The sequence below is a fragment of the Streptomyces sp. NPDC034049 genome, assembly GCF_055575575.1.
The window spans coordinates 38531-495018 of the sequence record NZ_JBVISJ010000004.1 but is presented as its reverse complement, the minus strand read 5'-3'; the positions used below and the strand labels follow the sequence as shown (position 1 = coordinate 495018).

The 456488-nt window shown below is 71.2% G+C and carries 395 protein-coding genes, 2 tRNA genes and 8 pseudogenes (1 of these 405 cut by a window edge); 181 read left to right on the top strand and 224 right to left on the bottom strand.

Annotated features, from left to right (window positions below):
• The 4 genes in view from ACZ52C_RS15430 to ACZ52C_RS15415 are tightly spaced (at most 49 nt apart) and all read right to left on the bottom strand, a layout consistent with a single transcriptional unit that may run on beyond the window.
• Positions 1-157, bottom strand: partial view of a MaoC family dehydratase gene (locus ACZ52C_RS15430; RefSeq protein WP_239758770.1) — the 5' portion only. Its footprint begins 299 nt before the window's first position; 157 of the gene's 456 nt are visible here — the first part of the coding sequence; its start codon is at positions 155-157; the stop codon falls past the left edge of the window.
• Positions 158-171: 14 nt separating this feature from the next.
• Positions 172-1680 carry an o-succinylbenzoate--CoA ligase gene (gene menE, locus ACZ52C_RS15425; RefSeq protein WP_469075189.1) on the bottom strand — a complete coding sequence of 503 codons (1509 nt, stop codon included), beginning with the start codon at positions 1678-1680 and terminating at the stop codon, positions 172-174.
• A 49-nt stretch (positions 1681-1729) separates the two neighbouring features.
• Positions 1730-2608, bottom strand: a complete 879-nt coding sequence (locus tag ACZ52C_RS15420; RefSeq protein ID WP_469075346.1) for an amidohydrolase family protein — start codon at positions 2606-2608, stop codon at positions 1730-1732.
• 11 nt (positions 2609-2619) lie between these two features.
• Positions 2620-3537 carry an SDR family NAD(P)-dependent oxidoreductase gene (locus ACZ52C_RS15415; protein ID WP_086797979.1) on the bottom strand — a complete coding sequence of 306 codons (918 nt, stop codon included), beginning with the start codon at positions 3535-3537 and terminating at the stop codon, positions 2620-2622.
• Positions 3538-3790: 253 nt separating this feature from the next.
• Between ACZ52C_RS15415 and ACZ52C_RS15410 the strand changes: the two genes are divergently transcribed.
• A complete protein-coding gene (locus ACZ52C_RS15410) occupies positions 3791-4216 on the top strand; it encodes a MarR family winged helix-turn-helix transcriptional regulator (protein WP_045556725.1) in 426 nt (141 codons plus the stop codon).
• Between the two features lie 4 nt (positions 4217-4220).
• Entirely contained in the window at positions 4221-5087 is an 867-nt protein-coding gene (locus ACZ52C_RS15405; RefSeq protein ID WP_469075188.1) for an IclR family transcriptional regulator, read from the top strand.
• Positions 5088-5584: 497 nt separating this feature from the next.
• Here the strand turns inward: ACZ52C_RS15405 and ACZ52C_RS15400 are convergent, their stop codons facing one another.
• Positions 5585-6682 (bottom strand): serine hydrolase domain-containing protein, encoded by a 1098-nt coding sequence (locus tag ACZ52C_RS15400; protein ID WP_469075187.1) that lies wholly within the window; start codon positions 6680-6682, stop codon positions 5585-5587.
• Positions 6683-6854: 172 nt separating this feature from the next.
• Between ACZ52C_RS15400 and ACZ52C_RS15395 the strand changes: the two genes are divergently transcribed.
• Both ACZ52C_RS15395 and ACZ52C_RS15390 read left to right on the top strand, forming a co-directional pair.
• Positions 6855-9131 carry a serine/threonine-protein kinase gene (locus ACZ52C_RS15395; RefSeq protein WP_469075186.1) on the top strand — a complete coding sequence of 759 codons (2277 nt, stop codon included), beginning with the start codon at positions 6855-6857 and terminating at the stop codon, positions 9129-9131.
• A gap of 225 nt (positions 9132-9356) precedes the next feature.
• Positions 9357-10769: a glycoside hydrolase family 16 protein gene (locus tag ACZ52C_RS15390; RefSeq protein WP_469075185.1), complete on the top strand. Its 1413-nt coding sequence runs from the start codon at positions 9357-9359 to the stop codon at positions 10767-10769.
• Positions 10770-10826: 57 nt separating this feature from the next.
• Here the strand turns inward: ACZ52C_RS15390 and ACZ52C_RS15385 are convergent, their stop codons facing one another.
• A complete protein-coding gene (locus ACZ52C_RS15385; protein WP_469075184.1) occupies positions 10827-11717 on the bottom strand; it encodes a helix-turn-helix domain-containing protein in 891 nt (296 codons plus the stop codon).
• Positions 11718-11851: 134 nt separating this feature from the next.
• On the opposite strand from ACZ52C_RS15385, the gene tkt reads away from it, so the two are divergent.
• From tkt to gnd, 4 genes are all read left to right on the top strand, one after another.
• Entirely contained in the window at positions 11852-13921 is a 2070-nt protein-coding gene (tkt, locus tag ACZ52C_RS15380; RefSeq protein WP_469075183.1) for a transketolase, read from the top strand.
• A 116-nt stretch (positions 13922-14037) separates the two neighbouring features.
• Complete coding sequence (gene zwf / locus ACZ52C_RS15375; RefSeq protein WP_319106345.1) at positions 14038-15567, top strand: glucose-6-phosphate dehydrogenase; 1530 nt, start codon at positions 14038-14040, stop codon at positions 15565-15567.
• On the top strand, positions 15564-16502 hold the full coding sequence (gene opcA / locus ACZ52C_RS15370) for a glucose-6-phosphate dehydrogenase assembly protein OpcA (protein WP_469075182.1): 939 nt from the start codon (positions 15564-15566) through the stop codon (positions 16500-16502). Before zwf ends, opcA begins: the two co-directional genes overlap by 4 nt.
• Positions 16503-16552: 50 nt before the next feature.
• The gene (gene gnd / locus ACZ52C_RS15365; RefSeq protein WP_469075345.1) at positions 16553-17431 is read left to right on the top strand and encodes a phosphogluconate dehydrogenase (NAD(+)-dependent, decarboxylating); all 879 of its coding nucleotides are present in this window, start codon (positions 16553-16555) and stop codon (positions 17429-17431) included.
• Between the two features lie 120 nt (positions 17432-17551).
• On the opposite strand, the gene ACZ52C_RS15360 is transcribed toward gnd, so the two are convergent.
• Entirely contained in the window at positions 17552-18382 is an 831-nt protein-coding gene (locus ACZ52C_RS15360; protein ID WP_469075181.1) for a phosphotransferase enzyme family protein, read from the bottom strand.
• Between the two features lie 259 nt (positions 18383-18641).
• On the opposite strand from ACZ52C_RS15360, the gene ACZ52C_RS15355 reads away from it, so the two are divergent.
• From ACZ52C_RS15355 to ACZ52C_RS15345, 3 genes are all read left to right on the top strand, one after another.
• Complete coding sequence (locus ACZ52C_RS15355) at positions 18642-21524, top strand: peroxidase family protein (RefSeq protein ID WP_469075180.1); 2883 nt, start codon at positions 18642-18644, stop codon at positions 21522-21524.
• A 66-nt stretch (positions 21525-21590) separates the two neighbouring features.
• Positions 21591-23063 carry a hypothetical protein gene (locus tag ACZ52C_RS15350; protein ID WP_469075179.1) on the top strand — a complete coding sequence of 491 codons (1473 nt, stop codon included), beginning with the start codon at positions 21591-21593 and terminating at the stop codon, positions 23061-23063.
• Between the two features lie 58 nt (positions 23064-23121).
• A complete protein-coding gene (locus tag ACZ52C_RS15345) occupies positions 23122-24597 on the top strand; it encodes a pentapeptide repeat-containing protein (protein WP_469075178.1) in 1476 nt (491 codons plus the stop codon).
• A gap of 24 nt (positions 24598-24621) precedes the next feature.
• On the opposite strand, the gene ACZ52C_RS15340 is transcribed toward ACZ52C_RS15345, so the two are convergent.
• Both ACZ52C_RS15340 and ACZ52C_RS15335 read right to left on the bottom strand, forming a co-directional pair.
• A complete protein-coding gene (locus tag ACZ52C_RS15340) occupies positions 24622-26412 on the bottom strand; it encodes a TIM barrel protein (RefSeq protein ID WP_469075177.1) in 1791 nt (596 codons plus the stop codon).
• A gap of 130 nt (positions 26413-26542) precedes the next feature.
• On the bottom strand, positions 26543-27418 hold the full coding sequence (locus ACZ52C_RS15335) for a shikimate dehydrogenase (protein ID WP_469075176.1): 876 nt from the start codon (positions 27416-27418) through the stop codon (positions 26543-26545).
• Between the two features lie 129 nt (positions 27419-27547).
• Between ACZ52C_RS15335 and ACZ52C_RS15330 the strand changes: the two genes are divergently transcribed.
• The 3 genes from ACZ52C_RS15330 to ACZ52C_RS15320 all read left to right on the top strand — a co-directional run bounded on the left by ACZ52C_RS15330 (position 27548) and on the right by ACZ52C_RS15320 (position 30559).
• Positions 27548-28213, top strand: coding sequence for a TetR/AcrR family transcriptional regulator (locus ACZ52C_RS15330; RefSeq protein WP_086804113.1), 666 nt, complete (start codon positions 27548-27550; stop codon positions 28211-28213).
• 267 nt (positions 28214-28480) lie between these two features.
• Positions 28481-29821 (top strand): MFS transporter, encoded by a 1341-nt coding sequence (locus tag ACZ52C_RS15325; RefSeq protein ID WP_469075175.1) that lies wholly within the window; start codon positions 28481-28483, stop codon positions 29819-29821.
• Positions 29822-29929: 108 nt separating this feature from the next.
• Positions 29930-30559, top strand: a complete 630-nt coding sequence (locus tag ACZ52C_RS15320; RefSeq protein ID WP_469075174.1) for a hypothetical protein — start codon at positions 29930-29932, stop codon at positions 30557-30559.
• Positions 30560-30603: 44 nt separating this feature from the next.
• Here the strand turns inward: ACZ52C_RS15320 and ACZ52C_RS15315 are convergent, their stop codons facing one another.
• Positions 30604-31719 (bottom strand): ABC transporter substrate-binding protein, encoded by a 1116-nt coding sequence (locus ACZ52C_RS15315; protein WP_469075173.1) that lies wholly within the window; start codon positions 31717-31719, stop codon positions 30604-30606.
• A 109-nt stretch (positions 31720-31828) separates the two neighbouring features.
• Between ACZ52C_RS15315 and ACZ52C_RS15310 the strand changes: the two genes are divergently transcribed.
• Genes ACZ52C_RS15310 through ACZ52C_RS15300 form a run of 3 tightly spaced genes read left to right on the top strand, consistent with a single transcriptional unit; the run spans position 31829 to position 35128 of the window.
• Positions 31829-32407: a TetR/AcrR family transcriptional regulator gene (locus ACZ52C_RS15310; RefSeq protein ID WP_469075172.1), complete on the top strand. Its 579-nt coding sequence runs from the start codon at positions 31829-31831 to the stop codon at positions 32405-32407.
• On the top strand, positions 32404-33864 hold the full coding sequence (locus tag ACZ52C_RS15305; protein WP_469075171.1) for an MFS transporter: 1461 nt from the start codon (positions 32404-32406) through the stop codon (positions 33862-33864). The genes ACZ52C_RS15310 and ACZ52C_RS15305 overlap by 4 nt, the downstream gene beginning before the upstream one ends.
• Before the next feature lie 25 nt (positions 33865-33889).
• Positions 33890-35128, top strand: coding sequence for a serine hydrolase domain-containing protein (locus ACZ52C_RS15300; protein ID WP_469075170.1), 1239 nt, complete (start codon positions 33890-33892; stop codon positions 35126-35128).
• 5 nt (positions 35129-35133) lie between these two features.
• On the opposite strand, the gene ACZ52C_RS15295 is transcribed toward ACZ52C_RS15300, so the two are convergent.
• From ACZ52C_RS15295 to ribA, 5 genes are all read right to left on the bottom strand, one after another.
• Positions 35134-35796, bottom strand: a complete 663-nt coding sequence (locus ACZ52C_RS15295; protein ID WP_469075169.1) for a VOC family protein — start codon at positions 35794-35796, stop codon at positions 35134-35136.
• Between the two features lie 108 nt (positions 35797-35904).
• On the bottom strand, positions 35905-37044 hold the full coding sequence (locus ACZ52C_RS15290) for a saccharopine dehydrogenase family protein (protein WP_469075168.1): 1140 nt from the start codon (positions 37042-37044) through the stop codon (positions 35905-35907).
• A gap of 7 nt (positions 37045-37051) precedes the next feature.
• Positions 37052-38092, bottom strand: coding sequence for a saccharopine dehydrogenase (locus ACZ52C_RS15285; protein ID WP_469075167.1), 1041 nt, complete (start codon positions 38090-38092; stop codon positions 37052-37054).
• Positions 38089-39234, bottom strand: a complete 1146-nt coding sequence (locus ACZ52C_RS15280) for an NAD(P)/FAD-dependent oxidoreductase (protein WP_469075166.1) — start codon at positions 39232-39234, stop codon at positions 38089-38091. The genes ACZ52C_RS15285 and ACZ52C_RS15280 overlap by 4 nt, the downstream gene beginning before the upstream one ends.
• A gap of 181 nt (positions 39235-39415) precedes the next feature.
• Positions 39416-40075: a GTP cyclohydrolase II gene (gene ribA, locus ACZ52C_RS15275; RefSeq protein ID WP_469075165.1), complete on the bottom strand. Its 660-nt coding sequence runs from the start codon at positions 40073-40075 to the stop codon at positions 39416-39418.
• A gap of 78 nt (positions 40076-40153) precedes the next feature.
• Here ribA and ACZ52C_RS15270 point away from each other — a divergent pair, with 78 nt between their 5' ends.
• Positions 40154-40945, top strand: a complete 792-nt coding sequence (locus tag ACZ52C_RS15270; protein ID WP_469075164.1) for a creatininase family protein — start codon at positions 40154-40156, stop codon at positions 40943-40945.
• A 71-nt stretch (positions 40946-41016) separates the two neighbouring features.
• On the opposite strand, the pseudogene ACZ52C_RS15265 reads toward ACZ52C_RS15270, so the two are convergent.
• From ACZ52C_RS15265 to ACZ52C_RS15245, 5 genes and pseudogenes are all read right to left on the bottom strand, one after another.
• A pseudogene (locus ACZ52C_RS15265) lies at positions 41017-42012 on the bottom strand (lysylphosphatidylglycerol synthase transmembrane domain-containing protein); the annotation flags it as partial.
• A 236-nt stretch (positions 42013-42248) separates the two neighbouring features.
• Positions 42249-43271 (bottom strand): methyltransferase domain-containing protein, encoded by a 1023-nt coding sequence (locus ACZ52C_RS15260; protein ID WP_469075163.1) that lies wholly within the window; start codon positions 43269-43271, stop codon positions 42249-42251.
• Positions 43268-44545 (bottom strand): glycosyltransferase family 4 protein, encoded by a 1278-nt coding sequence (locus tag ACZ52C_RS15255; protein ID WP_086786561.1) that lies wholly within the window; start codon positions 44543-44545, stop codon positions 43268-43270. The genes ACZ52C_RS15260 and ACZ52C_RS15255 overlap by 4 nt, the downstream gene beginning before the upstream one ends.
• The gene (locus ACZ52C_RS15250) at positions 44542-44940 is read right to left on the bottom strand and encodes a 6-pyruvoyl trahydropterin synthase family protein (RefSeq protein WP_086800123.1); all 399 of its coding nucleotides are present in this window, start codon (positions 44938-44940) and stop codon (positions 44542-44544) included. The genes ACZ52C_RS15255 and ACZ52C_RS15250 overlap by 4 nt, the downstream gene beginning before the upstream one ends.
• A gap of 169 nt (positions 44941-45109) precedes the next feature.
• Positions 45110-46090 carry a zinc-dependent alcohol dehydrogenase gene (locus ACZ52C_RS15245; protein ID WP_469075162.1) on the bottom strand — a complete coding sequence of 327 codons (981 nt, stop codon included), beginning with the start codon at positions 46088-46090 and terminating at the stop codon, positions 45110-45112.
• A 107-nt stretch (positions 46091-46197) separates the two neighbouring features.
• On the opposite strand from ACZ52C_RS15245, the gene ACZ52C_RS15240 reads away from it, so the two are divergent.
• A complete protein-coding gene (locus ACZ52C_RS15240; RefSeq protein WP_469075161.1) occupies positions 46198-46998 on the top strand; it encodes a CDP-alcohol phosphatidyltransferase family protein in 801 nt (266 codons plus the stop codon).
• Positions 46999-47722: 724 nt separating this feature from the next.
• Here the strand turns inward: ACZ52C_RS15240 and ACZ52C_RS15235 are convergent.
• Positions 47723-48703: an NADP-dependent oxidoreductase gene (locus ACZ52C_RS15235; RefSeq protein ID WP_469075160.1), complete on the bottom strand. Its 981-nt coding sequence runs from the start codon at positions 48701-48703 to the stop codon at positions 47723-47725.
• An 82-nt stretch (positions 48704-48785) separates the two neighbouring features.
• On the opposite strand from ACZ52C_RS15235, the gene ACZ52C_RS15230 reads away from it, so the two are divergent.
• Positions 48786-49772 (top strand): GlxA family transcriptional regulator, encoded by a 987-nt coding sequence (locus tag ACZ52C_RS15230; protein ID WP_469075159.1) that lies wholly within the window; start codon positions 48786-48788, stop codon positions 49770-49772.
• On the opposite strand, the gene ACZ52C_RS15225 is transcribed toward ACZ52C_RS15230, so the two are convergent.
• Positions 49762-50802: a LacI family DNA-binding transcriptional regulator gene (locus ACZ52C_RS15225; protein ID WP_469075158.1), complete on the bottom strand. Its 1041-nt coding sequence runs from the start codon at positions 50800-50802 to the stop codon at positions 49762-49764. The two genes, ACZ52C_RS15230 and ACZ52C_RS15225, sit on opposite strands and share 11 nt — an antisense overlap.
• A 199-nt stretch (positions 50803-51001) precedes the next feature.
• Here ACZ52C_RS15225 and ACZ52C_RS15220 point away from each other — a divergent pair, with 199 nt between their 5' ends.
• Both ACZ52C_RS15220 and ACZ52C_RS15215 read left to right on the top strand, forming a co-directional pair.
• Positions 51002-51763 carry an SDR family oxidoreductase gene (locus ACZ52C_RS15220; RefSeq protein WP_469075157.1) on the top strand — a complete coding sequence of 254 codons (762 nt, stop codon included), beginning with the start codon at positions 51002-51004 and terminating at the stop codon, positions 51761-51763.
• Positions 51764-51841: 78 nt separating this feature from the next.
• Positions 51842-52852 (top strand): Gfo/Idh/MocA family protein, encoded by a 1011-nt coding sequence (locus ACZ52C_RS15215; protein WP_469075156.1) that lies wholly within the window; start codon positions 51842-51844, stop codon positions 52850-52852.
• A gap of 90 nt (positions 52853-52942) precedes the next feature.
• On the opposite strand, the gene ACZ52C_RS15210 is transcribed toward ACZ52C_RS15215, so the two are convergent.
• Entirely contained in the window at positions 52943-53956 is a 1014-nt protein-coding gene (locus ACZ52C_RS15210) for a LacI family DNA-binding transcriptional regulator (RefSeq protein WP_469075155.1), read from the bottom strand.
• Between the two features lie 332 nt (positions 53957-54288).
• Between ACZ52C_RS15210 and ACZ52C_RS15205 the strand changes: the two genes are divergently transcribed.
• A complete protein-coding gene (locus ACZ52C_RS15205; protein ID WP_469075154.1) occupies positions 54289-55254 on the top strand; it encodes a glycoside hydrolase family 6 protein in 966 nt (321 codons plus the stop codon).
• A gap of 70 nt (positions 55255-55324) precedes the next feature.
• On the opposite strand, the gene ACZ52C_RS15200 is transcribed toward ACZ52C_RS15205, so the two are convergent.
• On the bottom strand, positions 55325-55537 hold the full coding sequence (locus tag ACZ52C_RS15200; RefSeq protein WP_469075153.1) for a hypothetical protein: 213 nt from the start codon (positions 55535-55537) through the stop codon (positions 55325-55327).
• Between the two features lie 140 nt (positions 55538-55677).
• Between ACZ52C_RS15200 and ACZ52C_RS15195 the strand changes: the two genes are divergently transcribed.
• A complete protein-coding gene (locus tag ACZ52C_RS15195; RefSeq protein ID WP_469075152.1) occupies positions 55678-58635 on the top strand; it encodes a helix-turn-helix domain-containing protein in 2958 nt (985 codons plus the stop codon).
• Positions 58636-58683: 48 nt separating this feature from the next.
• Here ACZ52C_RS15195 and ACZ52C_RS15190 read toward each other — a convergent pair whose 3' ends face one another.
• The 6 genes from ACZ52C_RS15190 to ACZ52C_RS15165 all read right to left on the bottom strand — a co-directional run bounded on the left by ACZ52C_RS15190 (position 58684) and on the right by ACZ52C_RS15165 (position 66716).
• Positions 58684-58917, bottom strand: a complete 234-nt coding sequence (locus ACZ52C_RS15190) for a DUF397 domain-containing protein (RefSeq protein WP_469075151.1) — start codon at positions 58915-58917, stop codon at positions 58684-58686.
• Positions 58914-59801 carry a helix-turn-helix domain-containing protein gene (locus tag ACZ52C_RS15185; protein ID WP_469075150.1) on the bottom strand — a complete coding sequence of 296 codons (888 nt, stop codon included), beginning with the start codon at positions 59799-59801 and terminating at the stop codon, positions 58914-58916. The genes ACZ52C_RS15190 and ACZ52C_RS15185 overlap by 4 nt, the downstream gene beginning before the upstream one ends.
• A gap of 169 nt (positions 59802-59970) precedes the next feature.
• On the bottom strand, positions 59971-60855 hold the full coding sequence (locus tag ACZ52C_RS15180) for an NlpC/P60 family protein (RefSeq protein ID WP_469075149.1): 885 nt from the start codon (positions 60853-60855) through the stop codon (positions 59971-59973).
• A 188-nt stretch (positions 60856-61043) separates the two neighbouring features.
• Positions 61044-65006 (bottom strand): nSTAND1 domain-containing NTPase, encoded by a 3963-nt coding sequence (locus tag ACZ52C_RS15175; protein ID WP_469075344.1) that lies wholly within the window; start codon positions 65004-65006, stop codon positions 61044-61046.
• Between the two features lie 205 nt (positions 65007-65211).
• Positions 65212-65673, bottom strand: a complete 462-nt coding sequence (locus tag ACZ52C_RS15170; RefSeq protein ID WP_469075148.1) for a hypothetical protein — start codon at positions 65671-65673, stop codon at positions 65212-65214.
• A gap of 116 nt (positions 65674-65789) precedes the next feature.
• Entirely contained in the window at positions 65790-66716 is a 927-nt protein-coding gene (locus tag ACZ52C_RS15165) for a hypothetical protein (protein ID WP_469075147.1), read from the bottom strand.
• Positions 66717-67110: 394 nt separating this feature from the next.
• Between ACZ52C_RS15165 and ACZ52C_RS15160 the strand changes: the two genes are divergently transcribed.
• A complete protein-coding gene (locus ACZ52C_RS15160) occupies positions 67111-68481 on the top strand; it encodes a glycoside hydrolase family 43 protein (protein WP_469075146.1) in 1371 nt (456 codons plus the stop codon).
• A gap of 158 nt (positions 68482-68639) precedes the next feature.
• Here the strand turns inward: ACZ52C_RS15160 and fusA are convergent, their stop codons facing one another.
• The gene (gene fusA, locus ACZ52C_RS15155) at positions 68640-70718 is read right to left on the bottom strand and encodes an elongation factor G (protein ID WP_469075145.1); all 2079 of its coding nucleotides are present in this window, start codon (positions 70716-70718) and stop codon (positions 68640-68642) included.
• Between the two features lie 690 nt (positions 70719-71408).
• Here fusA and ACZ52C_RS15150 point away from each other — a divergent pair.
• From ACZ52C_RS15150 to ACZ52C_RS15140, 3 genes are all read left to right on the top strand, one after another.
• Positions 71409-72365 carry a DNA-methyltransferase gene (locus tag ACZ52C_RS15150; protein WP_469075144.1) on the top strand — a complete coding sequence of 319 codons (957 nt, stop codon included), beginning with the start codon at positions 71409-71411 and terminating at the stop codon, positions 72363-72365.
• A gap of 79 nt (positions 72366-72444) precedes the next feature.
• The gene (locus ACZ52C_RS15145) at positions 72445-72774 is read left to right on the top strand and encodes a hypothetical protein (RefSeq protein WP_285745989.1); all 330 of its coding nucleotides are present in this window, start codon (positions 72445-72447) and stop codon (positions 72772-72774) included.
• Positions 72775-72950: 176 nt separating this feature from the next.
• Entirely contained in the window at positions 72951-73787 is an 837-nt protein-coding gene (locus ACZ52C_RS15140) for a DUF3846 domain-containing protein (RefSeq protein WP_469075143.1), read from the top strand.
• Between the two features lie 495 nt (positions 73788-74282).
• On the opposite strand, the gene ACZ52C_RS15135 is transcribed toward ACZ52C_RS15140, so the two are convergent.
• Genes ACZ52C_RS15135 through hsdR form a run of 3 tightly spaced genes read right to left on the bottom strand, consistent with a single transcriptional unit; the run spans position 74283 to position 79796 of the window.
• Positions 74283-75914, bottom strand: a complete 1632-nt coding sequence (locus ACZ52C_RS15135; RefSeq protein ID WP_469075142.1) for a restriction endonuclease subunit S — start codon at positions 75912-75914, stop codon at positions 74283-74285.
• On the bottom strand, positions 75904-77346 hold the full coding sequence (locus ACZ52C_RS15130; RefSeq protein WP_469075141.1) for an N-6 DNA methylase: 1443 nt from the start codon (positions 77344-77346) through the stop codon (positions 75904-75906). The genes ACZ52C_RS15135 and ACZ52C_RS15130 overlap by 11 nt, the downstream gene beginning before the upstream one ends.
• A complete protein-coding gene (gene hsdR / locus ACZ52C_RS15125; RefSeq protein ID WP_469075140.1) occupies positions 77343-79796 on the bottom strand; it encodes an EcoAI/FtnUII family type I restriction enzme subunit R in 2454 nt (817 codons plus the stop codon). Before hsdR ends, ACZ52C_RS15130 begins: the two co-directional genes overlap by 4 nt.
• 199 nt (positions 79797-79995) lie before the next feature.
• Here hsdR and ACZ52C_RS15120 point away from each other — a divergent pair, with 199 nt between their 5' ends.
• From ACZ52C_RS15120 to ACZ52C_RS15105, 4 genes are read left to right on the top strand one after another with little or no spacing between them, the layout of a single operon-like run.
• Positions 79996-80406, top strand: a complete 411-nt coding sequence (locus tag ACZ52C_RS15120) for a hypothetical protein (protein WP_433082486.1) — start codon at positions 79996-79998, stop codon at positions 80404-80406.
• On the top strand, positions 80403-80780 hold the full coding sequence (locus ACZ52C_RS15115; protein WP_469075139.1) for a hypothetical protein: 378 nt from the start codon (positions 80403-80405) through the stop codon (positions 80778-80780). Before ACZ52C_RS15120 ends, ACZ52C_RS15115 begins: the two co-directional genes overlap by 4 nt.
• Positions 80781-80783: 3 nt before the next feature.
• On the top strand, positions 80784-81893 hold the full coding sequence (locus tag ACZ52C_RS15110) for a hypothetical protein (protein ID WP_469075138.1): 1110 nt from the start codon (positions 80784-80786) through the stop codon (positions 81891-81893).
• Between the two features lie 38 nt (positions 81894-81931).
• A complete protein-coding gene (locus ACZ52C_RS15105) occupies positions 81932-82870 on the top strand; it encodes a DUF4365 domain-containing protein (RefSeq protein WP_469075137.1) in 939 nt (312 codons plus the stop codon).
• A gap of 293 nt (positions 82871-83163) precedes the next feature.
• Here ACZ52C_RS15105 and ACZ52C_RS15100 read toward each other — a convergent pair whose 3' ends face one another.
• From ACZ52C_RS15100 to ACZ52C_RS15090, 3 genes are all read right to left on the bottom strand, one after another.
• Positions 83164-83625 carry a hypothetical protein gene (locus ACZ52C_RS15100; RefSeq protein WP_469075136.1) on the bottom strand — a complete coding sequence of 154 codons (462 nt, stop codon included), beginning with the start codon at positions 83623-83625 and terminating at the stop codon, positions 83164-83166.
• 83 nt (positions 83626-83708) lie between these two features.
• Positions 83709-84197: a DUF2690 domain-containing protein gene (locus ACZ52C_RS15095; protein WP_469075135.1), complete on the bottom strand. Its 489-nt coding sequence runs from the start codon at positions 84195-84197 to the stop codon at positions 83709-83711.
• Between the two features lie 292 nt (positions 84198-84489).
• Positions 84490-84711 (bottom strand): helix-turn-helix domain-containing protein, encoded by a 222-nt coding sequence (locus ACZ52C_RS15090; protein WP_469075134.1) that lies wholly within the window; start codon positions 84709-84711, stop codon positions 84490-84492.
• 86 nt (positions 84712-84797) lie between these two features.
• Here ACZ52C_RS15090 and ACZ52C_RS15085 point away from each other — a divergent pair, with 86 nt between their 5' ends.
• Positions 84798-85046 carry a hypothetical protein gene (locus ACZ52C_RS15085; protein ID WP_469075133.1) on the top strand — a complete coding sequence of 83 codons (249 nt, stop codon included), beginning with the start codon at positions 84798-84800 and terminating at the stop codon, positions 85044-85046.
• Positions 85047-85061: 15 nt separating this feature from the next.
• Here ACZ52C_RS15085 and ACZ52C_RS15080 read toward each other — a convergent pair.
• Positions 85062-86227 (bottom strand): IS3 family transposase gene (locus tag ACZ52C_RS15080; RefSeq protein WP_469075132.1). Its coding sequence is split into 2 segments (ribosomal slippage): positions 85062-85940 and positions 85943-86227, totalling 1164 coding nucleotides; the frame shifts between segments, so codons are not numbered across the junction.
• On the opposite strand from ACZ52C_RS15080, the gene ACZ52C_RS15075 reads away from it, so the two are divergent.
• From ACZ52C_RS15075 to ACZ52C_RS15015, 13 genes are all read left to right on the top strand, one after another.
• Positions 86120-86542, top strand: a complete 423-nt coding sequence (locus ACZ52C_RS15075; RefSeq protein ID WP_469075353.1) for a hypothetical protein — start codon at positions 86120-86122, stop codon at positions 86540-86542. The two genes, ACZ52C_RS15080 and ACZ52C_RS15075, sit on opposite strands and share 108 nt — an antisense overlap.
• Before the next feature lie 66 nt (positions 86543-86608).
• Positions 86609-86845: a hypothetical protein gene (locus ACZ52C_RS15070; protein WP_469075131.1), complete on the top strand. Its 237-nt coding sequence runs from the start codon at positions 86609-86611 to the stop codon at positions 86843-86845.
• 5 nt (positions 86846-86850) lie between these two features.
• Positions 86851-87387 (top strand): DUF6879 family protein, encoded by a 537-nt coding sequence (locus ACZ52C_RS15065; protein WP_469075130.1) that lies wholly within the window; start codon positions 86851-86853, stop codon positions 87385-87387.
• Complete coding sequence (locus tag ACZ52C_RS15060) at positions 87341-88228, top strand: helix-turn-helix domain-containing protein (protein WP_469075129.1); 888 nt, start codon at positions 87341-87343, stop codon at positions 88226-88228. Before ACZ52C_RS15065 ends, ACZ52C_RS15060 begins: the two co-directional genes overlap by 47 nt.
• A gap of 49 nt (positions 88229-88277) precedes the next feature.
• Positions 88278-89153 carry a DUF5677 domain-containing protein gene (locus ACZ52C_RS15055; RefSeq protein ID WP_469075128.1) on the top strand — a complete coding sequence of 292 codons (876 nt, stop codon included), beginning with the start codon at positions 88278-88280 and terminating at the stop codon, positions 89151-89153.
• A 161-nt stretch (positions 89154-89314) separates the two neighbouring features.
• Positions 89315-90472, top strand: a complete 1158-nt coding sequence (locus ACZ52C_RS15050; RefSeq protein ID WP_469075127.1) for a radical SAM protein — start codon at positions 89315-89317, stop codon at positions 90470-90472.
• Positions 90465-91040, top strand: coding sequence for a 3'-5' exonuclease (locus ACZ52C_RS15045; RefSeq protein ID WP_469075126.1), 576 nt, complete (start codon positions 90465-90467; stop codon positions 91038-91040). Before ACZ52C_RS15050 ends, ACZ52C_RS15045 begins: the two co-directional genes overlap by 8 nt.
• Positions 91027-91893, top strand: coding sequence for an aldo/keto reductase (locus ACZ52C_RS15040; protein WP_469075125.1), 867 nt, complete (start codon positions 91027-91029; stop codon positions 91891-91893). Before ACZ52C_RS15045 ends, ACZ52C_RS15040 begins: the two co-directional genes overlap by 14 nt.
• On the top strand, positions 91871-92512 hold the full coding sequence (gene tmk / locus ACZ52C_RS15035) for a dTMP kinase (protein WP_469075124.1): 642 nt from the start codon (positions 91871-91873) through the stop codon (positions 92510-92512). Before ACZ52C_RS15040 ends, tmk begins: the two co-directional genes overlap by 23 nt.
• 6 nt (positions 92513-92518) lie before the next feature.
• Positions 92519-92689, top strand: a complete 171-nt coding sequence (locus ACZ52C_RS15030; protein ID WP_469075123.1) for a hypothetical protein — start codon at positions 92519-92521, stop codon at positions 92687-92689.
• A 99-nt stretch (positions 92690-92788) separates the two neighbouring features.
• Positions 92789-93247: a recombinase family protein gene (locus ACZ52C_RS15025; protein WP_469075122.1), complete on the top strand. Its 459-nt coding sequence runs from the start codon at positions 92789-92791 to the stop codon at positions 93245-93247.
• 34 nt (positions 93248-93281) lie between these two features.
• On the top strand, positions 93282-93767 hold the full coding sequence (locus ACZ52C_RS15020; protein ID WP_469075121.1) for an ATP-binding protein: 486 nt from the start codon (positions 93282-93284) through the stop codon (positions 93765-93767).
• Between the two features lie 458 nt (positions 93768-94225).
• Entirely contained in the window at positions 94226-94588 is a 363-nt protein-coding gene (locus ACZ52C_RS15015; protein ID WP_469075120.1) for a hypothetical protein, read from the top strand.
• Positions 94589-94718: 130 nt separating this feature from the next.
• Here ACZ52C_RS15015 and ACZ52C_RS15010 read toward each other — a convergent pair whose 3' ends face one another.
• The gene (locus ACZ52C_RS15010) at positions 94719-95312 is read right to left on the bottom strand and encodes a hypothetical protein (RefSeq protein WP_469075119.1); all 594 of its coding nucleotides are present in this window, start codon (positions 95310-95312) and stop codon (positions 94719-94721) included.
• Positions 95313-95480: 168 nt separating this feature from the next.
• Between ACZ52C_RS15010 and ACZ52C_RS15005 the strand changes: the two genes are divergently transcribed.
• From ACZ52C_RS15005 to ACZ52C_RS14935, 15 genes and pseudogenes are all read left to right on the top strand, one after another.
• Positions 95481-95774, top strand: a complete 294-nt coding sequence (locus ACZ52C_RS15005) for a hypothetical protein (RefSeq protein ID WP_469075118.1) — start codon at positions 95481-95483, stop codon at positions 95772-95774.
• A 12-nt stretch (positions 95775-95786) separates the two neighbouring features.
• A complete protein-coding gene (locus ACZ52C_RS15000) occupies positions 95787-95933 on the top strand; it encodes a hypothetical protein (protein ID WP_469075117.1) in 147 nt (48 codons plus the stop codon).
• A complete protein-coding gene (locus ACZ52C_RS14995) occupies positions 95933-96208 on the top strand; it encodes a hypothetical protein (protein WP_469075116.1) in 276 nt (91 codons plus the stop codon). Before ACZ52C_RS15000 ends, ACZ52C_RS14995 begins: the two co-directional genes overlap by 1 nt.
• Entirely contained in the window at positions 96205-96417 is a 213-nt protein-coding gene (locus ACZ52C_RS14990; protein WP_469075115.1) for a hypothetical protein, read from the top strand. The genes ACZ52C_RS14995 and ACZ52C_RS14990 overlap by 4 nt, the downstream gene beginning before the upstream one ends.
• Positions 96414-96608 carry a hypothetical protein gene (locus ACZ52C_RS14985; RefSeq protein WP_469075114.1) on the top strand — a complete coding sequence of 65 codons (195 nt, stop codon included), beginning with the start codon at positions 96414-96416 and terminating at the stop codon, positions 96606-96608. Before ACZ52C_RS14990 ends, ACZ52C_RS14985 begins: the two co-directional genes overlap by 4 nt.
• Positions 96605-96778: a hypothetical protein gene (locus ACZ52C_RS14980; protein ID WP_469075113.1), complete on the top strand. Its 174-nt coding sequence runs from the start codon at positions 96605-96607 to the stop codon at positions 96776-96778. Before ACZ52C_RS14985 ends, ACZ52C_RS14980 begins: the two co-directional genes overlap by 4 nt.
• A 9-nt stretch (positions 96779-96787) precedes the next feature.
• Positions 96788-96973, top strand: a complete 186-nt coding sequence (locus tag ACZ52C_RS14975) for a hypothetical protein (protein ID WP_469075112.1) — start codon at positions 96788-96790, stop codon at positions 96971-96973.
• 173 nt (positions 96974-97146) lie between these two features.
• Positions 97147-97320, top strand: a complete 174-nt coding sequence (locus ACZ52C_RS14970; protein ID WP_469075111.1) for a hypothetical protein — start codon at positions 97147-97149, stop codon at positions 97318-97320.
• A gap of 79 nt (positions 97321-97399) precedes the next feature.
• On the top strand, positions 97400-99529 hold the full coding sequence (locus tag ACZ52C_RS14965; protein WP_469075110.1) for a type IV secretory system conjugative DNA transfer family protein: 2130 nt from the start codon (positions 97400-97402) through the stop codon (positions 99527-99529).
• 139 nt (positions 99530-99668) lie between these two features.
• Positions 99669-100517, top strand: coding sequence for a replication-relaxation family protein (locus ACZ52C_RS14960; RefSeq protein ID WP_469075109.1), 849 nt, complete (start codon positions 99669-99671; stop codon positions 100515-100517).
• A 31-nt stretch (positions 100518-100548) separates the two neighbouring features.
• Positions 100549-101145 carry a DUF2637 domain-containing protein gene (locus ACZ52C_RS14955; RefSeq protein WP_469075108.1) on the top strand — a complete coding sequence of 199 codons (597 nt, stop codon included), beginning with the start codon at positions 100549-100551 and terminating at the stop codon, positions 101143-101145.
• A gap of 70 nt (positions 101146-101215) precedes the next feature.
• Positions 101216-101581, top strand: a complete 366-nt coding sequence (locus ACZ52C_RS14950) for a helix-turn-helix domain-containing protein (protein WP_469075107.1) — start codon at positions 101216-101218, stop codon at positions 101579-101581.
• A 14-nt stretch (positions 101582-101595) separates the two neighbouring features.
• Positions 101596-102255 (top strand): ImmA/IrrE family metallo-endopeptidase, encoded by a 660-nt coding sequence (locus ACZ52C_RS14945; protein WP_469075106.1) that lies wholly within the window; start codon positions 101596-101598, stop codon positions 102253-102255.
• Between the two features lie 12 nt (positions 102256-102267).
• Positions 102268-102495: a helix-turn-helix domain-containing protein gene (locus ACZ52C_RS14940; protein ID WP_469075105.1), complete on the top strand. Its 228-nt coding sequence runs from the start codon at positions 102268-102270 to the stop codon at positions 102493-102495.
• Positions 102495-103571 (top strand): annotated as a pseudogene (locus ACZ52C_RS14935) (tyrosine-type recombinase/integrase); the annotation flags it as partial. The gene ACZ52C_RS14940 and the pseudogene ACZ52C_RS14935, both read left to right, overlap by 1 nt.
• Positions 103572-103720: 149 nt before the next feature.
• Here ACZ52C_RS14935 and ACZ52C_RS14930 read toward each other — a convergent pair.
• Positions 103721-103824: transfer RNA gene (locus ACZ52C_RS14930), tRNA-Lys, on the bottom strand.
• A gap of 212 nt (positions 103825-104036) precedes the next feature.
• Between ACZ52C_RS14930 and ACZ52C_RS14925 the strand changes: the two are divergent.
• Positions 104037-105065 (top strand): annotated as a pseudogene (locus tag ACZ52C_RS14925) (recombinase family protein); the annotation flags it as partial.
• Between the two features lie 12 nt (positions 105066-105077).
• Here ACZ52C_RS14925 and ACZ52C_RS14920 read toward each other — a convergent pair.
• From ACZ52C_RS14920 to sucC, 5 genes are all read right to left on the bottom strand, one after another.
• The gene (locus ACZ52C_RS14920; RefSeq protein WP_469075104.1) at positions 105078-105311 is read right to left on the bottom strand and encodes a hypothetical protein; all 234 of its coding nucleotides are present in this window, start codon (positions 105309-105311) and stop codon (positions 105078-105080) included.
• 481 nt (positions 105312-105792) lie between these two features.
• Positions 105793-105880 (bottom strand) — tRNA-Leu (locus tag ACZ52C_RS14915).
• Positions 105881-106055: 175 nt separating this feature from the next.
• The gene (locus ACZ52C_RS14910; RefSeq protein WP_469075103.1) at positions 106056-107624 is read right to left on the bottom strand and encodes an aldehyde dehydrogenase family protein; all 1569 of its coding nucleotides are present in this window, start codon (positions 107622-107624) and stop codon (positions 106056-106058) included.
• A gap of 89 nt (positions 107625-107713) precedes the next feature.
• Positions 107714-108598, bottom strand: a complete 885-nt coding sequence (gene sucD / locus ACZ52C_RS14905; RefSeq protein ID WP_469075102.1) for a succinate--CoA ligase subunit alpha — start codon at positions 108596-108598, stop codon at positions 107714-107716.
• A 10-nt stretch (positions 108599-108608) separates the two neighbouring features.
• A complete protein-coding gene (gene sucC / locus ACZ52C_RS14900) occupies positions 108609-109739 on the bottom strand; it encodes an ADP-forming succinate--CoA ligase subunit beta (RefSeq protein WP_469075101.1) in 1131 nt (376 codons plus the stop codon).
• A 143-nt stretch (positions 109740-109882) separates the two neighbouring features.
• Here sucC and ACZ52C_RS14895 point away from each other — a divergent pair, with 143 nt between their 5' ends.
• The 4 genes from ACZ52C_RS14895 (at position 109883) to ACZ52C_RS14880 (ending at position 116555) form a co-directional block, all read left to right on the top strand.
• Positions 109883-111568, top strand: coding sequence for a thiamine pyrophosphate-binding protein (locus ACZ52C_RS14895; protein ID WP_469075100.1), 1686 nt, complete (start codon positions 109883-109885; stop codon positions 111566-111568).
• A gap of 12 nt (positions 111569-111580) precedes the next feature.
• Positions 111581-112810 (top strand): formyl-CoA transferase, encoded by a 1230-nt coding sequence (gene frc, locus ACZ52C_RS14890; RefSeq protein ID WP_469075099.1) that lies wholly within the window; start codon positions 111581-111583, stop codon positions 112808-112810.
• 3 nt (positions 112811-112813) lie between these two features.
• Positions 112814-114946 carry an acetate--CoA ligase family protein gene (locus ACZ52C_RS14885; protein ID WP_469075098.1) on the top strand — a complete coding sequence of 711 codons (2133 nt, stop codon included), beginning with the start codon at positions 112814-112816 and terminating at the stop codon, positions 114944-114946.
• A 220-nt stretch (positions 114947-115166) separates the two neighbouring features.
• Positions 115167-116555: an OFA family MFS transporter gene (locus tag ACZ52C_RS14880; protein WP_469075097.1), complete on the top strand. Its 1389-nt coding sequence runs from the start codon at positions 115167-115169 to the stop codon at positions 116553-116555.
• Between the two features lie 95 nt (positions 116556-116650).
• On the opposite strand, the gene ACZ52C_RS14875 is transcribed toward ACZ52C_RS14880, so the two are convergent.
• From ACZ52C_RS14875 to ACZ52C_RS14790, 18 genes are all read right to left on the bottom strand, one after another.
• Positions 116651-117706 (bottom strand): sugar phosphate isomerase/epimerase family protein, encoded by a 1056-nt coding sequence (locus ACZ52C_RS14875; RefSeq protein ID WP_469075096.1) that lies wholly within the window; start codon positions 117704-117706, stop codon positions 116651-116653.
• 87 nt (positions 117707-117793) lie between these two features.
• Complete coding sequence (locus tag ACZ52C_RS14870) at positions 117794-119188, bottom strand: nucleotide pyrophosphatase/phosphodiesterase family protein (RefSeq protein ID WP_469075095.1); 1395 nt, start codon at positions 119186-119188, stop codon at positions 117794-117796.
• A 16-nt stretch (positions 119189-119204) separates the two neighbouring features.
• The gene (gene eboE, locus ACZ52C_RS14865; protein WP_469075094.1) at positions 119205-120374 is read right to left on the bottom strand and encodes a metabolite traffic protein EboE; all 1170 of its coding nucleotides are present in this window, start codon (positions 120372-120374) and stop codon (positions 119205-119207) included.
• Positions 120375-120377: 3 nt separating this feature from the next.
• On the bottom strand, positions 120378-121226 hold the full coding sequence (locus ACZ52C_RS14860) for a TatD family hydrolase (protein ID WP_469075093.1): 849 nt from the start codon (positions 121224-121226) through the stop codon (positions 120378-120380).
• Positions 121226-121948: an EboA domain-containing protein gene (locus ACZ52C_RS14855; protein WP_469075092.1), complete on the bottom strand. Its 723-nt coding sequence runs from the start codon at positions 121946-121948 to the stop codon at positions 121226-121228. The genes ACZ52C_RS14860 and ACZ52C_RS14855 overlap by 1 nt, the downstream gene beginning before the upstream one ends.
• Entirely contained in the window at positions 121945-122853 is a 909-nt protein-coding gene (locus ACZ52C_RS14850) for a sugar phosphate isomerase/epimerase family protein (RefSeq protein WP_469075091.1), read from the bottom strand. Before ACZ52C_RS14850 ends, ACZ52C_RS14855 begins: the two co-directional genes overlap by 4 nt.
• Positions 122850-124118 (bottom strand): inositol-3-phosphate synthase, encoded by a 1269-nt coding sequence (locus tag ACZ52C_RS14845; RefSeq protein WP_469075090.1) that lies wholly within the window; start codon positions 124116-124118, stop codon positions 122850-122852. The genes ACZ52C_RS14850 and ACZ52C_RS14845 overlap by 4 nt, the downstream gene beginning before the upstream one ends.
• 124 nt (positions 124119-124242) lie before the next feature.
• Positions 124243-125694 (bottom strand): ThuA domain-containing protein, encoded by a 1452-nt coding sequence (locus ACZ52C_RS14840; RefSeq protein WP_469075089.1) that lies wholly within the window; start codon positions 125692-125694, stop codon positions 124243-124245.
• Between the two features lie 9 nt (positions 125695-125703).
• Entirely contained in the window at positions 125704-128229 is a 2526-nt protein-coding gene (locus tag ACZ52C_RS14835; protein ID WP_469075088.1) for a PQQ-dependent sugar dehydrogenase, read from the bottom strand.
• Between the two features lie 139 nt (positions 128230-128368).
• On the bottom strand, positions 128369-129373 hold the full coding sequence (locus tag ACZ52C_RS14830; protein WP_469075087.1) for a sugar phosphate isomerase/epimerase family protein: 1005 nt from the start codon (positions 129371-129373) through the stop codon (positions 128369-128371).
• 11 nt (positions 129374-129384) lie between these two features.
• Positions 129385-130764 (bottom strand): Gfo/Idh/MocA family protein, encoded by a 1380-nt coding sequence (locus tag ACZ52C_RS14825; protein WP_469075086.1) that lies wholly within the window; start codon positions 130762-130764, stop codon positions 129385-129387.
• 104 nt (positions 130765-130868) lie between these two features.
• Complete coding sequence (locus ACZ52C_RS14820) at positions 130869-131906, bottom strand: substrate-binding domain-containing protein (RefSeq protein WP_469075085.1); 1038 nt, start codon at positions 131904-131906, stop codon at positions 130869-130871.
• A gap of 36 nt (positions 131907-131942) precedes the next feature.
• Complete coding sequence (locus ACZ52C_RS14815; protein WP_469075084.1) at positions 131943-132962, bottom strand: ABC transporter permease; 1020 nt, start codon at positions 132960-132962, stop codon at positions 131943-131945.
• Positions 132959-134500, bottom strand: a complete 1542-nt coding sequence (locus ACZ52C_RS14810) for a sugar ABC transporter ATP-binding protein (RefSeq protein WP_469075083.1) — start codon at positions 134498-134500, stop codon at positions 132959-132961. Before ACZ52C_RS14810 ends, ACZ52C_RS14815 begins: the two co-directional genes overlap by 4 nt.
• A 140-nt stretch (positions 134501-134640) precedes the next feature.
• A complete protein-coding gene (locus tag ACZ52C_RS14805; protein ID WP_469075082.1) occupies positions 134641-135822 on the bottom strand; it encodes an ROK family transcriptional regulator in 1182 nt (393 codons plus the stop codon).
• Between the two features lie 242 nt (positions 135823-136064).
• Complete coding sequence (locus ACZ52C_RS14800) at positions 136065-136739, bottom strand: GntR family transcriptional regulator (protein WP_469075081.1); 675 nt, start codon at positions 136737-136739, stop codon at positions 136065-136067.
• Positions 136740-136909: 170 nt separating this feature from the next.
• A complete protein-coding gene (locus ACZ52C_RS14795; RefSeq protein ID WP_045556653.1) occupies positions 136910-137848 on the bottom strand; it encodes a beta-ketoacyl-ACP synthase III in 939 nt (312 codons plus the stop codon).
• A gap of 862 nt (positions 137849-138710) precedes the next feature.
• Entirely contained in the window at positions 138711-139334 is a 624-nt protein-coding gene (locus ACZ52C_RS14790) for a hypothetical protein (RefSeq protein ID WP_469075080.1), read from the bottom strand.
• A gap of 308 nt (positions 139335-139642) precedes the next feature.
• Between ACZ52C_RS14790 and ACZ52C_RS14785 the strand changes: the two genes are divergently transcribed.
• Complete coding sequence (locus ACZ52C_RS14785; RefSeq protein WP_469075079.1) at positions 139643-140191, top strand: YciI family protein; 549 nt, start codon at positions 139643-139645, stop codon at positions 140189-140191.
• Between the two features lie 50 nt (positions 140192-140241).
• Here ACZ52C_RS14785 and ACZ52C_RS14780 read toward each other — a convergent pair whose 3' ends face one another.
• Positions 140242-141234 carry a glycosyltransferase family 2 protein gene (locus tag ACZ52C_RS14780; RefSeq protein WP_469075078.1) on the bottom strand — a complete coding sequence of 331 codons (993 nt, stop codon included), beginning with the start codon at positions 141232-141234 and terminating at the stop codon, positions 140242-140244.
• 100 nt (positions 141235-141334) lie between these two features.
• Here ACZ52C_RS14780 and ACZ52C_RS14775 point away from each other — a divergent pair, with 100 nt between their 5' ends.
• Together ACZ52C_RS14775 and ACZ52C_RS14770 are read left to right on the top strand one after the other, a co-directional pair.
• Complete coding sequence (locus ACZ52C_RS14775) at positions 141335-141805, top strand: GtrA family protein (RefSeq protein ID WP_469075077.1); 471 nt, start codon at positions 141335-141337, stop codon at positions 141803-141805.
• 37 nt (positions 141806-141842) lie between these two features.
• Positions 141843-143294 carry a hypothetical protein gene (locus ACZ52C_RS14770; protein WP_469075076.1) on the top strand — a complete coding sequence of 484 codons (1452 nt, stop codon included), beginning with the start codon at positions 141843-141845 and terminating at the stop codon, positions 143292-143294.
• A 49-nt stretch (positions 143295-143343) separates the two neighbouring features.
• Here the strand turns inward: ACZ52C_RS14770 and ACZ52C_RS14765 are convergent, their stop codons facing one another.
• Positions 143344-143481: an MFS transporter small subunit gene (locus ACZ52C_RS14765; RefSeq protein ID WP_177261885.1), complete on the bottom strand. Its 138-nt coding sequence runs from the start codon at positions 143479-143481 to the stop codon at positions 143344-143346.
• Entirely contained in the window at positions 143447-144781 is a 1335-nt protein-coding gene (locus tag ACZ52C_RS14760) for an OFA family MFS transporter (RefSeq protein ID WP_469075075.1), read from the bottom strand. Before ACZ52C_RS14760 ends, ACZ52C_RS14765 begins: the two co-directional genes overlap by 35 nt.
• A gap of 272 nt (positions 144782-145053) precedes the next feature.
• Between ACZ52C_RS14760 and ACZ52C_RS14755 the strand changes: the two genes are divergently transcribed.
• The 7 genes from ACZ52C_RS14755 (at position 145054) to ACZ52C_RS14725 (ending at position 155240) form a co-directional block, all read left to right on the top strand.
• Positions 145054-146025, top strand: a complete 972-nt coding sequence (locus ACZ52C_RS14755; protein WP_469075074.1) for a 2-dehydropantoate 2-reductase — start codon at positions 145054-145056, stop codon at positions 146023-146025.
• Positions 146022-147959 (top strand): molybdopterin oxidoreductase family protein, encoded by a 1938-nt coding sequence (locus ACZ52C_RS14750; RefSeq protein ID WP_469075073.1) that lies wholly within the window; start codon positions 146022-146024, stop codon positions 147957-147959. The genes ACZ52C_RS14755 and ACZ52C_RS14750 overlap by 4 nt, the downstream gene beginning before the upstream one ends.
• Before the next feature lie 6 nt (positions 147960-147965).
• A complete protein-coding gene (locus tag ACZ52C_RS14745) occupies positions 147966-149789 on the top strand; it encodes an NADH-ubiquinone oxidoreductase-F iron-sulfur binding region domain-containing protein (protein ID WP_469075072.1) in 1824 nt (607 codons plus the stop codon).
• Complete coding sequence (locus ACZ52C_RS14740; protein WP_319237153.1) at positions 149786-150646, top strand: 2Fe-2S iron-sulfur cluster-binding protein; 861 nt, start codon at positions 149786-149788, stop codon at positions 150644-150646. Before ACZ52C_RS14745 ends, ACZ52C_RS14740 begins: the two co-directional genes overlap by 4 nt.
• 8 nt (positions 150647-150654) lie before the next feature.
• Positions 150655-151527 carry a formate dehydrogenase accessory sulfurtransferase FdhD gene (gene fdhD / locus ACZ52C_RS14735; RefSeq protein ID WP_469075071.1) on the top strand — a complete coding sequence of 291 codons (873 nt, stop codon included), beginning with the start codon at positions 150655-150657 and terminating at the stop codon, positions 151525-151527.
• 487 nt (positions 151528-152014) lie between these two features.
• Complete coding sequence (locus ACZ52C_RS14730; protein WP_469075070.1) at positions 152015-153994, top strand: exo-alpha-sialidase; 1980 nt, start codon at positions 152015-152017, stop codon at positions 153992-153994.
• 10 nt (positions 153995-154004) lie between these two features.
• On the top strand, positions 154005-155240 hold the full coding sequence (locus ACZ52C_RS14725) for a hypothetical protein (RefSeq protein WP_469075069.1): 1236 nt from the start codon (positions 154005-154007) through the stop codon (positions 155238-155240).
• Here the strand turns inward: ACZ52C_RS14725 and ACZ52C_RS14720 are convergent.
• Entirely contained in the window at positions 155179-156222 is a 1044-nt protein-coding gene (locus ACZ52C_RS14720; RefSeq protein WP_469075068.1) for a bile acid:sodium symporter family protein, read from the bottom strand. The two genes, ACZ52C_RS14725 and ACZ52C_RS14720, sit on opposite strands and share 62 nt — an antisense overlap.
• A gap of 140 nt (positions 156223-156362) precedes the next feature.
• Here ACZ52C_RS14720 and ACZ52C_RS14715 point away from each other — a divergent pair, with 140 nt between their 5' ends.
• From ACZ52C_RS14715 to ACZ52C_RS14705, 3 genes are all read left to right on the top strand, one after another.
• On the top strand, positions 156363-157238 hold the full coding sequence (locus ACZ52C_RS14715) for a LysR substrate-binding domain-containing protein (RefSeq protein ID WP_469075067.1): 876 nt from the start codon (positions 156363-156365) through the stop codon (positions 157236-157238).
• A gap of 275 nt (positions 157239-157513) precedes the next feature.
• Positions 157514-159340, top strand: a complete 1827-nt coding sequence (locus ACZ52C_RS14710) for an AMP-dependent synthetase/ligase (protein ID WP_469075066.1) — start codon at positions 157514-157516, stop codon at positions 159338-159340.
• A 390-nt stretch (positions 159341-159730) separates the two neighbouring features.
• Positions 159731-160567 carry an aldo/keto reductase gene (locus ACZ52C_RS14705; protein WP_033529749.1) on the top strand — a complete coding sequence of 279 codons (837 nt, stop codon included), beginning with the start codon at positions 159731-159733 and terminating at the stop codon, positions 160565-160567.
• Between the two features lie 52 nt (positions 160568-160619).
• Here the strand turns inward: ACZ52C_RS14705 and ACZ52C_RS14700 are convergent.
• The 4 genes and pseudogenes from ACZ52C_RS14700 to ACZ52C_RS14685 all read right to left on the bottom strand — a co-directional run bounded on the left by ACZ52C_RS14700 (position 160620) and on the right by ACZ52C_RS14685 (position 165028).
• Positions 160620-161358 (bottom strand): annotated as a pseudogene (locus ACZ52C_RS14700) (SDR family oxidoreductase).
• A 143-nt stretch (positions 161359-161501) separates the two neighbouring features.
• Complete coding sequence (locus tag ACZ52C_RS14695) at positions 161502-162437, bottom strand: class I SAM-dependent methyltransferase (protein ID WP_469075065.1); 936 nt, start codon at positions 162435-162437, stop codon at positions 161502-161504.
• Positions 162438-162541: 104 nt separating this feature from the next.
• Positions 162542-163138: a dihydrofolate reductase family protein gene (locus ACZ52C_RS14690; RefSeq protein ID WP_469075064.1), complete on the bottom strand. Its 597-nt coding sequence runs from the start codon at positions 163136-163138 to the stop codon at positions 162542-162544.
• 180 nt (positions 163139-163318) lie between these two features.
• Positions 163319-165028: a glycoside hydrolase family 6 protein gene (locus ACZ52C_RS14685; RefSeq protein WP_469075063.1), complete on the bottom strand. Its 1710-nt coding sequence runs from the start codon at positions 165026-165028 to the stop codon at positions 163319-163321.
• A 377-nt stretch (positions 165029-165405) separates the two neighbouring features.
• On the opposite strand from ACZ52C_RS14685, the gene ACZ52C_RS14680 reads away from it, so the two are divergent.
• The 5 genes from ACZ52C_RS14680 to ACZ52C_RS14660 all read left to right on the top strand — a co-directional run bounded on the left by ACZ52C_RS14680 (position 165406) and on the right by ACZ52C_RS14660 (position 173607).
• A complete protein-coding gene (locus ACZ52C_RS14680; protein ID WP_469075062.1) occupies positions 165406-168321 on the top strand; it encodes a glycoside hydrolase family 48 protein in 2916 nt (971 codons plus the stop codon).
• A 115-nt stretch (positions 168322-168436) separates the two neighbouring features.
• Positions 168437-171112, top strand: a complete 2676-nt coding sequence (locus tag ACZ52C_RS14675) for a cellulose binding domain-containing protein (protein ID WP_469075061.1) — start codon at positions 168437-168439, stop codon at positions 171110-171112.
• Between the two features lie 183 nt (positions 171113-171295).
• The gene (locus ACZ52C_RS14670; RefSeq protein ID WP_469075060.1) at positions 171296-172219 is read left to right on the top strand and encodes an endonuclease/exonuclease/phosphatase family protein; all 924 of its coding nucleotides are present in this window, start codon (positions 171296-171298) and stop codon (positions 172217-172219) included.
• A 485-nt stretch (positions 172220-172704) separates the two neighbouring features.
• The gene (locus ACZ52C_RS14665) at positions 172705-172986 is read left to right on the top strand and encodes a hypothetical protein (protein ID WP_033529757.1); all 282 of its coding nucleotides are present in this window, start codon (positions 172705-172707) and stop codon (positions 172984-172986) included.
• A gap of 144 nt (positions 172987-173130) precedes the next feature.
• Positions 173131-173607 (top strand): excalibur calcium-binding domain-containing protein, encoded by a 477-nt coding sequence (locus tag ACZ52C_RS14660; RefSeq protein WP_469075059.1) that lies wholly within the window; start codon positions 173131-173133, stop codon positions 173605-173607.
• Positions 173608-173978: 371 nt separating this feature from the next.
• Here the strand turns inward: ACZ52C_RS14660 and ACZ52C_RS14655 are convergent, their stop codons facing one another.
• The 3 genes from ACZ52C_RS14655 to ACZ52C_RS14645 all read right to left on the bottom strand — a co-directional run bounded on the left by ACZ52C_RS14655 (position 173979) and on the right by ACZ52C_RS14645 (position 177058).
• The gene (locus tag ACZ52C_RS14655) at positions 173979-175844 is read right to left on the bottom strand and encodes a rhamnogalacturonan lyase (protein WP_469075058.1); all 1866 of its coding nucleotides are present in this window, start codon (positions 175842-175844) and stop codon (positions 173979-173981) included.
• A gap of 150 nt (positions 175845-175994) precedes the next feature.
• The gene (locus tag ACZ52C_RS14650) at positions 175995-176747 is read right to left on the bottom strand and encodes a class I SAM-dependent methyltransferase (protein WP_469075057.1); all 753 of its coding nucleotides are present in this window, start codon (positions 176745-176747) and stop codon (positions 175995-175997) included.
• 5 nt (positions 176748-176752) lie between these two features.
• Positions 176753-177058, bottom strand: a complete 306-nt coding sequence (locus ACZ52C_RS14645) for a 4a-hydroxytetrahydrobiopterin dehydratase (protein ID WP_469075056.1) — start codon at positions 177056-177058, stop codon at positions 176753-176755.
• A gap of 129 nt (positions 177059-177187) precedes the next feature.
• Between ACZ52C_RS14645 and ACZ52C_RS14640 the strand changes: the two genes are divergently transcribed.
• Positions 177188-178057 (top strand): helix-turn-helix domain-containing protein, encoded by an 870-nt coding sequence (locus ACZ52C_RS14640; RefSeq protein WP_469075055.1) that lies wholly within the window; start codon positions 177188-177190, stop codon positions 178055-178057.
• Between the two features lie 3 nt (positions 178058-178060).
• Here ACZ52C_RS14640 and ACZ52C_RS14635 read toward each other — a convergent pair whose 3' ends face one another.
• Positions 178061-178498, bottom strand: coding sequence for a hypothetical protein (locus ACZ52C_RS14635; RefSeq protein ID WP_469075054.1), 438 nt, complete (start codon positions 178496-178498; stop codon positions 178061-178063).
• A 218-nt stretch (positions 178499-178716) separates the two neighbouring features.
• On the opposite strand from ACZ52C_RS14635, the gene ACZ52C_RS14630 reads away from it, so the two are divergent.
• On the top strand, positions 178717-179580 hold the full coding sequence (locus tag ACZ52C_RS14630) for a helix-turn-helix domain-containing protein (protein WP_469075053.1): 864 nt from the start codon (positions 178717-178719) through the stop codon (positions 179578-179580).
• 56 nt (positions 179581-179636) lie between these two features.
• Here ACZ52C_RS14630 and ACZ52C_RS14625 read toward each other — a convergent pair whose 3' ends face one another.
• From ACZ52C_RS14625 to ACZ52C_RS14595, 7 genes are all read right to left on the bottom strand, one after another.
• Positions 179637-180758, bottom strand: coding sequence for a lipid II:glycine glycyltransferase FemX (locus tag ACZ52C_RS14625; RefSeq protein ID WP_469075052.1), 1122 nt, complete (start codon positions 180756-180758; stop codon positions 179637-179639).
• A gap of 108 nt (positions 180759-180866) precedes the next feature.
• Positions 180867-182723 carry a molecular chaperone DnaK gene (dnaK, locus tag ACZ52C_RS14620; protein WP_469075051.1) on the bottom strand — a complete coding sequence of 619 codons (1857 nt, stop codon included), beginning with the start codon at positions 182721-182723 and terminating at the stop codon, positions 180867-180869.
• Positions 182724-182846: 123 nt separating this feature from the next.
• Positions 182847-183272 carry an OsmC family protein gene (locus tag ACZ52C_RS14615; RefSeq protein WP_012999567.1) on the bottom strand — a complete coding sequence of 142 codons (426 nt, stop codon included), beginning with the start codon at positions 183270-183272 and terminating at the stop codon, positions 182847-182849.
• Positions 183273-183388: 116 nt separating this feature from the next.
• Positions 183389-185200 carry a vWA domain-containing protein gene (locus ACZ52C_RS14610; protein WP_469075050.1) on the bottom strand — a complete coding sequence of 604 codons (1812 nt, stop codon included), beginning with the start codon at positions 185198-185200 and terminating at the stop codon, positions 183389-183391.
• The gene (locus ACZ52C_RS14605; protein ID WP_469075049.1) at positions 185197-186258 is read right to left on the bottom strand and encodes an ATP-binding protein; all 1062 of its coding nucleotides are present in this window, start codon (positions 186256-186258) and stop codon (positions 185197-185199) included. The genes ACZ52C_RS14610 and ACZ52C_RS14605 overlap by 4 nt, the downstream gene beginning before the upstream one ends.
• Before the next feature lie 93 nt (positions 186259-186351).
• Positions 186352-188478, bottom strand: a complete 2127-nt coding sequence (locus ACZ52C_RS14600; RefSeq protein WP_469075343.1) for a phage holin family protein — start codon at positions 188476-188478, stop codon at positions 186352-186354.
• A gap of 285 nt (positions 188479-188763) precedes the next feature.
• Entirely contained in the window at positions 188764-189264 is a 501-nt protein-coding gene (locus tag ACZ52C_RS14595; RefSeq protein WP_469075048.1) for a hypothetical protein, read from the bottom strand.
• Between the two features lie 163 nt (positions 189265-189427).
• On the opposite strand from ACZ52C_RS14595, the gene ACZ52C_RS14590 reads away from it, so the two are divergent.
• Both ACZ52C_RS14590 and ACZ52C_RS14585 read left to right on the top strand, forming a co-directional pair.
• Positions 189428-190201 (top strand): MBL fold metallo-hydrolase, encoded by a 774-nt coding sequence (locus ACZ52C_RS14590; protein WP_469075047.1) that lies wholly within the window; start codon positions 189428-189430, stop codon positions 190199-190201.
• Between the two features lie 43 nt (positions 190202-190244).
• Positions 190245-190859 (top strand): DedA family protein, encoded by a 615-nt coding sequence (locus tag ACZ52C_RS14585; protein ID WP_060882756.1) that lies wholly within the window; start codon positions 190245-190247, stop codon positions 190857-190859.
• On the opposite strand, the gene ACZ52C_RS14580 is transcribed toward ACZ52C_RS14585, so the two are convergent.
• From ACZ52C_RS14580 to ACZ52C_RS14565, 4 genes are all read right to left on the bottom strand, one after another.
• Positions 190819-191919, bottom strand: a complete 1101-nt coding sequence (locus ACZ52C_RS14580) for an MBL fold metallo-hydrolase (RefSeq protein ID WP_469075046.1) — start codon at positions 191917-191919, stop codon at positions 190819-190821. The two genes, ACZ52C_RS14585 and ACZ52C_RS14580, sit on opposite strands and share 41 nt — an antisense overlap.
• Positions 191920-192023: 104 nt before the next feature.
• Positions 192024-193241 (bottom strand): aminotransferase class I/II-fold pyridoxal phosphate-dependent enzyme, encoded by a 1218-nt coding sequence (locus ACZ52C_RS14575; RefSeq protein ID WP_469075045.1) that lies wholly within the window; start codon positions 193239-193241, stop codon positions 192024-192026.
• 239 nt (positions 193242-193480) lie between these two features.
• Positions 193481-194176 carry a hypothetical protein gene (locus ACZ52C_RS14570; RefSeq protein WP_469075044.1) on the bottom strand — a complete coding sequence of 232 codons (696 nt, stop codon included), beginning with the start codon at positions 194174-194176 and terminating at the stop codon, positions 193481-193483.
• A gap of 303 nt (positions 194177-194479) precedes the next feature.
• Positions 194480-195196 carry an ANTAR domain-containing response regulator gene (locus ACZ52C_RS14565; RefSeq protein WP_469075043.1) on the bottom strand — a complete coding sequence of 239 codons (717 nt, stop codon included), beginning with the start codon at positions 195194-195196 and terminating at the stop codon, positions 194480-194482.
• Between the two features lie 108 nt (positions 195197-195304).
• Here ACZ52C_RS14565 and ACZ52C_RS14560 point away from each other — a divergent pair, with 108 nt between their 5' ends.
• Positions 195305-196417: a PAS domain-containing protein gene (locus tag ACZ52C_RS14560; RefSeq protein ID WP_469075042.1), complete on the top strand. Its 1113-nt coding sequence runs from the start codon at positions 195305-195307 to the stop codon at positions 196415-196417.
• Between the two features lie 90 nt (positions 196418-196507).
• Here ACZ52C_RS14560 and ACZ52C_RS14555 read toward each other — a convergent pair whose 3' ends face one another.
• Entirely contained in the window at positions 196508-197296 is a 789-nt protein-coding gene (locus ACZ52C_RS14555) for an RNA polymerase sigma factor SigF (RefSeq protein WP_469075041.1), read from the bottom strand.
• A 236-nt stretch (positions 197297-197532) separates the two neighbouring features.
• Here ACZ52C_RS14555 and ACZ52C_RS14550 point away from each other — a divergent pair, with 236 nt between their 5' ends.
• From ACZ52C_RS14550 to ACZ52C_RS14525, 6 genes and pseudogenes are all read left to right on the top strand, one after another.
• Entirely contained in the window at positions 197533-199341 is a 1809-nt protein-coding gene (locus ACZ52C_RS14550; RefSeq protein ID WP_469075040.1) for a thiamine pyrophosphate-requiring protein, read from the top strand.
• Between the two features lie 142 nt (positions 199342-199483).
• Positions 199484-199957 (top strand): DUF2795 domain-containing protein, encoded by a 474-nt coding sequence (locus ACZ52C_RS14545; RefSeq protein WP_469075039.1) that lies wholly within the window; start codon positions 199484-199486, stop codon positions 199955-199957.
• An 86-nt stretch (positions 199958-200043) separates the two neighbouring features.
• Positions 200044-200472 (top strand): annotated as a pseudogene (locus ACZ52C_RS14540) (CBS domain-containing protein); the annotation flags it as partial.
• Between the two features lie 576 nt (positions 200473-201048).
• On the top strand, positions 201049-202545 hold the full coding sequence (locus tag ACZ52C_RS14535) for an aminotransferase class I/II-fold pyridoxal phosphate-dependent enzyme (protein ID WP_469075038.1): 1497 nt from the start codon (positions 201049-201051) through the stop codon (positions 202543-202545).
• A 112-nt stretch (positions 202546-202657) separates the two neighbouring features.
• Entirely contained in the window at positions 202658-203200 is a 543-nt protein-coding gene (locus ACZ52C_RS14530) for a type 1 glutamine amidotransferase domain-containing protein (protein ID WP_469075037.1), read from the top strand.
• Entirely contained in the window at positions 203200-205305 is a 2106-nt protein-coding gene (locus ACZ52C_RS14525; RefSeq protein WP_469075036.1) for a catalase, read from the top strand. The genes ACZ52C_RS14530 and ACZ52C_RS14525 overlap by 1 nt, the downstream gene beginning before the upstream one ends.
• A gap of 141 nt (positions 205306-205446) precedes the next feature.
• On the opposite strand, the gene ACZ52C_RS14520 is transcribed toward ACZ52C_RS14525, so the two are convergent.
• The 8 genes from ACZ52C_RS14520 to ACZ52C_RS14485 form a co-directional block, all read right to left on the bottom strand.
• Positions 205447-206040, bottom strand: coding sequence for a TIGR03086 family metal-binding protein (locus ACZ52C_RS14520; protein ID WP_469075035.1), 594 nt, complete (start codon positions 206038-206040; stop codon positions 205447-205449).
• A complete protein-coding gene (locus ACZ52C_RS14515) occupies positions 206037-206270 on the bottom strand; it encodes a DUF6158 family protein (RefSeq protein WP_469075034.1) in 234 nt (77 codons plus the stop codon). Before ACZ52C_RS14515 ends, ACZ52C_RS14520 begins: the two co-directional genes overlap by 4 nt.
• A gap of 86 nt (positions 206271-206356) precedes the next feature.
• Positions 206357-207976 carry an ABC-F family ATP-binding cassette domain-containing protein gene (locus ACZ52C_RS14510; protein WP_469075033.1) on the bottom strand — a complete coding sequence of 540 codons (1620 nt, stop codon included), beginning with the start codon at positions 207974-207976 and terminating at the stop codon, positions 206357-206359.
• 163 nt (positions 207977-208139) lie between these two features.
• Positions 208140-209270 (bottom strand): ABC transporter ATP-binding protein, encoded by a 1131-nt coding sequence (locus ACZ52C_RS14505; RefSeq protein ID WP_469075032.1) that lies wholly within the window; start codon positions 209268-209270, stop codon positions 208140-208142.
• Positions 209267-211015 carry an ABC transporter permease gene (locus ACZ52C_RS14500; RefSeq protein WP_469075031.1) on the bottom strand — a complete coding sequence of 583 codons (1749 nt, stop codon included), beginning with the start codon at positions 211013-211015 and terminating at the stop codon, positions 209267-209269. The genes ACZ52C_RS14505 and ACZ52C_RS14500 overlap by 4 nt, the downstream gene beginning before the upstream one ends.
• A complete protein-coding gene (locus tag ACZ52C_RS14495) occupies positions 211012-212091 on the bottom strand; it encodes an ABC transporter substrate-binding protein (RefSeq protein WP_469075030.1) in 1080 nt (359 codons plus the stop codon). Before ACZ52C_RS14495 ends, ACZ52C_RS14500 begins: the two co-directional genes overlap by 4 nt.
• Before the next feature lie 163 nt (positions 212092-212254).
• Positions 212255-213022, bottom strand: coding sequence for a response regulator transcription factor (locus ACZ52C_RS14490; protein ID WP_469075029.1), 768 nt, complete (start codon positions 213020-213022; stop codon positions 212255-212257).
• Complete coding sequence (locus tag ACZ52C_RS14485; protein WP_469075028.1) at positions 213019-213825, bottom strand: sensor histidine kinase; 807 nt, start codon at positions 213823-213825, stop codon at positions 213019-213021. The genes ACZ52C_RS14490 and ACZ52C_RS14485 overlap by 4 nt, the downstream gene beginning before the upstream one ends.
• 163 nt (positions 213826-213988) lie before the next feature.
• Between ACZ52C_RS14485 and ACZ52C_RS14480 the strand changes: the two genes are divergently transcribed.
• The 3 genes from ACZ52C_RS14480 (at position 213989) to ACZ52C_RS14470 (ending at position 216642) form a co-directional block, all read left to right on the top strand.
• Entirely contained in the window at positions 213989-215482 is a 1494-nt protein-coding gene (locus ACZ52C_RS14480; RefSeq protein ID WP_469075027.1) for a phosphatase PAP2 family protein, read from the top strand.
• A 124-nt stretch (positions 215483-215606) separates the two neighbouring features.
• Entirely contained in the window at positions 215607-216428 is an 822-nt protein-coding gene (locus ACZ52C_RS14475) for a class I SAM-dependent methyltransferase (RefSeq protein ID WP_469075026.1), read from the top strand.
• Between the two features lie 43 nt (positions 216429-216471).
• Positions 216472-216642 carry a hypothetical protein gene (locus ACZ52C_RS14470; RefSeq protein ID WP_033529789.1) on the top strand — a complete coding sequence of 57 codons (171 nt, stop codon included), beginning with the start codon at positions 216472-216474 and terminating at the stop codon, positions 216640-216642.
• 2 nt (positions 216643-216644) lie between these two features.
• On the opposite strand, the gene ACZ52C_RS14465 is transcribed toward ACZ52C_RS14470, so the two are convergent.
• Genes ACZ52C_RS14465 through ACZ52C_RS14405 form a run of 13 tightly spaced genes read right to left on the bottom strand, consistent with a single transcriptional unit; the run spans position 216645 to position 226227 of the window.
• Positions 216645-216926, bottom strand: coding sequence for a gas vesicle protein K (locus ACZ52C_RS14465; RefSeq protein WP_045556598.1), 282 nt, complete (start codon positions 216924-216926; stop codon positions 216645-216647).
• Complete coding sequence (locus ACZ52C_RS14460) at positions 216923-217111, bottom strand: gas vesicle protein (RefSeq protein ID WP_045556597.1); 189 nt, start codon at positions 217109-217111, stop codon at positions 216923-216925. The genes ACZ52C_RS14465 and ACZ52C_RS14460 overlap by 4 nt, the downstream gene beginning before the upstream one ends.
• A complete protein-coding gene (locus tag ACZ52C_RS14455; RefSeq protein ID WP_469075025.1) occupies positions 217108-217884 on the bottom strand; it encodes a GvpL/GvpF family gas vesicle protein in 777 nt (258 codons plus the stop codon). The genes ACZ52C_RS14460 and ACZ52C_RS14455 overlap by 4 nt, the downstream gene beginning before the upstream one ends.
• The gene (locus ACZ52C_RS14450) at positions 217881-218246 is read right to left on the bottom strand and encodes a gas vesicle protein (RefSeq protein ID WP_220645509.1); all 366 of its coding nucleotides are present in this window, start codon (positions 218244-218246) and stop codon (positions 217881-217883) included. Before ACZ52C_RS14450 ends, ACZ52C_RS14455 begins: the two co-directional genes overlap by 4 nt.
• Positions 218243-219493: an SRPBCC family protein gene (locus tag ACZ52C_RS14445; RefSeq protein ID WP_469075024.1), complete on the bottom strand. Its 1251-nt coding sequence runs from the start codon at positions 219491-219493 to the stop codon at positions 218243-218245. The genes ACZ52C_RS14450 and ACZ52C_RS14445 overlap by 4 nt, the downstream gene beginning before the upstream one ends.
• The gene (locus ACZ52C_RS14440) at positions 219486-220064 is read right to left on the bottom strand and encodes a DNA primase (protein WP_469075023.1); all 579 of its coding nucleotides are present in this window, start codon (positions 220062-220064) and stop codon (positions 219486-219488) included. Before ACZ52C_RS14440 ends, ACZ52C_RS14445 begins: the two co-directional genes overlap by 8 nt.
• Complete coding sequence (locus ACZ52C_RS14435; protein WP_469075022.1) at positions 220061-220324, bottom strand: gas vesicle protein GvpG; 264 nt, start codon at positions 220322-220324, stop codon at positions 220061-220063. The genes ACZ52C_RS14440 and ACZ52C_RS14435 overlap by 4 nt, the downstream gene beginning before the upstream one ends.
• Before the next feature lie 28 nt (positions 220325-220352).
• Positions 220353-221102, bottom strand: coding sequence for a GvpL/GvpF family gas vesicle protein (locus tag ACZ52C_RS14430; protein WP_469075021.1), 750 nt, complete (start codon positions 221100-221102; stop codon positions 220353-220355).
• The gene (locus ACZ52C_RS14425; protein ID WP_033529797.1) at positions 221099-221524 is read right to left on the bottom strand and encodes a gas vesicle structural protein GvpA; all 426 of its coding nucleotides are present in this window, start codon (positions 221522-221524) and stop codon (positions 221099-221101) included. The genes ACZ52C_RS14430 and ACZ52C_RS14425 overlap by 4 nt, the downstream gene beginning before the upstream one ends.
• Before the next feature lie 46 nt (positions 221525-221570).
• The gene (locus tag ACZ52C_RS14420; RefSeq protein WP_469075342.1) at positions 221571-221945 is read right to left on the bottom strand and encodes a gas vesicle protein GvpO; all 375 of its coding nucleotides are present in this window, start codon (positions 221943-221945) and stop codon (positions 221571-221573) included.
• Positions 221946-221997: 52 nt separating this feature from the next.
• On the bottom strand, positions 221998-222924 hold the full coding sequence (gene ligD, locus ACZ52C_RS14415) for a non-homologous end-joining DNA ligase (protein WP_469075020.1): 927 nt from the start codon (positions 222922-222924) through the stop codon (positions 221998-222000).
• Between the two features lie 37 nt (positions 222925-222961).
• Positions 222962-224809: a transketolase gene (locus ACZ52C_RS14410; protein ID WP_469075019.1), complete on the bottom strand. Its 1848-nt coding sequence runs from the start codon at positions 224807-224809 to the stop codon at positions 222962-222964.
• Positions 224806-226227, bottom strand: a complete 1422-nt coding sequence (locus tag ACZ52C_RS14405) for an NAD(P)/FAD-dependent oxidoreductase (RefSeq protein ID WP_469075018.1) — start codon at positions 226225-226227, stop codon at positions 224806-224808. Before ACZ52C_RS14405 ends, ACZ52C_RS14410 begins: the two co-directional genes overlap by 4 nt.
• A gap of 168 nt (positions 226228-226395) precedes the next feature.
• Between ACZ52C_RS14405 and ACZ52C_RS14400 the strand changes: the two genes are divergently transcribed.
• The gene (locus tag ACZ52C_RS14400; RefSeq protein ID WP_469075017.1) at positions 226396-227361 is read left to right on the top strand and encodes an LLM class F420-dependent oxidoreductase; all 966 of its coding nucleotides are present in this window, start codon (positions 226396-226398) and stop codon (positions 227359-227361) included.
• 168 nt (positions 227362-227529) lie between these two features.
• Here the strand turns inward: ACZ52C_RS14400 and ACZ52C_RS14395 are convergent, their stop codons facing one another.
• Positions 227530-228018, bottom strand: coding sequence for a phage holin family protein (locus ACZ52C_RS14395; RefSeq protein WP_469075016.1), 489 nt, complete (start codon positions 228016-228018; stop codon positions 227530-227532).
• A 76-nt stretch (positions 228019-228094) separates the two neighbouring features.
• Between ACZ52C_RS14395 and ACZ52C_RS14390 the strand changes: the two genes are divergently transcribed.
• On the top strand, positions 228095-228448 hold the full coding sequence (locus ACZ52C_RS14390; RefSeq protein WP_469075015.1) for a VOC family protein: 354 nt from the start codon (positions 228095-228097) through the stop codon (positions 228446-228448).
• Between the two features lie 3 nt (positions 228449-228451).
• Here the strand turns inward: ACZ52C_RS14390 and ACZ52C_RS14385 are convergent, their stop codons facing one another.
• The 10 genes from ACZ52C_RS14385 to ACZ52C_RS14340 all read right to left on the bottom strand — a co-directional run bounded on the left by ACZ52C_RS14385 (position 228452) and on the right by ACZ52C_RS14340 (position 239473).
• The gene (locus ACZ52C_RS14385) at positions 228452-229348 is read right to left on the bottom strand and encodes an arginase family protein (RefSeq protein ID WP_193379864.1); all 897 of its coding nucleotides are present in this window, start codon (positions 229346-229348) and stop codon (positions 228452-228454) included.
• Between the two features lie 46 nt (positions 229349-229394).
• Positions 229395-229991 (bottom strand): GNAT family N-acetyltransferase, encoded by a 597-nt coding sequence (locus ACZ52C_RS14380; protein ID WP_469075014.1) that lies wholly within the window; start codon positions 229989-229991, stop codon positions 229395-229397.
• Between the two features lie 26 nt (positions 229992-230017).
• Entirely contained in the window at positions 230018-230266 is a 249-nt protein-coding gene (locus ACZ52C_RS14375) for a LapA family protein (protein ID WP_469075013.1), read from the bottom strand.
• 105 nt (positions 230267-230371) lie between these two features.
• Positions 230372-231301: a S66 peptidase family protein gene (locus ACZ52C_RS14370; protein WP_469075012.1), complete on the bottom strand. Its 930-nt coding sequence runs from the start codon at positions 231299-231301 to the stop codon at positions 230372-230374.
• Between the two features lie 23 nt (positions 231302-231324).
• Complete coding sequence (locus ACZ52C_RS14365; protein WP_469075011.1) at positions 231325-233352, bottom strand: dipeptidyl-peptidase 5; 2028 nt, start codon at positions 233350-233352, stop codon at positions 231325-231327.
• A 27-nt stretch (positions 233353-233379) separates the two neighbouring features.
• A complete protein-coding gene (locus tag ACZ52C_RS14360; protein ID WP_469075010.1) occupies positions 233380-234711 on the bottom strand; it encodes a M20/M25/M40 family metallo-hydrolase in 1332 nt (443 codons plus the stop codon).
• Positions 234704-235537 (bottom strand): M55 family metallopeptidase, encoded by an 834-nt coding sequence (locus ACZ52C_RS14355; protein WP_469075009.1) that lies wholly within the window; start codon positions 235535-235537, stop codon positions 234704-234706. Before ACZ52C_RS14355 ends, ACZ52C_RS14360 begins: the two co-directional genes overlap by 8 nt.
• Positions 235538-235718: 181 nt before the next feature.
• Positions 235719-237047: an enolase C-terminal domain-like protein gene (locus ACZ52C_RS14350; RefSeq protein WP_469075341.1), complete on the bottom strand. Its 1329-nt coding sequence runs from the start codon at positions 237045-237047 to the stop codon at positions 235719-235721.
• Between the two features lie 36 nt (positions 237048-237083).
• The gene (locus ACZ52C_RS14345) at positions 237084-238421 is read right to left on the bottom strand and encodes a gluconate:H+ symporter (RefSeq protein WP_469075008.1); all 1338 of its coding nucleotides are present in this window, start codon (positions 238419-238421) and stop codon (positions 237084-237086) included.
• A 92-nt stretch (positions 238422-238513) separates the two neighbouring features.
• Positions 238514-239473: a 5-dehydro-4-deoxyglucarate dehydratase gene (locus ACZ52C_RS14340; RefSeq protein ID WP_469075007.1), complete on the bottom strand. Its 960-nt coding sequence runs from the start codon at positions 239471-239473 to the stop codon at positions 238514-238516.
• Between the two features lie 115 nt (positions 239474-239588).
• On the opposite strand from ACZ52C_RS14340, the gene ACZ52C_RS14335 reads away from it, so the two are divergent.
• The gene (locus ACZ52C_RS14335) at positions 239589-240377 is read left to right on the top strand and encodes an IclR family transcriptional regulator (protein WP_329895967.1); all 789 of its coding nucleotides are present in this window, start codon (positions 239589-239591) and stop codon (positions 240375-240377) included.
• A 213-nt stretch (positions 240378-240590) separates the two neighbouring features.
• Here the strand turns inward: ACZ52C_RS14335 and ACZ52C_RS14330 are convergent, their stop codons facing one another.
• The 4 genes from ACZ52C_RS14330 to ACZ52C_RS14315 all read right to left on the bottom strand — a co-directional run bounded on the left by ACZ52C_RS14330 (position 240591) and on the right by ACZ52C_RS14315 (position 247205).
• Positions 240591-241352 (bottom strand): class I SAM-dependent methyltransferase, encoded by a 762-nt coding sequence (locus ACZ52C_RS14330; RefSeq protein ID WP_469075006.1) that lies wholly within the window; start codon positions 241350-241352, stop codon positions 240591-240593.
• 134 nt (positions 241353-241486) lie between these two features.
• Positions 241487-244021, bottom strand: a complete 2535-nt coding sequence (locus ACZ52C_RS14325) for a SpoIIE family protein phosphatase (RefSeq protein ID WP_469075005.1) — start codon at positions 244019-244021, stop codon at positions 241487-241489.
• Positions 244022-244198: 177 nt separating this feature from the next.
• Positions 244199-246586 carry an MFS transporter gene (locus ACZ52C_RS14320; RefSeq protein ID WP_469075004.1) on the bottom strand — a complete coding sequence of 796 codons (2388 nt, stop codon included), beginning with the start codon at positions 246584-246586 and terminating at the stop codon, positions 244199-244201.
• 175 nt (positions 246587-246761) lie between these two features.
• Positions 246762-247205: an SRPBCC family protein gene (locus ACZ52C_RS14315; RefSeq protein ID WP_045556573.1), complete on the bottom strand. Its 444-nt coding sequence runs from the start codon at positions 247203-247205 to the stop codon at positions 246762-246764.
• Positions 247206-247438: 233 nt separating this feature from the next.
• Here ACZ52C_RS14315 and ACZ52C_RS14310 point away from each other — a divergent pair, with 233 nt between their 5' ends.
• From ACZ52C_RS14310 to ACZ52C_RS14300, 3 genes are all read left to right on the top strand, one after another.
• The gene (locus tag ACZ52C_RS14310) at positions 247439-248482 is read left to right on the top strand and encodes an Rv2578c family radical SAM protein (protein WP_469075003.1); all 1044 of its coding nucleotides are present in this window, start codon (positions 247439-247441) and stop codon (positions 248480-248482) included.
• A gap of 147 nt (positions 248483-248629) precedes the next feature.
• Positions 248630-250198: an alpha/beta hydrolase gene (locus ACZ52C_RS14305; protein WP_469075002.1), complete on the top strand. Its 1569-nt coding sequence runs from the start codon at positions 248630-248632 to the stop codon at positions 250196-250198.
• Positions 250199-250266: 68 nt separating this feature from the next.
• Complete coding sequence (locus ACZ52C_RS14300; RefSeq protein ID WP_469075001.1) at positions 250267-250797, top strand: GNAT family N-acetyltransferase; 531 nt, start codon at positions 250267-250269, stop codon at positions 250795-250797.
• A 101-nt stretch (positions 250798-250898) separates the two neighbouring features.
• On the opposite strand, the gene ACZ52C_RS14295 is transcribed toward ACZ52C_RS14300, so the two are convergent.
• Positions 250899-251471, bottom strand: a complete 573-nt coding sequence (locus ACZ52C_RS14295) for an adenylosuccinate lyase (protein WP_469075000.1) — start codon at positions 251469-251471, stop codon at positions 250899-250901.
• Between the two features lie 372 nt (positions 251472-251843).
• On the opposite strand from ACZ52C_RS14295, the gene ACZ52C_RS14290 reads away from it, so the two are divergent.
• From ACZ52C_RS14290 to ACZ52C_RS14245, 10 genes are all read left to right on the top strand, one after another.
• On the top strand, positions 251844-253658 hold the full coding sequence (locus tag ACZ52C_RS14290) for a 3-hydroxyacyl-CoA dehydrogenase family protein (RefSeq protein WP_469074999.1): 1815 nt from the start codon (positions 251844-251846) through the stop codon (positions 253656-253658).
• Positions 253659-253944: 286 nt separating this feature from the next.
• The gene (locus ACZ52C_RS14285; protein ID WP_469074998.1) at positions 253945-254757 is read left to right on the top strand and encodes a TetR family transcriptional regulator; all 813 of its coding nucleotides are present in this window, start codon (positions 253945-253947) and stop codon (positions 254755-254757) included.
• Positions 254758-255182: 425 nt separating this feature from the next.
• Positions 255183-256520 (top strand): crotonyl-CoA carboxylase/reductase, encoded by a 1338-nt coding sequence (ccrA, locus tag ACZ52C_RS14280; protein ID WP_469074997.1) that lies wholly within the window; start codon positions 255183-255185, stop codon positions 256518-256520.
• An 8-nt stretch (positions 256521-256528) separates the two neighbouring features.
• Positions 256529-258577 (top strand): protein meaA, encoded by a 2049-nt coding sequence (locus ACZ52C_RS14275; protein ID WP_469074996.1) that lies wholly within the window; start codon positions 256529-256531, stop codon positions 258575-258577.
• Positions 258574-259548, top strand: a complete 975-nt coding sequence (locus ACZ52C_RS14270) for an HpcH/HpaI aldolase/citrate lyase family protein (protein ID WP_215450560.1) — start codon at positions 258574-258576, stop codon at positions 259546-259548. Before ACZ52C_RS14275 ends, ACZ52C_RS14270 begins: the two co-directional genes overlap by 4 nt.
• 5 nt (positions 259549-259553) lie before the next feature.
• Complete coding sequence (locus ACZ52C_RS14265; protein WP_469074995.1) at positions 259554-260066, top strand: MaoC family dehydratase; 513 nt, start codon at positions 259554-259556, stop codon at positions 260064-260066.
• A 2-nt stretch (positions 260067-260068) separates the two neighbouring features.
• Positions 260069-261274: an acyl-CoA dehydrogenase family protein gene (locus ACZ52C_RS14260; protein WP_469074994.1), complete on the top strand. Its 1206-nt coding sequence runs from the start codon at positions 260069-260071 to the stop codon at positions 261272-261274.
• A 191-nt stretch (positions 261275-261465) separates the two neighbouring features.
• Positions 261466-262122 carry a phosphatidylserine decarboxylase gene (locus ACZ52C_RS14255; RefSeq protein ID WP_078531507.1) on the top strand — a complete coding sequence of 219 codons (657 nt, stop codon included), beginning with the start codon at positions 261466-261468 and terminating at the stop codon, positions 262120-262122.
• Between the two features lie 37 nt (positions 262123-262159).
• Positions 262160-262981, top strand: coding sequence for a CDP-diacylglycerol--serine O-phosphatidyltransferase (pssA, locus tag ACZ52C_RS14250; protein WP_033529828.1), 822 nt, complete (start codon positions 262160-262162; stop codon positions 262979-262981).
• 205 nt (positions 262982-263186) lie between these two features.
• Positions 263187-264404, top strand: a complete 1218-nt coding sequence (locus ACZ52C_RS14245) for an alpha/beta hydrolase (RefSeq protein ID WP_469074993.1) — start codon at positions 263187-263189, stop codon at positions 264402-264404.
• 3 nt (positions 264405-264407) lie between these two features.
• On the opposite strand, the gene ACZ52C_RS14240 is transcribed toward ACZ52C_RS14245, so the two are convergent.
• Entirely contained in the window at positions 264408-265526 is a 1119-nt protein-coding gene (locus tag ACZ52C_RS14240; protein WP_469075340.1) for a glycerate kinase, read from the bottom strand.
• A gap of 286 nt (positions 265527-265812) precedes the next feature.
• Here ACZ52C_RS14240 and ACZ52C_RS14235 point away from each other — a divergent pair, with 286 nt between their 5' ends.
• The 4 genes from ACZ52C_RS14235 to ACZ52C_RS14220 all read left to right on the top strand — a co-directional run bounded on the left by ACZ52C_RS14235 (position 265813) and on the right by ACZ52C_RS14220 (position 271175).
• Positions 265813-266910 (top strand): ADP-ribosylglycohydrolase family protein, encoded by a 1098-nt coding sequence (locus ACZ52C_RS14235; RefSeq protein ID WP_469074992.1) that lies wholly within the window; start codon positions 265813-265815, stop codon positions 266908-266910.
• A gap of 63 nt (positions 266911-266973) precedes the next feature.
• A complete protein-coding gene (locus tag ACZ52C_RS14230; RefSeq protein ID WP_469074991.1) occupies positions 266974-267465 on the top strand; it encodes an NUDIX domain-containing protein in 492 nt (163 codons plus the stop codon).
• A gap of 471 nt (positions 267466-267936) precedes the next feature.
• Positions 267937-270384, top strand: a complete 2448-nt coding sequence (locus ACZ52C_RS14225) for a protein kinase domain-containing protein (RefSeq protein ID WP_469074990.1) — start codon at positions 267937-267939, stop codon at positions 270382-270384.
• A 56-nt stretch (positions 270385-270440) separates the two neighbouring features.
• Complete coding sequence (locus tag ACZ52C_RS14220) at positions 270441-271175, top strand: SIR2 family NAD-dependent protein deacylase (RefSeq protein WP_469074989.1); 735 nt, start codon at positions 270441-270443, stop codon at positions 271173-271175.
• A gap of 21 nt (positions 271176-271196) precedes the next feature.
• Here ACZ52C_RS14220 and ACZ52C_RS14215 read toward each other — a convergent pair whose 3' ends face one another.
• The 3 genes from ACZ52C_RS14215 to ACZ52C_RS14205 form a co-directional block, all read right to left on the bottom strand.
• A complete protein-coding gene (locus ACZ52C_RS14215) occupies positions 271197-271688 on the bottom strand; it encodes a methylated-DNA--[protein]-cysteine S-methyltransferase (protein WP_469074988.1) in 492 nt (163 codons plus the stop codon).
• 61 nt (positions 271689-271749) lie between these two features.
• Positions 271750-273246 (bottom strand): AlkA N-terminal domain-containing protein, encoded by a 1497-nt coding sequence (locus tag ACZ52C_RS14210; protein WP_469074987.1) that lies wholly within the window; start codon positions 273244-273246, stop codon positions 271750-271752.
• A 167-nt stretch (positions 273247-273413) separates the two neighbouring features.
• Positions 273414-275438, bottom strand: coding sequence for a heavy metal translocating P-type ATPase (locus ACZ52C_RS14205; protein WP_469075339.1), 2025 nt, complete (start codon positions 275436-275438; stop codon positions 273414-273416).
• 57 nt (positions 275439-275495) lie between these two features.
• Here ACZ52C_RS14205 and ACZ52C_RS14200 point away from each other — a divergent pair, with 57 nt between their 5' ends.
• Positions 275496-275864, top strand: coding sequence for an ArsR/SmtB family transcription factor (locus ACZ52C_RS14200; RefSeq protein ID WP_469074986.1), 369 nt, complete (start codon positions 275496-275498; stop codon positions 275862-275864).
• Between the two features lie 87 nt (positions 275865-275951).
• On the opposite strand, the gene ACZ52C_RS14195 is transcribed toward ACZ52C_RS14200, so the two are convergent.
• The 12 genes from ACZ52C_RS14195 to ACZ52C_RS14140 all read right to left on the bottom strand — a co-directional run bounded on the left by ACZ52C_RS14195 (position 275952) and on the right by ACZ52C_RS14140 (position 290046).
• Positions 275952-276803, bottom strand: coding sequence for a hypothetical protein (locus ACZ52C_RS14195; RefSeq protein WP_469074985.1), 852 nt, complete (start codon positions 276801-276803; stop codon positions 275952-275954).
• Positions 276804-277050: 247 nt separating this feature from the next.
• A complete protein-coding gene (locus ACZ52C_RS14190) occupies positions 277051-277560 on the bottom strand; it encodes an O-acetyl-ADP-ribose deacetylase (protein WP_469074984.1) in 510 nt (169 codons plus the stop codon).
• Positions 277561-277697: 137 nt separating this feature from the next.
• On the bottom strand, positions 277698-278882 hold the full coding sequence (locus tag ACZ52C_RS14185; protein WP_469074983.1) for a cytochrome P450: 1185 nt from the start codon (positions 278880-278882) through the stop codon (positions 277698-277700).
• Positions 278879-280279, bottom strand: a complete 1401-nt coding sequence (locus tag ACZ52C_RS14180; RefSeq protein WP_469074982.1) for an alkaline phosphatase family protein — start codon at positions 280277-280279, stop codon at positions 278879-278881. The genes ACZ52C_RS14185 and ACZ52C_RS14180 overlap by 4 nt, the downstream gene beginning before the upstream one ends.
• A gap of 100 nt (positions 280280-280379) precedes the next feature.
• A complete protein-coding gene (gene eboE / locus ACZ52C_RS14175) occupies positions 280380-281630 on the bottom strand; it encodes a metabolite traffic protein EboE (RefSeq protein ID WP_469074981.1) in 1251 nt (416 codons plus the stop codon).
• Between the two features lie 10 nt (positions 281631-281640).
• A complete protein-coding gene (locus tag ACZ52C_RS14170) occupies positions 281641-282495 on the bottom strand; it encodes a TatD family hydrolase (protein ID WP_469074980.1) in 855 nt (284 codons plus the stop codon).
• Between the two features lie 169 nt (positions 282496-282664).
• A complete protein-coding gene (locus ACZ52C_RS14165; protein ID WP_469074979.1) occupies positions 282665-283498 on the bottom strand; it encodes an EboA domain-containing protein in 834 nt (277 codons plus the stop codon).
• A gap of 70 nt (positions 283499-283568) precedes the next feature.
• Complete coding sequence (locus ACZ52C_RS14160; protein ID WP_469074978.1) at positions 283569-284417, bottom strand: sugar phosphate isomerase/epimerase family protein; 849 nt, start codon at positions 284415-284417, stop codon at positions 283569-283571.
• 30 nt (positions 284418-284447) lie between these two features.
• Positions 284448-285440, bottom strand: a complete 993-nt coding sequence (locus ACZ52C_RS14155) for an SCO3242 family prenyltransferase (protein ID WP_469074977.1) — start codon at positions 285438-285440, stop codon at positions 284448-284450.
• Positions 285441-285542: 102 nt separating this feature from the next.
• Complete coding sequence (locus tag ACZ52C_RS14150; RefSeq protein ID WP_469075338.1) at positions 285543-286955, bottom strand: phytoene desaturase family protein; 1413 nt, start codon at positions 286953-286955, stop codon at positions 285543-285545.
• Between the two features lie 283 nt (positions 286956-287238).
• On the bottom strand, positions 287239-288084 hold the full coding sequence (locus tag ACZ52C_RS14145) for an inositol monophosphatase family protein (protein ID WP_469074976.1): 846 nt from the start codon (positions 288082-288084) through the stop codon (positions 287239-287241).
• A 96-nt stretch (positions 288085-288180) separates the two neighbouring features.
• Positions 288181-290046 (bottom strand): gamma-glutamyltransferase family protein, encoded by a 1866-nt coding sequence (locus tag ACZ52C_RS14140; RefSeq protein ID WP_469074975.1) that lies wholly within the window; start codon positions 290044-290046, stop codon positions 288181-288183.
• Positions 290047-290583: 537 nt separating this feature from the next.
• Between ACZ52C_RS14140 and ACZ52C_RS14135 the strand changes: the two genes are divergently transcribed.
• On the top strand, positions 290584-290868 hold the full coding sequence (locus ACZ52C_RS14135; protein WP_469074974.1) for a hypothetical protein: 285 nt from the start codon (positions 290584-290586) through the stop codon (positions 290866-290868).
• A gap of 642 nt (positions 290869-291510) precedes the next feature.
• On the opposite strand, the gene ACZ52C_RS14130 is transcribed toward ACZ52C_RS14135, so the two are convergent.
• From ACZ52C_RS14130 to ACZ52C_RS14110, 5 genes are all read right to left on the bottom strand, one after another.
• On the bottom strand, positions 291511-292968 hold the full coding sequence (locus ACZ52C_RS14130; protein ID WP_469074973.1) for an aldehyde dehydrogenase family protein: 1458 nt from the start codon (positions 292966-292968) through the stop codon (positions 291511-291513).
• A 687-nt stretch (positions 292969-293655) separates the two neighbouring features.
• Positions 293656-295140: an aldehyde dehydrogenase family protein gene (locus tag ACZ52C_RS14125; protein WP_469074972.1), complete on the bottom strand. Its 1485-nt coding sequence runs from the start codon at positions 295138-295140 to the stop codon at positions 293656-293658.
• Between the two features lie 146 nt (positions 295141-295286).
• Positions 295287-296198 carry an SDR family NAD(P)-dependent oxidoreductase gene (locus ACZ52C_RS14120; protein WP_469074971.1) on the bottom strand — a complete coding sequence of 304 codons (912 nt, stop codon included), beginning with the start codon at positions 296196-296198 and terminating at the stop codon, positions 295287-295289.
• A gap of 144 nt (positions 296199-296342) precedes the next feature.
• Positions 296343-296984: a response regulator gene (locus ACZ52C_RS14115; RefSeq protein ID WP_469074970.1), complete on the bottom strand. Its 642-nt coding sequence runs from the start codon at positions 296982-296984 to the stop codon at positions 296343-296345.
• Between the two features lie 26 nt (positions 296985-297010).
• Positions 297011-298627 carry a GAF domain-containing sensor histidine kinase gene (locus tag ACZ52C_RS14110; protein ID WP_469074969.1) on the bottom strand — a complete coding sequence of 539 codons (1617 nt, stop codon included), beginning with the start codon at positions 298625-298627 and terminating at the stop codon, positions 297011-297013.
• A gap of 377 nt (positions 298628-299004) precedes the next feature.
• Here ACZ52C_RS14110 and ACZ52C_RS14105 point away from each other — a divergent pair, with 377 nt between their 5' ends.
• A complete protein-coding gene (locus ACZ52C_RS14105; RefSeq protein WP_469074968.1) occupies positions 299005-300636 on the top strand; it encodes an AMP-binding protein in 1632 nt (543 codons plus the stop codon).
• 286 nt (positions 300637-300922) lie between these two features.
• On the opposite strand, the gene ACZ52C_RS14100 is transcribed toward ACZ52C_RS14105, so the two are convergent.
• Together ACZ52C_RS14100 and ACZ52C_RS14095 are read right to left on the bottom strand one after the other, a co-directional pair.
• On the bottom strand, positions 300923-301585 hold the full coding sequence (locus tag ACZ52C_RS14100; RefSeq protein WP_469074967.1) for a GntR family transcriptional regulator: 663 nt from the start codon (positions 301583-301585) through the stop codon (positions 300923-300925).
• Positions 301586-301713: 128 nt separating this feature from the next.
• Positions 301714-302397: a 4-carboxy-4-hydroxy-2-oxoadipate aldolase/oxaloacetate decarboxylase gene (locus ACZ52C_RS14095; protein ID WP_469074966.1), complete on the bottom strand. Its 684-nt coding sequence runs from the start codon at positions 302395-302397 to the stop codon at positions 301714-301716.
• Positions 302398-302762: 365 nt separating this feature from the next.
• Here ACZ52C_RS14095 and ACZ52C_RS14090 point away from each other — a divergent pair, with 365 nt between their 5' ends.
• The 9 genes from ACZ52C_RS14090 to ACZ52C_RS14050 all read left to right on the top strand — a co-directional run bounded on the left by ACZ52C_RS14090 (position 302763) and on the right by ACZ52C_RS14050 (position 309172).
• Positions 302763-303512: a PIG-L deacetylase family protein gene (locus tag ACZ52C_RS14090; RefSeq protein ID WP_469074965.1), complete on the top strand. Its 750-nt coding sequence runs from the start codon at positions 302763-302765 to the stop codon at positions 303510-303512.
• On the top strand, positions 303509-303808 hold the full coding sequence (locus tag ACZ52C_RS14085) for a hypothetical protein (protein ID WP_469074964.1): 300 nt from the start codon (positions 303509-303511) through the stop codon (positions 303806-303808). Before ACZ52C_RS14090 ends, ACZ52C_RS14085 begins: the two co-directional genes overlap by 4 nt.
• A gap of 117 nt (positions 303809-303925) precedes the next feature.
• Complete coding sequence (locus ACZ52C_RS14080) at positions 303926-304957, top strand: PDR/VanB family oxidoreductase (RefSeq protein ID WP_469074963.1); 1032 nt, start codon at positions 303926-303928, stop codon at positions 304955-304957.
• A gap of 73 nt (positions 304958-305030) precedes the next feature.
• Entirely contained in the window at positions 305031-306059 is a 1029-nt protein-coding gene (locus ACZ52C_RS14075) for a Rieske 2Fe-2S domain-containing protein (protein ID WP_469074962.1), read from the top strand.
• A complete protein-coding gene (locus tag ACZ52C_RS14070; RefSeq protein WP_469074961.1) occupies positions 306056-306772 on the top strand; it encodes an alpha/beta hydrolase in 717 nt (238 codons plus the stop codon). The genes ACZ52C_RS14075 and ACZ52C_RS14070 overlap by 4 nt, the downstream gene beginning before the upstream one ends.
• 16 nt (positions 306773-306788) lie before the next feature.
• Positions 306789-307070, top strand: coding sequence for a muconolactone Delta-isomerase family protein (locus ACZ52C_RS14065; protein ID WP_469074960.1), 282 nt, complete (start codon positions 306789-306791; stop codon positions 307068-307070).
• Positions 307067-307819, top strand: coding sequence for an SDR family NAD(P)-dependent oxidoreductase (locus ACZ52C_RS14060; RefSeq protein WP_469074959.1), 753 nt, complete (start codon positions 307067-307069; stop codon positions 307817-307819). Before ACZ52C_RS14065 ends, ACZ52C_RS14060 begins: the two co-directional genes overlap by 4 nt.
• Positions 307820-307866: 47 nt before the next feature.
• On the top strand, positions 307867-308223 hold the full coding sequence (locus tag ACZ52C_RS14055; protein ID WP_469074958.1) for a protocatechuate 3,4-dioxygenase: 357 nt from the start codon (positions 307867-307869) through the stop codon (positions 308221-308223).
• A gap of 1 nt (position 308224) precedes the next feature.
• Positions 308225-309172, top strand: coding sequence for a class III extradiol dioxygenase subunit beta (locus ACZ52C_RS14050; protein ID WP_469075337.1), 948 nt, complete (start codon positions 308225-308227; stop codon positions 309170-309172).
• A gap of 706 nt (positions 309173-309878) precedes the next feature.
• Here the strand turns inward: ACZ52C_RS14050 and ACZ52C_RS14045 are convergent.
• Complete coding sequence (locus ACZ52C_RS14045; protein ID WP_469074957.1) at positions 309879-310736, bottom strand: class I SAM-dependent methyltransferase; 858 nt, start codon at positions 310734-310736, stop codon at positions 309879-309881.
• Between the two features lie 58 nt (positions 310737-310794).
• Entirely contained in the window at positions 310795-311490 is a 696-nt protein-coding gene (locus ACZ52C_RS14040) for a DUF4232 domain-containing protein (protein ID WP_469074956.1), read from the bottom strand.
• A 210-nt stretch (positions 311491-311700) separates the two neighbouring features.
• Here ACZ52C_RS14040 and ACZ52C_RS14035 point away from each other — a divergent pair, with 210 nt between their 5' ends.
• On the top strand, positions 311701-312372 hold the full coding sequence (locus ACZ52C_RS14035; RefSeq protein ID WP_469074955.1) for a hypothetical protein: 672 nt from the start codon (positions 311701-311703) through the stop codon (positions 312370-312372).
• Between the two features lie 43 nt (positions 312373-312415).
• Here ACZ52C_RS14035 and ACZ52C_RS14030 read toward each other — a convergent pair whose 3' ends face one another.
• The 9 genes from ACZ52C_RS14030 to ACZ52C_RS13990 all read right to left on the bottom strand — a co-directional run bounded on the left by ACZ52C_RS14030 (position 312416) and on the right by ACZ52C_RS13990 (position 324151).
• Positions 312416-313984, bottom strand: coding sequence for an NCS1 family nucleobase:cation symporter-1 (locus ACZ52C_RS14030; protein WP_469074954.1), 1569 nt, complete (start codon positions 313982-313984; stop codon positions 312416-312418).
• A 267-nt stretch (positions 313985-314251) separates the two neighbouring features.
• Positions 314252-315271 (bottom strand): TIGR03842 family LLM class F420-dependent oxidoreductase, encoded by a 1020-nt coding sequence (locus ACZ52C_RS14025; protein ID WP_469074953.1) that lies wholly within the window; start codon positions 315269-315271, stop codon positions 314252-314254.
• A gap of 11 nt (positions 315272-315282) precedes the next feature.
• Positions 315283-316686, bottom strand: a complete 1404-nt coding sequence (gene hydA / locus ACZ52C_RS14020) for a dihydropyrimidinase (RefSeq protein ID WP_469074952.1) — start codon at positions 316684-316686, stop codon at positions 315283-315285.
• Positions 316687-316813: 127 nt separating this feature from the next.
• Positions 316814-317656 (bottom strand): nitrilase-related carbon-nitrogen hydrolase, encoded by an 843-nt coding sequence (locus ACZ52C_RS14015; protein ID WP_045556521.1) that lies wholly within the window; start codon positions 317654-317656, stop codon positions 316814-316816.
• Positions 317657-317811: 155 nt separating this feature from the next.
• A complete protein-coding gene (locus tag ACZ52C_RS14010) occupies positions 317812-319389 on the bottom strand; it encodes a PucR family transcriptional regulator (protein ID WP_469074951.1) in 1578 nt (525 codons plus the stop codon).
• Between the two features lie 31 nt (positions 319390-319420).
• On the bottom strand, positions 319421-320707 hold the full coding sequence (locus ACZ52C_RS14005; RefSeq protein ID WP_469074950.1) for an aspartate aminotransferase family protein: 1287 nt from the start codon (positions 320705-320707) through the stop codon (positions 319421-319423).
• A gap of 64 nt (positions 320708-320771) precedes the next feature.
• Positions 320772-321614 carry a nitrilase-related carbon-nitrogen hydrolase gene (locus ACZ52C_RS14000; protein WP_469074949.1) on the bottom strand — a complete coding sequence of 281 codons (843 nt, stop codon included), beginning with the start codon at positions 321612-321614 and terminating at the stop codon, positions 320772-320774.
• Between the two features lie 218 nt (positions 321615-321832).
• Positions 321833-323485, bottom strand: a complete 1653-nt coding sequence (locus ACZ52C_RS13995; protein WP_469074948.1) for a hypothetical protein — start codon at positions 323483-323485, stop codon at positions 321833-321835.
• Positions 323486-323878: 393 nt separating this feature from the next.
• Entirely contained in the window at positions 323879-324151 is a 273-nt protein-coding gene (locus ACZ52C_RS13990; protein ID WP_469074947.1) for a helix-turn-helix domain-containing protein, read from the bottom strand.
• A 73-nt stretch (positions 324152-324224) separates the two neighbouring features.
• Between ACZ52C_RS13990 and map the strand changes: the two genes are divergently transcribed.
• Together map and ACZ52C_RS13980 are read left to right on the top strand one after the other, a co-directional pair.
• Positions 324225-325010 (top strand): type I methionyl aminopeptidase, encoded by a 786-nt coding sequence (gene map / locus ACZ52C_RS13985; RefSeq protein WP_469074946.1) that lies wholly within the window; start codon positions 324225-324227, stop codon positions 325008-325010.
• A 266-nt stretch (positions 325011-325276) separates the two neighbouring features.
• Complete coding sequence (locus tag ACZ52C_RS13980; RefSeq protein ID WP_469074945.1) at positions 325277-327856, top strand: ATP-dependent Clp protease ATP-binding subunit; 2580 nt, start codon at positions 325277-325279, stop codon at positions 327854-327856.
• On the opposite strand, the gene ggt is transcribed toward ACZ52C_RS13980, so the two are convergent.
• Together ggt and ACZ52C_RS13970 are read right to left on the bottom strand one after the other, a co-directional pair.
• The gene (ggt, locus tag ACZ52C_RS13975; RefSeq protein ID WP_469074944.1) at positions 327849-329654 is read right to left on the bottom strand and encodes a gamma-glutamyltransferase; all 1806 of its coding nucleotides are present in this window, start codon (positions 329652-329654) and stop codon (positions 327849-327851) included. The two genes, ACZ52C_RS13980 and ggt, sit on opposite strands and share 8 nt — an antisense overlap.
• A 55-nt stretch (positions 329655-329709) precedes the next feature.
• Positions 329710-330051, bottom strand: a complete 342-nt coding sequence (locus ACZ52C_RS13970) for a hypothetical protein (protein WP_469074943.1) — start codon at positions 330049-330051, stop codon at positions 329710-329712.
• On the opposite strand from ACZ52C_RS13970, the gene ACZ52C_RS13965 reads away from it, so the two are divergent.
• Complete coding sequence (locus tag ACZ52C_RS13965; RefSeq protein WP_469074942.1) at positions 329990-330541, top strand: hypothetical protein; 552 nt, start codon at positions 329990-329992, stop codon at positions 330539-330541. The two genes, ACZ52C_RS13970 and ACZ52C_RS13965, sit on opposite strands and share 62 nt — an antisense overlap.
• Positions 330542-330679: 138 nt before the next feature.
• Complete coding sequence (locus ACZ52C_RS13960) at positions 330680-332278, top strand: CocE/NonD family hydrolase (protein ID WP_469074941.1); 1599 nt, start codon at positions 330680-330682, stop codon at positions 332276-332278.
• Positions 332279-332433: 155 nt separating this feature from the next.
• Here ACZ52C_RS13960 and ACZ52C_RS13955 read toward each other — a convergent pair whose 3' ends face one another.
• Entirely contained in the window at positions 332434-333177 is a 744-nt protein-coding gene (locus tag ACZ52C_RS13955) for an amino acid ABC transporter ATP-binding protein (RefSeq protein ID WP_469074940.1), read from the bottom strand.
• 149 nt (positions 333178-333326) lie between these two features.
• A complete protein-coding gene (locus ACZ52C_RS13950; protein ID WP_469074939.1) occupies positions 333327-333776 on the bottom strand; it encodes a DUF6278 family protein in 450 nt (149 codons plus the stop codon).
• A 214-nt stretch (positions 333777-333990) separates the two neighbouring features.
• Here ACZ52C_RS13950 and ACZ52C_RS13945 point away from each other — a divergent pair, with 214 nt between their 5' ends.
• Positions 333991-335760, top strand: a complete 1770-nt coding sequence (locus tag ACZ52C_RS13945; RefSeq protein WP_469074938.1) for an SGNH/GDSL hydrolase family protein — start codon at positions 333991-333993, stop codon at positions 335758-335760.
• A gap of 31 nt (positions 335761-335791) precedes the next feature.
• Here ACZ52C_RS13945 and ACZ52C_RS13940 read toward each other — a convergent pair whose 3' ends face one another.
• The 4 genes from ACZ52C_RS13940 to ACZ52C_RS13925 form a co-directional block, all read right to left on the bottom strand.
• Positions 335792-336571: an exodeoxyribonuclease III gene (locus ACZ52C_RS13940; RefSeq protein WP_045556507.1), complete on the bottom strand. Its 780-nt coding sequence runs from the start codon at positions 336569-336571 to the stop codon at positions 335792-335794.
• 60 nt (positions 336572-336631) lie between these two features.
• Complete coding sequence (locus ACZ52C_RS13935) at positions 336632-337267, bottom strand: MBL fold metallo-hydrolase (protein WP_469075336.1); 636 nt, start codon at positions 337265-337267, stop codon at positions 336632-336634.
• A 43-nt stretch (positions 337268-337310) separates the two neighbouring features.
• Positions 337311-338609, bottom strand: coding sequence for a bifunctional 3-oxoadipate enol-lactonase/4-carboxymuconolactone decarboxylase PcaDC (gene pcaDC, locus ACZ52C_RS13930; RefSeq protein ID WP_469074937.1), 1299 nt, complete (start codon positions 338607-338609; stop codon positions 337311-337313).
• Positions 338610-338832: 223 nt separating this feature from the next.
• Positions 338833-339327: a GNAT family N-acetyltransferase gene (locus ACZ52C_RS13925; RefSeq protein ID WP_469074936.1), complete on the bottom strand. Its 495-nt coding sequence runs from the start codon at positions 339325-339327 to the stop codon at positions 338833-338835.
• Positions 339328-339428: 101 nt separating this feature from the next.
• On the opposite strand from ACZ52C_RS13925, the gene ACZ52C_RS13920 reads away from it, so the two are divergent.
• The gene (locus ACZ52C_RS13920) at positions 339429-341114 is read left to right on the top strand and encodes a ribonuclease J (RefSeq protein ID WP_469074935.1); all 1686 of its coding nucleotides are present in this window, start codon (positions 339429-339431) and stop codon (positions 341112-341114) included.
• A 100-nt stretch (positions 341115-341214) separates the two neighbouring features.
• On the opposite strand, the gene trhA is transcribed toward ACZ52C_RS13920, so the two are convergent.
• From trhA to ACZ52C_RS13870, 10 genes are all read right to left on the bottom strand, one after another.
• Entirely contained in the window at positions 341215-341937 is a 723-nt protein-coding gene (trhA, locus tag ACZ52C_RS13915; RefSeq protein ID WP_469074934.1) for a PAQR family membrane homeostasis protein TrhA, read from the bottom strand.
• Between the two features lie 388 nt (positions 341938-342325).
• On the bottom strand, positions 342326-342664 hold the full coding sequence (locus tag ACZ52C_RS13910) for a MerR family transcriptional regulator (RefSeq protein WP_469074933.1): 339 nt from the start codon (positions 342662-342664) through the stop codon (positions 342326-342328).
• Positions 342665-343495: 831 nt separating this feature from the next.
• Entirely contained in the window at positions 343496-343804 is a 309-nt protein-coding gene (locus tag ACZ52C_RS13905; RefSeq protein ID WP_469074932.1) for an SCO5918 family protein, read from the bottom strand.
• A 127-nt stretch (positions 343805-343931) separates the two neighbouring features.
• Positions 343932-344258, bottom strand: coding sequence for a CBS domain-containing protein (locus ACZ52C_RS13900; RefSeq protein ID WP_469074931.1), 327 nt, complete (start codon positions 344256-344258; stop codon positions 343932-343934).
• Positions 344259-344302: 44 nt separating this feature from the next.
• On the bottom strand, positions 344303-345796 hold the full coding sequence (locus tag ACZ52C_RS13895) for a DEAD/DEAH box helicase (protein WP_469074930.1): 1494 nt from the start codon (positions 345794-345796) through the stop codon (positions 344303-344305).
• A 279-nt stretch (positions 345797-346075) separates the two neighbouring features.
• Positions 346076-346279 carry a cold-shock protein gene (locus ACZ52C_RS13890; protein ID WP_469074929.1) on the bottom strand — a complete coding sequence of 68 codons (204 nt, stop codon included), beginning with the start codon at positions 346277-346279 and terminating at the stop codon, positions 346076-346078.
• Positions 346280-346529: 250 nt separating this feature from the next.
• On the bottom strand, positions 346530-347072 hold the full coding sequence (locus ACZ52C_RS13885; protein WP_469074928.1) for a hypothetical protein: 543 nt from the start codon (positions 347070-347072) through the stop codon (positions 346530-346532).
• A gap of 2 nt (positions 347073-347074) precedes the next feature.
• Entirely contained in the window at positions 347075-347473 is a 399-nt protein-coding gene (locus ACZ52C_RS13880) for a hypothetical protein (RefSeq protein WP_469074927.1), read from the bottom strand.
• Positions 347470-347739 (bottom strand): TraR/DksA family transcriptional regulator, encoded by a 270-nt coding sequence (locus ACZ52C_RS13875; protein ID WP_469075335.1) that lies wholly within the window; start codon positions 347737-347739, stop codon positions 347470-347472. Before ACZ52C_RS13875 ends, ACZ52C_RS13880 begins: the two co-directional genes overlap by 4 nt.
• A 27-nt stretch (positions 347740-347766) precedes the next feature.
• Positions 347767-348249 (bottom strand): universal stress protein, encoded by a 483-nt coding sequence (locus ACZ52C_RS13870; protein WP_469074926.1) that lies wholly within the window; start codon positions 348247-348249, stop codon positions 347767-347769.
• A gap of 206 nt (positions 348250-348455) precedes the next feature.
• Between ACZ52C_RS13870 and ACZ52C_RS13865 the strand changes: the two are divergent.
• A pseudogene (locus ACZ52C_RS13865) lies at positions 348456-348596 on the top strand (transcriptional regulator); the annotation flags it as partial.
• A 50-nt stretch (positions 348597-348646) separates the two neighbouring features.
• Here ACZ52C_RS13865 and ACZ52C_RS13860 read toward each other — a convergent pair.
• The 5 genes from ACZ52C_RS13860 to ACZ52C_RS13840 form a co-directional block, all read right to left on the bottom strand.
• Positions 348647-350272, bottom strand: coding sequence for an SWIM zinc finger family protein (locus ACZ52C_RS13860; RefSeq protein WP_469074925.1), 1626 nt, complete (start codon positions 350270-350272; stop codon positions 348647-348649).
• 929 nt (positions 350273-351201) lie between these two features.
• Positions 351202-354108 carry a DEAD/DEAH box helicase gene (locus ACZ52C_RS13855; protein WP_469074924.1) on the bottom strand — a complete coding sequence of 969 codons (2907 nt, stop codon included), beginning with the start codon at positions 354106-354108 and terminating at the stop codon, positions 351202-351204.
• A gap of 156 nt (positions 354109-354264) precedes the next feature.
• The gene (locus ACZ52C_RS13850) at positions 354265-354846 is read right to left on the bottom strand and encodes a sugar kinase (protein ID WP_086803883.1); all 582 of its coding nucleotides are present in this window, start codon (positions 354844-354846) and stop codon (positions 354265-354267) included.
• Positions 354843-355988 (bottom strand): ROK family glucokinase, encoded by a 1146-nt coding sequence (locus ACZ52C_RS13845; RefSeq protein WP_152172533.1) that lies wholly within the window; start codon positions 355986-355988, stop codon positions 354843-354845. The genes ACZ52C_RS13850 and ACZ52C_RS13845 overlap by 4 nt, the downstream gene beginning before the upstream one ends.
• Positions 355989-356143: 155 nt before the next feature.
• Positions 356144-356881, bottom strand: coding sequence for a GntR family transcriptional regulator (locus ACZ52C_RS13840; protein WP_177261897.1), 738 nt, complete (start codon positions 356879-356881; stop codon positions 356144-356146).
• A gap of 129 nt (positions 356882-357010) precedes the next feature.
• On the opposite strand from ACZ52C_RS13840, the gene ACZ52C_RS13835 reads away from it, so the two are divergent.
• Positions 357011-358021: a Gfo/Idh/MocA family protein gene (locus ACZ52C_RS13835; protein WP_469074923.1), complete on the top strand. Its 1011-nt coding sequence runs from the start codon at positions 357011-357013 to the stop codon at positions 358019-358021.
• Between the two features lie 231 nt (positions 358022-358252).
• Here ACZ52C_RS13835 and ACZ52C_RS13830 read toward each other — a convergent pair whose 3' ends face one another.
• Positions 358253-359443, bottom strand: a complete 1191-nt coding sequence (locus ACZ52C_RS13830; RefSeq protein ID WP_469074922.1) for a cytochrome P450 family protein — start codon at positions 359441-359443, stop codon at positions 358253-358255.
• Positions 359444-359478: 35 nt separating this feature from the next.
• Positions 359479-360150 carry a response regulator gene (locus ACZ52C_RS13825; protein ID WP_469074921.1) on the bottom strand — a complete coding sequence of 224 codons (672 nt, stop codon included), beginning with the start codon at positions 360148-360150 and terminating at the stop codon, positions 359479-359481.
• Between the two features lie 124 nt (positions 360151-360274).
• Between ACZ52C_RS13825 and ACZ52C_RS13820 the strand changes: the two genes are divergently transcribed.
• A complete protein-coding gene (locus ACZ52C_RS13820) occupies positions 360275-361303 on the top strand; it encodes an aldo/keto reductase (protein WP_469074920.1) in 1029 nt (342 codons plus the stop codon).
• 19 nt (positions 361304-361322) lie between these two features.
• On the opposite strand, the gene ACZ52C_RS13815 is transcribed toward ACZ52C_RS13820, so the two are convergent.
• Together ACZ52C_RS13815 and ACZ52C_RS13810 are read right to left on the bottom strand one after the other, a co-directional pair.
• Positions 361323-362168, bottom strand: a complete 846-nt coding sequence (locus tag ACZ52C_RS13815) for a hypothetical protein (protein ID WP_469074919.1) — start codon at positions 362166-362168, stop codon at positions 361323-361325.
• A 252-nt stretch (positions 362169-362420) separates the two neighbouring features.
• A complete protein-coding gene (locus tag ACZ52C_RS13810) occupies positions 362421-363686 on the bottom strand; it encodes a sensor histidine kinase (protein ID WP_469074918.1) in 1266 nt (421 codons plus the stop codon).
• Between the two features lie 179 nt (positions 363687-363865).
• On the opposite strand from ACZ52C_RS13810, the gene ACZ52C_RS13805 reads away from it, so the two are divergent.
• Positions 363866-364069, top strand: a complete 204-nt coding sequence (locus ACZ52C_RS13805; protein WP_469074917.1) for a hypothetical protein — start codon at positions 363866-363868, stop codon at positions 364067-364069.
• A 116-nt stretch (positions 364070-364185) separates the two neighbouring features.
• On the opposite strand, the gene ACZ52C_RS13800 is transcribed toward ACZ52C_RS13805, so the two are convergent.
• The 3 genes from ACZ52C_RS13800 to allB form a co-directional block, all read right to left on the bottom strand.
• Entirely contained in the window at positions 364186-364572 is a 387-nt protein-coding gene (locus ACZ52C_RS13800; RefSeq protein ID WP_469074916.1) for a guanyl-specific ribonuclease, read from the bottom strand.
• A 180-nt stretch (positions 364573-364752) separates the two neighbouring features.
• Complete coding sequence (alc, locus tag ACZ52C_RS13795) at positions 364753-365883, bottom strand: allantoicase (RefSeq protein ID WP_469074915.1); 1131 nt, start codon at positions 365881-365883, stop codon at positions 364753-364755.
• Between the two features lie 50 nt (positions 365884-365933).
• Complete coding sequence (gene allB / locus ACZ52C_RS13790; RefSeq protein ID WP_469074914.1) at positions 365934-367271, bottom strand: allantoinase AllB; 1338 nt, start codon at positions 367269-367271, stop codon at positions 365934-365936.
• 275 nt (positions 367272-367546) lie between these two features.
• Between allB and ACZ52C_RS13785 the strand changes: the two genes are divergently transcribed.
• Complete coding sequence (locus ACZ52C_RS13785; RefSeq protein ID WP_469074913.1) at positions 367547-368350, top strand: IclR family transcriptional regulator; 804 nt, start codon at positions 367547-367549, stop codon at positions 368348-368350.
• A gap of 115 nt (positions 368351-368465) precedes the next feature.
• Here ACZ52C_RS13785 and ACZ52C_RS13780 read toward each other — a convergent pair whose 3' ends face one another.
• The gene (locus ACZ52C_RS13780; RefSeq protein ID WP_469074912.1) at positions 368466-368780 is read right to left on the bottom strand and encodes a DUF5955 family protein; all 315 of its coding nucleotides are present in this window, start codon (positions 368778-368780) and stop codon (positions 368466-368468) included.
• 236 nt (positions 368781-369016) lie between these two features.
• Between ACZ52C_RS13780 and ACZ52C_RS13775 the strand changes: the two genes are divergently transcribed.
• A complete protein-coding gene (locus tag ACZ52C_RS13775) occupies positions 369017-369658 on the top strand; it encodes a nucleotidyltransferase family protein (protein WP_469074911.1) in 642 nt (213 codons plus the stop codon).
• Between the two features lie 187 nt (positions 369659-369845).
• Positions 369846-371480, top strand: coding sequence for a malate synthase A (aceB, locus tag ACZ52C_RS13770; RefSeq protein ID WP_469074910.1), 1635 nt, complete (start codon positions 369846-369848; stop codon positions 371478-371480).
• 1 nt (position 371481) lies between these two features.
• Here the strand turns inward: aceB and ACZ52C_RS13765 are convergent, their stop codons facing one another.
• From ACZ52C_RS13765 to ACZ52C_RS13750, 4 genes are all read right to left on the bottom strand, one after another.
• Positions 371482-371769: an Rdx family protein gene (locus tag ACZ52C_RS13765; RefSeq protein ID WP_469074909.1), complete on the bottom strand. Its 288-nt coding sequence runs from the start codon at positions 371767-371769 to the stop codon at positions 371482-371484.
• Entirely contained in the window at positions 371766-372680 is a 915-nt protein-coding gene (locus ACZ52C_RS13760; protein ID WP_469074908.1) for a HipA family kinase, read from the bottom strand. The genes ACZ52C_RS13765 and ACZ52C_RS13760 overlap by 4 nt, the downstream gene beginning before the upstream one ends.
• Positions 372681-372916: 236 nt before the next feature.
• On the bottom strand, positions 372917-373471 hold the full coding sequence (locus ACZ52C_RS13755) for a hypothetical protein (RefSeq protein ID WP_469074907.1): 555 nt from the start codon (positions 373469-373471) through the stop codon (positions 372917-372919).
• A gap of 543 nt (positions 373472-374014) precedes the next feature.
• Complete coding sequence (locus ACZ52C_RS13750; RefSeq protein WP_469074906.1) at positions 374015-375607, bottom strand: IucA/IucC family protein; 1593 nt, start codon at positions 375605-375607, stop codon at positions 374015-374017.
• Positions 375608-375843: 236 nt separating this feature from the next.
• Between ACZ52C_RS13750 and ACZ52C_RS13745 the strand changes: the two genes are divergently transcribed.
• From ACZ52C_RS13745 to ACZ52C_RS13735, 3 genes are all read left to right on the top strand, one after another.
• Positions 375844-377397: an IucA/IucC family protein gene (locus ACZ52C_RS13745; protein WP_469074905.1), complete on the top strand. Its 1554-nt coding sequence runs from the start codon at positions 375844-375846 to the stop codon at positions 377395-377397.
• A gap of 105 nt (positions 377398-377502) precedes the next feature.
• Entirely contained in the window at positions 377503-378771 is a 1269-nt protein-coding gene (locus ACZ52C_RS13740) for a VWA domain-containing protein (RefSeq protein WP_469074904.1), read from the top strand.
• A complete protein-coding gene (locus ACZ52C_RS13735) occupies positions 378771-379583 on the top strand; it encodes a hypothetical protein (RefSeq protein ID WP_469074903.1) in 813 nt (270 codons plus the stop codon). The genes ACZ52C_RS13740 and ACZ52C_RS13735 overlap by 1 nt, the downstream gene beginning before the upstream one ends.
• Before the next feature lie 256 nt (positions 379584-379839).
• Here the strand turns inward: ACZ52C_RS13735 and ACZ52C_RS13730 are convergent, their stop codons facing one another.
• Positions 379840-380490 carry a winged helix-turn-helix transcriptional regulator gene (locus ACZ52C_RS13730; RefSeq protein WP_469074902.1) on the bottom strand — a complete coding sequence of 217 codons (651 nt, stop codon included), beginning with the start codon at positions 380488-380490 and terminating at the stop codon, positions 379840-379842.
• 86 nt (positions 380491-380576) lie between these two features.
• On the opposite strand from ACZ52C_RS13730, the gene ACZ52C_RS13725 reads away from it, so the two are divergent.
• The 5 genes from ACZ52C_RS13725 to ACZ52C_RS13705 all read left to right on the top strand — a co-directional run bounded on the left by ACZ52C_RS13725 (position 380577) and on the right by ACZ52C_RS13705 (position 384378).
• Complete coding sequence (locus ACZ52C_RS13725) at positions 380577-381785, top strand: pyridoxal phosphate-dependent aminotransferase (protein WP_469074901.1); 1209 nt, start codon at positions 380577-380579, stop codon at positions 381783-381785.
• Positions 381786-381895: 110 nt separating this feature from the next.
• A complete protein-coding gene (locus ACZ52C_RS13720) occupies positions 381896-382429 on the top strand; it encodes an HAD domain-containing protein (protein WP_469074900.1) in 534 nt (177 codons plus the stop codon).
• Positions 382430-382472: 43 nt separating this feature from the next.
• Positions 382473-383072 (top strand): histidine phosphatase family protein, encoded by a 600-nt coding sequence (locus tag ACZ52C_RS13715; protein WP_469074899.1) that lies wholly within the window; start codon positions 382473-382475, stop codon positions 383070-383072.
• Positions 383073-383200: 128 nt separating this feature from the next.
• Entirely contained in the window at positions 383201-383857 is a 657-nt protein-coding gene (locus ACZ52C_RS13710; protein WP_469074898.1) for a hypothetical protein, read from the top strand.
• 98 nt (positions 383858-383955) lie between these two features.
• Entirely contained in the window at positions 383956-384378 is a 423-nt protein-coding gene (locus ACZ52C_RS13705) for an acyl-CoA thioesterase (RefSeq protein WP_469074897.1), read from the top strand.
• A 153-nt stretch (positions 384379-384531) separates the two neighbouring features.
• On the opposite strand, the gene ACZ52C_RS13700 is transcribed toward ACZ52C_RS13705, so the two are convergent.
• Positions 384532-386220: a peroxidase family protein gene (locus ACZ52C_RS13700; protein ID WP_469074896.1), complete on the bottom strand. Its 1689-nt coding sequence runs from the start codon at positions 386218-386220 to the stop codon at positions 384532-384534.
• 294 nt (positions 386221-386514) lie between these two features.
• Here ACZ52C_RS13700 and ACZ52C_RS13695 point away from each other — a divergent pair, with 294 nt between their 5' ends.
• The gene (locus ACZ52C_RS13695; RefSeq protein WP_469074895.1) at positions 386515-388713 is read left to right on the top strand and encodes an alpha-N-acetylglucosaminidase; all 2199 of its coding nucleotides are present in this window, start codon (positions 386515-386517) and stop codon (positions 388711-388713) included.
• Positions 388714-388842: 129 nt separating this feature from the next.
• Here the strand turns inward: ACZ52C_RS13695 and ACZ52C_RS13690 are convergent, their stop codons facing one another.
• The 8 genes from ACZ52C_RS13690 to ACZ52C_RS13655 form a co-directional block, all read right to left on the bottom strand.
• On the bottom strand, positions 388843-390222 hold the full coding sequence (locus ACZ52C_RS13690; RefSeq protein ID WP_469074894.1) for an 8-oxoguanine deaminase: 1380 nt from the start codon (positions 390220-390222) through the stop codon (positions 388843-388845).
• A gap of 35 nt (positions 390223-390257) precedes the next feature.
• Positions 390258-391151 (bottom strand): factor-independent urate hydroxylase, encoded by an 894-nt coding sequence (gene pucL / locus ACZ52C_RS13685; protein WP_469074893.1) that lies wholly within the window; start codon positions 391149-391151, stop codon positions 390258-390260.
• 2 nt (positions 391152-391153) lie between these two features.
• On the bottom strand, positions 391154-391567 hold the full coding sequence (uraH, locus tag ACZ52C_RS13680; RefSeq protein WP_469074892.1) for a hydroxyisourate hydrolase: 414 nt from the start codon (positions 391565-391567) through the stop codon (positions 391154-391156).
• Positions 391564-392088 (bottom strand): 2-oxo-4-hydroxy-4-carboxy-5-ureidoimidazoline decarboxylase, encoded by a 525-nt coding sequence (uraD, locus tag ACZ52C_RS13675; protein WP_469074891.1) that lies wholly within the window; start codon positions 392086-392088, stop codon positions 391564-391566. Before uraD ends, uraH begins: the two co-directional genes overlap by 4 nt.
• Before the next feature lie 141 nt (positions 392089-392229).
• Positions 392230-392541 carry a helix-turn-helix domain-containing protein gene (locus tag ACZ52C_RS13670; protein ID WP_469075334.1) on the bottom strand — a complete coding sequence of 104 codons (312 nt, stop codon included), beginning with the start codon at positions 392539-392541 and terminating at the stop codon, positions 392230-392232.
• A 59-nt stretch (positions 392542-392600) separates the two neighbouring features.
• Positions 392601-392852 carry a hypothetical protein gene (locus ACZ52C_RS13665; protein WP_469074890.1) on the bottom strand — a complete coding sequence of 84 codons (252 nt, stop codon included), beginning with the start codon at positions 392850-392852 and terminating at the stop codon, positions 392601-392603.
• Between the two features lie 146 nt (positions 392853-392998).
• Complete coding sequence (locus tag ACZ52C_RS13660) at positions 392999-393076, bottom strand: hypothetical protein (protein WP_469075333.1); 78 nt, start codon at positions 393074-393076, stop codon at positions 392999-393001.
• A 69-nt stretch (positions 393077-393145) separates the two neighbouring features.
• Complete coding sequence (locus ACZ52C_RS13655) at positions 393146-393784, bottom strand: hypothetical protein (RefSeq protein WP_469074889.1); 639 nt, start codon at positions 393782-393784, stop codon at positions 393146-393148.
• Between the two features lie 127 nt (positions 393785-393911).
• On the opposite strand from ACZ52C_RS13655, the pseudogene ACZ52C_RS13650 reads away from it, so the two are divergent.
• From ACZ52C_RS13650 to ACZ52C_RS13625, 6 genes and pseudogenes are all read left to right on the top strand, one after another.
• A pseudogene (locus ACZ52C_RS13650) lies at positions 393912-394049 on the top strand (TerB family tellurite resistance protein); the annotation flags it as partial.
• Positions 394050-394309: 260 nt separating this feature from the next.
• Positions 394310-396448, top strand: a complete 2139-nt coding sequence (locus ACZ52C_RS13645; RefSeq protein WP_469074888.1) for an MMPL family transporter — start codon at positions 394310-394312, stop codon at positions 396446-396448.
• Positions 396449-396546: 98 nt separating this feature from the next.
• On the top strand, positions 396547-397884 hold the full coding sequence (locus tag ACZ52C_RS13640) for a sensor histidine kinase (RefSeq protein ID WP_469074887.1): 1338 nt from the start codon (positions 396547-396549) through the stop codon (positions 397882-397884).
• Positions 397881-398552: a response regulator gene (locus ACZ52C_RS13635; RefSeq protein WP_469074886.1), complete on the top strand. Its 672-nt coding sequence runs from the start codon at positions 397881-397883 to the stop codon at positions 398550-398552. The genes ACZ52C_RS13640 and ACZ52C_RS13635 overlap by 4 nt, the downstream gene beginning before the upstream one ends.
• A gap of 635 nt (positions 398553-399187) precedes the next feature.
• Positions 399188-400027 carry a TIM barrel protein gene (locus ACZ52C_RS13630; RefSeq protein WP_469074885.1) on the top strand — a complete coding sequence of 280 codons (840 nt, stop codon included), beginning with the start codon at positions 399188-399190 and terminating at the stop codon, positions 400025-400027.
• A 57-nt stretch (positions 400028-400084) separates the two neighbouring features.
• Positions 400085-400975: a 2-hydroxy-3-oxopropionate reductase gene (locus tag ACZ52C_RS13625; RefSeq protein WP_469074884.1), complete on the top strand. Its 891-nt coding sequence runs from the start codon at positions 400085-400087 to the stop codon at positions 400973-400975.
• Positions 400976-401832: 857 nt separating this feature from the next.
• Here ACZ52C_RS13625 and ACZ52C_RS13620 read toward each other — a convergent pair.
• From ACZ52C_RS13620 to ACZ52C_RS13595, 6 genes are all read right to left on the bottom strand, one after another.
• The gene (locus tag ACZ52C_RS13620; RefSeq protein WP_469074883.1) at positions 401833-403749 is read right to left on the bottom strand and encodes an anthranilate synthase family protein; all 1917 of its coding nucleotides are present in this window, start codon (positions 403747-403749) and stop codon (positions 401833-401835) included.
• Positions 403746-404402: an isochorismatase family protein gene (locus tag ACZ52C_RS13615; RefSeq protein WP_469074882.1), complete on the bottom strand. Its 657-nt coding sequence runs from the start codon at positions 404400-404402 to the stop codon at positions 403746-403748. The genes ACZ52C_RS13620 and ACZ52C_RS13615 overlap by 4 nt, the downstream gene beginning before the upstream one ends.
• Positions 404403-404479: 77 nt before the next feature.
• The gene (locus ACZ52C_RS13610; protein ID WP_469074881.1) at positions 404480-405250 is read right to left on the bottom strand and encodes a 2,3-dihydro-2,3-dihydroxybenzoate dehydrogenase; all 771 of its coding nucleotides are present in this window, start codon (positions 405248-405250) and stop codon (positions 404480-404482) included.
• A 51-nt stretch (positions 405251-405301) separates the two neighbouring features.
• Positions 405302-406561 carry a 3-deoxy-7-phosphoheptulonate synthase gene (locus ACZ52C_RS13605; protein ID WP_469074880.1) on the bottom strand — a complete coding sequence of 420 codons (1260 nt, stop codon included), beginning with the start codon at positions 406559-406561 and terminating at the stop codon, positions 405302-405304.
• A gap of 34 nt (positions 406562-406595) precedes the next feature.
• Positions 406596-408206: an FAD-dependent monooxygenase gene (locus ACZ52C_RS13600; protein ID WP_469074879.1), complete on the bottom strand. Its 1611-nt coding sequence runs from the start codon at positions 408204-408206 to the stop codon at positions 406596-406598.
• A gap of 96 nt (positions 408207-408302) precedes the next feature.
• Positions 408303-409784, bottom strand: coding sequence for an MFS transporter (locus ACZ52C_RS13595; RefSeq protein WP_469074878.1), 1482 nt, complete (start codon positions 409782-409784; stop codon positions 408303-408305).
• Positions 409785-410059: 275 nt separating this feature from the next.
• Here ACZ52C_RS13595 and ACZ52C_RS13590 point away from each other — a divergent pair, with 275 nt between their 5' ends.
• Positions 410060-410542 carry an SRPBCC family protein gene (locus ACZ52C_RS13590; protein ID WP_469074877.1) on the top strand — a complete coding sequence of 161 codons (483 nt, stop codon included), beginning with the start codon at positions 410060-410062 and terminating at the stop codon, positions 410540-410542.
• Positions 410543-410624: 82 nt separating this feature from the next.
• Here ACZ52C_RS13590 and ACZ52C_RS13585 read toward each other — a convergent pair whose 3' ends face one another.
• Complete coding sequence (locus tag ACZ52C_RS13585) at positions 410625-411359, bottom strand: SDR family oxidoreductase (RefSeq protein ID WP_469074876.1); 735 nt, start codon at positions 411357-411359, stop codon at positions 410625-410627.
• Between the two features lie 72 nt (positions 411360-411431).
• Complete coding sequence (locus ACZ52C_RS13580) at positions 411432-413039, bottom strand: FAD-binding oxidoreductase (RefSeq protein ID WP_469074875.1); 1608 nt, start codon at positions 413037-413039, stop codon at positions 411432-411434.
• A gap of 305 nt (positions 413040-413344) precedes the next feature.
• Here ACZ52C_RS13580 and ACZ52C_RS13575 point away from each other — a divergent pair, with 305 nt between their 5' ends.
• Positions 413345-413815 carry an AtaL-like protein gene (locus ACZ52C_RS13575; protein ID WP_469074874.1) on the top strand — a complete coding sequence of 157 codons (471 nt, stop codon included), beginning with the start codon at positions 413345-413347 and terminating at the stop codon, positions 413813-413815.
• A gap of 26 nt (positions 413816-413841) precedes the next feature.
• Here ACZ52C_RS13575 and ACZ52C_RS13570 read toward each other — a convergent pair whose 3' ends face one another.
• Positions 413842-416664, bottom strand: coding sequence for a helix-turn-helix transcriptional regulator (locus tag ACZ52C_RS13570; protein ID WP_469074873.1), 2823 nt, complete (start codon positions 416662-416664; stop codon positions 413842-413844).
• Between the two features lie 447 nt (positions 416665-417111).
• Here ACZ52C_RS13570 and ACZ52C_RS13565 point away from each other — a divergent pair, with 447 nt between their 5' ends.
• From ACZ52C_RS13565 to ACZ52C_RS13545, 5 genes are read left to right on the top strand one after another with little or no spacing between them, the layout of a single operon-like run.
• Positions 417112-417960, top strand: a complete 849-nt coding sequence (locus tag ACZ52C_RS13565) for a 2-amino-3,7-dideoxy-D-threo-hept-6-ulosonate synthase (protein ID WP_469074872.1) — start codon at positions 417112-417114, stop codon at positions 417958-417960.
• A gap of 59 nt (positions 417961-418019) precedes the next feature.
• A complete protein-coding gene (griH, locus tag ACZ52C_RS13560; RefSeq protein WP_469074871.1) occupies positions 418020-419126 on the top strand; it encodes a 3-amino-4-hydroxybenzoic acid synthase in 1107 nt (368 codons plus the stop codon).
• 8 nt (positions 419127-419134) lie between these two features.
• On the top strand, positions 419135-419911 hold the full coding sequence (locus ACZ52C_RS13555) for an amidohydrolase family protein (protein ID WP_469074870.1): 777 nt from the start codon (positions 419135-419137) through the stop codon (positions 419909-419911).
• A 5-nt stretch (positions 419912-419916) separates the two neighbouring features.
• Positions 419917-421221 (top strand): phenylacetate--CoA ligase family protein, encoded by a 1305-nt coding sequence (locus tag ACZ52C_RS13550; protein ID WP_469074869.1) that lies wholly within the window; start codon positions 419917-419919, stop codon positions 421219-421221.
• Positions 421222-421244: 23 nt separating this feature from the next.
• Positions 421245-422459, top strand: a complete 1215-nt coding sequence (locus ACZ52C_RS13545) for an FAD-dependent monooxygenase (RefSeq protein ID WP_469074868.1) — start codon at positions 421245-421247, stop codon at positions 422457-422459.
• 72 nt (positions 422460-422531) lie between these two features.
• Here the strand turns inward: ACZ52C_RS13545 and ACZ52C_RS13540 are convergent, their stop codons facing one another.
• Positions 422532-423773: an aspartate kinase gene (locus ACZ52C_RS13540; protein ID WP_469074867.1), complete on the bottom strand. Its 1242-nt coding sequence runs from the start codon at positions 423771-423773 to the stop codon at positions 422532-422534.
• Between the two features lie 148 nt (positions 423774-423921).
• Positions 423922-425706: a glyoxylate carboligase gene (gene gcl / locus ACZ52C_RS13535; protein WP_469074866.1), complete on the bottom strand. Its 1785-nt coding sequence runs from the start codon at positions 425704-425706 to the stop codon at positions 423922-423924.
• A gap of 280 nt (positions 425707-425986) precedes the next feature.
• Between gcl and ACZ52C_RS13530 the strand changes: the two genes are divergently transcribed.
• Positions 425987-426691 (top strand): hypothetical protein, encoded by a 705-nt coding sequence (locus ACZ52C_RS13530; RefSeq protein ID WP_469074865.1) that lies wholly within the window; start codon positions 425987-425989, stop codon positions 426689-426691.
• Between the two features lie 72 nt (positions 426692-426763).
• Here ACZ52C_RS13530 and ACZ52C_RS13525 read toward each other — a convergent pair whose 3' ends face one another.
• Positions 426764-428347 (bottom strand): AMP-binding protein, encoded by a 1584-nt coding sequence (locus tag ACZ52C_RS13525; protein WP_469074864.1) that lies wholly within the window; start codon positions 428345-428347, stop codon positions 426764-426766.
• Positions 428344-430023, bottom strand: a complete 1680-nt coding sequence (locus ACZ52C_RS13520) for an AMP-binding protein (protein ID WP_469074863.1) — start codon at positions 430021-430023, stop codon at positions 428344-428346. The genes ACZ52C_RS13525 and ACZ52C_RS13520 overlap by 4 nt, the downstream gene beginning before the upstream one ends.
• 101 nt (positions 430024-430124) lie before the next feature.
• On the opposite strand from ACZ52C_RS13520, the gene ACZ52C_RS13515 reads away from it, so the two are divergent.
• The 3 genes from ACZ52C_RS13515 (at position 430125) to ACZ52C_RS13505 (ending at position 435190) form a co-directional block, all read left to right on the top strand.
• Positions 430125-430997, top strand: a complete 873-nt coding sequence (locus tag ACZ52C_RS13515; RefSeq protein ID WP_469074862.1) for a helix-turn-helix transcriptional regulator — start codon at positions 430125-430127, stop codon at positions 430995-430997.
• Positions 430998-431181: 184 nt separating this feature from the next.
• On the top strand, positions 431182-434034 hold the full coding sequence (locus ACZ52C_RS13510; RefSeq protein WP_469074861.1) for an AAA family ATPase: 2853 nt from the start codon (positions 431182-431184) through the stop codon (positions 434032-434034).
• A gap of 358 nt (positions 434035-434392) precedes the next feature.
• Complete coding sequence (locus tag ACZ52C_RS13505) at positions 434393-435190, top strand: S1 family serine peptidase (protein WP_469074860.1); 798 nt, start codon at positions 434393-434395, stop codon at positions 435188-435190.
• A gap of 136 nt (positions 435191-435326) precedes the next feature.
• Here the strand turns inward: ACZ52C_RS13505 and ACZ52C_RS13500 are convergent, their stop codons facing one another.
• The gene (locus ACZ52C_RS13500) at positions 435327-436445 is read right to left on the bottom strand and encodes a winged helix DNA-binding domain-containing protein (protein ID WP_469074859.1); all 1119 of its coding nucleotides are present in this window, start codon (positions 436443-436445) and stop codon (positions 435327-435329) included.
• 256 nt (positions 436446-436701) lie between these two features.
• Here ACZ52C_RS13500 and ACZ52C_RS13495 point away from each other — a divergent pair, with 256 nt between their 5' ends.
• Entirely contained in the window at positions 436702-437886 is a 1185-nt protein-coding gene (locus ACZ52C_RS13495; RefSeq protein ID WP_469074858.1) for a magnesium and cobalt transport protein CorA, read from the top strand.
• 141 nt (positions 437887-438027) lie between these two features.
• Here ACZ52C_RS13495 and ACZ52C_RS13490 read toward each other — a convergent pair.
• Positions 438028-438147: pseudogene (locus ACZ52C_RS13490) on the bottom strand (tyrosine-type recombinase/integrase); the annotation flags it as partial.
• 403 nt (positions 438148-438550) lie between these two features.
• Between ACZ52C_RS13490 and ACZ52C_RS13485 the strand changes: the two are divergent.
• The 3 genes from ACZ52C_RS13485 (at position 438551) to ACZ52C_RS13475 (ending at position 442208) form a co-directional block, all read left to right on the top strand.
• The gene (locus ACZ52C_RS13485; RefSeq protein WP_469074857.1) at positions 438551-440269 is read left to right on the top strand and encodes a cellulase family glycosylhydrolase; all 1719 of its coding nucleotides are present in this window, start codon (positions 438551-438553) and stop codon (positions 440267-440269) included.
• Positions 440270-441121: 852 nt separating this feature from the next.
• On the top strand, positions 441122-441448 hold the full coding sequence (locus ACZ52C_RS13480) for an ANTAR domain-containing protein (RefSeq protein ID WP_469074856.1): 327 nt from the start codon (positions 441122-441124) through the stop codon (positions 441446-441448).
• Positions 441449-441938: 490 nt separating this feature from the next.
• Positions 441939-442208, top strand: a complete 270-nt coding sequence (locus ACZ52C_RS13475; protein WP_469074855.1) for a hypothetical protein — start codon at positions 441939-441941, stop codon at positions 442206-442208.
• On the opposite strand, the gene ACZ52C_RS13470 is transcribed toward ACZ52C_RS13475, so the two are convergent.
• Positions 442192-442833: a TetR/AcrR family transcriptional regulator gene (locus tag ACZ52C_RS13470; RefSeq protein ID WP_469074854.1), complete on the bottom strand. Its 642-nt coding sequence runs from the start codon at positions 442831-442833 to the stop codon at positions 442192-442194. The genes ACZ52C_RS13475 and ACZ52C_RS13470 overlap by 17 nt on opposite strands.
• Before the next feature lie 179 nt (positions 442834-443012).
• Here ACZ52C_RS13470 and ACZ52C_RS13465 point away from each other — a divergent pair, with 179 nt between their 5' ends.
• From ACZ52C_RS13465 to ACZ52C_RS13445, 5 genes are all read left to right on the top strand, one after another.
• A complete protein-coding gene (locus ACZ52C_RS13465) occupies positions 443013-443924 on the top strand; it encodes an SDR family oxidoreductase (protein WP_469074853.1) in 912 nt (303 codons plus the stop codon).
• A 4-nt stretch (positions 443925-443928) separates the two neighbouring features.
• Entirely contained in the window at positions 443929-445086 is a 1158-nt protein-coding gene (locus ACZ52C_RS13460; protein ID WP_469074852.1) for an MBL fold metallo-hydrolase, read from the top strand.
• Positions 445083-446015, top strand: coding sequence for an alpha/beta fold hydrolase (locus ACZ52C_RS13455; RefSeq protein WP_469074851.1), 933 nt, complete (start codon positions 445083-445085; stop codon positions 446013-446015). Before ACZ52C_RS13460 ends, ACZ52C_RS13455 begins: the two co-directional genes overlap by 4 nt.
• Positions 446016-446085: 70 nt before the next feature.
• Positions 446086-446997, top strand: a complete 912-nt coding sequence (locus ACZ52C_RS13450; protein WP_469074850.1) for a metal-dependent hydrolase — start codon at positions 446086-446088, stop codon at positions 446995-446997.
• Between the two features lie 23 nt (positions 446998-447020).
• On the top strand, positions 447021-448121 hold the full coding sequence (locus ACZ52C_RS13445) for a PDR/VanB family oxidoreductase (protein ID WP_469074849.1): 1101 nt from the start codon (positions 447021-447023) through the stop codon (positions 448119-448121).
• Positions 448122-448439: 318 nt separating this feature from the next.
• Here the strand turns inward: ACZ52C_RS13445 and ACZ52C_RS13440 are convergent, their stop codons facing one another.
• On the bottom strand, positions 448440-449294 hold the full coding sequence (locus ACZ52C_RS13440) for an RNA polymerase sigma factor SigF (RefSeq protein WP_469074848.1): 855 nt from the start codon (positions 449292-449294) through the stop codon (positions 448440-448442).
• A gap of 330 nt (positions 449295-449624) precedes the next feature.
• On the opposite strand from ACZ52C_RS13440, the gene ACZ52C_RS13435 reads away from it, so the two are divergent.
• Together ACZ52C_RS13435 and ACZ52C_RS13430 are read left to right on the top strand one after the other, a co-directional pair.
• A complete protein-coding gene (locus tag ACZ52C_RS13435; RefSeq protein ID WP_469074847.1) occupies positions 449625-449984 on the top strand; it encodes an STAS domain-containing protein in 360 nt (119 codons plus the stop codon).
• Positions 449981-450916, top strand: coding sequence for an anti-sigma factor RsbA family regulatory protein (locus ACZ52C_RS13430; RefSeq protein ID WP_469074846.1), 936 nt, complete (start codon positions 449981-449983; stop codon positions 450914-450916). The genes ACZ52C_RS13435 and ACZ52C_RS13430 overlap by 4 nt, the downstream gene beginning before the upstream one ends.
• Positions 450917-451134: 218 nt before the next feature.
• On the opposite strand, the gene ACZ52C_RS13425 is transcribed toward ACZ52C_RS13430, so the two are convergent.
• Genes ACZ52C_RS13425 through ACZ52C_RS13410 form a run of 4 tightly spaced genes read right to left on the bottom strand, consistent with a single transcriptional unit; the run spans position 451135 to position 455971 of the window.
• The gene (locus ACZ52C_RS13425) at positions 451135-451890 is read right to left on the bottom strand and encodes a class I SAM-dependent methyltransferase (RefSeq protein WP_469074845.1); all 756 of its coding nucleotides are present in this window, start codon (positions 451888-451890) and stop codon (positions 451135-451137) included.
• Between the two features lie 49 nt (positions 451891-451939).
• The gene (locus tag ACZ52C_RS13420) at positions 451940-453139 is read right to left on the bottom strand and encodes an aminotransferase class V-fold PLP-dependent enzyme (RefSeq protein WP_469075332.1); all 1200 of its coding nucleotides are present in this window, start codon (positions 453137-453139) and stop codon (positions 451940-451942) included.
• A 1-nt stretch (position 453140) separates the two neighbouring features.
• Positions 453141-454460 (bottom strand): pyridoxal-phosphate dependent enzyme, encoded by a 1320-nt coding sequence (locus ACZ52C_RS13415; RefSeq protein ID WP_469074844.1) that lies wholly within the window; start codon positions 454458-454460, stop codon positions 453141-453143.
• Entirely contained in the window at positions 454457-455971 is a 1515-nt protein-coding gene (locus ACZ52C_RS13410) for a type III PLP-dependent enzyme domain-containing protein (protein WP_469074843.1), read from the bottom strand. Before ACZ52C_RS13410 ends, ACZ52C_RS13415 begins: the two co-directional genes overlap by 4 nt.
• Positions 455972-456488: the final 517 nt, after the last annotated feature.

The following is a 456488-nucleotide window of genomic DNA, read 5'->3' as shown; positions in this document are numbered from 1 at the left end:
CCGCCTTCTCGGGGTCGACGTGGATCCACTGGTGGTCCCCGGTCGCGTCGGCGAACGTGTCGATGCGCTCCTGGGTGACCTCGATCCACTCGCTGGTGCCGAGGTCGCTGCCGGCGAGCTTCTTGAGTTCGTCGATGCCGTTGACGGTGATGCTCATAGGACGTTCCTTAACTAAGAGTTGGTGCCGTAGCGCTTGCGCACCCGGGCCTTGAGGAGCTTTCCGGAGGCGGTGCGGGGCAGTTCGTCCGCGATCACCACCGACTTCGGGATCTTGTACTTGGCGAGCCGCCCGGCCAGTGAGGCCAGCACCTCGTCGGCGTCCAGGACGCGGCCCTCGCGGGGTACGACCACGGCGCGCGGCACCTCGCCCCACTTGTCGTCGGGGATGCCGATGACCGCGCACTCGACGATGTCGGGGTGGGCGAGGAGCTGGTCCTCGATCTCGGCGGGGTAGATGTTCTCGCCCCCGGAGATGATCATGTCCTTGATGCGGTCGACGATGAAGACATAGCCGTCCTCGTCGATCCGGGCGGCGTCCCCGCTGCGGAACCAGCCGTCGGCGAAGACCGCGGCCGTCTCGTCGGGCAGACCCCAGTAGCCGGGCATGACATGGGGTCCGCGGACGACGACCTCGCCGGGCTCGTCGACGTCGACGGGCGTCATGTCGGGGCGGACGACCCGTACGTCGCTGAAGAAGTGGGGTACGCCCGCGGAGCCGGCCTTGCTCACGGCGTGCTCGGCGTCGAGGAAGAGCGTGCCGGGGGCCGCCTCCGTCATGCCGTAGCCCTGGAGGAAGGTGAGCCCGCGCTCCTGGAACCTGGCGATGAGCGGGGTCGGCACCGGGGAGCCGCCGCAGGAGAGCATCCTGAGCGACGACAGGTCGGCGTCGGCCCAGCGCGGGTGCCGGGCGATCTGGTCGAACATGGTCGGCACGCCGAACATGAAGGTGATCCGGTGCCGTTCGATCAGGTCGAAGGTGGCCTCCGGCACGAAGGCCTCGACCAGGACGCAGGTGCCGCCCTTGAGCAGCACGGGCAGGGTGAGCATGTTCAGCCCGGCCGTGTGGAACAACGGGGCGGAGACCAGGGCGCGTTCGTCGGTGATGACGTCCTGGTCGACGAGCACGTTGACGGCGTTCCAGATGATGTTGCCGTGGGTGAGCATCGCGCCCTTGGGGCGGCCCGTGGTCCCCGAGGTGTACATGATGATGCAGGTGTCGTCGGCGGTGACGGGCTGGTCGATCGGCTCGGCCTCCGCGCCCGCCAGCAGCGCCTCGTACTCGGTGCCGGTCTCCACGAACGTGCGGACGTCGGTCTCGCCGCCCGGCAGTCCGGCGACGAGTCCGGTGAACCCGGCGCCGTACACCAGCGCCTTGGCCCCGGAGTCCGCCAGCTGGTAGGCGATCTCGGGGCCCGCGAGGCGGGTGTTGAGCGGGACGAAGACCGCGCCGAGGGTGCCGGCGGCGAACAGGGTCTCCAGGTACGAGGGGTGGTTGGGCCCCAGGTAGGCGATGCGGTCGCCGCGGCGTACGCCGGAGGCGCGCAGGGCGTGGGCGAGGCGGGTGGTGCGCTCGTACAGCTCCCCGTAGGTGAGGTGCGTGTCGCCGTGGATCAGCGCGGTGCGCTGCGGGGTCTTGCGGGCCCGGCGGGCGGGCCACGACCCCAGTCCCTCATTGCGCATGTGTGTGCCCCTGTCCGTCCTTGCACATGGGGAGGTCCATCTGCGTCCTCTACGGTTTCGTCAGGCCGAGCAAACGGGCGGCGTTCTCCTTGAGGATCTTCGGCTTCACCTCGTCCTTGATCGACAGCTTCTCGAAGTCGGCGAGCCAGCGGTCGGGGGTGAGGACGGGGTAGTCGGAGCCGAAGAGCACCTTGTCCTTCAGCAGGGTGTTCGCGTACTGCACGAGCTGCGGCGGGAAGTACTTCGGCGACCAGCCGGAGAGGTCGATGTGCACGCCCGGCTTGTGCGTGGCGACCGCCAGGGCCTCGTCCTGCCAGGGGAAGGACGGGTGCGCCAGGATGATCTTGAGGTGGGGGAAGTCGGCGGCCACGTCGTCCACGTGCAGCGGGTTGGAGTACTTCAGGCGGATGCCTCCGCCGCCGGGGACGCCCGCCCCGATGCCCGTCTGCCCGGTGTGGAAGAGGGCGATCGTGCCCGTCTCCTCGATGACCTCGTACAGCGCGTACGCCACGGCGCGGTCGTTGGGGAAGAAGCCCTGGACGCTGGGGTGGAACTTGAAGCCCTTGACCCCGTACTCCTCGACCAGGCGGCGGGCCTGCTTGACGCCGGCCTTGCCGCGGAAGGGGTCGATGGAGGCGAAGGGGATCAGCACGTCCGCGTTGGCGGCGGCCGCCTCGGCGACCTCCTCGTTGGGGACGGGCTCGGTGCCGGTCGCGGACTCGGCGTCCACCGTGAAGATCACGGCGGCCATCCTCCGCTCGCGGTAGTAGGCGGCCGTCTCCTCCAGGGTGGGCTTGCGCTTGCCCTCGACCTTGAAATAGGCGGAGGAGGCGTCGTGCAGTTCGTCGTCCAGTGATGACGTGCCCTTCTTCGAGGACACCTCCGCGTGGGTGTGGACGTCGATCGCGACGAGTTCCTCCACGTTCATGGCCTGGCTCATCACGCCTCCGGGATCTTCGGGGCGGGGATGCCCACGGTCTGCGGTTCGGCGCCCAGCGAGGTCGGCCAGACGTCGGCGAGGGCCTCGGGGGTCCAGCCGCCGTCCGCGTAGGCCGTCTTGATCTCCTGCGGGTGGGACCAGAGTGCCACCTTGTCGCCGCCGATGCCGATGGCCTGGCCGGTGACACCGCGCGCCGCCTCGGAGGCGAGGAACGGGACCAGGGCGGCGCAGTCCTCGGGGGTGCCGAAGCCCTCGCCCTTGCGCAGGAAGTCGGGGAACGGCTTGCCCTCGCGCAGGGCCTCCACGTACGGGGCGAAGACCGGGATGGTCTCGGTCATCGCGGTGGCGGCGACCGGGACGATCGCGTTGACGGTGATGTTCGCGCGGCCCAGCTCCATCGCCCAGGTGCGGGCGAAGGCGGCGATGCCGGCCTTGGCGGCGGCGTAGTTGGTCTGGCCGAAGTTGCCGCGCTGGCCGGCCGGGGAGCCGACGAGGATCAGGGAGCCGCCCTCGCCCTGCTCGCGCATGCGGATCGCGGCGGCGCGGGCGCAGGTGAAGGTGCCCTTGAGGTGGGTGGTGATCACCGCGTCGAAGTCGTCGTCGGACATCTTCCACAGCACCTTGTCGCGGAGGATGCCCGCGTTGGTGACCAGGATGTCCAGCCGCCCGAACTCCTCCACCGCGCGGCCCACCAGGCGGTCGGCCGCCTCGGTCGTGCCGACCGGGACCACCTCGGCGACGGCCTTGCCGCCGGCCTCGGTGATGGACTTCACGGCCGCCTCGGCCACGGCCTCGTCGATGTCGTTGACGACGACGGAGGCGCCGGCGGCGGCGAGGGCCTGTGCGTAGGCGAGGCCCAGGCCACGGCCACTGCCCGTGACGACGGCGACCTTGCCGGTGAGATCGATGCTGGGCACGAGTGGGTCCCTTCGGATGGCGGAGCGGCTTCGAAATCGAAGTGCGGCTTCGAAATCGAAGTTAAGAGCAATAGTTGTTGACGTCAATAGTTGTTGTTCCCTCGGCGTTGCGTCATGCTGGAGCGGTACGTTCGCGCCGCCCCGTCCGGGGCGCCGGCCTGATCCCGTCAGGACAGGCCCTTGGACCAGGGAGCCCGCCATCACCCGCCAGCAGACACAGGACGCCGCCTCGATCGACGCGCACGAGCCGTGGATGCGCGGGCTGCACGCGGACACCGGCTATCTGCTGTACCGGCTGGGGCTGCGCTCCGGGCAGCTGTTCAACTCCTCCCTCCAGGAGTCGGGCCTCCGGCTGCGGCACTACGCCCTGCTGCGCTTCCTCGCCACCTCCCCCGGCGCGCTCCAGCGCGAGCTGAGCGCCTCCCTCGGCTACGACCCGAGCGCCATCGTCGGGCTGGTGGACGACCTGGAGAAGCTGGGCTTCGCCGAGCGGCGCCCCTCCCCCGACGACCGCCGCAGCCGGATCGTCGAGCTCACCGAGGACGGCCGGTCCTTCCTCCGTGACACCGACGAGGCCGGACAGCGGGTCTCCGACGAACTGGTGGAGCCCCTCGACGCCGCCGAGCGCGAGACGCTCCATGTGCTGCTGCAGAAGATCGCCGAGGCCGGACTGGGGTGACACCATGCCGATGAGCACCGACGCGCTCCCGACACCGGGGCCCGTGCCCCCTGCCCCGCCGGGGAGCGCACCGCCGGGGGTCTCCCGCTCCGCTCCCGACCGGTTGCTCGCCGTGCTGGCCGCCTTCGACCACGACCACCCGGCGCTCTCGCTGACCGACATCAGCCGCCGGGCCGGGCTGACCCTCACCACGGCCCACCGGCTGGTCGGCGCGCTCGCCGACTGGGGCGCCCTGGAGCGGGACGCGTGCGGGATCTACCACGTGGGGCTCCGGCTCTGGGAAATCGCCGCGCTCGCCCCGCGCGGGCTCGCCCTGCGCCAGATCGCGCTGCCGTACCTGGAGGACCTCTACGAGGCGACGCACGAGAACGTGCAGCTCGCGGTCCGCGACGGGGACGAGGTCGTCTACATCGAGTGGCTCTCCGGCCGCTCGGCCGTCGGCGTCCACATCCGGGTCGGCGCACGCTGGCCCCTGCACGCCACGGGCGTGGGCCTGGCGCTCCTCGCGCACAGCGACGCCGCCTCCCAGGACGTCTACTGCCGGGGGCCGCTCGCCTCCTTCACGCCGTACACCATCGCGGACGCGCCCCGGCTGCGCCGGGTGCTCGCCGAAGTGCGGCGCACGGGCGTGGCGGTGAGCAGCCGTCAGGTCACCGAGGACGCCCTGTCGGTGGCCGCTCCCGTGCGCGGACCGGGCGGGGCCGTGGTCGCCGCCGTCTCGGTCGTGGTGCCCCAGCTCGGCGCCCAGGTCCCGGTGCTGACGCCGGCCGTACGGGTGGCGGCACGCGGTATCTCCCGTGCGCTGGGCTGGCAGCCGGACGAACCCCGCCGTGGTTCGCTGATCCCGGGCCGCGGCTCCCCGCCCGCCTGACCGGCGTCCCGGGACATCGGACCCGCGCCCCTACCTCGTGGCCGACGCCCGCGCCACGCACGTCACCCCGGCCCCCGCGTGAGTGGCCGTGCCCCGGGCGGTGAGCCGCCCCTGGTCGGTGTCCACGGCGGGGGTGATCTCCCAGCGGGCGACGAGCCGTCCGCCGGGGCGGATGCGGTCCGCGACCGGCCGCCCAGGAGCACCGCATGAGCCCCACCACCGCGTCGCCGTTCGGCGCGGTGGTGGCGAGGCGGGAGGCCGTCCAAGGCCGGGCGGACCCGTCGGCGAAGGCCGCGGTCACCAGGAACCCGCCGCCGGGGGCGGCCCCGCACGGTGACGCCGTTGGGCACGCGGCGATAGCCGTCCCCCCAGGAGCACCGCATGAGCCCCACCACCGCGTCGGCCTCGGCGGGCCGGGCCGGGACGCCGCGAGGTCGTACCGCTCCCCCGGGGCCGGTGCGGGTGATGCCGTCGATTCGGTTGTGTCGCGCAGGAGTTCAGGCCGACAGGCCCTCGTAGGCGGCCGCGAGGATCATGAAGCCCCGCTCGTCGCCGAGGCCCCCGTCGATCATCCGGTTCATCATGTACGCCACGGTCATCCGGGCGTCGAGGTCGACCACGACGAGCGAGCCGCCCCAGCCGCCCCAGAAGCAGGTACGCGGGTTGGGCAGTTGGCCGTTGTTGAGGCCGTAGCCCATGCCGTAGCGCATCGGGACGCGCAGGACGCTGTCGACGCCGTCGAACTGCTCCTCGAAGACCCGCGCGCACCCCTCCTCCGACAGCAGCCGCACACCGCGCGCCGCGCCTCCGCAGGACAGCAGCGACTGGACGGCGGCGACCGAGCGGGCGTTGCCGTGGCCGTTCGCGGCCGGGATCTCGGCCCGGCGCCAGGCCGTGGTGTCGGTGGTGCCGGCCGGGATGGCCGGGTTGGGCGGCGGGCCGTCGTCGGTCGGCGAGGGGGGCGGCATGATGACCGGCGCCACCCGGTGGTCGTGCTCGGCGGGGAGCCCGATGTGGAAGTCGGCGCCCAGCGGTCCGCTGACCTCCTCGGCGAAGAAGGTGCCCAGGCTGCGGCCGGTGACCCGGCGGACGATCTCCCCCAGCAGATAGCCCTGGGTCATCGCGTGGTAGCCCGCCTCGGTGCCGGGTTTCCAGGCCGGTGCCTGCGCGGCGAGCCGCTCGGTGACGGTCGGCCAGTCGTACAGGTCCTCCAGCGTCGTGGGCGCCTCGAAGCGGGGCAGCCCGGCCGTGTGCGCGAGCACCTGGCTGACGCGTACGTCCTCCTTGCCCGCCGCCGCGAACTCCGGCCAGTACGTCGCCACGGGGGCGTGCAGGTCCAGGGCGCCCCGGTCGGCGAGCATCAGCACGCACAGGGCCGTCATCGTCTTGGTCGTGGACCACACATGGGTGAGGGTGTCCCGCTCCCACGGAACGGTGCGCTCGGCGTCGGTGTACCCGCCCCAGAGGTCGACCTCGGGCTCGCCGTCCACGTACACGGCGACGGAGGCGCCCACGTCCTTGTCGTCCAACGAGGCCGCCAACGCCTCGCGCACCGCGGAGAACCGGTCCGTGCACGTGCCCTCAGTCATCGCCATGGGGGGAAGGTAACGGGCCGCGCGACACGGGGCCATCCAATAAATCCGGGCTCCGACGTGGCCGGTTCACCGGTCCGGCGCGGCCCCGGAGCGCCCCTGGTCGGGCGGGCGCGCGCCGATCGCCTAGGCTGCTCCGTGCGGGGCTGTCGTACGGACAAGAGCGTGGTGGGAAATGCCGCTGAGGGACGACGATCCCACCGTCATAGGCGGATACGTCCTGGAGGACCGGCTCGGCTCGGGCGGCATGGGGGTCGTCTACCGCGCGCGGTCCGCGTCGGGGCGACTGGTCGCGCTCAAGCTGGTGCACACGCAGTACCGCGACGACGAGGAGTTCCGCTCCCGTTTCCGTCAGGAGGTCGCGGCGGTGCGCCGGGTGAGCGGGGCGTTCACGGCCGCCGTGGTGGACGCCGATCCGGAGGCCGCCAGGCCATGGATGGCGACGCAGTACGTGCCGGGTCCGACGCTCTCCGACCTGGTGCGCGAGGAGGGCCCGCTGGACGGCGAGCGGATCCGGTCCCTCGCGCTGGGGCTCGTCGAGGCGCTGCGCGACATCCACCGGGCGGGGGTCGTGCACCGGGACCTGAAGCCGGCGAACGTGCTGATGGCCGAGGACGGCCCGCGCGTCATCGACTTCGGCATCTCGCGCGCCGGCGACAACCTGCCGCTCACCGTGACCGGACGGGTGATCGGCACGCCGCCGTTCATGTCACCGGAGCAACTGCGCTCGCCGAGGGACGTCACCGCCGCGTCGGACGTGTTCTCGCTGGGCTCGCTGCTGGTGTACGCGGCCAGCGGGCACAGCCCGTTCAAGGCCGAGAGCCCCTATCTGGCGGGCTATCAGGTCATGTTCGAGGCCCCGAAGCTGGACGCGGTGCCCGAACCGCTGCGGACCGTCGCCGAACGCTGCCTGGACAAGAACCCCGCGACCCGCCCGGACCTCACCGAACTGCACGGCCTGTTCCTGAGATCGGCGACTTCGCCCACGAAGGGCACCCAGGGCACCGCGCCGACGCCTGGCCGACCGGACCCGGACCGTACGGACGCCGGGCGGGCGGACGACACGACCGAGAACGACCGTCTGCCGGACCCCCGGCCGGTGGACGGCGCACCGCTGGGCCGACCGGCCGACAGCCGACCGGCACGGGAACGCCGTCCCGGACTCCGTGCGGGACGGCGGTTGCTGCTCGTCGGGCTCGGCGCCGTCCTGACCGTCTCCGCGCTGAGCGCCGCGCTGCTCCTGCACCCCGGCGCCGAGGACGGCACGACGGCGACCGGCACCGGCGCCGCCGTGGACCACCGTTCCGCGTCGCTCCCCGAGGGCTGGCGGCCGTGGCAGACACGACTGCGGGCCGACAGCGGCCTTCCCGCCGACTACATCCCGGTCAACTACGACGACACGGGCTGCCGGACGGACGGCACGGACCTGTACTGCGGCGGTACGGGCTTCCTCGTCGGGAAGGTGGACGCCGCCACCGGCGACACGGGATGGCGGTACGGCCGACTCCCGCAGACCGCGCGGCCCATCGGCGTACGGGACGGCCTCGTCTTCGTCTACACGGAACCCGACAGCACGCAGCGGCGCCTGGTGGCCCTGGACACCCGCACCGGGAAGCAGCGGTGGTCCCGGCCCATCAGCGCGAGCGAGGTGGCGCCCCTCTTCGACGGCGGCGTACTCACCCTCGCACCCGACCACTACGACGTCATCGCCTACGACACGGCGGGCAAGGAGCTGTGGCGGACGTCCGAGCCCGCCGGGATCAACTGCGTCCCCTCGGTGCTCGGCGGCGAGCCCTACGAACTGTGCTGGGAGGGCGACGACTTCCTCGACACCCGCCCGTTCACGCTGGTACGCCTCGATCCGGACGACGGCACACCGCGGGCGCGCAGCCCCCTGCCGGAGAAGTCGCTCGCCCTGGGCGCGGTCGGCGGACGGCCGCTGTTCCTGAAGGCGGAGTCCACCGAGGAGGTCTACCAGGCGGGGTACGAGCGGCCGTACGACGCGTTCCTGCGGGTGGACCCGGACACCGGGAAGGTCACCCGCATCCCGCTGAAGCGCGCGCTGCGCGGTGCGGCGACGCTCGTGGACGGGGTCGTGTACTTCGTGCGGACCAGCGGGTCGGTCACCGCCGTGTCGGCGGCGAGCGGCAAGGTGCTCTGGGAGCGGACCACCGACATGGAGAACCTGTCCGCGCCGGTGGTGTCGGCGGCCCGTGACGAGATCTACTTCGCCAACCGGTTCGGCCGGCTGCTGGCCCTGGACAGCCGGACGGGCGCCGAGGTCTGGCGCACGGACGCGCTCGACGACCCGGGGGACATCGCGACCGAGACCCCGCCCCGGGTGCTGCTCGTGGACGACGCGATCGTGGCGACGGCCGGGAACATGGCGTTCTCGGTGAACCCGGACGAGCCGATGAAGACCGGGTCGACCGTGTCGACCTTCGCCGACTGACGAACCGTCATGACGTGGAGCGGGTGCGGTCACCGCCCGAGACGCCCCGTCTTCACATCATGAACTCGGCGCTCCCGCAAGGACTTTCTCCGCTTTAACTCTTGACGCCCGCAGCGCCGGAGCGCACATTGACCGCACGCTCTTGTTTGAGAGCGCTCTCAGGACGGGACTCCACGGAGCGCTCCCCCACTCGCGCTTTTCACTCCGTACACCGAAGAGGCCGCCATGAGTGAAACACCCGGCACACCCGACACACCCGGCACCGGCACACCCCTGCGCCGTCGCCGCCCGCTCCGGCGCGCGTTCCTCGCCGTGGCCACCGCGCTGGCGCTGGCCACGGCCTGGGCGACGACCGCGCAGGGCGCCGCACCCACCCCGCCCGCCGGCTGGACGCAGGTCTTCGTCGACGACTTCAACGGCGCCGCCGGCTCCGGCGTCAGCACCTCCAACTGGCAGTACGCGACCGGGACTTCGTACCCCGGCGGGCCCGCCAACTGGGGTACCGGCGAGGTCGAGACGATGACGAACAGCACCGCCAACGTCTCCCTCGACGGCAACGGCAATCTGCGCATCACCCCGATCCGTGACGCGGCAGGGCGCTGGACCTCGGGGCGGATCGAGACCAACCGCACCGACTTCCAGCCCCCGGCGGGCGGCAAGCTGCGGGTCGAGTCCCGGCTCCAGATGCCGAACGTCACCGGAACGGCCGCCGAGGGCTACTGGCCCGCGTTCTGGATGCTGGGCGCGCCCTACCGGGGCAACTACCAGAACTGGCCGAGCGTCGGCGAGCTGGACATCATGGAGAACGTGCAGGGCCGCAACCAGGTCTGGGCCACCATGCACTGCGGCACCAACCCCGGCGGCCCGTGCAACGAGACGACCGGCATCGGCAACTCCACGGCGTGCCCGGGTACGACCTGTCAGTCCGGGTTCCACACGTACACCATGGAGTGGGACCGCTCGGTGACGCCGGAGACGATCCGGTTCCTGGTCGACGGCACCCAGTTCCACTCGGTCAACGCCAGCCAGGTCGACGCGACCACCTGGACCAACGCCACCGCCCACGGGTTCTTCATCATCCTGAACGTGGCGATGGGCGGCGCCTTCCCCGACGCGTTCGGCGGCGGGCTCGACGGTGACACCCGCTCCGGTGTGCCGATGGTCGTCGACTACGTGCAGGTGCTGTCGGCCGGCGGGGGCACCACCACCCCGCCGCCGACGGGCACCCGGGACGCGTACAGCGCCATCCAGGCCGAGTCGTACAACGGCCAGAGCGGCACCCTCACCGAGACCACGACCGACACCGGCGGTGGCCAGAACATCGGCGCGCTGGCCAACGGCGACTGGGCGCTCTATCAGAACGTGAACTTCGGCTCCACCGCCGCGACGCAGTTCGTCGCCCGGGTGGCCTCCGGCGCCAACGCGGGGGTGAGCGGCCTGGTCGAGGTCAGACTCGACAGCCGTTCGAACGCGCCGGTCGGCAGCTTCTCGATCGCCGACACGGGGGGCTGGCAGTCCTGGCGGACGGTGCCCGCGAACATCAGCCGGGTGACCGGCACCCATGACGTCTATCTGACCTTCACCAGTGGTCAGGCGCAGGACTTCGTGAACGTGAACTGGTTCAACTTCGGCCGCTGACAGGCGTGTTGTACGAGGGGCGGGCTCCACGGCGGTGGGCCCGCCCCTCGTCGTGTGTCACCGCATCTCCGTCCGGAACGTCACCGGTGTGGTGCCGGTGTGCAGGTGGAAGAACTTGGAGAAGTTCGCCGCGTCGGGGAAGCCGACGGCGACGCCCACCCGGCCGATGGGCAGGTCCGTGTGGGCCAGCAGCCGCTTCGCCTCCAGGACGACCCGCTTGTCGATGAAGCCCTTCGGGGTCTCGCCGGTCGCCGCGCGGACCGCGCGGACGAGGGTGCGGCGGGAGTAGCCGAGGGCGTCGGCGTAGGCGCTGACGCTGTGGTTGACGGCGAAGTCCCGCTCGACGGCGTCCCGGAAGCGGGTGAAGGTGGTGTCGTCGGGCCGGTGCTCCTCCTCCGCCGTCGAGCCGGCGGCGAGATGGGCGAGGCGCAGGAGGAAGGCCGTCAGGGAGTGCCGCAGGACGGCTGTGTGCAGGGCGGGCGGCAGGGTGACGGTGTCGACGTACTCTCGTTCGAGCTGGGTCAACGAGGCGCGCAGACCCGCGAGTTGGGCCTGGTCGGGGCGGAGCAGCGGCGGCAGGTCGTAGCGGTAGAGGCCGGTCGCCTCGACGGTGGTGCGCGGCAGGAAGCCCGGTTGCATGGTGAGGACGGTCCCGCGGTACTCGGTGGTCTGTGAGAAGCGATGCACCTGCCCCGGCCGGATCCACAGCAGCTCGCCCGCGACCGCCTCGTGCTCGGTGAAGTCGATCATGTGGTGCACCGGGCCGGCCTCGAACAGCATCACCACATGGAAGTCGATGCGGTGCACCCCTTCCAGGGGTATGTCCGCGCGCCAGGGGCCACGGCCGTCCATCGGGCCGATCCGCATGCCGACGCCGGAGAGGCCGCGGTCGGCGGGGAACGGGAAGGTCTTGATCCGGCCGCCGTCGGGGAAGTCTCTGTCCGTCATGTCCTCGCCGTCGCGTCGTCGGTGTCCCAGTTTCACCGAAGGCTGGCACACCACCACCTCGCCCCCAAAAAGTCAGACTTTTACTTTTGAAGACGCCAGAAACTTTCCGCCGTCTCATCGAGGACTTCTTGAAGATGAACTGGACAGAACTCGACCGACGCGCCGTCGACACCGCCCGCCTGCTGGCCGCCGACGCCGTGCAGAAGGTCGGCAACGGCCATCCGGGTACGGCGATGAGCCTCGCGCCCGCCGCATACACGCTCTTTCAGAAGGTGATGCGTCACGATCCGGCGGACCCCGAGTGGACCGGCCGTGACCGCTTCGTCCTCTCCCCCGGCCACACCTCGCTGACCCTCTACACCCAGCTGTACCTGGCCGGGTACGAGCTGGAGCTGGACGATCTCAAGGCGTTCCGGACGCACGGTTCGAAGACGCCGGGTCATCCGGAGTACGGGCACACCGCCGGTGTCGAGACCACCACGGGTCCGCTCGGCCAGGGGGTCGCCAACGCCGTCGGCATGGCGATGGCCGCCCGCTACGAGCGCGGTCTGTTCGACCCGGACGCTCCCGAGGGCACCTCCCCGTTCGACCACACCGTGTGGGCGATCGTCTCCGACGGCGACCTGGAGGAGGGCATCTCCGCCGAGGCCTCCTCCCTGGCGGGCCATCAGCGGCTGGGCAATCTCGTCTTCCTGTACGACGACAACCACATCTCCATCGAGGGCGACACGGCCACCGCGTTCTCCGAGGACGTGCTGAAGCGGTACGAGGCGTACGGCTGGCACGTGCAGCGGATCGAGCCGGCCTTCAACGGCAACATCGACGTGCACGCCCTGTACGACGCGCTGACGGCCGCGCGGGAGGAGACCTCGCGTCCCTCGATCATCGCGATGCGCACGATCATCGCCTGGCCGGCCCCGAACGCGCAGAACACCGAGGCCTCCCACGGCTCCGCGCTCGGTGCGGACGAGGTCGCCGCCACCAAGCGCGTCCTCGGCTTCGACGCGGACAGGACCTTCGACGTCGCCGACGACGTGCTCGCCCACACCCGCCGCGCCCTCGACCGGGGCGCCGAGGCGCACGCCGCCTGGGACAAGCGGATCGCCGAGTGGCGCGCCGCCTCCCCCGAACGGGCCCGGCTCTTCGACCGGGTGGTCGCAGGCCGACTGCCCGAGGGCTGGGAGCGCGCGCTGCCCGTCTTCGAGGAGGGCACCTCCGTGGCGACGCGTGCCGCGTCCGGCAAGGTCCTCCAGGCGCTGGGCGCGGTGATCCCCGAGCTGTGGGGCGGCTCCGCCGACCTCGCCGGGTCGAACAACACCACGATCGACAAGAACAGTTCGTTCCTCCCGGCGGACAACCCACTGCCGGAGGCGGACCCCTACGGCCGCACGATCCACTTCGGCATCCGCGAGCACTCCATGGCCGCGGAGATGAACGGCATCGCGCTGCACGGCAACACCCGGATCTACGGCGGCACCTTCCTGGTCTTCTCCGACTACATGCGCAACGCCGTGCGCCTGTCCGCGCTGATGCAGCTGCCGGTGACGTACGTCTGGACGCACGACTCCATCGGTCTCGGCGAGGACGGTCCCACCCATCAGCCGGTCGAGCACCTCGCCTCGCTGCGCGCGATCCCCGGCCTGAACGTGGTCCGCCCGGCCGACGCCAACGAGACGGCGATCGCCTGGGCCGAGATCCTGAAGCGGCACACCACGAACCCGGCCCCGCACGGGCTGGCACTCACCCGCCAGGGCGTGCCGACGTACGCGCCCGACTCCCGCGCGGCGAAGGGCGGTTACGTCCGGGCGGAGTCCTCGACCGCGACCCCGGAGGTGATCCTGATCGCCACCGGCTCCGAGGTGCAGCTGGCCGTGGCCGCGCGGGAGCGGCTGGAGGCCGAGGGGGTCGGCACCCGGGTGGTTTCGATGCCGTCGGTGGAGTGGTTCGAGGAACAGCCGCGAGAATACCGCGAGAGCGTGCTGCCGCCGTCCGTGCGGGCCCGCGTGGCGGTCGAGGCGGGGATCGGCCTGACCTGGTACCGGTACGTCGGTGACCACGGCCGCATCGTCTCCCTCGAACACTTCGGCGCCTCCGCCGACGCGAAGACCCTGTTCGCCGAGTACGGCTTCACCGCCGAGAACGTCGTCGCCGCGGCGCGGGCGGCGCTCGACGGCACGACGCGGCCCGACGCCGTCCGCGGCTGACGCGCGCCGGGAAGGAAGATGATCACTGTGACCACGGAAGCGTTCGGGGCGGCCGTCGACGGCCGCCCCGGCACCGCGGTGAGCAAGGCCTTGAACAGCGAGGGAGTTGATGCGGAATGACCGCCGAGTGGCTCAACCCGCTCCGGGACGCGGGCGATCGCCGGCTCCCGAAGATCGCGGGCCCGTCCGGGCTCGTCATCTTCGGGGTGACCGGTGACCTGTCCCGCAAGAAGCTGATGCCGGCCGTGTACGACCTGGCCAACCGGGGTCTGCTGCCGCCGGGCTTCTCGCTGGTGGGGTTCGCCCGCCGGGACTGGGAGGACGAGGACTTCGCGCAGATCGTGCACGACGCGGTCCGCGAGCACGCCCGCACCGAGTTCCGCGAGGAGGTCTGGCAGCAGCTCGCCGAGGGGATGCGCTTCATCCCGGGCGACTTCGGTGACGACGAGGCGTTCAAGCGGCTCCGCGAGGCCGTCGAGGAGCTGGACGGCTCCCGGGGCACCGGCGGCAACTTCGCCTTCTACCTCTCCGTGCCGCCGAGCATGTTCCCGAAGGTCGTCAAGCAGCTCAAGAAGCACGGTCTGGCCAGCCCGCCCGAGGGTTCCTGGCGGCGCGCGGTCATCGAGAAGCCGTTCGGCCACGACCTGGCGAGCGCCCGCGAGCTGAACGCGGTGCTGCACGAGGTGTTCGACCCCGAGCAGGTCTTCCGCATCGACCACTACCTCGGCAAGGAGACCGTCCAGAACATCCTGGCGCTCCGCTTCGCCAACCAGATGTACGAGCCCATCTGGAACCGGAGTTACGTCGACCACGTGCAGATCACCATGGCCGAGGACATCGGCATCGGCGGCCGGGCGGGCTACTACGACGGCATCGGCTCGGCCCGGGACGTCATCCAGAACCACCTGCTCCAGCTGCTGGCCCTGACCGCCATGGAGGAACCGGCGGCCTTCGACGCCGAGTCGCTGCTGACCGAGAAGCTGAAGGCGCTGAAGGCGGTGCGGCTGCCGGAGGACCTGGGCCGGCACACCGTGCGCGGCCAGTACGCGGGCGGCTGGCAGGGCGGTGAGCAGGTGCTCGGCTATCTGGAGGAGGAGGGCATCGACCCGTCCTCCACCACGGACACCTACGCGGCGGTCAAGCTGGGCATCGACAACCGCCGTTGGGCGGGCGTCCCGTTCTATCTGCGCACCGGCAAGCGGCTCGGCCGCCGGGTCACCGAGATCGCGGTCGTCTTCCAGCGCGCGCCGCACTCCCCGTTCGACTCCACCGCCACCGAGGAGCTGGGGCAGAACGCGATCGTCATCCGGGTGCAGCCCGACGAGGGGATGACCGTGCGCTTCGGTTCGAAGGTGCCGGGTACCTCGATGGAGATCCGGGACGTCACGATGGACTTCGCGTACGGCGAGTCGTTCACGGAGTCCAGCCCGGAGGCGTACGAACGGCTGATCCTTGATGTGCTGCTCGGCGACGCCAACCTCTTCCCCCGCCACCAGGAGGTGGAGGAGTCCTGGAAGATCCTCGATCCGATCGAGGAGTACTGGGCGGGGCACGGCAGGCCCGCGCAGTACGCCTCGGGCGGCTGGGGGCCCGCGGAAGCGGACGAGATGCTCGCACAAGACGGACGGAGCTGGCGCAGGCCATGAAGATCGACCTGACTGACACCACGGCAAGCAAGATCAACAAGGCGTTGGTGCAGGGCCGCCGCGCCATCGGCACACCCGCCGTGGGCATGGTCCTCACGATGGTGATCGTGACGGACGAGGAGAACGCGTACGACTCGATCAGGGCCGCCGAGGAGGCCTCGCACGAGCACCCCTCGCGCACCCTGGTCGTCATCAAGCGGCACGCCCGCACCCCGAAGGACCGCACCAAGTCGCACCTGGACGCCGAGGTGCGGGTCGGCGCCGACGCGGGCACCGGCGAGACGGTCGTGCTGCGGACGTACGGCGAGGTGTCCGACCACGCCGACTCCGTGGTGCTGCCGCTGCTGCTGCCGGACGCGCCGGTGGTGGTGTGGTGGCCGGTGGACGCGCCGGAGAACCCGGCCAAGGACCCGCTGGGCGCGCTCGCCCAGCGCCGGATCACCGACATGTACGCCGTGGAGTCGCCGCTCGCCGCGCTGGAGCAGCGCCGCGCCTCCTACACCCCCGGCGACACCGATCTCGCCTGGACCCGGCTCACGCCGTGGCGCTCCATGCTGGCGGCCGCCCTCGACCAGGCGAAGGAGACGATCACCTCCGCCGCCGTGGAGAGCGAGGCCGACAACCCGAGCGCCGAACTGCTGGCCCGCTGGCTGGAGGCCCGGCTCGGCGTGTCCGTCGAGCGGGTCCTGACCGCCGGGCCGGTGGTGACGGGCGTGCGCCTCGGCACCGCCAGGGGCGAGGTCGTCATCGACCGCCCCGAGGGCCCGCTCGCCACGCTCACCCTGCCCGGGCAGCCGTCCCGCACCCTCGCCCTGAAGGTGCGCGCCACGTCCGAGCTGATCGCCGAGGAGCTGCGCCGCCTCGACGCCGACGAGATGTACGCCGTCGCCCTGAGCGGCGGTGGGGGCGACGGGCAGCCCGCCGCCGACGACTGACACGCCTTCGCTCGACTCCCTCATGGAACAGGTGAACTGACATGGCAACGATGCAGCTGGGTCTCATCGGCCTCGGCAAGATGGGCGGCAACATGCGCGAGCGCATCCGCCGCGCCGGCCACACCGTCATCGGCTACGACCGCAACCCCGAGGTCTCCGACGTGGGCGGCCTGGCCGAACTGGTCGACCGCCTCGACGGGCCGCGGGTCGTGTGGGTGATGGTCCCGGCGGGCGGCGCCACCCAGTCCGTCATCGACGAGCTGGCGGAGCTGCTGTCGCCGGGCGACACCGTCGTCGACGGCGGCAACTCCCGTTGGACGGACGACGAGAAGCACGCCGCCGAGCTGGGCGCCAAGGGCATCGGATTCGTCGACGCGGGTGTCTCCGGGGGCGTATGGGGTCTGGAGAACGGCTACGCCCTGATGGTCGGCGGCGACGAGGAGCACGTCGAGCGGCTCCAGCCGATCTTCGAGGCGCTCAAGCCGGAGGGGCCGTACGGCTATGTCCACGCCGGCAAGGTCGGCGCCGGGCACTTCTCCAAGATGGTCCACAACGGCATCGAGTACGCCATGATGCAGGCGTACGCCGAGGGTTGGGAGCTGCTGGAGGCGGTCGACTCCGTGACGAGCGTGCGGGAGGTGTTCCGCTCCTGGCAGGAGGGGACCGTGATCCGCTCGTGGCTGCTGGACCTCGCCGTCAACGCGCTCGACGAGGACGAGCACCTGCAGAAGCTGCGCGGCTACGCCGAGGACTCCGGTGAGGGCCGGTGGACCGTCGAGGCGGCCATCGACCACGCGGTGCCGCTGCCGGCGATCACCGCGTCATTGTTCACCCGGTTCGCCTCGCGCCAGGACGACTCCCCCCAGATGAAGATGATCGCCGCGCTGCGCAACCAGTTCGGCGGGCACGCGGTCGAGGCGAAGCCGTAGCGGTAGCGGTAGCGGTAGCGGTAGCGGGGCAGTCGGACCGGCTCCGGCGCGTGGCGGTGTTCCGGAGCGTCGTGGCCGGTCGCGCCCGGTGCCCCGCGCCCCTTCGGGGGCGCGGGCCGCTCAAGCCAGCAGGGCGGTGGTGAAGGCCTCCTCGTGGGTCTTCAGCCAGGCCCGGACGCGGTCCCAGCGGGCCCAGCCGCCGCGCTCCGCGAGGACCCGGCGGTAGACGGGGTCGCCGCCGGCCACGCGCACGGCCACGAAGGCCCGGCAGGCCTCCGTGGCCTGGTGGACGACGGCGGGCAGGAGGGCGCGGTCGGCCGAGGACAGGCCGTAGCCGTCGGCGAGGACGCGCAGGCGCCGGGGCGCGTCCAGGGGGCCGCCCGGGTAGAGGGGGGCCGCCGATTCGGGGTCGAGCAGGGGCACCCAGTAGCGGGCCGCCATGGCCACGTCCCAGACCGGTCGGCCCGGTGCGGCCAGGTCGAAGTCGATCAGGGCGGTGGCGCGGCCGTCGCGGAAGACGACGTTGTCGGGGCAGACGTCGTTGTGGCAGAGGATCGGCCCGCCCTCGGGGTCGGACAGCTCCCGGGGCCATGCGGCACGCGTGTCGACGGGGATGTCCGCGCTCGCCGCGTGCAGACCGCGCAGGAGCCGCCCCACCGACGTCAGGGCCGGCTCCGTCAGCGCCCAGGCGGGGAACGGCGGCAGCGCCACGTCACCCGGGACGAAGGTCAGCTGTTCGCGGCCCTCCGGTGTGCGGCCGACGGGCAGCGGCGCCCCCGTGAATCCGCGTCGGCGCAGTGCGCGCAGATACGCGTGGAGGGCGGGCGCGGTGGGCGGCGCCGGGCGGTCGACGAGGGAGCCCCGCCGGACGACCGCGCCCGCGTTCACCGTGCCGCCGGGAAGCACGTCGCCGTCGTCCTGGGAGTCCGGGCTCGCCCCGTCGTTCGTCATGCGCATCACGCTAGCCGCGTCCGCCGTGTGCTGCGGGGGCCTCCTCGGGGCCTTCGCTCCCCTTCGCCGGGCGGAATGCGATGTTCACCCGCATTATTGTCAGATGTGTACATGGCGTGAACTGTCGCTGTGGCCGGAACCCCGCCGCCGGTAGCGTGCGGCCTCTGTCCGTATGCACTGCGCTCGCATTGCCTACGTCTTCCCACGCATCCATATGCCTCCGTACGCATCCGTACGCGTCCGCACGAAGGAGACGCCGATGGCCGAGACCGGGCAGCACGATCAGCGGTACGAGCGCTACGACGGGGGCAGCCCCGAGGCCGAACGGCTCGTGTTCGAGCGGCTGGCCCGGGAGTTGATGGAGGTCCAGGTCAGGAACCGGCGGGCCGGGGGCGGAGGCGTCGCGCGGGCGTTCCACGCGAAGGCACCGCTGGGGGTGGAGAACGCGCGGCTGCGGTTCCACGACGATCTGCCGGTGGCGTTGCGGACCGGTTTCGCGCAGCCGGGTGCCGAGTATCCGGCCGTCGTCCGGCTGTCCAACGCGAGCGGGATCCGGCAGGGCGACGGTTCGCCGGACCTGCGGGGCGCGGCCGTGCGGGTGCGGGTGGCGGAGGGGGTGAGCCATGACCTGCTGGCGACCAGTTTCCCGGTGTCGCACGCGAGCGACGCCCGGGAGTTCGTGGCGTTCGCCAAGGCCATGGCCGGGGCCCGCACTCCGCTGCGGAAGGCCCTCGGGCTGTTCGTGAAGCTGCCACTGGCCGTGGGGCCCGGGACGGCCGCGCGGATGCGGCGCAATGTGACGGCGGCGACCCGACGTACCGTCAATTCCCTTGCCACGGAGACCTATTGGAGCCGGGGCGCCATCCTGTGGGGCGAGGCCGGGCCGGTGCGGTATCTGCTGCGGCCCGCGCCCGGCACACCGGCGGCGGCCGCGCCCGATCGCCGGGACCCGGACTTCCTGCACCGGGAGCTGGCGCGGCGGCTCGGGCAGGCGGACGTGGCGTTCGACCTGTGCGTGCAGCGGTACGTGGACGAGCGGCGCACCCCGATCGAGGACGCGGCGGTGGAGTGGAAGGACGCGGTGGCGCCGGCGGTGCCGATCGCCCGGCTCACGATCCCCGCTCAGGAGCTGGACGGAGCCGAGGCGCGGGCGGCGGCGCGACGGATCGAGGAGCTGACCTTCAACCCCTGGTACACGACCGATGATTTCCGGCCATTGGGCCATATCAACCGGGCCCGGAAAGCCGCGTACCGGGCCAGTGGCGCACACCGTCTCGGGCAGCGCTTCGTCACCGAGGAACCCCTGCGCAACAAGCTGCTCGGCCGTGTCGTGGGCCCCGCCCTGGGGCTGCTGAACCGTGCCGTGCCGTGGCACCGGCTGCCGTTGTCCCTGAGCCTGCTGAACCTGGTGTTCCTGAGGAAGGTGCTGCGCCGGCGGAACCTGATCGACACCGAGGTGCGCGAGGCTCCGCCGGCGGCGCAGCCCGTGCCGGAGCCGGTCCCGGAGAGGCTGCGCACGGAGCGGTCGTACGACGGGACGTACAACGACCTGTCGGAGCCGGCGATGGGCGCGGTGGGCGCCGCCTTCGGACGGAACCTGAAGCCGGACTACCGGCCGGACACCTTCGACACACCGAACCCGGTGACGGTCAGCAGGCAGCTGCTGCACCGGGAGAGCTTCGTGCCGGCGACCTCGCTCAATGTGCTGGCGGCGGCGTGGATCCAGTTCCAGGTGCACGACTGGGTGAACCACCGGCGGTACAGGACCGGTGACCGCAGTGTGGAGGTGCCGCTGCCGCCCGGCTACGACGGGACCTGGCAGAACGTGCCCGGCGGGCCGACCGAGCGGGTGATGCGGTTCGCCGAGAACGAGGGCCTGGAGGTGCCCGGGCGCCCGCCGATCCTGTTCGCCAACTCAGCCTCGCACTGGTGGGACGGCTCCGAGGTGTACGGCGAGAACGAGGGGACGGCGCGGTTCCTGCGCGAGCCGGACGGGGGCGCGAAACTCCGCCTGGAGGACGGCCATCTGCCGGGCGGGACGAACGGTGTCCCGCTCACCGGCTTCAACGAGAGCTGGTGGATGGGGCTCAGCGCGATGCACACCCTGTTCGCGCGGGAGCACAACGCGGTCTGCGACGCGCTGCGGGCCGAGTACCCCTCGATGAGCGAGGAGAAGGTCTACCAGACGGCCCGGCTCGTCGTCTCCGCGCTGATCGCGAAGATCCACACCGTGGAGTGGACGCCGGCGATCCTGGCCACCGAGGCGATCGACATCGCGCTGCGCACCAACTGGTCGGGCCCGCCGAGGAACTGGCTCAACCAGCTGGGCCTGTGGCTGTTCGAGTCGCACTCGCTCACCGGCATCCCGAAGACGCTGCCGGACCACCACGCGGCGCCGTACTCGCTGACGGAGGACTTCACCACCGTCTACCGCATGCATCCGCTGATCCCGGACGACTTCGAGCTGCGGGAGCACCAGTTCGGACGGCGGCTGGAGACGGTGGGCTTCCTCGACATCCAGGGCGGGGCCGCCGAGGCGCAGATCCGCAAGACGGGCCTTGCGAACGCGCTGTACTCGTTCGGGATCGCCCACCCCGGCGCGATCACCCTGCACAACTTCCCGCGCTCGCTCCAGCGTTTCGAGCGGGACGGGGAGATCATCGATCTGTCGGTCGTCGACCTGGTCCGGACGCGCAGGCGGGGCGTGCCGCGCTACAACGACTTCCGGGCCGGGCTGCACCGGGGGCGGATCCGTTCCTTCGAGGAGCTGACCGAGAACCCCGAGACGCTGGCCCGGCTCAAGGACGTCTACCGGGACGTCGACGAGATCGACACCGTGATCGGGCTGTTCGCGGAGAACCCGCCGGAGGGCTTCGGCTTCAGCGACACCGCCTTCCGGATCTTCATCCTGATGGCCAGCCGACGGCTGCAGAGCGACCGCTTCCTGACGGTCGACTACCGGCCGGAGGTCTACACACCGCTCGGCATCGACTGGGTCGAGAAGGGCGGCATGAACACGGTGGTCCAGCGCCACTGCCCGGAGCTGGCACCTCTCCTGCCCCGCGACGCGAGCGCCTTCGCGCCGTGGCGGACGGTGCCCACGGCCGTCAACTCCGGTACGAACGACGGCGGTTCACCATGACGCCGTGACACGACGACCCGGGGCGGCGCGCCGCCCCGGGTCCGAACCACAACGGGGGAAACACGCATGACGTTCACCGACAACCACTCCGAGCTGCCCGGAAACCCGGAGCTCTCCGCGATACCCGGGGCGGGCGAGCAGCTCGCGCTCCAGGAACAGCCCGGCACGCCCACGGGCGCCACCCACCCGGGGCTCGCCGACCTCTTCGACCGTCCGCTGCTGCGGACCGTGTGGCGCCGCCGCACCCACCGTGTGAGCCGGGGCGCCAAGGTGTCCGCCGGGACGATGACCTACACCTCCCGCAACGCGGCCCAGCCCCTGACCGAGCTGGAGGAGGCGGTGCTGATCGCGATCACCGGCACCACCGGCCTCACCATGCCCGACCGGCCCTTCGAGGACCCGGACGACGGCACCCCCATCATGTCCAAGCCCAACCTGACGATGGCGGGCCGTACCGCGGGCAGCCCGGACAACGCGCAGGGCACCCACTTCTTCCTCGTCAACGACTCGGGCACCTATTTCCTGCGCAGGCTGGAACCGGCACCGCAGGAGCCGTTCGACGCCGAGACGCTGGTGGCGCGGGCGCGCGCGGCCAAGGTGAAGGTCCTGGACCACCGCCTGGACGTGGCACCGGACCAGCGGGACTTCCCGGCGTACCTGGACTCCAACCGCTTCCTGTCCAACCTGCCCGGCACGACGCTGCTGTTCCCGGTGGTCGATCTCTCCCACCAGTACGTGAACGCGCTGATGTATCTGCTGACCCAGCCGGACGGGGCCCGTCCGACCCTCGTGGACGACCGCAACTTCTACCGTGCCGCCGGGGTGCGGAAGTGGGTGCGGAACGGGTTCCTCAACGGGGACCTGAAGCTGCCGCTCGGTGCTCTCGGCCCCATGCGCACCCAGATCGAGGCGGACCTGCTGCTGCAGAACCTGATGCTCACGGCGGAGGCGATGGGCCTGGGCGCCTGGATCCACGCCACCATCAATCCGCAGATCGCCCTCGGCGACCCGAAGTTCTCCCAGGCGTACGGCAGGATGCTGGGCTTCGACTTCGTCACCCCGCGCTGGCGGCCGGCCGACATCTGGCGCTGGCACATCCCGCTGCCGAAGTACGCGAAGGTCCGCTCGCACCCGGTCCGGCTCCCCTCCCCCGACGGCGGCGCACCGCTGATCGCCGCCGCCTGCCCGCCGGTGGTCGGGACCATGTCGGAGGCGGTGGAGAGAATCGTCCGGGAGAAGTTCGGCCGCGGCGGCGTCTACACCGACCGGGACGTCTTCGCCCGGATCTACCGGGAGGACTACGGGCAGCGCTATCTCACCGAGGCCAGTGAGTACGAGGAGCGGGTGGTCGAGTGCGCCCGGGACATCTGCGAGTACATCCTCCGCACGCACGGCCGCTTCCCGGCCCACACGGACGCGATTCACGTCCCGGGCGTGTGGCTCCAGGTCCACCACGTGGAGAACGAGTACTACGAGCGGTTCTTCACCAACGGCCTGACCGACGCGCACCGCGCGCATGCGGGAGCCTGGGGGCACTGAGTCCGGGGCCACTAGGCGTGGTTGACAGGTACAAGCGTTGCGGGTGAGATTCCCGTTGATGATGATCAACGATCTGACGGCGGCCGAGCGGCGGGTGTGGGACGCCTTTCCGCTCGGCGCGGCGGTGGACTTCGGGACCGGGGACCTCAGCACCGTCGACGAGGGGGTCATCGCGGACGGCGCCGACTGGGGGCCCGAACGGACCGTCCGGGCCCGGGTGTTGCGGGCGTTGCTGCTGACCGCTCCGCAGGAGGAGGGCGAGGTCGCCGCCCTCAAGATCGAGGGCGCCCGGATCAGCGGCCGGCTGGAACTGAAGTACGCGACGGTCGAGAGCGTCGTACGGCTGAGCGGCTGTCACTTCGACGAGGCACCCGACTTCTCCGGCGCGCACTTCAACTACCTCAATCTGTCCAGGTCCGCGTTGCCCGGCCTGCGGTCGGCGCGGGCTCGCGTCGACGGCGGCCTGCGGCTGACGGAGTGCCGGTTCCGGGGGCCGGTGAGGCTCACCGGGGCGCAGATCTCCGGGACCCTGTTCATGGAGCGCGCCGAGTTCACCGCCGCGGACGGGGAGCCCGCGCTGCGCCTCAACCAGGCGGAGATCGGGGAGGAGTTGTGCGCTCCCGGGCTGCGGGCGGACGGTGAGGTCCGGCTCGGCGGCGCCCATGTGGCGGGCAAGGTCGACCTGCGGCGCGCCCGGTTGCACATGCCGGGCGGCGTCGCCCTCGGCGCGGAGACCCTCGCCACCGAGTCCGATGTCGTCCTGCGGCACGCGGACGTGCACGGGCGGGTCGAGCTGCGCGGGGCACGTGTGGGCGGCTGGCTGGAGCTGTCCTACGCCCGGCTGTCGAACCCCGGCGGTACGGCGCTGCGGGTGAGCAGCAGTGTCATCAGCGAACTCTGGCTGCGCGATGGCCCGCCGGTGGAGGGCGTCCTGAATCTGCGCCGCGCCCAGATAGAGGTGCTGTTCGTGGAGCCGGACAAGCTGCCGGACCAGGTCCTGTTGAACAACCTCGCCTACACCTCCCTCATCCCGCACGTGCCCGCCGAGCGGCGGATGCCGCTGCTGGAGCGGGACGGCGAGGGGTATCTGCCGTACTCCTACGAGCAGTTGACCGCCGCGTACCGCAGGATCGGCGACGACGACGCCGCCCGGCGGGTCCAGCTCGCCAAACTGCGCCGGCACCGCGCCACCCTCCGCTGGCACGGCCGGCTGTGGGGGTACGCCCAGGACGCCACCGTCGGCTACGGCTTCCGTCCGCTGCGTGCGGCGGTCTGGCTGCTGTCGCTGATGGCGGTGGGTTCCGTGGCGTACGCGGTGCGCGCGCCCAGCCCGCTCAAGGCGGACGAGGCTCCGGAGTTCAACCCGGTCTTCTACACCCTCGACCTGCTGCTGCCGATCATCGACTTCGGGCAGGAACGGGCCTACGCGCCCGAGGGCTGGTCGCAGTGGCTGTCGTACGTCCTCGTCATCACCGGCTGGATCCTGGCGACGACGGTCGTGACGGGCGTGACCCGCACGGTCAGCCGCCAGTAGTCTCCGGCTCCCCGTCCGTTCCCCTCAACCGACCGGTCGTCGCGCATGCTGGGCGGCGAGGCGCACGGGTGCGTTCTGCGCGCCGTAGCCCTGGTATCCGGCGTCGCGCTGGACGAGTTCGAAGAAGACGCGGCCGACGGTCTCGGTGTAGCAGTGGCGGAACGCGCCGCCCGCGTCGCGGTCGTAGAGGATGCCGAGTTCCCGGTACGTCTCCAGCTCGCCGTCGGCGAACGCGAACCGTGCCGCCAGGTCGTCGTGGTAGTTCGCGGGGACGGCCAGCAGCCGGCCCCCGGCCGCGCGGAAGGCGCGGGCCGCGGCGACGACGTCGTCCGTGGCGAGGGCGATGTGCTGGGCACGGGCCGTGTCGTCGGTGGGGGCGGGGCCGACGCTGAGGGCGATGCGGACGCTGCCGTCGTCGTTGGTCACCGGGCGGCTGCGGAACAGACCGTAGGGGTCGGCGACGTCGACGCTGTCGCTGGCGTGCAGGCCGAGCACCGTGCGGTGGAAGAGGGCCGCCTCGTCGAACTGGTGCCAGGGCTGGGTGAGGGCGAGGTGGTCGACGCGGTGGACGTGGCCCGCGGCGTCGGGGTGTGCGACGGGGCGGAAGTCGCCGGTCCAGCTGGGAAGTCCGGGGCGGTCGGTCGCGCAGAAGAAGAGTTCGGTGCCGTCGGGCGCGGCGACCGCGTCGAGCGGCGCGTCCTCGGCGGTGCGGCGCCGCGGCAGTACCGGCGCGAGCAGGGCCTCGGCGCGGCGGGCGGCGCCGGCCGGGTCCGGTGACTCCAGACCGATCGCGGCGAGCTGGGTGCCGTCGCGCCGGGCGGCCGGGCCGGTGTTGACCAGCACCCGTGCCTCGCCCTGCTGCCACAGGTCCACCGGCTTGCCGCGATGGCGTGCCGTGCGGGCGAAGCCGAGCGCCCCGAGCAGCGCGGCCACGGGTTCGGCGTCGGGGGTGACCAGTTCGGCGAAGGCGACGCCCGTGGGCACCACCCGCTCCGGCAGCGCGGCGATACCGGCCGCCTCCTGGAGCATCAGCAGCGAGCGGTGGGCGTCCACGGCGGTGGGGCCCGCCTCGGCCTGCCGGAAGACGTCGTTGAAGACCTCCAGCGACAGCGGCCCGTCATATCCGGCCGCCCGCACATGCCCGACCAGCCCGGTGACGTCGAGGCCGCCCTGCCCGGGGAAACAGCGGTAGTGCCGGCTCCACTGGAGCACGTCCATCGCCATCAGCGGGGCGTCGGCGAGCTGGAGGAAGAAGATCTTCTCGCCCGGGATGTCCTCGATGCCCTTGGGGTCGGAGCCCCGGGCCAGGATGTGGAAGCTGTCCAGGCACGTCCCGAGCGCGGGGTGGTCGGCCGCCTCCACGATGCGCCACGCGTGGTCGTAGGTGTTGACGTGCCGCCCCCACGCCAGCGCCTCGTAGGCGACCCGGATGCCGAACTCCTGTGCGTGTTGGGCCAGTTCGCGCAGGTGGTATGCGGCGAGCGCGTCGTCGTCCTCGGCGAGCGGATGGACGCTGGAGCAGACGAGCACCGTGTCGCAGCCGAGCCGCCCCATCAGCTCGAACTTGTGCCGGGCCCGCCGCAGGTTCTCCGCGAACACCTCCGCCGGCACGGCCTCGATGTCCCGCATCGGCTGGTAGAGATCGATGCTCAGCCCCAGATCGGCACAGCGCGCCCGCACCTCCTCCGGCGCGAGCGGACTGGCCAGCAGGTCGTTCTCGAAGATCTCCACCCCGTCGAACCCGGCCCGCGCGGCAGCGCTGAGCTTCTCGGTGAGGGACCCACTGAGGGAGACGGTGGCGATGGATGTACGCATGGGCAACTCCTTGCAACAAGGTCACACGCCTGTAAGGGGCGCGGGCCGTGACATTGCGCGGCTCCGCCGCGTGGGCGCGACCAGCCAAAACGAACCCGCGGCCGACCCACCTGACCAGCGCACGCGGCGCTTAGTTACGCGCACCCGCAGCCCCGGCCAACTCACCGATGTCCGCCAGCATCCGCGAAGCGTCCGGCTCACGCCCGGTGAACAACCGGAACGCGTCGGCAGCCTGGAACACGGCCATCCCCCCGCCGTCCAGCGTGGCGCAGCCGAGCCCCCGGGCGGCCCGCAGCAACTCGGTCTCCAACGGCCGGTACACCACCTCCGCCACCCACAGCCCGGGACGCAACAGTTCGACGGCGAACGGCAGCCCGGGGTGGGCCGCCATCCCCGTCGGCGTCGCGTGCACGACACCGTCGGCCGCCCCGAGCAGCGCGGGCAGCGCGTCCGGCGTCGCCGCGTCGGCCCGCCCCGCACCGAAGTGCCGGTCGAGGGAGGCGGCGAGGTCCGCCGCCCGGTCGGGCAGCGCGTCGACGACGGTGACGTGCTCGGCGCCGAGGGTGAGCGTGGCGTGGGCGACGGCCGCGCCCGCTCCCCCGGCGCCCAGCTGCACCACGTTCTCCAGCGGGACGTCGGGCAGCCCGCGCGCGAAGGACGCGGCGAAGCCGGTGACGTCCGTGTTGTGGCCGACGGCGCGGCCGTCCTCGAAGACCACCGTGTTGACGGCGCCGAGCGCGGCGGCCTGCGGAGCGAGACCGTCGAGGTGCTCGATGACCAGCTGCTTGCAGGGGTGTGTGATGTTCAGCCCGTCGAAGCCCAGGTCACGGGCGGCGCGCACCAGGTTGCCCACCGCCTCCGGCCCGACGCCGAGGTCGTCGATGTCGATCAGCCGGTACAGACAGCGCAGACCCTGCCGGTCGGCCTCCCGCTCATGCAGGGCGGGGCTGAGGGACGGCCCGATGCCGGAGCCGATGAGGCCGACGAGATACGAGTCCTTGGCCACGGCGGCCCTCCCGCGAGATTAATGTACGAACTAGTACGTTAGTAATAGCAGGCGCTCCCTCCCGAGGGAAGACCGTCGCCGCAGCTCCTAGAATCACGGGCACCGGCCGCACTCGCCCGAAGGAACCCGATGACCAGCGTCGAAGAACCGGCACGACAGAACGGGCGCATCCGTGACGCCGCCCGCACCAAGGCCGAGATCCTCGACGTCGCGACCAAGGAGTTCGCCCGTTCCGGGTTCGCCGGGGCCCGGGTCGACGAGATCGCCGCCCGGACCCGCACCACGAAGCGGATGATCTACTACTACTTCGGCGGCAAGGAGCAGCTGTTCACCGCCGTCCTGGAGCGGGCGTACTCCGTGATCCGGCAGACCGAGCAGGAGCTGGACGTCGAGCACCTGGACCCGGTGGCGGCCATCCGCCGGCTCGCCGAGGTGACGTTCGACCACCACGAGGCGCACCCCGACTTCATCCGCCTGGTCAGCATCGAGAACATCCACGAGGCCGAGCACATCGCCTCCTCCGAGATGCTCGCCACCATCGGCTCGCCCGCACTGGACGTGATCCGCCGGATCCTCGAGTCGGGCCAGGAGTCGGGCCTGTTCACCGCCGACGTGGACGCCGTCGACCTGCACGCGATGATCAGCGCGTTCTGCTTCTTCCGGGTCGCCAACCGGCACACCTTCGGCGCCCTCTTCGGCCGCGACCTCATCGACGCCGGACGCCGGGACCACTACCGCCAGATGCTCGGCGACATGGTGATCGCGTACCTGACGGCGGACCGCGCGGCGGACTGAGGCCGCGGGGCGGGGCGCACGGTCTCGGTCGGGTCTCGGCCGGAAGATCCTCCCGCGGCGCCTCTTGACACCCGGGAAACGTCGGCGCAACATCCGTAGCCAACCGCTACTAACTATCCAGTGCGTTCATTAGCCCGGGTAGCACCCGGCACGGCCGCCCCGCCACCCCAGGGACCGGCCCCCTCCCCCTGTGATTCGCCCCGCCTCGCCTTGCCTTCCTCCGCTTCGCCCCCCTCTCATGGGGAGATCCCTCGAAGGAGCCACGCCGTGTCCGTCCCCGCCGCACCTCCCGGCCAGCCCAAGAAGGCCGCCACGGCCGCCTGGATCGGCAGCGCCCTGGAGTACTACGACTTCTTCATCTACGGCAGCGCCGCCGCCCTGATCTTCCCGACGGTCTTCTTCGACGAGTCCGACCCGGCCACCGCGACCCTGCTCTCGCTGGCCACCTTCGGTGTCGCCTACGCGGCCCGGCCGATCGGCGCGCTGTTCCTCGGGCACTACGGCGACCGCGTGGGCCGCAAGAAGATCATGGTCTTCACGCTGATCCTGATGGGTCTGTCGACGTTCCTGATCGGCTGTCTGCCCACCCGCGACCAGGTCGGCACCCTCGCGCCGGTCCTCCTGGTGATCTGCCGTGTCCTGCAAGGCATATCGGCGGCCGGTGAGCAGGCCAGCGCGAACTCCATGACGCTGGAGCACGCGCCGTCGGACCGGCGCGGCTTCTTCACCAGCTTCACCCTGAGCGGCACCCAGGGCGGGCAGTTGCTCGCCACCCTGGTCTTCATCCCGATCGCCGCGCTCCCCGAGGACCAGCTGCTCTCCTGGGGCTGGCGCGTCCCGTTCTGGCTGAGCATCGCCGTCGCCGTCGTCGGCTACGTCATCCGGCGCACCCTGGACGAGACCCCGGCCTTCACCCAGCAGACCGAGTCCGAGGGCGTCGCCAAGCTGCCGCTGGCCGTCCTGCTGCGCGAGCACTGGGCGGACGTGCTCCGGGTGATCGCGGGCGCCCTGGTCGCCTCGGTCTCCACGATCTTCACCGTGTGGGCGCTGGCGTACGGCACGAGCGACGCGGTCGGCCTGTCCCGTTCCTCCATGCTGTGGGTGGGCGCGCTCGCCAACCTGGTCGCGCTCGCCGCGATCCCGCTGTGGGCCACGCTCTCCGACCGCATCGGCCGCCGCCCGGTGTTCCTGATCGGCTCGGCCGGCAGCGCGGTGATGATGTTCGTCTACCTGTGGGCGATCTCCACCGGCGCCTACCCGCTGGTCCTGGTCCTCGGCATCGTCACCTTCGGTGTCGTCTACAGCGCCGCGAACGGCATCTGGCCCTCCTTCTACGGTGAGATGTTCTCCACCCGGGTCCGGCTGTCCGGCATGGCCATCGGCACCCAGATCGGCTTCGCCGTCGCCGGTTTCGCCGTCACCTTCGCCGCGCAGATCGCCGGCCCGGACGGCGACGACTGGTTCGCGGTGGCCCTGTTCACCGCGGCCCTGTGCGTCCCGCCGGTCCTCGCCGCGCTCACCGCCCGCGAGACCCACCGGATCCCGACCGAACTCCTCGGCACCCGCTCCCCGCGCGAGAAGAACGACCGGGAGCGCGTCGCGGCCTGAGCCACGGCCCGGTCTCTGGTCCCCGTGCCCCGCGAGGGTGCACGGGGACTCCCGCGTGGCGCCGGCGGCGCGTGCACCCCCCTGCGAAGGCGCGGGCGGCTCGGCGGGATGATGATCACACCGCCGCGACCACGCGGCACCGCACCGCAGGGGGACGATGTGAAGCGCGGCGAGGACCCTTACAGAGCCACCCCGCCTCCATGGCAGGGACGGCCCCCGGCCGAGACGAGCCGACGGCGCTGGCGGATCGCCCTGCTCGTCCCGCTCGTCGGCGCGGCGGGGTGCGGCCTGCTGTTCCTGCTCGGGGTCGGCGCGTTCGCCTTGCTGTTGGTCGTGAGCCGGCTGTCGGTCCCCATCCCTGACGGCGAGCCCCTGGCCATGAGCACGGCCGAGATCACGGGGCCGTGGACCGACGGGCAGGGCGGGCGGCTGACGTTCGAGGAGGACGGGACGTTCACCTCGGACGGGATCTGCGGCGACTTCCACGACAACGACGACGACCCCTTCGACGAGGTCGCCTCCCCGGCCCCCGGCGCCGGCACCTGGGAGCACACCACCGGCACCGACATCGACACGGACGACACGGTCTCCACCGTCCACCTCACGTTCGCGCCGGACGGGACGCGGGCACGGTACGTGGCTCGGGGCACGGCGCGCGACCCGGTGCTGTGGACCTACATCGGCGACCCCGACAGCGGGCGGCTGTGCGTCCTCGAACGCGCGGAGACCTCCCGCTGAGGTGCCCGGCGGCGCCGGCCGACCGACGCCGGTCGGCGGCGGGCTCAGCCGCGGTGCAGGACCCGCAGACGATGCGGTGCCGCCGGATCCCGGTCGACGACCTGGACCGGTGCCTCGGCCCACTGCCACACGCCGACGCCCGGCACCCGGGAGAAGCGGATCCGGCCGCGTGTCCCCTCGACCGTGACATGCGGCCAGGACGCGGCGATGCCCGCCCGGTCGGTGCCGTGCGTGCGCATAGCCTCGGCGAGGACCGCGACCGTGTCGTAGCCCTCGAAGGCGACGAAGGAGGGCGCTTCGCCCAGCCGATCGGCGAGGGCCGTCCCGACCCGTGAGCCGAGGGGACCGACCCGGTCGAGGTCGTAGCTCAGGAACGGCACTCCGGCACCGTCGTCCCCCAGCGAGGTCACCCAACTGGCGAGCTCCGGCTGCCCGGCCGGAGCGCCGATCAACACCTCGGCGAGCCGGCGGTCGCGGCGGACGGCCCGGACGATCGGCACCGCCGGGTGGGGATGGCCGACCAGCAGGAGCAGGGCCGTCGCGCGCCGGTCGGCGAGCGCGTCGCACACACCGGCAGGGGTGAGCGCGCCGCTGTCGATCTCGTCGACGGTGCCGCCGTACGCGGCGAGGTGGTCCCGCAGGATGCGGGTCCCGGCCGTCCAGTAGACGCTCGGCTGGGTGACTACGGCGATACGGCTGTGGCCCGCGCCGAGGAGGTGGTCCGCGTAGATCCGCCAGCCCCGGGACTGCGGCGGCGAGAGACGCGCGACCCGGTCCGTCGGCTGGTCGGTGAGGGCGTCGATGACCGCGGAGGAGCAGAGGTACGGAAGGCCGAGGGCGTCGGCCCGGCCGGCGACCGCGCGGGCGACGACGCTGTGGTACTCCCCGACCAGGGCGGCCACCCCGAGGTGTGCCAGTTCGTCCACGGCCGCCGAGGCCCGCAGCGGATCGGCGGCGGTGTCCCTGACCACCAGTTCGAGCGGCCGCCCGGCGACACCGCCGGCGTCGTTCACCTCCGCCACGCCCAGGTCGAGACCGGCGACGAGGTGCCGGCCCGCCTCGGCCCAGCCGGGCCGGGTCAGGGGGGCGAGTGCGCCGATCAGGATCGGTCCGCCGGTGTCGCCCGTGTGCCGGTCCGGGCCGGGCTCGCCTGTGATCATGCCGGACATTGCAGCCGCGGTCGCCGCGGGCAGGCAACCGATTATCGCGAGTAGGCACTGTCTACCAGGCGTAGTAGACAGTGTCTACTACGCCTGGTAGACAGTGTCCATGAACGAACGCAACCCGGGGCTGCGGTCCCGACTGGTCGATGTCGGGGTCGAGTTGGTGACGGCGGAAGGGGTTCAGGCCCTCTCGCTGCGGGAGATCGCACGGCGGGCCGGGGTGTCGCACGGGGCCCCGCGCCGCTACTTCCCGACGCACCTGGAGCTGCTGTCGGCCATCGCGCGACGGGGGTTCGAGGAGCTGGCGGGCCGGGGGGTCGCGGCGCTCCGGGACGGCACAGCGGGCCCGCGGGAGCAGATCGCGACGCTGGGGCGCGTGTACCTGGACTTCGCGCTGACCAACCGGGGCATGCACGAGCTGATGTTCCGTCACGACCTGTTGGAGAGCAACGAACTGGGGTTGCGCGAGACCAGTCTCCCGATGTTCACACTGCTGGTGGAGCTCGTCGGGCGGGCCCGTCCCGACGCCGACGCGCGGCTCGTCGCGGGCGCGCTGCTGGCGAACCTCTACGGGATCGCCCAGCTGTGGACCTGGGGCAGCCTCCAACTCATGACCGGGGCCGACGACTTCACCCCGCTGCTGCACACCGCGCTGGACGCGCATCTGGGGAGCGAAAGCCGATGACGGCGCCCACGACGGAGGCCGGGGTCGACCGGCACGAGCCCGCGTCCGCGTCGCACCGCCGCGTCACCCTCGCGTGCAGTGTGCTCGGTGCCGTGCTGGTCGCCCTCGACGGCACGGTGCTGATGATCGCCCAACCGACCCTGCGTCGCGACCTGGACGCCTCCCTCACCGAGGTGCAGTGGACCAGCACCGGGTATCTGATCGCGGTGGCCGGGCTGTTGGTGTTCGCGGGGCGGCTCGGTGACCGGTTCGGGCATCGACGGGTGTTCGCCTGGGGGGTGTTGGGGTTCGGCGCGGCCTCCGCCGGGATCGGGTTCGCGCCCGGTGTGGGCTGGGTGATCGGGCTGCGGGTGGTCCAGGGCGTCTTCGGCGCGCTGCTCCAGCCCGCCACCCTCGGGATGCTGCGGGCCGCGTTCCCGCCCGACCGGCTGGCCATGCCCATCGCGCTGCGGACCAGTGCCATCGGGGTGGCGGTGGCGGCCGGCCCGCTGGTCGGCGGTGTGCTCGTGGACCGGCTGGGCTGGCGGGCGGTGTTCTTCCTCAACGTCGTACCGGCACTGCTCATGGGCCTGCTGGCGCTGGCGGCCCGTGCCCCGCTCGCGCGGGGCACGACGCGGGCGGAGCGCCCCCGGCTCGACCTGCCCGGCGCGGCGCTGCTCGCGGTCGCCCTCGCGGCGCTCGTGCACACCCTGGTCGGGGTGCCGGAGCACGGCTGGACGGCCGCAGGCGTGCTCGGTCTGGCGGTCGCCGTCGGCGCGACCGCCCTCCTGGTCCGCCATGAGCGGCGCGCCCCGGATCCCTTGCTGCCGTCCACCGTGCTGGGCTCGGCCCCCGTGCGCGCGGCGCTCGGGGTGCTGGTGGCCGCCTCCGCGGCGATGCTGGGCGCGCTGTTCGTGTGCAGCTTCGTCCTCCAGGACCTGCTCGGCATGGATCCGCTGCGCACCAGCCTCGTCGCGCTGCCCGGCGGGGTGACGATGGTGCTCGGGGCGCCGCTGTCGGCCGTCCTGCTGCGCCGGTGGGGCGCCCGTCCGACGGCCCTCGCGGGGACCGTGCTGCTCACCGCCGGTGTGCTGGCGCTGTCCCGGCTCGGCCCGGGGTCGTCCACGGTGCTGATCGGGGGCGGGTTCCTGCTGCTGGGGGCCGGTTTCGGCGCGCTGATGGTCACCGCGACCGCCGTCGTCGTACGGCACGCGCCGCCGGACGAGGCCGGGGTGGCGGGCGGGCTCCAGCAGACCGCGCTGAACGTCGGCCCGACGCTCGGTGTGGCGGCCGCGACCACGCTCATGCCGCTCGGCACCGGGCCCGCGCTGCTGCTCCTGGCCGCGGTGGCCGCGCTGGGTGCGCCGCTCGCCCTGCGAATGCCCCGACCCGCCCGCCCCGCGAGGGATGGAACGCGATCAGTACGGAACGATGGGGACAGGAAGCGTGAAGGCGGCGAGCACGATCGCGAGCCGTGACCCGGGCCACCGGAGGAGAACCACCATGGAACGACTGTGCCGAGAGGTCGAACCGCGCGAGGCCGGCCTCGACCCGAAGACCCTGGCCCGTCTGGACGAGTACCTCGCCCTCCAGGTCGACGAGGGCCGCCTGCCCGGCTACCTCCTCTCCCTCGCCCGCGGCGGCCGCGTGGCCCATCTGACGACGTACGGAGCGCGCGACCGCGCGGCAGGGCTGCCCGTCGAGACGGACACGCTGTGGCGGGTGTACTCCATGACCAAGCCCGTCACGTCCGTGGCCGCGCTGATACTGGTCGAGGAGGGACGGCTGTCGCTCGACGACCCGGTCTCCCGTCACCTCCCGGAGTTCGCCGAACCCCGTGTGTACGAGTCCGGTGAGGGCGCCGACGTCCGGACCCGCCCGGCCGAGCGGCCGCTCCTCGTCCGCCATCTGATGACCCACACCTCGGGCCTGACGTTCGGCTTCTATTACGACCACCCGGTGGACGCGCTCTACCGCGACGCCGGGCTGGAGAACTCGGTCCGGCCGGGCGCCGGCCTGGCGCAGACGATCGCGGAGTACGCGCGCCTCCCCTTGCAGTTCGAGCCGGGCACGCAGTGGAACTACTCCGTCTCCACCAACGTCCTCGGCCGGATCGTCGAGGTGGTGTCGGGGCAGGACCTCGACGTCTTCTTCGCCGAACGGATCCTCGGCCCGCTCGGCATGACCGACGCGGGCTTCCAGGTGACCCCCGAACAGGCGGAGCGGCTCGCGGAGTTGTACGGGGAGCAGGAGGACGGCTCGATCGCGCCCGTGCCCGGTCTGCCGGTGCGCGGCCGGCCCCGCTTCCTGTCCGGCAGCGGCGGGATGGTCGCCACCGCCCGGGACTACCACCGGTTCGCCGAGTTCCTGCGGCGGCGCGGGGAACTCGACGGCGTACGGCTGCTGTCCCCCGGGTCCGTCGAGATGATGACCACCAACCAGTTGCCGGGCGGCGTCGACATCCATACGCACGGCAGCGCGTTCCACCGGCAGCCGGGCAATGTGGGCGTCGGTTTCGGACTCGGAGTGTCCGTCGTCATCGACCCCTCGGTGACCGAGACCCCGTCCTCCCTCGGCACGTTCGGCTGGACCGGGGCCGCGACGACGATCTTCTGGGTGGATCCCCGGCGGGACCTGACGGTGCAGTTCATGACCCAGGTACGGCGGCGCTCGTCGTTCTCGGTGTATCCCGACTTGAAGCGGCTGGTGCACGAGGCGGTGATCCGGGCGGACCTCCCGTGACCCTGTCACTCGCTCTCGCGCGTGGCGGGCGGCGCGGCGGCCTCCCAGACGAAGCCGTCCGGGTCGGTGAAGGCGTCGGTGGTGCTGCCGAGGACGATACGGTGCGAGCCGGTGCCGTCGGCGGGGACGCCGAGGTCCTTGGCCAGCCCGCGGCGCTTGTACAGCGCCAGCTTGACGGGGCTCGACCGACCGGGGGCGAACTCGGCGTACTTGCCGCCGAAGCTCTTGGCCACGGTCAGGCCCCGGCCCACGTAGAACTGCTTGGTGGCCTTGACGTCCTCGACGCCGAGCAGCAGGACGACCTCGTCGATCTCGCGGGTGGCGGGGCCGGTGTCCTTCTTCGCCGAGGTCGCGATCTTCCAGATCGTGCCGTCGGAGGCCCGGACGACGCCGCCGTAACCCCACATCGACTTGGTGGCGGGCTTCAGCACCTCGGCGCCGGCGCCCACGGCGGCGGCGACGAAGCCGTCGACGGTGGCCGGCCCGGACACCGTGAGCGCCAGGGTGAAGCCGCGGAATCCGGCCGAGGGCGCCGCGGACGCCCGCAGGCGCAGGTACGTGTCGACGCCGAAGGCGCCGTAGAAGTGGCGGGCGGCCTCGGGGTCGGCCACCTCGAGGGTGACGGACGCGAGGTCGGTGCGGGCCGTGGTGGACGTGGTGGTTGCCATGTCCCTCACGCTAGGGGCCGGACGGTGGCCGGGGCTTCTCGAATCCTGACCGGTCTCGCCACGTGCTCGACCACGCACGCGGCATCCCTTCCACCGCGATCCGCCTCGCTAGGTGAACTCCACACCCGTCTCGGCCAGTTCGGCCAGCCAGGCCCGTGCCCGCTCGCCCGTCTCCGCCGCGCGGCTCAGGCCCGCCGGCAGTGAGCCGTCCAGGACGTGTCCCACTCCGAGGGCGAGGGGGCGGGACACCAGGCGGGCCATGGCACTCTCCTCCTCGGTGCCGACGGCGTCGAGGTGGTGGCGGCCGGACCACTCCGCGCCCGTCTCGGTGCGCACATCGAGAGAGACGGCGAGGACGACCCGGTCCCGGTCGGCCTCGGTGGTCGGGTGGCGGGCCGCGAGGTCACGGGCCAGCTCCGCGATGCGCCGGTCGTCGCCGCGTTCGAGTTCCGCGAAGACCGGGGCCCAGGCGGTGAGCCAGCCGTCGAGTCGGAGGGTGCCGCGGACGAACGTCCTCGGTGTCCAGGCCGCCGGCAGGCCGTACTGGGCGACGAAGGGGACGCTGTCCCGGTTGGGGTAGGCCTCGAAAGTCTCGCCGTCGACGACGTGGACGCGGGTGGCCGTCCAGGGGCGGTCGGCCGTCGTCACGGCACCGTCCTCGATGTAGCGGGCCGGTGCGCGCAGGGCGCCCAGGACGCCGGCCGGGGCCCAGCTGAAGCGGTAGCGGAAGTCGTTGGGGACGGCCGGGACACCGCCGCAGTACGAGGTGAGGGTGTAGGTGGCGGCGGTCTCCGGGCCGATCTCCCGGATGGCCCGGTCGATCAGGCTGTGCGCGAAGAGGTGGTCCACGCCCGGGTCCAGGCCGGCCTCGGTGAGGACGGTGACGCCCGCCGCCGCGGCCGCCGGGACCTGGTCGAGGACCGCGTCGGAGACATAGCTGGAGCAGGCGAAGTGGGCCCGCGCCCCGACGCAGGCGCCGAGCAGCGGGGCGTGGTCCGGCGCCGGCAGCATGGAGACCACCACGTCTCCCGGCGCGAGGTCCGCCGCGAGCGCGGGCAGCGTGTACGCGCGGGGCTCGGCCCGGCCCGTCAGACCGCGCGCGGCCAGCGCCCGCTCCGCGCGTTCCTCGGTGCGGTGCCACAGCCGTACCCGGGCGGCGGTGTCGCACAGTGCCCGAAGGCCGCTGCCCGTGGACAGTCCGGCACCGACCCAGTGGACGGTGCCGCTCGCGGGGACCACCTCGGTCATCAAGCAACTACCTTTCCGTGAGGCCCAGTTCGTCACTCGCCCGCCGGAAGCGGTCGAGGCAGCGCCCCCATGCCCCACCGGTCTCGAAGTCCAGCAGCTGCGGCAGCAGCGCGGCCGAGAAGTCGGTGCTCGCCTCGCGGGGCAGCAGGGAGGGCAGGTTGTCGATGGCGATGAGATCGAGCGGGGGATGTTCGCGCAGCCGCCGTACCGGGTCGTCCCATTCGGTGGTCGTGTCGTAGACGGGCAGCACGTTCATGGGTGAGCCGACGTCGACCGTGACGTCCGAGAGGGTGCGGAGCCGGCGGTCCGGGTCGTCGAGGTCCTTGTCCGTCAGGAACGGCGGGACCGGGCTGGTCGTCAGGACGGTGTTGACCATCAACTCGTGTGCCAGCAGGGCCGGTCGGTCCAGGTCACGCGTCTCGGCCAGGTCCCAGCAGGTCGGCTCGACGCCCGCCTCGCCGAGCGCGGCCCGCGCACCCCGGCCGCTGCGCCCGAGGGCGCCGACCACCAGCGCGGTCACGTCCCCTCGGGAGGCCCGGAGTTCGGCCTCCAGCTCCTCCTTGGTCGTGGGGACGAGCGGGGCCCGCAGTGCGCCCCGGTGGTGCAGCACGGCGAGGGCCGCGCCCAGATAGCCCGCCCAGAAGCCGAAGGCGGCGAGCCTGCGGCCCTGGTCGTCCACCAGGTACTCCAGGTCGAGCAGCGCCCCGCCCCCGGCCGTGAACCTGCGCAGCAGTGCCTCGGCGCCGGGCTGCCCCTTGTAGGCGTGCCCGAAAAAGACATGACGGTGCGTCAATAGGGCGGGGGCGTCCGGCAGTTCCTTGAGACCGACGATCACCGCGCGCGCCGACGCCGAGACCCACGAGCCCGGGTCGGCGATCTGACAGCCGGCCTCCTCGTACTCCTCCCTGGGGAAGATCCGCTGCGGGGAGTCCTCGACGGTGATCCGTACGCCGCTCTCGACGAGCCGCCGGGCGTCGGACGGCACGACCGGGGTGCGGCGTTCGGTGGTGCGGGTCTCGTGGCGCAGCCACAAGTGGAGATCGGTCATACGAGGTTGGCCTCCGGGCGCAGCGCGTCGGCCGTGAACCGGTCGACGTTCAAGGGGCTGATGTCGACGAAGGGTACGCGGCCCAGGTACAGGTCGCGGACCACCTCGCCGACCGCCGGGCCCTGGAGGAACCCGTGGCCGGAGAACCCGGTCGCGTAGAGGAAGCGGGAGCAGGAACCGGCCTCGCCGATCAGGGCGTTGTGGTCCGGTGTGATCTCGTACAGGCCCGCCCAGCCGCCCGTGCGGCGCAGGTCGAGCAGGGCGGGGGCGCGGCGCCGCATGGCCTCGTACAGGCGGGGGATCCAGCGGTCGTGGGTGTCGGTGGCGAAGCCGGGCCGTTCGTCGGGGTCGGACATGCCGACGAGGAGGCCGGGGCCCTCGGTGTGGAAGTAGAGGCTGCTGGTGAAGTCGATCGTCATGGGGAGGTTCGGCGGCAGGCCGGGGACCGGTTCGGTGACGGCGATCTGGCGGCGCAGGGGCTCCACGGGAAGATCGACGCCGACCATGGCGCCGATGGACCGGGACCAGGCGCCGGCCGCGCAGACGACCGTGTCGGTGACGATCCGCCCCTTGCTCGTGACCACCGCGGTGATCGTGTCCCGCCAGGTCTCGATGCCGAGGACCTCGCAGTTGCGCAGCACGGTCGCCCCGTGGCGGCGGGCCCCGGCGGCGTAGCCGTGGACCACGGACTCGGGGGTGCAGTGTCCGTCGTCGGGCGAGAACGCGGCGGCCAGCAGGCCCTCGGTGGAGATCAGCGGGGAGAGCCGCCGGGCCTCTTCGGGGTCCACCATGCGGCTGGGCACGCCCAGGTCGTTCTGGAGCTGGACGCCCGCCTCGAACTGGGCGACCTCGGCGGGGGTCGTCAGGAGGAAGAGATAGCCGACGCGGTGCAGGCCGATGTCGTGGCCCAGCTCCTGCCGGAAGCGGCCGAACGCCTCCAGGCTGCGGGCGCCGAGCTGGATGTTGAGTTCGTCGGAGAACTGCGCGCGGACCCCGCCGGCGGCCCTCGCGGTCGATCCGGAGGCCAGTTCGTCGCGTTCGACGAGGACGACGTCGTCCACTCCGGCGGCGGCCAGGTGATAGGCGATGCTCGTCCCGACGACTCCCCCGCCGATGACGACGACCCGTGCGCTGCGGATCACGAACGCTCCCTTCGACCGACCGTGGTCGTGATGCCCGACGGAGTCAGGTCTTCCACCCGGGGCGAACGTTCATGCGGGGCGCCCGGGCACTTGCCCGAAGGGACAGCGCGCGGGCCGCCGGGCGGGCGCGGCGGCCGGTGTCGGAAGTCCTCCGAGGCAGCCGCCGCGCGGACCCCGGCGCTCAGGACGAGTGGACCACCGCGTCCAGGTGCGGCAGGTAGTGGTCGAGCCGCTCCCGCTTGGTGCGCAGGTAGGTGATGTTGTCCTCGCACGGGGTGATGAGCAGCGGCACCTGCTCGGTGATCTCGATGCCGTGGCGCAGCAGGGCCTCCCGCTTGCGCGGGTTGTTCGACATCAGCCGGACCGACCGGACGCCGAGGTCGTGCAGCATCTCGGCCGCCACCCGGTAGTCGCGGGCGTCCACCGGCAGCCCGAGGGCGAGGTTGGCCTCGACGGTGTCCAGGCCCTCCGCCTGGAGCTTCATCGCCTGGAGCTTGGCGAGCAGGCCGATCCCGCGGCCCTCGTGACCGCGCAGATAGACCAGAACGCCCCGCCCCTCGGCGACTATCGCGCGCAGCGCGCTGTCGAGCTGTTCGCCGCATTCGCAGTGCTGCGAGCCGAACGCGTCACCGGTCAGGCACTCCGAGTGCAGGCGGATGAGAATTTCCTCACCGCCGCTGATGTCGCCGTACACCAGTGCCACTTGTTCTTCGCCGCGGTCCTGGTCGAGATAACCTACGGCCTCGAAGTCGCCGTAGGTGGTGGGCAGGGGGGCGTTCACCACACGTACGGCGCCGGAGGACTGGGCATTCGTGCCGAGTACACCAACATTTTCTGTCATGATCTGGTTCCTATCTGGTGAGTCCTGACGTCATGCGAAAATGACGGAGCATCAGCAGAGACGAAAGGCCGTGAAAAGATGAGCAGTTCGAGTCTTGTACCGACGGACACCACCGCGGACGTCCGGGCGCGCGGGGCGGCGGCGGGCCGGCAGGTCGCGGTGCTTCCGGTCGGCAGCTACGAGCAGCACGGTCCGTATCTGCCGCTGGCCACCGACACGTTGGTCGCCTGCGCGATATCCCGGGAGATAGCCGCCGCGTACCCGGTGCACCTCCTGCCGCCCGTGACCATCGCCTGCTCGCACGAGCACGCGGCCTGGCCCGGCACCGTCAGCATCTCCGCGACGACGCTGCACGCGATGGTGCGCGACATCGCCGCGTCGCTGCGCGCGTCGGGCGTCGAGGCACTGGTCGTGGTGAACGGACACGGTGGGAATTATGTGCTGGGCAATGTCGTCCAGGAATCCACCGCTGCGGGACATCGAATGGCGCTTTTCCCGGCGATGGAGGACTGGGACGCCGCGCGCGAACGGGCGGGCGTACAGACGTCGTTGCTCAGCGATATGCATGCGGGAGAAATCGAGACCTCCATACTTCTGCATTGCCACCCCGAATTGGTCCGTCCCGGTCACGAGACCACCGATTTCCTTGCCGACGACCGCCGTCATCTCCTCTCCCTCGGTATGTCGGCCTACACCGATTCCGGTGTGATCGGCCGTCCGTCCCTGGCGTCCGCCGCGAAGGGGAAGGAGTTGCTGGCAGGGTTCGTGGAATCCTTCGGAGCGTACTTCTCGTTGGTCACCTCGGAAGCCTGGGGGACGGGCCCGGTTCCGGTCACGGTCGCGTCCGACGGCTCGCCCGCGGGCGACTGACGGCGGGCGCGCAGCGAGCCGTACCAGCGTCCGACGAGCACGAGGGCTCCCGGCAGCGCGGCCGCGAAGCTGAGCACACCGTAGACGACGGCCACGGTCAGCCCCTGCGAGGCGCCCAGTCCGGCGGCGCCGAACGACCAGGCGGTGACGCCCTCCCGCGGGCCCCAGCCGCCGACGTTGAGCGGCAGGCTCATGGCGATCAGGGCCAGCAGTGCGAGGGGCAGCAGTTCCCGTGTCGTCGCGGCGGAGCCGGCGACATCCGCGGCGAGCAGGAACGTCGCCACGTATCCGACCAGGACCGCCACGGACGAGAACAGCACGGCGGGGCCGCTGCCGCGGTTCAGCAGCACGCCGCGCGCCTCGGCGAGGACGGCCCTGATCCTGCGGCCCCGGCCGCCCGCGGAGGCGCTCGGCCTGCGGCCCATCCGGACCGCCGCCCAGATCGCCAGCGCGCCCAGCGCGGCGAGCGCCGTCACCCCGGCCGCGTGGCGGGTCTGCTCCAGCACGGGCGACGGCAGCACCAGCAGGACCGTTACGCCCACGACGGCCAGCACCAACTGGCCCGCGGTGCGCTCGATCACCACCGCGCGTACGCCCCGGCCCATGTCGCCGGAGCTCTGTCCGTGCCGCACCGCCCGGTGCACGTCGCCGAGGACACCGCCGGGCAGCGCCGCGTTCAGGAACAGCGCCCGGTAGTAGTCGGCGACGGCGGGGCCGAGCGGCAGCCGCAGCCCGAGCGCCCTGGTCACCGCGCACCAGCGCCACGCGCTGAACACCGTGGTCAGCGCGCCGATACCGACAGCCGCCGCGAGCGTCCCGCCGTCGATCCGGCGCAGCCCGTCGACGAACACGCCGGTGCCCATGCGCCAGAACACGACCACGAGGATCGCCGTTCCGGCGAGGGTGCCGAAGTGGGTGCGCAGCGCACGGCCGAACCGGGAGCCGCGCCGGGACCCGGCGGGTGCCGGAGCGGGCGTCGCACCCGAGATCCGCTCAAGGGCGGAGGGACCGTCGGACGCGACCGCCGGCGAAGGAGTACGCGAACCCGCCGCGTCCACCCGGTTCATCCCGTCCGTCCCGTCAGCCCCGTCCGTCCCGTTCGTCCGGTTCGATCGGTCCATGTCGGGAGTGGGCGTCGAGGTCGTCGGCCGTGGTGCGCGCGCGGCGGGGGTGAGCGCGCGGACCCTCGCCCGCGGACCCGGCGTGCCCGCCTTCACGCGGGCCCGGACTCCGCGTGGGCGCACGCGTATCCGGTCCCCCGTCGCCGCTGGACGGGCCCCGACCGTCTCCTCCACCGGTGCCGTCATGAGGCTCCGCCCTTCGGCCGGGGCAGCGCCAGGAGGTCACTGTGGTGGACGACGACGCGGAGTTCACCGGCCGCGTTGGCCGCGAGGCGCTCGCGGAGGTAGACGTCGGCGCGCTCGGTGAGTTCGGGGCGCTGCTCGCACGCGGCACCGACCCAGCCGCGCAGCCACTCCTCGGTGAGGGCGGTGTGCCGGGTGTCGAGCTGCCAGGGGCTCGGGTTGACCCGGACCGTGGCCCCCTGCTGGGCGAACGCCTCGCAGGCGACGGTGATCGCGTCCGGACCGAGCAGATCGCTCGCGCGCTGATGGGCGTTGAACGCCTCGGCGATCTCGGCGTCCAGGGGGTGCGCGGGGACGAGGTCCACCCGGCCCACGACGGAGAGCGTCAGCAGCGCGGGGACACCGGCGCCCGCGCAGGCCGCCGCGAGCGCCTCGATCTCCTCGCGGGTGAGGACGTCGAGCAGCGCGGACGCCGTGACCAGCGAGGCACCGTCGAGGTCGGCCGCCGTGAGCCGCCCGATGTCACCGCGCCGCGTGGTGACCGTGACCGGGCTGCCGTCGGCGGCGGCGCGCGGCGCCCGCGCGACGGCCAGCCGCAGCAGGTTCGGGTCCTGGTCGTGCAGCACCCACCGCTGGGCGCCGTCCAGCCGGGGCGCGAGCCAGCGGCCCATGGAGCCGGTGCCGCAGCCGAGGTCGTGCACGGTCAGCCCGGTGGCACGACCGGGCAGGTTGGCGAGGCGGATGCGCAGCGGGTCCAGCAGGTCCACCGCGCGGGCGTCGGCGTCGGCGCTCTCGCGCAACTCCAGCCACTGCGGCGCGTACTGGTGGTCCTCGGGCGCGGGCGTGTCTCCCCCGCGTCCCGCCATGCTCAACACCCCGCCGGCGGCGGGCGTGGTCCCCCCGGCAGCGACGGGCCCCGGGGTGACCGGCGTGCCCGGCGAAGAGGCCGCCCCCGTGGGCAGCGGTCCCCCCGTCGACAGGGGCCCGCCCGCGGACATGGTCATATCGGCAGAAGTGGTCATGCCGCCCTCCGAGGTTCGTGCCTGAGCCTGCCCAGCACATGGGCCAGGCTGCGGGCCGTGGTCGCCCAGCCGTCCAGGGCGGCCCTGCGCCCGCGCGCGGCCGCCTTCAGCCGACGCCGTACGTCCGCCTCGCCGAACCAGCCGCGCAGCTCGGCGGCGATGGCCGCCGGGTTCTCCGGCGGAACGAGGATGCCGGGCACCCCGCCGTCGGGGGCGCGGCCGACGGCCTCGGGGAGACCGCCGACGTCCGTGGCCAGGACGGGGATACCGCGCGCGAGGGCTTCGGTGACCGCCATGCCGTACGTCTCGGCGTAGGAGGTGAGGACCATCAGGTCGGCGGCGGCGTAGCTGGCGTCGAGTTCCGCGCCCGCCTGCGGTCCGGCGAGGTGGAAGCGGTCCTCCAGGCCGAACTTCGCGATCAGCGAGCGGATGTGGTCGACGTACTCGGGCTCCTGGTCGAGGCCGCCGACCAGGACGCAGCTCCAGCGCAGTTCGGTGACGGTCGCGAGGGCCTCCACCAGCCGGTGCTGCCCCTTGCGCGGGGTGACCGCGGCCACGCACAGCAGCCGGGAGACGCCGTCGGTGCCGGAGGCGAGGGGCGCGATGTCGGCGCCGGGGGCGGCGACATGGACCCGCTCGGGGGCGAGTCCGTGGTGTGACACGAGTCTGCGGACCGCCCACTCGCTGGTCGCGATCACCGCGGACACGCCCCGCAGAGTGGTGCGTTCCTTGGCGTCGAGTTCGGCGGCGAGTTCGGGCTCCAGGCCGGTCTCGTCGCCGAGCGGCAGATGCACCAGCACGGCCAGGCAGAGGCGTTCGGCCTCGGGGAGGACGATCTCGGGGACACCGCAGGCGACCAGTCCGTCGAGGAGGACCACGGTGCCGTCGGGGAGTTCGCTGAGCGTACGGGCGAGTTCGGCGCGGGCCGTCTCGTCCGGGCGCGGCCAGCTGCCGTCGATCGCGTGCTTGTGCACCTGCCAGCCGAAGCCGGGCAGGTCGAGGCAGATCCGCCGGTCGTAGGCGTTGCCGCCGCTGGGCCGGCTGGGGTCGTCGACACCGCCCGGCATCACGAAGTGCACGGAGCGCAGCGACATGGGGATGATCGCGGCGTTCTTCAACGCCGCGTTCTGCACGGGCACATAGCCGAGCCTCACGTGCTCTCCCCCGTTCGCCTGAGCCCCGCCCTTCACCTGGGCGCCGCTTACCCCGTCCGTGGCACCGGATGCCTGGGCAGTGGTGCCGACGACCGCCCGGTCGATGGTCACGTCGGTCACAGGGCACGCTCGTAACTCGCCCAGGCGATGTGCGACTCGTGCAGGGTGACGGAGAGGCCGGCGATGCCCTTGGCGTTCTCCCCGAGGGCGCCCTTGTGGATCCGCTCGGCGAGCCGGTCGGCGATCACCTTGGCCAGGAACTCCGTGGAGGTGTTGGTGTTGGCGAAGGCGGGCTCGTTGTCGAGGTTGCGGTAGTTCAACTCGCTCACCACGGCACCGAGCTCCTGGGTGGCCAGCCCGATGTCTACGACGATGTTGTCGTCGTCCAGTTCGGCGCGCCGGAAGGTGGCGTCCACGAGGAACGTGGCGCCGTGCAGGCGCTGCGCGGGTCCGAAGACCTCCCCGCGGAAGCTGTGGGCGATCATGATGTGATCGCGAACGGTGATGCTGAACAACGGACGACCCTCCAGTGCGGTACGTCTGCCCCCGGGCCGGGGCATGCCGTGTAGTACGGCTGCTCCCTACCCGTTGTTCAGCCGAGTTTTCCGGTTTCTTCGGAGGTCAGCGTTCCGTTCGGGCAGTTCAGGGGCGGGCGGGGCGAACCGGAACGCTCAACTCACAGGCTCACTCGACGTCGTAGCGCACCCGGTGGCACATCCCGGGCAGGTCTCCGCTCGCGAGCTTCGGCAGGACGTCCGGGAGTTCCTCGAAGGCGCACTCTCCGGTGACGAGGGCGTCGAAGCGGGCGTCGGCGAGGAGTTCGAGGGCGAGCGCCATCCGGTCCGCGTACGTCCGTCCGACGCGTCCGGCCGGGGAGACGGTTCCCACCTGGCTGCTGCGGACGGTGAGCCGGCGTGAGTGGAAGGCCTCGCCGAGGGGCAGGGCGATGCGGCGGTCGCCGTACCAGCTCAGCTCGATGACCGTGCCCTCGGCGGCGAGGAGTTCGAGGGAGCGCACGAGGCCCTGTTCGCTGGCGCTGGCGTGCACGACGAGATCGCACTCGCCCAGCGCGTCCTCGGGCAGCGCGAAGTCCACGCCGAGGGCGCGGGCGATCTCGGCGCGCGCCGGGTCCGCGTCGACGAGCTGGACGCGTACGCCCGGGTAGCGCGCGAGGAGCGCGGCGACCGAGCAGCCGACCATGCCGCCGCCGACGACGGCGATCCGGTCCCCGATGAGCGGCGCGGCGTCCCACAGGGCGTTGACGGCGGTCTCCACGGTCCCGGCCAGGACGGCCCGCGCCGCCGGCACGGACTCCGGCACGACGGTGACGGCGCTCGCGGGAACGACGTAGCGGCTCTGGTGCGGATACAGGCAGAAGACGGTCCGGCCGACCAGTGCGTCGGGGCCCTCTTCCACCCGACCGACGCTGAGGTAGCCGTACTTCACGGGAGCGGGAAAGTCGCCCTCCTGGAAGGGCGCGCGCATGGTCGCGCGCTGGTTCTCGGGTACGTGGCCGCGGAACACGAGCGTCTCGGTGCCCCGGCTGACTCCTGAGTACAGCGCGCGGACCAGGACCTCGTCGGCGGCGGGGGCGGCGAGGGTCTCCGTCCGGATCTCGCCCTGCCCGGGGGAGCGTAGCCAGAAGGCATTGGCTGTCGGTTTCATGTGCGTCTCCGTGAACGGTCGAGCGGTTCGCCACGTACGCAGCGGTGGAAGTTCGCGGACACGGTACGCGGCGATGATCCACTTGTCACACGTTCGGAAGGTATGCGGTGGCCCTGATCAACACATACGACGGCCGGCTGTTGCTCTCGGAGACGACCGTGGGCGCAGGCGCCCAGGTGCTGCTCCTCGCCTTCCTGGGCACGGCGATCGGACTGGGCCCGGCGGGCTGGCTGACCGGGCTGGCCTTCGGGCTCGCCACCTGGGCGGTCCTCAACCGCGCCCTGCTGCGCACCCGGACCCGTACCTTCGGACCGGCCAACCGCGTCACGCTCGGCCGGGCGATACTCGTCGGCGCCGTCACCGCGCTGGTCGCCGACTCCTTCCAGAGCTCGCCGCCCGTCTCGCTCTTCGTCGGGCTGACCGCCGTGGCGCTGATCCTCGACGGTGTCGACGGCCAGGTGGCCCGGCGCACGAACACCTCGACCGCGCTGGGCGCGCGCTTCGACATGGAGGTCGACGCGTTCCTGATCCTGGTGCTGAGCGTGTACGTCGCGATGTCGATGGGCCCGTGGGTGCTGCTGATCGGTCTCATGCGGTACGTCTTCGTGGCCGCCGCCAAGGTCGCGCCGTGGCTGAACAACTCGCTGCCGCACAGCATGGCCCGCAAGACGGTCGCCGCCGTCCAGGGTGTGTTCCTGCTGGTCGCCGCCTCCGGTCTGCTGCCGTACGCGGCGGGCTTCGGCCTGGTCGCGCTGGCGCTGGGCTCGCTGCTCTGGTCCTTCGGGCGGGACGTGGTCTGGCTGTTCCACAACCGGGCGGGCCACGGCGCGCCGATGACCACGACCACCGTCGACGAGCCGGTGACCGTGACCATCGAGCGCAGGGCGGCCGAGCTCGTCACGAGCTGAGCCGGACAGCCCCCGACACCGGGGCGGCACAGGCATCGCGCACCGCACGCACCGCCGCCCCCGAGACCGGTCCGTCCCACGACAGCCCCCGCACGACGGACCGCCGCCCACCGCACGACGGACCGCCGCCCGACGCTCGACGGTCCGGCGCCCCACCGCTCGACGCTGGCCCGCCTGGCGCTGGCCCGCCTGGCGCGCGATGCACCGGCACGCGACCGACCGGCGATAGAACGACCGGCGCCGCCCCACCGCCCAGAGTTGCGATGGACCGGCCCTCCACCGCTTGACGCTGACCCAACCGGAGTTCGATGACCGGCGCCCGACCGCCCGGCACCCGCCGCCCCACCGCTTGACGCTGGCCCGCCTGGCGCGCGATGCACCGGCACGCGACCGACCGGCGATAGAAGGACCGGCGCCGCCCCACCGCCCGACGCTCGGTGGTACCCGCGACCCTCCGCCCGGCGCCCGGCGCCCGACCGCCCAGCGCCCGACCGCCCAGAGTTCCGATGGACCGGCGCCCCACCGCTTGACGCTGACCCAACCGGAGTTCGATGGACCGGCGCCCGACCGCCCGGCGCCGCACCGGTCGGCGCCCGACCGACCGGCCCGCCCGACCGCCCGGCGCCGCACCGCCCGGCCCCCGATGGACCGCCGCCCGAACGCCCGGCGCTCGACGGACCGGCTCCCTCCGCCCGGCGCGCCCCCCGACCCCATGGCCGACGGTTCAGTCGATCGTGAGGACGATCTTTCCGGTCGTTCGGTCGGTTTCTCCGAGGGCGTGTGCCTTGGCCGCCTCGGCGAGCGGGAAGGTCGCGTCGACATGGGCCCGCAGCTTGCCCTGCTCGACGAGTGCCGCGATGGCCCGCATTGCCGCCTGGTCGGCCTCGACCAGCAGCTTCACCAGCCGTGCGCCCCGCGCGGCGGCCCTCTCGGCCTCCTCCTCCCCGCCGACCGGCAGGATCGAGACGAGGGTGCCGCCCTCCCCGAGCACGTCCACGGACCGCGTGCGAACGTCCCCGGCGAGGGTGTCCAGCACGACGTCCACCTCCCCGGCCACCTCCACGAAGTCCGTGGTCCGGTAGTCGATCAGCTCGTCCGCGCCCAGCTCGCGCAGCAGCTCGTGCTTGCCGGCGCTGGCCGTGCCGATGACGTACGCGCCGCGCGCCTTGGCGATCTGCACGGCGAGATGGCCCACTCCCCCGGCGGCGGCGTGGATCAGGACCCGCTGCCCCTCCCGGACGTCGGCGGTGTCGACGAGCGCCTGGTACGCGGTGAGCGCGGCCAGCGGCAGGGCGCCGGCCTGGACGTGGTCAATGTTCGACGGCTTGGGGGCGAAGGCCCGGGTCGGCCCCTTGGCGTACTCGGCGTACGCGCCCACCCCGTGCGGGTAGGGCAGCATGCCGAACACCTCGTCGCCGGGCTCGAACAGGGTGACCCCGAGGCCGACCTCCGCGACGACGCCCGAGACGTCCCAGCCGAGCACCGGCAGCGGCTCGGGGTGCCACAGCCCGAAGGCACGGTTCTTCCAGTCGGTCGGGTTGACACCGGCCGCGTGCACCCGGACCAGGATCTCGCCCGGCCCCGGCACGGGACGCGCCAGTTCGGCCTCCCTCAGTACCTCCGGTCCGCCGAAGGCGTCCTGGGTCATCGCTCGCATGGTGGTGGTGGCGTCGCCGCCGCTGGTGTTCTCAGTGGTGTCGGTCATGCGGTCCAGCCTGCGGGGGCACCGACGATCACGACAATGGCACGATGGCCATCATTCGATGGGATCGTGCCACACTGGTCGTATGACATCTCCGCACCGGGTGGTGGTCCTCGCGCTCGATGGGGTCTATCCCTTCGAACTCGGCGTCCCGAGCCGCATCTTCGACGCGACCGACGGGCTCTACGAGGTGCTGACCTGCACCCCGGACGGGCGCCCGGTGCGTTCGGCGGCCGACTTCGCCGTCGCCGTGGACCACGGCCCCGAGGCGCTGGACACCGCCGACACCGTGATCGTCCCCTCGTTCGGGGTCTGCCCGCCGACCGCACCGCTGCTGTCGGACGAGCTGCCGGAGCCGGTCGCGGCCGCCCTCGCGCGGATCAGGCCCGGCACCCGGCTGGTGTCCATCTGCTCGGGCGCCTTCGTCCTCGCCTCGGCCGGTCTGCTCGACGGCAGGCCCGCGACCACGCACTGGGCGCTGGCCGACCTCTTCCGCCGCCGTTTCCCGCAGGTCGACCTGGACCCGGACGTCCTCTTCGTCGACGACGGCGACATCCTGACCTCGGCCGGCGCCGCCTCCGGCATCGACCTCTGTCTGCATCTCGTGCGCAGGGACCACGGCAGCGAGGTCGCCAACCGGGTCGCCCGCCGCTGCGTCGTCCCGCCGTGGCGGGAGGGCGGCCAGGCCCAGTACATCGAACAGCCCGTCCCCCAGGACGGCGCCCACGGCACCGCCGCCACCCGGCAGTGGGCCCTCGAACACCTCGACGCCCCGCTCGCCCTGGCCGACCTCGCCGAGCACGCCCGGATGAGCCTGCGCACCTTCGCCCGCCGCTTCAGCGACGAGGTCGGCATGAGCCCCGGCCGCTGGCTCGTCCAGCAGCGGGTGGCCCGCGCCCGTCATCTCCTGGAGTCCACCGACCTCCCGGTCGACGAGATCGCCGGCCACGTCGGCTTCGCCACCGGCGCCTCGCTGCGCCAGCATCTGCACGCGGCGATCGGGGTCCCACCGCTGACGTACCGGCGTACGTTCCGGTCCGGGGCCGCCGTACCCGCCCCGGCTAGCCGGTGACCGCGCCCGCGCCCGGCGGCATGTTGTAGGGCGTCACCACCTGGATCGCCGACGGCAGGAACGGGCCCTCGTCGGGAAGGGCCTGGTGGGCGCGCATGATCATCTGGCAGGCGCGGCGGACGTCCTGGCGCAGGTCGTGGTGGAGCACGGCGGAGAGCCGGTGCTCGCGCAGCAGCCGGGTGTTGTCGTGGTCGAGGTCGTGGGCGACGAAGACGTGCGGCGCGCGGCCGAGCGCGGCGAAGGCGTCGAGCGTGGCGGTGTTGCCGCCGCCGATGGAGTAGACGGCGGCGATCCCCGGCTCCCGCTCCAGCGCGTCGAGGACGAGATCCCGCTGGGTCGCGTCGAGGCCGTCGCTGTCGGTGACCTCCACGAGCGCCCGCTGCGGCGCGACCGCCCGCATCACCCCGCGGAACCCCATCTCCCGCTCCTCCTCGTTGCGGTAGAAGCTGCGGCTGATCGTGACCAGCACGGCGCCCGGCCGGTCGCCGAGCCACTGCCGCAGCAGATACGCGGCGGTCGCCCCGGCGGCCCGGTTGTCTATCCCGACGTACGCCCCGCGCGGGCTGCTCGGCAGGTCCGTGACGAAGGTGACCACCGGGATCCCGGCCGCGACGAGCCGTTCGACGGCGGCGGTGACCTCCGGGACGTCCGGCGCCTTGAGGATCACCCCCTGCGAGCCGCGCCGCCCGATCCGGTCCAGCACCCGCACCATCTCCGAGGCCGACCCCGTCTCCCGGAAGTGGAAGCGGGACCGCACGACCGCCGGGTGCAGCGACGGCAGCTCGGCCTCCAGCGCCTCCCGGACCGCCGTGGAGAACCGCTCCGGGGTCTGCATCACGATGTCGACCATGAACGTACGGCCGCCGATGCGCACCTGCGTCCGCTGCCGGTCCAGGTCCCGCACAGCCTGGTGCACCTCGCGGGCGGTGCTCTCCCGCACCCCTCCCCTGCCGTTGAGGACCCGGTCGACCGTGGCCTGGCTGAGCCCGGCCTGCCGGGCGATCTCACGGATCGGGTAGGGGTGCGCCATGGCGGTGTGTCCTGGATCTCGATGGCGGACCGACGGTCCGTCGGATGATGGGTTTTTGATGGTCCGCTGCGGGTTGTACGAGGGGCTTCGCGCCCCAAGACTGACAGAGGCGACAGGCGCCGGGAAAGGCCGTACGACCAGGACCCCACACCGGGCCCGGCACGGCCCGCCGGAGCCGATCGAAAGGAAACACGGTTCCATGGCACTACTGGAGGACAAGGTCGTCCTCGTCAACGGCGGCAGCCAGGGCGTCGGCGCGGGCGTCGTCCGGGCGGCCCTGCGCGAGGGCGCGACCGTCGCGTTCACCGGACGCCGAGCCGAGGTCGGCGACCGGCTCGCGGCGGACACCGGCGCGACGTTCGTACGGGCCGACCTGACGGACCCGGCGCAGGTGCGCGGCGCCGTGGAACGGGTGATCGCCACGCACGGTCGGGTCGACAGCCTCGTCAACGCGGCCGGCCTCACCTCGCGCGGCTCGCTGCTCGACACCTCGCCCGAACTCTTCGACGCGCACATCGCGATCAACCTGCGCGCCCCCTTCTTCGCCATGCAGGCCGTGGTCGAGCACCTGGTGGCCCGCACGTCGCCCGGCACGATCGTCAACATCGGCTCGAACTGCGCGCACGGCGGCCCGCCGTTCCTGGCCCCGTACTCCGCCGCGAAGGCCGGCCTCGCGGGCCTCACCCGCAACGCCGCCCACGCCCACCGCTGGGACCGGATCCGGATCAACGACCTCAACATCGGCTGGACGGAGACCGAGGGCGAGGACGCGATCCAGCGCGAGTTCCACGGCGCGGCCGACGACTGGCGGGAACGGGCCGCCGAGCGCCTCCCGATGGGCAAGCTCGGCCAGGTCGACGAGATCGCCGACTTCGTGGTCTTCCTGCTCTCCGACCGCAGCGGCGTGGTCACCGGCTCGATCATCGACTGGGACCAGAACGTCGTCGGCGCCCAGGACTGACCGCCCCCTCCCTCTCCCTCCTCACCTCCTCTCCCGTATCTCCCGCTTCTTCAGCACCTCCGAAAGGGACACTCGATCATGCGCATTGGCATCCTGGGGCTGGGCCGCATCGGCGCCTTCCACGCCGAAACCCTCGCCGGTCTGGACGTCGTGGAGCAGCTGGTCGTCTCCGACCCGCTGGCCGCCGCCGCGCAGGCGGCCGGCGAGAAGTTCGGCGCCGTCGTGGCCGACTCGCCCGAGGCGGTCTTCGCCTCCGGGATCGACGGTGTCGTGATCACCGCCGCCACCGACGCGCACCCGGGCCTGATCCTGGCCGCCGTCGAGGCGGGCGTCCCGGTGTTCTGCGAGAAGCCGGTGGCGAAGACGGTCGAGGAGAGCCTCACCGTGCTGCGCGCCGTGCGCGACAGCGGCATCGAGGCCCAGATCGGCTTCAACCGCCGCTTCGACGCGGGCTGTGTGACCGCCCGCGAGGCCGTCCTCAGCGGTGAGCTGGGCGCGCTGCACACGGTCCGGTCCACCACCCTCGACCCGGCCCCGCCGCCGGCGGCCTACGTCGCCGTGTCGGGCGGCATCTTCCGCGACTGCGCGGTGCACGACTTCGACGTGGTGCGCTGGGTGACGGGCCGCGAGGTCGTCGAGGTGTACGCGACGGGCGGCAACAAGGGCGCGGAGTACATCAAGGACGCGGGTGACGTCGACACGGCGTCCGCGCTGCTCACCTTCGACGACGGCACCATCGGCGTCATCTCCAACACCCGCCACAACGCCCGGGGTTACGACGTCCGTCTGGAGGTCCACGGCATGAAGGACAGCATCGCCGCCGGCCTCGACACCCAGCTCCCGCTGCGCTCCGCCGAGCCCGGTGTCACCTTCCCCTCCGGTGTCCCGCACACCTTCTTCATGGACCGCTTCGCGCCCGCCTACCGCGCCGAACTCGCCGCGTTCACCGAGGTCGTCGCCGGCACCCGCACCTCCCCCTGCACGGTCGCCGACGCTCTGGAGGCCAGCTGGATCGCCGAGGCGGCGACGCTCTCGGTGGCGGAGCACCGGCCGGTCCGGCTGGAGGAGCTGCGCAAGGACGCCGTCTGAGCGACGCGAGGAAAGCCGTCCGGCGGCTGAGGCGGCCCGGTTTCGAAGGAGGCCCGTCCGAGCGGCCCGCACGAGGCCGCCGGCGCGGTGTCAGGCGCTGCGGCGGGTGACCAGACGGGTGGGCAGGATCAGCGGAGTGGGGTCCTGCCCGTGGATGAGCGCGACGAGCATGCGTGCCATCTCCCGTCCGAGCGCCGCTATGGGCTGATGGACGGTGGTGAGCGGCGGATCGGCGATCCCGGCCACGGCCAGGTCGTCCCAACCGACCACGGCGACGTCGGCGGGCACCTGCCGCCCTGCCTCGCGCAGGGTGCGCAGCGCCCCCGCCGCCATGTTGTCGCTGGCGGCGAACACCCCGTCCAGATCGGGGTGTTCCGCCAGCAGCGCGGCCATGACCGCGGCTCCGCCGGGCTCGGTGAAATCCCCTGCCCGGGGCGGGAAGGGATCGAGGTCGGCGGCCAGCATGGCGTCCCGGTAGCCGCGGTACCGGGCCCGCCCCGCCTCGGTGTCCAGGCGCCCGCAGATCGCGGCGACGCGCGTCCTGCCGCGTGAGAGCAGATACTCGGTAGCCTCACGGGCCCCGCCGGCGTTGTCGACGTCCACGTACCAGCGGGGAGCGGGCCCGACGGGGCGCCCGCCGAACACCACGGGGACGTCCGCCTCCTCGGCCGTCCGGGCCAGCGGATCGCCCTCGCGCAGCGCCATCATCATGACGCCGTCAGCGCCCTTGCAACGGATCAGTTCCGCCACCCGCTCGCGGCCCCGGTCGGAAGCGGCCAGGCACAGCATCAGATGCAGGTCGGCCTCCTCCAGCGCCGCCGACGCCCCCACGATCACCTGGGCGAAGAACGGATCCGCGAAGATCGACGGTTCCTCTCCCGAGACGACCAGGGCGGCGGCTCGCGTCTGACGGGTGGCCAGGGCGCGGGCGCTCGGATTGGGTACGTAGCCGAGTCGCCGGACGGCCCGCTCGACCGCCTCGCGTTTGCCGCGGCTGACGTGCGGCGCGTTGTTGAGGACGCGGGAGGCCACCGAACGGGAGACCCCGGCCAGTGCGGCCACGGCATCGAGCGTGGGCTGCCGACCCGGCGGATCCTCTGCCATGACCACGCGCCCCTCCCCCTGACCGAAAACTGGGAGCGCTTCCGGTCACAGCGACCGTAGACCCTTGAACTCACCTTGTACAGAAGGAGGTTCACGCCTCGGCTCTTGACAGTTCTCCCAGCCGGCCACACGATACCGAGCACACCCCGAGGTTCGTGTGCGACTGGAAGCGCTTCCAACTGGGAGCGCTCCCATACCCCCTCGCCGGTCACCGGGATCGCCGTATCGCACCGCATCACACAGCACCGCACTGCACCGCACCGCACTTCCCAGCGCGTCGCACGCTCTGGACGAGAGCGCGACGCTCCCCGCCAGAAGACCGAGGTGATGTCATGCGCCGCAGAATCCGCGTCCTGATGGCAGCGCTCTGCGCCCTGCCGTTGGCGCTCACCGTCGCGCCGTCCGCCCATGCCGCCGACCCGACCAGCATGACCAGCGGGTTCTATGTGGACCCCGACAACAGCGCGAAGCGCTGGGTCGCCGCCAACCCCGGCGACGGCCGGGCGTCCGCGATCAACGCCTCCATCGCCAACACCCCGATGGCCCGCTGGTTCGGCGCGTGGAGCGGCTCGATCGGCACGGCCACGGGCTCGTTCACGGGCGCCGCGGACAGCCGGGACAAGCTGCCCGTCCTCGTCGCGTACAACATCTACAACCGCGACTACTGCGGCGGGCACTCCGCGGGCGGGGCCTCCTCGCCGTCCGCCTACGCGAGCTGGATCTCCCAGTTCGCCGGCGGCATCGGCAACCGCCCGGCCCTGGTGATCCTGGAGCCGGACTCCCTCGGGGACTACGGCTGCATGAACCAGGCGCAGATCGCCGAACGGCAGAGCATGCTCAGCGGCGCCCTCTCCCAGTTCAGCCGTCAGGCGCCCAACACCTGGGTCTACATGGACGCCGGCAACCCGGCCTGGACGGACGCGGCGACCATGGCCCGGCGGCTCCACGAGGCGGGGCTGCGGCAGGCCCACGGGTTCTCGCTGAACATCTCCAACTACCTCACCACGGCCGAGAACACCGCCTACGGCAACGCGGTCAACAGTCAACTCAGCGCCCGCTACGGCTACACCAAGCCGTTCGTGGTGGACACCAGCCGCAACGGCAACGGCTCCAACGGCCAGTGGTGCAACCCCTCGGGCCGCCGTATCGGACCCGCCACCCAGATGGGCGGCGGCGCCGAGATGCTGCTGTGGATCAAGGTGCCGGGCGAGTCGGACGGCAACTGCGGTGTGGGATCCGGCTCCTCGGCCGGTCAGTTCCTGCCCGAGGTCGCCTACAAGATGATCTACGGCTACTGACCACGGACGTCCGTGGCGCGAGCGGGGACCTCCAGGGCTGACCGCCGGGCACGTTGAAGGTGCCCGGCGGTCAGCCCGCCTTTCCCGTCAGGGCCGGTACCGCCGCCGCCAGGGCTGCGGCCAGGGTGAGTGTGGTCGTGAAGGTGATGGCGGCGCGGGTGAGCGCGGCAGCGTGGGAGGCATGGTCCCGGCGGGCGAGATAGCCGGCTGCGGCTGCGGAAAGGAGGGCGATCAAGATCACCTGAGCGCAGGCGAGCATGATCACGGCGTCGTGGTCCGACATGGTGTCAGTCCCCCAGTCGTTCTCGTCATTGTTGGCATCGTCGGTGCCGAATCTCGCGTCCTGGGTGTTCGCCGTGGTTCACCTGTCGATGATGAACACGGGCGAACAGCGGTACGGCGGCGGACTTCGGGGGGCACGGCGTGGGAGCGGGCGAGGTGCGGGACCCGGTGGCCCTGACGGAGCTGCGTGCCCGGTTGGAGGCCGGGCGCATCGCACGGGGCCTGAACCAGACCGAGTTGGCGCGCGCGGCCGGCCTGGGGCGTACGACGGTCAGTCAGGCCCTGAGCGCCACCGCGTCGGCTCCACCGTCCGCGGACACGGTGGGAGCACTGGCGCGGGTGCTGCGGCTGGACTTCTCCGTGCTGGCGGCTCTGCTGGACACGGCGCTCGGCCGGGGTCCGGCGGCTGTGGCGGAGCGCGAGTTGCCGGGGCGCCCGATCGCGCAGTGGGACCCGCACGACCTGGAGGTCCACCCCGCGGCCGCCGCCCCGGCGGCGGTCGTCGGCCCCCCGTTCGTCGGCCCCCCGGTCGTGGGCTCACCGGTCATGGACTCGCCGGTCATGGGTTCGCCGGTCGTGGGTCCGCCGGCCGTTGGTTCCCGGCGTGATGGGGCGGGAGGAGGCGTTCGGGACCGGGCGACGCCACTGCCCGGATATGTACGTCGTCCCCATGACGAGGAACTGGCGGCGGTGGTCCTGGCGGCCCGCGCCGGGCGCAGCGGCATGGCGGTGCTGGTCGGGCCGTCGTCGGCGGGGAAGACACGTGCCTGCTGGGAGTCGGTGCAGCCGCTGGCCGACCGGAAGTGGCGGCTGTGGCATCCGTTCGATCCGACGCGGGCGGAGGCGGCACTGGCGGACCTGGTGCGGGTGGCACCGCGCACGGTGGTGTGGTTGAACGAGGCTCAGCACTACTTCGGCGCCGCGGGTGTCGGTGAACGCATCGCCGCAGCCGTCCACAACCTGCTCAGCACCCCGGAGCGGGCTCCTGTGCTGGTCCTCGCGACACTGTGGCCGGAGTACGCGGACGTCTACACCGCCCTCCCCGAACCCGAGGCTCCGGACGCGCATCCACGGGCCCGTGAGCTGCTGGCTGGACGCCAGATCGTGCTGCCGGACCACTTCGACACCGACGCCACCGACCGGGCCAAGGCCCTCGCGGCAGCGGGCGATCGGCAACTCGCGCACGCCCTGGACCACATGAACAGCGGCCGACTGACGCAGTTCCTGGCCGGAGCGCCGGAACTGCTGCGCCGCCATGCCACCTCGTCGCCCTCGGCCCGAGCGCTGCTCGACGCGGCCGTGGACGCCCGGCGCCTCGGCGCAGGGCTCCACCTGCCGGCAGCCTTCCTCGGACAGGCGGCGGAGGACTATCTCAGCGATGACGAGTACGACGACCTCACCGACAACTGGCTGGAACAGGCCATCGCCGACACCACTCGCCCCGTGCACGGACGTCTCGCTCCCCTGCGCCGCGTCCGCCCGCGCCCCACCCGCCATGGTGCACCGGCGGCGAACGCGCACACCCTGTCCTACCGGCTGGCCGACTACCTCGAACAGCACGGACGCCACCGGCGTGCCCATCTGTGTCCACCAGAATCGTTCTGGCAGGCCGCTCACGACCATTTCGGGGCTGACGACCTCGGCAGGCTCGCTGCCGCTGCCCGTGTCCGTCACCGCCTCCGCTGGGCCGAGCGGCTGTACCGGCGGGCCGCGGACACGGGCAGCGCCACTGCCCTGCTCTGGCTGGCCCGCATGCGAGAGGACGCCGGTGACCGGCGGTCGGCGGAAGGGCTCGCCCGTCGAGCCGCCGACATCGGTGATTCCGCTTCCCTGCTCTGGCTCGCTCGCATGCGGGAACGGGAGGGGGATGCGCGGGAGGCCGAGCTGCTGTACCGGCGGGCCGCGGACGCCGACAGCGTCCCCGCCCTGATCCGGCTCGCCAGGATGCGGGACGAGCAGGGAGACCGGGAGGAAGCCGAGAAGATCGCCCGGCAAGCCGCCGACGCCGGAGACACCACCGCCCTGATCCGGCTCGCCGCGATGCGGGAGGAGGGCGACGAGGAACGGGCGGAACTGCTGTATCAGTACGCTGCGGCCGTCGGCGACGTCGGTGCCCTGCTGTGGCTCGCCGGGCTGCGTGAGCGGCGCGGGGACCGGGAAGGAGCCGAGCGGATCGCCCTGCGCGCGGCCGACGCGGGCCACCCCACTGCCCTGATGCGGCTCGCCGGGCTCCGGGAGACGGGCGGGGACCGGGAAGGAGCCGAGCGGATCGCCCTGCTCGCGGCCGACGCCGGTGACCCGGGTGTCCTGGCTCGGCTCGCCATGACGCGGGAGGGGAACGGGGAACGGCTGGAAGCCGAAAGGCTCCATCAGTGGGCCGCTGACGCGGGCGACCCTCTCGCTCTGCTCTGGCTCACCTTGCCGCGAAAGGAGGACGGCGACCGAGAGGGAGCCGAGGGGAGCGTCCCGCAGGCAGTGGACACGACCGACCCCGCTGCCTTGGTCCGACTCGCGGAACGGCGAGCGAGCACGGGCGACCGGGAAGGCGCCCAGCGCCTGTACGAACGGGCAGCGGACGCGGGCAACGTCCAGGCTCTGGTCCGTTTCGCGGGGATGCGAGAGCGGGACGGTGACCCGCAGGAGGTCGAACAGCTCTACCGACGGGCGGTGGACGCGGGCGCCACGAGTGTCCTGGGTCGACTCGCCGCACTGCGGGAGAGGGCCGGAGCCGTCGAGGAGGCCGCGGCGCTCTATCAGCGGGCCGCGGAAGCCGGTGACACCGGCGCCCTGCTCTGGCTGGCCAGAGCGCGAGAAGAGGACGGAGACCAGAAGGGGGCCGAGCTGTACGCCCGGCAGGCCGCAGTCGTCGGCGACGCGTCTGTCTGGCTCTGGCTCGCCGAAACCCGTGAGGAGAAGGGGGACCGGGAGGGGGCCGAGCGGATCGCCCGGCAGGCCGCGGACGCGGGCAGCGTCAACGTTCTGTTCTGGCTCGCGAAGATCCGGGACAGGACTCCCCCGGACAGAATCCCGGCGGGCGAAGCCACGAGCCTGTGGCCGTACGGTCTGGACGCCGACGGCGAACCCGCGAAGCGGTGGTAGGGCCGGTGCGGTGCGCACCCCCGACCGGGAGGCGCGCACCGCCGCGGCCTACGACGGGAAGCCCGCCCGCAGCGGACTCCCCTCGTGACCCGCGAACCCCGTGAAGCCGACGAACCCCACGAACCGCGACCATCCCGACCGTCCGACCGCGAAGTGGGGAAGGGTCACGTCCTTGGAGTCACGTACGCACACGAGTTGCGGGGTGACGGCGACTTCGACGCAGTCGTCACCCTGACTGCCGCTGTAGCTGGACTTGAACCACGCCAGTTCCGTCGTGTTCATAGGTCTGCTTCCCCTCGGAGTCGCTCCAGCAGAGCCCGCGAATCCTTGGCGTTGAGGGCCTGCGAGCGCAGTGTGTCATAGCGCTGCTGGAGCAGGCTCACCTCTTTCGCGTCGCAGATCAGACGGCCGTTCTGCTGCCCTTCCGAGTACGCGAGCCGCTGCCCCTTCGGCGTCTCCAACAGTCGCACCGGCCCGTCGAGGCACGCGTGCAACCCGGCTTCCAGCGGCACGATCTGGAGCGTCACATTGCGCGGTGCGCTCAGCTCCAGCACATGGTCGAACAGCCCGCGCATCCGCGCGTCGTCCCCGAACCGGCGGCGGAAGACATGCTCCTCGACGATGAAGCTGAAGGGCGTCGTCGGCCGCTCGACGAGCATCCGCTGCCGCTCCATGCGTCGGTCCATGAAGTTGTCCAGCTCGTCGTCCGGCGTGACCGGGACGGTCCCCTCGAAGACCGCCCGCGCGTAGTCCCTGGACTGCAACAGCCCCGGCACCAGCCTGCATTCGTAGGTGCACAGGCTCACCGCGACCCGCTCCAGCCGGGCCCACTGACGGAACCACGCCGCGAGGCCCACGTCCCCCCGCCCCCGCGTCACATACTGCGACGACCTCCGCAACGCCCCCGTGTTCCCGAGGAGTTCGTCGGCCCGCTCCACATACGTGGCGTCCGGCATCCGGCGGCCCTGCTCCACCGATTCCACCGTGTGCCTGGAGAAGCGGACGAGGTCCGCGAACTCGGCCCGGCTGTACCCCGCGTGCTCGCGCAGCGCCTGGGTCACCGCGCCCCAGGTCCGCAGGCTGTCCGACGGATCGGGCTCGCGGTCCACCACCGGCCCCTCGTCCACCGGCGTCTCGTCGTTGTCACCCATTCCGCCGCCCGTCATACGCGGCCACCTCCGGTCTTCGTGCGCTGTGGCCCCCATGCCCCGACGGCGTCCAGCGTGACGGGAAGATCGGCGTACTGTCCACAGAAAGTGCCCGTACGCTGACGCAGCGTACGGGCGGGTGCTCGCGCCGGTGGCCGACCCCCGTTCGGTCACCGGCGCGGATGCGTCAGGGGGCGGGGGGCACGTCGTCGCAGTTGGGTACGCCGTCCAGCCAGGCCGGGCCCTTGATGTAGATGTTGGTGACCCAGGCCCTGTAGTCGGGGAGGTAGGACCAGACGTCGTTCTCGTAGCCCTCCGCGTTCACCTTGTCCGCGTGCTTCTGGCAGTGGACGCGGATGGTGGTGGAGTACGGGAAGGCGTAGACACGTTCGGCGGCGAGGCGGGGCTCGGCCTTGGTCCAGACGTCGGTGCCCCAGGTCTGGTGGATGTGGCCGGTGACCGCGCCGGTGTTGACGCGGACGGCGCCGAAGTAGGTGCCGCCCAGACGGACGTCGCTCACCATCAGCTTGGTGCCGGACTGGCGGGCCTCGACCATCTTGCCCGCGCCGAGGTAGATGGCGATGTGGTGGAGGTCCCGCTTGGTCCCGTAGGCCAGCAGGTCGCCCGGGAGGAGCGGGTCCAGGCCCTGGGCGGCGGTGAAGCGGGCGGCGGCGCGGTGGGTGTAGTACTGCTGGCTCGCGAGGCCGTTGAGGATGTCGGAGCCGGTGGCCTGGGCGTACGCGTGGCGGACCAGGCCGGAGCAGTCGAACCCGCGCCGCTCGGGGTCGTGTTCGCTGGCCGGGTCGGTGGGGTCGACCTGCCCGTAGGTGGCGCCGGGCTGGGGCCCGTGGCCGCCGCCCCAGGTGTACCAGGTGCCGGCCGCGACCTCGGCGCAGGCGGCGGCGATCGCCCGCTCGGCGGCCGCGGAGGCACCGGGCGCGAGGGGGCGGCAGTCACCGGCGGCGGGTGCGGCCGGTGCTGCCTGTGCGGTGGCGGTCATGGCCGTCGGCGCCCAGAGCAGGACGGCCAGGAGTGTGATCAGTGTGCGGACGAGTCCGGTCCGGCTCACCATGCCGGGACCCCCGATTCCTGTTCGACGTGGATCATGCGGTGGTTGTGGTCGTGCGGTGTGGTCGTGCGGTGTGGTCGTGCAGCAGCTTGCCGTTCGGCGGCCTCGGCGTGGAGACGCGTGCGTCGCCCCATCCGATCGGGCAACCGGGAAACACCTGGGAAACCCCCTGTGAGCAGGGCAGTCGCCAGTCAGGAGCGGCCGCACGACGGCCGCGAGGAGACCGGCGTCCCCGGCAGCAGGCTGCCGCGTTCGGCGGGACCGAGCCCGGCGCTGAGGCGGCAGATCTTCTCCAGGCGCGCCCCGGGGTCGAGGTCCCACAGCCGTACCGTCCCGTCGGTGCTGCTGCTGGCCACCGTCCGCCCGTCGGGTGCGAAGTCCACGCCCCACACGGCGTCGGTGTGGCCGGCCAGGGTCGCCCACGGCTGCCGTGTGTCCATGTCCCACAGCCGTACCGTCCGGTCGTTGCCGCTGCTGGCGAGCATGCGGCCGTCCGGTGAGAAGGCGAGGCCCCGCGCCGAACCGGTGTGCCCCGTCAGCACGGTCCTGGAGCGCCGCGCGCGGACGTCCCACAGGCGTACGGCGCCGTCGTTGCCGCTGCTGGCGAGGGTGCGGCCGTCCGGGCTGAAGGCGACGCTCCGTACCGCGCCGGTGTGGCCGGTGAGTTCGGCCAGGTCCTGGTGCGAGGCGACGTCCCAGAGCCGTACGGTCAGGTCGTCGCCGGCGCTCGCCAGGGTGCGGCCGTCCGGGCTGAAGGCGACGGCGTTGGCGTAGTCCTCGTGTCCCGTGAGGACGGCGATGTCGCGGCGCGCGGCGATGTCCCACAGGCGGACCGTGCGGTCGGCGCCGGCCGAGGCGAGGGTCTTGCCGTCCGGCGCGAAGGCCACGGAGAAGACCTCCCCGGTGTGGCCGGTGAGCGTGGCCAGGAAGGCGCGCCGGTCCACGTCCCACAGGCGGATCGTGCCGTCGGAGCTCCCCGAGGCGAGGGTCTTGCCGTCGGGGGAGAACGCCACCGAGAAGACCGTCTCGGTGTGGCCGGTGAGTCTCTTGAGGAGACGGTGGCTCCGTACGTCCCAGAGCCGCACCGTGTGGTCGGTGTCGGCGGTGGCCAGCAGCTTCCCGTCGGGACTGTAGACCGTCTGCCAGACCTCCGTGAACGGACGCGCCGTCAGCACCGGTCCGCCCAGGTCCCACAGGACGACGGACTGGTCGAAGCCGGCCGTGGCCAGCCGGGTGCCGTCGGAGGTCACGGCGACCCCCATGACGTAGTCGGTGTGACCGGCGAGCACGGCGGTCTGCCGGCCGTCGCGCACGTCCCACAGCCGGGTCGTACCGTCACCGACCGCGCCGATCACCGCCGCGCCGTCCGGCGTGTAGGCGACGGCGTTGATGTCGTCGCTGCCGCCGGTGAACACCGCGGTCTGCTCCGCGTCGCGCACGTCCCACAGCCGTACGGTCCGGTCGATGCCGCCGGAGACCACCTGCCGTCCGTCCGGGGAGAACGCCGCGCCCAGCACCTCGTCGGTGTGCCCTTCGAGCACGTCGAGCCGCTCCGCGCGGTCGGTGTCCCACAGGCGTACGGTCCGGTCGGCGCCGGCGGAGACGAGTTTCGTGCCGTCGGGGGCGTACGCCAGCGCGTTGAGGGTGCCCTTGTGACCGGTGAGCGAGGCCGTGCGTCGGGGTGTGCGCCCCGTGCTCCAGAGTTCGACGGTCCCGTCGGCGGTCGCGACGGCGAGCGTACCGCCGCGCGGGTCGAAGGCCACCGCCCGGTCACCCTTGGTGCCGGCCGGGAGTGCGGCCGTCCGACGGCGGTCGCGGACGTCCCAGAGGGTCACGGGGCCGGCCGTCGAGGTGGCCGCGACCGTGCGGCCGTCGGGGCTGAAGGCGACCGAACGGACCCGGCCGGGGACGGTGAAGGTGGCGAGCGTCCCGCGGTCGCCGGTGGTGGCGCGCAGGGTGACGGTGCCGTCGGAGCTGGCTGTCGCCAAGGTGCGGTCGTCGGGGGCGAAGGCCACCGCGTTGACCGGGCCCCGGTAGCCGCCGAGCCGGGCGGAGAAGGGCTGGGCCTGGGTGCTCAGGAGGGCGCCGCGCGCCTCGACGGTGGTGTCGGCGCGGTAGGCCTCCTCCGCGAGCAGCATCGACGCCTCGGGCCGGCCCCCGGCGAGGGACGCGGACCGCACGGCGAGGGCCTGGGAGCGGGCGGCGCGCTCCTGGTCGAGGGCGCCCTCCCGCTGCTGGTAGGCGAGGCCGCCGGCGGTCACGGCGAGACCGAGCAGGACGACGAGCGTGGCGAGCAGGGACTGCCGCAGCCGGATCTGCCGTCCGGCCTGTCTGCGGCGGCCGTCCTCCTCCACCTGACTGGCCCTCAGAAAGGCCTGCTCGATGGGGCCGAGGCGGCTCCAGCCGTCGGACTCGTCGGCCCAGGCCCGTACGGTCTCCAGCCGGGTGCCCCGGTAGAGGGCGGACGGGTCGCGTCTCTCGCGCTCCCATTCGGCGGCGGCGTGGGCGAGTTGCTGGTGCAGGAGGAGGCCGGCGCGGTCGGCGTGGATCCAGTCGCGCAGCCGGGGCCAGGCGTGCAGCAGGGCCTCGTGGGTGATCTGGACCGTGTCGCTGTCCAGGGTGATGAGCCGGGCGCGGACGAAGGCGTCGAGCGCGGCGGCCGCGCCGTCGGCGTCGCCGAGCTGCTCTGTCAGAGCGGTCCTGCTGGTCCGGCGGCGGGTCGCGCCGGCGCCGTCCGCGACGACCACGAGCCGGGACAGGATGCGGCGGATCGTCCGCTGCTCGGCCGGGTACAGCCGGGCGAACACGTTCTCGGCGGTGCGGGCGATCGCTCCCTGGATGCCGCCGGCGCGCTCGTACCCGTCGACGGTGAGCGCGGAGTCCGTACGGCGCTGCCAGGTGGCGAGCAGTGCGTGGGAGACGAGCGGGAGCGCGCCGGACGGCGTCTCGTCGGCGCCGATCCCGGCGGGTTGCGCGGCGCCGATGCCGCCGGGCTGCGCGGCGCCGGTCCCCACGGCGTGCGCGGTGCCCCGGAGTGTCGCGTCCGGTGCGTCGCGCAGTCCGGCGTCCCGCAGTCCGGCGTCGCGCAGGAGGAGCGGGACCAGGCCGGGTTCGAGGGTGACGCCGGCGAGTTCGGCGGGCCGGGTGATGGACTCCCTCAGCTCCGCCACGGACATGGGCGCCAGGACGAAGAGTCCGTCGGTGAGGACCGGGGTCAGTTCGGGCAGGCCCAGACAGCTGCCGGTGAAGTCGGCGCGTACGCCGAGCACCACGACGGCCGGCGCGGTCGTGTCGTTCCCCGGTCCGGTGGTCGCGAGGGCACACAGCACGCGGACGAAGGCACGGCGTTCCTCGTGGTCGGGGCAGAGCGTGAACAGTTCCTCGAACTGGTCCACGATCAGGACGGGGCGCAGGGGCGGGGGTCTGCGGTCCCCCGGGGCCGGCGGCGCTTCGTCCGCCATCGCGCGTACGGCGGCGAGCAGGGCGGCGGGGTTCTCCCGCACCGCCTCCACGGTGACACCGAGGTCGCCGCCGACCGCCTTGGCGGTGCGCTCCAGCAGTTCGTCGAGGGGGCGTGAGGTGGGGGTGAGCAGGACCACCGGCCAGCGCTCGGCGCCCGGCATGGGGAAGGCGCCGCGTTTCAGGGCGGGTACGAGGCCGGCGTTGAGCAGGGACGACTTGCCCGCGCCGGACGGGGCGACCAGCATCAGCGGTCCGCTGCCGACCCGTTCGAAGATCCGCTCCACCAGGGCGGCCGTGGCGCGCTCCCGGCCGAAGAACCACTCCGCGTCCTGCGGGGTGAACGCCGACAGACCGCGATAGGGACACGTGGCGTCGGACTGCCGCGCCGCGCTCTCCCCCTCGGGTTGCCCGTCACGGGGCGGGGCCTGCTGCACGAGCCGTAACAACTCGCCGTCCGCGCCCAGCACATGGTCGCAGAGACGGGCGACGTCGACCGTGGCGCGTTTCGTACCGGTCTCGATCTTGCTGAGGTAGCCCTTGCTGTAGTGGGTCCGCCGGGCGAGATCGGTGAGCGACAGCCCGCGTTCATGCCGCAGTCGTCGCAGTTGCACGGGGAAGGACAGCGTGGTCGGCGCGTCCCGGTCTCGGTCGTTGCGATGGTCTGCGGCGTGTCCGTGCTGCGGGTCCCCCAAGGTGTCCCCCAAGGCAGGTGCGTCCCATGAGACGGCGGATGCCAAAGGTTACTGTCGGGGCGGTGAGGGCAGCCAAGCCTTTCACCCGGAGTGGCGAAAACACGAACGTCCAAAACCGCGGGCCGATGCGGTTCCGGACGTTCGCCGGCGGTGTCGGGTCAGCTCGGACCGGCCCCGGTGGTCACTTCCGGGGCGGGTGGACGGATCAGGTGAGGTTGGTCGCGCAGCCTCCGTTGACCCACTTGTGCGACCGGATGTTGTTGTCCGCCGAGCTGCCGTCGGAGAGGCGGTTGTCGGACAGGTTGTCGGCGTACAGCTCGCCGGGCTGGAGACAGGCGTGGCCGTCGCCGGAACCCTCGAGTTGACCCTGCCACTCGTAGAACTTGACGATCGCGAGGCTGCCGGTGTAGCCGCGGTTCATGACGGACGAGGCTCGGTCCCAGTTCCCGGAGCCCCAGTCGCCGGAGCTGTTGGGGGTGGCGATCAGCTGGGCGCCGGAGCAGTCGTAGCCGTCCCAGGCGTACATGTAGCCGTTGCGCGGCCCCCACTTGCTGTCACAGCCGGGGCCGGCGACGGCGCTGTCCGCCGCCTGCGAGGTGGCGGCGGGTACGACGACGCCCAGGGCGGCGAGCCCGAGAAGCGCTGCCGTCGCGGTGAACTTGCGCATGATGTTCCCCTCGTTTCGTTGGTCGTGCGTGGGTGTGGTGCTGCCGGTGACCGCGCGCCGGGGGTGGCCCGGTCTGCCGTCGTCGGCGGTCGGTACGCGTCCGGGACGCCCGGTGGTCAGTCGCGTTCCGGGACGATGCGCACCGCCCGGTCGTAGGCCTGCTGGGCGAGGGTCCGGTAGGTGTCGAGATCCTTGCCGAACCGGTCGCGCAGGCGGTCCTCGTAGTACGTCTCCCGGGCCGACGCCACGGCCCGCAGGGACGTCTCGCGGGCGCAGGTCGCGTCCGCCACGGCGGTCTTCCGCTCGGTGGCGAACGCCTCGTCGGCGCGTTCCTCGCCCAGCCTCGCGGTGTTGGCCCGGACGGCCTCACGGGCCGCCTGGGGGTCGTCGTAGGGCAGTCCGGCCTTCGTCATGCACCGGGACCAGGCCCCGAGTGCCGCGGTGAGCCGGCGGTCCTTCATCAGGTCCTCGCCGTACAGGGCGCTGAGTCCGGTGGCGACCTTGCTCGTGCGGAACCATTCGGCGGGGTCGCCGTAGAGCTTCTGCTCGGCCTCCTCCGTGCAGCCGCCGAGGCGTTTGCGGATCTCGCCGCTGCCCCCCGGCAGCGGCGCGGTGAGCGTGCGGACGTCGTCGCCGCCGTCGAGCGCGAGGTCGAACGCGGCTCGCCGGGACGGGGTGAGGTTCTGGCGGTAGGTACCGATGGGGTTGCTCGCCCGGGTCCTCTCGTTCTCGGCCTCGATGCGGCTGCCGTACCCGTACGCACGGGCCCAGGCCACGTCGTCCTGGACGTAACGCACCGGACGGCTCTCCTCCAGCGTCAGGCGGCGGTCCTCCCAGTAGGTGAACCCGTGGCGCTTCATGCACTGTGCCGTCAGGCGTTGTTCGGCGTCGCCGACGCGAACTTCCTGCTGCCAGGTCAGCGCCCGGGGGCGCGGGCCCGGCTCCTTCGGTGCCCGGCCGACGCCGTCACCGCCGGCGCATCCTGTCGTGGCGACCGCGGTGGCCGCCACCACCGCGCACAGAGACATGAGCACACGCCTCATGGGCCGATTCCCCCCGGTCTCGCACTGGGTCGTGGGTGCTGCGTGCTGACGGATCCAGAGTTGCCCCGCCGCTCGGGGCGGTCGACGGGTTTCCTGTTGCCCTCCCCCGGGGCACCGGGGAAACCACGCGTGACCTGGGGAAGCGCGAGGCGGGAGGCAACTCCCGAGCCGTGCGGCCGGTCGAACTCGCGCACGGCCACGTCACGGTGGAGTCATGGCGGACCCACCGCGACCCGCGAAGCGGAATCCCTTCTCGCACAAACCCTGGCGCAACCCATTGACGCGCACATGCCCCCCTCTTATCTTCTGACCGAAGTTCCGCACGATGTACGACATACCGAACAAAACAACATCCCCACGCCTCAGGGCAGTTCACGCAGAAATGGGACGAGCGTTGAACAGAACCCTCAGGGCGGTCCTCGCCCTCCTCACCTCGGTGGCCGCCCTCCTGGGGCTCACCACCGCCTTCGCCGGCGCGGCCGGAGCCGCCCACCCGCCGGCGGGACAGGCGACGCGGTACACCATGACCGCGTTCACCAACAGCAGCGAGTCGAACATGTACGTGTACGACTCGCCGGACGCGACCGGGTTCACCCTCCGCAAGGGCCCGGCGTACACCCCGCCCTCCGGCCTGATCCGTGACCCCAGCATCTTCAAGCACACGGACGGCTACTACTACCTGACCTACACCACCCGCACCTGGTCGGCGCTCTCCACCACCATCGGCTTCGCCCGTTCCACCGACCGCCTCAACTGGACCTTCCTCTACGACTACACGGTCCCGATCAGCGGTCTGCAACGCGCCTGGGCACCGGAGTGGTTCGTCGACACCAACGGCAGCGTCAACATCATCCTGTCGGCGTCGATCGCCGCCGAGGGCGAGTACATCTTCAAGCCGTACAAGCTGACGGCGACGAACTCCGCCCTCACCGCGTGGTCGGCGCCCACCCAGCTTTCCGGCATCGGCCCGAACTACATCGACACCTTCATCGTCAAGATCGGCTCCACCTACCACGCGTTCACCAAGAACGAGACGACGAAGTACATCGAGTACGGCACCGCCTCCAGCCTCACCGGCCCGTACACCATCACGAAGACGGGCAACTGGGCGGGCTTCGGCTCCGGCATGGAGGGCCCGGCGCTGGTCCAGCTCGACAACGGCGGCTGGCGGATCTACTACGACGCCTACGGCGCGGGGCAGTACTGGTACAGCGACAGCTACGACAACTTCGCCACCTGGTCCACCCCGACGCAGCTCCCGGGTCTCACCGGCTTCGTCCGCCATCTGACGGTCCTCAAGGAGACGGTGGCCGGCGGCGTCACCCTCCCCACCAACACCACCCGCTCCCTGCAGTCCGTCAACTTCCCGGCCCGCTACGCCGTCGCCCGCACCGACAACCTCGGCTACGTCGACCCGGTGAGCTCCTCCAGCACCACCGCCGTCAAGCAGAGCGCGACCTTCACCGTCGTGCCCGGCCTCGCCGACGCCAACTGCTACTCCTTCCGCAACTCCGCCGGCCGCTATCTGCGGCACTGGGACTACCGGATCCGCTTCGACACGGACGACGGCACGACCGTCTTCGACAAGGACGCGACGTACTGCGCCCGCCCGGGCACGACCTCCGGCTCGGTCCGCCTGGAGTCCTACAACTACCCGGGCCGCTACATCCGCCACTACAACTACGAGCTGCGCCTGGACCTCTACCAGGCCACGGACACCTTCCGCGCCGACAGCTCCTTCACAGCGGTGAGCCCCTGGGCCTGACGCCGAAGAGTTCCCCGCGCCCCGTCAGGGGCGCGGGGAACTGCGCGAGAAGCCCCACCGGACGGACGCCTGGGGGTCGAAGGGGCGCAGCCCCTTGAGGAAGGGACGGGTAGGGGCGGCGGGGGCGAGAAAACCCCCACGCACCCCCACCCACCGACTCACCCCTCACTCACCACCACACCCGGCGCCCGCACATACCCGGCCGGCCGAGCCGTGAACGTCCCCCGCCCCTGCGTCCGACTACGCAACCGCGTCGCATACCCGAACAGCTCCGCCAACGGCACGGTCGCGGTGACGACCACCGCCCCACCCCGCGCCACGGAGTCCGACACCCGCCCCCGCCGCGCGGCGAGATCCCCGAGCACCCCGCCCACCGCGTCCGCGGGCACGGTGACGGTGACATCGGCGACAGGCTCCAGAACTCCCATCACCCCGGCCCGCATGGCCTCCCGCAGCGCGAACCGTCCCGCCGTACGGAACGCCATCTCCGAGGAGTCCTTGGAGTGGGTCGCCCCGTCGACCAGCGTGACGGCGATCCCCGTCACCGGGTGCCCACCGAGCGGCCCCTCCGCAAGCGCGTCACGGCAGCCGGCCTCGACCGCGCGGACGTACTCCTGCGGCACCCGCCCGCCGACGACGGCCGAGCGGAACACGAAGCCCGTCGCGGCCCCGTCGCCCTCCGCCTCCAGCGGTGCCACGTCCAGCACGACATGCGCGAACTGCCCCGCCCCGCCGTCCTGTTTGACGTGCCGGTACACCAGCCCGGCCACGCCCCGGACGACGGTCTCGCGGTAGGCGACCCGAGGGCGGCCGACGGCCACGTCGAGCCCTTGGCTCTGCCGGACCTTCTCCACCGCCACCTCCAGATGCAGTTCGCCCATGCCGGACAGCAGGGTCTGCCCGGTCTCGGGGTCGGTCCGGACGACCAGCGAGGGGTCCTCCTCCGCGAGCCGTGCGAGAGCCGTGGCGAGCCGGTCGGTGTCGGTGCTACGGCGTGCCTCGACGGCCACCGACACCACCGGCTCGGCGACGGACGGCGGTTCGAGGAGCAGCGGCGCCGCCGGATCGCACAGCGTCGTCCCCGCACGGGCGGACTTCAGCCCGACCACCGCGACGATGTCCCCGGCCACGGCCCGCTCCAGTTCGGCGTGCCGGTCGGCCTGGACCCGCAGGATCCGGCCGATCCGCTCGGTGCGCCGTGTCCCGGCGTCCAGCACGGTGTCCCCCTTCCGGATCGTGCCCGAGTACAGCCTCACGTACGTCAACCGTCCCGTGGCCGTGGCGCTCACCTTGAACGCCAGGGCCGCGACCGGTGCCTCGGCCTCGGCGGCGCGCTCCTGCTCCGTACCGTCGTGCGTGCCGCGCACGGCCGGTACGTCCAGGGGCGACGGCAGATACGCCACCACCGCGTCGAGCAGCGGTTCGATACCGCGGTTGCGGTAGGCGGAGCCGCAGAGCACGACCACTCCCTCACCCGTGCGGGTGAGGTCGCGCAGCGCGGCAGCCAGGGTGCCCGCGGAGAGCGTGCCCTGCGCGCAGAACTCCTCCAGCGCCGCCGGATGCAGTTCCGCCACCGCCTCCTCCAGCCCTCGCCGTCGCCGCTCGGCCTCGTCCCGCAGGTCGTCGGGAACCGGGCCCTCCTCGGCCGCCTCGGAACCGTCCGCCCACACCAGCGCCCTCATGCGCAGCAGATCCACCACACCGACGAAGCCGTCCTCCGTACCGATCGGCGACTGCACCACCAGCGGGGCCGGATGGAGCCGCTGCCGGATCGACTCGACGGCCGTGTCCAGGTCGGCGCCCGCCCGGTCGAGCTTGTTGACGAAGGCGATGCGGGGCACGCCGTGCCGGTCGGCCTGCCGCCAGACCGACTCGCTCTGCGGCTCGACGCCCGCGACGGCGTCGAACACCGCGATCGCGCCGTCGAGCACCCTGAGCGAACGCTCCACCTCGTCGGCGAAGTCGACGTGGCCGGGGGTGTCGATCAGGTTGATCCGATGCCCGTCCCAGGCGCAGCTCACGGCCGCCGCGAAGATGGTGATCCCCCGGTCGCGCTCCTGGGGATCGAAGTCGGTGACGGTCGTCCCGTCGTGGACCTCGCCCCGCTTGTGCGTGGTCCCGGTGGCGTACAGGAACCGCTCGGTGACGGTGGTCTTGCCGGCGTCGACATGGGCGAGGATGCCCAGGTTGCGGACGGTGGTCAGAGCGTTGGCGATGGTGGTGACGTTGCTGCGCATGGCCCGTGGCCTTTCAGCTGAGCTGTCTCAGGGCAGCGCGATTCCCGTGCGAACGCGTCAGGCGTACGTCACGGACACCCGGTACCGGCCGCGCAGCGGGCACCGGACGGACGAGGACACGAGGATCACCTCGTACAGGGAACGGGGAACGACGACAGCGGTGCGCTCACACACGGCCGGCTCCCCTCGTCTCGTCGTTCGGTGGGGCGAGTCTAGAGAGATCGACGGGGCCGGGGCATCGTATTTTTCCCGGGCCCGGGCGACCCCGACGGCAACGAAAAACCCCACCGACCGGAAACGGTCGACGGGGTCGATTCGATCTATGTGATTGATCTATGTGGTTGATCTCTGTGGTTCTGTGGTGTCCCAAAGGGGACTCAACTTGAACCCTGTTCTCGCCAGGTACGTCCGCGAACACGCAGCTCAAGGCTAGAGCGGAACCCGTGGCTACGGCCACGGTATCGGTAACCACGGCCAGGGCCACGCGGCCCGGCCACGCCCCGGCGTCCTCACCGGGACGTCGGGGCACCCCTCAACAACTAAACAGAGAACACAACCATGCAGCCACCTACACAGCTAGGAGGTGATCTTCAAGGCGGCCCGCAGTCAGCGGACGCCACGAGTTTGCCCCGCAACACCATCCTCATCGGCGACGTCCGTGAGCGCCTGGTCGAACTATCAGCCGCGTCCGTGGACACCATCATCACCAGCCCGCCCTACTTCGGCGTCCGTGACTACGGCCATGAGCAGCAGCTCGGAGCCGAGCCCGACGTAGACGGTTGGGTGGACGGCATCCGTGACGCCGCCCGTGAACTGGCCCGTGTCCTCCGCCCGACTGGCTCTCTGTGGCTCAATCTGGGTGACAGCTACTCCCGCCGCCACGCCGAAGGCGCACCCATCAAGAGCTTGCTCCTCGGCCCTGCCCGAGTCGCCCTGGCCTTGATCCGCGACGGCTGGATACTCCGCAACCAAGTCATCTGGGCCAAGTCCAACCCCATGCCATCGTCGGTTGACGACCGGCTGACCACCACGCACGAGCTGATCTACTTTTTTACTCGCTCGCGCAACTACTACTTCGACCTTGACGCCATCCGGCAACCGCTCGTGTCCGGCAAACGCCAGAACCCCAGCGCCGCACCGCGTAGCTATCCGCCAGCCGGTATCGGGGCCACGAACCGTAGGGGCTGGAGCCTCAACGACAACAGCGGACTCTCCCGCCTGAAGGCCTCCGGCTTGTCTGGGCACCCCCTCGGCAAGAACCCCGGCGACGTCTGGACGCTGCCGACTGCCGGATTCCGGGGCGGCCACTTTGCCGCCTTTCCGCTGAGTCTCGCGGAACGTCCACTGCTGGCCACCTGCCCGGAACGAGTCTGCTCCGTATGCGGTGAGCCGTGGCACCGTGCCTTGGAACGCCGAGACGGCCGCTTGCTGGCTGTGGGCGATCTGGAGCCGACCTGCATGTGCGGCGCTGACAGCGCGCCCGGTGTCGTGCTTGACCCCTTCATGGGCACCGGTACGACGGCGTTGGCCGCCGAGAAGCACGGACGCGACTGGATCGGCATTGAGTTGAATCCCACGTACGCCGAGATGGCCGAACAGCGCCTTCGTGCTGAGCGCGCCAAGCGGCACCCGCGGAACACAGCCTGACACCTCCCCGGTGTCATGCGGCCGTCGTCGTCATCCCAACCAAGGGGATGGCCGGCCGCACCAAACCGAGGAGACTCCGATGTCGGAACCCCGTAACGGCGGCAGCGTGAAGACCCTGGGCATCAAGGTGCCCGACGCTCTGCACGCCCAGTTCGCCCTCGTCGCCCAGCTCGACGGCATCTCCCTGGGAGACGCGGCCATCCGCGCGGTCGAGCTGTACGTCACCACCAAGAAGGCGGAGCCCGACTTCGCCGCCCGCGCCAAGGCCGCGCTCGAAGCGATCGAGCGCGAGGCAGCCGCCAGGCGTGGCGCAATCCAGGGGCTGTTCGGGACGGAAGACCCGACGGCCGAGACGCCTGCGGAGACCACCACGTCGACGCGGCGTCGCAGCGGTGAGGCTTCCAAGTAAGGACGGACGCCCCTGCTAAACCCGGAGCGGAGCGGCGGTCACTTCGACCGCCCTCCGCTCCACATCTCACTTGCACATCAGACCGTTCCCCCTGGTCACGAGGGCGTGCGGCCTGGTGTGGAAACGGACCCGCCCACCAGGCAAAAGCCCATAGGGTCCAAAAGCGAGCGGCAACCTTGATTACCGTCATCGTCATACCCGTCGATCCGGGTCAACCGATCCGGCTCCAGCAGCTCGAACCCAGCGACGTCGACGCCTACCAGCAGATTGTGGGAGGCAACCTCCAGATCGTCGGTCTCGACCGGCCGCCGGCCGGGATGTACCTCAACGAGTCCGGCAAGCTGAACCGGATGCGCGTCAACCACCGGGCAACCACGCTCACGTGGGTGCACAACTCGGCGTTTCGGAATCACGACGTGATCGTGGGACCGGCGCTCATCGTCGGGCCGCCGAACCGTCACGGTGACGACACCTCGGCCCCGCAGGACCTCATCGACCTGCTGTTCAACACCAAGCGCTACCGAGTCCAGCTCTGGACCGGCGGTGATTCCCGTTGGACGAGCGACCCGGAAGTGTTCACCGACTGGACGGAGGCGTACCGCTACGCCTTGCAGCAGGTCGAGACGCAGGAAGGCGCTCAGGAAGTCCGAGTCGTCGCCGAGCTGGCCGAGGAACTGCGCGAGCAGTGGTTCAAGCTCGGCATCGAGAACCCGTGGATCAGTTCCGCGGACGACCCGCCGTTCACCCGAAACAGCTTCGTCGGCTGCTACAGCGTCGAAGAGCTGGAAGAGCGGATCGGACACGGCAACTGGGCCATCGGTACGACGTTCTATCACCGCGACCTGTGCTTCATCAATCAGGTCGAAGGCGGTGACGAATGGCTGACCATCCGGCACGGGATCGCGTTCGAGTCAATGACGCTGGAGCCGAGTATCGAGGAAGGCAGGTTCGCAAGGCTCATTCGTAGGCTCCTGACCGCAACAAGAGAGCAGTGTCAGGCGCTCACGTACTGAGCAAATGCCCGCCGCCCTGGCTCTACAATCCAGGGCGGCGGGTACAAAAACCCAAGCAAACCGCGTTGAGAGCCCCGAGGTTTCGCAAGTGCCCCTTTTAACTCGGTGGAACTTCACCTCGCCTCTCTAAGAGTAGAGAGCCCAGGTGAGGTGCCAGACTTCACGTATTTGACACGGGAGACGCCCTGGTGTGGGCATCTCAACGGAGTAAGGCCCCGCTCCTCATCTACAGGAGAAGACGCAGATGTTGACGTTGTTGGCCACAAGCGTCACGTAGGCCACGAGCACGGCAGAGAGGATAAGAGACAACCAATAATAGGGCCAGGTCTTGTCTTTCTTCGACATTAGAGGGCTCCATCGGATCGATGTCGCCTCGCCGCAGGTTTGCGGCGAGGCGGGCCGACCCGATAGCGACCGTCTGTCTCTGTGCGCTATAGATAGCAAAAGACAATGCATGGCTTCGGTCAATAGCAACCCGGCCAGCTTGAGGCTCGCTTACGCTGCCATTTCCGTACGCAACCTCCGCAGCAAGCCCATCAGCTCGTCAACGATTGCCACGATCCGGTCTTGCTCCTCGCGAGGCGGAAGCGGCACAGGAGCGCGCCTGATGACCTTCTGCGACACGTTCTTCATGGAACTGCTCGTGCCTGTCGCTTCCCGCTCATAGTGGGCACGAGCGGCAGGACCGAGATTCGTAAGGTTGAGGTAATCCGGGTTGCAGTCCTCCACTACAGACAGACGCAGCGTCTTGTCGCTCAACATGAGGTGATTGGGTGTATCTTTAACGATCACACTTCTGCCGACAAGCTCTGACGTGTTGGCGCGTGACAGGAGGAAGTCGCCTGACATCACTTCGAGGTGGGTCCTCGGAGCTTGACCCGGTCCAAGCGCCTTATTCTCGTCAGGTCGGAACTCTCCCCAAGAGCACGCGCTGACCTTGAGAACGCCCCACTCGTCGCCCTCCTTTGGCCTGGCTTGGGCGCTGGGGCTCCAGCCCGCTTCGATGCCGGTGAGGACCGCACCAAGCGGAACCCACTGCCAGCCTAGTGGCAAGGCATATGGCTCGTTGACTGGGTTTCCCTGGCCATCCACCAAATCCGGAGAGTCCAACGCCTCGTCTTCGGCGTTCCGCATAATGTCAGAAACGAGCCCGTCGCCAGGTCCGCTTTTTGTCAGCCGGCCGCTCACAGCCAGGGCGAGAATTGCCCCCTCCAAGGCACTGACGTCATCCGGCTGGCGGATCAGAGCTTCAAGGGCCTCCAGCGCAGCTGTTGAGTTGCCCGCGCCCAGGTCACGCAGGGCACGCCGACTCATAGTCCGGCGAGCCAACTCCTCTTCCGCACACTCGACTCCGGCACGGTCGAGCCGACTAAAAATTTCGTCCAGCCGCGCAGCGATGAGTTCTTGCTCATCCAACGGAGCGATAGGGATAACAAGACTTTTAACCTGCTTCCCATTGATCCCGATGTTCCCGGCGGTGGTTGCCGCAAGACCTTCGATCTGTCCACGGACGAAGCTTGAACTCATAACATGGCGGAGATATGCGTGCGATACAAGGATTGTTCGCAAGCAAATGAGTTTGTCCGGGTGCAGAATCGGGCCGCTAACCTCAGCCGGAACCTCCGACACCTTGCCGACGTAGTGAAGATTGCCGTTGAAGCGGCAGGCCAAGAGGTCACCAGGACGGACGAAGTAGGGAGCGGCTTGTTCCTCCTTCATAACCGCATATTTGTAGTCCGACAAGTCGACGAAGCCGTCAGGCCGAGAGGTCCCCGCGCTGATCCGAAGGAGCGGATAGCCGTCACCTGCATCGTTGGGGCTTGCCGAGGTACCGTTCCGGCAGTGCGCCAGGATGTCGCCGAGGCGCACATAGCGCCAGCCATCCGGAACAGGCGGTAGGTCGTCGCCGTTGAGCGCATCTACGCCGCCCTTGATGCCGAGCGACACCTTCTGGGCAGCAATCCGCCCGAGAAGATTATCCACTGACTCGTGCTGTTGGGTAGCACCAACAAGACCACCCGCTACCGCCAAGTCAACGATGATCTTCCTGATTGACTCCAGGCCGCCCGGCCGGTGCACCAAGACATCAAGGTTCGAACTCAGGACTTGAAGATCATCAGCGCTCATGGCCACCCATAGCCTCACGCAGCAGGTCGCGGATCTCCGCGAGAGTCTTGGTCACCGACTTTTGCTTCGAGTGGTACTCGCCGATCAATTCATCGAGCGAGGCCCGTTCAGCCAAGACGGCCCTAGGGTTCTTGATGTCGAGGTTGAAGTTACGTTCGCGGATCTCGTCGATCGTGACCCGCCATGCGCCGTCCGTCTCCTCTCGGTTCGGCCACCAGGAGCGCTCCGCCTCAAACTCGCTTGAGCGCATCGGTTTGCTCTTGTTGTATGCCTTGAGCCCAGCTGGCAGGCGGTGCTCGTGGTACCAAATTTCCTTGGTCGGCTCGCCCTTCGTGAAAAAGAGCAGGTTCGTGGCGATATTCGTGTAGGGCGCGAAGGCGCTGTTGGGAATCCGCACTACGGTGTGCAGGTTGCACTCCTCCAGCAACTGCTGCTTGATTCGAGTCTTAACGCCTTCGCCGAAGAGCGTGCCGTCCGGCAGGACGATCCCCGCGCGCCCTCCCGGCTTCAGCAGACGCATGATGAGCACCAGGAACAGATCCGCGGTCTCCCGTGTCCGTACCTTCTGCGGGAAGTTCTGCTCGACTCCGGGCTCCTCGATGCCACCGAAGGGCGGGTTGGTGACGATCACGTCCACGCGGTCCGCCGGGCCGTAGTCCCGGAGCGGTCTCGTCAAGGTATTGGCGCGGCGGATGGCGGTCGGGGCGTCGATGCCGTGCAAGATCATGTTCGTCAGGCAGAGCAGGTGGGGCAGCTGCTTCTTCTCGATGCCCCGCAACGAGGCCTGCAGGAGCGCTTCGTCGTCGGGCGTCTTCACCTGCCCCCGCAGGTGGTCGATGGTGTTGGCCAGGAAGCCGCCGGTGCCGCAGGCCGGGTCAAGCACGGTCTCGCCGAGCTGGGGGTTCACCATCTCGACGATGAACTGCGTCAGCGCCCTCGGCGTGTAGTACTCACCAGAATTACCCGCGCCCTGGAGATCCTTGAGGAGCTTCTCGTAGAGATCGTTGAACTGGTGCCGGTCAGCCCGGACGGTGAAGTCGATCGAGTTGATCTTGTTGATCACCTGGCGGAGCAGCGTGCCGCTCTTCATGTAGTTGTACGAGTCCTCGAAGGCCTCGCGCACGATCAGGGTCCGCGGGTTGGTGCCGCCGCTCAGCTTGCGCAGCGCCGGGAAGAGGTCGTTGTTGACGAAGTCATTGAGGCCGTCACCGGTAAGGCCTTCTTCGTCGGCGGCCCAGGCCCGCCACTGGTACTGCGCTGGGATCGCTGGCACGTAGCCGTCGGTCATCAGCTCCAGCTCCTGCTCGGTGTCGTCCAGGATCTTGAGGAAGATCATCCAGACGAGCTGGCTGAGGCGCTGCGCATCGCCGTCCACACCCTGGTCTTGCCGCATGACGTCTTGAATGGACTTGATGAGCGTGGATGAAATCACTGCGCCTCCTGGTACAACTGCTGCTCAAGGTCATGCACGGCCTTGAAATAGGTCTCGCGGGTTCCGAAGGATCGTATGAGCTCCATGGGTCCGCCCATCGAGCGGAAGGGCTCCACCCGTAGCACCCCGATGTCCTCCAACGAGCGCACGCCGGACTCGACGTACTTTTCGAGCAGCGCCTCCAACACGGAGCGCATCTGGCCCTGGTACTTGCCAAGGTAGCCGTTCGCGTGGACTGCTGCGGCCCGCTGCCGACGCTCGATCGGCTGACGTTCGTAGGCAACATCAAGCGCCATGTCGAATGGATCAAGCGCTAGGCCTGACTGTTCCACCAGGTCTTCCAGCGGTATGCCGGCGTCCACCAGCTCGTCGAGCAGAGCCGATCGCTGATCCGCAGCCGACCAGGCGCTCACAAAGGCGTCTGTAGTCGGGTATCGCTCCAGCAGGCCCCTGCGGACGAACTCCTTAAGGCTGGAGGTGAGCGGCTTGCCGTCAGTCCCGAGCATCTGCACCTGTTCGCCGATGATTGTCACGGCCTGGCCGCTGACCACGATCCGCTTGCGGCGGGCCTTGCGCGCATCCGGCCGCTCGACCCACTGGTCCGGCGCGTCCTCTTCCTCGCCCATGTCTTCGGTCTCGTCCACGTCGTCAAGCTCATCGACGGCGTCGCTCATGTCGCCGTCGGGCGGCAGCTCGTAGACCTTGACCGGATCGCCGTCGAAGTCCTTGTCGGCAAACAGCTTGGTGACGTTCTTGAAATCCATGATCACGAAGAACCACTTGTCGTAGTCCGTCCGTACCCGGGTACCGCGGCCGATCATCTGCTTGAAGTCGGTCATGCTCTCGACGCGGCTGTTGAGCACGATGAGCTTGCAGGTCTGGGCGTCCACGCCGGTCGCGAGGAGCTTGGATGTCGTCGCGATGACGGGGTACTGCATCTCGGGGTCGATGAAGTTGTCGAGTTCCTGCTTGCCCTGCTGGTCGTCGCCGGTGATCTGCATGACGTAGCGGGAGTCCTTGCGGACCTCATCGGCGTTGAGGTTGGCCAGTATCCGGCGCATGCGGTTGGCGTGTGGGATGTCCTGGCAGAAGACGATCACCTTGGCGTAGCGATCCGTGCTCTTCAGGTACTCGGTGATCCGCTCGGCAACTCGCTTGTCACGCTCCGGGAAGACGATCGAGTCATCGATGTCCTCGCCGGTGTAGTGCCGGTCGGGAATCAAGTTGCCCGCGTCGTCACGCTGCCCCTCCTCAGGGCGCCAGCCGAAGGTGTCGACGTCAAGCGCCGTGCGGATGACCTTGTACGGGGCCAGGAAGCCGTCGTCGATGCCCTGCTTGAGGGAGTAGATGTAGAGCGGATCGCCGAAGTAGTCGATGTTGCTGACGGTCTTCGTCTCCTTGGGCGTGGCCGTCATGCCGAGCTGGATGGCCGAGTCGAAGTACTGCAGGATGCCCCGCCAGGCGCTGTCCTCACGGGCGCTGCCCCGGTGGCACTCGTCGACGATGATCAGGTCGAAGAAGTCAGGCGAGAACTGCTTGTAGACGTTGTCGATCTCCTCGGTACCGGTCACCGCCTGGTACAGGGAGAGGTACAGCTCGAAGCTTTTATCAACGACCTTGCTGCCCGCGCCCTCCGGGTCGTCGGCGTTCGCCACCTTGGAGATGGTGCCGCGCGAGGCGCTGAGCTTGGCCATGCGCCCCTTGAACATGGCGAAGTCGTTCATCATGGTCTGGTCGATCAGGATGTTGCGGTCGGCCAGGAACAGCACGCGGGCCTGGCCCTTGTCCGGGTTGATCGTCCGGAAGGACTCCATGAAGCGCCAGATGATCTGCGCGGCGGTGTAGGTCTTACCCGTCCCCGTGGCCATGACCAGCAACAGCCGGCGCTGTCCCTTCGCGATCGCTTCGAGCGTCCGGTTGATCGCGATGCGCTGGTAGTAGCGCGGCCGGCGTCCAGACCCATCGTCATGGAACTGACCTGCAATCACCGGCTCGTTGGCGTCCTCGATGCCCTTCCACTGCTTGTACAGCTGGTAGAGGGCTTTGGGAGAGGGGAACTGCTCCAGCGGGATCTCGACCTCGATTTCTGGCCGGATGCCGGTGCGGTCGTGCCACACGAACGAGTCACCGTTGCTAGTGAAGACCGAGGGTACGTCAAGCTGCTCAGCATACTCGATCGCCTGCTGCATTCCGTCGCCCGGCTCGTGGTTGTTGTCCTTGGCCTCGACCACGGCGATCGGGAGGTTGGGACGCCATTCCAGCAGATAGTCGACCTTCTTGGGCTTCTTGCGCACACCCTTCTTGCCGACCACCTGGATGCGTCCAGCCGAGAAGTAGTAGTACTCCTCGCGGAGCGACGTCAGGGGCCAACCGGCGGTACTCAGGGCAGGCGTGATGTACCGGGTACGGATCTCGGTCTCGGTCAGCTGGGACTTGTCTGAATCGCTCACGGGGAGATTCTACGGACCACCACTGACAGTCACGAGGATGGCGCACGACCCGGCGTCCTGGGTGCGCCGTGGAGCCAGACCGGCGGTGCACATCCCTGGCGGCCGGTGGCCGCCCGACCTCCAGCCTTCTCCATTCTCTCCTTTTGCTTGCTCCATCTCCTCTCTTGTCGCTACGCTCTCGTTCGAGAGAGGAGTCCCCATGACGGAGACAATCGAAGTGGACCCACAGACCTACCGGTCGCTGGAGTTCGCGGCCCGTATCAGCGGCTGCACGGCGGGCGAAGTGGTGGCACGGCTGGTGGCGGAAGCTAGCATGCCGGCACCCTCGGCCAAGGAGGGTTCGGAGCAACCGGAGGCGGCGAGCGGCGTGACGGTCTACGCCGACTACGAGGGCCACCGCACGCAGGGCAGCTACGACCCGAGGACGACGCGCATCGACATCACGTCGGGGCCGCTCGGTGGGCAGAGCTTCAAGACGCCGACCGGTGCCGCTCGCGCCGTGGTGGCGCACTACAAGCCTGGTGTCAGCCCTAACCGCAACGGCTGGTCGTTCTGGATGCTGGACGACGGCTCTGGGAAGTTCCTCCAGAGCATCCGGGGAGCGTTGTGACCAGCGAGGCGGAGCGGCAGTTCCATCGCGCCATGGTGCTCGGCGTGGCACGCCTCAAGCAGGAGATCAGCTACAACGCGACCCGCTTCATAGAGCTGGTCGGCGAACTGGGCGGCGCCGAAGCCGCCCGCCAGTTGCTACGCGGACGGGACGCCTCGGACGGCTTCACCACCCTCTGGGAGTACGGACGACTGGAGATGAGCGTCGAGGCGTTCGTGCTGCTGCCGTGGTACCGGGAGCTATTCACCGAGGAGCAGCTGGAGACGGCCGAGCGGCGGCTGCGTGAGCACCGCTTCGACGTCGAGCGGTTCCTGCGCGCATCCATACAATCACCCCCGGCGTGGGTCGCGTCGGGCCCAACCCAGGCTGGCTGATCCATGTCCGCTACCTGCGTCTTCTGCGGCACCGCCGATACCCTTACCGGCGAGCATGTGCTCGGAGACTGGCTGAGCAAGATCGGCCTTGACACTGATCCGGTGCCGCACGGTGCTGGTTGGCTGAACCGCATCGGGCGCGAACTCGGCGTGCGCCCGCCGTTCCGTCAGAAAGTCCGGGACGTCTGTGGCGACTGCAACCACGGCTGGATGAGCCGCCTCGAAGTCGTCGCGCAGCGCGTCCTAACCCCGCTCATCCTCGGGCAGCCCGGACGCATCGAGGCGGCGGACCAAGGTGCAATCGCGGCGTGGGTGCAGAAAACCGCGCTGACGGCGATGCTGGTGTCCTCCGAGGCGGATCGCGGCAGGGGCTACGGACTCCCGGCCCCGGAGTACCACGAGTTGTACGCGCCCCGGGAGGAACTGCGGCCGCTCCCGGCAAGCCAGTTCTGGGCCGGACGATACGAAGGAGTCCGCGGCTGGTCGATCCGGGTCACGCCGCTGGCGGTGCGCGTCGGCGGCCTGCCTGAACCCGACCGCCCACAGGCCTACGCCGTGACCATCTTGCTCGGACAGCTTGCGCTGCAGGTAGTGCGGTTCACGACGGCGAGCCTCCAGGTCGAGCTGTCGACCCGACTGGAGCTTCCCGAGTTCTGGCCGCCGGCGGGGCCGGTCACTTGGCCGAGCGGACAGCCCCTCCAAGATGACGCCTTCCTCGGCTTCGCCGGCGGCAAGTGCTTCTGCTCGACCGAGCAGCACATCCAGGTGCAGCCGTGGCAGCCCGCAACCGAGCTTGAGCCGAGCCGGGCCGTGGGCGGCATGGTCGAGCTACCGACAATCTGCGGCAAGCACGTCGTGTACTACCCTGCCGCGCTCGTCAGCGAAGCGATGCACGGTCGGTTCTACGCCTTTGGGACGGCGTGCGAGTGCCCCATGGCCTACCTGATCCACACCGAGCCAGATGGCGCGCACTGCAAGGCTGCCGACAGCGCGGAAGTCATCTCGGGACAGTACGAGAAGCTGCCGGGTGAGGAGTACGAGATTGAGGACGATGACGGCAGCTTCTGGTGCAAACGGTTGCCGAGCCCATTCCAGCAGAAGTTGGAGCCGTGATGCGCTGTAAGCCATCGGCCAAGGTCGCCAGTGCCGGGGTGACCCACACCAAGCTCGCCGTCGAGGACCAGCTGGAGTGGCTGTTCCGCGAGCAGCCCACCGAGGATTACGGCATTGACGCGTATGCCGAGGTTGTCGACGGCGAGGACGTCCGTGGCCGGCTGCTGGCGCTGCAGATCAAGAGCGGGATGAGCTGGTTCCGGGAGACGGCGCCAGAGGGTTGGTGGTTTCGGCCGGACGCCGAACACGTGGCCTACTGGCTCAACCATTCCCTACCGGTGGCCGTGGTGCTGTACCACCCGGAGACGAAGCGCTGTCACTGGCAGTTGGTGAACCGAAAGACGCTCCAGGAGACATCCACCGGCAGCTGGAAGCTGCTGGTGCCGGAAGCCCAGGTGCTGGATACGACCGCCCGAAAGGCCCTCCGGGAGGCCGCCGAGGGCGATCCGTACGAGCTGCGTATCCGTGAACTGCAGCTTGCCAAGCCATGGATGGAGCTGTTGGCCAGCGGCAAGCGGCTGGTGGTCGACATGGAGGAGTGGATCAACAGGGGCTCAGGACGAGGCGACATTCGTCTAGGCATAGACAACGAGGACGGCGAAGAACCCGAGAAGCTGGCCAGTTGGAGCGTGTTCCTTGGTCTCGCCAGCTACTCCGAGGTGGTGCCAAAGCTGTTCGCGTGGGCTGACGCCCACGTGCATCCGGAGACGTACGACGGGACGGAGTATGACCAGTACAGAGCAGATTGCAGTATTTGGGACGATGAGTATGAGGTCTTCGCGGCAGTGCCGTTCGCGGAGTGGAAGCGCGGTCTGGATACAGAACGTATCCGGCCATACCGCAACGGTGGCGGCGAGGTCGACTTCTATCGGCTTGAGCTGACGCTCAACGAGCTGGGCAAGGCGTTCCTGGTGGTGGATAGGTTTGGGATGGAGGGCGGGAGGTTGCTGACGGAGGTAGATAACCCAGGAGACTGACGGCCCAGGGAAACGAAACAACCACCGACTGACTTCGATAGTTTGTTGGTTTCTTAGGGGCGTGGTTCCGGCCAGGTGTCCGGCTGGCCGTGCGAGCAGGCGCCTGGCATCCAAGGCGGGCCAGGCCGCCATTATGGGTCGATAAAGTTGTTATAAAATGTTGATAGCATGAAGAACAGAAGAGCCATCGCCATTGCGACAATCGCAATAATTGCATTCGTTGCACTAGCCCTAGTCGCAGCACGGCTTGAGGTTGACACCCTTAACCACAAGCGCGAGCGCGCCGTCGAGCGCTAACCGACGAGAATTGGGGCGAAGATACTGGCGAGCGCCGCTGCCGCAACAATCAGCGTTGCTATGCCAACTTTACGGCGCGGGCTCCCCTCCGTCTCATTGAACAGGTAGTTGCTAAGCAAGTACGCACCGCCGACGAGCAATAGCGTCATAGCAGCCCAGGCAAGCCAACCGATTGGCAGGACCATTGGAGATAGACCGTACGACAACACAGAAGCTTCCAACACAGCAAAAAGGCTTACCAAGATCGGATTCGGCACTTTCAGTTGTCGCAACCAGAATAGACCTGGCGCTGCGGCGAGGAAGTTGGTGGCAAGAAGAACCAGTAGTGCAACAAGGAGCGATGATGAAGTATCACCAGGCTGCATGTTCGGGAATGAGAAGTACCTAAATAAGATGATGACCAGACCGGTTACGAGCGATGCTCCGATTACTGTGTTGAGTCGATGTCTTTGATCCATGCCCTTCTTCCTTCGTCTATTAGTTTTGTGTGCCGGATGGCCGGGTCGCCCCGGCCATCCGTTTGTGCACCTCAGCGGGCCGCTCAGTAGCACGGCCCCCAGTTCCAGCCCTGCGAGTCGTACTGACCGTTGTTGCCGGTGAGAACGATCTCGACGCCGGTGCAGGCCGTGTAGCGGCCGTCCACCATCTGCGACCAGCTCGACCCGTAGATGTCGGGCGCGTGGTAGGCGGTGCCGTAGCTCGGCCCGCCGGGGTTCCACGCGGTCACTCGTGCGTAGATGGCCCTGCCCTGGCTCGCCCAGTACGTAGCGTCGCGGTTGTACGGGGTGTAGCGACCCCAGTTGGCCACGCAGGACGGCGAGTACCGCAGATCCAACTGGCCGTACGTCACCGCCTTCGATGCGACCGTGATCGCGTCACCGTCGCACCTGCCGGACGGGTTGAGCCCGTTGCAGCCTGCGCCGAAGCACCCACCCGTAGCGGCCGAGGCTGCGTTGGGTGTGGCGACCACGGACGTGGTGACCGTCGCGAAGGCGAGGCCCGCCACCGCGATTGCTCGTCTGATTCTCATTGCTGATCCCTTCGACAATGCCGAGGTGGTGCATTCGCCCAATGTCCTTTATCGGGCGTACTCTTTGAATTAATTACAATGTGGCAAATTAGTCAACAGTAAAATGTGACTAACAGTCGCGCCACCTCTGTAAAGAGAGGCGTGGCCCCTGCTCCGGGATCAGCGGAAAAGCAGGGGCCACGCGCTGCGTGTTGGGCACTCGGCCGCAACCACTACCCATAAATAGCACATATAGCTATTGGTCGAAAGCGATTTGCCTTCTTCTCGTCGTGCTATATGTAGGCCACCAACGTCAGAATGGCTTGAAGAGTTCCGCAAGAGGCACGCCTATCACTTTGGCGATACGGTGCACGACGCTAATCGAGGGGTTCCGCTGGCCTCGTTCGACATAGCCTATGTAGCTTCTATCCACGCCAACCAACTCGGCTAACTTTTCCTGCGTCAACCCTCGCTTGCGTCGCAACTCTGCGATTCTGCCGCCAAACTTCTTTAGAAATCTATATTCATTACTCACACCCCGAGTGTGATTGTACGTCCCACTTGTTTCGAGCGACAGTTTGTCCCATAATCGGAGTTGAACTAAGTAGGACAACGAAGGCAATGAGTCAGGCAAGCCCGAGGATTGAAGTGCGAAAGTTTAATGAGCCAAAGGATGTACCGATCAATATTGCTCGGGACTTGAAGCGGCGCATCGAGGCTGGCAAGGCGCTAGTTGTCATCGAGCGTCCAGTCATCGCTTTGTCTCTCATCCGTAAGCGCTGGGCGGCACTTGCGCGAGAATTGAAAGTCGCGCACGCATCCACGTTAAATAGGTGGCGGCGCGAGGAGTTGGGACTGCTGCACGGATAGGTGACAGTCGGGGTTTCATGCCGCGGGGGCTGCGGCGGGTTTTATGGTGGTCTCGAACTCGATGGGGGTCAATCGGCCGAGTCGGGCTTGTCTGCGGCGCCGGTGGTAGGTCCGCTCGATCCAGCTGACGATCGCGATGCGGAGGTCTCCTCGGGTGGCCCAGGTGCGGCGGTCCAGGACGTTGTTCTGCAGGAGTGCGAAGAAGGATTCCATCGCGGCGTTGTCGCCGGCGGCCCCGACTCTGCCCATGGAACCGGCCAGGCGGTGACGGTTGAGGGCGTGGACGAACTTCCGTGAACGGAACTGCGACCCGCGATCGGAATGGACGGTGCAGCCTGTCACCTGTCCCCTCCGCGCGACCGCGTTGTCCAGCGCGTTCACCGCAAGGCGGGCCTGCATCCGGTTGCTGATCGAGTAGCCGACGATCCGGCCCGACCATGCGTCCTTAACCGCGCACAGATACAGCTTGCCCTCACCGGTGGGGTGTTCGGTGATGTCGGTCAGCCACAGCTCGTTCATCGCGGATGCGGTGAAGTCCCGCCGAACGAGATCGTCGTGCACCGGCGGTCCCGGTCTCTTGCCGTTCTTCGCTCGCTTCTTGCCGAAGGCCGACCACCAGGCGTTGTCGCGGCAGATCCGCCAGGCGGACCGCTCACACATCCGCTCTCCGGCGGCTTCGGCCTCGCCGGCGAGGAACCGGTAGCCGAACTCTGGATCATCACGGTGGGCGTCGAACAACACGTTCGCGCGATAGGCCACGGTGATCTCCGCATGGGTCACGGGCTGACGGAGCCAGCGGTAGTAGTGCTGGCGAGAGAGCTGAAGCACCCGACACGCGACCGCGACGGGGACCCCGTCGGCGGCGAGCTCTCTCACGAGCGGGTAGAGCCTTTTGCCGGAAGGTTCGCCTGCGACAGATACGCCGCCGCCCGCCGCAGGACCTCGTTCTCCTGCTCCAGCAGCCGGATGCGCTTCCTCAGCTCGCGGTTCTCCGCAGACTCCGTCCTGGTGACACCGGGCATCTCGCCGTCCTCGACGGCGGCCTGGCGCATCCACTTCGACAAGGTCATCTCATGGATGCCGAAGTCCTTCGCGATCTGCGCAAGGGTCACGCCCTTCTCGCGGCCGCGGGCCACCCGCACGACGTCATCACGGAACTCTTGGGGATAAGGAACAGGCACAGCAACATCCTTCCAGGCCGCTCTACAAGCAAGCCAGATCAGATGTCACCTATCCGTGCAGCAGTCCCGTTGTCGGTACAGACAACACGCATGGAATGGACAGAGTTCTCTGCGACCGACTACGAGTCCTTCGCTGACGTATATGTTGCTGAACCTTCTAAAGCAGCCGAGCTTGTGGATCAGGTAGCAACGGTGTACGTCGCCGCCCTGCTGAGCGATTCCGAGCTAAAGGACCTGCTTCACAAAGTGGAACCCGACACACTTGTCGTCCGGTATGGGTTTGAAGCGACCGAGGGTCGCTCAGTGCACCGTTGACGGGCGTCCACCTGTGGGCCACGATGGTCGAGAATGGTTCGCCAAATTTCGAGCAACGGAGCCACCATGCGCGCCAAGTACCTCGGCAAGGACCCGGAGTCCCAGGAGGGACAGTCGCCCACCCTGTTCGCCACCGACCGCACCGACCGGGTGACGTACATCGCCCAGGGCTGGAAGGTCACCGACCCCCAGGCGCTCGCGGACGTCGGAGACGTGCCGGACCACGAGACCCTGATCGAGATCCCGGAGGACGTGCTCAAGATGTACGCCCTTCGCTACCTGGAGCAGGAGGGTCAGCACTGAGCCGCATGATCGAACCTGGCCCCGAGTTCGGCCAGCTCTTCCGCACGTTCGAGCACACCGCCTTCAGGCTGGAGACGCGCGACCACTACAAGTCCGCGAACGAAGCCAAAGCGCTCGACCAGTTCACGGTGGGCGAGCCGGTAGACATGGGTTGGTTCCAGAACTGGTTGAGCATGATCGGGGAGGCAACCGCGGCGGGCCGGCGGTTCTCGCGGGTTCGAGTCGTGAGCAGGCCTCTCACCACCTACAGCCGCTTCGGCGTCTTCTGCTCGGAGTACACCAACAAGGCCGGCGAGGACATCCGGTACTTGAGGCGTGACGAAGCCTCCGACCTACCGGACTATGACTATTGGTTGTTCGACTCGTCCAAGCTGGTGCGGATGCACTTCGATGACGATGAGAACTTCCTTGGCGGTGAACTCATCGAAGACCCCGCCGTGATCGTCAAGCACAACTATTGGCGAGACGCTGCGTGGCATCTCGCCGTACGACGGGATGACTTTGCCACCGAAGCGAACGACCGGCATCACCAGCGTTCATGAAGCTCGTGATGCACTCGGCAAGCGACTCCGCGAGCTCCGCACCGCCGCAGGACTGAGCGGGCGGGCGCTCGCGGAGTCGTTGTCGTGGCCACCCTCCAAGGTCAGCAAGCTAGAGAACGGCAAGCAGACACCGACCGACGACGACATCCGCGACTGGACGCGGGGGACCAACAGCGAGGGCGAGACGGAGGGGTTGCTCGCCTCCCTGCATACGCTTGAGGTGCAGCACGCCGAGTGGCAACGTCAGCTCCGCGTCGGTCTGAAGCCGCACCAGCAAGAGATTGCCGACCTCGACGCTAAGACGCGACTGTTCAGGGCGTTCGAGTCCACCTTCATCCCTGGACTGCTCCAGACCGCCGAATACGCCCGCTACCGCTTCGCGCAGAGCATCACCGTGTTCAAGGTGCGCAACGACATCAACGAGGCAGTGGCCGCCCGTGTGCAGCGCCAAGGCATCCTGTACCGGCCTGACAAGCGGTTCCACTTCGTGCTGACCGAGGCCGCCCTCCGCTACCGGCTGTGCCCGCCGGAGATCATGCTTGGACAGCTCGACCGCCTGATTTCCTTCTCGCAGCTTCCCAACGTAAAGCTCGGCATCATCGGGTTCGAGACGGCGTACGTGGTCGCCCCGGCTCACGGCTTCTGGATTCTCGACGCCGACCGCGTGATGGTCGAGACCTTCTCGGCCGAGTTGAACCTTGCCCAACCGCAAGAGCTGGCGCTGTACAGCGGCATCTTCGACAACTTGGCCGCAGTCGCTAGCTACGGCCGGAGCGCACGGGCGATCATCAACCAAGTCATTGACGATCTTGCTCCTCCGGACGCTGACGACAGTCAATGACGGTCAAAAACCCGATGCCCCGAGATCGACCTAAGGGTAAAGTCGGCGCATGTCTTATGACGAAATCGGAGAAGACCAGCTCCCGCAAGCTTACTCGCCAGACATGGAAGCCCTCAAGAAGTCAACTACCGAGTCGCCGTACATGGAGGCTGCGTTCTATCTCCTTGGCGAAGCGACGCATTGGTTCAGCATTGTTGCGGCCCTGAAGCCGACAGCACCATTGACGCGAAACGATGCGATCTTGCGCGGTCTGCTAGTTCGGACGTGCAAGCTCCTCCGATTGACGCTCCGCGAGCTTCACGGAAGGGAGACGTTCCAGCAGTTGAGCGTGTCCAGAGACGCCATCGAGACGATGGCTACTCTGGTGTACCTGATCGGAGACGACGGCACAGGAGTCCGCTTCGATCAGTACGTCATGAACAGCCTCGTGGCTGAACGGGAACTCCTTCGGGATATTCAGCAAAACATTAGGGACCGGAACGGCGAGACATGGTCCATTGAAGAACGAATGAAGCGCTCAATCGCTGCCACAGCAAAAGCAGCCGGCATCGACGACGTATCGCAGCTGCCAGGACGAGCGCGGATCGGCTACCCCTCGGCGGAAGAGCGTATCAAGCTGCTCGGACCCAACGTCTACATTGGTTACCGCATGGATTCAGTCGAAACGCACGGCGACTGGAACGATATTTACCGAAACCATCTTCTGTTTGAAGATGGCGAGTTCTCACCAAATCTCAGCAGCTATGACGTCCGGCCTCAAGTCCCCTTGATGCTCGTTAAGCTCTCGACCTCAGTCTTTCTGGATAACATTGAGCGCCTGACTCCTGATGAGGCCACAGCTAGGTTCCTCGAACCGTTGCTTGGAGACCTCGTGAGGCGCGCTGGCGAGGTGGACGCCCTTCACGAAGGGTTCCTCAACTCGTAAGCGAATCACGCACCTCGTTCTGGTGGTTTCGCGGGCGCTCACCCGTTCGTGGCATTTCGAGAAATACCAAGAAACTTTCTATTCACCACGGCCTTTCCTTCCTACTCTGCCGGAAGGGACGCATCAACAGCGTCCGTCCGCAAGGGACTTGGGAGTAGCCAGTGGCCACCCGCGTTGCCCTGCTCAGCAGGGACCAGATCGACAAGCTGCCCGATCGTGCCCGCGAAGTCGTGGAGTATCGCAAGAGCGGCCTGAGCCTGAACCACATCCAGGGCTGCCCGCTGGACTGCGCGTACTGCATCCGGCACACCTATGGCCTGTGGGACCAGCGCGTACCGCGGGCGCTCATGTCCGACGCTCAGGCTGTTGAGGAGCTGGTCACTCACCGGTACTTCCAGCCGCACGTGACCCCGGTGCAGGTGTTCAACCGGGCCACTGACCCGTTCCTCCCGGTCGTCCGTCCGCACACGCTGGCCGTGCTGGAGGACCTGGACGAGCGCGGGCTGACCAACCACGTTCTCGTCATCACGCGCCACCAGATGAAGCCGGAAGACATCGAGCGGCTGAACCAACTCCAGCACGTCAAGGTGACGTTGCTGTTCACGTACAGCGGCATCGACAACAAGGACGTGGAGCCCTACCCGTCGTCTGTGGCGGCTGACTCGCTGAAGCTCATGAGCAGGCCGGCACGTCGCCGGTATCGGACAGTTCTCTACTGGCGTCCGCTCGTGCCCGGTCTCAACGACTCCCCGGAACACCTGGAGGCGGCCTACCGGCTGGCCCAGTACGCCGACGCCACGGTGTTCACCGGCCTGTTCTACCGGGGCGAAATCGCGGACTACTACAAGGCCAACGGCCTGCCCGAGCCGTACGACGACACCGCCCGCCGCAAGATCGTGCCCGAGACGCTGGAACAGCGGGTGTTGGCCGCGTTCGACAACACCACGCCGTTGTTCCGCAAGACCAGTTGCGCTGTCGCCTATGCGCATGGACTCCCGGACTACAACGGTCACTACGGCATCCCCGAGCTGTGCGACATCTGCCCGCTGAGTCAGCTCGAACTCTGCCGGGGTGCGCACCGCGTGCCGTCCGCCGACCGGGTACGGGAGGTCGCCACCGCCCTGCCCGAGGCGCGTGGTCTTGTGGTCGTGGACATCACCGAGCGGGCGGCCGTGGTGTCCGGCCTGGAGACCGAACAGCCGCGCTACTACCTGCAACACGCGCTCGGCTTCCAGGTACACGACGTGCGACATCCACACGTCGAACGACAGCATGGCCGAGCGGGTATCGGCTGGAAGGACGGCAAGCAAGATGGCTGACTGGACTGACCTCACATACGTGGTCGTGGACGTCGAGGGCAACGGCCAGCAGCCGCCCGACCTGGTGGAGCTGGCCGCCGTGCCGATCGTCGGCGGGGTCATCGGGGAGCCGCTGAGCTGGCTGGTGAAGCCGGATGCCCCGATCAAGTACTTCGCCACCCGCATTCACGGGTTGTCCAACAAGGACGTGGCCAACTGCCCGACGTTCGAGGCGGTCAAGGTCGATGTCCTCTTGGCTCTGAGCCATCCGGCGATCGTCGCGCACAACGCTCACGTTGATCTGGGCGTGCTTCAGCGCAAGCTCACGGGCTGGGAATCGCCCGAGGTGTTCGACACGCTCAAGCTAGCCCGCCGTCTGTTGCCTGGCATGGACAGCTACCGGCTTGGTGAGTTGGTCGAGTCGTTCAACCTGGCCGAGGGCCTGCCGGAAGACCTCAGCCCGCACCGGGCGACGTATGACGCGCTTGTCGCCGCGCGCCTGTTCGTGCTGCTCGCCACCAAGGCGCACAGCTTGGAAGTCCTGCGCGGCCAGCCTCCCAAGGAGATCGACGAAGATGTTCTCTTCTAGCAGCAGCCGCATCGGCTTCGGCTCCATGCAGCTCACCGGCCCCGGCCACTGGGCTGCGCCGGACGACCCGGAACAGGCCATGCAGGTGCTCCGCGATGCGGTTGACGCAGGCGTGACGCACATCGACACCGCCGACGCCTATGGCCCGTTCACCGCCGAGAAGTACATCCGCAAGGCGCTGCTTCCCTACCCCGACGGCTTGGTCATCGCCACCAAGGGCGGCATGACCCGCCAAGGCCCGAACCAGTGGTCACCCTGTGGCCAGCCGAACTATCTGCGACAGTGTGTCGAGATGAGTCTCCGGCGGCTCCAGGTCGAACAGATCAGCCTGTACTACCTCCACCGCTTCGACCCTGCCGTTCCCATGGAAGACCAGCTCGGCGTGCTGCGGGACATGCAGGCCGAAGGAAAGATCGGCGGTATCGGACTGTCCAAGGTCACCCTGGAACAGCTCCGCACGGCCAGCGAGCTCGTTGACGTCGCGGCCGTGCAGAACAAGTACAACGTGCCTAACCGGACATCAGAAGACGTGCTCCGGCACTGCGAGGCGACCGGCATCTCATTCGTGCCGTACGCCCCGCTGGCATCAGGTCGGCTCGCAGAGCCTCACGGTGTGCTTCGCGAGCTGGCCACCGAGTACGGCGCGACACCTGCCCAACTCGCACTGGCGTGGCTACTGCACCGGTCCCCGGTCGTGAAGCCGATCCCCGGAACCAGTTCCAGCGCACGCCTCCACGAGAACCTGGCAGCCCGACAGATCAGCCTCACCTCCGAGGCCATGACCGCTATCGAGCTGGCGGCCACTGGCCAGAAGTCGGAAGGGGGCGCGGATGAGCCTCAGGCCCTTCTCTGACCACCAGCGAGGATTGTTCGTCAGCGTCGACGGACCGAGCGGTGCTGGGAAGTCCACGATCGTCCAGCACCTCGCGCAACTCCTGGTGGCCGCTGGTGAAGAGGTTCACGTCACCGCCGAACCGTCCAACGGCCCCATCGGTGCACTGTGCCGGGAGCTGACCGAGACGACCACTGGTCACGCGCTTGCCTGCTTGTACGCGGCCGACCGCTATCACCACCTTGAGGCAGAAGTCCGGCCCAACATCGAGGCCGGCCGCGTCGTCCTGAGTGACAGGTACATCCCGTCAGGTCTCGTCATGCAGCGCTTCGACGGCATCGACCCGGTGTTCCTCTGGCGGCTCAACGCCGAAGCTGACCGGCCCGACCTTGCCGTCATCCTGGAAGCCGACCCCGAGGTCATCTCGGAACGGCTCCAGGAGCGCGGCCCGCACAATCGCTTCCAGCTCTCGCCGGGCAGCTCGCACGCTGAGGCCCACTTCTACCGGCAGGCCACCGAGCGGTTGATTCAGGCGGACTTCGACGTGTTGCGGGTGGACGTGAACAAGCGACCTCCCGAGCAGTCCGCAGCACTGATCCGTGACCGGCTGCTGACCTTCTTCGCTCCGGCGGCGGGGTGAGCGGGCATGGTCCAGACGATGATCGCGACGGACGTTGAGCGTGAGATCGACGCGCTTCACCAGCTGGCCACCGTTGTGCTGAACGAGCACGCCAACGATCACGGCCTGTGTGCCGTCTGCGGCTGCGCCTTCCCATGCGCGCGAGCAGTGCTCGCAGAGAACAACCTCGCGCTCTGACGCGACCACCAAGAAGCCGAGCAGACCGGCGACGCCTGGACGCCCGCCGAAGGTACGAACCCGTTGCCGGTCTGCTCATCAAGCGTACGGAGAACAGCCGTGTCCGCTTCCGAACCGGGCGTTCAGCCCTTGATCTACGGCTACATGCGAGTAGCCAACGGTGCATCGGACGATGAGCTTGACGACATCGAGCAGCAGATGCGGCGCTTCGCGGTGGTCGAGGGCTTCAGCTACGCCACCACCTTCTACGAGTGCCAGAACGGATCACAGGCGGCGTTCAACGAGCTGGCCGAAGAACTCAAGCGCGCCGAGGCGCACCACGTGGTCGTGCCGTCCATGAACCACATCTCGACTCACCCGATCTTGCTGGCCCACATGGTGCAGCGGCTGGAGTTGGACGCTGCTGCCCTGGTGGTTGAGCTGGGCGATCTGCCAGATAGCACGGCCGCAATGGTCATTGAAGGAGGCGTTGTCGATGGCGGCGGTAGCGGGCGAACTGCGCTCACGGCCGGAACAGATGAACAGGCCGACCATCCCGGCCCCGCGGACGATGACTGAGCGGCCCAGGCCCAAGGCGATAGCCGATCTCACGTTGGCCGCCACCGCCACGGCGGCGAATGTCGGCACGATGTTCCTCCGCTACACCCTGGCGAACTGGCAACGCACCGAGCTGGGCGACAGGGGCGAAGCCGTACTCTCCGAGCTGATCGACCAAGCCGTGAATCTGACCGGCGTGCCCGACCCTTCCCCACGCTGGGTAGAGCTGACCGACCTCGCTCTGATCCGCGTGCGCCTGGTGCTGCTGGAGCACGGCGTCATTGTCGAGGTGGCCGACCGCCACGACCAGCCGCCGGCGTGGCCCGACGCCGTGACGTCGCTGTGCTCCCGGTGGGACTCCTACCCGACCAACGTCGGCCGCGTGGTGTGGTGCGAGCTGAAGCCGCCGGTGTACGAGCTGACCGAGCACGGCCTACCGAAGCGAGTCCGGCCGAAGGCTGCGGACATCACGCGCCCGCCGGCGCTGCCGGTTGATGTGGAGCTTCTACGACGAGTGGTCGAGGGGCTGGAAAAGCTGTAAGGCTACGTTGTCATTTTCGTTGAGAGGGTTCTTGTGGCAAAGGGACAGGTAGAAGACCGAGTCGTTTTCCTGCTATCGGCGCTGCTCTCGGCAGCGCTCCCGATGGCTCGCTACGTCCAGCGGCACGGTAATGCTCAGGATCGGGAGAAACTGCGCAGGCTGACTGGCACTCGGGAGTATGAGGAATTGAGCAACATCCTCACGCAGTTGCGCAAGTGAGGAGGGTTGCCCAATATTGACTAATTGCACGGTTTATGTCATTAATAGTAATGCCCTCTGTGAACTTTCCATCGGCCTTTCATTCGCTCTCGCCTGCATCACAATTTCTTGTGGTTCACGCGAGGGCGGATGGTCCGCCCTGGGAGTGAGACAAGCAAATGGATAATGACAATAGGGGCCTCACCGAACCCACCGTGACGCCTCTGATTTCCCGCGCGGTCGCGGTTCTGCGAGGAGCTGTGCCACAACAGCTCATCCGAGCTGGGGCGATCGGCATCGGCGTGGGGTTCAGCGAGTTCGGACGGGAACGTGAGCCTGACATCATCTGGCCCAAGTCCGTCAGGCGGGCTCCGACGCACAACCTCCCGATCACGGATGCCCAAGAAGCGGCAGCGTGGATGCTGGTGAGCACAGCAGCCTTCTACGACGAACTATGGCGTGAGGCCGCTGGCCTGCCGAGCAATGTCGATGCGGACACGTCTCCGATGTACCGAAGGCTGCACGAGCAGTTCAACCGGAACGTCCGGCGTACGCTCAACATCGAGGTGAACGGCTACGTCTACGACCATCACCTGAGTGGTCGCGTCGAGGTCTACCTCTGACTACCGCTCTGTCCGGCGCTTCTCGCGCCCTCCGCCCGCCAACCCGGAGTAATAGGTCGGCAGCAACCTGAGTCCTTGTCCGGGCAAATCGCCACATGAGGAGGCTTCAGGTTTCTAACTGGGAAAGCATCTATTTGGGTGGGCTAATTATGTAGAACGAGCCCGTTGCCGCACCGATGTAGATAACCACGGCAAGAATGACTACGAGTACCAACAACGCCAAAGCTGCGCCGAACAGTCGAGCGTGAGACTTGGCCATCGGCCTTCCGTCAAAGAGGTAGACGTTGTGCGGTTTCCTTGTGAAGCGCCTTCCGAAGACGAGTGGTGGCGCAGCGGGCTCAAGGGCTAGCTTTTGCGCCAGTTTCTCAATGGCTGCATCTTCCCGACGCCTCACCGTCCTGTCGTCCTTCATGCCGAGCCGAGCGGCGTATCGCTTCCGGCGTGCGTTGAGGATCAGATCGGTGCCGGTGGGCCCCTTCTTGTAGTCCGGATGCAAGTTGTACGCGACGATCAGCGCCTCCCGCTCCCGCTCGCTGTCCAGGTTGTCGATCAGGTACTTCAAGCGACCCTTGAACTCATCTTCGCGGCGATCAGCCGACAGGCGCTTGTGGACGTGGAGGGCGAGGCACAGCGGGTCGTCGGGCAGCAAGGGAAACGGCTCAAACCAGCCGCGGCCCTCACGCAGCTCCTTGAGCCGGTTCGCCAAGATATCCGCACGTTCCACGAGGTCAGAGCATAGCTGTCCAGCTGGACATACGGCCTGCCCATGCTGACTAGCGGCTCTGACCTGTTGGACATTTGGGCCGGTCAGGCAGCGTCTCCCGTGTCGCAGGGCCGGAGCCACCTCGGAGCCAACGCCTCCCTCTCCACCCGGCGACAGGGAGGACCCGCCATGACCCAACTCGACCCCTACGGCAGCAACCTGCCGTCCATGCTCACGCCGGGAGGCCGCGCGCTCGCCCGCGACCTCGCCACGGTGCGGCGAGCAACCAGCGTCGGCCTCGCCAAGGGCGATGGCCTGGCAGCCTTCACCGAGCAGGCCATGGGCAACCTGACGGCTCTCGACCGTCAGCGCCGCATCTTGGCCCGCGGTGACGAGACCCTGAACAACCTCCTCATGGAGGTCGAAGTCGGCTTCGTGCTGTGTCTCGTGAGCGAGCAACGCTCCATGTACCGGCGGTACTGAATGGACGCCGACATGAACTCCGAGCTGCTTGACGAACGGGTCGCGGCGCTGGACGACAAGCTCAGCGGCCTTCTGGCCGAGATGGAAGCCACGGCGATCGAGTGGGCGACTACCGTCCTCCGCTCGGCTGATACGCCTCGAACGACCGAGGAGCCGTGATGCAGCTCCTCGTCGTCTTCCTTCTCTGTCTCGTCGTCAGCAGCGCTCTCTACTGGCTCGTCGTCAACTTCTGGGTGTGGCTGCTGCTCGCGCTCGGTCTGGTGCTGCTCGTGCGTTTCGCATGGCCGCGCTTCTGCGCCTGGCTGGGACTCCGGCAGGTTCGAGCACAGGCCCGGCAGTCCTTGCAGCGCCAAGAAGTCGCCTACGACGACGCCCAGAACCAAATGAACCAACTCGCCCAGCAATACCACCTGCGGAAAGGGATCAACCAATGACGCTCACCGACTACTACACCCTGGTCGCGCTCGCGCTGGTGACACTCGCGTTCCTGACCGTGCCGCCGGTCATGGCTGTCATCCGCGAGGACAACGAGGCGACCAAAGAGCGCGAAGCCGCCAGGCGGCGCATTGCCGCCCGCCAGCTCGCGTCCGCCAACCTGCCCGCCGTTCCCGACATCGGGGCTGATCCCGAGGAGCAGACATGAACGGTCAGATCACCCCGGAGCAGATCGAAACGCTGCTCGCTCTCAACGGACTCATTCTGGTGGCCGTCGTGATGCGCCTGCTCGCTTTGGCCGCGTGGCGCAAGTGGTTCAACGACGACGCCGAGCCGGACAACCTGACGCAAGAGGAGCGTGACGAGCGCCTGGTTGCTCGCAGGAGGGGGCCGAGGTGAGCCGCTACCAGCCCTACCGAGGTGTCCACGGCCGCCGCTACCAGGTCGTCATGAAGTCCTGGCGCAGGCTGCGCCTCAGTGAGGACGGGGCGACAGTTCGTCACCGGTCCCGCCGCCGGCATCTCCTTGAGGAGTTGCGCGTGCTGGACCTCGAAACCTACGACCGATAGGGACAAGCCATGCACCCAGGAAAGTTCAGCAAGCTCCTGACCGGCGTGTTCGGTGCGCTGCTGCTCGTGCTCCTGGTGGCCGGGGTGGCGCGGGCAGCCTACGAACTGCTCGCGCCGCTCGTCCCCATCCTGATCTCGGCGGTAGCTCTGGGAGTCATCTACTGGTTCATCTTTCGCGGCATTCGTCGTCGCTGACTGCGACCTCAAGTGCTGCGGAATCGACAGCCGTCTCTCTGGCGGCGTGGCGGCTGTAATTTCTACGGCTCGACTGCGCCGCCAGTCAGCTCCATAACAACAGGAAGGGAGTGCATCCGTGTTTTCGCAAGCTCGGCTGCTTTTCGCAGCCCTAATCAACGGAAAGGCTCCCTATGGACAAACCACGAAAGAAGATCCGTGTCGTTGGCGAACGCCGCGCCCAACTCGACGTTGCGCGCTTCGCTGACGCTCTCATCGCCTTCGCCCTGCACCGCCTGAGCGCGATCGCCGAAGTCGATTCCGCCACACGTCCGGCCGTCGAATCTGACCAGGAGCGGCCGTCATGATGCTGGCCGTTCTCCTAGCTGTTGGTGGCCTCACGATCCTGGGCCTGATCCTCGGCGCACGCTGGCTCGACGCCCTCTCGTGGCGTCGTCGGCTAGTCGCCTACCAGCTCCGGCTACCGACTGGCCTCACCGCCGATCAGGCAGCGGCTGGCTAGCGTCGGTCGCCGCCGACTCCCAACACTGGCCGGTCGGCATCGAGATCGAAGCCTCCCGCCAGGGCATCGCCTTCTACCTGCTCGTGTCCGGGTCGCATGAGACGAGCACGCTGGCCCGGCTCCGCTCAGCACTCCCCGGCGTACGTGCCGACCTTGCGCCTGACTACCTCGCGGCAAGGCCGGCGGTGCGCGCGGCGAGTGAGTTCAAGCTGAGCAGTTCACAGCGTCCGTTGGCGGCCGACCGCGCCGAGGCCGCTGTCACCTCCCTGCTCTCCGGCCTGCATTCCTTCGCGCATGGCGAATCGGTGCGAGTTCAGTGGTTGCTGTCTGGCGGTCGCGTCTTCCTGCCCAGTAAAGAGGACACGGGCGAGCTGGCCCGTGCGGTGCGCGCCAAGAACGCTGCGCCGGTCTTCAACGCCGTTGCTCGCGTGGCCGTGACTGCACCCTCACGCGCTCGGGCCGTGAGCCTGTCGGCCCGCGTGACAAGCGCCTTGAAGGTGCTGGACGCTCCGGGCGTCTCGGTCCTCCCGCGGTTGCTGCCGCTGTCCACTGTGACCGGACGCTTCTACAAGCGGGCCGTGCCGCTGACCGTCTGGCCGATGCGCCTGAACACCCACGAAGTTGCCGGACTGCTCGGTTTTCCGCTCGGCAGTCTCCACCTTCCTGGCCTGGATCTCGGCCGCGCACGTCAGTTGCCGCCACCCCAGGACATGGCGCGCTCCGGGCTGGTGCTCGCGGCGAGCAACTTCCCTGGTGCTCAGGACCGGCCGTTGGCTCTGCGTACCGATGACCGGCTACGTCACCTGCACCTGATCGGACCGACCGGCGTCGGCAAGTCCACGCTCATCGCCAACGCCGCGCTTCAGGACATCGGGCGCGGTGACGGCCTGCTGCTCATGGACCCCAAGAGCGACCTCGTGGCCGAGGTCCTGGCCCGCGTACCCGACACCAGGACGAAGGACGTGATCGTCCTCGACCCGTCCGCCACCGACTTCCCGATCGGCTTCAACGTGTTGCAAGTAGGTCGCAGCGAGCACGAACGGGAACTGGTTGTCGATCACGTCGTCCATGTCTTCTCGGAACTCTGGCGCTCGTCCTGGGGACCGAGGACGAGTGACGTGCTCCGTACCTGCCTGCTGACGCTCACCCACACTCGTGCCCACGACGGTTCGGCCTTCGCGCTGACCGAAGTTCCCGAGCTGCTACTCAACCCGACCTTCCGCAAGTTCGTCACGGCGCAGGCGAGCGTCCCGGACTCGGTGCGTTCCTTCTGGTCGGCCTACGAGCAGATGAGTGAAGGCGAACGCGCGCAGGTGATTGGCCCCAGCATGAACAAGCTGCGCAGCCTGACCACCCGCACGTCACTGCGGCTGATGCTCGGCCAGAGCAAGGGCATCGACCTGGCCGACGTGTTCACCAAGCGAAGCGTCGTGCTGGTCGCCCTCAGCAAGGGCACGGTCGGCACTGAAACTGCGCACCTGCTCGGGTCGCTTCTCATGGCCGCGTTGTGGCAGACCACCTTGGCCCGCGCAGCCGTCGCGGTCGAGAAGCGCCGACCGGCGTGGGCCTACCTGGACGAGTTCCAAGACGTGCTGCGGCTCGGCGCAGATGGCGAGCTGGCTGACATGCTGGCCCAGGCGCGCGGGCTTGGCCTCGGGCTGACGCTGGCCCATCAGTACCTCGACCAACTTCCCCGCCAGGTGCAAGCCGCTGTCCTCGGTACGGCCCGCTCTCAGGTTGCCTTCCAGCTCGACCACGACGACGCCCGCGCACTGGAAAAACGCTTCGCCCCGGCGCTGACCGCTGCCGACCTTACGGGCCTACCGGCGTACGAGATTGCTATCCGGCCCAGCGTCAACGGCCAGACTCGTCCACCGACGACCGGCCTCACCCACCCACTCAGCGAACCGACTCACGATCCGACCTTGCTCGCTGAGCAAAGCCGTCAGCGCTACGGCACACCTCGTGCGGACGTCGAAGCGGCGTTGCGCTCCCGCATCGAGACACCGGCTGGTGCACGCATCGGCCGGTCGAAGCGCGGAGGCTCGTCATGAGCCGCGCCCGCGCAATGAGCGCTGTTGGTCTCGGTGTTGGCATCGCCTCGCACCTCGTTTCCCGTCTTCCGATGTCACGACAACCGATTTCGCCAATAACGCCAACGAAATGCCTCCTCCTCTTCATGGAGGACTCGCCATGACGCCTCACGCCTCCCCGCCCACTCCGTCCTCCGGACGTCGTGTCCGGTCGGCGCTCGTCGTCGCGCTGGCCGAAACGCTGACCGAACGCGAGTGGTCGATCTTGGAAACGGTCAACCGGCTCCGTCTGGCGACTGGCCTCCAGCTTGAACGGCTGCACTTCGCGGAACTGACCGGCAAGAGCCGATCGGTTGTCCGTTGGCGGGTACTCAAGCGACTGGTTGACGCCCAGGCGCTCATGCCTCTTTCTCGGCGCATCGGTGGCGGACTCCGCGGTTCGGGTCAGCTCACTTACGCCCTGGACACCGCCGGAGAACGCCTACTCCGTCTGCGCCGCAACCTGTCTCGTGGCGACGAGCGCATCCGGCGGCCGGGGCCGATCGGGGATCGCTTCGTGGCGCACACCTTGGCGACGAGCGAGCTGTACGTGCAACTGGTCGAACGCTCCCGAGCCGAGAGCTTCACGCTCGACGACTTCCAGGCTGAGCCAGCCGCGTGGTGGCCGAACGGGGCCGGCGGATGGATGAAGCCCGACGCCTACCTGTCGATCTCCGCAGGCGAGTTCACCGACCACTGGTGGTTTGAGGTCGATCTCGCCACCGAGGCCGCGCCCACCCTGCGCGGGAAGTTCCTGGCGTACATCGACTTCGTTGGCCTGGGGCAGCTTGGTCCCGGTGACGTCGTGCCGCGCGTGCTGGTGACAGCGCCGACTCTTGAACGGCGCGACGTGATAGCGGGTGTCGTCGGCAAGCTGCCCGCTCCCGCCGATGAGCTGTTTGTCGTGGTGCTGCATGACGAGGCCGTGGGCTGGCTCACTGCGGAACTCAGCGAGGCCGCCGATGAGTAGCCGCCCGCGAGACTGGTGGGTCGTGGGCGGCATGACCGTCACCGCCTGCGCGGCGGCTGTCAGTAGCTTCTCGGGGCTGCACTCGTTGGCGGTCGCTACTGGGTGGCCGGAAGCGCTGTCGCCGCTCTTGCCGTTCACGATCGACGCCTACGCCATGACCGCCACCCGTGTGTGGCTGTCCAAGGCAACCGGCTCAGCGGCAGCCCGCCGGTTCGCTCGGTGGAACGCGATCGGGGCTATCGGGCTGTCGCTGGTTGGCAACGCCGCTTGGCACTTGATCGCCGCCCAGGTGCTCGCCGTGACGTGGCCGATCGTCGTGCTCGTCGGGGCCGTACCGCCCGCCGTCCTCAGCCTGCTCTCGCACCTGGCCGTCCTGCACGGCCAGGACGACGAGGACGAAGCCACGCCACCCAGTACGGGGTTGGACGAGCACCAGGACGAAGCCGAGGCCGGCGGGGACGACCTCCTTGAGGCCGCCCGCGCGGCTGATGACGCCCACCGCGCCGAGCACGGCAAGCCGATCACGCGCGACAAGTTGCGTAAGCAGCTCCATATCAGTAGCGACCGGGCGAGCGAGATATTGCGGCAAGTCCGCGAATCGACCGAAGAACAAAGCCGTAATGAATAGCTGTTGTCAATTCCACTGTGCCGTTTTCGGCACATTTGGATTATAGTAATTTACATAAGGGGAGAAAGAAATGGAGACCGAAAAAGAGTCGTCGAGTCCTACACTCGGCCAGTACCTAGAACAAGGACGTCAACATGCAGGGCTAAGCCTCAGGCAGTTGGCGACGGCCAGTGGAGTACCGCTCAGAACTATAAGGCGAATACTCAACGACGAGGTAGAGAATCCAGCGGCCGAAGACCTTCAGCAACTTGCACGAGTGCTGGAACTGGACGAGGCCGACGTGTTCGGCTACATCGGCGTCACGCCACCCAAAGGACTACCCGACGTTGCGCCCTACTTGCGAGCTAAGCACAAACTCAAGGGCGAATCTTTAAATAGGGCGGCTGAAGAAATTCAGAACATCATCAATAAGTACGACAACATGTCGCCGGAATAATAAGGAAGAAATCTATGAACGAACATCCCGCATCTATCATCAAACAGCTTCGTGCCCTCATGCCACTGCGCCCGCTCGAAGAGCATGAAGCTAAAATCATTGCCGAGCGTCAAGCCACCCGGCTGCTTGAGCTTCTAGGCGAGCATGAGCCAGCCGTGAACGTCGGTCTTATCGCAGACCTGCCGCGTATTGAAGTGAAGGTTGAACCGAACCTGCACACTGGCGGAATCTCTGGATTCTCGCAGTGGAGCCGGGGCCGCTGGCTCATCGTCGTCAACCGCGACGACAGCCCGACCCGTCGCCGCTTCACACTGAGCCACGAGTTCAAGCACGTTCTTGACCATCCATTCATTAAGGAAATCTACAGCGGACTCGGAGCGACGGATAAGGAACGACATCACATCACTGAACAAATCTGCGACTACTTCGCGGCCTGTCTCTTAATGCCACGTAACTGGCTCAAACGAGCCTGGGCTAGCGGCATTCAGAGTCCGGCGGCGCTCGCAGCCAAATTCCATGTTTCCGAGGCTGCAATGACGATTCGTCTTCGCGAACTGCGGCTCAGCGAACCACGAACGCGTCACATCAGTTTGCACGGGTTGAGCCGCCCCGTCCGCAATTACTTTCGCAAGGCTCCGGTAATGCGACCCGACGTTTGCCCAACAACACTTTAAGGAGGAATGTCTATGATCAAAAGCTATCTAACAACCTACTTCCGCACTGCGACCGAGAATTCCGATGAACTGCTCACCGTAGCGGAGGCCTGCGCCGAGCTTCGCGTCAGCAAGTGGACTCTCTACCAGTACATCCACTCTCGCCAACTCGCCAGCATCAAGTTGCGTAGTCGTCGCCTGATTCCCCGCAGCGCCATTCGCGCCCTGGTCGAGAAGCTAACCATTGAGGCGACTACGTAATGACGCGGCGAAACGGGAACGGCGAAGGGAGCATCTATAAGCGGAAAGACGGCAGGTGGGAGGGCGCAGCCTATCTAGGAACGATCAGCGGAAACGTTAAGCGCCTTCGCGTATACGGCAAGACTCGTAAAGAAGCACACGAAAAGCTAACAACAGCGCTCGCGCAGGTACGGCAAGGCGTGCCCCTACCCGACCGCAACTGGAAGCTGGCCGAGTACCTGGACTACTGGCTTGACCGCGCCGTGAACGCCGAACGGCGACCGAACACCCACAAGCGATACGAAATCGTGGTTCGCCTCCACCTAAAACCTGGTCTCGGCAAGAAATCACTACACCAGATCTCGGTACGAATGGTGGAAGACTTTTACAAGAAGCTTCTCGCCGAAGGCGCTACACGAAACACTGTCTATCAAGCGCAGAAAGTCCTCAGCGCCGCCCTAACACACGCCATGAGACAAGAACTACTGCTTCGCAACGTAGCCCGACTAGCAGAGATGCCGCGATATAAACCAAAGGAAGGGCAGTTCTGGACAGCTCTGGAAGTCATCGAGTTTCTCCGCGCAGCACAGCCAGACCCTCTGTACCACGCTTTCGTACTGTCCGTGCTTTATGGACTACGCCGAGGCGAGGTGCTGGGAATCAGGTGGAGTGATGTCGATTTCGACCATGGCGTTCTGCACATTAGGCAGCAGGTGCAGCGGATTGGTGGAAGCCTCCAGCAGGTTGAGCTAAAGACTGAATCGAGCGAACGAGATGAACCGCTCTTGGAAACGGCACGCAAGGTATTGCTGCAACAGAGGCTCAAGCAAGGAATCGCCCGATCTGCGGCTGGCCCCGAATGGCTAGGAGCAGGCGCAGACGACGAGCTGGTTTTCACCACTCGGACCGGAAGTCCCGTTGAGCCACGCAACCTCTACCGATCATTCCATCGAATCATCGACAAGCACGGAATCCGCCGCATAAAGCTGCACGAGTTGCGACACACTAACGGCACGACCCAAAAGGACCTCAACGTGCCAGAGCGCGATACTCAAGCTGTACTCGGACATAGCAGTACGTCAACAACGCGCATCTATCAGCACGTGAGCCTAAGAAATAAGCAGGTGGCACTAGAAAAAGTGGAGCGACATCTGTTTGAAGAGCAGTTCACGGAAGATCAAACGAGTAGCCGTCAAAGTCTGCCGTCAACAAAGAAAAAACTCCACCTGATTGGTGAAGTTCTCTCTGGAGGGCCCACTGGGACTCGAACCCAGGACACGCGGCTTAAAAGGCCCATCCAGCACACCGTAAAAAGCCGAATCACCTCTATAAATCAGGTGGTACGAGCACACAGCCGAGCTTGGAAGCTCGGGTGCGTCGCCGTCAGCGTTGCCGTCAAAAACTCGGACCTGGAGTTTGCGTCATGACGCGTCAACACAAGCGCCGAGAACGCGGCCCTCCAACCCGCCGGATGCGCTCCCTCCCTGTTTCGACAACCCGAAAGGAGCCGGTCTTGAACCCGCTCATCTCAGCCCATCGAGCAACCACGAAGGGATGGCGCTATGCGCATACTCCTCGACCTGACACAACCTTTCCCCGAAGACACCAAGTTCGCCGTCAGCTACCTCCGCGTCTCGACCAAGGCGCAGACCGAGACAGGCTACGACGAAGAAGGCCTGTCCATCGCGGCCCAACGCGAAGCCAACCAGAAGAAGGCCGAACAGCTCGGCGCGGTCATTGTGGCCGAGTTCGTAGACGCGGCTGAGTCTGCCAAGACTGCCGACCGTCCCGAACTCCAAGCAATGCTGCGCTTCATCCACGAACTCGGCGTCATCAGCTACGTCATCGTGGACAAGGTTGACCGGCTCGCCCGCAACCGGGAAGACGACGTGCTCATCAACATGGCCGTTCGCAAGGCCGGAGCGCAGTTCGTCTCCTCCAAGGAGAACATCGACGAGACGCCCTCGGGCAAGCTCCTGCACGGGATCATGGCGAGTATTGCCGAGTTCTACTCCGCCAACCTGGCCAGCGAGGCCAAGAAGGGCATGCGACAGAAGGCCAAGTCCGGCGGCACGCCGGGGCACGCACCGCTCGGCTACCGCAACGTCCGGGAACGCATCGACGGGCGGGAGATTCGGACCGTCGCCGTCGATCCAGAACGGGCACCGCTCATCCAGTGGATGTTCAGCGCCTACGCCACCGGGAACTGGACTATGCGCCAGCTCACCGACGCACTCAACCGTAAAGGGCTGCGTATCCCGGCTACGAAGAAGCTCCCGGAACGCCCGCTGCGCTACCAGCACATCGACAAGATGCTCGTCAATCGCTACTACACGGGCTTCGTGAGGTATGAGGGCATCTGGTATGACGGCCGGCATCCGGCCCTCATCGACACTGTGACCTTTGAGCAGGTGCAAGCCGTTCGGACCGCTCGCGCTGCGGCGCGGGAAAAGGTCCAGAAGCACCCGCACTACCTCAAGGGTTCGATCTTCTGCGGCACGTGCCGTGGTCGGTTCGGTGTCATGAACGCTCGTAACCGCTGGGGCACGGTCTACCCGTACTTCTACTGCCTCGGCCGAGCCAAGAAGGAGGACTGCACACAGTCAACGATGCTGATTGCTGACGTCGAGGTGGCCGTCGCGGACTACTGGTCTCGCATCCAGTTGTCCGAGACTCGCATCGCAGCGATCCGTGAGCAGGTCATGGCCGCGCTTGTCGGCCGACAGCACAGCAACCGAGTCGAACTCGACAGACAGGAGAAGCGCAGGAAAACGCTGCAAAACCAACAGCTCAAGCTGATCGAGATGCGGTACGCCGACGCCATCTCGCTCGAACACCTGAAGTCAGAGCAGGAGCGCATCACCCGCGAGCTTGCCCAGGCACAGCAGATCATCGACCAGTGCTCGACCGAGATCGAGGCTGTCATGAAGGTGGTCGAGGAGGCACTACTGCTCTGCGCCAACGCGCATCGGCTGTACCTCAGCGCTCCGCCCGACGTACGCCGACAGCTCAACCAAGCCGTCTTCGCCCGCTTCTGGATCATTGACGACCAGGTGCAGGGCGCAGACCTCACTCAAGGCTTCGCCCACCTCCTCGCCCCTGATCTTGCGCAGCTGACAGAGGCGCAGGGCGGCGAAGGCACGAAGATCGAAAACCGTTCCCGCCCCGGTAAGGGTCGGGGGCGGTCCACCGGCGCGCAACGCGCCAATCTGGAGCTGGTGCGGCCCAAGGACGCCATAGAACGCCCGAACGGCCCACTTCCCGCCGATACGACGAACCCCGGACCCAACCGGGACCGGGGTTCAAACGTGACCGCTTTGGTGTCCGAGGGGGGACTTGAACCCCCACGCCCGATAAAGGGCACTAGCACCTCAAGCTAGCGCGTCTGCCATTCCGCCACCCGGACCAGGTGTCTGTCGCCCGGCCGGGGGTGTTCCCCGCGGCGACATGGACAACAATACCAAGGTTTCAGGGTGCCTTTCACCTGCATATCCGGGCCCTGGGCGGGGTCGTGCGGGCCCCGGCGAGCGGGGCCCGCACGACCTCACCTCGGGTGATCGGACCGTCACGATCCGGCCGGGTCAGGCGGCGGAGGGCATGAGGTGGTACTCGGGGAAGTTGCCCGGCAGCCGCTCCCCCGCCGGGCCGTGGGTGACGGCCTTGACGAGCAGGTCGCCGCCGACGAAGGCGCCCCGCCAGGAGGCACCGAAGCCGCCGAACAGCTCGTCGCGGTCGCCGCGCGAGCGGGGCCTGCCGTGGCCGACCTTGAACGCCCGGATCTGGGGTGCGAGCCGCTCGTACGTCGCCCGGTCGTCGGTGGAGAGGGTGGCGACGAGCGCGCCGTTCGAGGCGTTCATGGCGGCGAGCAGCTCGGCCTCGGTGTCGACCAGGACGATCGTGTCGACCGGGCCGAAGGGTTCCGCGTGGTGGAGCGGCGAGGACGGCGGCGGGTCGAGGAGGGTGACGGGCTGGACGTACGCGGCGGTGTCCTGGCCGGGCAGGAAGCGCGCGTCGGCGAGCCGGCCCCGGTGCAGCGGGACGGCGCCCCGGTCGACGGCCTCGGCGACCTGGTCGGTGAGTTCCTTGGCCTTGGCCGCGTTGATGACGGGACCGAAGTCCAGCGTCGGGCAGGGGTCGTCCGGGTGCTCCACGGCCAGCGGGTGGCCGACCCGGAGGGTGCGGACCGCCGGGAGGTACGCCGCGAGGAACTCGTCGAACAGCTCGCGCTGGACGACGAAGCGCGGATAGGCCGTGCAGCGCTGTTTGCCGTAGTCGAAGAGTTTCGGGATGACAGCGGTGAGGGTGTCCCAGTCGGTGTGGTTCCAGATGCCCCAGGTGTTCAGGCCCTCCTGCTCCAGGACGTGGCGTTTGCCGAGGTCGGCGACGGCGGTGGCCACGGCGGCACCGGTGTCGCGGCCGCCGACGAAGGAGACACAGCCGATCTCGGGGGCGCGGACCAGCGCCTCGGACAGCTCGCGTCCGCTGCCGCTGACGAGGGTGACGGGGATGCCCTCACGGGCGGCGAGCGCGGCGGCGAGGGTGAGGCAGGCGACGCCGCCGTCGGTCGGGGTCTTGGCGATGACGGCGTTGCCCGCCAGCGCCTGGACCAGCATCGCGTGGACGAGCACGCTCATCGGGTAGTTCCAGCTGGCGATGTTGGACACCGGGCCGTCGAGGGGGACGCGCCCTTCGACCATGGGTTCGATGCCGTCGACGTACCAGCGGACGCCGTCGATGGCCCGGTCCACGTCGGCCTGCGCGAGCCGCCAGGGCTTGCCGATCTCCCAGACGAGGAGCAGGGCGAGCAGTTCGCGGTGCCGGGTGAGGGCGTCGAGGGTGGCGGCGACCCGGGCGCGGCGTTCGGCGAGGGGGACGTGGCGCCAGGCGCGGTGCTGGTCGAGGGAGGCCCGGACGGCGTGGTGCGCGGTGGCGCCGTCCAGGCGGGGCGGGCCCGCGACGGGGCTGCCGTCCACGGGGCTGGTGGCGGGCAGGGTCCGGCCGTCGGCGTGCCAGGAGCCGTTCCAGAGGTTGAGGACCCGGTCGTCCCGGAAGGCCTCCGGGGCGACGGCGAGACAGCGCCGCCAGGCGTCGGTCCAGGCGGTGCCGGACTTCAGGGTGAGGGTGGCGGGGGTGAGGGTGGGTGGTGCCATGGGTGTCTCCGCTCTCGGTGCACAGTCGGGGGCGGGAGGTGCGCCGGCCCCGTGCGGGGCCGGGCGGGCAGGGTGTGGTGCGGGGGAGGTCAGGCCTCGGTCTCCAGGGCGGCGAGCACCAGCCGGGCCGTCTCGGTGGGAGTGCCGCCGACCCGCACGCCGACCGCCTCCAGGGCCTCCTTCTTCGCCTGTGCCGTGCCGGAGGAGCCGGAGACGATCGCGCCGGCGTGGCCCATGGTCTTGCCCTCGGGCGCGGTGAATCCGGCGATGTAGCCGACGACGGGCTTGGTGACGTGGTCGCGGATGTACGCGGCGGCGCGTTCCTCGGCGTCTCCGCCGATCTCGCCGATGAGGACGATCAGTTCGGTGTCGGGGTCGTCCTGGAAGGCGGCGAGGCAGTCGATGTGGGTGGTGCCGACGACGGGGTCGCCGCCGATGCCGACACAGGTGGAGAAGCCGATGTCGCGGAGTTCGTACATGAGTTGGTAGGTGAGCGTGCCGGACTTGGAGACCAGGCCGAGGCGTCCCGGCTTGGCGATGTCGGCGGGGATGATGCCGGCGTCGGACTGGCCCGGGGTGATCAGTCCGGGGCAGTTGGGGCCGACGATCCGGGTGCCCCTGGCCCGCGCGTACGCGGTGAAGGCGACGGAGTCGTGGACGGGGATGCCCTCGGTGATGACGACGGCGAGGCCGATGCCGGCGTCGGCGGCCTCGACGACGGCCGCCTTGGCGAAGGCGGGCGGGACGAAGACGACGGTGACGTCGGCGCCGGTGACCTCGATGCCCTCGGCGACCGAGCCGAAGACGGGGACGGCACGCTCGTCGAAGTCGACGGTGCGCCCGGCCTTGCGGGGGTTGACGCCGCCGACGACGTTCGTGCCGGCCGCGAGCATGCGGCGGGTGTGCTTCATGCCCTCGCCGCCGGTCATGCCCTGGACGAGGACCTTGCTCTCCTCGGTGAGGTAGATGGCCATGTCCGGCTCCTCAGTTCGCGTGGGCGAGGTCGGCGGCGCGGCGCGCGGCGCCGTCCATGGTGGTGGCCTGGTGGACGAGCGGATGGTCGCGGCCGTCGAGGATCGCCCGGCCGCGTACGGCGCTGTTGCCGTCGAGCCGGACGACGAGCGGTTTGGTCAACTGGACGCTGTCCAGGGCCTGGACAATGCCGTCGGCGACCGCGTCGCAGGCGGTGATCCCGCCGAAGACGTTGACGAGGACGGACTTCACGTCCGGGTCGGAGAGGACGACGGAGAGGCCGTCGGCCATGATCCGGGCGGAGGCGCCGCCGCCGATGTCGAGGAAGTTGGCGGGGCGCGCGCCGCAGCCCGCGACCACGTCGAGGGTGGACATGACGAGTCCGGCGCCGTTGCCGATGACACCGACCTCCCCGTCCAGTTTCACGTAGTTGAGGCCCCTGGCGGCGGCCGCCGCCTCCAGCGGGTCCTCGTGCGCGAAGCCCTCGTCGCCCAGGCGGGTCTGCCGGAAGCTCGCGTTGTCGTCGAGGGTGACCTTGCCGTCGAGGGCGAGGATGCGGCCCTGTTCGGTGCGGACGAGGGGGTTGACCTCGACGAGGAGGGCGTCCTCGCGGGTCAGCACCTCCCAGAGCCGCATCAGGACGTCGACGGTCTGCTGCGGCAGACCGGCCGCTTCGGCGATCTCGGACGCCTTCGCGGAGGTGACGCCCTCGGCGGGGTCGATCGGGATCCGGGCCACGGCTTCCGGCCTGGTCGCCGCCACCTCCTCGATGTCCATGCCGCCCTCGGCCGAGGCGATCGCGAGGAAGCGGCCGACGGCACGGTCGAGGACGTAGGAGACGTAGAACTCGCTCTCGATCGCGACGGGTTCGGCGATCATCACCGTGCGGACGGTGTGGCCCTTGATGTCCATGCCGAGGATCTGCCGTGCGGTCAGTTCGGTGGCGGCGGGGTCGGCGGCGAGCTTGACCCCGCCCGCCTTGCCGCGCCCGCCGGTCTTCACCTGGGCCTTGACGACGGCGCGTCCGCCGAGTCGGCGGGCGATGTCGCGCGCCTCCTCGGGCGAGTCGGTGACCTCCGCCCTCGGCACCGAGATGCCGTGTCGCTCGAAGAGTTCCCTTGCCTGGTGTTCGAACAGGTCCATTCCGGCTCCTGACTCAAAAGTGCCGCACGCCCCCTGGACACCACCCACCGGATGCGGGATAACAAGCTTCATACAGTATTCGTCGACTGTATGCAATCAACCGCGAGAGCGTTCCAACCCCTACGAAGGGACAGGACTTCGCCATGCCCGACGGCAACAGCCAGGACCTCATCTCCGGTGGTCACCTCGTCGCCAAGGCACTCAAGGCCGAGGGTGTGGAGGTCATCTACACCCTGTGCGGCGGCCACATCATCGACATCTACGACGGCTGCGTCGACGAGGGCATCGAGGTCGTCGACGTCCGCCACGAGCAGGTCGCCGCACACGCCGCCGACGGTTACGCCCGGATCACCGGCAAGCCCGGCTGCGCGGTCGTCACCGCCGGCCCCGGTACGACCGACGCCGTGACCGGCGTCGCCAACGCCTTCCGCGCGGAGTCCCCGATGCTGCTGATCGGCGGTCAGGGCGCGCACACCCAGCACAAGATGGGGTCCCTCCAGGACCTGCCGCACGTCGACATGATGACGCCCATCACCAAGTTCGCGGCGACCGTGCCGGACACGGCCCGCGCCGCCGACATGGTGTCGATGGCGTTCCGCGAGTGCTACCACGGCGCCCCGGGCCCCTCCTTCCTGGAGATCCCGCGCGACGTCCTCGACGCCAAGGTGCCCGTGGAGAAGGCGCGCGTACCGAAGGCGGGCGCCTACCGTGCCTCCACCCGCTCCGCCGGCGACCCCGAGGCGATCGAGAAGCTCGCCGACCTGCTGGTGCACGCCGAGAGGCCCGCGATCCTGCTGGGCAGCCAGGTGTGGACCACACGCGGCACCGAGTCCGCGATCGAGCTGGTGCGCACCCTCAACATCCCGGCCTACATGAACGGCGCAGGCCGTGGCACCCTGCCACCGGGCGACCCGCACCACTTCCAGCTCTCCCGCCGGTACGCCTTCTCAGGCGCCGACGTCATCGTCATCGTCGGTACGCCCTTCGACTTCCGCATGGGCTACGGCAAGCGACTGTCGCAGGACGCGACCGTCGTGCAGATCGACCTCGACTACCGCACCGTCGGCAAGAACCGCGACATCGACCTCGGGATCGTCGGCGACGCGGGTCTGGTGCTGAAGTCGGTGACCGAGGCGGCGTCCGGGCGCATCAACGGGGGCGCGTCGAAGCGCAAGGAGTGGCTCGACGAACTGCGGGCCGCCGAGCAGACCGCCATCGAGAAGCGGCTGCCCAGCCTGAGGTCCGACGCCTCGCCCATCCACCCCTACCGCCTGGTCAGCGAGATCAACGACTTCCTCACCGAGGACTCCGTCTACATCGGCGACGGCGGCGACATCGTCACCTTCTCCGGTCAGGTCGTGCAGCCCAAGTCACCCGGGCACTGGATGGACCCGGGCCCCCTCGGCACGCTCGGTGTCGGCGTCCCCTTCGTGCTCGCCGCCAAGAAGGCGCGGCCCGACAAGGAGGTGGTGGCCCTCTTCGGCGACGGCGCCTTCTCCCTCACCGGCTGGGACTTCGAGACCCTCGTCCGCTACGACCTCCCCTTCGTCGGCATCATCGGCAACAACTCCTCCATGAACCAGATCCGTTACGGCCAGAAGGCCAAGTACGGCGAGGAACGCGAGCGGATCGGCAACACCCTCGGCGACGTGCACTACGACAAGTTCGCCCAGATGCTCGGCGGTTACGGCGAGGAGGTCCGCGACCCCGCCGACATCGGCCCCGCGCTCCGGCGCGCCCGGGAGTCCGGCAAGCCGTCGCTCATCAACGTCTGGGTCGACCCGGACGCGTACGCCCCCGGAACCATGAACCAGACGATGTACAAGTGAGGTGACCTCGGCATGACCAAGGCTCTCGAAGGCATCCGCGTCCTCGACATGACGCACGTCCAGTCCGGCCCGTCCGCCACCCAACTGCTCGCCTGGCTCGGCGCGGACGTGGTGAAACTGGAGGCGCCGACCGGGGACATCACGCGCAAACAGCTGCGCGACCTCCCGGACGTCGACTCCCTCTACTTCACGATGCTCAACTGCAACAAGCGCAGCATCACCCTCAACACCAAGACCGAGCGCGGCAAGGAGATCCTCACCGAGCTGATCCGGCGCTCCGACGTCATGGTCGAGAACTTCGGCCCGGGCGCGGTCGACCGCATGGGTTTCACCTGGGACCGCATCCAGGAGATCAATCCGCGGATCGTCTATGCCTCCATCAAGGGGTTCGGGGACGGTCCGTACACCAACTTCAAGGCGTACGAGGTCGTGGCCCAGGCCATGGGCGGGTCCATGGCGACCACCGGCTTCGAGGACGGACCGCCGCTGGCGACGGGGGCCCAGATCGGGGACTCGGGCACGGGCATCCACGCCGTGGCGGGGATCCTCGCGGCGCTCTACCAGCGGGAGAGCACCGGGCGCGGCCAGCGGGTCAACGTGGCCATGCAGCACGCCGTCCTCAACCTCTGCCGGGTGAAGCTGAGGGACCAGCAGCGGCTGGCCCATGGCCCGCTCCGTGAATATCCCAACGAGGACTTCGGCGACGAGGTTCCCAGGTCCGGGAACGCCTCCGGCGGCGGTCAGCCCGGCTGGGCCGTGAAGTGCGCTCCGGGCGGCCCGAACGACTACGTGTACGTCATCGTGCAGCCCGTCGGCTGGCGGCCGATGAGCGAGCTGATCGGCCGGCCCGAACTCGCGGACGACCCCGAGTGGGCGACCCCGGAGGCCCGCCTGCCCAAGCTCAACAAGATGTTCCAGCTGATCGAGGAGTGGTCGTCCACCCTGCCCAAGTGGGAGGTGCTGGAGCGGCTCAACGCCCACAACATCCCGTGCGGGCCGATCCTCTCCACCAAGGAGATCATCGAGGACGAGTCGCTGGTCTCCAACGAGATGGTCGTCACCGTCCCGCACCCCGAGCGCGGCGACTTCGTGACCGTCGGCAGCCCGCTGAAGCTGTCCGACTCCCCCGTCGACGTGACCAGTTCCCCCTTGCTCGGCGAGCACAACGAAGAGGTCTACGTCGGCGAGCTGGGCCTCGGCGACGAGGAACTGCGCCTGCTCAAGTCGAACGGAGTGATCTGATTGATGGCCGAAGACCGGGGCTCACGGGTGCGTGGACTCCTCGACGCCGTACGGGCCGAGGGCCGGAGCGCGCTGACCGCCCCCGAGGGCAAGGTGATCGCCGACGCCTACGGGATCGCCGTACCCGGCGAGGAACTGGCGCGGGACGTCGACGAGGCGGTGTCGTACGCGGCGCGCTTCGGCGGGCCGGTGGTGATGAAGATCGTGTCGCCGGAGATCCTGCACAAGACCGACGCGGGCGGTGTGATCGTCGGAGTGGAGGGCGCGGCCGATGTCCGGGCCGCGTTCCACACCATCGTCGACAACGCGCGCGCGTACGCGCCGGACGCCCGTATCGAGGGCGTCCAGGTGCAGGAGCTGCTGCCGAAGGGGCAGGAGGTCATCGTCGGCGCGGTGACCGACCCGACGTTCGGGAAGGTCGTCGCGTTCGGGCTCGGCGGGGTGCTGGTGGAGGTCCTCAAGGACGTCACCTTCCGGCTCGCGCCGGTCGACGCGGACGAGGCGCTCTCCATGCTGGACTCGATCCGCGCGGCGGAGGTCCTGCGCGGGGTGCGCGGGGCGGCGGCCGTGGACCGGTGGGCGATCGCCGAGCAGATCCGCCGGGTCTCCCAACTGGTCGCGGACTTCCCCGAGATCGCCGAGGTGGACCTCAACCCGGTGATCGCGACACCGCAGGGCGCGGTCGCGGCGGACATCCGGGTGATCCTCGCGGAGTCGGTGCCGAAGCCGAGGCGCAGGTACACGCGCGAGGAGATCCTCACGTCGATGCGCCGGCTGATGCAGCCCGCGTCGGTCGCCGTGGTCGGGGCCTCCAACGAGCAGGGCAAGATCGGCAACTCGGTGATGCGCAACCTCGTCGACGGAGGGTTCGCCGGCGAGATCCATCCGGTGAACCCCAGGGCCGATGACATTCTGGGCCGCAAGGCGTACAAGAGTGTCACGGACGTTCCCGGTGAGGTGGATGTGGCGGTCTTCGCGATCCCCGCCAAGTTCGTGGCCGCGGCGCTGGAGGAGGTGGGTCGCAAGGGCATCCCCAACGCCGTACTGATCCCCTCCGGCTTCGCCGAGACCGGTGAGCACGAACTCCAGGACGAGATCGTGGCGATCGCCGAGCGGCACGGCATCCGGCTGCTCGGGCCGAACATCTACGGCTACTACTCGACCTGGCAGGACCTCTGCGCCACGTTCTGCACGCCGTACGACGTCAAGGGCGGGGTGGCGCTCACCTCGCAGTCCGGCGGGATCGGGATGGCCATCCTGGGCTTCGCGCGCACCACGAAGACGGGTGTGTCGGCGATCGTCGGGCTCGGCAACAAGTCGGACCTGGACGAGGACGACCTGCTGACCTGGTTCGGCGAGGACCCGCACACCGAGTGCATCGCCATGCACCTGGAGGACCTGAAGGACGGGCGGGCCTTCGTGGAGGCCGCGCGGGCGACCGTCCCGAAGAAGCCGGTGGTGGTCCTGAAGGCGGGCCGCACGGCGGCCGGGGCGAAGGCGGCCGGCTCGCACACGGGCGCGCTCGCGGGCGACGACGCCGTGTACGAGGACATTCTGAAGCAGGCCGGTGTCATCCGGGCGCCGGGGCTGAACGAGATGCTGGAGTACGCGCGCGCGTTGCCGGTGCTGCCGGCTCCGCAGGGCGACAACGTCGTGATCATCACCGGCGCCGGCGGCAGCGGTGTCCTGCTGTCGGACGCGGTGACGGACAACGGGCTGCACCTGATGGAGATCCCGCCGGACCTGGACGCGTCGTTCCGCGCCTTCATCCCGCCGTTCGGGGCGGCCGGCAACCCGGTCGACATCACCGGCGGCGAGCCTCCGTCGACGTACGAGGCGACGATCCGGCTGGGTCTGGAGGACCCGCGCATCCACGCGCTCGTCCTCGGCTACTGGCACACCATCGTCACTCCCCCGATGGTCTTCGCCGAGCTCACCGCGCGGGTGGTGGCCGAGTTCCGGGAACGGGGCGTCGAGAAGCCGGTGGTGGCCTCCCTCGCGGGCGACGTCGAGGTGGAGGAGGCCTGCCAGTACCTCTTCGAGCGGGGAGTCGTGGCGTACCCGTACACGACCGAGAAGCCGGTGGCCGCCCTCGGCGCGAAGTACAGGTGGGCACGGGCGGCGGGGGTCCTGTGACGGGGCGGCGCGCCCCGGGTCGGCCGGGGGTCCGGGGGTCGTCCCCCGGGCGTCACGCAGCCCGGTGGGCACGGGCGGGGCTGTTGGGGGGCGGTCGATGAGCTGAGCGACGGCTCGAACCACGGGGTCCGCGGACGACCGCTCACCGCGGGCCCCGGCGCAGAGAAGCACGGACAGGGGGCGCTGGCCAGACTTCTTCCACGCGGAGGGTTCGATCGACATGGCGACAACTGACATCTCCACACCCGTCCCCTACCGGGAGGTGACGGACGCAGGCGGCCGGATGTACCGGATCGGCGAGTCCGACCTGGACATCATGGGGCGCAAACGCAAGTGGATGGTCATCCTGCCGTGGGTGGGCATGATGGGCATCAGCTCGGCGGAGTACGCGTTCGCGTCCGCCGAGGAGACCCTGCACACGGCGCACAGCTGGAGCAACCAGCACATCTTCTGGATGCTGGGCGTCTGGGTGTTCTTCCAGGCCGCGGTGGCCTTCCCGGCGGGGAAGCTGCGCGAGAGCGGCAAACTGCCCGCCCGCTGGGCGATGATGCTGGGCGCCGTCGGCACTCTGCTCGGGTACATGTCCCTGGCGTTCGCACCGCACGTCGTCGTGGCGTACATCGGGTTCGGCATGTTCAGCGGCATGGGCGCCGGCATGGTCTACGCGACCTGCGTGAACATGGTCGGCAAGTGGTACCCGGAGCGCAAGGGCGGCAAGACCGGCTTCGTCAACGGCGGTTTCGCCTACGGTTCGGTGCCCTTCGTGTTCATCTTCACCGGGTACATGGACCTGACGAACTTCCGCTGGGTGCTCGTCTCGGTCGGTGTGTTCCTCGCGGCGGTCGTCGCCGTGGCGGGCTGGTTCTTCCAGGACCCGCCGAAGAACTGGTGGCCGGCCGAGGTCGACCCGCTGCGCAAGCCGGACGACCCACGCGCCCGGCGTGCGCTGGAGAAGAACCCGCCGGCCGTGAAGCAGTTCACGCCGAGCGAGGCCTGGCGCACGGGCCGGGTGGCGCTGATGTGGTTCTGTCTGCTGTGCACCTCGGGTGTGAACATCTTCGGCATCGCCTTCCAGGTGCCGTTCGGCAACGAGGCGGGCTTCGCGGGCGGGATCGTGGCCACCGCCATGTCCCTGAAGGCGGTCGTCAACGGCACGGGGCGCGGTGTCATCGGCTGGCTCTCCGACCGCTACGGCCGCAAGCAGTGCCTGATCTTCGTCTGCATCGTGCTGGGCCTGTCCCAGTACGGCATCCTGTGGTCCGGCAACATCGGCAACCTGCCGCTCTTCCTGGTGTTCTCCAGCATCTCCGGCTTCGGCGGCGGCGCCATCTTCCCGATGTTCGCGGCGATGACCGCGGACTACTTCGGCGAGAACAACAACGCCTCCAACTACGGCCTGGTGTACAGCTCCAAGCTGGTGTCCGGTCTGCTCGGCTCCGGTATGGGTGCCGTGGTCGTGGGTGCCTGGGACTACGCGGGCGCCTTCGTGCTCGCCGGTTCCATCTCCCTGTTCGCCGGTTGCGTGGCGGTCTTCCTGCACCCGCCGGGGCGGCCCCGGGCCCGACGGATCGCTCCCAACCCCCGTCCGCTCGGTGACGAAGTGGCCTGACAAGTGGCCTGACGCCTCCGCGTACGGCAGCAGGCGGCCGCCCCGTGGTCTCGCACCACGGGGCGGCCGCCTGCTGCCGTCGTCGTCCGGGTGGGTCAGCACTTCTCCCGCAGCGAGTGCAGGTGCTCGCTGGAACGGCGGGCGAAGGTGAAGGACTCGGCGGGGTTGTCGTGCTCGGCCTGCCAGTGGTGGGCCAGCCGGTGGCCCTTCAGCCGGGTGACGGCCGAGATGAACTTCTGGTAGTCGATGTCGCCGTCGCCGACGTCGACCATGCGGTAGCCGAAGGGGTTCGACGGGTCGCTCTCGCCGTCCTTGACGTGGAAGAGCGGGTAGCGGTTGGGGCGGCGCAGGACGTAGTCGAGGGGCTCGAAGGGCGCGGCGGTGCCGTCGGGCCGCTTGGAGAACCGGAACTGGGCCACGTACGCCCAGAAGATGTCCATCTCCAGGAAGACCAGATCGGGGTCGGTCTCCCGGAGCAGCACGTCGTAGAGGCGGACCTTGGGGTCGTCGGTGGCGAAGGAGAACTCCTCGGAGTGGTTGTGCTGGTAGAACTTCATGCCGCGTGCCCTGGCGGCGGCGCCGTAGGTGTTGAACTCGTGGGCGGCCCGCTTCATCGCGTCGACGGTCGTGCCGTAGCGGAAGGGACCGGCGGCGGTGCCGATGTGCTTGAGACCGAGGGCCTGGGCGTCGTCGAGGACCTTGGTGAGGTTCTGCGCGAAGGTGTACGCGTTCGGGTCGCTCGCGTAGTAGCCGACGTGGCTGCCGATCGGGGTCAGGCCGTGGTCGCGGGCCAGGCGCTTGAGCTGGGCGAGGGTGATGGGGCCCGCCGAGCCCTGGGTGTAGCCGGCGAACTCGACCTCGTCGTAGCCGTACTTCTCCAGTTCGGCGAAGACGGGGGCGAAGCCGAGGGTGGAGACCTTGTCGCGCAGGCTGTAGAGCTGGATGCCGAGCCGGCCGGGCGGGAGGACGGGGCGGCCCCGGCCCTTGCCCGCGGCTCCGGTGGCGGTCGCGGCCTCGGCGCCCGCGGCGGCCTGCGCCGGGGCTGCCGCGCCCAGCAGGGCGGCGACCGTGGCGCCGGCGGCCACGCCGAGCATGCCTCGTCTGCTGAGGCGGTGGGTGAGTTCGGGATCCGGCTGGTGGGTGCGGCTCATGCCTGGAACTCCTCTGCGTGGAAGGGCGTTGTCAGTGGTGGGTGCTTCACTTGTGACCAGTCAGGACCCGTGGGTCCTGGGCACCGGTCAGGACAGACCGGCAAGGCGGAGCAGGAGTGCTTTCACATCGGTGGCCGCCACACGGTCACCGACGGCTCGGGGGGTGGAGCAGATGATGAGCGGACCGTCGTCGTCGCTCGCGGGAAGGCGGCCGTGGCTGCCGCGAATAGGCGAGGGGTCCAGCGGCACGACCGCCATGCGGTAGCGCAGGCCGAGTTTCTTGCGGGCCAGTGCCGTGGCCGCCTTGAGTTTCACCAGCGGGTCGAGCGGGTCCATGAACAGCTCGACCGGGTCGTAGCCGGGTTTGCGATGGATCTCGACGGTGCGTGCGAAGTCGGGCGCGCGGGCGTCGTCGAGCCAGTAGTAGTACGTGAACCAGGCGTCCGGCTCCGCGACGGCGACGAACTCGCCGGAGCGCGGGTGGTCGAGGTGGTGGGCCTTCTTGCCCTCGTCGTCGAGGAGTCGGTCGATCCCGGGCAGGTCCGCGAGGGCTTCCCTGGTGGCGTCCAGGTCCTCGGCGCGGCGTACGTACACATGGGCGATCTGGTGGTCGGCGACCGCGAAGGCACGTGAGGCCATCGGGTCGAGGTACTCCATACCGTCCTGGGTGTGCACGTCGAGCAGGCCGGCCCGGCGCAGGGCGCGGTTGATGTCGACGGGGCGGTCCACGCGGGTGATGCCGTACTCGGAGAGCACGACGACGGTACGGCCCTGGGCGCGGGCGTCGTCGAGCAGGGGCGCCACCGTGCGGTCCAGGTCGGCGGCCGCCTTACCTGCGCGCGGGTCGTCGGGGCCGAAGCGCTGCAGGTCGTAGTCGAGGTGGGGGAGGTAGCAGAGCGCCAGGTCGGGGCGGCGGGTGCGCAGGACGTGGCGGGTCGCGTCGACGATCCAGCGGCTGGAGACCAGGTCGGCGCCCGGTCCCCAGAAGTGGAACAGGGGGAACGTGCCTAGTTTCGCGGTGAGTTCGTCGTGCAGGGCCGCGGGCCGGGTGTAGCAGTCGGGTTCCTTGCGGCCGTCGGAGTAGTAGATCGGACGGGGGGTGACGGTGATGTCGGTGTCGGCGCCCATGGCGTACCACCAGCAGATGTTGGCGACGGTGTAGCCGGGGTGGGCGCGGCGGGCGGCGTCCCAGAGTCTGTCGCCGGCGACGAGGCCGTTGTGCTGGCGCCAGAGCAGGACGTCACCGAGTTCGCGGAAGTACCAGCCGTTGCCGACGATGCCGTGTTCGGCGGGGAGCGTGCCGGTGAGGAAGGTGGACTGGGCGGCGCAGGTGACGGCGGGCAGGACGGTGCCGAGCGGGGCCCGGGAGCCGGACTGGCCGAGGGCCTTCAGGCGGGGCATGTGGTCGAGGAGACGGGGGGTGAGGCCGACGACGTCGAGGACGAGCAGGGGGGTGGGCCCGGTGTCGGGGTGCGGGGTCATGACCGCTCCTCGGGGTTCATGGCAGCTCCTTGAGACCGAGGTCCGTCAACAGGTCGCGGGCCAGGGCGAGTTCGGCGGCGATGCCGTCGGCGAGCTGGGCGCGGGTGGTGGGGCGCAGCGCGGGGGGCAGCGCCTGCCAGGTGTAGGTCTCCACCTCCAGGTGGTGGGTGAGGGGGTGGGCGCCGCCGACCAGGTGGGTCAGGGCGGTCCTGAGGACCGGGAGGGTGGAGGTGAGGGGGGCCGCGGGGGCCGCGTGGAGGGGGACGTGGAAGTGGGCGCGCCAGGGTGAGGCGTCGGGCAGCGTGTCGCCCGTGAGGGCCTCGCCGAGGTCGTCGGTGCCGCGCAGGCCGGCGGCGGTGGAGGTGCGGGTCTGGTGCAGGAAGCGGGGCTCGTCGAAGGCGGCGAGGGCCTCGCGGACCTCGGGCAGGTGCGGGTGTTCGGCGTGCAGGGCGGCCGAGAGCTGGGATTTGACGACGGGGACACCGGCCCGGGTGAGCGCGTCCAGGGCGGTGCGGGGATCTTCGAAGGAGGTGGCGAGGTGGCAGGTGTCGACGCAGATGCCGATGCGGTCGTGGCCGATGTCGGTCAGGGGGCCGATGGCGTCGGCGGTGGTCTCGACGGTGCAGCCTGGTTCGGGTTCCAGGCCGACGCGGATGGAGCGGCCGGTCAGCTCGGCCACGGCGTCGAGGCGTTCGGCGAGGGTGCGCAGGGCCGTGCGGGACCGGGCGGCGCGGGTGTCGTCGTGGGCGGTGCGCCAGGCCAGGGGCAGGGTGGAGACGGTGCCCTCGGTGACGTCGTCCGGGAGGAGCCGGGCGAGCACCCGGGCGAGGGAGGTGGTGTGGTCGAGGCGCTCGGGATCGGCCCAGTCCGGCCGGTACACGCGGTACTTGACCTCCTCGGCACCGAAGCCCTGATAGGGGAAGCCGTTGAGGGTGACCACTTCGAGGCCGCGCCGGTCGAGTTCGGTGCGCAGGCCGCGCAGCGCGGACGGGTCGGTCACCAGGGCCGTGGCGGCGTCCCTGGCCAGCCACAGGCCGATGCCGAGGCGGTCGCGGCCGAGGCGGCGGCGTACGGGTTCGCAGTGGTCGCGGAGCTGGGCGAGGACGCCGTCGAGGGTCTCGGCCGGGTGCACGTTGGTGCAGTAGGCGAGGTGGACGGTGGAGCCGTCGGGGTGGCGGAAGCGCACGGGTCACTCACCGCCGCGCAGGATGCTGTTGCCCTCGTGCGTGGGGTCCGTCGCGGTGACGTCGAGGTCGAGTCGGCCGCTGAGTCCGTAGAAGGCGACCGGGTTGCGCCACAGCACCAGGTCGACGTCGTCCTCGTCGAAGCCGGCCGCGAGCAGGGCGTCGGCGACCCGACGGGTCTTGAGGGGGTCGCTTCTGCCCCAGTCGGCGGCGGAGTTGACCAGCACCTTCTCCGGGCCGAACTCCTGGAGGACGGCGACCATGCGCTCCTCGTCCATCTTGGTGTCCGGGTAGACGGAGAAGCCGAGCCAGGCGCCGCTGTCCCTGGCCTCCTCGACGGTGGTCTCGTTGAGGTGGTCGAGCAGCACCCGGTCGACGGGCAGGGCGGAGGCCCGTACGACGTCGAGGGTGCGGCGCAGCCCGGCGAGCTTGTCCCGGTGCGGGGTGTGGACGAGGGCGGGCAGGCCCTGGTCGGCGGCCAGCTGGAGCTGGTGTTCGAGCGCGTGGTCCTCGGCCGGGGTCATGGAGTCGTAGCCGATCTCGCCGACCGCCACGACCCGGTCCTTGAGCAGGTAGCGGGGCAGCAGGTCCAGGACGGGGGCGCACCGCGGGTCGTTGGCCTCCTTGGGGTTGAGGGCGAGGGCGCAGTGGTGGGCGATGCCGTACTGGGCGGCGCGGAAGGGCTCCCAGCCGAGGAGGGAGTCGAAGTAGTCGACGAAGGAGGCGGGCGACGTCCGGGGCTGTCCCAGCCAGAAGGCCGGTTCCACGACCGCGCGGACGCCTGCCTCGTGCATCGCCTCGTAGTCGTCGGTGGTGCGTGACGTCATGTGGATGTGGGGGTCGAACAGGCGCATCAGGACTCCTTGCCGTCGAGGCCGTCGGTGCGGGGCCCGGCGGCCGGTGGGGGCGCGGTCAGGGCCAGGACGCGGTGCAGGTCCTCGGGTACGGGACGGCCCGCGGCGGTGCGTTCCTCGGCGAAGGCGCGGAGCATACGGGCGAGTTCGGTGTCGCCCCGGACGCGGCGGGCGAGGTCGGCGACCTCGGCGAGGGGCACACCGGTGAAGAGGCACTTGAGGACGGCGTGCCGCCAGGGGTGCGGGGCCAGGTGGCGGGCGGCGTACGGGCCGAGGGCGGCGGCGACGAGACGGGTGTCGTTGGTGCGCAGGGCGTCCTCGACGAGGTGCAGCGCCCCCGGGCCCGGCACGAGGTGGGGCAGCGCGTGCAGGACCGCGCGGCGTTCGTCGGCGGTGCCCTGGCGGTAGACCCGGGTGAGCGCGTCGGTGTCGGCGTGGGCCGCGTGCAGGATCAGGACGCGGACGGCGTCGGCGTGTTCGGTGCCGCAGCGCCGGCCCGCCTCGGCGAGGCGCAGCTCCCAGGTGGAGATGGGCCCGTGGCCGCCCGGACGGTCGGCGGCCTCGTCCAGGGCCCGGCCCAGCCAGGCACGGGCCGCGTCGGTGAGGTGGGCGTTCAGGTGACGGCGCAGGTCGGCGGGGGTGGTGTGGGCGGGGCCATGCGGACGGTGGGCCGGAGGGGTGTGGCCGGTCGTCGGCGCGGCCGGGGGGCGGTGGTGGATCACGAGCTGCTCCCGGGAAGGACGGTGCGGCCGGTCGTGCCGTGGCGGAGGGCGAGTGTCCGTTCGAGGAAGGAGAGGGACCGCTCGGCGAAGTGCGGGCCCGCGTGGGAGTGACGGGGCAGTTCGACGACGGTCAGGGCCCGGTAGCCGACGGCGGCGAGCGCTTCGAGGACGGGCGGGAAGTCGATCTCGCCCTCGCCGAGGGGGAGGTGTTCGTGGACACCGCGGCGCATGTCCTCGATCTGCACGTGGCACAGCCAGGGCGCGGCGGCGCGGACGCAGTCGGCCGGAGGGAGGGCTTCGAGGCACTGGCAGTGGCCGATGTCGAGGGTGAGACCGAGGGCGGCGGGGCTGTCGAGGGCCCCGCGCAGGCGGTGGAAGTCGGCGAGCGTGGCGAGGAGGTGACCGGGTTCGGGTTCGACGGCGAGGGGGACACCGGCGGCGGTGGCGGCGTCGAGGACGGGGGCGAGGGCGTCGGGGAGGCGTTTCCAGGCGGTGTCCTCGTCCGTGCCGGGCGGGGTGGTCCCGCTGAAGCAGTGCACGGCGTGGGCGCCGAGGTCGGTGGCGACCCGCACCGCCCGGACCAGCAGGTCGGCCCGGCGGGCGCGGTCGTCGGGGTCGGCGTCGAGCAGCGTGGGACCGTGCTTGCGGCGGGGGTCCAGCACATAGCGGGCCCCGGTCTCCACGGTGACGGACAGCCCGAGGTCGTCCAGCCGCCGCGCGAGCCGCCGGGTGCGGGCAGCGAGGTCGGGGGCCAGCGGGTCGAGATGCATGTGGTCGAGCGTGAGCCCGACCCCGTCGTAGCCGAGGTCGGCGAGCAGGGCGAGCGCGTCGTCGAGCCGGAGGTCGGCGAGCCCGTTGGTGCCGTAGCCGAAGGAGAGCGTCGGGTGGGGCGGCTGTGGGTTCATGCCCGGCCCGCCTCGCCGGGACTCGCCGACGACGGCTCTGGCGCGTCGGCGGCGACATCCCGCCCCCGCCCCCGCCCCCGCCCTGGCCCTCGCCCTGGCCCGTGTCCTCGGCCTCGCAGACGCAGCCGCTCCGCGAAGCCTGTCAGCATCGCGTACTGCTCCCCGAGGGCGGCCGGGCTCTCCCCCACCGGGTCCTTGAAGTAGAAGCCCAGTTCGGACAGGGGGCCGGAGAGGCCCGCTTCGTGGGCGCGGGACAGCAGGCGGGCCAGGTCGAGCACCAGCGGGGCCGCGAGGGCGGAGTCACAGCCCTGCCAGGTGGTCTGGAGGACCATCCGGGTGCCGAGGAAACCGTCGAAGGCGATGTGGTCCCAGGCGGTCTTCCAGTCGCCGAGGGCGGGGACGTCGTCGATGTGGGTCTCGCCCTCGGGGGTCGCCCCGAGGCTGTCGGTGAGGACGCGCTCCTTGCCGGCGTTCTTGGCAGCGGCGGCGGCCGGGTCGGCGAGGGCGGCGCCGTCGCCACCGCCGAGCAGGTTGGTGCCGGACCACGCCCGGACGGCGAGGGCCCGCTGGGCGAACATCGGGCCGAGGACGGACCGGAGCAGCGTCTGGCCGGTCTTGCCGTCGCGACCCGCGTGGGGAAGTCCCGAGGAGGCGGCGAGGGAGCCCAGGGACGGGTGGTGGAGTCCGGTGGAGGGGGTGAAGTTCACGTAGGGGCAGCCGGCGCGCAGGGCCGCCGCCGCGTAGAGGGAGCTGGGCGGCAGGGCCGTGCCGGTGGGGGCGGGTTCCGTGGAGGCGGGTTCCGTGGAGGCGGGTTCCGTGGAGGCGACGTTCACCACCACGGCGCGGGCGAGCCCCCGGCGTCGTACGAAGTCCTGGATGTCGGCGGCGTGGGAGGCGATCAGTTCGTCGGGGGTCCTGGTGTCGCCCGGGAGGGGGCCGCCGGGCCTGATCTCCCGGTCGGCGGCGGCCAGTTCGGCGCCGACGGCCGCCGGGAGGCCGTGCGGCAGGACGCCGCCGGCCGCGAGGGCCTCGGCCCGTTTGGGCAGGGGGCAGTCGACCGTGTCGTGGCCGCCGAAGACGAGGGAGGTGAGGGGCGCGAGGCCGGTGCCCTCGAAGGCGGCGGTCTCGGTGACCATGCCCGTCGGGGCGTGCAGACCCGCCGTGACGGCCGCGCAGCCCGCGACGACGGTGGTGGCGACGGAACCCCGTGCTCCGATCAGCCAGACGCCGACGCTCGGTGGGGTGACGGACACGGACGCGGACATGGGCAGCCTCCTCGTCGGGCCAGGGGTGGGACGGGCCGGGAACCCTCCGTGGGGGGAGAGGGAAGGGGAAGGGAAGAGGGACGAGACGGCAGGCGGAGGTCCGGCGTCCTCCGCCCGCCGTCGCTCAGTCGCCCGGCGGCGGGTCCGCCCGGTCGGCGGCCCGTGCGGGCAGTTCCTTGATCCGGACGTCACGGAAGGACACCCGATCTGCGGATCCGTGGTTCTGGATGCCGAAATGGCCGTCGCGCAGACTCCGTACCGGATCGGTGTTGGTGAAGTCGTTGATCTTCACACCGTTGAGCCAGACGCGGAGGCGCTCGCCCTCCACGCGGATCTCGTACGTGTTCCACTCCCCCGGCGGGTTCAGGGCCCGGTCGCGCTTCCCGAGGTCGGCGGAGCGGAAGCCGTAGACGGACCCGGTGGTGCGCTCGGGTACGTCGGTGGCGTCGATCTGGACCTCGTAGCCGTTGTTCACGGCGGACCAGGGGTCGTCGGAGGGCGGGAAGCCGACGAAGACACCGGAGTTGTCGTCGCCCGAGGGGCCGGACATCCTCCAGTCGAGCTTCAGGGAGTAGGCCCCGAAGCTCTGGTCGGCGTACCAGAGCATGCCCATCCCGCCGGACGACGTGAGCGTGCCGTCGTCGTCCAGGGTGAAGGAGCCCGGGCCCGCCTGCCGCCATGCCGTGAGCGAGTCGGCGGTTCCGTCGAACAGCGACCGGTAGCCGTTCTCCGGGCGGCAGTCGGCCTGGGCGTCACCGATCGCCCACCGGATGCCACCCAGCAGGTGCTGCCGGAAGGCGGTTTCGGCGAAGGACTCCTTGGTGTGGCCGCCGCCGGTGTAGAAGGCGCGCCCGCCCTGGTAGTCCTGGCACCAGGCGATCGGATGGTCGCCGTTCATGGTGCCGCCGCTGTACGACGACTCGTCGAGCGAGGCGAGGACATGGGCCCGCGCGCGAGGGTTGGAGCGGTAGTTGTACCACTCGTCCGTGCGGTTCCAGGTCGCGCCCAGCCCTGCGGTGGCCGGGTGGGCGTGGTCCTCGACGTCGACCGTCGCGGGCTGGATCGCGGGGTGCGACTGGAAGTACGCGCCCGCGAGGCCGCCGTAGAAGGCCCAGTCGTACTCGGTGTCGGCGGCCGCGTGGACGCCGACATAGGCGCCCCCGCGTTTGATGTACCGCTCGAACGCGCCCTGTTGGGCCGCGTTCAGGACGTCGCCGGTCGTGGAGAGGAAGACCACGGCGTCGTAGCCCCCGAGGTTGCGGGTGGTGAAGGCGCCGGCGTCCTCCGTGGCGTCGACCGCGAAGCCGTGGGCGGCGCCCAGTTCCCGGACGGCCGTGATGCCCTCGGGGATCGAGTCGTGGCGGAAGCCGGCGGTCTTGGAGAACACCAGCACCCGGCGCTCGACCCCGTGACCCCCGCCTCCGGGGGCTCCAGGGCCTCCGTAGCCGGCCGCGTCATCCGACACGGCGGGCCCCGACACACAGCCGATCAGCAGGGCGGCGCCACCTGTCGCGGCCCACAGGCGTCCGCGTCCACGTCCACGTCCACGTCCACGTCCTCGTCCGTTCGTCGGCATGACGCCCCCTCACCGCTTCGTGAAGGTGAAGTCGTCCACGTCGAACAGGCCGCCGGAGCCGCTCCCCTTGAACACCAGGTGGAGCGTGGTGGTGCCGCGCGGGGCGCGGGACAGGTTCGCGGTGACGTCCTGGAAGTTCTCCCAGCCGCCCGTCGCCGGCACGGTCGCGCTGCCGAGGAGGCGACCGGTGGGCGAGCCCGCCCGGACCTCCAGCTTGCCGCCGGCGCCGCCGGAGGAGACCCGTGCGGTGATCTTCGTGGCGTCGGACAGGACGTACGGCTTGAAGGAGATCCAGTCGCCGTTGTCGATGTCCCCGACCGTCCTGCCACCGTGAGCGGTGGGCTTCGACTGGACGGCGATGCCCGAGGAGTCGCCGTAGTGCTCGGCCTGGCGGTGGGTGGGCTGGACGACGTGTCGGTCGTGGGTGGTCAGCGGGGCCTGGCCGCCGCCTCCGCCGTCGGTGTACTCGGCGTCGAACACCCCGAAGATGTTGGCGTTCTCGTCGTGGCCGCCGTCGGCGCTGGTCTGGATGGTGCCGGTGCAGCCGTCGGCGGAGGTCACGGGGTGGCCGTGGCTGTCGTGGCCGAGGATGAAGGTGACCTTGACCTTGGCGCAGTCGATCGGGCGGCCGTCCTCCGGGTCGCTCACCCGCACCTTGAACGGCACGGCGTCACCGAACGCGAACAGCTGCCCGTCCGCCGGGAGTTGCAGCTCGACCTTGGGCGCGGTGTTGCCCACGACGATCTGCACGCTCGCGCTGCCCGTGCGGCCCGTGGTGTCCTGCGCGGTCACGGTCGCCGTGTAGGTGCCGTTCTTCTTGTAGGTGTGCGTCGGGTTCGCGGCCGTGGAGGTGGCGCCGTCGCCGAAGTCCCAGCTGTAGGTGAGGGCGTCGCCGTCCTGGTCGCTGGTGCCGGCGGAGGAGAAGCGGACCTTCAGTCTCGCCTGCCCGGAGGTGCGGTCGGCGGCGGCCTGGGCGACCGGGGAATGGCCGTCGGTGGCGTTCTCGATGCGGTACAGCGCGGAGTTCTCGTCGCCGCCGAACCAGGCGAGCCCGTAGTCGAGGACGTACAGCGCACCGTCCGGTCCGAAGGCCATGTCCATGATCTGGGTGCCGGTCCACGGGACGCTGTTGATCGACTGGACGGTGCCGTCGGCGTCGCTGGAGATCCGCTTGATCCAGCGACGGCCGAACTCACCGGCGAAGAAGTCGCCGTCGTAGACCTCGGGGAACTTCACCGGGGAGTCGAGCGAGGCGTCGTAGTCGTAGACCGGGCCGCCCATCGGGGACTCGGAGCCGTCGCCGAACTCCGGGACGGAGTCGCCGTTGTAGGGGATCCAGGCGGGCTCGGCGGGCGGCAGGTCGGTGAGGCCGGTGTTGTTCGGCGAGGTGTTCTTCGGGGCCGCGCAGTCGAAGGCCGCGCCCGAGGTGCCGGTGGCGAAGTCGTAGTCGACGTAGGCGTCGTTCTTGCCGGTGCAGTACGGCCAGCCGAAGTTGCCGGGCTTGGTCACCCGGGCGAACTCGACCTGCCCGGCCGGGCCGCGCGAGGCGTTCGCGGCACCGGCGTCGGGGCCGTACTCGCCGACGTAGAGGATGCCGGTCTTCTTGTCGACGCTGAAGCGGAAGGGGTTGCGGAAGCCCATCGCGTAGATCTCGGGGCGCGTCCTGTCCGTGCCCGGCGCGAAGAGGTTGCCGTCGGGGACGGTGTACGAGCCGTCGGCGCCGACCTTGATGCGCAGGATCTTGCCGCGCAGGTCGTTGGTGTTGCCTGAGGTGCGCTGGGCGTCGAAGGCCGGGTTGCGGTTGGACCGCTCGTCGATGGGGGTGAAGCCGTCCGACTGGAAGGGGTTGCTGTCGTCGCCCGTCGACAGGTACAGGTTGCCGGCCGCGTCGAAGTCGATGTCACCGCCGACGTGGCAGCAGATGCCGCGCGAGGCGGGGACGTCGAGGATCTTCTTCTCGCTGGCGTTGTCGAGGGTGCCGTCCGCCTTCAGCACGAAGCGGCTCAGCCGGTTGACGCCGTCGAAGGGCGCGAAGTCGGCGGCCGTCCCGGTCTCGGGGGCGTCACCGGCCGGGGTGTTCAGCGGAGGCGCGTAGTACAGGTAGATGAAGCGGTTGTCGGCGAAGCCCGGGTCGACGCCTATGCCCTGGAGGCCCTCCTCGTCGTGGGAGTACACGTCGAGCTTGCCCGCGAGCCTGGTGTTGCCCGCCGCGTCGGTCAGGCGCAGTTCGCCGTCGCGCGAGGTGTGCAGGACCGAGCGGTCGGGGAGGACGGCGAGCGACATGGGCTCGCCGACCTCCGGTTCGCCCTTGGCGAGGGTGACCTGCTGGAAGTCCTCGGCGGCGGCCGGGGCGGCCTTCGGCCCGGCGTCGGCCGCCCCCGCCGCCGGCGCGGTGAGGGAGAGCGAGGCGCCCGCGAGCAGCAGACCGCTCAGCAGGGCGATCGGCCCGCGCAGTCCACGGCGTCTGAAGAGACTGGTGGTGCTGGTGGTGCTGGTGGTGCTGGTGGGGTGTCTGGTGTCGTCGTACGGGTGCACGAAATGCCTCCAGTGAGGGGCTGGTCGTACGGAGGTGTACGGGTGTGTGCGGTACGCCGGGGTGCGCCGTCACCCCGGAAGACAGGGAAGCGTTGCGGCCGGGAGCCGTTGTGGCAGGAGCCGTTGTGGCGGGGAACGGTCAGTCGTTGCCGCCGAACGCCGCGTCGAACGAGGCCGTCGGCGGTTCGAAGTCGAACGCCTTGAGGTGGGCGAGGGCCTCGGGGGCGCCCTGGAGCCGGTCCATGCCGGCGTCCTCCCACTCGACGGAGACGGGGCCCCGGTAGTCGATCGAGCGGAGCATCCGGAAGACGTCCTCCCACGGGACGTCGCCGTGGCCGGCCGACACGAAGTCCCAGCCGCGCCGCGGGTCGCCCCAGGGCAGGTGCGAGCCGAGGCGGCCGTTGCGTCCGTCGAGGCGCTTGCGGGCCTCCTTGCAGTCGACGTGGTAGATCCGCTCGCGGAAGTCCCACAGGAAGCCGACCGGGTCGAGGTCCTGCCACACGAAGTGCGAGGGGTCGAAGTTCAGTCCGAAGGCCGGCCGGTGGTCGACCGCCTCCAGGGCGCGCCGGGTCGTCCAGTAGTCGTACGCGATCTCGCTCGGGTGGACCTCGTGCGCGAACCGCACGCCCTGGGCGTCGAAGACGTCGAGGACCGGGTTCCAGCGTGTCGCGAAGTCGTCGTAGCCGCGCTCGATCATCGACTCGGGGGCGGGCGGGAACATGGCGACCAGATGCCAGATGGCGGAACCGGTGAAGCCGACGACGGTGTCCACGCCGAAGGCGGCGGCGGCCCGCGCGGTGTCGGCCATCTCGGCGGCGGCCCGCCGCCGTACGCCCTCGGGCTCGCCGTCGCCCCAGATGCGTGCGGGCAGGATGGCGCGGTGGCGTTCGTCGATGATGGCGTCGCACACCGCCTGTCCCACCAGGTGGTTGGAGACGGCCCAGCACTTCAGGCCGTACTTCTCCAGGAGCTGGTGGCGGGAGGCGAGGTACGACGGGTCGGCGAGGGCCTTGTCGACCTCGAAGTGGTCGCCCCAGCAGGCGAGTTCGAGTCCGTCGTAGCCGAAGTCGCGGGCGAGGCGGCAGACCTCTTCGAGGGGGAGGTCGGCCCACTGGCCGGTGAAGAGCGTGAAGTCGCGCGGCATGTCGGGTCTCCTCAGACCGCTGTGGGGGTGTGTGACGGCGAGTGGGACGGGAAGTGGGTCGGGGTGTAGACGGAGTTCTTCTCGGCGCTCTCCTCGACCGCCGCGAGTACCCGCTGCACCTGGAGCCCGTCGGCGAACGACGGCTCGGGGCGCCGGCCCGCCGCGACGGCGTGCACCAGGTCGCGGGCCTGGTGGACGAAGGTGTGCTCGTACCCGAGGCCGTGCCCCGGCGGCCACCAGGCGTCGAGGTAGGGGTGGTCGGGCTCGGTGACGAGGATGCGGCGGAAACCGGCGTGGGCGGCGGGCTCGGTGTGGTCGTGGTAGGCGAGTTCGTTGAGCCGTTCCAGGTCGAAGGCCAACGAGCCGCGCTCGCCGTTGAGTTCGATGCGCAGGGCGTTCTTGCGGCCGGTGGCGAAGCGGGTGGCCTCGAAGGAGGCGACGGCTCCGGAGGCGAAGCGGCCGGTGAACAGGGCCGTGTCGTCGACGGTGACCGCGCCCCGGTCGGCGGTGCCCCCGGAGGACGCCAGACCGCTGGACACCCCGGCCGGCAGGGGCCGTTCGCGGACGAAGGTCTCCATCAGCGCGGACACCCCGACCACCGGCTCCCCCGCCAGGTACTGCGCGAGGTCGACGATGTGGGCGCCGAGGTCGCCGAGGGCCCCGGAGCCGGCGGACTCCTTGCGCAGCCGCCAGGTCAGCGGGAACTCCGGGTCCACGAGCCAGTCCTGGAGGTACGTCACCCGTACGTGCCGCAGGGCGCCCAGCCGGCCGTCGGCGACCATGCGGCGGGCGAGCGCGGTGGCGGGCACCCGGCGGTAGTTGAAGCCGACCATGGCCAACTGTCCGCGCGTGTGGGCCTCTTCGGCCGCCGCGGCCATCTCCTCGGCCTCCGCGACGGTGTTCGCGAGGGGTTTCTCGCAGAGCACGTGCTTGCCGGCGGCCAGCGCGGCGAGGGCGATCTCGGCATGGCTGTCGCCGGGGGTGCAGATGTCCACGAGGTCGATGTCGTCGCGGGCGATCAGCTGCCGCCAGTCGGTCTCCGTCTCCGCCCACCCGTGCCGGTCCGCCATGGCCCGCACCGCGTCGGCGTCCCGCCCGCAGACGGCGGCGAGCACGGGGGTGAGCGGCAGGTCGAAGACCCGTCCCGCCGTGCGCCACCCCTGCGAGTGCGCGGCCCCCATGAAGGCGTAGCCCACCATCCCGACCCGCAGCCGCGGCTTGTCCGCCCCACCGGCGAGCCCGGCGGGCCACACCCCGGCGCGCGGACCGTCGCCGGCCGTCACGGCGGTGGTCGGGGCCGCGGCACCGGGAGGGGCGCCGGCCCCCGCGTCGGGCCCCGGCGCTCCTGACTCCTCCGCCCCGGCCTGGTCGGGCTGCTGCGGCTGTCCCATGCGTGTGTCCTCCTCGTGGTGGCGCGGTGGGGGGTGGGGCCCGACTCGGCGGCCCGGGGCCGCGTCCCTCGTCGACCCGGCCCGGGTCCGGCGGGCGGGACCCGTCACTTGAAGCCGGTGGCCATGTACTGGTCGACGTTGTCCTTGTCGACGACGGCCGAGTACAGCGTCAGCGAGGACGGGATCTCGAACTCGGCGAGGCCGCTCACCCCCTTGCCCTGGCCGAGGGCGCGGGCGAGGTCGATCGCGGAGGCGGCCATGGTCGGCGGGTAGAGGACGGTCGCCTTGAGCACCCCGTCGTCCTTCTTGATCGCCTGGAACGCGGAGAGCGCGCCCGCGCCGCCGACCATCAGGAAGTCGTCGCGCCCGGCCTGCTCGATGGCGCGCAGCGCGCCGACGCCCTGGTCGTCGTCGTGGTTCCACAGCGCGTCGAAGTCCGACTGCGCCTGGAGGAGTTGGGCCATCTTGGCCTGCCCGGACTCGACGGTGAACTCGGCGGCCTGCCGGGCGACCTTCTTGATGTTCGGGTAGTTCTTCAGGGCGTCGTCGAAGCCCTTGGTGCGCTGCTTGGTCAGCTCCAGGTTGTCGAGCCCGGCCAGCTCGATGACCCGGGCCTCACTCTTGTCCTTGAGCTTCTCGCCGATGTAGTGGCCGGCGTTGAGGCCCATGCCGTAGTTGTCGCCGCCGATCCAGCAGCGGTACGCCTGCGGGGAGTTGAAGATCCGGTCGAGGTTGACGACGGGGATGCCGGCCCGCATCGCCTTGAGGCCGACCTGGGTGAGGGCCTTGCCGTCGGCGGGCAGCACGACCAGGACGTCGACCTTCTTGTTGATGAGGGTCTCGATCTGCCCGATCTGCTGGGCGGTGTCGTTCGAGCCCTCGGTGATCTCCAGGGTGACGTCCTCGTACCGCTCGGCACGGCTCTTGGCGTTCTGGTTGATCGCGTTGAGCCAGCCGTGGTCGGCCTGCGGTCCGGCGAAGCCGATGGTGACCGCCTTGCCGGGCTTGTCGTCGGCGGCCGGCTGGTCGTCGGCGGCCGGGGCGTCCTTGGTCTCGTTGCTGGTGCAACCCACGAGGAGGGCGCCGGCCGAGACGGCGGCGGTTCCGAAGAGCAGTCTTCTGCGGCTGGTGATCTCTGGCATGGCGGTGGACCTTTCCCGTGTCGGCTCTTCGGTGTCTCAGGTCGTGCTTGCCGTACGTCGTTGGACCAGGACCGCGGCGACGATGATCGCGCCCTTGGCGATCTGCTGGACGTCGCTCTGCAGGTTGTTGAGGGCGAAGATGTCGGTGATCGTGGTGAAGATCAGGACGCCGAGGACGGAACCGGTGATGGTGCCCCGGCCGCCGCTGAGCAGGGTGCCGCCGATGATCGCGGCGGCGATGGCGTCGAGTTCGTAGAGGTTGCCGTTGGTGTTCTGGCCCGAGCCGGACAGCACGATCAGCAGGAAGGCGGCGATGCCGCAGCACAGCCCGGAGAGCAGGTACAGATAGAGCCGCTGGCGGCGGACGTCGATGCCCGCGAGCCGGGCCGCCTCCGCGTTGCCGCCGACGGCGACCGTGCGCCGGCCGAAGGTCGTGCGATTGAGCACGAGCCAGCCGATGATCGTCACGAGTGCGAAGACCAGGACGAGCGGCGGGATGCCGAGGACATAGGCGTCGCGTTCGCCGAGGTCGAGGATGGCGTCGACGGTGACGACCTGGGTGCTGCCGTCGGTGATCTGTAGGGCGAGCCCGCGGGCCGAGGCGAGCATGGCGAGGGTGGCGATGAAGGGGACCATTCCGCCGTACGCGACGAGCAGTCCGTTCACCAGGCCGCAGCCGACGCCGACGATCACCGCCGTGAAGAGGATGCCGGCGAAGCCGTACTCCTGCGTGGCGACGGTCGTGGCCCAGACCGAGGCCAGGGCGACGATCGCGCCGACGGACAGGTCGATGCCGCCGGAGGTGATGACGAAGGTCATGCCGACGGTGACGACACCGATCACCGAGGCCTGGGTGAGCACGAGTTGGAGGTTGCGGGTGTCGAGGAACTCGTCCGGCTTGGTGACACCGCCGATGAGGATCAGCGCGGCGAGGACACCGAGGAGGGAGAGCGTGCGGACGTCGGCCCGGAACAGCGTGGTCCGCCAGGCCGGGGGCCCGCTCGCCGCGGGGGCCTTGTCGATGCTGTCCCTGGGCGGGGACACGGGCTGCGTCATGACGCCGGGCTCCCTTCTGTGGCCACGGGGCTTCCTTCCATGACGAGGTCGAGGACTCGGTGTTCGTCGAGTTCGCGGGCGGGCGCCGTGTGCACGACCCGGCCTTCGCGCAGGACGAGCACCCGGTCGGCGAGGCCGAGGACTTCGGGCACCTCGCTGGAGACCAGCAGGACGGCGAGCCCTTCGTCGGCGAGCCGGCGGATCACCGCGTACAGCTCGGCCCGGGCTCCGACGTCGACGCCCCGGGTGGGTTCGTCGAGCAGCAGGACCCGACAGCCGCGCAGCAGCCAGCGGGCGAGGACCGCCTTCTGCTGGTTGCCCCCGGAGAGGGTGCGGACGGGCACGGCAGGGTTGTCGGGGCGCAGGGACAGCTCGCGGGTGGTGGCCCGTGCGGCACGGTGTTCGGCGCCCCGGTCGATCCAGCCGGCGCGCGCGAAGCGGGACATCGACGACACGGAGACGTTCCTGGTGACGGACTCCAGCATCAGCAGCGCCTGTGCCTTGCGCTCCTCGGGGGCGAGCCCGAGCCCGGCCCGTACGGCGGCCCGCACACTGCCGAGTCTCAACTGCCTTCCGTCGACGCTGACTTGGCCTGCCGTGGGCCTCCGGGCGCCGTAGATCGTCTCCAGGATCTCCGAGCGTCCCGAGCCGACGAGTCCGGCAAGTCCCACGATCTCACCGGGCCGCACCTGGAGGTCGAACGGCTCGAACTCCCCGGCGCGCGCCAGTCCCCGCACCTCCAGGACGGGCGCGGCCTCGGCCGGGGGCGCGGGCGGCCGGTCGGGGAAGACGTACTCGACGTTGCGCCCGGTCATCAGGGCCACGACCTCGCGCGTCGGGGTGGACTTCGCGGGCAGCCCGCCCGCCACGGCCCGCCCGTCCTTCAGTACGGTCACCCGGTCGCCGATCCGGCGGATCTCCTCCAGGCGGTGCGAGATGTAGACGACGGCCACTCCGTCGGCGGTCAGGTCGCCGACGATCCGGAAGAGGTTGTCGACCTCGTCCGGGTCTAGCGCGGCCGACGGCTCGTCCATCACGATCAGCCGTACGTCGTGGGAGAGCGCCCGGGCCATGGAGACGATCTGCTGCTGGGCGGCGGACAGGTCGCCGACGAGCCGCGCCGGATCGACCTCGGGGTGCCCAAGTCGCTTGAGAAGAGCGGCAGTCGAAGCACGCGCCGTCTTCCCCCGCACGACGAAGCCGGCGGCGGTGGGCTCGTGTCCGAGGTGGACGTTCTCGGCCACCGACAGGCCCTCGACCAGGTCGAGTTCCTGGTAGATGGTGGCGATGCCGAGGCGCATGGCGGCGATCGGGGACTTCAGGGTGACGGGTTCGCCCCGCCAGGTGATGGTGCCGCCGTCGGGCTGGTGGGCGCCGGCCAGGACCTTGATCAGGGTGGACTTCCCGGCGCCGTTCTGGCCGAGCAGACAGTGGACCTCGCCGGCCTGGACGTCGAGGTCGACGCCGTCCAGGGCCCGGACTCCGGGGAACGACTTGGTGATGCGGGACATGGTGAGCAGCGGTGGTTCTGGTGCCATGAGTTCCCCTTGGCGGGCGTGCGGGCCGGTTGCAGGGCGAATCCGCCTGCCGGGCAGGCGTTTCGGGCAGGGCGAGGCAGAGCGCTGTGCTGGTGGGGCCGGGCGGAGGAGTGCCTAGGCGGTTGCGAACGTGAGAGGGCTCACGCGGGTGAGAACAGGTGGTCGCTGATGAGGCGGGCTGCGCCGATGACTCCGGCGGTGGGCCCCAACTCCCCCAGCACGATGGGCAGATTGCCGGTCGCGAGGGGCAGTGACTGACGGTAGACCTGGGTGCGGATGGCGGCGAGCAGGGTGTGTCCGAGGCCGGTCACCCCACCGCCGATCACCACCAGACCGGGGTTGAAGAAGCTGACGAGTCCGGCGATGACCTGGCCGGTGCGGTTGCCGCCCTCGCGTATCAGGTCGAGCGCGGTGGCGTCGCCGGCGGCGGCCGCGGCGGCCACGTCGACGGCGGTCAGGGTGCCGTTGATCTCCAGACGCGAGGCGAGTTCCGCCGAAAGTCCCTGCTGGGCGGCTTCCCTGGCGTCGCGGGCGAGCGCGGCGCCGCTGAAGTGGGCCTCCAGACAGCCCCGGTTGCCGCAGGCGCAGGGGCGGCCGTCCGGTACGGCGAGGATGTGCCCGATGTCGCCGGCGCTGCCCGTCGTACCGCGGTGGACCTCACCGCCGACGACGATGCCGCAGCCGATGCCGGTGCCGATCTTGACGCAGAGGAAGTCGCCCACGGAACGGGCCACGCCCGCGTGCTGCTCCCCCATCGCCATCAGGTTCACGTCGTTGTCGACCATGACGGGGCAGCCGAGTTCCTGGCTGAGCGCCTCGCGGACGGGGAACCCGTCCCAGCCCGGCATGATCGGCGGGGCGACCGGGACACCCTCCGGGAAGCGGACCGGTCCGGGGACGCCGATGCCGGCGCCGTCGAACCCTTCCGCGAGCCCGGAGGCCCTCAGCTTGGCCGCCATGGACAGCACCTGTTCGAAGACGGCGACCGGGCCGTCCCGTACGTCCATCGGCTGGTTGATGTGTCCGAGGATCTCCAACTCGGCGTTGGTGACGGCCACGTCGATGGAGGTGGCGCCGATGTCGACGCCGAGGAAGCGCAGTTGGGGAGCGAGCCGGATGTTGTGCGACCGGCGGCCACCGCGCGAGGCGGCGAGCCCGTCGGCCACGACCAGTCCCGTCTCCAGGAGCCGGTCCACCTCCACGGCCAGCTTCGACCGCGAGAGATCCACCCGATCGCCGAGCTGGGCCCGTGAGTTGGGCCCTCCGTCCCGCAACAGTCGCAGCAGCCGTGCCTGGTGCGCGTTCGCGGGTCGAGCCGTCATACGTCTCACAAGCCCCTCCCCGCCTCATCGGCACTGCCGTGCTTGGCTTTCGAGGGGAACGTAGCAGCGGCTGCCGGGCCTGGGAAGAAGTTGCGCAGCAATTGGCCCTCACTTTCTCCACTGAGTGGACAAAGAAGGGCCGCCGCAAGGGTGAACGCAGAGGGACGACCGTAGGTCCGTCGTGGCTGGTCGCGCAGTTCCCCGCGCCCCTGACGGGGCGCGGCCTCCACCACCGACCCCCGCTACTTCTCCCGCTCGTGGTACGTCTTCCGCGTGTGTTCCGTGTGGGCGCGCATGATCTCCGTCGCGCGGGACTCGTCGCGGGCGGAGATGGCGGCGATCAGGTCCCGGTGTTCGATCCAGGACTGGTGGCCGCGCCGGCGGGCGACGGGGGTGTAGTACCAGCGGACGCGGCGGTCGACCTGCGCGGCGAGTTCGGCGAGGACCGTGTTGCCGGCCAGTTCCATGACCTTGGCGTGGAAGCGGGCGTTGAGGGCGACGGCCGCGTCGACGTCGTCGGCATCGACGGCCCGCTCCCCCTCCGCGCAGAGCTCCTCCAGGGCCGTGATCCCCGCCGTGCCGGCGTTCGCCGCGGCGAGGCGGGCGGCCTCGGCCTCCAACAGCGTGCGGACGGTGAGGAGTTGGTCGGCCTCCGCCTCCGTCGGCTCGTGCACGAACGCGCCCTGGGCGGGCCGGAGATCCACCCACCCCTCGGTGTTGAGCCGCTGGAGGGCCTCGCGGACGGGCTGCCGGGACACCCCGAGGTGCCCGGCGAGTTCGCTCTCGACGAGGTGCTGACCGGGGCGCAGCGCGCGCGTGGTGATGAGTTCGAGCAGGGCCTCGTAGACACGGTCACGGAGTGGACCGGGGCGTTCGAGCTTGGGCACGGCCCCTTGCGGTAGTCCTGCCGACAACATCGCGATCCCCCTCCAGAGCGCCACCGGGCACTGCACACGGAAAGTCGGCCGGAGGCACGGTCCCAGGCCAGTATGGATTGTCTTTCGTCTACAGTCTACGGCCCACAATTTCCAGCCCGATGGAGGGTCGGACTCGTCACACCGCCGTCACCGTGCCGTGCACGCCCTGCTCAGGGGCAGCGGACCACCTGTCCGGCGTACGACAGGTTGCCGCCGAAGCCGAACAGCAGGACGGGGTCGCCGGAGGTGATCTCGCCGCGCTCGACGAGCTTGGAGAAGGCGAGGGGGATGCTGGCGGCCGAGGTGTTGCCGGAGTCGACGACATCCCGGGCGACGACGGCGTTCACCGCGCCGATCTTCTCGGCGAGGGGCTCGATGATGCGCAGGTTGGCCTGGTGCAGGACGACCGCGGCGAGGTCGGTGGGCGCGAGCCCGGCCTTCTCGCAGGCGGCACGGGCGTGGGCCGGCAGCTTGGTGGTGGCCCAGCGGTAGACGCTCTGCCCCTCCTGCGCGAAGCGCGCGGGCGTGCCCTCGATCCGTACGGCGTTGCCCATCTCGGGCACCGATCCCCACAACACCGGCCCGATGCCGGGCTCCTCGGCCGCCTCGACGACGGCCGCGCCCGCCCCGTCGCCGACGAGGACACAGGTCGTACGGTCGGTCCAGTCGGCGACCTCGGACATCTTGTCGGCGCCGATGACGAGCGCGCGGGTGGCGGCGCCGGCCCGCACGGCGTGGTCGGCGGTGGCGAGGGCGTGGGTGAACCCGGCGCAGACGACGTTGACGTCCATGGCGGCCGGGTTCGGGATGGAGAGCCGGTGCGCGACCCGGGCCGCCATGTTCGGGGAGCGGTCGACGGCGGTGGAGGTGGCGACCACGACGAGGTCGATGGCCTCCGGACCGAGTCCTGCGGCGGCGAGCGCCTTGGCGGCGGCGTGGCCGGCCAGCTCGTCCACCGGCTCGTCGGGTCCCGCGATGTGCCGGGTGCGGATGCCCACTCGGCTCGTGATCCACTCGTCACTGGTGTCGACCAGGCCCGCCAGGTCCTCGTTGGTGAGGACCTTGGCGGGCTGGTAGTGGCCGACGGCGGCGATCCGCGAGCCGTTCATGGGTGGTTCCCCTCGTTGCCTGTGGTCAGCGGGATTCACCAGTCTGATCAGTGACCCACGGGTACGAGGGCGGGTGAGGCGACAGTAAAGCGCGGCCCGAGTTGTGGGCTTCTGTCAGAGCCCCGACGAGTTCCGACATGAACAGCGTGCCCGGGTCGATGTGCCCTCAGCAAAGATCGAGGCGGTCGAAGTCGTACGTCTCATGGTTCGGGACCTCGTGCCGCGTGTTGTCCGCCGGGATGTAGGTCTGGTGGCCGGGCCCCCAGAAATGGACTGGGGCTCCGCCGGTCTGGTGGTTGACGACAGCGAGCGCGTCGATGAAGTGCGAGAGCGACCGCGTCTCGCACTTGTACCCCGTCCAGAGCGGGGTCGCCGGGTTCGCGGAGCACGACCGAGTCGAGCATCCGGATCAGCCGTGGATGGCGGGTCCGGCGCCCGAACTCGGTCTCGCGCCGGGCGGTCTCCAGGAGAGCGCGGGCCTGACGTGGGGCGGGTCCGGCGGTGGGCAGGAACTTGAGCGCGACGGCTTCCTCATGCCCGCCCCCGGACCGGGCTCGCGGTTCCTCGCCCCTCGGGATCGCGGGCCGGCCCTCGTAGACGGTTCCCAGCCTCCGCTCCGCGACCTAACAGTCGCCCACCAGGTACCCGGCCGGTAACGCGTCCTCGCCGTCCCGTCCCCGTCCGCGCCTGTCCCTGTCGTCCCTCTCCAGTGGTCCACGCAGGTGGGCTTCCCTGTGCCTCGGACGCCGCGGTACGCGTTCCGTTCGATCTACGCCCCGGTTGTGTCCGACAGGCGTACGGGGCCGTCCTTCCGCTCCCCTGGCGGAAGGACGGCCCCGGCTCGTTTCCGGTGGCCTGCCGGTCAGTACAGCTTGTTGACGGCCGTGACCGTGGTCTTCTTGAAGGCGGCCACGGGCGCGTCCGTGAAGTCACCCATCTGCGCCCACCTGACGACGGTCACCGTCCGGCCGTCCCGCCCCACCGACATCAGGGCCACGTCGTTGGCACCCCCCGACGTCTCGGTGTTCAGACCACGGACATGGGCCCCCTCTTCGACCTGAAGCGTGCCGTAGTCCCGGCCCTCCGCATCGACATCGGGCGACGCCGCCTCGACACGGTCGGCACACGTGCGGATCAGGTCGTCGTAGTGCTTCGCCAGAGCCTTGGCCAGCGCGGCCGTGTCCGCCACCACGGTCAACTGCACCGCGTTGGTGTCCACATCGGTCCGGAACTCACGGTGCCGGTACTCGTAGGACGGCACGCCCTCCGTGCTCACACAGAGGCCGAGCGCCTCCGGGAATCCTTCGGTGACCGGCCCGGCGGTCCAGGACGAAGTCGGATGCGGCGGCAACTGAGACGCCGACAGGAACGCGGGCGCGGCCACCTTCGGCGCGGCACCCGCCGCCGGCGCCACAAGGACCGAACCCGCCGCGACAGCGGCGACGGCGAAAGCGGTGAAAGCGCTCGTACGAATGCGCAAGGACATGGGTGTTCCCCCGTGAACGAGTGAGTGTCGGACGTGGGTGCCGCGGCGAGGCCGGCTGGTCGGCCCGGACCCGCTCGGTGCGGCACCAGAAGCATCAGCGCTCACAACGGCCGCGCGCAACAGCCGACGCCCCGACGAGCACCATGGAACCATCCCAGCCCATCTGACCTGCACCGATATGCGGTGCCTGGGATACCGTCGCGGGCCGCGTGGGCCGCGTGGGCCGCGTGGGGCGCGTGGGGCGCTGCGAACGGCTCCGCCGCGAAAGTCCGTTGAGATGTCGCCGTGTGTCGGGAAGGGTCGGGGCCATGGAGTACTTCTGCTACCACCGCGACCGGCCCGGCTCCCTCCCGTTGCGCGAGGAACTGCTGGAGGAGCACTGGTCCTACATGGACGGGTACGCCAAGGAGCTGATCGCCCGCGGCCCGACGTTCGCCGCCGACGGCGAGACCCCGACCGGCAGCGTGCACATCGTCGACCTGCCCGATCCCGCCGCCGCCCGCGCGTTCGTCTTCGACGAGCCCAACTACCGGGCCGGCGCATACCGGGACGTGCTGCTGCGCCGGTGGCGCAACCTGCTCGGGCGGACCATGTGGGAGTTCCCCGGCGGGGCGAGCGGCGGTGCCCGGTACCTGGTGCTCGGGCTGGGATCGGGACCGGCCGCCGATGTCGAGGTGCCGGCCGACCGGGACGATCTGATCGCGTACGGACCGCTGCTGTCCGACGACGGCGCGACCTGGCTGGGGACGGCGGTGCTGCTCAGGGCCCCGGACCCGGACGCGGCGCGGGCCGTGCTGACCGCCGGCCGCTACGCCGACATCGAGGTCCACGACTGGGAGTTCGGCGGCCGCCGCTGACGGTCCGGGCCGTGCTCCGGGGGGCGCGGGCGGTGCCGCGCCCCGGGCGGTCAGCGGCGTCCCGGGGTGTTCCTGGCAGGCACGGGGCGGGTGCCGGGCCGGGGCCCGGTGTAGCGCGGGGGGCGGCCCGGCGCCGCGTAGGCGAGGTGCACGAGCCGGGAGTGTTCCTGCCGCATGTGCATGAGGGACTCCAGGATGTAGCCGACGAGCAGGACGAGCACCGCGATGGTCATGATCGCGGCGGCGAGGATCGCCGTGGGGATGCGCGGCACGGTGCCCGAGCGGATGAACTCGGCGACGACGGGGATGCCGAGGACGACCGAGACGAGGGCCAGGAGTCCCGCGACCACGGCGTGGACCAGCGAGGGCCGCTCGCGCCGGGCGAGGTCGAGGATGACCCGCAGGATGCGCCAGCCGTCCCGGAAGGTGTGCAGTTTGCTCTCGCTCCCGGCGGGCCTGACCCGGTAGTCCACCTCCACCTCGGCCGTGGGGAGCCGCAGGTGCAGCGCGTGGACGGTCATCTCGGTCTCGGTCTCGAACTGGCGGGCGAGTGCCGGGAAGGACTTGACGAAGCGGCGGGAGAAGACGCGGTAGCCGCTCAGCATGTCGGTCACGTCGTTGCCGAACAGGAACCGCACCGCGCCCGTGAGCAGCCGGTTGCCGGTCGCGTGGCCCGCCCGATAGGCGGCGCTGACCGTCTCGCGGCGGGCGCCGACCACCTGGTCGTACGGCCCCTCGAAGAGCAGGTTGACCAGGTCGCGCGCCCGGGAGGCGTCATAGGTGTCGTCGCCGTCGATGAGGAGCAGGGCGTCGGCGTCGACATCGGCGAAGGCACGCCGGATGACGTTGCCCTTTCCCTTGCGCGGTTCCTCGCGGACGATCGCGCCCGCCGCACGGGCGACCTCGACCGTCCGGTCGGTGGAGGCGTTGTCGTACACGTAGATGTCCGCCTCGGGGAGCGCCACCCTGAGGTCGCGCACCACCTTGCCCACGGCGGCCTCCTCGTTGTGACACGGCACGACACACGCGATCGTCGGTTGCACGGCCGCTCCTTACCTGACCCGGCGTCGGATGACGATACGAAATAATGCGTTATGGGCGCGTTCGGGCGGTCGGGGCGCGCCGGGTCGTTACTCTCGCCGTGTGCTGGTCCTCGTATCCATGGCGCTGCGTGCGCGGGACGCCGTCCGGGGCGCCTGGCGCGAGGCCGCCAAGTTCGGGGTCGTCGGGGCGCTGGCCTTCGTGGTGGACAACGGCGGCTACAACCTGCTGGTGTTCGGGCTTCCCGGCGGCACGGAGGTCGGGGTGATGGCGCCGGCCCCCGTGTGGGCCTCCGTCGTCGCGACGAGCGCGGCGGCGCTCTTCAGCTGGGCGGGGAACCGCTACTGGACCTACCGCCGGCGGCACCGCGACAGCATGACCCAGGAACTGGCGCTGTTCCTGTTCGTGAACGCGGTCGGTGTCGCCATCACCGCGGGCACGGTCTACGCCTCGCGGCAGCTGCTCGGGCTGGAGTCGATCGGCAGCGACAACGCCGCCCGCGTGCTCGGCTGGGTCCTCGCCACCCTGTTCCGCTTCGTCACCTACCGGCGCTACGTCTTCGTCGCGCCCTGATCCGTCCGGTCCGGTCGCCGCTGTTAGCATCCGCCGCATGGGACAAAACACACCGGTACAGGGCAAAAGTCACTGGAACTGGTGGCTGACCGCTGTCGCCGCGGCGTGCTGCCTGACCACGACCGTCGTCTTCATCCCCGGGTACATGAGTCCCGACAGCCTCGACCAGCTCCGGCAGGCCATGGGCAGGACGCCCCTGACCGACTGGCATCCGCCCGTGCTGAGCCTGGTGTGGCGCGCGCTCATCGCCGTCACCGGCACTCCCGCGGCCATGGCGGTCCTGCAGTCCGTCGTGCTGTGGGGCGCGCTGTGGGTGCTCGCCCGGTGCGTCTGGGAGCTGACGGGCAGCCGGGCCGGTTCGCTCGCCGTCCTCGGCCTCGGGCTGACGCCGCCGGTGCTGACGTTCGTCGGCGTGGTGTGGAAGGACGTCCACACGGCCTGCGCGCTGCTGGCGGCCTGCGCGGTGGCGTTCGTCGGACTGTTGCTGCGGGACCGCGGCCTCTCCACCGGGACGCGCTGGGGTCTGCTCTGGCTGGGCGTGCTCTTCCTCTCCTACGCCGTGCTCGTGCGCAAGAACGCCTTCCTGGCCGCGATCCCGATGTTCGTCCTGCTCGTCCTCGCGCTGTGGCGCTCCCCCGGGCGCCGCACCTGGGCCGCGTGCACGGCGGCGCTGGTGGCGGCGGTCGTCGTGCCCGCCGCCGCGATCTCGTTGTTCGCCCGGCCGGTGCAGACGGACCAGGGCGCGCAGATCATGCTCGACGACCTCCTGCACGTCCTGACCGTGGAGGAACTGCGCTCGGCCGACATCCGGCCGGACCTGCGGGACCGCCTGGTGGCCGCCGCCGTGGAGTGCGGTCGTGTGGGCGCCCTGTCGGACACCTACTGGGCCTGTTATCAGCGCCCGGCGGACGGACTGGTCGGGGACGCGGACGAGCTGACGTCCCTGTGGCTGCGCGAGATGCGCGAGCACCCCTCCGGCTATCTCCAGTACCGGCTGCGGGTGTTCACCTCGCTGTTGTTCGAGACCGGCTACCCGTACCAGCCGGGTGTCTTCGCCAACGACCTCGGGATCGAGGTGGCGCGTCCCCGGCTGGAGGCCACCCTCGCCTCGTACGTCAACGGTGCGGCCACCGATCTGAAGCCGCTCTTCCGGGGCTGGTTCTGGCTCGCCGTCGCCCTCGTGCTCGCCGTCCGTCCGGGGAAGGGGAGGTTCTCCCTGCCGATCCGGGCGCTGGGCATCAGCTCGGTGGCGTACCTGCTCGGCTATCTGCCCATCGTGCCGGCGACGAACTACCGCTACGTCTACTGGCCGGCGCTGGCCTGCGCGCTCGGCCTGGTCCTGCTCTGGCTGGACCGCGCCGGGCCGCGCCGGAGCACGGTCGGCTCCGGCGTCGGGCACGACAGCGCCGCCGTCGCCGTGCCGAGCGCCGTGCCGAGCGCCGTGACGGCACATCAGCCGACGGCCCCCGACGACCGGTCCCCGGCGTGAGCGTGCCGATGCCGGGAGTTCCGGCATCGGCACAGCACGGCCGGAGCGCTCAGCCGGTGAACAACTGCGTGGCCTTCCGTACGAGTTCGTACAGGCCGTAGGCGAGCGGTACGCCCACCCAGATCCACGCGAGGACGATCAGGGGACGCCGGTCAGGCGGATTCGGACTGCTGTCGCTGGACGACATCGGCGGCCTCCCTCGGGGCGGGGATGTGGAAGCGGGGGTGGACGGGCCGGACCAGCTCGTTGGCGACGAAGCCGATCACGAGCAGTCCGATCATGATGAAGAAGGACGTGCCGTAGAGGTCGGAGCCGGACTTGCCCGCCTCCTCCTGCCGGTCGGCGATCCAGTTGACGATCAGCGGTCCGAGGACGCCGGCGGTGGACCAGGCGGTGAGCAGCCGGCCGTGGATGGCGCCGACCTGGTAGGTGCCGAAGAGGTCCTTCAGATAGGCGGGGACGGTGGCGAAGCCGCCGCCGTAGAAGGACAGGATCACCAGGGCGCAGACGACGAACAGCGGCTTGGACGCGTCGCCGAACTGCGCGATCAGCAGATACATCAGCGCGCCGACGCCGAGGTAGACGCGGTAGATGTTCTTGCGTCCGATGAGGTCGGACGTCGAGGACCAGACGATACGGCCGGTCATGTTCGCTGCGGAGAGCAGCGCGACGAAACCGGCGGCCGCGGTGACGGTGACCGGGGTGGAGGAGTCGGCGAAGAAGTCCGTGATCATCGGAGCGGCCTTCTCCAGGATGCCGATGCCCGCGGACACGTTCATGCAGAGGATGACCCACAGGCACCAGAACTGCGGGGTGCGGATCGCGTTGCGGGCCGAGACCTGGGGGCCCGCGAGGACGCTCGGTCCGCTGTCCACCGGCCGCTCCGTGCGCGGCACCCGGACCAGCAGCACGCCGAGCAGCATGAACACGGCGTAGGACAGGCCGTGCACCAGGAAGGCGAGGGCGATGCCGGAGGAGTCGGCGCCGAAGGACTCCAGCATCTGGGCGGACCAGGGCGAGGCGATCAGCGCGCCGCCGCCGAAGCCCATGATCGCGATGCCGGTGGCCATGCCGGGCCGGTCCGGGAACCACTTGATCAGGGTCGAGACGGGTGAGATGTAGCCGATGCCGAGGCCGATGCCGCCGACGAAGCCGTAGCCGAAGACGATCAGCCAGTACTGCTCGGTGGCCGCGCCGAGGGAGGCGAGCAGGAAGCCGGAGGAGAAGCAGATCAGTGCGACGGTCATCGCCCAGCGCGGCCCGTTGCGCTCGACGAGGGTGCCGCCGAACGCGGCGGACAGGCCCAGCATGACGATGCCCAGCTGGAACGGCAGGGCGCTCTGGGTGCCGCTGAGGCCGAGGGCGGATTCGAGCGGCGGCTTGAACACGCTCCAGGCGTAGGCCTGTCCGATGGAGAGATGTACGGAGAGTGCGGCCGGGGGGACGAGCCAGCGGCTCCAGCCCGGAGGTGCGACGGGGGGACTCATGATCCCGGACGGTAGGGAGTGGCAGGGGAAGTTGAGAAGGCGGCGCGTCGACCGTGTGCGATGAACGGTATCCACCGCGCGCCGAACGGTCGTTCCCCCGGCCGCCCCCGCCTTCGCGTACCGGCCACCTTCATGTCCGAGTAATGCCTTGCCCGGTCGTTGCGCGAAGTCTTGTCGGCCCAACTTCCATACTGTAGACAATATTTCGTCGACAGAGTTCGAACAGAGTGCCATCTCCGCGGTATCCCTCGACCGAACGGAGCTCCCTCACCATGAAAGTCGCAGTTCTCGGCGCCGGTGCGATCGGTGCCTATGTCGGCGCCGCGCTCCACCGCGCCGGCGCGGACACGTATCTCGTCGCCCGTGGACCGCATCTCGCGGCCATGAGGCGGGACGGGGTGCGCGTGCTCAGCTCGCGCGGGGACTTCACCGCCCGCGCCCACGCCACCGACGACCCGGCCGAGATCGGCCCGGTCGACTTCGTCTTCCTCGGCCTCAAGGCCAACTCGTACGCGGCGTGCGGGCCGCTGATCGAGCCTCTGCTGCACGACACCACGGCGGTGATCGCCGCCCAGAACGGCATCCCCTGGTGGTACTTCCACCGGCACGGCGGCCCGCACGACGGCCACCGTGTCGAGAGCGTGGACCCCGGCGGCGCGGTCAGTGCGGTGCTCGCGCCCGAACGGGCCATCGGCTGTGTCGTCTACGCGGCCACCGAACTCGAAGGACCGGGCGTCGTACGGCACCTGGAAGGCACCCGCTTCTCCATCGGCGAGCCCGACCGTACGGTCTCGGCGCGCTGTCGGGCGTTCAGCGAGGCCATGGTCGCGGGCGGTCTGAAGTGCCCGGTGGAGCCCGACATCCGGGGCGACGTCTGGATCAAACTGCTCGGCAACATCTCGTTCAACCCGATCAGCGCCCTGGCCCGCGCGACCATGCGGCAGATGTGTCTGCACGGCGGCACCCGCAAGGTCATCGAGACGATGATGGCCGAGACGCTGGCCGTCGCCGAGGCTCTCGGCTGCGAGGTCGGGGTCTCCATCGAACGGCGGATGGCCGGCGCGGAACGCGTCGGCGACCACCGCACCTCCACGCTCCAGGACCTGGAGCGCGGCAAACCGCTGGAACTCGACGTCCTGCTGGCCGCCGTCGTCGAACTGGCGGACATCACGGGCGTCGAGGTGCCCACACTCCGCACCGTCCACGCCATCTCGGACCTGCTCGCGCTGAGGAGCGCCGCGTGAAGAACCGGCAGAACCGCCAGAAACGGCAACCGAAGACCTACACCCGACTCACCCATCCCCTCGTCCGCGACTCCCGCGACGAGCCCTTCCGGCAGGCGAGTTGGGAGGAGGCCCTGGACCGGGCCGCCCGCGGCATCGAGCGCAACCGCGGCGCGTTCGGCATGTTCTCCTGCGCCCGCGCCACCAACGAGATGAACTACGTGGCGCAGAAGTTCGCCCGCGTGGTCATGGGCACCAACAACGTCGACTCCTGCAACCGCACCTGCCACGCGCCGAGCGTGGCCGGCCTGTCGGCCGCCTTCGGCTCCGGCGGCGGCACCTCCTCCTACGAGGAGATCGAGCACACCGACGTCATCGTGATGTGGGGCTCCAACGCCCGCTTCGCGCACCCGATCTTCTTCCAGCACGTACTGAAGGGCATCCGGGGCGGTGCCCGGATGTACGCGGTCGACCCGAGGCGCACGTCCACCGCCGAGTGGGCGGAGAGCTGGCTGGGACTGAACGTCGGCACCGACATCCCGATGGCCCACGCGATCGGCCGCGAGATCATCCACGCGGGCCTCGCCAACGAGGCGTTCATCGAGCGGGCCACCACCGGCTTCGCGGAGTACCGGGCGCTCGTCGAGCCCTGGACGCTCTCCCTCGCGGAGAAGGTGACGGGCGTACCGGCCGCCGCCATACGGGAGTTGGCGCACGCGTACGCCCGCGCCGAGCGGGCCCAGCTGTGCTGGACGCTCGGCATCACCGAGCACCACAACGGCACCGACAACGTCCGCGCGCTGATCAACCTCTCCCTGCTGACCGGGCACGTGGGCCGCTACGCCTCCGGGTTGCAGCCGCTGCGCGGCCAGAACAACGTGCAGGGCGGCGGCGACATGGGCGCCATCCCCAACCGGCTGCCCGGCTTCCAGGACATCCTCGACCCCGAGTCCCGGCTGAAGTTCGAGTCGGCGTGGGACACCGTCATCCAGCCGCACCACGGGCTGAACCTGACGGAGATGTTCGAGGCCATGGAGGAGGGCTCCCTGAAGGCCGTGTACTGCATCGGGGAGAACCCGGCGCAGTCCGAGGCCGACAGCGAGCAGGCCGTCCGCCGCATGCGGGAGCTGGACTTCCTCGTCGTCCAGGACATCTTCCTCACGAAGACGGCCGAGCTGGCCGATGTCGTGCTGCCCGCGACCGCCGGATGGGCGGAGACGGAGGGCACGACCACCAACAGCGAACGCCGGGTCCAGCGGGTGCGCCGGGCGGTCACCCCGCCCGGGGAGGCCCGCGAGGACATCGACATCCTCTGCGACCTCGCCGCACGGCTCGGGCACGAGTGGAAGTACGCCGACGCCGAGGCCGTCTGGAACGAGCTGCGGTCGGTGTCGCCGGACCACTACGGCATGACGTACCAGCGGCTGGAGGAACACCAGGGCATCCAGTGGCCCTGCCCGGACACCGACGGCGTCGAACCGAGCTATCTGCACGGGCGGTTGTGGGATCCCGATCCGGCGCGACGGGGCAGGCGCGCACCCTTCGGGATCGTCCGGCACGATCCGCCGGTCGATCTGACGGATGATCAGTTCCCCATCCGGCTCACCACCGGGCGGCGGCTCGACTCGTACAACACCGGTGTGCAGAGCGGTGGTTACGCCTCCCCGTTGCGGCGCGGGGAGTACATCGAGCTGTGCCCGGAGGACGCGGAGCACTACGGGGTCGTGGTGGGCGAGGAGGTCCAGGTCTCCTCGCGGCGCGGGTCGGTGGTGGCGCCGGTGTGGATCGACATCGGGCTGCGGCCGGGCCTCGCCTTCATGACCATGCACTTTCCCGACGAGGTGGACACCAACCAGCTGACGATCGAGGCCAACTGCCCGATCGCGGGGACGGCGGAGTTCAAGGCGTCGGCGATCCGGATCGAGAAGCTGCCCGTCGCGACCATCGTGAGGTGACACAGAGTGGACCTGCACTTCGGTGACAGCAAGCCCACGGACGAGGAGAAGGCGGCGGTCGACGCGCTGCTCGGGCCGCCGGAGTCCTCCTGGGAGGGCGCGGACCGTTCCGACGCCGATCTGCGCTGGGCGCGCGGCGGCCGGGAGGCCCGGGAGCGCCGTGACCTGCTGTTGCCGGGGCTGCACGCCATCAACGACCGGATCGGCTGGATCAGCGGCGGCGCGCTGGACTACCTCTGCCGCCGGCTGACCGTGCCGCCGGCGGAGGCGTACGGCGTGGCCACGTTCTACGCGATGTTCTCCGTCGAGCCGCGCCCCGCGACCGTGCTGCACGTCTGCACGGACCTGGCGTGCGCCGCCGCCGGGGCGGCCGACCTCTGCGCCGGGGTCGAGGCCCGCCTCGGCCTCGGCAGCGGGGTCGGCGTGCAGCGCAGCCCGTGCCTCGGGCTGTGCGAGCGGGCACCGGCCGCCCTCGCGATCAGGGCCGGGGACCCCGTGCGTACGGCGGTGGCGGCGCCCGCGACCCTGGAGGGGGCCGTGCTCGCGGCGAGCGCGCCCGACTCGGCGGACGAGGAGCCGGCGGCGGCCCTGGCGGTGCCCCAGGCCGGGGACCCCTCGCTGACCCTGCTGCGCCGGGTCGGCGTCGTCGACCCGGCCTCGCTCGACGACTACCGGGCCCACGGCGGCTACACGGCGCTGCGCCGGGCCTTCGAGCTCGGGCCCGCCGGCGTCATCCGCGAGGTCACCGAGTCGGGCCTGGTCGGGCGGGGCGGCGCCGCCTTCCCCACCGGCCGGAAATGGCAGGCCACGGCCTCCCAGCCGGACCACCCGCACTACCTCGTCTGCAACGCGGACGAGTCCGAGCCGGGCACCTTCAAGGACCGCGTGCTCATGGAGGGCGACCCGTTCTCCCTGGTCGAGGCGATGACGATCGCGGCGTACGCGACCGGAGCGCACCACGGCTACCTGTATCTGCGCGGCGAGTACCCGCGGGCCCTCCGCCGGCTGGAGCACGCCATCGCCCAGGCCCGCGCCCGGGGACTGCTCGGCGACGACGTCCTCGGACAGGGCTACGCCTTCGACATCGAGATCCGCAGGGGCGCCGGCGCCTACATCTGCGGCGAGGAGACAGCCCTGTTCAACTCCATCGAGGGGTACCGGGGGGAGCCGCGCTCCAAGCCGCCGTTCCCGGTGGAGAAGGGGCTGTTCGGCAAGCCGACGGTGGAGAACAACGTCGAGACGCTGGTCAACGTCCTGCCGATCCTGACGATGGGCGCGCCGGCGTACGCGGCGGTCGGCACCGCCCGCTCCACCGGGCCCAAACTGTTCTGCGTCTCCGGCAGCGTCGACCGGCCCGGCATCTACGAACTGCCCTTCGGCGCCACCCTCGGCGATTTGCTGACGCTCGCCGGGGTACGGGACCGGCTCCGGGCCGTCCTCCTCGGCGGCGCCGCCGGTGGTTTCGTGCGCCCCGACGAGCTGGACATCCCGCTCACCTTCGAGGGGACACGGGAGGCGGGCACCACGCTCGGCTCGGGGGTGGTGATGGCCTTCGACGACACGGTCCCGCTGCCCCGGCTGTTGCTGCGGATCGCGGAGTTCTTCCGCGACGAGTCCTGCGGGCAGTGCGTGCCGTGCCGGGTCGGGACCGTACGGCAGGAGGAGGCCCTGCACCGGATCGCCGAGCGGACCGGGGCAGCGGCGGCCGGGGACATCGCCCTGCTCAGGGAGGTCGGCCGCGCCATGCGGGACGCCTCCATCTGCGGTCTCGGGCAGACCGCGTGGAACGCCGTGGAATCCGCGATCGACCGCTTGGGGGCGTACGAATGACCGTGATCCCGCTGGGAGTGCCGCGCCGTCTGCTGGAGTTCACCCTCGACGGGGAGCCGGTGCGGGCGCCCGAGGGCTCGACGATCCTGGACGCCTGCCGGGCCGCCGGGAAGGACGTGCCCACCCTGTGCGAGGGCGACACCCTCACCCCGAAGAACGCCTGCCGGGTCTGTGTCGTCGAGGTCGAGGGCGCCAGGACCCTCGTCCCGGCGTGCTCCCGCAAGGCCGAGCCCGGTATGGAGGTGCGGACCGACACCGAGCGCGCCCGGCACAGCCGCAAGGTCGTCCTCGAACTCCTCGCGTCGTCGGTCGACCTCTCGACGACCCCGAAGGTCGCGGGGTGGATCAAGGAGTACGAGGCGAAACCGGACCGCTTCGGCCCGGACGCGGCCCGGCTGAACGAGGAACCGAAGGTCGACAACGAGCTCTACGTGCGGGACTACGACAAATGCATCCTGTGTTACAAGTGCGTGGACGCCTGTGGGGAGCAGTGGCAGAACACGTTCGCGATCTCCGTCGCGGGCCGGGGCTTCGACGCCCGGATCGCCGTGGAGCACGACGCCCCGCTCACCGACTCGGCCTGTGTGTACTGCGGCAACTGCATCGAGGTGTGCCCGACGGGCGCGCTGTCCTTCAAGTCGGAGTTCGACATGCGGGCGGCGGGCACCTGGGACGAGGCGGCGCAGACGGAGACGACCACGGTGTGCGCGTACTGCGGTGTGGGCTGCAACCTCACACTCCATGTGCAGGACAATGAGATCGTGAAGGTCACCTCGCCGCACGACAACCCGGTGACCCACGGCAACCTCTGCATCAAGGGCCGTTTCGGCTACCAGCACGTACAGAACCGGGACTGAGACACGACATGGGACGAGTCACGGAACGACGCAAGGTGATCCGCATCCGGGACGGCGCGGTCTCCACCCGCCCGGACACGCTCGTCGCCGAGGAACCGATGGAGATCCGGCTGAACGGCAAGCCGCTCGCGATCACCATGCGCACCCCGGGCGACGACTTCGCCCTGGCGGCGGGGTTCCTGGTCAGCGAAGGGGTGCTCGCCGAGCGGTCGGACCTCCAGAACATCGTCTACTGCGCGGGCGCGACGGAGGACGGTTCGAACACGTACAACGTGGTGGACGTGCGGACGGCCCCGGGAGTCGTCGTCCCCGACATCACCCTCGAACGGAACGTCTACACGACCTCGTCCTGCGGGCTGTGCGGCAAGGCGTCGCTGGACGCCGTCCGGACGACCGCCCGGTGGCCCGTCGACGACACCCGGGGCGGTGACGCTCCCCCGGTCCGGCTCGACCCCGACCTCCTCGCGGGCCTCCCCGACCGGCTCCGCGCGGCCCAGCGGGTCTTCGACCGGACCGGGGGTCTGCACGCGGCGGCCCTGTTCAGCGAGGCCGGTGAACTGCTCGACATACGGGAGGACGTCGGGCGGCACAACGCGGTGGACAAGCTGGTGGGGCGGGCCCTGCAGAGCGGGTCGCTGCCGCTGTCGAGGGCGGTGCTGCTGGTCTCGGGGCGGGCCTCGTTCGAGCTGGCGCAGAAGGCGGTGATGGCGGGGATCCCGGTGCTGGCGGCGGTGTCGGCGCCGTCGTCCCTCGCGGTGGACCTGGCGGCGGAGACCGGGTTGACCCTGGTGGGCTTCCTGCGGGGCGCCTCCATGAACGTGTACGCGGGCGAGCACCGTATCGCTCTGCGGGCCGCGGCCGGGGTCGACCAGAGCGGCTGAGCGGTGCCTCCGCGACACGGCGGTGGGGCCCCTTGCGGCGGGGAGCGCCCCCTGCGCCGCCGGGGGCTCCGCCTTTGCCGCCGGGTACGCGCCGTGGGCCCACTGGTTTCGTTGCCGGGTGCGGGTGAGTGGGGCTTCTCGCGCAGTTCCCCGCGCCCCTGAAAAGCAGGGGCTGCGCCCCATGCTTTTCAGACCCGCGGCCCCGTCGCCTTTCAGGCCCGCAGCCCCGTCGCCTTTCAGGCCCGCAGGGCCGTGGTCTTTCAGGCCCGCAGGGCCTGGTCTTTTAGGGGCGCGGGGAACTGCGCGAGAAGCCCCACCGGACCCGCACCCGCCCACGCGACCGCACCCCCCACCCCCTGACGCGAAACACGCCCACCCACCCGCACGGTTCTTGTGAGCCCCGGGACCCCCACGTACGGTCATGGCCCCACATCGGACGTGGGACGTCCGATGTCCCTCCTCAGACGGATGAAGGGCTGGCCACACCGTGCCGTCGACTCCTCGCGCACGCCGCAGATCTCCCCTCAGATCTCCCCTCAGCTCATCCCTCACCTCCCCGCTCACCGCGGTACTCACCACCACCGCCCTCCTCACCCTCGCCCACCCGGCCGGAGCCGAGCCCCGACAGGCCACCGCCACCGTCACCGCCGCCGCCGAGTTCGAGCAACAGGTCCTCTTCAAGGCCTCCCAGGAGCCCGGCTACGCCTGCTTCCGCATCCCGGCGATCGTGCGGAGCACCACCGGCACCTTGCTCGCCTTCGCCGAGGGCCGCGTCCTGAACTGCGGTGACGCCGCGGACATCGACCTCGTCGTGAAGCGCTCCACGGACGGCGGCCGCACCTGGGGCCCGCTGCGGGTGGTCAACGAGGGCCGGGGCGACACCCACGGCAACCCCGCCCCCGTGGTCGACCGCCGAACCGGCCGCATCGTGCTGGCGGAGACCTACAACACGGGTCGCCTCGACAGCGCCGGCTGCGACGTCCCCTGCGACCGCGCCCCGCATCTGCAGTACAGCGACGACGACGGGCTGACCTGGTCCGAACCGCGCGCCCTGAGCGACCAGATCCGCCCGTCCGGCTGGAACTCCTGGTACGCCACCGGCCCCGTGCACGGCATCCAGCTCACCCGGGGCCGGCACACCGGCCGGCTCGTCCTCGGCGTCAACGCCGAGACCTGGGCGGACGGCCGGGTCACCGCCAACCACGCGGCGCTCGTGACCAGCGACGACGGTGGGCGGAACTGGAAGGTCGGTGCCACGGACACCTGGCCGGTCGCGGACGACGGAACCTTCCGCCAGAAGCCGTCGGAGCTGACGCTCGCCGAACGCGCGGACGGCTCGGTGCTGGTCAGCGGGCGCGAACAGGACGGCACCGACCTGGGCCACCGCGGCCAGACCGTCAGCCGCGACGGCGGTACCACCTTCGCCGCGCCCTTCAAGGCGCTCCCGGACCTCTACACGCCCCAGGTGCAGGGCTCCCTGCTGCGCCTCGGCGACCGCATGCTGCTGGCCGGCCCGGCCGACCCCGACCGCCGCCGCACGATGGCGATCCGCTCCTCGTACGACGGCGGACGCACCTGGGAGAGCGTGGACCGGGGCACGGTCGTCACCACGGACTGGTCCGGCTACTCGGACCTGGTGCGGATCGACGGCGACACGGCCGGCGACGCCGTCGTGGGGCTGCTGTACGAGGGCGGCGCGGTCGATGCCCGGGACGAGATCCGCTTCGCCCGGTTCACGGAGAGCTGGCTGAAGGCGCGCCGCGGCCCGGACCCGACGACGCCCGACAGGGCGCCCGGCGGCCGGCCGGCGGCCGTGCTCGGGGGCGCCCGGCCCACGGACGGCGTGGTCGGCGGCGCGCTCGACTTCGACGGCGCGGACGACGCCGTACGGCTGCCGTACCGGCCCCGACTCCCGCTCGGGGACGGGGACTTCACCGCCTCGCTCTGGTTCCGGTACACGGCGGCCACCGGGGAACAGCCGATGCTGTGGATGGGCGGGGTCGGGACCACACAGCCCCAGGTGTGGCTGCGCGGGGAGCCGGCGGCCGGGCGGCTGACGGGGCTCGTCACCGTGCGGGACGGGGCCTCGCCGCCCCGGACCGCCTCCGTGCGGACCACGGAGGCGTACAACGACGGGGAATGGCACCGGCTCGTGCTGCGGCGCGAGGGGGGTGCCTCGCGCGCGGGCGCAGCCGAGCGTGCGGGAGGGCAGCTCACCCTCTTCGTCGACGGCACCGCGTTCAGCACCGCCGACGTCCCCGGATCGGTCAGCCGGAACTCGCCGTTCGGGGTGCACATCGGGCAACGGGTGGACAGCCGCGCCCACTTCACCGGCGCGATCGACGAAGTGCGGCTGTACGACCGGGCGTTGAGCGACACGGAAGTGGCCAGGCTCGCTCCGCGGGACGCCGCGCGACGGGGCGAGATCCTGCGCCTGCCCATGGACCGGGTGGACGCGGCCCACTAACGTCCCTTCCGTGCCCGACGACGCGGGAGCGCGACAGCGGACGGGGGCCGGACCGGTCCTGATCCTGGCCCTGGTCCTGGCCCTCGCCGCCGTGCTGCTCACCGCCCTCCCGGACGACGACCGGGAGGGCGGCGTCGCCTGCACGGCCCGTACCGTCCGGGACTGGGCCCCGGAGGCCGCGCTGACCGGCGAGTTCACCCGCTACGGCGACGACGCGACCCGCACCGACGACTGGACCGGCGGCGACGGCACCCACTCGGTGGCGCTCCCGGACGGGCGGGTGCTGTGGCTGTTCTCCGACACCTATCTGGGCCAGGTGCACCCGCCGCCCAACCCGGCCGGCGAGTCCGTCACCTGGCGGGACGTCTCGACGCCCCTGGTGCGCAACTCGGCCGTGGTGATGTCCCCCTCGGGCCGGCTGGAGTCGACGCTCCCGGCGCCCGTCTTCCCTGACCCGGCCCCGCAGCGGTGGCGCTGGCCGGTGGCCGCCCGGGTCGAGCCCCGCTCCCCCGGCTCGGAGGAGAAGGTCGTGCGGGTGCTGTTGTGGACCCGTACGGCGGGGCGGTCGCCGTGGATCTACGGGGTGCCCACCGCGACCGAGGTGGCCACCCTGTCGCTGCCCGGTCTGCGGCTGGAGGGGATCACGACGGTGCTGGACCAGGCGGCGGTCGCCGATCCGGCCCGGCGAGTGCTGTTCGGGACGACGGCCGTGGACGCGGGCGAGTGGACGTACGTCTTCGGCGGCACCGACGCCCAGGCCGCCTCCCGGCCGTCCTCCCACGCCTATGTGGCGCGGGTGCCGCGCGGCCGGCTCGGGGAGCCGGGGGCGTGGGAGTACTGGGACGGCTCGCGGTGGGCCGTGCGGGGCCGGCCGGCGGCGGTGCTCGGCAACGGCGGGGACAAGGGGGTGGGCAGCGCCTTCACCGTCGTCCGGGACGGGCGCACCTATGTGCTGTTCACCATGGCCGCCGGGACGGCGGGGCTCACGACCGTGACTGCGTACTGGGCGTGCTCCCCCGCCGGGCCCTGGCACGGGCCCACCGAGGGGTTCGACGCCCCGCTGCCGCGGAGCGGTGTCGCGGCGTACAACCCGCAGGCGCACCGGGCGGTCGGCGACGGGAGGCTGGTCCTCAGCTACGACGTCAACTGGCTGGACGCCGACGCGGCGGCGGCGCAGCTGAACATCACCCGGAACGCGTCCCTGTACCGACCGCGGTTCGTATCGCTTCGTCTCGCTGCTCCGTGACCGCCGGCTCCTCCACCGGGTCGTGGGCGCGGCGCTTGGCGATGACCGCGCAGACCATGAGCTGCATCTGGTGGAAGAGCATCAGCGGCAGGACGGCGAGGGACGCCTCGGGGCCGAACAGGACGCTCGCCATGGGCAGTCCGGAGGCGAGGGACTTCTTGGAGCCGGCGAACTGGATGGCGATCCGGTCCGCGCGGTCGAAGCGCAGGGCCTTGGCGCCGTACCAGGTGAGCAGCAGCATCACGGCCAGCAAGGCCGCCTCGACGACGAGGAGTCCGGCGAGCCGCAGCGGGCTGACCTGGCTCCAGATGCCGCGCACCATGCCCTCGCTGAAGGCGACGTAGACGACGAGGAGGATGGAGCCCCGGTCGACGAGGCCGAGGATCCGCTTGTGCCGGGTGACGAAGCCGCCGATCCAGCGGCGCGCGAGCTGTCCCGCGACGAACGGCACCAGCAGCTGGAGCACGATCTTCACCAGCGAGTCGGCGGAGAAGCCGCCCGCGCTGCCGCCCAGCAGGCTCGCCGCGAGCAGCGGGGTGATCACGATGCCCGCGAGGGAGGAGAAGGAGCCCGCGCAGATCGCGGCGGGCACATTGCCCCGGGCCATCGAGGTGAAGGCGATGGAGGACTGGATCGTCGACGGGACGAGGGTGAGGAAGAGCAGTCCGGTGGCGAGGGAGGGGCTCAGGATCACCGGTTCGAGGCCGCGGGCCGCGAGGCCCAGCAGGGGGAAGACGACGAACGTGCAGGCGAGGACGGTGAGGTGGAGCCGCCAGTGCTTGAGGCCGTCGACGGCCTCGCGGGTGGAGAGCCGGGCGCCGTAGAGGAAGAAGAGGAAGGCGATCGCGGCCGTGGACGCCCCCGAGGCGACCTCGGCGGCCGTACCCCGCGCGGGGACGAGGGCGGCTACGCCCACCGTCCCGAGCAGCAGCAGGATGTACGGGTCGATCGGCATCCAGTTCGGCCACTTCAGGCGTTTCACGGTGCTCCACGTACTTTCGATGAGGGTGCGTCAGGGCCGGAAGGCCCCTCTCCATCGTCCTCTCCCGGCCCTTGATCGGGAATCCTTCATACCGCTCTGACTGTCATCACGTCCTGCGATGAGCGGATAGGGTGGGGATCGTGTACGACCCCTCCCAGCTGCGTACCTTCCTGGCCGTGGCCCAGACACTGAGCTTCACCCAGGCCGCCCGGCGGCTGGGGCTGCGGCAGTCCACGGTGAGCCAGCACGTGCGCCGGCTGGAGGACGCGACCGGGCGGCAGCTGTTCTCCCGGGACACGCACTCCGTGGAGCTGACGGAGGACGGCGAGGCGATGCTCGGCTTCGCCCGGCGGCTCCTGGAGGTGCACGAGCAGGCGGCGGCGTTCTTCACCGGGACCCGGCTGCGCGGACGGCTGCGGTTCGGCGCCTCGGAGGACTTCGTGCTGACCCGGCTCCCGGAGATCCTGGAGGCCTTCCGGCACGACCATCCCGAGGTGGACCTGGAGCTGACGGTCGAGCTGTCGGGCACGCTGCACGAGCGGCTGGCGGCGGGCAAGCTCGATCTGGTGCTGGCCAAGCGCCGCCCGGAGGACCCCCGCGGCGAGCCCGTCTGGACGGACCGCCTGGTGTGGATCGGCGCGGAGCGGCTCCGCCTCGACGCCGACCGCCCCGTCCCGCTGATCGTCTATCCGCCGCCGGGCATCACCCGTGCCCTGGCCCTGGAGGCGCTGGAGCGTGAGGGCCGTGCCTGGCGCGTCGCGTGCACCAGCGGCAGCCTCAACGGTCTGATCGCCGCCGCCCGCGCGGGCCTCGGCGTGATGGCGCATTCCCGTCGCCTGGTGCCTCCCGGTCTGGTCCGTGTCCCGGAGCGGGCCGGGCTGCCGGAACTCGGGGAGGTCGACTTCGTCCTCGTGCACGGCCGGCGCCCGGGTGCGGCGACGAGCGCGGCGGACGCCCTCGCGGCGGCCATCCTCGCCGGCGGCGACCGGCTCCACGGCCGCGCGCGGGGGGTGTGACGCTCCCGGAGGACCTGAACGAGGCTCACGTTTCCCCAGGCCAGAGCGTCTCCGCGAGGACGCGGACCGTGACCGGGGCGTGCGGGTTCGGTGGAGATTACGGCCCCGAAACTTACTGACGCGTCAGGAAATGTGCCGGAGACCTCCCCATCTGCGCGTGTTTTCCGGCGCGGCCCCCTGCCGCACCTCCCGATGCGCCCCCTCCTGAACCCTCCCGCCCGTTCTCCCGGTGAGGTAGCTTTCACGCGCTGTGCGGAGCGCCACGAGGAGCGGGTTTGCGCGAGTTCACCAACCCCCCGTTGGCGTCGGCGCCGCCGGTGGGCGGTCTGGCCGACGTCGTCTTCGAGTACGCCCAGGAGGACCCGACGTACATCGCGCTCGGCCGCAAGGACGAGCGGGGCGAGTGGCGCGACGTGACCTCCGCCGAGTTCCGCGACGAGGTCCTCGCGCTGGCGAAGGGCCTGCTGGCCCAGGGCATCCGCTTCGGCGACCGGGTCGCCATCATGTGCCGTACGCGCTACGAGTGGACCCTCTTCGACTACGCGCTGTGGACCGTCGGCGCCCAGGTCGTCCCCGTCTACCCGACCTCCTCCGCCGAGCAGGTCTTCTGGATGCTGTACGACTCCCAGTGCACCGCGGCCATGGTCGAGCACGAGGACCACGCGATGACCATCGCCACGGTCATCGACCGGCTCCCGCAACTGCGCAGGCTCTGGCAGCTGGACGTGGGCGCGGTGGAGGAGCTGTACGAGTCGGGGGCGCACCTCGACGACGAGATGGTGCACCGGCACCGCCGCGCGGTGACCCCCGAGTCGATCGCGACGATCATCTACACCTCCGGCACGACGGGCCGCCCGAAGGGCTGCGTCATCTCGCACGCCAACTTCATGGTCGAGGCGGACACGGTCATCGAGCGCTGGGCGCCGCTGTTCAAGTCCCGCAAGGGCGACGAGGCGGCGACGCTGCTGTTTCTGCCGCTCGCGCACGTCTTCGGACGGATGGTGCAGGTCGCGGGCATCCGCGGGAAGGTCAAGTTCGGCCATCAGCCGCAGCTCAACGCGGCCGTCCTGCTGCCCGACCTCGCGGCCTTCCGGCCGACGTTCTTCCTCGCGGTGCCGTACATCTTCGAGAAGGTCTTCAACGCGAGCCGGCGCAAGGCCGAACGCGAGGGGAAGGCCGCACCGTTCGAGAAGGCCGTCGAGGTCGCCGTGAAGTACGCGGACGCGATGGAGGCGCGGGCCTGGGGCATCGGTCCGGGCCCGTCGGCGGGGCTGCGGATGCAGCACCAGTTCTTCGACAAGGTCGTCTACGGCAAGATCCGGGAGGCCATGGGCGGCCGGATCAAGTACGCGATGTCCGGCGGCTCGGCGATGGACCGCCGGCTCGGCCTGTTCTTCGCGGGCGCGGGCGTCCACATCTTCGAGGGGTACGGCCTGACGGAGTGCACGGCGGCCGCGACCGCCAACCCGCCGGAGCGCACCCGGTACGGCACCGTCGGCCAGGCCATCCCCGGTATGACCGTGCACATCGCGGACGACGGCGAGATCTGGCTGCGCGGCCCCAATGTCTTCCAGGGCTACCTCAACAACCAGAAGGCCACCGACGAGACCCTGCACGACGGCTGGCTCGCCACCGGTGACCTGGGCTCCCTCGACGAGGACGGCTATCTCACCATCACCGGGCGCAAGAAGGAGATCCTGGTGACCTCGGGCGGCAAGAGCGTCTCGCCCGCGATCCTGGAGGAGCGGGTGCGCGACCATCCGCTGGTCGCCCAGTGCATCGTCGTCGGCAACGACCGCCCGTACATCGCCGCCCTGGTCACCCTGGACGGGGAGGCCGTCGAGCACTGGCTGCAGATGCACAACAAGGTGAAGCTGTCGGCGGCCGAACTGGTGCGCGATCCGGAGCTGGAGACCGAGGTGCGGCGGGCGGTGGTCGCCGCCAACACCCTGGTCTCGCAGGCCGAGTCGATCCGCACGTTCCGGATCCTCGCCCATCAGTTCACCGAGGAGCACGGCCTGCTGACGCCTTCGCTGAAGCTGAAGCGGAAGGCGATCGAGAAGGCGTACGCCACCGAGGTCGAGGCGCTGTACCGGGCGTGAGCGGGTTCGCCGCCTCGCCGGTCGGATCAGTGATCCGCGAGGAAGGTGTCGACGTCGGCGCGGGAGACGTCGATGGGCGTGGTCGAGCGCTTCTTGTTGAGGATCCGGCGCACCGAACCGCTCCGCCCGGTCGAGCCGGACAGCACCGTTGGAGCAGGGGTCCGTCCCGGACGGTGGGTCCGCCGTGGCTGGTCGCGCAGTTCCCCGCGCCCTTTCGGGTTTCTTCAGGTCACCTTTGGGTCCAGGTCCAGACCGATACGCTGGAACCGCCGGATCCATTTCCGGCCAATCTGCGATTCCGGGGGCGAGCTGGCCGCTCAGGAATGCATCGCGCCCCGTGATCGTTGACGATGGGAAGCACCACCCGACGACTTAAAGGATCGAGAGCTCGTGAGCAGCAAGGTCCCCCCGATCATCCTGAACAACGGCGTCGAGATGCCCCAGCTGGGCTTCGGCGTGTGGCAGGTGCCGGACGACGAGGCCGAGCAGGCGGTCACCACCGCGCTGGAGGCCGGCTACCGGAGCATCGACACCGCCGCGATCTACGGAAACGAGGAGGGCACCGGCAAGGCACTCGCCAAGGCCGGCGTCGCCCGCAAGGACCTCTTCGTCACCACCAAGCTCTGGAACAGCGACCAGGGCTACGACTCCACCCTGCGCGCCTTCGACGAGTCCCTGGACAAGCTCGGCCTGGAGTACGTGGATCTGTATCTGATCCACTGGCCGCTGCCGGCCCGGGGCACCTTCGTCGACACCTTCAAGGCGTTCGAGAAGCTCTACGCCGACGGCCGCGCGAAGGCGATCGGTGTCTCCAACTTCCTTCCGGAGCACCTGGAGACGCTGATCGAGGCCACGAACGTCATCCCGGCCGTCAACCAGATCGAGCTGCACCCCCACCTCCAGCAGCTCGCCGCCCGGGAGTACCACGCGGAGCAGGGCATCGCCACCGAGGCCTGGTCGCCGCTCGGCCAGGGCAAGGGGCTCCTGGAGGTCCCGGCGATCATCGCGATCGCGCAGAAGCACGGCCGCACCCCCGCCCAGGTGGTGCTCCGCTGGCACCTCCAGCTGGGCAACGTGGTCATCCCCAAGTCCGTGACCCCGTCCCGCATCAAGGAGAACATCGAGGTCTTCGACTTCTCCCTGGACACCGAGGACATCGCCGCGATCAGCGCGCTGAACGAGGACCGCCGTATCGGCCCGGACCCGGCGACGTTCAACCAGGCCTGAGACAGGCCACGAGACTGCCGCCGGAAGCCGTCCGACGGCGGTCTCGTCGCGCTCAGACCGGCTGCCCGATCGGCCGCACGACCACGGTGTTGATGTCGACCCCGGCCGGCTGGCGGATCGCCCACACCACGGAGTCGGCGATCTGGTCGGCGGTCAGCAGGTGTCCGGGCGGCAGGCTGCCGTAGCTGTCCCAGAACGGGGTCTCCACCCGGCCGGGAGCGATCAGCGTCACCCCCACCCCCCACTCGGTGACCTGCCGCCGCGTGTTCTCGGCGAGCCCGGTGACCGCCCTCCCCCACTCTCGGCTTCGCTCGAGCGGGAGGTACCCCCATGGTCGCCCCGTAGATGTTGCCGGGCGCGTGGATGAACCCGGCGACGCTGCCGACCAGCATGATCCGGCCCCGGGTCTCCTTGAGGGCGTCGATGGACGCCCGGATCAGCAGGGCGGGCCCGAGCACATTGGTCAGCACCATCTCCGGCCAGCCGGCCGGATCGCCCTCGGCGACCGTGTCGTGGGTGCCGAAGCCGGCGTTGGCGAGGACGGTGTCGATCCGCCCGAACTCCTTCAGCGTGGCGTCCACCGCCGCCTGTACGTCCGTGTACTCGGCCGCGTGCCCGGGCAGGGTCAACAGCCCCTCCGGGTCGCCGAGTCCGGCCGCGAACGCCTGTAGCCGCTCAGCGCCGCGGCCGGTGACGGCGACCCGGTGGCCGAGGTCGAGCAGCTGCCGGGCGACGGCGGCCCCGATACCGCTGGATCCGCCGGTGATGAGCGCCACTGGTGCGTCGGTCATGGAAATCCCCCTGTGGTTCCGGTCGGCCGGAAGGGCTCCGGCCGACCTGCGGAGTCCACCACTTGAAGCGCTCTCGAAGTCAAGCTCCGCCGGAGCGGGGGGACTTCACCGGGTGGCCGGGGACTTCACCGCGCCCCGACTCGTCAGCGCCGGGCGACGTGCACCGTCTGGGCCGCGAGGACGAACAGGTCTGTGCGGTGGTGCAGGCTCGCCTTGTCGTCGGCGTCGAGGAGGCGGTCCACCGTCGCGAGGTCGGCGGCGTCGAGGAAGTCCGCGAGCGTTCCCCGGGCGCGCTGGAACTGGCCCACGACGTAGGCGCGTGCGGCGTCGGAGACCGGGGCCGGGAGGTCCAGCAGGAAGGTGCGGGACGTGGCGTCACGCAGGCCCACGGCGGTGAGGAGCCCCGGCCAGTCCTCGGTCTCCGGGACGCTGCCGGGCACCGAGGTCCGCATTCTCTCGGTGAACCACCGGTCCTCCGCGGCGTCGATCCGGGACTGCAACCCGGGGCGGCCGATGCCGAGGTCACGTGGCAGGAACCGGCTGGGGAGCCCGCCCTCCACGATGGCCAACGTGCCGCCGGGGGCCAGGCGTTCGGCGAAGGCGGCGAGGGCGGCACGCTGGTCGCCGAGGTGGTGCAGGCTGCGGCTGGCCCACATCAGGTCGGCCGGGTAGTCCAAGTCGCTCAGCCCGCCCGGCAGTTCGGCCTCCAGGGTGCCGAACCGGTCGGTGAGGCCCAGCTCTTCCGCCCGGCCCCGCGCCCGTTCCAGCAGGGGGCCGGAGCCGTCCAGCGCGACGACCCGGGCGCCGGGGAACGTCTCGGCCAGCAGACAGCTCACCACCCCCGGGCCGCTGCCTACGTCGACGACCAGCCCCGGCTCGGGCTGCCGTGTGGCGATCCACGCGGCGGCCTGCCGGTTCAGCGGCGCGAACAGTTCCGCCTGCCCCTCCAGATATCCGGCCAGCTCCGCCCAGTCGAGGTCGGTGCTGTGGCCGGGGCCGTGCGCGTGGCCGGGGCCGTGGTCCTGTCCGCACCGGTGTCCGTGCTGGTGCGGGTCCTGGCCGTGGTGATGCTGTCCCATGGCGGTGAGCCTCTCTTCCGGGTGCCGTCAGCCTGCTCCGACACACCGGAGGACCGCCACTCCTCTTGCGGTATCGGCAAATCGCCTGTGCCGGTTCGGCCCGCTCAGCCCTGCTCCGCCGGCCGGTACACACAGACGTTCGCGCCCGTGCCGCTGGTGGTCGTGGAGACCAGTTCCAGGGCGTGTCTGGCGCCGCCACCGGGGAAGATCGTCTTTCCGCCGCCGAGGAGGACCGGCATGACGATCAGGACCAGCTCGTCGACGAGTCCCTCCGCGAGGAGGGTGCGGGCGAGGGTCGCGCTGCCCATGACCAGCAGATCGCCTCCCTCGGCCTCGCGAAGCGCCCGAATCTCCGCGAGCGCCTCCGCCCCCGGGACGAGCACGCTGTTGTCCCAGGTGAGGTCGGCGTCGGTGAGCGTCGTGGACACCACGTACTTGCGGATGGCGTTCATCCGGTCGGCGAAGGGGTCGCCCGCGCGGTCGGGCCACGCGCCGGCCATGGCCTTCCAGGTGCGGCGGCCGTACAGCAGGGCGTCGGCCTTCTCCAGCGCGGCGTCCCAGGCGCCGCCCACGATCTCCGGGTCGAAGAACGGGTGGGTCCAGCCGCCGTGGGCGAACCCGCCCTCGGTGTCCTCGTCGGCACCGCCGGGCGCCTGCACGACACCGTCCAGGCTCATGAACTCGCAGATCACGATGCGCATGGGGTTCTCTTCTCTCGTACCGTCACGGGCTTACGGCGAAGGAGACCGCCGCGCCGCCCGGAACTCATCGCATCCACCCACCTCCCTCATCGTGACGTGGCTCACACGGACGTGCCACCGGTCCGCCAGGGGGTGGGGGAAGCGGGACTGACCCCTGACGGACCGGTTCATGGGAGCGGATCAGAGCGCGGGGTACGCGTTCTGCATCAGCTGCTGGAACTGGGCGGAGAACCACTGCCCGGAGATCGGCGCGTTCGCCAGCGCGCCGGACATGTTGTTGCCGTTGCGCGGGTTGCCCGTGTACGTCGGGTCGCACATCCGGTCGAAGCCCTTGCCCTCGTCGTTCGGGATGGCGGAGCTGGACCCGTCGGACTCACCCGGCGGCTTCATCCACACATAGGCGTCGATACCCGGCTCGGGCGAGGCCTTCGGCCGCTCACCGAGTCCGGCCCCGGACTGGTTGCACCAGTTGCCGATGTGGATACGGCGGTCGTAACGGCCACCGTCGACGAAGGTGTCCACATTGGTCGTGGCGCCCGGACCGCTCGGCCGCGCGCTGCCGCCCCAGCCGTTCCTGGAGGTGTCGATCAGCATGCCGATGTTCGAGTTGAACCCGACCGAGACCAGCTGGTTGCGGAAGGCCTGGGCGAAGGACAGCTCGTCGACGTAGCGGTTCCAGTCGACCCACTTCGACTCACGGACGGAGGTGCCGCCCACGGACGAGTTGATGGTGAAGTTGTTCTCCTTCAGGGCGCTGTAGTTGGCCGTGTTGGTGATGAAGCCGTGGACGTCGTTGACCGTGGCACCCTCGGCGGTCGCCGCCTCCTTGAAGACGGTGGCGGAGGCCCCGAAGTTGTCGTCCCAGCCGATCCAGCCGTGGTGGCCGGCATCGACGTAGTTGTAGACGTTCGGCACGTCACCGAGCTTGTTGAGGGCGTAGCCGACGCCCTTGACGTAGTTGCCGTTGGCCTTCATGACATCGCACTCGGGGGTGGCCGTCGGACGGCTGCCGGTGTTGGTGACCAGGTTCGGCAGCGAGTCGATCTCGACGGTCGTGACGATCCGCAGGCCCGCGTACTTCGGGTCGGCGAGGATCGCCTTGATCGGGTCGATGTACTGCGTCTTGTACTTGTCGATCTCCGTGGGGCCCAGCTCGCCGTTGGAGGCGAGGGCCGCGCAGTCACGGCCGGGCAGGTTGTAGATCACCAGCTGGATGGCGAGTTCGCCGGAGCCCTTCTGCCGCAGCGCCTCGTCGAGGTGGGCGCGCAGCCCCATCTTGCCGCCGGTGCCGGCGATGGCGGCGATCCGGTCCAGCCACACACCCGTGGGCTGGCTGGAGATCCGGCTGCCGCCCGGTTCGGCGGCGGCCTTCGCGGACCACTCGGGGTTCACGTACACCTTGGCGCCGGAGTAGGGGTTGTCGACCTTCGTGCCGGGCGTGCCCGGGCCGGGGTCGGTGCCACCGCCGCCGCCGTCGACGTTGCAGGTCACGCCGTCGAGGGTGAACGTCGTCGGGAGCGCGTTGGTGCCGCTGTAGGAGGCCTGGAAGCCGAAGCTGACCGAACCGCCGGTGGCCAGCGTGCCGTTGTAGGTCTCGTTGGCGGCGGTCACCGCCGAACCGCTCTGCGTGATCCGGGAGTTCCAGCCGCTGGTGACCTGCTGGTTGCCCGCGTACGACCACTTCACGGCCCACGAGGACTTCGCCGCGCTGTTGTTGGTGACCGTCACGGCGGCGGTGAAGCCGGTGGACCACTGGTTCTGCACCTTGTAGTCGACCGTGCACGGGATCGCCTGGACGCCGGCGTCGTCGGGCACCGCGGCCACGGCGGTCCCGGCGGCACCGGCGACCAGCGCCATCGCCGCGAGGAGTGCTGTTCTGGTACGGCTCATGAGTGCGGGTTTCCTCTTCCGTAGTGGGGTGTACGAGGAGGAGTCGTCGCGCAGTCGCCGAGGCGAGTAAAAGACCTGAACGCTAGGGGTGCTCGGAGCGTCCCTCGCAGCTCGGACGCGCCTGGGACGAGCGCGTCGACTGGTGGAACCGCTCCCACTGGTGCTGGTGAAGGTAGCGCCAAGTGACGGTAAAAGACAGAGGTGTTGCGTTATTGCGGCCGATGAATCTTTTCCGTCTGATCGAATCTTTTCGACTCTTCAAACACCTTGACCCCCTGGGCCCTCCTCCTCAATATGGGAGCGCTCCCACTGGTTCAAGGCTTGTTGTTGCTGCTCCGCCCCCACCTTCGTAAGAGCCGCACGGAAGGAACCAGAGCATGCACCCCAGACGGAGACGCCGTGCCTCGCGGCGCCTGTGGACGGCCGTGGTCGCGGCCCTCACCCTCCCCTTGACGATGCTCGGAACGGGATCGACTCCCGCCAGCGCCGCGGCGGTCGCCTGCAACGTCGACTACAAGACCAACGACTGGGGCTCGGGTTTCACCGCCGAGCTCACCCTCTCCAACCGGGGCACCGAGGCCATCAGCGGCTGGACCCTGACGTACGACTACGCGGGCAACCAGACGCTCACCAGCGGCTGGAGCGGCACCTGGTCGCAGTCCGGGAAGACCGTGACCGCCCGCAACGCCTCCTGGAACGGCACGATCGCCGTCGGGGCCGCGGTGACCACCGGCGCCCAGTTCACGTACAGCGGCACGAACGCCGCGCCGACCAACTTCGCGATCAACGGCACCGCGTGCGTGGGCGCGCACCAGCCCCCGATCACGGTGCTGACCAGCCCGGCGCCGGGCGCGGTGTACACACAGGGCACGGCCGTGCCGATGGCGGCCACCGCCGCCGCGGCGGACAGCGCGACGATCACGAAGGTCGAGTTCTACGACGACACCACGCTGCTGGGCACGGACACGACCTCGCCGTACACGTACTCGGCCACGGGGCTGAGCGTCGGCAGTCACTCGCTGGTGGCCAAGGCGTACGACAGCCTGGGCGCGTCGGCGAACTCCACGCCGGTCGGCATCACGGTCGCCTCGGGTCCCGCCGTGGTGGTCTCGCCGACCCAACTGGGCGTGCGCCAGGGCCAGTCGGGCACCTACGACGTGAAACTTTCGACCCAGCCGTCCGGCAATGTGACGGTGACGACCGCGCGGGCGTCCGGCAACACCGGACTGTCGGTGACGGGCGGCGGGTCGCTGACCTTCACGCCGTCGAACTGGAGCACGGCCCAGAAGGTGACGATCACCGCGAACGCCTCGGGCACCGGCTCGGCCGTCTTCGACTCGACGGCGACCGGGCACGCCAAGGCCTCGGTGACCGTGACCCAACTGGCCGCGTCGAGCGAGTACGACGAACGGTTCCTGGAGCTCTACGGCAAGATCACCAACCCGGCGAACGGCTACTTCTCGCCCGAGGGCATCCCGTACCACTCGGTGGAGACGCTGATGGTCGAGGCGCCGGACCACGGGCATGAGACCACCTCGGAGGCGTACAGCTACCTCCTGTGGCTCCAGGCCATGTACGGCAAGGTTACGGGCGACTGGTCCAAGTTCAACGGGGCCTGGGAGATCATGGAGAAGTACATGATCCCGACCAAGCCCGACCAGCCCACCAACTCCTTCTACAACGCCTCCAAGCCGGCGACGTACGCCCCCGAGCACGACACCCCCAATGAGTACCCGGCGCAGCTGAACACCGGTGTCTCGGTCGGCCCGGACCCCATCGCCGCGGAACTGAAGAGCGCGTACGGCACGGACGACATCTACGGCATGCACTGGCTGCAGGACGTCGACAACGTCTACGGCTACGGCAACTCGCCCGGCAAGTGCGAGGCGGGGCCGGCGGACACCGGGCCGTCGTACATCAACACCTTCCAGCGCGGACCGCAGGAGTCGGTGTGGGAGACGATCCCGCAGCCCACCTGCGACCAGTTCAAGTACGGCGGCACGAACGGGTATCTGGACCTGTTCACCGGTGACGCGCAGTACGCCAAGCAGTGGAAGTTCACCAACGCGCCGGACGCCGACGCGCGGGCCGTGCAGGCCGCCTACTGGGCGGACATCTGGGCCAAGCAGCAGGGCAAGGGCTCGGACGTCTCCGCGACCATCGGCAAGGCCGCGAAGATGGGCGACTATCTGCGCTACGCGATGTACGACAAGTACTTCAAGAAGATCGGGAACTGTGTGGGGGCCACGTCCTGCCCGGCCGGCACCGGCAAGGACGCCTCGCACTACCTGATGTCCTGGTACTACGCGTGGGGCGGCGCCACCGACACCTCGGCCGGCTGGGCCTGGCGCATCGGTTCCAGCCACACGCACGGCGGCTACCAGAACCCGCTGGCCGCCCATGCCCTCGCCAACTACGCCCCGTTGAAGCCCAAGTCGACGACCGGGCAGGCGGACTGGGCCAAGTCGCTCGACCGGCAGATCGAGTTCTACCGCTGGCTGCAGTCGAACGAGGGCGGCATCGCGGGCGGCGCCACCAACAGCTGGGCGGGGCGGTACGCCACTCCCCCGGCCGGGACGCCGACCTTCTACGGCATGTTCTACGACGAGAAGCCGGTCTACCACGACCCGCCGTCCAACCAGTGGTTCGGCTTCCAGGCGTGGTCCATGGAGCGGGTCGCCGAGTACTACCAGCAGACGGGCAACGCCGCGGCGAAGACCGTGCTGGACAAGTGGGTCGACTGGGCGCTGTCCAAGACGACGATCAATCCGGACGGCACCTACCGGATTCCGTCGACCCTTCAGTGGTCGGGTGCGCCGAACACCTGGAACGCGTCGAACCCCGGCACCAACGCGGGACTTCATGTCACCGTCGCCGACTACACCGACGACGTGGGTGTGGCCGCCGCGTACGCCAAGACCCTGACGTACTACGCGGACCGCTCCGGTGACGCCGACGCGGCCCGGGTCGCCAAGGCGCTGCTCGACGGCATGTGGGACCACCACCAGGACGGGCTCGGGATCGCCGTTCCGGAGACCCGGGCGGACTACAACCGGTTCGACGACCGGGTGTACGTGCCGAGCGGGTGGACCGGGAAGATGCCCAACGGCGACACGATCGACTCGAACTCGACCTTCACCTCCATCCGGTCGTTCTACGAGGACGACCCGGCCTGGTCGAAGATCGAGGCGTATCTGGCCGGCGGGGCCGCGCCCTCGTTCACGTACCACCGGTTCTGGGCCCAGGCGGACATCGCCTTGGCCATGGGTTCGTACGCGGAGCTCCTGGAGTAGCGCCGCCGAGGTCGTATGACAGCCGCGCGCCCGTACGTGGCTGGTCGCGCAGTTCCCCGCGCCCCTTCGGGGCGCGGGGATCTTTTCCCCCCACTCTCAGGAGAGGCCCCCCACTGTGCGAAGAACCCGCATCCTCACCACCGTCCTGGCCCTCGCGGCCGGCCTTCTCGCCGGATCCCCACCCGCGTTGGCCGCCGACAGGCCGGAGAAGTCGGTGGCGATCGCCGCCGACACCTACACCTGGAAGAACGCCCGGATCGACGGGGGCGGCTTCGTCCCGGGCATCGTCTTCAACCGCAAGGAGAAGGACCTCGCGTACGCCCGTACCGACATCGGCGGGGCCTACCGCTGGGTGGAGTCGTCGAAGACCTGGACACCGTTGCTCGACTCCGTCGGGTGGGACGACTGGGGGCACACCGGTGTGGTGAGCCTCGCCTCCGACCCGGTCGATCCGAACAAGGTGTACGTGGCGGCCGGGACGTACACCAACAGCTGGGACCCGGGGAACGGGGCGATCCTGCGGTCGTCGAACCGGGGGGCGAGCTGGCAGAAGACCGGTCTGCCGTTCAAGCTGGGCGGGAACATGCCGGGGCGGGGCATGGGCGAGCGGCTGGCCGTGGACCCGAACCGCAACAGCGTGCTGTATCTGGGGGCGCCCAGCGGCAAGGGGCTGTGGCGGTCCACCGACTCGGGGGTCACCTGGTCGCAGGTGACCAATTTCCCGAACGTCGGCAACTACGTGGCCGATCCGTCCGACACCAGCGGGTACTCCAGCGACAACCAGGGCATCGTCTGGGTCACCTTCGACGAGTCGACGGGCACCTCCGGGAACGCCACACGGACCCTCTACGTCGGCGTCGCCGACAAGGAGAACGCGGTGTACCGGTCCACGGACGCGGGGGCCACCTGGTCGCGGCTGGCCGGGCAGCCGACCGGCTATCTGGCCCACAAGGGCGTCCTCGACACCGTGAACGGCCAGCTGTATCTGTCGTACAGCGACAAGGGCGGTCCGTACGACGGCGGCAAGGGTCAGCTGTGGCGGTACGCGACCGCGTCGGGCACCTGGACGAACATCAGCCCGGTGGCGGAGGCCGACACCTACTACGGCTTCAGCGGGCTGACCGTGGACCGGCAGGACCCGGGCACGGTCATGGCGACGGCGTACAGCTCCTGGTGGCCGGACACCCAGATCTTCCGCTCCACGGACAGCGGCGCCACCTGGACCAGAGCCTGGGACTACTCGTCGTATCCGAACCGGGCGAACCGCTACACCATGGACGTGTCCTCGTCCCCCTGGCTGACCTGGGGCGCCAACCCCTCGCCGCCCGAGCAGACACCCAAACTCGGCTGGATGACCGAGGCGCTGGAGATCGACCCGTTCGACTCCGACCGGATGATGTACGGGACCGGCGCGACGATCTACGGCACGGAGAACCTGGGCAACTGGGACGGCGGCGGCCAGTTCACCATCAAGCCGATGGTGCAGGGCCTGGAGGAGACGGCCGTCCTCGACCTGGCCTCTCCCCCGTCCGGCGCGCCGCTGCTCAGCGCGCTCGGTGACATCGGCGGCTTCCGGCACACGGATCTGACGAAGGTCCCGTCGATGATGTTCACCCAGCCGAACTTCACGACGACGACCAGCCTGGACTACGCCGAGTCCAACCCGAACACGGTGGTGCGGGTGGGCAATCTGGACTCCGGCCCGCACATCGCGTTCTCCACGGACAACGGCGCCAACTGGTTCGCGGGCACCGACCCGTCGGGCGTCAGCGGCGGCGGGACGGTGGCCGCGGCCCCGGACGGCGGCCGGTTCGTGTGGAGTCCGGACGGCACGGGTGTGCGGTACACGACCGGCTTCGGCACCTCGTGGTCGACGTCGAGCGGCATCCCGGCGGGCGCGATCGTGGAGTCCGACCGGGTGGACCCGAAGACCTTCTACGGCTTCAAGTCCGGGAAGTTCTACGTCAGTACGGACGGCGGGGCCACCTTCACCGCGTCGAACGCGACCAACCTGCCCAGCGGTGACAGCGTCCGGTTCAAGGCGCTGCCCGGGGTGAAGGGCGACGTCTGGCTGGCCGGCGGCGCGACCGACGGGGCCTACGGGCTCTGGCACTCGACGGACGCCGGCACCACCTGGACCAAGCTCCCCGGTGTCGAGCAGGCCGACACGATCGGCTTCGGCAAGGCGGCGACGGGAGCCTCGTACCAGACCCTCTACACCAGCGCCGAGATCGGTGGCGTACGCGGCATCTTCCGGTCGACGGACAAGGGCGCGAGCTGGACCCGCATCAACGACGACGCCCACCGATGGGGCTGGACGGGTGCGGCGATCACGGGTGACCCGAGGGTGTACGGGCGGGTCTACATCGCGACGAACGGGCGCGGGGTCATCTACGGCGACTCCTCCGACACGGGAGGCGGCGGGGGCGGGGGCGGCGGTACGGACCCGGACCCCGAGCCCGAGCCGACGGGTGCGTGCGCGGTGACGTACACGATCACCAACCAGTGGTCGGGCGGCTTCCAGGCGGACGTGCGGCTCGCCAACACGGGCGCGAGCGCCTGGTCCGGCTGGACGCTCGGCTGGACCTTCCCCGACGGCCAAGGCGTCTCCCAGCTCTGGAACGCCACGCACACCCAGACGGGGTCCGCGGTCACGGCCCGGAACATCGGCTGGAACGGCACGGTGGCGGCGGGTTCGTCGGTGAGCTTCGGCTTCACCGGAAGCTGGTCGGGGACGAACGGCGAGCCGACCGCGTTCAAGCTCGGTGACCAGTCCTGCACGGTGACCTGACACCCCGCGCAGGACGGGGAGAGGGCGCGCGTCCGGGTCGGCGCGCGCCCTCTTCGTACCATGGGCACCGGTATGTCGCACCGAGTACACCCTCCCCTATCGACATGTTCATGGCGGGCACAGAGGGGCATCCCAGAGTGTGTACGCACGGCTCGCCCGGAGACCTTCACAGAAGGAGCCCCTGTGCCGAACCACAGCCGCGTCACGCGCCGACTGGGTCTGAAGACCGCCCTCGCCGCGGCGGTCCTGCTGCCGTTGTCCCGCACCACCGGACTGTCGGGCGAGCCCGCCGTCGCGGAGGAGAAGAAGGAGGAGGCCACCGCGGCCCCGCCTCTGGCGACCATGTCCTTCAACCTGCGTTACGCGAGCACGGTGCAGCCCAACAGCTGGGCGGTGCGCAGGCCGGTGATGCGGACACTGCTGCGGCAGGAGGCGCCCCATGTCATCGGCACCCAGGAAGGCCTCCACCAGCAACTGCTCGACATCGAGGCCGACCTCGGCGCGGACTACCGCTGGATCGGCACGGGCCGCGCGGGCGGCAACCGCGACGAGTTCATGGCCGTCTTCTACGACACCCGCCGGCTCGCGCCCGTCGAGTACCGGCACTTCTGGCTCTCCGACACCCCGGAGGTGCCGGGGTCGAACACCTGGGGCGGCGGCTCCATCAGGATGGTCACCTGGGTGCGGTTCCGCGACCTCCAGGACGGCGGCAGACAGTTCTACGTCCTCAACACCCACCTCGACAACCTCAGCCAGTACGCCCGCGACCGCGCCGCGACCCTGATCACCCAGCGCATCGCCGGGCTCGACCGGTCGCTTCCCCTCGTCGTCACCGGTGACTTCAACGTGGCGGCCCACCGGAACACGGTCTACGACACGATGCTGGGCTCCGGGCTCGTCGACACCTGGGACGCGGCGCCCGAGCGCAACGACCTCTACGCGACGTTCCACGGCTACCGCCCGCTGACCCCGGGCGGCGACCGCATCGACTGGATCCTGACCACCCCGGGCATCACGGTGCACCGGGCGGCCATCAACACGTTCGCGTCCGGCGGCCAGTTCCCCAGCGACCATCTGCCCGTCCAGGCGTCCCTGACGCTGGGCTGAGGAGCTCGGCGGAGTCCATGGCGGGCCGGGGTGCCGACCCGCCACGGACCGGCGCCCTACGGCGTAGCCGTCGGCCTGGGCGCCGTCGGCAGGTCGGCGCCGATGAAGAAACCGGTGTGCGTGGGCGGCCGGCTGTAGGCGGTGTTCTGCCAGGCCGTCCCGTGCGTGCTACCTGGGACGGCCCACCCTGGACCCGACCATGCCAGCCCCGAATGACCTTCGACGCGGGCTCGATCTCGCCCTCGGTGAGGGTCTGCGAAACGCGACCGAGTGGTCTTCGGTCGCGGTCACGCCCGGGCCGGGATGGAGACCAGTCGAAAGCTGACGGCTCCGCTCCGGATGGCAGGCATGGCGGGCCTCCGCGACAGCTCCGCGCAGGACCAGCCTACGACCTCACACCGAAACCTACATATCGGGCAAATCGCCCGAATGGCGACAGTGGGCGTGGGCACTCCAACCAGGGACCCCACAGAACGGAGCACACCATGGTCATCAAGAAACTGCACGACATGGGCATCCGCAGCGAACACGCCTACCTCGCCGCCTTCACCTCCATCGGCCTCTCCATCGCCACCTGGGCGACCAGCCTCAAAGCCGAACCCGTCGGCGGCCTCGCCCGCGCCGACCGCTGGGGCATCTTCGTCGGCGAATGGGCACCCACCTTCTTCGGCCTCGGCGTCGCCCTCTCCCACTACGAGCAGCAGGACGGCACCCTCACCGCCAGCGTCCACGAACTGCGCGAGCGGAAGGAACACCAAGCCGTCTGACAAGGCGCCACACGACTCCCGGGCCCCACTCCTTGCCGGATGGCCCGGGAGTCGCCACGGATAGTCACAGAACAGTCACTACTCGCCCACCCGACGCACCAGGGCACTACCGTCATGCCACCCGAAACACCCCAGGGGGACGACATGACCAGCCCGTACACCACACCGCCCATGCCGCAGCCCGTCAGACCCGCACCCAGATGGGCTCGCAAGCGGTACGTGCTCCCCGCGCTCGGCTTCGCCTTCTTCCTCGGCATCGGCGCCGGCGCCGGCGACCCGCAGACAGCCGACGCGAAGAACACCGCCGCCAAGCCCGGCCCCACCACCACGGTCACAGCCACAGCCACGACGACCGCAGAAACCAAAGCAGAAGCCGCGCCGACTGTGACCGCCACCAAGACGGTGAAGGTCAAGGTGAAGGTCACCGAGACCGTGACCGCTCGGCCCGCCGCGGACGACAACTCCGGCAGCAGCAGTGGGGGCGACACCGGCGGCGGCAGCGCCTACTACTCGAACTGCTCGGAGGCCCGCGCGGCCGGAGCCGCCCTCGTCCACCGCGGCGAACCCGGCTACGGCAGCCACCTCGACCGTGATGGTGACGGTGTCGGCTGCGACAGCTGACATGCGTGCGCCTGCCTCACCGGGGGATGCGAGGCGGGCACGCGGACAGGCCGGCTAGTCCGAAAAGTCCGACAGCGGCGGCAACTCCATCGATCCGTCCTGCGCCAGATGCGGCATGGGCCTTCGAGAGTACCGTCCCCGTAGTCGTAGGTGGATGTCCAGGATCTGCGCTGGGGCCTTTCGCGGTACCTCCTACCAGGGCAGTGGCGTCCTGGCGCGTCTTCCGCAGATCCCGGTGCAGTCCCAGCCGCAGCACAGACTGGCGTGCGTGGGGGGAGCTGCCGGACGCCGGATAGGCAACCTCACACGGCAAAGGCCCCGCATCGGACCGCTTCGGTGCGGGGCCCATGCCGTTTCAGGCCAGGTAGTCCCTACGGCGTGTACACCGTCGGCCGGGGCGCCGTCGGCATGCCGGCGCCGATGAAGAAGCTGGTGTGCGGGGGCTGGTTGTAGGCGGTGTTCTGCCAGGCCAGGCCCGTGCGGTACATCGGGTCGTGGAGCAGGGTCGTGATCTTCGTGCCGGTCTCGATCGGCGTCGAGTAGATCCGCAGCGCCGTGTTGCCGCTGGTGCGCCAGACGACCTCCTCGCGCCAGTCGCCGAGGATGTCGCCGGAGAGGGCGGGGGTGGCCTTGGTGCTGTTGTTCGAGGAGACCCCGGAGCCGGTCAGCAACCGGGTGTCGGCGGAGGTGCCGTACTTGTCGATCCGGGTGCCGTCGAGGAGTTCACGGACCGGGTCGCCGTCCCACCAGGAGAGGAAGTTGACGGAGGAGGGCTCGCGGCCCTTCGTCGCGCCGGCCTCGTCGCGGACGGAGGAGTCGGAGGCCGACCACATCTCGGGCCCGTCGTTCCCGGCGTAGATGTCACCGGCCACGCCCCGGCCGTTGTCGCAGCAGGCGGCGAGCTGCCAGCGGACCGTGCCGTTCGCGGGGTTGATGTACAGCTCGGCGGGCTGGGAGGTGGACTCGGAGACCTTGAAGTACTCCAGGCCGGAGGTCGAGGCGTCCAGATCGCCCAGGTGCTGGGCGTCGCCGTGGCCCGTCCTCGTGGTCCACAGGCCGTTGCCGTTGTCGTCCACGGCCATCGCGCCGTACACGATCTCGTCCCGGCCGTCGTTGTCGACGTCGCCGACGGAGAGGCTGTGCGAGCCCTGGCCGTCGTAGCCCCGGCCGGAGTTGGTGGAGGAGCTGGTGTCGAAGGTCCAGCGGCGGGTGAAGGAGCCGCCCCGCCAGTCCCAGGCCGCGATCACCGTACGGGTGTAGTAGCCGCGCGCCATGATCAGGGAGGGGCGGGCGCCGTCCAGATACGCCGTGCCGGCGAGGAAGCGGTCCACCCGGTTGCCGTAGGAGTCGCCCCAGGACGAGACCGTGCCCCGGGCCGGGACGTAGTCCACCGTCTGCATCGCCCTGCCGGTCTGCCCGTTGAACATGGTCAGGTACTCGGGCCCCGAGAGGATGTAGCCGCTGGAGTTGCGGTGGTCGGCCGAGGAGCTGCCGATCACCGTGCCCGCCCCGTCGACCGTGCCGTCCGCCGTCTTGGCGGCGATCTCGGCCTTGCCGTCGCCGTCGTAGTCGTACACCTGGAACTGGGTGTAGTGCGCGCCCGAGCGGATGTTGCGGCCCAGGTCGATGCGCCACAGCCGGGTGCCGTCGAGCTTGATGCCGTCGATGATCGTGTTGCCGGTGTAGCCGGACTGGGAGTTGTCCTTGGCGTTGGTCGGCTGCCACTTCAGGACGAACTCCAGGGCCCCGTCACCGTCGAGGTCGCCCACGGAGGCGTCGTTGGCCTCGTAGGTGTAGGCGACGCCGTCCGGGGTGGTGCCGCCCGCGGGTGCGCTGATCGGCACGTCCGTGTAGCCGGTGCGCAGTTGCACGGCGTGCACCGAGTCGCCCTGCTCCACGCCGTTCACGATCGCGCGGACCGTGTAGTCGGCCTGGGCGGGGGCGCCGGAGTGGAAGTAGTTCGTCGAGCCGGTGATCGGTGTCGCGTTGACCTTGGTGCCCGCCCGGTAGACGTTGAACGACACGTCGTTCGGGTCGGTGCCGAGCCAGCGCCAGCTGACCAGGTTGCCGCTGTCGACGTGCACGCTGACCACGCCCCGGTCTAGGCGCTCGACCTGGCGGGCGGTGGCGGCCTCGGCGGGCGTGCCGGTGAACGTGGTGAGTCCGGCGGCGACCAGGGCCGCGGTCACCAGCGAGCGCAGGGCTCGGCGTCTGTGGTGCCTGTGCGGGTGCTGCACGTGACGAACCTCCAGATGAGGACGGGCGGGTTCCGCACCTTCAGTCGCCGCCGTTCCCGGCCGCGTTGCCGCATCTTTCGGCCAGTTCCGCCCGTTCGGCCAGTTCGGCCGCGGTACGGCCGAACTGGCCGAACGGGCCGGCCGACTGGATCAAGGAGTTCGTACGGTCTTCCGGAACGCCCGCAGGGTGAACTCCGGGTCCGGGCGCGGCAGATCCTGGTCCGGCAGGGCCGCGAGGCGCAGCGCGAACTCGTCGGCCAGCGGATCGCCCGGCGGCAGCGTGACGAACCAGCCCCGGCGCAGGTCCGCGACCGTGCGGCGGGGGCTGCGTCCCTGGCCGCGGCCGGGGAAGCGGGCCCGGCCGACGGCACGCAGACCGTGCGCGCGGGCGTACTCCTCGACGGCGCCCGCGGGGTCCATCGCCGGGGCCCGGGGCCGGGGGGCCAGTACCGCGTCGATGTCGCTGCCCACGTTGTGGGAGGCGGCCTTGTCGACGGTGGTGACGTACACACCGCCGGGGCGGAGCACCCGCGCGCACTCCCCCACCACGGCCCGTACGTCCTCGGGGCCGCCCAGCAGATGCAGCAGCCACACAGTGGTGACGGCGTCGAACTCCCCGTCCCGGAAGGGGAGTCGGCGGGCGTCGCCGATCACGACCGCGCCGGGCAGCCGGGCGGCGGCCCGGCTCGCCATCGCATGGGTGAGGTCGACCCCCGTGACCTGGGTCCCGGGCCGCGCTGCGGCGATCCGCCGGGTCACGATCCCGGTGCCGCAGGCGAGGTCGAGCAGTCGGCGGGTGCCCTCGGGGACGAGGCCGAGCACGGCGCGGGCGGCGGCCTCGGCACGGAGCTCGCCGCCCCGCAGGGCGTCGTAGTCGCCGGCCTCCTTGTCGTAGTCCAGCACCCGCCTCAGCTCGCCCCGTGGCCGGGGGCGAGCGCCTCCACCCTGCGGGCCAGCTCGATGTCCTTCTCCGTGACGGCACCGCCCGCGCTGTGGGTGTGCACGGTCAGCGACACCGTGTCGTAGCCGAGGGTGAGGTCGGAGTGGTGGCCGAGCTCCTCCTGAACCTGGGCGATGTGCACGACCAGCGCGGTCGCCGCGAAGTGCGAGTCGAGCCGGTACGAGCGGGCGATCCGATCCCCGTCCAGCGACCAGCCGGGCAGCTCCGCCAGCCGGTCCTCGATCTCCTCTTGCGACAAGGGTTCGACGGGCATGACCCACTCCTTCCGGGAGGTCCCCTCCGTGACGTGCGGTCCCTTCCAGCGTGCCACAGGCGGACGGCCGAGTCCCTGGTCAGGAGCCCGGACACGCCACACCCCGACCGCCTCGGCTACGTTCTCCGCATGACCAGTGTCCCGACCAGTGCCCCGACCGGTGCCCCGGGCGGTCCCAGCGCGCCCACCGACCAGGGCGTGGGCCCGCTGCTTCGGGCTTGGAGGGAGCAACGACGCGTCAGCCAGCTGGAGTTGGCGCTGCGTGCGGGTTCCTCGGCGCGGCACGTCAGCTTCGTCGAGACGGGCCGCTCCCGCCCGAGCGAGGAGATGGTGCTCCGGCTCGCCGAGCACCTGGACGTACCCGTACGGGAGCGTAACGCGCTGCTGCTCGCGGCGGGTTACGCCCCTCGCTACCCGGAGACCCCGCTCGACGACCCGTCGATGGGCGCGCTGCGGGAGGGGATGGAGCGGCTGCTGCGGGGCTACGAGCCGTATCCGGCGCTGGTGTTGAACGCGACGTACGACGTCCTGGCCGCCAACCGGGGCATCGCCATGCTCCTCGACGGGATTCCCGAGTCGCTGCTCGTCCCGCCGCTGAACGCGATGCGGCTGACGCTGCATCCCGAGGGGATGGCGCCGCGCATCCGGAATCTGCGCGCCTGGCGCGGGCACCTGCTGGAGCAGATGGAACGGCAGGTCGCGCTGCGCCGCTCGGGGCCGCTGCGGGCGCTGTACGAGGAGGTGGCGGCGTATCCGCTGCCGCCGGGCACGGCCGAGGAAGATCCCGGCGAGGACGCGGGGGCGGGGCCCGGCGCGGAGGGGACGGCCTACTTCGCGCTGCCGATGCGGATCGAGCACGAGGGCCGGCTGCTGTCCTTCGTCTCCTCGGTCTCCACCTTCAACACCCCCATGGACGTGACCGTGGCCGAGCTGGCCATCGAGACGTTCCTCCCGGCCGACCCGGCGACGGTCAAGCATCTGCACGCGCTGTTGCCCTGACGCTCACCCTGCGTCCGCGCCGCCGCCGACCGCGCGCAGGGCGAGGTGCTGGACGGCGGCGAAGCCGGCCACGGTGACGGCCTGGAGCAGCGTCCACACCGCACCCGGCGTGCTCGGCGTGAGCCACAGCGGCAGGGCGACGAGGCTGAGGACCGACCAGGCGAGGTTGGCCTCGATCACCGCCCGTACGGGCAGAGCCGGCGGGCGCTCACGCGTGGCCAGCAGGGCGACACCCGCCGCGTACACGGAGAGGAACGCGCCGAGCCCAAGGAGCAGACCGGCGTCGACGCCGAGGAAGCGGCCGAGGGGGCCGGAGGCCAGGAGGTAGGCGAGGCCGTTCGCTCCGGTCACCGCCGCGTCGGCGGCCAGGAAGCGGCGCAGCATGGTGCGGGGGTCGGTGGTCCGGGCGAGCACGGCGAGCGGGGCCGCAGTGGTAGTCATGGCCATGGCACATCACGCTCCGTCTGGTGGTGGGTGGTGTGCCCTCACCTTGCCCGGCGGGGCGCGCGGCGGTCGATTACCTCCGGGGTCATGACTCGCGTACCCTGCGGGGTCGTCGGACCGCGGTCCGGCGGAGCCGCGTGTTCCGGCTGACTCTGTGAGAGTCCACCGGGGCATGACAGACTGGTGAGGTATCTCGGCGCGTGGGGAGGCGTGGCGTGAGTGAGCGGCGGGCCGCGCCCACCGTGGGTCAGGTGGTGCTCGGAAGACGGCTCCAGGAACTGCGGGAGTCCGCCGGGCTCAAGCGCGAGGAGGCGGCGCGCGTCCTCCGGGTCGCCCCGGCGACCGTACGGCGCATGGAGACCGCCGACGTCGCCCTCAAGATCCCCTACGTCCAGGTCCTGCTGACGACGTACGGCGTCCCCGAGCCGGAGGTCGCCGCGTTCGTGACCCTGGTCGAGGAGGCGAACAGACCGGGCTGGTGGCAGCGGTTCCACGACGTGCTGCCCGACTGGTTCAGCATGTACGTCAGCCTGGAGGGCGCGGCGCATCTGATCCGGCAGTACGAGCCGCACTTCGTGCCGGGGATGCTCCAGACGGAGGAGTACGCGCGGGCCGTGATGGAGGCCGGGACGGTCGGGCAGACCGGACCCGAGACGATCGAGCGGCATGTGTCGCTACGGATGGCGAGACAGAAACTGCTCACGCAGGAGAAGCCGCCGCACCTGTGGGTGATCATGGACGAGACGGCCCTCATGCGTCCGGTGAGCATCCGCGCCCAGGTCATGCGTGACCAGATCGACCGGCTCCTCGACGTCACCGAGAAGGACCATGTGATCCTCCAGGTCTGCGAGTTCGCCAGCGGCCCCCACCCGGGCACCTACGCCCCCTTCTCCCTCTTCCGCTTCGCCGAACCCGAACTTCCCGACATGGTCTACACCGAGTACCTCACCGGCGCCCTCTACCTCGACTCCCGCACCGAGGTGGCCCTCCACCTGGAAGTCCTCGACCACATGGCGGCCCACGCGGCCTCCGCCGAGCGGACCCGCCACCTCCTGAGGCACTACCGCGACAAGTACTGAGCCGTCGCCGCCGACAGCGGGGCGAGGGGCGACGAGTCCAGGGCCACCGGGCGAACTCAGCGACGGGACATGTAGAGCTCCAGCACCTTGTGCAGGAGCCTGTTCAGCGGGTAGTCCCATTCGCCGAGGTACTCGACGGCCTGGCCGCCGGTACCGGCCTTGAACCGGAGCAGTCCCAGCAGGTGGTTGTCCTCGTCCAGGGTGTCGGTGATGCCGCGGAGGTCGTAGACGGCCGCCCCGCGTTCATGGGCGTCGCACATCATCCGCCACTGGATGGCGTTGTTGGGCTGGACCTCGCGCCTGCGGCTGGTGGAAGCGCCGTAGGAGTACCAGACGTGCTCGCCGACGGTCAGCATCGTGGCGGCCGCCAGCAGCTCGCCGTCGTGCTGGGCCAGATAGAGGCGCATGCGGTCCTCGTCCTCGGCCCGCAGCACGGTCCACATCCGCTGGAAGTAGGTCAGCGGGCGGGGGACGAAGCGGTCCCGCTCGGCGGTCTCCTCATAGATCCGGTGGAAGGCGGGCAAGTCCTCGTATCCGCCCTGGACGACCTTGACGCCGGCCTTCTCCGCCTTCTTGATGTTGCGCCGCCACTGCTGGTTGAAGTCGCGCTGGATCTCCTCCGGCGTGCGCCCGGCGAGGGGGACCTGGAACACATGGCGCGGCTGGCCCGCGGCGAAGCCGTCCGCGCCGCCGGGCTCGCTCTGCCGCCAGCCCATCCGGCGCAGCCGGTCCGCGACGGCGAAGGCATTCGGCTCGGTGGCGGTGGCCTCCACGTCCCGCAACCGTCCGGCCCGCGGGTCGGAGATCGCGGCCTTGACCGCGTCCGCGCTCCACCGACGCGAGACGACGGGCGGCCCCATCTTCACCGAGAACGCGCCCCGCCGCTTCAGGTGCGCGAGCATCGGCTCCAGCCACTGCTCCAGATCGGGGTCGGCCCAGTCGATGACGGGGCCCTCGGGCAGATAGGCGAGGTACCGCCGGAGCTTCGGCAACGGCCGCAGGAGCACCAGGCCCGCACCGACGAGACGGCCCTCCCCGTCGAACCAGCCCAGGCTCTCCGCCCGCCAGTCCGGCTTCACGTCCCCCCAGGAGGGGACCTGCATGTGGCTGACCGAGGGACGGGAGGCGACGAACGCCAGATGCTCCTCGCGGGTGATCGCCTGCAGGCGACGGCTCATGCGCAGTGCTCCTTCGCTCGGCGCACCAGCCTACTGAGGCGGACGGCTCGTCCCGGTGCCTCTCGCCCCGGTGTCGGCGTACGACCGTGCGCGCGCCCGCCCGATCACTCAGGTGGCCCCTGACCCACGCTCCTGCTCCTCGTCCACGATCTCCGCGTCGACCACCGTCTCGTCCTCGGCCGGGTCGGGGGGCGGCGGGGTGGTCCGGCCGGCGGAGGCCGACGCGTACATGGCCTGGCCCATGCGCTGGCTGACGGTGGAGAGGTGGTCGGTGGCGGCGCGGAGGGGGGCGGTGTCCTCCGGGTGTTCCAGGAGGCGTTTCACCTCCGCCACCGCGGCCTCCACCTCGGCCCTGCTGTCGGCGGGGACACGCTCCTCGTTGTCGCGGAGGAACCTCTCGGTCTGGTGGGCGAGTTGCTCGGCGTGGTTGCGGGTCTCGGCGGCCTCGCGGCGCCGGCGGTCGTCGTCGGCGTACTGCTCGGCCTCCCGCATCATGCGGTCGATGTCGTCCTTCGGGAGCGCGGAGCCGCCGGTCACCGTCATCTTCTGCTCGCGGCCGGTGGCGAGGTCCTTCGCCGAGACGTGCATGATGCCGTTCGCGTCGATGTCGAAGGCCACCTCGATCTGCGGGACACCCCGCGGCGCCGGCGGCAGCCCGGTGAGATCGAAGACGCCCAGCTTCTTGTTGTACGCGGCGATCTCGCGCTCGCCCTGGTAGACCTGGATGCCGACCGAGGGCTGGTTGTCGGCGGCCGTGGTGAAGATCTCCGAACGGCGGGTCGGGATCGTGGTGTTGCGTTCGATGAGCTTCGTCATGATGCCGCCCTTGGTCTCGATGCCCAGGGACAGCGGGGTGACGTCGAGCAGCAGCACGTCCTTCACGTCGCCCCGGATGACGCCCGCCTGGAGCGCGGCGCCGACCGCCACCACCTCGTCGGGGTTCACGCCCTTGTGCGGGTCCTTGCCGGTGAGTTCCCTGACCAGGTCGCTCACGGCGGGCATCCGCGTCGAACCGCCGACGAGGATGACGTGGTCGACCGCGGCGAGCTTCACCCCCGCGTCCTTGACGGCCTGGTGGAACGGCGTCCGGCACCGGTCGAGCAGATCGGCGGTCAGCTCCTGGAACTGAGCCCGCGTCAGCACCTCCTCCAGATGGAGCGGCCCCTCGGCGGACGCGGTGACGTACGGGAGGTTGATCGAGGTCTCGGAGGAGCTGGACAGCTCGATCTTGGCCCGCTCCGCCCCCTCGCGCAGCCGCTGCAACGCCATCTTGTCGCGGCCAAGATCGCCGCCGTACCGCCCCTGGAAGCGCTTGACGAGGTGTTCGACCACCCGCTGGTCGAAGTCGTCGCCCCCGAGCCGGGTGTCGCCGTTGGTGGCCTTCACCTCGATGACCCCGTCACCGATCTCCAGGAGCGAGACGTCGAAGGTGCCGCCGCCGAGGTCGAAGACGAGGACCGTCTGCTCCTCGGCCCGGTCCAGGCCGTAGGCGAGGGCCGCGGCCGTGGGCTCGTTGATGATCCGCAGGACCTTCAGGCCCGCGATCTCCCCCGCCTCCTTGGTCGCCTGCCGCTGCGCGTCGTCGAAGTACGCGGGGACGGTGACGACGGCGTCGGTGACGTCCTCGCCGAGATACGACTCCGCGTCCCGCTTCAGCTTCTGCAGCACCCGCGCGGACAGTTCCTGGGCCCGCAGGCGCGCACCGTCCACGGAGCCCTCCGCGGGGAACCGCCAACTCGCTTCGCCCATATGGCGTTTGACGGAGCGCGCGGTGCGCTCCACGTTCGTCACCGCCTGCCGCTTGGCGACCTCGCCGACGAGCACCTCGCCGTTCTTGGCGAAGGCCACCACCGACGGCGTGGTCCGCTGCCCCTCCGCGTTGACGACGACGGTCGGCTCGCCGCCCTCCAGCACGGCCACCACCGAGTTCGTCGTACCGAGATCGATCCCGACCGCACGCCCCATCGCCGTCCCCTTCCAGCGGAGTCCGCAAGGATCCGCAAGGTCCGCCAAGTGTCCCCACTACCAGCACAAAACTTGAGCGGGTGCTTGTCAACGGGGCGGAGACGGGGCGCACGAAGCAGGCGGTCAGGCCAGTTCGGCCGTCAGCGTGATCGTCGTGCCGGTCAGGGCCTGGCTGACCGGGCAGTTCTTCTTTGCGCCCTCGGCCGCCTCCTGGAAGCCGGCCGCGTCCAGGCCGGGGACCTCGCCGCGGACGGTGAGGTGGATGCCGGTGATGCCCTCACCGGGCTGGAAGGTCACGTCGGCCTTGGTCTCCAGGCGGGTGGGCGGGGTGCCCGCGCCGGTGAGGCCGTGGGAGAGCGCCATCGAGAAGCAGCTGGAGTGGGCGGCCGCGATCAGCTCCTCGGGGCTGGTCTTGCCGTTCGCCTGCTCCGCGCGCGAGGGCCACGACACCGGCTGCGAACCGATGCCGGAGGAGTCGAAGGTGACGGTGCCGGTGCCCTTGAGCAGCTCGCCTTCCCAGACGGTGTGTGCGGTGCGCGTGGTGGCCACGATGAGTCCTTTCGGTGGGTCGTGTCGCCGGAGTCCCGTTGCGGGGCTCCCGTCGCGGGAGTCCCGTCGCCGGGGTTCCGTGCCCCCATCCGATCACACTCCGGCGCATGGGAGGCTCATCTCACCCTGAACACGGGCCCCCGCGCGGTGAACGGCAGGTGAGCACCCTGTGGAATCAGATACGCGTGCTCCCGCCGCACCCGCAGCACGTCGATCCAGCCGTCCGTGATGACGAGGACCGGCGCGCCCGGCGGGAAGTCGTCGGCGCGGTGCAGCAGGTCGACGCCGGGCTGCAGTTCCGTACCGCCGCGGCCGCGCACCCGCACCCGCCCGGCGATCTCGGTGACCGGCAGGTATCCCGCGTCGTGCGGGGCCGCGTCGCAGAACACGACCCGGGCGGCCGGTACGTCACGGGCCGCGGCGTACGAGGCGATCGCGCCCAGCGCCTTGCCGAGCAGCGTCCGGTCCATGGAACCGGAGGTGTCGAGGACGACGCCGAAGGTGCAGCGGGCGGTCTCCTCGGGCGGGAAGTACCGTCCGGCGCGCGGGATGTCGGGGGTCGCGGACTGGCGGCGCGAGGGGCGCGCGTAGCTCCGGACGGCCTGTGGACGCGGCACGAACTCGTCGAACCAGCGGGCGAGTTGCGCGTCCCAGGGCAGGGGCGGATGGCTGAGGGCCTGGATCTCCTCGACCAGACCGGCGGGCAGGAGGCCGCGTTCCTGTCGCTCGTGCAGGTCGAAGCCCCGGGCCAGGCCCCTGCGGTAGAACTCGTCGAGATCGACGTAGTCGCGCGCCGAGCCGAGCGGGCCGCCGAGGATGTCGCCGACGCCCTTGCCGCGCAGGGTGGCGAGCCGGCGCATCCGGCGCAGATCACCGGCGATCCGGTCGTAGACCTCCTCGGCCGACAGCCCGGACAGCTCGCGGTCGTACAGCAGTCCGTCGGGCATGGTGCCGACCCGCATCTCGCGCAGCCAGTCGTTGATGACGTAGTCGGCGGCGACGTTGAACAGATACGGGTCGCGGGTGCCGCAGCGGTCGCCGTGGCGCAGGGCGGCGTGCAGCATCTCGTGGGCGAGGACGAACCGCCACTCCTCGTCGTCGAACTGGCGGAGCGGGTTGATGTAGATCTCCCCCGCCGCCGCGTCGACGGCCGCGACGGAGATGCCGTGGGCGTGGGCGAGTTCGACGTCGGCGACGATACGGATGCCGGCCGCGATGCCGCCGAGCAGCGGGTAGGAGGAGACGAACCAGCTCAGGGCCTTCTCCCAGGGCCGCATGCGGACCGGCTCGTCGTCCAGGGACGCGCGGCGACCGCCGGCCATGTCCATCGCGGCGGACATCGTGCGGGTGAGGGCGTGCGCGAAGGCGAGCTGCCAGTCCGTGGGCGTGCCCCGCCACTTGGGCCAGGACAGCAGGAGCTGGTCGGGCTCGCCACCGGCCGTCCCGCAGTTGGCGTACGCCGCCGGGAGCCCGCCCTGGCGCCAGCGGGCGGCGAGGCGCTCCTCGTCGCCGTCCGGGTAGCGGGCGGGCAGGTTCTCGGGCGTCAGGCCCACCGGGAAGGTGAGCAGGAACCGGTTGACGGCCACGCAGCGGGCGGCGAGGTCGAACCGGTCGGGCTGGGTACGCGCGCCGTGCGCCGCCGGGACGTGCCCGAAGCCCAGGTGGACGGCGGCGTGGGCGATGGCCCAGGCCCAGGCGTCGGGGGCGGCGAGCCGGTCGGGGTGCGCGTGCAGCACGCCCTCGGAGTCGACCCGGACGAGGCCGGCGCGGGGCGCGAGGTCGCACTTCTCCTTGCGGCAGACGCTGAACCCGACCGCCCGTAGCGCGGGGTTGTACCGCACCGCCTCCAGCCCCGCCTCGAACGCCTCACCGGCGAGGTCGCGCTTCGTCTTCTTTCCGCCCTGTCCCTTGCCGCCGGACGTGCTCACCGGCGGGCCTCCACCAGCCGGGGCATGTCGCGGGCCGCCTCGACCAGGAACCAGGCGGGCAGCACGGGATTGCCGTCGGTGTCGTCGGCGATGACGGTCTGGGCCACCTCGACGGAGATCTCCGCGAGCCGCACCAGCAGGGACTTGGCGCGGTACGCGGTCTGCCGCCCGTTCGCCGACATGTGCTGCTTGCTGACCGGGAGTTCCTTGATCAGCCGGCCGCGGAAGGAGTCGGCGAGGTAGTACAGCAGGTCGCGGTCCTCCAGACGGTGGGGCCAGCCGGCCTCGCCCTTGAGGATCGCCTCGATGCCGAACCGGCTGCGCACGATCTTGACGTAACCGCAGAAGGCCACCGCGTGCGCGGGCGTCAGCGTGCCGTGCGCGAGGACCTTCAGGGTCTCCTCGTCGAGGTCGCGCCCGAAGGAGTGCAGCGCGTCGGAGAGCATGTGCCAGGAGCGGGGGGTGGAGAACGGCTCCTCGCTCTTCGGCGGCTTCGACCACAGCTGGTCCGGGCGGTCGGTGAGGTGGTCCAGGACCCAGGGGTGGATGCCGTTCTGTTCCGCCCAGACCAGCCAGTCCGTCGCCGAGGCCTGGAGGTGGACGTGGGTGAGACGGTTGACCAGGGCGGAGGCGATGGGGCGGGCCAGGGCGTTGTCGGTGGCACGGTTGCCGGCGCCGATGACGATCGAGCCCTTCGGCAGCTCGTAGGTGCCGATACGACGGTCCAGGATCAGCGAGTAGAACGCCTTCTGCACATCCGGGGTGGCCGCGTTCAGCTCGTCCAGGAACAGGCAGTACGGCTCGTCGCGGGCGATCGCCTCCGGCGGGCAGAACACGGAGCGGCCGTCGCGGATCTGCGGGACGCCCATCAGGTCCTCCGGCGCGAGCTGCGTACCGAGGAGGCTCACGCACTCCAGGCCCAGCGACTCGGCGAAGTCCCGTACGAGGGAGGACTTTCCGATGCCGGGGGCGCCCCAGACGAAGACGGGGCGGACGGTGGCGAGGCCGAGCAGCAGCTCGGGGATGCGGGAGGGGGTGACGGTGACGGCTGCCTGCAAGGCGGGGGCTCCAGGGGTTGGTCCTGCGGACGTTGCGGACAGTGTGGGTGACCGCTTCGCTGGAGCGCAGCCGAATTTTCTGTGGCCGGGTGCCTATGCGTCCGCCGGGTTCTGTTCGGGGGCGGGTGCGGGTTCGTCGTGGCCGGTCGCGCAGTTCTCCGCACCCCTGAGGGGCGCGCTCTCGTGGGCCAGGGGTACTTGGGGGCCGTCCGCTTCCCGTAGCCATCGCCTCAGTACGCGGTGGATGTGTTCCGCACCCACCAGGTCCTCGTCCTCTGCGACCGGCTCGGAGAGGGCCAGGGGGGACATCAGGAAGGGGCGGGACTGGCAGCCGCCCAGGCCGCCGTGGGAGCCGATCTGCTCCTCGAAGGCGAGGACCTCGCCGTCGGTGGGGTCGTACCAGGAGTTGACCATGATGTCGGCGGTGTGGGGGAAGCCGTGGGTGCGGCGTACGGCGTCGGCTGCGCCGGGGCCGAAGTCGGCCAGGGGGCCGGGGTGTTCGTCGCTCAGCTCGCCGATCGGGATCTCCGCGCCGTGCGCGCCGAGGACGACGCCGCCGTGCTCCTCGCTGCGGACGAGGACGAACCCGATGCCGGGGTGGTTGGCGAGGGTGGAGAGCAGGGCGGGGTGACGGGCGTCGATCTCCTCGCGGCTCATCCGGTGGGAGACGTCGGGGAAGGAGACGAGGCCGAGGTTGCCGGAGGCCAGGGTGATGGGCTCGGAGCGGCGGGTGAGGCGGTGCTCCTCGACGCCCTCCTCGACGGGGATGCGCAGCGCGGCCCGTACCGCCGCGCGGGCCTCGGCTCCGCTGTGGGTGCGCTGGGCGCGGCGCGGGACGGGCAGGCCGCAGCCGGCGCGGACCAGGTCGCCGAGGGTGAGGCCGTAGCGGCCGAGGAAGGTCTCGCCGGGGCTCTGGCCGTGGTCGGAGAGGAGGACGATCCGGTAGGCGCGCGGGGCGTGTTCGGCGACCTGGGCGATCAGCGCGAGGGAACGGTCCAGGCGCTCGAGGATCTTCGCGGCGTCCCGGCTGTGCGGTCCGGAGTGGTGCGCGACCTCGTCGTACGCCACCAGGTCGGCGTAGATCGCCGCGCGGCCGGCGAACATGTCCCCGATCACCGCGGCGACGACGACATCGCGCTCGACGACGGTCGCGAAGGCCCGGATGAACGGGTAGAACCCGCCGCGCTTGACGCGGGGGCGCTGCTCGGCGAACCGGGCCCGGGTGGACTGGCCGATCTCCCGCAGGACGTCGGCGACGAAGGACATGGCGGTGCGGACGGCGTTGGCGGGGTCGGAGAAGTAGGCGAAGTACCCGGCGCGGGACCGGTTGCGCCGCCCCCGGCGGGCCGCCATCGACAGCACCAGCGCGAGCTGTTCGGCGCCGCCGCTGAAGAGGTTGCCCCGGCTGGCGCCGTCGACGGTCAGCAGACCGCCGTCGCCGGTGCGCTCGACGGCCCGGCGCTGGAGTTCGGCGGCGCTGGAGGGCCGGTTGCAGACCATGACCTCCCGGGTGTCCTTCTCGTACCAGCGGAAGGCGGGCACGTCGTGGTTGGTGCCGTGCAGGATGCCGAGCTGGCTGGCGCCGGTCTGGCTGGACCAGTCGGTGCGCCACGGGGTGAGCCGGTGCGTGGGGCGGGGCCGGGCGGTGCCGGCCGACGCGGGCGGCGGCGCGAGGCCCAGCCACTCGGCCACGGTCGGCATCAGCCCCTTCTCCGTCGCCGCCTCCAGCACGTCGTGGCCGACGCCGTCGAGCTGGAGGAAGACGGTGCCGGGTCCCGCGGGCCCCGGGCGGCCGCCGTGGTGTCTGCGGCGGCGGTAGGCGAGGCGGTACAGACGGCGCCGGTAGGCGTCGTCGTCCCGTACGGCGAGGGCGCCGCCGGTGGCGGAGGCGACGGCGGACATCACCGCGGCGACGACCACGGCGGTCTCGGGCTCGGCCGCGCCCTGTCCGGAGGGGTTGAGCCGCAGGGCGAGCAGGAGCAGGGAGCCGTTGAGGAAGAAGACGAGCAGGCCGAGGACGAGCGCCGGGACCAGCAGCAGGGCCCGCACCAGCAGCGGCCACACCAGCGAGGACAGCAGACCGAACGCGCCGGCGCCCAGCGCGGCGGTCACGGCGATCTGCGTGACGCTCTCGTCGCTCTCGGACTGGAGCCGGAAGTCGGGCAGCGCGCCCGCGAGCACGAGCATGGTCAGCGTGGACACCGCCCATACGGCGAGCATCCGCCAGATCCCGCTCAGCACCCTCCGCCAACGACCACCGCCCACGACCCGGCCACCTTTACCGTCACGATCCTGGGGTCAGCCTGTCATAGGGGGTGGGGGCGCCGGGGTGGCGTTCCGGGGTGGCACGGGGGCATGGCTCTCGGAGGGCCGGGGAGGGGTCGGGACTTGCCGTGCGTCGCGGGCCGCAGGTCGTCGGTGGCTGGTCGCGCAGTTCCCCGCGCCCTTGAAACGCTTCCCGGCGCCCCGAGAGGCACCCTCGCTCCCGGCCCCCCTCGTCCCGGCTCAGCGGCCGTCGTAGCCCGCCGTCGGCATCGACAGCCGACGGTGGACGTGGGCCTTCATCTGGGCGTCGTAGGCGGGTTCGGCGTGGCCGACGGTCTCGACGCGGATGCCGCGCCGGACGCACTCGGCGGTGAAGTCGTCGACGGAGGCGAGGGCACGCTCCAGCACGCGGCGGCTGGGGGCGACGAAGAGATCGACCAGGCCGGCGTCGACGTCGGCCCAGAGGGCGCAGTGATCGGGGCGCAGTCCGCGGACGAGCAGCTCGCGCGTCACCACGTAGCCGCGCTCGGCCGCCCAGCGGGCGCACATCGCGTGCTGGCTGCGGGAGTCGACCAGGAAGGGATCCGCCTCCAGTTCCTCCAGCGGTGTCAGGCTCGCTATGGCGGCGACGCGCACCACGGCACCACGTCCCGCCGCGCCGCGCCCCGCCGTACCGCGCCCCTGTGCCGCGTCCTGGCACGCCACGCCGGAGACGCCGCCCCCGTGTCCCTTGTCTCCCATGCTGTTCCCCCCTCCCCCGGCTCCGGGCCCCGTCCTGCGGAGCGAACCGCGGACGCCGGAAACCGGCATGCCCGCCCACGGCATGATCCGCCGGACGGGCTCAGGCCGCAGACCCTACTCCAGCCCGTAGGCTCGGGGGAGTAGCGCGAAGGAGGCGAACGGAGTGCCGGTGGAGATCACCTGGTGGGGTCATGCGACCTGCACCGTGGAGGACTCGGGTACGAGGGTGCTGACCGACCCTCTGTTCGCGCGCCGGCTCGCGCATCTGCGAAGGCGCCGGGGTGCGCCCCCTCCGCCGGAGGCCGCCGTCGCGGACGTGGCGCTGGTGTCGCATCTGCACGCGGATCATCTGCATGTGCCCTCGCTGGCCCGGCTCGCCCCGGGGACGCGCCTGGTGGTGCCGAAGGGCGCGCCGCGCCAGGTGCCGGGGTTGCGCAGGCTGGCGCATCTGCGGCTCTCCGAAGCGGCGCCCGGGGACCGGTTCAAGGTCGGTGACCTGGTGGTACGTGCCGTCTCCGCCCGGCACGACGGGCGGCGGCTGCCGGTGGGGCCGCACCGTTCGCCCGCGCTCGGCTTCGTCGTGGAGGGCGAGGCGCGGACGTATTTCGCGGGGGACACCGGGCTGTTCGAGGCGATGCCCGAGGAGGTCGGGCCGGTCGACGTGGCACTGCTGCCGGTCGGCGGCTGGGGACCGTACCTGGGCGAGGGGCATCTGGACGCGGGGCGCGCGGCGGAGGCGCTTGCGCTGCTCGCGCCCCGGAGCGCGATTCCGGTGCACTACGGCACGTACTGGCCGATCGGCATGGACGCCGTGCGCCCCCATGAATTCCACGCCCCCGGCGAGGAGTTCGTACGCCTCGCGGCCGCGCGCGCTCCCGGGGTGACCGTGCACCGGCTGGGACACGGGGAGAGCGTACGACCGGGGGTGGCGCGATGAGACGCGCCCCGGTGCGGGTCCCCGAGGGCGTGGGGGAGGCCCGGTGATCGTCCTGGCCGCCGTGAGCACTCCGGTGCCGTACGCGTCCACCCAGCAGGCGATCGGCTATCCCACACTGTTCCTGCTGGTGCTGGCCGGAGCGCTGGTGCCGGTGGTGCCGACCGGGGCGCTGGTCAGTTCGGCGGCCGTGGTGGCGTTCCATCAGACGGCGCCGCTCTCGCTGCTGATGGTGTTCGTGGTGGCGTCGGTCGCCGCGTTCCTCGGGGACATCGCGCTGTACTGGCTGGGGCGGCGCGGAATGGGCTCCAAGAACGGTTCGCGCTGGCTGGAGGCGATCCGCCGCCGGGCGCCGGAGGACCGGCTGGCGCAGGCGCAGGCGAAGCTCGACGACCACGGGGTGGCCGTCCTGGTGCTGTCCCGGCTGATGCCGGCCGGGCGCATCCCGGTGATGCTGGCCTGTCTGCTGGCGAAGATGCCGTTGCGGCGGTTCGCCCGCGGGAACCTGCCGGCGTGCCTGGCGTGGGCCGTGACGTACCAGCTGATCGGCATCCTGGGCGGGTCCTTGTTCAAGGAGCCGTGGGAAGGGGTGCTGGCGGCGGTCGTGTTGACGGTGCTGATCAGTGTGGTGCCGAGCGTGTGGCGCCGGGTCGTCCGCTGAGGGGCGTCGCTCGGTCCAGCACGCGGGAGCCGCCGATCGGCAGGTCCCACAGGTTCTCGCGCGGCAGTCCGGCCGCCCGCCATGCCGCCCGCACCCGCCTCAGGGGTTCCAGGACCGGTTCGGCCGACAGGACGAAGGTGGCCCAGTGCATGGGGGCCATGTGGCGGGCGCCGAGGTCGAGGAAGGCGCGGACCGCCTCTTCCGGGTCGCAGTGCACGTCGCTGAGCCACCAGCGGGGGTCGTAGGCGCCGATGGGCAGGAGGGCGACGTCGATGCCGGGGTGGCGGCGGCCGATGACGGAGAACCAGTGGCCGTAGCCGGTGTCGCCGGCGAAGTAGACCCGTCTGCCGTCGGGGGCCGTGAGGACCCAGCCGCCCCACAGCGAGCGGCAGGTGTCGGTGAGGGTGCGCTTGGACCAGTGGTGGGCCGGTACGAAGTCGAAGCGGACACCGCCCAGTTCGGCCGCCTCCCACCAGTCCAGCTCGGTGACCCGCTCGAACCGGCGCCGCCGGAACCAGCGGCCGAGGCCGGCGGGCACGAACACCGGGGTGTCGCGCGGGAGTCCGGCGAGGGTGGGGGCGTCGAGGTGGTCGTAGTGGTTGTGGCTGATGACGACCGCGTCCACGCGGGGCAGCGCGTCCCAGTCGATGCCCACGGGGGTGATCCGGGCCGGGGTGCCCAGGATGCGGCGGGACCAGACGGGGTCGGTGAGCACGGTCAGCCCGCCGATCCGCACCACCCAACTCGCGTGCCCCGCCCAGGAGACGGCGACGGTACGGGCGTCCACCCTCGGCAACGGTCCGGGCTCGTACGGCAGGAGCGGGATGTCGGCGAGCCCGTCGGCCCCGGGCCGCACCGACCCCTCGCGGGCGAACCGGGCGAAGGCCTTCAGCCCGGGGAGGGGTGTGGTGAGCCGGTCGGCGAAGGACCGCGGCCAGCGGCGCCGCTCACCGAGCGGACGGGGCTCGGCGAGCGGCGGGAGGAAGGGTGTCCCGCGCGTGGGATCGTCGGTGGGTGTCTCTGTCGTCGTGGAGGTGGTCGACTCGGACTGCTGCGTCATCGAGGAGGCTCCCGTCGCCGAGCGTCGTCACGAAGGATCGTCATCGCTGAAGGCCGCTGAGGGTCGCTGAGAGTCGCGGGGCGCGCCGGAGCCGCCGGGGAGTGTCATCGCAGGTCCTCGAAGGTGGCGCCGAGGAGCGTCAACGCGCGTTCCACATGCGGGAGTTCCAGGGGGTCCGGCGCGGTGAGGGCCTGGGCGCGCTCCGCGTCGGTGGTGCCGAGGAACGCGTCGGTGGACAGCCGGACGCGCAGCTCCCCGAGGTCGTCCCCGAACCGGTGGCCGCCGGGCGCGGGCATCCCCAGCCGGTCGGTGAGGAAGTCCTCGGCCTCCTGGGCGTCACCGACGCCGTACCCGGCGAGGGCCGAGCGCAGCGGGGCGAGGTCGACGTACAGATGCCGTCCGGCGCGCGGCGGCAGGGCGAGCGCTCCGGCGTCCACCACGGCCCGGTGCGCGGCACCGGCGAGCCGCGCGTGCAGGCGTACGGCGGTGGCGAGCCGTTCGGTGACGGGGGCGGGCTCGTCGAGGGCGTGGGCGGCGGCCGCGGCGACCGGGGTGGCGACCCGGGCGCCCAGCGCGGTGAGCACGTCCAGGACCCGGTCGCGCAGTCCCGCCCCGTCCCCGTTCGCCGGGAAGCGGGCGACGGCGGCGGGCCATCCGGCCGGCAGGAAGGCGCCGGCCAGGTCGCTGACGACGGTGACCCCGTCGGGCAGCATCTCGGCGGGGCTGAGCAGCACGGTGTCGTGCGGGTCGTGCAAGGTGTCGCGCCAGGTCTCGTCGCTGACCAGGTGCAGCCCCTCCCCCAGCGCCGCCTCCATGGTCTCGTGCACCAGTTCGGGCGGGGCCACGGTCGCGGTCGGGTCGTCGGCGACGCACAGCACGAGCAGCCGGGGATCGCCTCCCTCGGCCCGGATCCTGCGGACGGTCTCCAGGAGCGCGTACGGGTCCGGCACTCCCCCGCACTCGGCGGGGGTGGCCACGTGGAAGACGGATCTCCCGAGGGCCCGTGCCTGCGGCTCCCACCAGGCGGCACACGGCCGCGGCAGCAGTACGTCGCCGCCGATCGCGGCGGTCAGGGCGAGCAGCAGGGCGGGGGCGCCGGGGGCGGCGAGGGCCCTGTCCCGGGTGGTGGCCAGTCCGCGCCGGTCCCAGTAGCCGCAGGCGGCGTCCAGGAGGGCGGGATCACCGCCGAGCGGGACGGGGTGGGGGCGGCCCGCCGCGGCGGAGAGCACGGCGGCCAGTTCGGGCAGGACGGGCAGTCCCTGGGCGGGGAGGGGCGGGCCGTAGCGGACCGGACCATGCCCTTCCGGATCCGTCCGCCGCATGTGTGCCTCCGCCCGCCGCTGGTGCGTTGCCCGGCGCCGACCCCGAGGGATCGCTCCGGGATGTCGATGGTGCCCGGGTTGCGTCGGGGTGCGTCGGCGTGTGCCGTGTCGTGCGTGACCGGCCTCGCACGCACCCTAGGCCTGTCAGTACCCAGGCCCACGCGCCCCATGGGCCCCGGTACGGGTTGCGCCGGTCACATCCGCCAAGGGTGCGGACGGGCCGTCGCCGCCCCCTGCCGTCATGGTGTCCATCGGTCCCGGCGACGCAGCCGGTGCACGGCCGCGCCGAGCGCTCCCGCGACCAGGAGACCACCGGCGACCATGGCCGGGACGGAGTCGGTGAAGGCACCGCCGTCGCCCGCGTGGACGCCGCGCTGGACCGGGGCCGGCTGGTGGGTGGAGTGGTGGGAGGGCTGGTGCGTGGGCTGGTGACTCGGTTGGTGGGTCGGCTGATGGGTCGGTTGGTGGGTGGGCCGGTACGGATCGCCGCCGACGGAGACGTCGAAGGCGGCGCTCCACTGCTTGCCCTCGCCGCCGGGCGCCGCCGGGCACATGCCGTCGATGCCCCACTCGGTGGCCTCGGTCGCCGCGTCGACGCCGGTCTCGAAGTCCGCTGCGGGCGCGATCTTCGCCGTGCCCTGGTAGGAGGGGCCCGCGGCGGAGTCGCCGTCGCCGGGGAGGCGTTGCAGTGTGACGGTGCCCTGTTCGAACGCCTGTGAGCTGGCGTCGATGGTCTCGGGGGCGGTGGTGCCGGTCGGGTCGCAGGCGACGGAGAAGGTGAGTGTGCCGCCCGGTTCGACGGACTGCGGGTTCACCTCGGCCGCGGGATCCGCGTACGCGGTCGGGGCGGCGGCGCCCAGGGCGACGCCGATCAGGGCGGCGGCGGACAGGACGCGGGCTCTGCGGCGCAGCGGTGGGCGCGTGGGCGGGGGCATCGGTGGGGCTCCTTCGGCCGGGTCCGGTGGGGTGGGGGCACGACCGCCGTGCCCCGCGTCCATCAGAGCGCCGCGCCGGACGGGACGCGCGTCGCCGGGCACCATTCGCGGGACACGGAGGGCCGACCGGGTGACGGTTCGCTCCGCTGGGTTCAGCCGTCGCGCTCCGCCGGGTTCAGCCGTCGCGCTCCGCCGGGTCGGCCGGAGAGCGCCGTGGAGGGGGACGGTGCGTCGCGGGGTGCGGGTACGTCGTGCTTCTCGCGCGGTTCCCCGCGCTCCTTCGGGGGCGCGCTGCTGTTCGGCTCAGTCGGAGAGGGAGACCAGTTCCCTTTCCAGGCCCCTGCCCCGCTTCTCCACCACGGCCGACGCGACGTCCGACAGTTTGCGGTTGGTGCCCTGGGAGATGCGGCGCAGCACGGTGAACGCGGCCTCCGCGTCGCAGCCGAGGACGTGCATCACCATGCCGCAGGCCTGGTCGACGACGGGCCGGGAGCGCAGGGCGGCGGCGAGCTGGTCGCGTTCGGTGAGGGCGGCCCGGTAGGAGCGGTCGCGGACGATACAGGTCGCGGCGAGGTCGCCGAGGGCGCCGGCGGGGCCGTGCGGGGCGTCCTCCAGGGTGTGGGGGCGAAAGCTGTAGAGGCTGAGGATCACGGTGAGCCCGGAGCGCCTGAAGGGGAGCGTGATGCTGGACCGTACGCCCGCGTCGAGCGCCACCGCCCGGTACTCCGGCCAGCGTTCCTCGCGCAGCAGATCGGCGGAGTCGACGGGCTCCCCGCTCTCCAACGCGGCCGGGAGCGGCCCGTCGCCCGAGCGCAGTTGGACGGCGACGAGTCCGGCGAGGTCGGGGTGGGTGACCGCGGCGGGCCGCTCGGTGCCGCTGTCGGACACCATGCCGCTGGCGCCGCAGCAGTCGCTGGTGCAGCGGGCGGCCTGTTCGACGAGTTCGGAGAGCCTTCTGCCCGGATGTACGGACTCCGCTGACTCCCGGCCCACGTGGCCGAGTTGTTCGCTTTCCGGCATGATGCACGCCTCCTCCCCGAATCGCCTTCCCGCGCACCCGCGTGGAAAACGAATCTTCGGCTTCGGTGCGGCTGTGCCTCGGCGCCTGTCAGGCGCTACGTTCATCGCATGGCCCAGACGGACGAATTCGGTGAAGAACTCGCGGATTTCGTGCGCCGTGTCGCGGAGCTCAAGGCGGCACGCTCGGTACGGACGGAAGATCTCCCCACGGTCCTGGACGCGGCCTTCTTCGAACTCGACCATGCCGCCCACCAGTTGTGGCCCTGGTATGAGCGGCTGACCGCCTCGGGCCCGGTCGGTGGCGCCGTGTCGGCGGCGCAGGAACACCAGTTGCTGAGGAACGTCTTCCAGAACCTGCCGCTGCCGGTGGTGCTGGTGGACCGCGAGACGGTGGTGCGGCGTCTGAACCGGGCCGCGACCGCCTTCACCGGCGTACGGTCGGGTCATGCGACGGGCCGTCCGCTCAGCGGTTTCCTCGCGCACTCCGACCGGGGGGCGTTCCGTTCCCAGGCGGCCGCCGTGGCGCGCGGCGAGGGCGACCGCAGCCTCGACGTCCGTCTGCAGCAGCGCCCGTCGCTGCCGGTCCGCGCCACGCTCACCCAGTTGCGCCCGGGCAGCGGCGAGCCGCGCCACACCGTCCTGGTCGTCCTCCAGCCGGCCGGGCACCGGATGCCGCCGGTCGAGCCGCCGCGTCCGCTGCCCGACCTCACCGAGACCACCCGTCACGCGGCCCTGATGGACCTCCTGGACGCGATGACCACAGCCCTGCTCACGGCGCCCCCCGAGGCGGCTCTCGACCGCGCCGCCCGGGTCCTGCACGGCCGCTTCGCCGACTGGGTGGTCGCCGACACGACGACTCCCGCCCTCGCCCGCTCGACGGTCCTCGCTCCTTCAAAGGAGGAGGCGAAGCTCCTGATGTCCCAGGACCCCGCCACCTGCCCCCTCGTCGTCACGGCCGCCCGGGGCGGCTCCCCCGCCCTCCAGATCCGCCCCGCCGACCCGGCCGCCTTCGGCCACGACGGCTCCGGCGCCCCGGTCCTGGTGAAGGCCGACGTGACCTCCCTGCTGGCGGTGCCCCTGGCATCCCCGGACGGCCCGGTCAGGGGCGTCCTGACCCTCTTCCGCTCAGGCGCCCGCCTGGCCTTCTCGATGGCCGAGGCCCGAGCGATGGACACGATGTCCCGCCACGTGGCCCTGGCCATGGAAACCCGGGCCCCGTAAGGGGCGTGGGGAACTGCGCGACCGGCCACGACGAACCCGCAGCCGACAACGATCCCCACCCCCACGGCGCCCCCGGCCCACCCCGCGGAGCTACACCGCGTCCTTCATCACCTGGTCCCGCAGCCGATCACAGCACCGGCTGATCAACCGCGACACATGCATCTGCGAGATCCCCAACTGCTCGGCGATCCGGCTCTGCGTCATGTCGCCGAAGAACCGCATGTAAAGGATCGCCCGCTCCCGCTCCGGCAGCGCGGCCAGCCGGGGCTTCACGGCCTCCCGGTCCACCACCGTGTCCAGCGCGGGATCCGGGGACCCCAGCGCGTCGCTCAGCGAGTAGCCGTCCTCACTCCCCGGAAGCTCCGCGTCCAGCGACAGCGCCGTGAAGCTCTCCAGGGCCTCCAGTCCTACCTGGACGTCCTCCTCGCTCATGTTCGCGTGTGCCGCGATCTCCGCGACGGTGGGGCGGCGCCCGGAGATCGTCTGGGACAGGTCCTGACTGGCGAACCGCACCCGGTTGCGCAGGTCCTGGACCCGGCGCGGCACGTGCAGGGTCCACATGTGGTCCCGGAAGTGCCGCTTGATCTCACCGGTGACGGTGGGTACCGCATAGCTCTCGAAGGCGTTGCCCAACTCGGGGTCGTAGCGGTCTACCGCCTTGACCAGGCCGAGTGAGGCGACCTGGCGCAGGTCGTCGTAGCTCTCGCCGCGGTTGCGGAACCGGCCCGCGAGCCGTTCGGCCATGGGGAGCCACGCCTCGATGATCTGCTCACGCAGGGTGTCCCGCTGCTGACCGGGCGGGAGCGCGGCCAGTCGGCGGAAGGCCTCCGTGGTGTCGGGGGCGTCGTCGTGCGGATGATGCTTCGCCTGGGTACGCATGGTGCGTCGCAACTCCCTGGAATGGTGCCTCTGGGATCGACCGTCACCGTGGGGGCGCGGGTGTGCGCAGGAGACAACACACCCGTGAGGGAGAAATCGCCACTTCCACGGACGTGCCTCCTGTCCGAAGCACTGTTATGCGCCTGCCCCGGATCATGCACGGCAAACACATTCGGGGTTTTCCATTCCGCCCGGGGGTGACTCGCTCGGGAGATTCAGACCCCGGGAGGTCCAGTATGAGCACCACCGTCGCCGATCACATCTTGCAGAGGCTCCGCGACTGGGAAGTCGAACAGGTGTTCGGCTATCCGGGGGACGGCATCAACGGGCTGCTCGCGGCCTGGGGCCGGGCCGAGGACCGACCGCGGTTCATCCAGTCCCGGCACGAGGAGATGTCCGCCTTCCAGGCGGTCGGGTACGCCAAGTTCTCCGGTCGGCTCGGGGTGTGCGCGGCGACCTCGGGGCCGGGGGCGATCCATCTGCTCAACGGCCTGTACGACGCCAAGCTGGACCATGTGCCGGTGCTGGCGATCGTCGGCCAGACGCACCGCAGCGCGATGGGCGGCTCCTACCAGCAGGAGGTCGACCTGCACACCCTGTTCAAGGACGTGGCCTCGGACTTCGTCGAGACGGTGACCGTGCCCGAGCAGCTGCCTAACGTCCTCGACCGGGCGATCCGCACCGCGTACGCCCGCCGCGCGCCGACGGCCGTCATCGTCCCCGGTGACGTGCAGGAACTGGAGTACTCGGCGCCGACCCACGAGTTCAAGATGGTCCCCTCCAGCCTCGGCGGCGAGGCCTGGACGGCGGTGCCGTCGGCCGAGTCGGTGGAGCGGGCCGCCGAGATCCTGAACGCCGGCGACAAGGTCGCGATCCTCATCGGACAGGGCGCCGCCGGGGCCCGCGCCGAGGTGGCCCGGATCGCCGAACTGCTCGGCGCGGGCGTCGCCAAGGCGCTCCTCGGCAAGGACGCGCTGAGCGACGAGCTGCCGTACGTCACCGGCTCGATCGGGCTGCTGGGCACCCGCCCGTCGTACGAGCTGATGCGGGACTGCGACACCCTGCTGACGATCGGTTCGTCCTTCCCGTACTCGCAGTTCCTGCCGGACTTCGGCAAGGCGCGGGCCGTGCAGATCGACATCGACCCGCACATGGTCGGGATGCGCTACCCGTACGAGGTGAACCTCGTCGGGGACGCGAAGGCGACGCTGGAGCGGCTGATCCCGCTGATCGATCCGGAGCGGGGCCGCGAGTGGTACGACGAGGTGTGCGCGGGGGTGGCGCGCTGGCGCGAGGTGACGGCGCGCCGGGCGGAGCTGTCGGCCGATCCGATCAACCCGGAGCTGGTGGCCCACGCCCTCGATCCGCTGCTGCCCGACGACGCGATCATCTCCTCGGACTCCGGCTCGGCGGCGAACTGGTACGCCCGGCACATCACCATGCGCGGACGCATGCGCGGTTCGCTGTCGGGCACGCTGGCGACGATGGGGTGCGGGGTGCCGTACGCGATCGGCGCGAAGTTCGCGCACCCGGACCGGCCGGCGATCGCCCTGGTCGGGGACGGGGCGATGCAGATGAACGGCATGGCGGAGCTGATCACAGCAGCCAAGTACCAGGACCGCTGGGAGGATCCGCGGCTGGTGGTGGCCGTCTGGAACAACCACGACCTCAACCAGGTGACGTGGGAGCTGCGGGCGATGGGCGGCGAGCCGTCCTTCCTGCCCTCGCAGGAGCTGCCGGACGTCCAGTACGCCGCCTTCGCGCGCTCGCTCGGGCTGACCGGGATCCGGGTGGAGAAGCCCGAGGACGTCGAGGCGGGCTGGCGCGCGGCGCTCGCGGCGGACGGGCCGGCGGTGGTGGAGTTCCTGACCGACCCGGCCGTGCCGCCGATCCCGCCGCACGCGACCTGGGAGCAGATGGAGTCCACGGCCGCCTCGATCCTCAAGGGCGACGCCGACCGGGGGTCCATGGTGAAGCAGGGCTTCAAGGCGAAGCTGCAGGAGTTCCTGCCGGGTGCCGGCTCGAAGCGCGACGACGCGTCCTGAGCCGCCGCGGACGACTCGGGCGACTCGCGACTCGGGCGACTCAGGTGACTCGGGAGAACAACCCTGGATCGTCGACCGTGCCTCCGTGTCGGTGCCGGGTGTTCGGGTACGCGGGGGCCACCAACCCATCTGGAGGGGAGTCATGCAGCGAGGCAGCGACCGGCTGAGCGCCCACCGCGACGACGAGATGAAGCACGAACTGCAGGGACTCCTCCGTTCGGGGCATCCCACCCGGACGGAGGAGTGGAACGATCCGGAGCCCTACGCCGAGGACGACCCGGAGGTGGCTTACGGGCCGGTGACCCCGAGCCGGGATCCCGCCCGGGTGGAGGCCCTGCGGCTGGAACTGGCCCGGATCCTCGGCCGTACGTCCTTCCCGGCGGGCCCCGCCGAGCTGATCCGGGTCCTGCGGGACCGGCACGCTCCGGACGGACTCGTGGCGCCCCTGGAGCGGCTGCCGCGGAAGGCGCGCTACGACTCCGTCCACCTGCTCGCGGAGGCCGTGGTCCGGCTCCGGGACGAGAGCGGTGCGAACGGGGAGAGCGGGGAGAGCGGAGGCGGGGCCTCGCGGCCCCCGGCGGACGCCACGGAATCCCCACACGACGGGGACACATAGGCCCCCTGCGCGCGGGTACTGCGGGCAGGGTCACGCCGAAGCGGGCGTGCCCCCGGTCGGGGCGGAGCGACGAAAGGCCGGAGACCATGGCCGAGTTCGTGTGGGAAGTCATGACCCGAGGTGTGGTGACGGTCCGCCCGGACGCCTCGCTCGTGGAGGCCGCGCAGCTGATGCGTGCCCAGGACATCGGGGATGTGCTCGTGACGGCCGACGGGCACATGATCGGGGTGCTGACCGACCGCGACATCACCCTGCGGGCCGTCGCGGCCGGCGCCGACCCGCTGACGGTGAGCGCACAGGCCGTCTGCACCCCGAACCCGGTCGTGGTCGGCCCGGGCGAGGCGGTGTCCGCGGCGGTCGAGCTGATGTGCGACCACGCGATACGCCGGCTGCCCGTCGTGGAGGACGGCCACCCGGTGGGCATGGTCAGCCTCGGCGACCTGGCCGTCGCCCAGTCCCCGACCTCGGCACTGGCCCACATCAGCAGAGCACGGCCGGGCCCCTGGCCGGGGTCGGACACGATCTCCGGGGGTCACCTCGGGGTGGACACGATCTCCGCGAGCGGCCTGGGGTCGGCCCCGACGCCCTGGGCGGCCCGGGGGCCGACTCCGGCCGCCGGAACCGGCCCGGAGACGGCCGCGATGCCCGCGACCGGCCCGAGGAAGGCCCCGACTTCGAGGGGCGACACCGGGGGGAACCCGGCCCACGGGACCGACCCGGAGGGGGCCCCGGCCTCGGGAATCGGCCTCTCGGCGAACCCGGTCTCCGGGAGCGGCCCGAGGGCGGATCCGATGCCCAGGACCGGGCCGGACTCCGACCCGACCTCGGGGATCGGCCCGGGGCCGGTGTCGGTCTGACCGGGCGGCTTGCCGCCGGGCCGTCGCGGCGGGTCCGAGGCCGCGTCCCACCCAGCCGGGCCGGCTCGCGGCGGCCCGTTCGCTGCCGCCCGGCACCTCACCACCAGCAGCCGCCCCCACCCCGAGCGCAACCCAGCCCCGAATCACCCACCCCCGGGGACCACCAAGCCCCCCATCACCCACCCCCGACACCCCCAGCCCCACCCCCATCGGACGGCAACCGGCACGGAGATCATGGACGACGACACTGTGCGCACCGAGCAGCGGCTCGATCACTCTCGTACCCCTGTTCTGGAGGCCCTGGAGCGCCATCGGCGCGGTGGTCGGTGGACCTTCTCGCCGCCCGGGCACAAGGGCGGTCCCGGCGTGGACGCGCGGGTCGCCCTGACGCTCGGCCCCGATGTGTTCGCCTCGGACGTGCTCGCCCTCAACGGGCTCGACGACCGGCGGATGTCCGGCCGAGTTCTGGAGCGGGCCGAGGAGCTGATGGCCGACGCGGTGGACGCGGACCGGGCGTACTTCTCGACCTGCGGCAGCTCCCTGTCGGTGAAGGCGTCGATGCTGGCCGTCGCCGGGCCGAACGAGAAGCTGCTCGTCGCGCGCAACGCCCACAAGTCGGTGATCGCGGGCGTGATCCTGGCCGGCATCGAACCGGTGTGGGTGCGCCCCCGCTGGGACGCCGAGCACCGGCTGTCGCATCCGCCGGGCCCCGAGCAGGTCGCCGAGGCCTTCGAACGGGCGCCCGACGCGAAGGGCATGCTGCTGGTCACGCCCACGGCGTACGGCACCTGCGCGGACATCGCCGCGATCGCGGAGGTCTGTCACGCGCGCGGCCGGCCGCTGATCGTCGACGAGGCGTGGGGCGCCCATCTCCCCTTCCACGAGGCCCTGCCGAGCTGGGCCATGGACGCGGGCGCCGACCTGTGCGTGACCTCGGTGCACAAGATGGGCGCGGGCCTGGAGCAGGGCTCGGTGTTCCACCTGCGGGGCGACCTGGTCGATCCGGCGGTGCTCAGGCTCCGCGGCGACCTGCTCAACACCACCAGCCCGTCGGTCCTGATGTGGGCCGCGCTGGACGGCTGGCGGCGGCAGATGGTCGAGCGCGGCCATCAACTCCTCGACCGAGCACTCCGGTTGGCGGACCGGCTGCGTACCGAGGTGGCCGCGCTCCCCGGTCTCGCCCCGCTCGCCGACGCCGAACTCACCGGTCCCGGGCGGGCGTTCGCGTACGACCCGTTGATGGTCGTGATCGACGTCGCCGGTCTGGGCACGAGCGGCTACGCGGCCGTCGAGTGGCTGCGCGAGCAGCACGGCGTCGACCTCGGACTCGGCGACCACCGGCGGGTCGTCGCCCAACTCACCCACGCCGACACCGAGGAGAGCCGCGCGGCGCTGCTGGACGCCCTGGCGGACCTGGTGAAGCGGCGCGAGTCGCTGCCGCCGCGGCCGGACATGCGGCTGCCCGAACCGGAGGAGCTGGAGCTGGAGAGCGTGATGCTCCCCCGCGACGCCTTCTTCGGCCCGGTGGAGCAGGTGCCGCTGGAGGAGGCCGTGGGCCGGGTGGCCGCGGAGCCCGCCAGCCCCTATCCGCCCGGAGTGCCGGTGATCTGTCCGGGCGAACGGATCGACCGGGCGGTCGTGGAGTACCTCGGATCGGGGGTGGAGCACGGCATGTACGTCCCCGATCCGTCGGACCCGGAGCTGCGCACCCTGCGTGTGGTGGCCCGGTGACCGGCGACGGAACCAGCCGCGGGACTGGACGCGGAACAAGACGCGGAACACGGCGCGAAACACCGCGAGCAACATCGCGAGGAACTCGTCAAGGAGAGGAGATCGAGCAGCCATGCGTATCGCATTCCTGACCGCACCCGAGGGTGTCGAGCAGATCGAGCTGACCGAGCCCTGGCAGGCGGCGGAGAACGCCGGTCACGAACCCGTGCTGGTGTCGACGGAGCCCGGGCGGATCCAGGCCTTCGACCATCTCGACAAGGCGGACACCTTCCCCGTGGACGCCGTGGTGGGCGAGGCTCCGGCCGACTCCTTCGACGCGCTGGTCCTGCCCGGCGGGGTGGCCAACCCGGACTTCCTGCGCATGGACGACCGGGCCGTGTCGTTCGTCCGGTCGTTCTTCGAGCGGGGCCGTCCCGTCGCGGCGATCTGTCACGCGCCCTGGACGCTGGTGGAGGCGGACGTGGTGCGCGGCCGGGTCCTGACGTCGTGGCCGAGTCTGCGCACGGACATCGGCAACGCGGGCGGCACCTGGGTGGACGAGCAGGTGAAGATCTGCGACCACGGCTCCAACAAGCTGGTCACCAGCCGCAAACCGGACGACCTCAAGGCGTTCTGTGAGGCGTTCCTCGACGTGTTCGCCGAGGAGGCCGCCTGATGAGCTCGCCCATGGACCGCAAGCAGGAGCAGCGAGAGGCGGCCCACCCGGTCGACCCGGCGTCGGGCCCCCTCACCACCGACCAGGGCGTGGCCGTCGACCACACCGACGACTCGCTGACCGTCGGTGAGCGCGGACCGACCCTGATGGAGGACTTCCACTTCCGGGAGAAGCTCACCCACTTCGACCACGAGCGGATCCCGGAGCGGGTGGTGCACGCCCGGGGCGCGGGCGCCTACGGGTACTTCGAACCGTACGAGTCCTGCGCGGAGTTCACCCGCGCCGCGTTCCTCCAGGACCCCGGGGTCCGCACCCCGGTCTTCGTGCGGTTCTCGACCGTGCAGGGGCCGCGCGGCTCGGCGGACACCGTGCGGGACGTACGCGGCTTCGCGACCAAGTTCTATACCTCGGAAGGCAATTACGACCTGGTCGGGAACAACTTCCCGGTCTTCTTCATCCAGGACGGCATCAAGTTCCCCGACTTCGTGCACGCGGTGAAGCCGGAGCCGCACAACGACATCCCGACGGGCGCGTCCGCGCACGACACGCTGTGGGACTTCGTCTCCCTCCAGCCGGAGACGCTGCACGCGATCATGTGGCTGATGTCGGACCGGGCGATCCCGCGCAGCTACCGCATGATGCAGGGCTTCGGCGTGCACACCTTCCGTTTCGTGACCGCCGACGGGCGGGGCACGTTCGTGAAGTTCCACTGGAAGCCGAAGCTGGGCACGCACTCGCTGGTGTGGGACGAGGCGCAGGAGTGCCAGGGCCGGGACCCGGACTTCAACCGCCGGGATCTGTGGGACGCCATCGAGGCGGGTGAGTTCCCCGAGTGGGAGCTGGGCGTCCAACTGGTGCCGGAGGAGGACGAGTTCGCCTTCGACTTCGATCTGCTCGACGCGACGAAGCTCATTCCGGAGGAGCAGGTGCCGGTGCGGCCGATCGGTCGTATGGTGCTGGACCGCAACCCCGAGAACTTCTTCGCGGAGACGGAACAGGTCGCCTTCCACACCGCGAACGTCGTCCCCGGCATCGACTTCACCAACGACCCGCTGCTCCAGGCCCGCAACTTCTCCTACCTGGACACGCAGTTGATCCGCCTCGGCGGCCCCAACTTCAGTCAGCTGCCGGTCAACCGCCCCGTGGCCCCGGTGCGCACCAACCACCGCGACGGCTATCACCAGTCGGCGATCCACCGCGGCACGAACTACTTCCCGAACTCCCTCGGCGGGGGCTGCCCGGCCCACGCGGGCGTCGACCCGCACGCCTATACGCACCTCGCCGAGCGCGTCGACGGCGCCAAGATCCGCCGCCGCAGCGAGAGTTTCAAGGACCACCACAGCCAGCCGGCCATGTTCTGGAACAGCATGGCCCCGTGGGAGAAGCAGCACATCGTGGCCGCCTTCCGCTTCGAGCTGGGCAAGGTCGGCGCGCTCTCCGTGCGGGCCCGCACGGTGGAGCAACTGGCCAAGGTGGAGCCGGAGTTGGCGGCCGAGGTGGCGAAGGGCGTCGGGGTACCCGTCCCGTCGGAGACCGAGCCGGTGGCGTACAAGCTCACCTCCCCGGCGCTCAGCCTGGAGGCGCAGCGCGGCCCTGGTTCGATCCGCACCCGGCAGATCGCGGTGCTGGTCGCCGACGGTGTGGACGCCGAGCAGGTGACCGGTGTGCGGGAGGCGCTGGCGGCCGAGGGGGCCATCGTGGAGGCCCTGGCGGCCGAGGACGGCACCGTGCGCGGGGCGGACGGCGCGGAGTACACCGTGGACCGGGCCCTGCCGACGGTGGCGTCCGTTCTGTACGACGCGGTGCTCCTCCCCGGCGGTCCCGTCGGCACCCCGCCCCAGTCGGCCGACCCCGACGTCCTGCGCTTCGTCCGCGACGCCTACCGGCACGGCAAGCCGATCGGCGCCCTGGGGTCCGGCGTAGGCGTCCTCGCCGCGCTCCGGCCCGAGGGGGTCCGCCTCTCCTCCGAGTTCCACCATGTGGTGGCGGACCGGGGCGTGGTGACGGACACGGCCCAGGGCACCGCGAGCGAGGATTTCACCAGGGAGTTCGTGTCGGCGATCGCGGCCCACCGCCACTGGGACCGCCCACCGACCCGCTGCTGAACACGATGGGGGCGCCCCTTGCGACAAGGGGCGCCCCCCTGCTTTCAGGGGCGCGGGGAACTGCGCGAGCAACCACGACGCACCCGCACCCCGCGACGCACCACCACCCCCACCCCCGAACCGGCCCTCATACCTCCGGCGCTAAGGCCTCCGCCCGAGCAGACACAACAACCTGGTCTGCGCGTCCGCCCCCACCGGCGGAGCCACCGGCGCCGCGAACAACCCGCTCTTCTCCAGATCACCGGCGTACGGAGCGATCTCGTCCACCGCGAACCGCACCAGCACCCCCGGCAGCCGCTCGTCCGCCCCGATCGCCCGCGACAGATCCCACGCGTGCACGACGAGATCGGCGACCATCTGCGCGCAGTACGCGGTCGCCGGGGTGTCGCCGTAGGACAGGTGGACCGTGCGGTCCAGCGCGCCGGGCGCCGTGAACGCCTCACGCGCGGAGTGGGCGGCGGTGTCCCAGGAGGCCGCGGGCTCGGGCCCCAGCAGATCCCCGCCGAACGTGTCGCCGACCTCCTCGATCATGCAGCCGTCCCGGACCAGCGAGGGCACCCACAGCTGCTCGGAGACGAGGTGGTTGACGAGGTCGCGGACCGACCACTCGGCGCAGGGCGTGTCCGCCCCCCACTGGTCGTCCCGGACGGAGTGGACCCGCGCGCCGAAGAGGTCCTGGGCCTCGGCGTGCCGGTCGAGCAGCGCACGCCTCCTCGCGGTCGCGCCGGGTCTCATGTCGTCGCCGGCCCTCGATCCCGCGCGCCGTCGCGCGTACGGCCCGGGACGACCGGCCGGCGCGGGTGACGGCGCAGATACTCGCCCTCCAGCTGGGCCATCCGTTCGTTGTGCGTGCGCAGCGCCTCGGTCGACCCGTGCAGCAGCGTGTCGTGCCGTGTGCGGTGGATCGACTCCAGTTCCTTCATCAACTGCTGGTCGTCCAGTTGGTCCGGGTGCACTCCGGTCATGGTGGTACCCCGATCTCGGTGGGTCCTCCCTCCACTGTACGAAGATCCGGGCCCCCGGGCCCCCGCGCGGGCCTTTCGGAACATCCCTAGCGGGCGCGCTCCACACGTCGCTCGTCCCAGACGGGTTCGGGGGTCTCGCGGACCCGGCCGTCGGAGCCGAAGACCAGATAGCGATCGAACGAACGAGCGAACCAGCGGTCGTGGGTGACCGCGAGCACGGTCCCGTCGAAGGCCTCCAGTCCTTCCTGGAGCGCCTCGGCCGACTCCAGGTCGAGGTTGTCCGTGGGCTCGTCGAGCAGCAGCGCGGTGACGCCCTGGAGTTCCAGCAGCAGGATCTGGAAGCGGGCCTGCTGGCCGCCCGAGAGCCGGTCGAAGGGCTGCTCGGCCTGCCTGGTCAGTTCGTAGCGGCGCAGCCGGGACATGGCGGCGCCCCGGTCCTGCGCGTGCTCCTTCCACAGGATGTCGAGCAGGGTCCGCCCCTCCAGCTCGGGATGGGCGTGCGTCTGCGCGAAGTGCCCCGGCACGACCCTGGCGCCGAGCTTCCACTGCCCCGTGTGGGCCACGTCGTCCCCGGCGAGCAGCCGCAGGAAGTGCGACTTGCCCGAGCCGTTGGAGCCGAGGACGGCGACCCGCTCGCCGTAGAAGACCTCCAGGTCGAAGGGTTTCATCAGGCCCGTCAGCTCCAGCCCCGCGCAGGTCACGGCCCGCACGCCGGTGCGGCCGCCCTTGAGCCGCATGGTGATGTCCTGCTCGCGCGGCGGCTCCGGGGGCGGCCCGGCCTCCTCGAACTTGCGCAGCCGGGTCTGCGCGGCGGCGTACCGGGAGGCCATCTCATGGCTGACGGCGGCTGCCTGACGGAGCGTCAGCACCAGCTTCTTCAGCTGGGCGTGCTTCTCGTCCCAGCGGCGCCGCAGTTCCTCGAAACGCTCGAAGCGCTGCCGCCGGGCCTCGTGGTAGGTGTCGAACCCACCGCCGTGCACCCAGGCGTCGGCGCCCGCCGGGCCCGGCTCCACGCTGACGATCTTCTCGGCGGCACGGGAGAGCAGTTCCCGGTCGTGGGAGACGAAGAGGACCGTCTTGCGGGTCTCCTTCAGCCGTTCCTCCAGCCAGCGCTTGCCGGGGACGTCGAGGTAGTTGTCGGGCTCGTCCAGGAGGAGCACCTGGTCGGTGCCGCGCAGCAGCGCCTCCAGGACGAGCCGCTTCTGCTCACCGCCGGAGAGCGTGCGCACCTGCCGCCACTGTGCCTTCTCGTACGGCACGCCGAGCGCGGCCATGGTGCAGATGTCCCACAGGGTCTCGGCCTCGTAGCCGCGTACCTCGGCCCAGTCGGAGAGGGCCTGCGCGTAGGCCAGCTGGGCGGCCTCGTCGTCCACGGTCATGATCCCGTGCTCGGCGGCGTCGACCGCCTTCGCGGCCTCCCTGATCCCGGGCTGGGCGACCGACACCAGCAGGTCCCGCACGGTCGTCTCGTCCCGCACGGAGCCGACGAACTGCCGCATCACCCCGAGACCCCCGGTGACGGTGACCGATCCGCCGTGCGGCTTCAGCTCCCCGGAGATCAGCCGCAGCAGCGTCGTCTTGCCGGCCCCGTTGGGCCCGACGAGCGCGACGACCGACCCCTCCCCCACCCGGAAGGACACGTCCCCGAGCAGCGCCCTCCCGTCCGGCAGGTAGTACTCCAGGTGAGCGGCTTCGAGATGTCCCATGGGGCGCATTGTCCGAGGCGGACGAAGGCCCGGGCAAATCCATTTGCCCGCCCCACCGCCCGGCCGGGCCCGTCCGCCGTCGTGGCGGGGTGCCTGGCCGGGAGAACGGCAGCTCAGGGGCTGCCGCGCGGTGGCCGGCGGCAGCCCCTGAGCACGCGCGCCGCTAGTCCTGGGTGAGCAGGTAGGCGCGGTCCGGGTCGAAGGCGACGTCGACGTTGGTGCCCTCGGTCAGGGCGTCGCGGGGGTCGACACCCGCCTCGGTGACCGTGACGGTGCCGCCGGTCGTCTCCACCTCGTAGTCGATCGTCGCGCCGTGGAAGGTGGAGCGCAGGACCGCGCCGATGCCGGTGCCGCCGTCGGTGACGGCGGACAGCCGGGCCGTCTCCGGCCGCACCATCAGATAGGCGCCGGCGCCCTTGGCGGTCACCTTGGGATGGGCGGCGACGGTGAGCCGTCGGCCGAGGACGGTCACGGTGCCCCGTCCGTCCACGACCCGCTCGGGCATCGCCTCCAGGAAGTTCGCCCGGCCGATGAAGTCGGCGACGAACACGCTGGCCGGCCGGGCGTAGATCTCGCCCGGGGTGGCGGCCTGCTCCACCCGGCCCTTGTTCATCACCACGATCCGGTCGGACATGCTCATCGCCTCGTCCTGGTCGTGGGTGACATAGAGGCTGGTGATGCCGAACATCTTCTGGATGCGCCGGATCTCGGCCCGCATCGCGTCCCGCAGCTTGGCGTCCAGGTTGGACAGCGGTTCGTCGAAGAGCAGGACCTTCGGCTGGACGACCAGGGCGCGGGCCAGCGCGACACGCTGCTGCTGGCCGCCGGACAGCTCGTGCGGGCTGCGGTCCTCCAGGCCGACCAGGTTCATGCTGGTGAGGGCCATCCGCATGCTGGTGGCGATGTCGTCGCGGGTACGCCGCTGCAGGCGCATCCCGTAGGCGATGTTCTCCGCGACCGTCATGTGGGGGAAGAGCGCGTAGCTCTGGAACACCATCGCCATGGGGCGGCGCTGCGGCGGCATGGCGTCGATGGCCCGGCCGTCGAGGAGGATGCCGCCGCTGGAGGAGTCCTCGAAGCCGGCGACCATCCGCAGGGTGGTGGTCTTGCCGCAGCCGGACGGGCCGAGCAGGGTGATGAACTCGCCGGGTTCGATGTCGAGCGAGACGCTGTCGACGGCCGTGACGGTGCCGGAGCGGCCGGTGAACCGCTTGGTCAGGGCGTCGAGCCGCAGATGTCCGCTGTCGGTCTCGCGCGTCGGCGCGAGGTTGCGTTCGGGCGCGGCGGCGGTCATGACTTCTGCCTTTCGGAGGTGGCGGTGCGGTGGAGGGCGGCGCCCGTGCCGACGAGGAGACGGATGAGGGCGAAGCCCGCCAGTACCAGCACGGTCAGCACGGTGCAGTAGGCGAAGGCGACGCCGTAGCGGCCGGTGCCCGCGGCGCTGAGGACCTGGGAGGTGATGATCTTCGTCTGGGGGGTGACCAGCAGGACGATCGTCGAGACGGACGTCATGCTGCGGGCGAAGCTGTAGCTCAGCCCGGTGAGCAGTGCCGGGCGGATGAGGGGGAGGGTCACCCGGCGGAACGTCTGGAGCGGGCTGGCGCCCAGGTCGGTGGAGGCCTGCTCGATGTAGGGGTGCAGCTGGGTGAGCGAGCCGACGGCGGTGCGCTGGCCGGCGGGGATGCTGCGGACGACGTAGGCGAGGACGATGGCGACCGCGCCGCCGGCGATCGCGCTGCCGCCGACCAGGCTGGGCAGGGCGTGGACGGGACCGATCCAGCGGTCGGGCCGGTAGGCGAGGACGAAGCCGATGCCGAGCACGGTGCCGGGGACGGCGACACCGAGGGTGCCGCCGAGGTCGAGCAGCCAGGCCGTGCGGTCCAGATGCCGTACGACCAGCCAGGCGATGACCAGGCCGACGAGGCCGGCGACGGGGGTGGCGATGGCGGCGAACCGGAGGGTGTCCAGGACGGCTTCCACGCCGACTCCGGCGACGACCTCCCGGAGGTAGTCGAGGGTGAGGGTGTTGTCGACGCCGAACACCCGGGTCACCGAGCCGACGAGGACGGTGCCGTAGAGGCTCAGGATCACCGCGGCCGCCAGCAGGGCCAGCGAGTAGAAGGGCCAGCGGGCCCAGCCGGTGATCAGGTGGACACTGCCGGAGGGGCGGCCGGTGATGGTCGTGCGGACCTTGCGGCTCATCCAGTGCCGCTGCCCGAAGTACAGGGCCAGCGACGGCACCAGCAGGATCACGCAGTAGACGGCGGCGCCGGTGATGTCGTACTCGCCGGTGACCGCGAGATAGGCGCGGCTGGCGAGGACCGTGTAGTCGCCGCCGAGCACCAGGGGGTTGGCGAGGTCGGCGATGGCCTCCACGAACAGCAGCAGGAACGGCGCGACCAGCCCGGGCGCCACCAGCGGCAGGATCAGCGTCCGCAGGATCCGCCACCGCGAGGCGCCCATGTTCATGGCGGCCTCCTCCAGGGCCGGGTCCAGCCCGCGCAGCATGCCGAGCAGACCCAGGTAGGCCACCGGGAAGAGGGACAGCGACAGGACGAACACCAGCCCGTCCAGGCCGTAGATGTCGTACTCCACCCCGAGGACGCCGTTGCTGACGACGCCGCGCCGGCCGTACAGCACGACCGTGGCGGTGGCGATCGCGAAGGGCGGGCTGACGATCGGCATCAGGGCGATGACGTGCAGGATCTTCTTGCCGGGCACATCGAGCCGGGTCTGCACGAAGGCGAACAGGAAGCCGAGTGCCGTACCGCAGAGGCCGACGAGGGCGCCGAGGACGAGGGTGTTGCGCAGGACGACGAGGTCGACCCGAGAGGTGAAGAACTCGGCGTAGCGGGGCAGCGCGTCGGGGGCGAAGGCGGTGGCGAGCACCGCGACCAGCGGCACGACGGCGCCGACCACCACGAGCAGGGCGACGACGGCGATCAGGACCCTGACGCCCAGATCGGCCCGGCGGCGCCGGCGCGGAGCCGCCACCCGCGCGGGGGTGGCCGGCTCACGGTCGGAGAGGATCGCGGTCATGACTTGGGCGCCTGCGCGACTTCGTCGTCGAACCACTTGGTCAGCGCCGTCTTCCGCGCCCCGGCCTCGGCGGCGTCGTAGTCCACGACCTTGATGCTCGCCAGGTCGACGACCTTGTCCGAGACCTTGGCGGCGGGGTTGGTCGGGAACTGGTAGGCCTTGACGCTCGGGCCGATCTCCTGGGCCTCGGGGGTCAGCGCCCAGTCGACGAACTTCTTCGCGCTCTCGTGGTTCTTCGCGCCCCTGACCAGCGCGACTCCGCCGGTCTCGTAGCCGGTGCCCTCCGACGGGAAGGTCACTTCGAGGTCGGGGAAACCGGCTTCCTGGGTGGCGATGCAGTCGTGGGAGAAGATCACGCCGACGGCGACCTCGCCGCGGGCCGTCATCTGCGCGGGGGCGGCGCCGGACTTGGTGTACTGGAGCACGTTCGGGTGCAGGTCGCGCATGTAGTCGAGCGCCTTGGCCTCGTCGCCGCCGGCCAGTTGCACCTGCGTCCACAGGGCCGTGTACGCGGTGCCCGAGGTGGAGGGGTGCGCGATGCCGATGTCCTTCTTGAGCTTCGGGTCGAGGAGGTCGGCCCAGGAGCGCGGGGCGTCGAGACCCTTCTCCTTCAGCAGTTCCTTGTTGCTGCAGAAACCGAGCGCGCCGACGTAGACGCCGGTCCACAGCCCGGAGACGTCCTTGTACTTCGCGGGGATGGCCGCGGCGTTCTCCGACACATAGGGCTCCAGCAGGCCCTGGTCGCCGGCGGCCGCGTATCCGTCTGCGGGGCCGCCGTACCAGACGTCGAACTCGGCGTTGCCCTTGCCGGCCTGGATGCGGGCGAGGGCCTCGCCGCTGGAGAGGCGGACGAAGTCGGCCTTCACCCCGGTGGTGTCGGCGAACCGCTCCGTGGTGGCGGCGCACCACTCCTCGGTCGCGCCGCAGGCCACGTGCACGACGCCGCCGTCCGCTCCGGAGCCGGCCTGGACGGTGTCGCGGGCGCAGCCGCTCGCGGCGGCGAGGGCCAGGGCCGCGAGGGCCGTCGTCCATACCGCGCCACGGCGCGCGCGTCTTCCCCTAGTCACGACTGTCACGGCGTTGACCTCCGCATTCTCAGGCCTGGTACGGCTCGGCCGGGCGATGTTTCGGCCAGATTAGGAGCGGGTGAACAGGGCCCCGGTGACGGCGGAGTGAGCCCCGGTGACAGCGCCGTCACCGAACACGTCACGTGTGTCGTCGGGGCCGCTCACCCCGCGGTCACCCTGTGGGCGGCCCGTCGGGTGCGGCGGTGGGGACGCCCTCCGTGTCCGTGTCGTCCGGGGGCAGGTCCGGCATCAGATAGCCGACCCCGCGCAGGGTGCGGATGTACGCCGAGCCGCCCGGCACCCCGGCCAGCCGCGAGCGCAGCCGGTACACCGTGGACTTGACGACGTCCCGGCCGCCCAGCAGGTCCGAGGTGCCCCACACCTCCCGGAGCAGGTCCTGCCAGGACTGCGGCACGCCCCGCCGGGAGGCGAGATGGGTCAGCAGTTTGAACTCCGTGAACGGCAGGTCCAGCCGGTGGGGGCCGAGGCTCGCCGACTGCGCCACCGGGTCGATCACCAGCCGGCCCACGCGTAGCGCGGCGCCGCTGCCCCGGCGGTGCCGTCGCACCAGTGCCTCGGCGCGCAGGGCCACCTCACGCGGGTGGAACGGCTTGGTGACGTAGTCGTCCGCGCCGTGTTCCAGACCGGCGATCACGTCGTCGTGCTGGGAGAGCGCGGTGAGCAGCATGACCGGTACGTCCGAGCGGGCGCGGATCCGCCCGCAGAGGGTGAGCCCGTCCATCGCCGGCATCATCACGTCCAGGACGACCAGGTCGACGGCGCGGGTGCGCAGCAGATTGAGGGCGGTCGCCCCGTCGTGCGCGGTGAGCACCGTGAAGCCCTGGGTCTCCAGGGCGAACTCGATGATGATCGTCATCTGCGGTTCGTCGTCGACGACCAGCGCGGTGGGGCCCGCCGCCGTCCTGGTCTCCACCGTCATGACGCGTCCGGCAGGGTCAGCAGGAACGTCGTCCCCCGGGACGACGCGGTGTGCACCATGATCTCGCCTCCGTGCAGTTCCACCACCGTCTTCGTGATCACGAGGCCGAGGCCGGTCCCGTCGGCGAGGGGGCGCCCGGTCGCGAAGCGGTGGAAGAGCCGGTGCCGTTCCTCCCGCGTCATCCCGGCGCCGTCGTCGGTGACGTAGACGGCGACACCGGTGTCGATCAGCGCGACCCGGACGTCGATGCTGCCGCCCGTGGTGGTGAACCGGCTGGCGTTGGACAGCAGGTTCGTCAGCGCCTGGGTCAGCAGCATGGGGTCCGCCGGGATCCTCGGCATCACCTGCGGCACGTCCAGACCGACCCGCTGCCCGCGCTGGGCGCACAGCGGTCGCATCGCGGTGACGACGTCGCGCACCACCACCGACACGTCCACCTTCTCCATCCGCGGGGTGAAGAGACCGGCCTCGATCTTCGCCTGGATCAGCAGACTCTCGCACAGACCGATGACCTGCGTGGACTGGTGGTCGGCGACCTGCAGCAGCCGCTCCTGCGCCGCCGTCAGCGGGCCCGGCGTCCCCTCGCGCAGCAGATCCACCGAGCCCTTGATCATGCTGAGCGGTGTGCGCAGCTCATGGCTGAGCGCGGTGACCTGTTCCGCCCGTCGCTCCACGAGCCGCTCCAGCTGTCGCAGTTCCGCGGTCCGTGCGGCGGCGGCCCCACGCATCCGCAGAAACGTCGACAGGGCGGCCGTGGCCGCGCCACCGAGCGCGGCCACCGACAACCACCAGACGGCGACCATGGCCCGTCCTCCTCGCAAGCCGCCCTCGCACACGGGGCGAGGGCGGTCCCGTGCATTGTGCACGGCCACCACCGGTACGACAATCAGTTCGCTACCCGACATATCAGGGGCCGTTCCCACCCCGCCCGACACTCTTGTGGCGCCATGGGGTACCCGTGGACACATGACCCCAGACGTCGACCTCACCGTCCGCCCCCCGGGCCACCACATCCTGCGCGACCGTTTCCTCGCCGCGGACAGCCGGCTGTTCAACGCGGTGGCGACCCGCGACTGGCCGGGCGCGCATCCCCTCCTGCCGAAGCTGAGCCGTGCCGCGAACCACGGGGTGCTGTGGTTCGCCACGGCGGCGGCGATCGCGGCGACCCGCAGCCCGCGGGCCCGCCGGGCGGCCGTCCGGGGCGTCGCCTCGCTCGCACTCGCCTCGGCGACCATCAACACCCTCGGCAAGCGCTCGATCCGCCGCCCCCGCCCGGTCCTGGACAACGTGCCGCTGACCCGTCAGCTGAAGCGGCAGCCGATCACCACCTCGTTCCCGTCGGGCCACTCCGCCTCGGCCGCCGCCTTCGCCGCCGGTGTCGCCCTGGAGTCGCGCGGCTGGGGCGCCGCCGTCGCCCCGCTGGCCGCCGCCGTGGCGCTGTCCCGGGTGTACACGGGCGTGCACTTCCCGAGCGACGTCCTGGTGGGCGCCGCCCTGGGCGTGGGCGCCGCCTACGCCGTACGCGGCATGGTGCCGACCCGTGACCAGCTGCCCCCGCCCGGCCGCCCCTACGTGGACGCGCCCGCGCTGCCGGACGGCGACGGCCTGGTCGTGGTCGCCAACCGTGCCTCCGGCACGTCGGACCGGGCGCGCGCCCTGCGGGACGTGCTGCCGGGGGCCGAGACCGTGGAGTGCGAGCCGGAGGACGTGCGCGCCGAACTGGAGAAGGCCGCCACCCGCGCCCGGGTGCTCGGCGTGTGCGGCGGCGACGGCACGGTGAACGCCGCCGCCGAGGTGGCCCTGCGCCACGGCCTCCCCCTCGCCGTCCTGCCCGGCGGCACGCTCAACCACTTCGCGTACGACCTCGGCGTGGAGGACGTGCGCGACCTGGGCCGGGCGGTGCGCCAGGGCGAGGCCGTGCGGGTGGACCTCGGGCACTTCACCACCGGCGACACGGAGGGCCACTTCGTCAACACCTTCAGCCTCGGCGTCTACCCCGAGCTGGTGCGGGAGCGCGAGCGCTGGGAGAAGGTGGTCGGCGGCTGGCCCGCGGGCGTCATCGCGGCCCTGCGGGTGCTGCGCTCCGACCGGCATCCGCTCCGGGCCACCTTCGAGGGCCGGCCCCGCCCGATCTGGCTGCTCTTCGCGGGCAACGGCACCTACCACCGGCTGGGCCTCGCCCCCGCCCGGCGTTTCGACCTGGCCGACGGCCTGCTGGACGTCCGTGTCGTGCACGGCGGCCGCCGGCCGGCCCTGCGGCTGCTGGCCGCGGCCCTCGCGGGCCCGCTGACCCGGACCCCGGCCCACGCCGCGGTCCGGGTACGGCGGCTCCGGGTGGACGGCATCGCACCGGGCACCCTCCTCGCGTACGACGGCGAAGTCGCCGAGGTGCAGGGGGATCTGACGCTCCGGAAGCTCCCGGAGGCGCTCACGGTGTACCGGCCCGTACCGATGAGCTGACCCACCTCGCCGCCGACGCGGGCGTGTCCACAATTCAAGACGGCGGTCTCACCATCCGGCATGGTCGCGTACGGTTCGAGGACGGACCCGCGGTCGTCGCGGTCCTCGGGGAAGGGGAACGGCCATGCCCGAAGCACAGGAGACCGCCGTCTACACGCATGGACACCACGAGTCGGTGCTGCGCTCGCACACCTGGCGCACGGCCGCCAACTCGGCGGCCTACCTCCTCGGTTCGCTGAAGCCCCACATGAAGGTCCTGGACATCGGCTGCGGGCCGGGCACCATCACCGCGGACCTGGCGGCCCTGGTTCCGGACGGCCATGTCACCGGCGTCGACCACGCGCCCGGCATCCTGGACCGGGCCCGGGCCACGGCCGCCGAACGCGGCCTGACGAACACGGACTTCGCCGTCGCGGACGTCCACGCCCTGGACTTCCCCGACGACACCTTCTGTGTGGTGCACGCGCACCAGGTGCTCCAGCACGTCGGCGACCCGGTACAGGCCCTGCGCGAGATGCGCCGGGTGACCAGGCCGGGCGGCATCGTCGCCGTCCGCGACTCGGACTACGCCGCGATGACCTGGTTCCCGGAGTCGGCGGGCATGAACGACTGGCTGGACCTGTACCGCCGGGTGGCCCGGGCCAACGGCGGTGAGCCCGACGCGGGGCGCCGGCTGAAGTCCTGGGCGCTGCGCGCCGGGCTCACCGACATCACGGCCACCTCCGCCACCTGGACCTACGCCACGGCGGAGGAGCGGGCCTGGTGGAGCGGCCTGTGGGCGGACCGGACGGTGGCCTCGGCCTACGCCGAACGGGCCACCGAGACCGGTCACGCCACGGCCGGGCAATTGCGGGCGATCGCGGAGTCCTGGCGGGAATGGGGACGACAGGAGGACGGCTGGTTCGCCGTACTGCACGGAGAAATTCTCTGCCGCAAGTCGGCCTGAAAGCGGGAATTCGGGAAACACGGACCATCAGGAGGTTCGCATCATGGTTCCCATCCTGCTGGTACTGCTTCTGGTGCTCATTCTCTTCGGCGCCGGATTCGCGGTGAAGGTTCTCTGGTACATCGCATTGGCCGTCCTGGTGCTGTGGCTCCTCGGCTTCCTGGTGCGCGGCACGTCCGCCTCCGGAGGAAGGAGCCGCTGGTACAGGTGGTGACGTCACTCCCGCGGTAGCAACGGTCCGAGCGGCCCGAGGTCCAGATTCAGGTCCTCGGGCCGCAGGCCGTAGCGCTCGCGGAGTTCGGTCATCCGGTCGTCCAGCAGCATCAGCGTGAGCCCGATGCGCTCCTCCTGGTCCTCCGAGAGCTCTCCGGTGTCGAAGCGGCGCAGCGCCTGCCGCTCCATGAGCTGACGGAGCAGCTCGACGACGGTCAGGACCAGCTTGACCAGGTCCCTCTCGACGGTGTCGGGCTCCAGTTCGAGACGGTTGCGGCCGCTCACTCGGTTCCTCCCCAGGGTGACGGGACCTGTGCGTTCACAGAGCTGATCAGCGCGTTCAGATCGATGCGGACGAGGTCCACGTCGGCGATGCGCAGGGTGAGGTCCCCGGTGATGACGACCCCGCCGGCCAGCAGCCGGTCGAGGAGGTCGACGAGGGCCACCTCACGGCGTTCGATCACGGTCACGGGCTTTCCTCCCCGGCCCCGGTCGTCTCCCCGCTGAAGGAATAGGCGGCCCACGGCCCGGTGAGTTCCACCCGCAATCCCGGTTCCTCACCTTTCGTACGGTCCACCAGTTCCACGAATTCCTCGGAATGCGCGCGCGGCACCAAATAGGCCGCGTTGAGCACATTGCGTCCGGGAACGCCGGAGAGGGCGGAATTCTGCGGCGCGTGCAGCCGGGTGTCCTCGGCGAATTCCGCGAGAGTGTCGTGCAGTCGGCGGGCGAACCGGTCGGCGTTCTCCCACATCTCCTCGTGGGCCCGGTGGCTGCGCCTCCGCTGCCGCAGATAGTCACGCCCGCTGGAGACCTTCGCGGGCGCCTGGGACGGCTCCCGCTCCTCGGACTCGGCGTAGATCTTGACGCCCCACTCCACCCGGCCCGCGAGCCGGTCCAGGGTGCGTCGGAAGCCCTCCTCGCGGGCCTCCAGCATGACCCGTACGCCGCTGTCGTCACGGAAGACGGTGCCGAGCCGGAGCGGCAGCGGGGTGGTGACGACGGTGAGGGCGTCGATCACGCTCTGGTGGGCCCGGGCCGTCTCGGTCAGCCAGTCCAGGTCCTCCAGATGGGCGCGGAGCGGTTGCTCCGCGAAGTCGCGCTCCGGCACCTCGCTGACCACGGCGATCAGGTCGTGGTGGCGCAGTTGCCGGGGCGGCGCCCCCGCGACGCCCTTGAGCTGGGACTGGAGCGCGGCGTCGAAGGGGCGGCAGACGGCGTACACGTACCGCAGTCCGGTCATGAGGGCTCCTCTCTGGCGCGACCGCGTTCGATGGCGGGCTCCGGCTCCCGCCGGAGCCCGCCGTCGTCCAGCTCCGCGAGCCGGGCGCGCAACTCGGCATTCTCACGGGAGAGTTCGTCACGGCGCGCGTGGGACGACAACGCCGGGTCGGTCTCCCACCAGTCGATCCCCATCTCCTTGGCCTTGTCGACGGAGGCGACGATCAGGCGCAACTTGATGGTGAGCAGTTCGATGTCGAGCAGGTTGATGCGGATGTCACCCGCGATCACCAGGCCCTTGTCGAGGACACGCTCCAGGATGTCGGCCAGGTTGGCACTCCCGTTCTGCCCGTACGGCTCGGGGACTCGGCTCGGGAACGTCATCGGCGACTCCCGCCGGCGGCGGCCCGCTCCTCGTCCTCATCCTCGTACGGTTCCTCGTCGATGTCCTCCCCGGCGTCGCCCTCGGCCTCGGGAGCGTCCTCGTACTCGCCCTCCGGTACCTCGTCCGGGTCCTCCAGGTCGCCTTCCTCGTCCTCGTCGACGTACCCTTCGGCCTCTTCGTCCTCGTCGGACTCCTCGGCCTCGTCCGCCTCGTCGGAGTCACGCGGCTCCTCGTCCGACTCGGCCTCGTCGGCGTCCTCGTCCTCCTCGTACTCGCCCTCGGCCTCGCCGTCCTCCGACGCCTCGCCCTCGGGCAGCTCCTCCTGTTCCTCGTCCTCCCGCTCCTCCTCGGCGACGGCGTCCTCGTGGCTGACGACGACGTCGCCGTCGCGGATCTCGCCGCGCCAGCCGTCCTCGGCCTCGCCCTTGAAGGTGATGAAGCGGGCGAAGTTCTTGAGGTCGAGCCGGGCCCGGCGGCCCTGGGCACGCCAGATGTTGCCGGTCTTCTCGAAGAAGCCCTGCGGGTAGTACTCGATGACCAGCAGGACTCGGGTGAGGTCGTCGGCGAGGGAGTGGAAGGTGACCGCGCCCTTCGTGGTGCCCTTGGCGCCCTCCGACGTCCAGGTGATCCGCTGGTCGGGCACCTGTTCGGTGGTCTGCGCCTTCCAGCCGCGGCTGGACCAGAAGATCTTCATCTGCCAGTCGGAGTGGGTGTCGTCGGCCCGGTTGGCGCTCTTCACCCCCTTGGCGAAGGTGCTGAAGCTCTGGTACTGGGTCCACTGGTCGTACGCGGTCCGCACCGGCACCCCGACGTCGATGGACTCGATGATCACCGTGGGCTTGTTGCCCGAGCTTCCCTTGGGTTTGCCCTTGCCGCCGCCGAGGTTCTTGAACGCGCCGACCACGTTGTCCTTGACACGGCCGGCGCCCACCTCCAGGGCGGTGCGCAGCGGCCCCTTGCCCTCGGCGAGCTTGCGGCCGCCGTCGAGGGCCAGCTTGGCGAAGCCGGGGCTGTTGCCGTCGGCGATGTCGTTGAGCTTGCCGGTCGTCTCGCCGAGTTTGCGGCCGGCGCCGACAAGCAGCCGCTGGGCCTGCGCGGCCACGTACTCCCGGGCCTCGGCCTTGAGATGGTCGACGGCCTCGCTGTGGGCGACGTCGGAGAGCGGATTGCTCTTCGTCGCGTCCTTCGCCCGGTCCGCCACCTCGCCGGTCGCGCGGCCGGTCGCCTTTCCGAGGGTCTCAGTCATCGCCGCCGCCTCCTCTCGTCGTCCGTGACCGCGTGGCCTTGCGAGCCGCCTTCTTGGCCGGTGCGGTCTTCTTCGTCTGAGCCGCCTTCTTCGCCGGGGCGGTCTTCTTGGCGGCCGTCTTCTTGGCGGCGGCCTTCCTGGGCGGGGGCTTCTTCGCCGCCTGCCCGCGCGATGACCGTCGCGACTCCTCGGGCGCTTCGTGGCCGGGCTCCGGCTCCTCCTCGTCCTCGTCGCGTCCGGACACGTCGGGCGTCACCCCGGCGAGTTGGTCGCGCACCTGCGAGGTACGCCCGTGCAGCCGGTCGGCGAGCCCTTCGATCTGCCGCTCGACCAGCGCCCCGGTGGCCGCCTTGCCCGCGCCGCGCAGGTCCTCGCGGAGCTGGTCCCCGAGCTCCTTGAACTGGGGGTTGTTCTGCAGCTGCTGTGATGCCAGCTCCGCGAGCGCCCGTGGGTTGAGGTGCATCCGCTTGCCGGCCACCATGGTGCCGATGGCGAACGCGAGTTTCATCTTCTTGGTACGTCCGAGGACGTATCCGGCCCCTACCGCGAGGCCCAGTCCGATTCGATTCATTGTGTCGTCCCGTCGCCGGTTCCTGTGCTCCTCCGCGCGCTGATCTCCAGCCGCTCCAGGAGCTCGTCCTCCAGGCGGTCGAACTCGTCCTCATCGATCTCGCCCGCCTCGAGCCGCTGCTCGAGGCGGGCGAGATCGGCGCGGACGGCCGCCGGGTCGTAGTACTGGCGCTCGGCCTCGGTGAGCACCTGTCTCACCGTCCAGAGGCTGCCGCGCACCGGTGCGAACGGCAGCAGCAGCACCTCGGTGATCAGTCCCATCACGTGCCTCCTCGGCCGTCACGTGCTGTCAGTGCGTCGTCTCGGCGGGCTCCGCGGGCCCCGGCTCGACGAAGCTGTACGGCGGCAGCGGTCCGTTCACCCGCACCTCGATGTGCGGATGGCTCTTGCGGACCGCCTCCACCGCTTCGAGGAAGCCCGCGGCCGACTGCCGGTCCACGAGGAACGACAGATTGGCCAGCCAGCCGGTCGACTCGGGGCCCGCGCTGATGGCCTCGGCGGCCGGCTCCAGCGCCTGCCGCAGCTCCGTCGCGTCGTCGGCCTCCCGGGCCTGCACGGCGGCGACGACCATCTCGCCGAGCCGCAGCCGGTCCTCGTAGGTACCGCCACCCGCCTGCCGGTTTGCCTCGGTCATGGCCCGCAGCTCGGGGTTCTCCCCCATCACGCGATGCAGCACGGCCTCTTCGTCGTGGCTGGCCTTCACGTTGTACTCGACCTTGCCGTCGAGGGCGCCGAGCCGTTCCGTGTAGTGCTCCGCGCGTTCGGCGAGCACCCCGGTGACGGACGCGTCGTCCGGGGCGACACTGCCGAAGCGCATGGGCAGCAGGGGGCCGCCCGCGCCCGCCTCGCTCAGGACGTTCTGGTGGGCGAGCAGATCCTTGCGCTTGGGGCGCAGCCCCTCGGGGGCCTCGCTGACGATCGCCGCCAGCTCTCCCTCCTTGAGGATGCGCACCGGGCGCGCGGGGTCGCCCACCCCGCCCATGCCCTCGGGGAGGCCGGGGTGCGAGCTCGCGGTGATGCCGTAGACATACGTGCTCACTCCTGTTCCTCCCTCTTGCGCGAGCTCGTGGTCTTGCGGGCCCGCGGCCGCGACTCGGACTGACCCTCCTCGCGGGCCTGCTTGAAGGCGTCGGAGATCGTCTCGGCGGCGCCGGACAGCGCCCCCTTGGACTTGCCGCGCGCGCCGGACTCGGTGATCTCACCGACGAGGTCCGGCAGGCCGGGGTTCTTGCGCGGCCCGGCCTCCAGGTCGAGCCGGTTGCACGCCTCGGCGAAGCGCAGATAGGTGTCGACGCTGGCCACGACGACCCGGACGTCGATCTTCAGGATCTCGATGCCGACCAGGGAGACTCGCACGAAGGCGTCGATGACGAGCCCCCTGTCGAGAATGAGTTCCAGGACGTCGTACAGGCCGCTGCTGCCGCCTCCGCCGCCGGACTGCTGTGCCGGGACTACGGTCATGCCGGCTGATCCTCCTTGTCTGTGGGTGTCTGGAGCGGGACGCGGCCTACCGGCCACCGGGGCGATGTGGGTCAGCCCTCCCGCGCTCGTAACGGCGGACGCGCCGGTAGCCGGTGAGCTCGCCCCCGGGGTCGAGTTCCACCCGGTAGCTCGCGAGCAGGCTCATCGTGTCGGGGACCCTGGCGATCTCCAGGACCTCGACTTCCAAGATCCAGCCGTCCTCGGTCTGCTCGAACGACGACACGGACTCGGGCGCCATGCCGGTCAGCTCCGCGAGCTGGGTCCGCGCATGCCGCAGTACCTGCATGGGGCTGGGGCGCTCGTCCGTCGATGCCCGTGCCTCTTCGCTTTCGCCTGACTCGTCCGACTCGTGCGCCGTACGTGAATTCTGTGTTTTTGATGTGTTCGATGTGTTCGACATGGCCACCTCGAACACCGAGTGGCCCCCCGGCCGTTGGCCAAACCTGTCGGTGTCAGCCGCGCCGCGCCGCGAGCCTGCGCCGCGCCGGGCCCAGCGCCCGGCCCCGGCGCATCGCCCCGGCCCAGGGATCGGTGCGGGCCTGGTCGACGGCGTCCGCCAGGGTCCAGCGGCGGGCGTCGACGGCCGGATCGTCCAGCTGTTCCCAGGTCAGGGGCGTGGCCACGGGCGCGCCGGGGCGTGCGCGCACGGTGTAGGGGGCGACGGCGGTCTGGGCGTAGGCGTTGCGCTGGATGTCCAGGTAGAGCCGGTCGCCCCGGTCCTTCTTGCGGGGCTCGACGGTGAGCCGCTCTGGATGGGCGCGGACGAGTTCCTCGGCGATCTCCCGGGCGAAGCCGCGCACCGTGTCGAAGTCGTCGTGCCCGTTGAGCGGCACGACGACATGGACGCCCCGGGAGCCGGTGGTCATCGGCACGGACGGCAGTTTCAGCCGGTCGAGCAGCTCCCGTACGTCCCGGGCCGCCTCCCGGACCTGCGCGAAGTCGTCCACGGCGGGATCGAGGTCGAGGACCAGCCGGTCGGGCCGGTCGACGTCTCCGGTCCGGGAGAGCCAGCGGTGCAGGGTGAGACAGGCCTGGTCGGCGAGGTACACGAGGGTGGCCGCGTCGTCACAGACCGGGTGGACGACCGTGCCGCCCTCCTTGGGCACCTCGACGCGTTCGATCCACTCCGGGTAGTGCTCGGGGGTGTTCTTCTGCATGAACATGGGCCCGTCGAGCCCGTCGGGGTGCCGTTCCAGCATCAGCGGGCGCCCGCGCAGATGGGGCAGCATGAAGGGGGCGACGGCACGGTGGTAGGCGACGATATCGCCCTTGGTGTACTCCTTGCCGCCGCCCTCGCCGTCGGCGGGGAACAGCACCTTGTCCGGCCGGTGGATCTCGACGGTACGGCGGCCGACCCTCATCGTGTGCGTGTCCCCCATCGCCTGCTCCTCTCCGGATCGCGGTCGTCCAGGGCCTTCAGGGCGTGATCGCGTGCTCCACCAGCAGCCGTCCGGCCACCGCGATCGCCTCCGCGTCGATGCCCGCCTCGCGCAGCTGCTCCTCGGGGGAGGCCGAGCCCGGCATCGTCCGGACCGCCAGGCGCACCAGGCGGGGCACCGGGCGGCCGTCGAGGAAGGCGTCGAGGACCGCGTCGCCGAGACCGCCCTCCTCGTGGTGGTCCTCGACGGTGAGGATGCAGCCGGTGCGTTCGGCGGCCTCCCGCAGGGTGCGGCGGTCGACGGGCTTGACCGAGTAGAGGTCGATCACCCGGACCTGGATGCCCTCCCGGTCCAGCGCCTCGGCGGCCTTGAGCGCCTCGTGGACGGTGACCCCCGCGGCGACGACCGTCAGCCGGTCGGTGTCCGAGGCGCGCAGCACCTTGCTGCCGCCGATCGGGAACTCCTCGGTCGGGCTGTAGAGGACGGGCGACGCGCCCCGGGACGTCCGCAGATAGCGGATGCCCTCGAGGCCGGCCATGGTGCCGACGAGCTTGGCGGTCTGGTTGGCGTCGCACGGGTACAGCACGGTGGAGCCGTGCACCGAGCGCATCATCGCCAGGTCCTCCAGGCCCATCTGCGAGGGCCCGTCCTGGCCGATGGCGACACCCGCGTGGGAGCCGACGAGATTGATGCCGGACCCGCTGACCGCCGCCATGCGGACGAAGTCGTGGGCGCGGCTGAGGAACGCCGCGAACGTGGCGGCGTACGGCACCCAGCCGCGCGCCGCGAGGCCGACCGAGGCGGCGACGAGCTGTTGTTCGGCGATGTAGCACTCGAAGTAGCGGTCGGGGTGCTCCTTGGCGAAGAACTCCGCGCGGGTGGAGTCGCCGACCTCGCCGTCGAGGGCGACGATGTCACCGCGGGCGGAGCCGAGCGCGGCGAGGGCCTGCCCGTAGGCGTCCCGGGTGGCGACCTCGTCACCGGTCTCGTAGCGCGGCAGTTCCAGGTGTCCGGTGCGTACGGCGTGCAGCATCCGGGCGGCGGGCGGCTGCCGGACCTCGATCCGCACGTCGCGTACGCCGCCGAGTTCCGCGATCGCCTCCTCGGCGTCCTTGAGCGGCTTGCCGTGCAGGCCCTCGCGGTCCTGGACGGCCTCGACGCCCTTGCCCTTGAGGGTGCGGGCGAGGATCACGGTGGGCTGGCCCTTGGTGGACTCGGCCTCGCCGTAGGCGCGGTCGACGGCGTCCACGTCGTGCCCGTCGATCTCGATGGTGTGCCAGCCGAAGGCCGCGAAGCGGCGGGCGTAGGCGTCCAGGTCGTGCCCGTGCCGGGTGGGCCCGCGCTGGCCGAGCCGGTTGACGTCGACGATCGCCGTCAGATTGTCCAGATGCTCGTACGCGGCGTGCTCGGCGGCCTCCCACACCGAGCCCTCGGCCAGCTCGCTGTCGCCGCACAGCACCCACACCCGGTAGCCGGTGCGGTCCAGCCGCTTCCCGGCCAGGGCGATGCCGACGCCGACGGGCAGTCCCTGGCCGAGCGACCCGGTGGCCGTCTCCACCCACGGCAGCCGCCGCGGCGTGGGGTGCCCCTCCAGCCGGCTGCCCAGCTTCCGGTAGGTCATCAGCTCGGTCTCGCTGATCGCGCCCGCCGCCTTGTACGCGGAGTACAGCAGCGGCGAGGCGTGCCCCTTGGACAGGACGAAGCGGTCGTTGCCCGGGTGCTGGGGGCGGTCGAAGTCGTACCGCAGGTGCCCCGCGAGGAGCACCGCCATCAGCTCGGCGGCCGACATGGACGACGTCGGATGCCCGGAGCCCGCGACGTCCGAGGCGCGCACACTGTCGACCCTCAACTGCTGTGCCAGCTCGGTCAGTTGACGGCTGTTCATGACTTACCTCCGGAACCCTCGGCGGGCTTTGACGGGTCTTCGGACACCGTGCCGAGCTTGCGGCCCGGTGATGCGGTCGACGACTTCCCGGCGCCCGCTGTCGCCTTCTCCGGCGCGCCCGGCATCCTGGCCAGCTCCGGCGAGGCCGTGTCCAAGGGGACCGACCAGGACCGTACGAGGCCCAACTGGACGGCCTGGCGGGGCAGTACGGCATCGAGGAGCCAGTCGGCGGCGACCCGGACGCGGTTGCCGGGCATGGCGGCGAGGTGGTAGCCGCGGGTGACGGCTCCGGCGGCGAGGCCGGACAGCGGCACACCGAGCGGGTTGGCGGCGGCCTTGACCCCGCCGAGGTCCACGACGAAGCCGAGGTCGCTGTGGCGGTACGGCTCGGGCTCGCCCCGGCCGAGGGAGGCGGCGACGTTGTACGCGGCCACCTTGCCCTGCCGCCACGCGTGCTGGGCGGTCATCGGCGTGTACTGACCGGGCTTGGTGAGATCGGGCACGGCGGCCGCGTCACCGCAGGCGAACACCTCGGGCCGGCCCGGCACCTGCAACGTGGGCTCGACGAGCAGCCGGCCGCGTTCCATCGGCAGCCCGAGGGACTCGGCGAGCGGGTCGGGCTTTACGCCCACGCACCACACGAGGGTGCGGGTGTCGACGAACTCCCCGTCGCTCAGCAGCACTCCGTTCGGTGTGGCCTCCTTCACGGAGGTCCCCATCCGTACGTCGACGCCTCGCTGCCGCAGCACCTTGTCGGCGGTCCGCGACAGCTTGTCGTCCATCTCGGGCAGCACCCGGTCCGCGATGTCGAGCAGGATCCAGCGCGGCCGCATGCCCTCCCGCAACGGCTGCTTGCGTACCAGCGCGTCGGTGAACATCTGGCCGTGGGCGGCGACCTCGGTCCCGGTGTACCCGGCGCCGACCACCACGAAGGTGCACCGCGCGTCGCAGCTCTTGGGGTCCTCACTGCCCGCGGCCAGCTCCACCTGCCGGGTGACGTGGTCCCTGAGGTACAGCGCCTCGGGCAGCCCCCGGAAGCCGTGGGCGTGCTCGGCGACACCCGGGATGGGCAGCAGCTTGTTGACGCTGCCGGCGGCGAGCACCAGCCGGTCGTAGGTGAGGGTGCCGACGCCGCCCTCGGGGTCCGAGTAGCGCACGGTGCGCGCGTCGAGGTCGATGTCGTCGGCCTCGCCCAGCACCAGCCGCACGTGCGGCAGGGTGCCGGTGAGGGAGACGGTGACCCTGCGTGGTTCCAGGATGCCGGCGGCGACCTGGGGCAGCAGGGGGAGATACAGAAAGTAGTCGGTCGGGTTGAGCAGGGTGATGTCGGCCTTGTTCCGGGTCAGCCGCGCGAGGGTGCGGGCTGTCCGATAGCCGGCGAAACCGGCACCGACGATCACGATGCGGGGTCGACTCACGGTTCGCCTCCGGCGTGGTCGCGTGCGTACGAACCTTCCGCGTCCCCCTGGTCAACGGGCCCAAACCGGCGGGCCACCCGATCGTGCGCGGGTTTCCGCCGTGATCCCCGGGTACTCGGACCACGTCCAGGCCCCGCCCCGATCGCACCTGTCGCGGAGGTAGTCCCCATGCCCGAGTACGGATACTTCCTGGCGACCGAGGAGTTCGGTCCCGCCGAGCTGATCGAGCAGGCGAGGATGGCCGAGCAGGCCGGATTCGACTGTCTGTGGATCTCGGACCACTTCCACCCGTGGAACGACGCCCAGGGCCAGAGCCCGTTCGTGTGGTCGGTGATCGGCGCGCTCTCCGAGGCCGTGTCGCTGCCGATCGAGACGGCGGTGACCTGTCCGACCGTCCGGATCCACCCGGCGGTCGTCGCGCAGGCCGCGGCGACGAGTTCGGTGATGACCGGCGGTCGTTTCCGGCTCGGCATCGGCTCGGGCGAGGCGCTCAACGAGCATGTCCTCGGCACCCGTTGGCCCCCGGCGGACGTCCGTCTGGAGATGCTGGAGGAATCGGTGCAGGTGATGCGGCGCCTGTTCACCGGCGAGGAGGTCACCCACCGCGGCACGCACTTCACGGTGGAGAACGCCCGCCTCTACACGCTCCCCGAGGCGCCCGTCCCCATCGACATCTCCGGTTTCGGGCCCAAGGCCACCGCCCTCGCCGCCCGCGTCGGCGACGGTTTCATCACCATGAGCCCCGACGAGGAGCTGGTGACCCAGTACCGCAAGGGCGGCGGGGGCGCGAACCCCGTCAGCGGCGGTACGAAGGTGTGCTGGGGCCCCGACCGGGACGCCGCCGTGCGGCTCGTCCGTCACCTCTGGTCGAGCCAGTTGCTGCCGGGCGAGATGGGGCAGATCCTGCCCACGCCCCGCCACTTCGAGCAGTTGGAGCCGCTGGTCACCGAGCAGATGGTCGGCGAGAACACGGTCTGCGGCGACGACGTCGACGAACACGTCGCCGAGCTGACCGCCTTCGCCGACGCGGGCTTCGACCGCGTCTACGTCAGCCAGATCGGCCCCGACCAGCGCGGGTTCTTCGACTTCTACCGCACGAAGGTGCTGCCGCAGCTCCAGCGGGGTCCTCGCTGACCCGCACCGCCCCACAGATTCTCGGCCCAGATGGTGTTTCCCTCTCCCCATCGTCTGGGCCGAGTGCACGTGCGCAAGGAGCGGGGCCCGGACGTCCTCGCCGTCCGGGCCCCGCTCCTTCTGCCGCCCTTTTCTGCTCGGCTTCGCTGCTCTTTCCCCCACTCACCGCTACCGGTGGCGGGGATCCTCCGGGTCGACGCCGACCGGGGGCGGCGCGCCGGTCGCACCGCCGGGAGCGACGGGCGGCACCGGCGGATAGCCGGCCGGCCCCGTCCCGCCCGGGGGCATCCCGGGCGCCGTACCGCCGGCGACCCGGTCACGGCCCGCGGCGAGGTCGCCCTCGTGCTCGGACGCCGGCCGGGACGCCGAGGGCCGCGCCGCGCTCCTCAGCACGTACGCCGCCACACCGAGCACCACGGCCGTGATGAGCGCCGCGGCCCAGTCCGGCAGGCCGAGCGACAGCGCCAGCCCGAGGGCCAGCGCCAGCGCGGCACCCGCGTACAGGGCGAGCGCCCCGGACGCGGCGTACAGCGCCGCCTTGCGGCGCTGCTTGCGGGTCTGCTGCCGCAGCTCGTCGCGGACGGTCTCGCGGGCCACCAGCGCCAGCTCGTCGACCAGGTGCTTGTCCAGATGTTCGAGATGATCCAAGCGGTCCATCGCCTCCGGGTACCCGTGCCCCCGCCCGCGTAACGCGGCATGCGCCGGGGGCGGATCCCCAACTAGGCTCTGCCCCATGGAGATTCTCGGCACCACGCTCCGCATCTGCGTCGACGACCTGGAAGCCGCGGTCCCGTTCTACGAGAGACTCTCGGGCGGGCCGGCGATGCGCTTCGAACGCGGTGGCGTCCAGGTGGCCGCCGTCGGCTGCTTCCTGCTGATGAGTGGACCCGAGTCGGAGCTGGAGGTCCTGCGGAAGGTGGCCGCGACCATCGCGGTCGAGGACGTCGACGAGGCGAACCGGGTCCTCACCGCCTCCGGCGCCCAGGTGCTGGCCGGCCCCATCCCCACGCCCGTCGGCCGCAACCTGATCGCCGTCCACCCCGACGGCTCGGTCTACGAGTACGCGGACCGCCGGACGGTGGCGTGAGCGTCAGGGGGCGAACGCGGCCACGACGAGGTCCGTGAGCAGCGCGCCCGCCGTGCCGTCGGGGTCCAGATCTGGGTCGTAGATGGTGACGTTGAGGCCCACGCAGTGCGGTGAGCGGACCAACGGGCGCAGCAGCGCGGTCAGTTCGTCGGGCAGCAGCCCGTCGGGGTCGGGGCTGTCGACGGCGGGCATGACGGACGGGTCGAGGACGTCGGCGTCCAGGTGCACCCAGAATCCGGCCAGTTCGGGCGTCTCGAAGCTCAGCGCGGTGACCCGGGCGAGATCGTCCGCGCCCCAGGTGCGCAGCTCGCCGACGGTCACGACGGGGATCTTCAGGGCGGCCAGCTCGGCGCGCTCGTCCTCGAACGCGTCCCGGATGCCGAAGAGCCGTACGTCCTCGTCGCGCAGATAGGGTCCGAGGCCCTCCAGGTCGGTCAGGTCCGGCTGTCCGCGCCCGGTGGCGAGCGCCAGCTCCTCACCGCCGGCCGCCCCGACCCGGTCGGAGTTCCCCGGATGCCGGAAGTCGGCGGAGGCGTCGACAGCGACCAGCCCGTACCGCCCGATCCGCCGCAGCGCGAGCGAGGCGCCGAGCTGGATCGAACAGTCCCCGCCGAGCACGACGGGCAGCTCACCGGCCCGGACGTGCCGCTCGATCCGGTCGGCGAGCCTGCGGGTGTACGAGGCGATCGCGCCGGCGTTGAAGACACCGTCGCCCTCCTGCCAGTCGCCCCGGTCATAGCGCGGCGGCACCACCACCCCGCCCTCCAGCGCGCCGAGCCGCCGCACGATGCCCTGTTCCCGCAGGGCCCCGGCGAGCTTGTGGCAACCGGGCACGGTCCCCGGGGCGGGCGGCCGCAGGCCGAGATTGGAGGGGGCGTCCACGACGACGATGTTCCGCATGGGTCCCATCCTGAGCGACGGGGCCGTCCGCCGGGACGGGAACGGATCATTCCGGGAGACGGCCCCCGGGCGGCTCCGGGAGACCGCCCCCGCCCGGGACCGGGCGCTCCATCTCCGTGGTCAGCGCCCACCGCTGGTGGTCCCGCCAGGCCCCGTCGATGAACAGGAAGTCCGGCGAGAAGCCCTCCAGCCGGAAGCCGCACCGCCGGGCGAGGGCGATGGAGGCGGAGTTCCCGGGCTGCACGTTGATCTCCAGCCGGTGCAGGCCCATGAAGGTGAACGCGTACTCGACCACCAGTGCGAGCCCCTCCCCCATCAGGCCGCGCCCGGCGGCGTGGGCGAAGGCCCCGTAGCCGAGGGCGCCGCTCTGGAAGCCGCCCTCCACGATGTTGTTGATGTTGATGAATCCGGCGATCCCCCCGCCGTCCCTCTCGCACACCAGGAACCCGGCCTTGGTCGGATCCTCGATGAGCCGTCCCGCGTACGCGGTGTACGCCGCGGGTGTGGCCGGGGGAAACAGCCACGGCCGGTGCAGCTCCCTGCTCTCCCGCACCCGTGCGACGAACTCGGGGCCGTCCCCGGGTGTGAAGCGGCGGATCGCGACGCGGGGGCCTGCGATGAGGTGACGAACGTTCTCGGACACCCCGCCACGGTACGTCGGAGCGGGCGTCACCTGCGCCGTCTCATGAAGTACGCCCCGCACACCGCTCCGACCAGGCCTGTCCCGAGGAGAGCCAGCCACAGGGGCATGGTGACCTCGGAGACCAGCAGCTGGATCTCGGTGCTCCGGGTGTTCTGGAACACGAAGACGAGCGCGAGGACGGCGAGCAGACCCACGAGGACCCTGCCGGGGGTCAGCGTCTCGCTCCACCGCCTGCGCCTGTGCGTCCCGACTCGTTCCGATGTCTTCGGGCTCATGTCTCCAGGATGACGCGCTCGACCGGGACGCGCCCGGTGGGAGACACCCCGTCGGAGACGCCCCGTCGGAGACGCCCCGTCGGAGACGCCCCGGGCTGCGGGCCGTCAGATCAGGGCCGGTTCGTCCAGTGTCAGTGTCCCCGCCTCCGCGTCCAGCTCCGCCGTCACCCCGAAGGGGATCGTCAGCGCCCCTTCCCCGTGGCCGAATCCGAACTCCTCCACCACCGGCACCCCGACCCCGCCGAGCCGGTCGACGAGCACCGCCCGCACCTTCTCGTACGGCTCGCACTCCGCCCAGGAGCCGAGGACGACACCGGCGACCCCGTCCAGCCAGCCCGCGCGCAGGAGCTGGGTGAGGTAGCGGTCGAGGCGGTAGGTCTCCTCGCCGACGTCCTCCAGGCAGAGCAGGCCGCCCCGGGCGGAGGGCCGGGCGTGCGGGTTGCCCAGCTCGGCCGCGAGCAGACACAGGCAGCCACCGAGGAGGACCCCGCGGGCACGGCCCGGCACCAGGGCGGCGCTTCCCTCGGCGGCCCGGATCGTGCGCACGGTCTCGGGGGAGAACAGGGTGGCCCGCAGATGCTCCTGGGCCCGGCTGTTCTTGAGGAAGTCGACGCCCGCGGCCATGGGCCCGTGCAGGGTGACCAGCCCGGCCCTGGTGGCGAACGCCTCGTGCAGGGCGGTGATGTCACTGAACCCGACGAGCGTCTTGGGGCCGGCCGCCCGTATCGCGTCCCAGTCGAGCAGGTCGACCATCCGCTGCACGCCGTACCCGCCGCGGGCGCACAGCACGGCGGACACGGACGGGTCGCACCAGGCGTTCTGGAAGTCGGCGGCACGGTCGGCGTCCGTGCCCGCGAGATAGGGGAACCCGGGGTGCCGGTCCAGCGTGTGGGGCGCCACGACGGGATCGAGGTCCCAGCCGCGCAGCAGGTCCAGCCCGGCGCTGAGCCGCTCCTCGACGACCGGCCCGCTGGGCGCGACGACGGCCACCCGCGCGCCGGGGACGAGGCGAGCGGGTCTGGTCAGGGGGGTCACGGGCGTTACCGGTGTCACGGGTGTCACTTGGCGAGCTCCAGAGTAGGGATACCCGGAGGATTCAACCCGAACACCTGGGCGTACAGCGACAGCTCCGCCTCCAGGACCCGCACCATCGTCTCCGCCCGCCTGAAGCCGTGCCCCTCCCCCTCGAAGGCGAGGTAGGCGTGCGGCACCCGCCGCCCGTCGAGCCGGGCCAGGAACCGCTCGCACTGCGCGGGCGGACAGATCACGTCGTCGAGGCCCTGGAGCAGCAGGAACGGCGCGGTGATCCGGTCGGCGTGCTCGGTGGGCGACCGCTCCGCGTACCGCATCGGCTCCTCGGCCGACGGCCCGACCAGGCTCTCCAGGTACTGGGACTCGAAGTCGTGCGTTTCCCCCGACCCCCAGTGCGCGAGGTCGAGGATGGGATACAGGATCGTTCCGCAGGCGTACACGTCGGTCGCGGTCAGGGACACGGCGGCCGTCCAGCCGCCCGCGCTGCCGCCCCTGATGGCGAGCCTGGTGCGGTCGGCGGTGCCCTCGTCGGCGAGGGCGAGCGCCACGGCCGCGCAGTCCTCCACGTCGACGACGCCCCACTGCTCGCGCAGCCGGTTGCGGTACTCCCGGCCGTAGCCGGTGGACCCGCCGTAGTTGACCTCGGCGACGCCGATGCCGCGTGAGGTGAAGTAGGCGATCGCGAGGTCCAGGACCAGCGGCGCGCGGCTGGTGGGCCCGCCGTGCGCCCAGACGACGTAGGGCGGCAGCTCGGTGCTGAAGGCGACGGAGCCGGGGTTGTGGGGCGGGTAGACATGTGCGTGGATCTCGCGCCCGGCGGGGCCGAGGAAGCTGCGGATCTGGGGTTCGGGGTAGTAGGCGGGGTCCACCGGGTCGTCGTGCGCGGCGCCGATCACCCGGGCGTCGCCGGTGGCGGCGTCCAGCTCGACCACCTCGTACGCGCTGCGGGGGCTGGCCCCGATGCCGAGGATCCGGCCGCCGCGCACGGCGAGCGACGGGGCGAACTCGGTCCACGGTCCGGCCGCGTCCACGACCTGGCCGGTCTCCAGGTCGAGGACGCCGAGCGCGGTGGCGCCCCGCCCGTGGATCACGGCGACGAGACCGTCGTCCAGCAGCGCGAACCAGCTCCAGCCGACCTTCCACAGCGGGCCTCCGAACTCCTCCTCGCGGGCGCAGAGGGCCGTGCGGCCGCCGCCGTCGGGGTCGAGGCGGCCGGGCTCGGTGCGGCCGGGGCCGACGTGGTCGGGGTCGAGGCGGTAGAGGTTCCAGTAGCCGGTGGTGTCGCTGGAGTACACGAGGGTGCCGTCGGCGGCCCAGTCGACCTGGGCGACCGACTCCTCCGGGCCGCCCGCGACGCACCGGGGCACGCCGAGCCTGCCGTCCTCGGTCACCTCGGCGACCAGCAGCGACGTGCCGTCCCACGGCATCCCGGGGTGGTCCCAGGCGAGCCAGGCGGCACGGCGGCCGTCCGGCGAGAGACGGGGGCAGGTGACGAACCGCCTGCTGTCGTCGGTCAGCTCCCGCACGGCGCCGCGGTCCTCGGCCGCCGAGCCGTCCAGCGGCACCGCGGCGACGACCCGCCGCACGTCGGTGGGCCCCTCGCCGGTGAACTCCTCCAGGACGCACCACACCTCGTCCCGCTCCGGGTGCGGCCGCGGGTCCACCCAGCGCAGTCCGCCGCCGACCGGCGACACCGGGGTGAGCGGGCGGGGCTCACCACCGGGCTCGAAGCCGTAGAGGCGCTGGTCGGCGTGGTTCACGAAGACCACGAAGGGGCCGCCGTCCCGGGGGACCCCGGTCCAGGGCTGCCCGCCGTACTCCATGACCCGGCTGCGCACGTTCCACGGGGCCGGCAGGACCGACTCCTCCGTGCCGTCGGCCGTGCGCCGCACCAGGGTGCGTCTGCCGCCCTCGGCGGGCCGGGGCTCCGTCCACCAGGCCTCGTCGCCGACGAAGCCGACGAACTCGGGATGCCCGTCGTGCGCGGCGGCGAGCGCCGCGTCGATCGGCGAGGGCCACGAACCGTACGCCAGGGTCTGCACCTTGTCCCCCATGTCCCTTCGTCCCCCGAGTCCCATCGGTCAGGCTGTCCGCAGGAAGCGGTCGAGCACACGGACGCCGAAGTGGAGCGCCTCCACGGGGACGCGCTCGTCGACGCCGTGGAAGAGCGCCGCGTAGTCGAAGCCCTCGGGGAGCTTCAGCGGCGAGAAGCCGTAGCCGGTGATGCCGAGGCGCGAGAACTGCTTGGCGTCCGTGCCGCCCGGCATGCAGTACGGCACCACGTGCCCCTCGGGCGCGAACTCCTCGACGGCGGCCCGCATCCGCGCGTACGTGACCGAGTCCACCGGCGCCTGGAGCGCCACCTCCCGGTGCTCGTACTCCCAGTCCACGTCGGGTCCGGTGAGCCGGTCGAGAGTCTCCCGGAACTCGTCCTCGCCGCCCGGCAGATACCGTCCGTCCACGCGGGCGGCGGCCTCCCCCGGGATGACGTTGATCTTGTAGCCGGCGTCCAGCATGGTCGGGTTGGCGCTGTTGCGGACGGTCGCCTCGACGAGGGCCGCGGCCGGGCCGAGTTTGTCGAGCAGCCGGTCGACGCCGCCGTGGTCGTCGAGGTCGGCCTCGACGCCGTACAGCGCGGCGAGTTCGGTGAGGGCCGCGCGGACGGTCGGCGTGAGCCGCAGGGGCCACTCGTGCGCGCCGATCCGGGCGACGGCCGCCGCGAGGCGGGTCACCGCGTTGGCCCGGTTCACCTTGGAGCCGTGGCCGGCCCGGCCGCGCGCGGTGAGCTTCAGCCAGCCGGTGCCGCGCTCACCCGCCGCGATCGGATAGATCTGGCGGCCATCGCCGTCGTGGAAGGTGAAGGCCCCCGACTCGCTGATGCCCTCGGTGCAGCCCTCGAAGAGACCGGCGTGCCGGTCGGCGAGGAAGCCGGAGCCGTCCTCGGCGCTCGCCTCCTCGTCGGCGGTGAACGCGATCACGAGGTCCCGGCGGGGGCGTACGCCGGTGCGCGCCCACTGGCGCACGACGGCGAGGATCATCGCGTCCATGTTCTTCATGTCGACCGCGCCCCGGCCCCAGACCACGCCGTCGCGGATCTCCCCGGAGAAGGGGTGCACGCTCCAGTCCGCGGCCTGGGCGGGCACGACGTCGAGATGACCGTGGACGAGCAGGGCGTCCGCCGACGGGTCGGTGCCCTCGATCCGCGCCACCACGTTGGTGCGGCCTGCGGTGCGCTCCAGCAGCGTGGGCTCCGCACCGGCCTCGGCCAGCAGCGCGGCGGCGTACTCGGCGGCCGGCCGCTCCCGGCAGTCCCCGCCGCCGCGGTTGGTGGTGTCGATCCGGATGAGGTCGGAGGTGAACCGGACGACCTCGTCGAGCGCCCGCTGGTCCACGGGTGCCGTCTGCTCAGCCATATGTCTCCTCCACCGCGGCCGAGACGATCGTGGTGACCGCCTTGAAGGTGCGGATTCCCTCGTACATGGTCGGGCTGGTGTACGCGACCTTGCGTTCACCGGTACGGACCACTCCGGGCACCACGGTCGCGGCCATCGCCAGGTGCTCGGCGTCGAACTCCAGCGCCACGGTGAAGGGGCCTCCCCTGACCGGTGTGTGCCGTACGGCGAGAGCCGCGGCCTCCTTCGCCGCCGCGCGGATGTCGGCGGCCGTTCTGGCCGGGGTGCGGCACACCGCCGCGTACCGCGAGACATGGTCCTTGACCGCGACTTTGAGCGCCTCGGGCGCATAGCCCAGGGCGTCCTCGCACGCCACGTCGTCGCCGGTCACCAGCACCACCGGTACCCCGTACTCGGCCACGACATGCGAGTTGAGCAGCCCCTCGCTGGCCCGCTCGTCGTTCACCCACACGCCGGTGATCGAGTTCGCCAGGTAGGTGTGGGCGAGGACGCCCTCCATCCCGGCGCCCGCGTGGTAGCCGACGAACGCGATGCCGTCCACGTCCCCGTGCTGGACGCCTTCCACCATGGACAGTGCCTTGTGCCGCCCGGTCAGCATCTGCGCGCGCTCGTCCAGCTCCTCCAGCAGCAGGTTGCGCATGGTCCAGTGCGCCTCGTTGATCAGCACCTCGTCGGCCCCGCCGTCGAGGAACCCGAGCACGGCGGCGTTCACGTCCGAGGTGAACATCGAGCGGCACCGCTCCCACTGCGGTGTCCCCGGCAGGACGTCGGCGGGCCAGGTGACACCGGTGGCGCCCTCCATGTCGGCGCTGATGAGGATCTTCATGCTGCTTCACGTTACGCGGCGGCGCGGGAACTTCATACGAGCCGGAGAAGGAGGGTCGAGCCCACTTCTCTCGGGCCCCGAGCAGATCCGACGCACGGCACGCCTCGTCCGTCAAGCCCCGCGACCGCGCCGGTGGCGTCGTCTCACCCGTCGACGCCACCGCCCTGCGCCCACGGGCGTGCTAACGCACCAGGCAGGGGCGCTTGTTGTCGAACTTCCAGCCGGGGCTGAGGTATTGCATGGTGACGGCGTCGTCGCGGGCCCCCAGCGCCTTGCGCTGGTACAGCTCGTGCGCCGCGAACAGCCGGTCCATGTCGAGCTGGACGCCCAGGCCCGGCGCGTCCGGGACGGCGATCTCGCCGCCGACGATGCGCGGTGGGGTGGTGGTGAGCCGTTCCGTGCCCTCCTGCCAGATCCAGTGCGTGTCCAGGGCGTTGTACTCGCCCGGGGCCGCGGCACCGCAGTGGACGACCATCGCCAGGGAGATGTCGAAGTGGTTGTTGGAGTGACAACCCCAGGTCAGCCCCATCGCGTTGCACAACTGCGCCACCCGCACCGAGCCCTGCATGGTCCAGAAGTGGGGGTCGGCCAACGGGATGGAGACCGACTGCAGGGCCAGGGCGTGGGTCAGCTGGCGCCAGTCCGTGGCGATCATGTTGGTCGCGGTGGGCAGCCCGGTGGCGCGGCGGAACTCGGCCAGGATCTCCCGCCCGGAGTAACCGCCCTCGGCCCCGCACGGGTCCTCGGCGTACGCGAGCGTGTCGCCCAGCGGACGGCACAGCTCGATCGCCTCGGCCAGGGACCAGGCACCGTTCGGGTCGAGGGTGATGCGAGCTTCGGGGAAGCGGCTCTTGAGAGCGCGGACGGCCTTGACCTCCTCCGCACCCTCCAGGACCCCTCCCTTGAGCTTGAAGTCCTTGAAGCCGTACAGGTCGTAGGCCGCCTCCGCCTGCCGGACGATCGCCTCCGGCGTGAGGGCCTCCTCGCGGCGGATCCGGTACCACTCCACCGGGGAGTCGGGTTCGCGGACGTACTCCAGATCGGTGCGGTCCGGGTCGCCGACGTAGAAGAGGTAGCCCAACACCCTGACCGAGTCACGCTGTTGGCCGTCACCGAGCAGCGCCGCCACCGGCACGTCGAGGTGCTGCCCGAGAAGGTCGAGCAGCGCCGACTCGACGGCGGTGACCGCGTGGACGGTGGTACGCAGGTCGAAGGTCTGCGCACCACGCCCGCCCGAGTCGCGGTCGGCGAACCGGTCGCCGATCTCGCGCAGCACCCGCTTGTAGTCGCCCACCCTGGCCCCGACGACCAGCGATTCGGAGTCCCGCAGTGTCCGCGTGATCTGCTCCCCGCCGGGCACCTCCCCCAGTCCCGTTCGTCCCTCGGAGTCGGTGAGGACGACGATGTTGCGGGTGAAGTAGGGGCCGTGGGCGCCGGAGAGATTCAGCTCCATGCTGTCCCGGCCGGCGACGGGGTACACGGTGAACCCCGTGACGGTCGGCTGTCCGATGCTCATCTGGTGCCTTTCTGCGGTGGGGTGGTGCTTCTAGAGACTGAGCGCGTCGAGGATCTGTTCGGCGATCAGGACACCGCCCAGACCGAGGATCGCGAGGACCGTGGTGTAGCTCGTACGGACCTTGATCGCTTCGACGACGGAGAGGTTGAAGTACTCCTTGAACAACCAGAATCCCGGGTCGTTGACGTGGGAGAAGGCGATGGATCCACAGGCGACGGCGAGCACCATCACCTCCGGGTGGACCCCACTGCCCGCGAGCAGCGGCAGCACCACGCCCGACGCGGTGACGACGGCGACGGTCGCCGAGCCGAGCGCGACACGGAGGATGACGGCGACGAGCCAGGCCAGGATGATCGGCGAGATGGACCAACCGTCGGTGGCGTCCTTGATGTAGTCGGAGATCCCGCCCTCGACGAGGACGTTCTTGAACGCCCCGCCGGCGCCGATCACCAGCAGGATCATCGCCATCGCCTTGGCCGCCGAGGAACAGGAGGCGCCGACCTCCTCCAGGCTGCGGCCGATCCGCGGTCCGAAGGCCCAGACGGCCAGGCACAGGGTGAGCAGCAGTGCGATGGGCGCCGAGCCGATGAAGGCGACGAAGTGCAGGATCCCGTTCTCGCCGGAGGTGGCCATGTCGGTCACGGCGGCGGCCACGATGAGCGCCACCGGGAACAGCGCCACGAACAGCGACCAGCCCAGGCCGGGCATCTCCTCGTCCGTGAACTCGCGCTCGGTGACCAGCCCTTGGGGTATGGAGGGCGTCATCGCCTTGATGAACGGCAGGCGCGGCCAGAGCAGGGCGATGGACACGCCCGCCGGGACCGCGATGAACAGGCCGTACAGCAGGGTCAGTCCGACGGAGGCGTCGAACGTCGCGGCCACGGCGGTGGGCCCGGGGTGCGGCGGCAGGAAGCTGTGCATCGTCGACAGCGTGATGGACATCGGCAGACCGACCCACAGCAGCGGCGCCCCGGTCACCCTGACCAGGGTGAACGCGATCGGGACGATGATGATGAACGCGACCTCGTAGAACATGGTCACGCCGATCAGCATCGCGGTGACCACCATCGCCACCTGCACCCAGCGCGGCCCGAAGGCGTCAAGCAGCTTCCCGGCGATGCGTTGGGCGGCGCCGGAGTCGCCCATGACCCGGCCGACCATCGCGCCGAGCCCGATGGTGAGCATGGTGTCGCCGATCTGGCCCCCGATGCCCTCCGAGAGGACGTCCGGGATGGTCGCCACCGGAATTCCCTGGACCAGCGCGACACCGACCGCCACGAGCAGCAGGGCCGCGAAGCCGTTGAGCCTCAGCCTGGTCATGAGCAGCAACAGGACCAGAACGCTGATCCCGACCACGAGAAGTGGCATGGCAGTTCTCCTTTGAACTGTCGAGCGACGGGGAGGGTGTGTGTGGGGGGGGGACGAACGGTGACCGACGAGCAGGGGGAACGAGAGGGGTGTCAGACCGGTCGTCGTACGGCGCCGACCAGGCTCAGTCCGTGGTCCAGCACCTTCTCCAGGTCGGCGAGGTCGGCGGCGGACGGGTCGGTGAGCGGGGCGCGCACCGGACCGACCGGGAGGCCACGGAGCCGGGCGGCGGCCTTGACCAGGGAGACGGCGTAGCCGGGCACCCGGTCGCGCAGTTCCACGAGGGGGACGTAGAACTCGCGCAGGAGCGTGTTCACGACGGTGTCGTCGCCGTCCTTGAGCGCGGTGAAGAAGGCGTTCGCGATCTCGGGTGCGAAGGCGTGGACGGCGGAGGAGTAGGCGGGGACGCCGACGGTGGCGTAGGCGCGGGCCTGGATCTCGGCGGTGGAGGCGCCGTTGAAGAAGAGGAAGCCGTCGGGGGCGGCGAGAGTGAGACGCTGCAGGCGGTCGAGGTCGCTGTGGCCGTCCTTCAGGCCGACGACGTTCGGGATGTCGGCGATCCGCTTCAACGACTCGGCGGTGAAGGTGACCTGGCCGCGCTGGTAGGCGATGAGGGGCAGCCGGGTCCGGGCCGCGATGTGCTCCAGTTGTGCCACGAGCCCGTCCTGCGGGGCGGCGACGAGGTAGTGCGGCAGGACCAGGAGGGCGTCGGCGCCGGCCTCCTCCGCGATGCGGGCGAACCGGGCGGCCTGGGCCCAGCCGTAGCCGATGCCGGCGACCACCGGGAGGCGCCCGTCGGCGATCTCGACGGTGGCCTCCACGACCGCGTGGTACTCGTCCTCGTCGAGCGAGAAGAACTCGCCGGTGCCGCAGGCGGGGAAGACGGCGCCGGGGGCGGTGGCCAGCCGGTCGGCCAGGTACGCCCGGTAGGCGTCGAGGTCGAGACCGCCGTCCTCCCGGAAGCTCGTGAGAGGGAAGGAGAGCACACCGTCCGCCATGCCGTCCCGGAGCCGCTGAATCACGCCGACTGGGTCAGTGCTGTTCCTTGCCATCAAATCCATCCCTGTATACAGATGTCGTCTGCGTATGCAGATGGAGATTAGATGTGTGAACAAGGTCGGTCAATGGGTGTGCGGTCACGAATCGGCGCGCACCTACGATGAGTGCATGCCGGAGAAGACAGGTGTCCGCGGGGTGAAGTCGGCGGCCAGAACCGTCGCGCTGCTGGAACTGCTCGCGGGACGAGGGGGGCAGCCCTCACGCCTGGATCAGCTCGCGGAGGACCTGGACGTGCCGCGCAGCAGCATGTACCAACTGCTGCAGACACTCGTCGACTGCGGCTGGGTCCGCACCGACGCCACCGGATCCCTCTACGGCATCGGCATCCGCGCCCTGCTCACCGGCACCAGCTACCTGGACGGCGACCACCACATCCGGGTCGTCCGCTCCTACCTCGACGAGGCGTCGGACGCCCTCGGCGAGACCATGCACATGGCCCGCCTCGACGGCCCGGACGTCGTCTACCTCGCCACCCGCGAGTCCCATGAGTACCTGCGCACCATAAGCCGCGTCGGCCGCCGCGTCCCCGCCCACGCCGGCGGACTCGGCAAGGCCCTGCTCGCCGAGCGCCCCGACGACGAACTGCCGCTCCCGGACGGCCCGTTGACTGCCCTCACCGAGAACACGCACACCACCCGCGCCTCCCTCCACGCCGACCTGGCCCGGATCCGCGAACGTGGCTACTCCATCGATCACGAGGAGACGGTGACCGGCATCGCCGGCTTCGGCTTCGCCCTGCGCTACGCCTCCCCTGCCACCGACGCCATCAGCTGCTCGGTCCCGGTGGCCCGACTCACCCCGGAACACGAAGCCCGCATCGTCGCCGTGATGCGGGAGATCCGGGCGAAGATCGAGTCCCAACTGCCGCCCGCCTCGGGCGGGCCCGACTGGCGCTGAGCCCTCCGGCGGAAGTGCCGCGCCTCCAGCCCCGACGCCGTTCCGTGGCGTGGAGGCGCTTCGTCAGGGTGAGCCGACCCGGGACCTCGGGCTACCCACGACTGTGCCTCGCCGCGCCGGCGGCCTGGCGGACCCGGCCGGCGATGGGGGCCGTGTTCGGTCCGGCCAGCGAACGCAGTCGCTCGCGTGGTGAGCGGGAACACGCCCGCCGCCTCACGGGCGGCCCGCGGGCCGGAATGCCGCTGTGGGAAGACCGGAACGCCCCGCCACGTACCACCTCGACGGCAGTTCGATCCGGGTTCCCGTGGCCGTGTGTTCCGTGGTGACCAGGGGGAGTTCGCCGCTGGTCACCACGGTGAGGCCGGCGGCGCCCAGGTACTCCGGGATCGCGGCGTCGGTGACCTCGCCGGGGGCGATGCCGTGCCGGAAGATCGGGGCTAGCTTGGCGGGAGGGCCCGCCGGATCGGCCGCGAGGCCCATGAGGACGGGTTTCGCGGCCTCGGAGAGTTCGACGAGGCAGACCCGGCCGCGCTCGCCCAGCAGGGTGGCGACGGTGTCGACGAGGCGTTGGCGGTCGTCGGGCTCGCACTGGTGGAGGACGCCGCGCACATAGACGTTGGCGTCGCCGAGGTCGGCGTGGAGCGCTTCGGCGTCCGTCTTGTCGGCCGCGTCGAGCACCCGGTAGTCGGCCCGGCCGTCGGGGTCGGCGCGGCGGGCCCGGTCGACGGCCGCGGCAGAGAGGTCGGCGCCGATCACACGGGGGAAGCGGTCGGCCAGGAAGCGGGTCTGGGTGCCGTTGCCGCAGCCGAGGTCGACGAGCGGGAGGCCGGCGGCGGTCAGGTACGGCTCGAAGAGCGCCAGATGGACGGCCGCGGTCCTCTCGGGCCCGGCGTCCCAGAAGACCGCGCCCGGTTCGTCGGGAGCCTCCCGCCAGAACCCCTCCCAGGCCTCACGGTACCGACGCGTCACGCTCATGCCACACCCCCGGACCAGCGACTGGGCCGCCGCTCCGGCGGCCCAGATCGGTCTACCGTGCCCGGCAGCCGCAGACAAGCACCATGCGCGTACCTTCACCCCTCGTTCAGGTCCCACGCGCCCCCGAGCGCCCCTCACGCCCCCTTGGCCGAGGTAGGCGCGGACGGCCCGTCGCCGCTTCGGCGCCGCCGTGGCAAGGTCAGTTCGAACCACACCGTCTTGCCCGCGCCCGTCCGGCTGGTCCCCCACTCGCGGGCCAGCGTGCTGAGGACGCGCAGTCCCCGGCCGGACTCGTCCGTCGGGGCCGCGCTGAGCAGGGTCGGCAGGGTCGGGTCGTCGTCGTAGACCTCGCACAGCAGCGTGTCGCCACGGACCAGCCGCAGTTCGACGCGGCGCCCGCGCGCGTGCCGTACGGCGTTGGTGACGAGCTCGCCGGCCAGGAGCGCGGCGGTGTCCGTGAGGCTGTCGAGGCCCCAGACGCAGAGCTGTTCGCGGACGGCGGCGCGAGCGCGGGCCGCCTCGACCGGGTCACGGGCGAGGCGCCACTCGGCGACGTCCTCGGGCTCGATGCCGTTGAGCCGGGCCATCAGCAGGGCCACGTCGTCCTTGCGGCCGCCTCGGGTGTTGAGGGCGCGGATGATCGTGTCGCAGGCGTCGTCCATGGAGGCGGCCGGGTGGGCGGCGGACTCGCAGAGCGTCGCGAGGCCCACCCCGATGTCCTCGCCGCGCATCTCGACCAGTCCGTCGGTGCACATCACGAGCCGGTCACCCGGGTCCACGCGCACGCGTACCGCCTCGAACGCCACCCCGCCGACGCCGATCGGCGCGCCGGTGGGCAGGTCGAGGAGTTCGCTGCGGCCGTCCACCGCGCGGACCAGCACGGGCGGGATGTGCCCGGCGTTGGCGAGGTGGAGTTCACCGGCGATGGGGTCGTAGACGGCGTAGAGGCAGGTCGCGAGATAGTGCTCGCCGAGGCGCTGGGCGAGGTCGTCGAGGTTGCGCAGGAGCTGCGCGGGCGGCAGGTCGAGGGCGGCCATGGTCTGCACGGCCGTGCGCAACTGGCCCATCATCGCGGCGGAGTTGAGGCCGTGCCCCATGACGTCGCCGACGACCAGGGCGGTGCGGGCGCCCGGCAGTTTCACCGAGTCGAACCAGTCGCCTCCGACCCGCCCGAGCAGGGTGCCCGGGAGATAGCGGGTGGCGATGTCGCAGCCCGCCATGTGGGCCTCGATCTGCGGCAGCATGCTGTCCTGGAGCGTCTCGGCGACGTTCTCCTGGTAGGTGTACATGCGGGCGTTGTCGAGGACGAGGCCCGCGCGGGCGGCGAGTTCGGCGCCGGTGACGCGGTCCATGTCGTCGAAGACCTCGCGCTCGGGGTGGCGCAGCAGGATCATGAAGCCGAGCACGACGTTGCGGGCCTTCAGGGGCACGACCAGCATGGAGCGGCCCGTGATCAGCGGGCGGATGTCGCGCTTCTCGAACTGCGCGGCGATCGCGTGCCCCATCTGCTCGCTGATGCGCGGCACGAGCACGGGCTCGCCGGTGGTCATGCACTGGAAGAACGGGGTGTGCGCCGGGAACGGCATGGCCTCGCCGACGGGGACGACGTCGTCCCAGCGGCCCGGCTCGTCCGTGTGCTCGACGGCCACCCGGTGCCACATGGTCGTCGTGTCGGGCACCCCGTCCGGGAACCCCTCACCGGCGACGACCTGTTCGCGCAGATAGGTGCCGGCGACGTCGGTGAAGCGGGGCACGACCGCCCTGCTGACCTCGACGATGGTCCGGGAGAGGTCGAGGGAGGTGCCGATGCGCCCGCTGACCTCGTTGAGGAACTCCAGACGCTCGCGCACGGCGGCGTGTTCGAGGTCCTCGCCCTCGTCCCGGACGTCCTCCGGCACCGGCAGCCCCTCCGCGACGGCGCGCGCGGCCCGTTCCCGGCGGGCCCGTCGCTCCGCGCGCCGGGGCACGCCCCAGTCGGGGGTGACGGGCACCCGGTCGTTCTGGCTGAACTCCAGCACCGGATAGCCCAGTTCGAGGATCTGGGCGACGATGCGGGCGCTCTCGCCGACGCTCATGCTGGGCAGGATGTCGGGGAGTCTGCGGGCGAGTTCGTCGGCGCCGGGGAAGTCGGTGTGCAGGGCGAATCCGGGGGCGATGCGTTCGACGGCGACGTCCGCCTGGTCCGCCCGCCGCAGGGTCTCGGCGTCGGCGGCCAGCACCAGGAGCCGTTCCCGGCCGGGGCCGACCAGGGGGTACGCCCACCACAGCACGTCGATCCGGTCCCGGCCGGGCACGGTGAGCCGGGCGCGGCCGGCCGCCGGGTAGGACAGCTGTCCGTCGAGCGAGGTCTCCAGGTCGTGCCCGAACGCGTCGTGCCCGAATGCGTCGTGCCCGAGGGCCTCGTACGCGCCGTGGGCGGTGTGGGGCGCGGGCTCGTCCGCGTCCGGGAGGGCACCGGAGACGGGCAGCAGATCGAGGGCGCTCTGGCCCACCGCCTCGTCCTTGGTCGCGCCGAAGAGCCGGCGTGCGCCGGAGCTCCAGTGCGACACGAGACCGGCGCGGTCGACCACGACCACGGCCAGGGGAATCCGGCCGGCCGCGGCGTGCTCCGGCGTCTCGTCACCGGCTCCGAGGCCGGTCGTCGCGCCCGTGTCGGTGCCACGGTCCATGGCCAAGGCCCTTTCTCCCCACGGCTCGCAAGATCTGCGCCGCCCTCACTACCGTACGGCTGCGTAGCGTCGCCATGTGTGGCAATACGCGAATTGCTCCGTAGGAGGCTCCGGCGCACGTGCAGGCCACACGGGCGGCGCACGATCACTCGCGCGCCCCCCGATGGCCCGGTCCCGTCAGTCCGCGTGCCCCAGATGGACGTCCTGCTCCGTCCGGGAGCCGGAGGCGACCTGGAGCACCGTCGCGACGGGCGGATACCCGGTGGCGATGACCGTGTACTCGCCGGAGGAGAGGTCGACGAACCGGAAGGTCCCGTCGATGCCGGTGGTGATTGTGTCGACGACGTTCCCGGCGGCGTCGAGGAGCGTCACGCGCGCGTCCTCCACGGGTCGGCCGCCCCCGGCGCGCACGGTGCCCCGCAGGACGGCGCCCCCGGCCAGCTCGATGTCCTGGCGTGTCTCGCGGGCGGCCCGGACGGTGACGGGCAGCGCGGCCGGCCGGTAGGAGTGGGCGCCGGCGGCGAGGGTGTACTCCCCGGCGACCAGTTCGGTGACGAGGTACTCGCCCGCCTCCCCGCTGCGGGTCGTCACGACGACCTCGCCGTGCACGTCGGTGAGCGTGACGGTCGCGTCGCTCACGGTCCGGCCGTCCGCCGTCCGGACCACGCCCGCCAGGCGTCCCGCGCCGCCGAGCACGATGTCGACCTCGACGGGCCGGTCCCCGACGGTGACGCTCACGGCCTGCGGCTGGTGGCCGCCGGCCGCGGCGATCAGCACGTACGCCCCGGGGCCGGGCGTGGAGAGCGCGTACCGCCCGTCCTCGCCGCTGCCGCCGCGCCCGGTCTGCCGGCCGCCGGCGTCGATGAGGGTGAGCGCGGCCCGGGGCACGACGGTGCCGTCTGAGTGCTGGACCGTGCCGCGGACGGGGACACCGGGGGCGTACGGCGAGCGCGCCTGCGGGATCGGGACGGCGGGCGCGGTGGCGGAGGCGGGCTCGGGTGCGGGCCCGGCGGGGGCCTCGTCCAGGGGCTCCGGCGTCTTCTCCTTGAGGAAGCAGGCGACGAGGAGCCCGAGGACGAGCACCGGCACGAGGTACAGGAAGATCCTCGGCATGGCCTGCGCGTAGGCCTGGACGTAGGCGTCGCGCAGCGGGTCCGGCAGGGTGTGGACGAGGTCCGGGGTGAGGGAGCCCGGGTCGGGCAGGACGGCGTCCGCGCGTTCGGGGAGGCGGTCGGTCAGCCGGGCCGTGAGGAGCGCGCCGAAGGCGGCCGTGCCCACGCTGCCGCCCATCTGCCGCAGGTAGTTGCCGGCCGCGGTGGCGGGTCCGACGTCGGCGGGGCGCACGGAGTTCTGCACGGCCAGGATCAGGACCGGCATCACCATGCCGATCCCCGCGCCGAGGACGGCGGTCCAGATGCCGAAGTGCAGCCGGGGCGTGTCCGTCTCCAGCCGGGACAGCAGCCAGACGCCGAGCGCGGTCAGGGCGCAGCCGAGGACCGGGTACGTCCGGTAGTGCCCGGTGCCGCCGATGAGCCGGCCGGAGATCACGGAGGCGCCGACGATGCCGGCCATCATCGGCAGCATGAGCAGCCCGGACTCGGTGGCGGAGGTCCCCCCGGCCATCCGCAACTGGGTGGGCAGGTAACTGGCGGTGCAGAAGAGGGCGACGCCGATGGCGAGCCCGACGAGGCCGGTGACGACGAAGGCGGGGTCGCTGAACAGCCGCGGTGGGATCAGGGGTTGGGGCGCGAAGTGCTCGACGACGAGGAGGAGGGCGGTCGCGGCGACCGCGCCGGCGGTGAGGCCGAGGACGGGCCGCGAGGTCCAGGCGTGGGTGGTGCCGCCCCAGCTCGCCAGCAGGACCACGCAGGTCGAGGCGGTGGCGAGCAGCAGGGCCCCGAGGACGTCGAGACGCCCCTCGGCCGTGGGCCTCGGCAGTCTCAGCGCGAAGGTGACGACGGCCAGCGCGAGGAGCCCGGCGGGCACGTTGAGCAGGAAGCACCACCGCCAGGTGAGGTGGTCCGTGAGCACACCGCCCAGGAGCGGCCCCGCGACGGAGGCGAGCCCGAACACGGCGCCGACCAGGCCCAGCCGGGGGCCCCTGTTCCGGGGCGGCAGGATGTCGGCCATGATCGCCTGCACACCGATCATGAGGCCGCCCGCGCCGACGCCCTGGAGCGCGCGGAACGCGATGAGCTGGTCCATGCCGCGGGCGAACCCGGCGAGCGCGGAGCCGGCCACGAAGACCGTGAGCGCGAACTGCAGGACGCCCTTGCGGCCGTGGAGTTCGCCGAGTCTGCCGTAGACGGGAAGGGTGACGGTGGCGGTGAGGAGATAGGCCGTGATCGGCCAGGACAGGCGGTCCGCGCCGTGCAGCTCACCGACGATCTCGGGGAGCGCGGTGGCGACGACCATCTGCTCCAGGGCGGCGAGGAGCAGGACGAGCAGCAGTGCCGAGAAGACCAGCCGGACCCGGAGGGGACCGAGCGGGGGAGGTCCGTCCGCCGGCGACGGTGGAGCGGGTGTGGTGGTCGGCTCGTCCTTCACCAGTGTGGTCGCGCCCATGCGTACCGCTCCCCTCGTCGCACTCACCGACAATTCCCGCGTTAAGCGGCAACTGTCGGCAAGTGCGGCGAGTTACGGCATTCCGGGGAGCGTCGGGTAGATCCACTCGAACCGGTGAGGACGGCAACACGCCCCGCGCGATCGCCCGTTGGACCGGGCATCCTCCCGCCGGGTGCTACTTCTCCACCTCGGCGGCGAGGTTGGCGAGCAGGGCGTCGTAGATGCGGGCGAGGCCCTTGGGGGCGAAGGTCTTCTCGAAGAAGCCGCCGATGCCGCCGGCACCCTGCCAGGTGGTGGTGACGACGACGCGGGAGCTGCCCTCGCCGGCCGGGGTGACCCGCCAGACGGTGACCATGGAGGAGTTGCGGTCCTTCTCGACGAGCTCGCCGTCGGAGGGCTCGGTGACCTCCAGGAGGCAGTCACGCACGCGCTTCTTGGTGGCCTGGAGCTTCCAGTGGACGAGGGTGCCCTCGCCGTCGCCGCCCTCGCGCACCTCGTACTCGCTGAAGTGCTGCGGCATCAGCTTCTCGCGCGCGCCGTTGTACTCGGCCAGGGTGTCGAACACCGTCTCCGCGTCCGCCGCGACGACTCGTTCAGTCGTGGCCTCGACCTGCGCCATTGCACTTCCTCCAGCACTTGGTAACTCGGGGATGTGCGGAAAGCCAACCACCCCCCGGCCGGAGGGCCCAAATCGGGGTGCCCCAAGGGGCCGGAGCGGGCGGTCCCGAGGCCCTGGCGCGGACGGCCCCGAGGGCCCCTGACGAGACCTCCACACGATGTTCGAAAACCAGTTCGCACGATCAAGGGAACGTGTGTTCTATTCTGGGGCGGAGAGCAACCGAGGAGGCGTCCATGCGCTGGGACCATCTGGCCGAGAACCCCGCCACGGCCCGGGACGCCGCGCTGTTCGGCGCGGACCTGGTGACGAGCCGCACCTTCGACACCCCCGAGTTCCGCGGCATGACCTTCCACGAGGTCCGGGCGAGGACGATCGTCAACCGGGTCCCGGGAGCCTCCCGGATGCCGTTCGAATGGACGGTGAACCCCTACCGGGGCTGCACGCACGCGTGCGTCTACTGCTTCGCCCGCAAGACCCACAGCTACCTGGACCTCGACACGGGCCTCGACTTCGACTCGCAGATCGTGGTGAAGGTCAACGCGCCCGACCTGCTGCGCCGGCAGCTCACCTCACCGCGCTGGCACGGCGAGCACATCGCCATGGGCACCAACGTGGACTGCTACCAGCGCGCCGAGGGCCGCTACCGTCTGATGCCGGGCATCATCTCCGCCCTGCGCGATCACGCGAACCCCTTCTCGATCCTGACCAAGGGCACGCTGATCCTGCGCGACCTGGAGCTGATCCGGCAGGCCGCGGAGGTCACCGAGGTCGGCATCTCGGTCTCCGTCGGCTTCACCGACCCCGAGCTGTGGCGCACGGTCGAGCCGGGTACGCCCGCCCCGGAGCGCCGGCTCGACGTGGTGCGGGCCTTCACCGACCTCGGCATCGGCTGCGGGGTGCTGATGGCTCCCGTGCTGCCCTTCCTCAGCGACCACCCCGACCGGCTGCGTGCCACCGTGCGGGCGATCGCCGCCTCCGGCGCGACCTCGGTGACCCCGCTGGTGCTGCATCTGCGGCCCGGCGCCCGCGAGTGGTACATGGCCTGGCTGGAACGCCACCACCCCCGTCTCGTACGCCGGTACGAGCTGCTGTACGCGGAGGGCGCCTACGCCCCCAAGTGGTACCAGCGTCAGATCACCCGTCAGGTCCACGAACTGGCCGAGGAGTACGGCATGGGCCCCCGGCGCGCGGAGCTGCCGCGACGGACACCGGCGCGCGAGCCGGCGGCGCCCGAGCCGGTCCGGGGGACGGAGCCGACGCAGCTGACGCTGCTCTGACCTCCCGCGGGGCATCCGGGCGCCTCTCGCGCCCCCGATGGGGTCAACTCTCGCCGGAACGAGTTCCTTCGGGGGCCTGCTCCGGGACGATGCGACGAAGGCCGTGGTCTGCACGGCCCGCGATCCTCCGTCCTGGGAGGCCTGACGATGAAGAAGCGCGCAGCTGCTCTGTGCGGTGCCGCCGCCGTGTTGGCCGGAATGGTCTCGGCGGTCCCGGCCGGCGCGAGCGGCGCCCTCGCCGCCGCGCCGGCGGCGAAGCTCACCTGGAAGAAGTGCGCCACCGGCGACTATCCGACGCTCCAGTGCACCACCCTGAAAGTGCCGTTGAACCACGCCGAGCCGGCCGGCAGGAAGATCACGCTCGCCCTGTCCCGCGTCCCGCACACCGCGAAGAAGTACCAGGGCCCCCTGGTGGTCAACCCGGGCGGCCCCGGCGGCAGCGGCCGCACCCTGGCCGGGTTCGTCGCGTCCTCGCTGCCGAAGGTGGCGGCGCAGTACGACGTCATCGGCTTCGACCCGCGCGGCGTCGGCGCCAGCAAGCCCGCGCTCGACTGCCGGCCCGGTCACTTCTCGCCGCTGCGCCCCGACTCCCTGCCGGCCGACGCGAAGACCGAGCGAGCCAATCTCAAGCGTGCCGAGGCCTTCGCCGACGCCTGCGCGAAGAAGTACGCGGACGTGCTGCCGTTCATCGACACGGTCAGCTCGGCCAAGGACATGGACGCCATCCGCGCGGCCCTCGGCGCCAAGAAGATCAACTACTTCGGCTACTCGTACGGCACCTATCTGGGCGCCGTGTACGGCAAGCTCTTCCCGCACCGGGTACGGCGCGCGGTGCTGGACTCCGTCGTCGACCCCTTGGGCGTCTGGTACGACGACAACCTCCAGCAGGACCAGGCGTTCAACGACCGCCACCGGGCGCTGATGGCCTGGATCGCCAAGAACCACAGGACGTACAGGCTCGGCACCGATCCGGAGAAGATCGAGGCCAAGTGGTACGCGATGCGGGCGGCGCTGGCCCGAAAGCCCGCGGACGGCAAGGTGGGCCCCGCCGAGCTGGAGGACACCTTCGTGCCCGGCGGCTACTACGACGGCTACTGGCCCCATCTCGCCGAGGCGTTCGCCGCCTACGCGAACAAGAAGAACGACGACCCGCTGGTCGAGGCGTACGAGAACTTCGGCGCCGTCGACCGGGCCGGCGACAACGGCTACAGCGTCTACACCTCGGTGCAGTGCCGGGACGCGCGCTGGCCGCGCGCCTGGGCCGAGTGGCGCGACGACAACTGGGCGGCGTACGAGAAGGCGCCCTTCATGACCTGGAACAACGCCTGGTACAACGCGCCCTGCGCGTTCTGGCCGACCGAGGCGCTGAACCCGGTGGACGTCTCGAACACCGCGTTGCCGCCGGTCCTGATCCTCCAGGCGACGGACGACGCGGCCACCCCGTACGCGGGCGGAGCCGTCACCCACCAGTTGCTGCGGGGCTCCAGTCTGGTGGTCGAGCAGGGCGGCGGGAACCACGGCATCTCGCTGAGCGGCAACAGCTGCCTGGACAAGCACCTGGCGGCGTATCTGACCGACGGCAGGGTGCCGCGCGGCACGGGCGAGACCGACGCCGTCTGCGCCAAGCTCCCGGACCCCAAGCCGCTGAGCACCAAGGCCGCGTCCGCCTCGTCCCGGGGCTCGACGCTGCACGGCCTGCTGGGCCACCGCGGCTGAACGCCCGGCCGGGGAGGCCCGCCGAAAACCGCGGGACTCCCCCGGCCGCCCGGCCCTAGGGTGCGGCCATGAACGCCGCTCCCCATGACCTCCGCATACGCGAGATGACCAGCGCCGACTGCCGCCCCGTGGCCGAGATCCGTGTAGGGGGCTGGCGGAACGCGTATGCCGGCCTCGTACCGCGGTCGTACCTCGACGCGATGGACGTGGCCGAGGACGCCGAGCACCGGCGCGCCATGCTCCTGAAGCCCGGCAACCCGGTGGTGAACCTGGTCGCCGAGCGGGCCGGCGAGATCCTCGGCTGGGCGGCGTACGGCCCCTACCGCGACGGCGAGGTCCGCACCGAGGACGCCGAGTTGTACGCGCTGTACGTCCGGCCGGGGCACTGGGGCGCCGGGGTCGGCGGAGCGCTCCTGCACACCACGACCGAACGCTGCGAGACCGCCGGCCACGACCGGATGCTCCTGTGGGTCCTCAGGGAGAACACCAGGGCCCGCCGTTTCTACGAGCACCACGGTTTCACGGCGGACGGCGCGGAGGAGCCCTTCGAAGTGGCCGGGGTCGAAGTCCCAGAGGTGCGCTACGTACGCGCCCCGTAAGGGGCGCGGGTCCGTATCCGATATGCGGCTCCGCCGCGGGGCGCGGCAAGCCCCCACCGGCCCGCAGCCGAAGAAACAGCCCCGGCCGAAGGAACGGCCTCCTAAGCGGAGCGCATCCGCGTCAGCGCCCGCACCGCCGCCTCCGCGAGGCTCGGATGGGCGAGGGCGTCGTTCAGCACGGGCTCGGCCCGGGTGTCCCCCAGCACCCCCAGCCCCTCCACACAGGCGAGCGCCACCCTGCGGTGGGGATCGTGCGGAGTCAGCCGGCGCCGGAGCGTGGTGATCAGCGCCGGCACCGCCTCGGGCGCCCGGAGTTCGACGAGCAGCCGCACGGGGTGCAGGGCGTAGGCGACGCGCAGTTCGTTCGTGGCGAGCGCGGCGGCCGCGCGCGCGGTGCGCGGGTCGCCGAGCCGGGCCAGCGCGTACGCGGCGGAGCGGCACCGCGGCGGATCCCGGTGGTTGAGGAGCAGGACCAGTGACTCGAAGGCCCGGCGGTCCCCCGCCACCCCCAGCCTGAACGCCGCCAGCTCCCGCGCCCACAACGGCTGCCCCGGCTCGGTGAGCACCGCCGCCAACTCGTCCGTGGACTCGGTCGTGACGAGCCGCTCGTAACCCGCCGCGCCCCCCGACTCGCTCCGCACACGCTCCGTGAGTGATCGCAACTCCTCGTCCATGCCACCGAGCGTACGGGCGTGGCGGCGTTTGAGGGACGTAGCTCACAAAGACGAGGGCTGGCGCGCTCGTTACCCACCGGTTAAGCTCAGACGAGCGAGACACCCTCTCGTGTTCGCTCTCGACGGTTTGGTGACGCAGCCGTCGCGAGCACAGTCGGTTCGGTACCTGGAGTACCAGTACGGCTCGGCCTCGGGACAGGGCCGGTCGGTTCAGCCGTTCCCCCGGGCGTGTGCACGCCCCGGCGACGGCACCGGGCGTGTGCGTTCATCAGCCCGGCACCACCCACACCCGCGCCCCACGCGCCGCTCGCGCGCTCTTCGCGTATCCGCGGCGCTTCCCTCAGTCGTCACCCTCATTCCTGGAGTCCCGCGATGGCCGCTCCCCTTTCCGACTCGTCGCTGTCCCCGCAGTCCCCGTTCAAGACGATCGCCGTGGTCGGTCTCGGCACCATGGGCACCGGTATCGCCGAGGTGCTGACCCGGGCCGGCCGCGAGGTCGTCGGCATCGACATCAGCGAGGCCGCCGGCGCCCGTGCCGTGGCCGCGCTGGAGGCCGCGACCGAGCGTGCCGTGGCCCGTGGGCGGATCACCGAGCGGGAGCGCGGAGACGCCCTCGCCCGCTTCCGCGCCTTCACCGACCTCCAGGCCGCGGCCGACGCCGACCTGGTGATCGAGGTGGTCCCGGAGTCGTACGAGATCAAGCAGCAGGTCTTCCGTGAACTCGACGCGATCGTGCGGCCGGAGACGGTTCTCGCCACCGGCACCAACGCCCTGTCGGTGACGCGGCTGGCCGCCGAGTCGGCGCGTCCGGAGCGGGTCCTCGGGCTGCACTTCTTCAACCCGGCGCCCGCGATGAAGCTGGTCGAGGTCGTCTCCTCGGTGCTGACCGCACCCCAGGCCGTCGCGGCCGTCACGGATCTCGCCCTCGACCTGGGCAAGGAACCGGTCGCGGTGGGCGACCGGCCCGGCTTCGTCGCCGACGGGCTGCTGTTCGGGTACCTCAACCAGGCCGCCGCGATGTACGAGGCCAAGTACGCCTCCCGCGAGGACATCGACGCGGCGATGCGGCTCGGCTGCGGTCTGCCGATGGGCCCGCTGGCCCTGCTGGACCTCATCGGCGTCGACACCGCCCGCACGGTCCTGGAGGCCATGTACGCGGCCTCGCACGACCGGCTGCACGCTCCGGCGCCCATCCTCCGCCAGCTCAGCGAGGCGGGCCTGACCGGCCGCAAGTCGGGGCGCGGCTTCTACTCCTACGAGGCGCCCGGTTCCGCGACCGTCGTGCGGGACGCGCTGACGCCGCTGGAAGGGGGCGCCACGGTCGCCAGCCGCACGGTCCGCTCGGTGGGCGTCGCGGGCTCCGGGACCATGGCGTCCGGGATCGCCGAGGTGTTCGCGAAGGCGGGGTACGAGGTCGTGCTGGCCGCCCGCAGCGAGGAGAAGGCGCAGGCCGCGAAGGCCCGGATCGGCAAGTCGCTGGCGCGCTCCGTCGACAAGGGGCGGATGACGGTCGAGGCCGCCGCCGAGACGCTGGACCGGATCACTCCGGCGGGCACGTACGACGCCTTCGCCGACGTCGATCTGGCGCTGGAGGCCGTGGCGGAGGACCTGGAGGTCAAGCGGCAGCTGTTCGCGACCTTCGACAAGGTCTGCAAGCCGGGCGCGATCCTCGCCACCACGACCTCCTCGCTGCCGGTCGTCGCCTGCGCCCGCGCCACCTCGCGGCCGCAGGACGTGATCGGGATGCACTTCTTCAACCCGGCGCCGGCGATGAAGTTGGTCGAGGTGGTCCGCACGGTGCTGACCGCCGACGACGTCCACGCCACGGTCCGGGAGCTGTGCGCGAAGGTCCGCAAGCACCCGGTGGACTGCGGCGACCGCGCCGGGTTCATCGTGAACGCGCTGCTGTTCCCGTACCTGAACAACGCGATCAAGATGGTGCAGGAGCACTACGCGACGCTGGACGACATCGACGCGGCCATGAAGCTGGGCGGCGGCTACCCGATGGGCCCGTTCGAACTGCTGGACGTGGTCGGGCTGGACGTCTCGCTGGCCATCGAGAAGGTGCTGCACCGCGAGTTCCGCGACCCGGGGCTGGCCCCGGCGCCGCTGCTGGAGCACCTGGTGGCCGCGGGCTGCCTCGGCCGCAAGACGGGCCGTGGCTTCCGCGAATATGCCAAGCGCTGAGCGGTCGGGCGACGAGTCCGTCCCGGCCGGGGGCCCGGTGTCCCCGCCGTCGGTCCGGCTGTCGGGCCCGGCGGGATCCGGCGGGGCGTCCCCGCCGGCGTCCGAGGCGGACTGGGGCGGGCTGCTCGGCCCGGGCAGCCGGCCCCCGTCGGCCCGATCCGCCCCCTCCGCGCCCGGCCCGTGCCCCGACTCCCCCGCCTGCGCACCGCTCCCGCCCGCGTCCCGGACGGGCGGGGGGACGGCCGGACACGCGCACTCTCCTGCACGGATGCAGTACGTTCGGGGCATGTCCCAGCCCGCCAAGTCCTCACGTACGCCAGCTGCGCCCGACGCTCCCGTGGAGAGCGCCGCGGGAAGTCGTGCCGCCGCCCAACGCCTCAAGATGCGCAGGGAACTGGCGGCCGCGGCCATGGAGCTGTTCTCGACCAAGGGCTACGAGGCGACCACCGTCGACGAGATCGCGGCGGCGGCCGGGGTCGCCCGCCGCACCTTCTTCCGCCACTTCCGCTCCAAGGAAGAGGCGATCTTCCCGGACCACGACGACACCCTGATCCGCGCCGAGGCGGTGCTCAACGCGGCGCCCCCGCACGAGCACCCGCTCGACACGGTGTGCCGCGGGATCAAGGAGGTCATGAAGATGTACGCGGCCCGGCCGGAGATCTCGGTCGCCCGCTACAAGCTGACCCGTGAGGTTCCCACCCTCCGGGAGGCGGAGATCGCCTCCGTGGCCCGCTACGAGCGCCTCTTCACCCGTTATCTGCTGGGCCATTTCGACGAGACCGCCCACCACGACGCCGGCAACGACGACCCGCTGCTCGCCGAGGTGGCCGCGTCGGCGGTGGTCACCGCGCACAACCACGTGCTGCGGCGGTGGCTCAGATCCGGCGGGCAGGGCGACGTCGAGACCCAGCTCGACCACGCCTTCGCCATCGTCCGCAGGACGTTCGGCAAGGGCACCGGCGCCGGCCGCACCCTGTCCCCCGAGCCGGCCGCGGCGACGGCCTCCACGCACGGCGAGGTCCTGGTGACGGTCGCCCGCACCGACGCCCCGCTCGACGAGGTCATGCGGACCATCGAAGAGGCTCTCCGCGACCGCTGACACCCCCGCACACCCCGATCTACTCAACGGTAACTGTGAGAACGGCCACCCCACCGGGTGGCCGTTTTGGCACGTCAGGGGCCCTTTTTCACCCGCGTCTGATCGATCATCGCTCAGGTGTTACGTAAAGATTTCACCTGAGCGAACTTTCTGGCACTCGGTGCCTTGCGGGGTGACACGGCGTGCCATACGTTGAAGGAGTCCGGGCGGCCGACGCACCGCGACATCTCGTTCGTCGGCTGTCCCCGCGGACCACGGTCCACGCGCCCGGACGCCTGCGTCACAGGCAACCCTCCGCGCCACACACAGCGCCGCCGAAGCACCACCTCCGCCGAACCGACGGCATCACCAGACAGCTCTGCAGCACCCGACGTAACCCTCAACAGCGTCTTCCCGCGAGGACGCTCGTCGCCGGAGGCACCACCGTGAAGGACATCCTGGACGCGATCCAGTCGCCGGACTCCACGTCCGCCGACTTCGCCGCTCTGCCGCTCCCCGAGTCGTACCGCGCGATCACCGTGCACAAGGACGAGACAGAGATGTTCGCGGGCATGGCGACCCGCGAGAAGGACCCGCGCAAGTCGATCCACCTGGACGAGGTCCCGCTCCCGGAGCTCGGCCCGGGCGAGGCCCTGGTGGCCGTCATGGCCTCCTCGGTCAACTACAACTCGGTGTGGACCTCGATCTTCGAGCCGCTGTCCACCTTCGGGTTCCTGGAGCGCTACGGCCGCACCAGCGAGCTGGCCAAGCGCCACGACCTGCCGTACCACATCATCGGCTCCGACCTCGCGGGCGTCGTCCTGCGCACCGGCCCCGGCGTCAACGCCTGGCAGCCCGGTGACGAGGTCGTCGCGCACTGCCTCTCCGTCGAGCTGGAGTCCTCCGACGGCCACAACGACACGATGCTCGACCCCGAGCAGCGGATCTGGGGCTTCGAGACCAACTTCGGCGGGCTCGCCGAGATCGCGCTCGTCAAGTCCAACCAGCTGATGCCGAAGCCGGACCACCTCAGCTGGGAGGAGGCCGCCGCCCCGGGCCTGGTCAACTCCACCGCCTACCGGCAGCTGGTCTCCCGCAACGGCGCCGGCATGAAGCAGGGCGACAACGTGCTGATCTGGGGCGCCAGCGGCGGCCTCGGCAGCTACGCCACGCAGTTCGCCCTGGCCGGTGGCGCCAACCCGATCTGTGTCGTCTCCAGCGAGCAGAAGGCGGACATCTGCCGCGCGATGGGCGCCGACGCGATCATCGACCGCAACGCCGAGGGATACACGTTCTGGAAGGACGAGAACACCCAGGACCCCAAGGAGTGGAAGCGCTTCGGCAAGCGCATCCGCGAACTCACCGGCGGCGAGGACATCGACATCGTCTTCGAGCACCCGGGCCGTGAGACCTTCGGCGCGAGCGTCTTCGTCACCCGCAAGGGCGGCACCATCACCACCTGCGCCTCGACCTCGGGCTACATGCACGAGTACGACAACCGCTACCTGTGGATGTCGCTGAAGCGGATCATCGGCTCGCACTTCGCGAACTACCGCGAGGCGTGGGAGGCCAACCGCCTCATCGCCAAGGGCAAGATCCACCCGACGCTGTCGAAGGTCTACTCCCTGGAGGAGACCGGGCAGGCCGCGTACGACGTGCACCGCAACCTCCACCAGGGCAAGGTCGGCGTCCTCGCGCTGGCCCCCGAGGAGGGCCTGGGCGTCCGCGACCACGACAAGCGCGCCCAGCACATCGACGCCATCAACCGCTTCCGGAACATCTGAGGTCCACGATGAGCGAGCGTCAGCCCGCCGAGGGCGGGAAAGCCAAGGACCGGCCGTGGCTCATGCGGACGTACGCCGGTCACTCCACGGCCGAGGCGTCCAACGAGTTGTACCGGCGCAACCTCGCCAAGGGGCAGACGGGTCTGTCGGTCGCGTTCGACCTGCCGACCCAGACCGGCTACGACTCCGACCACATCCTCGCCCGCGGCGAGGTCGGCCGGGTCGGCGTCCCGGTGGCCCATCTCGGTGACATGCGCAGGCTGTTCCAGGACATCCCCCTGGAGCAGATGAACACCTCGATGACCATCAACGCCACCGCCATGTGGCTGCTGGCGCTCTACCAGGTCGTCGCCGAGGAACAGGGTGTGGACATCACCCAGCTCCAGGGCACGACCCAGAACGACATCGTCAAGGAGTACCTGTCGCGGGGCACCCATGTGTTCCCGCCGGGACCCTCGCTCCGGCTGACGACGGACATGATCGCGTACACGGTCTCCCACATCCCGAAGTGGAACCCGATCAACATCTGCAGCTACCACCTGCAGGAGGCCGGGGCCACGCCGGTGCAGGAGATCGCGTACGCGATGTCCACGGCCATCGCGGTCCTCGACGCCGTGCGCGACTCCGGCCAGGTGCCCGAGGAGCGCATGGGCGATGTGGTCGCCCGCATCTCGTTCTTCGTGAACGCGGGCGTCCGCTTCGTCGAGGAGATGTGCAAGATGCGGGCGTTCGGCCGCATCTGGGACCGCATCACCCGCGAGCGGTACGGCATCGAGAACCCCAAGCAGCGCCGCTTCCGGTACGGCGTCCAGGTCAACTCCCTCGGGCTGACCGAGGCGCAGCCGGAGAACAACGTCCAGCGGATCGTGCTGGAGATGCTGGCCGTGACCCTCTCCAAGGACGCGCGGGCACGTGCGGTGCAGCTGCCGGCCTGGAACGAGGCGCTGGGCCTGCCCCGGCCGTGGGACCAGCAGTGGTCGCTGCGCATCCAGCAGGTGCTGGCGCACGAGAGCGACCTGCTGGAGTACGAGGACATCTTCGAGGGCTCGCACGTCATCGAGGCGAAGGTGGCCGAGCTGGTCGAGCAGTCCTTCGCCGAGATCGAGCGGATCCAGGAGATGGGCGGCGCGATGGCGGCCGTCGAGTCCGGCTACCTGAAGTCCCAGCTGGTCTCCTCGCACGCCGAGCGCCGGGCCCGGATCGAGTCCGGCGAGGAGAAGATCGTCGGCGTCAACATCTTCGAGTCGACCGAGCCGAACCCGCTGACCGCCGACCTGGACGCGGCGATCCAGACGGTCGACCCGGCCGTCGAGGCCCGCGTCATCGAGTCCCTCCGGAACTGGCGCGACACGCGCTACCAGCCGCCCTTCAACCACCCGCGCCCGTGCAAGGCGCTGGAGCGGCTCAAGGAGGCCGCGAAGGGCACGGACAACCTCATGGAGGCCACCCTGGAGTGCGCCCGCGCCGGGGTCACGACCGGCGAGTGGGCCGGGGCCCTCCGTGAGGTGTTCGGCGAGTTCCGGGCACCGACCGGTGTCTCGTCGGCGCCGGTGGCCGTCACCGCCGAAGAGGGCTCGGCCATGGCGGGAGTCCGCCGCAAGGTGGACCTGACGGCCGGGGACCTCGGCGTCGGCAAGCTCCGCTTCCTGGTCGGCAAGCCGGGCCTGGACGGGCACTCCAACGGGGCCGAGCAGATCGCCGTGCGGGCCCGCGACGCGGGCTTCGAGGTGGTCTACCAGGGCATCCGGCTCACCCCGGAGCAGATCGTGGACGCCGCCCTCGCCGAGGACGTGCACGCGGTCGGCCTCTCCATCCTCTCCGGCTCGCACGCCCAGCTCGTCCCGGACGTGCTGGAGCGGCTGCGCGAGGCGGGCGCCGGCGACATCCCGGTGATCGCCGGCGGGATCATCCCGAACGCGGACGCCGACCGGCTCAGGGCCGCCGGAGTGGCCGCCGTGTTCACCCCGAAGGACTTCGACATCACCGGGATCATCGGCCGTATCGTCGACGAGATCCGCAAGGCCAACAAGCTCGACCCCCTGGAGGTCCCCGCATGACCAGCCCTGTTCCTCAGGTGAACCGCCTCCGTCCGCGGCGTTCCTGCCTCGCGGTGCCGGGAAGCAACCCCCGCTTCCTGGAGAAGGCCCAGGGCCTCCCGGCGGACCAGGTCTTCCTCGACCTGGAGGACGCCTGCGCCCCGCTCGCCAAGCCCGAGGCGCGGCACACCATCGTCAAGTTCCTCAACGAGGGCGACTGGACCGGCAAGACACGGGTCGTGCGGGTCAACGACTGGACGACGGAGTGGACGTACCGCGATGTCGTGACCGTCGTCGAGGGCGCCGGCCAGAACCTCGACTGCATCATGCTGCCGAAGGTGCAGACGGCCCAGCAGGTCGTCGCCCTCGATCTCCTGCTCACCCAGATCGAGAAGACGATGGGCTTCGAGGTCGGCAAGATCGGCATCGAGGCGCAGATCGAGAACGCGCAGGGCCTGAACAACGTCAACGAGATCGCGACGGCCTCCCAGCGCGTGGAGACGATCATCTTCGGCCCGGCCGACTTCATGGCCTCGATCAACATGAAGTCGCTGGTCGTGGGCGAGCAGCCGCCCGGCTACCCGGCGGACGCCTACCACTACATCCTGATGAAGATCCTGATGGCCGCCCGCGCCAACAACCTCCAGGCGATCGACGGCCCCTACCTCCAGATCCGCAACATCGACGGCTACCGCGAGGTCGCCCAGCGCGCCGCGGCCCTCGGCTTCGACGGCAAGTGGGTGCTGCACCCGGGCCAGGTCGAGGCGTCCAACGAGATCTTCTCGCCCTCGCAGGAGGACTACGACCACGCCGAGCTGATCCTGGACGCGTACGACTACTACACCTCCGAGGCGGGCGGCAAGAAGGGCTCGGCGATGCTCGGCGACGAGATGATCGACGAGGCCAGCCGCAAGATGGCGCTGGTCATCTCCGGCAAGGGGCGGGCCGCCGGCATGCAGCGGACGTCGAAGTTCGAGATCCCGGAGGCCTGAGCGCGATGCAGTTCGGACGCACCTACGAGGAGTTCGAGGTCGGGGCGGTCTACAAGCACTGGCCCGGCAAGACGGTCACGGAGTACGACGACCACCTCTTCTGTCTCCTCACCATGAACCACCACCCGCTCCACATGGACGTCAACTACGCCGAGAAGACGACGGACTTCGGCAAGAACGTCGTGGTCGGGAACTACATCTACTCGCTGCTGCTGGGCATGTCCGTGCCGGACGTCTCGGGCAAGGCGATCGCCAACCTGGAGATCGAGTCGCTGCGCCACGTGGCGCCGACCTTCCACGGCGACACGGTCTACGGCCAGACGACCGTGCTCGACAAGTGGCCGTCCAAGTCGAAGAACGACCGCGGCATCGTGTACGTGGAGACCAAGGGCTACAAGCAGGACGGCACGCTGGTCTGTGTGTTCCGTCGCAAGGTCATGGTGCCCACCGAGACCTACATCAAGGAGCGCGGCGGCGAGCAGCCGGGCCGCCCCGAGCTCAGGGAGCAGGAGAAGTAGCCATGGCACGACTCGCCCAGACCCACGGCCTCACGGACGTCCAGCGGGAGATCCTCTCCACCGTCCGTGACTTCGTGGACAAGGAGATCATCCCGGTCGCGACCGAGCTGGAGCACCGGGACGAGTACCCGCAGCAGATCGTCGACGGGCTCAAGGAGCTGGGCCTGTTCGGCCTGATGATCCCCGAGGAGTACGGCGGTCTGGGCGAGTCCCTCCTCACGTACGCGCTGTGCGTGGAGGAGATCGCCCGGGGCTGGATGTCCGTGTCCGGGATCATCAACACGCACTTCATCGTGGCGTACATGCTGAAGCAGCACGGCACCGAGGAGCAGAAGGACCACTTCCTGCCGCGGATGGCGGCCGGCGACGTCCGGGGCGCCTTCTCGATGTCGGAGCCGGGGCTCGGCTCGGATGTGTCGGCGATCACATCGAAGGCGGTCAAGGACGGCGACGAGTACGTCCTGAACGGTCAGAAGATGTGGCTGACGAACGGCGGGACGTCAACGCTCGTCGCCGTTCTCGTCCGAAGTGACGAAGGACACCCGGAGGGCACGGCCCCCCACAAGTCGATGACGACCTTCCTCGTCGAGAAGGAGCCCGGCTTCGGAGAGGTCCGCCCCGGCCTCACCATTCCCGGGAAGATCGACAAGATGGGCTACAAGGGCGTCGACACGACCGAGCTCATCATGGACGGACTGCGCATTCCGGCCAATCGTGTACTCGGCGGCACCACGGGCCGAGGGTTTTACCAAATGATGGACGGCGTCGAGGTGGGCCGGGTGAATGTGGCCGCGCGTGGCTGCGGTGTCGCTCAGCGTGCGTTCGAGCTCGGTGTCCAGTACGCCCAGCAGCGCCATACTTTCGGCAAGCAGATCGCCCAGCACCAGGCGATCCAGTTCAAGCTGGCCGAGATGGCTACCAAGGTCGAGGCCGCGCATGCGATGATGGTCAACGCAGCACGCAAAAAGGACTCGGGCGAACGAAACGACCTCGAAGCAGGGATGGCGAAGTACCTCGCCTCCGAATACTGCAAAGAAGTCGTCGAGGACGCTTTCCGGATCCACGGCGGTTACGGCTTCTCCAAGGAGTACGAGATCGAGCGCCTCTACCGCGAGGCGCCGATGCTGCTGATCGGTGAAGGTACCGCCGAAATCCAGAAAATGATCATCGGTCGTCGACTGCTCGAAGAGTATCGATTCCAGGGCTAGCACGCGGTTGGTCCAGGGTCGGATGTCTGGTTCGGGGTGTTTTCTTCGAGAAGAAGATCACACCCCGTCAGCACGCTTCGGTCGTCGACTCGGCTTCCTGGCTTGCCCAGTTGCGGTCCGCGACCGGTACGATCCCGTGAAAGCCGCCGTCCCCAGTCACCGCGCGGCATCATCCGCTACGAAGGTCATCCATGCCCCACAGCCAAACCTCTGCACCACGCGACAGCCTGGCAGGCGTACGTCTTGCGCGCGGAGCATCGCCGTGGCTTCTCCCGACCGTCGCCACCGCAGCACTCAGCCTCGCCCGCTCGCGCCGCTCCGGCGCCGCGCGCGCCGTGGCCGTACCCGCCACCGCGCTGGCGGCGGGCATGCTGTGGTTCTTCCGCGACCCCGAGCGTGAGATCGCCCAGGGCCGGGTCATCTCGCCCGCCGACGGAGTGGTGCAGAGCATCATGCCGTGGAAGGACGGACGCACCCGCGTCGCGATCTTCATGAGCCCGCTCAACGTCCACGTCAACCGCGCGCCGCTCTCCGGCACGGTGACGTCCGTGGAGCACATCCCGGGTGGGTTCGTGCCGGCGTTCAACAAGGAGAGCGAGAACAACGAGCGCGTCGTCTGGCACTTCGACACCGAACTCGGTGACATCGAGATGATCCAGATCGCCGGCGCCGTGGCTCGCCGCATCGTTCCGTACATCCCCGAGGGCACCAAGGTGGAGCAGGGTGACCGGATCGGGCTGATCCGCTTCGGCTCGCGTGTGGACATCTACCTGCCCGAGGGTGTGGAGATCGACGTCGAGGTGGGCCAGAAGACCGTGGCTGGGGTGACTCGCATTGACCGTGACTGATCCGGAGACCCAACCCGGCCAGACCGGGGCGGGCTGGGTGCCCGACGTGGACGAGGTGGAGGACGACGCGGAGGAGATGCCGCTGTCGCTCCGCCTGTCGATAGCGGACACGCTCACCCTGGGCAACGCCACGTGCGGCTTCATGGCGGTGTACTTCACCACCACGGGCATCCTGATCCCGCACCTCACCGGCAGCCAGGAGTCGGGCATGGCCCGGCACAGCGCGGCCACCGCGGTGATCCTGATGCTGTGCGCGGCGATCTTCGACCTGTTCGACGGGCTGGTGGCGCGCAAGCTCCGCTCCTCGCCGATGGGCGCGGAGCTGGACAACCTCTCCGACCTGATCAGCTTCGGCCTGGCGCCGGCGTACTTCGTCCTCGTCTACGGCATGGTCGCGGACGACGCGCACCAGCGGGTGGCGGCGGTGGGGGCGATCGTCGTGCTGCTGGCGGTGGTGCTGAGGCTCGCGAGATTCTCCTGCGTGACGGTGAAGGACGGCACCTTCCAGGGCATGCCGTCGCCGTTCGGCGCGCTCACGGTCATCTCGATCGTGCTCCTGGAGCTGCCCTTCGTGGCGACCCTTCTGGCGATCGTCGGCGTCGCGTGGCTGATGGTGAGCCGGGTCGAGTACCCGAAGCCGCGGGGTCCCCTCGCGGGGGCGGTGCTCACCTGGATCGTCCTGGCGATGGGCCTGCTGGCGGCCTGGGCGTTCGACGCGCCCGGCGGTCAGCTCCTGCTCCAGACCGGCTGCGCCCTGCAGCTCGTGATGGGCGCGGTCATCCCGCTCTTCGCCACGGCGCGCCGTGTGAACAACTTCCGCGACAACCGTCGCGAGGCGCGGGCGGCGCAGCTGCCCTGACCTTCGCTTCCGTACTGGCGGGTGTGGCCCGAGCCGACACGGCTCGGGCCACACCCGTTTCGCGTTCAAGGGCGTCGCTCTTTGCCCTTGAGAGGTCAACTACCTCGCGTGGGGCTCCAGTTGCTGGGGGTGAGGAAGAGGCGGACGGTGGAAAGGGGGGGTGGTTTCGCATCACTTGACACCTTTCGAGCGTCAGGAGGAGGGCATGACCGCGTACAGAGAGCACAAGGTCAAGCACACGTCGACGGTTCCGGCGACGGAAGGCCACGTACTGGAGCTGCCCGTCCGGGAGTACGACGGCACCCACGGCAACGGCCACGCGCAGGACCGCGAGCCGGTGCTGATGCTGCACGGCAGGAGCGTGCCGGTGCTGCCGGGCTCCGACCTCGCGCACGTACCCGGGGGCGACCCCAACCGGTACAGCTGGGCACAGGAACTGGCGGCGGCCGGTTACGACGTCTTCCTGCTGGACCTCCAGGGCTCCGGCCGGTCGCCCCGTCCGGGGCAGATGGACAATCCGTACAACGCCAACCCCGCGCAGCAGCAGGCGGTCCTCGTCGACCACACCATCCCGGCGACCGGCAAGCCCACGTACCCGTCGGAGCTGGGCAGCTCGGAGAGTGACGAGGCGGAGTTGGCGACGGTGGTGAAGTTCATCAAGTCCCAGGTCGGCGTGGACAAGCGCATCCGCTTCGTCGGCTGGTCCGCGGCCGCGCTCGTCATGGGCCCCTACACCCTCAAGCATCCCGAGGAGGTCGAGAGCCTGTTCCTGCTCGCTCCGATGTTCCCGCCGCGAGGACGATGGTCCGGCAACCCCGACGCCCCCTTCGGACGCCCTCAGGAAGCCGCGACACTGCCCGTCGGCAAGCCGGCCCACCTGTTCGGATTCCCGATGCACGTGGCCAGCAAGAGGGGCTTCACGCAGTCGCTGACCAGTACCCCCGCATTGTGGGAGGAGGGCATCGCCGATCGCGTGTGGGCCGCCTGCATGGAGAACGACCCCCTCGGAAGCAAGTGGGGCCCCATGGTGAACGGCGAACCCGAGGGCGTCCTGCGGTACCGGAACACCTACTGGTGGGGCTGGAACAACCAGACCGCGCCGTACAAGAAGGACGGCACGTACGTGCTCGGCGACAGGGTCCCCGTGCTCATCCTCTACGGGGAACTGGACAGGACAGCCGTCACACAGACACCGATGCCCGACATCCTGCACTTCTCCGTTCCGGACCTCTACACGGCCGTCAAGGGCCCTCGCAAGCTCATGTTCTGCTTCGAGGGCTCCGGCCACTCCCTGGTGTGGGAGACCGTCGCCAAGGACATCCACCGCTTCTCCAGGCAGTGGTTCAAGAACGGCAAGGTGGAGGGCCTCAGCAGCGGCAGCTACTTCAGGGAGTTCGACGGCAATCTGATCCACCTGCCGTAGGGGTCAGGTGAGGAAGTCCCGGCCGATCCGTTCGGCCACCCGTTCCAGGATCGGCCCCGGATCCGCGATGCAGCGCTCCACGTCCGGTTCGATCTCCGTGAGCGGATACGCTCGGCGGATGCCCGCACGCCCCAGCGCCTCCGGAGGGAGGGCCAGGCGGCCGCAGACAGCGACGACCTCCTTGCCGGCGGCGCGGGCGGCCGCCGCGACCCCGGCGGGAGCCTTGCCGTGCAGGGTCTGCTCGTCGAGGGAGCCCTCGCCGGTGATCACCAGCGTGGCCTTCTCCAGCGCCGGCGCGAAGCCGAGGACGTCGAGCATGACCGCGATGCCGGGGCGGAAACGGGCGCCGAGGACGAGGGCGCCGTAGCCGATGCCGCCCGCGGCGCCCGCGCCGGGGGCCAGGGCGTGCTCGGCGGCGCGCGCGCCCACCGTCTTCTCCAGGACGGTCGCGAAGTGCGTCAGGGCCGCGTCCAGCGTCGCCACGTCCTCGGGGCTCGCGCCCTTCTGCGGGCCGTACACGGCCGGAGCGCCCTTGGGGCCCGTGAGCGGATTGTCGACGTCGCTCGCCAGGACGAGGTCGACGGACGCGAGCCTCTCGTCGAGGCCCGACAGGTCCGCCGTCGCCAGGTCGCGCAGGCCTCCGCCACCGGGCCCGACGGGCTCCCCCGCCGCGTCCAGGAAGCGCGCGCCGAGCGCCGCGAGCATGCCCGCGCCGCCGTCCGTGGTCGCGCTGCCGCCGACGCCGAACACGATCGTGTGGGCACCCGCGTCGAGCGCGGCGCGCAACAGCTCTCCGGAGCCGTACGTGGAGGCCGTGAGCGGTGCGAAGACCCCGGCGGGGAGGCGCTGCAACCCGCTCGCCTCGGCCATCTCCACGACGGCCGTGTCGCCGCGCAGCGCGTACGCGGCGGTGACCGGCTCGCCGAGGGGGCCCGCGACCCGTACCTCGCGGCGTTCGAAACCGGCCGCGACCGCCGCGGCCACCGTGCCGTCGCCGCCGTCGGCGACCGGCAGCGCCTCGACCTCCAGGCCGGGCCGGACCCGGCGCAGGCCCGCCGTGACCCGCTCGGCGACCTCCACGGCCGTCAGCGTGCCCTTGAACTTGTCCGCGGCGATCAGCACCCGCGGATCGGCCGTGCCCGTGTCGCCGGCCGTGCCCGTGTCGCCGGCCGTGTCCTTGTCGCCGGACGTGTCGATCCCGTCCACTGCGGCGTTCGCCACCTAGCGTTCCCCTCGCTCATCGGGCCTTGCGCACGTCAAGGCAGTCGCGCCGCTGTGACCCTAACCGGCCCGGCCCCGGTACGTCATGCCCCGTCCCGCCCAGCGAACACCCGCCCCGAGCGGGTTCCGCCGGCCCCCGGCGGGCCGTCATGCGCGGAATCGGGCGGAAACGGGTAGACCTTCGGACATGACGCCCACGACCACGACCCCTCTCGCGCCCCCGGTCGGTGCCGAGCTCGCCGACCGTGTGCTCGGGGGCTGGCTGGGCCGGATCGCGGGGAACATGCTCGGGAAGCCGGTGGAGCAGGGGGAGGTGTGGACCCGCGAGCGCATCGACCGCTATCTGCGGCAGGCCGGGGCCCTCCCGCTCACCGACTACCTCCCGGAGCCGGTGAGCGAGAGCGACGGGGTCGCGCTGCGGCCGGAGTGGCGGGACTGCGTACGCGGCCGGATCCACGGCAGCTGCCGCGACGACGACGTGGACTACGCGATCCTCGGGCTGCACCTGCTGGAGACGCACGGCTTCGGCTTCAGCACCGAGCAGGTCGGTGACCTGTGGCTGCTGCGGCTGCCGTACCTCCAGACGTTCACGGCGGAGCGGGCGGCCTACCGCAACCTCGCGAGCGGACTGAAGCCGCCGCTGACGGCCACCTACGACAACCCGTACCAGGAGTGGATCGGCGCCCTCATCCGGGCCGACGTCTTCGGCTGGACCTCCCCGGGCCTGCCCCGGCGCGCGGCCTCGCTGGCCCGGCGCGACGCGGTGCTGTCGCACACCGGCAACGGGGTGTACGGGGCGATGTGGGCGGCGGCCCTGATCGCGGCGGCGTTCACGGCGCCGGGGGCGCGGGCGGCCCTGGACGAGGCGCTGGCGGTGGTGCCCGCGAGCAGCCGTCTGGCCCGGACCGTGCGGCGGGTCGTGTCGCTGCACGAGGCCGGACTCGCCTGGGAGGAGACGCTGACGACGGTGGGCGAGGAGACGGCCGGGCTCGGCTGGATCCACGTGGTGCCGAACGCCGCCGTGCTCACGGCCGGGCTGCTGTACGGCGACGGCGACTTCACCCGCACCCTCGCGCTGACCGTCCGCGGCGGCCTGGACACCGACTCGAACGGGGCCACCGCCGGTTCGGTGGCGGGTGTGCTGTGCGGGGCGGCGGCGATCCCGGACCGGTGGAAGGACCCGTTGGAGGACACCGTGCGCAGCGCCGTGTTCGGCTTCGACGGGGTGCGCATCAGCGAACTCGCGGAGCGCACGGTGCGGTTGGCGGAGACGTTCGGCTCCTGAGCGCCGGTCCTCGCGCCCCTGGCGCCGATTTCCCGCCTTTCGCGGCCCGTCTACCCTGGGCGGATGACCACTTCGGACTTCGCCGCGTACATCGCGAGCCTGCCCCGTGTCCTCGCCGGTGCCGCCGCGATCTTCCGTGACGCCGAGGGGCGCGTGCTCGTCGTCGAGCCCAACTACCGCGAGGGATGGGCCCTTCCGGGCGGCACGATCGAGTCGGACGACGGGGAGACCCCGAGGCAGGGGGCCCGGCGCGAGACCCTGGAGGAGATCGGGCTGGACGTCGAGCCGGGGCGGCTGCTCGCCGTGGACTGGGTGCCCGGGGTGGGCAGGCCGCCGCTGGTGGCGTACGTGTACGACGGCGGGGTGCTCGACGAGGAGGATCTGAAGCGGATCCGGTTGCAGGAGGAGGAGTTGCTGTCGTGGCGGCTCGTCCCGCGTGCCGAACTGCCGGAATACCTCCTGGGACCGCTCGGCCGGCGGGTGCTCGCCGCCCTCGACGCGCTGACGGAGGGCACGGGCCCGGCCGAGCTGGAGAACGGTGAGCGGGTGGCCTGAGACCGGGCGAGGATCGGCCACGGCGGAGTCGTCCGGTCGCCGACCACTGTTGACAGGAGTCAGCTGACGTCACGTCAACTCCCCTTGTACGGAACGTGAAGTGTGTGAACCTGCCACTTAATGGAAGTTTAAAGCGCTGGCTGAAAACCCTGCCCGTTCGTCACTCCAGCATCTAGGCTGACGTCACCCCCGTCCGAGCGATCGTGCCTCGTTGCCCCGCTCGGTGACCGGGGCAGCACTCGGGACACCCGTGACCGGCGGCCCGGGCGCGGGCCGTGGCGCCGGGAGATCCGGAGCCCCTGGGGAAACGGTCACCGGGAGCCGCCCGGAGCAGTCGGTCTCCCCCCACCTGCGGGCCGTTTCTCGCCCGTCATCACCGAACAGGCAGCTGAGGTCATGGAACCACTGGGCTCAGACGATCCCGAGGAGCTAGGTCCCTACCGTCTCGTGGCACGGCTCGGCGCAGGAGGGATGGGGCGGGTCTATCTGGCGCGCTCCCCGCAGGGGCGGACCACCGCGGTCAAGGCCATCCGCCCCGAGCTGATGGGGGACAAGAACTTCCGCATCCGCTTCCGCCGCGAGGTGGAGGCCGCGGGGGCGGTCGGCGGCAGATACACCGCGCCCGTCGTCGACGCCGACCCCGAGGCCCCCATCCCCTGGCTGGCCACCGACTACATCGCCGGCCCCACCCTGGCCGAGGCGGTCGCCGCGCACGGCCCGCTGCCGGTGGAGTCGGTGCTGGTGCTGGGGGCCGGCATCGCCGAGGCGCTGATCTCGGTGCAGGCGGCCGGGCTGGTGCACCGCGACCTGAAGCCCTCCAACGTGCTGCTCGCCGCCGACGGGCCGCGCGTCATCGACTTCGGCATCGTCCGGGCGAGCGACGGCTACGACCTCACCCGCTCGGGCGCGCTCTTCGGTTCCTTCGAGTACATGTGCCCCGAGCAGGCGACGGGCGAGCCGCTGGGCCCCGAGGGGGACATCTTCTCGTTGGGCTCGGTGCTCACGTTCGCCGCGTCCGGGCACGCCCCGTTCAGCGGCAGCGCGGTGGCCACGCTCCTGTACCAGGTGGTGCACAGCATGCCCGATCTGAGGGGTGTGCCCGAGCCCCTCGACAAGATCATCAACCTCTGTCTCACCAAGGACCCCCGGCTGCGGATCACACCGGACAAGCTGGCCGCCGCCTGCGCGCCCGGCGGGGTGGAGCAGCCGGCGGCCGACGGCTGGCTGCCCCCGTCGGTGGCCTCCTCGATCGCCCTGCGCGCGGCGGCGGTACAGACCCTCGACAGCGGGCCGGACGGCCCGGTCGTCCTGCGCTCCACCGAGGCCGTGCGGGAGCGGGACGCGTACGACTTCCAGCGGGAACGTCTCGCCCACGCGCCCGGGCCGGAGCGGGCGGCGTACGACGCGCGGCGGGACCGGGCGGCCTACGGCTTCGAACATGAGGGCGCGCCCGCCGCCACGGGCACTCCGCCGGCGTGCGACTCCGGCGGCCCGTACGACGGCTCCCCCGGCCTGTCGGCCGGGGCGCCGCCGGCCGACAGGGACGGCGGGTACGGCCGGGCCGACACGATCGGCGGGTACGGCGAGAGCGGGCCGTACTCCGGGAGCGGGAGGTACGGCGCGGACGGCGGTGCGGGCCGGACCGGTGGCGAGTCGTCCTCCGCGGCCGTGCCCTCCGCGGGCGCGGGCCCGCGTCCCGCCCCCGGCGACCCGGAGCCGTACCGCGCCTCGGGGCACCGTCGTGCCGTACCGCGGCCCGGTCCCTCGCGGCGTACGGTCCTGACCGTGTCGGCGGGCTCCGCCGCGGCCGCGGTCGGGGCCGGCCTGGTGCTCAGCCGCCGCAGCAAGCCGACCGTGCGGTCCACGGACCCCGCGGGCCCGGCCCCGAAGCCGCTGTGGACCTACCGCGGCGGCCCGCTGCTCCAGGCGCCCGCCGTCTTCCACGACGGCACGGCCCTGGTGAAGACCCGCCCGGGTGACCTGCTCTGCCTCGACCTCAAGGACGGCACCCGGCCCCGATGGGTCTACCAGGGCATCAGCCAGTCGCCCACCCCGGCCGTGTTCGCCTTCGACGCGGTGATCGCGCTCGGCGAGGGGTCGACGGTGATCGGGGTCGACCCGGTCGACGGAACGGAACGTTTCACCGTCGACTTCGGGCCGGACTTCCGCTTCACCACCCTGCTCGGCGCCGTCGACGACCGGGCCGTCTCCGTCATCGGCGTCCGGCTGCGGCGCGAGTCCGACGAGCAGGGCGTCGCGACGTCCACGGACACCGTCTTCGGCGTCGACCTCGCGGCCCGCCGCGCCGAGGTGATCCCCATCAGCCCGGAGGACGTCGGCGTCAAGCTGGCGCCGGTCATCCTGCCCGGCTATTTCGTCTACGCGGACGGACTGCGCAACGTCACGGTCCGGGACACCGACAGCTCCGGCGTCCTGTGGCGCCACCCGGTCGGCTACGACCTGCGGCCGGGGCTCGCCGTCGTCAACCGCACGGTGTTCGCCATCGGCCAGGAGCTCAAGGCCCTGGACCTCAACGACGGCAAGCTCCGCTGGCGGGTGAAGCCGGAACGCGGCAAGTTCGCCTCGCTCGGCGGCTACGGCAACACCGTCTACGTCACCGGCACGGATCCCGCCGGTGTGTACGCGTTCAACGCCGGTACCGGTGCCCGCCGTTGGTTCTGCCCCACCCCGCGCCTCAACATCGACCAGCCGATCACGGCGGGCCCGGACGCGGTCTACGTCACCGCCTACAAGAACAAGAACGGTTTCTACGCGATCGACGCCGCCAAGGGCGGACTCCTGTGGAACTTCACCGACGGCCTGGAGACCGGCGTCAACGACTGGCAGCTCGCCTGCGACCACAGCGGCGTCCTGGTCGCCCAGCACTACGACCGCACCTACGGCCTGCCCTCCCCCTGACCCCGCCCCGCCGATATCCGCTCGCCCCGGCCGCACAGCCGACCTACGCTCGCCCCATGAACAAGCCCCTCGTCGCCCTCCTCAGTGGCGCAGGCATCTCCACCGACTCCGGCATCCCCGACTACCGGGGCCCCAACGGGCTGTGGCGGCGGGATCCGGAGGCCGAGAAGCTGGTGACGTACGAGTACTACATGGGGGATCCGGAGATCCGCCGGCGTTCGTGGCAGATGCGGCGGCAGAACCGGACCCTGAGGGCCGAGCCGAACGTGGCGCACCGCGCGGTGGCGGAGCTGGAGCGGTCCGGGGTGCCGGTACGGGTGATCACACAGAACGTGGACGGGCTGCACCAGCTGGCCGGGATGCCGGCCCGCAAGGTCCTGGAACTGCACGGGTCCGCCCGGTCCGTGGTGTGCGTCGGGTGTCATGCCCGGATGCCGATGGAGGACGCGCTCGCCCGGGTCGAGGCCGGTGAGGACGACCCGCCGTGCCTGGAGTGCGGGGGCGTGCTGAAGTCCGCCACCGTGATGTTCGGCGAGCGCCTGGACCCGGTGGTCCTCGGCGAGGCCGTCGCGATCACCAAGGCCTGCCAGATCTTCATCGCCGTCGGGAGCAGCCTCCAGGTGCAGCCCGCCGCCGGGCTGGCCGGCGTCGCCGCCGACCACGGGGCCCGCCTGATCATCGTCAACGCCGAGCCGACCCCGTACGACGAGCTGGCGGACGAGGTCGTACGGGAGCCGATCGGCACGGCGTTGCCCGAGGTGCTGCGGGGGATCCGCGCGGAGAGCGACTGAGGGGCCCGGGGGCCGGGCCCCTCAGAAGAGTGCCGCGCCCCGTTCGAAGTCCAGCAGGCGCTGTTTGCGTTCCGTGCCGCCTCCGTATCCGGTCAGGCTGCCGTCGGCGCCGACCACGCGGTGGCAGGGGACGATGATGCCGACGGGGTTCCTGCCGTTGGCCAGACCGACCGCGCGGGACGCCTTGGGGTTGCCGAGGGCGCCCGCGAGTTCGCCGTACGAGCGGGTCTCGCCGTAGGGGATCCGGACGAGCTGTTCCCAGACCTGACGCTGGAACGGGGTGCCGCGCAGCCGGAGTTCGAGCGTGAACTGCCGCAACTCGCCGCCGAAATAGGCCTCCAGCTGTTCCCGCGCCTCGCCGAAGGCCGTGTCGTCGCGTGCCCCGAAGCCCTCCTGCGGCGGGCGGTGGCGCTGGTCGGTCATGTAGAGGCCGCACAGGACACCGTCGTCGGCGACGAGGGTGAGGGGGCCGTAGGGGCTGTCGACGACGGAGTGCCGCTTCTGCTGCTTCATGAGAGGTCCTCGGAAGGTCGGTCGGCCGGTGCCTTCGGCGCGGGGGCCGACGGCGACCGGCTCATACGGGGAGGAAGTTGATGGGGTGGCTGTCCGTCGCCCAGAGGTACTGGACCGCGTAGGCCCGCCACGGCCGCCAGGCCTCGGCCCGGGCCGTGAGGGCGGCCGGGGTGGAGGGCAGGCCCAACTCGGCCGCCGCGCGCCGGATTCCGAGATCACCGGCGAGGAAGGCGTCCGGGTCGCCGAGGGCACGCATGGCGATGACGTCGACGGTCCAGGGGCCGAAGCCGGGCAGGGCGAGGAGCCGGGCACGGGTCTCGGCCCAGTCGCTGTCCACACCCAAGTGCAGTGCCCCTGAGGCGAGTTGGCCCACCAGCGTGGTGAAGGTGGTCCGGCGGGTGCGCGGCATCGCGAGGGTCTCGGGATCGACGACCGCCAGCGCCTCGGGGGACGGGAAGAGATGGGTGAGGCCCCCTTCCGGATCGTCGACCGGTTCGCCGTGCGCGACGACCAGCCGGGCCGCGTGGGTCCGGGCGGCGGCCGTGGAGACCTGCTGGCCGAGCACCGCCCGTACCGCGAACTCCGCCTCGTCGACGGTCCGCGGCACCCGGCGCCCGGGCGCCTTGTCCACCAGCGGGGCGACCAGGGCGTCGGTGCGCAGCTGCTCGTCGACCGCGACCGGGTCGGCGTCCAGGTCGAGCATGCGGCGGCAGCGGCTGATGGCGACGGGCAGGTCGCGCAGATCGCCGAGGGTGAGCCGGCAGGCGATGTGGTCGGGCTCCGGCGTGAGCGCGACGATGCCGTGGCCGTACGGCAGCCGGAGCGTGCGCCGGTACGCGCCGTCGCGCCACTCCTCCACCCCGGGTACGGCGGTCGCGGCGAGGTGACCGAAGAGGTTGTCGGGGTTGAGCGGGGCCCGGAACGGCAGCCGGAGGCTCAACACCCCTGAAGTGCCTGGGGAGTCGGAGCGCTGCCGGGCCGACCGGGTGGCCCGCTCGCGCAGTTGGCTGGGCGACAGCGCGAAGATCTCCCGGACGGTGTCGTTGAAGGTCCGGATCGACCCGAACCCGGCGGCGAACGCGATCTCCGCCATCGGCAGCGCGGTCGTCTCGATCAGCAGCCGCGCGGTCTGCGCCCGCTGTGCCCGGGCGAGTGCCAGCGGGCCCGCGCCCAGCTCGGCCAGCAGGTGCCGTTCGATCTGCCGGGCGCTGTAGCCGAGTCGCCGCGCCAGCCCCGGCACGCCCTCCCGGTCCACGACCCCGTCCCCCATCAGCCGCATCGCCCGCGCCACCAGGTCCGCCCGTCGGTCCCACTCCGGTGACCCCGGGCTGGTGTCCGGCCGGCACCGCTTGCAGGCCCGGAACCCGGCCTGCTGGCACGCCGCCGCGCTCGGGTAGAACGTCATGTTCTCCGCCTTCGGCGGCACCACCGGGCAGCTGGGCCGGCAGTAGATCCGTGTGGTCACCACGGCCGTGAAGAACCAGCCGTCGAACCGCGCGTCCTTCGACCGCACGGCCCGCACACACCGTTCCGTGTCCGCGTACATCCCGTTCCGCATGCCTCAAGCATCGGGGAGGGGAAGGAGAAGGGCTGGCGAGAATCCGACATCGCGGTGAGGGCGCCTCGTGACCGCCGAGACCCTTCAGGAGCGCGGGGAACCGCGCGACCAACCCGTACGAGCCCGCAGCCGCCCCACAACGGACAGCCCCTCCCCCTCAGGCGCCCCTAACCCCGCGCAGCGCTGGCCCACGCCCCCTCTCGCAGCAACCGCAGACCGTTCAGCCCCACCACCACCGTCGACCCCTCGTGCCCCGCCACCCCGAGGGGCAGCGGCAGATGGCCCACCAGGTCCCACACCACCAGCACGGCGATGCACACCCCCGCGATCACCAGGTTCTGCACCACCAACCGCCGGGCCGCGCGGGACAGTCGCACCACCGCCGGGATCGCCCGCAGTTCGTCGCGCACCACCACCGCGTCCGCGGTCTCCAGCGCCAGATCGGAACCGGCCCGGCCCATGGCCACCCCGGCGTGCGCGGCGGCGAGCGCGGGCGCGTCGTTGACCCCGTCCCCGACGAACAGCACCTTCGCGCCCCCGTTCTGCAGCTCCCGTACGGCCTCCACCTTGCCCTCCGGCAGCAGTTCGGCCCGCACGTCGTCGATCCCGGTGTCCGCCGCCACCCGGGCGGCGGCACGCGCGTTGTCGCCGGTCAGCAGGACCGGCGACCCGCCGGTCAGAGCGGTGAGGGCGCCCACCGCGGCGGGTGCGTCAGGACGCAGCCGGTCGGCCAGGGTGAGCGTCCCGACGGCGACGTCGTCCCGCTCGACGACGACGGTCGTGCCCTCGGCGACCGCCCTGCCGGCGACGTCCCCGTCGACAGCGATCCCGTCGCCAGCGGTCCCGTCGGCGGCGGCCCCGTCGGCCGCAGTCCCGTCACCGATCCCGGCGTGCTCCCCCGTCCGCCCCACAGCCACCACGCGCCCCTCGACGGTCGCCCGCACGCCCCGGCCCGGCAGGGCCACGAAGTCCTCGGCGGCGGCCACCCGCAGCCCTCGCGCGCCGGCGGCGGCCACCACCGCGCGGGCCAGCGGATGTTCGCTCGGGTACTCGGCGGCCGCGGCCAGGGCCAGCAGCTCGTCCTCGTCGAGCCCGGAGCCGGGCAGCGGCCGTACGGCGACGACCTCGGGCGTGCCCTCCGTGAGCGTGCCGGTCTTGTCGAGCGCGGCGGCGTCGATCTCGCCCAGCCGCTCCATCGCGACGGCGGACTTCACGAGGACACCGTGGCGGCCGGCGTTGGCGATGGCGGAGAGCAGCGGCGGCATGGTGGCGAGGACCACCGCGCAGGGCGAGGCGACGATCATGAAGGTCATGGCGCGGAGCAGCGCGGCCGTGAGGTCCTCGCCGAAGGCCAGGGGGATGCCGAAGACGGCGAGGGTGGCGACGACGACACCGACGGCGTACCGCTGTTCGATCTTCTCGATGAAGAGCTGGGTGGGCGCCTTGGTGCGCGATGCCTCCTCGACGAGGCTCACGATGCGGGCGATCACGGAGTCGGCCGGGTCCCGTGCGACGCGGACGCGCAGCGCTCCCGTGCCGTTGAGGGTGCCCGCGAAGACCTCGTCGCCCGGGGCCTTGGGGACGGGCAGCGGCTCGCCGGTGATGGTGGCCTGGTCGGCCTCGCTCTCCCCCGCGACCACACGGCCGTCGGCACCGATGCGCTCGCCGGGGCGGACCAGCACCAGGTCGCCGACGGCGAGGCGGTCCGTCGGCACGGTCTCCTCCGCCGTGCCGTCCGGCGACAGCCGGGTGGCCGTGGTGGGCGCGAGGTCGAGCAGACCCCGTACGGAGTCCGCGGTGCGGGCGGTGGCCAGGGCCTCCAGGGCGCCGGAGGTGGCGAAGATGACGATCAGCAGGGCGCCGTCGAGTACCTGGCCGATCGCGGCCGCGCCGAGCGCCGCGACGATCATCAGCAGGTCGACGTCGAGGCTCTTCTCGCGCAGCGCCCGCAGTCCTTCGAGGGCGGGCTCCCAGCCGCCGGCCGCGTAGGCGATCACATAGAGCGGGCCGTACAGCCAGGCGGAGGCCCCGGCCAGGTCCAGGGGGAACGCGAGCAGGAAGGCGAGGGTCGACGTGAGCGCCCAGCGGGCCTCGGGAAGGGCGAGGACGCGGGTGCGGCGGCGGGGGGCCGTCGTGGCGGACGGCCGGCGGACCGGGGTGGGGGTGAGGGTGGCAGACACGCGGCACACCATACAGGAACACATGAAGACTCATTCATGCCTTCATGTGCGATGAGTAAGATACTCGCCATGGGTCATGGAGCCGTCACCTCAGCGCAGGACGCCGCCCCTCGTGTGCGTCTGGACGCGGCCAACGTCGCCAAGGTGGCCACCACCCTCCAGGCCCTCTCCACCCCGTCCCGCCTGCTGATCCTGGCCAGGTTGCGCGAAGGGCCGCTCCCCGCGACCGAGTTGGCCGCCGAGGTCGGGATGGAGCAGTCCGCCTGCTCCCACCAGCTGCGGCTGCTGCGCAACCTCGGCCTGGTGGTGGGCGAGCGCCGGGGGCGTTCGGTGGTGTACGCGCTGCACGACCACCATGTCGCCGAGCTGCTGGACCAGGCCGTCTACCACGTCGAGCACCTGCGACTGGGGCTCAGCGACACGCCGGACGGGGACTGAGGCGCCGGGCGGGTACGAGAGCGCCCCGGCCGGTGGCCGGGGCGGGGTGCCTGGTGCGGAGGTCCGGGCAGGTCTCCCGGGTGGTGGTCACGCCGCCGGGGTCGCCGGCAGCGTCGAGGCGGGCAGGCCGCCGAGCAGTCCTCCGAGCAGGCCGGTGACCAGGCCGAGCACCGGCTGCAGAAGACCGGTGACGACACCGAGGACCGGGCCGAGCAGACCGGTCACGGCACCCAGGACCGCACCCAGGTCGAGCGAGGTCAGCGCCTTGAGCAGCGCGTCGACCGCGGCCTGGAGCGCGGCCAGCAGATCCGCGACCGGGTCGGCCGCCGCGGCGCGGTGGGAGCCCGCCGGGGCCGCCGCGTCGATCTTCTGCAACCGCTGCTGCACGGTGGCGTGGGCGGTCCGCAGAGCCGCGACGTGCCGGGCCGCCTCGGCGGTGTCCAACTGGCCGGCGTCCAGCTCGGCGACGGCCGTCATCTCGTCCAGCAGCGGGGCGAGCACGTCGTTCTGGTCCATGCGGTCGAGCAGGTCCAGCTGACCGAGCAGATCGTCCACGTCGGTGCCGACGGCGTCGGTCTCCGTGGCCGTGCCGGTCGCCGTCTCCGCGGCCGCGTCCGTGCCGGCGTCGAGATCCGCCAGCAGCGCGTCCAGATCGCTCTCGAGCTTGTCCAGGAGCGCGTCCATGTCGGCGATCTCCTTGTCGACGATGGCGTCCGCCTCCGCCTCCTCCTTCTCCACGAGCGCGTCGATCTCCTTCTCCAACGCGTCGAAGAAGGCGTCCAGATCGGGTTCGGGGACCGCGGCGGCCCGGGTCGCGGCACGGTCCGAGGCGGCTCGGCCCGCGTCGACGGCCGCGGTGGCGGTACCGACCGGCCCGAAGACCAGTGCCCCGCAGACCAGAGGTGACAGGAGAAGAGCACGGGAGACGAGGGCGCGCATGCACGTTCCTTTCGAAGCAGCTGTCCTTGCGCTCACCGTGGGAGGCGTCACGAGGTGCCGCAACCGAGCCCGGCGCCCCGGCCGGACCCGCCGACCGACCGCATCGACGACCCTGACCAGCGTGTTTCCCCCGAGGGCGGGCTCCGTACGACTCCGTTCGACTCGCCTTCGGCGTTCGTCCGTCAGAGTGCGGGAGGGCGACACGCCGGGCCGCGTCCCGCCCGTCGGCCGGCCCCTCGACGCCGTGTCAGTCCGTCTGTTCGGCGAACGCCCGGTACGCCTCGTCGTCGAAGAGGACGAACCTGACCTCCTCGACCGAGGTCTCGGTGGCCCGGACGGTCTCCACGGCGATGCGGGCGGCGTCCGCCATGGGCCAGCCGTAGACCCCGGCGGAGACGGCCGGGAAGGCGACGGTCCGGGCGCCCAGCTCGTCGGCGACCCGGAGGGACTCGCGGTAGCAGGACGCGAGGAGGGCGGAGCGGTCGAGACTCTGGCTGTGGACGGGTCCGACCGTGTGGATGACCCAGCGCGCGTCGAGGTCGCCCGCCGTGGTGGCGACGGCCTGACCGGTGGGCAGGCCCTTGCCGTAGTGGGAAGCGCGCAGCTTGCGGCAGTCGGCCAGGATGGCGGGGCCGCCGCGCCGGTGGATGGCGCCGTCCACTCCTCCCCCGCCGAGGAGGGAGGAGTTCGCGGCGTTGACGATGGCGTCGACGGACTGCTCGGTGATGTCGCCCCGGACGAGGGTGATGGTGGTCATGCCCGCCTCTATACCAGCCGACGGGACGGGCGGGCCTCCGATTTCGACCCGCCCGGGGCGGGCGGGACCGGCCACCGGGTCGGGCCGGCGGCCGACACCCGGTCCGCCTGCGCGCGCCGGGGGCGATCCCGTACGGACTACCAGCCGACCGGCAGCGACCGGACCCCGTGGACCGTGGTCATCGTCAGCGCGAAGTCCTCCGGCGGTGCGGTCAGGCGCAGGCCGGGCAGGCGGTCGAAGAGGGCGGGCAGGCCGACCTGGAGTTCCGCCCGGGCCAGGGACTGGCCGACGCACTGGTGCAGTCCGTGGCCGAAGGCGAGATGACCGGCGGCGCCGCGGCGGACGTCCAGGGCATCGGGGTCGGTGAAGGCGGACGGGTCGCGGTTGGCGGCCTGGAGCGCGACGACCACACCCTCGCCGGCGCGGATGCGGACGCCGGCCACCTCCACGTCCTCGGTGGCCACCCGGCGCAGCCCCGAGTGCGCGACGGTCAGATGGCGCAGCAGTTCCTCGACGGCACCGGGCCACAGGCCGGGGTCCGCGCGCAGGGCGGCCAGTTGTGCCGGGTGGCGCAGCAGGGCCACGACCGCCAGCGGGAACATGTTCGCGGTCGTCTCGTGGCCGGCCACCAGCAGCAGCGAGGCGATGCCGACGGCCTCGGGCGCGCTGACCTCGCCGGTCGCCACCCGGTCCCGGGCGAGCCGCGAGAGGAGGTCGTCGGCGGGCTCCCGGCCGCGTCGGGCCAGCAGCTCGCCCAGGTAGGTGTGGAGGGCCTCGCGGGCGGCCATCATCTCCTGCGGCCCCGACGAGAGGCTGCTGAACGCGTGCGCCTGGCGCTGGAAGAAGTCGTGGTCCTCGTACGGCACGCCGAGCAGCTCGCAGATGGCGAGCGAGGGCAGCGGCAGGGCGTACGCCGTCACCAGGTCGGCGGTCGTGGCGCCGTCCGCCGTCATCGCGTCGAGCAGGTCGCCGCAGATCCGGGCGAGCGCCGGGCGCAGCTGTTCGATGCGGCGGAAGGTGAAGTCGGGGATCAGGACGCGGCGCAGCCGGGTGTGGTCGGGCGGGTCCATCATGAAGAACTGGCCCGGCGCGCGGGGCGGCGACTGCGGGCGGAAGCCGGGAAAGCCGTCGCGGGTCGCGTCGGCGCTGAAGCGGGGGTCGGCGAGGACCGTGCGGGCGTCCTCGTGCCGGGTGATCAGCCACGGGCTGTTGTCACCCCAGATCGTCACCCGCCGGATCGGCTCCTCGGCACGCCACTTGGCGTACTCCGGCGACGGGTCGAGCAGCGGGCGCAGGTCCGGGAGGGGAGGGTGGGTGGTCATGCCCGCGGCTCCTCCGGCGTCAGGCCCGCGAGGCGCAGCAGCAGGGACTTGATCTCGGTGGCGGCGTACGCCTCCCGGGCCGGCCCCGCGGTGGAGCACAGCAGGACGGGACCGTCGTCGGGGTCGGCGGGGAGGCGGCCGTGGCTGCCGCGCACGCCGGCGGGGTCCAGCGGCACCGTGCTGATGCGGTAGCGGAAGCCCAGCTTCTTGCGGGCGACCTGGCCGACGGCGCGCAGCTTCACCGCGGGGACGGTCTCGTCGTAGAGCAGCTCGGCGGGGTCGTAGCCGGGTTTGCGGTGGATCTCGACCTGGCGGGCGAAGTCGGGGGCGCGCTCGTCGTCGAGCCAGTAGTAGTACGTGAACCAGGCGTCGGGGTCGGCGACGGCGACGAGTTCGCCGGAGCGCTCGTGGTCCAGGCCGTGCGCGGCCTTGCCCTCGGCGTCCAGCACCTCGTCCACACCGTCGAGTTCGGCCAGCAGCTTGGCGACCTCCGCGGTGTCGGCCGGGTCCCGGACGTACACGTGGGCCACCTGGTGGTCGGCGACCGCGAAGGCGCGTGAGGTCCAGGGGTCGAGGTACTCCATGCCGTCCTGGGTGTACACCTGGAGCAGTCCGGCCCGGCGCAGGGCCCGGTTGATGTCCACGGGCCGGGAGACGGGTGTGATGCCGTACTCGCTGAGCGCCACCACCGTGGCGCCCGCGCGCTGGAAGTGGTCGAGCAACGGGCGCAGCGCGTCGTCGAGTTGGCGGGCCGCCTGGATCGTGGCGGGCGAGTCCGGGCCGGATCGCTGGGGCTCGTAGTCGAGTTGGGGGAGGTAGACGAGGGTGAGGTCCGGGCCGTGCTCGTCGAAGACCTGGCGGGCGGCGCCCAGGATCCACTGGGTGGAGGGCATGCCGGCGTTCGGGCCCCAGTAGGTGAACAGGGGGAACGGGCCGAGGCGGTCGGTGAGTTCGTCGTGCAGGCTGGGCGGCCAGGTGTAGCAGTCGGGTTCCTTGCGGCCGTCGGAGTAGTAGACCGGGCGCGGGGTGACCGTGAGGTCGACGTCCGCGCCCATCGCGTACCACCAGCAGATGTTGGCGACCTTGTAGTCGGGGTCGGCCCTGCGCGCGGTCTCCCAGATCTTCTCGCCGCCGACGAGCGCGTTGTGCTGGCGCCACAGCAGCACCTCGCCGAGGTCGCGGAAGTACCAGCCGTTGGCGACCGCGCCGTGCCCGGCGGGCGGTTCGCCGGTGAGGAACGTGGACTGGACCGTGCAGGTCACGGCGGGCAGGACGGGGTCGAGCCGGGCCCGGAAGCCGCGCTCGCCGAGGGCGGCCACGGCGGGCATGTGGGCCAGCAGCTTCGGGGTGAGACCGACGATGTCGAGGACGACGAGGCGGCGGGGTCGGGTGGTCATCGCCGGTGCTCCTTGGTGCCGGGCCGAAGGCTCATCGCAGGTTCTCCTCGCAGGGGTCCGGGGCCGGTCGTGGGCTTGCGGTGGGGCGGTCGCGGGCTCGTCATCGGTCGTCCTTGAGGCCCAGGCCGGTCAACCGGTCGCGGGCCCAGGCGAGTTCGGCGGCGATTCCGCCGGGCAGGTCGGTGGGCGGTTCGGGGAGGACGGACCAGGTGTAGGTCTCGACCTCGATGTGGTCGCAGTCGGCCGAGGGTCCGCCGAGGAGTCCGGCCAGCACCCGGCCCAGCTGGTCGGCGGTGGTGCGCAGCGGCGGTTCGGGGTCGGCGTGCAGCGGGGCGTGGAAGTGGACGCGCCAGGGGCCGGTGTCCGTGGGCAGTCCTCCGCCCAGCGCGTCCGGCAGATCGTCGACACCCAGGACCTCCGGGTCCCCCGACACCTCCGGGTCCCCCGACCGAGATGCCGTGCGCGTCTCCCGATCCACCCGCTCGGCCGCCGTGCGCTCCTCCCCGTCCGTCCCCCGCGACACCGTCGTGCGGGTCTGGTGCAGGAAGCGTGGTTCGGCGAGGCGGTGCAGGGCCGCGCGGGCGGTGGGGTCGGCCGGGTCGGCGGCCTCGATCGCGCAGGACGCCTGGAGCTTGACCACCGGCAGCCCGGCCTCGGCGAGGCGGCGCAGGGCCGCGCCGGGTTCCTCGAACTGCACGGCGAGGTGGCAGGCGTCGAGGCAGACGCCGAGCCGTTCGGGGTCGAGGCCGCGCAGTTCCCGTACGGCCTGGACGGTGGTCTCGACGACGCAGCCGGGCTCCGGTTCGAAGCCGACGCGGACGCGGCGGCCGGTGTCCGACTCGATCGTGGCGAGCCCGGCGGCGAGCCGGTCCAGGGCGCGGCGGGCGGTGTCGGCGCGGTCCGGCGGCCAGGGTGTGCGCCAGGCCAGCGGCAGGGTGGAGACACTGCCGCGTTCCGCGTCGTCGGGAAGGAGCGCGGCGAGGAGTCGGGCGCAGTCGAGGGTGTGCGTCAGGCGCGCCTCGTCCGCCCAGTCGGGGAGGTAGACGTCCTTCTTGACCACGTCGCGGTGGAACCCGGCGTAGGGGAAGGCGTTGAGGGTGACGGTCTCCAGGCCCCGGGCGGCGAGTTCGGCCTTGAGGCGCCGCACCTCGCCCGGTTCGGCGGTGAGTCGGGTGACGACGTCACGGGCGAGCCAGAGTCCGATGCCCAGCCGGTCGACGCCCAGCCGCTCCCGCACCGGTTCGGCGTGGTCGGCGAGTTGCGCGAGGACGCCGTCGACATCCTCCGCCTGGTGGACGTTGCTGCAGTAGCCGAGGTGGACGGTGGTGCCGTCGGGGTGCCGGAAGCGCATGGATGGCCCCTCATTCCCCGCCGCGCCGGACGGAGTTGCCCTGGAAGCTCGACTCCTCGTCGGGCTTGGGCTCGTCGAGGTCCAGCCGTCCGCTCTGGCCGTAGAAGGCGACCGGGTTGCGCCACAGCACCCGGTCGACGGTGTCGTCGTCGAAGCCGGCGGCGAGCATGGCGTCGGCGGTCCTGCGGGTCTTCAGCGGGTCCGAACGTCCCCAGTCGGCGGCCGAGTTGACGAGGACGCGCTCGGTGCCGTGGTCCTGGAGGATGGTCACCATGCGGTCCTCGCTCATCTTGGTCCTCGGGTAGATCGAGAACCCGGCCCAGCAGCCGCTGTCGAGGACCATGCCGACGGTCAGCTCGTTGAGGTGGTCGAGGACGACGAGTTCGGGGGCGATGCCCGACTCCCGTACGACATCGAGGGTGCGCCGGGTCCCGGTGGCCTTGTCGCGGTGCGGGGTGTGCACGAGGGCGGGCAGTTCGTGCTCGATCGCGAGCTGGAGCTGGAGGGCGAGGGCCTCGTCCTCCTCCGGTGTCATGGAGTCGTAGCCGATCTCACCGACGGCGACCACCCGGTCCTTGGCGAGGTAGCGGGGCAGTTCCTCCAGGACGGGACGGCAGCGCGGGTCGTTGGCCTCCTTGGGGTTGAGGGCGATCGTGCAGAAGTGCTGGATGCCGAACTGGGCGGCCCGGTAGGGCTCCCAGCCGAGCAGCGCGTCGAATGAGTCGTAGAAGCTCTCGGGCGAGGTGCGGGGCTGGCCCAGCCAGAACGCCGGCTCGACGACGGCGCGCACTCCGGCGGCGTGCATCGCCTCGTAGTCGTCGGTCGTGCGGGAGGTCATGTGGATGTGGGGGTCGAAGATGCGCACGGGCAGGTCTTTCCTCGGGTGGTGCGGTGAGCCGCGCCGACTGCGGCCGGGACGGTGACGGTGTGCGGAGGAGGCGGGACGGGACGGACACGGGGACCGTGCGGCGGCCGTGGCCATGGGGGAGGCGGACTGCCGGGTGGAGACCGGGACCCGGGAGGCAAGAGCGTGGCTATGGGGAGGCCGTGGCCCGGTGGAGCGCCCTCAAGGCACGCTCGGCGGCCGCTCGGCGCTCGGGTGCCGCGGCGCGGGTCTCGGCGGTGAGTCCGTCGGCGAGCTGGTCGGCGGCGGGGAAGGGGCGGACGACGGGCCAGATGTCCGCCGGTACGTCACGCCCGGCGGCGACCCGCTCGTGCGCGAAGTCGGCCAGCATCCGGGCGAGTTCGGCGTCGGCGCGGGCGGGGAGACCGTCGATCCGGTCCAGCGGGATCTCGTGGAACACGCACTTCAGCACGGCCTGCCGGTACTCCGCGTCCGGCAGCCTGGCCGCGCCGTACGGGCCGAGGGCGGCCTCGACGAGGCTGCTGTCGTTGCCGCGCAGGGCGTCACGGACGAGCGGGAGGGCGAGATCGCCGAGGGGTTCCCGCTCCCGTGCGCCGCCGGAGCCGGAGCGGGCGCCCGAACCGGAGTCGGCGTCGGTGCCGGCGCCGTGCGGTGCCGCGAGCAGCGGCAGGGTCCGCAGCACCGCCCGTTGTTCGGCCGGGTCGCCGTGGCGGTGCAGGCCCGTCAGTTCGTCGGCGAGCGGCTGTCCGCCCAGCGGCAGCGCGGTGAGCAGGACCGCGCGGGCGGCCTCGTCGACGGTCCAGCGCGCGTCCAGCCGGGCACGCCCGCAGCGTCTTCGGGCGGCCGGGAACAGGGGGCGGACGGCGGCGGGGCGCTCGGTGACACGGGCCACGGCCTCGTCGAGCCAGGCACGGGCGGCCGGGTCCAGCGGGTGCCGGGCGAGGAGGGTGCGGGGGTCGGAGAGTTCGGCCGTCGCGGAGGGCGGCATTCCGGTGGAGACCATGACGGAACAACCTCCTGTGGGGGTGGAGGGGTGCGGAGGGCGGGGGGTGAGGTCGTTGGGCGGGGGCGGGTCAGGTCGTCGCCGCGCGCAGGAAGTCGAGCGAGCGGCGGGCCACTTCGGGGGCGTCGAGGGAACCGCCCTGGATCTCCACGGAGACCAGTCCGCGGTGGTCGAGGTCCTGGAGGACGGCGAGCACGGGCGGGAAGTCGATCTCGCCGGTGCCCAGTTCGAGATGCCGGTGGACACCCCGCCGCATGTCCTCGATCTGCACGTTCAGCAGACGCGGGGCGGCGAGGCGCACACACTCCAGCACGGTCCGCTCCTCCACGCAGTGCGCGTGCCCCACGTCGAGGGTGATCCCGAACAGTTCGTGCCCGCCGACCAGTTCGGCGAGTTCGAGGCAGCGCTCCACGGTGTCGACGAACATGTAGGGCTCGGGTTCGAAGGCCAGCGAGACGCCGAACTCCTCGGCCGTCTCCAGGACGGTCTCGACGCCCGCCGCGAGCCGCTTCCACGCGTCCCGTTCCGGCAGTCCGTCGTCCGGCGCGGGCCCGCTGCACAGGTGGACGGTGGGCGAGCCGAGGTCGGCGGCGATGCGTACGGCCCGTCGCAGCAGGTCGATCCTGCGCTCGGACCCGTCCGCCATGAGGGTCGGGTGGTGCTTGCCCCAGGGGTCGAGGAGGTAGGGCGCGCCGGTCTCCACGGTGACGTCCAGTCCGTGCCGGGCCAGGTCCCGGGCGACCGCGGTCACCCGCCGGGGCAGGTCGTCCGCGTACGGGTCGAGGTGGCCGTGGTCGAGGGTGAGGGCGACGCCGTCGTAGCCGAGGTCGGCGAGGACCGCGAGGACGTCGCCCAGCCGGTGGTTGGTGAAGCCGTTGGTGCCGTAGCCGAATCTGAGGGGGGTGGAGGGCGGGGTCATTCCGGCTTTCTCCTGCGGAGGTCGTGCTGTTCAGGTGGGGGATATGCGCCGGGCGAGCCGCCGCGCGAGGGGGTGCACGACGCCGAGGGCCGCCGCCGCTGCCGTGGCTCCGCTCCGTGCGGTCAGCGCCGCCTGGAGGGGCATCAGCCCGAGGATGCCGGCCCCGACGGCCCGCCGGACGTTCTCGCCCGACGGTTCCCGTACGGCACGGGCCTGGGCCGTTCCGTAGCTGCCGAGGTAGGTGAGGGCGCCCGCGGCCACCACGGCGGCCCGGGCGGCGGCACCGGCACCGGCGCGCCCTTGGAGGCGCCCGGCACGCCAGGCGACGGCGGTGCGGGCGGCCGGGAGTGCCGTGGCGAGGGCGGTGGTCGTGGAGGCGGCGAGGGTCGCGGCCGGCAGCCGGGCCGGGGCGCCCGAGATCTCGTGGCGGCTGAGGGCGGTGAGGGTGTACGTGTGGGCGCCGACCAGTGCGGCGGGGACGGCGCCGCGCAGCAGGGCGGTACCGGTCCCGGTGGCGCGGTCCGGTCCGCGTCCGGCGACCAGCGCGCCCGCGAGGACGTCGAGGGCGCGCGCGGCCGCCATGGCGGCCGGTCCGGCGGGGGTGGACTTGAGCTTCAGGTCGTACGCCCAGACGGCGGCGGCGAGCGGAAGCGCTCCCATGAGGCTGCGGCGGCCCCCCGAGGCGGCGGCGAGCGCGAGGCCGCCGGCGGTCAGGGTGCCGGCGACGGCGAGGGCGGTGCGGCGCGGGACCCGGCCCGACGGGACGGGACGCTCGGGGCGCTCGACCGCGTCGACCGTGGCGTCGGCGTAGTCGTTGAGGGCCATGCCGGCCCAGTAGAGGCAGACGGACGAACCCATCACACCGACCGTCCGCACGCCCAGCGGGTGGCCTGCGGCGGCGGCGCCCGCGAGCACATCGCCGGGGACGCTCAACGCGGCCGGGGCGCGGACGAGTTGGGCGAGGTCGGCGAGGCCCGTGGCAGGCCGCGGGCCGGAGTCCGGAACCGCTCTCCGATCTTTCATGGCGGCAACTTACCCATGCGACTTGACCATTCACGTGGAGAAAGGGTGAAGACCTTTGTCGATTCGTGATGTTGTCCGAATGTCACTCGGTACTGCGGTGACTCAGCGTTCCTGCCGGAGCCGCCGCCACACCGCCTTGGCCGCGTTGTGGCCCGACATGCCGTGGACGCCGGGGCCCGGCGGGGTGGCCGAGGAGCAGATGAACACGGCCGGGTGCGGGGTGTCGTACGGGCGGAGCGAGAGCCTGGGGCGGAGCAGCAGTTGGAGGCCGGAGGCGGCGCCGCAGGCGATGTCGCCGCCCACGTAGTTCGCGTTGTGCGCGGCCAGTTCGGGCGGGCCCGCGGTGGCGCGGGCGAGGACGCGGTCGCGGAAACCCGGGGCGAAGCGCTCCAGTTGACGCTCGACGGCGTCCGTCAGGTCGCCCGTCCAGCCGTTCGGGACGTGGCCGTACGCCCAGAAGACGTGCTTGCCCTCGGGGGCCCGGCCGGGGTCGACCAGGCTGGGCTGCACGGTGATGAGGAAGGGCCGGTCGGGCGCGCGGCCCTGCCGGGAGGCCGCGTCGAGCGCCGCGCCGATCTCGGCCCTGCTCGCGCCGACCTGGACGGTGCCGGCGCGACGCGCCTCCTCGGCGGTCCACGGCACGGGGCCGTCCAGCGCGTAGTCGAGCTTGAAGACGCTCGCGCCGTAGCGGTAGGCGTCGTAGTGGCCGCCGAAGCCCGCGATCCGGGCCAGCGCGGTGGGTGAGGTGTCGAAGACGTAGGCGCGGGCGGGCGGCAGGTCGTCGAGGCGCTTGACCTCGTAGTCGGTGTGGACGGTGCCGCCGAGGTCCTTCAGATAGGCGGCGAGCGCGTCGGAGATCGCCTGCGAGCCGCCCCGGGCGACCGGCCAGCCGGCGGCGTGCGCGGCCAGGGCGAAGACCAGACCGACGGCGCCGGTGGCCAGGCCCCCCAGCGGGGCGATGACATGGGCGACGAGTCCGGCGAAGAGCGCCTGGGCCCGCTCGTCCTTGAAGCGGCGCATCAGCCACGTCGAGGGCGGCAGGCCGACGAGGCCGAAGCGGGCCAGGGTGACCGGGTCCCGGGGCAGAGCGGACAGCGGCAGCGACATGAAGTCCCGGACGAGCGTGTCCCACCGGGGCAGGAAGGGCTCGACCAGCCTGCGGTACGCGCCCGCGTCACGCGGCCCGAACGAGGCGGCCGTCTCCCCCACCGAGCGCGACAGCACGGCCGCCGAGCCGTCGAGGAAGGGGTGCGCCATCGGGAGGTCGGCGTGCAGCCACTCCAGGCCGTAGCGGTGGAGCGGCATCGCCTTGAACGCGGGCGAGTTGACGCCGAGCGGGTGGGCGGCCGAGCAGGGGTCGTGGTGGAAACCGGGCAGGGTCAGCTCCGCGGTGCGGGCGCCCCCTCCCACGGTGTCCTTCGCCTCGAACACGGCCACGGAGAACCCGCGGCGGGCCAGCTCCACGGCGGCCGTCAGGCCGTTCGGCCCCGCCCCCACCACCACCGCGTCGAGCATCGACGGCACGTCCGGACCCCTTCGTCGTCGGCCGATGACCACCAGGCCCCGCCCCCCGGCTTCCGCCGTCGGCAAAACCTGCGCTCAGGATATGCCGAGGCACCGACGGCACCGCTCACGGGTGGCCCGCGCCGACGCCCGCCCCGGGCCGTGCGGGTGCGGCCCGCCCGCGCCGCGCAGGTGTGTCACCCGCCCTGAGCGCGCGCGGGTGCCGCTCGCGCGGAGCACGCGGTGCCGCTCGCCCTGAGCACGCGGGGGCCGCTCGCCCAGGGCCGCGTGGGCCTCAGGCCCCGCTCGCCAGCAGTCCCGCCACCCGGCGGGCCGTGGCCGCGTCCCGGGCCGCGGTGAACGGCAGGGTGTTGCCGCCCGTGATGCGGAACGGCTCGCCGGACAGGGTGAGGTGGGCGCCGCCGGCCTCCTCGACCAGCAGGAGGCCGGCCGCGTGGTCCCAGGCCGCTTCCCAGCTGAAGGCGACCGCGTCCAAGTGGCCCCTGGCGACGGCGAGATACTCGAGGCCCGCCGAGCCGCAGGCGCGCGGGGACACGCCGTCGGTCCAGAGGCCGAGCAGGGCCCGCTTCTGCTCCTCGGTGGTGTAGTCCGGGTGGGAGGTCGCTATGTCGAGGGCGCGGCCCGGGTCGGGCGACCCGGCGCGCAGGGGCTCGCCGTCGAGCGTGGCCCCCCGGCCGCGGACCGCCACGGCGAGCCGGTCCAGGGCGGGCGCGTACGTCCAGGAGGCGAGCAGGACGCCGCCTCGGGCGAGGGCGACGAGGGTGCAGAAGCCGGGCTCGCCGCGCACGAACTGCCGGGTGCCGTCCACCGGGTCGACGATCCAGACCGGTGCCTCGCCCTGGAGCGCCTCGTACGACGCGGGAGCGGCGTGCACCGCCTCCTCGCCGACCACGACCGACCCGGGCAGCAGCGCGGGGAGCGCCTCGGTCAGATACAGCTCGGCCTTGCGGTCGGCGTCGGTCACCAGGTCGTGCGGGCCGCTCTTCTGGTCGACCTCGTGCGCGGCGAGCTGCCGGAAGCGCGGCATGATCTCGGTGGCGGCGGCCTTGCGGATCGCTTCCTCGACGTCCGAGGCGTGCCGGGCGAGAAACTCGTCGATGGTTTCGTTGTCTTCGATCATGTCTCCATGACAGCACGCGGCACTGACAATCCCCACCCGTTCGGTGTATTCGGGAGGGAATCGCCGTGAACTCCGGGTGCCGGGGCCCGGCCCCGCTCAGCGCCCGACCGCGTAGCCCTGCATGCCGCGCGGATTCGCCGCCGCGGACAGCACCCCGGTCCGCGGGTCGCGCGCGACCGCGCACAGCCGGCCCTCGGACCAGTCCTCGCCGACGACGACGTCATGGCCGCGTCGGCGCAGTTCCTCGACGACCCGCGGCGGCGTCCGGGACTCGACGGTGACGCTGCCCGGGCGCATGCCGCGCGGGTAGAAGGAGCCGGGGAAGCTGTCGGTGTGCCAGTTGGGGGCGTCGATCGCGCCCTGGAGGTCGAGCCCGCCGCGCACCCGCGGGCGGACGGCGACGGCGAGGAAGAAGTGCAGCTGCCACTGGTCCTGCTGGTCGCCGCCGGGCGTGCCGAAGGCCATGACGGGCACCCCGTCGCGCAGCGCGAGCGACGGGGTGAGCGTGGTGCGCGGACGGCGGCCCGGGGTGAGCGTGTTGGGCAGGCCCTCGTCCAGCCAGGCCATCTGCAGTCGGGTGCCGAGCGGGAAGCCCAGCTCGGGCACCACCGGGTTGGACTGGAGCCAGCCGCCGCTGGGCGTGGCGGCGACCATGTTTCCCCAGCGGTCGACGACGTCGAGGTGGCAGGTGTCGCCCCGGGTGGCGCCGTCCGCCGCGACCTCCGGCTCCCCCGGCACCGGCGACCGGGGGCTCTTCGCCACGGTGGGTTCGCCGGCTCCTCCCGGCCTCTTCGCGACCGTGGGCTCGCCGACCCCCAGCGCGTCGAAGCCCGGTTCGTCGGTGACCACCACGCGCGCGTGCGCGCTCAGCCGTGGGGTCCGGCCGCCCGGCGCGCCCGGCAGCAGCTCGTGGGAGGCGGTGTCGCCGACGAGCGCCCGCCGCCCGGCGTTGTACTCCTCGGACAGCAGCTCGGCGAGCGGCACGGGCGCCGCGTCCCCGTACCAGGCCTCCCGGTCCGCCATGGCGAGCTTGCAGCCCTCGACGAGGAGGTGCATGTACTCGGCGGACCCGTACGGGGGCATCTCGGCCGGCAGCAGGGCCAGTTGCTGGAGCAGGACCGGACCCTGGCTCCAGGGGCCCGCCTTGCACAGGGTCCAGCCGTTCCAGTCGTACGTCGCCGGTGCCTCGTAGGTGGCGGACCAGGCGGCGAGGTCGGCCAGGGTGAGTGTGCCGGTGTGCCGTTCGCCGCTGGTGTCCAGGGTGGGCCGGCCCGCCTGCCGGACGAGGGCCTCGGCGACGAAACCGGAGCGCCACACCGCGCGCGCCGCCTCGATCCGGGCCTCCCGGTCCCCGGCCCCCTCGACCTCGGCGAGCAGCCGCCGCCAGGTCGCGGCCAGGGCCGGGTTGCGCAGCAGCTCGCCGGGCCGGGGCGCCCGCCCGTCCGGCAGGTACACCTCCGCCGACGAGAGCCACTCCTTCTCGAAGAGGTCCCGCACGGACTCGACGGTCGCCCCCACGTTCTCCACGGGCGCGTGCCCGTCCTCGGCGTACCCGATGGCGTACTTGAGGACGTCGGCCAGGTCCTTGGTGCCGTGATCGCGCAGGAGGAGCATCCAGGCGTCGAACGCGCCCGGTACGGCGGCGGCCAGGGGGCCCGTGCCGGGGACGAGTTCCAGGCCCAGCCCCCGGTAGTGCGCGGCGGACGCCCCGGCTGGGGCCACGCCCTGTCCGCACAGCACCCGGACCTCGCCGCCGGCCGGGGCGAGGAGGATCGGCACCTCGCCCGCCGGGCCGTTGAGGTGCGGTTCGACGACGTGCAGGACGAAGCCCGCCGCCACGGCCGCGTCGAAGGCGTTGCCGCCGTCCTCCAGGACCGCCATCGCCGACTGCGAGGCGAGCCAGTGCGTGGAGGACACCATGCCGAAAGTGCCTTGCAGGGTGGGGCGAGTCGTAAATTCCATATCTGACCTCGGTGTTCACGTGTGTCGGTCGGCCCGGAACGGGCCGCGGGGAGAATCTGGGGAGAAGGAGCGCGGGGCCGTCTCCTCCAGGCAGGACCCGTTGCCCCTACTTTCCTGGCCGGCCGTTGAGGCCCGAAACCGCTGCGCTCGCGGAGTCGACGTGCGCAGCGGATCAGCGGCAACCCGTCTCATCTGGCGAAACGGGTCCCCTTGGTGGGCACCGAAATCTCCTGTCGCACGCTGCCGCTCCGTTACGCGGACCCGTCGTTCTCGCCGACTCACGACGCCCCCACGATCGCGATCCCGGTACCGCAGGTGGAGAAGCTCGGACGCCGAGTTGCCCAGGATCTCGATACCTTGGCCCGTCAGCCAGGCGGCTGATCCAGCCGGCCTGCGGTGACCGCCTTCACCGTGGCCATTTCTTCGTCCGGCACGTCCTCTTCCGGCGTACAGCGACGATGACCTGTGCGTTTGTACCGAAGACGCGGCTGCGGATCGCCCGAACCCGGCGGCGACGTGCACCACACACTCCTGCGCGTGACCGTCACCGGTGAGGACCAACTGGTCATCCTCCGCTTCGCACCTCGTCCGGACCGGCAGTTCAACAGCGAGCGCGCCCTGATGCTCGACGAGTGCGCGGCTCTGCCCTACCTCGCGCCGATCGCCCCGCTGATGCCCCGGCTCATCGCCGACGGCTTCACCCACGAGGTCATCGAACGCGACGTCATGGTCCGAACACTCCTGGACGGCGTTTCCTGCCGCCTCGCGGCTCGGCGCCTACCCGCGCACCACCTGGCGGATCTCCTTACGGCAGCTCAGTGAGGTCGCCCGCACCATCCATGCGGTGCGCGGCCCGCGGTTCGGCGGCGTTGCCAGCCCCGGCTCGGAACCGCAGCAGTACCTGATCGGCCAACTCCTGCGGTTCGGCTCGCCGGCGTGACACCCCCGCCACGATCACCGGTACAGCCCCGGTAGGCCACTTCAGGGGTGAACACATAGCGGGACGGATATCACGAATGGTGCCGCTGTACGACTCACTGGAGCGCGCCCGGGGCTGTGCGGCACCTGGTCGGGGTGCCGCACAGCCGCGATGGGAGCGTCAGGACGGCAGGTGCCACTGTCGGCTAGTGCCGCCGTTACAGCTCTCGATCACGAGCCGGGTGCTGTCACTCGTGCCGCCGCCCGAGGGTGAGGCACTTGCCGAAGGCTTTCAAGACCCCGCACAAGCTCCGGCCGCGGCTCGCCCGGCGGACTCGGGCGCGTACTGGCGCGCCCGCAACCTCGACCGAGATCCGGACCATGGGCGGGCCGACAGGCCACTGGTGTCGTACTCGCCGAAGAAGCCGGGCTGCTTCCAGACGCAGAACAAGGGCGCCTGACCGCCTGGGCGTTGCGGGCCGACGACGTGCAGTCCCTGCCTCGCACGAGGCAGGGACTGCACGGTTCTCTCAACGGTTCTGTGGCTCACGCCAGGGATATGACAACCGATTTGGTCTTCGTGTACTCCAGGAGTGCCTCCGGGCCGGATTCCCGTCCGTAGCCTGACTGCTTGACGCCGCCGAAGGGCATGGACGGGTCGAGCATGGCCCAGTCGTTGACCCAGACGATGCCGGCCTGCAGACGTGCGGCGACACGGTGGGCGCGGGCCAGGTCGGACGTGTGCAGACCGGCGGCCAGCCCGTAGGCCGTGCTGTTCGCCAGTGCGACGGCCTCGTCCTCCGTGTCGAAGGGCTGGACGGTCAGGACTGGGCCGAAGACCTCCTCCTGCACGGTTCGGGCGTCGTTGTCCAGGCCGGTGATGACCGTGGGCTTGTAGTAGTAGCCGCCGCCGAGTTCCAGTCGTTCACCGCCGATGACGACCTGGCCGCCGTCTTTTCTGGCGAGTTCCACGTATCTCTCGACGTTCTCCAGGTGCCGTTCACCGGCCATCGGGCCGACCACGGTGACCGGGTCGAAGGGGTCGCCGACGGGTACCCCGGGCACGGCCTGCGTGAGGATGCCGACGACGGTGTCGTGCAGGGAGCTGTGGACGAGCAGCCTGGGTGCGCCCATGCAGAACTGCCCGGTGTTGTAGACGAATCCCTTGATGACCGCGCCGACCGCCTTCTCCATGTCTGCGTCCTCGAAGAGGATGTGCGGGGCGTTGCCGCCCAGTTCCATGGTCACGGGCTTGAGCCGTTCACCCGCCGCAGCGGCCACGACACGGCCGATTCCGGTGGAGCCGGTGAAGGCGATCTTGTCCACGGACGGGTGGCGTACCAGGGCCTCACCCGTGGCGCCTCCCCCGGTGACCACGTTCACCACACCGGCGGGCACCCCGGCATCGGTGAGGATGTCAGCCATCAGCAGCGCGCTGAGCGGCGTGTCCTCGGCCGGCTTGTGCACCACGGTGTTCCCGGCCGCGAGTGCCGGGGCCAGCTTGGAGGAACTCAGGATCAGCGGGAAGTTGAACGGGGTGATCAGCCCGCACACGCCGACCGGATCCCGCTCGGTGTAGGCATGGGCGGGGATCGGGATCTGCCGGGTGGCCCCGTCCAGGCTCTGTGCCAGCGCGGAGTAGTACTCATAGGTCTCGGCCGCCGTCTCCACGTCCACCGCCCGGCACAGCGTGACCGGTTTGCCGACATCCAGGCTTTCGACGGCGGCGATCTCGTCTCCCCGCTCACGGATCAGGCCGGCCGCCCGGTTCAGCACACGGGCGCGCTCGCGGGCCGGGGTCCGGGACCACGGTCCCTCGTCGAACGCCTCGCGGGCGGCGGCCACCCCGGCGTCGAGATCGGCCTCGTCGGCCTCCGCGACCGTGGTGACGACCTGGCCGGTGGACGGGTCCACGACGTCACGCCGCCCCCCGGACTCCGCCTCCCGCCACGCTCCGGCGATGAACAGTCCGCCCGGTTCGATGTGCGGCCGCTGGACACTCATGATCCGCTCGCCTCCTCGGTGCGACCCACGGCCGTCACCGTGCCGATGCCGGTCGCGCCACTGCGACCGGCAGGTTTTCGGATGATGACCGCGCACCGGCCGCCGGAGAAAGAGGTAGGGGACGCAGCGGGGGAAGTGGAGACGGATGACGTAGTGCGGGCCCGACATTCGGCCTTCAGCGGTCGGTCATTCAGGAGTGGCGGTCTTTCGGGAGCGGCGGTCTTTCGGGAGCTGCGGTCTCGGGAGCGGCGGTCTTTCGGGGGTCGGGACATGCGTCGTCGACGCCCGTCCCGGCGAGCCGCTCGCATCCAGCGCTGTCGACGGGACCGGCGGCTTCGTCGACGATGCCGCACTCGCCGAGGACGCCGCCCGGTTCACCGCGTCCTTCGGCGCACGGCTCCACCGGCTGCCGCCGGGGCGGCGCGGCCGCGGGCGGCGGTCCGCTGATGGGCGTCGCCCCTGGCACCGGGGCGCCAGACAGGTCGGCCCGTGTACGACGCCCCTGCGCGGCGGCGGGGCGGGCGCTCTTCGGCCGCGACCTCTTCTTGGGCCACCCGGCGTCCCACCATGTGGCGCCGTCTCGGTGCCGGTCGTCCGACAGTCGACCGCCGGTTGGTCACCTCCCGGCCGTGTCCCGGCCACCGAGGCGGTCCGGGGCACGGCCGGGAGGCGGACAGGAAGCAGTGCTCAGCCGCCCGGCACGGTGACGGTGTGCGCCTCGGTGAAGGTGAGCAGTCCGTCCGGGCCCATCTCGCGGCCGATGCCGCTCTGCCGGAAGCCGCCGAACGGGGCCCGGTCGTCGCACACGACGGCGTTGGCGTGGTTGATCCACGTGGTGCCGGTGCGCAGCCGCTCCGCCAGGACAAAAGCGCGGGCGGGGTCGGCGCTCCACACCGAGGAACACAGCCCCGACCAGTCGTTGTTGAGGTGCTCCACCACGGGATCGAGGTCGTCGAACGGCAGGATCGGCAACGCCGGGCCGAACTGCTCCTCGGTGACGATCCGCAGGCGGGGGTCGGGGTCGAGGACGAGCGCCGGGCGCAGGAAGTGGCCACCCGAGGCCGCGACTCCCGCCTCCAGCGTGCCCCGTTCGCGGATCTCGGCCCCGGCGTCCGCCGCCTCGGCCAGCATGGCGACCACCTTCTCGCGCTGACCCGCGCTGTTGAGTGGGCCCAGCGTGGAGGCGGGGTCGGACCCCGGGCCCACGCGGTGGGCGTCGAGGGCGGAGGTGAGCTTGTCGATGAGTTCGTCGTAGCGCGACCGGTGGACGTACACCCGTTTGACCGCCATGCACACCTGGCCACTCGTCAGGAAGGCGCCGTGCGTGAGGCGTCCGATGTGTTCCTCGTCCAGTACGGCGTCGTCCAGGACGATCGCGGGGTCATTGCCGCCGAGTTCCAGGGTGACCGAGGCGAGGCTCTGCGCGGCGGCGGCCATGATGTGCCGGCCGGCGGCGGTACTGCCGGTGAACACGATCTTCCGCACCCGCGGATCGGTGAGCAGCGGCTCCACCGCCTCGTTGCTTCCGGTCACGACGTTGAGCACGCCGGCCGGGAGTCCCGCGGCGAACAGTTCCAGGGTGCGCACCATCGCCAGCGGCGCGGTGGGCGGGGGTTTGACCACCGCGGTGTTCCCGGCGAGCAGCGCGTAGGGCAGGCTCGCTCCGAGGATCGCGATCGGCCAGTTGAACGGCACGATGACGGTGACCACGCCCATGGGCAGCCGGTGGATCCGTGAGCTCAGCGGCGGGCCGTCGAGGTGCCGCACCTTGTCCAGGGTGTCGACCAGGTCGAGCGCCGCCCGCGTGCGTGCGACGAAGACTCCCATCTCCACCTGGCTCTCGAAGGAGATCTTGCCGTTCTCGCGGGTCATCAGGGTCGCCCGCTCGGCCGCACTGTCGTCGAGCAGGCCGAGCGCCTCCTCCATGATCTCCGCCCGCCGCCGGGCGGGCGTGGCGGCCCAGTCGGCGAAGGCGGCATCGGCGGCGGCGACCGCCGCGCGGGCCTGCTCCCGGGTCGCCGCTGCGGCGTACCCGACGATCCGGTCGGGGGCGGCGGGATCGTGTACGGCTGTGTGGCCGTCGGTCTCGACGGTCTTGCCATCAATGAGCAGCCCGGTCCGCACCTCGGTGGCCTGCGGTTTCTCTGATCTGGTACCAACCTCTTGGGACATGCGGCTCTCCTGGCGGTTGTATGGAGGCGTGGCCGAGGCGGCCGGCCGCGCCCCGGAGGGATCCGGTCAGGCCGTCAGCCCGGCCACGGTCCGGCCGTGGCGCGAGCGGGCGGGAGTTCGGGGCAGTGCTTCTCGTGGCACACAGGTCAGACGCCGCCGATGGCTTCGAGGTCGAGCGGCGTGGGCCTGAAGTCCTGCAACTGTTCCGTGTACGCGCCGGCGAACAGTCCGCTCACCGACTCGGCCGTCCAGCCGCCGGGGCGGAGCTGCTCGGACACCTCGCCGGGGTGCGTCCACAGGGCGATCCGGTCGCCTCCGGCTGCGATGGCCTGCCCGGTGACATGGCCCGACTCCTTCGAGGCCAGGTACACGATCACCGGGGCGACATCGTCCGGCGAGCCCAGCCCCTGGCGGCGGGCTCCCTCGGGAACCGGCTCGCCCGCGTCCACCTTCGCCACCAGGTCACCTAGGCGCGGCATGGTCGCGACCATGCGGGTCAGGGCGGTCGGTACGACGGCGTTGACGGTGACGTCGATCTTCCCGAGCTCGGCAGCCCAGGTACGGGTCATCGCGACGATCGCGCCCTTGGCGGCCGAATAGGCGGTTTGGCCGAAGCTCGCGCGCTGGCCCGCGGGTGAGCCCACGAGGATGAGCCGACCGCCGTCACCCTGCTCACGGAAGCGGGCCGCCGCGGCGCGACCGCAGGTGAATGTGCCCCTCAGATGGCTGGTGACGACGAGGTCGAAGTCCTCGTCGGTCACGTTGCGCAGGGTCCTGTCCCGCAGCGCGCCGGCGTTGGTGATCATCACGTCGAGGCGGCCGAACTCGGCGACGGCACGCTCGACCAGGGCGTCGGCGAGCTCGGAGCCGCCGACCGCGCCGACATGGGCTACGGCGGCGCCTCCCGCCGCGGTGATCGCGTCGACGGTTTCCGCGGCCACGTCGGCGTCCAGGTCGTTCACCACGACAGCGGCACCCGCTGCCGCCAGCGCACGGGCGTAGGCCCGCCCCAGGCCACGGCCCGCACCCGTGACGATGGCGACTCGGCCGTCGAGCATGTTGTCCTCCTGAGCAGGGAGTCGGTAGGCGTTCTCCCGAGCGTAGGTACGCTCCGGTCCTCGAAGGATCTGCCCGATGACTGCTTCGGCGGCCGTCCTGTGTCCTGCCGGGACCGGGACATGTGTCGCGGTCGAAGGCGTCGCTCAGCCGCGCGGCGGTACCAGTCCCTGCCGTACGGCGAACAGCGCCGCCTGGGTCCGTGACGTGAGGCGCAGCTTGCGCAGCACGTTGCTCACATGCGTGCGGGCCGTGCGCTCGCTGATCACCAGTTCGTCGGCGATCTGCTGGTTGGACCGTCCCTCGGCGACGAGGACGAGGACATCACGCTCGCGGGTGGTGAGCGCACCGAGCCCGGTCGGCGGCGCCACGATCTCCTGGGTGAGCCCTCGGGCGACCGCGGGGTCGAGGAAGACCTCTCCGCGTGCCGCCGCGCGGATCGCGGAGACCACCTCGCCGGCCTCCGCGTCCTTGAGCAGGTACCCCGCGGCCCCCTGGGCGAGGGCGGCGTGGACGCGCTCCATCTCGCCGAAGCTGGTGAGCACCACGACCCGTACCCCAGGGTGGTGTTCCTTGATCAGCCCGATCGCGGTGGGGCCGTCCATCCTGGGCATGAGCAGGTCGATCAGCACCACGTCGGGCAGCTCGCCGTGGGCCGCCATCGCGTCCAGCCGGGCGAGCGCCTCCTGCCCGTCGGCCGCCTCCGCGGCGACCTCCATGTCGCCCAGGACTTCCAGGTAGGCGCGGATGCCACGGCGTACGACGGCGTGGTCGTCCACGATCAGCACCCGGGTGGGCCGGCGCTCCCCGCTGCTCAGAGCCGCACCGTCAGTGGGGAGTTCGCGGAGTTGTCCGGGTCCTCGGGGGACGGGTCCGGCACCTGTACGGGCAGGGGTATGACCACGCGCACGACCGTACCCCTCTGCGCGCGCGAGCTGATCCTCATGGTGCCGCCCCATCGTTCCGCCCTTTCCCGCATCGTCGTCAGTCCGTAGCCCTCCGCGGCTCCCCGCGCGCCGACGCCACGGTCGCCCTGCGGAGGAACCGGCCGCGCGCTCGGGTCACGCAGTCCGCGGCCGTTGTCCGAGACGCCTGCGGTCAGGGTGTGGCCGTGGACGCCGAGGCGGACGGTGGCGAGGGTGGCCTCCGCGTGTTTGACCACGTTGTGGATGGCCTCCGCGATGATCCGGTAGGCGTCCTCGGCGAGTTCGGGGTCGATCGAGTCCAGCCCCCGCCCGAACCGGAGCCGGAAGTCAAGACCGGTCCGGTTCTCGGTGCTCCTGACGAGCGTGCGCACCGTCTCCTCCAGACCGAGGTCGGCGGTGGAGGACGGACGCAGTTCGTGCACCATCGCCCTCAGGTCGGCGAGCACGGTCCGCGAGAGCGTTCCGATCTCGTCCGCGAAGCGCCGGACGGCCTCGGCGGGCACCGGTACGCCGCGCGCCCCGAGTACGCCCACCGCGTTGGCCTGCATGCCGATCGAGAACACCTGCTGGACGATCGAGTCGTGCAGATCCCGGGCCAGGCGCTGGCGTTCGTCCTGCCGGGCTCCGTCGCGTTCACGCTGCAGCAGTGTCGCGTAGTCGACGGCGAGGGCGGCCTGTTCGGTCATGGCGGCGAGGAACTCCAGCGTGCGTGTGCCGACCTCCTGGCCCGGCGCGAAGTACGCGTTCAGCACACCTTCGGCGCGGCCGCGCACCATCAGCGGCACGCTGACGAAGGAGTCCCAGGCCAGTTCACCGAGATAGTCGTGCAGCGGTTCCCAGGCCGGGTCCGAGCGGATCTCCGCCCATCGGTGGGGGACGACGATCGGTTCGCGTGCCTTCAGGGTGTCGAGCATGACCAGTCGGGCGCCACGGTCGCGGCACTCCAGCAGACGGTCGAGGAACGCGTCCGAGCGCCGTAGACCGGCGGAGCCCATCAGCCGCAGTTCCCGGCCCGTGCTGTCCAGGATCAGGATCTGCACCCCTGCCAGTCCGTCGGTCTGGACGATCTGCCGGGCGACGGCGTCAAGGGTCGAGCCCAGTGATCCCTCGGAGGCCAGGGCGACGGAGGTCCGGGCGATGGCCGCGACCCTGCGGTGGCGGTGCCCCTCGTCCGTCACGTCGCGGAAGGACACGACCTTCAGGCTCGGGTCGGCCGGCAGGTTGCGGGCCCGGTAGGCGAACTCGCGGCGCGCCCCGGAGCCGGTCACCCAGTGGGCCACCTGCTCGTCCGGCTGGTCCTCCAGCAGCCCCGGGCAGGTCGTGGGCTCCGTGGTGAGAGCGAACGGAGCGGGGGCACCGATGAGATCGGCCTCCCGGCGCGCGCCGCACAGCGCGACCGCCGCGGGGTTCAGCTGGACGAAGCGGCCGGCGCAGTCCACCACGGCGAGGCCGTCCACGGTCGCGGTGGCGACCTCGCCCCATTCGACGAGCAGTGCAGCGGACATGGCCTGTCTCCTCATCAGCCGCGTACAACGGATTCCACGGAGCCTGGGGCGTATGGACTGGCGGAAGGGTCCGGCGGAGGGATCTGGGTGGAGGTCGGGGTTCGGGGTAGTGCCGACGGCAGCATCGTAGCCCGGTGCGCCGACGGCGGTGCTACGTCATTTGACCTGTTCATCGCCTGTCGAAGCGCCGAGCGGCTTCAGTCATTGCTCGCGTTCCCCCTCCGACGGCACCCGCCTAGCCTGGGCATCCACCTCGCCGGATCCCCCACTCCCCCGGATGGGATCCGGCGAGGCCCGCGGGACGGGCTCGGCCGCATGGTCGGTCCGCGCCCGCGCCGCCCTGGTATCCGAGCCCCGAGGACAAGGAGGTCTGAGGAATGGACGTGTCCATCGGCACGATCTGGGAGGCGGTCTCCCGCGCCCTGCCCGATGCCGTCGCCATCACCGAGCCCGGTCGCGAGCTGACCTACCGGGAGTTCGACGATCGTGCGGCACGGCTGGCCACCGCGCTGGAGGACGCCGGGGTGCGGGCCGGCGACACGGTGGCCTGCTACCTGTACAACGGTGCCGCGTACCTGGAGACGGTCTTCGCGGCGTTCAAGCTCGGCGCCGTGCCGGCGAACGCCAACTACCGCTACACCGGCGAGGAGTTGTCCGAGCTGCTCACGGACGCGGACGCGGCGGCGCTCGTGTTCAGTGGCGCCTTGGCGGACCGGGTCGCACATGCCGCCGGACACGTGAGGACGTTGAAGCTGCTCGTGAGGGCCGGGGATCCGCCCACCGCGGGCCCGGCCGGGCCCGCGGTGCCCGAGCTGGAGGAGCTGCTCGCGAGGCACGCACCCCGCGCGGCCCGGCCCCGGCCCGGATCGGACCGGCTCTTCATGTACACCGGCGGCACCACGGGCAAGCCGAAGGGTGTGATGTGGCAGCTCGGCGACCTGCTCCACTCCATCCCGATCCTGAGGCAGGCCGGCGTCACCGAGCTGCCGAAGACGCTCGAGGAAGCGGCGTCGATCGCGGTCGCCGCCCGCCGTGAAGGCAGAGCGCCGACCACCATGCCGGTCGTCCCGCTGATGCACGCCACCGGTCTGTTCAACACCATGGGCACCCTGCTGGTGGGCGGCCGGGCGGTCATGGCACGACAGGGCTCACTGGATCCGGTCCACGTCTGGCAGACGCTCGCCGAGCGCGAGGTCGACACACTGCTCGTCGCGGGCAACGCCGTCTGCCGGCCGCTCGTCGACGAACTGGTGCGCGCCGAAGGCACGGGCACACCGTACGACCTGCATACCCTGCGCACGGTCCTCAGCTCCGGCACCGCGCTCGACGACCGGCTGAAGAAGGCGCTGCACGAACGCGCCGACGTCACGGTCGTCGACGCCATCGCCTCCAGTGAGGGCGGTCCCTTCGCGCTGGCGGTCACCTCGTCGGTACGGGAGCTGCCGGCCCGGTTCCATCCGGTGCCCGCGACCAGGGTGATCGGCGAGGGTGACCGTTTCGTCGATCCCGGCAGCGGTGAGACCGGTGTCCTCGCCTACCGCGGGCCGATGCCGCTCGGCTACTACAAGGACACCGGGAAGAGCGCCCGGACGTTCCGCACCATCGACGGGGTCCGGTATTCCGTCCCCGGCGATCTCGCGCAGATCGAAGCCGACGGCGCGATCAGGTTCCTCGGGCGCGGCTCGGGCGTGATCAACACCGGCGGGGAGAAGGTGCACCCGCAGGAGGTGGAGGACGTGCTGCTGACGCACCCCGAGGTGAAGGACTGCGTCGTCGTGGGTGTCCCCGACGAGACATGGGGAGAGCGGGTGGCTGCTGTCGTCGCGGTCGGACCGGCCGCCACGGCCACCGGCGAGGAGCTGCGCGACTGGGTCCGGCGCAGCCTCGCCGGTTACAAGGTCCCGCGGTCCGTCGTGCTGACGGACGTCCTGCCCCGTACGCCGACGGGCAAGCTCGAGATCGCCTGGGCCAGGAGGACGGCCCAGAACGCCGGTCCGGCGGGAGGCTGACGGGGGACCACGACGACGGCCCGCCTCAGGGCCGACCCACTCACCTCGTTCTTCCAGCAGTTCCCGCAGCCGGCCGCGGAGCGCGAGACCGTCGTCGTCAGGTGGCCTGGTGGCGGTCCACGCCCACCCACCGTGTTCTCCGGCCGTCGCCCCGACCGGCCTGTCGATCGTTCTGCCGACCGCGCGCCCGTCGTCCACAGGCGGCGCGCGGGTTCGCGGCCTCGCGGCCTAGCGGCCGGGCGAACCGTGGCTCAATCCATGGTTGCCGCCCGGCATTCGGGGCCTCTCAGCCCTCCGCGCTCCTACTCGTCTCCAGGGCCCTCAGCGCCTCGATCACGCTGGCGACATGGTCCCGCATGGCGGTCTCGGCCTCCCCCGGGTCGCCGGCGACGATCGCCTCGATGATCCGCTGGTGCTGGGGCAGCGACGCACGGGCTCGGCCGGGCACCTGCGAGAGCATGAACTGGTGCCGGACCACCTGGGCCCTCAGTTGCTCGATGAGCCGGTTGGCGGTCTCGTGACCGGCGATGTCACGTACGCAGCGGTGCAGACGGGCGTTGAGGTCGCTGTACGCCGCCAGTTCGCCGTCGGCCACCGCTTTCGCCATGTCCTCGCCGATCCGGCGCAGCATCTCGCTCCCCGCCGGGCTGATCCGCTCCGCCGCGCGGGCGGCCAACAGCCCTTCCAGCACCATGCGGGCCTCCGTGATCTGGACGGCCTCGGCGAAGGCGATCTCCCGGACGCGGGCGCCGCGGTTGCGCTGGATCTCCACCAGCCCTTCCGCCGCCAGTTGCTGGAACGCCGCCCGCACGCCGGCGCGGCCGACGCCGAACTGTTCGCAGAGATCCGTCTCGATCAGGCGCTGCCGCGGCGCGTACCTGCCACGCAGCAGCTCGTCCCGGATCGCACCGGTGACGTCGAATCCGACGGGAGTACCGGGAGTGCTCATTGTGCGTAGTCACCATCCACTGTGGGTCCATGAGGGAGGAAGACCGGCTCGTTCCGCGCGGTCGTGCGCCCGCTTCGCGGCCGGCGACCACAGCCGGCAAGCGCCGCACGGCCGGGGATCGGCGAGCGTCAGTCCTGATAGGTGACGCCGAGATCGGCGAGCCGGGCGCGCAGTCCGTAGTGGTCCACGCCCAGGGTCCCGGAGCGCAGCACCTCCCGGTTGGCGGCTTCCTTCGCGATCCGCTTCTCCGCCAGCTCGGCCGCCTCCTCCGCCTCCGCGCGAGGTACGACGACCACGCCGTCGTCGTCGGCGACGACGACGTCCCCGGGGCGCACGGACACCCCGCCGAGCGTCACGGGCACGTTGACCGAGCCCGGGGACGCCTTCACCGTGCCCTGTGCGGACACGGCCCGGGACCAGACGTGGAAGCCCATCTCCCGCAGTTCCGCGGTGTCGCGCACGCCGGCCGCCGTGACCAGGCCGATGACACCGCGGGCGGCGAGGGACGTCGCCAGCAGTTCGCCGAACATCCCGTCAGTGGACGGGGAGGTGGTGGTCACCACGAGGACGTCCCCGGGGCGGCACACCTCGACGGCCGCGTGGATCATCAGGTTGTCCCCGGGGTGCGAGCTGACCGTCACCGCCGGGCCCGCCATCCGCACGTTCTGCTGGTTCGGCCTCAGGTCGCTCCCTGCGAAGCCACGGCGGCCGATGGCCTCGTGGACGGTGGACGCCCCGGCCTCGGCGAGCCGGGCGACGACGTCCGGGGCCGGTCGGTCGATGTTCCTGACGACGACATGGCGGTTGGGCATGTCTCCTCCGGGCTGTTCCAGGAATGCTGTCAGGAGATTGCTTGACGTCAACACTATTGTCAACAAAAACTTTCACGATTATGGTGACACCGCGTCGTGGCTCATGCCGCCCCGCTCGCTCTGTGTCAACGTCGTGCCACTGCGGCGGACTTCGCAGGATGCCCACCCTCAAGCACGGCATCGCTTCGCGGCCCGATCTCGTGCCGAACCTCGTGCCGACCTGCTTCTGCCAGGTCCGGGGGCACGCTGCTCGGCGGCCCGCCACCCGCACACGAAGTCGCCGGCGTCCCGGCACACGCCGACCGTCCCGCCGACGCCCCGGTGCGTCCGGCCCCGTCCGGTCCCGTCCGACCCAAGGAGTCCCCATGACCCCCACCACGTCGCAAGCCTCCGACGGCACCCTGCTGGTGATCAGCGCGCACGCCGGCGATTTCGTCTGGCGGGCCGGCGGCGCCATCGCCCTGGCCGCCGAACGCGGTCAGCGCGCCAAGGTGCTGTGCCTGAGCTTCGGCGAACGCGGCGAGTCCGCCAAAGCCTGGCGGGACGGCCTCCGCCTCGACGAGATCAAGCAACTCCGCCGCACGGAGGCCACCGACGCCGCCGCCGCGCTGGGCGCGGAGATCGAGTTCCTGGACGCCGGGGACTACCCCCTTTCGGAGACACCCGAGTTGGTCGACCGCATCGTGCGCGTCTACCGGGAGGTGAACCCCACGGTCGTCCTCACCCACACCCTCACAGACCCCTACAACGGCGACCACCCGGCCGCCGCCCGCATGGCCCTGCAGGCACGCGTGCTCGCTCAGGCGATCGGCTACGACGCGCCCGGTGAGCCCCTCGGTGCTCCCCCGGTGTTCTTCTTCGAACCGCACCAGCCCGAGCAGTGCGACTTCAAGCCCAATGTCCTGCTCGACATCACCACCGTCTTCGACAAGAAGCGCAAGGCCATGGAGTGCCTGGCCGCCCAGCAGCACATGTGGGACTACTACACCGATCTCGCCACACGCCGCGGGGTCCAGCTCAAGCGGAACGCCGGCCCCAACCTGGGCCTTTCGCACGGGACCATGGGCGAGGCGTACGTACGGCTCTACCCCGAGACCACGGGGACGCTGGCATGACCGCGGCCACGCACATCTGGGTGCCCTTCCGCGACACCTCCCTGTTCGTGGAGTTCGCACAGGGAGCGGACGCCCCGGACCGCGCCGCGGGCCCCCGGGGACTGCTGACCGACGCCGTCCCGTCGGACGGCATCACGCGGGACGACCGTTACGGCGAGCCTCTGTGGCGGGTCGACGCGGAGCATCTGCACGCCGTGGTGGAAGCCCTGTGGAGCACGGACCACCCGCTGCACATCCACCTCGACCAGGCCCCGGGGGCACGGGCGGGAGCCCGGCAGTCGGGACGAATGACGTAGTCGGGCCGTGACCTTCCGCCGTCCGGGTCCGGTCATTAGCGTGACGACCTGCGCATTCCCCGCGACTAGCGTCGAACGTGCCACCGCACCACCGACCGTGCCGAGGAGATGACACGCATGACGAGCCCGTCGACCGCCGCCCTGGACGCGCTACCGCTCGGGACGGCCGCGGCCACAGTCGTCAAGGCGCCACGCGACGAGTACAACGGCACAGTCACCGTGCTGTCCCGGCAGACGGCGGCGGACGGCGTCACGTCCCTGGTGCTCGCACCGCGCGACGGCGTACCGCTGCCGCCCTGGCAGCCGGGCGCGCACATCGACGTCGTCCTCCCCACGGGCACCGTGCGCCAGTACTCGCTGTGCGGTCCGACGGCCATCACCGACTGCTGGCGCATCGCGGTGCTGCGGGAGCCGGACGGACGTGGCGGATCGCAGTGGATCCACGACCAGGTCCGCGAGGCGAGCGAACTGCGGATACGGGGCCCGCGCAACAACTTCCCCCTGCGGCAGGCCTCGCGGTACCTGTTCGTCGCCGGCGGCATCGGCATCACCCCGCTGCTGCCGATGATCGCCGAGGCCGGCGCGGCCGGGGCCGACTGGTCCCTGCTCTACGGGGGCCGGAGCCGGGCGTCCATGGCGTTCCTGTCCGAGCTGGAGGGCTACGGCGAGCGCGTGACCGTACGGCCGCAGGACGAGTACGGCCTGCTCGACCTCGCCGGCCATCTGGGCGACCCCGATCCCTCCGCCCTGGTGTACTGCTGCGGCCCGGCCGGGCTGATCGACGCGGTCGAGGCGCACTGCGCGACCTGGCCGGCGGGATCGCTCCACGTGGAGCGGTTCGCCGCGACGCCGGGGCGGCACGCGGACGACGGCGAGGCCGACGAACCGTTCGAGGTGGAGCTGCGCTCGTCCGGGACGACGGTCACCGTGCAGCCGGGACAGTCGGTGCTCAAGGCCGTCGAAGCGGCGGGCGCACCGGTCCTTTCCTCCTGCGAGGAAGGCATCTGCGGCTCCTGCGAGACGGCCGTCCTGGCCGGCGAGATCGACCACCGGGACTCCCTGCTCACCGACGACGAGCGGGCCGCCGGCGACACCATGCTGATCTGCGTCTCCCGCGCCCGCGGCGGCCGCCTCGTCCTGGACCTGTGACTGGCCGGGCTCTGACTGGCTGGGCCTCGGCCCGCCGCTCGCATAAGACTTCGAAGAGAAAGGCGTTGCCGTCATGCTCTCCTCACACGTGCGCAACGGCTGGTACCTGGGGGCCTGGTCCGACGAGATCGGCCGGGGGCTCACCGGCCGCTGGATCACGGACATCCCGGTCTGCTTCTACCGGCTGCCCGATGGCAGCGTGACCGCCGTCGAGGACCGCTGCCCCCACCGCAAGTACCCGCTGTCCCTGGGCCACTTGGACGACCAGGGCACGCTCCAGTGCGACTACCACGGCTACCGCTTCGACGGGCAGGGCGTGTGCGTCGGCGTCGCCGAGCAGGCCGACCGGCCCAAGGCCGCCCTGCGCCGCTTCCCCCTGGTCGAGCAGGACGGCGTCATCTGGATCTGGCCCGGCGACCCCGACCAGGCCGACGCGAGCCTGCTGCCCGACACCTCGTGGCTGACCAACCCGCGCTGGACGCACGTACACGGCGTCGTACCGCTGAAGGCTCGCCACCTGCTGCTGGTGGAGAACCTGCTCGACCTCACGCACGAGACGTTCCTGCACCCGACGAGCATCGGCAACGCGGCCGTCGCCGCCACCCCGATCGACGTCACCGTGGACGGCGACCGGGTCGGCTTCAGCCGCCGCATGGCCGGCATCGAGGCCCCGCCCTTCTACGAGAAGTCGTGCGGGCTGACCTCACCGGTGGACCGCTGGCAGGACGGCGAGTTCCACCCGCCCGGGATCTTCATCCTCCACATCCGCGTCGCGGCCACCGGCACCGAGGAACCGGAGGGCTTCCACATGAAGGTGCTGTACGGCATGACGCCCGGGCGCGGCAACGAGACCCACGACTTCTACGCCCTGGCCCGCGACTACCTCATCGACGACGAGGACCTCACCGAGTTCCAGCACAAGCAGCAGCTCGCGGTGATGCAGGAGGACGTCGACGCCCTGGAGGCCCAGGAGCTGATGTACGCCACGGACCCGGGCGGCACCGTCGAGTCCAGCATCCGCTCCGACCTGGCCGCCCTGCGGGGACGCCGCGCGCTGGCGAAGATGCTGGCCCGCGAACAGCGAGGGAACGTACCGGCATGAGCGTCTTCGTCCTCCTGCACGGGGCCTGGCACGGCGGATGGGTGTGGCAGCGCGTGGCCCCGAGAATGCGCGCCGCCGGGCATGAGGTGCACGCCCCCACCCTCACCGGGGTGAGCGACCGCGCCCACCTGCTCGGTCCGCACGTGGGCCTGACGACGCACATCCAGGACGTCGTGGCTCTGATCGAGGCCCACGACCTGCGGGACGTCGTGCTCGTCGGGCACAGCTACGCCGGTCAGGTCGTCACCGGCGTCGCGGACCGTGTCCCGGAGCGGTTGGCCGGACGGATCCACCTCGACGCCTTCGTCGGCGACGACGGGGACGCGGCGATCGACCTGCTGCCCGCCACCATCGCCGGCCACTACCGGGAGTCCGTGGCCGGGCCGGGCTTCGGCTGGCTCATCCCGGTGCGCTCGCTGAGCGTCCTGGGTGTGGAGGAACAGTCGGACCTGGACTGGCTCGGCCCCCGCCTCACGCCGCACCCGTGGCTGACCTACACGGAGCCGTTGAGGCTGACCGGCAAGGCCGAGCAGGTGCCCGGCGTCTTCGTCGAATGCACCGACTGGATGCGGGTGTTCACCCCGCACGCCGAGCGCGCCGCCGCCCGGGGTTGGCCGGTCCACGAGATCTCCACCGGTCACGAGGCCATGGTCACCGCCCCCGGTGAACTGGCGGACGTGCTGGATGTCGCCGGATCCGGCCTGAAGCCCTGAGAGGTAGGACACCCGCATGGAATTCCTCGTCCGCACCGAGAACACCCTGCCCCCCGACACCCCTGACGACGTCCGTGAGAGCCTGCGCAGGGGCGAGCGCGCACGGGCCCAGGAACTCCGCGAGGCCGGGATCCTCAAACGGCTGTGGCGGGTACCGGGCCGCAACGCGACCATCGGCCTGTACGAGGCGGCCGACCCGGCTGAACTGCACGACGCGCTCGTGTCCCTGCCGATGTGGAAGTGGATGGACATCACCGTGGAGGCGCTGGCCACCCACCCGCAGGAGAAGGCACCGTGACCACGCGGAGCGCTCGGGTCGCGGTCGTCACGGGCGCGGCGGGTGGACTCGGCGGGCCCATCGTGCGCCGGCTGGCCGCCGACGGGTTCACCGTCGCCGCCCTGGACATCACCGAACCCGACGACACGGCACGGTTGGACGACGGGGCTGCGATCACCGGCGTACGGGCCTGGCGTTGCGACGTCAGCGACCCGGCCGCCACACGCCGCACCGTCGAGGAGATCGCGGAGACCTACGGCGGCGTGGACGTCCTGGTCAACAACGCGGGCCTGCTCTCCGGCCGGAGCGGTCTCATGGAGGCCACCCCGCAGGAACTGCACCGCTTCTTCGCCGTCAACGCCGTCGGCCCGCTTCTCATGGTGCAGGCGTGCGTGCCGTGGCTGGTCAGGAGCGCACACCACGGCAGGGTGATCAATGTCGCCTCCCGCACCTTCTTCACCGGCTCACCGGGCCAACTCGCCTACGTCGCCAGCAAGGGCGCGCTGATCGGCATGACCCGGGTGATGGCGCGAGAACTCGGCGCGCACGGGATCACCGTCAACGCGGTGGCACCCGCCCAGGTCGCCACGCCCGGCACCAGGGCGCACTCCGGCGACGAGGTATTCGCCGCGACCATGCGGCAGCAGGCGATCCGGGAGTACGTCACCCCGGAGCACTTCGCGGGGCTCGTCTCGTATCTGGCCTCGCCGGACGCGGCCATGGTCACCGGTCAGACGCTCGTCTGCGACGGTGGCGGAGTGCTGCACTGACCGGCCGCCCGGGCACGACAGCGGAAGAGGAGAGAAAAGGAGAAGCCATGTCCACCCGCACACCGCACGTCACGGGTACCTACGTCTTCGACACCGCCGACAACCGTCGGGGCCGGGCGCTGAACCGGCTCTGCGGCTCGTTGAAGGACGCCGCCAACCGCGTGAGGTTCAGCGCGGACGAGAGCGCGTACTGCGAGGAGCACGGACTCACGGCCGAGCAGCGGGAGGCGGTCCTGGACCGGGACTGGACGCGGATGCTGGAGCTGGGCGGCTCCATCTTCTACGTCTTCAAACTCGCGGTGCTGGACCAGAAGTCCATGCAGTACCTCGGAGGCGTGTTCACCGGCATGACCACCGAGGAGTTCACCCAGGCACTGGAAGCGGGAGGGCGGAGCTTTGGCTGAGGTGATATGGGGTCTGGCCACCTCCCATGTGCCGTCGATCGGCGCGGCGATGGACCGGGGGAAGACCGAGGACCCGTACTGGAGACCACTGTTCGACGGCTACGCGCCGGCCCGTGAGTGGATGGCCCGGCACACGCCGGACGTGGCCGTGATCGTCTACAACGACCACGCCAACGCCGTCGACATGTCCGTCACACCGACCTTCGCGATCGGCGCGGCGGCCTCGTACGAGGTGGCGGACGAAGGATGGGGCAGCCGCCCGGTCCCGACCGTCGTCGGCGCCCCGGAGTTCTCCGACCACCTCATCGAAAGCCTGGTCGACTCCTCCTTCGACATCACGGTGTTCCAGGACCTCGCCGTGGACCACGGTCTGACCGTGCCGCTGTCGGTGTACTGCCCCGACCCCGGGGAGAGCTGGCCGTGCGCTGTCGTCCCCCTCCTGGTCAACGTCATCCAGTACCCGCAGCCCACGGCGGCACGGTGCCTGGCCCTGGGAAGGGCCCTCGGTGAGGCGATCCGTTCCTTCCCCGAAAACCTCAAGGTCGCCGTCTTCGGTACCGGCGGCATGTCCCATCAGCTCGCGGGTGCCCGAGCGGGGCTGATCAACCAGGACTTCGACCGGATGTACCTCGACGCCATCGAGCACGCCCCGGAGAAGCTGGCAGCGCTGAGCCGGGAGGACTACATCCACGAGGCCGGTTCGGAGGGCATCGAGCTCATCATGTGGCTGATCATGCGCGGAGCCCTCGGACCACGCATCCGCCGCGTGCACGATGCCTACCACGTGCCCGCCTCCAACACAGCGGCCGGGATGGTGCTGTTCGAGAATCTCGGCACCGCCCTGCCAGAAGGACCGGCCACTGCCCGGGGCCGTGGGCACGGCCCCGGCCCCGGCCACGGCCACGGCCACGGCCACGGCCACGGCCCGAAGAGTGCCGCCCCGCAGTAGCGACGTGCCGCCTTCAGCGCGAGGGCCGCTTCGGACCGGGCCACTTCCCGGCCGGAAGTACGTGCAGTTGCGGCGGGGCCCGTGGGTGCCTGTTCCGGGCCCCCGCCCGGGCAGAGCAAGATCCGGATGGGCGGCGATCACCAGGACCGGGCAGGTCAGTGCGGCCCTTCGCGTGGGCGGTGCGGTGCCCGGCCGCGGCGAGCATCACCACCACGAACAGGGCGTGCTTCGCCGGGTCCGGCGAAGCACGACGCGGGGCCTTCGTCTCGTGGAAGTCGTGATGGAGACCCACCGAGCGCGTCATCGACCAGAGGTTCCGGGGCCGGTGCCCCTGGCCGAAGGGCCGCCGTCAGTGGCGATGCCCGCGCGCTCGCGTTCCACGGCGTCCCCGGACGAAGACACTCCATGATCCGGACGCCGGGCCTCCCCTGCACCGGTTGGGGGGCCTCGGGTCGGGTCCCGCCCGCTGACCTCCACTGCATCGCTGATCTCCACCGCACCGCTGACTTCCAGGTCCAGCAGACACCGTCCGGGCGTGTACGTGCATGCGATGGTCACGCGATGTTCGCATGCCCAGCCCGCCCGGCCACCGAACGCCTGATGGCCGACGAACAGGCCGACGGTGTCCAGCCGCATTCGGCCGACGTGGCGGAATCGCTCACCCTCGATGCCGGGGCGTCCCCGGCAGCGCGTGGCACGCCGCGTCTCAGCCGACGGCGCCCTCCAGGTCCTCTCCCGGTCTCCGCCCCACCGTCAGCACATGTCCGCTCGCTCCCAGCAGCGTCGGCTCCGACTCGATGCGCCGGGTCGCGGCCAGCACGGCCTCCCGGCGCTCCGGGTCGTCCAGCCACTCCTCGACCCCGCCCATCAGCCAGGCGACGCCCTCCACGCCGTACTGCCCCTCGGGGACGAGTCCGGCCTCGGCGAACTCGCCGGGCACGTCGGCTGGATCGGCGAAGTAGGCGGTGGTGAAGTGCGGGTCCGCCGACGAGTACCGGTGTCTGCCGTGGCCCGACACGGCGTCGGTGCGCTCGCGGCGTTCCGGGATGAAGTAGTTCCCCTGCATGAGGGTGTCGTTGAGCCCGGCGAAGCGGTTGATCGTGGCCGCGACCACCGCGCCCCCCGGCCGCACCACCCGCCGGGCCTCGGCCAACGCCCTCACCCGGTCCGGGTGTTCGGGGAGGTGGTAGAGCGGCCCGAGATACAGGACGACGTCGTACGCGGCGTCCTCGGCGGGCAGGGCGCGGGCGTCCCCGAGCCGGGCGGTGACGCCGGGCAGCTGTCCGGAGCGTTCCACGTGCATCGGCACCGGATCGACGACCTCGACCTCGTACCCGTCCTCGGCCAGCCACTCGGCATGGATGCCCGTGCCGCCGCCGACGTCGAGCACGCGCGCGGGAGCCTCGGGCAGCAGTCGGCGCAGGAGGTCCTGGGTGCGCCAGAACTCCAGCCGCCCGGTGCCCTGCCTGAGGCGGGTGAGTTCCCCTCCGCGCTCGTAGTAGGCGAGTATCTCCTCGGGCAGGGACGGGAGTTGGGGCTCGTTGTCGTACCGTGTCCGGCTCATGGTTCCAGGGTGCTGATCACCGCGGCGGACCCGCAACCGGTTAAGCACCCCTGACGTGTCAGAGATCCGGGGCGAGCTTCGCCCAGGCCGTCGTGCCGAGGCGGCCGGTGTTGCCGAGGTCGAGGCCGCCGTCGGGGGTGAGGATCTCGGCGGGGCGGCCGGGGAGCGGGGCGATGCGCAGGCCGGGGGCGTCGACGGCCGGCACGTCCGCCTCGGTGACCGTGTTGCGCCAGACCAGCGAGGTCCCGGCGGACTCGCCGGGCTTCAGGGTGACCTGGTGGGGGCCGAAGTCGGGCACGCCGGTGGTGATCTCCTGCGGCCCCCGGAGGACACGTACGTCGTCGTGGACCTCGCCGTCCTCGTCGAGCACCTGGATCGACGGGTAGCCCTTGACGGTGTACGGCTTCTCGCCGCAGTTGGTGAGGGTCACGCTCATCGCCCGCAGGCCCATCGCCGCCTCCACGAGCCCGGGCTGCATGCGCACCCCGGAGGTGGGGCAGGCGGTCGCCCCGTCGGGTGACGCGGCCTCGGTGGGTCCCGCGCCGGCCGGTGTCCCGGTGGCCGCGGGCGACTCCGGGCCCCGCAGCCCCTCGGGCACGTTCGGGGGTGTCGACGAGGCCGAGGGCTGGGGCGCCGCGCGGTCGGGATCGAGTTCGCGGTCCACTTCGTCCGCGAGCCCGCAGCCGGCGACGGCCAGGATCAGTGCCGTCACCAGGAGCGCGCGGGAGGCCGAACGGCCGCGTATCGGGATCATGAGCCGATCCTGACACGGACGCGACGCGGAAGCCGTGACTCCGCACGCAAGCCGTACATCCGCGCGGGACGCCGTGACCGGCGCGCACGTGAGACCCAGTCACCGGGTATGCACGGAGCGAGTTCACACTTTCGTCCCACAGGCAGTCGTGTGACACTGGCGTACCCCACCGCCCGGCGGTACCGCCGCCTCGACCCCGAGAAGTGCGCTGTGCGTGATCTCCCTCTGCCGTTCGCCCTCACCGCGCGACTGCTACCGGTCGCCGTACTCGCCGTCGCGGGCTGGGCGTTGTCGTCCGGTCCGCTGTCCGCGAGCCCGGCCAGGGAGGACTCCGCCCAGGACACGGCGTCGAGCCCCGTCTCGACCGACGAGTCCGCGCCGTCCACGGCGACGGTGACGAAGACGTACGAGAAGGCCCCGTCTCCCTGCTCCGGCGTCACGGAGAAAACGGTCAAATCGCTTGTTCCCGGGGCGAAGACGGCCGGCAAGGAGATCGCGTCGACCAACGAGTCCGTGCGCCGCACCTGCTCGTGGAACGCGCTCAAGGGCTTCGACTACCGCTGGCTCGACGTCTCGTACGAGATCCAGCAATCGGACGACAAGGCCGAAAGCGCCTATAGGACGCGTACCACGGAGAAGAGCGGCGGCGGCGCCGTGCCCGGCCTCGGCGACGAGGCCTACTCCGTGGTGAACCTCACCACGGAGGACAAGCAGCAGACCCGTGAGGGTGTGGTGTACGTCCGGATGTCCAACGCCCTGGTGGTCGTCACCTACAACGGCAGCGACTTCGAGTCGCAGAAGGCACCCGGCACGGACGAGATCAACAAGGGCGCCATCAAGGCCGCGAAGGAAGCGGCGGCCGTGCTGGAGAACTCCGCGTAGGGCGTCTTCCAGTAGGACCGCCGCCGCTCCGGGCGCGGGCCCGTCAGACGGTCACCCGCTCCTTCTCGGTCCGGACCTTCTCCCGCTCACCGGCCATCAGCACCACGTACAGCAGCATCGACGCGCCCAGGCCCACCGCCCAGCCGTAGTCGGCCAGCGGCTTGAGGAACGGGATCAGTCCGTCGTGCGGGAACGGCCCGGAGGACACACCGTCCTCGGACACGGTCGAGTACGAGCCGCCGACCGCGAGGACACCGCCGACCACGAAGGCCGCTATCGCGCGCCAGTTCCAGCCGGAGGTGTACCAGTAGCGCCCGCCCGGCGTGTACAGGTCCGCCAGGTGCAGGACGGTGCGGCGGACGATCCAGTAGTCGGCGATGAGGATGCCGGCGACGGTGCCGAGCAGACCGCCGACCACACCGAGCCAGGTGAAGATGTAGAACTCGGGCGTGGAGATCAGCTTCCACGGGAAGATCAGGACGCCGACGACACCCGTGATGAGCGCGCCGGTACGGAAGTTGATGAGCTTCGGCGCGAGGTTCGCCAGGTCGTACGCCGGTGAGACCACGTTCGCCGCGATGTTCACGGAGATGGTGGCGACCAGCACGGTGATCAGGGCGAAGAGGAGACCGAAGACGTTGTCGGCCTTGGCGGCGAGCGTCACCGGGTCCCAGATGGCCTCGCCGTAGACGACCTCGGAGCCGGAGGTGACCAGCACGGCGAGGACCGCGAAGAGCGTCATCGTGGTGGGCAGGCCGAGGGACTGCCCCCAGGTCTGCGCCTTCTGACTGGCGCCGAAGCGGGTGAAGTCGGGGATGTTCAGGGACAGAGTGGCCCAGAAGCCGATCATCCCCATCAGGGACGGGAAGAAGACCGGCCAGAAGTCGGGGCCCCAGCCGAGCTTGGACGGCTGGTCGAGCAGGGCGCCGAAGCCGTCGGCCTTGACGGCGATCCAGATCAGCAGCACGAGCGCGCCGACGATCACGAACGGGGCGGCCCAGTTCTCGAAGTGCCGCAGGAAGTCCATGCCGCGGTAGATGATCGCTATCTGCAACGCCCAGAAGAGGACGAAGCAGAGCCACAGCGGCCAGGGGTTGCCGGCGATCTTCCCCGCGTTCTCCCACTCACCGCCGGTGAGCTTGGAGCCGAGCGCGAAGATGCCGGAGCCGCCGATCCAGGTCTGGATGCCGAACCAGCCGCAGGCCACGGCCGCCCGGATCATCGCCGGGATGTTGGCGCCCCGCAGTCCGAAGGAGGCGCGGGCCAGCACCGGGAAGGGGATGCCGTACTTGGGGCCGGCGTGCCCGGTGGCCAGCATCGGCAGCAGCACGATGACGTTGGCCAGGGCGATGGTGAAGACGGCCTGCTTCCAGTCCATGCCGAGGGCGACCAGGCCGGAGGCCAGGGTCCAGCTGGGGATGCAGTGGGCCATGGAGATCCACAGCGCCGCGAAGTTGTACGTCGTCCACTTGCGCTCGGCGACGGGTACGGGGCGCAGGTCCTCGTTGGCGAAGGGGCTGTCGGCGGGGAAGGCCCCGGGCGCCAGCTCGATCCGCCCGGACGGGCCGGCGGACTGGGCTGTCGGCGACCCCGTGGGTGCTATGTCGGTCATGGGCAGGCCAATCAGGGGAGGCGGGACGGGAAGAAAGGCCGTGCGGAGGCCTTGGGCCCCTCCCCTCCGGGACGGCGGAGGGGAGGGAGACAAGGTGTGGGGGGTCTGGAGGGACGGGGACCTTGCGGACCGGAGCCTTGCGGGACCGGGACCTTGCGGACCGGAGCCGCGCGGGTCCGGACGGTTGCGGGACCGGGTTCGGAGTGGCTGGTTCCGTCTACCGGGTGGGCGGATTCTCGCAGTCGGCGGGGCGTTGCGGGAAGCGGATCAGCCGCCCATCGCCGGGATGACCGTCGAGCCGTACGTGTCGATCACCCTCTCCTGCGCGTCGTGCATGTCGTAGACGGCGAACTGGTCCACGCCCAGTGCCCGCAGCGCGTTCAGCTTCTCGATGTGCATGGCGGGGGTGCCGATGACGCAGAAGCGGTCCACGATCTCGTCGGGCACGAACTGGGTGTCCGGGTTGTCGGCCCGCCCGTGGTGGGAGTAGTCGTACCCCTCGCGCGCCTTGATGTAGTCCGTCAGCTCCTCCGGTACGGCCGCGGAGTGCTCCCCGTACTTGGACACCAGGTCGGCGACGTGGTTGCCGACCATCCCGCCGAACCAGCGGCACTGCTCCCGCGCGTGCGCCAGCGCCTCGGGCGAGTCGTCCTCGGTGACGTACGCGGGCGCGGCCACGCAGATCTTCACCTCGGACGGATCGCGCCCGGCCGCCACCGCCGCGTCCTTGACCGCCTTGACCATGTACTCGGTGAGGTACAGGTCGGAGAGCTGGAGGATGAAGCCGTCGGCCTCCTCACCGGTCATCTTCAGGGCCTTCGGGCCGTACGCGGCCATCCAGACCGGGAGTTCGGCGCCGGGCTTGATCCACGGGAAGCTGATCACGGTGCCGCCGAGGTCGGCCTCTCCCCCGCTGCCCAGCGACCGGATCACCTTCATGGCCTCGCTGATCCGGGCCAGCGTGTTGGGCTTGCGGCCCGCGACCCGCATCGCAGAGTCGCCGCGGCCGATGCCGCAGACCGTGCGGTTGCCGAACATGTCGTTGAGCGTGGCGAAGGTCGAGGCGGTGACCTCCCAGGTGCGGGTGCCCGGGTTGGTGACCATCGGGCCGACCGTCAGTTTCGTCGTGCTGGACAGGATCTGGCTGTAGATGACGAACGGTTCCTGCCAGAGCACGGCGGAGTCGAAGGTCCAGCCGTAGGTGAAGCCGTTGTCCTCGGCGCGCTTCATCAGCTCGATGACACGCGAGGCCGGCGGGTCGGTCTGCAGGACGAGTCCGAAGTCCATCTGCTCCACTCCTAGGTGAGGTACTGACAGGTGGAGCGGGGGGTGTAGACGCCGTGCCCGGCGTGCCCGGTGTACTCCCGCTCGGTGATGACGAGTTCGCCGCGCGAGAGGACCGTCTCGACCCGGCCTGTGGTGCGCTTGCCCTCGTACGCCGAGTAGTCGACGTTCATGTGGTGCGTCTCGGCGGACATGACCTGCTCGGCGTGCGGGTCGTAGAGGACGATGTCGGCGTCCGCGCCCGGCGCGATGGTGCCCTTCTTCGGGTACATGCCGAACATGCGCGCCGGGGTGGCGCAGGCGATCTCGATCCAGCGGCGGCGCGAGATGTGCCCGTCGACGACCGCCTGGTGGAGGAGGTCCATGCGGTTCTCGACGCCCGGGAGGCCGTTGGGGATCTTGGAGAAGTCGCCTCGGCCCAGCTCCTTCTGACCGACGAAGCAGAAGGGGCAGTGGTCGGTGGAGACCACCTGGAGGTCGTTGGTGCGCAGTCCCTGCCAGAGCTTGGCCTGGTGCTCACGCGGCCGCAGGGGCGTGCTGCACACGTACTTGGAGCCCTCGAAGTCCGGCTCGGCGAGGTTGTCGGTGGAGAGGAACAGATACTGCGGGCAGGTCTCGCCGAAGACGTTGAGCCCCTCGTCACGCGCCCGCGCCAGCTCGGCCACTGCCTCCATGGCCGAGACGTGCACGACGTACAGGGGGGCGCCGGCGACCTGGGCCAGCTTGATGGCGCGGTGGGTGGCCTCGGCTTCCAGCAGGGCCTTGCGGACCTCGCCGTGGTAGCGGGGGTCGGTCTCACCGCGTGCCAGGGCCTGTTCGACCAGGACGTCGATCGCGATGCCGTTCTCCGCGTGCATCATGATCAGGCCGCCGTTCTCGGCGGAGCGTTGCATGGCGCGCAGGATCTGGCCGTCGTCGCTGTAGAAGACGCCCGGGTAGGCCATGAACTGCTTGAAGGAGGTGACGCCCTCCTGCACCAGCAGGTCCATCTCCTTGAGCGTGTCCTGGTTCACGTCGGACACGATCATGTGGAAGCCGTAGTCGATCGCGCAGTTGCCCTCCGCCTTGGCGTGCCAGGCGTCGAGGCCCTCGCGCAGGGTGTGGCCGACGCTCTGCACGGCGAAGTCGACGATCGTCGTCGTACCGCCCCAGGCGGCGGCGCGGGTGCCGGTCTCGAAGGTGTCGGACGCGGAGGTGCCGCCGAAGGGGAGTTCCATGTGGGTGTGGACGTCGACGCCGCCCGGGATGACGTACTTGCCGGTGGCGTCGAGGGTGCGGTCGGCGGTCCAGGCCTCCGCGGCGGTGGTGCCGCTTGCCGCCAGGGCGGCGACTCGGCCGTCCTCGATCAGGACGTCGGCGTGGATCTCATCCGAGGCTGTGATGACGAGACCGCCGCGGATGACTGTGCGGCCGCTCATTCGGTCACGCTCCGTTCGGTTGTCGGGAAAGTGCCGGTCGTCTGTGGCTGGTCGCGCCCACGCGGCGGAAGCCGCATATCAGGCGCTGCCCCGCGCCCCTGAAGCAGCGGGCGCGGGTCGAGCGTCGCTACGGCGCCGTCAGCGGGCCGTACGCGTCCGGGCGGCGGTCGCGGAAGAACTGCCAGCGGTCGCGGACCTCGCGGAGCTTGGCCAGGTCCAGGTCGCGGACGACGAGTTCGGTCTCCTTGTCGCTGGCGACCTCGCCGACGAACTGGGCCTCGGGGTCCACGAAGTAGGAGGTGCCGTAGAAGTCGTTGTCGCCGAGCTCCTCGACGCCGACCCGGTTGATGGCGCCGATGAAGTACTCGTTGGCGACGGCCGACGCCGGCTGCTCCAGCTGCCAGAGGTAGCGGGACAGACCGCGGGAGGTGGCGGACGGGTTGAAGACGATCTCCGCGCCGCCGAGGCCCAGCGCACGCCAGCCCTCCGGGAAGTGCCGGTCGTAGCAGATGTAGACGCCGATCCGTCCCACGGCGGTGTCGAAGACGGGCCAGCCCGCGTTGCCGGGACGGAAGTAGAACTTCTCCCAGAATCCCGGGACTTGGGGGATGTGGTGCTTGCGGTACTTGCCGAGGTACTTGCCGTCCGCGTCGATCACGGCGGCCGTGTTGTAGAGGACGCCCGGCTGCTCCTCCTCGTACATCGGCAGCACGAGGACGAGGCCGAGTTCCTTGGCGAGCGCCTGGAAGCGCTTGACGATGGGGCCGTCGGGGATCGCTTCGGCGTACTCGTAGAACGCCTTGTCCTGGACCTGGCAGAAGTAGGGCCCGTAGAACAGCTCCTGGAAGCACATGACCTGCGCACCCTGCGCGGCGGCGTCGCGGGCCGCCTGCTCGTGGACCTGGATCATCGACTCCTTGTCGCCGGTCCAGGCCGTCTGGAAGATGGCTGCGCGGATGACTCTGCTCATCGGGACCTCCGGTCACTCGGTGTGCAGCGAGAGTAGGAAGTCCGCGAAGCCGGTTTGAGTTGCACGGTGTCACGTCTGCGGGCGTTCTCCGTTCCACCGTGTCACCTCTTCGTGGGCGCATGTTTCACCGCCGTTTTCGCAGGTCGCGGCATGTTTCAGCTCTGTTGCGCGTCGTGGGCGAGGAGAGCGATGTGGACGGAGGCGGCCTGTTCGAAGTCGTCGAGGTCCACACCGAGGCGGGCCTCTATGGCTTCCAGCCTGCGGTACAGCGCGGGCCGGCTCACATGGTGCAGCTGGGCGGTGTGCGACTTGTTGCGGCCGGTCGCCAGATAGGTCCGCAGGACGGGCAGCAGATCCTGTTCGGCGTGTCCGTCACCGCACAGCAGCCCGTCCAACTCCCGCTCGGCGAAGGCCTGGACGTGCGGGTCGTCGCGCAACAGCCGGATGAGACCGCGCAGATGGACGTCCCGCAGGCGTACGACGACGGGGAGGTCCAGCCCGGTCGTGGCGGACTGGGCGACGGCGTCCGCCACATGCCGCGCCTCCCGCAGCCCGCCCGGTACGTCCTCCCAGGTGGTCCGGGCCTCGGCGGCGGCCACGACCGTCCTGCCCACCCCCGACTCCGACCGCAGCCGGGTCGCGAAGTGCGCGGTGAGCGCCGCCGCGTCCTGGTCCCGGGCGAGGCTGAGCAGGACGGCGGTGACCCCCTCCGTCAGTTCGGCGACGAGCCCCGGCAGTCCCAGCATCCGCAGCACACGGTCGAGTCGGGCGGTGTCGCCGTCGCGCACGACGAGCGGCACGAAGGTGCGGCGGTTGACCGGCAGGCCCGCCGCCCGCGCCCGGGGCAGCAGTTGCCGGGCCGGTACGACGCCGGAGACGAGGTCGGTCAGCAGGCTCTGCGCGGACTGCTCCTCCCAGGAGTGCGCCGCGCCGCTGAGCATCCGGTGCAGGACGAGCGCCTCGGCGGCCCGGTCGGCGAGCAGCCGCCCGGTGGCGGTGTCGCCGCGGTGGCCGCAGAGCACGATCTGCCCCCAGCGCTCCCCGCGTCCGCCCAGCTCGGCCCGGACCCAGCCGTCGCCCTGGGTGCCGCCCGCCTGGCGGGAGATGCGCTCCCAGTCGCGCAGCACGTCGTCGACCGCGGACCGCTCCCCCGCCGTGGCGAGGACACGGTGGGCGAGGTTGGTGACGACGAGCGGACAGCCCGCGTGCTGGGCGATCTCGTCGAGCAGCCGTTGCAGCGGGGCGCCCGCGGTGATGAGCCCGGTCAGGGTGGTGCGGACGGCCTCGGACAGGCTGACGGCCGCGAACTTGCGCCGCACGAGCCGGGACTGGACCTCCTCGGTCAGTTCGGCGAAGGGGGACGGCCGGTGCAGCACCACCATCGGCAGACCGCACCGCTCCGCCGCCCGCCGCATCACGTCGGGCGGTGTCGGGAAGGCCCGGCCGAGCCCGAGGACGACCGCGGCGGCCTCCGCCCGGTACAGCGAGCGGATGTACTCGGCCTGCGCCTCCTCGTCGCCGGCGAGCAGCACCCCGGTGGTGAGGACCATCTCGCCGCCGCTGAGCATCACACCCACGTCGGGCGCCTCGGCCACGTGCACCCAGCGCACGGGCCGGTCGAGCTGACCGGCCCCGGCCACCACCTCGGGCTCCCCGGCGAGGACCCGGTCCAGGGCGAGGACCTGGCGTACCGACAGGGCGGGTTCCGGAGCGGTGGCCGAGGTGGTGGTCATGGCGATGTTCCTCAGATCTGTTCCTCTGGTGCTACTGGATGCTCCTCAGAGCCCGTTCGAGGGCTTCGGCGCCCTCCTCGGCCTCGGCGACGGTCAGCGACAGCGGGGGCGCGATGCGCAGCGCGCTGGTGTTGTGGCCGCCGCCCTTGCCGATCAGCAGGCCCTCCCTGCGGGCGGCTTCGAGGACCGCCGACGCCGCCTCGGGATTGGCCTCGTCGGTGCCGGGCTTCACCAGCTCGATGCCGATCATGAGGCCCCGCCCCCGCACCTCCTTCACCGCCGGGATCTGGGCGGTGATCGCCCGCAGCCGCTCGATGAGCAGCCCGCCGACCCGCCGCGCGTTGCCCTGGAGGTCGTGTTCGACCAGGTAGTTCAGGTTGGCGAGGCCGGCGGCCATGGTGATCTGGGTGCCGCCGAAGGTCGAGATCGAGTTGCTGTCGAGGCAGTTCATGACCTCGGAGCGGGCGACGACACCGCCGATGGACATACCGTTGCCGATGCCCTTGGCGAAGGTGAGGATGTCCGGCGGCCCGTTCTGTCCGTGCGCCTGCCAGCCCCAGAAGTTGTCGCCGGTGCGGCCCCAGCCGGTCTGCACCTCGTCGGCGATCCACAGCACGCCGTGCCGCTGGAGCACCTCGCGGAAGGCGGCGTACAGCCCGTCGGGCGGGGAGGTGAAGCCGCCGACCCCCTGGATCGGTTCGGCGATCAGCGCGGCCGGCGGACGACCGTGGCCGAGCAGGTCCTCCAGGTCGGCGACGCAGGCGGTGATGAAGTCGGCGTCACCGAGGTCCGCGTACGGGCCCCGGGTGCGGACCCCGCCGTGCACGTACAGCGTCTGTAGCGGGGACAGGGATGTCGGGGACCAGCCCTTGTTGCCGGTGATGCCGACCGCGCTGAAGGAGCGGCCGTGGTAGCTGTTGCGCATCGCCAGGATCTGGTTGCTGCGCCGGTACGTCGTGGCCAGCATCAGCGCGGTGTCGTTGGCCTCGGTGCCGGAGGTGGTGAAGAAGACCCGCGCGTCCGGGATGCCGGACATCTGCGCGATCCGCTCGGCGAGTTCGACCATCGGCCGGTTGAGGTAGAGCGTGGAGGAGTGGATGATCCGGCCGGCCTGCTCGCTCACCGCCTTGGTGACCTCGGGGAGGGCGTGCGCCGTCATCGTGGTGAGGATGCCGCCGAAGAAGTCGAGGTACCTCGTGCCGGCGGCGTCCCAGACGTGGCGGCCCTCGCCGTGGGTGATCTCCAGCGGGTCCGCGTAGTAGAGCGCGAGCCAGTCGGGCAGTACGGCCTTGTGGCGTCCGAGCAGTTCGTCGGTCACGGCTGCACCACTCCTTTCACTGCTGTACGGGGTTCTGCGGGTGTCACGGCTGTACGTGCCCACGTCAGGGCTGGACGAGTCCTTCGTAGGCGTCGGGCCGGCGGTCCCGGTAGAACGCCCACTGCTGACGTACCGCCTCGACCAGGTCGAAGTCGAGGTCCCGCACGACGAGTTCCTCGTCCTGGTCGCTGGCGACCTCGCCGACGAACTTGCCGCGCGGGTCCACGAAGTAGGAGGTGCCGTAGAAGTCGTTGTCCCCGTACTCCTCGACGCCCACCCGGTTGATCGCGGCGACGAAGTACTCGTTGGCGACGGCTGCCGCCGGCTGCTCCAGCTGCCACAGATGGGCGGAGAGACCCCGGTGCGTGGCGGACGGGTTGTAGACGAGCTGGGCACCGTTCAGACCGAGCTGGCGCCAGCCCTCCGGGAAGTGGCGGTCGTAGCAGATGTAGACGCCGACCTTGCCGACGGCCGTGTCGAAGACCGGCCAGCCGAGGTTTCCGGGCTTGAAGTAGTACTTCTCCCAGAACCCCTTGACCTGGGGGATGTGGTGCTTGCGGTACTTGCCGAGGTAGCTGCCGTCGGCGTCGATGACGGCCGCGGTGTTGTAGTAGAACCCGGACTGCTCGACCTCGAAGACCGGGACGACGATCACCATGCCGGTCTCGCGGGCCAGCTCCCGCATCCGGGTCACCGTGGGGCCGTCGGGCACGGGTTCCGCCCAGGCGTAGTGCTCGGGTTCCTGGACCTGGCAGAAGTAGGGCGCGTTGAAGACTTCCTGGAAGCCGATCACCTTCGCGCCCTGCCGGGCCGCCTCGCGGGCGTGCTCGATGTGCTTGTCGACCATGGACGCGGTGTCACCGGTCCAGGTGGCCTGGACCAGGGCGGCGCGTACGACGTTGGCCATGTCAGCTGCTCCTTCGACAGGGACGTCAGAGAGCCTCTACGCCCGTAGAAGCAGGCCGTAGAGGCTTGAAACTAAGCCCCGTCGACGGGCTGGGCAAGACCATCGTCGTCAACCGGCCGAGTCGATCACGTTTCGCACTCCAGTGGACGATTACGCCCACGTTTCCCCGCGAACCGGTCGTGCCGACGACGACGCGCCCGGTTCGCGGCGGAACGGAGTCAGGTGAGGCCCTGGACGCGCAGGGCGTGTGCCACGTCCCGGTGGCGGTCCGCCGAGACACCGCGCGCCGCCGCCAGGACGAGGGGCGCGAGCCGCCTGGGGTCTGCCTGCGCGCTGCGCGCCGCCTCTTCTGGCGTACGCATCCGCACATAGACGTCGAGCAGCGCACGCGCCTCCCGTTCACGCCCCTCCGCGACGAAGCCGAGCACCGCCTCACCGATCTCCTCGGCGGGCCGTGTGACGCCCTGCCGCAGCATCTGGTCCCCGTCCGCGGCGCGCCCGACCGCGTTCAGGGCGTCCGCGACCGCGACCAGCCGGTCGGCGGGCAGTGAGCCGGCCTCCCACAGCAGGGTCGCCCAGTCGGCGTCCAGCCGCGCCCGGTGCAACTCGGCGGCGAGCAGCGGGAAACGGGCGGCGGGCCAGTGCGCGACCTCCACGAGGAGGGCGTGCGCCTCCCCGCTGCGGCTCTCCCGGCGCAGCCGCACCAGTTGCTCGACGGTGCCGGCGACCTCCCGCCGCGCCTCGTCGTCCAGCGCCTGCCGCGCCTGCGGCTGCTTCGGCGCCACCGGTTCGGCCGGCTCCGCGACCCCGGCGTACCGGGCGCCCCGGGGAGCGCGCCCCTTGCGGCCGCCGCTCGGCGCGACCTCGGGCACGGCCACGGCAGGGGCCTCCTCGACCTCCGCGGCCCCGGCGAATCGGGCACCCCCTCGGGGGCGGCGCTTGGAACGCTGCTTGGCCGGGGCCGGGGCGGGGGCGGGGGCGGCGGACTCCGGGGTGTGGTCCCGGGGGTCGGGTTCGGGGGCGGGTTCCGGGGTGGGTGACGGCGCGGGGCGGCGGTCGTCGGCCCCGCCGTCGGTGGCTCCGGGGGCACCGTTCCAGGAGTGCGCGGGAGCGTCGGGGGCTCGTTCGGGTTCGCCGGGGCCCAGGAAGGCGCCCGCGTAGCCGTCGCGCCGGGCGTCGCGCGCCCCTTCGCCGCCGGGTCGGTCCGTGTACGTACGGGCTTGGTCGAAGCCGTCCGTGTGCGTGCGCGGGGCGGGGCGGGTCCCCTGACCCTCCCGGTGTCCCCCCGGCTCCGGCATGCGGTGTACGTCCCCGACGGCGTCCCCAGCGACGTGCCCCGCGCCCCGCGCGGGGTGGTGCGGAGCGCGGCGGTCGGCGTCCTCGATACGGGTGCGCAGCTCCGCGCAGCGGGCGGTGGCGCGTTCGTGGTCGTCGCGGGCCCAGGCCAGGTCCAGGCGGAGGGCGTCGGCCTCCTCCTGAGTGGTGGCGGCCCGGAGCCTGCGGGCCAGTTCGGCGGTGCGATCGGCGGCGTAGCGCTGTTCGCGGAGCATGACGTCGAGCCGGTCGCCGAGGGCGTCACGGCCACCGGGCCGGGCGTCGTGGGCGGCGAGCGAGGCGCGGTGCAGCACACGGGCCCGCTCGGTCTCCTGGGCCGCGGCGGCGGGTCCGTACGCGGTGTCGAGGTCGTGCATGAGCGCCTGCACGACGTCCCAGGGCGGCACCTCCAGCCCGTCCAGACAGGCGCGCATGCCCTCGGGGTCACGCTGCCAGAAGACGGCGCACCACCCTCCGCCCTGGTCGAGCTTGCTCATCAGCTTGTTCAGGTATCCCGCGAACTCCCGCACCTGACCCGGGAGTTGATCCACAGCCATCGCATGCTCCCCAGCCGACTGGAGTGGGTCGTGACGTGCTCCGGTGCGACAGAAAACACCAGTTGTGTTACAGAGGCGCTACGTGAAGTTTTCGGAGCGGACGCAGTGCGCTGTGCGCGTCGGCCCGGCGGCCGTGCGTGAGGGGGTTCGCGCCACGGACACCGAACGACTTCGGCCCGGGCGGCTAGGGGTGTTTCGAAAGTCCTGTGCGGCGCCCGCGGTGTCCGGTGCGCGCTCTCGGCGCGCCGGACGAAAGCCCTCGTACTGGACGTACTTGGACTTTTGGTCGGTGCGGCGGTGGGGGCCCCTCCCGCTCGAGCGAAGCCGAGAGTGGGGGAGCCTGCCGGGCGCCGTGGGTGCCGTGCGGAACTTTCGAAACACCCCCTGGCCGCCTCAGGCCACCGCCGCGGTCGACGCCACGACGGCCGGTCCGCACCGCGTCACGAGGTCGTCCATCGACAGGCCCAGCGTGCGGGCGAGTGCGGCGACCGTGAAGAAGGCCGGGGTGGGCGCGCGGCCCGTCTCGATCTTCCGGAGGGTCTCGGCGGAGATGCCCGCGCCGGCGGCGATCTCCGCCATGCTGCGGCCGCCGCGGGCGTCCCGCAGCAACCGGCCGAGCCGCTCGCCGCGTTCGCGCTCTTCGGGGGTGAGGGGGGTGCGCACCATGACCCCATTCTAATACCGATCCGCTCCGGCGGACCGGTATTAGAATTGGATGTCGAGCGGTATAGTAATTGGCATGGTGGAACTGAAGACGGACGAGTCGATCGACGCGATGTACGAGGCGGGCCAGGTCGTGGGGCAGGCCCTCACGGCCGTGCGGGACGCCGCCGACGTGGGGGTCTCCCTGCTCGAACTGGACGAGCTGGCCCACGAGGTGCTGCGGAAGGCGGGTGCCACCTCACCCTTCCTGAACTACCACCCCGCGTTCGCGCCCACCCCCTTCCCCGCGGTGCTCTGCGCCTCCGTGAACGACGCGATCGTGCACGGCATCCCCACGGCGTACCGGCTGCGCGACGGGGACCTCGTCTCCCTCGACTTCGGCGCGCAACTGGGCGGCTGGGCCGGGGACTCGGCGATCAGCTTCGTGGTGGGCACGGCGCGCACGGCCGACCTCCGGCTCGTCGCGACGGCCGAACGGGCCCTCGCGGCGGGCATCGAGGCGGCCGTCGTCGGCAACCGCATCGGCGACATCGCCCACGCGATCGGCACCGTGTGCCGGGCCGCCGGGTACGGCATCCCCGACGGGTTCGGCGGACACGGCATCGGGCGCAAGATGCACGAGGACCCGGGGGTCCCGAACGAGGGGCGCCCCGGCCGGGGCATGAAACTCCGGCACGGGATGGTCCTGGCGATCGAGCCGATGCTGATCGGCGGCGGTACGGACGGCTACCACGCCGACCCGGACGGCTGGACGCTGCGCACGAACGACGGTTCCCGGGCGGCGCACGTGGAGCACACGGTGGCCATCACGGAGAGGGGGCCGCGGGTGCTGACGGCGCGGGCGGCCTTCGAGCGCGGCTGAGCTTCGGCCGGTTGCTCAGGTGCGGGTGCGTGGGGCTTCTCGCGCAGTTCCCCGCGCCCCTTGAGGGCCTGCGGCCCTTCCGGGCCGAAAAAGCACGGTGCGCAGCCCCTGCTTTTTCAGGGGCGCGGGGAACTGCGCGAGCAACCCCCACGCACCCGCACCCGCACCCGCACCCGCCAACGAACCCCGCACCCACCCCCGCCCCCGGCGACAAACCTCACCGCCCCCTCGGTGTATCCCCTCGCCACACGGGAACCCGGCGGCGAATGAACAGCGGATTCCCGGGGCCCGAGGGCTACGGTCCGGACCCCTTCACCGAGTTCCTCGCCCGTTTCTTCGGCGGCCCACGCCCGCAACGCATCGAGATCGGCCGCCTGATGAGCGGCCAGGCCCGCCAACTCGTGGCCGACGCCGCGGCGTACGCGGCCCGGCACGGCAGCAGCGACCTGGACACCCAGCATCTGCTGCGCGCCGCGCTGACCGCCGAGCCCACCCGAAGTCTGGTGGCCCGCGCGGGCGCCGACCCCGACGCGCTGGCCGGCGCGATCGACGAGCGGTCGGGCCCCGAGCGGCACAAACCCGGCCAGGGCCCGGCGCCCGCGTCGCTCGCGCTGACCCCGGCGGTCAAGCGCGCGCTGTTGGACGCGCACGAGCTGGCCCGGGCCACCGGCTCCGGTCACATCGGCCCCGAGCACGTACTGAGCGCCCTCGCCGCCAACCCGGACTCGGCCGCCGGACACATCCTCGGCGCGGCGCACCTGTCGGCCGGCGCGCTGCCCCCGGACGCGGCGGACCCGTCGGCGCCGACCCCGCCCGTGGGGATCCCCCTGTCCGGGTTCCCGCGCTCCGACCTGCCGCGCCGCTCCGCCTCCGCCACCCCGACCCTCGACAAGTACGGCCGCGATCTGACCGACCTCGCCCTCCAGGGCCGTATCGACCCGGTCATCGGCCGGGAGACGGAGATCGAGCAGACCGTCGAGGTGCTCTCCCGGCGCGGCAAGAACAACCCGGTGCTGATCGGTGAGGCGGGCGTAGGCAAGACCGCGATCGTGGAAGGGCTCGCCCAGCGCATCGCCGAGGGGGACGTGCCCGATGTGCTGGCCGGGCGCCGGGTGGTGGCCCTGGACCTGTCCGGGGTGGTCGCCGGGACCCGCTACCGGGGCGACTTCGAGGAGCGGCTCACGAACATCGTCGACGAGATCCGCGCGCACTCCGCCGAACTGGTCGTCTTCATCGACGAGTTGCACACCGTCGTGGGCGCCGGCTCGGGCGAGGGCAGCGCGATGGACGCCGGCGACATCCTCAAGCCGGCGCTGGCGCGCGGCGAGCTGAACATCGTCGGGGCGACGACGCTGGAGGAGTACCGGCGCATCGAGCGGGACGCGGCGCTGGCCCGCCGGTTCCAGCCGGTGCTGGTCCCCGAACCGGACGGCGACGACGCCCTGGAGATCCTGCGGGGGCTGCGGGACCGGTACGAGGCCCACCACCAGGTCCGCTACACCGACGAGGCGCTGGTGGCCGCCGTGGAACTGTCCGGCCGGTATCTCACCGACCGCCGGCTGCCCGACAAGGCCATCGACCTGATGGACCAGGCCGGGGCCCGGGTCCGGCTGCGGGCCCGGACGAAGGGCACGGACGTACGGGCCCTGGAGCAGGAGATCGAGCAGCTGGCCCGGGACAAGGACCAGGCGGTCACGGGTGAGCGGTACGAGCAGGCGACCCGGTTGCGGGACCGGATCGCGGAGCTGCGGGAGCGGATGGACGCGGGGCGCGACCGGGCGCGGGCCGACGACGGGCAGAGCCTGGAGATCGGTGCCGAGGACATCGCCGAGGTGGTCTCCCGGCAGACCGGCATCCCCGTCAGCAGCCTCACCCAGGAGGAGCGGGAACGGCTGCTGGGGCTGGCGGAGCGGCTGCGCGGGCGGGTCGTCGGACAGGACGAGGCGGTGAGCGTGGTGGCGGACGCCGTGCTGCGTTCACGCGCCGGGCTCGCCAGTCCCGATCGCCCGATCGGCAGTTTCCTGTTCCTCGGCCCGACCGGCGTCGGCAAGACCGAGCTGGCCCGCGCGCTGGCGGAGGCCCTCTTCGGCAGCGAGGACCGGATGGTGCGGCTCGACATGAGCGAGTACCAGGAACGGCACACGGCCAGCCGGCTGGTCGGCGCCCCGCCCGGCTATGTCGGGCACGAGGAGGCCGGCCAGCTCACCGAGACCGTACGGCGTCACCCGTACTCGCTGCTGTTGCTGGACGAGGTGGAGAAGGCCCATCCGGACGTCTTCAACCTGCTGCTCCAGGTCCTCGACGACGGCCGGCTCACCGACGCCCAGGGCCGCACGGTCGACTTCACCCACGCCGTGGTCGTGATGACGAGCAACCTGGGCTCGGACGCCATCGGCCGGGGCGGGTCGGGGCTCGGCTTCTCGGCGGGCGGCGCCGAGGCGGACGAGGAGGACCGGCGCGAGCGGATCCTGCGGCCGCTCAGGGAGCACTTCCGGCCCGAGTTCCTCAACCGCATCGACGAGATCGTGGTCTTCCGCCGCCTCGGCGACGAGCAACTGCGGCGGATCACGGACCTGTTGCTGGAGGGGACACGGCTGCGGCTGCACGCGCGGGGCGTCCGCATCGAGTTCGACGAGCGGGCCGTCGACCATCTCGCCCGTCACGGCCACCAGCCCGAGTACGGCGCCCGGCCGCTGCGCCGCACGATCCAGCGGGAGGTCGACAACCCGCTGTCCCGGCTGCTGCTCGACGGCCGGCTGCCGTCCGGCAGCCGGGTGGTGGCGGAGGTGGAGGACGGGCGGCTGGCGTTCCGTACGACGCCGCCCGCCTCCGGCGGCGCTACCTGACGGGACGCACGACCATCGCCGCGCCGCCCCCGCGCCGTACGGTCTCGGCGGCGGCCAGCCACTGGCCGTTCGGCAGACGCTGGACGGCGGTGGCGGCGCCGATCTCCGGGTTCTGCCGGAAGCCGTGCCCGATGGCTTCGAGCCGGGCCTTCAACGGGCTGTTCCACAGGCCCGGTTCGAGTTCGGTGGTGGTCTGGTTGCGCTGGCTGGCGCGCGGCGCGGCGATCGCGTCGACCAGCGGCAGACCCCGGTCGAGGAAGCCGGTCAGGGTCTGCAGCACGGTCGTGATGATGGTCGCGCCGCCGGGTGAGCCGAGCGCCACCACGGGCTTGCCGTGCCGGTCGAGCACGATCGTCGGAGACATCGACGAACGCGGCCGCTTGCCCGGTCCCGGCAGGTTGGGGTCGTGCACGGCGGGGTTGGCCGGGGTGAAGGAGAAGTCGGTCAGCTCGTTGTTGAGCAGGAAGCCGCGGCCCGGCACGGTGATGCCACTGCCGCCGGTCTGCTCGATGGTGAGGGTGTAGGAGACGACGTTGCCCCACTTGTCGGCGACCGTGAGATGGGTCGTGCTGTCGCCCTCGTACGTCGTCGGCGCCGCCGTGCCGCCGGTCGCGCAGGGCGCCGGGTCGCGCGGGTCGCCCGGTGCGACGGGGCTGGTGAGGACCGCGTCGTCCTTGATCAGGCACTCACGGGAGTCGGCGAACCGCTGCGAGAGCAGTTCCTTCGTCGGTACGTCCTCGAAGGCGGGGTCGCCGACCCAGCGGCCGCGGTCGGCGAACGCGATCCGGCTCGCCTCGATGTAGCGGTGCAGGTACTGGACGTCGCTCGCCTTCGAGAGATCGGTCCGTTCCAGGATGTTGAGCGCCTCGGCGACGGTCGTGCCGCCCGAGGAGGAGGGCGCCATCCCGTAGACGCCGAGACCGCGGTACGACGTCTTGGTCGGGGCCTGGCGCTTGGCGCGGTACCGGGCGAGGTCGGCCGTCGTCAGGTCGCCGGGACGGGCGTTGTACCCCGAAGCCGGGTCCACCGGCGGCTTGTTGACCGTGTCGACGATGTCCCGGGCGATGTCGCCCCGGTAGAGCGCGCCGACGCCCTTGCGGCCCAACTCGGCGTAGGTGCGCGCCAGGTCGGGGTTCTTCAGGGTCGAGCCGACCACCGGCAGCCGGCCGCCGGGCAGGTAGAGGTCGACCGTGGCCGGGAAGTTCCGGAACCGGGCCTCGTTGGAGGCGGTCTGGGCGCGGAAGGTCTCGTCGACCACGAACCCGTCGCGGGCGAGCTTCTCGGCGGGCTTCAGCAGCCTGCCGAGGGGCTTGCTGCCCCAGTTCTTCAGCGCGGTCTGCCAGGTGGCGGGGGTGCCGGGGGTGCCGACGCTCAGCCCGCTGGTGACGGCCTCCGCGAACGGGATCGGCTGCCCGTTCTCCAGGAAGAGGTCCTCGCCGGCGCTCAGGGGGGCGGTCTCGCGGCCGTCGACGGTGTGCACCGTACGGGACTTGGCGTCGTAGTAGACGAAGTAGCCGCCTCCGCCGATGCCCGCCGAGTAGGGCTCGGTGACGCCGAGCGCGGCGGCCGTGGCGACCGCGGCGTCCACCGCGTTGCCGCCCTTGCGGAGCACCTCGATGCCGGCGGCCGAGGCGTCCGGGTCGACGCTGGAGACGGCGCCGCCGTAGCCGACGGCGACCGGGCTCTTCGTGGGGGTGTCCGTCGCGGCGGAGGTCGGCGGGGCCGCCCCCACCGACACCACGGCGGACGTCGCCGCCAGTACAGCCAGTTTCCGCGCGACAGGACGACGCAGACGCATCCGTACCTCCAGTCAAGGACCGTCCGCGCAGACTAACGCGGTTGCCATGGTCCCGTCAGGAGGCGCTCCGGGGCTCCGAACCGGACATGGATTCGAGCACTGTTCGACGGCGCCCGCTACCATGCGCGGCCATGAATGACGACGTGCGCAATATCGTCCTCGGCGTGATCGCGGCCGGGCTCAGTGCCTCGCTGGGCTGGTTCTTCCGGACGTACCTGTGGAAGCGGAAGCTCCGGCGGAAGCAGGCGTTCTTCGGGTTGCCCGACAATTCCGAGTCCTTGCTGGTGGTCAGCCGCGATCCGTCGACCGCGAATCTGGCGGTGCACCGCTTCGACGTGTTCGCCCTGCTGGAACTCTCCGCGCTGATCAAGGACTGTGGCGCGTACGCCCAGATCATCACCCAGGACGCCGCCCAGCAGGGATTCGGCGAGCGCACCGAGTTCTGCGTGGGCGGGCCCGGCTCCAACCGCCGCATGGCCGCCCATATCGCGGCCATGCTGCCGGGCATTCATTTCAACCTCGACCCGGAACCCGGTCCCGACCGGGCCGCCCTGCACATCGGCAGCGAGCGCTATCGACTGGACCCCGGCATCACCGAGCACGTGATCCTGGCCCGGCTCACCACAGGCCAGCCGGACCAGGCTCGTCCGGTCTTCCTCTTCTGCGGCCAGCGCGCCATCACCAATCAGGCCGCCACCCGCTACCTCGCCCGAAACCACGAGCGCTTGCACCGCAAGTACGGCACGGGCTCGTTCGTCCTTCTGCTGAAGGTCGTCAACTCGCAGGCCTACGGCCCCGATGTGGTCGAACTCGTATCGGACGTCACCCGCGCGGCCCAGGCCCCGGCACCGTCGGCGCCGGCCCAGATCTCGCACCGCGCCTCGTAGTCCACGGTCGAACGAGTCCACGGCCGAACAGTCCACGGTCGAACGTTACCGTCACGTAACTTACCGAGGAGTTACTTCCGGTAAGGGTGTCCGGTTACCGTCGGGTCACTTTGCACTTACACGAGTGAGGAGCGACCCGTGAGACACCCGCACGGCACCACATCGCGTACGACCAGGGCGCTGCGGACGAGCGCCGTGGGCGCCGTCTCGGTCACCCTGGTCGCCGGCACGGCCCTCGGCCTCGCCCCCGCCGCCCAGGCCGCGTCCGGCGCCGCGGAGGCCCCCACCACCCGTTTCGTCGACATCAAGGGCGAGGGCGGGACCGTCCTCAAGGCCAATGTGGTCGCGCCGGCCGACGCCTCGCGCGCGTACCCGCTGCTGGTCCTGCCCACGAGCTGGGGCCTCCCCCAGGTGGAGTACCTCGCCCAGGCCCGGAAGCTGGCCGACGCGGGCTATGTCGTGGTCAGTTACAACGTGCGCGGCTTCTGGGAGTCCGGCGGATACATAGAGGTCGCGGGGCCACCCGACATAGCCGACGCCTCCAAGGTGATCGACTGGGCGCTCGCCAACACCCCGGCCGACGCGGAGCACATCGGCATGGCGGGACTGTCGTACGGGGCGGGCATCAGCCTGCTCGCCGCCGCGCACGACAAACGCGTCAAGGCGGTCGCCGCACTGAGCGGCTGGTCGGACCTGATCGACTCCATCTACGGCGGACGCACCCAGCACCTCCAGGCGGCCGCCCTCCTCGACGGCGCGGGACGGATCACCGGCCGCCGGAGCCCCGAACTCCAGCAGATCTTCGAGGACTTCTACGCCTCGAACCTGGCCAAGGAGGGGGACATGATCACCTGGGGGAAGAAACGTTCCCCCGAGACCTATGTCGACCGGATCAACACCAACGGCACGGCCGTCATGCTCGCCAACGCCTGGGGCGACTCGATCTTCCCGCCCAACCAGTACGCCGACTTCTACGAGAAGCTCAGCGGCGCCAAGCGCCTGGAGCTGCGCCCCGGCGACCACGCCACCACCGAGCTCACCGGTCTGTTCGGGCTGCCCAACGACGTGTGGTCCGACACCCAACGCTGGTTCGACCGCTACCTCAAGGGCACCGCCAACGGCATCGACCGTGAGCAGCCCGTCCAGCTCAAGTCCCGTACGGGCGGCGCCTTCGAGGGCTATCCGGACTGGAAGTCGGTCACCGCCACCCGGAAGAAGATCGCCCTGGCGAGCGGCACCACGATCCGCGCGAACGTCGACTCGGGCGCCAACGGCGGGGTCGTCTTCCTCTCCAGCATCCTGGACCAGGTGGCCCAACTCCCGCCCGTGGCCTCGATACCGCTGCTGCCGCGCCGCTGGGCGGCCGTGTGGCAGTCGGAGAAGTACCCGACGGCGCAGGCCGTGCGCGGCACCGCGAAGCTGCACACCACGGTGACGGCCACCAAGGAGAGCGGCACCCTCGTCGCGTACCTGTACGACGTGGGCCCGCTCGGCCTCGGCAAGCTGGTCAGCCACGCGCCGTACACCTTCCACGGCGAGACGCCCGGCCGGCAGTTCGGCGTGGACCTGGAGTTGAACTCCACGGCCTACGACGTTCCGGCGGGCCACCGTCTCGCCCTGGTCGTCGACACGGTCGACCCGCTCTACATCGAGCACAACCCGACCGGCGCGCAGCTGACCTTCTCCTCGCCGCCGAACGACCCGTCGTACGTGTCGATCCCGCTGCGCGAGCAGTGATCTCCGGCTGCCGCCGGACGGGCCTGGCCCCTGGCCGCTGCGCGTCCGGCAGCAGCGTCCCTGTTCGGCCGGGGGTGGCGTCCACGGCCTCGCTCACCCCAAGTGGATGAACCGCTCATCGTAGTCGAGCCCCGCGCCCGGTCCAGTGCCGGTGGTCAGTGCTTGAGGATCTTGGAGAGAAAGTCCTTGGCACGGTCGCTCTCCGGGTTCGTGAAGAACGCGTCCGGAGAGCGGTCCTCGACGATGCGGCCGTCCGCCATGAAGACGACGCGGTTGGCGGCGGAGCGGGCGAAACCCATCTCGTGGGTGACGACGACCATGGTCATGCCCTCGCGCGCCAACTGCTGCATCACTTCGAGGACTTCGTTGATCATCTCCGGGTCGAGGGCCGAGGTGGGCTCGTCGAAAAGGATCACCTTGGGGTCCATGGCGAGGGCGCGGGCGATGGCCACCCGCTGCTGCTGACCGCCGGAGAGCTGGGCCGGGTACTTCGGCGCCTGGTCGGCGAGACCGACCCGGTCCAGGAGTTCACGGGAGCGCCGGTCGGCGCTCTCCTTCTTCCTTCTGCGGACCTTGATCTGACCGAGCGACACATTCTGCAGGACCGTCTTGTGCGCGAAGAGGTTGAAGGACTGGAAGACCATGCCGACGTCCGCGCGGAGCGCCGCGAGGGCCTTGCCCTCGCTCGGCAGCGGCTGTCCGTCGATCCGGATCGTGCCGGAACGGATGGGCTCCAGCCGGTTGATCGCCCGGCACAGCGTCGACTTCCCCGACCCCGACGGGCCGATGACGACGACCACCTCCCCCTTGCCCACGGTGAGGTCGATGTCCTGGAGGACATGCAGCTCGCCGAAGTACTTGTTCACGTCGTGCATCTCGATCAGCGGATCGACCGCCATGCCCAGCCCGCCCTACTCGCCCTCGACCGTGTGGTGTCGCCGGTGCCGCAAACTATCCGGACGGAGGGGACGTCAGGACGCGACACGCACTCACGGGGATTAGCCGTATTGTCGGGAAGCGCCCACGCCGAGGGGTGTGCGCCGGGTCCTCATTGCTCGGCGACCTCGGCATAGAGCTGGGAGAGTTCCGGGGCGCCGCTGGCGGCCCACGCCTGGCCGGCCTCGACCACGTCGATCTCACGGCCGGAGTCCAGCCGCACCACGGGCTGGCCGTTGGGCCAGATCTCCCAGCGGGCGCCCGGGACGGTCCGTACGACGACCGTGCCCAGGTAGAGGCCCGCGTCGTTCCCGAGCCAGGCCACGGTCTCCTCGTCGTCGCGCCAGCGCGGGACGAGTTGGTCGATCGCCTCCAACGAGCCTGCGGAGTCGTCGAGTTCGACGCCGGCCAGGGCGGCCTGCGCGCGCAGCAGTTCGCATTCGGAGAGGAGTTCGGCGAGTCCCTCGTGACCGTCGTCGTCACCGTCGCCGCCGGTGAACACCGCGACCCCGAACGCGGGGTCACGCCTCTTGCGCCAGTTGCCCAGGAAAGAGATGTTCATGCGCTCAGCGTGTCATCCGCCTCACCCTTCGCACCACAGGCGCGCGGAAACCGCTTGTTCGCCGGGAGTTCGGCCGTGGTTCCCGCCTGCCTCATTGACGGGTCCCTGACGCCTCTTTAGCTTCATGACACATCCGTCGTCTCATCGTTGTACCGGTGCCGCGTCCGTCGGCACCGTCACTCTCGTGGTGTTCAGCGAGCAGAAGGGATCGCGCGTGCGCCGACGCGTCTGGGGAACGGCCGTCGTCCTGGCACTTCTGGCGGCGGTCGCGCCCGTCGCCACCGCCCGAGCGGCCGCCGGCCCGGCGGCCGAACCGGTCCCGCTGGAACACCTCTTCGACAACCGGGCCGTCAGCGACGACGCGCGGCCCACCGGGGCCGACTTCGACGGCTCCGGCGGCTCCCTCTCCGCCGCCGACCTGAGGGCGGCCGGATGGACGCCGGGGCGCGCACTGACCGTTCAGGGCGCGCGCCTGACCTGGCCGCGCCGCACGGCGGGCGAGCCCGACAACGTACGCGCCGCCGGCCAGTCCGTGCGCGTACGGGGCCGGGGTGACGCCCTCGCCTTCCTGGTCGCCGCCACGGGCGGTGCCGAGGCGGTCGGCGGCGGCACGGTCCGCTACCGGGGCGGGGCCCGCTCCCCGTACCGGCTGACGGCGCCCGACTGGCGCACCGGCCCGCTCGCCACCAAGGCCGTGGCCCTCCCCCATGTGAACACCCCCGGCGGTCAACTCACCGAGAAGGCACGGCTGTACGTCGTCACCGTGCCGCTCGTGCGGGGGCGCGAGGTCGCGTCGGTGACCCTGCCGCGCAACCGCGACCTGCATGTGTTCGCTCTGTCGGTGCGCCCCGACTCGGCCGCCTGGAACGGTAGTTGGGCCGCCTCCACCTCCGGCTACCCGGCCGTCGGGCCCTGGACCGACCGGACCCTGCGGCTCGTCGTCCACACCTCGGTGGGCGGGCCCCGGGTGCGGATCCGGCTCGACAACACCTTCGCCTCGGCGCCGGTACGGGTGGGCAGCGCGACGGTGGCGCTGCGGGCGACGGGCGCGAGCGCCCGGAGTGCGCCGGTGCCCCTGTCGTTCCGGGGCGCGGCCGGCACCGACATCCCGGCCGGCGCGCAGGCGTTCAGTGATCCGCTGGGCTTCGAGGTGCCGCCGGACACCGATCTGCTGGTGAGCTTCCATCTGCCCGGCACGGTGACGGCTGCGCCCGTGCACCGGCTGGCGCGGCAGACGTCGTACGTCAGTGAGCCGGGGGATCACGCGGGGGACGGCTCGGCCACCGCGTACACCTCCACGATCTCGACCTGGCCGCTGCTGACCGGCGTGGACGTGGGCGGCGGGCAGGGCTCCGTCGTCCTTCTCGGCGACTCGATCACCGACGGGGAGGCGACGACGGTCGACGCGAACCGGCGGTGGCCGGACGCGCTGGCCCGGCGGCTGCTGAGCCAGGACGAGGTCCCGCGCTACGGCGTCCTCAACCAGGGGATCTCCGCGAACCGGGTGGTCACCGACCGCTACCCCGGTGACGGTGTCTCCACCGACACCGGCGGCGTGAGCGCCCTGCACCGCCTCGACCGCGATGTCCTCGCCCAGACCTCCGCCCGAACCGTCGTCGTCTTCCAGGGCGTCAACGACGTCCGCTGGGGTGCCACGGCGGGCGAGGTCGTGGCCGGGCTGCGGGAGATCGCGGCCCGGGGACGCGAGCGGGGCCTGCGCGTGCTCGTGGCGACGGTGGCGCCCTGCGAGGGCGAGGCACGCTGCACGTCCGCCGTCGACGCCCAGCGGGTCGCGGTCAACGAGTGGATCCGGGGCGGCGAGGCGGACGAGGTGTTCGACGGGGTCCTCGACTTCGACGAGGTGCTGCATGACCCGGCGCGTCCGGCCCGGCTGCTCCCCGCGTACGACACCGGGGACCACCTGCACCCGAACGAGGCGGGGCTCGCGGCACTCGCCGACGCGGTGGACCTCGGCCTGCTGTGACGGCCCGCGCGGCCCGGAGGGGTCGCGAGCGTCAGACCTCCAGGTCCACCACGACCGGCGCGTGGTCCGACGCGCCCTTGCCCTTGCGCTCCTCCCGGTCCACGTAGGCGTCGGTGACGGCCTTGGCGAACGGCTCGTTGCCGTAGACGAGGTCGATGCGCATGCCCCGGTTCTTCGGGAAGCAGAGCTGGCGGTAGTCCCAGTACGTGAAGGGGTGCTCGTACTTGAGGGGGCGGGGGACGACGTCGGACAGGCCCGCCTCGCGCAGGGAGGCCAGGGCGGCGCGCTCGGCGGGGGTGACGTGGGTGAGGCCCTCGAAGGCGGCGACGTCGTACACGTCGTCGTCGGTCGGCGCCACGTTGTAGTCGCCCAGGACGGCGAAGGGGCGGCTGCCGGCCGCGTCACCGGCGACGGCGGCCTTGAGCGCCTCGAACCACTGGAGCTTGTACGCGTAGTGCGGGTGGTCGACCTCGCGGCCGTTCGGCACATAGACCGACCAGACGCGGACCGGGCCGCAGGTCGCGGAGATCGCGCGGGGCTCCACCGAGCCGTCGTAGCCGGGGTCGCCGGGCAGGCCCTTGACGACGTCCTCGATGCCGACCCGGGAGATCACCGCCACGCCGTTCCACCGCCCGGTGGCGTGGACGGCGGCCTCGTAGCCCGCCTCGCGCAGCGCGTCGAGCGGGAAGCCGTCCTCGGCGATCTTGGCCTCCTGGAGGCAGAGCACGTCCGTGCCGCTGCTCTCCAGCCAGGCGAGGAGCCTCGGGAGACGAGCGGTGATCGAGTTCACGTTCCAGGTCGCGATGCGCATGCCCCACAACCTACCGGGCGGGTCCGACAAGGCCCGTCCCGCCCGGTGAGGTGCCCGCGCTCAGACGTCCGCCGACGCCCCGGGTGCGAGCCGGAGGTGGTCCGCGCCGCCGAGGGCGCCGATCTGGCGGTCGTAGATGGGGCGGGCGAGGTCGCTGAGGAGGGCGTCGTGGATGTCGTACGCGCGCCGCGGCCCGACCTCGCGGACGTAGTCGATGACCTCGGAGATCTTGCTCCAGGGGGCCATGACGGGGAGCATCAGCGTCTCGACGGGGTGGCCGGGGACGGTGAGGGCGTCGCCCGGGTGGAAGACGCGGCCGCCGTCGACGAGATAGCCGACGTTGGTGATGCGCGGGATGTCCGGATGGATCACCGCGTGGAGTTCTCCGTGGACCTGCACGTCGAAGCCGGCGGCGGTGAACGTGTCACCATGGCCGACCGTGTGCACCCGGCCGGGGAAGGCGGCGGAGATCTTCTCGGCGACCGAGCGCAGGGTCCAGATCTCGGCGCCCGGATCGGCCTCCAGGGCCGCCCGCAGCCGCCCCTCGTCGAAGTGGTCGGGGTGCTCGTGGGTGACCAGCACGGCGTCCGCGCCGATCGCGGCGTCCTCCTCGCTGAACCCGCCCGGGTCGATGACGAGCGTGCGCCCGTCCTTCTCCAGCCGGACGCAGGCGTGCGACTTCTTGGTGAGCTTCATGGTCATGGATCCATCCTGCCTCCGGCGGGCGGCCGGCGGTGGCTCACTCCTCGGGGGTGGTCTCCTCGCGGATGACCTGCTGGGCCACGCGGAACGCGCTGTTCGCGGCCGGTACCCCGCAGTAGACGGCCGCCTGGAGGAGGACTTCCTTGATCTCGTCCGGGGTGAGGCCGTTGCGGAGGGCGGCGCGGGTGTGGAAGGCGAGTTCGTCCAGGTGCCCGCCGGCCACGAGCGCGGTCAGGGTGACACAGCTGCGGGAACGGCGGTCGAGGCCGGGCCGGTCCCAGATCTCGCCCCAGGCGTAGCGGGTGATGAACTCCTGGAAGTCGCCGGAGAACGCGTCCGCCGACGCCAGCGCCCGGTCCACGTGCGCGTCGCCGAGCACCTCGCGGCGGACCTTCAGCCCGGCGTCGTACGGGTCGGGTCTGCCCGTCGCCTCCGGCTGGAGCACGGCCGGGGCGATCTCGGCGACCGGTCCGGTCAGCGGCTGCACGGCGGCGAGGGCCGGCTTGACCGGGGTCGCCGGGATGGCGACCTGCCCGGTGGCGGAGTCGTAGGCGGGCTGCCAGGCGGTGGAGAAGTGGCGGACGAGCAGATCGGTGACGGCGGCGGGCTGCTCGACCGGGACGAGGTGGGAGGCGCCGGGGACGACCGCGAGCCGGGCGTCGGGGATGCCCGCGACGAGCGTACGGGCCTCGGCGGGGCCGGTGACCTGGTCGTCGGAGCCGACGAGGACGAGGGTGGGGACGCCGATCCGGCCGAGTTCGGCGCGCACGTCGAACGAGGCGAGCGCCTCGCAGGCGGCGATGTAGCAGCCGGGGTCGGTGGTGCGGACCATCTGCACGGCCCATTCGGTGATCGCGGGCTGCGCCGCCGCGAACCCCCCGGTGAACCAACGGTCAGGGGACGTACGGGCGATGGGGTCGAGGCCGTTGGTCCGGACGATCACCCCGCGCTGGCGGAACTCGTCGGCGGTGCCGAAGCGGGGGGAGGCGGCGATCAGCGCGAGCGAGGCGAGGCGTTCGGGGTGGCGCAGCGCGAGTTCGGCCCCGATGGCGCCGCCGAACGCGCAGCCGGCGTAGCCGAAGCGCTGCACACCGACGGCGTCGAGCGTGGCCAGCAGCCTGGCGGCCAGCTCGGTGACCGAGCCGCCCGGGTACGCCGGTGCGCCGCCGTGTCCCGGCAGGTCGAAGCGGAAGATCCGCCACTGCTTGGTCAGTTCGGGGATCTGACGGTCCCACATGTGCCAGGTGGTGCCCAGGGAGGGGCCCAGGATCAGAACAGGGGCGTCTTCCGGGCCGTCGAAACGGTATTGCAGGGTGTTCGGTGGTGTCTCGCTCACCCGTCAGACCCTCTCACGTATCACGAACTCACACACAGCTCGGGGAACCCGACGGCTCGTGCCCCTCCAGGCCCGACAAAGCCTAGAGGGCCGCCCCCGAGGATCGGCATGCCGCACCTGGAAGCGCTCCGGAATCTCACCGACCGGCGACGTGAACACCACACGGTGGACAAGGTGTGTCGCCACGCGTGAGAAGTCGTGTTCTGCGAACCGGCACACCGCGTCATGCCGAGGGAATGCGGAACTCGAATTCGGGGCGGTCCCACGGCACGGCGGGCGGGTTCGCGAGTGCGGTCCCGGTCCGCACCGCACCGACGCGGTGGTAGAAGTCCTCGGCGGGACGATGCGACACGACCTTGACGCGGTCGAGCCCGGCGGCACGGGCCTCGGACTGCATGTGCGCCACGAGCAGCCGCCCGATACCCCGTCCTTGCGCCTCGTCGGCGACGAACAGCAGATCGAGCTCCGGAGGAGCGAGGACGAGCGAGTAGAACCCGAGGACCCGGCCTCCATGCTCGTCGGCACCGACGGCCACGAAGGCGCGGTGGGCCTCGATGTAATCAGGACCGACCCGGTAGCCCGCGACCGCGGTCGCGTATTTGCCTTCGTAGGCGCCTGAGCCACGCACGAGCCGCGTGAGCCGTCTGGCATCCCGCGCCACGGCCCTCCGTATCGTGATCGGGATCGGCCGGCCGAGCGGGGAAGTGCGTGAACTCATCGCGAAAGTATCTCGCACCGAGGTCCCGTGCCCGCTCCGCCGGGCGAAGAGATCACAGGGCGATGGATCATCTCGCTCCCCTCTACCGGTACCGTCGACACATGAGTCATCCGCACCCCGAACTGCAAGCCGCCCCGCCCCTTCCCGAAGGAGGGCTGCGGGTCATCGCCCTGGGCGGCCTGGGTGAGATCGGCCGCAACATGACCGTGTTCGAGTACGCCGGCAAGCTGCTCATCGTCGACTGCGGCGTGCTGTTCCCCGAGGAGACCCAGCCCGGCGTGGACGTGATCCTGCCGGACTTCACCTCGATCCGGGACCGGCTGGACGACGTCGTCGCCATCGTCCTCACCCACGGCCACGAGGATCACATCGGCGGCGTGCCCTACCTGCTGCGTGAGCGGTCCGACATTCCCGTCGTCGGCTCCAAGCTGACGCTGGCGTTCCTGGAGGCCAAGCTCAAGGAGCACGGCATCCGGCCGCGCACGGTGCGGGTACGGGAGGACGACCGGCGCCGCTTCGGGCCCTTCGACTGCGAGTTCGTGGCGGTCAACCACTCCATCCCCGACAGCCTCGCGGTCGCCATCCGCACCGGCGCCGGCATGGTGCTGCACACCGGCGACTTCAAGATGGACCAGTTCCCCCTCGACGACCGCATCACCGACCTGCGCGCCTTCGCCCGCCTCGGCGAGGAGGGCGTGGACCTGTTCCTCACCGACTCCACCAACGCCGAGGTGCCCGGCTTCACCACCTCCGAGCGCGAGCTGAACCCGGCGATCGAACAGGTGATGCGCACGGCGCCGCGCCGCGTCATCGTCTCCAGCTTCGCCAGCCACGTGCACCGCATCCAGCAGGTTCTGGACGCCGCCCACCAACACGGCCGCAAGGTCGCCTTCGTCGGCCGGTCCATGGTCCGCAACATGGGCATCGCCCGTGACCTGGGCTATCTGAAGGTCCCGTCCGGTCTGGTCGTGAGCACGAAGGAGCTGGAGAAACTCCCGGACCACAAGATCACTCTGGTGTGCACCGGCTCCCAGGGGGAACCGATGGCCGCGCTGTCACGGATGGCCACCCGTGACCACCAGATCCGCATCGGCAAGGGCGACACCGTCCTGCTCGCCAGCTCCCTCATTCCCGGCAACGAGAACGCCATCTACCGGGTGATCAACGGACTCACCCGCTGGGGCGCCCACGTCGTCCACAAGGGCAACGCCAAGGTGCACGTCTCCGGACACGCTAGCGCCGGCGAACTCGTCTACTGCTACAACATCGTCAAACCCCGCAACGTCATGCCCGTCCACGGCGAATGGCGCCACCTGCGGGCCAACGCCGACCTCGCCGTCCGTACCGGTGTCGACCCCGACCGGGTCGTCATCGCCGAGGACGGCGTCGTCGTCGACCTCGTCGAGGGGCGCGCGTCCATCACCGGCAAGGTCCCCGCCGGCAACGTCTACGTGGACGGCATGGAGGTCGGCGGCGCCACCGAGGCATCCCTCAAGGACCGCCTCACCCTCGCGGAGGAAGGCGTGGTCACGGTGGTGGCGATCGTCGACGCGGACACCGGCGCCCTCGCGGAGGCTCCCGACTTCCTGGCCCGCGGTTTCGTCCACGACGACGCCACCTTCGAGCCGGTCATCCCCGTCATCGAGAAGACCCTGGCCGCCGCGGCCGAGGAAGGGGTCGGGGACGCGCGGCAACTCGAGAAGCTCCTCGCCCGCGCCGTGGCGAACTGGGCGTTCCGCACCCACCGCCGCAAGCCCCTCATCATCCCCGTCATCATCGACGCCTGAGACACGGCCCGGCCCCTGGTTCCGGTCGCGGCCGCGCGGACGCCCAGGGGCCCTTTACCCAGCGGTGAGGACCACCGACCGATGACGGGCAGGCAGCCCCTCAGTAGGTGGCGAGGGAGATGGCGATGTAGTGCGCGGTGAAGGCTGCCACGGTCAGGGCGTGGAAGACCTCGTGGTAGCCGAACCAGAGGGGTGAGGGGTCGGGCCGCTGCAGGGCGTAGACGACCGCGCCCGCGCTGTAGAGGAGCCCGCCGACAACGATCAGGACGACCACGGCTGCTCCGCCGGTGTGCAGAAGGTCGGGCAGGTATCGCACCGGGGCCCACCCCAGGGCCAGATAACACGGGGTGTACAGCCACCGCGGAGCCGCGACCCACAGGACCCGGAACACAATGCCGGCCAACGCTCCGGTCCATACGATCCACAGCAGCGTGGACCGCTGTTCCGGCCGGAGAAGGAGCACGGCCAGGGGGGTGCAGGTGCCGGCGATGATCAGGAAGATGTTGGCGTGGTCGAGTCGTCGTAGCAGAGCCTCGCCCAGTGGTCCCCAGGTACCGCGGTGGTAGACGGCGCTCGTCGCGAACAGCAGCCAGGCGGTGACCGAGTACACGGAGCACGCCAGGACCGCCTGCGGAGTGCGGGCCAGACAGATGAGTACGACGCCCGCGATCAGTGCGGTGGGGACCATTCCGGCATGGAGCCAGCCACGCAGTTTCGGCTTGATCGGTTCGGCCAGCTCGGCCGCCCGCTCGATCAGGTCGCCGACCGAGTGAGCCTTCTCCCCTTCATCTCCGCCTTGCGATCCGCCGGGTAGCCGGCCCAAGCCGCGCTCTCCAGGCTCCGGGGCGGCGTGACCGTATTCGACTTCAGCGGCGTCACGGGACACAGCTTCTCGTTCTCCCTCGGGCGACTGGGCGGCGTCACTGGCAGCAATGCGGTAATGCTAGAAGACCTCGCTCCGGCAGCGTCGTGGGAGGTCGGCCGGACTTCCATGGCCGGTCGGCCATGGGAAAGCCCAGGGCTCGCGAACGGCGCCTCTGCTCGCCCACGCGCAAGGATCGCCGATGCCTGCCGAGATCCGCCCCCCATGTAGGCCCACCAGTTGAGGGGGGTTCCGGTCCCAGGTCCCACCGGCCCCCAAGTGCTACGGATCACGCTGCGCACCGAGACCGTGCGTGCGATGCCCGCCGTCGCTGACGGGCACGCTCATCTCATTTCGCTGCCGATGGGTTCGCTGATTCGGCGGCGCGGCGATATTCGGCGTTGATGCGCTGAGCTTCCTCAAGCTGGTCTTCGAGGATGACGATCCGACAGGCGGCCTCGATGGGGGTGCCCCGGTCGACGAGTTCACGGGCGCGGGCGGCGATGCGCAGTTGGTAGCGCGAATAGCGGCGGTGGCCGCCTTCGGAGCGGAGTGGGGTGATGAGACGGGCTTCGCCGATGGCGCGGAGGAATCCCTGTGTGGTGCCGAGCACCTCAGCGGCCCGGCCCATGGTGTAGGCGGGGTAGTCGTCGTCGTCGAGACGGCCGAACGTGTCGTCTGCTGTCATTGCACCTCTCTGTGGCACGCGTCGAGGGGCCCTGGCGCCGTACCGGCACCAGGGCCCCGAAGGAACTACTACACCATCTGCCGGCCCTGCTCCTGCACCGGCCCTCTCTTTCCGCAGACCCGACCGAGATGCTGTCGGGGTCGCGGGGATCGCGGTTTCTTGACCGGAGACCACCTCACTGTCGATGTCCTGCGGTACCCGGGTCCACTTCCACCCGGGCGATCCTGATGGTGCTCAGCTCCTCCGTTCTTCCCTCTTGATCAACTACTCACTGACTTCACTGCGGGGTACTGCGAACTTCACTTGCGGGTACTGCCACTGCGGTGCTGCTCATGGCGGCCCCTGATGACTGCGGGCCACCCGGTCCGGTCGTCAGTCCCGTCGCCGTCCTGCAACCGCTCTGGCTTCGGAACTCCACGACCGCACCGTCCTGCGAACTGCGACTGCGGTACTGCTGCCCGGCAGTTCATCCCTGCCGGGCTTGCTCGATCTCGGCTACGAGAGAAACCATAACAACACCGCCCCGCAATATCTACTCCAGCTGGCATAGATTTCCGGGCGCTCGAAGACGAGGTAATCCACCTCGACGGTCCCGTGGGCCGAGCCGCGCCGGGACGGACGCCGCCGGCCGTGACGCCACGCGGGTCGGCCGTCGACGCGTACGGCACGAGGGTCTGCCCCGCCCTCGACGATCCCGGGGTGATCCGGTAGGACCTGGACTCGGACACCCGGGACGGCGACGGAAACCCGCCGCACGCAGTGTGGGCCCGACCGGCGTACCGGTCGGGCCCACACTGCTGGTCAGATGTCGGCTCTCGCCTGTTTACCCGGTCAGACCGTCACGGGAGTGCCGAGCATCGCGGAGGCGTGCTGCAGTGAGCCAGGGATGCCCGTAGGCGCGGCCTCGGGGAGGGCGCGGCAGGTGAAGCCGAGCTGAGCCATGGCCCGCAGGACTTCGGCGGCGCTGAAGTCACGGCGGTCCTGGCGGGTGATGACTTCGCCGACTTGCTTGACGGGGTAGTGGCGGCGGCCGATGATCACCGATTCTCCGGTGACCGGTTCGGGCTTGACGCCCTTCATCGATTCCAGCACTCCGCCCTTGCTGAGTTCGAAGGGGAAGCGGGCGATGACGCAGCGCATGTGGCCTCACAGGGAGAAGGGAAGAAGGGTCCGACCAGGGGCGAGGCGGTTCAGCGAGCGAGGGCGACGATGCCCGGGGCGCTGTCCGGCTCGTCCACGGCTCGCAGAGCAGCGAGCCGACGGGTGCTCATCGCGTGCTCGGCTTCGCCATCGTGATCACGGGTGAGGTGGGCGCTCCGTTGTGGCCGAGGATGTCGCGCAGGCGGACGCGGTCCGTGCGAGCGCCGCTGTCGCGGACGGCGGTGAGGTCGGTTCGGGTCACCAGGTCGACGCGCTGGTCGTCCTGGTCGCAGACGACCAGTCGGCCCGTGCGTGCGGCGGCCATGACGGCCAGCGCCACCTCGACGCTCATGTCGTCACAGACCTGCGGTCCGGCCGCGTCCATGGCCTCCACCGCCGTCCTGTGCACGAGGGTGGCGTCCGTCGAGCGGGGCTGCATCTGGATCAGCGTCAAAAGTGCCTCCTGCAGAGATGGGTCGACTTCCTGATCACGAAGTTCTAGGCCACCGTGTCGAGGACGGGGCCGCGTACGGGGGCGCGCCGGGTCGCCGAGGCGGGGCGGCGTCGGCCTCGGGAGGAGGCGCGGCGCTTGGGGCGTTCGACCACCGGGGCGGTGATGACGACCGGGATGCCGGAGGGGGCCTGGGCGCCGGTGATCCGGTTCAGGGCCTCGTCTCCCGAGCGGACCTGGGTGGTCTGCGGCCGGATTCCGGCGTCCGACATGAGGCGGACCATGCCGCGGCGCTGGTTCGGTGTGACGAGCGTGACGACGCGGCCGGACTCGCCGGCGCGGGCGGTACGGCCGCCGCGGTGGAGGTAGTCCTTGTGGTCTGTCGGCGGATCGACGTTGACGACCAGGTCGAGGTTGTCGACGTGGATGCCGCGCGCCGCGACATTGGTCGCCACCAGCACGGTGACATGCCCTGTCTTGAACTGCGCCAGCGTGCGGGTGCGCTGCGGCTGCGACTTGCCGCCGTGCAGCGCGGCGGCGCGTACCCCGCTGTCGAGAAGGTCCTGGGTCAGCCGGTCGACGGCGTGCTTGGTGTCCAGGAACATGATCACGCGGCCGTCGCGGGCGGCGATCTCGGTCGTCGCGGCGTGCTTGTCGGCGCCATGGACGTGCAGGACGTGGTGCTCCATCGTCGTGACCGCACCGGCCGACGGGTCGACCGAATGCACGACGGGGTCGGTCAGATAGCGGCGCACCAGCAGGTCGACGTTACGGTCCAGGGTGGCGGAGAACAGCATCCGCTGTCCGTCGGGACGCACCTGGTCGAGCAGCGCGGTGACCTGCGGCATGAAGCCCATGTCGGCCATCTGGTCCGCCTCGTCCAGCACAGTGATGCCGACCTGGTCCAGCCGGCAGTCGCGACGGTCGATGAGGTCCTTGAGCCGGCCCGGGGTCGCGACCACGACCTCGGCCCCGCCGCGCAGCGCGCCGGCCTGCTTGCCGATGGACATCCCGCCCACCACCGTGGCCAGCCGCACCTTGACGGCGCGAGCGTACGGAGTGAGGGCGTCGGTCACCTGCTGCGCCAGCTCACGCGTCGGTACGAGGATCAGCCCCAGCGGCCGACGGGGCTCAGCACGCTGTCCAGCGGTGCGGGCGAGCAGGGCGAGGCCGAAGGCGAGGGTCTTGCCGGAACCGGTGCGCCCCCGGCCCAGGACGTCACGGCCCGCCAGGGAGTTCGGCAGCGTCGCGCCCTGGATCGGGAACGGAGTGGTCACACCCTGCCTGCCCAGTTCGGCCAGCAGCGGCTCGGGCATGGCCAGCTCGGCGAACGCCTCGACGGCCGGCAGCGCGGGAGTGATCGTCCTGGGGAGCGCGAACTCACCCCGCACTGCGCCGGGCCGGCGGCCGTGACCACCGGAACGAGCAGGGCCGCCCGAACGGCGCGGTGCCTGCGAGCCGAACCGGCTGCCGCCCCTGTCGGCGTCGGCGCTGCCGCTACGGGTGCGGGTGGAACGGTCGTTCGTGTATGTGCGGTTCATGCGGAACCTTCCTCGATGTGGCACATATCGAGGAATTCCCGCAGCAATGAGCGCCATGGAGAATTACGAGTATGGACCAGCGGCAAAAAAGAAGATCTGGCCGACGGAAATCTCCGGTAGCGCAGACGATTAAACGAGTGACTCGACGGGGACTCCGCGTGTGCGGGGACTGCGGATTCACCCTCATCGTCCCGCGGGTGAAAACCCTGCGGGAGATGCATGCAGCTGGGGCCCGCACCCCGAAGGATGCGGGCCCCAGCTACGGATTGCGCGTGAGCGTCAGGCGGGAACGATGTTCTCAGCCGTCGGGCCCTTCTGGCCCTGCGCGATGTCGAAGTTGACCTTCTGGCCTTCGAGCAGCTCACGGAAGCCCTGCGTGGCGATGTTCGAGTAGTGGGCGAACACGTCCGGGCCGCCGCCGTCCTGCTCGATGAAGCCGAAGCCCTTTTCCGCGTTGAACCACTTCACGGTACCAGCAGCCATGTCATATCTCCTTTGGGGCAGTACATCGGAATCCGCACCGTACGGACACCGTGTCGCCGCGATGATTACCCCGCCCGGAAATGACCGGATTTACAAAAGCGCTCCCGACCGACAGAAGCCGGGTCGGGGGCACTGGAAGTTTTGGGAACCACACTGCAACTGAGATCGACAGTAGCACGCTGGGCCGACCTGTGCACGCGACCTAATTCCACTCCGCCCGTTGCGTCAAAAACTCTTCCCGCATGGTTTATCAAACTCTCACGTCGCGAGGACAGATATTGCTTCCCTCGGATGCGATGTTTCGAGAAGTGCCGTCGGCCGCGTCTTGGACCACCGGGGCGCCCGCAGGGAAGGACGGCGACGGCGACGGGGTGGACGAGGGGTGGGTGTGGGCGGAGCGCAGGAGTGTCGCGGCGCCCCGGACGGCCGCGGTGTGGGGAGACGGGACCACCCGCGGCGGCGTCGGCAGCGGGCCGGTGAGGTGGCGGGTGATCTCGGGGCGCAGGGCGCCTCCGTCGGCCAGGAGGACGCCCCGGTGCAGGGCGTCGACGGTCAGGGAGGTGTGGTCCTCGCGGAGCATCGCCGTCAGCATCGAGGACACCACCTCGACGATCTGCCCGGGCGCGGCCGTCCCGTCCGGGTCGCCGGTGCCGAGGGTGGCGCGGCGGGCGTCGGCGACGGCGCCCTCGCACAGCAGGACCACCTCGGTGAACCGGGCGCCGATGTCCACCACGAGCAGCGGACCGGTCGGGTCGGCGTCGGCGGCCACGGCGATGCTCCGGGCGCTGGACACCGTCAGGACACCGCACGGTCGCAGCACGTCGACCGCCGCGCGTGCCCGGGTGCGGTGGGCGAGACCGTCCAGGACGGGTGCGGTGACGATGACCAGGGGGCGGGTGGCGCGGGGCAGGTGGAGCGGGGCAGGTGGGGCCCGAGCAGCTCTCGCAGGGCCCCGGCGCTCCCCGGGGGCTCGACGCGGGTGCCGTGCCCGACGCGGGTGCCGGGCCCGGCGGGATACGTCGCTCCGGCATCACTGCGGGGTGCGCTCGGCACGTCGACGACCACGCCCCTGCCCGATGTCCAGGCCCGGGTGCGGGCGCTGCCCAGGTCCAGGGCGAGGCCGCAGCAGAGGGGGCATCCCGGCCAGGGCCGGTGCCGGCCCTCGACGGTGTGCGGGTCGGGGGCGCCGGTCACGGGACCGCCTCCTTCACCTGCTGGCAGCGGACGCAGTAGCGGGCCTGCGGCACGATCATCAGCCGTTCCCGGTCGATGGGGCGGCGGCACAGCCGGCAGGTGCCGTATCCGCCCTCGTTCATCCGGGCGAGGGCCGCTTCGACGTCGGTGAGGACCACGCGGGCGGAGGCCGCGAGCTGGACCTGCACCTCGGTCTGCGAGGCGGCCCGTTCCCGCACGTCGAGCGCCTGGAGCTGTGCCAGCCGGGAGGAGCGGGCGTTCTCCAGGCGTTGCCGGGCGTCGGGCGCCGGGCCTCAGCCGTCGGACCGCTGATCCGGACCGGCCGGTACGACGACGACGGGGAGCCGGGCGTGGTGCACGACCTCGGTACTGGTGGACCCCAGGGTGAGGCGCCCCCACGCGCCCGATCCCCGGGTGCCGACCACGAGGAGGCAGGCGTCCTCGCTCGCGTCCAGCAGGACCTGCGACGGGCGGCCCTGTTCCGCCCTGACCTCCACCTCCACCGGTGCGCCGCCCAGTCGCTCCTGGGTCTGCGCCAGGGACGTGGTGACCGCGTCCAGGGTGACGTCGCGCAGTTGGGCGTCCACGTCGTGGACGCCCGAAGCGGTGGGCCACTCGATCCCCCGGTACCGGGCGGTGAAGTCGTACGCGCAGACGGCGCGCAGGCCGGTGCCGCGCAGTCGCGCCTCCTGGAGGGCGAAGCGTACGGCCGACTCCGAGGCGGCGGAGCCGTCGGTGCCGACCACGATCGGTGCGGGAGGGGCGACGTGGGTCATGAGGGAGGCCTCCAAGCCGTGTCGTCGTGTCCTGCCGTCCCGGAAAGCGTCCGCTCCAGGCTGCCGCAGCCCACCTTTCGCCGCAATCGGATGCGCGGGCGGGTGAGCCGGTGGGGGCCCGCCCGCCGTGCCGCGTTCCGTCGCGCGCCTGCCGTCGTCAGCGGGTCGGGCGCGCGCCGTGGAAGTGCTGTGCGAGCCGGGCGAGCGAAACGGTGTGCGGCATGAACCTGCACCTGCTCCGCGGCCTCCTGCGAGGACTCGGCGAGGAAGACCTGCGCGCGCACCTGGCGCCCGGCCCGGGGCACTGCTGCGTCCGCCTCCAGCCGGCCTCCCCCGCGGCTACCTGACGGCGCGCTCGGGGATCACGGCAGCCGCCGGCAGGGCATCGCGCGTGCCGTCAGTCGTCGGCCGCTCCCAGGCCGGTCAGGGCGCCCACCGGGTCGAGGTCCGGGGTGCCTCTCGGCCACCAGTCGTCGTGGCCCGGTTCGGACTCGTACGCGTACCAGAGGCCGTCGTGGCCGAGGCGGAGCTGGAGGTGGCCGTGGGGGTGGGTGAGGTGGTTGCGCCAGGGGCGGAAGGCCGGGAGGTCCGCGGCGAGCAGCAGGGGGCGGGCGCGGTCGAAGCGGCCGGCCGGCGGGTCCCAGGGCTCCTCCAGGACGGCCAGTCCTTCGAGGCCGCCCTGACGCCAGGCGGCGACCGCGCGGGCCAGGTCGGCCGGGGTGCGCCCGGTGGCCGCGGCGAGTGAGGAGTAGAGGGCACGGGTGGTGGCGGTGAGACCGGAGCCGGGGCGGGCGGCGGCGAGCCGTACCGCGTCCTGCCACAGCGTCAGTTCGGCCACCGGGTCCCGTCCCGTGGTGAGCAGCGCGTGCGCGCGGGCCGCCGCGTCGGTCGCCAACTGGTCCAACGCGAACGGGTCCGGGCCGCCGGGCGCTCCCGGATACACCGGCGGCTGTTCCGGATGCGGTGGCGGGGGCGCGGGGGCGGGCAACGGCGGGAGGGTGCGCGGAGCGAGGGCGTCGCCGGCGCGCACACCCGGGAGCGGCGCGGGCTCCTGCTCCTGCGCGGCGCGGGCCGCACGGGCCGCGTTCCGCCGTGACAGCGCGTCGAGCAGCTCCCGCTCGCCGCGGCCCCGCAGCAGCAACAGCACGAAGGGGTCCTCGTCCAGCAGCCGCGCCGTCTGGTAGCAGAGCGCCGCCGCGTGCTTGCAGGGGTGCCCGAAGTCGGGGCAGCTGCAACGGGGTTCGAGCTCCCGAGGACCTGGCAGGAGACGCACGCCCCGGTCAGGTGCGGGTCCGGACCCGGACCCGGCCAGGGTGTGCGGCAGTTCCTTGTCCAGCAGCGCGGCGATGTGGCCCGGCTGTTCCGCCGCCGCGTCCAGGAAGCGGTCCCATTCGGCGTCGTCCAGTGTCCGCAGGCGCAGCTGCACCCGGTACGGCCGGGGCCTGCTCCCGTGCACATACGCCAGCACCAGCCCCGGCGTGACGGTGATCGCGTCCACGTGCCCCTTGTCGGCGTACGCCCGCCCGCGCGCCAGCCGGGCCGCGTCCAACGCGCCCTCTTCCAGCGCAGCCACCCACGCGTTGCCCCACCAGCTCTCCGCGAACGTCTCCCCCGCGGAGGCCCGCGGCGGGAAGGGCCGGAAGGTGCGCCGCAGTTCACCGTCCCGCGAGGGCGCGGCCATGGTCCGGGGGACACGCGGGGCGGCCTGGGCGACGCCCGTCCCGTCACCGGAGGCTTCCGTGGCCGCGTCGATCGCTCTCGTGGCCGCCCCGTCCGTGACTCCCGCGGCTCCCACGGTGCGCGTGGCATCCCCGCCCGTCGCACCGTCGGCCGCCGGACCGGGCGTGGTCGTGGTGGTCCGGGCCAGCTCGCCCTCCGTGGCACCAGGTCGGTGATCCGGTCCCCAGGCCGACACCGCCGCCGCACCTGTCGTCTCCGCGCCGCCCGCCTCCTGGTCGTCGGCGGGCATCTTGAAGGCGTCGGCGAGCAACTCCCGCACGGCGCGGGCGCGATCGGCGGCCACGCGGTCCCGGCGGGGGTCCCCGGGCGTCCGGCCTCCCGAGACGGCTCCCTGGTCACGCCCTGCCCGGTCCCGCTCCGAGACTCCGTCGCCGAGGCCACCCCGCGCCTCCCGCAGACGCCCGGACGGACCGACGGCGCTCCGTGAGCCCCGGCCTGTCCCCCGCCCCGCCCGCTCGTGCGAAGCCTCCTCGGCCGCCAGACGGGCCCGCTCGGTCGCGTCCCGCGCGGCCCTCAGGGCCTCACGGGCGATGTCACCGGGGCGAGCACCGGGCGCGCGCCGCTCCCTCGCCTCACGCCGATCACTCGTGCCACGCCGGTCACCCGCCTCATGCCGATCACTCGCCCCACGCCAGTCACCCGCCTCAGGCAGATCACTCGCCCCACGCCAGTCACCCGCTTCATGCCGATCACTCGCCCCACGCCGGTCGCCGGCCTCCTGCCGGACACCCGTCTCCTGCCGGTCGCTCCTCTCGCGTCGGTCACTCGACTCCTGCCCCCCACTCGTCTCTCGTCCTCCCGCACGCCGCTCGCGCTTCGCCTCCTCCCCTCGCTGATCCTTCTCTTCCCGCTTCGCCCTCTCCCCGCGCTCGTCTCCCGCCCCGGTACCGCCCTCTTCGGCTCGCGCCTGCGCAGCTGTCCGCTCCCCCGCGTCCTCGCCAGGTTCCGCAAGTCGGCGTCCCAGGTCAGGAGTTGCCGCCCGGGATTCCGACGCCCTCCGCAGCGCTTCCCGGGCCGCGTCCGCTGGGCGCGCGCCCCCGCCTTCCCCGGCCGGCCGGGGGTTCGCCGCACCGACGCCGGTGCCGGGTCCGGCTCCCGGCAGCGCAGGCGTATCCGCGTCCGCACCCGGATCCCGTGCGGCGCGCAGCGCGCGGCGGGCCGCGTCGGCGGGGCGGGTGCCCTCCGTGCCCTCGGGTGTCCCCTCCGCCCCGCTCACGACGACCTCCGCAACGACACCAGGTCGGTCAGCTCCCGGTCCGTCAGCTCCGTGAGGGCAGCCTCGCCCGAGCCGAGGATGGCGTCGGAGAGGGCGCGCTTGGATTCCAGCATCTCGGCGATGCGGTCCTCGATGGTGCCCTCGGTGATGAGGCGGTGCACCTGGACGGGCTGGGTCTGGCCGATGCGGTAGGCGCGGTCGGTGGCCTGCTCCTCCACGGCCGGGTTCCACCAGCGGTCGAAGTGGACGACATGGCCGGCGCGGGTGAGGTTCAGACCGGTGCCGGCGGCCTTGAGGGACAGGACCAGGACCGGTGTCGCTCCGCTCTGGAAGCGGTCCACCATGTGTTCGCGGTCCTTGACGGGCGTACCGCCGTGGAGCAGTTCGACCGGGATCGCGCGGGCGGCGAGGTGGGCGGTGATCAGCCGGGCCATGCCGACGTACTGGGTGAAGACCAGTGCCGAACCGTCCTCGGCGAGCAGTGTGTCCAACAGCTCGTCCAGCAGGGCGAGTTTGCCGGAGCGGGCGGCGAGCCGGTCCACCGCGGCCGCGCCCGCCCCCTCCGCCAGATGGCCCGTCCCCGCCTCCTCCTTCAGATAGAGCGCCGGGTGGTCGCAGATCTGCTTCAGGGCACCGAGGAGCTTCAGGACGAGGCCCCGGCGGGCGATGCCCTCCGCCGTCTCGATGGCGAGCATCGACTCACGGACGACGGCCTCGTACAGGGCGGCCTGCTCGCGGGTGAGGGGGACGGGGTGGTCCGTCTCGGTCTTGGGCGGGAGTTCGGGCACGATGCCCGGGTCCGACTTCTTGCGGCGCAGGAGGAAGGGGCGGACCAGACGGGCGAGACGGGTGACCGCCTCCTGGTCCTCGCCGTTCTCCACGGCGCGGGCGTGGCGGGCCCGGAAGGACTTGAGCGGGCCGAGGAGCCCCGGGGTCGTCCAGTCGAGCAGGGCCCAGAGTTCGGAGAGGTTGTTCTCGACCGGGGTGCCGGTGAGGGCGACGCGCGCGGGCGTCGGGATCGTGCGCAGCGCCTTCGCCGTGGCCGAGTAGGGGTTCTTGACGTGCTGGGCCTCGTCGGCGACGACCATGCCCCAGTGCTTCTCGGCCAGGTGTGGGGCGGCCGAGCGCATGGTGCCGTAGGTGGTGAGGACGAAGCCGCCGTCGAGGTCGTCGAGGGTGCGGTCGGTGCCGTGGAAGCGGCGGACGGGGACGCCGGGGGCGAAGCGGGTGATCTCCCGCTGCCAGTTGCCCAGCAGGGAGGCGGGGCAGACGACCAGGGTGGGTTCGGGGCGGGCCCGGCGCAGATGCAGGGCGATGACGGTGATCGTCTTGCCGAGGCCCATGTCGTCGGCGAGGCAGCCGCCGAGCCCCAGGGAGGTCATCAGGTCCAGCCAGGCCAGGCCCCGGAGTTGGTAGTCGCGGAGGGTGGCGGAGAGGCCGGGCGGCGGCTCGACCGGGGCGAGGCCGGCCGTCAGGCGGTCACGGAGGGCCGCCAGTGCCCCGACCGGCACCGCTTCCACCGTCTCGCCATCGACCTCCGCCTGGCCGGTGAGGGCGACGGACAGGGCGTCCACCGGGTCCAGGAGGCCCAGTTCGCGTTTGCGAGCCTTGCGGACGAGGGCCGGGTCGACGAGGACCCACTGGTCGCGGAGGCGAACGATCGGGCGGTGGGCCTCGGCGAGGGTGTCCATCTCGGCTTCGGTGAGCGGGTCCCCGCCGAGCGCCAACTGCCAGCGGAACCGCAGCAGTTCCTCGCTCTCGAAGAAGCCGGTGCCGTCGGTGGCGGAGCCGGGCGCGGGGCGCACCTCGGCGCGGGCGCTGAGGTCGTGGGCGAGGTCCCGGGGCCAGTGCACCGCGACGCCGGCCGCGCCGAGCCGGGTCGCGGCGACGCCCAGCAGGTCCGACAGCTCGTCCTCGGAGAGGGCGAGGACATCGGGGACGTCCTGTTCGCCGAGGCGGTCCAGGGGCGGCCAGACACGGGCCGCGCGGCGTACGGCGAGGGCGGCGTCCACACGTGCGCGGGGCCCGAACGCCGCGTCCGCGTCGCCCGCCCAGAGCGCCGCCGCGTCGACGACGAGAGTGGGGTCGGCGAGGCTGTGCACCTGGACGACGGCCGCGCCCGCCCGCGGGGCTCGCTCGGCGTCGTCGAAGAGGTCGTACGCCGACAGGTCCAGGCGCAGGGAGATCCGTACGCCCGCGTCCATGCCCGCGGCGACCTCGGCCGCCCAGTCGCGCGCGCGCGGCAGCCGCTGTGCGGCGTGTGCCGCGAACGGTTTCCCGGAGACGTACGGCGCCGCCGGGCCGCGTGGGAGCGTGTCGGCGACCGCGTCCAGGAAGGACCGCATCAGGGCCTCCGGCTCGGGCAGCCGGAGCGGTCCCCTGCCGGGCAGCGGCACGGCGTGGCCCTCGTACGGCAGGGCCGCGGCGACGGCCCTGAGGTGGGCGATGTCGTCCGGGTCGAGGGGTCCCGCCCGCCATGCGTCGTACCCCTCGGCGGTCAGTCCGGGCAGCAGCCGCCCCCGGGCGACCAGCCGCAGCGCGTGCAGCGCGGCCGCGCCCCAGCAGGCCGTGGCGGGGTGGGCGGCGGGGTCGCGGCGGGCGCGGGTGAGCAGGGGAAGGGCCTCGCCGACCGGCAGGCACAGGGCGGGGACGGTGCCCCTGCGGGCGCCGGCGCCGTGGGGTCGTACGACGGTGAGGTCCTCGGCGGCACCCGGTGGCGGCTCGGCGCCCGCCGGGTCCCAGAACGCGAACCGGCCGTGCCGGGGCAGCGGTGCGGGCAGGAAGACGGCGGCCAGCCGGACGGGGACGGACACGGGCGTGTGGGCGGTCACGGGCGGGCGCGCCGTCGCGGGCGTACGCGTGGCAGCGGCCGTGTCGGCCTCGGGGACAGCCATGTCCCGCATGTGTCCGGTCACCTCCCGCCCCTCGTCGGATGAGCCGTCTCCGGTCCGGCTCCGATCGGCCGCCTTCGACTCGACTGTCTCCGACTCTACGGGCGGGGTCTGACAATCGGCCGCGGCGAGCGTGCGACGGCCCGGCCGCGGCGATGTCCGAGCAGGTCAGGGCACGGTTCGGGACACCAGGTACACCATCGGGTGCTCCGGGTTGGACCGGTTCACGACGATGTCATGGGTGGGCTCGGGGTTCTTCTGGTCGTTGACGAGGCCGTACCAGGGGCCGGGGCCGGTGAAGTCCCAGCCGACGATCCCCCGGTCACGGGCGTTGATCGCGGTCTTGTCCTCGACGAGGTCGCCGGTGCCGGCGCCGATCTGGTTGAGGAAGCTCTCCAGTCCCTCGTTGCTCGTATAGAACTGCACGTAGAGTCGGCTGGTCTTCCAGTTGTTCGTCTCGTAGTACGCGACATGCTTGGAGTACGGCGGGATCGGCACCTGGTAGAGGCGCTGCTGGACCCGGGAGGGCCAGTGGGCGGTGAGGCCGGTCGCCGAGTACTTCTTCTCCTTGTCCTTGCCGCTGTCGCGGCTCTGGTTGGCGGAGATCACCAGATAGCCGGCCGGTACGCCGATGAGCAGCACGATGATCGCCAGGGTGAGGGCCCGACGGCGGATCATGTGGCGGCGGTCCTCGGCGGGCCGCTCCGGTTCCTCCGGGGAGGAGCCCTGGTGGGGCACCGCGGCGGTCATGCGGAGTCCTGGGTGGTGCGACGGGCCTCCACGTACCGCGCGTAGCGCTCGTACCGCTCCACCCGGCGCCGGTTGGCGCGGCGGAAGCGGCGGGCGACGAGTCTGGCGAGGTCGGCGGCGCCCACCATGCCGGCTTCGGGGCCCAGCTGGGCGCGGGCGATCCGGGCCTCGGGGCGGTAGCCGCGGCCGGTGAGGTGGCGGCGGAAGGCGTCCCGGGCCGGGCCGATCAGCAGGTCGTCGGCGGCCGAGACGCCGCCGCCGATGACGAAGCAGGAGGGGTCGAGGGCGGCGGCCAGGTTGGCGATGCCGACGCCGAGCCACTGGCCGATGTCCTGGAGCAGCTCGATGCACATCGCGTCGCCCTCGCGGGCCAGCTCGGTGATCATCGGCCCGGTGATGTCGCCGATGTTCCCCTTGACGTGCTCGATGATCCCGTACGCCACCGGGGAGTCGGCCGCCGCGAGCTCGCGGGCCTCCCTGACCAGGGCGTTCCCCGAGCTGTACTGCTCCCAGCAGCCGCGGTTGCCGCACGGGCAGCGGTGGCCGCCGGGCACGACCTGCATATGGCCGAACTCGCCGGCGACCCCGAACTTGCCGCGCTTGACCTGGCCGTCCTCCAGGATCGCGCCGCCGATACCGGTACCGAGCGTGATCATGACCAGGTGGTCCTCGTCGCGGCCGGCGCCGAAGCGCCACTCGGCCCAGGCGGCGGCGTTGGCGTCGTTGTCGACGAGGACGGGCACCGCGAGCCGGCCGGCGAGGCGGTCGCGGAGGGGTTCGTTGCGCCAGGACAGGTGGGGGGCGAACAGCACGCGGTTGCGGTCCGCGTCCACCCAGCCGGCGGCGCCGATGCCGACGGCGTGCACGTCGTGCCGGTCGGAGAGGTCCAGGACCAGTTCCGTGATGGTGTCCTCGACGACCTGGGGGCTCTTGGACTTGTCCGGGGTCTCCGTGCGGAGCTTCTCCAGGATGTTGCCGTCGGCGTCCACGACGCCCGCCATCACCTTCGTGCCGCCGATGTCGATGCCGACGGTGGGGACGCGGGGGGCCGTCAGATGGGAGCGGCGCTCGCGCGTTCCCACGGTCCGCAGGACGGTGGCCCGCGCGGAGCCGCGGTGGGTGAAGTCGCGGTAAGTGCTCATCGGGCCGATTCTGCCTTAGCGCTCCGCTTGGTGTGGCGTGGGGGCGGGGGGTGCCACGGGTTGTTTTCGGGTGCGGGCCGGTGGGGCTTCTCGCGCAGTTCCCCGCGCCCCTGGGAAAGCGGGGCTGCGCCCCTGCTTTCCCAGGGGGCGGCCTCCTATGTCCTCACCAGCAGCTGGAAGTCGAACGAGTAACGCGACGCCCGGTAGATGTGGGTGCCGTATTCGACCGCTCGGCCCGTGTCGTCGAAGGTTGTGCGCTGCATGGTGAGCAGGGGGGCGTTCTCCGGTTCTCCCAGGCGGTCGGCCTCGTCCGGGGTCGCCGTTCTGGCGCCGATGGTCTGGCGGGCGCTGTGGAGGGTGATACCAGCGGTCCGCATGAGGCGGTAGAGACCGGTCGCTTCGAGCTGTGGGGAGTCGAGGTCGAGCAGGTCGGTGGGGAGGTAGTTGCAGAGGTACGCCATGGGCTCGCCGTGGGCCAGACGGAGTCGCTCGATGCGGTGGACTTCGCTGCCCTCGGCGACGGCGAGGGCGGCGGCGACCTCGGCGGAGGCGGTGACGGTGGTGTTGACCAGGACACGGGTGGCCGGCCGCTGCCCCGCGGCCTCCAGGTCGTCGTAGAGGCTGCTCAGTTCCAGGGGGCGTTTGACCTGGCTGTGGACGACCTGGGTGCCCACTCCGCGGCGGCGTACGAGCAGACCCTTGTCGACCAGCGACTGGATGGCCTGGCGGACGGTCGGACGGGACAGGCCCAGGCGGGCGGCCAGCTCGATCTCGTTGCCCAGCAGACTGCCCGGGGTCAGCTCGCCGTGCTCGATCGCGGCCTCCAGCTGCTGGGACAGCTGGAAGTAGAGCGGGACCGGGCTGCTGCGGTCGACGCTGAGCTGGAGCGACACGGTCGGAGCCATTTCTGGTTTCGGCACGGCCCGAGCGTAGCCCCGGTGTCTGGTGACGGGAAGCCGCGTGGTTCGGTTGTCCGGACAAACCATTGACACGGCGGCAGGTACGACCCCACTTTGTTTCCCATGCGCATCGGACTCATCGGGGCGGGTCGCATCGGGACGTTCCACGCGACCACCCTCAGCCGCCACCGCGATGTCGGCTCTCTGATCATCACCGACGTAGACCCTGCTCGGGCCCATGACCTCGCGGATCGCCTCGGCGAGACGGTGGCGCCGGGCGTGGACGAGATCTTCACCTGGGGCGTGGACGCCGTGGTGATAACGGCCGCGACGTCGGCCCACGGCGAACTGATCGGTCGGGCAGCACGCTCGGGACTCCCGGTGTTCTGCGAGAAACCCGTCGCCGTGGATCTGCCGGGCACCTTAAGCGCGCTGGCCGAGGTCGACGCGGCCGGGACGGTGCTGCAGATGGGTTTCCAGCGGCGTTTCGACTCGGGCTACGTCACGGCGCGCGAGGCGGTGCGGGCGGGCCGGCTCGGACGGCTGCACACCGTACGGGCGCTGACGGCCGATCAGACGCCGCCTCCGGCGGGCTATCTGCCGATCTCGGGTGGCATCTACCGGGACACCCTGATCCACGACTTCGACATCGTGCGGTGGGTGACCGGGCGCGAGGTCACCTCCGTGTACGCGACCGGGTCGGACGCCGGGCACCCGATGTTCCGGGAGGCGCGCGATCTCGACACGGCGGCGGCGCTGCTCACCCTGGAGGACGGCACGCTCGTGACGGCCACGGCGGCGCGGGTGAACGGCGCCGGGTACGACGTGCGGCTGGAGCTGGCCGGGGAGCTGGACACGGTGGTGGTCGGGCTGGACGACCGTACGCCGCTGGCGTCCACGGAGCCGAGCGGACCGCCGCCGGCGGACAAGCCGTGGACCGGCTTCCTGGAGCGGTTCGCCGCCGCGTACGAGGCCGAGATCGGCGCGTTCGTGGAGGTGGTGCGCGGGGAGCGGGCGAACCCGTGCGACGGCCGGGAGGCACTCCAGGCGCTGCGCGTGGCCGAGGCGTGCGAGCTGTCCCGGCGGGAGCATCGTCCGGTCAACCTGGGCGAGATCCCGGGGGGTCGGGAGTAGGCACACCGCCGGGGGTGCGTTGTCGGGTGCGGGTGGGTGGGGCTTCTCGCGCAGTTCCCCGCGCCCCTTGAGGGCCTACGGCCCTTTCGGGCCGAAAAAGCCGGGGCGCAGCCCCGCTTTTTCAGGGGCGCGGGGAACCGCGCGACCAGCCCCCACCGGACGGACGCCTGGGGGTCGAGGGGCGCAGCCCCTGGGGGAGGGACGGTAGGGGCGGCGGGGGCGAGGAACCGCTCACCAGCGCACCGGCAGACTCCGCACCCCCCGTATCAACATCCCTGGCAACCACTCCCCCGGCGAACCGTCCGACGCGAGATCCGGGCACCGCCGCAGCAGCGCCCGGAGCGCGACACCGGCCTCCATACGCGCCAGAGGCGCACCCAGGCAGAAGTGGATGCCGTGCCCGAAGGCGAGGTGCCCACGGGTGTCCCGGTGGATGTCGAAGCGGTCGGGCCCGGGATACCGCGCGCCGTCCCGATCGGCGGCGGCCAGTCCGATCATCACCGCATCGCCCGCCGGGACGACCGTGCCGCCGATCTCCAACGACTCGGCGGCGAAGCGGAACGTCGCGTTCTCCACCGGTCCCTCGTGGCGCAGGGTCTCCTCCACGACCGCGTCCACGAGGCTCGGGTCGGCCCGCACCTCGGCGAGTTGCCCGGGGTGGGTGAGGAGCGCGTGGACGGCGCCCGTGATGAGGTTGACGGTGGTCTCGTGGCCGGCGATCAGGAGGATGAAGGCCATACCGCGCAGCTCGGCGGGTGACAGACGGTCACCGTCCTCGTCGGTCGTCCGGATCAGCGCGCTCAGCAGGTCGTCGGCGGGCGGCGAGCATCGCTTGTCCTCGACCAACTGCTCCAGGTACGCGGCGAGTTGGACGAAGGCCGCGTACTCGCTCTCCCCGCTGGTGGGTGCCACGGCCTCCGTCGACAGCTTGCGGAAGGCCGCCCGGTCGGGCTCGGGCACGCCGAGCAGTTCGCAGATGACGGTGAGGGGCAGCGGGTACGCGAACGACTCGACCAGGTCGGCACGGCCCCGCGGCAGCATGGCGTCGAGCAGCGAGTCGGTGATCTCCTGGACCCTCGGCCGCAGCCGCTCGACCCGGCGCCCGGTGAACTCGCGGGCGATCAGCCGGCGCAGCCGGGTGTGCTGGGGCGGGTCGGCGACCAGTAGATACTTGCCGATCAGCTCCTCGTCGAGGAAGGTCCTCCCGACCTTCGCGCCGTCCTTCGAGAGCCGGGGGTCGGCGAGCGACGCCCGCGCCTCCTCGTACCCGACGACGAGCCAGACCTCGTGGTGCGCGTCGTGCTTGGGCAGCCGGACCCGGTGGACGGGGCCGCGCGCCCGCAGTGCGGCGTAGACCGGATGGGGGTTCTCGGTGAACCCCGGTCCGTACTCCCCGAGATCGATCACATGCCGCTGCCCCATGAATCCCCCTTCACCCGTCCAACGCCCGCGGTCGCTCAGGAGTGCCCGTCCTCCAGCAGGCCCGCGTCGTAGGTCAACAGGGCGATCTGCACACGGTTGTTGAGGTCGAGCTTGGCGAGGATGCGGGAGACATGGGCCTTGACGGTGGCGACGCTCATGAAGAGGGCGGCGGCGATCTCGGCGTTGGAGGCGCCGCGGCCGACGGCGACGGCGACCTCGCGTTCCCGGTCGTTGAGGGCGGCGACCCGGGCACGGGCGGTGCCGCGGCGGGTGTCGGGGGCGCTGCCCGCGGCGTGCGCCATGAGCTGGCGCGTGACTGCGGGCGACAGCACGGGCTCGCCGGCCGCGACCCGCCGTACCGCCTCGACGATCTCGGCCGGCGAGGTGTCCTTCAGGACGAAGCCGGCCGCGCCGGCCCGCAGTGCGCGCAGGACCTGGTCGTCGGCGTGGAAGGTGGTCAGGACGACGACCTCGGGCGCGTCCGGGCGGGCGCGGAGCCGCTCGGTGGCGGCGAGGCCGTCGACGGTCGGCATCCGGATGTCCATGAGGACGACGTCCGGGCGCGTCCGGTCGACGAGGGCCTGCACCTCGTCGCCGTCGGCGCCCTCGCCCACGATCTCGATGTCGTCGGCGCCGCCCAGCATGAGGGAGAGGCCGGTGCGCACGAGGGGGTCGTCGTCGACGAGGAGCAGTCGGATCGCGGTCATCGGCCCACCGTTCGGATGTCGGTCATGGAGCACTACCGTAGGGCGCTTCGCCCGGAGCGCCGCGTCGGCGCGGTCGGACCCGTTAGTGTCGGCCGGTACGGCATTCAACTGACGGAGGTTCTGGGTGCGTTACCGACTCCTGGGCCGGACGGGCCTGCGGGTCTCCGAGCTGTTCCTGGGCGCCATGACCTTCGGGGAGCAGGGCGGGGTGGGGGCGCCTCCGCAGGAGTGCGCGCGGATCCTCGACGTGTACGCGGAGGCCGGCGGCAATGTGATCGACACGGCGGTCAACTACCGGGGCGGGGAGAGCGAGCGGATCGTCGGCGAACTGCTCAAGGGCCGGCGCGACCGGTTCGTGCTGTCCACCAAGTACACCGTGTCCCGGGACGGCACCGACCCCAACGCCGCGGGCAACCACCGCAAGAACCTCGCGCTCTCCCTGGAGACGAGTCTGCGGCGCCTCGGGACGGACTACATCGACCTCTACTGGGTGCACATCTGGGACCGCAACACCCCGGTCGAGGAGACGATGCGCGCCCTCGACGACGCCGTACGGTCCGGGAAGGTGCTGTACGTCGGCATCTCGGACGCCCCGGCGTGGGTGGTGGCACGCGCCAACACCCTGGCCGAATGGCGGGGTTGGTCGCCGCTGTCGGCGCTTCAGGTGCCGTACAGCCTGCTCAACCGGGACATCGAGCGGGAGCTGCTGCCGATGGCGGAGGCGTTCGGCATGTCGGTCGCGGCGTGGAGCCCGCTGCAGAACGGTGTGCTGTCCGGCAAGTACACCCGCCCGGGCGGGGTGGCGCCGGGTACCGCGACCCGGCTGTCCGCCGAGGCGATCGGCACGCGCGAGCGTGCGGTGGCACAGGCCGTGCAGAGCGCCGCGGACGAACTCGGCGCCACCCCGGCCCAGGTGGCCATCGCCTGGACCATGGCCCACTCCCCCGCCGTGCACCCCGTCCTGGGCGCCCGCCGTGTCGAACAGCTGATGGACAACCTGGGCGCCGCCCGGCTGGTCCTCCCGGAGGAGATCCTGGCCCGGCTGGAGGAGACCACCGACTTCCGCCTGGGCTTCCCCGGGGACTTCATCGACGAGGCGTCGGCGTGGGTGTACGGGTCGGTGGGTCAGCGCGTGGTGCCGCGTACGGCCTGAGCCGGGCCGGGGGCGTCCGTCAGGCGCGCAGACGTACGCCGTGACGGACGCGCAGCCGGTGTATCTCCCACCACGCGACGGCCGTCACCGAGGCCGGTCCGCCGACGAGGGCGGCGAGCTGGACCAGGGGCGGGCCCGGCGGCAGTCCGCCGACGGCCAGGTTGATGGCGGAGAACTCCCACACCAGGGCGCCGGTGAGCAGCGCGGGGAGCGCGGGATGCACATCGACGGTGTTGAACGCGCTGCGCACGGCGGGCCCGGTGGCGAAGACGATGAAGAGCAGCACCCAGAGCAACGGGACGAGCAGGGCGAGGGGCGCCCACAGGTTCATGTCCTGCTCCAGGCGGGTGCGGGTGTAGTAGATCGCCCCGCCGAGGAACGGGACCGCCGTGAAGGCGCCGACGTACCACAGGGCGGACTTCCCGGCGGTGCGCAGCGGGGCACGCATGGCCCGGCGCGCGTTCGGCGACGACCAGCGGAACAGGGCCGCGACGACCACGGGCGCGCTCAGGAGCAGCAGCCAGGGGGAGACGGTCAGCCGCATCATGAACTGCTGCTGCGCCTGGTCGACGTCCTCGGGCTTGCCGTACACGGCGAGGATCAGCAGCGACATGAGGGTGGCCGTCCAGGCGCGTCTGCGCTGCACCCGCGTCACGTCGTCGTCCGGGAGGCGGTGGCGGGAGCGGGAAGGGAAGATCCGCCGGGCGGGGCGGCGGGCCGAGCGGGCCAGCGGGTAGCCCACCAGCAGACCGACCACCAACGGCCACGCGCACATCGCGGCCATCGCCCAGAGGCAGCCGTGCACCCGGAGCCCCTTGAGGAACTCCCCGAGCGGCGGCCACTCGTCCTCCCGCAGCCGACGCACGAGGGTGGGCGGCGGGCCGTAAGGGGGATACGGCGGACCCTGCGGAGGGTAGGGCGGGAGGTGCGGGTGCGGCGGCGGGTACGGTCCTCCGTCCGGTGGCGGCCAGGGTGGCTGATACGGATCGCGTCCCCCGAAACTCACTCCGCTGTCCCCTCCGCACACGCACCGGCCGTTCCTCAACTGGCCATCATGGGGGACGGGATGAGGTGGCGCACCCCGATAAGGGTTTCCGGTCGGACGCGGTGCCCGGGGTCACTCCCAGGGCAGCCAGGCCCGCACCGCGAAGCCGCCGCCTTCCTCGGGACCGTGCTCCAGGCTGCCCCCGGCCAGCACGGCGCGCTCGGTGAGGCCGATGAGCCCCTGGCCCGAGCCGGGTACCGGCGGGACCTCTCCCGGGGGCGCGGGGTTGCGTACGGAGACGGTGAGTCCGTCGCCCGGGGCGCCCGTGACCGTGACGGTGACCTCGGCGCCGGGGGCGTGCTTGCGGGCGTTGGTCAGGCACTCCTGGGCGATGCGGTAGGCGGTGCGGCCGACGGAGGCGGGGACGGCGGCGCGGTCGGTGACGCGCTGGTCGAGGGCGACCTTCGTCCCGGCCTCTCGGCACTCGGAGACGAGGGCGTCGAGCGCGGCCAGGGTCGGCTGGGGGCGCCCCGGGTCCTCGGGCTCGCCCGTGCGGAGCACCCCGATGATCTCCCGCAGGTCCTGCAGCGCCTCGTGGGCGCTCTCCCGGATGACGCCCGCCGCGCGGACGATCTCGGCCCGTGGCGCGTCGGGCCGGAACTCCAGCGCGCCCGCGTGCACGCTCAGCAGTGTCAGACGGTGCGCCAGGACGTCGTGCATCTCGCGGGCGATGGCCTCCCGGGCGAGCCGTTGGGCCTGTTCGGCGCGGAGTGCCGCCTCGGTCTCGGCGCGTCGGGCACGGTCCCGGAAGCTCAGCATGAGCTGTCGTTTGGAGCGTACGAACATGCCCCAGCCAACGATCGCGGCGGTGAGGAGCACGACGGCGAACACCGCCCAGGGGTAGGCGACGTCGGGGTCGGGGCGCAGCCAGAAGAACAGCGGGGTCAGCAGGAGGGACGTGCCGCCGATCCAGGCCACGTACCGGAAGGGCCGGTGCACGGTGAGGGTGAAGAGGGCTACCAGACCGGCGCCGCCCGCGGTGTTCGACACGAAGCAGACCGGGACCATCGCCACGGCGAGCCCGACCGGCCGGCGTCTGCGCAGCCAGACGGCGGCGCAGGCGAGCGCGCCCAGCACCTGGTCGACCACGGCGAAGGCCTGCGGCAGGCCGGCTTCGTTCCGGACGGTCTCCACGCCCAGGAGGCCGATGAACACGGCCAGCAGGAAGCAGGTGAAGTCGACGGCCCAGTCCCGTGCGGTGCGCCGGGGCGGCCGTCCGGAGCGGTCGTCGGCGGGGTCGTCGTCGGGGTCGTCACCGGAGTGGAGGAGGGCCGACGGCAGCAGCCAGCTCCGCCCCGGGAAGGTCGGGGGCTCCGGTACCGGCTCGTCAGCGCTCACGGTCGACAAATCTATGCAGAGCCGGCCTCCGCCACCTCCCCTCCGGCGGGGATCGCGACCGAAGTCGTGGCGTCGTCGACCTTCGGCCGTCCGCCACGCCGCGGATCACTACTCCCGTCGCACGGCCCTCGCCCCGCGGCCGATGCGCGTGGGGGGAGCGCGAAACGAGGATCCTGGCCATGAAGCAGCTGTTGGAGTTCTTCGGGTTCCTCGCCCTGCTGCAGGGCACCGGCGGTCTGGTGTACGAACTCACCGGCAAGCTCAAGTGGGGGGTGACACAGCGGTGGAGCACCCTGGACGGCTACGAGCTCTATGTGAGCATCGCGCTGATCGTCCTGGCGATCGCCCTGTTCGCGACGACGGAGAGCCGTAGGCCCGGGTGACCGTCCCGGCCTCGTCCGGGTGACCGTCCCGGCGTCGTCGGGTGACCGGCACCCGTCCCGGGCGTCCGTCCGGTGGGGGGAGGACGGACGCCCGGGACGGGTGTGCGCGGGCCCGGTCAGCAGTCGTGGTCGACCAGGTCGAAGGACGCGTAGTGGTCGGCCGTGTAGTAGTCCTCCTCGTTCTGCTGGCCGGTGACGATGCGGCGGGCGCCGCGGGTGGAGGAGCCGGGGGTCTTCACCGTGTACTCGTGGTAGTAGCCGGTGGCCCGCGACGGCAGGACGCGCTCCCGGTTCTGGAAGACGCTGCCGTCCTGCGCGTACGGGTAGGGGCCGCCCCGCGCGATCAGGTCGAGCGTGGTGTGCGCCTGCGACGGCAGGTCGCTGTAGCAGATGCTGCCGACCGCCGCGGCCGCCGGTGTGGCGGTGACGGTGCCGCCGACGAGGAGGGCGGACAGGAGGGCGGCCGCCGCTCCGATGCGTGGTGCTCGTGGGGGGAATCTCATGGCCTCATGATGACGCGCGTAGACAGTGTCATGTCAATGACAAGTTCCATGATTTTCCGGGCACGTCCTTTAAGTTTTCCGGGAGTTAACCGGAGTCGGCGGTCCGGCGCTGGGGCCCGGCCGACGCCCGTGGGGGCCCGGTGCGATGCTCCGGGCCCCTTGAGGACCAAGGGCCCGGGCTCAGCCGCCCAGTTCCTGGTGACGGGTCGACAGGTGCGTGCTGCCCTGCTCGGTCAGCGAACCGAAGAGGCGCAGGCGGGAGATGCCGCCGTCGGGATATATGTCGACGCGGGCGTGGGTGGCCCGGACCGGCGCCGGGAGGACGAAGCGGTGGTTGGTGTCGGGCTGGAGGCGGGTGCGCGGGAGGACCTCCGTCCACGCGCCGTCGTCCCCGTCCTTCACCGAGACCGTGGCCCAGCCGGCCGCGTTGCCCTTGAGGTAGGCCGTGTCGATCTCCAGGGCACGGATCTCGGACTGGGCGGCGAGCCGGTAGCGGATCCAGTCGTTGCCCTGGTCGCGGCGGCGCCGCGTCTCCCAGCACTCGTGCATCACCCGGGCGCGGCCGGGCTGGATGGTGTTGGTGGCGGGCGAGTAGAAGAGGTTGGAGGCGTCCTCGGCCCGGCCGCCGTTCTCCAGGGCGACCACGTCGAAGGTGCCGAGGGCGGCCAGCCAGGCCGGGTCCGGCACGACCTCGCCGTGCACCCGCAGGCGGGCGATGCCGCCGTCGGGGTGCTGGTTCAGGCGGAGGTGGGTGAAGCGCTGCTCGACGGAGACCGCGAAGCCGTTGGCGGCGTGGCCGCCGACGGGGGTGCGCGGGACCAGCGTCGTCCACTTCACGTCGTCGGCGAGCAGTTCCTCCGGCGACGGGGTACCGGCCACGCACGCCGCCTCCACGGACACCGCCTGCGGGTAGTTGCCGCGGAAGTGGGCCGTGTCGACGACGATCCCCCGGATCACCCCGGGCGCGCCGAGGCGGATCAGCGCCCAGTCGTGGTCGTCGGCCGTCGGCCAGGGGTGCTCGGCCGAGGCTCCCCGGCGGCGGCGCGTCTCCCAGCCGTCCATGACCTTGCCCTTGTGCCCGAAGTGCTCGGGGTCGAACTCGGCGCGCTCGGGCACCAGCAGGTTCTCCCGGTGGGCGAAGAACTCGTCGTTGGCGGCGATCACCCCGGCGCCGAGCCTGCGGTCGGCGAGGTCGGCGTACCGGGTGAAGGAGAAGTCGGCGGTGCGGTAGTCCGCGTACGGGTCGCCGCCGGCGTACGGGTTCGCGTCGCCGGTGAAGCCCGTGTACGGGGTGTGGTGCTGCGCCGTCACGATGATCAGGTCTGCCTTTCGGTTGGTCGGCCGCCTCGGGTGCGCGGTGATCAGGGGGTGCGGGTGAGAAGTCGCCCCTTCGGTTCGGTGAACTCGCCGTCCGCGACGATGCGTTCGCCGCGCAGCCAGGTCGACTTGACCACGCCGTACAGGGTCTTGCCGGCGTACGCGGTGACGCGGTTGCGGTGCTGGAGCGCGGCCGGGTCGACGGTGAAGGTCTCGTCGGGGGCGAGGACGGCGAAGTCGGCGTCGCGGCCGGGCTCGATGGCGCCCTTGCGGTCCAGCCCGACGAGGGCCGCCGTGCGGGTGGACATCCAGCGGACCACGTCCTCCAGGCCGTGGCCGCGCCTGCGGGCCTCCGTCCAGACCGCCGCGAGGCTCAGTTGCAGGCCGGAGATGCCGCCCCAGGCCGTGGCGAAGTCGTCGGTCTTGAGGTCGGCGGTCGACGGGGAGTGGTCGGTGACCACACAGTCGATCGTGCCGTCCGCGAGGGCCTGCCACAGGAGGTCCTGGTTGGCGGACTCCCGGATGGGCGGGCAGCACTTGAACTCGCTCGCCCCGTCCGGGACTTCCTCGGCGGTGAGGGTGAGGTAGTGCGGGCAGGTCTCCACGGTGATCCGCACGCCCTCCCGCTTGGCCTCGGCGATCAGCGGGAGGGCGTCGCTGGAGGAGAGGTGGAGCACGTGGACGCGTGCGTCGAGCCGCCGGGCCTGGGCGACGAGGGCCGCGATGGCGGTGTCCTCGGCGTCCCGCGGGCGGGAGGCGAGGAAGTCCGCGTAGCGGGGGCCGCCCTGCTGGGGTGCCGCGTCGAGGTGGTGGGGGTCCTCGGCGTGCACGATCAGCAGCCCGCCGAAGCCCGCGATCTCGGCCAGGGAGCGGGCGAGCCCGTCCTGGTCGAGGTGCGGGAACTCGTCCACGCCGGAGGGCGACAGGAACGCCTTGAAGCCGAAGACCCCGCTGTCGTGCAGCGGCCGCAGGTCCTTGACGTTGTCGGGCAGGGCGCCGCCCCAGAAGCCGACGTCGACATGGGCCTTGTCGGCGGCGACCTCGCGCTTGACGCGGAGGTGGTCGACCGTGGTGGTCGGCGGGAGGGAGTTGAGGGGCATGTCGACGAGGGTGGTGATGCCCCCGGCCGCCGCCGCGCGCGTGGCGGTCCAGAAGCCCTCCCAGTGGGTGCGCCCGGGGTCGTTCACATGGACGTGGGTGTCGACGAGTCCGGGCAGCAGGACGTGGTCGCCGAGGTCCTCCAGGTGGGCGCCGGACGGTGTCTCGGCGTCGTACGGGAGTACGGCCGTGATCCTGCCGTCGGCGACGGCGACCGCGGCGGGTCGCGATCCGTCGGGGGTGATGACGCGCGTCGAGCGCAACACCAGTTCAGCCTCGGACACCGGGACCCCTCTCGCCGTACCGCTCTTCACTTCCGCGTTAACGGGATTTACTTCCACGTAACGGAATTCAACGTTCTGTTGAAGGAGTTTTCACCCCTCCCTCCGCCCCGTCAAGGGCACACCCCTCCACTCTGCCTCCAGCGCGCTCACACTGGATGTTTTCACAAGACGGAATTAGTCTTCCACTGGGCAGAACGTAATGACGTACGAGCCGGTAGTCAACGAACTGCCCGGTAGGCTGCGACCTCGCCCGCCATCCCGAAAGGACCGCGCCTGTGCCGACGTCCAGCGCCAGCGCCCACACGACCGACTCCGCCAAGTCGTCCTCCGGTGGCGTCCAGTCCCTCGAGCGCGCCTTCGATCTGCTGGAGCGGATGGCGGACGCCGGCGGCGAGGTGGGGCTCAGCGAGCTGTCCGTGAGCAGCGGGCTGCCCCTGCCGACCATCCACCGGCTGATGCGGACGCTGGTCGTCTGCGGCTACGTACGCCAGCAGCCCAACCGGCGGTACGCCCTCGGCCCGCGCCTGATCCGCCTCGGCGAGTCCGCGTCCCGGCTGCTCGGCACCTGGGCGCGTCCGTACCTCGCGCGGCTCGTCGAGGAGACCGGCGAGACGGCGAACATGGCGCTGCTGGACGGCGACGAGATCGTCTACGTCGCCCAGGTCCCGTCCAAGCACTCGATGCGGATGTTCACCGAGGTGGGCCGCCGCGTGCTGCCCCACTCCACGGGGGTCGGCAAGGCGCTGCTCGCCGGCTTCCCGGCCGACGAGGTGCGCGCGCTGCTGGCCCGTACGGGCATGCCCGCCGCCACGGACAAGACGATCACCACGCCCGAGGGCTTCCTGAGCGCTTTGGAGGACGTCCGCCGCCTCGGCTACGCCGTCGACGACAACGAGCAGGAGATCGGCGTCCGCTGTCTCGCCGTCTCCGTCCCCGACTCCCCCACCGCCGCGGCCATTTCGATCTCCGGCCCGGCCGGGCGCGTCACCGAGGCGGCGACCCAGCGGATCGTGCCGGTGCTCCAGCAGGTGGCCGCGGAACTGTCGGAGGCCCTGGCGACCTCGGGGGCGGGTGGCTGAGGGGTGTCGATGCCGGGGGTGGGTGCCCGAGGGGCACGTCGTCGGGTGCGGGCGAGCGGGGGCTTCTCGCGCAGTTCCCCGCGCCCCGAAAGGCCTACCAGCCCCCACCGGACGGTCAGCGACGAGGTGGCTCTCCGAACAGCTCCACCGCCGTACGCACCTCCGCCAGCCCCTTGGCCAGCGCGCTCACCGACCCGATCGAGCCCGCGATCAGCAACAGCGACCGCCTCAGTCGCGGCACCTCCGGCATCCCGGTGACGGCCATCGCCGCGAGCGCCGCCAGCTCGTCCTCGGCGATGCCACGGTCGGGGAACTCCGCGGGGTGCGCGGCCAGTTCACGACGCAGCCGGGACACGGCCGAGCCCAGCTCCGCCACTCTCGGATCCTCGTCACTGCCGGTCACTGGCCTCTGCCCCAAGCTCCGCAACACAGCCCTCTCCCCCCTCGCCCACGTCCTCGTGCACGAGCCGTGGTCGCGCACCCGAGCGCGGCCGTCCGCCCCTCGGCGTCGGTCGGGCGCCGGGGGTGGCGCGGGCCAGTAAACGCCAATCGGCGTGGCGAGCGCCACTACGGGGACCGAAATTCAGTCCCCGGGAATCGCAAAGACGGCAGCCGGTCCGTGGGGCTTCACGGGACGCATCCGCCCGGTCGGGTATGCAGGGGGACATGACGCACCGCCAGCCCCGGACCGGGGCCCGTGACGAGGCCCGCCCGACCCCCGAGAGCGAGGTCGCCGGACTGCTGCTGGCGGCCGGTGGCGGGCGGCGCCTCGGCGGCCGCCCCAAGGCCCTGCTCATCCACCGCGGCCGCCCCTTGGTCGAACACGCGGTCGGCGTGCTGCGGGCGGGCGGCTGCGCCCGGATCCATGTGGTCCTCGGCGCCGGGTCCGCGGCCGTGCGCGCCCGCGCCGAGCTGACCGGCTGCGTCCTGGTCGACAACCCGGACTGGGCCGAGGGCATGGGCTCCTCGCTGCGGGCCGGACTGGAGTCGCTGACGGGGACGGGGGCGCAGGCCGCGCTGGTGTCGTTGGTGGACCAGCCGGGCATCGGGCCGGAGGCGGTGGCCCGCGTCCTCGCCGCGCACCGATCGAGCGGATCGCTCGCGGCGGCCTCGTACGACGGTGTGCGGGGCCATCCCGTCCTCTTCGGCGCCGGCCACTGGTCCGGCATCGCCGCGACCGCCACCGGCGACCGGGGCGCGCGCGCCTATCTGCGGGCGCACGACGACACGCTCACGCTCGTCGAGTGCGGGGACGTGGCGCGGCCGTACGACATCGACACCGAGGCCGATCTCGCCCACCTCGAGTGAGCGCGGTGACACTCAGCGCCACGCTGCCTCGATACTGAGAATCTCGACATCAACAAAACATTGAACTTCCACCATGAGGAAACTACTATCCACTGTTCAGAAGCGCCCTCCTCATCCAGGGGCGCCCACAGCCCGACCCGGGTCGACCGACACCCGGTGCCACGCCCGCTGAAGGAAGTGACAGCTCATGTCCGCACCAGCGCCGTCCCCGCTGGCCATCGTCGACGCCGAGCCCCTGCCCCGCCAGGACGAGGTCCTCACGCCCGCCGCCCTCACCTTCGTGGCCGAGCTGCACCGCCGGTTCACCCCCCGGCGTGAGGAGCTGCTGGCCCGCCGCGCGGAGCGGCGCGCCGAGATCGCCCGCACCTCCACGCTCGACTTCCTCCCGGAGACCGCCGCGATCCGCGCCGACGACTCCTGGAAGGTGGCCCCCTCGCCCGCCGCCCTGGAGGACCGCCGGGTCGAGATCACCGGCCCCACCGACCGCAAGATGACGATCAACGCGCTGAACTCCGGCGCGAGGATCTGGCTCGCGGACTTCGAGGACGCCTCCGCGCCCACCTGGGAGAACGTGGTTCTCGGCCAGGTGAACATGGCCGACGCCTACCGGCGGACCATCGACTTCACCGACGAGCGCACCGGCAAGTCCTACGCGCTGCGCCCGAACGAGGAGCTGGCGACGGTCGTCATGCGCCCGCGCGGCTGGCACCTCGACGAGCGCCACCTCGTGGACTCCGACGGCGACGCGGTGCCCGGTGCGCTCGTCGACTTCGGCCTGTACTTCTTCCACAACGCCCAGCGGCTGCTGGACCTCGGCAAGGGCCCGTACTTCTACCTCCCGAAAACGGAGTCGCATCTGGAGGCCCGCCTCTGGAACGAGGTGTTCGTCTTCGCGCAGGACTACGTCGGCATCCCGCAGGGCACCGTCCGCGCCACCGTGCTCATCGAGACGATCACCGCCGCGTACGAGATGGAGGAGATCCTCTACGAACTCCGCGACCACGCCTCGGGGTTGAACGCCGGCCGCTGGGACTACCTCTTCTCCATCGTGAAGAACTTCCGTGACGGCGGCGCCAAGTTCGTCCTCCCGGACCGCAACGCGGTGACGATGACGGCCCCGTTCATGCGGGCGTACACCGAACTCCTCGTCCGCACCTGCCACAAGCGCGGCGCGCACGCGATCGGCGGCATGGCCGCGTTCATCCCGTCGCGGCGCGACGAGGAGGTCAACAAGGTCGCGTTCGAGAAGGTCAAGGCCGACAAGGACCGCGAGGCGAACGACGGCTTCGACGGCTCCTGGGTGGCCCACCCCGACCTGGTCCCGATCGCCATGGCCTCCTTCGACGCCGTCCTCGGCGACAAGCCGAACCAGAAGGACCGCCTCCGTGAGGACGTCGACGTCAAGGCCGCCGACCTGATCGCCGTCGACTCCCTCGACGCCCGGCCGACGTACGCCGGACTCGTCAACGCCGTGCAGGTCGGGATCCGTTACATCGAGGCCTGGCTGCGCGGCCTCGGCGCCGTCGCCATCTTCAACCTGATGGAGGACGCGGCCACCGCCGAGATCTCCCGCTCCCAGATCTGGCAGTGGATCAACGCGGGCGTCGAGTTCGAGCGCGACGGCGACACCGTGAAGGCCACGCCGGAGCTGGCCCGCGAGGTCGCCGCCGAGGAACTCGCCAACCTGCGGGCCGAGTTGGGCGACGAGGCCTTCGCCGCCGGTCACTGGCAGCAGGCCCACGACCTGCTGCTGGAGGTCTCCCTCGACGAGGACTACGTCGACTTCCTGACCCTGCCGGCGTACGAGCAGCTGAAGGGCTGAGCTACGACCCGCCGATCCTGTCCGAGTGGCCCAGGGAGCGTCCCGGGGCCACTCGGTCGCGTACGGCCTGCTTGACCGCGGTGGGCTCGGGGAAGCCCTGCTCACGGCGGTCCCACACGACCTCGTCGCCGACCCGCACGACGAAGACACCGCCCGTGCCGGGCCGGAGGGACAGCTCGGTCAGTTCGGTCTCGAAGGTCGTCAGCAGTTCCTGCGCCAGCCAGGCGGCGCGGGGCAGCCAGCGGCACTGGGTGCAGTACTCGATCTCGACGCGCTGTGTCCCCGTCATCCCAGGTGCACCGACCAATCCTGTTCCGCCGCCGGCTTGCCGTGCAGGTCGGGGACCCGCTTCAGCCAGTCCGGTCGGCCGCGTTGTGTCCTCGCCGCGCGGAGGGCCTCCTCCGCGGCGAGTTCCTCCCGGGTGGGGAAGTCGGTGGGGAGCCAGGCGGCGGAGGAGCGCACGCGCGCGTGGAGGTAGCGCACATAGGCGTCGCGGACCTCGTCGGGCGAGGCGAAGCCGTCCTCGACGGGCAGCCAGCCGTCCGGGACCTCCGCGACGATCCGCCGCAGCAGCTCCTCCGTCACCTTCGGCGCGAGTTCGGCGTCGGCCGCGCGCACGTCGGGGGCGTAGTGGCCGAGGGCGTGGTGGCGGAAGTCGTACGCCTTCGTGGGGTCCGAGGCGTCCCAGCGGTGGTGGAAGACGAGGGCCGCGCCGTGGTCGATCAGCCAGAGGCGCGGGGGCGCGACGCCGAGCGTGGGCCAGACCATGAGGTTCGAGCTGTGCACGGTGCGGTCGACATTGACCGTGAGGGCGTCGAGCCAGATGATCCGCCCCGCTTCGAGCGGGTCGACGCGGAACTCCTTCGCGATCTCCGGGGTGAAGTCCGCGGCGCCCGGCAGAAAGTCCATGCCGAGGTTGAGGCCCGCGCTCGCGACGTGCAGCTCCCGCACCTCCTGGTGCGGCTCGCTCTCGGCGATCGCCGGGTCGAAGTGCGCGAGGACCAGCTCCGGGAACCGCAGCCCGAGCGCCCGCGCCAGCTCCCCGACGATCACTTCGGCGACCAGCGCCTTGCGCCCCTGCGCCGAGCCGGTGAACTTGACGACGTAGGTGCCCAGGTCGTCGGCCTCGACGACACCGGGGACGGAACCGCCGGCCCGCAGGGGGGCGACGTAGCGGGTTGCGGTGACCTCTCTCAGCATCGTCCAAGGCCCCACAGGTCGGTCGCGTCGTCTTCCACGGCAGTGAACATAGTAACGAGACGCGACAAGGAGCGTTTCGACGTGGCGCCGCGCACGGCGGTCACCACACGCGAAACGGTCTGCCGAGAGACTCGGCAGACCGTTCAGGATATTTCCGCGCCGCTCCCCGATTTGCTGACATTCATGCCGGGCGTGATGAAAACCCGGAATGATTCAGAATTCGACGACGCGGAAAATCAAGGCTTCGGCGTGCAACCGTTCTGGCTCTTGGTCTGGCATTCCGCCCAGTGCATCGAGGAAGTGATACCGGTCAATGTACCCATGTTCCCGACGAAGTACTGCTTGCAGTCGCCGCCCTCACGCCACTTCTCGATGAGGAACTTGCGGTACTCGACCATGGGACGCGTGTACCCGCGCTTCTTGGAGTCGACGACCATCTTGTTGGTCACCTTGACGCCCTTGGTCACACTCTTCGTCACGTCGTAGCTGGTGTGGAACTCGACCTTGCCGATGCCCCAGCTCAAGCTGCCGCCGGCCTCGGCCTTCCAGGTCGAGGAGCGAGTCGTGCTCCTCGTCACCGAGATCGACAGGGTGGACTTGGAGGAGGAGCTGTTGTACTTGCTGTTCGTGGGGCCCGTCGCCTTGTAGACGGGCGAGCCGTACTTCACCACCTTGTAGTAGGTGGAGGGCTGACAGGCCGCGGCGGCAGGGGTGGACATCGCCGGAATCATGGCGAGACTGCCGAGGACGAGCGCGGCACTCGTGGCTGTCGAGCCGAATGCACGCTTCATGGTCGTATTCATTTTTCCCCGTTTTCTCCGACTGGCGCCGACCCTCGAGTGGCTGCGCCGTTGGAGAGGAAACTAATGACGCACGGCAGCCGGATCAACCACATCGCGCGGAAATTCTTCCGCCATCCTCAGGGAATCCTCAAATTCACGCGAGCGAAGCGGGGCACGGGTTGCCCGTGGATTGGCCGCTCTGTCCGTTCTGCGGGAGGGGGTGAAAGACCGACACGGGGGCGAATCGGGCACCTGAGGAGGTCGATGTGATGCCCGTCACAGGCCATTCCCGGTGGCGGCGCGGCGAGTGGTGCGGAGCGGAGGGGGCGGTACGGCGTGGGCGCAGCCGTCGGCCCTCCCGCGGGGAGGTCGGGAGGGACGAGGCGGCCCCGCCCGGGCCGAAGGGCACAGGCGGGGCCAGGGGTGGGGATCTCCAACGGGGGTGTGGAGATCACCGGGTCACAGCTTGACACTGGTTTCGGCCACGCAACAGAGGTGTGACTGGAATCAGTCGCACGGGATTTCCGCCGAGCCCTCGGCCGGTCGGCCGGTTCACGGGCGGGCCGGTGGGCTGTGGAACGGGTTGGGGAGGGGGAGGTAGCGTGCGTCCGCGCCGTCCGCGCCCGTCCATCTGAGGAGCAGGTTCGTCTTGCCCGGCAGCGTGGGTGAGCCGAGCAGGGCGGTGGCTTCCGGGACGTCGGCGTGGCGTTGCAGCTCTCGTCGTACGGCGGGCCAGGGGTCGAGCGTCGGGTGGTGTTCGGTCAGGGCCGCCGCGATCTCCAGGAGGTTGTTGACGAAGAGGCAGTAGACCAGCCGTTCCCAGCCGGCCTCGCGCGTGACGTCCGGGAGGAGCTTGACCCCCTCGGCGTCGCGGTACACCACCTTCACGGGAGTACCCGAGGCGTCGCAGGCGACGACGGTGTTCTGCAGATGGGCCTCCAGCACGACCCCGTGGTCGTGGAACGCCGCGAGGGCCGGGGGGACGACCGCGCGCAGATACGCCTCCCACCAGGCGTCGGGGTCGACGGCGTGGGCGTACGGGTTGCCCGGGAACGCCTCGGCGCTCTCGGTGAGGGCGGCGGCGAGGAAGGGGGTCGTGCCGGGGGGCACATGGCCGCCCAGGCCGTCCCGCACCAGGACCGCCAGCTCCTCGAACGCGAAGGCGGCGGTGCGGTAGCCCCGGTCGCTCAGCCAGGCACCGGGGGACCCGGCGAAGGCCTCGGTGACCGCCCGGTCGGTGCGGCGCAGCACGAGGAGGTCGTGCCGCCACAGCCGGCGGATGTCGTTGGTGATCCGTACGTCGAGGCTGAACTTCAGGAAGAGGTCGGGGGTGGGCCGAGCCCGGCGGCCGCCTCCGGATGACGGCTCGCCTTCGGACGGGGTCCCGCGTACGCCCTCGGGGACGTAGACCGTGCGGATCGCCGCCGTGGGCCACACCGTGCCCGCCGTCCGGCCCAGTCGCAGGAGGCGGCCGTCCGCGAAGGCTTCGGCCAACTCTCCTGACACCAGGTCGAGTTGCCAGGGATGGGCCGGGAGGAGCCGGTAGCCGGGCGGGGCCGAGCCCAGCGTGTCGAGGGCGGTGGTGTCGCCCTCCTCGACGACCACGTCCTCGCGGACCCCGAGGAGGACCAGCGGGAAGTGGGCGTACGCCTCGGGCGCGTACGGCAGCCAGGCGGCGACCGGGCCGCCGCCGCGGGCCTTGGGTGCGGGGTGGTGGGGATGGCCGGTGATCAGGGACTGCTCGGAGCGCCGGTACGGGTCCTCGGGCGCCGGGGCGTGGACGCGCTCGGCGAGGAGGGCGGCCACGGCCTCGCGGCTGTCCAGCATCTCGGCGGGCAGTTCGGAGTTGACCAGTCCGGTGCGGGCGCGGAGTTCCTCGGCGACGAGCTTGACGAGGTCGGTGTGGGTGAGAGCGTGCCAGGCGCCGGCCGCGCGCACCTCGGGACGGGTGGGGCGTCGGGTGCCGCACACCCGCAGGAGACGTCCGCTGCCCTGGAGGCGGTGCACCCCGTCCCCCTGCGCGTCCGGCGACTCGACCGGCTCTGCCGCTTCCCGCAGCAGACAGTTGAGCAGCGGTGCGGCGGCGAGGGCGTCGGCGGTGGCGCCGATGCTGTCGCGGGGCGGGGTGGCGTCCACGGGGTCCATTCGTTCCTTACGGTGCACTCGTGATCAGTATGTCTGCCCCTCACGCTTCGCCGCGAAGCAGCCACGGGGCGTCCGGCAGCGATGCCGGCATGCGTCGCGGCGGAGGTGGACGGGCAGTGGTCGTACGCCGACGTTCGCACCGACGTCCCTGCCGTCACCCGACTTCTGCCGTCACCCGTACCCGCCCGACACCGCCCCCGCACCCGTACCTGCCCCCGCACCCGAGGAGCCCCTCCGTGGCCCGTCACCCCTTGACCGACGCCGACGCCGACGCCGACGTCGACTCCGACTCGGACGCCGAGGCCGCGCTCGGCGCCGAGTTGGGCACCGTACGCCCCGACCTGGCGGCGCCGTACACGACCGCGCTGCCCGGCGCCCGGGCGGCCGTGCTGTCCCGGCTGTGGCGGGGCCTCGTCCACGAGCCGCTGCCCTGGGTGGTGCGGCGGGACCCGGCCGGTGGGGACGGGGTCACGCTGCACCTAGCCGACGGCCGCCGGCTGCACGGCCCGGCAGTCGATCCGTACGGCACCGCCGCGCAGGTCGAGGAGGTGTGGTTCGACGGGCGGCCGTACCGTCGCCCGGCGCGGCTGATGACCGCCCTGGCCGTCCCGCACAGCGCCGCCTTCGCCACCGAACTCGACCACAGCGTGGCCTCGTTGGCGCTGTCACGCGCCAACCAGGGCTCCTTCGGCACCCCCTTGACGGACGCGTCGCCGAGGGCGGGCTGGGCGTGGGAGCAGGCGATCGTCGACGGGCACCCCTTCCATCCCAACTGCCGTTCCCGGCCCGGCTTCTCAGCGGGCGACCAGCTGGCCTACGGGCCGGAGCACCGGCAGGTGGTGCGGCTGGGGCTGGCGCCCGTCGAGGACGCGCTGGTCGTCGGGAAGTGGCCGGAGGCGCTGCGGGACGGCGGGCGGGTGCTGGTCCCGGTGCATCCGTGGCAGGCGGCCCATGTCCTCAAGTACCCCCTGGGGGACGTGATCGAGGCGCATCCGCTGATGTCCTTGCGCACCCTCGCCCTCGCGGACGGCGGACCGCACGTCAAGACGGCGCTGAGCGCCCGGCTGACCTCCTCCGTGCGGGACATCTCCGTCTACTCGATCGAGACCTCGACGATCGTGTCGGACTTCATGGCCGAGGTCGCGACCCGCACCGACGGCCTGCTGCATGTGACCCGCACGCTCGGCGCGGTCACCGCCGGATCGCCGGATCTCGCGGCGGTGCTGCGCGAATCGCCGGACACGTACGCGGACACGGCGGCCGGCGAACGGGTCCTGCCGGTGGCCGCGTTGGCGACGACCGAGCTGCCGCGGTCGGAGTCCTGGCTGGCGGACTTCGCCCGGCTCGCGCTCACGGTCTCCCTCCGGCTGCTCGATCTGGGCGTGGCCCTGGAGGCGCACGGTCAGAACCTCCTGGTGGTCCTGTCCCCGTCGGGTGCCCCCCGCCGCCTCATCTACCGCGACCTCGCGGACATCCGGGTCAGCCCGGCGCGCCTCGCCCGGCACGGCATCGCGGCCCCGGCCATGTCGGGCCGCATCATCACCGACGACGAACGCACCCTGCGGCGCAAGCTGTTCGGCGCCCTGATCACGGGCACGCTCGGTGCGACGGCCGGTTCGACGCCCGTCCTGCGCGAGGCGCTCGCCACCGCCGTACGGGATCTGCCGCGCACCGCGGATCTGGGCACGTTGCTGGAGGGGCCGGTACCGACGAAGGCGTTGACGCTGATGCGACTTTCGCCGGAGCGGCCCGGAGACATCTGGGCGGAGGTGCCGAGTCCGCTGCGTTGAGCGGTGTCGACGGAGGGACCGGGCCGCGTGGTCCACCCGGTGAACGGCCCGGCAACAGCGGGTCTCGTTTTGAAGCACGCCCCTCCGGATCAATAGGATCCGCCGATGATCACAAGACAACGGTTGGCAGCAGGGGTGTTCGCCCTGCTCGCCGCCCTGACGGTCGGGATCGCGGTCCCGTCCACGGCCGTCGCCGACGAGACCACGGCCACCGCGCCCAAGGTCAACCTCCTGCTGGACGTCAGCGGTTCGATGCGGGCGAAGGACATCGACGGCCAGTCCCGCATGGCCGCGGCGAAGCAGGCGTTCAACGAGGTGCTGGACGCCACGCCCGAGGAGGTCCAGCTCGGCATCCGCACGCTGGGCGCCGACTACCCGGGCGACGACCGGAAGACGGGCTGCAAGGACACCGCGCAGCTCTACCCGGTGGGACCGCTGGACCGCACCGAGGCGAAGACGGCGGTGGCGACGCTCACGCCGACCGGCTGGACCCCGATCGGCCCCGCGCTGCTGAAGGCCGCCGACGACCTGGAGGGCGGCGAGGGCACCAAGCGGATCGTGCTGATCAGCGACGGCGAGGACACCTGCGCCCCGCTGGACCCGTGCGAGGTGGCCCGGGAGATCGCGGCGAAGGGCATCGGCCTGACCATCGACACGCTCGGCCTGGTCCCGAACGCCAAGATGCGGTTGCAGCTGAGCTGTATCGCCGAGGCGACCGGCGGCTCGTACACCTCCATCGAGCACCGCGACGAACTCACCGACCGGGTCCACCAGTTGGTCGACCGGGCGGCCGACCCCGTGGTCGTGCCGAAGGCCGTGGAGGGCGCCGAGGCATGCGCTGAGGCGCCCACGCTCACCTCCGGTCTCTACACGGACCGCGAGGAGTTCGGCCAGCAGCGCTGGTACCGCGTGGACCTGAAGCCGGGCCAGGAACTGCGGGCCTCGGTGAGCGTCGCGGCGGACCGTGACGTCAACCCGGACTACGGGGTCCTGCTGCGCGCGGTGACCGCCAAGAACCGCGAGATCGTGCGCGGCGAGGCGGCCGGCACGGGCCGTACCGATGTCATCTCCGCCGGTCTGCGCCACCCGAAGCCGGAGGCCGAGGACGAGGAGGACGAGGACGTCGCCGAGACGGTGTGTCTCCAGGTGACCCACTCCTACTCGCCCGCGAGCGGTGTGAAGACGACGCCCGGACTGCCGCTGGAGATCACCGTCGACGTCGTGGACGGGCCCGACCAGGCCTCCGACGTGGCCTCCTTCGGTCTCGGCCGTGGCTGGTGGCTGCTCGGTGTGCTGGTGCTCGTCGGGTTCCTGGCGGGTGTGCTGTGGGGCTGGCTCTCGCGCTGGCGGGTCGCGGTCTGGAGGACCAACTGATGCGGATCACACGTGTGTTGAGCGCGGCCCTGCTGGCGCTGGGCCTGGCCGTCTCCCCGGCCGTCGCGGACTCCACGCCCTCCGCGAGCCCCTCGGACGGCGGTGACGCGCCCACCGAGGCGGGCACGTCGTTCCGTACGGCCGCGGAGTTCGAACAGGGGCAGACCGCGACGGCGAGCGCGTCGACCGGTGACTACCTGTACTGGTCGTTCCCGGCCGACGCGGGGCAGCGGCCGACCGTGCGGGCGAGCGTCAAGCTGCCCGAGGGGGCGGCGTCCTCCTCGACCTGGCAGATCGACGTGTACGACGGGCTGCGGCGCCGTCAGGCCTGTCAGTACGGCGCGCAGACCCGGACCGCCGGAGCGGGGGCCGGCTCGGTCGAGCTGTCCTGCACCCTGCGTACGGTCCGTGCCTGGTCGGAGGAGTGGGCGGACGACCCGCTGCCGGGCACGTACTACCTCCGGCTGACCACGACCCGGCTGGCCACGGCCGATCTGGGGCTGCCGGTCGGTGCCGAGGTCGAGGTCGAGTCCCAGGAGGTCGGGGGCTCGGCGGCGGTCGACGGTTCGCTGGCCCAGCCGTTGGTGCCGGGGATCGCCGTCACGTCGGGGCAGGAGGACGAGGAGGACTCCTCGGCCGAGGCCGTCCTCTCCTCGCTCGAACCCGACGACGGGTGGGCCTCCGGCTGGTGGAGCGACCGCTGGGTGTGGACCGCGCTGGGAGCGGTGCTGGCCGCGCTGGCGGGGATCGGCGGGTACACGCTGACGCGGGGGTCGGGCCGACCGCGGCACGTGCCGCCGCCGGGTGCGTGACGGCTGACGCCACGGGCCGTTGAGCGCCGCTGTCGGGTGCGGGTGCGTGGGGGCTGGTCGCGCAGTTCCCCGCGCCCCCAAAAGCATCAGGCCCCTGCGGGCCTGAAAGACCATAGCCCCGCGGGCCTGAAAGGCAACGGGGCTGCGGGCATGAAAGGCAACGGGGCGCAGCCCCTGCTTTTCAGGGGCGCGGGGAACTGCGCGACCAGCCCCCACCCACCCGCACCCGGCGACGGCGCTCGAACGGCCCCACCCCCTACCCCTCCCGCAACTCCTTCGCGAGCGCCCCCTCCCCGTCCACCTCCACCCGCCCCGCCCGAACCGCCTCCCGCAGCCCCAACTCCCCCCGGCCGAGCGCACCGCAGGTGTCCGCGTCGAGGGTCAGCCGTACGTCCGCCTCCCCGGGCGCGGGCCCGTCCCCGTACACCGGCCCCTCCTCGGCGCCCGCCCACACATGGAACGCCCCTTCCTCCAGCCGGACTTCGACCAGGCCGGCGCTCCCCCCGCCCAGCCCACCGAGCCCGTCCAGCGCCCGCAGCACCGGCAACGCGAACCAGTGGGCCCGTACCGCGTCCGTGGCCCGGCGTTCCCCGAGCGCGGACTCCCCCCACGCGCCCAGCGCCTGCAGCACCGGCAGCAACTGGCGCCCCCGGTCGGTGAGTTCGTACACATAGGCCGCCCCCGGCGGCGGCAGGCGGCGCCGTGTGCTCACCCCGTCCCGTTCCATGTCCTTCAGCCGTGAGGCGAGCACGTCCGTGCTGACGCCCGGCAGGTCCGCGTGCAGGTCCGTGTAGCGGCGCGGCCCGGCCAGCAGTTCGCGCACGATCAGCAGGGTCCAGCGGTCACCGACGAGGTCGAGCGCCCGCGCGGCGGAACAGTACTGGTCGTAGCTTCGGCGAGGTGACATGGGACGCAGTCTAGACATGTCGTTGGACTTTCCAAGCGCCCACTTGGTAAAACCAAGCAACACAACGAACCGGAGGGCGAGGGCGCATGGAGTTCCGGCAGTCGAGCAAGCTCAGCGAGGTCTGTTACGAGATCCGCGGCCCCGTGATCGAGCACGCCAACGCGTTGGAGGAGGCGGGCCACAGCGTCCTGCGCCTCAACACCGGCAACCCCGCGCTGTTCGGCTTCGAGGCGCCCGAGGAGATCATCCAGGACATGATCCGGATGCTCCCCCAGGCCCACGGCTACACGGACTCGCGCGGCGTCCTCTCCGCCCGCCGCGCGGTCGCCCAGCGCTACCAGGACCGGGGCCTCGACGTCGACGTGGACGACGTCTTCCTCGGCAACGGCGTCTCCGAGCTGGTCTCCATGGCCGTACAGGCGCTGATCGAGGACGGCGACGAGATCCTGATCCCCGCCCCCGACTTCCCCCTGTGGACGGCGGTCACCACCCTGGCCGGCGGCAAGGCGGTCCACTACCTCTGCGACGAGCAGGCCGACTGGTACCCGGACCTCGACGACATGGCGTCGAAGATCACGGACCGTACCAAGGCCGTCGTCATCATCAACCCGAACAACCCCACCGGCGCGGTCTACCCCAAGGAGATCATCGAGGGCATCCTCGACCTCGCCCGCCGCCACGGCCTGATGGTGTTCGCCGACGAGATCTACGACCAGATCCTGTACGACGACGCCGTCCACCACTCGGCCGCCGCGCTCGCCCCCGACCTGGTCGTCCTCACCTTCTGCGGTCTCTCCAAGACCTACCGCGTCGCGGGCTTCCGCTCCGGCTGGCTGGTCGTCACCGGCCCCAAGCAGCACGCCCGCAACTACCTGGAGGGCCTGACGATGCTGGCCTCCATGCGGCTGTGCGCCAACGCGCCCGCCCAGTACGCCATCCAGGCCGCGCTCGGGGGCCGCCAGTCGATCACCGACCTCACCACCCCCGGCGGCCGCCTCCACGAGCAGCGCAACGTGGTCTTCGAGAAGCTCAACGAGATCCCCGGTGTCTCCTGCGTGAAGCCCAAGGGCGCCCTCTACGCCTTCCCCCGGCTCGACCCCAAGGTCCACAAGATCCACGACGACGAGAAGTTCGTCCTGGACCTCCTCCTCCGCGAGAAGATCCAGGTCGTCCAGGGCACCGGCTTCAACTGGCCGACCCCCGACCACTTCCGCATCCTCACCCTCCCCCACGCCGACGACCTGGACGCGGCGATCAGCCGGATCGGCCGCTTCCTGAGCGGATACCGGCAGTAGTCGACGCCGGGTGCCGGCAGCGGCCGGACGGCGTCGCGTACGCGGATCGCGGCTTCGGCGTACACGGTGTCGGGGCGTCGACGTACACCCGGCCTGGGTAGTCCTTCCCCATGACCGATCGCCCTCTGCTCCTCCTCGACGTCGACGGCCCCCTCAACCCCTTCGGCGCCCGGTGGTGGCGCCCTCCCGGCTATGTGACCCGGCGGGTCCGTCCGGCCAACTGGTCCGCCCGGCAGAAACCCGGCTCCCGGCGGCTGCGCCGGGGCCTGCGCATCCGCCTCAATCCGGCGCACGGCGAGCGACTCCTCGCGCTGCCCTACGAGTTGGCGTGGGCGACGACGTGGATGCACGAGGCCAACGAGATGATCGGCCCGGTGATCGGGCTGCCTCGCGATCTGCCGGTCATCGAGTTCGACGGCCTCTTCGCCGAGGACCCGGACGGGCTGTACTGGAAGACCCGGCAGGTCCTGGCGTGGGCGGCCGGACGCCCGTTCGTCTGGGTCGACGACATGATCACCGACCTCGACGTACGGCATGTGGCCGAGCACCACGACACCGCCGCGCTGCTGCTGCGGATCGATCCGCGCAGAGGGCTGCGGGAGGCGGAGTTCACGGAGTTGGAGCGGTGGGCCCGTGCTCTGTGAGGCACGGACGCCGCCCGTCGCCGCGGGCTCGTAGCCTGGGGGCATGGGTGATCTTCTTCTTGTGCGGCACGGCGAGACCGAGTGGTCGATGTCCGGGCAGCACACCAGCTGGACCGACATCTCGTTGACGGACCGCGGCCGCGAGCAGGCGCGCGGCCTCGCGCCGCTGCTCGGCTCGCACCGCGTCGGGGCCGTGTTCGTGAGCCCGCTCAAGCGGGCCCGGGAGACGGCCGACCTGGCCGGGCTCACCGGCGCGCGCGTCGACGCGGACCTCGTCGAATGGGACTACGGCGGGTACGAGGGTGTCACGACCGTCGAGATCCATCGCACCCGGCCGGAGTGGTTCCTGTTCACCGACGGGGTCGCGCCGGGACCGCCGGAGCACCCCGGGGAGAGCCCGGAGGAGGTCGGCGCGCGGGCCGACCGCATGCTGGCGAAGGTGCACGCGGCCCTGGCGAACCACGAGGGGAGCGTGGTGCTCGTGGCGCACGGCCACTTCCTGCGGGTCCTCACCGCCCGCTATCTCGGGTTGCCCTCCTCCGACGGCGCGCTCTTCCAGCTGGCCACGGGCACGGTCTGCCGACTCGGCACGGAGCACGGGCGTCCGGTCGTCGCGGGGTGGAATGTCAGACCCTCCTCGTAGCCTTCGGACGGGTCGACCCACAACCGGTCGGGGAAGAGATCCACAAAGGGATCCACGGCCGGTCAGGGAGGGGATCCACGGCCGGTTCCGGTGGGGGGCCACGGCCGATCGAGGTGAGGGAGGGTGCCGTGACACGACCGCCGACCGCCGCCCAGCGGCGGATCATCGACGCGGCCGAGCCCGTGACCGGGCGCCTGACGGGCACGGAGCACCAACTCGCGGCCCTGGTGAAGCGGGGGCTGGCCTTCCGGCATCCGCGCCCGCCGCACGACCACTTCCTCACCCCGGCCGGGCACCGCACACGGGAGACGGCGCCGGCCCCGGCCCCGGAGACGGCCCCCCGGGAGCCGGCCCGGACGAACACCGCTCCCGCCGGTACGGGCGTCTTCGCCGCGCGGGTCGGCGGTGAGGAGGCCGCCGCCACCGGACCGGCTCGGGCACGTGAGGTCCACAGCGCCTGGCAGGGGCTTGTGGAACTGCGCCGGATGACCAACACCGGCGGCGCCACGGACCGCCCCTGCGGCTGGGAGCGCACGCATCTCGTGCAGGCCGCCGCACTGGCACTGGAGGCCGCGGGCCACCGGCCCGCCGGAGCGGACCCGGCGGGCGGCGGTTACCGCGTGCGGGCCACGCCCCAGCCCGAGGCCGTCGCCGTGAGGGAGCCCGACGCGGAGGCCCTTCGGGCCTGCGGGGGGACGCTGGAGGAGGCGGGCTGGCAGGTCGGCGAGCACACGGACCCCCGGACCCGGGAGCGGTATCTGCTGGCCTCGCCGAGGCGGGCGTAGCGGGCCGGGCGGTGCGCCCGGCGCACCGAGGCCGCCTGGGCGACTGAGCAAGCGCTCAGTAAGCTGGAGGCGTTCCGTCGGCCTCAGTAGGGGGAGTCATGACCGAGCCGTTTTCCGTTCCGGTGACCGTGCGCGGGTACGAGATCGATGTGCAGGGGCACCTGAACCAGAGCGTGTACCTCCAGTACGGCGAGCACGCGCGGTGGTCGCTGTTGCGGGCCGCCGGGATACGCCAGGCCGACCTGAGGGCCAAGGGGGTCGGGCCCGTGGCGCTGGAGACGACGGTCCGTTACCGGCGGGAGCTGCTGGCCGGTGACGAGGTCGAGGTGACGTGCGCGTTCGTGTGGGGCGAGGGCAGGACGTTCCGTATCGAGCAGACCGTGCGCAGGACGGACGGCACGGTGGCCGCCGAGATCACCGGTGTCGGCGGGCTGATGGACCTGAGGATCCGCAAGCTGGTGGCCGACCCCCGGGAGTACTTCCGCGCCCTGGCGTCGGACCCCACGCTGTTCGGGCTGTGACGGCGTCGCCTGGCCCCGCGCCTTCCGTGCGGCGAGGGCGGCGCCGGCCCCGTGCCGTGGTCCGGTTTCTGGGCCGCGGCGGCCCCCAGCGCCGCGGACCGTGAGCGAGCACCCACGGCCCACGACGCCAGGGACTTCACGACCGGCGGCCGCTCAGCCCAGCGGGTTCAGCAGCTCCGGGTCGTTCTCGAAGGCGAAGAGCAGCAGGTCCGCCATGGTGAACCTGCCCTTGCGGTGGGACGGGAGGCTCGGGCGCCAGCCCGGGTGCTTCACGATCGACCTCCGGCTGCCCTCCATCGCCCGGTGGAAGACCTCCGCGACGAGCGTGCCGCCGACGCCGGTGAGGCTGCCGGGACGCGCCTCGTTCACCTCGGCCTCGCGCAGCACGTAGAACCACAGCGGGGTGTGCTCCACGAGCCGGGCGCGCTCGGCGTCGGTGAGACCGTCCAGTGCGGCTCCGCCGTTGCCGCGCAGGATCTGGTCCTCCGTCAGGGGCTTGAAGCCCATCTGCGCGGCCAGTTGCGGCCCGGTGGCCAGCTCGACCATCGCGGCCCGCACCAGGTTGCGGAACGCGAGGTTGCGCTGGATCGGCGGCGGGGCCGGGCGGCCGCGACCGTCGAAGGTGCCGGTGGGCAGCGTGGACAGGGGGTCGACGAGCAGGGTGTCCAGCCGCTTGGCCACGTTGAACTCGCGCTGCGGCACGACCAGGTCGTCACGGCCGATCTCGCCGAAGTCGAAGAGCCGGCGGAAGTCGACGATCCAGTTGGTCGGCAGCCGCAGGTTCTCCCCGGCGTTCGGGTCGTCGAGGTCGCTCAGGTCGTCCGGACCGGGCGTGAGGTTGCCCGCGGTGCCGCTGAACCGGAACAGCAGGCCGAGCGAGGCGATCGGTCCCGGTCCGCCCGCGCGGAACACGCTGTTCCACTGGTAGGCCCCGCGCACCATGCTGTGCCCGAGGCGGTAGGCGGCGACCGAGAACTCGATGGGCATCGTCGGGAAGTCGCCGGGCCGGACGTATCCGGGCCGCTCGAAGTGCCGGCGCCCGCGGGTGAAGACCCGCTCGACGATGTCCGGGTCGACGATGCGCGGGAGGAAGTCGGTGCGCAGCACCCACTGGTAGTGCTTCACCACGATGTCCCGGGCCGCCTGGAACAACCGCCGCTCGGGCACTCCCCGCTCGGCGAGGAGGTCGACGACACGGTTGTGGAAGCGGATGAACGCCAGGTGGACCTGGCCGACCGCGAGGTTCTCGTCGTTGCGCGCGTCCGGGATGAGCGGGGTGCGCTGGTCGGCCCGGGTGCCGCCGGCCGCCTCGCCCGCCCTCGGCAGGTCGAAGCCCTCGCGGTCGACGTTGGACGTGGACTCGGGCGGGAAGGGCACCCCGAGCGTGGTGCCCGTGCGCAGGCGTCCGTCGGACTCGTAGAAGCGGGCGCTGCCCGCGTGGTGCGGGCCCATGCCGTAGAGCGAGTCCAGGTCGAGGGCGGGGCTGCGCCCCTGCACCAAGTCCTCGACGGGGACCGGTTCGCCCAGCCCCACCTGGGTGCGGTCGAGGGTCAGGTCGTGGTCGACGAACTGACCGAGATACGTGAACCCCGCCGGGACCGACGCCCCGGGCTCCCCCGAGTCGGGGTCGGCGCCGCCGGTGCCCGTGGTCATGGCCTCGGCGAGCTTGCCGAGGAGCGTCTCGTCGAGCTGGACTCCCTTCTCGCCGAACCGGGAGAAGCGGAAGGCCATCTGCTGCTCGGTCGCGCTCGGCACGCGCGCGACCGCCGCCCCCTTCTCGAACTCCAGGACCCGGCCCTCGTTGACGACGTAGTAGGTCTCGCGATGGTGTCGATGCACCATGTGTGTCCCCGTTCTGTCCCCCGGCTCCGCGAACGGCCACAACCGGACTTTCCGGTTCTCCCCGTCGGTACCGGCCCCCACCGGACGCGAAGCGATCATTCGGATAAATCCCTGTTTCCCGACAACGTGTCGAGCGCGAGGAGCGGTTCCCGAACCGGGAAATCTACTCATATTGACGTAGGAAGGAGCCGTTCACGTCAGGTTCTCCCCCGTGTGGCCGCGTGTCTGCGCACAAGTGGGGGGCGGGCGGGTATCCCTCCCACGGCGTACCCCCCACCGCATCCCGGAGACACCATGCCGCTCGCCCGCCGTGCCCTGCTCACCGCGTTCGCCGCCGGTTCCGCGGCCGCCTGCACCTCGGCCCGCGCGATCCCCTCGGACGACGCGCCCCGCACCGACAACGCGCAGCGCACGGCCTCGGTGGCGACCAGAAGGCTGCTGCCGGACCACTGGCGGCAGATCGTCTTCACGGAGGGGAAGGAGAAGGACACCTTCCGGGTCTCGGGGACCACCGGGCGCATCACCGTCGTCGGCGACACACCGGCCACCCAACTCACCGGCCTGAACTGGTACTTGAGGCACATCGCGTACGCCGAGATCAACTGGGCGGGCGAGCAGACGAACCTCCTGCCGCGCGAGCTGCCCGGCTTCGACGGGACGGTGGGCCGCCGGGCGAACGTCGTCCACCGCTTCGCCCTCAACGACACCAACGACGGCTACACGGGGGCTTATTCGGACTGGCAGTACTGGGAGCGCGAGCTGGACGTGCTGGCGCTGCACGGCTACAACGAGGTCGTCGTCTACGCGGGCGCGGACGCGCTGTACCACCGGGTGTTCCAGGAGTTCGGGTACGGGGAGGAGGAGCTGCGGGCGTGGGTGCCGGGCCCGGCCCACCAGCCGTGGTGGCTGCTGCAGAACCTGTCCGCCTTCCCCTCCCCCGTCTCCCGGCAGCTCCTGGACGCGCGGGCCGTGCTGGGCCGCCGGATCGCCGACCGGGCACGGGAGCTGGGGATGACACCGGTGTTCCCCGGCTACTTCGGGACCGTCCCGCCGGGCTTCGCGGAGCGGGTGCCGGGGGCGCGGACCGTGCCGCAGGGCGAGTGGATGGGCTTCGCGCGTCCCGACTGGCTGGACCCGCGCGGGGACGAGTTCGCGCGGGTGGCGGAGGCCTTCTACCGGGTCCAGGACGAGATGTTCGGTCCGTCGACGCTGTACAAGATGGATCTGCTGCACGAGGGCGGCGATCCGGGGGACGTGCCCGTGGCCGACGCGGCGAAAGGCGTCGAGCGGGCGCTCCAGCGGGCTCACGCGGGGGCCATCTGGGTGATCCTCGGCTGGCAGCACAATCCGCCGCGCGCGATCGTCGACGCCGTCGACAAGGAGCGGATGCTCGTCGTCGACGGTCTCTCCGACCGCTTCCCCACGGTCACCGACCGCGAGGCCGACTGGGGCGACACCCCGTACGCCTTCGGTTCGATCTGGAACTTCGGCGGGCACACCGCGCTCGGCGCGAACACCCCCGACTGGGCCGCGCTGTACGAGAAGTGGCGCACCAAGGACGGCAGCAGGCTGCGGGGGATCGCGCTGATGCCGGAGGCGGCGGACAACAACCCGGCCGCCTTCACCCTGTTCTCCGAACTTGCCTGGCGCGAGGGCGAGTTGGATCTGAAGACCTGGTTCGCCGAGTGGGCGCACGCCCGGTACGGCGCCCTCGATCCGCATGCGGCGGCCGCCTGGGACATCCTGCGCCGCACCGCGTACGGCACCACCCGCGCCGACTCCTGGAGCGAGGGCGCCGACGGCCTGTTCGGCGCCCGGCCGGCGCTGAACGTCGTACGGGCCGGCCGCTGGTCGCCCAAGCAACTCCGCTACAGCGCGTCGGACTTCGAGCCCGCGCTGACCGAACTACTGCTGGTGCGACCCGCGTTGCGCACCTCGACGGCATACCGCCGTGATCTGCTCGACGTGGCGCGCCAGGCCCTCGCCAATCGCAGCCGGGTGATGCTGCCGAAGATCAAGGCGGCGTACGACGCCAAGGACGCGGCATCGTTCACGAAGTCGAGCGGGGACTGGCTGTCTCTGATGGATCTGCTGGACGAGCTGGTGGCCACCGACTCCCGTCATCTGCTGGGCCGTTGGGTCGCTCAGGCTCGCTCCTGGGGCACGGACGTGGCCGAGCGCGACCAGCTGGCGTACGACAACCTGTCGCTGCTGACCGTGTGGGGGACGCGCGAGGGCGCGGACGCGGGACTGCGGGACTACGCCAACCGGGAGTGGGCGGGGCTGGTCGGCGGTCTGTACCGGCTGCGCTGGTCGACGTACTTCGAGGAGCTGAGGGCGGCGCTGGCCGCCGGCCGGGCCCCGGTGAAGATCGACTGGTTCGCCCTGGAGGACCGCTGGGCGCGGAACCCGGGGACGCTCGCGACCGAGCCGACCGGGGACACGTACACGGTGGCGACGCGGGTCCGGGACCGGCTCGCGTCACTCTCCTGACCGGGGCCCTGCCGACCTGGACCGTTCCGGGGCGCGCACGGGTGCGCGCCCCGGAGACGGCTGCCGTGGACCTCGCCGAGGTCCACGGCTCTGGCCGAGGGCCGTCCCCCTCGACCAGAGTTCAGCGGGTCACGCCTCGGCGGCGATCCGCGCCAGCCGCCGTGCCTGCTCCCTCGTCGAGCGGGCGATCGCGTCCTCGTCGACATGGAGCAGGCGCCCGTTCTCCACGATCTGCCGGCCGTTGACGAACGACGCCGTCACCGGGGCCGCCGCACCGAGCACCAGCGCGGCCACCGGGTCGGCGATCGACGCGTGCGCGAGGGTGTCGAGCTTCCACAGGACGAGGTCGGCGAGCTTGCCGGGCTCCAGGGAGCCGATCTCCCGCGCCCGGCCCAGGACCTGGGCGCCGCCGAACGTGCCGAGCCGGAGCGCCTGGCGGGCGGTGAGGGCGGCCTCGCGGTGGGCGCCGAGGCGGTTGACGAGGAGCGCGTTGCGCAGTTCCGTGTGGAGTTCGCCGGACTCGTTGGACGCGGTGCCGTCGACGCCGAGGCCGACGGGGACGCCGGCCGCCAGCATGTCGGGGACACGGGCGATCCCCGCCGCCAGCCGGGCGTTGGAGGACGGGCAGTGGGCGACACCCGTCTTCGTACGGGCGAAGGCGTCGATGTCGGAGTCGTTCATGTGGACGCAGTGGGCCATCCACACGTCCTCGCCGAGCCAGCCCGTGGACTCGAAGTAGTCGGTCGGGCCCATGCCGAACAGCTCGTGGCAGAACTTCTCCTCCTCCACCGTCTCCGACCCGTGGGTGTGCAGCCGCACCCCGAGGCGGCGGGCCAACTCGGCTCCCTCGCGCAGCAGTTCGGTGGAGACCGAGAACGGCGAGCAGGGTGCGACGGCGACCTGGGTCATCGCGCCGAAGGAGGCGTCGTGGTGGAGTCGCACGGTCTCCTCGGTGGCGGCGAGCGCGCCCTCCAGTGTCTCGACCGCGAAGTCGGGCGGGAGACCGCCGTCCTTCTCGCTGCGGTCCATGGAGCCACGGGCGAGCGTGAAGCGGACGCCCGTCTCGCGTGCCGCCCGGATGATCGAGCCCGACAGGTCGCCGGAGCCCTTCGGGAAGACGTAGTGGTGGTCCATGGCCGTGGTCACACCGCCGCGGGCCATCATGCCGAGCGAGCCCTGGGCCGCGGCGTACGTCATGCGCTCGTCGATGCGCGCCCAGGTCGGGTAGAGCGCGACGAGCCAGTCGAAGAGGTTGTGGTCGGTGGCCAGGCCCCGGGTGATCCACTGGTAGAAGTGGTGATGGGTGTTGACCAGACCGGGTGTGACCAGGTGGCCGGTGGCGTCGATGCGGCGTACGACGTCCGTCAGGCCCTCGGGGGCGCGGCCCTCGCCGACCGACTCGATGACGTTGTCCGCCACGACCACATGGCCGGACGCGTACTCGGTGTCCCGCGCGTCCACCGTCGCGATCGCCGCGTTCTCGATGACGAGGCGCTGGGTTGCTGCCATGGTTCGTTCGTCCTTCAAAAGTCGCTCGGGATCTCTCAGAGGTTGGTGAGGTCCGCCGGGATCCTCGCCTCGCATCCGTCCCGCAGGACGGTGGCCTCGATCAGGCCGTAGGGCCGGTCGGCGGCGAAGTACACCTCGTTGTCGTTCTTCAGTCCGAACGGGGCCAGATCCACCAGGAAGTGGTGCTTGTTCGGGAGGGAGAAGCGGACCTCGTCGATCTCGTCGCGGTGGTCGATGATCCGCGCGCCCATCTGGTACAGGGTCTGCTGGAGTGAGAGCGAGTACGTCTCGGCGAAGGCCTGGAGCAGGTGCTTCTTCACCTGCGCGTAGGACGCCTCCCAGTCGGGGGCCGGCTGCTCGTCGTCGGTCCAGTGGAAGCGCCAGCGGCCGGAGACCTCGGTGGCGAGGATGCGGTCGTGCGCCTCGGGCAGGGTCGTGTACTTGTCCTTGACGTAGCCCCAGAACTCGGAGTCGGTCGAGTTCATGACCGTGAGGTCCTTGAGACCGGAGACGACCTCCCAGGACGAGCCGTCGTAGGTGATCTGCGCCAGCCGGGTCTCCTGGCCCTGGCGGACGAAGGAGTGCGCGCCCTCGCCGCCGTGCTCGATGCGTTCCCAGGCGTACTGCTCGACGCGGATGCGGGCCCGGTGGATGGCCGGCTGGGAGGTCACGAAGTGGCGGGCGAGATGGATGCCGAACTGCTCGGCGGAGTCGATGCCGTGCTCCTTGGCGAAGGCGTACACCGTGTTCTTGGTGGTGTCCGTCGGCAGGACGTTCGCGTTCGAGCCCGAGAGGTGGACCTCGTCCATGTCGCCGCTCAGCGACACCGAGACGTTGAGGTCCTTGATGTGGTGGGTGGCGCCGTCCCGCGTGATGCGTACGACGCGGTTCTCGGCCTTGCCGTACTGGTTCGGTCCAAGGATGGGCATAGCTAGCTCCCTCGATAAACGGAGTAGCCGAACGGGTTGAGCAGCAGCGGTACGTGGTAGTGCTCGCCGGGCGTCACCGTGAAGGTGATCACGACCTCGGGGAAGAACACGGCACCGCTGTCCCGGTTCGCGGGGGCGTCCTGCTGCGCCTCGGCTTGCTTCCGCACGGGCTGTGCGGCGGTCTGTGCGAGGTACGGCTCGACCTCGAAGTCGAGGCGTACGTGGGTGGTGCCCTCCGGCAGGGCCGGGAGGTCCTTGCAGCGGCCGTCGGCGTCGGTCGCCGAGCCGCCGAGCGCCTGCCACTCGGCCTCCCGTCCGCCGCGGGCGGCGACGCGGACGGCGACGCCCGCGGCGGGGCGGCCGACGGAGGTGTCCAGGATGTGCGTGGACACCGAGGCGGTCGTGCTGGTGCTCATGAGCGGGTTTCCTCTTCGACGTCGACGAGCCGGGCCAGGCGGATGCGGTTGATCTTGCCCAGTTCGGTGCGGACGATCTCGCGTTCCCGCTCCGGCGCGTTGCCGATCCGGTCCCGCAGCGCGTCGCGCATCTGCTCGCCGGTCCGGCCGGTGGCGCAGATCAGGAACACATGACCGAACTTCGCCTGGTAGGCCAGGTTCAGTTCGAGCATCTCCGCCTTGAGCGCGTCGGAGGCGCCGGCCATGCCGCGCTGCTCACGGGCCGAGGTCGCGTCACCCTGCTTGGGGCGGCCGATCGGGGGGTGTCCGGCCATCGCCTCCGCCAGGTCCTTCTCGCTCAGCTCGGCCATGGCGGCGTCACTGGCGGCGAAGAGGTCCTCGACGGCGGCGTAGGGGCGGCCGTCGAGCAGTCTGCGCCCCCATTCGGCCGAGGCGCACGCCTCATGGAGCACGGCGGCGGCCGCGTGGTCCTCCAGGGCGTTGAAACGGGCGAGGCCCGGTGTCGAAGAACGCGAAGTCACGGGAGCCTCCGTCGCCGCGGTACTGGACTGGCTACGGCAAGCTAACGCCCCGCGACGACATCGCGTCAACAGTTTGTTGAAAAATCGCGGTTACGGCGAGGCCGCGGCGACCGCGCCCACTCGGCGGGACGGAGCCGCCCCTCAGGTCTCCTTGTCGCGGTTGAGGTAGTTGTAGACGGTGAAGCGGCTGACGCCGAGGGCGGTCGCGACGGTCTCCACCCCGTGACGCACGGAGAAGGCGCCGCGCGCCTCCAGGGTCCGCACGACCTCCTGCTTGGCCCTGCGGTCCAGGTCGGCGAGCGGCCTGCCCTTCTGGCGCTCCATCGCGGCCAGGATGTGATCCAGCGACTCGGCGAGCTGCGGCAGCCGCACGGCGACGACGTCGGCGCCCTCCCAGGACAGGACGACATCGTCGGGCCCGGCCTCGCCGGGCGGCAGCATGAGGCCCCCCATGGCGTCGACCAGCGGCTTGACGGCCGCGACGAAGCGCTCGTCGCCGGAGCCGGAGCCGGTCACTCGCCGCCCTCCCCGATGACGTTGAGCTGGAGCGAGATCCGGGTTGCGCCCGACTCGAGGGTCCGGCGCAGCAGGGCGTCCACGGCCGCGAGCACGGCGTCGGCTCCCCCCTCCGCCGTGTTGCCGAACGGGCCGACGTCGACCGCGTCCAGGTCGGCCGCCTCGACGACCTCCCGCGCCACGAGCGCGTGCGCCGGGGCCTCGTCGAGATCGAAGGGCTCGGTCGTGAACTCCACTCTCAATCGCACTGTGCCCCCAAGGCATCGCTCTGACCTGCGCGTTCCCTCAATCCTCCGGCTGAGAGGGCACATCCGGGGCACATTCCCCCGACATGAGTCCGAACGCCTGGTCCACCGCCGCCCTGGTCCGATCCTCCGACTCAGGGAAGAGAGCTCTAGACGTTCAGGGTCATCGCAGCGTTGGTGTGCCCCAACCGCTCCGACACGACCTTAACGGACTCCCCCGCGGCTATCAGCAGAGAGGCGTAGGCATGCCGTAGGGCGTGGGGCCCGGTGCCCTGTGGGAGCTTGACCTTGGCGAATCATCGAGATGCGCCTTGAGCGATGTCGCGACGATTCCGGGTAGGGGAACCCTGCGATGAGACCTCCTCGTCTTCGGAGGGCACACGTGAACCCCCTTTCCACCCGGCACTCGCTGAAGCTGCTGCTCCACCTTGACCATGCGGCGAGTGAAGTCGATATGCCTCGCTTGGACTCAGAACGACGAAGGCGCGATATCGGTGCGGTACAGCACTGGCCAAATCGCTCACCTGGCCAGGCGCCGGCGGCACAATTTCGACGTGCGGCACCGAGGGCAGTTTGACGCCTGCACACGGGCTCTGCGGAACTATCCCCTCGCGCACCGCAGCATTGAAGACCTGCTTCACCTCGGCAGCACTGTGCCGGGCTGTCTGCGCCGTGAAGCCGCGCACCGGGGTCGGCGCGCTGTCGGGAACGACGCGCACCACCAGAAGCAGCTTGCCGGCCACGGTGACCGGGACGACGTCCGGCCTCCACCGGGGTGGGTCCACCGTGGTGGCCATCCTGCTGACCAACCGGTCCTTGTCCGTCGGCTCGACGCCGACCAGGTTGCCGGGAAGGTTTTCGTCCTTGGGGTGCGCGTCGACGCCGATGAGGACGATCCCGCCCACGCCACCGGTCTGACCGGCTCCTTCGCCCATGCGCTGCACCGGTTGCGGCCGTGCGGCACCTGCCCGCCGACGGCGGCGAGGCAATAGCCGACCTGGCCCTCCTGCCCGACCAGCGCAAGCTATACGGTCCGGTCGCCTCCACCCCACCGCATGGCGCCGGATCTTGGGCGAACCCTGCGGGCCCGGGCCGGCCATAGAGCTCCACGAGGCCCTGGACCCGCTGGCGCCCCACCGGGCCCCCGCCGGCCGGGAGGCCATCCTGCTCCAGGGCGCCCGTACTGATTCTGCTGCGGGTCGGTGAGGGCTGGTCGTCCCCCACTCTCGGCTTCGCTCGAGCGGGGGGACCCCCCATCGCGGCGGTAGCCGCAGATCGAAACAGCCCCGCGTCCCTTCCGGGGCGGCGTGCCCGTCCGCCGCTTACTCCCCAGGGAGTAAGCCACCCCCGTCGCCGCCCCTGGCAGTACGCGTCACCTCGCCCTCCCGCCCGACGAAAGCCGTGGTTCTCACCGGAAGTCTGGGGACCGAAGCAGACGTCACCCGGAGGGAGATCGGTCGATGAGGGCCAGAGAGACAACCGCTACGACGAGGCTGGGGCCGGGGCGCGGGCGAGCCGTTCCATGGGCGGTGCTCGGGCTGTGGATTGCGGTGATCGCGCTCGTCGGGCCGTTCGCGGCGAAGCTCGGCAACGTGCAGCACGACAAGGTCACCGACTACCTGCCGGCGAGCGCGGACTCGACGCGAGCGGCGAAGATCGAGGAGAAGTTGCCCGGGGGCGAGACCACCGAGATGGTGCTCGTCTACCACCGGGACGGCGGGCTCAGCGCGGCCGACCGGGAGACCGCGGCCGGGCAGGTCGCGGAGATCAGCCGGCAGCACAAGCTGATCGGCGGTACTCCCAAGGGGATTCCGTCCAAGGACGGCACGACCCTGATGTACCCGGTCGCCAGCAACGAGCCCGGGGCGGACGAGGAGAAGCAGGACAAGCTCGTAACCGACGTTCGCGAAGTCGCCCAGGACGAAGGCGGGTTGAGCGTCGATGTGGGCGGCACCGGCGCGCTGGACACCGATTCCGGCGCGGTCTACGACTCGCTCGGCGGACCGCTGCTCTACACCACCGTCGCCGTCGTCGCCATACTGCTGATCCTGATCTACCGCAGCCCCGTGCTGTGGCTCGTGCCCCTCGTCGTCGCCGGGATCGCCGACTTCATGTCGATGGGTGTCTCCTACGGCCTCAACCAGGCCTTCGGTACCCCCGTCTCGGGGCAGAGCTCGGGCGTGATGACGATCCTCGTGTTCGGGGCGGGCACGGACTACGCGCTGCTGCTCGTCTCGCGCTACCGGGAGGAGCTGCGGCGTATCGAGCGCCCGTACGAGGCCATGGTCGCCGCCCTGCGCGGCTGCGGGCCCGCCGTGCTCGCCTCCTCCGGCACCGTCGCCGCCGGACTGCTGTGCCTGCTCGCCGCCGACCTCAACAGCAGCAAGGGCATGGGCCCGCTCGGTACCGTCGGTGTGCTGTGCGCGCTGATCGCGATGCTGACCCTGCTCCCCGCCATCCTCGTACTGGCCGGACGGCGGGTGTTCTGGCCGCTCGTGCCCGCCTTCGGGAGCACGCCCAAGCAGCGGCGCAGTCTGTTCTCGGCGATGGGCAGCTCTGCCGGACGCAGGCCGCTGACCGTACTCGCGAGCGGTGCCGTACTGCTCGGCGCCCTCGCCCTCGGCTCACTCGACCTGCCGGGATCACTCAAGCAGGAGGACTCCTTCGTCAAGAAGCCGGAGTCCGTCGTCGCGATGGAGACCCTCGCCAAGTCCTTTCCCGACAGTGGCAGCCAGCCCATCGACGTGATCACCCCGCAGGAGCGCGCCGACGAGACCCTCGCGACCGTCCGCGGCACACCCGGCGTGGGCAGCGCGGAGAAGGGGCGCACGGGAGACGGCTGGACCGAGATCTCCGTCTTCGCGAAGAGCGCACCCCAGTCGGCGGGGGAGACCGCCACCATCAAGTCCCTGCGGAAGGAACTGAAGGGCTCCTACGTCGGCGGAGACAGCGCCCAGCAGATCGACCTGGAGGTCACCAACGCCCGGGACACGAAGATCGTCGTGCCGCTCGTCCTCGCCTCCGTGATGCTCATCCTGATCGGGCTGCTGCGGAGTCTGGTCGCACCGCTGCTCCTGGTGGTCGCGGTCGTCGCGGTGTGGGGCGCCTCCCTCGGGATCGGCGGACTGGTCTTCGAACCGCTCCTCGGCCTCAAGGGCACCGATCCGGGGCTCGGACTGCTGTCCTTCGTGTTCCTGGTCGCCCTCGGCGTCGATTACGGCATCTTCCTCATGCACCGGATGAGGGAGGAGTCCCTGGCGGGAGCGGAACCGGCCGAGGCGGCACTCACCGCGCTGCGCACCACCGGCGGCGTCATCGCCTCCGCCGGACTCGTCCTCGCCGCGACCTTCGCCGTGCTGACGAACATGGGCCTGGTGCAGCTGGTCCAGCTCGGCTTCGTGATCGCCGTCGGCGTCCTGCTCGACACCTTCCTCGTACGGACGTATCTGGTGACCAGTGCCAGCGTCGCCCTGGGCCGGAAGGTGTGGTGGCCGGGCGTGCTCTCCCGGGAGCCTGAGCCGGCCGAACCGGCCGGGTCGAGCGGAAGGGGCGGACCGACCGAGCCGCCCCGGCAGCCGGAAACCGTCAGTGCACCCTGAGCACGCTGATCGAGCACCTTGATCCCGCGGGCCCGCCCGGGCGCCCCTTCTTCCGGAGGGGCGCCCGGGTTCCCACACGAGTACCGGAAGATGGAGCCGTGGACGAACGGGGAACGATCACAGGGGTACGCGACCGGCCGGCGGCGGAGACGGCGGCCGGTGGCGGCGGGCGGTCCCGTCGCGTCGAGCGCGTCATCTCCGCCATCCACCGCGAACCGCTGACCGCGCCGCACCGCACCCGCAACGACGCGGTCCTCGCGCTGGGCGTCGCCGCGCTCGCAGTAGCCATCGCCCTGATGGGCGGCGAAGGGATCCCGCCCGGCCATCTCAGCTGGAAGCTGCTGCTCGCCGGGTACGTGCCTCTCGTATGGCGGCGCCGCCGTCCGGCGGTGGCCCTGCTCGGGGTGGTGGCCTGCATGGCTCCGTACTACGCCCTCGACTACAACCCCGCCCCGCCTGTCCCCGCGACCGTCCTGGCGCTCTACACCGTCGCGGCGACCGGCGCCGTACGCCGCACGCTGCTCACCGGTGTCGCCGTCCTCGGCCCGACAGTGATCAGCAACGGCCTCACCAACCAGGACGGGGCGCTGGAATCCCTGGAGATCTCCGGCTGGATCATCGCGGTCCTGTTCGTCGGTATCGCCGTCCGCTACTACCGCTTGTACGTCGCCTCCATCGTCGAGCGGGCCGAACGGGCGGAGCGCACCCGGGAGGAGGAGGCCAGGCGCCGCGTCGCCGAGGAACGGCTGCGGATGGCCCGTGACCTGCACGATCTGCTCGCCCACAGCATCACGCTCATCGGCGTGCAGACGTCCGTGGCGGCCCACGTCCTCACCGCCGACCCCGAGCGCCTCGACCGCAAGGCGGTCGCCCAGGCACTGGACGACATCGCGGGGACCTGCCGGACCGCCCGGAGGGAACTGCGTACGACGCTGGAGGTGCTGCGGACGCATGACACGGTCGTGGGAGTGGGCGCGGATCCGGGAGCGAGGGCCGGTTCCGTGTCCGGTTCTGTTTCCGGGGCCGAGGACATGCGGGGGCCGCTGCCCGGGATCGACGGACTGGCCGGTCTCGCCCAGTCCGGCCGGGTGGCCGGGGCCAAGGTCGAACTGTCCGTCCGTGCGGACGACATACCGCCCTCCGTGGGCGCCGCCGCGTACCGGATCGTGCAGGAGGCGCTCACCAACGCCGTACGGCACGGCGGCCGCGAGGACCTCACCGTGCGGGTGGGTCTGTGGACCGCGGGCGGCGCGCTGCGGGTGAGCGTCACGGACGACGGGACGGGTCCGTCCGACGGCACGCCGGGGTTCGGGCTCATCGGAATGCGGGAGCGGGCCCGTAGCGTGGGCGGCACACTGGACGCCGGCCCGGGGCCCGCCGAGGGCTTCGAGGTGACCGCCACACTGCCGCTGTCCCGGGAGGACGAGGTTCGATGACCATCCGCGTACTGCTGGCCGACGACCAGAACCTCGTACGGGCCTCCTTCGCGATGCTCGTCTCGTCGGCAGGCGACATGGAGGTCGTCGCCGAGGCGGGCACCGGGCGGGAGGCCGTGGCGCTGGCCCGGTCGGCGCGAGCCGATCTCATCGTGATGGACATCCGCATGCCCGACCTCGACGGGATCGAGGCGACCCGGCTCATCGCCGCCGACGAGGATCTCGCGGGGGTGAAGGTGCTCGTCCTGACGACGTACGAGACCGACGAGCACATCGTCGAGGCACTGCGGGCTGGGGCGTCCGGCTTCCTCGTGAAGGACATCAGGCCGGCCGAACTCCTCGACGCCATCCGGACGGTGGCCGCGGGGGAGTCCCTCCTCTCGCCCGGTCCCACCTCGCGGCTGATCGCCCGCTTTCTGCGCGCGCCGAACACCGGGACGACATCCGCGGTGGGCGGGCCGAGCGGGCTGTCCGAACGGGAACGGCAGGTGCTCGCGCTGGTCGCGCGCGGTCTCAACAACCCCGAGATCGCCGACGCGTTGGGGCTCAGCCCGCTGACCGCGAAGACCCATGTCAGCCGGATCATGGGCAAGTTGGGGGCGCGGGACCGGGCACAGCTGGTGATCGTGGCGTACGAGTCGGGGCTTGTGATACCTGGGACTGTCTGAGTTCGGGCCGACTTCGGGGCGGGTTCAGGTTGCGTTCCGGGGGTCGGTTGTACGGTCCCTCGACTCCCTGTGGTTGCACGGGCATTGCTCTGTCCCTCGGTGCGCACATCCCGGCGCCCAGTTGTCCTTGTTCGTTCTCGACGAGGGCATGCGCCACCACTTACCTGCGGATCTCTACTACCTGGCCCTGGCGAGACGAGCTCGTCAGAGCGTTCGCCCGCCTCGCCACCCTGCCACGGCCGGCGACCTGACCAGCGCACCGTCCCCGCCCACCCAGATTGGGGCTCTGCCCGTCGACAACCCACGCGAGTACGGCACAGCGAGCCCCCTCGCCCACCTCCCCACAGGGCACATCCAGGGCACACATACCTGGAAAACGCCGCGAAGTGACGAGAACAGGCGAGGGGCGTTTCTGCAGTTCAGCATGGTTCAGGGCGCGTTCCAGCAGGTCAGAGCCGCGTCACAGCACTCCACTCTCCATCGCACGGGCACAACCTAACGCGCGGCGCCTATTTCCACCGAGCCCTCTTGACAAGCTCCGACCTGCGGCGGCAATCTTCCATTAAGCAGAAATTGAATTCCACTATACGGAAATGCTATCCGGAGAGTGCACGGAAGGGAGCGTCCGAGGCCCCATGGGATTCGCGGAGCAGCGCTACACCGTCAACCTGTCGATCCTCTTCGCGGAACTCCCGCTCCTGGAGCGCCCCGCGGCCGCCGCCGCGGCCGGCTTCACCGCGGTCGAGCTGTGGTGGCCCTGGGTCGACTCCCCCACTCCCCCTCGGTCCGAACTCGACGCCCTGCGGGCCTCGTTGGAGGACGCGGGAGTACGGCTGACCGGGCTGAACTTCTACTCGGGTGTGCTGCCGGGACCGGACCGGGGCGCGCTGTCGATCCCCGGTGAGGAGTCGGAGCGCTTCCGCGCCAACGTCGACGTGGTCGCCGAGTTCGCCGGGTCCGTCGGCTGCACGGCCCTCAACGCCCTGTACGGCAACCGCGTCGCCGGCGTGGACCCGGCCGAGCAGGACGCCCTGGCCCTGCACCACCTGGTCCTGGCCGCGCGGGCCGCCGACCGCGTCGGCGCGGTCCTGCTGATCGAGGCCCTGAACAAGGTGGAGTCCCCGCTTTACCCCCTGGTGTCGGCCCCGGCCGCCGTCGGCGTCGTCGACCGGGTCAACGAGGCCTCGGGCCTCGGCAACGCGCGCTTCCTGATGGACCTGTACCACCTGTCCATGAACGGCGAGGACCTGCCGCGGGTGATCGCCGACCACACCGGCAGCGCGGGGCACGTGCAGATCGCCGACAATCCCGGCCGCGGGGCCCCCGGCACCGGGACCCTCCCGCTGGAGGACCTGCTCGACCAGTTGGGCAAGGCCGGCTACGAGGGCCTGGTCGGGCTGGAGTACAAGCCGGGCGACCGGCCGAGCGCCGAGGCCTTCGACTGGCTCCCCCGTCAGGTCCGCGCGGCCCGCTGAGGCCCGCCGAGGCCCACCCCACCGCCGTAGCAGAGCAGTCAGAGAGGCACCCTCACCATGAGCAATCTCCCCAAGGTCGCGTGGATAGGCCTCGGCATCATGGGCTCCCCCATGTCCGAGAACCTGATCAAGGCGGGTTACGACGTCACCGGCCACACCCTGGAGCAGGACAAGCTCGACCGGCTGACCGCCGCCGGCGGGACCGCTGCGGCCTCCGTCGCCGAGGCCGTGCGCGACGCCGATGTCGTCATCACGATGGTGCCCGCCTCCCCGCAGGTCGAGGCCGTCGCGTACGGCCCCGACGGCATCCTGGCCCACGCCCGACCCGGCACCCTGCTGATCGACCTGTCGTCCATCACCCCGCAGACCTCCGTCGACCTGGCGAGGGCCGCGCGGGAGAAGGGCATCCGGGTGCTCGACGCGCCGGTCTCCGGGGGCGAGGCGGGCGCCGTCGAGGCCGTGCTGTCCATCATGGTCGGCGGGGAGCAGGCCGACTTCGACGAGGCCCAGCCACTCTTCGAGGCGCTCGGCAGGACGATCGTGCGGTGCGGTCCGCACGGCGCGGGACAGACCGTGAAGGCCGCGAACCAGCTGATCGTCGCCGTGAACATCCAGGCGTGCGCCGAGGCCGTGGTCTTCCTGGAGAGGTCGGGCGTCGATCTGAAGGCGGCGCTGGACGTGCTGAACGGCGGGCTCGCCGGGTCGGCCGTGCTGACCCGCAAGAAGGGGAACTTCCTCGACCGCGACTTCAGGCCGGGCTTCCGCATCGACCTGCACCACAAGGACATGGGCATCGTCACCGACGCCGCCCGCACCGTGGGCGCCGCCCTGCCGGTCGGCGCCGTGGTGGCCCAACTGGTCGCCTCGCTGCGCGCCCAGGGCGACGGCGGCCTCGACCACTCGGCCCTGCTGCGGGCCGTGGAGCGCCTCTCCGGCGCCCGGGTCTGAGGCGCCGGCTCACCGAACCTCCGGTCCGCGGCGGCGCCGACATCTGTCCTGTCGCGCCCAGGCGCCACCGCGGGCCGGAACCGCCTTCCCGACCACCGCCGGGATCACCGCCCCGGGTACGCCGACTTCCTCAGGGCTGTCGGCGGCCCGTCTCGACCTTCGTACGTCCTCCGACGGTGGGTGAGGCTCGGGCCGTCGCCGACGGGTGCGCCGTCCCCTCCACCCGGCGATCGACTTCTTCCATCCCCTTCCATCCCCGATCGGCGTCCGGTCCCTGGTGGTCACCCACCCGCCACCGGACGCACCGCCCGCGACCGTTTCCGACCGACCCGGATGAGGGGTGCGTCGGCGACCCGCGGGCAGGGCACGGACCGCGGCGGCGATGCGCGCCAGTGCGGTGGCGAAGGCGCCGGCCCGCGTCTCGACGTGAGGGACCCGGAACCGGTGCCGCCGCGGCCGCCGCGGTCCGACCCGTCGACGCTCGGTGATCACCCGGCCGCGCCCACGCCGGGCCCTGCCTACGCAAGGGTGCGTAGCCCGTCTACGGAACCCTCAAATCAACCTCTGAACCACTGCCCCGGGGCTTCAACTCCCCCTGTGTGCGGGAACATTCTCATCAACAGAGGCCCGCCGGCACGGGGGCGGCGGGCCTCTACGGGGGAAGCGTCCCCTACGAGGGGATCGGGCCTCCACCGGGGGAATCGGGGGAACGGGAGGCCACGAACGGCAGTGCGACGAAGCGGCCCGGTCTGTACGGGGGCGCGCTGCCGGGGGGTGGGCCCAGCGCTCGCGGACGTCGGGGGTCGTCCGCGGGCGCTGGGCTTTTTCGCGCACGCACGGTCGTGCGGTGTCCCGGATCAGTCCGGCCGACTGCTGGCGCGGTCGTGCAGGAGGCGGGCCGTGGCCTCGCGCAGGATCCGTGGACCGTCCTGGGTGAGCAGGGATTCGGCGTGGAACTGCAAGGAGGAGAAGTGCGGCCCGCGCAGGGCGTGGATCTCTCCGGTCTCCGGTGAGCGACTGATCTCCAGCACACCGATCCCCGGGCAGTCGGCCTTGTCCTCGTCGCTCCAGGCGGCGAAGGCGTTGTAGAAGCCGACGCGTTCGAGGCTCCCGAAGAGGTTGATCTCCTTCTGCACGCCCTGGTTGGGCACGTCGCGTCGCCGCACCGGGAAGCCCAGCCGGGTCGCGAGGACCTGATGGCTGAGGCAGACGGACAGGAACGGCTGCCGGCTGTCCAGCAGCCGATCGGTCGCGGCGGCCAGGTGGGTGATCTTGGGGTGGTCCGTGTCGCGAGGATCGCCCGGCCCCGGTCCCATGACGACGAGGTCGTGGGCGTCGAGGCGGTACGGCTCGTCGTAGCGGCGGACGGTCACCTCCAGCCCCAGCGCCCGCAGTTGCTGGTCGAGCATGAAGGTGAAGGTGTCCTCGGCGTCGATGATCAGCGCCCTACGGCCGACGAGCGCGGAGTCCGGGCGTTCGCGCTCGGTGGCATCGGCGAGCCAGAACCCCGCGATCGTGTCGTTGCGCCGGGCGAGCGCCGCGTTGATGTGGGGATGCGCGCCGAAGCCCGGCGAGCGGTCGCTCTCCAGGGCGGTGAGCAGCCCGGCGGCCTTGGCGCGGGTCTCCTCGACCTCGGACCGCGGGTCCGAGTGCCGTACCAGTGTGGCCCCCACGCCGATGCGCAACCGGCCGTCACCGTCGATGTCGGCGGTGCGGATGAGGATCGAGGAGTCGAGGGTGCGCTCGCCGGCGTCGTCGTGTCCGATCACGGCGACCGCTCCGCTGTAGTAGCCCCGGCCCCGCGGCTCATGACGGCTGATCACCCGGCAGGCGCTCTCCAGCGGACTGCCGGTGACGGTGGGCGCGAACATGGTCTCGCGGAGGATCTCGCGCACATCGCGCGAGGTGCGCCCCTCGACGAAGTACTCGGTGTGCGCCACCCGGGCCATTTCCTTCAGATACGGTCCGGTGACACGGCAGCCGTCCGGGCAGATCCGGGCCATCATCTTCAGTTCCTCGTCGACGACCATGTACAGCTCGTCGGTCTCCTTGGGGTCGGCGAGGAACGCCATCACGTCCGGCAGCGTGGGACCGCTCGCGGGATAGCGGTAGGTGCCGCTGATCGGGTTCATCACCGCGACACCGTCGTGCAGGCTGATGTGCCGTTCCGGGCTGGCACCGACCAGGGTCCGATCCCCGGTGTGCACCAGGTACGTCCAGTAGGCGCCCTGCTCGCACTCCAGCAGCCGGCGGAAGAAGCACAGGGCGTGCGCGAGCGTGTAGTCCGTGATGTCCGCGACCAGCGAGCGGTGGATGACGAAGTTGGCGCCCTCGCCTTCGCCGATCTCGTCCCTGATCACGTTGCGCACGATCTGGGCGTACGCGTCGTCGTCCACGTCGAAGTGCTTGCCGGTCACCTCGATCGGCACCTCCGCGATGCGGCGTACCGCGTCGGCGACCGTCAGCACGGCCTGGTCGGTGACCGTCATGGCCAGCAGGGGCGCGCCGTCGTCGGCGCAGGCGAAGCCGCGCTCCGCGATCTGACGGTAGGGGAGCAGCGCCAGGACCTCGTGAGCCGCCCGTCCCGGCTGCGCCGGCTGTGTGCGGATGGGGAGTTCGGCCAGCGAGTCCAGCGTCGAGACCTCTCCGATCACCACCTCCAGCAGCCCCGGTCCCACTGTCTCGGGCCGGTGCAGCAGGGCGAAGGGAGGGGGCTGCGGAACCAGCACCCGGTCCAGCGGATCCTGCGGCGCGCTCGCTCGTGGCGATGTCACTGGGCCGTCACCACCGCGTCGAGCGAGGTGACGACCGCCTCGGTGGTGAGGACCACCGCGCAGCGCTCGGCCGCGTACTCCAGGGCGAGCCGGTGGTGCCTCTCGGAGAAGTCGGCGACCGCGTCGGCGACCAGGAACGTCTCGATGTCGTGGCTGAACGCCTCGACGGCCGTCACCAGCACTCCGACGTGCGCGTACACCCCGCACAGGATGAGCTGGTCACGCCCCGACTCCCGCATCCATTCGAGCAGCCCGGAGCGGAAGAAGGCGCTGTATCTCCACTTGGTGAACATCCGGTCCGTCTCGGCCGGCGCCAACTCGTCGACGATCTGGCGGTCCTCGGGGGCCGGGCGCATCCCCGGACCCCAGAAGTCCTTCAGCAGCCCTCGCTCCCGCTCGTCCATGCCTCCCGGTTGTGCCGTGTACGCCACCGGGACGCCGACGGCGGCACACCGCTCGCGCAGTCGTACGGCGTGGCCGACCAGCTGGTCGCGCAGCCCCCCGTCCGCGGGGAGGGGCTTGAGGAAGTAGCGCTGCATGTCGTGCACGAGGAGGACCGCACGGCCGGCGTCCGGCATCCAGGGCGCCGTGTTGCCGGGCAGGTCGCTCGCGGTGGGCAGGGGGTAGGAGTGGACAGGGGGTATGCCGGACATGAACGTCTCCCGTGGGATCAGGGTGTCCGGCCGCCCGGACGTGCCGGCGCGGCCGGACAGAGCTGTGCGTGCGATGGTCAGACGCCGAGCGCCGCGCCTCCGTCGACGGTGAGGGCGTGCAGCGTGACGTGGGACGCCTGGTCCGAGAGAAGGAAGACGACCGCGTCCGCCACGGCGGACGGCTGGGCGATCCGGCCCAGCGGGATGCCCACGCGGAACGCCTCGGGGCGGCCCTCGACGGTGTGGCGGGGGCCGGACTCGTCCTGCCACATGGAGGTGAGCATCGGGGTGTCCGTGGAACCCGGCGCGACCACGTTGCAGCGGATGCCGTGGCGGGCGACCTCCAGGCCCAGGCACTTGGTGAACATCGTCGCGGCCGCCTTGGACGCGCAGTAGGCGGCCATGTCCGTGCGGGGCGTGCCCGCCGCGTTGGAGGCGACGGTGACGATCGCTCCCCGGGTGCGATCGACCATCCGGTTGACCACCGCCCGGGACATGTGGAACACGCCCGTGGTGTTCACGGCGAAGGTGCTGAGCCAGTCCTCCTCGGTCAGCTTGCGGGCCTCGCCGAGCCGTAGCACTCCCGCCGCGTTGACGAGATAGTCCACCGGCCCCACCCGGTGCTCCACCGCCTCCACCAGCGCTTCGGCCGCCGCGGCGGAGGTCACGTCGGTGGGGAACCCCTCCACCGTGAATCCTTCCGCGGTCAGTCGCCCCACCGTCGCGTCGAGCCCGTCGGTGTCCCTGTCGACCGCCGCGATCCTGACGCCCCGCTCGCCCAGACTCCGGACGACCGCTTCACCGATCCCACCTGCCGCACCGGTGACTATCGCTGTCCTGCCTTCCATCCCTACGAACCTCCCCGTTGACTTCCTCGTTCGCGGAATTCGACCCCTCACTCATCCCCGCCACGCGGCGGCCACCGCGATGGCCTGCCGGGGGTTCAGCCTCGGGTCGCACAGACTCGTGTACTTGACGCCGACCTGGTCGAGCCGCGTGTGGTCGGACACGCACTCGGTGACCTCGTCGGGCGTGGTCTCCAGATGCATGCCGCCGGGGACGCCCCCGGCCGCGCGCACCGCCGACTGGAACTCCCCGACCTCGTGCAGGATCGACTCCACGAACCTGGTCTTGAGGCCGTCCGGCCCGTTGACGGTGTTGCCGTGCATCGGGTCGGTCAGCCAGATGACCGGGTGCCCCGCCCCGCGCACCGCCTCGACCAGCGGCGACAGTTTCGCTGTCACCGCCTCGGCGCCCATGCGCGCGATGAGCGTCAGGCGGCCCGGCTCGCGTGCCGGATCGAGGCGCTCGCACAGGGCCACCACCTCGTCGCGGGTCATCGTCGGCCCCACCTTGCAGGCGACGGGGTTCACCACGTCGGCCAGCAACGCGACATGCGCGCCGTCCAGTTGACGGGTCCGCTCGCCGATCCAGGGCCAGTGCGTGGAACCGAGCAGCAGCCGCCCGTCGTCCGTGTGCCGGAGCAGGGGGACCTCGTAGTCCAGTACGAGCGCTTCGTGGCTCGTCCACACCTGGGGCTCGACGGGCGGCTCGGGCGTCGGCCGGGAGCCGGGCGGCCGAGGTGCTTCGTCGTCGGCCCAGCCGAGGAACGTCATCGCGTCACGGGCGGCCTGATAACACGTCAGCATCCGGGCGGGGTCGTGCCGCCTGGCGTGCGGGGCGGGCTGCGGGTCGTTCACCATGTGGCCGCGGTAGACCGGGAGTTCCATATCGCTCACCAGTTCGGTCGCACGGGAGCGCGGTTTGGCGAACTGGCCGGCGATCCTTCCCACGCGCAGCACCGGCTTGGACGAGACGGTCTTCATCACGCCCGCCAGCGCGTCGAGCACGCCCGCCTTGCGGGCGACGGACCCGGCCGTGCACTCCATCGGCACCTCGGCGCAGTCTCCGGCCTGGATCACATGGAGTTCGCCGGCCGCGACGCGCGCGAGCAGGCGACGGAGCAGGTCGGTGTCCTCGACCCGCACCAGCGCGGGTGAGGCGGCGAGTCGGCGTCTCACCCGTACGAGCAGTTCCCGATCCGCCCAGACGGGCTGCTGCCGCGCCGGCGGCGGATCCGTGTCCCCGTGGGCGCCCTCGGCCGCGCGGACGTCCGTCCAGGCGGCCAGAGTGGCGGACCCGTCGGCGATCCCTGACATTCACTTCCCCCGTTGATTGAGTCGTCCTTGCCGTTCAGCTGCCGGTGACCTGGTTCAGCAGCTCCTCCCACTCCCGGGCCGCCGGTGCCTCGTCACCGCGCCAGGCCACATGGTGGTCGGGCCGGACGAGCACCAGGTCGCGCTCCCACACGGCCCGTACGGCGGCGCTGTCGACGGTGAGCAGGTCGACGGGGAAGCCCCCGCGCCGTGCCTGCTCCGCCAGGTCCTTGCCCCGGTTCTCGCCGGAGAGGTCGACCAGGGTGAACCCGGTACCCAGCCGGTCGAACAGGGGTGTGCCGTCCGTCAGCCGCACGTTCGGCGCGCGGCCACCGGGCCAGGTGGTCGGCACGATCGCCTGCCACTGCCAGTCGGGCTCCGGTCCGTCCTCGTGCCGCACGACCGGGGAGCCGGTGTAGCGGTAGCCGAAGTGGATGCCCATGTTGTCGATCTGGAAGCTCTCCTTGTCGAGGTACGCCGCCAGCTGCGGGCGTGTCGCCCCGGCGGCCGCCAGCTGCGGGAACCGCATCCACACGGCGAGCAGGTTGGCGCACATCTCGCGGTTGAACAGGGCGACGGGCCGGCGCTCGGCCTCATAGGAGTCGAGCAGGCCCGGACCGGCCCAGCCGTTCACCGTGGCGGCGAGCTTCCATCCGAGGTCGCAGGCGTCGCCGAGGCCGGTGTTCGCCCCGTGCCCGCCGGTCGGATAGAACTGGTGCGCGGAGTCCCCGGCGAGGAAGACCCTGCCGCTGCGGTAGGAGTCGGCGACCGCCAGTCGCCCGTACCAGTGGGCCACGTTGAGCACCTCGTCGACCGCGAAGTCGAATCCCAGCCGCTCCTTGACGACGGCGAGCGGCTCCGCCGGCTCGGGTGTGCCCTCGGGGAGGACGAACGTCCCGGTCCAGGTACGCCCGCCGTCCCGGTTCACCAGGGTCGCCCCGCCGGCCGTGATGGTCAGGAAGGACGGTCCGTGGCGGAACAGGGCGGGATCCTCGCTGCGGAAGTACACATCGCAGTGGCGGGTGCTCGGGCCGCTCTGCCCGGTCGCGATGCCCGCGCGACGCCGCACCGTGCTGCCGCCCCCGTCGCACCCCACGAGGTGATCGGCGCGCACGGTGTGCTCGGTGCCGTGGACCTCGTCGGACAGGTGCGCCGACACCCCGTTCCCGTCGTCCGTCAGATCCAGCAGGGCCCAGCCCTCACGCAGGTCGATCAGCGGATGCTCGCGCACCTGCCGGCGCAGGACGTCCTCCAGCAGCGAGCCCTGGAGGCGCTGGTACGGCTCCAGCGGGGCGGATCCGTCGGTGACCTCGGCGAACCTCTCGCGCAGCCCCGCCACCGACGGGTACCTCCACACCGAGACGGGCGGCTGCCCGTGGTCGGTGGTCCAGAGGAAGTCGAACGGTTCGTCGGCGGCGACACCGCGGCGGCGAATCTCCTCGGTCACGCCGAGGCGGCGCAGCAACTCCATGCTGCGGCCGTTGATGAAGTCCATCTTGGGGTGCGCCGAGACGGTCGTGGAACGCTCGACGACGGTGCTGCGCACGCCGTGGTGGGCCAGCTCCAGCGCGAGGGTCGCGCCGACCGGTCCGGCGCCGACGATCAGGACGGGTGTGCTGTCGGGGAGGGCGGAAACGTGGTCGGGCACGGATGCTCCTGTGAGATCGGCACGCGAGAAGGCAGCGGGGTGACGGGATCGGGGCACCGCGTCGTCGGTCACGGTCCGGGCCCCGGTCCCCGGTCGCTACGAGGGCTGGGCCCCGGCGTCCGGCTGAGCGTCGAAGCGGATGAAGCGGGTGAGCAGGGCGGCGACCAGGGCCACGGCCACGGAGCACCACAGGGCGAACTGGTAGCCGGACACGAGGGCCTCCAGCGGTTCCCGGGAGTCCGCGACCGCGTGGGTGCGCGCGTCGGCGATCGCGACGAGTCCGGCCAGGCCGATCGCCCCGCCCGCCTGGTACGTGGTGGTCGCCAGCCCCGAGCCCGCACCGGCGATCGGGCCGGTGAGCCCCATCGTGCACACCACGAAGGACGAGACGATGGACACCCCGAGGCCGAAGGACCACAGCACGGCGGGCAGCAGGAAGCCGGTGACGTAACCGGCGTCGACGTCGATCACCGTCGCCCACGCGGCGAGCGCCAGGGCCTGGACGAGGACACCGCCCATGAGGACGTTCTGCGGACCGAACCGCAGCACTCGCGGGGCCACCTGCGTGCCGGCCAGCATCGCCAGCGGGATGGGCACGTAGGACAGGCCCGCCTTCGCGGGTTCGTAACCGCGCACCTGCTGCAGATAGATCGTGATGACGAAGAACGTGGAGATCAGCAGGGTGCCGACCAGGGCGAAGGTCACGTTGCCGACCACCAGCGGACGCATGCGCAGCAGCACGGACGGCAGGACCGGGTCGGCGGCGGTGCGCTGGCGGACGACGAACCCGACGAGCAGCGCCGCGGCACCGGCGAAGCCGGCCAGTGTCGCGGCCGAGCCCCATCCCTCGGCACCGCCGCGGGCGATGGCGAAGATGAGCAGCAGCAGACCGCCGGTGGCGGTGACCGCGCCGATCACGTCGAGCCGGGCGTCGGTCTGGGGGCCGGTGGCCGGCAGCAGCCGCAGGGCGGCCAGGAGGATGCCGATGCCGATGGGGACGTTGATGATGAAGATCCACTCCCAGCCGGCCGTGGTGAGCAGCCCGCCGAGCACCAGACCGACCGGCGCGGCGACGCCGCCCATGCCCATGAAGAGGCCGAGCGCCTTGTTGCGGTCCGGCCCCTCCGGGAAGATGTCCGTGATCAGCGCGAGGGCCGCCGGGGTGACCAGCGCCGCGCCCAGTCCCTGCAGCAGCCTGGCGACGACCAACTGCCAGTCGTCGGCGGCGAGCCCGCAGCCAAGCGAGGCGAGCGTGAAGAGGGCCACGCCCGCGGTGAAGAGCCGCCGCCGGCCGACGACGTCGGCGGCGCGGCCCGCGAGCAGCAGGAAGCCGGCGAAGCCGAGCAGATAGGCGTCGACGACCCAGGCCAGGCCGGTGGCCGAGAAGCCAAGGTCGTCCCTGATGGCGGGCAGCGCGATGTTCACCACCGAGGCGTCCATCACCGACATGAACTCGATCAGCGCCAGCACCGAGAACATCGCCCAGGGACCGCGGCCGCCGGCCTTCGCGGCCGTCCCCGACGCCGGGGAGCCGGCGTCGACGGCCCCGCTCCGGCTCGGCGTGATGTCGTTGGTCATGAAGGTGTCCCATTCGTCGTGTCGTCGGGGTCGGTGCCGGCTTCGGCCCGCTGCGACCTGAGCAGCGGCGCGGTCACACTGATCAATCGTCGACAGACGCGGGCCCTCGGGCATCACGTCTTCACGCCATCCTTCGTGACGCCCGGGGCACTTGGGCGGTCGGGAGGCGGGCGCGGCAGATCGCGTGAAACTGTGATGTCCGGACCCGGGCCCGGGCGCCATGCTGCGGCGAAAGGCAAGCCCCTTTGCCGTCGGAACGCGCGAAAGGCCGACCCGTGATCATCTTCAAGTACACGCTGCCCGTCAACGACCCGAGCCTTCCCCAGTACCCGGAGATCGACCGTGACCAGCTCTGGGAGAGCCTGGTGCACAAGGCGGCCAACCCGGTCTCGTACGTGCCGTCGATCAGTTTCGCGGAGGTGCTGGAGGAGTTCGAGGGCGGCTTCGTGCGGCGTATCGCGCTGCGCGGCGACCATTCGGTGCTGCTGCGGGAGCGGGTGACTCTGGAGCCGAAGCAGCGCATCGTCTTCACCCAGCTGGACAACCCGCTGCTGACCGAGATCACCAACGAGATCGGCGTGGACCCGGAGGGCTTTCTCACCTTCACGTTCACCGCCACGCTGTCCGCCGCGGGTGTGGAGCGGAGTCGGCGCGAGGCCGGTTTCATCGCGGAGAACGACCTGTTGTTCTACGACACGGCGGCCGCCACGGTGAACACCGTGCGGCTGACGGCGGCCCGTGCGGTGACCGCGGCCTGAGAGGCGGGCATGCGGGAATGCCGCGGTGCCGGGCCTGTGAGGGGCCCGGGACCGCGGCATTCCCGCGTTTTCGGCGCGGTGGTTACGCGAAGCCGCCGTTGGCGTGGATGGTCTGGCCGGTGAGCCAGCGCCCGTCCTCACCGGCGAGGAAGGCGACGACGTCGGCGATGTCGCCCGGCTGCCCGAGCTTGCGCAGCGGGGTCTGGGCGATCAGGGTGTCGAGGTTGGCCCGCGCCTCGGGGGCGAGCATGTCGGTGTCGGTCGGGCCCGGGGCCACGGCGTTGACGGTGATGCCGCGCTCGCCCAGGGCGTGGGCGAGGGAGCGGGTGAGGACCTCGACGCCCACCTTGGTGGCACCGTAGGCGCCGAGGAAGGCGATGGCCCCCGCCGGCAGCCCGGCGGAGAGGTTGACGACCCGGCCGCCGTCCCTCAGGTGCTTGGTGGCCTGCTGGTGGGAGAGGAAGACGCTCTTGAGGTTGGTCGCGACCAGCCGGTCGAAGTCCTCCTCGCTGATGTACTCCACCGGTGCGGCGGCCACGGTCGCGGCGTTGTTGACGACGATGTCGACGCCACCGAACTCCTTGACGGCGGTGTCGTACAGAGCGGCCACATCGGCGGCGACGGACACGTCGGCCCGGACGGCGACGGCCTTGCCGCCGGCTCCGGTGATGGCCTTCACCGTCTCCTCGGCAGCCTCGGCGTTGTTCTGGTAGTTGACGACGACGGCGGCACCCTCGCGGCCGAGACGCTCGGCCGTCGCACGGCCGATGCCCCGCGACGCGCCGGTGACGATGGCGACCTTGCCGTTGAGACTCATCTCTGTTGACTCCTTGCCAGTTGGTCAGAGCGGATGACAGGTGGTGACGGTGCTTCCGCGCACGCGCCCGGTTCAGCCCGGCAGTGGTACGGACTGGGCGTGCCGGAAGACGTTCTTGGGGTCCCACTTGGCCTTGGCCTGTTGCAGCCGTGGGAAGTTGACGCCGTAGTAGAGGTCGTGCCAGGGCACGCCCGACGTGTTCCACGCCGGGTCGGAGAGGTCTCCGTCGGCGTAGTTGACGAAGCAGCCGTCGGTGACGGCGTTCGACACGGGCACACCGCCGGTGCCCGCGTACACGTCGCGGTAGAACTCGCGGATCCACGCCTCGTGCCAGGAGTCCTGCGCGGCGTCCCGCCAGAAGTTGACGTACATCAGCTTCATGACGGAGTCCCGCTGGGACACCGCGGTCGCGGTCGGGGAGACGGAGTTGACCCGGCCGCCGTACGAACTGATCAGCACCAGCGCCCCCGGGTACGGGTAGTCGGGGCGCGTCAGATGCTTGTAGAACGCGGCGACATGGGCGTCCGTGAAGGTCTTGCGCATGTAGGCGGACTTGCCCTTGAAGCGGTTGGTGGGGTCGCCGCCGCCGGTGAAGCCGGGCCACTCGACGCCGTGCAGCCATGGCAGGGTCCGGCGTTCGTCGACCCGGAAGGAGACCCCCGTGCCCTGGTTCACGGCCGCGAGGAAGTCGTCGAGCAGTCGGTCGGCACCGGACGCGGTCGCGTCGATCTCCGTCGTCATGGAGAAGGACCCCGCGGCCTTGGGGCCGGGCTTCAGCTGGCTGAACAGTCCGGCGTAGGCGGAGGACGCGGAGCTGTTCTGCTCGCACCAGGTGCCGTAGTTCTTCAGGATCCGGCCGAACGAGTCCTCCGTCAGATCGGCCCAGGACCAGGAGACGGAGTTGACCAGCAGCGAGGCCGGCGGCTTGGGCAGCAGGCTCTCGGGGGTGGAGCCGGTGGCGTTCGGGGACCGGAACAGATAGCGGGTGACCACACCGAAGTTGCCGCCGCCACCGCCGGTGTGCGCCCACCACAGGTCCCGGTTGGGGTCCGAGGCATCCCTGGTGGCCGTGACCAGCCGGGCCTTGCCGCCGGAGTCCACCACGACCACCTCGACCGCGTACAGGTGGTCGACGATGAGTCCGTGCCGCCGGGAGAGCGCTCCGTAGCCGCCGCCCGCCACGTGCCCGCCGGCCCCGACCGAGGGGCAGGTGCCGCCGGGCAGGACGATCCCCCAGCCCTTGTAGAGGGCCTTGTACATCTGCACCATCGTGGCGCCCGCCTCCACGGCGAACGCCTGCCGGGAGGAATCGAAGTACACCTGGTTCATCTGGGACATGTCGATGACGACCTTGATGCCGTCGCTGACCCAGGGCTCGTAGCAGTGCCCGCCACTGCGTACGGCGATCCTCTTGCCGGCGGTGACGGCCTCCTGAACGGCGGTCAGCACCTGACTGGCCGAGCTGACGATCCGGACGGAGTCGGGCTTGCCGACCCACCGCTGGTTGAATCCGCGGACCAGGTCCCCGTACTGCTGGTCCGCCGGTGTGACGTTGAACGGACCGTAGGCGGCCGCCTCGCGCGTCTCCGCGGTGGCCGCGACAGCCGTGGTGGCACCGCCGACGACGGTCCCCGCCGCCGCCGAGGTCACCAGGAATCTTCGACGCGATATCCCACTCATCTTCTCCCCCATCGAATATCGGTCCCGCCTGCCCGTGGACGGCTCGGGACCCGTGCTGCGACCGGCCCCTGCGGCGGGATCACCAGCCTGTCAACCACGCCTCGTCCGCCACATCGCGTCATCACGTGATCCTCGGGCGCTCCGGCCGGAGTACGGGGGTCGCGACGCCGGGAAAAGCTCACGAGAACCGGGGATGCCCCCGCGCGACGTGCGGGAGATGCTGCCTGTCGGCGGGTACGGCCGAGACGCGCGGCGTACGGCGTATCGCGTCCGCCGCACCGCCGGACCACAGGAGGCGAACACCCATGTCCGTGCTGAGCTGGACCCTTCCGGTCGTCGGAGAGGACGAGGAGGGAAAACGGCAACTGGATCCCGAGGAGGTCTGGCAGGGCCTGCTGCTCAAGGCGGAGAATCCCGTGCCGTTCATCGCCGGCATCACCGCGTGCCGGGTGCTGGAGCGTCACAAGGACGGGCTGCTGCGGGAGATCACGGTGGCGGACCGGGCCAAGGCCCGTGAGCGGGTCGTCTTCCACGACCGCCGGCTCATGGTCTTCCACCAGGTCGACGACCCGTACCTCGCCGAGATCCACAACGAGATCGGGCGGGACGAGCAGGGGACGACCACGCTCACGATCAGGGTGGTGCTCTCGGCGGAGGGGAAGGCCAAGGGCGAGAGCGACGACTCCTTCGTGGAGTCGACCGCACGCTACTTCGGCGGGATCGTGCAGCCCATCGTCGACACCATCGTCCGCCTGCGGGGCGGGCCGGGGGCGTGACCGCCGGGGCGGTCACGCCCGGCGCGTCAGGCGGTGGTCCGTTCGCCGCCCGCGTCGTGCAGCATCGCCTGCCGTGCCAGCTCCACCCGGCTGGAGACACCCAGCTTGGCGAAGGCATGCCGCAGATGCGTGTCCACCGTGTGCGGCGACAGGAACAGCCGCTCGGCGGCGGCCCGGTTGGTCAGCCCTTCGGCGACCAGACGCACCACGCGCAGCTCGGCGCCGGTGAGGCTGTCCCAGCCCGTCTGCGCCCGCTGCACCGACTGCCACTTCTTGCGGCGTACGCCCAGACCGCGCAGGGCCCGCTGGACCCGTGCGATGGACCGGGTGGCGCCGCAGTCGGTGAACCGTCCGAGGGCCTCCTCCAGCAGGGCCACCGCGCAGCCCCGGCGACCCGCCCGGGTCTCGGCGTGCGCGGCGTCCTCCAGGGCGATGGCCCGCGCCAGATGGCGGGGGCTGGCACGGTAGGCGTCCAGCGCCGCGTGCAGCATCGCCACGTCATCGGTGAGGAGCCCTTCGGCATGGTGGGCGGCGGCCGCGAGCGAGAGGGTCTTTGGGGTGCCGTCGGCCAGCTTCCGGGCGACGGCCGCCGCGTGCCGGGCCTCCTCCGACGCCCCCGCGTCGAGCGCGAAGCGCACCAGGGCGGGCGCCGCCCACGCGACCTGGGTCAGCAGCAGGGGGCGCTCGTCGAGTCTTTCGTACACCCCCGACAGAGCCGTCACCGCGGCCTGGGGGTCGCCCTCGGCGTACGCCAACTGGGCCTGGAGCCAGGCGATGTCCTCCGGCACGACCCCGTAGCCGGACTCGGCCATGCGGTGGGCCTCCGTGAACAGCCTGCGGGCGCGCACCAGTTCGTCCCGGTGGATCGCCACCTGGCCGAGAATCGTGAGGAGGGACGGAACGATGGCCAGCGCGCTGAGCTGTTCGGCCACCGCCTTCCCGGCCACGGCCTCGGCCTGCGCGTCACTCAACTGGCCCGCCATGAGCCGCAGTTCGGCCCGGCCGTAGTGCCACAGGGGAAGTGACCAGGCGGATCCCAGCGCCCGGGTGTCGTTCTCCCCCAGCTCCAGGACGGCGTCGGCCTCGCCGAAGCGGTCGGCGGCGACCAGCGCCCGGCCCAGCCACAGCCGGGGATGCCGGTGCCGTGCGTCGCCGCCTGTGTCGTCGGCGAGCTGCACGGCCTCCGAGGCGAGGGAGACCGCCTCGTCGACCCGGCCCAGGATGCGCGCGGCGACGCTGAGAGCCGCGCCCGCGTACACCACGGTGTCCGGCTCACCGACCGCCATCGCCTCGATCGCGGAGGCCTCCGCGCCTCTCACGTCGTCGCCGTTGAGCAGAGCGTGCGACTGGACCGCGAGGAGCCGGCCCCGGACCGGATCCGCGATCCCCTGCTGGGTCAGGGCGCGGCGGGTGTACTCGACCGCCATCGCGTCCTGGCCGGCGTGCTTCAGCGCCTCGGCCAGCCCGACGTACACCGAGGCCTCCTGTACGCGGCTGATGTTGCGGTGCAGCGCCTCCGCGCCGAGGTCACGGGCCTCGATGATGCGGCCGGACGAAGCCAGCAGACTCACCGCCCGCGCGATCAGGCCCGACGCCTCGGGGTCGTCGGCGGGCAGCAGGCCGAGCGCTTCCAGAATCAGGTCGGCGGCCGTGCTGGGCGAGGTGGAGGCCACCTCGTCCGCCGCCGCGCAGAGCACGTCGATGGTGTGCGGGTTGTCGCGGCAGGCGCCTCGGATCAGGTGCAGCGCGGTCTCGGCCCGGGGGCTGCCCGCGGCCTCCAGGACGGTGGCGGCCTCCTGGTGCAGGATCCGCCGGACCGATCCGGTGAGGGAGTCGTAGACCGCTTCCCGGATGAGGTCGTGCCGGAAGGCGAGCGCCGTGCCGTCGTCGACCAGCACATGCGCCTCCACCGCCTCCTCGACCTGCGGGAGCAGGGCGACGCCGCGCTCGCCGAGCAGACCGGCCGCCTCGCTCGGCAGGAACGGGCGGCCGAAGACCGAACCGGCCTCCAGAAGCCGCCGTGTCGGTGCGGACAGGTGGTGCAGCTGGTAGTCCACGGCGCTCAGGAAGTCGTCGGGCAGGACGTCGTCCCCCACGACCTCGACCATGTCGGCCACCCGCAGCAGCCGGTCGTCGTCCCCCAGTGCCTTGAGCAACTGCTCCAGCAGGAAGGGGTTGCCGTCGCTGCGCGCGGCGAGCGCCGCCAGGGCGGGGCTCGGTTCGGCACCGAGCACGTGCGAACAGAGCTGCACGACGGCGTCGGGGCCGAGCCGTCCGAGGACGACGTGTTCGGCACCGTCCTGGAGGAGCCGGCCGACCACGTCGTAGCGCGACGACTGGACCGACGGCGAGCGCCGCGCCAGCAGCCACTGCACCGGGCAGGCGCGCAGCCTGGGCACCAGGATCTGCAGGGTGAACGCCGTGAGTTCGTCCATGGACTGGGCGTCGTCCAGGGCGATGACGAGCGGGCGGGTGCGGGCGTGCTCCTCGATGAGGTCGCCCAGCCGGCTGACCAGCCAGAAGCGGTCGGCCTCCTGGCTGCCGAGGCCCCGGAGCGCCGCCATGTCCGCCCGGTCCACGACCGGCGGCGCGCTGTCCCGCAGCGCGGACAGCAGGACCGCGAGCGGCGCCACCCGGTCGAGTTCGGTGGCGCGGCCCAGCGCGAAGGTCATCCCCAGTCGCTCCGCCTCACGGGCCGCTTCCTGCAGCAGTCGGCTCTTGCCGATGCCGGGTGGTCCCTCCACCACGAGACACCGGCCACTGCCCGACGCCGTCGCCCGCAACGCGTCGCGCAGTAAGCCCAGTTCGGTGTCCCGACCGACGGCTGGACCCGCGTTCTTCACAACCATGCTCTGTCTCGTCCCCCCGTGGCGATCGACCGACGACGGCCCGTGTCTCCCGGCTCGGCTCGTCATCGGCACATGCTTTCGATGCCCACCGTAACGGCTGCGGAACGTTCCGCGAGCTGGCATTTCTCGTGAGACCCCGCTCGATCATGGCTGAAATTATCGACCCCGGTGGCACATATGTGCGTCATGCATGTAGCACCCCTGGATTCCCCCCACGTGACCCAACGGACCGCGCGCACACGGGACTTCTCGGGACACTCGGTCCGCGTGCGTCGCCCTGCCCGAATGTCGCGTGGCGCGCCGCGCCTGGATCACGTGAACGAGCGATGTCACACCACGGCCGGTCGGCGAAAGATTCTCGTCATAAGGGACACGGCAAACCCGAGTGACGCGGACCCAGGAACTACGGGGGTTCCCTGCTCGACATCCGCAGGGAGGGGATGTGTGATGTTCACGAATCTTTCATTCGGCCGCAGACTCCGGCTGAGGCGTCTGTACGGCGGCGACGGCGACAGGCTGCTCGTCGTGCCGCTGGACCACCCCATCAGTGACGGGCCGATCATCACGCGTGACGGCGGACTCGACACGCTGGTCGGTCAACTGGCCGACAACGGCGCCGACGCGGTGGTCCTGCACAAGGGCGGACTGCGTCATGTGGATCCGGCCCGGTTCTCGCGGACCTCGCTGATCGTCCATCTGAGCGCGAGCACGATGCACGCCCCGGACCCGGACGCCAAGTACCTCGTGAGCGGTGTCGACGAGGCCCTGCGGTACGGCGCCGACGGGGTCAGCGTCCACGTCAACCTCGGTTCGGCCGAGGAGCAGCAGCAGATCGCGGACCTCGGCCGGGTGTCGGACCTCTGCGACCGGTTGAACGTCCCGCTGCTGGCGATGATCTACCCCAGAGGGCCGAAGGTCTCCGATCCGCGGCAACCCGCCCTCGTGAAACACGCCATCACCGTGGCCGCCGAGCTGGGCGCCGACATCGTCAAGACGCCGTACGTGGGCTCACCGGACGAGATGGCGGACGTGGTCAAGGACGCCGCCATTCCGGTCATCGTGGCGGGCGGACCGCGCAAGACCACCGTGCCCGACGTGCTCGCCTATGTGGACGAGGCGCTGCGCGGCGGTGTCAGCGGCTTCGCGATGGGCCGCAACATCTTCCAGTCCGCCGATCCGGGCGCGATGACACGGGAGATCGCGCAGCGCCTGCACAAGGTCCACGACCGCCCTTTCGGCGACCGGCACTCCACCCAGGGCTCGCACCCGGGGCAGTTGCAGCCCCTCGCCGGCTGAGCCACCGCCCCGACATCTGTCGCCCCTCCACCACCCCTACCTCTACGGGAGTACGGAACATGAAGATCAGCTGGCTGGACGTCCGGGGCCTCGCCGAGGCCAAGGAGGCGATCCTTCAGGAAGCCCTGCACCACCGCGTCGAGGGCATCGTCGCGGACGACACCAAGGATCTGGCGGATCTGCCCCCCACGGTCACCAAGATCCTCTTCCCGCAGGGCAAGGACCTGCCGGACGACTTCGGCGACGCGTCGGTGGTCGTGGTGGACCCCGCCCGTCATGGTGTGACCCCGGCCGAACTGGCCATCAAGCACCCCGGTGTGGAGTTCGGCCGGTTCGTGGAGATCATCGACGCGCCGACCCTGGAGGACGCCTGCGAGTCGGCGCGTACCGAGCGGTGGAGCCTGTTGCTCTTCCGGGACCCCACCAAGATCCCGCTGGAGATCGTCATCGCCGCGGCCGCCCGCGCGACCGGCAGCCTGGTCACCGTCGCCCAGGACGTCGAGGAGGCGGAGATCATCTTCGGTGTGCTGGAGCACGGCTCGGACGGCGTGATGATGGCGCCGAAGGCGGTCGGAGAGGCGGCCAAGCTGAAGGCCGCGGCGCAGGCCGACGTCCCCGACCTCGCTCTGACGGAGCTCGAGGTGGTGGAGACCGCGCACATCGGCATGGGTGAGCGTGCCTGCGTGGACACCTGCACCTACTTCCGCGAGGACGAGGGCATCCTGGTCGGCTCGCACTCCAAGGGCATGATCCTGTGCGTCAGCGAGACCCATCCGCTGCCCTACATGCCGACCCGGCCGTTCCGCGTCAACGCGGGCGCCATCCACTCCTACACCCTGTCCAAGGACGAGCGCACCAGCTACCTCAGCGAACTCAAGGCGGGCAGCAAGGTGATGGCCGTCGACATCAAGGGCCGGACCCGGATGGTGACGGTCGGCCGGGTCAAGATCGAGTCCCGTCCCCTCATCTCCATCGACGCGGTCGCGCCGAACGGCCGCCGGGTGAACCTCATCCTCCAGGACGACTGGCACGTGCGGGTGCTCGGCCCCGGCGGCGTCGTCCTCAACAGCACCGAACTCAAGCCCGGTGACAAGGTGCTGGGCTACCTGCCGACCGAGGACCGGCACGTCGGTTACCCCATCGACGAGTTCTGCCTCGAGAAGTGAGTCCTGCCATGGCGGTGGCGACGGACGGACGAGAGGTGCTGGACTTCCACGTCCGGCTCGCGCCGGTGCCCGGGGCACCGGACCGTCTGCTCGCCACCATGGACGAGTGCGGCATCGGCCGTGCGGTGGTCTGTGCGGGCGGCACCATGCCGCTCGCACAGCTCTCCCGGTTCCTGGTGGAGGGCGGGCACATCGAGTCCGACGCGGACAACGAGGCGGTGCTGCGGGCCTGCGCCGCCTCCGACGGCCGGCTGATCCCCTTCTACTTCGCCAACCCGCACCGGCCACCGGAGCACTACCGCCGGGCGGCGGCGGACTTCCGCGGTGTGGAGATCTCCCCGGCGGTGCACGGAGTCGCGCTGGACGACCCGCGCACCGCCGGCCTCGTCGAGGTGGCCCGGGACGTCGGGCACGGCGTCTACACCGTGTGTCTGGAACGTCCGGGCAGCAGGGTCGCCGACCTGGTGACGCTCGCCGCTCGCCACCCCGAGGTCACCTTCGTCCTCGGGCACGCCGGCATCGGGAACATCGACCTGTACGCGGTCGAGTCGATCGCTCCGCTGCCGAACATGCTGCTGGAGACATCGGGCGGCTACACCTGCGTGGCCCGCGCCGCGGTGGAGCAACTGGGCGCGGACCGGGTGCTCTTCGGCTCCGAGGCCCCGCTCCAGCATCCGGAGGTGGAGCTGACCAAGCTCCGCCGCCTGGGGATCGGTGACGACGACTGGCAGAAGATCGCGTGGAGCAACGCAAGCCGTCTTCTCGGACTGGAGGGAACGGAGTGACGACGATGGACAAGCTGCCCCGTATCGGGGACTGGGCCACCTACGACGAACTCGCGGCGCGACAGCGGGCGGTGCTGCCCCAGGTCCTGGCGCGGGCCGCCAAGTCGCCCTTCTACCGAACCCGACTGGGGCCGGACGGAATACCGGACGATCCCGCCGGCTTCCGCGGGCTGCCCACCACCACCAAGACCGACCTGCGCGACAACTACCCGTTCGGCATGCTGGGCGTCGCGAAGAGCGAACTGGCGACGTACCACGAGTCCAGTGGTTCCACCGGCCGGCCGACGCCGTCCTACTACACCGAGGACGACTGGGTCGACCTCGCCGAGCGCTTCGCCCGCAAGCGGGTCGGCATCGGCGCGTCGGACACCCTGCTGGTACGCACCCCCTACGCCATGCTGCTCACCGGGCATCTGGCGCACGCGGCGGGGCGGTCGCACGGTGCGACGGTGGTGCCGGGCGACAACCGCTCACTGGCCATGCCGTACTCACGGGTCGTCAGGGCGCTGCACGACCTCGACGTCACGCTGACCTGGTCGATGCCCACCGAGTGCCTGCTGTGGGCCGCCGCGGCCCGGGCCGTGGGGCTCCGGCCCGACGAGGACTTCCCGGCGCTGCGCGCGCTCTTCGTCGGCGGCGAGCCGCTCAGCCCGGCCCGGCGGGCCCGGATCAGCCGGGTGTGGGGGGTGCCGGTGGTGGAGGAGTACGGGTCCACCGAGACGGGGAGCCTGGCCGGCGAGTGCTCCGAGGGCCGACTGCATCTGTGGGCCGACCGCGTCCTGTTCGAGGTACGGGACCCGCGGACCGGGGAGATCGGCACGGAAGGCACCGGGCAGCTCGTCGTGACGCCGCTCTACCGGGAGGCCATGCCGCTGCTGCGCTACAACCTGGAGGACGCGGTCGAGGTGTCCTACGACCCGTGTCCGTGCGGCTGGGTGCTGCCCACCGTCACCGTCCTCGGGCGGGATGTCTACGGACACCGGATCGGCGACACCCTGGTCACCCAGCACCGGCTGGAGGACCTCGTGTACCGGCTGCCGGACACGTACGGCGTGCTGTTCTGGCGGGCGCAGACCGCCTCCGGCCACCTGCGCGTCGAGGTCGAGGTCGAGGCCGCGCACGAGGCCGCGGCCTGCGGCGAACTCGCGGCGGCGGTACGGCGGGAGCTGGGCGTGGAGTGCCGGGTCGAAGGGGTCGCGCCGGGCGGCCTGGTTCCGCGGGACGTGCTCACGGGCATGCCCGATGTCGTCAAGCCGCGAAGCCTGTTCGGTCCCGACGAGGACTGGAACAAGGCCGTCCTCTACTACTGAGACGCTCGTCGAGAGTTGTGATCATGATTCAGAGTCGCAGAGCCCCCTCGTGGGGCCACGGCGAGTGCCGCATCGCCATCGTGGGTGCCGGCATCGCCGGCCTCACCGTGGCCCTGGCCCTGGGGCGGGCCGGCATCCGCAGCGAGGTCTTCGAACAGACGAAGAACCTGCGCGAGGTGGGCGCCGGCGTGCAGATCGCGCCCAACGCCACCCGTCTGCTGCACCGTCTCGGTCTCGAACGACGGCTGAGCACGGTGGCAGTGCGCCCGTCCGCGGTGGAGATGCGCCGCTGGGACGACGGCCGACTGCTCGGCCGCACCGACCTCGGAGACGCCTGCGAGGAGCTGTACGGGGCGCCGTACCACACGGTGCACCGCGCCGACCTGCACCAGGCGCTGCTGTACGGCATCGACGACAACAACCTGCACATCGGCCGTCGGTGTGTGGGCGTCGAGGAGCTGCCGGACGCGGTACGGCTCCGTTTCGAGGACGGCTCGGTGCACGAGGCGGACGTGGTGATCGGCGCCGACGGCATCCACTCGGTGGTGCGTGACGCCCTCGCCATGGACGAGCCCAGGTTCTCCGGGCAGTCCATCTACCGGGGGCTGGTGCCGGGCCGTCACCTGCCGTTCCTCGTGGAGGACCCGAAGGTGCGGCTGTGGCTGGGGCCGGACCAGCACTGTGTGTGCTATCCGGTGAGCGCCGGCGAATGGATCAGTGTCGGGGCCACTGCCCCGGCCGGCGACTGGTCGGTCGAGTCATGGACCGCCGAGGGCCGCGTCGAGGACCTCGTGCAGACGTACCAGGGCTGGGACGAGGAGGTGCTCACCGTCCTCAAGGCGCTCGACAGGGTGGGACGCTGGGCCCTGCACGACCGCGACCCGCTGCCGCACTGGTCCACCGGCAGGATCGCGGTGGTGGGGGACGCGGCGCACCCCATGCTTCCCTTCCAGGCCCAGGGCGCCAACCAGTCGATCGAGGACGCGGTCGTGCTCGCCGCCTGCCTGCGGGAGGCCACGCGGGACGGCGTCCCGCAGGCGCTGAGGCGCTACGAGCAGGTGCGCCGACCGCGCACCGACCGGCTTCAGCAGATGTCCCGGGTGAACGCCCGCACCTTCCACCTCTCCGACGGGCAGGGGCAGCGCGAGCGCGACCAGGCCCTGGCCGGCGCCCAGAACCTGCGCGAACAGGAGTGGTTGTACGGCTACGACGCCGAGTCGGCACTCCTGGCGGAGTAGCGCGCCGGACGGACGACGGCGCCGCGGCCCGAGAGCCGCGGCGCCGTCGTCCGTCGCTGTCACCCGTCGCTGTCACCCGTCGCTGTCGGTGTCGGCGAGGCCGAACTCCGTGTGCAGGAGCCTCAGGGTCTCCACGTGCTGGTGGCGGGGGACGATCACCGAGACTCGCAGCTGCGAACTGGAGACCCAGCTGGTGGCGATCCCCACCCCGGAGAGCACCATGGTGAGACGGGCCAGATACTCCGGGCGGTTCAGCAGGCCCATCCCGACCAGGGAGACCTTGGCGACGTCCGTGTCCACCCGGATGCCGCCGCCCAGCGGGGCCACGGCCCTCTCCAGCGGCTCCCTGATCCGCTCGACATCGCTGTTCCGAATGGTGAAGCCCATCCGGAACTCCTCCTCCTGCGGACCGGAGCGGGCGACGAGGTCGACCGGGACCGCGTTTCCGGCCAGGATGCCCAGGATCGTGGAGACCGGGTCGCCCTTGCCCTTGCAGTGCACGAGAACACGCGCCACGTCCGTGTCCGACGTGATGGCGCTGACCGCGCTCCCGGTCTCCAGCAGCCCTGTGTCCCTCTGGCTCACCACGGTCCCCTCCCTGTCCACCAAAGAGCTTCTGACGTGCAGATCGACTCCCTTGGCCGCGGCCAGCTCCGCCGACCTGGAGTGCAGCACCTTCGCCCCCGAGAACGCCATCTCGACCATGACGTCCGCGGTCACGTACGGGAGCTTGCGGGCCGCCTCCACCAGACGGGGATCGGCCGTGTACACGCCGTCCACGTCCGTGTAGATCTCACAGCCGCCCGCGTCGAGAGCGGCGGCGAGCGCCACGGCCGTGGTGTCCGATCCACCGCGGCCCAGGGTGACCACGTCACCGACGTGGTTGATCCCCTGGAAACCCCCGACGACGACCACGCGCTCCTCGTCCAGGCAGCTCCGCACCCGCCCGGTGTCGATCGTGTCGATCATGCCCTCACCGTGGCGGCCCACCGCCCGGATGCCGGCCTGCGGCCCGGTGAGGGAGACGGCCGGCACACCCAGCCGCTCCAGCGCCAGGGCCAGCAACGCGGCCGAGGCGTACTCCCCCGTCGCCAGCAACTGGTCGGTCTCCCGCGGCGCCCGCCGTGCCGCGTCCCGCCCTCCGATCTCGTCGACCAGGGCCAGGAGTTCGTCGGTGGTGTCTCCGCGGGCCGAGACGACGACCACGGTGCGCCGGCCGGCATGGCGGGTCGACGCCACCCGCTCGGAGATCCTGCGGAGTCGCTCCGTCCCGGCAAGCGAACTCCCCCCGTACTTCTGCACCAAGATGCCCACGGCTGGTCCCTCCCCCGTCCCGGATCCGGCCGCGCGGTCTGGTTCGGTGCTGCGGCCCTCTCGGAGCCTGCCTTGCCGGGAGGGCCGGGACATCACCCGTTCGCGGGATGCCGGCCGGTGGGAGCGGGATTCCCGGCCCGCGCCGGTCTCACCCCCGCAGCGCCCTGATCGACGTGGGCGCGTGCCACGGCTCCGTCGCGAGTTCCTCGAACTCGACCACGTCGCCGATGTCGTTCGTCGTGGACATCGAGATGTTGGTGACGCGTTCCAGGATCGCCTCGACGACGACCGGCACCCGGTGCTCCGCCGCGAGCTTCTTGGCCTGTTCGAAGGCGTCGGCCAGGTCGGCCGGGTCGGTCACCCGGATCGCCTTGCAGCCGAGGCCCTCGGCGACCTTGACGTGGTCGACGCCGTAGACGCCCAGCTCGGGCGAGTTGACGTTCTCGAACTCCAGGTTGACCTGGAAGTCGATGTCGAAGGCGCGCTGGGCCTGGCGGATGAGGCCCAGATAGGCGTTGTTGACCAGGACGTGGACGTACGGGATGCGGTGCTGCGCCCCGACGGCCAACTCCTCGATCATGAACTGGAAGTCGTAGTCGCCGGAGAGGGCGACGACGGACGCCTCCGGGTCGGCCTTGGCGACGCCGAGCGCGGCCGGCACGGTCCAGCCCAGGGGGCCCGCCTGACCGCAGTTGATCCAGTGGCGCGGGCGGTGGACGTGCAGCATCTGGGCCCCGGCGATCTGGGAGAGACCGATGGTGGAGACGTACCGGGTCTCGGGCCCGAACGCCTTGTTCATCTCCTCGTAGACGCGCTGCGGTTTGATCGGGATGTCGTCGAAGTGCGTACGGCGCTGGAGGCGGGCCCTGCGGTCCTGTGTGTCGGCCGCCCAGGCCGAGCGGTCCGGCAGCCGGCCCTCGGCCTTCAACTCCCGTGCCACGGCGACGAACAGCTCAAGCGCGGCCTTGGCGTCGGAGGCGATGCCGTAGTCGGGGGCGAAGATCCTGCCGATCTGGGTGGGCTCGACGTCGACGTGGACGAAGGTGCGTCCGGCGGTGTAGACGTCCAGTTTCCCGGTGTGCCGGTTGGCCCAGCGGTTGCCGATGCCGAGGACGAAGTCGGACTCCAGGAAGGTGGCGTTGCCGTAGCGGTGGGAGGTCTGGAGGCCGACCATGCCGGCGTTCAGCTCGTGGTCGTCGGGCAGGACGCCCCAGCCCATGAGGGTCGGGACCACCGGCACACCGGTCGACTCGGCGAATTCGACGAGGAGTTCACAGGCGTCGGCGTTGATGATCCCGCCGCCGGCGACGATCAGCGGTCGCTCCGACGCGTTCAGCATCCCGATCGCCTTCTCGATCTGGGCGCGGGTGGCGGCCGGCTTGTAGACCGGGAGCGGCTGGTAGGTGTCGGGGTCGAACTCGATCTCGGTGAGCTGGACGTCGATGGGCAGGTCGACGAGGACGGGCCCGGGACGGCCGGAGCGCATCAGGTGGAAGGCCTGCTGGAAGACGCCGGGGACCTGCGCGGCCTCCAGGACGGTGACGGCCATCTTCGTGACCGGCCTGGCGATGGCGGCGATGTCGACGGCCTGGAAGTCCTCCTTGTGGATCACGGCCGTCGGCGCCTGGCCCGTGACGCAGAGGATCGGGATCGAGTCACCGATGGCCGAGTAGAGCCCGGTGATCATGTCGGTGCCGGCGGGCCCGGAGGTGCCGACGCAGACGCCGATGTTCCCGGGCCGGGTGCGGGTGTACCCCTCGGCCATGTGCGAGGCGCCCTCGACGTGCCGGGCGAGGGTGTGCTGGATGCCGCCCGCGGCTTTCAGGGCCGCGTAGAAGGGGTTGATCGCGGCGCCGGGGACCCCGAACGCGTCTCGGACGCCCTCACGCCTGAGGATCTCGACTGCCGCGCGGGCAGCGGTCATACGAGCCATTGCGTACTCCTGCTTCAGCTGCCGGACTCGCGCTCCCGTCGCGCCCCGCGGTGAGCACTTCCGTGATCTCGTCAGTGGGTGGTGAACCTTGCACAGTTTCCATATTGCGGAAAACTTTTTCTGCTATCTGGAAGCAATGTAGGGGGCGGGTCGAGGAGCGTCAAGGGCGGGGTCCGGGGAATCCACCGGGCCGTCTCGAGGTGTTTCCCTGCCGGAGCGGCCCCGTCTGGAGGACGATGAGGAGGCGTTTTCGACGGGGCCCGGCGGTGGGGTGGGGAGCATGAGCGAGAGCATGGCGGTGCGGTGCCCGGACTGCGGGCGGGAGCACCGGTACGTCGCTCCGGCCTACCCCTGCGCGTGCGGCGCCCCGGTCGCCCCGGCCCTGAACCACCGCGCCGCCGCCACCTCGGTCACCCACCACACCTGGGACGAGGACTGGGTCACCGTCCGCTGCGGGAACTGCGGTCGCGCCGACCAGTGGCCCCACCCGGAGTTGGGCTGCTCCTGCGGGACCGTGCTGCGCGTGCCCGTGGCCGGCTCCCTACAGCCGCTGGGCCCGGGCGGCACCGGGGGCCCGGCCGGGGCGAGCGCAGGCCCCCGGGCGGCCTTCCGGCCGGTCACCATCCGCACGGCCCGCGACGCGGTCACCGCCGTCGCCCTCTATCTGCGCTGGCTGGGCTACGAGGACATCCGCCGCGCCGACCAGCGCCAGCCCTCGGGGATCGGGCTGGCCGCGCGGGGTGTCCTGGTGCAGGTGGACCCGTCGGTGCGCCCGGCCTCGCTGCGCGACGTCGAGTGCCTGTGGCTGACCGCCATGACGCAGTCCACCGACTGCGTCCACTTCTCCCTCGCCGGGTACGCGAACGACGCCCGCGACCGCGCCGACGGCCTGGGCGTCTCCTTGTTCGTCCTGGATCTCACCGGCACCCCGCAGCCGGTGAACCGCGCGGCGACGGACCTGGTCGCCACCGGCGCGAGGGTCTGACCGCCGATCCACGCGGCTCACCGGCGCCGGGCACCACGGCTGTCCGGTTGCCGGGGCTGTCCGGCTGCCGGGCTACCCGGCGGCGTAACGCTCCCGCAGTTCCACCTTCCGCACCTTCCCCGACACCGTCATCGGGAAGGTGTCCAGGATGCGCAGCGCGCTGGGGATCTTGTAGTGCGCCAACCGCCCGTCGCAGAAGGCCCGCAGCTCCTCCAGGGTGGGCGGCTCGGCGCTCTCGCGCGGGATGACGCAGGCGAGCACCTCCTCGCCGTACCGCTCGTGGGGCACGCCCACCACCTGGACGTCGGCGATCTTCGGGTGGCCGTACAGGAACTCCTCGATCTCGCGCGGGTAGATGTTCTCGCCACCCCGGATGATCATGTCCTTGATCCGGCCGACGATCTCGACGTAGCCGTCCTCGCGCATGGTCGCCAGGTCCCCGGTGTGCATCCACCGCCCCGCGTCGACGGCCTCGGCGGTCTTCTCCGGTTCCTCCCAGTAGCCGAGCATCACGCTGTAGCCGCGGGTGCACAACTCCCCCGCGACGCCGCGCGGTTGCGTCGCCCCGGTCGCCGGGTCGACGATCTTCACCTCGATGTGGGGCAGGACGCGGCCGACCGTGCCGGTGCGGTGGGCCAGGTCGTCGTCGCGCCGGGTCTGGGTGGAGACGGGCGAGGTCTCGGTCATGCCGTAACAGATCGAGACCTCCGTCATGTGCATCTCGGCGACCACCCGCTTCATCACCTCCACCGGGCAGGGCGAGCCCGCCATGATGCCGGTGCGCAGGGAGGACAGGTCGAACGCGGCGAAGTCGGGGAGGTTCAACTCCGCGATGAACATGGTCGGTACGCCGTACAGGGAGGTGCAGCGCTCCTGCTGGACGGCCTCCAGGGTGGCCTTCGGGTCGAAGGAGGGGGCCGGGATGACGACGCACGCGCCGTGCGAGGTGGCCGCGAGGTTGCCCATCACCATGCCGAAGCAGTGGTAGAAGGGCACGGGCACACAGATCCGGTCCTGCTCGTCGTAACCGAGCAACTCGCCCACGAAATAACCGTTGTTGAGGATGTTGTGGTGGGAGAGGGTCGCCCCCTTGGGGAAGCCGGTGGTGCCCGAGGTGTACTGGATGTTGATCGGGTCGTCGCAGGACAGGTCCTCGTACGGCACCGGCGTCCCGCGCGCGACCAGCGCGTCCCAGCCGGGGTCGCCGAAGTAGACGGTCTCCCTCAACAGCGGGCAGCCGGCGCGCACCTGCTCGACCATCGCCCGGTAGTCGCTCGTCTTGTGGCGCGGGGACGCGAACAGGAACGAGATCCCGGCCTGCTTGAGGACGTACTCGACCTCGTGGGTGCGGTAGGCCGGGTTGATGTTCACCATGATCGCGCCGATGCGGGCGGTGGCGTACTGCACGAGCACCCACTCGGGGCAGTTGACCGCCCAGATGCCCACCCGGTCGCCCTTGGCGACGCCGCTCGCGACCAGCGCGTACGCCAACCGGTCGACGTCCGCGGCGAATCGGGCGTACGTCCAGCGCCGCCCGGACGGCACGTCGACCAGCGCCTCACGGTCGGGCCAGGCGGCGACGGCCCGGTCGAGGTTGGCGCCGATGGTGTCGCCGAGCAGCGCGGTCCCGCTCGTCCCGTGCGTGTATGAGTTCACCGGAAGTCCTCCTCGCGGTACTCCGCGTCCGAGCCCGCGGCCGTGGCCTCACGCAGCTCGATGCGGCGGATCTTGCCGGAGACCGTCTTCGGGAGGTCTCCGAACTCCAGGCGGCGCAGGCGCTTGTAGGGGGCGAGGACGGTCCGGGAGTGCTCGAAGAGCACCTTCGCGGTGTCCGGGCCCGGCTCCCAGCCGGCGGCCAGCACGATGTACGCCTTCGGCACGGCGAGCCGCACCTCGTCCGGCGCGGGGACCACGGCCGCCTCGGCGACCGCCTCGTGCTCCAGCAGGGCGCTCTCCAGCTCGAACGGGCTGATCTTGTAGTCGCTGGCCTTGAACACGTCGTCCGCGCGGCCGACGTAGGTGAGGTAGCCCTCCGCGTCCCGGGAGCCGATGTCGCCGGTGCGGTAGTAGCCGCCGGCCATGGCCTCCGCCGTACGGTCCGGGTCGCCGTGATAGCCGGTCATGAGGCCGACAGGGCGGTTGGAGAGGTCGAGGGCGATCTCGCCCTCGTCGGCGTCGGGGGCGCCCGAGACCGGGTCGAGCAGGACGACTTTGTAGCCGGGGGCGGGCCGGCCCATGGAGCCGGTCTTCAGCTTCTGGCCGGGGCTGTTGGAGACCTGCACGGCGGTCTCGGTCTGGCCGAAGCCGTCCCGGACGGTGACGCCCCAGGCGCGGCGGACCTGCTCGATGACCTCGGGGTTCAGTGGCTCCCCGGCGGCGACGACCTCGCGGGGCGGGGCCCCCAGCCGGGTCAGGTCGGCCTGGACGAGCATGCGCCACACGGTGGGCGGGGCGCAGAACGTGGTGACACGCGCGCGGTCCATCTCCGCGAGCAGCCGACCGGCGTCGAAGCGGGCGTAGTTGTGGATGAAGACGGTCGCCTCCGCGTTCCACGGCGCGAAGAGGTTGGACCAGGCGTGCTTGGCCCAGCCGGGCGAGGAGATGTTGAGATGGACGTCGCCGGGGCGCAGACCGATCCAGTACATGGTGGCCAAGTGGCCTATGGGGTACGACACATGGGTGTGCTCGACCAGCTTGGGCCGGGCGGTGGTGCCCGAGGTGAAGTACAGCATCAGCGGGTCGGTGGCGTTGGTCGCGCCGTTCGGCTCGAAGCGGGCGGGGGCGGCGTAGGCCTGTTCGTAGGGCCGCCAGCCCTCGACCGTGCCGCCGACCGCGGTGCGGGTGTAACGGCCGGGCACGTCGGCGAACTTGGACGTCTCCTCGGCCCGCGCGATCACATGCCGGACCCGGCCGCGCTCGACCCGGTCCCGCAGATCGGCGGGGCCCAGCAGCGGGGTCGCGGGGATGACCACGGCGCGCAGCTTCATCGCGGCGAGCGCGGTCTCCCACAGCTCCGCCTGATTGCCGAGCATCACGAGGATGCGGTCGTCGGCGCGAACGCCCCGGTCCCGCAGCCAGTTGGCCACGCGTGAGGAGCGTTCGGACATCTCGGCGAAGGAGAGCCGGGTCTCGGTGCCGTCCTCCTCCACGATGTGCAGGGCCGTGCGGTCGTTCCCACGTGCGATCACGTCGAACCAGTCGAGCGCCCAGTTGAAGTACTCGGGACGCGGCCAGTGGAAACCCTCGTAGGCCGTGGCGTAGTCCTCGCGATGGGCCAGCAAGAAGTCCCGGGCCGCCCGGAACTCGTCCGTGGCGCTCGTCCTCGCCGACATGTGTCCTCCTCATTGCCGGACCGTTGCCTGACATCGTGTAATGCGTGATACACGTCTCACTACCCCCGAACGGGGGTGCGCCGCGCGGAAGGGGCGAGTTCGTGGCACCGGATCCCTCGGATTCCGTCGGGACGGCCCTGTCGGGCCCGGCGGACATGCGCGGCGCGCTGCACCGGCTGCGACAGGCCACCGGCCTGCCGCTCGCCTTCGCGGGGCTGGTCGAGCCCGGCTCCGGGCACCTGCGCATCAGCGAACTCCAGGGCAACCGGACGATCTCGCTCCAAGGTCTCGCCGTGCACTCCGGGAACGGCCTGGGCGGCAAGGCGGTGGCCCTCGCCCGCCCGTGCGGGGTGACCGACTACTCGGTGTCGCGCCGGATCAGCCACGAGTACGACGCCGCGGTCGCCGCCGAGGGCATCCGCTCCGTTCTCGCGGTCCCCGTGGTCGTACGGCGTCAGGTGCGCGGGGTGCTGTACGGCGCCCTGCGCACGGCCCAGCCGCTGGGCGAGCGCACGGTCGGGGCGGCGCTGGAGGCGGCGCGGGACCTGGAGCAGGCGCTGGTGGTGCGCGACGAGGTGCGGACCCTGCTGGCGGCGACCGTGCCGCCCGAGAAGGATTCGGCCAAGGCGTGGGAGGAGGTCCGGGGGGCGCACGGGGCGCTGCGCGCGCTCGCTCCACGCGTCGACGATCCGGAGCTGCGGGCGGAGCTGCTGCGGGTGTGCGGGCGGCTGGCCGGGGTGACCGGCGGGAAGAGCGCCGCGCCGGAGGGTGTGCCCCGGGTCACCCTCACGCCGCGTGAGACGGATGTGCTGGCCTCGGTCGCGACGGGGGCGAGCAACCGGGTCACCGCGGACCGGCTGGGGCTGCGCCCCGAGACGGTGAAGGCGTATCTGCGTTCGATCATGCGCAAGCTCGGGGCGCACGGCCGGTGGGAGGCGGTGGTGGCGGCTCGGCGGGCGGGGCTGTTGCCGTAGCGGGTTGCGGTCCCGGCCCCGCCTGGCTCGGTCGCGTTTGCCGGGGGACATTCATGTAACGCGCATGTGAAATTCCCTATGCCGTACCCTTCCTGTTATTTCCCACACCGGGCCGCGTTCCGAAATTCAAAGACCGGACGCCTAATATTGGCCCGGACACGACACTCGAGGGGAGCGGTGGCCCGTGCGACGGGAGTTCAAGGAGCCTGGGAGACCCCGCCCCGACCTGGTCATAGGCAGGGAGGAGCTGTTCGCGGGGGCACGCGAACAGCTGTCGCGGGGCGGCAGCGTGCTCGTGCACGGTTCCGCCGGCATCGGGAAATCGACCGTCCTGCGCGCCCTGGCCGCCGAATACGACGAATCGGCACGCACGGTGCTGCGCTGTTCGGCCACCGAGTCCGAGTCCCATCTGCCGTTCCTCGCCCTGACCGACCTGCTCGGTCTCGTCTTGGACGAGGTGTCCGACCAGCTGCCGGCGCCGCAGCGCACCGCCCTGGAATCCGCGCTCACCGGCCGTGGCGAGTCCACGCTCCAGCGTGACGGGCTGGCCCTGCGGCTGGCCGTGCTGTCGACGCTGCGCGCGCTGGCCGCCAAGGGCCCGGTGCTGATCGTCGCCGACGACCTGCAGTGGCTGGATCCGGCCAGTGTGGAGCTGCTCGGGTTCGCCGCGCGACGGCTCGGCGAGATGCCGGTGCGGATGCTGTGCGCCGTACGCACCTCGACGGACCCCCACGGTCACGAGCAGGACAGGTATCTACGCGCGTCCCCGCCGGACACCCTCGCCCTCCGGGTCGCCCCGCTGTCCCGCGCGCACGTCGCCGAGCTGCTGGAGAACCGCGGCTACACCGGGCTGCCCCGCTCGACCGTGCGGGACATCCACCGCACCAGCGGCGGCAACCCGCTGTTCGCGCTGGAGCTGGGCCGCGCCCTCGCCGACAGCTCGACCCCGCCGCGGCCGGGCGAGCCGCTGCCCGTGCCGACCTCGCTGCGGACCCTGGTCCTCAACCGGCTCGACATGCTCTCCGCCGAGGCCCGCCGCACCCTGCTGGTCGCCAGCGCCGGTGCCCGGCCCACGGTGGCACTGCTGCGCGCCGCCGGGCGGGAGAACGCCGAGGCGGAGACCGCGCAGGCCGTCGAGCTGGGTCTGCTCGCGCCGGAGCGGGAGGGGCCCGGCGTGCGGTTCGCCCACCCCCTGGTCTCGGCCGCGCTGTACGCCGAGGCCACCGCGCAGGAACGGCGGGACGCCCACGCCGCGCTGTCCACCGCCGCCGTCGACCCCATCGAGCGCGCCCGGCACCTGGCGCTGGCCACCCAGGGCACCGATCCGCAGGTCGCCGCACGGCTCGGCGAGGCCGCCGCCGTGGCCCGGGACCGCGGCGCGCCCTCGGTCGCCGCCGAACTGGGGCTGCTCTCGGCCCGGCACACCCCGGCGGACGCGGCCCCCGGTCCTGACGAGCGGCGGTTGCAGGCGGCCGAGGACGCGCTGACCGCCGGGGAGAACGACCTGGCCCGGGACATCGCCCGTGAGGTGCTGAGCCGGGCCACCGAGCCCGCCGAGCGGGTCCGGGCCTGGATGGTGGTGATCGACGCGGCCGGGCAGTCCCTCGCCGAGGTCGACGCCGTCTACCCACAGGTCCTCGCCGACGCGGGGGACGACCCGCGACTGCTCGGGCTGGTCCGCTACCAGCTGGCCTGGCGGGCACTGGTCCTGGAGGGCGACTTCGCGCTGAGCCGCCAGGAGGCCGCGCGCGCGGCGGAACTCGCCGGACGCGCCGAGGACCGGCGCACCGAACTCCTCGCGCTCGCCTTCCAGGCGCAGGCCGAGATCCTGATGGGCCACCCCGACGCCCCGATGACGATCAAACGCGCGCTGAAGGAGCCCCAGGACCCGCAGCTCGCCTGTCACCACAACGGGGCGGGCGCGACCCGCTTCCGCTGGCTGATGATGAGCGACCAGCTCGGCGAGGCCCGTGCCACGATCACCTCGCTGCTGCGGGAGGTGCGCCGGCGCGGCATGGTCGAGAGCGAGGTGCACTACGTGCGCTTCCTCGCCGAGACCGAGCTGCGCTCCGGGCACTGCGGCCGGGCCCTCGACCTCGCCCGCGAGGGCTACGTCCTCGCCCGGGACTCCGGCATCGGCGAGGGCGCGTCCGCCATGCTCACCTCGCTCGCGGAGGCCGCCGGAGGGGACGTCGAAAGGGCCCGGGCACTCGCCCGCGAGGCCGCCGACCGCGCGGAGCAGGACGGCGACCTGATGTACCTCTCCCGCGCGCTGGGCGCCCTCGGGCACGCCCAGCTGGTGGCCGGGGACGCGTCGGGGACGGTCCAGTCCCTGCGTCGCGTACGGGAGTTGGAAGACGGGCTCGGGATCAACGACCCGGCCCGCGGCCGATGGCACGGCGACCTCGCCGAAGCCCTGGTGCGGGTGGGCGAGTTGGCGGAGGCGCAGGACGTCGTCGACGTCACCCGGCAGCAGGCGCTGCGGCTGGGCCGGGAGAGCGTGCTCGCCGTCCTCGACCGCGCCGAGGCCCTGGTGCGGGCGGCTCGGGGTGAACAGGACGCCGCCGTACGACAGTTGACGTCGGCTCAGGACCGGCTCGCCAAGCTGGGCTACGGCCTGGAGGAGGCGCGGGCCGCGTACGCCCTGGCGGGGCTGCGTACCGTCCCGCAGAGCCTCGGTCCCGCCCGGCCAGGGGGGACGCCCGCGCCGGGCGCGTACGACGAGGCGTCCCGGCTGTTCCGCCGGTGCCGCGCCCTGCCGTGGCTGCGCCAGGTGGAGGAGGCCTCCGTCGCCCCGGCGCCCCCGCCGCAGCCCGCGATCGCCCCGTCGGCGCTGGACGCCCTCGCCGTGCTCGCGGCGACCGAACGACAGGTCGCGGAGCTGGTCATGGAGGGCGCGACCAACCGGGAGATCGCCGGTCGGCTGTACATCAGCGTGAAGACGGTCGAGGCGACCCTCACGCGCGTCTACCGGAAGCTGGGCATCCGGTCGCGTGTGGACATCGTGCGTCTGGCGGCGGGACACCGTACGAACTGACCTCCCCGGGACCGGCTGACGAGCCCCTCCCGGGACCCGGGCCCTGTCGTCGCATTCCCGTCCGCTCCTCGTCTGCCACGTGTCGGGGGCATCCGTGCGGGCGGCGACCTTGCGGCTCCAGCCTAGGCTCAAACCCCGGCCCGGGTCATCGAGGGTTTTCCCTCCCCAACTCCCTTAGGGGGATCCCCCCTTGGGAGGGGATCACTCCCGCTCTTAGTTTTTGTGCCGTGCCGCACGCCAGGCACACGGACCGGCCCGCCGCCCCCGCTCGGCTCCCCCGAGCGGGGGCGGCACCGCCGGCTCCGTGCACTCCCCCCACCCGCGCGTCCCCCACCGGCAACCCCCCATGAGGAGAACCATGTTCGGGTTCAACCGCGCCAAGAAGTCGATGGTCGCCGCCGCTGCCACCGCGGTCGCCGCCGCCGGCGCCCTGCTGACCGCGCCCGGCGCCGTCGCCGCTCCCCAGCCCATCGTGGGTGGCACCACCACCACCGCGAGCGCGTACCCGTACGTCATGCAGATCACGAACGCCTCGCAGAGCCAGTTCTGCGGCGGCACCCTGGTGTCGCCCACCAAGGTGATCACCGCCGCTCACTGCATGGTCGGCAGAACGACCTCCAACACCCGCGTCGTCGGTGGCCGCACCTACCTCAACGGCACGAACGGCACCGTCAGCACCCTCAGCAAGATCTGGATCCACCCGAGCTACAACAGCTCCACCATGACCAGCGACGTGGCCGTGCTGACGCTCGCCGTCGCGCAGCCGTACACCACGGCGCCCTATGTCAGCGCCTCCCAGACGGGCGTCTACGCGGCCGGCACCACCGCCCGCATCATCGGCTGGGGCACCACCTCCTCGGGCGGTTCCTCCTCCAACCAGCTGCGCACCGCGACCGTGCCGGTCGTGGCCGACTCGGTCTGCGGCAGCTCCAGCTCCTACGGCTCCGAGTTCGTGGCCAGCTCCATGGTTTGCGCCGGATTCGCCTCCGGCGGCGTCGACACCTGCCAGGGCGACAGCGGCGGTCCCCTGATGATCGGGGGCGTCCTGGCAGGCATAGTTTCCTGGGGTTACGGCTGCGCCGACGCGCAGTACCCCGGTATCTACACCCGGCTGACGACCTTCTCCAACACGGTGGCCGCGCAGGTCAACTCCTGACGGGGAGAAGCCGGCCCACGGACTCCTGAGGCACATCCTCAGGTGATACCAGGGGGCGCCGCGAACCTGCCACGAGCGGTTCGGGGCGCCCCCTCTCCACTGTGTGACGGCGTCACGGCGCGGGCGGTCACGACGGTCACCGGCCGGTGGCCGCCACCGTGCCGAAGCGGATGTCGAACGAGTCGCCGCCGTGCAGAGTGCGGAGCAGACGGCCCGCTTCCTCCACCAGCTCCGTCCGCTGCCGAGCGGTGAGGCGCCCGAAGGGTTCGAGGGTCACGACGTCGGCGTCGAGCTTCCAGATGCCGGCCAGGAATCCGTCGACGAGGAAGGTGCGGTAGGCCTGGTTCCCCTGCCAGGAACGGCCCTTGAGGTCGGGCGGGACCACCCGGGAACGGTCGGCGTGGGAGAGGAGCAGATTGTCGAACTCGGGGAGCAGCCGGGGCGGCGCCGGGGTCTCGGGGTCGGGGCGGGGCGCGTCCGGGAGGTCGAAGAGTTCGGCGCCGCGCTCGTCCCGGAAGGTGACCAGCTCCGGGCGCAGCCGCTCGAACGCCTCGCGCAGGCGAGTCAGTCCGGCCCAGGTCTGCATGTCCTTCACGGAGGCGGGCCCGAAGGCGCCGAGATAGCGCCGGACCACCGTCTCGGGTGCCGGGGCCTCTTCGGCGGGCCGGCCGAGCCAGTGCTCGGCGGTGGTCAGGGCGACCTGCCCGCTCCTCCCCCACAGGCCGCGCGGGGTGACCTGGACCAGCGGCAGCCGGCAGCGCGCGGCGAGACCGAGGGCGAACGGGTCGGCGTCGGGCCACTCCACGGCCAGGGCCTCACGCAACTGCTTCAGCGTGCGGGGCTCGGCCTCCACGAGTTCGCGGGAGATGGCCTCCAGACGGTCGAGATCGACGCCGACCAGCCCCTTGCGGAACAGGTTCAGCTCCCGCTCCCGGGCCGGCTGCACCAACGGCCGCAGGGTGAGGCAGTCCGCGGCGGTGTGCGTGTGGATCGTGGACCGCATGCTGACGATGCGCACGGCCCGACGATCGGCCATCAGCACGGACAACTGCTCGGGCGCGAACCCCTCCAGCCGGGCCGCGAGCGCGTAGTAGGGCGGCTGCACGTTCTGCGCCTGGAGACCGAGGAGGTGCTCGACGGCGTCGTGGGCGGACAACTCCGCCCGTCCCAACAGGAGTTGACGAGCCAGGGTCGCACGATTGAGAGCGAGGGTGCCGAGCCGGGGAGCGGCGGTCCGGGAGGCATTGTTCGTCATGCTGTGCACGCTAGCGGGCGTTGCGGACAACTTCCGTCCTCGACGGGGGTGGGGCGGGATTCGGTGACGGGCGCCGGTATCGGGCGCCGGGGGTGCCGAGGTCGCGGGAGTCGGCCCTGTTCGGCCCTGCCGCACATCGCATCGCCGCCGCGGCGTTTGCCCCGTATATCCTGCCGCGTGGGCGAGGGAACCCTGCCCCGTATCCTGCTCGGTGATCACAGTCGTACGAGTCCGCGCACCTCGGGAGGCATCCGCGATGGCCGATCGACGCGCCCGCCCACCCGCGAAGAACACCGGCCCCGCTCCCAAGGGCGGCCGGAAGTCCGTCTGGCGCCGTGCGCTGCCCCCTTCGACACCACCGTCCGCCGGGCCGACGAGCGCGGACCAGGACCCGGCGCCGTCGAACGCGGCCGAGCGCGTGGCCAGTGTGGTGGAGGCGGCCGTGTACCAGGACGGGGTGCGTGTCTCCTCCCCGGCCACGCTCGCGGACACGTTCCGTGAACTCCGCGAGGCCCCGGCCGGCATGGCGTGGATCGGGCTGGCCCGCCCGACGGAGGCCGAACTCCTGTCCCTGGCGGCCGAGTTCGACCTGCACCCACTGGCGGTCGAGGACGCGATGGAGGCACATCAACGCCCCAAGCTGGAGCGTTACGGCGACACCCTCTTCGTCGTCCTGCGCGCCGCGCGCTACCTCGACGCACAGGAGGAGGTCGACTTCGGGGAGCTGCACGTCTTCGTGGGTCCGGACTTCGTGATCACGGTCCGGCACGGGGCGGCGCCCGACCTCTCGGCGGTGCGGCGCCGGATGGAGGAGACGCCGGAACTGCTGAAACTGGGCCCCGAGGCGGTCCTGTACGCCATCCTCGACGCGGTGGTCGACGGGTACGCGCCCGTCGTCGCCGGTGTGCAGAACGACGTCGACGAGATCGAGACGGAGGTCTTCCGGGGCGACCCGAAGGTCTCCCGCCGCATCTACGAACTCTCGCGCGAGATGGTCGAGTTCCAGCGCGCCACGCGCCCCCTTGTCGGGATGCTCCACGGCCTGATGGCCGGCTTCACCAAGTACGAGACGGACGAGGAACTCCAGCGCTACCTCCGTGACGTGGCCGACCACGTCACCCACACCAGCGAACGCGTCGACGGCTTCCGCCAGGCCCTCACGGAGATCCTCACGGTCAACGCCACCCTCGTCACCCAGCAACAGAACGCGGAGATGCGCGCCCTGGCGGAGGCGGGCTTCGAACAGAACGAGGAGATCAAGAAGATCTCGTCCTGGGCGGCGATCCTCTTCGCCCCGACGCTGGTGGGGACGATCTACGGCATGAACTTCACACACATGCCGGAGTTGCACTGGGTGTACGGATACCCCTTCGCGATCGCCCTGATGGGGATCGTATGCACCAGTCTGTACGTCATCTTCAAGCGGCGGGACTGGCTCTGAGTAATCAGGGTGAGAGCCGCTGCTCCGAGGAGTGCGAGCCCTGATCACAGTCGGCCACCTCCCTCGACCGTGGGCGTGGCCCTCCCGAGAGCCTGCTGCTGCGGCAGCACCTGGAAGCGTGCGCTATCACAGTGAGTAGTGCGTGATGGAGCCGTCACGGGGGTCGACGAACTCACCACGTTCGCTGTCAGTGGTCGACCTGCGCAACCACGCCTTGGCGTCTTCCAGCGTGTCGGACGACCTGTCCCGAACGCCGGGGATGCCGGCGACGCGGTACCGAGATCCCTTGCCGTAGCGGGCGGTGCGTTCCCGCAAGCTTGGCGGTCCCTGGCGCCGGTGCCGCCAGACGTACAGGGCGACTTTCCGGTCCGTTGCTGCGGGCCCGGTGCGGAGGAGGCGTGAGATCCGCTGGGTGACCGCCGGTCCGGTCGGCATCGACAGCAGATGAGCAGGGAACCCCGACGAGCTTGCGTGACACCGCACCTGACGCCCTACTGAGGGAAGCGCTTCGACGCGCGACTCTTCGAAACCCGATGCAGAGTCCACGCGGATCAGCCCGTTCACTCCATCTCCAGGTTGCGCTAGGATCCCCCAACCTTTCGAAGCGCTTCGACAATGGATGTCTTCGACACAGGGCAGGCTTTTCGACTCAATGGAGAGTTCTATGCCGAGTTCAGCCGGTTTCACTCGCCGCCAGGTCATGACGACCTCCGCGGCCCTCGCCGTCGCGACGTTGTCCACCTCGACGGCCGCCCAGGCCGCTGCCCGGTCCACTGGTTCCGCCGCGTCGGCGTCCGCCCTGGACGTCGTCGCGAAGATGCAGCCCGGCTGGAATCTGGGCAACACCTTCGAGGCCATCGGCGCCGACGAGACGGCGTGGGGCAACCCGCGGGTGACCCAGGCGTTCTTCCGCAGGCTCAAGGCGCAGGGCTTCAAAAGCATCCGGATCCCGGTCACCTGGGGCCAGCACGAGGGCCCGGCCCCGACCTACACGCTCGACCCGGTGTTCCTGGCCAGGCTCAAGCAGGTGGTCGACTGGGCCCTGGCCGATGGTTTTCACGTTCTGATCAACATGCACGGCGACGCGTGGCAATGGGTACCGAACATGCCGACCCAGCATGACGCGGTCCTGGCCCAGTACACGGCCACCTGGAAGCAGATCGCCGCCGCCTTCCGGGACGAGCCGCGCCGTCTGCTTTTCGAGAGCATCAACGAGCCCTTCTTCACCGGCAGTTCCGGCGACGAGCAGAACGCCGTTCTGATGAACGAGCTCAACACGACCTTCCACTCCGTCGTGCGTGCGGCCGGCGGGAACAATGCCGACCGGCTGCTTGTCATGCCGACCCTGGGGGACACTCCCGATCAGGCCAAGATCGACACCCTGCTCGCCACCTTCGCCGCGCTCGACGACCCGAATGTCGTGGCCTCGATCCACTACTACAGCTTCTGGCCCTTCAGCGTTAACCTCGCCGGCTACACGACCTTCAACGCGGCCACCCAGCAGGACCTGACCAACACGTTCGACCTGCTGCACAGCTCCTTCGTGGCCAAGGGGATCCCGGTCGTCGTCGGTGAGTACGGGCTGCTCGGCTGGGACTCCGGCCCCGGCACGGTCGAACAGGGGGAGACGCTCAAGTACCTCGAGTATCTCGGCTACTACGCGCGCCACCGGGGCTTGACCACGATGCTGTGGGACAACGGCAGTCGCTTCAACCGCCGCACCATGCAATGGAACGACCCGAGCCTCTATGCGCAGATACGTTCCAGCTGGACCGGGCGCTCCGGCACCGCGTCCACCGATCAGCTCTTCGTGCCCAAGGGCAAGACCCCGACGGACGCGACGATCACGCTGAACCTCAACGGCACCAGGCTGATGAGGGTCGATGTCGGGACCAGCCCCCTGATCCGGGGCGTGGACTACACCGTCAGCGGCAGCACCCTGACGATCGCAGCGGCGACCCTCCGTCGGCTGACCGCGTCGCAGGAGCACGGCACGAATGCCGTTCTGTCCCTCCGGTTCACGGACGGAATTCCCTGGGCCATCAACGTCATCACCTATGACAAGCCGGTCCTGACGAGCGCGACGGGTACGACGACCTCGCTGGTGATACCCACCGCGTTCAACGGAGACAAGCTAGCGACCATGGAAGCCGTCTACGCCGACGGCACCCCCGCCGGTCCGCAGTCCTGGACGACATACAAGCAGTTCAATGTGGCTTTCACCCTGGACTACACCGCAGACACGATCACCTTGCCGACCGCGTTCTTCGACGAGGTCACCGACGGCACCCCCGTGACCCTCACCTTCCACTTCTGGAGCGGGGCGATCGTTACGTACACGCTGACCAGGTCCGGCACCGCGGTCACGGGCACCTCCGCCTGAAAACGGCTCTCTCAGGAATGTGGACGGGCGCTCTCACGCACGTCTGACCGGCACCGCGCCGGCCCACTGATGACACTGGAGACCATGCTGAGGGTTCTCCGAGAGAGCGTGCGCTTTTTGACGAGATCGGGCCCCAGTGGGAGATCGGACATCTCGTCGCGGATGAACCCTGGGTGGTTGTCGAAGCCCAGGGAAGCGGGTTCTTCCACGAGGGGAGCCGATACGACGACCGCTACGCATACGTGCATGAGTCCGTCGACAAGCGGTTCAGAACGATCCGCGAGTACATGGACACCCAGACGTCGAATCGCACGTAGGAAAGGTCAGGACCACCAAGAGGCGATTGCGCACCGCCCAGCACCGATGGTCACCAAACCTTCACAGAGGTCGGCTACCAAGAGGGGCTCGGAGGGAACCCGGCGAGGAACAGGAGAGAGGGAATCGAGTGATCGCCGTCGCCGTGTTGCTGTTGCCCGCTCTGGGTTTGCTGTTGTGCGCCATGGACCGAATGGAGGACCGGCTGTGGGCCAGGCCGCCGAAGGCCCGCCACGCCCGACGCCGCCAGCTTCGTCTGGTGCACAGCAACGGCCCCCCTGCCGCAGAGCACAGGTCGGGCGGCAAGGTGCGCAGGGCCTCCCCGCAGCATGGCAAGGCCGCATGACATCCCGCTCCTGGGCTACTCGGCTGGTGCGGGGTTAGGCAGTGAGCCCCCCGTCGCGCTCTCCGGGTCAGCCCGGGGAGCTCGGCGCGTTTCCGCCATGCTCTGCACGCTCCCCGCAGGGGGCGGATACTGAACGCAGGGCCGGGCAGACGTGAGGTGTCCACGGCCCCGCGAAAGATCCGGTGATACGCATGGCCTCCTCCGTCTCCGGGCAAGGACCCGACACGCCTCCCCGTAGTGACGGCCTCGTGCACGAGGTCGAGCAGTTGCGCATCGAGAAGGAACAGCTACGGCGGGCCGTCACCTCCCACGCGGCCGTGGATCAGGCCATCGGGGTCCTTCTCCTCGTAGGGAAGATCACGCCCGAGGATGGTTTCACCGTGTTGCGTGAGGTCTCCCAGCACACCAACACCAAGCTGTCCTCCATCGCTGAGCAGATCGTCAAGCATGCACAGGGCGCGGACCTGCCGGACACCGTCCTGACCGAACTGCGCGCCGCGCTCGCGCGCAGGACGTAGGTTGCCACCTCACCACTGGAGCACCCAGCGCCTCGGAGCCGGCCTGGGGCGCCCTGGCCGCCTTCCTCGGCACCACCCCTCGAGGCGCGACCGACCGGCCCCTCCATCACCCTCGTCCGCGCCGACAGCCAGCAGGAGCGCACGGAGTCCCGGCGCCGCTACCTGGAGGTGATGCTGCGGGGGCTGCGCAACTGATCCAGCGCGAGCCGGGTGGAGGCCGCGCGGAAGACCTTCACCCCCTCTTGCCTGATCGAACGAGACGCCCCACCGCGCCCCCTCCACCAGCGACGAACGCTCCGTCCTGGTCGAGCCCACCACCGTCGAGCCCACCACCGCCAGCCACGCCCTGCGCCGCCAGCTCGAAGACCTCTGGGCACGCCGGAGGATCACACCGTCGGCGACCTCACCGACGACGAACGAGTCGAAACGGCGCCGCCGACCCCGGCCTCCCGCTGTCCGCGGCACGATCACCTCAGCGGAGACCTGGCCGATGCGTCGCGCCGGTGGGCACGACCCCGAGTGGGCCAAGGCGTGGGGCGCGGACGCCGGGTACACGGGCTGGAGTGGCTCGACAGAGCCGGAGAAGGTGGCCGACGCCGGCCTCGAAGGCCATGGCGCCGCCGTCCGCGAGGAGCCCGCCGACTTCTCCTACACCGGACGGCAGCCCCGCCTTCTGCTCACCGGCCCGGCGCACTCGGCGGCCTGTAGCCCTGTAGCTCCTGAAGGAATCCGGGCCTGTGTGATCAGGGCTGATCGCTGACGGCCCGGTAGGCCGCTGTGTAGAGGGTGTGGCACAGGTCGATCAGTTCTTCGACGGTGGCGTCCTGGTGGCCGAGCGTCCAGTCCACGAGGAGTTCGTTGACTCCGCCGACCAGACTCATCGCGGTCATGGTGAGCCGGCTGGAGGACGCTTCCGGGCCGGGGAGCGGTCCGACTACGCCGGCGACCATCGCGGCGAACTCGTGCAGGACCTCACGGCGCCGTACTTCGAGACGAGGGCTGGCGCCGACGACCTCGATGAGCACCAGGCGGGCAATACGGGCGTCACCGGCCAGTGCGCGGATGAACACGTCGAGGCCGGCACGCAACTGGGCGTCGACATCGGGGGCGGCAGCGGCCGCGGCCTGCGCGGTGTCGGCGGTGATCGTGGCGACCAGCTCGTTGTAGACCCCGGCGAGCAGGTCTTCGCGGTCGCGGAACGACTCGTAGAAGTAGCGCTCGGTCAGCCCGGCGTGCGAGCACACCTGCTTGACGGAGACCGAGGCGTATCCGGCCGTGCCGAACAGGTCGAGGCCCGCCTGGATGAGGCGGGTGCGGCGCTCCTGCTGTCGTTGCGCCGCGTCGCGTCCGCCGTAGCGCCGCCCGGCGGTCTGTGTGCCGGCCATTTCTCCCCTTCGCAGAGGTGTTGACACCGGTGTGCTCCGAACTGACACTCTAGCTTGTCAGTTTATCTGACATGGCGACGTGTCAGACGTGCGTGGGGCCGCTTCCCGCTCGGCGTTCGGCGTTCGGCGTTCGGCGTTCGGCGTTCCGCTCATGCTCAGGGCAAGAAAGGGGCTCGACCGTGGCAGCACCGCCCGAAGACCCGTACACATCCAGCCGTAGAGACCGCGACAGGCTCCCCCGCACCCAGCCGCTGACCGGCAAGGTGATCGCGGTCACCGGGGCGGGGCGCGGAATCGGGCGGGCCGTCGCAGCCCGGCTCGCCGCGGCCGGAGCCGTCGTGGCGATCGGCGATCTCGACGCGGAGCTTGCCGTCGAGACGGCCGGCGCCATCGACGCGCATCCCGGCGGCCGGGTACTCGGGCTGTCTCTCGACGTCACCGACACCCCTTCCTTCGAAACCTTCCTGCGCACCGTCGAGAGCCGGCTCGGGCCGATCGACGTACTGATCAACAACGCCGGAATCATGTGGGTGGGCCCCTTCGCGGAGGAACCGGAGGAAGCCGCCCTGCGCCAGTTCGACGTCAACGTCCACGGCGTACTGCGGGGGATGAAGCTCGTGATCCCGCGGATGCGGAAACGCGGTCGCGGCCACGTCGTGAACATCGCCTCCGCCGCCAGCAAGGTCGCCCCGGCCGGCGAGGCGACCTACGCGGCGACGAAGCACGCCGTCCACGGCTACAGCACCGCCGTCCGCGCCGAACTGCGCGGCACCGGCGTGCAGGTGTCCCTGGTGATGCCCGGCGTCGTGGAGACCGAGCTGGCCGTGGGCACCGCGTCCGGCCGCACCCCGCGCCTGACGACGGATCAGGTGGCCGACGCGGTGCTCGACGTCGTGCTGCGCCCGCGGTTCGAGGTCTTCGTGCCACGCCAGATAGCCGCCCTGACCCGGTTGGCCGCGCTGCTGCCGGGCCGTGCCCGCGACGCCCTGCATCACCTCCTTGTCCCCGACCAGCTCGCCGCCCTTTCCGACCGGTCGGTCCGCGCGGCCTACGAGCAGCGCACCCGGACCGCCCGCCAGACCGAAAGTTGAGCCCGTGACCACCACGCCCACGCCGGCGCCCGGCGCGGAGAAGGCCCAGGACGCCGCCGCTCCGCGTCCCATCCCCGAATTCGAAGGTGTCCACGACGTATGGCCCCGCGGTGACCGGCTGCACGCCGTGCGCAACGCCGCGACCGCCTACCGTGAGCGGTTCGTCCAGCAGGGCCGCATCCACGCCGTCCGCAGTTTCGACATCGCCGCCGCCCCCTACCCCACACGGTTCGGCTTCCACGGCGCCGCGCTCGCCGTCAACCCGTTCGTGAGCATCGTCAACCGGATGCTCGTCGTGCAGTTCGACGGCTTCGACGGTGAGTTGAAAACACTGGTGTGGGAGCCGACCGTCGCCGCCGGATCGGCGCAGGCCCCGTTCTACGCCCAACTCAAGCGGCTGGCGGGGGACTTCCTCACCGAGCACGTCTTCACCCGCTACTACCAGGACCCGGACACCGTCCTGCCCTCCTGCGGTCTGCGACCCGAGGACGTGGACTTCGTCAGCTTCGACCACCTGCACGTCCAGGACGTGCGCATGATCATGGGAAGCACCAGCACCATTCCCGGCGAACGGACGCCCCGCGAAGCGCTGTTCCCGCGCGCCAGCTTGCTGGTGCACCGCAGGGAACTGGGCACGTTCGAATCGACGCATCCGATGCAGTGGGCCTGGTACGTCGACGGAGGCATGGACGGCGTACCGCCCGAGCGCGTCACCGCCTTCGACGGCGATGTGGAACTCGGCGTCGGCGTCAGCCTGCTGTGGACCCCCGGCCATACGGACGGCAACCACTCCCTGGTGCTGAACACCCCCGACGGGGTGTGGGTCTCCTCCGAGAACGGCATCTCGGCCGACAACTGGCAGCCCGAGCTCTCCCGCATCCCGGGGGTGCGCCGCCACGCGGCGTTCTACGGCCATGAGGTGGTGCCCAACGCCAACACCCTGGAGGACTCTCTCGACCAGTACGACTCCATGGTCAAGGAGAAGACCCTCGCCGACCCCAGCCGGCGCGATCCACGCTGGTTGCAGATCCTGCCCTCCTCCGAGCTGGCGCGCTTCAAGCGGCACTGGCCGGTGGTGCCCAGCTTCTTCCACGGCGGTCTGAACTACGGCGAGTTGACCGCAGCCAGTGGTGGCCGGTCCGCAGCCAGTGGTGGCCGGTGACCGGCCCGGCCGCCCGCCGCATCGTCGTGGACGGCGCCGACGGCGTGGAGTTGGCCGCCTACCAATGGGGAGCGCCCACGGCTCCTCCGGTGGTGCTGGTCCACGGCTACCCGGACACCAGCGTCGTGTGGCACCCCGTCGCCGAGCGCCTGGCCGACCGCTTCCACGTCACCGCCTTCGACGTGCGGGGAGCCGGTGCCTCCCACCGGCCCAGGGGGCTGCGCGCCTACCGGATGTCCCGTCTGGAAGCCGACCTGGAGGCGGTTCTCGACGCGGTGAGCCCCGACCGCCCGGTGCACCTGGTCGGACACGACTGGGGATCGATCCACTCCTGGGAGTCGGTCACCGGCACCCGCCTGGCCGGGCGGATCGCCTCGTTCACCTCCATCTCCGGCCCCTGCCTGGACCACGTCGGCCACCTGATCCGTGCCCGCGTCCGGCCGCGGCATCCGGATCTGCCGAAGATGCTGGGGCAGGGCGTACGGTCCTGGTACGTCACCTTCTTCCACCTCCCCCTCCTGCCCGCCCTGACCTGGAGAGCACTGGGACACCGCTGGCGCGCCTTCCTCACCGGCTCCCAGGGCATGCCCGGGCACACCTCCTACCCCGCGCCGACGCTGGTCCGCGACGCCGTGTCCGGCACCGCGCTCTACCGCGCCAACATGCTGCCCCGCCTGCTGCGTCCCCGGGACCGACCGACCACCGTCCCGGTCCAACTCATCATCCCCACAAGCGACTTCTGCGTCACCCCGGTGCTGTCGTACGGAGTGGAGCGCTGGACGCGCCAGATACGACGGCACCCGATCGACGCCGGGCACTGGGTACAACTCAGCCACCCCGATGAGGTCGCGTCCCGGATCGCGGAATTCGCCGACCGCGTCGAAGACGGTGCGCAGTGCGGTCCGGACCGCACTGCGCACCCGAACTGACCGACCAACAGGCGGCAGTACTGGACGACTGCCTTCCCCTACTTCGATCGCTGACGAGGAGGAACCTGCCGTGTTCCGAGCCGCACGTGCCCACCAGAAGAGTGGGTCCGAGCCCGTCGACCACCACGACCTGGTGCTGCAACCCCGGGACGTCACCTTCGACTGGAGCACCACCCCGCTGCACTGGCTGCCGGGTGAGCCCTTCGCCACCCACACCATCGATGTGCTCCACCTCATGCTCCCCGAACTCGAACGCTGGTTCGTGCGCACCTTCGAGCAGGCACTGCCGCTGATCACCGACGACCGGCTGCGCGAGGACGTACGTGGCTTCATCGGCCAGGAGGCGATGCACGCCGAGGCGCACCAGGAGGTCCTGGAGCACCTGTTCACCAAGGGTCTTGATCCGGCTCCGTACACCCTGCAGTCCGAATGGATCTTCCGAAGGGTGCTCGGGGACCGGCCGGAGCTGACGCCGGCCGCCGCACACGCGCACCTGCTCCAACGGCTCGCCCTCATAGCGGCCTTCGAGCACTTCACCGCGTACATGGGTCACTGGATTCTCAGCAACGAACGCCTGGACCAGGCCGGTGCGGACCCCGCCATGCTCGATCTGTTCCGCTGGCACGGCGCGGAGGAGGTCGAACACCGTTCGGTCGCGTTCGACCTGCTGGTGCACCTCGATCCCCGGTACCGGCGCCGAGTGGTCGGCATGCTCGTCACCGCTCCGGTGCTGACCCGGCTGTGGATCCGCGGAGTCCGCTTCCTGATGGCCGCCGACCCCGAACTCGACGACCGGGTCAAGGTCCGCTTCCGCGACTACCTGGCCGCGGTCCGCAAGGACTTGTTGCCCCCGCCGGGCGAGTTCACCCGCTCGGTGCTGCGCTACTTCCGCCCTAGCTACCACCCGACCCAGGAGGGCTCGACCCAGCAGGCGGTCGCCTACCTGGCGGCGTCCCCCGCCGCCCGAGCGGCAGCCCGTTGAGCCGGCGACCAGTGAGGCACCCCATGGACATCAGCACACCCGTCACCCGGCCGCCGGACCTGTACGGCAGACCGCACGGCGACTCCTTCATGCAGAGGCTGGCGGCTTTCAGCGACCACGCGGTCACGCGCCTCGCGCGGCGCGGCACTCCTCCTGGGCGCCCGCCGGCCACCGAGACGCCCGTGATCCGGGAACTGGTGGTCGCCGCCAGGCACCAGGAGGCCGAGGATGTCGTCTCCCTGCGGCTGGAAGCACCCGACGGGGCAGTACTCCCGCCCTGGCAGCCCGGCGCCCACATCGAACTGCGCCTGCCCTCCGGCCGCAAGCGGCAGTACTCGCTGTGCGGCGACCCTGCCGACCGCTACCGGTACCGCGTCGCGGTACGCCGCATCGCAGGCGGCGGAGGCGGTTCGGCCGAGGTGCACGACGTCCTCGGAGAGGGTGCGCAGGTTGCCCTCACCCCGCCCCGGAACGCCTTCCCCTTCGCCGCCGAAGCACGCGTCCTGCTCATCGCGGGGGGCATCGGAATCACCCCGATCCTGCCGATGGCCCGGGAAGCCGCCCGACGCGGGCTGGACTGGAGGCTCGTGCACACCGGCCGCAGCCGCGCCTCGATGCCCTTCGCGGCAGAGCTGGCCGCACTCGCGGCCGCAGCCCCCGGCCGGGTCCGCATCCGTCCTGACGACGAGTCCGGCGTGCCCGAAGCAGCCGATCTGTTGAGCTTGAGCCCGGCGGCGGGTGCGGTGTACTGCTGCGGGCCCGCCCCCATGATCGACGGCGTTAGGCGCGCGTTCGATGACAGTCGCGCGTCAGCCCTGCACTTCGAGCGTTTCGCTCCGCCCCCGATCACGGACGGCCGTCCCTTCGAACTGCGGCTGGGCGAGACCGGACGGGTTCTGCCGGTGCCGTGCGACCGCTCCGCCCTGGACGTTCTCCACGAGGCCCTGCAGGACATGCCGTTCTCCTGCCGTCAGGGGTTCTGCGGCACCTGTCGGGTACGGGTGGCCCACGGCCAGGTCGATCATCGTGACCGCCGGCTCACGGCGACCGAACGTGCGGAGGGCGCCATGCTGCCGTGCGTCTCGCGCGCACCGGAAGGAGAGCGGTTGGTGCTGGAGGTGTGAGCGACGGTGAGCCCGAGCAGGGCGCGGCCGTCACCGCGAGGACCACGTTGCCCGGGCCCTGGGAGACGCCGCCCCCGGGCAGCGGAAGGCGCGCGAGCGGTCTTCTCGGTTCAGACTCCTGACGGACGGCGGTCCGCACGATGGCGTACGGCGAACTCGACGCGGAGAGCGACCGGGTGGCCGCCTCATTCAAGGCGGGGGCGGTGGTGAACCCGGTGAACGTCATGCTCATGGGTTCTTCGTGCGGTGCGTCGGGCTGCGCGGGCGGAGAAGGTCCATCGACTTCTCTGCCGATCGGCGGGTTTGCGGTGACGGGCTTCAGCCGGTGGTCAGCATGCCTTCGCGCAGGCGTTTCAGGGTGCGGGAGAGCAGGCGGGAGACGTGCATCTGGGAGCAGCCGAGGCGTTCGCCGATCTGGGCTTGGGTGAGTTCGTCGACGAAACGCCAGTGGATGATCTGCCGGGACCGTTCGTCGAGGTCGGCGATCAGGGGGGCGAGGGCGTGGAAGTCCTCCACCAGTTCGATGGCGGTGTCGTCGGCGCCGATGAAGTCGGCCAGGACGCTCTCGCCGTCCTGGCTGCCGGAGAGGGTGGCGTCCAGGGAGGCGGAGGTGTAGCCGTTGGCGGCGCGGCGGGCCTCGATGACCTCTTCCTCGGAGAGGTTCATCAGTGCGGCGAGTTCCCCGGTCGTGGGGCTGCGGTCAAGGCGGGACTGCAGTTCCTCGGTGGCGCGGGCCAGTTGGACGCGGGCCTCCTGAAGCCGGCGGGGCACATGCACGGCCCAGCTGGTGTCGCGGAAGAACCGTTTGATCTCGCCCACGATGTAGGGAATGGCGAAAGAGGTGAACTCCACCTCGCGTGACAGCTCGAACCGGTCGATCGCCTTGATGAGACCGATGGTGCCGACCTGGACGATGTCTTCCATCTCCTGCGGTCCGCGGCTGCGGAAGCGGCCGGCCGCGTAGCGCACGAGGGAGGTGTTCATCTCGATCAGCGTGTTGCGCGCGTACTGGTATTCGGGCGTGCCCTCTTCCAGCAGCGACAGCCGCTGGAAGAACTGCTTCGACAGCGACCGGGCGTCGTTCGGCGCGACCCTCAACGGGTCGGCCACCTCAGGCAGGTCAGCCTCGAGTTGGTCGACGACTCCCGAGTGGGTCACCGATGTCACCGTCATGCGCTTCATCCCTTCCCCTGTGCCGGCTCTCGGCCCCTGGCGCGGTTGCGCGCCGAGAGGCAGCGCCTACCCCTCATTCCGCAGATCATGCCGACCAGCACACGGTCGGCCGTCCGTCCGGGCGAACCAGAACCTAGCGTGCCGCAACGAGCGGGTGCGGAGAAGACGGTGATGCGCGCCCGAGCTCCGGTGCGGGGCTTGAGGTGCGGGGCTTGAGGTGCGGGGCTTGAGGTGCGGGGCTTGTGTGGTGGGCTGGTATAGATAAGGGGAGTCGACGTCTGCGATCTGGGCAGACGCTCACGATGGACGCTGCGTGGTGAGGGGAAGAGCGTGGATGTCCCGGTCGATGCGGGGAACCAGTCCGACGCGCCGTCACACGGCGCGACCGGGCTGGAGGTCCATCTCTTGCCGGGACGTGCCCATGTGCGTGCGGCCGGGGAAGTCAACGCCCTCACCCGCCCGATCTGGAGCGAGGCGCTCGGTCAGCTCGCGCAGTGGGGCGAGGACCTTGTGCATGTGGACATGTCCCAAGTGATCTTCATCGACGTGGCGGGCGTGACAGAGCTGGCGATGGCTGCGCAGTCGCTGCGCGGCGGGCGCCGGATCGTGGTGCGACAACCACCGCCGCAGTTGTCACGCGTACTGGAGCTGTTCTGGCCCGGTCTGGGCGGGATCGAGGTGGCACCATGACCCGCACCGTTGCCGAGGACGATCAGTTTGTGCATCCGGCGCTGTTCTATCGCGGTGAGCAGCAGTACCTGGCCGGCACGGTTCCCTTCGTGCTGGAGGGTCTGGCCGCGGGCGAGCCGGTGGCGGTGGCCGCTCCGCCGGAACGCCTGCAAGTGATCAGGGACGGTCTGGGCGAGCAGGCCGCGCAGGTGCACTTCGTGGACATGACCCAGGCCGGCCGCAACCCCGGGCGGATCATCCCCAACGTTCTCCGCCGGTTCGCCGACGCCCACACCACCGGTCGGGTGCGGATCATCGGTGAGCCGATCTGGCCCGGCCGCACCAGCACCGAGTATCCGGCGTGCGTGCAGCACGAGGCGCTGATCAACGCGGCGTTCACCGGACGTGCGGTGACGATCCTGTGCCCGTACGACGCCGACGGCCTCGCCGCGCAGGTGCTGGAGGACGCCTGGGCCACCCATCCACTGGTCATCGACGAGGACGGCGGCAAGACGTCGGCCGCCTACCAGTGGGAGACGGTCGTCGCCCGCTACAACCAGGCGCTGCCCGTACCGCCACAGGCCGAGACGGCCTCGTTCCACGGCAGCGGCGAACTGCACGAGGTGCGGGAGTTCGCCGTGCTGTGCGGCAAGCGGCTGGGGCTGGACGGGCGCCAGCTGCAGGACCTGGAACTGGCGGTGGCGGAGCTGACCACCAACAGCGTCATCCACGGAGCCGGCGGCGGCACCCTGCGGATCTGGGCCGAGGACGAGCAGATCGTCTGCGAGGTGCACGATGCGGGCCGGCTGACCGATCCGCTGGCCGGGCGGCGCCCCCAGGCCCCCGACCGGCCCGGCGGACGAGGACTGCTGCTGGTCAACCACGTCGCCGACCTGGTGCGCATCCACACCGGCCACGAAGGCACCACCCTCCGTTTCTACCTCAGCCGCTGACCCCTTCCGAACGGGCGGGCGCGGCTCGGCGTACGTCTTGGCCATGGACGCTGTGAACCATGACAGCGTGCCGCAGAAGGTGATCGCGACCGTGAAGGGGCATGTCTTCGGTACGTCCTCGGTGTCTCTTCGGCGCGACCGTCACGTCACGGCACCGGCGCCGGAACGACTGGGGGGCCGTGGTCCAGGGGGCCATCTGCCCGGCGGTCGGCTCGCGGTCAGCGCAGGGCCGCCAGGACGTGGCTGGGGCCCACCTGCCAGACCGGGCCGACGTGTTCGAATCCCGCGTCGCGCAGCAGGGTGACGTGGCCGGAGAGGGTCAGGTCGTTGCCCTCGCAGTGGGGGCGTCCGGTGTCCGCGCGGTGTGCGAGGAGGCGGGCGAGTTCCGGGTCGGCGGCGGCGCCGGCCCACCAGGAGTCCCAGTCCTCGACGAGGGGCACGGCGGTGCGTTCGCTGCGGCGGCGGCCGATGTCGAGGGCCAGCTCGGAGACCTTCGTGGAGTCCGGGCTGATGTGGTCGCCGTTGATCAGGATGCCGCCGGGCCGCAGCAGCCCGGCGAGTTCCCGGTAGACGCGCCGCAGGGTCTCCGTGCCGAGGTAGTGCAGGGCGGTGGTCGACACCACCGCGTCCACGGGGCGCTCCAGGGCGAGTGCGTCGAGCCAGCCGGGTTCGCCGATCACCGTTCTGACGTACCGCAGGGCGGGGCCGTAGTGCGCGCTGCCCAGTTCCAGGAGGAGCGGGTCCGCGTCGACCGCGAGCACGTCGGCGGTCGGCAGACGGGCGGCGAGGCGGGCGGCCAGGCACCCCGGGCCGCTGCCCAGATCGAGGACGAGCGGTACGGCGCGGTCGCGTGTCACATGCTCGACCAGATCCGCGATGACCTCGAACCGTTCCTCGCGGTCGACCGCGTACAACTGCTGCTGGCGTTCCCAGCGCTCCACCCAGCGCGCCGCCGTCGTCGTACTCAGACCCATGCCTGTCGCACTGCCCCCGTCTCCGGAACCTGCATCCTGTTAATGGAAATCATTGCAGACTGGCGAGGGTGGTGAGCAGTCCTTCGATCTCCTCAGGGGTGTTGTGCACATGCAGGCTCACCCGTACCGAGCCGTCCTCCGGGTCGCGGCCCGCCTGGCAGTGGCCGTCGGAACGCACCATGAACCCCCGGCTGAAGAGGATGAACCCGAGGTCCTGCGAGCCGATCTCGCGGTGCCGGAAGGTGACCAGGCTGCGGCGCCGCTGCACCTCGGTGTCGGCGCGGAGGCTCGTGCGGCAGCCGAGCACCTCGTAGGCGTCCATCCGGGCGAGTCCGTCGGTCAGCAGGGAGGTCAGCGCCACGGTCCAGCGTTCGATCCGGTTCGTCCCGGCGGCGCTCAGCCAGTCGAGCGCCGCCGCCAGCCCCGCGACACCGACCGTGTTGGGGGTGCCGCTCCAGCCGCCGGGCCGGAGGGCCGGTCCGCGCCGGCCGCGCGCCCAGACCGCGCCGGAGCCGGGCAGGGCCATCGTCTTGTGGCCGGAGAACACCAGGAAGTCGACGTCGAGTTCGGCCACCGAGACCGGCATGTGCCCGACGCTCTGGGCGGCGTCCAGACAGATCGGCACGTCCGGCCCGACGACCTGCCGGATCCGGTGCACGTTCATGTCGACGCCGTGGACGTGGTGGACGTGGGTGGCGGCCACGAAGCGGGTGCGGGGGCCGACCAGCGCGGCGAGCGCGCGCGGATCGTAGTCGCCGGAGGAGGCCTGGTAGGGCAGGTGCCGGACGTGGACGCGTACGCCCTGTCGGGCCAGCAGCTCGGCGGCCTCCAGCCACGGCGACAGGTTCGCCTGGTGGTCGGCGTGCGGGACGACGATCTCGTCCCCGTCGGTGAGCAAGGCGGGCAGCCAGTCCAGTGCGATCATCCGCAGCCCGGCCGTGGCCCCGCTGGTGAAGTGGACCGACGAGCGTTCCGGGTCGGGGTCCCCCAGGAACCGCTTGATCTGCTCCCGGGTGTGCTCCACCAGCGCCGTGGTGGTGTTGGCCCACGGGTAGGAACCCCGGCCCGCGTTGGCGTTGGTCGTGGTCAGATACGTCTGTACGGCGTCCAGGACGGGCCGCGGTTTCTGGCTGGTGGCCGCGCTGTCCAGGTAGGCCAGGTCCGGGTGCGCGGCGATGATCGGGAACTGGGCGCGCAACGGCCCTTGCCACGCCGCCAGTTCCGCCAGCTCCTTGGCGGGGTCGGGCATCTCAGTCACGCACCAGGGGGGCGCCCGCGTCCCGCCAGGCGATGACGCCGCCGGACAGGCTGCGCACATCGGGGTGGCCCATCCGGGTGAGCAGGGCCGCGTACCGGGCCGACTTCTCGCCGACCGGGCAGGCGAGCAGCACGGGCTGGCGCTTGCCGAACGGCAGCCCGCCCCGGACCAGTTCCTCGAAGAGTTCGTCGACGATGTTCACCGAGCCGTCGATGTGCAGCGCGGCGTACGCGAAGGGGCCGCGCAGGTCGATCACGAGGGGACGCTGCTCGGCGATCCACTTCTGGGCCTCCTCGACGTCGATGACCTTCGCCGAGCGGATCTCGCTGTCGGTCGGTGCCGCGAGCGCGTTGCGCGCCGGGGGGCGGCCCAGCAGGTCCGGGCGGCGCTGCCGGACGTAGCCGAGGTAGCTCTCCACCCGGTCGCAGACGATGAAGACGGCCGTCTTCCGCTCCGTCAACTCCGCGTCGACGGCGGCCAGATGACGGACAGCGCCGTGGTAGGCCGCTCCGCCGGTCGGGCCGGCGAGCAGTCCGCAGCGGCGGAGCAGGGTGAGCATGCCGTCGATGGCCTCGTCGGCGCTCACCGACTCCAGCGTGTCGTAGGTGGCCGGGTCGAAGATGCCGACCTCCTGCACCTCGTCGACGGTACGGATGCCGGGGATGAAGTCCCCCTTGCGGCCGACCAGCCCGACGACGCGCACCGCCGGGTCGTGCGCGCGCAGCGCCCTGGCGACGCCGGTGGACGAACCGGCGGTGCCCACACAGGCGATGAACCAGTCGGGGGCGCGGCCGTCCAGGTCGGCGATGATCTCCGGGCCCGTTCCGGTGGCGTGGGCCTCGGTGTTGAGGGCGTTGAAGTACTGGTCCGTGTGCAGGTGGGCGCCGCCCGGGCGGTTCAGGCGCTGGTGGAAGAGGGTCAGGGGGTCCTCGGTGTCGGTCGGGTCGAGGCATTCGGTCTGGCCGGGGAGTTCCTCGATCTCGGCGCCGAGCAGCAGGAGCAGGTCCTTGATCTCGGGGACGCGCATCCGGTTGGTGACGCTCTTGAACGGCAGGCCGTGCAGTCCGGCGATGAGGGCCAGGGCCTTGGCGGTGTTGCCGCTGGACAGCTCGACGATCGTCTCGCCGCGCTCCTTGGCTCCGGCGATGTCCTGCCGGGTCATGCTCCACGCGGCCCGGTCCTTCAGCGAGCCGAAGGGGTTGAGCATCTCCAGCTTGGCGTAGAGGTCGATGTTGCGCAGGCCGTGGACGGCCGGGTCGATGCGGACCAGCGGTGTGTCGCCGATGGCGTCGGTGATGGTGTCGTACCTCATCCCTGCGGACCCCCCGTGCGGTCGAGCGGCCAGTACTCCTCGTCCAGACACCACCGCCACCGGTCGCCCTGCCGGTGGACGGCCACCTTGCGGGCGACGGGCTGCTGTTGGGCGCGGGTGGCGCCGAAGTCCATGCAGTAACCGGCCGTGTTGACGAAGGCGAGGAGGTCGCCGGGGTGCGGGAGCCGGGGCAGGAAGACGGTGCGGCGGGTGATCAGGTCCGCCTCCAGACAGAGGTTGCCCATGAGATGGACGGCGACCGCGCCCGTCGTCTCATGGCCGGAACCCGTGGGGGCGTCGCCGGAGCCCGTCGGGGTGTCGCCGGAACCCGTCGGGTCTCGGGACAGGACCAGGGGGTCCAGGAGCACTCCGTGGTCCTCCAGGCCGACGTCGCCCGCGTTCATCGCGAGGCGCACCAGGTACGGCCCCGTGTCCGTGGGCCGGACCTCCAGGACCCGGCCGAGGGTGAGGCCGCACTGGTCGACCAGGGCGCGGCCGGGCTCGACGTAGAGGTCGTACAGGCTCTCCAGCAGCAGGACACCCAGGGGGCGCCCCAGGCTCGGCGAGGGGTACGAGAGCAGTGCGTCGAGGTACGCGGCCCCGGCGACGGGGCGATGGGCGGGGTAGAGGCTCAGCGCGCCCCTGAGGGTGCCGTTCTCGGCCCGTAGGCCGTAGCCGTGGCCGCCCCAGGTCAGGGGTGGGCGGCTGCCCATGACGGCGGCGGTGAGTTCGGTGGTGTAGCGCTCCCACTGGGCCGCGTGCGCCAGATAGTCGATGCCGAAGCCGCCCCCGACGTCGATGGCGCGCGGCTGGAACCCACGCATCCGCAACTCCTCCATGGCCCGGAGGCATCCGTCGAGCGCGGCCGCCTTCTCGTCGAGGCTGGTGGTGTCGAGGTGGTAGCCGACGCCGATCGGCTCCAGGACCTGCCGGTGGCGTTCGAGGATGTCGAGCAGGAGGTGCAGGGATTTCACCGAGGTGCCGAAGCGGCTTCGGCGCGAGAGCCGTCTGGCTCCGGCCGCCTCGAATCCGGAGAGGCGCAACAGCACGCGCAGGGGCGGTAGTTCGTGGATACGGACGAGGTCGGCTGCCTGCCGGAGTTCCTCGGGGCCGTCGACGTTGAGGACGGCTCCGGTGCACGCGGTGAGCCAGAGGAAGTCCGGGTCCTTGGGGCCCGTCGCCATGATCCGGTCTCCGGCGAACCCGGACCCGAGCGCGTGCTGGAGCTCACGCAGCGAGGCGGCGTCCAGGGCGGCGTCGGTCGTGGTGAGCCGGCGTACGAGGGAGCTGGAGCGGTTGGCCTTGTGGGCGAAGTAGATCTGCCCGCCGAGGCGGTGGCGGTCGAAGACCGCGCGGAACTGACGCAGATTGTCGGCGATGCGGTCCGGCAGGACGATGTTGAGAGGTGAGCCGAGCGCGTCGACGAGGGTGTGGAGGAGGGGAGCCGACTCCAGGAGCGCCGCTGTGGGCGGTGCCAGCCGCGGCTCCAGGTACAACGGGTCGTCGCTCATACCAGCGCTTCCTCCCGCCGCGGAGTACGTACCGGTGTCGGCAAACAGCCATAACGACCCTAACCAGCACCGGCCCCTCTCAACCCGGCACGGCCGAAGGGGAGCCGTTTCCGACTGTTTCCGGCTGCCGGACGGCTGGAACGGGACGGTCGGGGGCGGGACGGGGTGGGACGGGGTGGAGGGGGGGCTGGGGGCGGGAGGGGGCGGCGGGTTGGGTGGGGCCGGCGGGCCGGGAGGGGTCGCGGCGGGGCGGCAGGGGCAGGGTCGGCGGGCGGGGAGAGGCCGGGAGGGGCGGCGGCAGGAAGAGGCCCGGCGGGCCGAAAGGCCGGTAGGGAGGCGGTGGGCCGGGATGGGTCTCGGTGGGGCGGGACGAGTCGGGAGGGCCGGTAAGGGGGCGGTGGGCAAGGAGATGCCCGGGAGGCCGGGAGGCCGGGAGGCCGGGAGGCCGGGAGGCCGGGAGGCCGGGAGGCCGGGAGGCCGGGAGGCCGGGAGGCCGGGAGGCCGGGAGGCCGGGAGG

Excerpts from the sequence above, each read along its gene's own strand:
- menE (WP_469075189.1), bottom strand. The coding sequence starts at position 1,680 with ATGCGCAATGAGGGACTGGGGTCGTGGCCCGCCCGCCGGGCCCGCAAG.
- ACZ52C_RS15420 (WP_469075346.1), bottom strand. The coding sequence starts at position 2,608 with ATGAACGTGGAGGAACTCGTCGCGATCGACGTCCACACCCACGCGGAG.
- ACZ52C_RS15410 (WP_045556725.1), top strand. The coding sequence starts at position 3,791 with ATGCGCGGGCTGCACGCGGACACCGGCTATCTGCTGTACCGGCTGGGG.
- ACZ52C_RS15405 (WP_469075188.1), top strand. The coding sequence starts at position 4,221 with ATGCCGATGAGCACCGACGCGCTCCCGACACCGGGGCCCGTGCCCCCT.
- ACZ52C_RS15400 (WP_469075187.1), bottom strand. The coding sequence starts at position 6,682 with ATGGCGATGACTGAGGGCACGTGCACGGACCGGTTCTCCGCGGTGCGC.
- ACZ52C_RS15395 (WP_469075186.1), top strand. The coding sequence starts at position 6,855 with ATGCCGCTGAGGGACGACGATCCCACCGTCATAGGCGGATACGTCCTG.
- ACZ52C_RS15390 (WP_469075185.1), top strand. The coding sequence starts at position 9,357 with ATGAGTGAAACACCCGGCACACCCGACACACCCGGCACCGGCACACCC.
- ACZ52C_RS15385 (WP_469075184.1), bottom strand. The coding sequence starts at position 11,717 with ATGACGGACAGAGACTTCCCCGACGGCGGCCGGATCAAGACCTTCCCG.
- tkt (WP_469075183.1), top strand. The coding sequence starts at position 11,852 with ATGAACTGGACAGAACTCGACCGACGCGCCGTCGACACCGCCCGCCTG.
- zwf (WP_319106345.1), top strand. The coding sequence starts at position 14,038 with ATGACCGCCGAGTGGCTCAACCCGCTCCGGGACGCGGGCGATCGCCGG.
- opcA (WP_469075182.1), top strand. The coding sequence starts at position 15,564 with ATGAAGATCGACCTGACTGACACCACGGCAAGCAAGATCAACAAGGCG.
- gnd (WP_469075345.1), top strand. The coding sequence starts at position 16,553 with ATGCAGCTGGGTCTCATCGGCCTCGGCAAGATGGGCGGCAACATGCGC.
- ACZ52C_RS15360 (WP_469075181.1), bottom strand. The coding sequence starts at position 18,382 with ATGACGAACGACGGGGCGAGCCCGGACTCCCAGGACGACGGCGACGTG.
- ACZ52C_RS15355 (WP_469075180.1), top strand. The coding sequence starts at position 18,642 with ATGGCCGAGACCGGGCAGCACGATCAGCGGTACGAGCGCTACGACGGG.
- ACZ52C_RS15350 (WP_469075179.1), top strand. The coding sequence starts at position 21,591 with ATGACGTTCACCGACAACCACTCCGAGCTGCCCGGAAACCCGGAGCTC.
- ACZ52C_RS15345 (WP_469075178.1), top strand. The coding sequence starts at position 23,122 with ATGATGATCAACGATCTGACGGCGGCCGAGCGGCGGGTGTGGGACGCC.
- ACZ52C_RS15340 (WP_469075177.1), bottom strand. The coding sequence starts at position 26,412 with ATGCGTACATCCATCGCCACCGTCTCCCTCAGTGGGTCCCTCACCGAG.
- ACZ52C_RS15330 (WP_086804113.1), top strand. The coding sequence starts at position 27,548 with ATGACCAGCGTCGAAGAACCGGCACGACAGAACGGGCGCATCCGTGAC.
- ACZ52C_RS15320 (WP_469075174.1), top strand. The coding sequence starts at position 29,930 with ATGATGATCACACCGCCGCGACCACGCGGCACCGCACCGCAGGGGGAC.
- ACZ52C_RS15315 (WP_469075173.1), bottom strand. The coding sequence starts at position 31,719 with ATGATCACAGGCGAGCCCGGCCCGGACCGGCACACGGGCGACACCGGC.
- ACZ52C_RS15310 (WP_469075172.1), top strand. The coding sequence starts at position 31,829 with ATGAACGAACGCAACCCGGGGCTGCGGTCCCGACTGGTCGATGTCGGG.
- ACZ52C_RS15305 (WP_469075171.1), top strand. The coding sequence starts at position 32,404 with ATGACGGCGCCCACGACGGAGGCCGGGGTCGACCGGCACGAGCCCGCG.
- ACZ52C_RS15300 (WP_469075170.1), top strand. The coding sequence starts at position 33,890 with ATGGAACGACTGTGCCGAGAGGTCGAACCGCGCGAGGCCGGCCTCGAC.
- ACZ52C_RS15295 (WP_469075169.1), bottom strand. The coding sequence starts at position 35,796 with ATGGCAACCACCACGTCCACCACGGCCCGCACCGACCTCGCGTCCGTC.
- ACZ52C_RS15290 (WP_469075168.1), bottom strand. The coding sequence starts at position 37,044 with ATGACCGAGGTGGTCCCCGCGAGCGGCACCGTCCACTGGGTCGGTGCC.
- ACZ52C_RS15285 (WP_469075167.1), bottom strand. The coding sequence starts at position 38,092 with ATGACCGATCTCCACTTGTGGCTGCGCCACGAGACCCGCACCACCGAA.
- ribA (WP_469075165.1), bottom strand. The coding sequence starts at position 40,075 with ATGACAGAAAATGTTGGTGTACTCGGCACGAATGCCCAGTCCTCCGGC.
- ACZ52C_RS15270 (WP_469075164.1), top strand. The coding sequence starts at position 40,154 with ATGAGCAGTTCGAGTCTTGTACCGACGGACACCACCGCGGACGTCCGG.
- ACZ52C_RS15260 (WP_469075163.1), bottom strand. The coding sequence starts at position 43,271 with ATGACCACTTCTGCCGATATGACCATGTCCGCGGGCGGGCCCCTGTCG.
- ACZ52C_RS15245 (WP_469075162.1), bottom strand. The coding sequence starts at position 46,090 with ATGAAACCGACAGCCAATGCCTTCTGGCTACGCTCCCCCGGGCAGGGC.
- ACZ52C_RS15235 (WP_469075160.1), bottom strand. The coding sequence starts at position 48,703 with ATGACCGACACCACTGAGAACACCAGCGGCGGCGACGCCACCACCACC.
- ACZ52C_RS15230 (WP_469075159.1), top strand. The coding sequence starts at position 48,786 with ATGACATCTCCGCACCGGGTGGTGGTCCTCGCGCTCGATGGGGTCTAT.
- ACZ52C_RS15225 (WP_469075158.1), bottom strand. The coding sequence starts at position 50,802 with ATGGCGCACCCCTACCCGATCCGTGAGATCGCCCGGCAGGCCGGGCTC.
- ACZ52C_RS15220 (WP_469075157.1), top strand. The coding sequence starts at position 51,002 with ATGGCACTACTGGAGGACAAGGTCGTCCTCGTCAACGGCGGCAGCCAG.
- ACZ52C_RS15215 (WP_469075156.1), top strand. The coding sequence starts at position 51,842 with ATGCGCATTGGCATCCTGGGGCTGGGCCGCATCGGCGCCTTCCACGCC.
- ACZ52C_RS15210 (WP_469075155.1), bottom strand. The coding sequence starts at position 53,956 with ATGGCAGAGGATCCGCCGGGTCGGCAGCCCACGCTCGATGCCGTGGCC.
- ACZ52C_RS15205 (WP_469075154.1), top strand. The coding sequence starts at position 54,289 with ATGCGCCGCAGAATCCGCGTCCTGATGGCAGCGCTCTGCGCCCTGCCG.
- ACZ52C_RS15200 (WP_469075153.1), bottom strand. The coding sequence starts at position 55,537 with ATGTCGGACCACGACGCCGTGATCATGCTCGCCTGCGCTCAGGTGATC.
- ACZ52C_RS15190 (WP_469075151.1), bottom strand. The coding sequence starts at position 58,917 with ATGAACACGACGGAACTGGCGTGGTTCAAGTCCAGCTACAGCGGCAGT.
- ACZ52C_RS15185 (WP_469075150.1), bottom strand. The coding sequence starts at position 59,801 with ATGACGGGCGGCGGAATGGGTGACAACGACGAGACGCCGGTGGACGAG.
- ACZ52C_RS15180 (WP_469075149.1), bottom strand. The coding sequence starts at position 60,855 with ATGGTGAGCCGGACCGGACTCGTCCGCACACTGATCACACTCCTGGCC.
- ACZ52C_RS15170 (WP_469075148.1), bottom strand. The coding sequence starts at position 65,673 with ATGCGCAAGTTCACCGCGACGGCAGCGCTTCTCGGGCTCGCCGCCCTG.
- ACZ52C_RS15165 (WP_469075147.1), bottom strand. The coding sequence starts at position 66,716 with ATGAGGCGTGTGCTCATGTCTCTGTGCGCGGTGGTGGCGGCCACCGCG.
- fusA (WP_469075145.1), bottom strand. The coding sequence starts at position 70,718 with ATGCGCAGCAACGTCACCACCATCGCCAACGCTCTGACCACCGTCCGC.
- ACZ52C_RS15145 (WP_285745989.1), top strand. The coding sequence starts at position 72,445 with ATGTCGGAACCCCGTAACGGCGGCAGCGTGAAGACCCTGGGCATCAAG.
- ACZ52C_RS15135 (WP_469075142.1), bottom strand. The coding sequence starts at position 75,914 with ATGAGCGCTGATGATCTTCAAGTCCTGAGTTCGAACCTTGATGTCTTG.
- ACZ52C_RS15120 (WP_433082486.1), top strand. The coding sequence starts at position 79,996 with ATGACGGAGACAATCGAAGTGGACCCACAGACCTACCGGTCGCTGGAG.
- ACZ52C_RS15110 (WP_469075138.1), top strand. The coding sequence starts at position 80,784 with ATGTCCGCTACCTGCGTCTTCTGCGGCACCGCCGATACCCTTACCGGC.
- ACZ52C_RS15100 (WP_469075136.1), bottom strand. The coding sequence starts at position 83,625 with ATGGATCAAAGACATCGACTCAACACAGTAATCGGAGCATCGCTCGTA.
- ACZ52C_RS15095 (WP_469075135.1), bottom strand. The coding sequence starts at position 84,197 with ATGAGAATCAGACGAGCAATCGCGGTGGCGGGCCTCGCCTTCGCGACG.
- ACZ52C_RS15085 (WP_469075133.1), top strand. The coding sequence starts at position 84,798 with ATGAGTCAGGCAAGCCCGAGGATTGAAGTGCGAAAGTTTAATGAGCCA.
- ACZ52C_RS15075 (WP_469075353.1), top strand. The coding sequence starts at position 86,120 with ATGGATGCCGAAGTCCTTCGCGATCTGCGCAAGGGTCACGCCCTTCTC.
- ACZ52C_RS15070 (WP_469075131.1), top strand. The coding sequence starts at position 86,609 with ATGCGCGCCAAGTACCTCGGCAAGGACCCGGAGTCCCAGGAGGGACAG.
- ACZ52C_RS15065 (WP_469075130.1), top strand. The coding sequence starts at position 86,851 with ATGATCGAACCTGGCCCCGAGTTCGGCCAGCTCTTCCGCACGTTCGAG.
- ACZ52C_RS15060 (WP_469075129.1), top strand. The coding sequence starts at position 87,341 with ATGACTTTGCCACCGAAGCGAACGACCGGCATCACCAGCGTTCATGAA.
- ACZ52C_RS15055 (WP_469075128.1), top strand. The coding sequence starts at position 88,278 with ATGTCTTATGACGAAATCGGAGAAGACCAGCTCCCGCAAGCTTACTCG.
- ACZ52C_RS15045 (WP_469075126.1), top strand. The coding sequence starts at position 90,465 with ATGGCTGACTGGACTGACCTCACATACGTGGTCGTGGACGTCGAGGGC.
- ACZ52C_RS15040 (WP_469075125.1), top strand. The coding sequence starts at position 91,027 with ATGTTCTCTTCTAGCAGCAGCCGCATCGGCTTCGGCTCCATGCAGCTC.
- tmk (WP_469075124.1), top strand. The coding sequence starts at position 91,871 with ATGAGCCTCAGGCCCTTCTCTGACCACCAGCGAGGATTGTTCGTCAGC.
- ACZ52C_RS15030 (WP_469075123.1), top strand. The coding sequence starts at position 92,519 with ATGGTCCAGACGATGATCGCGACGGACGTTGAGCGTGAGATCGACGCG.
- ACZ52C_RS15005 (WP_469075118.1), top strand. The coding sequence starts at position 95,481 with ATGACCCAACTCGACCCCTACGGCAGCAACCTGCCGTCCATGCTCACG.
- ACZ52C_RS15000 (WP_469075117.1), top strand. The coding sequence starts at position 95,787 with ATGAACTCCGAGCTGCTTGACGAACGGGTCGCGGCGCTGGACGACAAG.
- ACZ52C_RS14995 (WP_469075116.1), top strand. The coding sequence starts at position 95,933 with ATGCAGCTCCTCGTCGTCTTCCTTCTCTGTCTCGTCGTCAGCAGCGCT.
- ACZ52C_RS14990 (WP_469075115.1), top strand. The coding sequence starts at position 96,205 with ATGACGCTCACCGACTACTACACCCTGGTCGCGCTCGCGCTGGTGACA.
- ACZ52C_RS14985 (WP_469075114.1), top strand. The coding sequence starts at position 96,414 with ATGAACGGTCAGATCACCCCGGAGCAGATCGAAACGCTGCTCGCTCTC.
- ACZ52C_RS14975 (WP_469075112.1), top strand. The coding sequence starts at position 96,788 with ATGCACCCAGGAAAGTTCAGCAAGCTCCTGACCGGCGTGTTCGGTGCG.
- ACZ52C_RS14970 (WP_469075111.1), top strand. The coding sequence starts at position 97,147 with ATGGACAAACCACGAAAGAAGATCCGTGTCGTTGGCGAACGCCGCGCC.
- ACZ52C_RS14960 (WP_469075109.1), top strand. The coding sequence starts at position 99,669 with ATGACGCCTCACGCCTCCCCGCCCACTCCGTCCTCCGGACGTCGTGTC.
- ACZ52C_RS14955 (WP_469075108.1), top strand. The coding sequence starts at position 100,549 with ATGACCGTCACCGCCTGCGCGGCGGCTGTCAGTAGCTTCTCGGGGCTG.
- ACZ52C_RS14950 (WP_469075107.1), top strand. The coding sequence starts at position 101,216 with ATGGAGACCGAAAAAGAGTCGTCGAGTCCTACACTCGGCCAGTACCTA.
- ACZ52C_RS14945 (WP_469075106.1), top strand. The coding sequence starts at position 101,596 with ATGAACGAACATCCCGCATCTATCATCAAACAGCTTCGTGCCCTCATG.
- ACZ52C_RS14940 (WP_469075105.1), top strand. The coding sequence starts at position 102,268 with ATGATCAAAAGCTATCTAACAACCTACTTCCGCACTGCGACCGAGAAT.
- ACZ52C_RS14910 (WP_469075103.1), bottom strand. The coding sequence starts at position 107,624 with ATGGCACCACCCACCCTCACCCCCGCCACCCTCACCCTGAAGTCCGGC.
- sucD (WP_469075102.1), bottom strand. The coding sequence starts at position 108,598 with ATGGCCATCTACCTCACCGAGGAGAGCAAGGTCCTCGTCCAGGGCATG.
- sucC (WP_469075101.1), bottom strand. The coding sequence starts at position 109,739 with ATGGACCTGTTCGAACACCAGGCAAGGGAACTCTTCGAGCGACACGGC.
- ACZ52C_RS14895 (WP_469075100.1), top strand. The coding sequence starts at position 109,883 with ATGCCCGACGGCAACAGCCAGGACCTCATCTCCGGTGGTCACCTCGTC.
- frc (WP_469075099.1), top strand. The coding sequence starts at position 111,581 with ATGACCAAGGCTCTCGAAGGCATCCGCGTCCTCGACATGACGCACGTC.
- ACZ52C_RS14885 (WP_469075098.1), top strand. The coding sequence starts at position 112,814 with ATGGCCGAAGACCGGGGCTCACGGGTGCGTGGACTCCTCGACGCCGTA.
- ACZ52C_RS14880 (WP_469075097.1), top strand. The coding sequence starts at position 115,167 with ATGGCGACAACTGACATCTCCACACCCGTCCCCTACCGGGAGGTGACG.
- ACZ52C_RS14875 (WP_469075096.1), bottom strand. The coding sequence starts at position 117,706 with ATGAGCCGCACCCACCAGCCGGATCCCGAACTCACCCACCGCCTCAGC.
- ACZ52C_RS14870 (WP_469075095.1), bottom strand. The coding sequence starts at position 119,188 with ATGACCCCGCACCCCGACACCGGGCCCACCCCCCTGCTCGTCCTCGAC.
- ACZ52C_RS14860 (WP_469075093.1), bottom strand. The coding sequence starts at position 121,226 with ATGCGCCTGTTCGACCCCCACATCCACATGACGTCACGCACCACCGAC.
- ACZ52C_RS14850 (WP_469075091.1), bottom strand. The coding sequence starts at position 122,853 with ATGAACCCACAGCCGCCCCACCCGACGCTCTCCTTCGGCTACGGCACC.
- ACZ52C_RS14845 (WP_469075090.1), bottom strand. The coding sequence starts at position 124,118 with ATGTCCGCGTCCGTGTCCGTCACCCCACCGAGCGTCGGCGTCTGGCTG.
- ACZ52C_RS14840 (WP_469075089.1), bottom strand. The coding sequence starts at position 125,694 with ATGCCGACGAACGGACGAGGACGTGGACGTGGACGTGGACGTGGACGC.
- ACZ52C_RS14830 (WP_469075087.1), bottom strand. The coding sequence starts at position 129,373 with ATGCCGCGCGACTTCACGCTCTTCACCGGCCAGTGGGCCGACCTCCCC.
- ACZ52C_RS14825 (WP_469075086.1), bottom strand. The coding sequence starts at position 130,764 with ATGGGACAGCCGCAGCAGCCCGACCAGGCCGGGGCGGAGGAGTCAGGA.
- ACZ52C_RS14820 (WP_469075085.1), bottom strand. The coding sequence starts at position 131,906 with ATGCCAGAGATCACCAGCCGCAGAAGACTGCTCTTCGGAACCGCCGCC.
- ACZ52C_RS14815 (WP_469075084.1), bottom strand. The coding sequence starts at position 132,962 with ATGACGCAGCCCGTGTCCCCGCCCAGGGACAGCATCGACAAGGCCCCC.
- ACZ52C_RS14810 (WP_469075083.1), bottom strand. The coding sequence starts at position 134,500 with ATGGCACCAGAACCACCGCTGCTCACCATGTCCCGCATCACCAAGTCG.
- ACZ52C_RS14805 (WP_469075082.1), bottom strand. The coding sequence starts at position 135,822 with ATGACGGCTCGACCCGCGAACGCGCACCAGGCACGGCTGCTGCGACTG.
- ACZ52C_RS14800 (WP_469075081.1), bottom strand. The coding sequence starts at position 136,739 with ATGTTGTCGGCAGGACTACCGCAAGGGGCCGTGCCCAAGCTCGAACGC.
- ACZ52C_RS14795 (WP_045556653.1), bottom strand. The coding sequence starts at position 137,848 with ATGAACGGCTCGCGGATCGCCGCCGTCGGCCACTACCAGCCCGCCAAG.
- ACZ52C_RS14790 (WP_469075080.1), bottom strand. The coding sequence starts at position 139,334 with ATGTCCTTGCGCATTCGTACGAGCGCTTTCACCGCTTTCGCCGTCGCC.
- ACZ52C_RS14785 (WP_469075079.1), top strand. The coding sequence starts at position 139,643 with ATGGAGTACTTCTGCTACCACCGCGACCGGCCCGGCTCCCTCCCGTTG.
- ACZ52C_RS14770 (WP_469075076.1), top strand. The coding sequence starts at position 141,843 with ATGGGACAAAACACACCGGTACAGGGCAAAAGTCACTGGAACTGGTGG.
- ACZ52C_RS14765 (WP_177261885.1), bottom strand. The coding sequence starts at position 143,481 with ATGTCGTCCAGCGACAGCAGTCCGAATCCGCCTGACCGGCGTCCCCTG.
- ACZ52C_RS14760 (WP_469075075.1), bottom strand. The coding sequence starts at position 144,781 with ATGAGTCCCCCCGTCGCACCTCCGGGCTGGAGCCGCTGGCTCGTCCCC.
- ACZ52C_RS14755 (WP_469075074.1), top strand. The coding sequence starts at position 145,054 with ATGAAAGTCGCAGTTCTCGGCGCCGGTGCGATCGGTGCCTATGTCGGC.
- ACZ52C_RS14740 (WP_319237153.1), top strand. The coding sequence starts at position 149,786 with ATGACCGTGATCCCGCTGGGAGTGCCGCGCCGTCTGCTGGAGTTCACC.
- fdhD (WP_469075071.1), top strand. The coding sequence starts at position 150,655 with ATGGGACGAGTCACGGAACGACGCAAGGTGATCCGCATCCGGGACGGC.
- ACZ52C_RS14695 (WP_469075065.1), bottom strand. The coding sequence starts at position 162,437 with ATGGGACAGCATCACCACGGCCAGGACCCGCACCAGCACGGACACCGG.
- ACZ52C_RS14690 (WP_469075064.1), bottom strand. The coding sequence starts at position 163,138 with ATGCGCATCGTGATCTGCGAGTTCATGAGCCTGGACGGTGTCGTGCAG.
- ACZ52C_RS14685 (WP_469075063.1), bottom strand. The coding sequence starts at position 165,028 with ATGAGCCGTACCAGAACAGCACTCCTCGCGGCGATGGCGCTGGTCGCC.
- ACZ52C_RS14680 (WP_469075062.1), top strand. The coding sequence starts at position 165,406 with ATGCACCCCAGACGGAGACGCCGTGCCTCGCGGCGCCTGTGGACGGCC.
- ACZ52C_RS14665 (WP_033529757.1), top strand. The coding sequence starts at position 172,705 with ATGGTCATCAAGAAACTGCACGACATGGGCATCCGCAGCGAACACGCC.
- ACZ52C_RS14660 (WP_469075059.1), top strand. The coding sequence starts at position 173,131 with ATGACCAGCCCGTACACCACACCGCCCATGCCGCAGCCCGTCAGACCC.
- ACZ52C_RS14645 (WP_469075056.1), bottom strand. The coding sequence starts at position 177,058 with ATGCCCGTCGAACCCTTGTCGCAAGAGGAGATCGAGGACCGGCTGGCG.
- ACZ52C_RS14640 (WP_469075055.1), top strand. The coding sequence starts at position 177,188 with ATGACCAGTGTCCCGACCAGTGCCCCGACCGGTGCCCCGGGCGGTCCC.
- ACZ52C_RS14635 (WP_469075054.1), bottom strand. The coding sequence starts at position 178,498 with ATGACTACCACTGCGGCCCCGCTCGCCGTGCTCGCCCGGACCACCGAC.
- ACZ52C_RS14625 (WP_469075052.1), bottom strand. The coding sequence starts at position 180,758 with ATGAGCCGTCGCCTGCAGGCGATCACCCGCGAGGAGCATCTGGCGTTC.
- dnaK (WP_469075051.1), bottom strand. The coding sequence starts at position 182,723 with ATGGGGCGTGCGGTCGGGATCGATCTCGGTACGACGAACTCGGTGGTG.
- ACZ52C_RS14600 (WP_469075343.1), bottom strand. The coding sequence starts at position 188,478 with ATGCTCGCCGTATGGGCGGTGTCCACGCTGACCATGCTCGTGCTCGCG.
- ACZ52C_RS14595 (WP_469075048.1), bottom strand. The coding sequence starts at position 189,264 with ATGGGAGACAAGGGACACGGGGGCGGCGTCTCCGGCGTGGCGTGCCAG.
- ACZ52C_RS14580 (WP_469075046.1), bottom strand. The coding sequence starts at position 191,919 with ATGACGCAGCAGTCCGAGTCGACCACCTCCACGACGACAGAGACACCC.
- ACZ52C_RS14575 (WP_469075045.1), bottom strand. The coding sequence starts at position 193,241 with ATGCGGCGGACGGATCCGGAAGGGCATGGTCCGGTCCGCTACGGCCCG.
- ACZ52C_RS14570 (WP_469075044.1), bottom strand. The coding sequence starts at position 194,176 with ATGCCCCCGCCCACGCGCCCACCGCTGCGCCGCAGAGCCCGCGTCCTG.
- ACZ52C_RS14565 (WP_469075043.1), bottom strand. The coding sequence starts at position 195,196 with ATGCCGGAAAGCGAACAACTCGGCCACGTGGGCCGGGAGTCAGCGGAG.
- ACZ52C_RS14560 (WP_469075042.1), top strand. The coding sequence starts at position 195,305 with ATGGCCCAGACGGACGAATTCGGTGAAGAACTCGCGGATTTCGTGCGC.
- ACZ52C_RS14555 (WP_469075041.1), bottom strand. The coding sequence starts at position 197,296 with ATGCGTACCCAGGCGAAGCATCATCCGCACGACGACGCCCCCGACACC.
- ACZ52C_RS14550 (WP_469075040.1), top strand. The coding sequence starts at position 197,533 with ATGAGCACCACCGTCGCCGATCACATCTTGCAGAGGCTCCGCGACTGG.
- ACZ52C_RS14545 (WP_469075039.1), top strand. The coding sequence starts at position 199,484 with ATGCAGCGAGGCAGCGACCGGCTGAGCGCCCACCGCGACGACGAGATG.
- ACZ52C_RS14535 (WP_469075038.1), top strand. The coding sequence starts at position 201,049 with ATGGACGACGACACTGTGCGCACCGAGCAGCGGCTCGATCACTCTCGT.
- ACZ52C_RS14530 (WP_469075037.1), top strand. The coding sequence starts at position 202,658 with ATGCGTATCGCATTCCTGACCGCACCCGAGGGTGTCGAGCAGATCGAG.
- ACZ52C_RS14525 (WP_469075036.1), top strand. The coding sequence starts at position 203,200 with ATGAGCTCGCCCATGGACCGCAAGCAGGAGCAGCGAGAGGCGGCCCAC.
- ACZ52C_RS14520 (WP_469075035.1), bottom strand. The coding sequence starts at position 206,040 with ATGAGACCCGGCGCGACCGCGAGGAGGCGTGCGCTGCTCGACCGGCAC.
- ACZ52C_RS14515 (WP_469075034.1), bottom strand. The coding sequence starts at position 206,270 with ATGACCGGAGTGCACCCGGACCAACTGGACGACCAGCAGTTGATGAAG.
- ACZ52C_RS14510 (WP_469075033.1), bottom strand. The coding sequence starts at position 207,976 with ATGGGACATCTCGAAGCCGCTCACCTGGAGTACTACCTGCCGGACGGG.
- ACZ52C_RS14505 (WP_469075032.1), bottom strand. The coding sequence starts at position 209,270 with ATGACCGCCGCCGCGCCCGAACGCAACCTCGCGCCGACGCGCGAGACC.
- ACZ52C_RS14500 (WP_469075031.1), bottom strand. The coding sequence starts at position 211,015 with ATGACCGCGATCCTCTCCGACCGTGAGCCGGCCACCCCCGCGCGGGTG.
- ACZ52C_RS14490 (WP_469075029.1), bottom strand. The coding sequence starts at position 213,022 with ATGACGGTGGAGACCAGGACGGCGGCGGGCCCCACCGCGCTGGTCGTC.
- ACZ52C_RS14485 (WP_469075028.1), bottom strand. The coding sequence starts at position 213,825 with ATGGTCGCCGTCTGGTGGTTGTCGGTGGCCGCGCTCGGTGGCGCGGCC.
- ACZ52C_RS14480 (WP_469075027.1), top strand. The coding sequence starts at position 213,989 with ATGACCCCAGACGTCGACCTCACCGTCCGCCCCCCGGGCCACCACATC.
- ACZ52C_RS14475 (WP_469075026.1), top strand. The coding sequence starts at position 215,607 with ATGCCCGAAGCACAGGAGACCGCCGTCTACACGCATGGACACCACGAG.
- ACZ52C_RS14470 (WP_033529789.1), top strand. The coding sequence starts at position 216,472 with ATGGTTCCCATCCTGCTGGTACTGCTTCTGGTGCTCATTCTCTTCGGC.
- ACZ52C_RS14455 (WP_469075025.1), bottom strand. The coding sequence starts at position 217,884 with ATGACCGGACTGCGGTACGTGTACGCCGTCTGCCGCCCCTTCGACGCC.
- ACZ52C_RS14450 (WP_220645509.1), bottom strand. The coding sequence starts at position 218,246 with ATGACGTTCCCGAGCCGAGTCCCCGAGCCGTACGGGCAGAACGGGAGT.
- ACZ52C_RS14445 (WP_469075024.1), bottom strand. The coding sequence starts at position 219,493 with ATGACTGAGACCCTCGGAAAGGCGACCGGCCGCGCGACCGGCGAGGTG.
- ACZ52C_RS14440 (WP_469075023.1), bottom strand. The coding sequence starts at position 220,064 with ATGAATCGAATCGGACTGGGCCTCGCGGTAGGGGCCGGATACGTCCTC.
- ACZ52C_RS14435 (WP_469075022.1), bottom strand. The coding sequence starts at position 220,324 with ATGGGACTGATCACCGAGGTGCTGCTGCTGCCGTTCGCACCGGTGCGC.
- ACZ52C_RS14425 (WP_033529797.1), bottom strand. The coding sequence starts at position 221,524 with ATGACCGTAGTCCCGGCACAGCAGTCCGGCGGCGGAGGCGGCAGCAGC.
- ACZ52C_RS14420 (WP_469075342.1), bottom strand. The coding sequence starts at position 221,945 with ATGTCGAACACATCGAACACATCAAAAACACAGAATTCACGTACGGCG.
- ligD (WP_469075020.1), bottom strand. The coding sequence starts at position 222,924 with ATGGGGGACACGCACACGATGAGGGTCGGCCGCCGTACCGTCGAGATC.
- ACZ52C_RS14410 (WP_469075019.1), bottom strand. The coding sequence starts at position 224,809 with ATGAACAGCCGTCAACTGACCGAGCTGGCACAGCAGTTGAGGGTCGAC.
- ACZ52C_RS14400 (WP_469075017.1), top strand. The coding sequence starts at position 226,396 with ATGCCCGAGTACGGATACTTCCTGGCGACCGAGGAGTTCGGTCCCGCC.
- ACZ52C_RS14395 (WP_469075016.1), bottom strand. The coding sequence starts at position 228,018 with ATGGACCGCTTGGATCATCTCGAACATCTGGACAAGCACCTGGTCGAC.
- ACZ52C_RS14390 (WP_469075015.1), top strand. The coding sequence starts at position 228,095 with ATGGAGATTCTCGGCACCACGCTCCGCATCTGCGTCGACGACCTGGAA.
- ACZ52C_RS14385 (WP_193379864.1), bottom strand. The coding sequence starts at position 229,348 with ATGCGGAACATCGTCGTCGTGGACGCCCCCTCCAATCTCGGCCTGCGG.
- ACZ52C_RS14375 (WP_469075013.1), bottom strand. The coding sequence starts at position 230,266 with ATGAGCCCGAAGACATCGGAACGAGTCGGGACGCACAGGCGCAGGCGG.
- ACZ52C_RS14365 (WP_469075011.1), bottom strand. The coding sequence starts at position 233,352 with ATGGGGGACAAGGTGCAGACCCTGGCGTACGGTTCGTGGCCCTCGCCG.
- ACZ52C_RS14360 (WP_469075010.1), bottom strand. The coding sequence starts at position 234,711 with ATGGCTGAGCAGACGGCACCCGTGGACCAGCGGGCGCTCGACGAGGTC.
- ACZ52C_RS14355 (WP_469075009.1), bottom strand. The coding sequence starts at position 235,537 with ATGAAGATCCTCATCAGCGCCGACATGGAGGGCGCCACCGGTGTCACC.
- ACZ52C_RS14345 (WP_469075008.1), bottom strand. The coding sequence starts at position 238,421 with ATGCCACTTCTCGTGGTCGGGATCAGCGTTCTGGTCCTGTTGCTGCTC.
- ACZ52C_RS14340 (WP_469075007.1), bottom strand. The coding sequence starts at position 239,473 with ATGGCAAGGAACAGCACTGACCCAGTCGGCGTGATTCAGCGGCTCCGG.
- ACZ52C_RS14335 (WP_329895967.1), top strand. The coding sequence starts at position 239,589 with ATGCCGGAGAAGACAGGTGTCCGCGGGGTGAAGTCGGCGGCCAGAACC.
- ACZ52C_RS14330 (WP_469075006.1), bottom strand. The coding sequence starts at position 241,352 with ATGAGCGTGACGCGTCGGTACCGTGAGGCCTGGGAGGGGTTCTGGCGG.
- ACZ52C_RS14325 (WP_469075005.1), bottom strand. The coding sequence starts at position 244,021 with ATGGACCGTGGCACCGACACGGGCGCGACGACCGGCCTCGGAGCCGGT.
- ACZ52C_RS14320 (WP_469075004.1), bottom strand. The coding sequence starts at position 246,586 with ATGGGCGCGACCACACTGGTGAAGGACGAGCCGACCACCACACCCGCT.
- ACZ52C_RS14315 (WP_045556573.1), bottom strand. The coding sequence starts at position 247,205 with ATGGCGCAGGTCGAGGCCACGACTGAACGAGTCGTCGCGGCGGACGCG.
- ACZ52C_RS14310 (WP_469075003.1), top strand. The coding sequence starts at position 247,439 with ATGCGCTGGGACCATCTGGCCGAGAACCCCGCCACGGCCCGGGACGCC.
- ACZ52C_RS14305 (WP_469075002.1), top strand. The coding sequence starts at position 248,630 with ATGAAGAAGCGCGCAGCTGCTCTGTGCGGTGCCGCCGCCGTGTTGGCC.
- ACZ52C_RS14300 (WP_469075001.1), top strand. The coding sequence starts at position 250,267 with ATGAACGCCGCTCCCCATGACCTCCGCATACGCGAGATGACCAGCGCC.
- ACZ52C_RS14295 (WP_469075000.1), bottom strand. The coding sequence starts at position 251,471 with ATGGACGAGGAGTTGCGATCACTCACGGAGCGTGTGCGGAGCGAGTCG.
- ACZ52C_RS14290 (WP_469074999.1), top strand. The coding sequence starts at position 251,844 with ATGGCCGCTCCCCTTTCCGACTCGTCGCTGTCCCCGCAGTCCCCGTTC.
- ACZ52C_RS14285 (WP_469074998.1), top strand. The coding sequence starts at position 253,945 with ATGTCCCAGCCCGCCAAGTCCTCACGTACGCCAGCTGCGCCCGACGCT.
- ACZ52C_RS14275 (WP_469074996.1), top strand. The coding sequence starts at position 256,529 with ATGAGCGAGCGTCAGCCCGCCGAGGGCGGGAAAGCCAAGGACCGGCCG.
- ACZ52C_RS14270 (WP_215450560.1), top strand. The coding sequence starts at position 258,574 with ATGACCAGCCCTGTTCCTCAGGTGAACCGCCTCCGTCCGCGGCGTTCC.
- ACZ52C_RS14265 (WP_469074995.1), top strand. The coding sequence starts at position 259,554 with ATGCAGTTCGGACGCACCTACGAGGAGTTCGAGGTCGGGGCGGTCTAC.
- ACZ52C_RS14260 (WP_469074994.1), top strand. The coding sequence starts at position 260,069 with ATGGCACGACTCGCCCAGACCCACGGCCTCACGGACGTCCAGCGGGAG.
- ACZ52C_RS14255 (WP_078531507.1), top strand. The coding sequence starts at position 261,466 with ATGCCCCACAGCCAAACCTCTGCACCACGCGACAGCCTGGCAGGCGTA.
- ACZ52C_RS14245 (WP_469074993.1), top strand. The coding sequence starts at position 263,187 with ATGACCGCGTACAGAGAGCACAAGGTCAAGCACACGTCGACGGTTCCG.
- ACZ52C_RS14235 (WP_469074992.1), top strand. The coding sequence starts at position 265,813 with ATGACGCCCACGACCACGACCCCTCTCGCGCCCCCGGTCGGTGCCGAG.
- ACZ52C_RS14230 (WP_469074991.1), top strand. The coding sequence starts at position 266,974 with ATGACCACTTCGGACTTCGCCGCGTACATCGCGAGCCTGCCCCGTGTC.
- ACZ52C_RS14225 (WP_469074990.1), top strand. The coding sequence starts at position 267,937 with ATGGGGCGGGTCTATCTGGCGCGCTCCCCGCAGGGGCGGACCACCGCG.
- ACZ52C_RS14220 (WP_469074989.1), top strand. The coding sequence starts at position 270,441 with ATGAACAAGCCCCTCGTCGCCCTCCTCAGTGGCGCAGGCATCTCCACC.
- ACZ52C_RS14215 (WP_469074988.1), bottom strand. The coding sequence starts at position 271,688 with ATGAAGCAGCAGAAGCGGCACTCCGTCGTCGACAGCCCCTACGGCCCC.
- ACZ52C_RS14210 (WP_469074987.1), bottom strand. The coding sequence starts at position 273,246 with ATGCGGAACGGGATGTACGCGGACACGGAACGGTGTGTGCGGGCCGTG.
- ACZ52C_RS14205 (WP_469075339.1), bottom strand. The coding sequence starts at position 275,438 with ATGGTGTGCCGCGTGTCTGCCACCCTCACCCCCACCCCGGTCCGCCGG.
- ACZ52C_RS14200 (WP_469074986.1), top strand. The coding sequence starts at position 275,496 with ATGGGTCATGGAGCCGTCACCTCAGCGCAGGACGCCGCCCCTCGTGTG.
- ACZ52C_RS14195 (WP_469074985.1), bottom strand. The coding sequence starts at position 276,803 with ATGCGCGCCCTCGTCTCCCGTGCTCTTCTCCTGTCACCTCTGGTCTGC.
- ACZ52C_RS14190 (WP_469074984.1), bottom strand. The coding sequence starts at position 277,560 with ATGACCACCATCACCCTCGTCCGGGGCGACATCACCGAGCAGTCCGTC.
- ACZ52C_RS14185 (WP_469074983.1), bottom strand. The coding sequence starts at position 278,882 with ATGACCACCCACCCTCCCCTCCCGGACCTGCGCCCGCTGCTCGACCCG.
- ACZ52C_RS14180 (WP_469074982.1), bottom strand. The coding sequence starts at position 280,279 with ATGACCACCCGACCCCGCCGCCTCGTCGTCCTCGACATCGTCGGTCTC.
- eboE (WP_469074981.1), bottom strand. The coding sequence starts at position 281,630 with ATGCGCTTCCGGCACCCCGACGGCACCACCGTCCACCTCGGCTACTGC.
- ACZ52C_RS14165 (WP_469074979.1), bottom strand. The coding sequence starts at position 283,498 with ATGGTCTCCACCGGAATGCCGCCCTCCGCGACGGCCGAACTCTCCGAC.
- ACZ52C_RS14160 (WP_469074978.1), bottom strand. The coding sequence starts at position 284,417 with ATGACCCCGCCCTCCACCCCCCTCAGATTCGGCTACGGCACCAACGGC.
- ACZ52C_RS14155 (WP_469074977.1), bottom strand. The coding sequence starts at position 285,440 with ATGAAAGATCGGAGAGCGGTTCCGGACTCCGGCCCGCGGCCTGCCACG.
- ACZ52C_RS14150 (WP_469075338.1), bottom strand. The coding sequence starts at position 286,955 with ATGCTCGACGCGGTGGTGGTGGGGGCGGGGCCGAACGGCCTGACGGCC.
- ACZ52C_RS14145 (WP_469074976.1), bottom strand. The coding sequence starts at position 288,084 with ATGATCGAAGACAACGAAACCATCGACGAGTTTCTCGCCCGGCACGCC.
- ACZ52C_RS14140 (WP_469074975.1), bottom strand. The coding sequence starts at position 290,046 with ATGGAATTTACGACTCGCCCCACCCTGCAAGGCACTTTCGGCATGGTG.
- ACZ52C_RS14130 (WP_469074973.1), bottom strand. The coding sequence starts at position 292,968 with ATGAGTGTCCAGCGGCCGCACATCGAACCGGGCGGACTGTTCATCGCC.
- ACZ52C_RS14125 (WP_469074972.1), bottom strand. The coding sequence starts at position 295,140 with ATGTCCCAAGAGGTTGGTACCAGATCAGAGAAACCGCAGGCCACCGAG.
- ACZ52C_RS14120 (WP_469074971.1), bottom strand. The coding sequence starts at position 296,198 with ATGCTCGACGGCCGAGTCGCCATCGTCACGGGTGCGGGCCGTGGCCTG.
- ACZ52C_RS14110 (WP_469074969.1), bottom strand. The coding sequence starts at position 298,627 with ATGTCCGCTGCACTGCTCGTCGAATGGGGCGAGGTCGCCACCGCGACC.
- ACZ52C_RS14105 (WP_469074968.1), top strand. The coding sequence starts at position 299,005 with ATGGACGTGTCCATCGGCACGATCTGGGAGGCGGTCTCCCGCGCCCTG.
- ACZ52C_RS14100 (WP_469074967.1), bottom strand. The coding sequence starts at position 301,585 with ATGAGCACTCCCGGTACTCCCGTCGGATTCGACGTCACCGGTGCGATC.
- ACZ52C_RS14095 (WP_469074966.1), bottom strand. The coding sequence starts at position 302,397 with ATGCCCAACCGCCATGTCGTCGTCAGGAACATCGACCGACCGGCCCCG.
- ACZ52C_RS14090 (WP_469074965.1), top strand. The coding sequence starts at position 302,763 with ATGACCCCCACCACGTCGCAAGCCTCCGACGGCACCCTGCTGGTGATC.
- ACZ52C_RS14085 (WP_469074964.1), top strand. The coding sequence starts at position 303,509 with ATGACCGCGGCCACGCACATCTGGGTGCCCTTCCGCGACACCTCCCTG.
- ACZ52C_RS14080 (WP_469074963.1), top strand. The coding sequence starts at position 303,926 with ATGACGAGCCCGTCGACCGCCGCCCTGGACGCGCTACCGCTCGGGACG.
- ACZ52C_RS14075 (WP_469074962.1), top strand. The coding sequence starts at position 305,031 with ATGCTCTCCTCACACGTGCGCAACGGCTGGTACCTGGGGGCCTGGTCC.
- ACZ52C_RS14070 (WP_469074961.1), top strand. The coding sequence starts at position 306,056 with ATGAGCGTCTTCGTCCTCCTGCACGGGGCCTGGCACGGCGGATGGGTG.
- ACZ52C_RS14065 (WP_469074960.1), top strand. The coding sequence starts at position 306,789 with ATGGAATTCCTCGTCCGCACCGAGAACACCCTGCCCCCCGACACCCCT.
- ACZ52C_RS14055 (WP_469074958.1), top strand. The coding sequence starts at position 307,867 with ATGTCCACCCGCACACCGCACGTCACGGGTACCTACGTCTTCGACACC.
- ACZ52C_RS14045 (WP_469074957.1), bottom strand. The coding sequence starts at position 310,736 with ATGAGCCGGACACGGTACGACAACGAGCCCCAACTCCCGTCCCTGCCC.
- ACZ52C_RS14040 (WP_469074956.1), bottom strand. The coding sequence starts at position 311,490 with ATGATCCCGATACGCGGCCGTTCGGCCTCCCGCGCGCTCCTGGTGACG.
- ACZ52C_RS14030 (WP_469074954.1), bottom strand. The coding sequence starts at position 313,984 with ATGACCGACATAGCACCCACGGGGTCGCCGACAGCCCAGTCCGCCGGC.
- ACZ52C_RS14025 (WP_469074953.1), bottom strand. The coding sequence starts at position 315,271 with ATGGACTTCGGACTCGTCCTGCAGACCGACCCGCCGGCCTCGCGTGTC.
- hydA (WP_469074952.1), bottom strand. The coding sequence starts at position 316,686 with ATGAGCGGCCGCACAGTCATCCGCGGCGGTCTCGTCATCACAGCCTCG.
- ACZ52C_RS14015 (WP_045556521.1), bottom strand. The coding sequence starts at position 317,656 with ATGAGCAGAGTCATCCGCGCAGCCATCTTCCAGACGGCCTGGACCGGC.
- ACZ52C_RS14010 (WP_469074951.1), bottom strand. The coding sequence starts at position 319,389 with ATGACCACCACCTCGGCCACCGCTCCGGAACCCGCCCTGTCGGTACGC.
- ACZ52C_RS14000 (WP_469074949.1), bottom strand. The coding sequence starts at position 321,614 with ATGGCCAACGTCGTACGCGCCGCCCTGGTCCAGGCCACCTGGACCGGT.
- ACZ52C_RS13995 (WP_469074948.1), bottom strand. The coding sequence starts at position 323,485 with ATGGCTGTGGATCAACTCCCGGGTCAGGTGCGGGAGTTCGCGGGATAC.
- ACZ52C_RS13990 (WP_469074947.1), bottom strand. The coding sequence starts at position 324,151 with ATGGTGCGCACCCCCCTCACCCCCGAAGAGCGCGAACGCGGCGAGCGG.
- map (WP_469074946.1), top strand. The coding sequence starts at position 324,225 with ATGGTGGAACTGAAGACGGACGAGTCGATCGACGCGATGTACGAGGCG.
- ACZ52C_RS13980 (WP_469074945.1), top strand. The coding sequence starts at position 325,277 with ATGAACAGCGGATTCCCGGGGCCCGAGGGCTACGGTCCGGACCCCTTC.
- ggt (WP_469074944.1), bottom strand. The coding sequence starts at position 329,654 with ATGCGTCTGCGTCGTCCTGTCGCGCGGAAACTGGCTGTACTGGCGGCG.
- ACZ52C_RS13970 (WP_469074943.1), bottom strand. The coding sequence starts at position 330,051 with ATGATCTGGGCGTACGCGCCACAGTCCTTGATCAGCGCGGAGAGTTCC.
- ACZ52C_RS13955 (WP_469074940.1), bottom strand. The coding sequence starts at position 333,177 with ATGGCGGTCGATCCGCTGATCGAGATGCACGACGTGAACAAGTACTTC.
- ACZ52C_RS13950 (WP_469074939.1), bottom strand. The coding sequence starts at position 333,776 with ATGAACATCTCTTTCCTGGGCAACTGGCGCAAGAGGCGTGACCCCGCG.
- ACZ52C_RS13940 (WP_045556507.1), bottom strand. The coding sequence starts at position 336,571 with ATGCGCATCGCGACCTGGAACGTGAACTCGATCACCGCTCGTCTCCCG.
- ACZ52C_RS13935 (WP_469075336.1), bottom strand. The coding sequence starts at position 337,267 with ATGAAGCTCACCAAGAAGTCGCACGCCTGCGTCCGGCTGGAGAAGGAC.
- ACZ52C_RS13925 (WP_469074936.1), bottom strand. The coding sequence starts at position 339,327 with ATGAGTTCACGCACTTCCCCGCTCGGCCGGCCGATCCCGATCACGATA.
- ACZ52C_RS13920 (WP_469074935.1), top strand. The coding sequence starts at position 339,429 with ATGAGTCATCCGCACCCCGAACTGCAAGCCGCCCCGCCCCTTCCCGAA.
- ACZ52C_RS13910 (WP_469074933.1), bottom strand. The coding sequence starts at position 342,664 with ATGACAGCAGACGACACGTTCGGCCGTCTCGACGACGACGACTACCCC.
- ACZ52C_RS13905 (WP_469074932.1), bottom strand. The coding sequence starts at position 343,804 with ATGCGCTGCGTCATCGCCCGCTTCCCCTTCGAACTCAGCAAGGGCGGA.
- ACZ52C_RS13895 (WP_469074930.1), bottom strand. The coding sequence starts at position 345,796 with ATGAACCGCACATACACGAACGACCGTTCCACCCGCACCCGTAGCGGC.
- ACZ52C_RS13890 (WP_469074929.1), bottom strand. The coding sequence starts at position 346,279 with ATGGCTGCTGGTACCGTGAAGTGGTTCAACGCGGAAAAGGGCTTCGGC.
- ACZ52C_RS13870 (WP_469074926.1), bottom strand. The coding sequence starts at position 348,249 with ATGACCCACGTCGCCCCTCCCGCACCGATCGTGGTCGGCACCGACGGC.
- ACZ52C_RS13855 (WP_469074924.1), bottom strand. The coding sequence starts at position 354,108 with ATGCGGGACATGGCTGTCCCCGAGGCCGACACGGCCGCTGCCACGCGT.
- ACZ52C_RS13850 (WP_086803883.1), bottom strand. The coding sequence starts at position 354,846 with ATGACCGCCGCGGTGCCCCACCAGGGCTCCTCCCCGGAGGAACCGGAG.
- ACZ52C_RS13845 (WP_152172533.1), bottom strand. The coding sequence starts at position 355,988 with ATGAGCACTTACCGCGACTTCACCCACCGCGGCTCCGCGCGGGCCACC.
- ACZ52C_RS13835 (WP_469074923.1), top strand. The coding sequence starts at position 357,011 with ATGCGCATCGGACTCATCGGGGCGGGTCGCATCGGGACGTTCCACGCG.
- ACZ52C_RS13830 (WP_469074922.1), bottom strand. The coding sequence starts at position 359,443 with ATGGGGCAGCGGCATGTGATCGATCTCGGGGAGTACGGACCGGGGTTC.
- ACZ52C_RS13825 (WP_469074921.1), bottom strand. The coding sequence starts at position 360,150 with ATGACCGCGATCCGACTGCTCCTCGTCGACGACGACCCCCTCGTGCGC.
- ACZ52C_RS13805 (WP_469074917.1), top strand. The coding sequence starts at position 363,866 with ATGAAGCAGCTGTTGGAGTTCTTCGGGTTCCTCGCCCTGCTGCAGGGC.
- ACZ52C_RS13800 (WP_469074916.1), bottom strand. The coding sequence starts at position 364,572 with ATGAGATTCCCCCCACGAGCACCACGCATCGGAGCGGCGGCCGCCCTC.
- ACZ52C_RS13775 (WP_469074911.1), top strand. The coding sequence starts at position 369,017 with ATGACGCACCGCCAGCCCCGGACCGGGGCCCGTGACGAGGCCCGCCCG.
- aceB (WP_469074910.1), top strand. The coding sequence starts at position 369,846 with ATGTCCGCACCAGCGCCGTCCCCGCTGGCCATCGTCGACGCCGAGCCC.
- ACZ52C_RS13765 (WP_469074909.1), bottom strand. The coding sequence starts at position 371,769 with ATGACGGGGACACAGCGCGTCGAGATCGAGTACTGCACCCAGTGCCGC.
- ACZ52C_RS13760 (WP_469074908.1), bottom strand. The coding sequence starts at position 372,680 with ATGCTGAGAGAGGTCACCGCAACCCGCTACGTCGCCCCCCTGCGGGCC.
- ACZ52C_RS13755 (WP_469074907.1), bottom strand. The coding sequence starts at position 373,471 with ATGAAGCGTGCATTCGGCTCGACAGCCACGAGTGCCGCGCTCGTCCTC.
- ACZ52C_RS13750 (WP_469074906.1), bottom strand. The coding sequence starts at position 375,607 with ATGGACCCCGTGGACGCCACCCCGCCCCGCGACAGCATCGGCGCCACC.
- ACZ52C_RS13740 (WP_469074904.1), top strand. The coding sequence starts at position 377,503 with ATGATCACAAGACAACGGTTGGCAGCAGGGGTGTTCGCCCTGCTCGCC.
- ACZ52C_RS13735 (WP_469074903.1), top strand. The coding sequence starts at position 378,771 with ATGCGGATCACACGTGTGTTGAGCGCGGCCCTGCTGGCGCTGGGCCTG.
- ACZ52C_RS13730 (WP_469074902.1), bottom strand. The coding sequence starts at position 380,490 with ATGTCACCTCGCCGAAGCTACGACCAGTACTGTTCCGCCGCGCGGGCG.
- ACZ52C_RS13725 (WP_469074901.1), top strand. The coding sequence starts at position 380,577 with ATGGAGTTCCGGCAGTCGAGCAAGCTCAGCGAGGTCTGTTACGAGATC.
- ACZ52C_RS13720 (WP_469074900.1), top strand. The coding sequence starts at position 381,896 with ATGACCGATCGCCCTCTGCTCCTCCTCGACGTCGACGGCCCCCTCAAC.
- ACZ52C_RS13715 (WP_469074899.1), top strand. The coding sequence starts at position 382,473 with ATGGGTGATCTTCTTCTTGTGCGGCACGGCGAGACCGAGTGGTCGATG.
- ACZ52C_RS13705 (WP_469074897.1), top strand. The coding sequence starts at position 383,956 with ATGACCGAGCCGTTTTCCGTTCCGGTGACCGTGCGCGGGTACGAGATC.
- ACZ52C_RS13700 (WP_469074896.1), bottom strand. The coding sequence starts at position 386,220 with ATGGTGCATCGACACCATCGCGAGACCTACTACGTCGTCAACGAGGGC.
- ACZ52C_RS13695 (WP_469074895.1), top strand. The coding sequence starts at position 386,515 with ATGCCGCTCGCCCGCCGTGCCCTGCTCACCGCGTTCGCCGCCGGTTCC.
- ACZ52C_RS13690 (WP_469074894.1), bottom strand. The coding sequence starts at position 390,222 with ATGGCAGCAACCCAGCGCCTCGTCATCGAGAACGCGGCGATCGCGACG.
- pucL (WP_469074893.1), bottom strand. The coding sequence starts at position 391,151 with ATGCCCATCCTTGGACCGAACCAGTACGGCAAGGCCGAGAACCGCGTC.
- uraH (WP_469074892.1), bottom strand. The coding sequence starts at position 391,567 with ATGAGCACCAGCACGACCGCCTCGGTGTCCACGCACATCCTGGACACC.
- ACZ52C_RS13670 (WP_469075334.1), bottom strand. The coding sequence starts at position 392,541 with ATGGGGGGCCTCATGCTGCCGCCCGGCGAGGCCGGGCCCGACGATGTC.
- ACZ52C_RS13655 (WP_469074889.1), bottom strand. The coding sequence starts at position 393,784 with ATGGGCGAAGGAGCCGGTCAGACCGGTGGCGTGGGCGGGATCGTCCTC.
- ACZ52C_RS13645 (WP_469074888.1), top strand. The coding sequence starts at position 394,310 with ATGAGGGCCAGAGAGACAACCGCTACGACGAGGCTGGGGCCGGGGCGC.
- ACZ52C_RS13635 (WP_469074886.1), top strand. The coding sequence starts at position 397,881 with ATGACCATCCGCGTACTGCTGGCCGACGACCAGAACCTCGTACGGGCC.
- ACZ52C_RS13630 (WP_469074885.1), top strand. The coding sequence starts at position 399,188 with ATGGGATTCGCGGAGCAGCGCTACACCGTCAACCTGTCGATCCTCTTC.
- ACZ52C_RS13625 (WP_469074884.1), top strand. The coding sequence starts at position 400,085 with ATGAGCAATCTCCCCAAGGTCGCGTGGATAGGCCTCGGCATCATGGGC.
- ACZ52C_RS13615 (WP_469074882.1), bottom strand. The coding sequence starts at position 404,402 with ATGTCCGGCATACCCCCTGTCCACTCCTACCCCCTGCCCACCGCGAGC.
- ACZ52C_RS13610 (WP_469074881.1), bottom strand. The coding sequence starts at position 405,250 with ATGGAAGGCAGGACAGCGATAGTCACCGGTGCGGCAGGTGGGATCGGT.
- ACZ52C_RS13605 (WP_469074880.1), bottom strand. The coding sequence starts at position 406,561 with ATGTCAGGGATCGCCGACGGGTCCGCCACTCTGGCCGCCTGGACGGAC.
- ACZ52C_RS13595 (WP_469074878.1), bottom strand. The coding sequence starts at position 409,784 with ATGACCAACGACATCACGCCGAGCCGGAGCGGGGCCGTCGACGCCGGC.
- ACZ52C_RS13585 (WP_469074876.1), bottom strand. The coding sequence starts at position 411,359 with ATGAGTCTCAACGGCAAGGTCGCCATCGTCACCGGCGCGTCGCGGGGC.
- ACZ52C_RS13580 (WP_469074875.1), bottom strand. The coding sequence starts at position 413,039 with ATGAGTGGGATATCGCGTCGAAGATTCCTGGTGACCTCGGCGGCGGCG.
- ACZ52C_RS13575 (WP_469074874.1), top strand. The coding sequence starts at position 413,345 with ATGTCCGTGCTGAGCTGGACCCTTCCGGTCGTCGGAGAGGACGAGGAG.
- ACZ52C_RS13570 (WP_469074873.1), bottom strand. The coding sequence starts at position 416,664 with ATGGTTGTGAAGAACGCGGGTCCAGCCGTCGGTCGGGACACCGAACTG.
- ACZ52C_RS13565 (WP_469074872.1), top strand. The coding sequence starts at position 417,112 with ATGTTCACGAATCTTTCATTCGGCCGCAGACTCCGGCTGAGGCGTCTG.
- griH (WP_469074871.1), top strand. The coding sequence starts at position 418,020 with ATGAAGATCAGCTGGCTGGACGTCCGGGGCCTCGCCGAGGCCAAGGAG.
- ACZ52C_RS13555 (WP_469074870.1), top strand. The coding sequence starts at position 419,135 with ATGGCGGTGGCGACGGACGGACGAGAGGTGCTGGACTTCCACGTCCGG.
- ACZ52C_RS13550 (WP_469074869.1), top strand. The coding sequence starts at position 419,917 with ATGGACAAGCTGCCCCGTATCGGGGACTGGGCCACCTACGACGAACTC.
- ACZ52C_RS13545 (WP_469074868.1), top strand. The coding sequence starts at position 421,245 with ATGATTCAGAGTCGCAGAGCCCCCTCGTGGGGCCACGGCGAGTGCCGC.
- gcl (WP_469074866.1), bottom strand. The coding sequence starts at position 425,706 with ATGGCTCGTATGACCGCTGCCCGCGCGGCAGTCGAGATCCTCAGGCGT.
- ACZ52C_RS13530 (WP_469074865.1), top strand. The coding sequence starts at position 425,987 with ATGAGCGAGAGCATGGCGGTGCGGTGCCCGGACTGCGGGCGGGAGCAC.
- ACZ52C_RS13520 (WP_469074863.1), bottom strand. The coding sequence starts at position 430,023 with ATGTCGGCGAGGACGAGCGCCACGGACGAGTTCCGGGCGGCCCGGGAC.
- ACZ52C_RS13505 (WP_469074860.1), top strand. The coding sequence starts at position 434,393 with ATGTTCGGGTTCAACCGCGCCAAGAAGTCGATGGTCGCCGCCGCTGCC.
- ACZ52C_RS13500 (WP_469074859.1), bottom strand. The coding sequence starts at position 436,445 with ATGACGAACAATGCCTCCCGGACCGCCGCTCCCCGGCTCGGCACCCTC.
- ACZ52C_RS13495 (WP_469074858.1), top strand. The coding sequence starts at position 436,702 with ATGGCCGATCGACGCGCCCGCCCACCCGCGAAGAACACCGGCCCCGCT.
- ACZ52C_RS13485 (WP_469074857.1), top strand. The coding sequence starts at position 438,551 with ATGCCGAGTTCAGCCGGTTTCACTCGCCGCCAGGTCATGACGACCTCC.
- ACZ52C_RS13480 (WP_469074856.1), top strand. The coding sequence starts at position 441,122 with ATGGCCTCCTCCGTCTCCGGGCAAGGACCCGACACGCCTCCCCGTAGT.
- ACZ52C_RS13475 (WP_469074855.1), top strand. The coding sequence starts at position 441,939 with ATGCGTCGCGCCGGTGGGCACGACCCCGAGTGGGCCAAGGCGTGGGGC.
- ACZ52C_RS13470 (WP_469074854.1), bottom strand. The coding sequence starts at position 442,833 with ATGGCCGGCACACAGACCGCCGGGCGGCGCTACGGCGGACGCGACGCG.
- ACZ52C_RS13445 (WP_469074849.1), top strand. The coding sequence starts at position 447,021 with ATGGACATCAGCACACCCGTCACCCGGCCGCCGGACCTGTACGGCAGA.
- ACZ52C_RS13440 (WP_469074848.1), bottom strand. The coding sequence starts at position 449,294 with ATGACGGTGACATCGGTGACCCACTCGGGAGTCGTCGACCAACTCGAG.
- ACZ52C_RS13430 (WP_469074846.1), top strand. The coding sequence starts at position 449,981 with ATGACCCGCACCGTTGCCGAGGACGATCAGTTTGTGCATCCGGCGCTG.
- ACZ52C_RS13425 (WP_469074845.1), bottom strand. The coding sequence starts at position 451,890 with ATGGGTCTGAGTACGACGACGGCGGCGCGCTGGGTGGAGCGCTGGGAA.
- ACZ52C_RS13420 (WP_469075332.1), bottom strand. The coding sequence starts at position 453,139 with ATGCCCGACCCCGCCAAGGAGCTGGCGGAACTGGCGGCGTGGCAAGGG.
- ACZ52C_RS13415 (WP_469074844.1), bottom strand. The coding sequence starts at position 454,460 with ATGAGGTACGACACCATCACCGACGCCATCGGCGACACACCGCTGGTC.
- ACZ52C_RS13410 (WP_469074843.1), bottom strand. The coding sequence starts at position 455,971 with ATGAGCGACGACCCGTTGTACCTGGAGCCGCGGCTGGCACCGCCCACA.